This window comes from Leptospira bourretii (assembly GCF_004770145.1).
Classification (GTDB): domain Bacteria; phylum Spirochaetota; class Leptospiria; order Leptospirales; family Leptospiraceae; genus Leptospira_A; species Leptospira_A bourretii.
This window is the reverse complement of sequence record NZ_RQFW01000005.1, coordinates 288,358-716,396: the sequence shown is the minus strand read 5'-3', so window position 1 is coordinate 716,396 and position 428,039 is coordinate 288,358. Positions and strand designations below refer to the sequence as shown.

The 428,039-nt window shown below is 38.0% G+C and carries 400 protein-coding genes, 5 tRNA genes and 3 pseudogenes (1 of these 408 running past the window's edge); 205 read left to right on the top strand and 203 right to left on the bottom strand.

Translation table 11 applies throughout. From position 1 onward, the window contains the following. Positions 1-2,461: polymorphic toxin-type HINT domain-containing protein (locus EHQ47_RS04965; protein ID WP_208727388.1), on the top strand; the 2,461-nt coding region annotated here is incomplete at its 5' end. Further along, complete coding sequence (locus tag EHQ47_RS04960; protein WP_135776666.1) at positions 2,461-3,186, top strand: hypothetical protein; 726 nt, start codon at positions 2,461-2,463, stop codon at positions 3,184-3,186. The genes EHQ47_RS04965 and EHQ47_RS04960, both read left to right, overlap by 1 nt. Before the next feature lie 660 nt (positions 3,187-3,846). Here EHQ47_RS04960 and EHQ47_RS04955 read toward each other — a convergent pair. Both EHQ47_RS04955 and EHQ47_RS04950 read right to left on the bottom strand, forming a co-directional pair. Beyond that, positions 3,847-4,206: a DUF5615 family PIN-like protein gene (locus tag EHQ47_RS04955; RefSeq protein WP_135776665.1), complete on the bottom strand. Its 360-nt coding sequence runs from the start codon at positions 4,204-4,206 to the stop codon at positions 3,847-3,849. Further along, positions 4,203-4,439, bottom strand: coding sequence for a DUF433 domain-containing protein (locus EHQ47_RS04950; RefSeq protein WP_135747826.1), 237 nt, complete (start codon positions 4,437-4,439; stop codon positions 4,203-4,205). The genes EHQ47_RS04955 and EHQ47_RS04950 overlap by 4 nt, the downstream gene beginning before the upstream one ends. A gap of 348 nt (positions 4,440-4,787) precedes the next feature. On the opposite strand from EHQ47_RS04950, the gene EHQ47_RS04945 reads away from it, so the two are divergent. The 3 genes from EHQ47_RS04945 to EHQ47_RS04935 are packed head-to-tail and all read left to right on the top strand — an operon-like array spanning position 4,788 to position 7,843. Further along, on the top strand, positions 4,788-5,414 hold the full coding sequence (locus EHQ47_RS04945) for a hypothetical protein (protein ID WP_135776664.1): 627 nt from the start codon (positions 4,788-4,790) through the stop codon (positions 5,412-5,414). After that, entirely contained in the window at positions 5,411-7,492 is a 2,082-nt protein-coding gene (locus EHQ47_RS04940) for a polymorphic toxin-type HINT domain-containing protein (RefSeq protein ID WP_135776663.1), read from the top strand. The genes EHQ47_RS04945 and EHQ47_RS04940 overlap by 4 nt, the downstream gene beginning before the upstream one ends. Positions 7,493-7,501: 9 nt before the next feature. Then, entirely contained in the window at positions 7,502-7,843 is a 342-nt protein-coding gene (locus EHQ47_RS04935) for a hypothetical protein (protein ID WP_135776662.1), read from the top strand. Between the two features lie 763 nt (positions 7,844-8,606). Here the strand turns inward: EHQ47_RS04935 and EHQ47_RS04930 are convergent. The 5 genes and pseudogenes from EHQ47_RS04930 to EHQ47_RS04910 form a co-directional block, all read right to left on the bottom strand. After that, positions 8,607-9,667: pseudogene (locus EHQ47_RS04930) on the bottom strand (transposase). A 33-nt stretch (positions 9,668-9,700) separates the two neighbouring features. Then, the gene (locus EHQ47_RS04925; protein WP_135776661.1) at positions 9,701-10,027 is read right to left on the bottom strand and encodes a type II toxin-antitoxin system RelE/ParE family toxin; all 327 of its coding nucleotides are present in this window, start codon (positions 10,025-10,027) and stop codon (positions 9,701-9,703) included. Continuing rightward, positions 10,017-10,223, bottom strand: coding sequence for a hypothetical protein (locus EHQ47_RS04920; protein ID WP_135776660.1), 207 nt, complete (start codon positions 10,221-10,223; stop codon positions 10,017-10,019). The genes EHQ47_RS04925 and EHQ47_RS04920 overlap by 11 nt, the downstream gene beginning before the upstream one ends. A 279-nt stretch (positions 10,224-10,502) precedes the next feature. Further along, positions 10,503-12,509: an NAD-dependent DNA ligase LigA gene (ligA, locus tag EHQ47_RS04915; protein ID WP_135776659.1), complete on the bottom strand. Its 2,007-nt coding sequence runs from the start codon at positions 12,507-12,509 to the stop codon at positions 10,503-10,505. After that, positions 12,510-13,523, bottom strand: coding sequence for a M23 family metallopeptidase (locus tag EHQ47_RS04910; protein WP_135747804.1), 1,014 nt, complete (start codon positions 13,521-13,523; stop codon positions 12,510-12,512). Positions 13,524-13,599: 76 nt separating this feature from the next. On the opposite strand from EHQ47_RS04910, the gene EHQ47_RS04905 reads away from it, so the two are divergent. The 3 genes from EHQ47_RS04905 to EHQ47_RS04895 all read left to right on the top strand — a co-directional run bounded on the left by EHQ47_RS04905 (position 13,600) and on the right by EHQ47_RS04895 (position 15,947). Beyond that, entirely contained in the window at positions 13,600-14,259 is a 660-nt protein-coding gene (locus EHQ47_RS04905) for a SanA/YdcF family protein (protein WP_208727387.1), read from the top strand. Beyond that, positions 14,256-15,302 carry a hypothetical protein gene (locus EHQ47_RS04900; protein WP_135776657.1) on the top strand — a complete coding sequence of 349 codons (1,047 nt, stop codon included), beginning with the start codon at positions 14,256-14,258 and terminating at the stop codon, positions 15,300-15,302. The genes EHQ47_RS04905 and EHQ47_RS04900 overlap by 4 nt, the downstream gene beginning before the upstream one ends. A gap of 99 nt (positions 15,303-15,401) precedes the next feature. Beyond that, entirely contained in the window at positions 15,402-15,947 is a 546-nt protein-coding gene (locus EHQ47_RS04895) for a YceI family protein (RefSeq protein ID WP_135747807.1), read from the top strand. Positions 15,948-15,993: 46 nt separating this feature from the next. Here the strand turns inward: EHQ47_RS04895 and EHQ47_RS04890 are convergent, their stop codons facing one another. After that, positions 15,994-16,866 (bottom strand): molecular chaperone DnaJ, encoded by an 873-nt coding sequence (locus EHQ47_RS04890; RefSeq protein ID WP_135747808.1) that lies wholly within the window; start codon positions 16,864-16,866, stop codon positions 15,994-15,996. Positions 16,867-16,947: 81 nt separating this feature from the next. On the opposite strand from EHQ47_RS04890, the gene EHQ47_RS04885 reads away from it, so the two are divergent. The 4 genes from EHQ47_RS04885 to EHQ47_RS04870 are packed head-to-tail and all read left to right on the top strand — an operon-like array spanning position 16,948 to position 20,946. Next, positions 16,948-18,663 (top strand): acyl-CoA dehydrogenase family protein, encoded by a 1,716-nt coding sequence (locus EHQ47_RS04885; protein ID WP_135776656.1) that lies wholly within the window; start codon positions 16,948-16,950, stop codon positions 18,661-18,663. A 47-nt stretch (positions 18,664-18,710) separates the two neighbouring features. Then, the gene (locus tag EHQ47_RS04880; protein WP_244290222.1) at positions 18,711-19,577 is read left to right on the top strand and encodes an AEC family transporter; all 867 of its coding nucleotides are present in this window, start codon (positions 18,711-18,713) and stop codon (positions 19,575-19,577) included. Then, the gene (locus EHQ47_RS04875) at positions 19,574-20,467 is read left to right on the top strand and encodes a DMT family transporter (protein ID WP_135747811.1); all 894 of its coding nucleotides are present in this window, start codon (positions 19,574-19,576) and stop codon (positions 20,465-20,467) included. Before EHQ47_RS04880 ends, EHQ47_RS04875 begins: the two co-directional genes overlap by 4 nt. Next, positions 20,464-20,946, top strand: coding sequence for a DUF4442 domain-containing protein (locus EHQ47_RS04870; protein ID WP_135747812.1), 483 nt, complete (start codon positions 20,464-20,466; stop codon positions 20,944-20,946). The genes EHQ47_RS04875 and EHQ47_RS04870 overlap by 4 nt, the downstream gene beginning before the upstream one ends. A 49-nt stretch (positions 20,947-20,995) precedes the next feature. Here EHQ47_RS04870 and EHQ47_RS04865 read toward each other — a convergent pair whose 3' ends face one another. Further along, a complete protein-coding gene (locus EHQ47_RS04865; protein ID WP_135747813.1) occupies positions 20,996-23,416 on the bottom strand; it encodes a 1-acyl-sn-glycerol-3-phosphate acyltransferase in 2,421 nt (806 codons plus the stop codon). A gap of 107 nt (positions 23,417-23,523) precedes the next feature. Here EHQ47_RS04865 and EHQ47_RS04860 point away from each other — a divergent pair, with 107 nt between their 5' ends. The 5 genes from EHQ47_RS04860 (at position 23,524) to EHQ47_RS04840 (ending at position 28,918) form a co-directional block, all read left to right on the top strand. Continuing rightward, positions 23,524-24,909, top strand: coding sequence for an SLC13 family permease (locus tag EHQ47_RS04860; RefSeq protein ID WP_135776655.1), 1,386 nt, complete (start codon positions 23,524-23,526; stop codon positions 24,907-24,909). Between the two features lie 120 nt (positions 24,910-25,029). Beyond that, the gene (locus tag EHQ47_RS04855) at positions 25,030-25,530 is read left to right on the top strand and encodes a hypothetical protein (protein ID WP_135747815.1); all 501 of its coding nucleotides are present in this window, start codon (positions 25,030-25,032) and stop codon (positions 25,528-25,530) included. Between the two features lie 8 nt (positions 25,531-25,538). Next, on the top strand, positions 25,539-26,381 hold the full coding sequence (locus tag EHQ47_RS04850; RefSeq protein WP_135747816.1) for a CAP domain-containing protein: 843 nt from the start codon (positions 25,539-25,541) through the stop codon (positions 26,379-26,381). A 112-nt stretch (positions 26,382-26,493) separates the two neighbouring features. After that, entirely contained in the window at positions 26,494-28,530 is a 2,037-nt protein-coding gene (locus EHQ47_RS04845) for a PAS domain-containing sensor histidine kinase (protein WP_135776654.1), read from the top strand. After that, positions 28,523-28,918 (top strand): response regulator, encoded by a 396-nt coding sequence (locus EHQ47_RS04840; protein WP_135747818.1) that lies wholly within the window; start codon positions 28,523-28,525, stop codon positions 28,916-28,918. Before EHQ47_RS04845 ends, EHQ47_RS04840 begins: the two co-directional genes overlap by 8 nt. Before the next feature lie 82 nt (positions 28,919-29,000). On the opposite strand, the gene EHQ47_RS04835 is transcribed toward EHQ47_RS04840, so the two are convergent. The 11 genes from EHQ47_RS04835 to EHQ47_RS19665 all read right to left on the bottom strand — a co-directional run bounded on the left by EHQ47_RS04835 (position 29,001) and on the right by EHQ47_RS19665 (position 38,011). Continuing rightward, positions 29,001-29,459: an EVE domain-containing protein gene (locus EHQ47_RS04835; RefSeq protein WP_135747819.1), complete on the bottom strand. Its 459-nt coding sequence runs from the start codon at positions 29,457-29,459 to the stop codon at positions 29,001-29,003. Between the two features lie 8 nt (positions 29,460-29,467). Next, complete coding sequence (gene ftsH / locus EHQ47_RS04830; RefSeq protein ID WP_135747820.1) at positions 29,468-31,420, bottom strand: ATP-dependent zinc metalloprotease FtsH; 1,953 nt, start codon at positions 31,418-31,420, stop codon at positions 29,468-29,470. A gap of 29 nt (positions 31,421-31,449) precedes the next feature. Next, complete coding sequence (pth, locus tag EHQ47_RS04825) at positions 31,450-32,013, bottom strand: aminoacyl-tRNA hydrolase (RefSeq protein WP_004786830.1); 564 nt, start codon at positions 32,011-32,013, stop codon at positions 31,450-31,452. 19 nt (positions 32,014-32,032) lie between these two features. Beyond that, positions 32,033-32,665 carry a 50S ribosomal protein L25/general stress protein Ctc gene (locus EHQ47_RS04820; RefSeq protein WP_135601949.1) on the bottom strand — a complete coding sequence of 211 codons (633 nt, stop codon included), beginning with the start codon at positions 32,663-32,665 and terminating at the stop codon, positions 32,033-32,035. 17 nt (positions 32,666-32,682) lie between these two features. After that, a complete protein-coding gene (locus EHQ47_RS04815; protein WP_135634999.1) occupies positions 32,683-33,624 on the bottom strand; it encodes a ribose-phosphate pyrophosphokinase in 942 nt (313 codons plus the stop codon). Then, positions 33,621-34,382: a sugar phosphate nucleotidyltransferase gene (locus tag EHQ47_RS04810; protein WP_135747821.1), complete on the bottom strand. Its 762-nt coding sequence runs from the start codon at positions 34,380-34,382 to the stop codon at positions 33,621-33,623. The genes EHQ47_RS04815 and EHQ47_RS04810 overlap by 4 nt, the downstream gene beginning before the upstream one ends. Before the next feature lie 27 nt (positions 34,383-34,409). Beyond that, positions 34,410-34,485: transfer RNA gene (locus tag EHQ47_RS04805), tRNA-Gln, on the bottom strand. Positions 34,486-34,489: 4 nt separating this feature from the next. Further along, entirely contained in the window at positions 34,490-35,401 is a 912-nt protein-coding gene (locus EHQ47_RS04800; protein ID WP_135776653.1) for a 4-(cytidine 5'-diphospho)-2-C-methyl-D-erythritol kinase, read from the bottom strand. Positions 35,402-35,411: 10 nt separating this feature from the next. Continuing rightward, positions 35,412-36,368 (bottom strand): WYL domain-containing protein, encoded by a 957-nt coding sequence (locus EHQ47_RS04795; RefSeq protein ID WP_135747823.1) that lies wholly within the window; start codon positions 36,366-36,368, stop codon positions 35,412-35,414. After that, positions 36,368-37,540 (bottom strand): ACP S-malonyltransferase, encoded by a 1,173-nt coding sequence (locus EHQ47_RS04790; protein WP_135747824.1) that lies wholly within the window; start codon positions 37,538-37,540, stop codon positions 36,368-36,370. The genes EHQ47_RS04795 and EHQ47_RS04790 overlap by 1 nt, the downstream gene beginning before the upstream one ends. A 327-nt stretch (positions 37,541-37,867) precedes the next feature. After that, on the bottom strand, positions 37,868-38,011 hold the full coding sequence (locus EHQ47_RS19665) for a hypothetical protein (RefSeq protein ID WP_167483256.1): 144 nt from the start codon (positions 38,009-38,011) through the stop codon (positions 37,868-37,870). 178 nt (positions 38,012-38,189) lie between these two features. Here EHQ47_RS19665 and EHQ47_RS04785 point away from each other — a divergent pair, with 178 nt between their 5' ends. Then, positions 38,190-39,782 carry a sodium:solute symporter family protein gene (locus EHQ47_RS04785; protein ID WP_135776652.1) on the top strand — a complete coding sequence of 531 codons (1,593 nt, stop codon included), beginning with the start codon at positions 38,190-38,192 and terminating at the stop codon, positions 39,780-39,782. Between the two features lie 80 nt (positions 39,783-39,862). Next, the gene (locus tag EHQ47_RS04780) at positions 39,863-40,174 is read left to right on the top strand and encodes a hypothetical protein (RefSeq protein WP_020776078.1); all 312 of its coding nucleotides are present in this window, start codon (positions 39,863-39,865) and stop codon (positions 40,172-40,174) included. 22 nt (positions 40,175-40,196) lie between these two features. On the opposite strand, the gene EHQ47_RS04775 is transcribed toward EHQ47_RS04780, so the two are convergent. The 5 genes from EHQ47_RS04775 to EHQ47_RS19660 form a co-directional block, all read right to left on the bottom strand. Continuing rightward, positions 40,197-40,976: a M23 family metallopeptidase gene (locus tag EHQ47_RS04775; protein WP_238836558.1), complete on the bottom strand. Its 780-nt coding sequence runs from the start codon at positions 40,974-40,976 to the stop codon at positions 40,197-40,199. After that, positions 40,921-42,351 (bottom strand): flavin-containing monooxygenase, encoded by a 1,431-nt coding sequence (locus tag EHQ47_RS04770; RefSeq protein WP_135776651.1) that lies wholly within the window; start codon positions 42,349-42,351, stop codon positions 40,921-40,923. The genes EHQ47_RS04775 and EHQ47_RS04770 overlap by 56 nt, the downstream gene beginning before the upstream one ends. 121 nt (positions 42,352-42,472) lie before the next feature. Continuing rightward, positions 42,473-43,048 (bottom strand): hypothetical protein, encoded by a 576-nt coding sequence (locus tag EHQ47_RS04765; RefSeq protein ID WP_135776650.1) that lies wholly within the window; start codon positions 43,046-43,048, stop codon positions 42,473-42,475. A gap of 33 nt (positions 43,049-43,081) precedes the next feature. After that, entirely contained in the window at positions 43,082-43,528 is a 447-nt protein-coding gene (locus tag EHQ47_RS04760; protein WP_135747240.1) for a thioredoxin family protein, read from the bottom strand. A gap of 31 nt (positions 43,529-43,559) precedes the next feature. Beyond that, positions 43,560-43,709, bottom strand: a complete 150-nt coding sequence (locus EHQ47_RS19660) for a hypothetical protein (RefSeq protein WP_002972862.1) — start codon at positions 43,707-43,709, stop codon at positions 43,560-43,562. A 116-nt stretch (positions 43,710-43,825) separates the two neighbouring features. On the opposite strand from EHQ47_RS19660, the gene EHQ47_RS04755 reads away from it, so the two are divergent. The 6 genes from EHQ47_RS04755 (at position 43,826) to EHQ47_RS04730 (ending at position 52,394) form a co-directional block, all read left to right on the top strand. Continuing rightward, entirely contained in the window at positions 43,826-46,510 is a 2,685-nt protein-coding gene (locus tag EHQ47_RS04755) for a valine--tRNA ligase (RefSeq protein WP_135776649.1), read from the top strand. Continuing rightward, a complete protein-coding gene (gene purD, locus EHQ47_RS04750) occupies positions 46,500-47,777 on the top strand; it encodes a phosphoribosylamine--glycine ligase (RefSeq protein WP_135747238.1) in 1,278 nt (425 codons plus the stop codon). Before EHQ47_RS04755 ends, purD begins: the two co-directional genes overlap by 11 nt. Beyond that, the gene (locus tag EHQ47_RS04745; protein WP_135747237.1) at positions 47,777-48,616 is read left to right on the top strand and encodes a hypothetical protein; all 840 of its coding nucleotides are present in this window, start codon (positions 47,777-47,779) and stop codon (positions 48,614-48,616) included. Before purD ends, EHQ47_RS04745 begins: the two co-directional genes overlap by 1 nt. A gap of 25 nt (positions 48,617-48,641) precedes the next feature. Next, a complete protein-coding gene (gene prfB / locus EHQ47_RS04740) occupies positions 48,642-49,769 on the top strand; it encodes a peptide chain release factor 2 (RefSeq protein WP_135747236.1) in 1,128 nt (375 codons plus the stop codon). A 4-nt stretch (positions 49,770-49,773) separates the two neighbouring features. Further along, complete coding sequence (locus EHQ47_RS04735) at positions 49,774-51,270, top strand: sigma 54-interacting transcriptional regulator (RefSeq protein ID WP_135747235.1); 1,497 nt, start codon at positions 49,774-49,776, stop codon at positions 51,268-51,270. 62 nt (positions 51,271-51,332) lie between these two features. Further along, the gene (locus tag EHQ47_RS04730) at positions 51,333-52,394 is read left to right on the top strand and encodes an OmpA family protein (protein WP_135747234.1); all 1,062 of its coding nucleotides are present in this window, start codon (positions 51,333-51,335) and stop codon (positions 52,392-52,394) included. Here the strand turns inward: EHQ47_RS04730 and EHQ47_RS04725 are convergent, their stop codons facing one another. The 3 genes from EHQ47_RS04725 to lepB are packed head-to-tail and all read right to left on the bottom strand — an operon-like array spanning position 52,395 to position 56,713. Continuing rightward, positions 52,395-54,299 carry a motility associated factor glycosyltransferase family protein gene (locus EHQ47_RS04725; RefSeq protein ID WP_135776648.1) on the bottom strand — a complete coding sequence of 635 codons (1,905 nt, stop codon included), beginning with the start codon at positions 54,297-54,299 and terminating at the stop codon, positions 52,395-52,397. Continuing rightward, a complete protein-coding gene (locus tag EHQ47_RS04720) occupies positions 54,300-56,111 on the bottom strand; it encodes a penicillin-binding protein (RefSeq protein ID WP_135747232.1) in 1,812 nt (603 codons plus the stop codon). It lies immediately after the preceding gene. 2 nt (positions 56,112-56,113) lie between these two features. Beyond that, a complete protein-coding gene (lepB, locus tag EHQ47_RS04715) occupies positions 56,114-56,713 on the bottom strand; it encodes a signal peptidase I (protein ID WP_244290219.1) in 600 nt (199 codons plus the stop codon). 95 nt (positions 56,714-56,808) lie between these two features. On the opposite strand from lepB, the gene thrC reads away from it, so the two are divergent. Genes thrC through EHQ47_RS04700 form a run of 3 tightly spaced genes read left to right on the top strand, consistent with a single transcriptional unit; the run spans position 56,809 to position 60,079 of the window. Next, entirely contained in the window at positions 56,809-58,155 is a 1,347-nt protein-coding gene (gene thrC / locus EHQ47_RS04710) for a threonine synthase (protein WP_135776646.1), read from the top strand. Positions 58,156-58,208: 53 nt separating this feature from the next. Next, the gene (locus tag EHQ47_RS04705) at positions 58,209-58,919 is read left to right on the top strand and encodes a hypothetical protein (protein WP_135747229.1); all 711 of its coding nucleotides are present in this window, start codon (positions 58,209-58,211) and stop codon (positions 58,917-58,919) included. After that, positions 58,919-60,079, top strand: a complete 1,161-nt coding sequence (locus EHQ47_RS04700) for an LIC10486 family protein (RefSeq protein WP_135747228.1) — start codon at positions 58,919-58,921, stop codon at positions 60,077-60,079. Before EHQ47_RS04705 ends, EHQ47_RS04700 begins: the two co-directional genes overlap by 1 nt. Before the next feature lie 76 nt (positions 60,080-60,155). Here the strand turns inward: EHQ47_RS04700 and EHQ47_RS04695 are convergent, their stop codons facing one another. Next, positions 60,156-61,010: a DUF6242 domain-containing protein gene (locus EHQ47_RS04695; protein WP_135776645.1), complete on the bottom strand. Its 855-nt coding sequence runs from the start codon at positions 61,008-61,010 to the stop codon at positions 60,156-60,158. Between the two features lie 262 nt (positions 61,011-61,272). Then, entirely contained in the window at positions 61,273-63,876 is a 2,604-nt protein-coding gene (gene leuS / locus EHQ47_RS04690) for a leucine--tRNA ligase (RefSeq protein ID WP_135776644.1), read from the bottom strand. Between the two features lie 419 nt (positions 63,877-64,295). On the opposite strand from leuS, the gene EHQ47_RS19910 reads away from it, so the two are divergent. From EHQ47_RS19910 to EHQ47_RS04675, 3 genes are read left to right on the top strand one after another with little or no spacing between them, the layout of a single operon-like run. Then, complete coding sequence (locus EHQ47_RS19910; protein WP_279638199.1) at positions 64,296-64,430, top strand: hypothetical protein; 135 nt, start codon at positions 64,296-64,298, stop codon at positions 64,428-64,430. Continuing rightward, on the top strand, positions 64,430-65,206 hold the full coding sequence (locus EHQ47_RS04680) for an ABC transporter ATP-binding protein (RefSeq protein WP_135747226.1): 777 nt from the start codon (positions 64,430-64,432) through the stop codon (positions 65,204-65,206). Before EHQ47_RS19910 ends, EHQ47_RS04680 begins: the two co-directional genes overlap by 1 nt. Then, entirely contained in the window at positions 65,203-67,746 is a 2,544-nt protein-coding gene (locus EHQ47_RS04675; protein WP_135776643.1) for an ABC transporter permease, read from the top strand. The genes EHQ47_RS04680 and EHQ47_RS04675 overlap by 4 nt, the downstream gene beginning before the upstream one ends. Before the next feature lie 59 nt (positions 67,747-67,805). Here EHQ47_RS04675 and fcpA read toward each other — a convergent pair whose 3' ends face one another. Then, the gene (gene fcpA / locus EHQ47_RS04670; protein ID WP_135576268.1) at positions 67,806-68,708 is read right to left on the bottom strand and encodes a flagellar coiling protein FcpA; all 903 of its coding nucleotides are present in this window, start codon (positions 68,706-68,708) and stop codon (positions 67,806-67,808) included. A gap of 233 nt (positions 68,709-68,941) precedes the next feature. On the opposite strand from fcpA, the gene EHQ47_RS04665 reads away from it, so the two are divergent. From EHQ47_RS04665 to panB, 3 genes are read left to right on the top strand one after another with little or no spacing between them, the layout of a single operon-like run. After that, positions 68,942-69,805: an ATP-binding protein gene (locus tag EHQ47_RS04665; protein WP_167482956.1), complete on the top strand. Its 864-nt coding sequence runs from the start codon at positions 68,942-68,944 to the stop codon at positions 69,803-69,805. Positions 69,806-69,809: 4 nt separating this feature from the next. Beyond that, positions 69,810-70,283: a 2-amino-4-hydroxy-6-hydroxymethyldihydropteridine diphosphokinase gene (folK, locus tag EHQ47_RS04660; RefSeq protein ID WP_020776805.1), complete on the top strand. Its 474-nt coding sequence runs from the start codon at positions 69,810-69,812 to the stop codon at positions 70,281-70,283. Beyond that, positions 70,258-71,064 (top strand): 3-methyl-2-oxobutanoate hydroxymethyltransferase, encoded by an 807-nt coding sequence (gene panB, locus EHQ47_RS04655; protein ID WP_135747224.1) that lies wholly within the window; start codon positions 70,258-70,260, stop codon positions 71,062-71,064. The genes folK and panB overlap by 26 nt, the downstream gene beginning before the upstream one ends. A 97-nt stretch (positions 71,065-71,161) precedes the next feature. Here the strand turns inward: panB and EHQ47_RS04650 are convergent, their stop codons facing one another. Genes EHQ47_RS04650 through EHQ47_RS19655 form a run of 4 tightly spaced genes read right to left on the bottom strand, consistent with a single transcriptional unit; the run spans position 71,162 to position 74,709 of the window. Next, on the bottom strand, positions 71,162-72,211 hold the full coding sequence (locus tag EHQ47_RS04650; RefSeq protein ID WP_135747223.1) for a 3-deoxy-7-phosphoheptulonate synthase: 1,050 nt from the start codon (positions 72,209-72,211) through the stop codon (positions 71,162-71,164). A 2-nt stretch (positions 72,212-72,213) separates the two neighbouring features. Beyond that, positions 72,214-72,555: a rhodanese-like domain-containing protein gene (locus EHQ47_RS04645; protein ID WP_020776119.1), complete on the bottom strand. Its 342-nt coding sequence runs from the start codon at positions 72,553-72,555 to the stop codon at positions 72,214-72,216. Then, on the bottom strand, positions 72,555-74,495 hold the full coding sequence (locus EHQ47_RS04640; protein ID WP_135776642.1) for an ABC-F family ATP-binding cassette domain-containing protein: 1,941 nt from the start codon (positions 74,493-74,495) through the stop codon (positions 72,555-72,557). Before EHQ47_RS04640 ends, EHQ47_RS04645 begins: the two co-directional genes overlap by 1 nt. Before the next feature lie 52 nt (positions 74,496-74,547). Further along, positions 74,548-74,709, bottom strand: a complete 162-nt coding sequence (locus tag EHQ47_RS19655; protein WP_004786402.1) for a hypothetical protein — start codon at positions 74,707-74,709, stop codon at positions 74,548-74,550. Positions 74,710-74,819: 110 nt separating this feature from the next. On the opposite strand from EHQ47_RS19655, the gene EHQ47_RS04635 reads away from it, so the two are divergent. Beyond that, the gene (locus tag EHQ47_RS04635; RefSeq protein WP_135747221.1) at positions 74,820-75,656 is read left to right on the top strand and encodes a YihY/virulence factor BrkB family protein; all 837 of its coding nucleotides are present in this window, start codon (positions 74,820-74,822) and stop codon (positions 75,654-75,656) included. Here the strand turns inward: EHQ47_RS04635 and EHQ47_RS04630 are convergent. Continuing rightward, a complete protein-coding gene (locus EHQ47_RS04630) occupies positions 75,641-76,054 on the bottom strand; it encodes a hypothetical protein (protein ID WP_135747220.1) in 414 nt (137 codons plus the stop codon). The two genes, EHQ47_RS04635 and EHQ47_RS04630, sit on opposite strands and share 16 nt — an antisense overlap. Before the next feature lie 151 nt (positions 76,055-76,205). On the opposite strand from EHQ47_RS04630, the gene EHQ47_RS04625 reads away from it, so the two are divergent. Genes EHQ47_RS04625 through EHQ47_RS04610 form a run of 4 tightly spaced genes read left to right on the top strand, consistent with a single transcriptional unit; the run spans position 76,206 to position 79,045 of the window. Continuing rightward, complete coding sequence (locus EHQ47_RS04625; protein WP_135776641.1) at positions 76,206-76,646, top strand: hypothetical protein; 441 nt, start codon at positions 76,206-76,208, stop codon at positions 76,644-76,646. Continuing rightward, entirely contained in the window at positions 76,627-77,199 is a 573-nt protein-coding gene (locus EHQ47_RS04620) for an LIC12231 family lipoprotein (protein ID WP_135749918.1), read from the top strand. The genes EHQ47_RS04625 and EHQ47_RS04620 overlap by 20 nt, the downstream gene beginning before the upstream one ends. A 5-nt stretch (positions 77,200-77,204) precedes the next feature. Further along, positions 77,205-78,191, top strand: a complete 987-nt coding sequence (locus EHQ47_RS04615) for a sulfite exporter TauE/SafE family protein (protein WP_135749731.1) — start codon at positions 77,205-77,207, stop codon at positions 78,189-78,191. A gap of 53 nt (positions 78,192-78,244) precedes the next feature. After that, entirely contained in the window at positions 78,245-79,045 is an 801-nt protein-coding gene (locus EHQ47_RS04610) for an EAL domain-containing protein (RefSeq protein WP_208727385.1), read from the top strand. Here EHQ47_RS04610 and EHQ47_RS04605 read toward each other — a convergent pair. Beyond that, positions 79,042-80,226, bottom strand: a complete 1,185-nt coding sequence (locus tag EHQ47_RS04605) for an Acg family FMN-binding oxidoreductase (RefSeq protein WP_135749730.1) — start codon at positions 80,224-80,226, stop codon at positions 79,042-79,044. The two genes, EHQ47_RS04610 and EHQ47_RS04605, sit on opposite strands and share 4 nt — an antisense overlap. Before the next feature lie 52 nt (positions 80,227-80,278). Here EHQ47_RS04605 and EHQ47_RS04600 point away from each other — a divergent pair, with 52 nt between their 5' ends. Then, positions 80,279-80,953, top strand: coding sequence for a DsbA family oxidoreductase (locus tag EHQ47_RS04600; RefSeq protein WP_135749729.1), 675 nt, complete (start codon positions 80,279-80,281; stop codon positions 80,951-80,953). A 62-nt stretch (positions 80,954-81,015) separates the two neighbouring features. Beyond that, a complete protein-coding gene (locus EHQ47_RS04595) occupies positions 81,016-84,102 on the top strand; it encodes an efflux RND transporter permease subunit (RefSeq protein ID WP_135749728.1) in 3,087 nt (1,028 codons plus the stop codon). Positions 84,103-84,111: 9 nt separating this feature from the next. Here EHQ47_RS04595 and EHQ47_RS04590 read toward each other — a convergent pair whose 3' ends face one another. Next, on the bottom strand, positions 84,112-85,143 hold the full coding sequence (locus tag EHQ47_RS04590; RefSeq protein ID WP_135776640.1) for a DUF2804 domain-containing protein: 1,032 nt from the start codon (positions 85,141-85,143) through the stop codon (positions 84,112-84,114). 132 nt (positions 85,144-85,275) lie between these two features. Between EHQ47_RS04590 and EHQ47_RS04585 the strand changes: the two genes are divergently transcribed. Continuing rightward, on the top strand, positions 85,276-87,024 hold the full coding sequence (locus EHQ47_RS04585) for a GMC oxidoreductase (RefSeq protein ID WP_135749726.1): 1,749 nt from the start codon (positions 85,276-85,278) through the stop codon (positions 87,022-87,024). A 5-nt stretch (positions 87,025-87,029) separates the two neighbouring features. After that, entirely contained in the window at positions 87,030-87,941 is a 912-nt protein-coding gene (locus EHQ47_RS04580; RefSeq protein WP_135749725.1) for an ankyrin repeat domain-containing protein, read from the top strand. 43 nt (positions 87,942-87,984) lie between these two features. Here the strand turns inward: EHQ47_RS04580 and EHQ47_RS04575 are convergent, their stop codons facing one another. From EHQ47_RS04575 to rpmH, 8 genes and pseudogenes are all read right to left on the bottom strand, one after another. After that, entirely contained in the window at positions 87,985-89,628 is a 1,644-nt protein-coding gene (locus EHQ47_RS04575) for a hypothetical protein (RefSeq protein ID WP_135776639.1), read from the bottom strand. 64 nt (positions 89,629-89,692) lie between these two features. Continuing rightward, positions 89,693-89,944 carry a hypothetical protein gene (locus EHQ47_RS04570; protein WP_100741666.1) on the bottom strand — a complete coding sequence of 84 codons (252 nt, stop codon included), beginning with the start codon at positions 89,942-89,944 and terminating at the stop codon, positions 89,693-89,695. 80 nt (positions 89,945-90,024) lie between these two features. Next, positions 90,025-91,410, bottom strand: coding sequence for a tRNA uridine-5-carboxymethylaminomethyl(34) synthesis GTPase MnmE (gene mnmE / locus EHQ47_RS04565; protein ID WP_135749723.1), 1,386 nt, complete (start codon positions 91,408-91,410; stop codon positions 90,025-90,027). Beyond that, the gene (jag, locus tag EHQ47_RS04560; RefSeq protein ID WP_135572193.1) at positions 91,403-92,134 is read right to left on the bottom strand and encodes an RNA-binding cell elongation regulator Jag/EloR; all 732 of its coding nucleotides are present in this window, start codon (positions 92,132-92,134) and stop codon (positions 91,403-91,405) included. The genes mnmE and jag overlap by 8 nt, the downstream gene beginning before the upstream one ends. 28 nt (positions 92,135-92,162) lie before the next feature. Then, complete coding sequence (gene yidC / locus EHQ47_RS04555) at positions 92,163-94,118, bottom strand: membrane protein insertase YidC (RefSeq protein WP_208727384.1); 1,956 nt, start codon at positions 94,116-94,118, stop codon at positions 92,163-92,165. A 3-nt stretch (positions 94,119-94,121) separates the two neighbouring features. Next, the gene (gene yidD / locus EHQ47_RS04550) at positions 94,122-94,349 is read right to left on the bottom strand and encodes a membrane protein insertion efficiency factor YidD (protein ID WP_135749722.1); all 228 of its coding nucleotides are present in this window, start codon (positions 94,347-94,349) and stop codon (positions 94,122-94,124) included. Then, positions 94,346-94,651, bottom strand: a pseudogene (rnpA, locus tag EHQ47_RS04545) (ribonuclease P protein component); the annotation flags it as partial. The pseudogene rnpA and the gene yidD, both read right to left, overlap by 4 nt. Before the next feature lie 26 nt (positions 94,652-94,677). Continuing rightward, complete coding sequence (gene rpmH, locus EHQ47_RS04540; protein ID WP_081431642.1) at positions 94,678-94,839, bottom strand: 50S ribosomal protein L34; 162 nt, start codon at positions 94,837-94,839, stop codon at positions 94,678-94,680. Between the two features lie 507 nt (positions 94,840-95,346). On the opposite strand from rpmH, the gene EHQ47_RS04535 reads away from it, so the two are divergent. Further along, complete coding sequence (locus tag EHQ47_RS04535; RefSeq protein WP_244290218.1) at positions 95,347-96,483, top strand: MltA domain-containing protein; 1,137 nt, start codon at positions 95,347-95,349, stop codon at positions 96,481-96,483. A 71-nt stretch (positions 96,484-96,554) separates the two neighbouring features. Here the strand turns inward: EHQ47_RS04535 and EHQ47_RS04530 are convergent, their stop codons facing one another. Further along, positions 96,555-97,211: a TetR/AcrR family transcriptional regulator gene (locus EHQ47_RS04530; RefSeq protein ID WP_135749721.1), complete on the bottom strand. Its 657-nt coding sequence runs from the start codon at positions 97,209-97,211 to the stop codon at positions 96,555-96,557. Between the two features lie 129 nt (positions 97,212-97,340). Here EHQ47_RS04530 and EHQ47_RS04525 point away from each other — a divergent pair, with 129 nt between their 5' ends. Further along, positions 97,341-97,997: a DAPG hydrolase family protein gene (locus EHQ47_RS04525; RefSeq protein ID WP_135776637.1), complete on the top strand. Its 657-nt coding sequence runs from the start codon at positions 97,341-97,343 to the stop codon at positions 97,995-97,997. Then, a complete protein-coding gene (locus tag EHQ47_RS04520; RefSeq protein WP_135776636.1) occupies positions 97,981-98,583 on the top strand; it encodes a glutathione S-transferase family protein in 603 nt (200 codons plus the stop codon). Before EHQ47_RS04525 ends, EHQ47_RS04520 begins: the two co-directional genes overlap by 17 nt. Here the strand turns inward: EHQ47_RS04520 and EHQ47_RS04515 are convergent. Then, positions 98,575-99,501 carry a cation diffusion facilitator family transporter gene (locus tag EHQ47_RS04515; protein WP_135749718.1) on the bottom strand — a complete coding sequence of 309 codons (927 nt, stop codon included), beginning with the start codon at positions 99,499-99,501 and terminating at the stop codon, positions 98,575-98,577. The two genes, EHQ47_RS04520 and EHQ47_RS04515, sit on opposite strands and share 9 nt — an antisense overlap. A gap of 86 nt (positions 99,502-99,587) precedes the next feature. Next, positions 99,588-101,480 (bottom strand): putative bifunctional diguanylate cyclase/phosphodiesterase, encoded by a 1,893-nt coding sequence (locus tag EHQ47_RS04510; protein ID WP_135749917.1) that lies wholly within the window; start codon positions 101,478-101,480, stop codon positions 99,588-99,590. An 89-nt stretch (positions 101,481-101,569) separates the two neighbouring features. Here EHQ47_RS04510 and EHQ47_RS04505 point away from each other — a divergent pair, with 89 nt between their 5' ends. Continuing rightward, positions 101,570-102,079 (top strand): acyl-CoA thioesterase, encoded by a 510-nt coding sequence (locus tag EHQ47_RS04505; protein ID WP_135696199.1) that lies wholly within the window; start codon positions 101,570-101,572, stop codon positions 102,077-102,079. A 17-nt stretch (positions 102,080-102,096) separates the two neighbouring features. Here EHQ47_RS04505 and EHQ47_RS04500 read toward each other — a convergent pair whose 3' ends face one another. From EHQ47_RS04500 to EHQ47_RS04460, 9 genes are all read right to left on the bottom strand, one after another. Further along, positions 102,097-102,477 (bottom strand): hypothetical protein, encoded by a 381-nt coding sequence (locus EHQ47_RS04500; RefSeq protein WP_135749916.1) that lies wholly within the window; start codon positions 102,475-102,477, stop codon positions 102,097-102,099. Between the two features lie 50 nt (positions 102,478-102,527). Beyond that, positions 102,528-102,851, bottom strand: a complete 324-nt coding sequence (locus EHQ47_RS04495) for a DUF1330 domain-containing protein (RefSeq protein WP_135749915.1) — start codon at positions 102,849-102,851, stop codon at positions 102,528-102,530. Between the two features lie 4 nt (positions 102,852-102,855). Continuing rightward, positions 102,856-104,067, bottom strand: a complete 1,212-nt coding sequence (locus EHQ47_RS04490; protein ID WP_135747088.1) for an MFS transporter — start codon at positions 104,065-104,067, stop codon at positions 102,856-102,858. A 43-nt stretch (positions 104,068-104,110) separates the two neighbouring features. Next, on the bottom strand, positions 104,111-104,668 hold the full coding sequence (locus tag EHQ47_RS04485; RefSeq protein ID WP_414467770.1) for a gamma carbonic anhydrase family protein: 558 nt from the start codon (positions 104,666-104,668) through the stop codon (positions 104,111-104,113). Positions 104,669-104,694: 26 nt separating this feature from the next. Then, entirely contained in the window at positions 104,695-106,656 is a 1,962-nt protein-coding gene (locus EHQ47_RS04480) for a 7TM diverse intracellular signaling domain-containing protein (RefSeq protein WP_135749914.1), read from the bottom strand. 47 nt (positions 106,657-106,703) lie between these two features. After that, a complete protein-coding gene (gene pheT, locus EHQ47_RS04475) occupies positions 106,704-109,103 on the bottom strand; it encodes a phenylalanine--tRNA ligase subunit beta (RefSeq protein WP_135776635.1) in 2,400 nt (799 codons plus the stop codon). Between the two features lie 42 nt (positions 109,104-109,145). Beyond that, on the bottom strand, positions 109,146-111,230 hold the full coding sequence (locus EHQ47_RS04470; protein ID WP_135748485.1) for a sensor domain-containing protein: 2,085 nt from the start codon (positions 111,228-111,230) through the stop codon (positions 109,146-109,148). After that, positions 111,220-112,464 (bottom strand): amidohydrolase family protein, encoded by a 1,245-nt coding sequence (locus tag EHQ47_RS04465; RefSeq protein WP_135748486.1) that lies wholly within the window; start codon positions 112,462-112,464, stop codon positions 111,220-111,222. The genes EHQ47_RS04470 and EHQ47_RS04465 overlap by 11 nt, the downstream gene beginning before the upstream one ends. Before the next feature lie 151 nt (positions 112,465-112,615). Continuing rightward, complete coding sequence (locus EHQ47_RS04460; protein ID WP_135776634.1) at positions 112,616-114,523, bottom strand: RecQ family ATP-dependent DNA helicase; 1,908 nt, start codon at positions 114,521-114,523, stop codon at positions 112,616-112,618. 60 nt (positions 114,524-114,583) lie between these two features. Here EHQ47_RS04460 and EHQ47_RS04455 point away from each other — a divergent pair, with 60 nt between their 5' ends. The 7 genes from EHQ47_RS04455 (at position 114,584) to ftsZ (ending at position 123,128) form a co-directional block, all read left to right on the top strand. Next, positions 114,584-116,140, top strand: coding sequence for an MBOAT family O-acyltransferase (locus EHQ47_RS04455; RefSeq protein WP_135776633.1), 1,557 nt, complete (start codon positions 114,584-114,586; stop codon positions 116,138-116,140). Next, positions 116,130-117,407: a DUF1574 family protein gene (locus EHQ47_RS04450; protein WP_135776632.1), complete on the top strand. Its 1,278-nt coding sequence runs from the start codon at positions 116,130-116,132 to the stop codon at positions 117,405-117,407. The genes EHQ47_RS04455 and EHQ47_RS04450 overlap by 11 nt, the downstream gene beginning before the upstream one ends. 59 nt (positions 117,408-117,466) lie before the next feature. Beyond that, positions 117,467-119,176, top strand: a complete 1,710-nt coding sequence (locus EHQ47_RS04445; RefSeq protein ID WP_135748490.1) for a caspase family protein — start codon at positions 117,467-117,469, stop codon at positions 119,174-119,176. A gap of 298 nt (positions 119,177-119,474) precedes the next feature. After that, positions 119,475-119,840, top strand: coding sequence for an LIC_10421 family protein (locus EHQ47_RS04440; RefSeq protein WP_135696225.1), 366 nt, complete (start codon positions 119,475-119,477; stop codon positions 119,838-119,840). Positions 119,841-119,955: 115 nt separating this feature from the next. Further along, positions 119,956-120,687 carry a cell division protein FtsQ/DivIB gene (locus EHQ47_RS04435; protein ID WP_135748491.1) on the top strand — a complete coding sequence of 244 codons (732 nt, stop codon included), beginning with the start codon at positions 119,956-119,958 and terminating at the stop codon, positions 120,685-120,687. A 1-nt stretch (position 120,688) separates the two neighbouring features. Beyond that, positions 120,689-121,927 carry a cell division protein FtsA gene (ftsA, locus tag EHQ47_RS04430; protein WP_100719849.1) on the top strand — a complete coding sequence of 413 codons (1,239 nt, stop codon included), beginning with the start codon at positions 120,689-120,691 and terminating at the stop codon, positions 121,925-121,927. Positions 121,928-121,937: 10 nt separating this feature from the next. Continuing rightward, positions 121,938-123,128 carry a cell division protein FtsZ gene (gene ftsZ, locus EHQ47_RS04425; protein WP_135776631.1) on the top strand — a complete coding sequence of 397 codons (1,191 nt, stop codon included), beginning with the start codon at positions 121,938-121,940 and terminating at the stop codon, positions 123,126-123,128. Between the two features lie 59 nt (positions 123,129-123,187). Here ftsZ and EHQ47_RS04420 read toward each other — a convergent pair whose 3' ends face one another. The 3 genes from EHQ47_RS04420 to EHQ47_RS04410 are packed head-to-tail and all read right to left on the bottom strand — an operon-like array spanning position 123,188 to position 125,983. Next, positions 123,188-124,594: a COG3014 family protein gene (locus EHQ47_RS04420; RefSeq protein WP_135748493.1), complete on the bottom strand. Its 1,407-nt coding sequence runs from the start codon at positions 124,592-124,594 to the stop codon at positions 123,188-123,190. Between the two features lie 17 nt (positions 124,595-124,611). Further along, entirely contained in the window at positions 124,612-125,190 is a 579-nt protein-coding gene (locus tag EHQ47_RS04415) for a penicillin-binding protein activator LpoB (protein WP_100741693.1), read from the bottom strand. 34 nt (positions 125,191-125,224) lie between these two features. Continuing rightward, on the bottom strand, positions 125,225-125,983 hold the full coding sequence (locus EHQ47_RS04410) for a hypothetical protein (RefSeq protein ID WP_135776630.1): 759 nt from the start codon (positions 125,981-125,983) through the stop codon (positions 125,225-125,227). Between EHQ47_RS04410 and EHQ47_RS04405 the strand changes: the two genes are divergently transcribed. From EHQ47_RS04405 to ispF, 3 genes are read left to right on the top strand one after another with little or no spacing between them, the layout of a single operon-like run. Continuing rightward, a complete protein-coding gene (locus EHQ47_RS04405) occupies positions 125,943-126,455 on the top strand; it encodes a hypothetical protein (RefSeq protein WP_135748495.1) in 513 nt (170 codons plus the stop codon). The genes EHQ47_RS04410 and EHQ47_RS04405 overlap by 41 nt on opposite strands. Positions 126,456-126,476: 21 nt before the next feature. Further along, positions 126,477-127,463: a quinolinate synthase NadA gene (gene nadA / locus EHQ47_RS04400; protein ID WP_100741696.1), complete on the top strand. Its 987-nt coding sequence runs from the start codon at positions 126,477-126,479 to the stop codon at positions 127,461-127,463. 5 nt (positions 127,464-127,468) lie between these two features. After that, positions 127,469-127,963, top strand: a complete 495-nt coding sequence (gene ispF, locus EHQ47_RS04395) for a 2-C-methyl-D-erythritol 2,4-cyclodiphosphate synthase (protein WP_135776629.1) — start codon at positions 127,469-127,471, stop codon at positions 127,961-127,963. Here ispF and EHQ47_RS04390 read toward each other — a convergent pair. After that, entirely contained in the window at positions 127,960-128,415 is a 456-nt protein-coding gene (locus EHQ47_RS04390; protein ID WP_135776628.1) for a hypothetical protein, read from the bottom strand. The two genes, ispF and EHQ47_RS04390, sit on opposite strands and share 4 nt — an antisense overlap. Before the next feature lie 138 nt (positions 128,416-128,553). Here EHQ47_RS04390 and EHQ47_RS04385 point away from each other — a divergent pair, with 138 nt between their 5' ends. The 7 genes from EHQ47_RS04385 to EHQ47_RS04355 are packed head-to-tail and all read left to right on the top strand — an operon-like array spanning position 128,554 to position 137,655. After that, entirely contained in the window at positions 128,554-130,533 is a 1,980-nt protein-coding gene (locus EHQ47_RS04385; protein ID WP_135776682.1) for a SpoIIE family protein phosphatase, read from the top strand. Beyond that, positions 130,526-131,572: a carotenoid 1,2-hydratase gene (locus tag EHQ47_RS04380; RefSeq protein ID WP_135776627.1), complete on the top strand. Its 1,047-nt coding sequence runs from the start codon at positions 130,526-130,528 to the stop codon at positions 131,570-131,572. The genes EHQ47_RS04385 and EHQ47_RS04380 overlap by 8 nt, the downstream gene beginning before the upstream one ends. Positions 131,573-131,575: 3 nt before the next feature. Next, positions 131,576-132,586, top strand: coding sequence for an ABC transporter permease subunit (locus EHQ47_RS04375; protein ID WP_135748081.1), 1,011 nt, complete (start codon positions 131,576-131,578; stop codon positions 132,584-132,586). Continuing rightward, on the top strand, positions 132,583-133,632 hold the full coding sequence (locus EHQ47_RS04370) for an ABC transporter permease (protein ID WP_135776626.1): 1,050 nt from the start codon (positions 132,583-132,585) through the stop codon (positions 133,630-133,632). The genes EHQ47_RS04375 and EHQ47_RS04370 overlap by 4 nt, the downstream gene beginning before the upstream one ends. Beyond that, positions 133,629-134,618: an ABC transporter ATP-binding protein gene (locus tag EHQ47_RS04365; protein WP_135748083.1), complete on the top strand. Its 990-nt coding sequence runs from the start codon at positions 133,629-133,631 to the stop codon at positions 134,616-134,618. Before EHQ47_RS04370 ends, EHQ47_RS04365 begins: the two co-directional genes overlap by 4 nt. Beyond that, positions 134,611-135,567: an ABC transporter ATP-binding protein gene (locus EHQ47_RS04360; RefSeq protein ID WP_135776625.1), complete on the top strand. Its 957-nt coding sequence runs from the start codon at positions 134,611-134,613 to the stop codon at positions 135,565-135,567. The genes EHQ47_RS04365 and EHQ47_RS04360 overlap by 8 nt, the downstream gene beginning before the upstream one ends. 6 nt (positions 135,568-135,573) lie before the next feature. After that, the gene (locus EHQ47_RS04355; protein WP_135776624.1) at positions 135,574-137,655 is read left to right on the top strand and encodes an AsmA family protein; all 2,082 of its coding nucleotides are present in this window, start codon (positions 135,574-135,576) and stop codon (positions 137,653-137,655) included. A gap of 38 nt (positions 137,656-137,693) precedes the next feature. Here EHQ47_RS04355 and EHQ47_RS04350 read toward each other — a convergent pair whose 3' ends face one another. The 4 genes from EHQ47_RS04350 to EHQ47_RS04335 all read right to left on the bottom strand — a co-directional run bounded on the left by EHQ47_RS04350 (position 137,694) and on the right by EHQ47_RS04335 (position 142,540). Then, positions 137,694-139,385 (bottom strand): hypothetical protein, encoded by a 1,692-nt coding sequence (locus EHQ47_RS04350; RefSeq protein ID WP_135748086.1) that lies wholly within the window; start codon positions 139,383-139,385, stop codon positions 137,694-137,696. A 14-nt stretch (positions 139,386-139,399) separates the two neighbouring features. Beyond that, the gene (locus tag EHQ47_RS04345; protein ID WP_135748087.1) at positions 139,400-140,440 is read right to left on the bottom strand and encodes a HEAT repeat domain-containing protein; all 1,041 of its coding nucleotides are present in this window, start codon (positions 140,438-140,440) and stop codon (positions 139,400-139,402) included. Positions 140,441-140,556: 116 nt separating this feature from the next. Further along, positions 140,557-142,080 (bottom strand): MutS-related protein, encoded by a 1,524-nt coding sequence (locus EHQ47_RS04340; protein ID WP_135776681.1) that lies wholly within the window; start codon positions 142,078-142,080, stop codon positions 140,557-140,559. 229 nt (positions 142,081-142,309) lie between these two features. After that, positions 142,310-142,540 (bottom strand): hypothetical protein, encoded by a 231-nt coding sequence (locus tag EHQ47_RS04335; RefSeq protein ID WP_004785568.1) that lies wholly within the window; start codon positions 142,538-142,540, stop codon positions 142,310-142,312. 166 nt (positions 142,541-142,706) lie between these two features. Between EHQ47_RS04335 and EHQ47_RS04330 the strand changes: the two genes are divergently transcribed. The 8 genes from EHQ47_RS04330 (at position 142,707) to EHQ47_RS04295 (ending at position 149,334) form a co-directional block, all read left to right on the top strand. Next, positions 142,707-142,919: a hypothetical protein gene (locus tag EHQ47_RS04330; RefSeq protein ID WP_244290217.1), complete on the top strand. Its 213-nt coding sequence runs from the start codon at positions 142,707-142,709 to the stop codon at positions 142,917-142,919. Positions 142,920-142,986: 67 nt separating this feature from the next. After that, positions 142,987-145,035 carry an AMP-dependent synthetase/ligase gene (locus EHQ47_RS04325; RefSeq protein WP_135748088.1) on the top strand — a complete coding sequence of 683 codons (2,049 nt, stop codon included), beginning with the start codon at positions 142,987-142,989 and terminating at the stop codon, positions 145,033-145,035. A 1-nt stretch (position 145,036) separates the two neighbouring features. Further along, positions 145,037-145,813 (top strand): enoyl-CoA hydratase/isomerase family protein, encoded by a 777-nt coding sequence (locus EHQ47_RS04320; RefSeq protein ID WP_135776623.1) that lies wholly within the window; start codon positions 145,037-145,039, stop codon positions 145,811-145,813. A 129-nt stretch (positions 145,814-145,942) separates the two neighbouring features. Further along, complete coding sequence (locus tag EHQ47_RS04315) at positions 145,943-146,281, top strand: arsenosugar biosynthesis-associated peroxidase-like protein (protein ID WP_004786634.1); 339 nt, start codon at positions 145,943-145,945, stop codon at positions 146,279-146,281. A gap of 3 nt (positions 146,282-146,284) precedes the next feature. Further along, a complete protein-coding gene (arsS, locus tag EHQ47_RS04310; protein ID WP_135748090.1) occupies positions 146,285-147,259 on the top strand; it encodes an arsenosugar biosynthesis radical SAM (seleno)protein ArsS in 975 nt (324 codons plus the stop codon). After that, the gene (gene map, locus EHQ47_RS04305; protein ID WP_135748091.1) at positions 147,260-148,015 is read left to right on the top strand and encodes a type I methionyl aminopeptidase; all 756 of its coding nucleotides are present in this window, start codon (positions 147,260-147,262) and stop codon (positions 148,013-148,015) included. Continuing rightward, on the top strand, positions 148,012-148,803 hold the full coding sequence (locus EHQ47_RS04300; RefSeq protein ID WP_135748092.1) for an alpha/beta hydrolase: 792 nt from the start codon (positions 148,012-148,014) through the stop codon (positions 148,801-148,803). Before map ends, EHQ47_RS04300 begins: the two co-directional genes overlap by 4 nt. Positions 148,804-148,929: 126 nt before the next feature. Further along, positions 148,930-149,334, top strand: coding sequence for an MAPEG family protein (locus tag EHQ47_RS04295; protein ID WP_135776622.1), 405 nt, complete (start codon positions 148,930-148,932; stop codon positions 149,332-149,334). Here the strand turns inward: EHQ47_RS04295 and EHQ47_RS04290 are convergent. Then, positions 149,331-150,332 carry an NAD(P)H-dependent glycerol-3-phosphate dehydrogenase gene (locus EHQ47_RS04290; RefSeq protein ID WP_135748094.1) on the bottom strand — a complete coding sequence of 334 codons (1,002 nt, stop codon included), beginning with the start codon at positions 150,330-150,332 and terminating at the stop codon, positions 149,331-149,333. The genes EHQ47_RS04295 and EHQ47_RS04290 overlap by 4 nt on opposite strands. A gap of 57 nt (positions 150,333-150,389) precedes the next feature. Between EHQ47_RS04290 and EHQ47_RS04285 the strand changes: the two genes are divergently transcribed. Genes EHQ47_RS04285 through EHQ47_RS04265 form a run of 5 tightly spaced genes read left to right on the top strand, consistent with a single transcriptional unit; the run spans position 150,390 to position 155,358 of the window. Continuing rightward, on the top strand, positions 150,390-151,070 hold the full coding sequence (locus EHQ47_RS04285) for a hypothetical protein (RefSeq protein ID WP_135776621.1): 681 nt from the start codon (positions 150,390-150,392) through the stop codon (positions 151,068-151,070). Further along, entirely contained in the window at positions 151,071-152,075 is a 1,005-nt protein-coding gene (locus EHQ47_RS04280) for a metallophosphoesterase family protein (protein WP_135776620.1), read from the top strand. Then, on the top strand, positions 152,076-152,477 hold the full coding sequence (locus tag EHQ47_RS04275; protein ID WP_135776619.1) for a hypothetical protein: 402 nt from the start codon (positions 152,076-152,078) through the stop codon (positions 152,475-152,477). Next, a complete protein-coding gene (recG, locus tag EHQ47_RS04270) occupies positions 152,474-154,543 on the top strand; it encodes an ATP-dependent DNA helicase RecG (protein WP_135776618.1) in 2,070 nt (689 codons plus the stop codon). Before EHQ47_RS04275 ends, recG begins: the two co-directional genes overlap by 4 nt. A gap of 26 nt (positions 154,544-154,569) precedes the next feature. Next, positions 154,570-155,358, top strand: a complete 789-nt coding sequence (locus EHQ47_RS04265) for a M15 family metallopeptidase (RefSeq protein ID WP_135776617.1) — start codon at positions 154,570-154,572, stop codon at positions 155,356-155,358. Here EHQ47_RS04265 and galE read toward each other — a convergent pair. After that, positions 155,353-156,321 (bottom strand): UDP-glucose 4-epimerase GalE, encoded by a 969-nt coding sequence (gene galE / locus EHQ47_RS04260; protein WP_135696291.1) that lies wholly within the window; start codon positions 156,319-156,321, stop codon positions 155,353-155,355. The two genes, EHQ47_RS04265 and galE, sit on opposite strands and share 6 nt — an antisense overlap. Further along, positions 156,318-157,124, bottom strand: a complete 807-nt coding sequence (gene lpxA / locus EHQ47_RS04255) for an acyl-ACP--UDP-N-acetylglucosamine O-acyltransferase (RefSeq protein ID WP_135748101.1) — start codon at positions 157,122-157,124, stop codon at positions 156,318-156,320. The genes galE and lpxA overlap by 4 nt, the downstream gene beginning before the upstream one ends. Before the next feature lie 143 nt (positions 157,125-157,267). Between lpxA and EHQ47_RS04250 the strand changes: the two genes are divergently transcribed. After that, positions 157,268-157,576: an Hpt domain-containing protein gene (locus tag EHQ47_RS04250; protein WP_135748102.1), complete on the top strand. Its 309-nt coding sequence runs from the start codon at positions 157,268-157,270 to the stop codon at positions 157,574-157,576. Between the two features lie 24 nt (positions 157,577-157,600). Here EHQ47_RS04250 and EHQ47_RS04245 read toward each other — a convergent pair whose 3' ends face one another. Then, positions 157,601-158,998, bottom strand: a complete 1,398-nt coding sequence (locus EHQ47_RS04245; protein ID WP_135776616.1) for a DUF6938 domain-containing protein — start codon at positions 158,996-158,998, stop codon at positions 157,601-157,603. Between the two features lie 89 nt (positions 158,999-159,087). Here EHQ47_RS04245 and EHQ47_RS04240 point away from each other — a divergent pair, with 89 nt between their 5' ends. From EHQ47_RS04240 to EHQ47_RS04220, 5 genes are all read left to right on the top strand, one after another. Further along, positions 159,088-160,269 (top strand): acetyl-CoA C-acetyltransferase, encoded by a 1,182-nt coding sequence (locus EHQ47_RS04240; RefSeq protein ID WP_135748104.1) that lies wholly within the window; start codon positions 159,088-159,090, stop codon positions 160,267-160,269. A 214-nt stretch (positions 160,270-160,483) separates the two neighbouring features. Continuing rightward, complete coding sequence (locus EHQ47_RS04235) at positions 160,484-163,549, top strand: peptidase domain-containing ABC transporter (protein WP_135749912.1); 3,066 nt, start codon at positions 160,484-160,486, stop codon at positions 163,547-163,549. Next, positions 163,539-164,645 carry a beta-barrel domain-containing protein gene (locus EHQ47_RS04230; RefSeq protein WP_244290216.1) on the top strand — a complete coding sequence of 369 codons (1,107 nt, stop codon included), beginning with the start codon at positions 163,539-163,541 and terminating at the stop codon, positions 164,643-164,645. The genes EHQ47_RS04235 and EHQ47_RS04230 overlap by 11 nt, the downstream gene beginning before the upstream one ends. Before the next feature lie 2 nt (positions 164,646-164,647). Then, positions 164,648-167,713 (top strand): ATP-binding cassette domain-containing protein, encoded by a 3,066-nt coding sequence (locus tag EHQ47_RS04225; RefSeq protein WP_135776614.1) that lies wholly within the window; start codon positions 164,648-164,650, stop codon positions 167,711-167,713. A gap of 8 nt (positions 167,714-167,721) precedes the next feature. Next, positions 167,722-169,080, top strand: a complete 1,359-nt coding sequence (locus tag EHQ47_RS04220) for a TolC family protein (RefSeq protein ID WP_135776613.1) — start codon at positions 167,722-167,724, stop codon at positions 169,078-169,080. On the opposite strand, the gene EHQ47_RS04215 is transcribed toward EHQ47_RS04220, so the two are convergent. The 23 genes from EHQ47_RS04215 to EHQ47_RS04105 all read right to left on the bottom strand — a co-directional run bounded on the left by EHQ47_RS04215 (position 169,077) and on the right by EHQ47_RS04105 (position 188,314). Then, the gene (locus tag EHQ47_RS04215) at positions 169,077-169,439 is read right to left on the bottom strand and encodes a hypothetical protein (protein WP_135748108.1); all 363 of its coding nucleotides are present in this window, start codon (positions 169,437-169,439) and stop codon (positions 169,077-169,079) included. The two genes, EHQ47_RS04220 and EHQ47_RS04215, sit on opposite strands and share 4 nt — an antisense overlap. After that, positions 169,409-169,984 carry an LBF_2127 family putative lipoprotein gene (locus EHQ47_RS04210; protein WP_135748109.1) on the bottom strand — a complete coding sequence of 192 codons (576 nt, stop codon included), beginning with the start codon at positions 169,982-169,984 and terminating at the stop codon, positions 169,409-169,411. The genes EHQ47_RS04215 and EHQ47_RS04210 overlap by 31 nt, the downstream gene beginning before the upstream one ends. A 40-nt stretch (positions 169,985-170,024) precedes the next feature. Beyond that, on the bottom strand, positions 170,025-171,323 hold the full coding sequence (locus EHQ47_RS04205) for a DUF2079 domain-containing protein (RefSeq protein ID WP_135776612.1): 1,299 nt from the start codon (positions 171,321-171,323) through the stop codon (positions 170,025-170,027). 2 nt (positions 171,324-171,325) lie between these two features. Continuing rightward, positions 171,326-172,888: an NAD(P)/FAD-dependent oxidoreductase gene (locus tag EHQ47_RS04200; protein WP_135748111.1), complete on the bottom strand. Its 1,563-nt coding sequence runs from the start codon at positions 172,886-172,888 to the stop codon at positions 171,326-171,328. 81 nt (positions 172,889-172,969) lie between these two features. Then, the gene (locus tag EHQ47_RS04195; RefSeq protein ID WP_135776611.1) at positions 172,970-173,575 is read right to left on the bottom strand and encodes an FMN-binding negative transcriptional regulator; all 606 of its coding nucleotides are present in this window, start codon (positions 173,573-173,575) and stop codon (positions 172,970-172,972) included. 20 nt (positions 173,576-173,595) lie between these two features. Then, entirely contained in the window at positions 173,596-174,045 is a 450-nt protein-coding gene (locus EHQ47_RS04190; RefSeq protein ID WP_135776610.1) for a GNAT family N-acetyltransferase, read from the bottom strand. After that, the gene (locus EHQ47_RS04185; RefSeq protein WP_135776609.1) at positions 174,020-174,442 is read right to left on the bottom strand and encodes a hypothetical protein; all 423 of its coding nucleotides are present in this window, start codon (positions 174,440-174,442) and stop codon (positions 174,020-174,022) included. Before EHQ47_RS04185 ends, EHQ47_RS04190 begins: the two co-directional genes overlap by 26 nt. A 1-nt stretch (position 174,443) precedes the next feature. Beyond that, positions 174,444-174,941, bottom strand: a complete 498-nt coding sequence (locus EHQ47_RS04180; RefSeq protein ID WP_135776608.1) for a DinB family protein — start codon at positions 174,939-174,941, stop codon at positions 174,444-174,446. A gap of 81 nt (positions 174,942-175,022) precedes the next feature. Next, positions 175,023-176,195 (bottom strand): chromate efflux transporter, encoded by a 1,173-nt coding sequence (gene chrA / locus EHQ47_RS04175; protein ID WP_135776607.1) that lies wholly within the window; start codon positions 176,193-176,195, stop codon positions 175,023-175,025. Positions 176,196-176,241: 46 nt separating this feature from the next. After that, the gene (locus tag EHQ47_RS04170) at positions 176,242-176,544 is read right to left on the bottom strand and encodes a PadR family transcriptional regulator (protein WP_135776606.1); all 303 of its coding nucleotides are present in this window, start codon (positions 176,542-176,544) and stop codon (positions 176,242-176,244) included. A 302-nt stretch (positions 176,545-176,846) separates the two neighbouring features. Then, positions 176,847-177,608, bottom strand: coding sequence for a phytanoyl-CoA dioxygenase family protein (locus EHQ47_RS04165; protein WP_135776605.1), 762 nt, complete (start codon positions 177,606-177,608; stop codon positions 176,847-176,849). Between the two features lie 9 nt (positions 177,609-177,617). Beyond that, complete coding sequence (locus EHQ47_RS04160; RefSeq protein WP_135776604.1) at positions 177,618-178,229, bottom strand: GNAT family N-acetyltransferase; 612 nt, start codon at positions 178,227-178,229, stop codon at positions 177,618-177,620. 190 nt (positions 178,230-178,419) lie between these two features. Next, positions 178,420-180,036, bottom strand: coding sequence for a copper chaperone PCu(A)C domain-containing protein (locus EHQ47_RS04155; RefSeq protein WP_135776603.1), 1,617 nt, complete (start codon positions 180,034-180,036; stop codon positions 178,420-178,422). 77 nt (positions 180,037-180,113) lie between these two features. Continuing rightward, complete coding sequence (locus EHQ47_RS04150) at positions 180,114-180,899, bottom strand: hypothetical protein (RefSeq protein WP_135776602.1); 786 nt, start codon at positions 180,897-180,899, stop codon at positions 180,114-180,116. A gap of 103 nt (positions 180,900-181,002) precedes the next feature. Further along, positions 181,003-181,416: an LIC_11090 family protein gene (locus tag EHQ47_RS04145; protein ID WP_135776601.1), complete on the bottom strand. Its 414-nt coding sequence runs from the start codon at positions 181,414-181,416 to the stop codon at positions 181,003-181,005. Between the two features lie 91 nt (positions 181,417-181,507). After that, entirely contained in the window at positions 181,508-182,293 is a 786-nt protein-coding gene (locus tag EHQ47_RS04140) for an ABC transporter permease (RefSeq protein WP_135748123.1), read from the bottom strand. Then, the gene (locus tag EHQ47_RS04135; protein WP_135776600.1) at positions 182,290-182,997 is read right to left on the bottom strand and encodes an ABC transporter ATP-binding protein; all 708 of its coding nucleotides are present in this window, start codon (positions 182,995-182,997) and stop codon (positions 182,290-182,292) included. Before EHQ47_RS04135 ends, EHQ47_RS04140 begins: the two co-directional genes overlap by 4 nt. Further along, complete coding sequence (locus EHQ47_RS04130; RefSeq protein ID WP_135748125.1) at positions 182,994-184,352, bottom strand: nitrous oxide reductase family maturation protein NosD; 1,359 nt, start codon at positions 184,350-184,352, stop codon at positions 182,994-182,996. Before EHQ47_RS04130 ends, EHQ47_RS04135 begins: the two co-directional genes overlap by 4 nt. Then, positions 184,306-184,692, bottom strand: coding sequence for a nitrous oxide reductase accessory protein NosL (locus EHQ47_RS04125; RefSeq protein ID WP_135748126.1), 387 nt, complete (start codon positions 184,690-184,692; stop codon positions 184,306-184,308). The genes EHQ47_RS04130 and EHQ47_RS04125 overlap by 47 nt, the downstream gene beginning before the upstream one ends. Further along, the gene (locus tag EHQ47_RS04120; RefSeq protein ID WP_135748127.1) at positions 184,682-185,293 is read right to left on the bottom strand and encodes a hypothetical protein; all 612 of its coding nucleotides are present in this window, start codon (positions 185,291-185,293) and stop codon (positions 184,682-184,684) included. The genes EHQ47_RS04125 and EHQ47_RS04120 overlap by 11 nt, the downstream gene beginning before the upstream one ends. 5 nt (positions 185,294-185,298) lie before the next feature. Next, positions 185,299-187,218, bottom strand: coding sequence for a Sec-dependent nitrous-oxide reductase (nosZ, locus tag EHQ47_RS04115; RefSeq protein ID WP_135696372.1), 1,920 nt, complete (start codon positions 187,216-187,218; stop codon positions 185,299-185,301). Between the two features lie 8 nt (positions 187,219-187,226). Further along, complete coding sequence (locus EHQ47_RS04110; protein ID WP_135748128.1) at positions 187,227-187,688, bottom strand: c-type cytochrome; 462 nt, start codon at positions 187,686-187,688, stop codon at positions 187,227-187,229. Between the two features lie 29 nt (positions 187,689-187,717). Further along, on the bottom strand, positions 187,718-188,314 hold the full coding sequence (locus EHQ47_RS04105) for a fasciclin domain-containing protein (protein ID WP_135776599.1): 597 nt from the start codon (positions 188,312-188,314) through the stop codon (positions 187,718-187,720). A gap of 289 nt (positions 188,315-188,603) precedes the next feature. Between EHQ47_RS04105 and EHQ47_RS04100 the strand changes: the two genes are divergently transcribed. Next, positions 188,604-189,041, top strand: a complete 438-nt coding sequence (locus tag EHQ47_RS04100) for a bacteriohemerythrin (RefSeq protein ID WP_135696381.1) — start codon at positions 188,604-188,606, stop codon at positions 189,039-189,041. 20 nt (positions 189,042-189,061) lie between these two features. On the opposite strand, the gene EHQ47_RS04095 is transcribed toward EHQ47_RS04100, so the two are convergent. The 6 genes from EHQ47_RS04095 to EHQ47_RS04070 all read right to left on the bottom strand — a co-directional run bounded on the left by EHQ47_RS04095 (position 189,062) and on the right by EHQ47_RS04070 (position 192,852). Continuing rightward, positions 189,062-189,475: a hypothetical protein gene (locus EHQ47_RS04095; RefSeq protein WP_135748130.1), complete on the bottom strand. Its 414-nt coding sequence runs from the start codon at positions 189,473-189,475 to the stop codon at positions 189,062-189,064. 87 nt (positions 189,476-189,562) lie between these two features. Continuing rightward, on the bottom strand, positions 189,563-189,973 hold the full coding sequence (locus EHQ47_RS04090) for a heme-copper oxidase family protein (RefSeq protein ID WP_135748131.1): 411 nt from the start codon (positions 189,971-189,973) through the stop codon (positions 189,563-189,565). 3 nt (positions 189,974-189,976) lie between these two features. Continuing rightward, the gene (locus EHQ47_RS04085; protein WP_135776598.1) at positions 189,977-190,390 is read right to left on the bottom strand and encodes a hypothetical protein; all 414 of its coding nucleotides are present in this window, start codon (positions 190,388-190,390) and stop codon (positions 189,977-189,979) included. 21 nt (positions 190,391-190,411) lie between these two features. Next, complete coding sequence (locus tag EHQ47_RS04080) at positions 190,412-190,894, bottom strand: hypothetical protein (RefSeq protein ID WP_135748133.1); 483 nt, start codon at positions 190,892-190,894, stop codon at positions 190,412-190,414. An 11-nt stretch (positions 190,895-190,905) separates the two neighbouring features. After that, on the bottom strand, positions 190,906-192,303 hold the full coding sequence (locus EHQ47_RS04075; RefSeq protein WP_135748134.1) for an OmpP1/FadL family transporter: 1,398 nt from the start codon (positions 192,301-192,303) through the stop codon (positions 190,906-190,908). 48 nt (positions 192,304-192,351) lie between these two features. Continuing rightward, positions 192,352-192,852 carry a hypothetical protein gene (locus tag EHQ47_RS04070; protein ID WP_135748135.1) on the bottom strand — a complete coding sequence of 167 codons (501 nt, stop codon included), beginning with the start codon at positions 192,850-192,852 and terminating at the stop codon, positions 192,352-192,354. Between the two features lie 136 nt (positions 192,853-192,988). On the opposite strand from EHQ47_RS04070, the gene EHQ47_RS04065 reads away from it, so the two are divergent. Further along, positions 192,989-194,233 carry a U32 family peptidase C-terminal domain-containing protein gene (locus EHQ47_RS04065; RefSeq protein WP_208727383.1) on the top strand — a complete coding sequence of 415 codons (1,245 nt, stop codon included), beginning with the start codon at positions 192,989-192,991 and terminating at the stop codon, positions 194,231-194,233. A 244-nt stretch (positions 194,234-194,477) separates the two neighbouring features. After that, entirely contained in the window at positions 194,478-195,323 is an 846-nt protein-coding gene (locus EHQ47_RS04060) for a DUF4349 domain-containing protein (protein WP_135776680.1), read from the top strand. A gap of 71 nt (positions 195,324-195,394) precedes the next feature. Here EHQ47_RS04060 and EHQ47_RS04055 read toward each other — a convergent pair whose 3' ends face one another. Further along, the gene (locus tag EHQ47_RS04055) at positions 195,395-195,820 is read right to left on the bottom strand and encodes a hypothetical protein (protein ID WP_135776596.1); all 426 of its coding nucleotides are present in this window, start codon (positions 195,818-195,820) and stop codon (positions 195,395-195,397) included. A 123-nt stretch (positions 195,821-195,943) separates the two neighbouring features. Next, a complete protein-coding gene (locus EHQ47_RS04050; protein ID WP_135748138.1) occupies positions 195,944-196,402 on the bottom strand; it encodes a hypothetical protein in 459 nt (152 codons plus the stop codon). A 181-nt stretch (positions 196,403-196,583) separates the two neighbouring features. Between EHQ47_RS04050 and EHQ47_RS04045 the strand changes: the two genes are divergently transcribed. The 5 genes from EHQ47_RS04045 (at position 196,584) to creD (ending at position 204,033) form a co-directional block, all read left to right on the top strand. Then, a complete protein-coding gene (locus tag EHQ47_RS04045) occupies positions 196,584-198,578 on the top strand; it encodes a methyl-accepting chemotaxis protein (RefSeq protein ID WP_135748139.1) in 1,995 nt (664 codons plus the stop codon). Between the two features lie 66 nt (positions 198,579-198,644). Continuing rightward, the gene (locus tag EHQ47_RS04040) at positions 198,645-200,507 is read left to right on the top strand and encodes a gamma-glutamyltransferase family protein (RefSeq protein WP_135776595.1); all 1,863 of its coding nucleotides are present in this window, start codon (positions 198,645-198,647) and stop codon (positions 200,505-200,507) included. Positions 200,508-200,517: 10 nt separating this feature from the next. Continuing rightward, positions 200,518-201,186: a response regulator gene (locus EHQ47_RS04035; RefSeq protein WP_135776594.1), complete on the top strand. Its 669-nt coding sequence runs from the start codon at positions 200,518-200,520 to the stop codon at positions 201,184-201,186. 34 nt (positions 201,187-201,220) lie between these two features. Then, on the top strand, positions 201,221-202,630 hold the full coding sequence (gene creC, locus EHQ47_RS04030; RefSeq protein WP_341867456.1) for a two-component system sensor histidine kinase CreC: 1,410 nt from the start codon (positions 201,221-201,223) through the stop codon (positions 202,628-202,630). Positions 202,631-202,704: 74 nt separating this feature from the next. Then, positions 202,705-204,033, top strand: a complete 1,329-nt coding sequence (creD, locus tag EHQ47_RS04025; protein ID WP_135776592.1) for a cell envelope integrity protein CreD — start codon at positions 202,705-202,707, stop codon at positions 204,031-204,033. 108 nt (positions 204,034-204,141) lie between these two features. On the opposite strand, the gene EHQ47_RS04020 is transcribed toward creD, so the two are convergent. From EHQ47_RS04020 to lsa14, 5 genes are read right to left on the bottom strand one after another with little or no spacing between them, the layout of a single operon-like run. Next, positions 204,142-204,840: a hypothetical protein gene (locus EHQ47_RS04020; RefSeq protein ID WP_244290212.1), complete on the bottom strand. Its 699-nt coding sequence runs from the start codon at positions 204,838-204,840 to the stop codon at positions 204,142-204,144. Between the two features lie 36 nt (positions 204,841-204,876). After that, positions 204,877-205,146 (bottom strand): hypothetical protein, encoded by a 270-nt coding sequence (locus tag EHQ47_RS19800; protein ID WP_244290211.1) that lies wholly within the window; start codon positions 205,144-205,146, stop codon positions 204,877-204,879. Between the two features lie 3 nt (positions 205,147-205,149). Next, positions 205,150-205,485 (bottom strand): TRL domain-containing protein, encoded by a 336-nt coding sequence (locus EHQ47_RS04015; RefSeq protein ID WP_135748145.1) that lies wholly within the window; start codon positions 205,483-205,485, stop codon positions 205,150-205,152. 2 nt (positions 205,486-205,487) lie between these two features. After that, positions 205,488-205,805: a TRL-like family protein gene (locus tag EHQ47_RS04010; RefSeq protein ID WP_135748146.1), complete on the bottom strand. Its 318-nt coding sequence runs from the start codon at positions 205,803-205,805 to the stop codon at positions 205,488-205,490. A 13-nt stretch (positions 205,806-205,818) separates the two neighbouring features. After that, on the bottom strand, positions 205,819-206,205 hold the full coding sequence (lsa14, locus tag EHQ47_RS04005) for an adhesin Lsa14 (RefSeq protein ID WP_135748147.1): 387 nt from the start codon (positions 206,203-206,205) through the stop codon (positions 205,819-205,821). A gap of 635 nt (positions 206,206-206,840) precedes the next feature. On the opposite strand from lsa14, the gene EHQ47_RS04000 reads away from it, so the two are divergent. Then, complete coding sequence (locus tag EHQ47_RS04000; protein WP_135748148.1) at positions 206,841-208,394, top strand: methyl-accepting chemotaxis protein; 1,554 nt, start codon at positions 206,841-206,843, stop codon at positions 208,392-208,394. A 144-nt stretch (positions 208,395-208,538) separates the two neighbouring features. Continuing rightward, positions 208,539-210,062 carry an Omp85 family outer membrane protein gene (gene omp85 / locus EHQ47_RS03995; RefSeq protein ID WP_135748149.1) on the top strand — a complete coding sequence of 508 codons (1,524 nt, stop codon included), beginning with the start codon at positions 208,539-208,541 and terminating at the stop codon, positions 210,060-210,062. Between the two features lies 1 nt (position 210,063). Here omp85 (EHQ47_RS03995) and EHQ47_RS03990 read toward each other — a convergent pair whose 3' ends face one another. Next, positions 210,064-210,867 (bottom strand): helix-turn-helix domain-containing protein, encoded by an 804-nt coding sequence (locus EHQ47_RS03990; RefSeq protein WP_135748150.1) that lies wholly within the window; start codon positions 210,865-210,867, stop codon positions 210,064-210,066. Between the two features lie 78 nt (positions 210,868-210,945). Here EHQ47_RS03990 and EHQ47_RS03985 point away from each other — a divergent pair, with 78 nt between their 5' ends. From EHQ47_RS03985 to EHQ47_RS03975, 3 genes are read left to right on the top strand one after another with little or no spacing between them, the layout of a single operon-like run. Further along, a complete protein-coding gene (locus EHQ47_RS03985; RefSeq protein ID WP_135748151.1) occupies positions 210,946-211,395 on the top strand; it encodes an SRPBCC family protein in 450 nt (149 codons plus the stop codon). A gap of 45 nt (positions 211,396-211,440) precedes the next feature. Further along, positions 211,441-211,857, top strand: a complete 417-nt coding sequence (locus EHQ47_RS03980; RefSeq protein WP_135748152.1) for an SRPBCC family protein — start codon at positions 211,441-211,443, stop codon at positions 211,855-211,857. Between the two features lie 48 nt (positions 211,858-211,905). After that, positions 211,906-214,644 carry an ATP-binding protein gene (locus tag EHQ47_RS03975; protein ID WP_135749911.1) on the top strand — a complete coding sequence of 913 codons (2,739 nt, stop codon included), beginning with the start codon at positions 211,906-211,908 and terminating at the stop codon, positions 214,642-214,644. Between the two features lie 189 nt (positions 214,645-214,833). Here EHQ47_RS03975 and EHQ47_RS03970 read toward each other — a convergent pair whose 3' ends face one another. After that, positions 214,834-215,415, bottom strand: coding sequence for a hypothetical protein (locus EHQ47_RS03970; protein WP_135749910.1), 582 nt, complete (start codon positions 215,413-215,415; stop codon positions 214,834-214,836). Positions 215,416-215,923: 508 nt separating this feature from the next. On the opposite strand from EHQ47_RS03970, the gene EHQ47_RS03965 reads away from it, so the two are divergent. Further along, on the top strand, positions 215,924-216,895 hold the full coding sequence (locus EHQ47_RS03965) for a ribonucleotide-diphosphate reductase subunit beta (protein WP_134151876.1): 972 nt from the start codon (positions 215,924-215,926) through the stop codon (positions 216,893-216,895). A 20-nt stretch (positions 216,896-216,915) separates the two neighbouring features. After that, complete coding sequence (locus EHQ47_RS03960; protein WP_135776591.1) at positions 216,916-219,297, top strand: ribonucleoside-diphosphate reductase subunit alpha; 2,382 nt, start codon at positions 216,916-216,918, stop codon at positions 219,295-219,297. A 71-nt stretch (positions 219,298-219,368) separates the two neighbouring features. Here EHQ47_RS03960 and EHQ47_RS03955 read toward each other — a convergent pair whose 3' ends face one another. Beyond that, positions 219,369-220,457: a calcium:cation antiporter gene (locus EHQ47_RS03955; protein WP_135776590.1), complete on the bottom strand. Its 1,089-nt coding sequence runs from the start codon at positions 220,455-220,457 to the stop codon at positions 219,369-219,371. A 299-nt stretch (positions 220,458-220,756) separates the two neighbouring features. Between EHQ47_RS03955 and EHQ47_RS03950 the strand changes: the two genes are divergently transcribed. The 3 genes from EHQ47_RS03950 to EHQ47_RS03935 all read left to right on the top strand — a co-directional run bounded on the left by EHQ47_RS03950 (position 220,757) and on the right by EHQ47_RS03935 (position 224,674). After that, positions 220,757-222,169, top strand: a complete 1,413-nt coding sequence (locus tag EHQ47_RS03950; protein WP_135776589.1) for a beta-propeller fold lactonase family protein — start codon at positions 220,757-220,759, stop codon at positions 222,167-222,169. Between the two features lie 459 nt (positions 222,170-222,628). Then, complete coding sequence (locus tag EHQ47_RS03940; protein ID WP_244290209.1) at positions 222,629-223,879, top strand: beta-propeller fold lactonase family protein; 1,251 nt, start codon at positions 222,629-222,631, stop codon at positions 223,877-223,879. Positions 223,880-223,933: 54 nt separating this feature from the next. Continuing rightward, the gene (locus EHQ47_RS03935) at positions 223,934-224,674 is read left to right on the top strand and encodes a type 1 glutamine amidotransferase domain-containing protein (RefSeq protein ID WP_135776587.1); all 741 of its coding nucleotides are present in this window, start codon (positions 223,934-223,936) and stop codon (positions 224,672-224,674) included. 160 nt (positions 224,675-224,834) lie between these two features. Here EHQ47_RS03935 and EHQ47_RS03930 read toward each other — a convergent pair whose 3' ends face one another. Then, entirely contained in the window at positions 224,835-225,590 is a 756-nt protein-coding gene (locus EHQ47_RS03930; RefSeq protein ID WP_135776586.1) for an oxygen-binding di-iron domain-containing protein, read from the bottom strand. 3 nt (positions 225,591-225,593) lie between these two features. Continuing rightward, entirely contained in the window at positions 225,594-226,199 is a 606-nt protein-coding gene (locus EHQ47_RS03925) for a hypothetical protein (protein WP_135776585.1), read from the bottom strand. Positions 226,200-226,561: 362 nt separating this feature from the next. Between EHQ47_RS03925 and EHQ47_RS03920 the strand changes: the two genes are divergently transcribed. Beyond that, positions 226,562-227,608 (top strand): alpha/beta hydrolase family protein, encoded by a 1,047-nt coding sequence (locus tag EHQ47_RS03920; RefSeq protein ID WP_135776584.1) that lies wholly within the window; start codon positions 226,562-226,564, stop codon positions 227,606-227,608. A 30-nt stretch (positions 227,609-227,638) separates the two neighbouring features. On the opposite strand, the gene rocD is transcribed toward EHQ47_RS03920, so the two are convergent. Continuing rightward, positions 227,639-228,862 carry an ornithine--oxo-acid transaminase gene (gene rocD, locus EHQ47_RS03915; protein ID WP_135747334.1) on the bottom strand — a complete coding sequence of 408 codons (1,224 nt, stop codon included), beginning with the start codon at positions 228,860-228,862 and terminating at the stop codon, positions 227,639-227,641. Positions 228,863-228,968: 106 nt separating this feature from the next. Here rocD and EHQ47_RS03910 point away from each other — a divergent pair, with 106 nt between their 5' ends. Together EHQ47_RS03910 and EHQ47_RS03905 are read left to right on the top strand one after the other, a co-directional pair. After that, positions 228,969-230,288, top strand: a complete 1,320-nt coding sequence (locus tag EHQ47_RS03910) for a proline dehydrogenase family protein (protein WP_135776583.1) — start codon at positions 228,969-228,971, stop codon at positions 230,286-230,288. After that, positions 230,278-231,840 carry an aldehyde dehydrogenase family protein gene (locus tag EHQ47_RS03905; protein ID WP_135776582.1) on the top strand — a complete coding sequence of 521 codons (1,563 nt, stop codon included), beginning with the start codon at positions 230,278-230,280 and terminating at the stop codon, positions 231,838-231,840. The genes EHQ47_RS03910 and EHQ47_RS03905 overlap by 11 nt, the downstream gene beginning before the upstream one ends. 44 nt (positions 231,841-231,884) lie before the next feature. Here the strand turns inward: EHQ47_RS03905 and EHQ47_RS03900 are convergent, their stop codons facing one another. The 6 genes from EHQ47_RS03900 to EHQ47_RS03875 all read right to left on the bottom strand — a co-directional run bounded on the left by EHQ47_RS03900 (position 231,885) and on the right by EHQ47_RS03875 (position 236,222). Further along, complete coding sequence (locus EHQ47_RS03900; protein WP_135776581.1) at positions 231,885-232,859, bottom strand: hypothetical protein; 975 nt, start codon at positions 232,857-232,859, stop codon at positions 231,885-231,887. 155 nt (positions 232,860-233,014) lie between these two features. Next, the gene (locus EHQ47_RS03895; RefSeq protein WP_135749907.1) at positions 233,015-233,380 is read right to left on the bottom strand and encodes a DUF2200 domain-containing protein; all 366 of its coding nucleotides are present in this window, start codon (positions 233,378-233,380) and stop codon (positions 233,015-233,017) included. Positions 233,381-233,387: 7 nt separating this feature from the next. Beyond that, positions 233,388-233,945: a dihydrofolate reductase family protein gene (locus EHQ47_RS03890; RefSeq protein WP_135776580.1), complete on the bottom strand. Its 558-nt coding sequence runs from the start codon at positions 233,943-233,945 to the stop codon at positions 233,388-233,390. A gap of 165 nt (positions 233,946-234,110) precedes the next feature. Continuing rightward, positions 234,111-234,536 carry a DUF3995 domain-containing protein gene (locus EHQ47_RS03885; RefSeq protein ID WP_135747005.1) on the bottom strand — a complete coding sequence of 142 codons (426 nt, stop codon included), beginning with the start codon at positions 234,534-234,536 and terminating at the stop codon, positions 234,111-234,113. Between the two features lie 350 nt (positions 234,537-234,886). Beyond that, the gene (locus EHQ47_RS03880) at positions 234,887-235,678 is read right to left on the bottom strand and encodes a helix-turn-helix domain-containing protein (protein WP_244290208.1); all 792 of its coding nucleotides are present in this window, start codon (positions 235,676-235,678) and stop codon (positions 234,887-234,889) included. A 73-nt stretch (positions 235,679-235,751) separates the two neighbouring features. After that, positions 235,752-236,222, bottom strand: coding sequence for a PaaI family thioesterase (locus EHQ47_RS03875; RefSeq protein ID WP_135747006.1), 471 nt, complete (start codon positions 236,220-236,222; stop codon positions 235,752-235,754). A gap of 353 nt (positions 236,223-236,575) precedes the next feature. Between EHQ47_RS03875 and EHQ47_RS03870 the strand changes: the two genes are divergently transcribed. The 5 genes from EHQ47_RS03870 (at position 236,576) to EHQ47_RS03850 (ending at position 241,275) form a co-directional block, all read left to right on the top strand. Continuing rightward, positions 236,576-237,145, top strand: a complete 570-nt coding sequence (locus EHQ47_RS03870) for a DUF1554 domain-containing protein (RefSeq protein ID WP_244290207.1) — start codon at positions 236,576-236,578, stop codon at positions 237,143-237,145. A 163-nt stretch (positions 237,146-237,308) separates the two neighbouring features. Next, positions 237,309-238,874 carry a methyl-accepting chemotaxis protein gene (locus tag EHQ47_RS03865; protein WP_135776579.1) on the top strand — a complete coding sequence of 522 codons (1,566 nt, stop codon included), beginning with the start codon at positions 237,309-237,311 and terminating at the stop codon, positions 238,872-238,874. Between the two features lie 214 nt (positions 238,875-239,088). Continuing rightward, positions 239,089-239,799 (top strand): hypothetical protein, encoded by a 711-nt coding sequence (locus EHQ47_RS03860; protein ID WP_135776578.1) that lies wholly within the window; start codon positions 239,089-239,091, stop codon positions 239,797-239,799. A 177-nt stretch (positions 239,800-239,976) separates the two neighbouring features. After that, positions 239,977-240,213 carry a hypothetical protein gene (locus tag EHQ47_RS03855; RefSeq protein WP_244290206.1) on the top strand — a complete coding sequence of 79 codons (237 nt, stop codon included), beginning with the start codon at positions 239,977-239,979 and terminating at the stop codon, positions 240,211-240,213. Positions 240,214-240,243: 30 nt separating this feature from the next. Next, complete coding sequence (locus tag EHQ47_RS03850) at positions 240,244-241,275, top strand: hypothetical protein (RefSeq protein ID WP_135776678.1); 1,032 nt, start codon at positions 240,244-240,246, stop codon at positions 241,273-241,275. An 82-nt stretch (positions 241,276-241,357) separates the two neighbouring features. Here EHQ47_RS03850 and EHQ47_RS03845 read toward each other — a convergent pair whose 3' ends face one another. From EHQ47_RS03845 to EHQ47_RS03830, 4 genes are all read right to left on the bottom strand, one after another. Next, positions 241,358-241,852 (bottom strand): group II truncated hemoglobin, encoded by a 495-nt coding sequence (locus tag EHQ47_RS03845; RefSeq protein ID WP_244290205.1) that lies wholly within the window; start codon positions 241,850-241,852, stop codon positions 241,358-241,360. Positions 241,853-242,158: 306 nt separating this feature from the next. Next, on the bottom strand, positions 242,159-242,734 hold the full coding sequence (locus EHQ47_RS03840) for a hypothetical protein (protein WP_135776577.1): 576 nt from the start codon (positions 242,732-242,734) through the stop codon (positions 242,159-242,161). A gap of 15 nt (positions 242,735-242,749) precedes the next feature. Continuing rightward, a complete protein-coding gene (locus EHQ47_RS03835) occupies positions 242,750-242,950 on the bottom strand; it encodes a hypothetical protein (protein WP_135749906.1) in 201 nt (66 codons plus the stop codon). Between the two features lie 171 nt (positions 242,951-243,121). Then, entirely contained in the window at positions 243,122-244,174 is a 1,053-nt protein-coding gene (locus EHQ47_RS03830; RefSeq protein ID WP_135747014.1) for an SIR2 family protein, read from the bottom strand. A 426-nt stretch (positions 244,175-244,600) separates the two neighbouring features. On the opposite strand from EHQ47_RS03830, the gene EHQ47_RS03825 reads away from it, so the two are divergent. The 3 genes from EHQ47_RS03825 to EHQ47_RS03815 all read left to right on the top strand — a co-directional run bounded on the left by EHQ47_RS03825 (position 244,601) and on the right by EHQ47_RS03815 (position 246,322). Further along, positions 244,601-245,197, top strand: coding sequence for a Crp/Fnr family transcriptional regulator (locus EHQ47_RS03825; protein WP_167483255.1), 597 nt, complete (start codon positions 244,601-244,603; stop codon positions 245,195-245,197). A gap of 68 nt (positions 245,198-245,265) precedes the next feature. Next, positions 245,266-245,691, top strand: coding sequence for a hypothetical protein (locus EHQ47_RS03820; RefSeq protein ID WP_135747016.1), 426 nt, complete (start codon positions 245,266-245,268; stop codon positions 245,689-245,691). A 10-nt stretch (positions 245,692-245,701) separates the two neighbouring features. Continuing rightward, positions 245,702-246,322: an SRPBCC family protein gene (locus EHQ47_RS03815; protein ID WP_135747017.1), complete on the top strand. Its 621-nt coding sequence runs from the start codon at positions 245,702-245,704 to the stop codon at positions 246,320-246,322. A gap of 181 nt (positions 246,323-246,503) precedes the next feature. Here EHQ47_RS03815 and EHQ47_RS03810 read toward each other — a convergent pair whose 3' ends face one another. Then, positions 246,504-247,526: a rod shape-determining protein gene (locus EHQ47_RS03810; protein WP_002972591.1), complete on the bottom strand. Its 1,023-nt coding sequence runs from the start codon at positions 247,524-247,526 to the stop codon at positions 246,504-246,506. A gap of 144 nt (positions 247,527-247,670) precedes the next feature. Between EHQ47_RS03810 and EHQ47_RS03805 the strand changes: the two genes are divergently transcribed. The 3 genes from EHQ47_RS03805 (at position 247,671) to EHQ47_RS03795 (ending at position 253,178) form a co-directional block, all read left to right on the top strand. Next, the gene (locus tag EHQ47_RS03805) at positions 247,671-249,272 is read left to right on the top strand and encodes a Ppx/GppA phosphatase family protein (RefSeq protein ID WP_135776575.1); all 1,602 of its coding nucleotides are present in this window, start codon (positions 247,671-247,673) and stop codon (positions 249,270-249,272) included. Continuing rightward, on the top strand, positions 249,269-251,830 hold the full coding sequence (locus tag EHQ47_RS03800; protein ID WP_135776574.1) for a SpoIIE family protein phosphatase: 2,562 nt from the start codon (positions 249,269-249,271) through the stop codon (positions 251,828-251,830). The genes EHQ47_RS03805 and EHQ47_RS03800 overlap by 4 nt, the downstream gene beginning before the upstream one ends. 130 nt (positions 251,831-251,960) lie before the next feature. Further along, positions 251,961-253,178, top strand: coding sequence for an MFS transporter (locus EHQ47_RS03795; RefSeq protein ID WP_135747020.1), 1,218 nt, complete (start codon positions 251,961-251,963; stop codon positions 253,176-253,178). 97 nt (positions 253,179-253,275) lie between these two features. On the opposite strand, the gene EHQ47_RS03790 is transcribed toward EHQ47_RS03795, so the two are convergent. Next, positions 253,276-254,754 (bottom strand): leucyl aminopeptidase, encoded by a 1,479-nt coding sequence (locus EHQ47_RS03790; protein WP_135747021.1) that lies wholly within the window; start codon positions 254,752-254,754, stop codon positions 253,276-253,278. After that, a complete protein-coding gene (gene bcp, locus EHQ47_RS03785; protein ID WP_135776573.1) occupies positions 254,751-255,224 on the bottom strand; it encodes a thioredoxin-dependent thiol peroxidase in 474 nt (157 codons plus the stop codon). Before bcp ends, EHQ47_RS03790 begins: the two co-directional genes overlap by 4 nt. A 78-nt stretch (positions 255,225-255,302) precedes the next feature. On the opposite strand from bcp, the gene EHQ47_RS03780 reads away from it, so the two are divergent. Beyond that, complete coding sequence (locus EHQ47_RS03780) at positions 255,303-255,698, top strand: hypothetical protein (protein ID WP_135696541.1); 396 nt, start codon at positions 255,303-255,305, stop codon at positions 255,696-255,698. A gap of 27 nt (positions 255,699-255,725) precedes the next feature. Beyond that, positions 255,726-257,198 (top strand): potassium/proton antiporter, encoded by a 1,473-nt coding sequence (locus tag EHQ47_RS03775; protein ID WP_135776572.1) that lies wholly within the window; start codon positions 255,726-255,728, stop codon positions 257,196-257,198. A gap of 24 nt (positions 257,199-257,222) precedes the next feature. On the opposite strand, the gene EHQ47_RS03770 is transcribed toward EHQ47_RS03775, so the two are convergent. Both EHQ47_RS03770 and EHQ47_RS03765 read right to left on the bottom strand, forming a co-directional pair. Next, the gene (locus EHQ47_RS03770; protein WP_135776571.1) at positions 257,223-258,593 is read right to left on the bottom strand and encodes an APC family permease; all 1,371 of its coding nucleotides are present in this window, start codon (positions 258,591-258,593) and stop codon (positions 257,223-257,225) included. Beyond that, positions 258,594-259,109 (bottom strand): LIC10415 family protein, encoded by a 516-nt coding sequence (locus tag EHQ47_RS03765; RefSeq protein WP_135635419.1) that lies wholly within the window; start codon positions 259,107-259,109, stop codon positions 258,594-258,596. Positions 259,110-259,331: 222 nt separating this feature from the next. Here EHQ47_RS03765 and sppA point away from each other — a divergent pair. From sppA to EHQ47_RS03730, 7 genes and pseudogenes are all read left to right on the top strand, one after another. Next, a pseudogene (gene sppA, locus EHQ47_RS03760) lies at positions 259,332-260,130 on the top strand (signal peptide peptidase SppA); the annotation flags it as partial. Between the two features lie 115 nt (positions 260,131-260,245). Continuing rightward, entirely contained in the window at positions 260,246-260,854 is a 609-nt protein-coding gene (locus EHQ47_RS03755; protein ID WP_135747026.1) for a hypothetical protein, read from the top strand. A 1-nt stretch (position 260,855) separates the two neighbouring features. Continuing rightward, complete coding sequence (gene surE / locus EHQ47_RS03750) at positions 260,856-261,596, top strand: 5'/3'-nucleotidase SurE (protein WP_135776569.1); 741 nt, start codon at positions 260,856-260,858, stop codon at positions 261,594-261,596. 4 nt (positions 261,597-261,600) lie between these two features. After that, positions 261,601-262,272, top strand: a complete 672-nt coding sequence (locus tag EHQ47_RS03745) for a tetratricopeptide repeat protein (protein WP_135776568.1) — start codon at positions 261,601-261,603, stop codon at positions 262,270-262,272. 59 nt (positions 262,273-262,331) lie between these two features. Continuing rightward, positions 262,332-262,403 (top strand) — tRNA-Pro (locus EHQ47_RS03740). Positions 262,404-262,420: 17 nt separating this feature from the next. Beyond that, positions 262,421-262,494, top strand: a tRNA-Arg gene (locus EHQ47_RS03735). A gap of 18 nt (positions 262,495-262,512) precedes the next feature. Next, positions 262,513-262,584: transfer RNA gene (locus EHQ47_RS03730), tRNA-His, on the top strand. Between the two features lie 418 nt (positions 262,585-263,002). Here EHQ47_RS03730 and EHQ47_RS03725 read toward each other — a convergent pair. Further along, a complete protein-coding gene (locus EHQ47_RS03725) occupies positions 263,003-263,470 on the bottom strand; it encodes a DUF2798 domain-containing protein (RefSeq protein ID WP_135747029.1) in 468 nt (155 codons plus the stop codon). Positions 263,471-263,743: 273 nt separating this feature from the next. Then, complete coding sequence (locus tag EHQ47_RS03720) at positions 263,744-264,052, bottom strand: DJ-1/PfpI family protein (RefSeq protein ID WP_244290228.1); 309 nt, start codon at positions 264,050-264,052, stop codon at positions 263,744-263,746. 178 nt (positions 264,053-264,230) lie between these two features. Here EHQ47_RS03720 and EHQ47_RS03715 point away from each other — a divergent pair, with 178 nt between their 5' ends. Beyond that, a complete protein-coding gene (locus EHQ47_RS03715; RefSeq protein ID WP_004785899.1) occupies positions 264,231-264,530 on the top strand; it encodes a DUF805 domain-containing protein in 300 nt (99 codons plus the stop codon). A gap of 162 nt (positions 264,531-264,692) precedes the next feature. On the opposite strand, the gene EHQ47_RS03710 is transcribed toward EHQ47_RS03715, so the two are convergent. Next, positions 264,693-265,586, bottom strand: coding sequence for a hypothetical protein (locus tag EHQ47_RS03710; protein ID WP_135747030.1), 894 nt, complete (start codon positions 265,584-265,586; stop codon positions 264,693-264,695). A 136-nt stretch (positions 265,587-265,722) separates the two neighbouring features. Then, positions 265,723-266,853, bottom strand: coding sequence for a tyrosine-type recombinase/integrase (locus EHQ47_RS03705; RefSeq protein ID WP_208727392.1), 1,131 nt, complete (start codon positions 266,851-266,853; stop codon positions 265,723-265,725). Between the two features lie 288 nt (positions 266,854-267,141). On the opposite strand from EHQ47_RS03705, the gene EHQ47_RS03700 reads away from it, so the two are divergent. Continuing rightward, the gene (locus tag EHQ47_RS03700; RefSeq protein ID WP_135747031.1) at positions 267,142-267,357 is read left to right on the top strand and encodes a hypothetical protein; all 216 of its coding nucleotides are present in this window, start codon (positions 267,142-267,144) and stop codon (positions 267,355-267,357) included. 189 nt (positions 267,358-267,546) lie between these two features. Here EHQ47_RS03700 and nadB read toward each other — a convergent pair whose 3' ends face one another. Then, positions 267,547-269,148, bottom strand: a complete 1,602-nt coding sequence (gene nadB, locus EHQ47_RS03695; RefSeq protein WP_135747032.1) for an L-aspartate oxidase — start codon at positions 269,146-269,148, stop codon at positions 267,547-267,549. Positions 269,149-269,199: 51 nt separating this feature from the next. Then, complete coding sequence (locus tag EHQ47_RS03690) at positions 269,200-271,038, bottom strand: S41 family peptidase (RefSeq protein ID WP_135747033.1); 1,839 nt, start codon at positions 271,036-271,038, stop codon at positions 269,200-269,202. 112 nt (positions 271,039-271,150) lie between these two features. Between EHQ47_RS03690 and EHQ47_RS03685 the strand changes: the two genes are divergently transcribed. Then, on the top strand, positions 271,151-272,158 hold the full coding sequence (locus tag EHQ47_RS03685; protein WP_135776567.1) for a tetratricopeptide repeat protein: 1,008 nt from the start codon (positions 271,151-271,153) through the stop codon (positions 272,156-272,158). Here the strand turns inward: EHQ47_RS03685 and EHQ47_RS03680 are convergent. Next, positions 272,127-272,906 (bottom strand): pyridoxine 5'-phosphate synthase, encoded by a 780-nt coding sequence (locus tag EHQ47_RS03680; protein ID WP_208727382.1) that lies wholly within the window; start codon positions 272,904-272,906, stop codon positions 272,127-272,129. The genes EHQ47_RS03685 and EHQ47_RS03680 overlap by 32 nt on opposite strands. 104 nt (positions 272,907-273,010) lie before the next feature. Here EHQ47_RS03680 and EHQ47_RS03675 point away from each other — a divergent pair, with 104 nt between their 5' ends. The 9 genes from EHQ47_RS03675 (at position 273,011) to EHQ47_RS03635 (ending at position 280,126) form a co-directional block, all read left to right on the top strand. Continuing rightward, positions 273,011-273,514, top strand: coding sequence for an FYDLN acid domain-containing protein (locus EHQ47_RS03675; RefSeq protein WP_135747036.1), 504 nt, complete (start codon positions 273,011-273,013; stop codon positions 273,512-273,514). After that, positions 273,511-274,401: a tRNA (adenosine(37)-N6)-dimethylallyltransferase MiaA gene (miaA, locus tag EHQ47_RS03670; protein WP_135747037.1), complete on the top strand. Its 891-nt coding sequence runs from the start codon at positions 273,511-273,513 to the stop codon at positions 274,399-274,401. Before EHQ47_RS03675 ends, miaA begins: the two co-directional genes overlap by 4 nt. 21 nt (positions 274,402-274,422) lie before the next feature. After that, a complete protein-coding gene (gene hfq, locus EHQ47_RS03665; protein WP_004784721.1) occupies positions 274,423-274,674 on the top strand; it encodes an RNA chaperone Hfq in 252 nt (83 codons plus the stop codon). A gap of 52 nt (positions 274,675-274,726) precedes the next feature. After that, positions 274,727-275,797, top strand: coding sequence for a mannose-1-phosphate guanylyltransferase (locus EHQ47_RS03660; protein WP_135747038.1), 1,071 nt, complete (start codon positions 274,727-274,729; stop codon positions 275,795-275,797). A gap of 231 nt (positions 275,798-276,028) precedes the next feature. Continuing rightward, entirely contained in the window at positions 276,029-276,706 is a 678-nt protein-coding gene (locus tag EHQ47_RS03655; RefSeq protein ID WP_244290203.1) for a hypothetical protein, read from the top strand. A gap of 29 nt (positions 276,707-276,735) precedes the next feature. Next, positions 276,736-277,215: a chemotaxis protein CheW gene (locus tag EHQ47_RS03650; protein WP_135696602.1), complete on the top strand. Its 480-nt coding sequence runs from the start codon at positions 276,736-276,738 to the stop codon at positions 277,213-277,215. A gap of 54 nt (positions 277,216-277,269) precedes the next feature. Further along, entirely contained in the window at positions 277,270-277,983 is a 714-nt protein-coding gene (locus tag EHQ47_RS03645; protein WP_208727391.1) for a phosphate signaling complex PhoU family protein, read from the top strand. Positions 277,984-278,027: 44 nt separating this feature from the next. Then, on the top strand, positions 278,028-279,803 hold the full coding sequence (locus tag EHQ47_RS03640; protein ID WP_135776565.1) for a methyl-accepting chemotaxis protein: 1,776 nt from the start codon (positions 278,028-278,030) through the stop codon (positions 279,801-279,803). A 2-nt stretch (positions 279,804-279,805) separates the two neighbouring features. Then, a complete protein-coding gene (locus EHQ47_RS03635; protein WP_135776564.1) occupies positions 279,806-280,126 on the top strand; it encodes a hypothetical protein in 321 nt (106 codons plus the stop codon). A gap of 27 nt (positions 280,127-280,153) precedes the next feature. Here the strand turns inward: EHQ47_RS03635 and EHQ47_RS03630 are convergent, their stop codons facing one another. Together EHQ47_RS03630 and EHQ47_RS03625 are read right to left on the bottom strand one after the other, a co-directional pair. Beyond that, on the bottom strand, positions 280,154-282,619 hold the full coding sequence (locus EHQ47_RS03630; RefSeq protein WP_135776563.1) for a PAS domain-containing hybrid sensor histidine kinase/response regulator: 2,466 nt from the start codon (positions 282,617-282,619) through the stop codon (positions 280,154-280,156). Positions 282,620-282,699: 80 nt separating this feature from the next. Continuing rightward, a complete protein-coding gene (locus EHQ47_RS03625) occupies positions 282,700-283,368 on the bottom strand; it encodes a hypothetical protein (protein ID WP_004785030.1) in 669 nt (222 codons plus the stop codon). 125 nt (positions 283,369-283,493) lie between these two features. Here EHQ47_RS03625 and EHQ47_RS03620 point away from each other — a divergent pair, with 125 nt between their 5' ends. After that, positions 283,494-285,644 carry a tetratricopeptide repeat protein gene (locus tag EHQ47_RS03620; protein WP_135776562.1) on the top strand — a complete coding sequence of 717 codons (2,151 nt, stop codon included), beginning with the start codon at positions 283,494-283,496 and terminating at the stop codon, positions 285,642-285,644. On the opposite strand, the gene EHQ47_RS03615 is transcribed toward EHQ47_RS03620, so the two are convergent. Genes EHQ47_RS03615 through pgsB form a run of 5 tightly spaced genes read right to left on the bottom strand, consistent with a single transcriptional unit; the run spans position 285,628 to position 289,211 of the window. Continuing rightward, a complete protein-coding gene (locus EHQ47_RS03615; RefSeq protein WP_135747044.1) occupies positions 285,628-286,170 on the bottom strand; it encodes an LIC_12238 family plasminogen-binding lipoprotein in 543 nt (180 codons plus the stop codon). The genes EHQ47_RS03620 and EHQ47_RS03615 overlap by 17 nt on opposite strands. Before the next feature lie 52 nt (positions 286,171-286,222). Further along, the gene (locus EHQ47_RS03610) at positions 286,223-286,420 is read right to left on the bottom strand and encodes a hypothetical protein (RefSeq protein ID WP_135776561.1); all 198 of its coding nucleotides are present in this window, start codon (positions 286,418-286,420) and stop codon (positions 286,223-286,225) included. Positions 286,421-286,427: 7 nt separating this feature from the next. Next, on the bottom strand, positions 286,428-287,558 hold the full coding sequence (gene pgsW / locus EHQ47_RS03605) for a poly-gamma-glutamate system protein (protein WP_135747051.1): 1,131 nt from the start codon (positions 287,556-287,558) through the stop codon (positions 286,428-286,430). Further along, a complete protein-coding gene (pgsC, locus tag EHQ47_RS03600; RefSeq protein WP_135749905.1) occupies positions 287,558-288,022 on the bottom strand; it encodes a poly-gamma-glutamate biosynthesis protein PgsC in 465 nt (154 codons plus the stop codon). The genes pgsW and pgsC overlap by 1 nt, the downstream gene beginning before the upstream one ends. Then, positions 288,015-289,211 carry a poly-gamma-glutamate synthase PgsB gene (gene pgsB, locus EHQ47_RS03595; protein WP_135747336.1) on the bottom strand — a complete coding sequence of 399 codons (1,197 nt, stop codon included), beginning with the start codon at positions 289,209-289,211 and terminating at the stop codon, positions 288,015-288,017. Before pgsB ends, pgsC begins: the two co-directional genes overlap by 8 nt. A gap of 84 nt (positions 289,212-289,295) precedes the next feature. On the opposite strand from pgsB, the gene EHQ47_RS03590 reads away from it, so the two are divergent. After that, positions 289,296-291,692 (top strand): SpoIIE family protein phosphatase, encoded by a 2,397-nt coding sequence (locus tag EHQ47_RS03590; protein ID WP_135776560.1) that lies wholly within the window; start codon positions 289,296-289,298, stop codon positions 291,690-291,692. A 1-nt stretch (position 291,693) separates the two neighbouring features. Here EHQ47_RS03590 and EHQ47_RS03585 read toward each other — a convergent pair whose 3' ends face one another. From EHQ47_RS03585 to EHQ47_RS03565, 5 genes are all read right to left on the bottom strand, one after another. Then, a complete protein-coding gene (locus EHQ47_RS03585) occupies positions 291,694-292,029 on the bottom strand; it encodes an STAS domain-containing protein (protein ID WP_100741844.1) in 336 nt (111 codons plus the stop codon). Between the two features lie 44 nt (positions 292,030-292,073). Beyond that, on the bottom strand, positions 292,074-294,122 hold the full coding sequence (locus EHQ47_RS03580) for a serine hydrolase domain-containing protein (protein WP_135776559.1): 2,049 nt from the start codon (positions 294,120-294,122) through the stop codon (positions 292,074-292,076). A 15-nt stretch (positions 294,123-294,137) separates the two neighbouring features. Continuing rightward, a complete protein-coding gene (gpmI, locus tag EHQ47_RS03575) occupies positions 294,138-295,790 on the bottom strand; it encodes a 2,3-bisphosphoglycerate-independent phosphoglycerate mutase (RefSeq protein WP_135747339.1) in 1,653 nt (550 codons plus the stop codon). Positions 295,791-295,825: 35 nt separating this feature from the next. Continuing rightward, positions 295,826-296,986, bottom strand: coding sequence for a hypothetical protein (locus tag EHQ47_RS03570; protein ID WP_135747340.1), 1,161 nt, complete (start codon positions 296,984-296,986; stop codon positions 295,826-295,828). A gap of 128 nt (positions 296,987-297,114) precedes the next feature. Further along, positions 297,115-299,184, bottom strand: a complete 2,070-nt coding sequence (locus EHQ47_RS03565) for a TonB-dependent receptor (protein WP_135747341.1) — start codon at positions 299,182-299,184, stop codon at positions 297,115-297,117. 82 nt (positions 299,185-299,266) lie between these two features. Here EHQ47_RS03565 and EHQ47_RS03560 point away from each other — a divergent pair, with 82 nt between their 5' ends. Further along, positions 299,267-300,268, top strand: coding sequence for an adenosine kinase (locus EHQ47_RS03560; protein WP_167483254.1), 1,002 nt, complete (start codon positions 299,267-299,269; stop codon positions 300,266-300,268). A 2-nt stretch (positions 300,269-300,270) separates the two neighbouring features. Here EHQ47_RS03560 and EHQ47_RS03555 read toward each other — a convergent pair whose 3' ends face one another. Both EHQ47_RS03555 and EHQ47_RS03550 read right to left on the bottom strand, forming a co-directional pair. Further along, a complete protein-coding gene (locus EHQ47_RS03555; protein WP_135610791.1) occupies positions 300,271-300,669 on the bottom strand; it encodes a response regulator in 399 nt (132 codons plus the stop codon). Beyond that, positions 300,666-302,177: a PAS domain-containing sensor histidine kinase gene (locus EHQ47_RS03550; protein ID WP_135747342.1), complete on the bottom strand. Its 1,512-nt coding sequence runs from the start codon at positions 302,175-302,177 to the stop codon at positions 300,666-300,668. The genes EHQ47_RS03555 and EHQ47_RS03550 overlap by 4 nt, the downstream gene beginning before the upstream one ends. Before the next feature lie 32 nt (positions 302,178-302,209). On the opposite strand from EHQ47_RS03550, the gene EHQ47_RS03545 reads away from it, so the two are divergent. Genes EHQ47_RS03545 through pheS form a run of 7 tightly spaced genes read left to right on the top strand, consistent with a single transcriptional unit; the run spans position 302,210 to position 309,841 of the window. After that, positions 302,210-303,139 (top strand): ABC transporter ATP-binding protein, encoded by a 930-nt coding sequence (locus EHQ47_RS03545; RefSeq protein WP_135776558.1) that lies wholly within the window; start codon positions 302,210-302,212, stop codon positions 303,137-303,139. Then, positions 303,136-303,867, top strand: coding sequence for an ABC transporter permease (locus EHQ47_RS03540; RefSeq protein WP_004786382.1), 732 nt, complete (start codon positions 303,136-303,138; stop codon positions 303,865-303,867). Before EHQ47_RS03545 ends, EHQ47_RS03540 begins: the two co-directional genes overlap by 4 nt. Positions 303,868-303,870: 3 nt before the next feature. Beyond that, complete coding sequence (locus EHQ47_RS03535; RefSeq protein WP_135747344.1) at positions 303,871-305,742, top strand: motility-associated ABC transporter substrate-binding family protein; 1,872 nt, start codon at positions 303,871-303,873, stop codon at positions 305,740-305,742. After that, positions 305,739-306,812 (top strand): hypothetical protein, encoded by a 1,074-nt coding sequence (locus tag EHQ47_RS03530; RefSeq protein WP_135747345.1) that lies wholly within the window; start codon positions 305,739-305,741, stop codon positions 306,810-306,812. The genes EHQ47_RS03535 and EHQ47_RS03530 overlap by 4 nt, the downstream gene beginning before the upstream one ends. Position 306,813: 1 nt before the next feature. Further along, entirely contained in the window at positions 306,814-307,428 is a 615-nt protein-coding gene (locus tag EHQ47_RS03525) for a hypothetical protein (protein WP_135747346.1), read from the top strand. After that, positions 307,425-308,819 (top strand): UDP-N-acetylmuramate--L-alanine ligase, encoded by a 1,395-nt coding sequence (locus EHQ47_RS03520; protein WP_135747347.1) that lies wholly within the window; start codon positions 307,425-307,427, stop codon positions 308,817-308,819. Before EHQ47_RS03525 ends, EHQ47_RS03520 begins: the two co-directional genes overlap by 4 nt. Beyond that, positions 308,816-309,841 (top strand): phenylalanine--tRNA ligase subunit alpha, encoded by a 1,026-nt coding sequence (gene pheS, locus EHQ47_RS03515; RefSeq protein ID WP_135744802.1) that lies wholly within the window; start codon positions 308,816-308,818, stop codon positions 309,839-309,841. Before EHQ47_RS03520 ends, pheS begins: the two co-directional genes overlap by 4 nt. A gap of 60 nt (positions 309,842-309,901) precedes the next feature. On the opposite strand, the gene EHQ47_RS03510 is transcribed toward pheS, so the two are convergent. From EHQ47_RS03510 to EHQ47_RS03495, 4 genes are read right to left on the bottom strand one after another with little or no spacing between them, the layout of a single operon-like run. Further along, the gene (locus EHQ47_RS03510) at positions 309,902-311,428 is read right to left on the bottom strand and encodes a thiolase C-terminal domain-containing protein (protein WP_135776557.1); all 1,527 of its coding nucleotides are present in this window, start codon (positions 311,426-311,428) and stop codon (positions 309,902-309,904) included. Positions 311,429-311,443: 15 nt separating this feature from the next. Then, positions 311,444-312,238: a hypothetical protein gene (locus EHQ47_RS03505; protein WP_135696666.1), complete on the bottom strand. Its 795-nt coding sequence runs from the start codon at positions 312,236-312,238 to the stop codon at positions 311,444-311,446. Then, positions 312,235-313,362, bottom strand: a complete 1,128-nt coding sequence (locus EHQ47_RS03500; protein ID WP_135747349.1) for an LIC_10450 family protein — start codon at positions 313,360-313,362, stop codon at positions 312,235-312,237. Before EHQ47_RS03500 ends, EHQ47_RS03505 begins: the two co-directional genes overlap by 4 nt. Further along, on the bottom strand, positions 313,359-313,643 hold the full coding sequence (locus EHQ47_RS03495) for a hypothetical protein (RefSeq protein WP_004787190.1): 285 nt from the start codon (positions 313,641-313,643) through the stop codon (positions 313,359-313,361). The genes EHQ47_RS03500 and EHQ47_RS03495 overlap by 4 nt, the downstream gene beginning before the upstream one ends. A gap of 120 nt (positions 313,644-313,763) precedes the next feature. On the opposite strand from EHQ47_RS03495, the gene rpsT reads away from it, so the two are divergent. From rpsT to EHQ47_RS03455, 8 genes are all read left to right on the top strand, one after another. Further along, positions 313,764-314,039 (top strand): 30S ribosomal protein S20, encoded by a 276-nt coding sequence (gene rpsT / locus EHQ47_RS03490; RefSeq protein ID WP_100741859.1) that lies wholly within the window; start codon positions 313,764-313,766, stop codon positions 314,037-314,039. Positions 314,040-314,142: 103 nt separating this feature from the next. After that, positions 314,143-314,215, top strand: a tRNA-Val gene (locus EHQ47_RS03485). Positions 314,216-314,320: 105 nt separating this feature from the next. Then, on the top strand, positions 314,321-315,697 hold the full coding sequence (gene glmM, locus EHQ47_RS03480) for a phosphoglucosamine mutase (protein WP_167483253.1): 1,377 nt from the start codon (positions 314,321-314,323) through the stop codon (positions 315,695-315,697). Next, positions 315,682-317,517, top strand: coding sequence for a glutamine--fructose-6-phosphate transaminase (isomerizing) (glmS, locus tag EHQ47_RS03475; protein WP_135747350.1), 1,836 nt, complete (start codon positions 315,682-315,684; stop codon positions 317,515-317,517). Before glmM ends, glmS begins: the two co-directional genes overlap by 16 nt. 3 nt (positions 317,518-317,520) lie before the next feature. Continuing rightward, positions 317,521-318,552, top strand: a complete 1,032-nt coding sequence (locus EHQ47_RS03470) for a GlmU family protein (protein WP_135747351.1) — start codon at positions 317,521-317,523, stop codon at positions 318,550-318,552. Between the two features lie 2 nt (positions 318,553-318,554). After that, positions 318,555-319,460, top strand: a complete 906-nt coding sequence (locus tag EHQ47_RS03465; RefSeq protein WP_135747352.1) for an alpha/beta fold hydrolase — start codon at positions 318,555-318,557, stop codon at positions 319,458-319,460. Position 319,461: 1 nt separating this feature from the next. Continuing rightward, positions 319,462-321,063 (top strand): carboxyl transferase domain-containing protein, encoded by a 1,602-nt coding sequence (locus EHQ47_RS03460; protein WP_135776556.1) that lies wholly within the window; start codon positions 319,462-319,464, stop codon positions 321,061-321,063. A 43-nt stretch (positions 321,064-321,106) separates the two neighbouring features. Continuing rightward, the gene (locus EHQ47_RS03455) at positions 321,107-321,463 is read left to right on the top strand and encodes an STAS domain-containing protein (RefSeq protein ID WP_135696678.1); all 357 of its coding nucleotides are present in this window, start codon (positions 321,107-321,109) and stop codon (positions 321,461-321,463) included. Between the two features lie 34 nt (positions 321,464-321,497). On the opposite strand, the gene EHQ47_RS03450 is transcribed toward EHQ47_RS03455, so the two are convergent. After that, the gene (locus EHQ47_RS03450; RefSeq protein WP_135776555.1) at positions 321,498-322,067 is read right to left on the bottom strand and encodes a DJ-1 family glyoxalase III; all 570 of its coding nucleotides are present in this window, start codon (positions 322,065-322,067) and stop codon (positions 321,498-321,500) included. A gap of 123 nt (positions 322,068-322,190) precedes the next feature. On the opposite strand from EHQ47_RS03450, the gene EHQ47_RS03445 reads away from it, so the two are divergent. Genes EHQ47_RS03445 through EHQ47_RS03435 form a run of 3 tightly spaced genes read left to right on the top strand, consistent with a single transcriptional unit; the run spans position 322,191 to position 325,279 of the window. Further along, complete coding sequence (locus EHQ47_RS03445) at positions 322,191-323,354, top strand: trypsin-like peptidase domain-containing protein (protein WP_135696682.1); 1,164 nt, start codon at positions 322,191-322,193, stop codon at positions 323,352-323,354. 1 nt (position 323,355) lies between these two features. Further along, on the top strand, positions 323,356-324,381 hold the full coding sequence (gene ruvB, locus EHQ47_RS03440) for a Holliday junction branch migration DNA helicase RuvB (protein ID WP_135747356.1): 1,026 nt from the start codon (positions 323,356-323,358) through the stop codon (positions 324,379-324,381). Next, positions 324,362-325,279 (top strand): energy transducer TonB, encoded by a 918-nt coding sequence (locus EHQ47_RS03435; protein ID WP_135747357.1) that lies wholly within the window; start codon positions 324,362-324,364, stop codon positions 325,277-325,279. Before ruvB ends, EHQ47_RS03435 begins: the two co-directional genes overlap by 20 nt. A gap of 8 nt (positions 325,280-325,287) precedes the next feature. On the opposite strand, the gene EHQ47_RS03430 is transcribed toward EHQ47_RS03435, so the two are convergent. The 5 genes from EHQ47_RS03430 to EHQ47_RS03410 all read right to left on the bottom strand — a co-directional run bounded on the left by EHQ47_RS03430 (position 325,288) and on the right by EHQ47_RS03410 (position 328,602). Next, positions 325,288-325,599, bottom strand: a complete 312-nt coding sequence (locus EHQ47_RS03430; protein ID WP_135696688.1) for a hypothetical protein — start codon at positions 325,597-325,599, stop codon at positions 325,288-325,290. Positions 325,600-325,603: 4 nt separating this feature from the next. Then, complete coding sequence (locus tag EHQ47_RS03425; protein ID WP_135747358.1) at positions 325,604-326,785, bottom strand: serine hydrolase domain-containing protein; 1,182 nt, start codon at positions 326,783-326,785, stop codon at positions 325,604-325,606. Between the two features lie 74 nt (positions 326,786-326,859). Further along, positions 326,860-327,273 (bottom strand): SufE family protein, encoded by a 414-nt coding sequence (locus EHQ47_RS03420; RefSeq protein ID WP_135776554.1) that lies wholly within the window; start codon positions 327,271-327,273, stop codon positions 326,860-326,862. Further along, on the bottom strand, positions 327,266-327,676 hold the full coding sequence (locus EHQ47_RS03415) for a hypothetical protein (protein WP_135747359.1): 411 nt from the start codon (positions 327,674-327,676) through the stop codon (positions 327,266-327,268). The genes EHQ47_RS03420 and EHQ47_RS03415 overlap by 8 nt, the downstream gene beginning before the upstream one ends. After that, complete coding sequence (locus EHQ47_RS03410) at positions 327,673-328,602, bottom strand: hypothetical protein (protein ID WP_135747360.1); 930 nt, start codon at positions 328,600-328,602, stop codon at positions 327,673-327,675. The genes EHQ47_RS03415 and EHQ47_RS03410 overlap by 4 nt, the downstream gene beginning before the upstream one ends. 157 nt (positions 328,603-328,759) lie before the next feature. Between EHQ47_RS03410 and EHQ47_RS03405 the strand changes: the two genes are divergently transcribed. Genes EHQ47_RS03405 through EHQ47_RS03375 form a run of 7 tightly spaced genes read left to right on the top strand, consistent with a single transcriptional unit; the run spans position 328,760 to position 335,047 of the window. Beyond that, positions 328,760-328,939, top strand: coding sequence for a hypothetical protein (locus tag EHQ47_RS03405; protein ID WP_004787310.1), 180 nt, complete (start codon positions 328,760-328,762; stop codon positions 328,937-328,939). A 1-nt stretch (position 328,940) separates the two neighbouring features. Then, positions 328,941-329,468, top strand: a complete 528-nt coding sequence (locus tag EHQ47_RS03400) for a hypothetical protein (protein WP_135747361.1) — start codon at positions 328,941-328,943, stop codon at positions 329,466-329,468. Continuing rightward, positions 329,469-330,083, top strand: a complete 615-nt coding sequence (locus EHQ47_RS03395) for an RsmD family RNA methyltransferase (protein ID WP_135747362.1) — start codon at positions 329,469-329,471, stop codon at positions 330,081-330,083. It begins immediately after the preceding gene. Then, positions 330,061-332,202 carry a penicillin-binding protein 1C gene (gene pbpC, locus EHQ47_RS03390; protein ID WP_135776677.1) on the top strand — a complete coding sequence of 714 codons (2,142 nt, stop codon included), beginning with the start codon at positions 330,061-330,063 and terminating at the stop codon, positions 332,200-332,202. The genes EHQ47_RS03395 and pbpC overlap by 23 nt, the downstream gene beginning before the upstream one ends. A gap of 6 nt (positions 332,203-332,208) precedes the next feature. Beyond that, on the top strand, positions 332,209-332,634 hold the full coding sequence (locus EHQ47_RS03385) for an acyl-CoA thioesterase (protein WP_135747363.1): 426 nt from the start codon (positions 332,209-332,211) through the stop codon (positions 332,632-332,634). Beyond that, positions 332,631-333,914, top strand: a complete 1,284-nt coding sequence (locus tag EHQ47_RS03380) for a PP2C family protein-serine/threonine phosphatase (RefSeq protein ID WP_135776553.1) — start codon at positions 332,631-332,633, stop codon at positions 333,912-333,914. The genes EHQ47_RS03385 and EHQ47_RS03380 overlap by 4 nt, the downstream gene beginning before the upstream one ends. Further along, complete coding sequence (locus EHQ47_RS03375) at positions 333,911-335,047, top strand: LptF/LptG family permease (protein WP_135747365.1); 1,137 nt, start codon at positions 333,911-333,913, stop codon at positions 335,045-335,047. Before EHQ47_RS03380 ends, EHQ47_RS03375 begins: the two co-directional genes overlap by 4 nt. On the opposite strand, the gene EHQ47_RS03370 is transcribed toward EHQ47_RS03375, so the two are convergent. Further along, positions 335,044-336,489, bottom strand: a complete 1,446-nt coding sequence (locus EHQ47_RS03370) for an FAD-binding oxidoreductase (RefSeq protein ID WP_135747366.1) — start codon at positions 336,487-336,489, stop codon at positions 335,044-335,046. The genes EHQ47_RS03375 and EHQ47_RS03370 overlap by 4 nt on opposite strands. Position 336,490: 1 nt before the next feature. After that, positions 336,491-337,243: an SDR family NAD(P)-dependent oxidoreductase gene (locus EHQ47_RS03365; RefSeq protein WP_135747367.1), complete on the bottom strand. Its 753-nt coding sequence runs from the start codon at positions 337,241-337,243 to the stop codon at positions 336,491-336,493. A gap of 51 nt (positions 337,244-337,294) precedes the next feature. On the opposite strand from EHQ47_RS03365, the gene EHQ47_RS03360 reads away from it, so the two are divergent. Genes EHQ47_RS03360 through EHQ47_RS03350 form a run of 3 tightly spaced genes read left to right on the top strand, consistent with a single transcriptional unit; the run spans position 337,295 to position 340,381 of the window. Then, the gene (locus EHQ47_RS03360; RefSeq protein ID WP_277355107.1) at positions 337,295-337,795 is read left to right on the top strand and encodes an NYN domain-containing protein; all 501 of its coding nucleotides are present in this window, start codon (positions 337,295-337,297) and stop codon (positions 337,793-337,795) included. Between the two features lies 1 nt (position 337,796). Then, complete coding sequence (locus tag EHQ47_RS03355) at positions 337,797-339,275, top strand: MBOAT family O-acyltransferase (RefSeq protein WP_135747368.1); 1,479 nt, start codon at positions 337,797-337,799, stop codon at positions 339,273-339,275. An 8-nt stretch (positions 339,276-339,283) separates the two neighbouring features. Continuing rightward, a complete protein-coding gene (locus EHQ47_RS03350; protein WP_135696708.1) occupies positions 339,284-340,381 on the top strand; it encodes a DUF1574 domain-containing protein in 1,098 nt (365 codons plus the stop codon). Here EHQ47_RS03350 and EHQ47_RS03345 read toward each other — a convergent pair. The 8 genes from EHQ47_RS03345 to EHQ47_RS03310 form a co-directional block, all read right to left on the bottom strand. Next, a complete protein-coding gene (locus tag EHQ47_RS03345) occupies positions 340,354-340,950 on the bottom strand; it encodes a hypothetical protein (RefSeq protein ID WP_244290197.1) in 597 nt (198 codons plus the stop codon). The two genes, EHQ47_RS03350 and EHQ47_RS03345, sit on opposite strands and share 28 nt — an antisense overlap. 52 nt (positions 340,951-341,002) lie before the next feature. After that, positions 341,003-342,067 carry a hypothetical protein gene (locus tag EHQ47_RS03340; protein WP_135776552.1) on the bottom strand — a complete coding sequence of 355 codons (1,065 nt, stop codon included), beginning with the start codon at positions 342,065-342,067 and terminating at the stop codon, positions 341,003-341,005. Next, positions 342,064-343,968, bottom strand: coding sequence for a FecR domain-containing protein (locus EHQ47_RS03335; RefSeq protein ID WP_135747370.1), 1,905 nt, complete (start codon positions 343,966-343,968; stop codon positions 342,064-342,066). The genes EHQ47_RS03340 and EHQ47_RS03335 overlap by 4 nt, the downstream gene beginning before the upstream one ends. Continuing rightward, positions 343,965-345,815: an adenylate/guanylate cyclase domain-containing protein gene (locus EHQ47_RS03330; protein WP_135747371.1), complete on the bottom strand. Its 1,851-nt coding sequence runs from the start codon at positions 345,813-345,815 to the stop codon at positions 343,965-343,967. Before EHQ47_RS03330 ends, EHQ47_RS03335 begins: the two co-directional genes overlap by 4 nt. Before the next feature lie 78 nt (positions 345,816-345,893). After that, the gene (locus EHQ47_RS03325; protein ID WP_135747372.1) at positions 345,894-347,192 is read right to left on the bottom strand and encodes an LIC11270 family surface protein; all 1,299 of its coding nucleotides are present in this window, start codon (positions 347,190-347,192) and stop codon (positions 345,894-345,896) included. Next, on the bottom strand, positions 347,192-347,830 hold the full coding sequence (locus EHQ47_RS03320) for a hypothetical protein (RefSeq protein ID WP_135747373.1): 639 nt from the start codon (positions 347,828-347,830) through the stop codon (positions 347,192-347,194). Before EHQ47_RS03320 ends, EHQ47_RS03325 begins: the two co-directional genes overlap by 1 nt. Next, positions 347,802-348,596 (bottom strand): tRNA pseudouridine(38-40) synthase TruA, encoded by a 795-nt coding sequence (truA, locus tag EHQ47_RS03315; RefSeq protein WP_135629610.1) that lies wholly within the window; start codon positions 348,594-348,596, stop codon positions 347,802-347,804. Before truA ends, EHQ47_RS03320 begins: the two co-directional genes overlap by 29 nt. Before the next feature lie 4 nt (positions 348,597-348,600). Continuing rightward, positions 348,601-349,479 (bottom strand): DUF2225 domain-containing protein, encoded by an 879-nt coding sequence (locus EHQ47_RS03310; RefSeq protein WP_135747375.1) that lies wholly within the window; start codon positions 349,477-349,479, stop codon positions 348,601-348,603. 136 nt (positions 349,480-349,615) lie between these two features. Between EHQ47_RS03310 and EHQ47_RS03305 the strand changes: the two genes are divergently transcribed. From EHQ47_RS03305 to EHQ47_RS03295, 3 genes are all read left to right on the top strand, one after another. Further along, positions 349,616-350,734, top strand: coding sequence for an LIC11274 family protein (locus EHQ47_RS03305; RefSeq protein WP_135776551.1), 1,119 nt, complete (start codon positions 349,616-349,618; stop codon positions 350,732-350,734). Between the two features lie 175 nt (positions 350,735-350,909). Continuing rightward, positions 350,910-351,629, top strand: coding sequence for a lysophospholipid acyltransferase family protein (locus tag EHQ47_RS03300; protein WP_244290227.1), 720 nt, complete (start codon positions 350,910-350,912; stop codon positions 351,627-351,629). A gap of 114 nt (positions 351,630-351,743) precedes the next feature. Continuing rightward, positions 351,744-352,058, top strand: a complete 315-nt coding sequence (locus EHQ47_RS03295) for a 7(1) septoil knot domain-containing protein (protein ID WP_135747378.1) — start codon at positions 351,744-351,746, stop codon at positions 352,056-352,058. Here the strand turns inward: EHQ47_RS03295 and EHQ47_RS03290 are convergent. Further along, the gene (locus EHQ47_RS03290; RefSeq protein WP_167483261.1) at positions 352,038-354,038 is read right to left on the bottom strand and encodes a sulfatase-like hydrolase/transferase; all 2,001 of its coding nucleotides are present in this window, start codon (positions 354,036-354,038) and stop codon (positions 352,038-352,040) included. The two genes, EHQ47_RS03295 and EHQ47_RS03290, sit on opposite strands and share 21 nt — an antisense overlap. A 94-nt stretch (positions 354,039-354,132) precedes the next feature. Here EHQ47_RS03290 and EHQ47_RS03285 point away from each other — a divergent pair, with 94 nt between their 5' ends. The 5 genes from EHQ47_RS03285 (at position 354,133) to EHQ47_RS03265 (ending at position 359,189) form a co-directional block, all read left to right on the top strand. Further along, positions 354,133-355,578, top strand: coding sequence for an acetyl-CoA carboxylase biotin carboxylase subunit (locus tag EHQ47_RS03285; protein WP_135776550.1), 1,446 nt, complete (start codon positions 354,133-354,135; stop codon positions 355,576-355,578). A gap of 1 nt (position 355,579) precedes the next feature. After that, a complete protein-coding gene (locus EHQ47_RS03280; RefSeq protein WP_135776549.1) occupies positions 355,580-356,095 on the top strand; it encodes an acyl-CoA carboxylase biotin carboxyl carrier protein subunit in 516 nt (171 codons plus the stop codon). A gap of 72 nt (positions 356,096-356,167) precedes the next feature. Further along, a complete protein-coding gene (gene omp85, locus EHQ47_RS03275) occupies positions 356,168-357,655 on the top strand; it encodes an Omp85 family outer membrane protein (protein WP_135747381.1) in 1,488 nt (495 codons plus the stop codon). 13 nt (positions 357,656-357,668) lie between these two features. Beyond that, the gene (lsa25, locus tag EHQ47_RS03270) at positions 357,669-358,352 is read left to right on the top strand and encodes a surface adhesin Lsa25 (protein ID WP_135747382.1); all 684 of its coding nucleotides are present in this window, start codon (positions 357,669-357,671) and stop codon (positions 358,350-358,352) included. 126 nt (positions 358,353-358,478) lie between these two features. Continuing rightward, positions 358,479-359,189 (top strand): hypothetical protein, encoded by a 711-nt coding sequence (locus EHQ47_RS03265; RefSeq protein WP_135747383.1) that lies wholly within the window; start codon positions 358,479-358,481, stop codon positions 359,187-359,189. Here the strand turns inward: EHQ47_RS03265 and yihA are convergent. Genes yihA through EHQ47_RS03245 form a run of 4 tightly spaced genes read right to left on the bottom strand, consistent with a single transcriptional unit; the run spans position 359,168 to position 363,031 of the window. Next, a complete protein-coding gene (gene yihA, locus EHQ47_RS03260; protein ID WP_135747384.1) occupies positions 359,168-359,800 on the bottom strand; it encodes a ribosome biogenesis GTP-binding protein YihA/YsxC in 633 nt (210 codons plus the stop codon). The genes EHQ47_RS03265 and yihA overlap by 22 nt on opposite strands. Before the next feature lie 5 nt (positions 359,801-359,805). Beyond that, positions 359,806-360,756, bottom strand: a complete 951-nt coding sequence (locus tag EHQ47_RS03255) for a tRNA lysidine(34) synthetase (RefSeq protein ID WP_269155334.1) — start codon at positions 360,754-360,756, stop codon at positions 359,806-359,808. 26 nt (positions 360,757-360,782) lie between these two features. Beyond that, a complete protein-coding gene (locus EHQ47_RS19905) occupies positions 360,783-361,106 on the bottom strand; it encodes a tRNA lysidine(34) synthetase (RefSeq protein WP_135776548.1) in 324 nt (107 codons plus the stop codon). Beyond that, a complete protein-coding gene (locus EHQ47_RS03245) occupies positions 361,103-363,031 on the bottom strand; it encodes a GAF domain-containing SpoIIE family protein phosphatase (RefSeq protein ID WP_135747387.1) in 1,929 nt (642 codons plus the stop codon). Before EHQ47_RS03245 ends, EHQ47_RS19905 begins: the two co-directional genes overlap by 4 nt. A 247-nt stretch (positions 363,032-363,278) precedes the next feature. Between EHQ47_RS03245 and EHQ47_RS03240 the strand changes: the two genes are divergently transcribed. Further along, positions 363,279-365,396: a sigma-54-dependent Fis family transcriptional regulator gene (locus EHQ47_RS03240; protein WP_425269555.1), complete on the top strand. Its 2,118-nt coding sequence runs from the start codon at positions 363,279-363,281 to the stop codon at positions 365,394-365,396. A 6-nt stretch (positions 365,397-365,402) separates the two neighbouring features. On the opposite strand, the gene thiD is transcribed toward EHQ47_RS03240, so the two are convergent. Together thiD and EHQ47_RS03230 are read right to left on the bottom strand one after the other, a co-directional pair. Further along, the gene (gene thiD, locus EHQ47_RS03235) at positions 365,403-366,203 is read right to left on the bottom strand and encodes a bifunctional hydroxymethylpyrimidine kinase/phosphomethylpyrimidine kinase (protein ID WP_135747388.1); all 801 of its coding nucleotides are present in this window, start codon (positions 366,201-366,203) and stop codon (positions 365,403-365,405) included. Between the two features lies 1 nt (position 366,204). After that, positions 366,205-366,543, bottom strand: a complete 339-nt coding sequence (locus tag EHQ47_RS03230; protein WP_135696747.1) for an MGMT family protein — start codon at positions 366,541-366,543, stop codon at positions 366,205-366,207. Between the two features lie 76 nt (positions 366,544-366,619). Here EHQ47_RS03230 and EHQ47_RS03225 point away from each other — a divergent pair, with 76 nt between their 5' ends. Genes EHQ47_RS03225 through EHQ47_RS03215 form a run of 3 tightly spaced genes read left to right on the top strand, consistent with a single transcriptional unit; the run spans position 366,620 to position 369,168 of the window. Beyond that, the gene (locus EHQ47_RS03225) at positions 366,620-367,498 is read left to right on the top strand and encodes a DUF455 family protein (RefSeq protein ID WP_135776547.1); all 879 of its coding nucleotides are present in this window, start codon (positions 366,620-366,622) and stop codon (positions 367,496-367,498) included. A gap of 21 nt (positions 367,499-367,519) precedes the next feature. Beyond that, positions 367,520-367,921, top strand: a complete 402-nt coding sequence (locus EHQ47_RS03220; RefSeq protein WP_135776546.1) for a hypothetical protein — start codon at positions 367,520-367,522, stop codon at positions 367,919-367,921. A 35-nt stretch (positions 367,922-367,956) separates the two neighbouring features. Further along, a complete protein-coding gene (locus EHQ47_RS03215; RefSeq protein WP_135776545.1) occupies positions 367,957-369,168 on the top strand; it encodes a porin in 1,212 nt (403 codons plus the stop codon). 88 nt (positions 369,169-369,256) lie between these two features. On the opposite strand, the gene EHQ47_RS03210 is transcribed toward EHQ47_RS03215, so the two are convergent. The 8 genes from EHQ47_RS03210 to ppk1 all read right to left on the bottom strand — a co-directional run bounded on the left by EHQ47_RS03210 (position 369,257) and on the right by ppk1 (position 380,499). After that, complete coding sequence (locus EHQ47_RS03210; RefSeq protein ID WP_135776544.1) at positions 369,257-372,565, bottom strand: efflux RND transporter permease subunit; 3,309 nt, start codon at positions 372,563-372,565, stop codon at positions 369,257-369,259. Then, on the bottom strand, positions 372,558-373,310 hold the full coding sequence (locus tag EHQ47_RS03205) for a hypothetical protein (protein ID WP_135747394.1): 753 nt from the start codon (positions 373,308-373,310) through the stop codon (positions 372,558-372,560). Before EHQ47_RS03205 ends, EHQ47_RS03210 begins: the two co-directional genes overlap by 8 nt. A gap of 1 nt (position 373,311) precedes the next feature. Further along, on the bottom strand, positions 373,312-374,319 hold the full coding sequence (locus EHQ47_RS03200; protein ID WP_135776543.1) for an efflux RND transporter periplasmic adaptor subunit: 1,008 nt from the start codon (positions 374,317-374,319) through the stop codon (positions 373,312-373,314). A gap of 1 nt (position 374,320) precedes the next feature. Then, positions 374,321-375,739 carry a TolC family protein gene (locus EHQ47_RS03195; protein ID WP_135747396.1) on the bottom strand — a complete coding sequence of 473 codons (1,419 nt, stop codon included), beginning with the start codon at positions 375,737-375,739 and terminating at the stop codon, positions 374,321-374,323. A gap of 100 nt (positions 375,740-375,839) precedes the next feature. Beyond that, the gene (locus EHQ47_RS03190; protein ID WP_135747397.1) at positions 375,840-376,217 is read right to left on the bottom strand and encodes a hypothetical protein; all 378 of its coding nucleotides are present in this window, start codon (positions 376,215-376,217) and stop codon (positions 375,840-375,842) included. A gap of 264 nt (positions 376,218-376,481) precedes the next feature. Beyond that, positions 376,482-376,811, bottom strand: a complete 330-nt coding sequence (locus EHQ47_RS03185) for a hypothetical protein (RefSeq protein ID WP_135747398.1) — start codon at positions 376,809-376,811, stop codon at positions 376,482-376,484. Between the two features lie 120 nt (positions 376,812-376,931). Continuing rightward, positions 376,932-378,344, bottom strand: coding sequence for an FAD-binding oxidoreductase (locus tag EHQ47_RS03180; protein ID WP_135747399.1), 1,413 nt, complete (start codon positions 378,342-378,344; stop codon positions 376,932-376,934). Positions 378,345-378,354: 10 nt separating this feature from the next. Then, positions 378,355-380,499, bottom strand: a complete 2,145-nt coding sequence (ppk1, locus tag EHQ47_RS03175) for a polyphosphate kinase 1 (RefSeq protein WP_135747400.1) — start codon at positions 380,497-380,499, stop codon at positions 378,355-378,357. Between the two features lie 25 nt (positions 380,500-380,524). On the opposite strand from ppk1, the gene fliD reads away from it, so the two are divergent. Both fliD and EHQ47_RS03165 read left to right on the top strand, forming a co-directional pair. Then, the gene (gene fliD, locus EHQ47_RS03170) at positions 380,525-382,447 is read left to right on the top strand and encodes a flagellar filament capping protein FliD (protein WP_135776542.1); all 1,923 of its coding nucleotides are present in this window, start codon (positions 380,525-380,527) and stop codon (positions 382,445-382,447) included. Continuing rightward, positions 382,444-383,406, top strand: a complete 963-nt coding sequence (locus tag EHQ47_RS03165) for a hypothetical protein (protein WP_135776541.1) — start codon at positions 382,444-382,446, stop codon at positions 383,404-383,406. Before fliD ends, EHQ47_RS03165 begins: the two co-directional genes overlap by 4 nt. On the opposite strand, the gene EHQ47_RS03160 is transcribed toward EHQ47_RS03165, so the two are convergent. Further along, the gene (locus EHQ47_RS03160) at positions 383,403-383,618 is read right to left on the bottom strand and encodes a hypothetical protein (RefSeq protein ID WP_135747403.1); all 216 of its coding nucleotides are present in this window, start codon (positions 383,616-383,618) and stop codon (positions 383,403-383,405) included. The genes EHQ47_RS03165 and EHQ47_RS03160 overlap by 4 nt on opposite strands. 93 nt (positions 383,619-383,711) lie before the next feature. Between EHQ47_RS03160 and EHQ47_RS03155 the strand changes: the two genes are divergently transcribed. Then, complete coding sequence (locus EHQ47_RS03155) at positions 383,712-384,515, top strand: HAD family hydrolase (protein WP_135776675.1); 804 nt, start codon at positions 383,712-383,714, stop codon at positions 384,513-384,515. Here the strand turns inward: EHQ47_RS03155 and EHQ47_RS03150 are convergent. Then, on the bottom strand, positions 384,489-385,340 hold the full coding sequence (locus EHQ47_RS03150; protein WP_135747404.1) for a methyltransferase domain-containing protein: 852 nt from the start codon (positions 385,338-385,340) through the stop codon (positions 384,489-384,491). The genes EHQ47_RS03155 and EHQ47_RS03150 overlap by 27 nt on opposite strands. Before the next feature lie 111 nt (positions 385,341-385,451). On the opposite strand from EHQ47_RS03150, the gene dapF reads away from it, so the two are divergent. Continuing rightward, positions 385,452-386,294 carry a diaminopimelate epimerase gene (gene dapF / locus EHQ47_RS03145; protein WP_135747405.1) on the top strand — a complete coding sequence of 281 codons (843 nt, stop codon included), beginning with the start codon at positions 385,452-385,454 and terminating at the stop codon, positions 386,292-386,294. A 25-nt stretch (positions 386,295-386,319) separates the two neighbouring features. Here dapF and EHQ47_RS03140 read toward each other — a convergent pair whose 3' ends face one another. From EHQ47_RS03140 to EHQ47_RS19650, 3 genes are all read right to left on the bottom strand, one after another. Next, a complete protein-coding gene (locus EHQ47_RS03140; protein ID WP_135744735.1) occupies positions 386,320-387,042 on the bottom strand; it encodes a lysophospholipid acyltransferase family protein in 723 nt (240 codons plus the stop codon). 1 nt (position 387,043) lies between these two features. Then, positions 387,044-387,334: a hypothetical protein gene (locus tag EHQ47_RS03135; protein WP_135747426.1), complete on the bottom strand. Its 291-nt coding sequence runs from the start codon at positions 387,332-387,334 to the stop codon at positions 387,044-387,046. Between the two features lie 125 nt (positions 387,335-387,459). Then, the gene (locus EHQ47_RS19650; RefSeq protein ID WP_167483249.1) at positions 387,460-387,615 is read right to left on the bottom strand and encodes a hypothetical protein; all 156 of its coding nucleotides are present in this window, start codon (positions 387,613-387,615) and stop codon (positions 387,460-387,462) included. On the opposite strand from EHQ47_RS19650, the gene EHQ47_RS03130 reads away from it, so the two are divergent. After that, positions 387,596-388,081, top strand: coding sequence for a DUF4468 domain-containing protein (locus EHQ47_RS03130; RefSeq protein ID WP_135696783.1), 486 nt, complete (start codon positions 387,596-387,598; stop codon positions 388,079-388,081). The two genes, EHQ47_RS19650 and EHQ47_RS03130, sit on opposite strands and share 20 nt — an antisense overlap. 12 nt (positions 388,082-388,093) lie before the next feature. Here the strand turns inward: EHQ47_RS03130 and EHQ47_RS03125 are convergent, their stop codons facing one another. The 4 genes from EHQ47_RS03125 to EHQ47_RS03110 form a co-directional block, all read right to left on the bottom strand. Beyond that, positions 388,094-388,369, bottom strand: a complete 276-nt coding sequence (locus tag EHQ47_RS03125) for a hypothetical protein (RefSeq protein WP_244290194.1) — start codon at positions 388,367-388,369, stop codon at positions 388,094-388,096. 43 nt (positions 388,370-388,412) lie between these two features. Beyond that, a complete protein-coding gene (locus EHQ47_RS03120) occupies positions 388,413-389,981 on the bottom strand; it encodes an adenylate/guanylate cyclase domain-containing protein (RefSeq protein WP_208727381.1) in 1,569 nt (522 codons plus the stop codon). Further along, complete coding sequence (locus EHQ47_RS03115) at positions 389,978-391,381, bottom strand: MFS transporter (protein WP_135776539.1); 1,404 nt, start codon at positions 391,379-391,381, stop codon at positions 389,978-389,980. Before EHQ47_RS03115 ends, EHQ47_RS03120 begins: the two co-directional genes overlap by 4 nt. An 80-nt stretch (positions 391,382-391,461) precedes the next feature. Beyond that, positions 391,462-393,264, bottom strand: a complete 1,803-nt coding sequence (locus EHQ47_RS03110; protein WP_135747409.1) for a SpoIIE family protein phosphatase — start codon at positions 393,262-393,264, stop codon at positions 391,462-391,464. 365 nt (positions 393,265-393,629) lie between these two features. On the opposite strand from EHQ47_RS03110, the gene EHQ47_RS03105 reads away from it, so the two are divergent. Both EHQ47_RS03105 and EHQ47_RS03100 read left to right on the top strand, forming a co-directional pair. Continuing rightward, on the top strand, positions 393,630-395,321 hold the full coding sequence (locus EHQ47_RS03105) for a methyl-accepting chemotaxis protein (protein WP_135747410.1): 1,692 nt from the start codon (positions 393,630-393,632) through the stop codon (positions 395,319-395,321). A 33-nt stretch (positions 395,322-395,354) separates the two neighbouring features. Next, positions 395,355-395,786: an OsmC family protein gene (locus EHQ47_RS03100; protein WP_135776538.1), complete on the top strand. Its 432-nt coding sequence runs from the start codon at positions 395,355-395,357 to the stop codon at positions 395,784-395,786. 102 nt (positions 395,787-395,888) lie between these two features. Here the strand turns inward: EHQ47_RS03100 and EHQ47_RS03095 are convergent, their stop codons facing one another. The 4 genes from EHQ47_RS03095 to EHQ47_RS03080 form a co-directional block, all read right to left on the bottom strand. Continuing rightward, on the bottom strand, positions 395,889-396,326 hold the full coding sequence (locus EHQ47_RS03095) for a hypothetical protein (RefSeq protein WP_135776537.1): 438 nt from the start codon (positions 396,324-396,326) through the stop codon (positions 395,889-395,891). 5 nt (positions 396,327-396,331) lie between these two features. After that, a complete protein-coding gene (locus tag EHQ47_RS03090) occupies positions 396,332-397,597 on the bottom strand; it encodes an acetyl-CoA acetyltransferase (protein ID WP_135776536.1) in 1,266 nt (421 codons plus the stop codon). A 13-nt stretch (positions 397,598-397,610) separates the two neighbouring features. Continuing rightward, positions 397,611-398,921, bottom strand: a complete 1,311-nt coding sequence (locus EHQ47_RS03085; RefSeq protein WP_135747413.1) for a 3-hydroxyacyl-CoA dehydrogenase NAD-binding domain-containing protein — start codon at positions 398,919-398,921, stop codon at positions 397,611-397,613. A 592-nt stretch (positions 398,922-399,513) separates the two neighbouring features. Then, complete coding sequence (locus EHQ47_RS03080; protein ID WP_135747414.1) at positions 399,514-400,002, bottom strand: DUF2721 domain-containing protein; 489 nt, start codon at positions 400,000-400,002, stop codon at positions 399,514-399,516. A 562-nt stretch (positions 400,003-400,564) separates the two neighbouring features. Between EHQ47_RS03080 and EHQ47_RS03075 the strand changes: the two genes are divergently transcribed. Beyond that, a complete protein-coding gene (locus EHQ47_RS03075; protein ID WP_135776535.1) occupies positions 400,565-401,038 on the top strand; it encodes a hypothetical protein in 474 nt (157 codons plus the stop codon). Between the two features lie 57 nt (positions 401,039-401,095). On the opposite strand, the gene EHQ47_RS03070 is transcribed toward EHQ47_RS03075, so the two are convergent. The 3 genes from EHQ47_RS03070 to EHQ47_RS03060 are packed head-to-tail and all read right to left on the bottom strand — an operon-like array spanning position 401,096 to position 405,474. Then, entirely contained in the window at positions 401,096-402,040 is a 945-nt protein-coding gene (locus tag EHQ47_RS03070; RefSeq protein WP_135747416.1) for a tRNA dihydrouridine synthase, read from the bottom strand. 18 nt (positions 402,041-402,058) lie between these two features. After that, positions 402,059-403,828: a thiamine pyrophosphate-binding protein gene (locus tag EHQ47_RS03065; protein ID WP_135776534.1), complete on the bottom strand. Its 1,770-nt coding sequence runs from the start codon at positions 403,826-403,828 to the stop codon at positions 402,059-402,061. Further along, complete coding sequence (locus EHQ47_RS03060) at positions 403,825-405,474, bottom strand: FAD-binding dehydrogenase (protein ID WP_135776533.1); 1,650 nt, start codon at positions 405,472-405,474, stop codon at positions 403,825-403,827. Before EHQ47_RS03060 ends, EHQ47_RS03065 begins: the two co-directional genes overlap by 4 nt. Before the next feature lie 699 nt (positions 405,475-406,173). On the opposite strand from EHQ47_RS03060, the gene EHQ47_RS03055 reads away from it, so the two are divergent. The 12 genes from EHQ47_RS03055 to EHQ47_RS03000 all read left to right on the top strand — a co-directional run bounded on the left by EHQ47_RS03055 (position 406,174) and on the right by EHQ47_RS03000 (position 420,623). After that, positions 406,174-408,678 carry a methyl-accepting chemotaxis protein gene (locus EHQ47_RS03055; protein WP_135776532.1) on the top strand — a complete coding sequence of 835 codons (2,505 nt, stop codon included), beginning with the start codon at positions 406,174-406,176 and terminating at the stop codon, positions 408,676-408,678. 59 nt (positions 408,679-408,737) lie between these two features. Next, complete coding sequence (locus EHQ47_RS03050; RefSeq protein WP_135749819.1) at positions 408,738-409,616, top strand: hypothetical protein; 879 nt, start codon at positions 408,738-408,740, stop codon at positions 409,614-409,616. Positions 409,617-409,677: 61 nt separating this feature from the next. Continuing rightward, complete coding sequence (locus EHQ47_RS03045; RefSeq protein ID WP_135776674.1) at positions 409,678-412,098, top strand: LA_1737 family protein; 2,421 nt, start codon at positions 409,678-409,680, stop codon at positions 412,096-412,098. A gap of 6 nt (positions 412,099-412,104) precedes the next feature. Beyond that, positions 412,105-412,656 carry an NADPH-dependent FMN reductase gene (locus tag EHQ47_RS03040; RefSeq protein ID WP_135748199.1) on the top strand — a complete coding sequence of 184 codons (552 nt, stop codon included), beginning with the start codon at positions 412,105-412,107 and terminating at the stop codon, positions 412,654-412,656. Positions 412,657-412,662: 6 nt separating this feature from the next. After that, positions 412,663-413,442 carry a helix-turn-helix domain-containing protein gene (locus EHQ47_RS03035; protein WP_135748200.1) on the top strand — a complete coding sequence of 260 codons (780 nt, stop codon included), beginning with the start codon at positions 412,663-412,665 and terminating at the stop codon, positions 413,440-413,442. 108 nt (positions 413,443-413,550) lie between these two features. Further along, on the top strand, positions 413,551-413,946 hold the full coding sequence (locus EHQ47_RS03030) for a DUF3703 domain-containing protein (protein WP_135748201.1): 396 nt from the start codon (positions 413,551-413,553) through the stop codon (positions 413,944-413,946). Positions 413,947-414,123: 177 nt separating this feature from the next. Further along, complete coding sequence (locus EHQ47_RS03025) at positions 414,124-415,116, top strand: DUF1554 domain-containing protein (protein WP_135748202.1); 993 nt, start codon at positions 414,124-414,126, stop codon at positions 415,114-415,116. Positions 415,117-415,317: 201 nt separating this feature from the next. Beyond that, positions 415,318-416,316: a DUF1554 domain-containing protein gene (locus EHQ47_RS03020; RefSeq protein WP_135776531.1), complete on the top strand. Its 999-nt coding sequence runs from the start codon at positions 415,318-415,320 to the stop codon at positions 416,314-416,316. A gap of 79 nt (positions 416,317-416,395) precedes the next feature. After that, complete coding sequence (locus EHQ47_RS03015) at positions 416,396-416,992, top strand: NAD(P)H-dependent oxidoreductase (protein WP_135776530.1); 597 nt, start codon at positions 416,396-416,398, stop codon at positions 416,990-416,992. Between the two features lies 1 nt (position 416,993). Next, positions 416,994-417,878 carry an alpha/beta fold hydrolase gene (locus tag EHQ47_RS03010; protein WP_135776529.1) on the top strand — a complete coding sequence of 295 codons (885 nt, stop codon included), beginning with the start codon at positions 416,994-416,996 and terminating at the stop codon, positions 417,876-417,878. Positions 417,879-417,882: 4 nt separating this feature from the next. Continuing rightward, positions 417,883-418,425, top strand: coding sequence for a PadR family transcriptional regulator (locus EHQ47_RS03005; protein ID WP_135748206.1), 543 nt, complete (start codon positions 417,883-417,885; stop codon positions 418,423-418,425). Positions 418,426-418,478: 53 nt separating this feature from the next. Further along, on the top strand, positions 418,479-420,623 hold the full coding sequence (locus EHQ47_RS03000; RefSeq protein WP_135776528.1) for an ABC transporter substrate-binding protein: 2,145 nt from the start codon (positions 418,479-418,481) through the stop codon (positions 420,621-420,623). A gap of 74 nt (positions 420,624-420,697) precedes the next feature. Here EHQ47_RS03000 and EHQ47_RS02995 read toward each other — a convergent pair whose 3' ends face one another. Then, a complete protein-coding gene (locus EHQ47_RS02995) occupies positions 420,698-421,183 on the bottom strand; it encodes a MarR family winged helix-turn-helix transcriptional regulator (RefSeq protein WP_244290193.1) in 486 nt (161 codons plus the stop codon). A gap of 93 nt (positions 421,184-421,276) precedes the next feature. Between EHQ47_RS02995 and EHQ47_RS02990 the strand changes: the two genes are divergently transcribed. The 6 genes from EHQ47_RS02990 (at position 421,277) to EHQ47_RS02965 (ending at position 426,364) form a co-directional block, all read left to right on the top strand. Further along, positions 421,277-422,206, top strand: a complete 930-nt coding sequence (locus EHQ47_RS02990) for an N-acyl homoserine lactonase family protein (protein ID WP_135776527.1) — start codon at positions 421,277-421,279, stop codon at positions 422,204-422,206. 253 nt (positions 422,207-422,459) lie between these two features. After that, complete coding sequence (locus EHQ47_RS02985) at positions 422,460-423,566, top strand: DNA alkylation repair protein (RefSeq protein WP_135776526.1); 1,107 nt, start codon at positions 422,460-422,462, stop codon at positions 423,564-423,566. 9 nt (positions 423,567-423,575) lie between these two features. Continuing rightward, a complete protein-coding gene (locus tag EHQ47_RS02980) occupies positions 423,576-424,190 on the top strand; it encodes a hypothetical protein (RefSeq protein ID WP_135747652.1) in 615 nt (204 codons plus the stop codon). Further along, entirely contained in the window at positions 424,180-424,713 is a 534-nt protein-coding gene (locus EHQ47_RS02975; RefSeq protein WP_135776525.1) for a hypothetical protein, read from the top strand. Before EHQ47_RS02980 ends, EHQ47_RS02975 begins: the two co-directional genes overlap by 11 nt. Next, positions 424,710-425,627 carry a CE1 family esterase gene (locus EHQ47_RS02970; protein ID WP_135776524.1) on the top strand — a complete coding sequence of 306 codons (918 nt, stop codon included), beginning with the start codon at positions 424,710-424,712 and terminating at the stop codon, positions 425,625-425,627. Before EHQ47_RS02975 ends, EHQ47_RS02970 begins: the two co-directional genes overlap by 4 nt. Continuing rightward, positions 425,624-426,364: an SDR family oxidoreductase gene (locus EHQ47_RS02965; protein WP_135776523.1), complete on the top strand. Its 741-nt coding sequence runs from the start codon at positions 425,624-425,626 to the stop codon at positions 426,362-426,364. Before EHQ47_RS02970 ends, EHQ47_RS02965 begins: the two co-directional genes overlap by 4 nt. On the opposite strand, the gene EHQ47_RS02960 is transcribed toward EHQ47_RS02965, so the two are convergent. The 3 genes in view from EHQ47_RS02960 to EHQ47_RS02950 are tightly spaced (each overlapping or abutting the next) and all read right to left on the bottom strand, a layout consistent with a single transcriptional unit that may run on beyond the window. Then, the gene (locus EHQ47_RS02960) at positions 426,335-426,847 is read right to left on the bottom strand and encodes a Crp/Fnr family transcriptional regulator (protein WP_135776522.1); all 513 of its coding nucleotides are present in this window, start codon (positions 426,845-426,847) and stop codon (positions 426,335-426,337) included. The genes EHQ47_RS02965 and EHQ47_RS02960 overlap by 30 nt on opposite strands. Beyond that, complete coding sequence (locus EHQ47_RS02955; protein WP_004787483.1) at positions 426,837-427,271, bottom strand: Crp/Fnr family transcriptional regulator; 435 nt, start codon at positions 427,269-427,271, stop codon at positions 426,837-426,839. Before EHQ47_RS02955 ends, EHQ47_RS02960 begins: the two co-directional genes overlap by 11 nt. Further along, a protein-coding gene (locus EHQ47_RS02950) for an ankyrin repeat domain-containing protein (protein WP_135747657.1) crosses the window boundary here: on the bottom strand, positions 427,271-428,039 show its 3' portion. The gene runs 1,169 nt beyond the window's last position; the window shows 769 of its 1,938 coding nt (coding positions 1,170-1,938); its start codon lies off the right edge, out of view — the gene reads right to left on this strand; the stop codon is at positions 427,271-427,273. The genes EHQ47_RS02955 and EHQ47_RS02950 overlap by 1 nt, the downstream gene beginning before the upstream one ends.

Sequence of the window (428,039 nt, the reverse complement as noted above, 5' to 3'; positions counted from 1 at the left end):
TTCGGTGGCTGCTGTAATTGCAGCACCGTTTACTGCTGGAGCATCCCTGATTGCCCTTGCTGCGTATAAAACAGTAAAGGGAGCCTATGAAGGTGGAGTACTTGGGGCACTCGCAGGAGCCGCAACTGTTGGAAATGCCTATATTCAAACGTTCACCGCAGGAGCGTTATCGTATGATTTGAGTTACAGCTATGATGAAGGTTTTGGAGCAAGTGTGGGAGGAGGATATAAACTAGCGGGAGGATTGGCTCTTGGTGGAAGTATATCTTATAACGAGAAAAGCGGTTTCTCGGGAAGTGTCGGCTTACAAATGGGATTAACCGGCGACAATCGCCTCACCTTAAATGCAGGATTGAATTTCGATCAGAAAGGATTTACAGGAGCTGATGTAGGCTTAGGGATTGGAACAGGTGCTCAGAATAAGAATGGAGACTTTGCTGGATCCTTGGATGTGGGCTTGAGTTATGATAAGCGAGATGGATTTGGTCAATCGATAGGCTTCTCAGAGAGTGTAAATAAATACGTCCCTAAAGGCGGCATTAATGTAACTAACACTGCGTTTGGTGGAGTGACAGCTAGTGTGTCAACACCTTCGATTGGTGGTGTGACCGGTGGAGCAAGTTATAACACAAAGACACATGGATTTACAGCATCTATCAATGCATTGGGAGCGAACGCGCTAAATTACGACTTAGAAACGAATATGTTAACCGGGAATGAGAACTTCCTAGCAGACATGGCAAAGGCTAAAGCGTTAGCGATGGGTGGAGAATTAAGTGAGGAAGCGAAGAAAAAACTAGCGGCGACTATGGCTGATGCACATGGGCGTTATGTGCAAGGTATCTTGGAAGCGAATCCTAACAACAAAGAGTTAGCGGATGCAGCAGGCGATCCGGATGCGTTCCAGGCTAAAGTGAAGGAACTGGATAAGGGCGGTAAATTAAATCACCCAAGCGACAAGTTTGGAACTGTGGATACCGGGAAGTCACGAAGTGCCTTTGGAGAGATTGGTGGCTTCTTTGAAGATGTGGGCAGGTCGATCGCTGGTAAAGAAATTAGTTTTGGAAGTGGTTATATTGATGAGAAAGGAAATTTCCACCAAAGAACTTGTTTTGTTGCAGGAACTAAAGTTCATACAAAAGACGGCTTAAAGAACATCGAAGACATCCAAGTGGGAGATGTGGTTCTTTCTAAATCCGACGAAACAGGAGAAGTATCTTACCGCAAGGTAGTGAACACCTTTATCCGCCAAACAGACGCTATCTACTCTGTGTCCTTTGCCGATGGAACAACACTTGAAACCACTTGGAACCACCCGTTCCGTGTGAAAAAACAAGGTCATGTTTTAGAGAAGTTCTCTATAGAAACAACTGATTGGGTGCAGGCAAAAGATTTACATCCTGGGGATGTGGCTCTTGGTGCTGATGGAAGAGAGCTTACCATTACCGATATCACCATTGAGGAACGGGAAGAGACAGTTTATAACTTTGAGGTGGAAGAGTATCATACCTACTTCGTGGGAGAAGCTGGGGTTTGGGTGCATAATGATACGGGATACGGAGTCGGAAATACAATTCCTTCATTATCTTCTGGATGCAAAGAAATACCATCATGTAAAATGAGTTATTCCGATGAAATGCGTAGCGGGCAGGCAGGTTGGAAACTCTCAAATGATTCCAAAAACTCAAAAATTCATACGCAGGAATTAGCGAATGGTACTGTAAATGAGATTGAAATGATACAGCGAAACGGCGAGGAATTCACCTTAGTAAATGGAAAACTGATGGAACATGGTGATGGGATGGTGATGGATAAAAAAGGTAAATTACAAGTAATTAAGAAATCTGAATTGGGGAAGTACATATCTGATAATAAGATAACTGAAGCCGTAGCATCTACAAATGGGATCGGGAACTCTGGGTTGGATGCTGCGCAGATGTATCAATCCATTACAGGACACGTAAACAGACAGGATGTATTAGCAGGGGGTAAAATAGGTGCTACCATCCATTTATTTAGAGATAGGAAAGTGAGTAATGTGAAGACATGGAATTTGGATGACAGTGTGATTTCTTCCTCCTTGACCACATTAATTGATGCGGGTGCATTTGAAAAAGGAGGAACGATTTTAGGTCATAGTGCCGGAGGGCGCACAATCGAGAATGGAGTTAGCAACGCAGCAATAACAAGCAAAATTAATGCCGATGTATTTACCTTTGGCGGAGCAAATAAAAATGCCATCAATGTGCGTGTCAAATCCTGGACGGATATTATGCATAAGAATGATAAAGTAACTGGACCAGCTTGGGGAACCAAGACTTCCGATAATAGTAAAGACAATTATAAGGCAATTAGTGTAGAACAAAAAAGACCTTATGATAGTAGCTACCTAACTCATAGCTTCCTTGGCACCTATCAGGAAGAATTTCTTCAATATTATCAAAGGAACAAAGGGAAATAATGAATCGAAACGTATTATTATTGGTTCTTTTGTTCAATTTATTCAACGTTTGTTTTGAAAAAAAAATGGATGTGCATGGAGAGTATAAATACAATGTGTTTGAATACATACCAATTCTTAGTATAACTAAGCTAAGAATTGGTAGTGATACTGAAAGAGATATATTGACTTCCCTCGGTACTAAAAAATTTGCTGAAGTATACTTTGGCAGTTATGTACTTCCTCATAAAATTGAAGGAGATTATTACCCTGTCGATAGAATTGTAAGTTACTATGGAACTATATCAGAACATTCTGAAACTGATGATGGAAAGAATATTATCAGACGAACTCAAACAAAAGAAGTTCAAACCGTTTCATTATTCTTTTATCGAGGCATTCTAGTGGATTACTCAGTTTTTCAGGAATATTACTTAGATCCGAATACCTCCGAAACCACCTTAGGCCCGAATGCAACAAAAGATGTAGTAGAGAAGTACAAGGCTAAAAATGGGAGTATAGGCTTGCTTTGGCCAGAGGGTTACTGTGACCTGAAGTTCTATTATAAGGAAAGCGGTAGGGCAATCGAATTTAAAGATACATATTTAGCTGAACCATGCGCATGGGAGTTTCCCAATTTTGACAAAGATCTTTATCAGAATGGCTACTATCAGCGAGTAAAAGAGATGGATAAAAATGACTTCTCTCATCTAAAAAAAAAACAATCTAGCATAAGTAAATGGTGAAGCAGAGTTGAGTCTCGCCAAAACTATAATAGCGAACAAAATGTTCGTCAAATTAGACGCTGATTGCAAACAGGAACGATTTTGAAGACAAAAAACAAACGGAAGTCATCGATTTCTAGTGATTCACAAAGACTTTGTTCCCAAAATGAGTTGAGCCTCGCCAAAACTAAAATAACGGACAAAATCTTCGTTAAGTTAGACGCTAGTTGCAAACGGTGCCGATCCTTGAGACAAAAATAAACAGAATTCATCGATTTCTAGTGATTCACAAAGACTTTGTTCCAAAAATGAGTGTTCCGTTGATCGCAAGGATATAAAGAATTCTTCTCTTTTACAGAAGAGATTATTGAATCAAAGCTTGTAAACAATCATTACAAACCGAAATATAAAAGAGAGTAACTCTCTTAAGCGGTTTTCTTCCAAGAGTAGGTGTGGTAGAGACCACCTAACACCGGAGTGGATTCCAAGTCGCAGTTTCCATCTCTCGGTTTGTGGAGGATTGGTGAGGGGATGGTGAACTCGTTAAGAAATTTCTTTAAGTATATCGTTTATTTCTTTGTCTGAGATGGAATTGATTTCGGATTTATCGTAAATCAAGATTACAAAATTAGATTTCGAACACGTCTTGTGAAAGCTCAAATCATTTAAGTCTATGTAAGATTACTTATCTGAGTGTATGATCAAACCTTCATTTGAAATTTCTATCCAATTTTCGTGATTAAACTCTTCAACGATGATTGAAAGGAATTGATCAAATAACATTAGTAGTTCTCTATTTTTGATGTTACCGGTAGTGATAATTAGTAATTTCGTCGGATTTTTTCTTAATAGAAACGAATCTAAAAAATCAAAATCTTTCGTAATGAGAATATATTGATTCGAGTCACAATATTTAACAATTTCGGAATCGCTAGTCTTGTTTCCATTAGGAAGATCCTCAACATGGAGAGCCTCAATTTTTTTCTTTTTAAAAAGTTCAACTAGAGATCTTGGTAGTTGAGCATCTATGAAAAACTTCATGCAGATGCTTTATAGATTGACTTCACTTTTATAAGTTGAGATGCAAATTCTAAACAGGCAAGAATGTCCTCTCTTTCGATATTTGGGTAGTCATTGATAATTTCAGCCTGAGTCATTCCGGAAGATAATAGATCTAAAACCAACTCAACTGTATACCTCTGGTTTCTAATACTAGGTTTTCCGTGACAGATATCGGGATTTATAGTAATGCGATTTATCAAACCAGAGTGCATAAACAAATTTTGAGTAAAAAAAACAATTCTGTCAAGATAAATCTTGATTCTTACCAGTCCCTCGCGCCAGCGATAGCAGCGGAAATCCTTTCCATAAAGTAAACTATTTTGATTCACTAACAGATCGGAAAGATTGGAGCGGATAGCGCGGTCGTTTCCAGATAGAAACATTTATCGACTAACGGATTCGAGGCGCCCAAATAAACATTTATCAATTCTTTTCTTAACCAAGTGAAGAGGTCGTCACGGAGGCGTGGCCAAGGATGGCCTAAGCTCGCCAGTCGGACCCGGAAGGGACGCTGGCAGGAGTGAGGACTTCTGAACTTTATGGAGGATCGCAGTAAACAAATGGCAGTCCTCCAAACATTGGATTCCCTTTGGTCTTTACCACTAACCTTTGAAGCAACGATAAAGGAACAAAACAAAGCCCTTGATGAACAGCTAACCATGCAATTATTGCAGGATAACTTTATCAAGTTGGGGTCAGCGTATGTGAGGTCTGCTGTAGACAAATTAGGAAACCCTACCTATGCTGATTTCTTCTATATCAAACCGGATAAATTGCCGACTGTCAAAGATTCCAATGGAAAGGAATGGGATCTAACCGATTACCAATCTTTGCAAGGGAAAGACGCACCTGCCAGTGCAGAACTCACAATGATGGTGAGACTGGCTCGTAACCAAATGCAAACGGACTTCAAACAAACCTTTGATCCTGAGAAGTCAGAAAACCGTGAAGTCGGTTTAACAATGCTTGATCCAAAGGCTATGGCACGAGTCGCCCAAGCTGCACAATCTGCTTTAGGTCAGCTTGCAACCGATCCTCAAAAGATGTTTGAGTTTAACTCAGCTGATGAAAAAGGCAAAGAAGCCATGATCGAATCAGCGAAGAACTCTGGTTACTTGGTTGGACCGACAGTGGGGGAACCTTCGGAACTCACCACTTCAACCAGTACTATCCTATCCTTAAGATGAAGGAAAAATACAACGAGATCAAGGCAGAGGGAGAGGCGTTTAAGAATGACGCGATGGCACAAGGTGCTGGTGCAGTGTTTGGTCCATCTGTTGCCGCTACGGTTTATAAAAATAAAGACATCATTAAAACAGGTGTAGCTCTTGCGGCAACTTTTGCTTCAGGTGGATTGGCTGCGGGCCTCGTGATGGGTGCGATGCAAGCGATGGAAGCCTATAGTTCTTCGGGAAGTATTACATCTGCCCTTGTCGCAGGTGCTGGTGGGTTTGTTACGGGTTTAATGGCTGGAAGCGGTTCTGCCTTAAACGTAAATCTTAGTTATTCAGAGTCTGAAGGATTTGGTGGAAGTGTCGGTGCCTATGGTCAGTCAGTCAGTTATTCACAAAAGGATGGGTTTGGAGCAAGTCTGAATCTCAATGCAAAATCTACCGGGGAATTACTGAAACTTGCAGGTTCTGTCGTTGGAAGCGATTACGGCGGAGATCTGCTGGTAGGCGCTGGAAATGCTTTAACCGGTGTTGCTGAAGCCTGCGGTCAGATATGTTATGATATTTCCGTTGGTGTAAATTATAGTAAATCTGGTGGTTTTGGTGTGGCTGCGGGCTACAAAAATCAATATGGTCTGGCCCTAGGCGTTGGTTGGTCAGAGAATGATGGATTTGCAGGAAGTGCGGGCATTGCAACCAAAAGTGGGTATGCTGCCGGAGTAAGTTATAATAAATCGGAAGGGTATGGTGCGTATGTCACCAAAAATCAATTTGATGCCAACAATGCAAGGACTGGAGGATATTCTTTAACGTTCAATGAACGAGATGGCATTGGAGCACAAGTAAGTAGAGAATTCACGAACAACCCATTTAATGGGAATGCACTTGGTAGTGCGGGATCGGGAACACTATCCATCTCGCAACGCGGAGGTGTTTCCCTAGATTACGGTAACCAAGCGGGTCAAAACTATAGCTTAGGATACGGTATTGACGGAGGGTTTAACATCAGTGCTGGAAATTCCTACTTCCAAAGCACGTATGATAGCGGAAATGGTTTCTCCATGAGCCAAAACACATCAAGTTATACTGATGGCATAGCTCTTAGCCAGGCATCTAACATGAGTGCTATGGAAAACATTTCTGAAAATGTTTACGGTAAAGCGCAAGAAGTCGACCGTACGAAGAAACAGTGGTTAGAATCTAAAAATGTAAAATATACGGACGAACAGTGGGCCAGGTTAGATGAAGAAACAAAAGAAAAACTCATACAACAGGTTCAAAATGATAGAAATACACACCTTACCCGAACTGATATGTCAGATCGATTTTTTGGTAACATTACCGATTTTGCAGACCAACTTGGAGGCAAATTCGGCGACCATTCTGGTTGGATGGAAAAAGACGCTAAAGGTAATGCAGTCTTTACGGCAAGAACTTGCTTCGTCGCTGGAACGAAAGTTCATACCAAAGAGGGCTTAAAGAACATTGAAGACATCCGAGTTGGAGATTTAGTTCTTTCCAAATCCGATGAAACAGGAGAAGTCTCTTACCGCAAGGTAGTTGAGACCTTTATCCGCCAAACAGATGCTATCTACACTGTTTCCTTTGCTGATGGAACAACTCTAGAAACCACTTGGAACCACCCGTTCCGTGTGAAAAAACAAGGTTATGCCTTAGAGAAGTTCTCTATAGAAAACACAACTTGGGTGCAGGCAAAAGATTTACATCCTGGGGATGTGGCTCTTGGGGCGAATGGAAAGGAACTTGCCATTACCGACATCACCATTGATGAGCGGGAAGAGACAGTTTATAACTTTGAGGTGGAAGGGTATCATACCTACTTTGTGGGGGAAGTTGGGGTTTGGGTGCATAATGAGTGTAACTTTGTTTCGCCAGTGGCTTCTCGAAGTTGTGGACCTGAAATGTGTGCAGATTCAGTCAAGCCTTCACTTTCACTTATTTCTGCTTCAGTCGATGCAACTGTTGGCTCAGGTTATATGGGTGAGGTAGGGATCTATAGAGAAATTACATATAATGGCAAAAATAGTTTCGGATATTTTATTAACAGGGGGCCCACTGCCGGTCTTAGCTGAGGTCCAAGTTTGAATATCACCAATATGAGAGCTTCCGCAAAGGAATATTTAGGCGGAGAAACGCCTATGTTTGATGTGTCCGCAGGGTTTTTAGTAGGAAGCATTGGACTTATTTCAAGCGAAGAGGGAGGGGCTGGAACCACTCTGTCAATAGGAATTCCAAAAATAGGAAAGAAAAGCATGCCATCATCGCCATATGGTTTTAAAACTGGACAAAATGATCCTAAGGCATCGCTTGCCCCTTTCAAAGATGCCCCTCCGGCAAAAACTCAATATGATTCATTTCTTGAGTGGAATGCCAATCGCGAAACATATAGATCGTTATTCACTCCAACGATTCCAATTAAGTGAATAGATTAAACGTTGATAAAATTGAATACGCATTCCAATTAAGTTGATAATATGAATTACGGAGCCTGACACGCTGAACAATTATGGTGCGAGAGTAGTTATGAAAAACAAAGTCATCTTGATTTATATTTTTATCCTTTTCGTTTCCATTTTTCTTCAAAACCAAAGCGACCTTAGAAAATTGGAAAGTGGTATTATCCTTATTCCTGACCTTTATTGTATTTATAAACCTATCAGTGAAGTGCATTCAAGTGAGTTAAAGCCAAGTTATTGTCCAATAATAAAAAATTCAAATTTTCGAACTTCTAATGATGACATTACTTTTTTCCCAATCAAATCCATATGGATATTTATTCCAGGAGAGAACATTAAATTAAAAGAATTTCCTTCTTCCGAGATTTTAATAGCAGGAACTTTTATAAACTCATTATCTTTCCTAAGTATACTGATCTGTATATTGCTTATATGTGTTTATTTTTATAACAGAGTTCATTAATGATTTATAATTGAGTCTCGCCAAAACTATAATAGCGAACAAAATGTTCGTTAAGTTAGACGCTAGATGCAAACGGGGACTATATTTAAGACAAAAAACAAACGGAAGTCATCGTTTTCTAATTCAAGCCAAAGATTGTGTTCCAAAAAAGAGTGATCAGTTGATTGCTAAGGATATAAGGAATCCTTCTCTTCTATAGAAGAGATTATTGAATCAAAGCTTGCAAACAATGGGAGCACACCGAAGTATAAAAGAGAGTGATTTCTCTTAAGCGCTTTTTTTCCAAGAGTAGGTGTTGCAGAGACCACCTAACACGGGAGCGGATTCCAAGTGGCAGTTTCCGTCTCGCGGTTTGTGGAGGATGGGAGAGGGGATGGGTGTTTCTTTGTTTAGTGCGAGATGGGTACGGTTGTGGTTGTAGAAATGGATGAACTCTTCTAGCTTCACCTGCAAGTGATATTCGTTCATTGGGATGAAGTGATCTAGAAATTCATTTCTGCAGGTTTTGACAAATCGTTCTGCATACCCCCATTTTGCCAAGGAGAACGAACCGTAGTCTTTTTGTGTTTGATCCCAAGCCTCTCCAAATACCGAGTGAATCGTTTTCCAAATAAAGTATCGTTATCTGTAATCAGATAAGATGTTTTCTCCAATCCTTTTTTTCTAAAAGCAAATTTGATGACTCGTCTCACCCAACTTGTTGTTGGTTTAGTATGAATGTCAAAGTGAAGGATTTGTCTTGTTTGTATGTCTAGAAAGAAGATCACTTTGTAGATCTCTCTTAAATGATACGAGATGACACTAAACAAATCAGATACTATGAGAGAACAGGAATGCAGGCTGTAGAACTGGTTCCAAGAAAGTCTTTTTCTAGGATCCGTTGGTCTTTTGGGAATATAACGAGAAACAGTTCTTTCTGATACAACTAGTCCTAATTTGATTAAAATCCCGTGAAGTTTGGTGGCTCCCCAAATTCTGTTTTCTTTGGCAATTCTTCGAATGAGTTTGATAAGATCCCAAGGGATGTTTGGTCTACCTGGTATTTTCCTTCGAGAGAGAAGTGTCCAGAAAAGTTGGAATTTCTTTTCTCTCCATTTGAGTAAAGTGTTTGGAGAAACAATCATTAACGAAGATTCCCAGTTGGGGAGAAGATAGGAGATCAGAACCAAAATCATTCTTTCGTTTGGTTTTGTGTGGAAGATTTTCCTTTTTCTTTTGTATGCGATGAGCTGGGATTTGAGGAAGGCAATTTCTAAGAGTAGGAATCTAGAATTTAGCAGGGAGTAGGTGTTGAGGAGGAGGGAAATACAAAGGAGAAGAGAAACCATCCTTTTGGGAATCGGATGGGTGGGAAGGGTGTGTTAAGAAATTCCTTTAAGTATATCGTTTATTTCTTTGTCTGAGATGGAATTGATTTCGGATTTATCGTAAATCAAGATTAAATAGATCGAACGATCCTTAATCACTGTGTGTGTAATGACCCTTCCTCCGCCAGATTTTCCTTTTCCTTTTGAAGCAATTGGAATCCGTATCTTATGACAGTTGTTGTTAAGTGAAGTTCCTTGAAACGGATTAAGTCTTAATGAATCAACAAGAGTGAGTAATTCCTGCCTTAAAGAAGGATATTTTTTTATAAGACGTTTAGTTTGTCGTTCAAAGCTAGGTAGTGTAAAAACATTATATTCCACTTAGAAAATCTCTAGCAACCTTCGGTTTTATTTTTTTAGCCTTCACTTGATTCATTTCATCTACAGCTGTTCTCGCATTTTCTAGAAATTCCGCATTCGAATCTGTGATAGTCTTTGTTTTAACATAAGAAAGTCCTTTCAATACTTCCATTAGCGACTGAGCTTTATTATCTTTGATGTCTAGCAAAACTTTCATAGTCATATTCCAACAATTGAGTATGTCTTAATGAAAGAGTTTTAATTAAGTTGTTTCAAGTCTTTTTTTGAGAATCCTCCAGCCAATCCCCCGCGCCAGCGATAGCAGCGGAAATCCTTTCCATAAACTGACTTATTTTAATCAACTAACCGATTGGAAAGATTGGAGCGTATAGCGCGGTCGTTACAGAATTGAATGCTAATCGACTAACGGATTCGAGGTGCCCAGGACAACCATCAAAAACAAAATTAAGGAAGTTGTGGTAGCGTATAAATTGTTTTACGGTAACGGTATCCCTTCTTTTTTTAATAACATTAAAAACTCTGGTTCTGATACCAAAGTCACACCGAGTTCAGTTGCTTTTTCGAGTTTCGAACCAGCACCGGGGCCATAAAGTAGATGAGTGGTTTTGGAAGAGACACCTGAAACTTTTTTGCCACCATGTTTGGTGATGAGATCCATCGCGACGTCGCGAGGTTGGAAGTTTTCGAAACTTCCTGTTACACACCAACTTTGGCCAACAAACGGTTGTATGTCGCTTTTTTCTGTTTCGTCTGCTTGGAATTTAAGGCCGAGTTTGATAAGAGTACTAACGAGTTTTAGTGTTTCTTTATCTTTTAAGTGAGTTAGTAAGGCATCAATCGTTCTTGGGCCGATGCCGTGGATGGAGGTTAATTCTTCTTCGGCATTTTTGGATTTGGCTAGTGTGACTAGTTTTTCCCAAGAGTCAAATCCATGTTCAATGAGAATTTCTGTGACTTTGGGTCCCACTTCGTTCAGTCCAATCGAAGGTAAAGTGAAACGAAAATCTTTTTCTTTGGATTTTTGAATCGCATCAAAAATGATTTTGACTGATTTTTCTCCGAAACCATCTAACTCTAGTATGGTGTTTTTGTGTTTGTTTAATGTGTATAAATCTGGAATGTCTTTGACCCAACCTTTTTCAAAGAAAATTTGAATTTGTCTTTCACCAAGTCCTTCGATGTTCATTTGTTTTTTGGAACAAAAGAATATGAGTTGGTTTAGTTTACGTTCAGGACAATTACGGTTGGTGCAAAAAAAATCTACAGAGTCGTCTACTTTTGTTAGTTTAGTTTTACAAGCAGGGCATTCTTTGGGTAATACGAAAACAGATTTGGGTGGTACTGTTACTTTCTCAACAGCGGGTATGATTTCTCCGCGTTTGGAGATTAATACTTTTGCTCCAATCCCTGCACCCAGTTGGTCAATATAGTCTTGGTTGTGTAAGGTGGCGTAAGTGACTGTGGTTCCGGCAAGAGAAATTGGAGTCACCTTTGCCCTAGGTGTGATTTTACCTGTTCGTCCAATCGCAAAGTCAATCTCTTCAATAGTGGTTTCTTTGAGTAATGCATCAAACTTAAAGGCACGAGCCCAACGAGGTGACTGGCTTGTTTCTCCTAAACTTTCACGAAGGTTTAGGTCATCCAGTTTGATCACAAGTCCATCCACAGGGAATGGCATTTTGTCTTTTTTTTTGCGAAAGGATTCAATCTCTTTGAGAAGGGTTTTTCCTTGGATGATGGTGGAATCGGGAGCAAGAGGAAACTTTTCTTTTTTTAATAATGCAACAATATCTTTATGTTTGTTAGTTCCTTTTCTAGAAGAAGAAAAATACACATCATATACGTAGATTCGTAACGGACGTTTGGCGACGTCTTGCGGGTCTTTTTGTTTGATAGAACCCGCAGCCAAGTTCCTTGGATTGGCAAACTTTCCACCATATTCTTCGTTGAATTCTTCAAAGTCAGCGAAAGTCATAAAGATTTCTCCCCGAACCGATAGGTTCAAGGGTTCAGAAAGTGTTTGTGGAATGGATTCGATGGTTTTGACATTTTCAGTGACAATGTCTCCGATCCCGCCAGATCCCCTTGTCACACAATGTGCGAGACTCCCGTTTTCATAGTATAACAAGATGGAAGCGCCATCAATTTTCCATTCTAGAGAATAAAACTCATCGATTCCAGTTTTTTCCAACCATTCAGAGAGTTCTGTTTCATTGTATGTGTTTTCTAATGATAAAACGGGAACTTTGTGTTTGAATTTGCTAAATTGCGGAGAAAGGTCTGATCCAACTTGTAAGGTGGGGGAGGATTCTACCACCAAATTCGGGTTAGCTTTCTCTAAAGATTGTAGTTCTTTGACTAAAAGATCAAATTCTTTGTCTGAAATTTTAGGTGTGTTTTTTTTATAGTAGAGATCGTTATGTTTTTGGATCTCTTTGCGAAGTTCTGCAATTCGTTTGGCAGGATTTTCTTTCTTAGGCAATCAGTAAACTCCGGCTTGCATGTATTGCTCTGGATCAGTTTTTCCTTCTTCGGAAATAAATATTTCGTAATGTAAATGGGGCCCGGTTACATTCCCTGTTGCACCCACTTCGGCAATTTGTTCGCCAGCTTTGACTTCTTGTCCTGTTCTGACATAGATTCTTGAGCAGTGTCCATATAACGTGCTAAAGCCGAAGTCATGTTGGATGATGACATGGTGTCCATATCCTACGTTGGAATAAGTAACTCTAACCACTCGTCCTGGTGCGGAAGCATAAATAGGAGTGCCTGTTGCATTTGCCATGTCCAAACCATCATGATATTCCCAATAACCAGTGGTAGGTGATTTTCTCATTCCAAAAGGAGAAGTTAAGTTGTAAGAATACATGGGATTAAAAAGAGGTGACCTAGATAAAATGTCAGAACGCTGGTATAAAAATTGGTAGTTTGCTTCCACCAAACGTTGGTAATTGTCCATTCGGTGTTTTAATTGGCGTAGTTCATAAATTTCACTTAAGTACTTACGACCCACATCCAGTTGTTTGTCTTCTTTTTCTTCTTTTTGGAGAGATTCGACAGCAACAGTTTCGATGAAGTCTTCTGCGGGAATTTTTAAAAGTTCATCATCTTGTCCATCAATGAGAGTGAAGAGTTCTAACATACTTTCATTTAGTCTCGAATACTCTTCTTTCATTTCTTCCAATTGATTGGCATGAGTGATGTATGTATCAAAATAAGTTCCGTAAATTTTGGAGAGTTGTTTGATTTGGCTTTGGGTCGTACTCGAACCAACAATTCCAAAGATAGCAAGACTAAGTAGACCTACCGTTAAGGCCAAAAAAAATAGAATGGTAAAATGTGAAATTTGGAAGTGGAAAGAACTATCATATCCATGAGGAATGACAAGAATGGTCATCCGTTGGTGACCTTTTTCTTTCACCTTATCAATCTGTTTCTTGATTTTCGGATTGTCCTGTGAAAAAACAGACGTAATCTCTTTAATTTTTTTCTTCATGACGAACCGTTTGGCCTACATAAATAAGACGCTCCGATTCCTCTCAAGGGTCAAGTGGAAATCCCTATTTCTTGGAATGATTCTTGTTTTTGGATTCTTGAGTTTTGTCGCATTGGCAACCAATCTCAGGTTTTGGTACGTATACCAAACTTCTGTTCATTCTGATTTGCCAATGGAAATCCCTGAAGCGGAAGTGGCGATTGTTCCCGGCGCCGCTGTTTATGGAAAAACTCCCTCGCCGATTCTCATGGATCGTTTGGCTTGCGGTTTGGATTTGTATAACACTGGCCGCGTGAAAAAAATCTTACTTTCTGGAGACAATGGTAAATCAGATTACAACGAACTTCGGCCTATGTTAGAATTTATGTTGAACCATAAAGTAAAACCAGAGGATATTTTTGTGGATCATGCTGGTTTTCGAACACTTGATACTCTCATTCGTGCGAAAGAAGTTTTTCTTGTGAAAAAAGCCATCTTTGTCAGCCAATCTTTCTTTTTGCCAAGAGCCATTTATTTAGGAAAAGAGTTAGAACTTGAGTTATACGGTTATGAATGCAATCTAAGAACTTATAAAAAAGAAACCTATTATTCGTTTAGAGAGTTTTCTGCAAGAGTTCTTGCATGGTGGGACATCCAATGGGATACTCCACCCAAATATTTAGGTAAACCCTATCCTATAGAAGGAAGTGGTGTTTCTACCTGGAAAGGTTCGATTCCTATTTCTTCACCTAAATGAAGTTAACTAATTCAAAATTTAAATCGAAAGTTTTTGCCTTTTTTACCGTTTTACTTTCTTTTTTTATTTTTAAGTGGTTACCTGGGAAATTGTTTTTTTCTTCTTTTGAAGCTAAGGTTTTTAACTCAGGATTTTATCCTTTGAGTTTAAACCCGATTAGTTCGGCCACCCCCTGGGATCAATTTTTTACTCCTTGGTTTCTTTGGGCCACTGGCCTTGTGGTGATGCCCGAGGATATTGTTTCCATTTTGGATTTTATTAATGTTCTTTCTGGTATGTTCATTGTTTGTTTTGTTTCTTTTCGATACCATTGGACTTTTGGATTTGGTTTGGCCATACTCATTGCCTCTAGTCCACTGTACTTAATTTTTAAAACTTGGATTGGATTTTCAGATCCGATTACTTTTTTACTAATTTGTATTTATATCATTACACTCATCAGTGAAATTTCTTCAAAATGGAAATGGGTCATTTTAACTTTCATTTTGTTTTTAGGATTTTCAAATCATTGTTTTCAGTTTATCGTTTTGACTTGGTTCGTTAGTTTCGTTTTGTTTTTGGATGATCGTTCCCGATGGAAAATAATTTCTGCCTCCCTTGTTTTGTCAGGGTTTTTATATATTTTTTTACTAGTGTATCTTTTTTTCAATACGGAGTTGAGTTGGAATCAAACTCGGGTTTCTGTTTTTTCCAATATGATCGGAAAAGAATTCATTCGTATGAATGTTTCAGAGCCAATTTTGGGTACACTTGGCCTTTTTCATGGATTGTGGCCGCTTATTTTATACTTAATGTATAAAAGACCAATTTCAATTTCCACCTTTATCAGTTGTTATATCATTTCTATGTTAACATATGATACAAATCGAGTGTTTGCAATTCTTTCCACTCCTGTTTTGATTTTGTATTCCATAGAGTTTTGGAAGGTTTCTAAGTTTTGGGAGCGGTATTTATGGATCAGTTTGGCGATACTTTCGCCAGTGGTCACAACTTTATATCCGCTGTTTTACAAATGGGATGGTCGGATTATTTATTTACAATAGGATTCGGTATAATCCTTTTTCGAAATGAAGATATAGTGTTGTCATATCAATTGTCTGCGTCATCATTTCATTTTTAAATTTAAGGATAGGTTCGATTTTATGAAAAAAATAATTGTTTCATTGTTGGTTTTGTTTTTAAAGACAAATCTTTTTGCGGCGGAAGTCACAAATAAGAATATTGAGTTCTTTGTAGAACATACGACAAAGAACGTAACGGGTGTTTGCAATGAAATCCAGATGGATACACCAAACATCCAAGTTTCGGGAAATCATTACATTTTAAAATCTCCTTTTGAAATCAAAATTCCACTTTTGAAAATTTCTTCTGGAGATACAAATAGAGACTCTCATATTCAGGAAATTTTGGGATATCCAGATTCAACAAACATTTTGGTAAAAATCGAATCGGTCCAACCTGGAAAAGATCAAATCTACACTATCAAAGGCAAATTAACCATTCATGGAAATACTAAAGATTTTTCCACTGATGCAATGGTAAAACAGGAAAACAACACATCCATTCAGATTGATGGATCTGTTATGGTTAAGTTTTCGGAATTCGAATTAGAAAATCCATCCCTTCTTTTTATGAAAGCTAAAGATGAGATACGTGTGAAATATCATTTTCAGATTCAGTTGAAATAAAGGTGGAGTGAATCAATTAAGGAAAGAAGACGATAAACGGGTTCAATTAAGATCCTAAAAGCTCTACCAAACGATTGTATTTTAAGATAATTCGTTTGGTCATCTCTTCCCCTTTTTTATTGATATCGGGATGGTATTTTTTTAAAAGTTCTTTGAATTTCTTTTTAACGTCGCTGATACCCGCACCCGGTTCTAAATCAAAAAAAGCAAGTAAGTCTTTGACTTCATCAGAAACTGTTTTTACGATTTTCTTTTTTTTCTTTTTGGTTTCTCGAAATCTACCATATAACTCGTAATAGGTTCTATCTCTAAACTCACGAGTGATGTCGCGGAAGTTGAGTATCTTTGTGGGGATCAGGCTTTTTAAATATTCATATAAAAATTCTTCCGCTCCGAACTCTGGATGGATTTCGAATTTTTCTAAAAATTGATGGATGGAACGTCTCACAAAAAAATCAATTTCGAATTTATCCATGAGATAAGAATCAACGGCATCATCATAATCAACGGTGGCCGCTGTCAGAAGTAATAGAAGTTCCCTATCTAATTTATGATTGGCGATTGTTTTTTGGACAAGGGTTTTATAGGATTCGCGAAGTTCATATAACGGGCGTTCGCTAAAAAAAATTCCACCTCTCAGGAACTCTTCTGCGACTTCGTCTAATTCCAAACTCCAGGCGAGAAAATCAATGAGGAGGTCTCCATCCACTTCATGGAATCCCCCAGATAGTGTCATTTGCGGTTTTGCCGCTTTGAATTGATAAACTTTGCGAAGGCATTCTTCCTTTCTGATTTCTAAAAGTTCAGAAAGCCGGTCGTACGACAAAAACCACAACATGGACTCAGAAATGTTCTGGAGTTCGAAGATCACATCCTGCAGAATTTGTTTGGATTTTTTCGCTTCTACTCTTTGGACCATACAGAATCGACTCTAGAACCAATTTCAAACCGGGGCGACTTTTTTGCTAGTGAATCCTATTCCTTTTTTTGAACTGGAAGAATGAGCCACCATATTTCAGAACATCCTTCTTTACAACCGTTCGATATTTCCGAATACAAGGGAGTTCGAGGTAAAAACTTTTACGACATTGATCCCGCCTTACAACGAGTGGTTCACCGTTATGCTGAATCTTTTGCACCGGATCACAAAAAAGCAATGGAAGAACATATCCGGAAATATGGAGAACTCGTCGGTGGGATTTTGGATGAACTCACGGAAGAATGCCACAAAGAAGGAAAGTATGGTGAGGTCGTTAAGTTTGACAGGACCGGAAAACGAATCGATTTTATCAAATATTCTGAAGAACAAAAATTAGCACGAAAGATTTCTTATGATCACGGTGTGGTGAATTTAGATTTTCATCCTGAGTGGAAATTTGATTTCACACATATTCATCGTTATGCGCTCACTTATTTAATGAATATGAATGGAGAAGGTGGTGTTGCCTGTCCTTTGGCAATGACCGATGGAATCATCCTTGCACTCAAAAAAATTGGAACAGAAGAACAAAAGAAAAAATACCTCCCTCTTGTTGCAGGAAAAGGAAGTTCTTCTCATTTTATGGCCGGACAATATGTAACAGAAAGAGTGGGCGGGAGTAATGTCTCTGCCAATCGAACCATTGCAAAAAAACTTCCAAACGGCAAATGGGAGTTAACTGGTGAAAAATGGTTTTGTTCTAACCCGGGAGATCTTTGGGTCACAACGGCAAAGATAGAAGGAACGAATACCGTTGGTATGTTCCTTGTTCCCAGGATCAAAGAAAATGGGGAACTCAATGGACACCATATTTTGCGTAAAAAAGATATCATTGGATCACGCGGAAAACTCACTGTAGAAATTATTTATGACAAAGTAGAAGCAGAAGAGTTTGGTCGTCCTGGTCATGGACTTGTGAATCTCATCCGTTATATCATCAAAACCTCTCGATTGCATGTGGGACTTGGTTCCAGTGGGAATGCAAGAAGGTCTGTGATGGAAGCATCTGAGTATGCAAAGTTTAGGACAGCATACGGGAAAAAGATTTTAGAATTTCCTTCTTTTACAAAGACCTTAGCGGAAATGCAAATTTTACAAACAGGAAATTGTTTTGTGAACTTTCGTTCGGCTAATTTATCTGAAAAAGATCATGATGCGGCAGAGATTACCGTTCCACTCATGAAATATAAATCTTCTTCCCAAGCAAGTTATATCACTCAAAAAGCAATCCTTACTTTAGGTGGTAACGGAATCATTGGTGACTTTTCTCCTCTCCCTCGTCTACATAACGATTCCATCATCAATGAAACTTGGGAAGGAACCCATCTCATCATTACCGATCATTGTTTGCATGCTTTACAAAAACCAAAGGTATATACTGCATTCCAATCTTTGTTGGATGAACTAACAAAGTCTGTTGAGAACCATCAGGAATTAAAGAACGCATTCGAAGTTTTTCAAACCAAACGAAAGGAACTGGAACACTGCATTAAAAATGAATCCAAAGATTGGAAGGATATGAATCGTGTTTATATTGCCGATGTAACCTATCAAGTTTTCTTACTGGCTGAGTTTTTAGAACAAGCAGCCTACGACATGACAAATAAGTTACCTACTAAGTATTTATATTTTGCCAATGGGTATGCAGAGATGGTGCGGGATGGACTCGAAGCCCCTAGACAAAAAGAAGGTGTTTTCTTTGATTCGAAAGCAATTGAGACCTTTCTTTCTTTTTAATTAGTATGGAAAATTTTTTACTTTTGGGGATTTGTTTTGGGTTGGGCTTGTTTTTCCGAAGATTACCTCAATTTCCTGAAACCACTCCCAAGGTGTTAAATGGGTTTATTCTCTTTGTTTCTTTGCCCTCCCTTGTTTTGTATCATGTCCATGAGTTAAAAGTAGATGCGACTTCTCTTTTGCCTTCGTCTATGCCTTGGGTGGTTTTTGGGACTGCAATTGTATTCTTTCTTGGATTGTACAAACTAAAATTTTTAAAATTTCATACAGCCGTCTGTTTGGTGTTAACTGCAGGTCTTGGGAACACATCCTTTGTTGGATTCCCCTTACTCGAAACTTATTTAGGCAAAACTTCCCTTGGTTATGGAATTTTGGCAGACCAACTTGGAACTTTTATGGTTTTAAGTTTTCCAGGAATCATTTTGGCATCTATTGCTATGGATGGGAAATGGGACTTTTCCACTCTTGTAAAACGAGTGTTGGGATTTGCTCCCATCTACGCTCTGTTTGTTGCCATTGTCACTAGGCAATTTCCGTATCCAGAAGCATTCAAACTAGTCCTACTCCGTTTGGGTGATACTCTTACCCCGCTTGCTTTGGTTTCTGTCGGGTATATGTTGGACATGAGAACCATCGCAGGTCATGGAAAGGTTTTGGCTTTGGGTCTAGGGTTTAAACTCGTCCTCGCACCCATCTTTGTCTATTGGATGTATTCTCCGTTGAAAGAAGATTCCTTACTTTTTCAAACCATTGTTTTGGAATCGGCAATGGCTCCTATGGTCACTTCCACAGTCATCACAATTGAAAAAAACATTTCTCCCCATTTAGCAAGCCTTATGTTGGGAATTGGAATTCCTATTTCCTTTGGCACCACATACGTTCTCAACTTTTTGTTGAAAGGAAACTATATTTGAACCTAAAATTTTTACTCTTACTGATACTTGCAATGGTCTCTTGGGGGATTTCTTGGCCCATTGGAAAAATGATCGCTGGGACTGTTCCCGTTTCTGTCTTAGTTTTCTGGCGATTTTTAGCTACTTTTCTTTCCGTGATTCCACTGCTTCTTGTGATGAGGATTCCTTTTTTACTCAAAACGGGAAAGGATTATTGGAATGTTCTCATAGGTGGAATCATTTATACTTTCTATAATCAATTCTTCTTTATGGGTTTAAAGAATGGGCTTCCGGGAGCAGGAGGAGTCCTTGTCACTACGCTCAATCCCATCGTTACTTTTTTTATAGTAGTGCTTGTACAAAAAAAACGAATTTCCAAACGCCAAGTGATAGGATTGTTTTTTGGATTTATCGGTGGGCTTGTGATTTTACAAGTATGGAAGATTAGTATCGATTATTTATTGTTATCTGGTAACTTATTCTTTTTGTTATGTTCTTTTGTTTGGGCAATTCTTTCTCTCAATAGCCAAAAGACTGGTAAGTCGATGTCGCCCGTAACATATAGTTTTTATGTTTATGCAGTGGGTTCTATCATTGAATTTCTATTTTGTTTTAACGATCCCAGTTTTTGGAAAGTTTGGGATATGGGTTTTTCCTTCTGGGCTTCTATCTTTTACTTAACAGTGATCTCAACTACCTTTGGAACTACTGTTTATTTTTATGCAGCGACAAGGCTTGGATCAGAAATTGCGAGTAGTTTTATCTTCATTGTCCCTCTCTCTGCCTATTTGAGTAGTTTTTTGATTTTGAATGAAGTAGTCCAAATTCCAGTGATCATTGGTGGATGTTTGGCAATCCTTGCCGTGTATTTGATCAATTCGAAACAAAAGAGAAAGGAACCAAATCTTTGAAGAACTTTAGATCTTGGAAAAAAAGATTCAAAATTTGGTTATATAACTTTTATCCACCGTATGTGGGAGCAGGAATCCGAATCAAAGAAATAGCTCCCGATTTTTCGTATTTTCGTTCGGAAATGAAATTAAGATTCTATAACAAGAATTATGTGGGAGTTCATTTTGGTGGATCCTTATATTCCATGTGCGATCCATTTTTTATGTTAATTCTTTTGGAAAGATTGGGTTCCGATTATATTGTTTGGGACAAAGCTGGTAATATGATCTTTGTCAAACCGGGAATGGGGAAGGTGATTGCCGAATTTCGAATCCCAGAAACAGAGATCCAAAAGATCAAAGACGAAATCGAAGTGAAGAAAAAAGGGGATTATCTTTTTACGACGGATGTCAAAAACGAAGAAGGTGAAGTGATCGCAAAACTGGAAAAAACAGTTTATATCCGCAAACGGGGAAAACTCCCCATTCAGAACGGATAAAGATAAGAAAAAAACTTTCTTACCTTTATTCTTTGTTTTTTAGAACTGATTAGTATTTTTTATCTTCGTCTTCAGGAATCATATTCGCGTAATACAAAAGTAATGCATCATTTTTGGAATGAACCACTCGGTTGGATTCTTCGATCATCTTCCTTTTTTCTAAAATCTTTTTTCCTTTTTCCCAAACTTCTTCAGGATCTTTGATGAGAAAGTTTCCATTATGACGGGAAATAAAATCTTCAACTAACATCGTACTCTGCGAAACTTCGACAGAGAAATCATTTTCAACTAAAATTTTTGCAACAATCTGATTTGGCAAAATTTTATGATATTGTTTCCAACCTTTGGTGATCCGGTAACTGAGTTCCAAAGTTGGATCTTCCGTGTGCGCATATTCCGAGATAGGAATTGGATCACAAAACTCTACATACACATTGGAACGTTTTGCAAGAAAACCTGCCATTCCTAACTCTTCTGGCATATTGCAGAACTGGTTATCTTCCGGAACGGTTTCGTAAGAAACAGAAATGGGTACAATCACAATCTCTGTTCCTGAACTTCGGAATGCATTCACCGCAGTTGTGAGTAGTCCCGTTTTGACTGGAACAATTCCTCCGGTCCTCGAACGAGTGCCTTCTGGATAAACAAGGGAAGGAATTCCTTGTTCTAACATTACTTGTGAATATAAAGTTAAACATTCCAAATACAAACTGTTGCGTGTTCGTTCACGATCGACCGCATAGGCACCAAGTGATTTTAACATCCATTCCCAAAATGGATTCGACATTAAATTGATACCGGCCGCATAACGAGGAACAGGTAGTCCCAAATGAAATAATGAATAAGCAACTTCTACAGAATCTAAGTGAGATCTATGAGTGGGAGCATACAATAAATTGTATTTAGAAGATAATGCCTTCACTACTTCTGTTTTTCCGCCCACATGAGGGATCATCGAACCTTTGAGAAACCCACCAGAAAAAAGCCGAATGGGTGCTACAAAGCGAAGGACAGATTCTCGGACGGTAGGGCTATAGTTGTCGGCAATTTCTGTGACATAGAAGCGAACAAGCTCTTTTACAAGTGCATTCTCTTCGTCTTTTTGGCAATTTTGGAACCGTTGCCAGATTTCAAGTTCAGATGCAAACTTAACTTCATCCAACTTTTGTTTTTTACGAGTGGCTTTGGTGAGTCTTTTCTGTGTGGATTCAATCACAGCTGAGGATTGTTTTTTCACTCGAGTGACTGTTCCTGGAACATTGCTGATATGTTTGAGGATCCGATCCACAAGCAAATTCTGAAAATCAATTCCTGATGTTAAATTGAGTCCTACTTTCTTTTGAACTACTAGTGGGATGTTTTTTGATTCTGTTTTTTTACCACAAATCAAATCAATTAAAGCATCCGGTGGTTGTTTTCTTGTCAAAACATCAAATAGAGTTCTGTGTAAAGTAAAGGGCAGGCGAATTTCATTGGCAAGCTCAATCAGAATGCTGAGAGCGTAAGTTCCTTCCACGTTATCATGCCATTTGGTGGACTCTCTTTCGATAAAGGATCTTGGTGCAAAAAATATTTCAATTCGATCTTTGATACTTAATTTTTCGCCACCTGACAAAAGTTCGCCGACAATTTTCTGTCCAAATCCTCTGTTTCTACTTTTGTTGCTTGTGGCAGTTGTGATAAAGTCGGCAAGTCCTGATCTTCCCATCACCGTATCAGGTCTTGCACCATAACGCATGGCAAGGTCTCTCACTTCTTGAAAACCGACTGATAAAATTTCTCCCAGTAAGTTTGCACCATAACGGGGAAGAAGAGAAACAATTCCACTGGCAATGGCCATTGGATTTTTTGCCACACCTACAATTTCCATTCCCACAACATCGTCGGTAACAGATGTATTGATAAAATTAGAAGAAAGTACTTCAGAAAGAAACTCAGAGGTTTCTTTTTCATAAGATCCAATGTTAAAAAAACTAAATTTCTCATCTAAAATTTCCCCGAGTAGGGAAGGACCATTGACCACCGCAACAGATGAGTTAGAAAAATTTCTTTCTTTTAAATAATTTTGTAAGTATTGCGAGTAAGTGATGAATCCAGTTTTTTTTCGGTTTTTAGAATCCAAAATTCCTTTTGTTAAAAAAGAAAAAACATAACTATTGGTGGGTTCTAAAACTTCCAAAAGAGCATGGACACTGTCCAAAAATGACCGGGAAGGAACAGCTACATGAAAAACCCAATCATCTCGTCCAAAAGAATCCAAACTGGAAACAATGTCGATATGATCAGGGAGATCTATTGTTTTTCCCATAATTTCTGTTTGGCGGCGTTTCTTAAGAACCTCTACCAATTCTTTGTCGGGAATCCAGAGAGTGATGGGATCGAATTTCTGTGCTAGTACGGAAGCGATGATAATACCCATTGGGCCACTTCCCAGAACTGCTTGTTTTAAGTCGTTATAGGCTATTTGCATAAAAAATTAACAATACGAATCGTGGGGAAATCTCACTTTATTTGTTTGCTTGAAACGATTCGAGTCTATCGAAAAAGTATCAGGAGAGTGTAAATCGTCAAGTCACAATGATTCGAGCTGGTATTGTATTTTCAAGTCTTGCCGTCATCCCGGCCCTATTTGGATGGTATCGAATTTGGCTCGGTCTCTCTGGCCCCCAAGAGATCAATTTGGCCATTGCACTCGTTGTTTCCTTTCTTTGGGTGACAGAACTTTTTCCACTCTATGTTACGGGTTTTTTAGTTCTATTTTTAGAATTAGTTTGGTTACTTCCCACATGGGGACCTGGGGCACCAAAAACGATTACTTTTCTATCTTGTTATTTTTCAGAGACCATTTTACTCTTCTTAGGTGGATTTGTGATTTCTTCTGCCATCACATCTTACGGGTTGGATTCTGCCATTGCTCGGTTTGTGATCCAAAAAACAAAAGGTTCTGCATTTTTACTCGTTCTCTCCTTAGGTTTTGCCACTGCTTCTTTATCATGCTTTATGAACAATACTGCGACAGCGGCCATGATGCTTGGACTTGTTTCTTCTATGATGAAATCATTGGAGGAAAACAATCCTTTGCGAAAATCTCTCCTTTTCATTGTTCCTTTTTCCGCAAACTTGGGAGGGATAGGAACACCTGTGGGAACACTTCCGAATGTAATTGGAATTGGGTATTTACAGGAAAGAGGATTGGAAATTGGATTTTTGAACTGGATGGGATTTGCTTTTCCTGTATTCATTCTTTCTGTATTGGCCTTAACAATTCTTTTGTACATTGTGTACCTAAAAAAAGACAATTTGGGAAATGCTGTTTTTTCCATTCAAGTTTCTGATCCAGATCACTCCCTTTCCAAACGAGATCGATCCATAGCTTTGGGAATCATTTCGATTACCATTTTGGGTTGGGTTACTTCTGACTTGCACGGAATTTCTAACGGAACAGTGGCTTTATTTCCTGTGATTATCTTTTTTGGATTTCGACTTTTGGATTTAAAAGAATTCCGTAACCTTTCTTGGGACGTTTTAATTTTGATGGGTGGTGGAATTGCACTTGGGAAGGCATTCGAAGAAACTGGCCTCGCAAAACACTTTGTCGAATTGTTTATGTTAGGTGACTCAAATCAGTTGGGATTATTCTTATTTTTTTCTCTCCTTTCCCTTGGTCTTTCTTGTTTTTTAAGTAACACCAGTGTTGCCAATCTCATCTTACCCATTACAATGGGATTACCCACAGACCTCATTTTGCCTGCGGCCATTGGCGCTACCATCGGAGCTTCTCTTGCCATGCCACTTCCAGTTTCGACTCCTCCCAATGCCCTGGCTTTTAGTTATGGTGGAATCAGAAGTTTAGAGATGTTGAAGGTGGGGGGAATCATATCTGTCATAGCCTGGACCTTATTTGTAACAGTTGGTGGGTTTATTTTGCATACGCTTGGGATTGTCGATTTTTCTAAGTTTTAAAAAAAAGACTTTTCCTCTCCCCATCTTCCATTACTCTACTTTCGAATTATGCGAAAGTTTAGGTTCCAGGTTCTAATTTCTCTTTTTGTCACATTTTTTCTTACCTCATGTTACAATTACATGAGCGAAGACGTTCCCATCATCGTTAGGCCAGATTTCAAACAACAAATTGCGATCCTTACCATCAAAGTTTCTACCCCCGAAAACGATAAAACCAAACGAGAAATTACGTCTATATATTCTAAGTATTTGATGGAAACCGGATACTTTGGACGTGTTTTATCTGACGGTGTTCGGGCAAACCATCATATTGATTTGTACACTAGTGAAGTGAATGAATATGAACATTTTTGGGTTTCTTCTATCTCCACCTTGTTTATGTTAGGTACTGCTGGACTTTTACCTTCCATTTATTCCAAGGAAAGAGTTCTTCAGGCAGATTTTTATCTAAATGATAAACTCATTGGTCGTGAGAAATACCGACAAAAACATTCTACTTTGTTTGGAATTCCTTTTATGTTTATTTGGGAAACTGGAATCAAAGAAGCGAAAACAATTCATTTTAGCAAAGAAAAGAATCTGATCCACAATGTGGTGCAAGATTACAATCGTTACTTATAGGAGATTTTATGAATTATATTACAAACTCAAACCTTCCAACAACACGCATTAAAACCTTAACCATTTTGATGATACTTAGCACATTTGTTTTTGTTTGCAAAACTCCAGAAGTCAAAAAGGCTCCAGTAGTTGAAGTAAAAAAGCCTGAACCAGTGGAAAAAGTGGTAGAAGCGCAAGATCCCAATTTAGCTTTTTTAGAGAGTATCGAAGATGGTAGAGAATTGCCAGATTCGGACAAATGGAAAGTAGAACAGTATGATGTTTTTACAGAAGACACTTTTCCTTCCTACGCACCTGCAAATACTAATATCGATTTTACGAAAGTCGATTATCCTCTGTTAAATGCTGCTATCTTTTATGTTTCTTCTAAAGAAAGAAAAACTCTTGGTCTTCGTCCTTTTAAATATTCGGAAAAATGTGAACAGGCTGCTTTTGGACATGCGCAAGATATGGTTACTTATGATTTTTATTCTCATACAAGCACCGTAAACGGAAAGGAAACTCTTCGCGATCGTTTGGATTTGGTGGGAATTACTGATACTTATTCTGCTGAAAACATTATCAACGCATTTGGAATCCAATACCAAGGGGGACGAGCGGTGTTTACGCCAGCTCAAAATGGAGGTCCATTCTTTAGTTATACAAAAGCAGGATCACCAATTCCCAACCATACGTATTTGAGTTTGGCAAAAGCTGTGGTTGAAATTTGGTTTAACTCACCTGGACATAGAAAAAACATCCTTAATCCAGAATTTACTTATATGGGTGCGGGAACTTCCTTTTACAAAGACAAAAAGTTCTATGATATAGATAAGGTAAAGGCTGTCCAAGTGTTCACGGCAAAACCTTAGAATACACTTTCTTCATTTATATTAAAAACTTAACTTACAAAAAAAAGACATCCAATAGAGTACAGAAAATGAACCTACAATCCCGTGGGTTCAAAATAAGGAAGAAGTCTTTTTGGATCTAAGCGAAATTGATTTTTTGGCCAAACTCCTGGCCCAACAATTTGAATCTAAAATTTCGCTGATTGTCTCTTTTGACAAAAAAGAGATTCATATTAATGCAAGTTATGGAGTTTCACCAGACCAATCTCGTGACTTGATTGCCTTTTCTTCCGAAATTTTGAAATCTTCAAATGACATTCTTGTGATAGAAGATTACCATAAAAAACAAAATCCAGAAAACATTCTGCTGCTCAAATTCGATTTCAACTTAGCTTTTTTTGTTGGGATTCCCTTTTTTCATGAAGATGGGTCTCTATTGGGTTCTATTTCCCTTTTTGATGATCGTGTAAAACAAATCGATGCCAAACAAATTGAGTTTGTTCGAGAAGTATCCAAAAGAGTGGAAAAAATACTCAAAGAAAAAAGTGAATCAGAATCTTTACAATCAAATGAATTAATACTATTCGGACATAGCTCAGATGAAAGTCCAATATCATTGTTTGGAACAGAACAAGCGATTAATGAAGTTAAAAAAATAGAAAAAGCGCTTCGTGTGAGTGAGGATGCCTTTCGAGAAAATTTTGACAACGCAGCCATTGGGATGGCGTTACTCGACGAAACAGGAAGATGGCTGAAAGTGAATAAGAGGGTTTGTGATATCTTGGGATATTCTGAGTTAGAATTTATGAACCTCACATTTCAAGACATCACTCACCCCGAAGATTTAAACGCAGATTTAAAATATCTAGAAGAACTAGTCACCGACAAAAGAAAGTTTTATCAAATGGAGAAACGATACTTTCAGAAAAGTGGTAACTTAGTATATGCTATTTTGGCAGTTTCCATGGTGAAAAATGAAGACGGAAAAGTTCTTTATTTTATTTCTCAAATCATCGATATCACTGAGCAAAAGTTAGTTGAAAGAGAATTAAAGTTGGCTTTAGCAAAAAATCAAGCCATTTTAGATTCAAGTACTTTGGTTTCAATTATTAGTACAGATACCGAAGGTACAATCACAGAGTTTAATCATGGTGCTGAAAAAATGTTGGGTTATACTTCGGAGGAATTAATTGGAAAGTTTACTCCAAAAATTTTTCATATTGAAAGCGAAATCGAAGAAAGAGCCAAACAACTTTCCAAGGAATACAATCGAACCTTTGAGGGATTTGAGATACTTACTTATCATGCAAAAATTGGAAAACCAAATACATTAGAATGGACGCATAAAAGAAAAGATGGATCCACGTTTACTGTACTTTTATCAATTACTGCTGTAAAACAAAATGAGAGAATATCTGGTTATCTTGGTGTCGCTGTGGATATTTCCGAACTCAAAAAAGCCGAAGCAGAAATCCAGTCCTTACTCGATATCACAAATGAACAAAACCATCGATTGAAAAACTTTACGAGTATCGTTTCTCATAACTTACGATCTCATAGTTTTGGAATTAGTGGTATGATGGAAATTCTACAAAATTCCTTTCCTGATTACTTTCAAAATGAAATGATGCAGTTATTATTTGGAGCCACAGAAAATTTAAAACGTACCATAGAAGATCTTACGGCAGTGATCAAGGTAAACTTAGCCCAAGAAAATTATGAGTTTGTCGATATCGGTATCATGGTTCAAAAAAATATCGAAAGTTTGGCCTTACAAATTTTAGAATCAAAGTTAAATATTGAAGTTAGTTTTCCGAATCAATTGTTGGTTCGAGGAATTCCTGCTTATTTAGATAGCATTGTGCTAAATTTGATTACCAATGCCATCAAGTACAAATCGAACGATCGAAATAGTTATTTGAAAATATCAAGTTTCATAAAAGAAAAAATGCTAGCGATTCAGTTTAAGGACAATGGTCAAGGGATTGATCTAAAGAGACATGGTGATAAATTATTTGGAATGTACAAAACATTCCATGAAAACAAAGAGGCCAGGGGAGTTGGATTATTTATTTCAAAAAACCAAATAGAGACCATGGGAGGAAAAATAGAGGTTGAAAGTACAGTAGGAGTTGGTACAAAATTCACTGTATTTTTACCCTATGAATGAAATCAATTTAGCCTGCGTTGTGGAGGATGATCCTGTTCATCTTTTTTTGACAAAACAAGTCATCACCCTTTCCGGTATGGTCAAACAGACTGTAGTTTGCCAAAATGGGAAAGATGCATATGACATGCTTGTCTCTCGAATTTCTAGTTCAGAAACTTTGCCTGATTTGATTTTATTAGATTTGAATATGCCGATTTGGGATGGCTGGCAGTTTTTAGATGAAATCTCTGCTCTTTCGCTTGGTCAAAAAATAACCATATATATCGTCACAAGTTCTTCTGATGAGGAAGATTTAAGAAGAGCAGAAAAATACAATCTCAGCAATAATTATATCGTTAAACCCATTACCTTAGAAAAACTAAAAGAAATCATTTACGCAATGAACTAAAGTTCCGTCCTGAATTGGGATTGGATTAAATGCAGTCGCCATTCAAGGAATGACTTTTTTTGAATTGGTAGAAACGAAATACTTACTTCGAAGCCATTTTGACTACGATATCAAATTCTTTTTTTGTCACTGGTTGGATTGATAGTCTTGATCCTTTTTGAGTCACCACCATTTTTTCGAGTCCCTTCGTGATACGAAGTGTATCCAAAGGAATTAATTCTTTAAACTTTGTATGAGGTTTTAAGTGGACTCCAAACCATCTAGGTTCTGTTCCTTTTAATTTAGGATCAAAGTATTTATGGTTTGGATCAAATTGGTAGGGGTCAGGGCTTGCTTCTTTCGCAACTTCTGCGATTCCTACAATCCCTGGTGGATCAAGTCTACTATGATAGAATAAAACCAAGTCACCTAACTTCACTTCATCGCGAAGATAATTACGGGCTTGGTAGTTTCTAACACCTTCCCAATACGAGAGTTTTTCTCGTATTAGGTCATCGATAGAAAATACATCTGGTTCTGTTTTAAAGAGCCAATATTTCATCTATGTGTTTAAGCAGAATATGCTGGTTTTGTTGCCGAACTGCCTTTTCCTTTTTTTGATCCTAATCCCGATTTGGAATCAGCGAACTTATCAAAGGAAGGTTGGACAATGTTTGTCAGTTCTTCGGCATCAATCGTTTCTTTGGCAAGAAGGGCTTTCGCAATCGCATCCAATTTCTTTTGGTTCTTTTTCACCAAGTCGCGACCTTTGTCGAGACAAGTTTGGATGATGCGTTTGACTTCTTGGTCAATCATGGCTGCAAATTCTTCAGAGTAAGGTTTGCTTGTATGGCCATAATCTCTTCCCATAAAAGGAGAGGTTTCACCAGATCCGTAGTGGATGGTTCCAAGTTTTTCAGACATACCCCATTCACAAACCATACGACGAGCAATGTTGGTTGCTTGTTGGATGTCGTTAGAAGATCCATTGGAAGGATCACCAAAGATCAGTTCTTCGGCAATGTAACCACCCATAGACATCACAATCCGATCCAAACAATAGTTTTTGCGATAAGAATGTCTGTCTTCTACAGGAAGAGATTGAGTCAGACCAAGGGCACGTCCACGAGGAATGATAGTGACTTTATGAACTGGTTCGGTATACGGCAGTAAGGTGCCAAGAAGGGCATGTCCCGCTTCATGGTAAGCTGTCATTTCTTTCTCTTTGTCAGAGATAAACATAGACTTACGTTCTGGTCCCATCATGACCTTATCACGAGCTTCTTCCAATTCTTCTTGGGTCACACGTTTTTTGTTACGACGTGCGGCAAGAAGGGCTGCTTCGTTGATGAGGTTGGCAAGGTCCGCTCCTGTAAATCCAGGAGTTCCACGAGCGATCGAGTTTAGAGAAATATCAGACACTAAAGGAACTTTTTTGGAGTGAACGGCTAATATTTCTTCACGGCCTTTTAGGTCGGGAAGGTCCACAATCACTTGTCTGTCAAAACGACCTGGACGAAGGAGGGCTGGGTCAAGGACATCGGCGCGGTTTGTGGCCGCCATCACGATGACACCTTCGTTCATTTCAAATCCGTCCATCTCGACTAACATCTGATTGAGGGTTTGTTCTCTTTCGTCATGACCACCACCGAGACCGGCACCACGAAGGCGACCGACAGCATCAATCTCATCAATAAAGATGATACAAGGGGCATTCTTTTTTCCTTGGTCAAAAAGATCGCGGACACGAGAAGCTCCCACACCCACAAACATTTCGACAAAGTCAGATCCAGAAATGGAAAAGAAAGGAACTCCTGCTTCTCCAGCAACTGCTTTTGCCAGTAAGGTTTTACCAGTTCCCGGAGGACCAACGAGTAGAACTCCTTTAGGAATTCTTGCACCAATGGCTTGGAATTTTTTTGGGTCTTTTAAAAATTCAATGATTTCGAGAAGTTCTACTTTTGCTTCTTCACATCCAGCCACATCGTTAAAAGTCACTTTGACTTTTGGATCTACATTCATCTTGGCACGAGACTTACCAAAGGTAAAAGCTTTGTTGCCTGATGCTTGGAGTTGGCGCATCATAATGAACCAAATGATCCCAAGAGCAAATAACCAAGGAATGATGCCGGAAACAACACTCCAAAATTTATTTTCTTCTGTGGATTTCGCAGTAAAACTAAGGCGTGACTTACGAAGTTTTGTCACCAAATCATCGTTAACTTGTGCTACGTTTGTTTTGAAGAGTTTTGGTTTGTTATCCTTACTATTTTCAGGAATGTACCAACCTTCAATGAGCTCTTTATCAATGATGATTTGTTGTTTGGCGGAAGTTTCCTTTCCGTCTTTGGAGGTAATTTTCCCAATTGGCTTTTTCCCTTCGATGGGTTCCACCATATTCAAAAAATCGGAATAACTGATTTCGTCGGGTTTACCGGCGAAGTCCTGACCTTTATAAACCGTTGCCAAAATGACAAGGAATACGAGTAAAAATAGAAATACGGTTTTGATGTTTTTATTCATGTAAAGACTTCTCGATGATTAGACTGAAATCAAAGGTGATATTTCTGAATCACTTCGTCAATATCCCCCATGGATATGGAACGAATCGCCGCTTCGGCGTCATTGATGATCTGTATCAAGCTCAGGTTCTCTAATGGCTCAAAATCTTCACGTAAAAATTCTTCTCTTTTTTTAGGATTGAAGCTCGAATTAAGAACGCCGATCCGAATTCGTATAAAATTGGGGGATCGTAATGAGACAGAAACCGAGTTGACCCCAGGGTTGACGTCGTTTTCTCCACCTTTGGTGACTACGATTTGGCCCAATTCAAGGCCTACGTCTTCGTGGATGACAACAATGTCTTTTACCTGGATTTTTAAAAAGGAGGCAATGTAGAGAACCGACTCACCGGAAAGGTCACTGAAGGTTTGTGGTTTGAGTAAAACCACTTCGTCCCCTTCAAAGTCACCACGACCGATGAGAGATTTCTTTTTCTTTGTTTTGATTTCGATGCCAATGTTGTTGGCGATGACATCGAGAATCTTAAAACCAATGTTAGATCGATTGTTGTTATATTTATCGCCAGGATTTCCTAGCCCTACAATTAACTTCATTGGTTCTTAAAAGAGGATCTTATTTCTTTCCAGCTTTTTTCGCTGCTGGTTTGCCTTTGCTATCTGCTTCCGCTTTTTCAGCACGTTCAGCAGCAAGGATCGCTTTTGTTTTGCTACAAGAAGCAACAATCGGATCACCATTTACGAGGATTTCCCAAGATGCTGGGTGAGGAAGTTCGGAAACTTTAATCATACCTCCGATATCCAAACCACTTACATCAATTGTGATCACGTCAGTTAAATCTTCTGGAGTAGACTTCACTTTGATTTCGTGAACTAAGTGTTCGAACTGACCACCAGCCTTAGAACCTTTTGCCACGCCAGATGTTTTGATCGCTACTGTAGTAAGGATCTTTTTACCAGGAGTTACTTTAAAGAAGTCGATATGACGGATTTGACCTGTGTGTGGAAATCTTTGGATTTCTTTTACGAAAACTCTTTCTGTTTTACCATCGAGTTCGAGGTCGATGAGAGTTGCCTTACGGATTCCAGAGTCGATGAGTCTTTGAATTTCTTTTTCGACAACACTTGCCGATCTTGCTTCACCGTTTCCGATGATGTTCGCCGGTACTAAACCTTCCACACGCATTCTTCTTGCAGGACCTTTTCCCTTAGAAGTTCTTGTTTGTGCTTTGATACTGATTTTTTCCATGATTATGTTCCTTAAAGTTATGAAAACAGACTAGAGATTGATTCTTCGTTATGAATCCGCTCGATGGCTTTAGCAAAGAGTGGGGCGATGGAGAGCGTTTTCAAGTGATTTATTTTTTTGGTCTCCGGAATGCTGATAGAATTTGAGAGCACAATTTGTTTGAAGTTTCCTTCATTTAATTTTGCTGGTGCTTCTCCAGAAAGAACTCCATGAGATGCACAACATAATACCGATTTTGCTCCATTTTGATACAATGCGGTTGCTGCTTTGGCAATGGTTCCACCGGTATCAATCATATCATCAAGTAATAAACAGTTTTTATCTTTGATTTCACCAATGACATGCATCACCACAGACTCGTTAGCTTTTGGTCTACGTTTGTCAATGATGGCAAGTGATCCGTTTACTTTTTTCCCAAAGTTACGAGCTCGTTCTGCACCACCAGAGTCTGGCGAAACAATCACGAGGTCTTCCATATTGAGGGAGTTGATATACTCAGCAAGAACAGGTGAAAAATACAAATGATCCACAGGAATACGAAAGAATCCTTGGATTTGGTCAGCATGTAAGTCCATTGTGAGAACACGATCTGGACCAACAGTTTCAATCAAGTCGGCTACCATACGAGCAGAAATCGGAACCCTTGGTTCTACCTTTCTGTCTTGGCGGCCATATCCATAATAAGGAATGACTGCAGTGATACGACGAGCAGAAGCTCTTCTTGCAGCATCAATGATGAGTAAAAGCTCCATTAAACTGTCGTTAGCTGGATAGCTTATGGATTGAACCACAAACACATCTCGTCCACGAACGTTTTCTTCAATTTTTACAGAACTTTCTCCGTCAGAAAATCTTTTGACCGAGATTTGGCCGTTCGGAATGCCCAAGTGTTTACAGATTTCCTCTGCAAGAGGTCTATTTGCATTTCCAGAAAATACAACTACTTCGCTGGGATTCATACTCCAACCAACCCTTTGTCTATATATTGTTTTGCGAGAGCCAAATCATCAGGAGAATTAATACCGTGGCTTTCTAAAGCATTCGCCAAGGTTTTTGCTCCGACTTTTTTTCCCAACGATCTAAAAATTTTGATCACGTCTGTGAGGTAATACTCTTTCTGAGCATTGTCATTGCCAATTTGTTTAAGTGCACCAAACAATTCCTCAGTATTGAAACAATATGTTCCTGTGTTCACTTCGTTTACCGCTTTTTCTTCGGGACTTGCATCTTTTTCTTCTACAATGCGTAGAAGGCTACCGTCATCGGAAGAACGAATGATACGACCGTAACCAGTTGGGTTTTCCATCTTAGCGGAAAGAACAGTTGCGGAATATCCATTAGCTTTATGAAGTTCTATGAGTTCGGAAAATGATTTTGCAGAAATAAGTGGGGCGTCTCCGCATGCGACTATCGTATAACCAGTGTATGGTGCTAGCTGTTTCTCTGCAGAAATCACTGCATGACCAGTTCCCAATTGTTCTGTTTGTTCTGCAAATTCCACACCGGGAAATGATTTTGCGATATCGGTAACGATATCTTTGCGGTAACCAACAACGACGACTTTTCGTTCGATGCCGGCGGATTCGATATTACGAAGAACGTGAAGTAAAAGTGGTGATTCGTTCAGTACAACCGCAACCTTGGGAAGTTCACTCTTCATTCGAGTTCCTTTCCCCGCCGCCAAAATAACAGCAGTTACAGTATTATGTAGGTTCATCGTTCGTTCTATCGGATCTTTTAAAACTGGCTGGCCTGCTAGGATTCGAACCTAGGGAATGGCGATACCAAAAACCGCTGCCTTACCGCTTGGCTACAGGCCAGTTTCTAAAAAGAGAACGTTCGAAATTCCATATCGGGAAATCGATTGGAGACAATGCGAAGGGCTTCGTCTCTTTCTCTATCTGAAGGATAAATGCCGTAAAAGCAAGAACCCGAACCCGATAAAGAAGCATAGACTGCTCCCGACTCAAAAAACCCTAATCTCAATTCCTTTAGTAAGGGTTGGGTCTGAAAAGCGATTTTTTCAAACTCGTTCTCAAGCCTGTTTTGCAGGTATGCCCAATCCCCGACTTGAAGACTTCGAATTAAATCCTCTGCCAGAGATTTCCATACTTGGGAACCATAGGGTTTTTGTAAACTTTTTTGAAGGCCTGCGTACATAGATGCGGTAGAAAGTCCGAAGGGAGGGATGGCCAAAATCCCTGTTCCCTTGGCTACAGAAATAGGTTCTAGCACCTCGCCAATCCCACTCACAAAACAAGCAGAGGATTGAAGGAAAAAGGGGACGTCGGCACCGATGGACTTTGCCAAAGAAATCTGCTCGTCCTTGGAAAGTTTTGTCAAAGGGAAGAGTTCTTTTAAGAAAAACCCGGCATTGCTACTCCCACCACCAATTCCCCCTTCTGGCGGGAGATATTTTTGTAAATGGATAGAGACGGAAACTGGGTGAGAAAGGTAAGTGACTAACTTTTGAAAGCTCTTGTAGAGGATGTTTTTTGTAAAATCGCCTCTTTCGGAAACTTCTTCGAACTTTGAGTGGCGGTATCCTTGGAGATGGTTTTCGGAAACGAGATGAAGCACAGAGTTCGAACCTTCAGGTAGAGGGTTTATCTCCACCTCCATCGGATCTCCCAAACTAATGTGAACAAAAACACTCCGAATTTCGTGTAGCCCATCTTCTCTTTTGTAAGGAACAAACAATCCAATGTTAATCTTTCCTGGTGAGATAGATTTCAAGAAAAGTTTCCTATGTTTGCGGATGGAGATTTTGTCTGGAGGGAGCTAGCGACTGCAAATGCAGTAGAATGGAGGTTTTGATTTCATTCGGCTCCGAGACAAGAATTGAATTACCGTAACCAATAATTGTTTGGATAAACCAGTTTTGGTCTCGGATTGGTGTTTGGAACTCTCGATAATTAGAATCACCAATTTGTTTTTGGTTACCCGTCGGCGTAAGGTTCAGTTTCATTCCCAAATGATAAGAAGCTCCATCCGTGATCCAAAGTTTTGCAATTTCTTTGTTTTCCGTATCGGCACCAAATAATTGTTTGAACCCTTCGAGAAACTCACCTGCTGTATCAGGTAAGTTTGGATATTTGGATTCAGAAATGTTAAGATCTAAAATATAATCCAATCGAAAGGATCTGAACCCTTCTTTAGAAAGATCATAAGCCAAAAGATAAGAATCACTTTCTTCCCAAAGGATCCAGGGAGCCAAAGTCCTTGTTTCTTTTTCCTTTGTATCCCTTTTCCAATAAACAATTGTTAGTGTTTTTTTTGCGTCAATGGCTTCAATGATGGTTTCTTTAGTTTTTTGGTAAGGAGACCAGTCACCAGCAGGAATAACTGCATCAATTTTAGATAAAATTGATTTTTTAACTTTAGAATCTTCGGATTTTGAATCGTTGGTTAAAAGGGAACGAAGGAGAGACCATTCTTTAGGCGAAAGTGGAAGTGCAGAATCAACGGCAATGGGGAGTCGGATTTTTACTTTCTCCCCATCAAAATCTAAATCGACTGCATCGGTTGGTGAATAAGGATACATCTCAATCATATACAACTCACCTAAATCTTTTTTGAGAGTTGCGATTGATTTGTGACCAGTGACACTTTGAATTTCTTCTAGTCCAAGACCTTCTGGATGTGAAGCCAGAAGGCGGATTAAATTTAATTTGGAAGCGGCTCGAGCAGTGGATGGATTCATTATGCTTCTAGAATTACTTTTAATTCCTTCGCATTAGATGCACATAATGATTGTTTTTCGATGTTTTTTGCTTTTAAGTGTCCACCAGTTAATCTTTGGCTTACTACACTTGGTCCAAAGTCAATGATTGTGTTAATGGCACTGTCATTGAAAATAGGAGCAATCGCCAAATCCCAGTAAAGTGGCTCGATGAGGACCATCTTAAAAAGGATGTCACGTAAGTTTCCATCTTTTTGTAAGTTGTGACCATCGTAGATACTGTATACAGGAACTTTTAAATCAGCACCAGTATAAGGAAATGGAACCACAGATGCATCTTCTGCATTGAATTTATCAAGCGACGTTTCCATAAATGGGCAGTGGAAAGGTGCAGTTGTTTTCAAATAAACAAACTTAAATTTTTTCTCGTCCATCTCTGCTTTCCATTGTTTACGGAATGCAAGTAAAGAAGAAGGAAGCGCAGAAAGAATCATGGAATCAGGAGTGTTGTAAAGAGAAATAAAAACAGTGTCTTGTCCTTTGAGTCCAAGAGAGTCATTTGTTTTTTTCACTCTTTCTTCTAATTCATCTTTTGTATAACCAATCACTGCAACCATAGGCGCAGGATTTTTATCTCCATTGGCTTCGTTTTCTTTGACTACTTCTTCTGAAACAATAAAGTTAGGATAAACTTTTTGTCCGTTAAATCCTAGATAGAAAACGAATTTTAAGAAGTCTGAATATGCCTTTAAAAAATCGGCTCCGTCTTTTCCTAGACCAACAAGAGCAGAAGCAATCACCCCTTGGCTATGTCCACTGACAGCACCTGTTGCTTTGATGAGATCCGCTGTTGGGTAACCACGTTTTGAAACCAAAACGTAATTGGCAATTTGGGTCATAAAGATTCCCGGAACAGAAATCGGTGCGCGAGCTAAATAATCTTCAGAAGGAGCGCCATCTGGATTTTCGATCCAAGATTTGAAATCAAATCCTTCGTTAAGGAGTGGGCTTTTGCCATCACGGGCAGCGATTTCAGCGATGGTTTTGAAACTGGTTTCGAAAAATTCTTTTAGTTCTGGTTCTGCGTATAATTTTACGAGTTCTTTTAGATAAGGTGAACCCTGTCCTCCAAATTGAAGGAAAAATTTTTGTGAATTTTGGAGGGTGGCAGTAAGGAGTTTGGCCGATGTCATTTAATCTTCCTGAGATATGATTTTTCTGTTACCGTACAGATCGGACTTCCTAGAACAAGGAGAAAATTCAAGGGAGGAACCTAAGAAAGGGAGTGGAATTTTACACTCACTGGCTTTGGTGAGCGGATTGAGAGGGGAAGTGAGTTACTTTGGAGCGTCCGTATTAAAAAATACTGAGTGAAAAGAGTGAGTGAGTTTCATTTTCGATCTAGTGGACTTGGAAACTGAGTGGAAAACGAAAGTCAGTTACGATTTTCAGTGACTTTCAAAGGAAACCCGGTGAAAAAGGTAAGTGAGTTTACTTTTCCTTTTCCACCATTTACCGAATTAGGCAGCTTTACTTTGTTCGAGATTGGATTTAATGCGTTCGTGGTCCAAGGCGAGAAGAACGATATTTTCAAAATAGGTAGAAAAGTCGATCCTTCCAGACGAATAGTCTTCATGGAGAAGGGCTAAAAGAAGATAGAACATAGATCCTCCTGGTGGTTCCGAATCTAGCAATGTGACATAATTCGAAAAGTCTTTTTCAATCAAAGAGTTACCTTGAGTGTCGGCTAGTCTGGAAATTTTTGTAGGAAAATAATTTCTAAGCCTTGTCATTCGGGATTTCCTCTTTACAAAGTTTAATTTTCGCATCACTTACGAGCGTATGTTCGTTACCCTTGGCCCCATTGACTATTTAATCCTTTTGGTTTTTGTTGGGTTCATGATTGTGATTGGGGTTCTCCTGAAGAAATCCATGAACCAATCGAGTGATTTTCTCCTGGCGGGGCGAAAGATCCCCAGTTGGATCACGGGGATTGCTTTTATTTCTGCCAATATTTCCGCATTGGAACTACTCGGGATGAGCGCCAGTGGTGCGGAATACGGCTTTTTGACCTTCCATTTTTACTACTTAGGTGCCATTCCAGGGATGATTTTTCTTGGGATCTTTATGATGCCATTTTATTATTCTTCCAAAATACGAAGTGTACCTGAATACCTACGTTACAGGTTCAACCGACCTGCGCATCTTTTAAACGCATCCATCACATTGTTATCGTTAGCTCTTGGATCAGGGATTTATCTTTATTCTTTGTCTTTGGTCTTTGAAACAATGTTTGGTTGGAATCCTCATCTTTCCATTTTATTTAGTGCCTTTATTGTTTTGGTTTATACATACTTTGGTGGACTCAGTTCCTCTATTTATACAGAGGTGATGCAATTTTTTTTAACGGTTCTCGGTTTGTTTCCCCTTGTGATTATCGGATTGATTCGGTTAGGCGGTTGGAATGGACTTATGCAAAAAATTCCAAATTCACATAAACATATGTGGTTGGGGCTCGCAAATGGAAAAAATGAACTGGGTTGGGACTTGTTAAGTGTCACTGTTGGTTTAGGTTTTGTATTATCTTTTTCTTATTGGACTTGTGGGTTTACGGAAGTGCAAAGGGCAATGGCTGCAAAAGATTACAGAGCAGCAAGAAGAACTCCACTCATCGGTGCTGTATTTAAATTGTTTTTACCATTTTTAACAGTCAACCCTGGGTTAATTGCATTAACTGAATTTTCAAAAGAGATGAATGGAGAGTATAATAAAAGTTTTTTAATATTACTAAAAAACTTTTATCCAGCAGGAATGTTAGGTCTTGGTACCACTGCTCTACTTGCAGCATTTATGGCAGGTATGTCTAGCTCGATTACGGCAATGAATACTATTTTTACGTATGATATTTACCAAACATATATCGATCAAAACAAAGAAGATAAGGATTATTTAAAAATTGGAAAACTTTGTACAATGTTTGCAGTCTTTTTTGCCATTTTTGCATCGTATATCGCAATGCAATTTGAAAACATCATGAACTACATACAGCTGTTATTTTCCTTTTTTAATGCACCACTCATTTCTATATTTTTGTTAGGGATGTTTTGGAAACGAGCGTCTGGATGGAGCGCCTTTTATGGAATGTTATTCGGAACAGGAAGTGGATTGGTTCATTTTATACTATATTCACTAAAGATTATATATTACAAATCGGATATGGTTTCTAATTTTTATGGTGCTATCTATTCCGGATTGGTTTGTTTTCTAACTATGGTGATCGTAAGTTTGATTGAAACGGAAGTTCCAGGAAAGGATCTTCATGGATTAATTTATTCGGATAGGGACAAAACAAATCCATTTTGGGATCCAAGAATTTTAGCCTGGGGTGTTGGACTGATTGTCCTTCTTGCCGGGTTTAATATCATTTTTGCATAAAGATTTATACGTACGTCATAAAATAGTAATTGAATGAGAGTATTAATCATTCTATGTTTGTTGCAGTATATACCAAGACCATGAAACCAAATCATTATACAGAAATTCCAGCCACATTCGAAGTTCAATTGGAACAGCTTAAGGATTATGATTCTAAAAAACACATTAGTGCTAGAGGGATTATGTTTCTCCATCCTTATGACATAGAAGTACCATCTATTTTAAAAGTGTCTTTAAAAATGATTTCTATGACAGGTTCTGTTGACTTTCTTGTAAAAACTTTGAAATGTGAAAAACTTGGAAACGAACCTTTGTATGAAATCCATTGTAATTTTTATGACACAAATGCTGAAAAAGAAGACGAAGTGTTAGGTTTTATTAGTAGTTACTGATTTCGTAAATTACAAAATTGTATTAAAGGGTTCCACCCTTTTCCATCAGAAACTGAAAACTTTCTTCTGAAAAAGATTTTTCCTTTGGTCCATATTGCATGAGCCACCTTGTTGGTGGCAAAAAACCTTCTGTTTTTAGTGCATAACCCCCACCTAACGGTCCACCGATGATTGAACGAAGTTCGAAATGTAAATGCGCGGGATAGTTTCCATTAGCATCTCCAATCGTTCCAATCCATTCTGTTTTTTTCACCAATTGTCCAGGTTCTACATCAATGGTATGAAGGTGGGCATAAACAGTTTCTAAAAACCAAAAATCTCCATTCCCGACATTATGGTAATGCACAATTCTAACCACTTTACCCCAACCACCACCATAATCGGCAATTTCAGATACCACTCCATTCCCGAAAGCATAGACTGGGGCTGCATAATCACTATCACCACCAGTGATTGCATTCCAATCTTCGCCTAAATGTTTTCTCCCGCCAAACTTTCCATTTTCGGCTCCAAACTTTTGAGCCAAGTAATATCCTTCCGCATATTTTCCACCAACAGGAAATTCGAAGTCAGTGGCTTGGAAAGAGGGGTATCGTTTTAGAATGGGATACGGGTCTGTAGTGCGAACTTCGCCGGAGGATTCCATCCATCCAAAGAGAGGGTTTCCTTGGTATGAATATCCTTTGGAGGCACAACCTGTCCCGAGGAGCGCAAGACAGATTGTGAAAAAGAAAGGAAAAAAATGGTTATCTGCTACGAACCAATTTCTTTTTAGAAGTTCTCGAAGATTTAGAAGAATCATGACGTCCTTCCGAAAGGAATTCCGCTCGTGCTTCGATTGGCAAATGGTTTCCGAGTTTTGCCGATCTTTTTTTACCGGTTGCCATCTCTTCTTTCATCTCATATAGAAAAGAATCGTAATCTACTTGGATGGTGTGGCGCGTGCTACTCACATACCTTTTTTGCATTTTGACTTGGTCACTTTCTATGGCTTTTTCCATGTCCTCTTTAGAGGGTAATACATAATTTCCAGTAAGATATTGTGAGATCCATTTTCCTTGGCATTCAGCGAGTGGCATAATAGCACCTAACGGTTGCATAAGACCTACAAAAAACAAATCATTGATTCCCGGTTTGATCATTTTATAAAAAAGTGGGATGTAATTATTGGGAGCAGAAATAAAATCCTCATCAAAGAATGGAAACTTGATATTGTATCCTGTACAGTAAATGAGAACATCCGCTTCCTCTTCTGTTCCATCTGCAAAGGCAATTTTTTTCCCTTTGAGTTCTGTGATGACTGGTTTTGGTTTGATATCCCCTCGTCCAAGCCTTACAAGCAAATCTTGAGAGATGGTAGGGTGTGCTGAACCAAACTTATGATCTGGTTTTGGTAAACCAAAGTCTTCCATCTTTCCGACACCAAAACGAATGAGAAGGTGAGCGAGTGTTTGTTGGATGAAAAAAGGAACCCAATGGGGTGTATACTCTGTTAATTTATCTAATGGTTTTCCAAATAGATAGTTGGGAATGACGTAGGCACCACGTCTTGCTGATAAAAATACTTTTTTGGCAACACCAGGCCTAGAAAGTTCCACGGAGATATCCATTGCACTATTTCCCATTCCAAGAACGACTACGTTTTTTCCTTCACAATTAACGGGTGTTTTTGGATCTACATAAGAATGTGAGTGCATGACTTGGCCCGAAAATTTTCCAGGGAAGGCGGGGTCGGGCCAACGTTCACTCCAATGGTGTCCATTGGCAACAACTAACACGTCATAGTATTTAACTGGTCCTTTCTCTGGAGTGATTTTCCAAATTCCCTCTTCGGTTCGTTCTGCTTTTTTGACTCCGTTTTTAAATTGGATGTGTTTACGAAGTCCAAAGTGATCCACATAGGATAAAAAGTATTTTTGAATGGGTTCGTGGTTTGGATAATCCGCATAATTTGTGGGCATCGGGTAGTCACGGTATTCCATTCGATCCCTGTGCGTGTTGATATGAAGGGATTTGTAAATATTGCTGAGGCCATTGTCGTTTTTGTAACGCCAGTTACCTCCCACATCACTTCCTTTTTCGTAACAATCAAAAGGAATTCCATTTTCCTTTAGAGATTTAATGACTGTTATACCGGAGGAACCGGCCCCGATCACACAAACTTTAGGAAGTGGCATAGTAATTCTCTCGCAACTAAAGATAGACTTAGGGAGAGATTTTCAGAATTCAGAACGTCGTTATCAAGAAGATTTTACTTTTCTAAGTAAAAAAAGAGTTATTTTGACATATATTCAATGTTTAACGATCGGATTTAGAAGGTTTTTCTTGGGTTTCCAAAAAAGAACGAATCTCTGTTTCCATATTGGAGATTTGAATCTTTGTTATTTTACCAGCTTTCAATTGGATCAGGGTTAATGAACCTTTTGTTCTTGGAAAAGGATCTGCAATTTTTTCCTCTCTCACCAAACGAAGAGTATATGGATAAGATTTCATTTTTGGAAGTGCCACAAACTTTGAAATAAGGGAAGGCATTTTATGAATATCGGAGATAAGCACTGCATGCCTTCCTTCCAAATATCCTTTGCCTTCTTTTTCTAAAATGGGATGGATAATTTTACTAGCATCCATATCAGAAATAAAAATCACCTTTGTAGTATCTATAGGGATTGGACTTGGTTCTTCCCACTGGTTTGTATAATTGATTTCAGGCAGGGAGTTTCCAAGAGCAAGTGTCGGGGCGGCCGGTTCTTCTGCGGAAAGAGAAAAAGTTAGAAGTATAATAAGAGATAGACTTGTGTTTTTTAAGAATTGAATCGTTGTTTTGAATTTGTATGAAAACAAATTTTTTGTGAATTGGTTTTTGGTTCGGTTCATAAAATTGAATAGTTTGTGAAAAACAAACTTCTCCTAAAGATGATATAAAAATTCTAGAACTTGTTCTTTTGTCATCTTACTGGCGTTAGAGAACTCTCCGCCTTTTGTTGAAGTGAGAATTTTTCCTTCTGGGCTCAAAATGACAAGAGCAGGGATTCCATTTTGAATGGGGTTTCCTAGTTTTTCATTTAGACTTAAATTTTTGTCGAAACGACCCACATCGACTTTGAAGAGGATAAAATTTTCTTTGAGGATAGCCTTTGGTTCTGGTTCCCCAAAAATCCCATCTAATGCTCTACAGTCGGGACACCAATCGGCACCAAAAAGAACGATGAGCTTTCGGTTGGATTTTTTTGCCAAAACCAAATTTTCTTCATATTGGGAAAATATTATGTCACTTTGTTTGAAACAATGAGAAAGAGCGGAGAGAGAGGACCCAAAAATTAAAAGAGAGAGAAGAGTTCGAAACTTACGTTCCATAAAAAAAAGCGGAAGGAAACTTCCGCATATCTTATTTCTTTGCGATTTCTTTAAGGATTTCTTGTCTTTTTTTATCTTTATCGATATGGGAAAGAGACAACCAATCGCGTTTCAATTGTTTTTCTGAAACACCTTTGAAGGTTGCATATTTGCCGAGGATTTTTGCTGTTTTTGCGTTCATGCCAACCAGATTCTTTTGCCTCGCCTTTCTGTCAATGCGAACCTTGGTTGCTGTTTCATCCTTGACCCCTAAACTCTTTACGAAACATAGTAAAGTGCAAGAAATCCAAAGACCCTATGAAATCACAGCTACCTGACCGTTACGATCCCGAATCTGTAGAGCCCAAATGGATAAAAACCTGGGAAGAAAAAAAAACCTTCGCGCCTGACTCTTCTCGCAAAGAAACATTTTCGATCGTCATCCCTCCACCAAACGTTACAGGGAATTTACACATTGGTCATGCACTCAATCATACCATCCAAGACATCATCATTCGTATCGAACGTAAAAAAGGTAAAAATGTAGTTTGGGTTCCTGGAATGGACCATGCTGGGATTGCCACACAAGTAGTCGTGGAACGTGAGTTAGGAAAAGAAGGAAAGTCTAGAACTGATTTTACTCGCGAAGGATTTATCGAAAAAGTATGGGAATGGAAAGCTCATTCTGGTGGAATGATCGCCAAACAACAGCGGTTACTCGGTGAATCGGTAGACTGGTCGCGCGAACGATTTACGTTTGATGAAGGTCTTTCCAAAGCAGTTATTAAAGTGTTTCGTAGTTTGTATGATGAGGGTCTCATTTACCGTGGTGAACGAATCATCAACTGGTGCCCGGTGACTAAAACCGCGATCTCTGACATTGAAGTCGAGTACAAAGAAAAACAAGGCAAACTTTATCATATCAAATATCCTAAAGCAGAGTTTAAATCCAAAGATCCAAAAACTCTTACCAAAGGTGAATACATCGTTGTCGCAACCACAAGGCCCGAAACCATGTTTGGTGACGTGGCTGTTTGTGCTCACCCAGATGACGTTCGTTATACGGATTTAAAAGATAAGTTTGTCTTTTTACCAATAGCCGGTAAAGAAATTCCAGTTTTGTTTGATTCCTTCGTAGATAAAGAATTTGGATCGGGGCTTGTGAAAATCACTCCGGCCCATGACATCAATGACTATGAAGCGGGACTTCGTTTGAAACTCACTCCACTCAATATTATGAACTTGGATGGGACTCTAAACGAACATGCTGGTAAGTACAATGGACTCGACCGGTTTGAAGCTCGTAAACGAGTTGTGGAAGAACTCGAAACCAATGGTTATATTGAAAAAATAGAAACGCATATCCACAGCGTAGGACACAACCAAAGAGGGGGAGCGGTCATCGAACCGTTGTTATCGACTCAGTGGTTTGTAAAAATTGAATCTCTTGCAAAACCTGCCATTGAAGTTGTGAAATCTGGAAAGGTTCAATTCCAACCAAAGATGTGGGAAAAAACATACTTTGAGTGGATGGAAAATATCCGTGATTGGTGTATTTCTCGCCAACTTTGGTGGGGCCATCGTATTCCAGCTTATTATGCACCAAACGGTGAGATGGTGGTAGCTGAATCCATCGAAGAAGCAGTATCTCTATTTTCTAAAAAAGGTGTGAGTGTTACAAAAGAGACCATCAAACAAGACGAAGACGTTTTGGACACTTGGTTCTCATCCGGACTTTGGCCTTTTACTGTATTTGGTTGGCCTGAAAATTCAAACGAACTCAAACAATACTATCCTACCTCCGTTCTCGTGACTGGATTTGATATCATCTTCTTCTGGGTAGCTCGGATGATTATGAATGGTCTTAAATTTATGGGGGATGTTCCTTTTCATAAGGTTCTCATCCATGGCCTTGTTCGTGATAAAGATGGTAAGAAGTTTAGTAAGTCCCTTGGAAACGTAGTGGATCCTTTGGACATGATGAGTAAATACGGAACCGATTCGTTTCGATTTTTTCTCGCAGCCGTTTTACCGGAAGGAAAGGATATTCTTTTCGACGAATCGCGGTTAGACGGATATAGGTCTTTCTGTAATAAAATTTGGAACTCAAGCCGATTTATTTTTATGAACCTACCGGAAGAGTTCGAGGCCAAAGAACCAGAACTTAATTCTTTAGAAGATACTGACCTTTGGATTTTGAATGAATTTGATCGGATGCTTAGTAAGTATGAAAAAGCTTATTCCGGTTATCTTTTTTTCGAAATGGCAAATGCTGTTTATGATTTTGTTTGGGGATCGTTCTGTGATTGGTATTTGGAATTAACCAAAGCTCGTGTTTATGGGAATGTAACTCCAGAATCACAAGAAAAAGCGCGGTTTGTGCTTGTGAGTGTTTTGAAAAAATCACTTGGACTTTTACATCCGTTTATGCCTTTCATTACCGAAGAAATCCATTCTTTACTTGAGACTACCGAACTTGCAAAAACTGAATTTCCAAAACCGTATGGAGTTTCTGATTCCGCACCGGCTGTGGTTCGTATGGAACTGGTGCGTGAGATCATTACAAAGATTCGAAACATGCGTGCAGAACTCGGAGTGAAACCTGAGAAAAAATGTAAGGTCATCATCAAGTGTAATCATAAAGAATTAAAAGAAATGATGGAAAGAGAAATCAAATCCATCCTTCAACTTTCTAAAGCAGAGAGTTTGGAATTTTTAGATTCTTATGAAGCAAAAAATACAGATTCCGTAGGTGCTTTTTCGATTGGAGAAATTTTTCTTCCTTTGGAAGGTATTTTTGATTTTGAAAAAGAAAAACAACGATTGGAAAAAGAGAAAAAACAAATCCAATTGGAAATGGAAAAGTTGGAAAACAAAATCAACAATCCATCGTTCTTAGAAAAAGCAAAACCGGACGTCGTAGAAAAAGAAAGAGAAAAGTATAATACCTGGAAAGAGAAACTAGAAAGTACGGTAAGGGCTTTAGAAAAAATTGGAACATAAATTTAAAGTTTTACTCATTGGAAGTGGCGGAAGAGAACATGCGTTAGCGGATGTCATCTCTAAATCAAAATCTTTGGAATCTCTTCGGGTATTCCCAGGTAATGGTGGTTTTTCGAAAGATTTATTATTGGATCCAAAGGACATATCCATCACTGATAAATCCAAATTTTTTGATTATATAAAATCTTCAGGAACAAATCTTGTTGTGGTTGGTCCAGAAGATCCTCTTGTGAACGGACTCTCTGATTGGTGTGCTGAAATAGGTATCCCTTGTTTTGGGCCTTCTGCTTATTGTGCGCAAGTGGAAGGAAGTAAACACTTTGCCAAAGAAATGATGAAACGGGCCAAAGTTCCTACAGCTTCCTTTGCTGTATTTACAGATCACGAATCGGCTTGGAGTTATGCCCAAAAAGAAATTTTACCTCTTGTGGTAAAAGCAGATGGTCTTGCTGCCGGAAAGGGTGTCACTGTTGCTTTCGAAATGAAAGAAGTGAAACAGGCGTTAGATGAAATCTTTTTAGAATCAAAGTTTGGGGAAAGTGGGAACAAGGTAGTTTTGGAATCCTTTTTAGAAGGCGAAGAAGCATCACTTTTTGTCATCACTGACGGAGAAAGGTATATGTGCCTTCCTGCAGCCCAAGACCACAAACGGGCGTATGATGGAGACATTGGACCGAATACAGGGGGGATGGGTGCTTATGCACCAGCACCGATTGTGACAGATGTTGTTCTATCTAAAGTTAAGGAACTCGTCATTGAACCAATGTTAGTTGAATTTCGCAATTCGGGCCATCCTTATAAAGGACTTCTTTATGTTGGTCTTATGATTACCAAAGAAGGAAATCCCAATGTAGTGGAATTTAACTGTCGTTTTGGAGATCCAGAAACACAGTGTGTATTACGTTTGTTGGATGAAGATATTTTACCTATTTTTTATGCCTCTGCGATGGGCAATCTCCCGGAGAGAAATCTAAAACTAAAAGAGGGATCCTCTGCCATTGTGGTTCTTGCAGCGAAAGGATATCCGGACGCCCCACAAAAAGGAATGCCTTTGGAGATTCCACCAAATGAGGGAAATGTGGTGGTTTACCATGCAGGAACCAAAAGCCAAGAAAACCAAATTTTGGCAAATGGTGGACGAATTCTCGGAATCACATCATTCGGTACTTCTTTAAAAGACGCCATTAATGATTGTTATGCGTTTTTAGGGAAAATCAAAGCACCAGATACGTTTTATCGAAAAGATATAGGAAGGCGTGCTCTCTAATGCCATTTAGTATCTCTGGAAATTTTAAAAATTGTGAACGTGTTAGCCTTCGCAATTTTGAAAAACATCTAGGGATCATTTTGTCTGAAAACCAAACCCAACTCCAACAACATTTGATGATTCGCCGTGCCCTTCAAAACTTAAGTGGATCGGTAAGTGTGCTTTCGGGTCTTAGTCGTCAAGAGTTGTTATCGTTTATTTTTATCCTCACGCAATTTGGTGATATCATTCGTTCGGAAACTCCACCTGAGTACCTTCAATTAGAATCCATCCCTTATGTGATTGAATGGGCCAAAGGCCATTATATGATCCCAATGGAAATTTTAGAACATCTGGCTCATGAAAGGATATTCAAAGACCAAGGTTATTTGTTTGCACTGATTCCTGCTTTATCCATCAAAGAAAAAAAATCTTGGATTCGTTGGATCGGTGTGGATTTTGAAAAGGGTGGAGACCGGGATTTAAACTTTGAAATTTATTCCCAGTGTCGTGTTTTGCAAAAACCTTTCCTTGGTAAGTCGCTTGTCCAAGAATCGGAAATTCGTTTGGAACAAATTTGGCCACGCGGCAAAAACGAATACATCGATTGGTTTTATAAAGGTCTTTCTACTTTTTATTATTCTATGGAAGAGATGAGTAGGAAAGAAAAAGATCCTTTTTTACTCCATGTCATTGAACTCATTAAGTCAGGTAAATTCATACTCAAACGTTTGCCTGATACATACGGAAAAGAATCAAGTTATTCTCTTGTGGGAACTGTGGAAGGAAACACTCCGCAACTCAGAGAAACAATTTTCCAATGGGAAGTAGAACGACTTCGTAAAGATTCTTTGTTTTAAAACTTCCACTTCGGATTTACGCATTATGGATAGATCACTAAAAGACTTAAAAAAACAAACATCAGAAATGATTGAGACTTTCCAATCCTATTGGACGGCCCAAAATTTCCAAGAAGACTATGACCGTTTATCTTCACTCATTGAAAAAGCAAATGATCCCAAGTTATGGGATTCCCCTGACCAAGCAAAAACAGTCACTCAAAAACGAAACGAGTTACAATTAAAGTTGGATCCCTGGTTGGATTTAAAAAAGGAACTCATTGATTTTCCTGATTTGATTGAACTCACATCCGAAGAAATGGGTGAAGAGGGATTAAAATCATTAAACGATGATTTTGATCGAATGTTTGAAACATTCGAAAACTTGCAAATGTTAGATGCTCTTGCCGGCAAAGATGATGGCAAAGCTGCTTTTATCAATATCCATCCAGGGGCTGGTGGAACAGAATCCCAGGATTGGGCAGATATGTTACTGCGAATGTACACAAGGTTTTGTGAACAAAAAGGGTATCGTGCCGAACTTGTGGATTACCAACCGGGGGAAACTGCGGGAATCAAAAATGCAACGCTTTACATCCAAGGGGATCATCCCTTTGGTTATTTAAAATGTGAATCAGGAGTCCATAGACTTGTTCGGATCTCTCCATTTGATTCGAATAAAAGAAGGCATACTTCCTTTGCTTCCGTCTATGTAACACCCGAAGTGGATGACGACATCCAAGTAAACATTGAAGAAAAAGACCTTCGTGTGGATGTGTATCGTTCTTCCGGTGCAGGTGGACAGCATGTCAACACAACAGATTCTGCGGTACGTATCACACATATCCCTACAGGTGTTGTGGTCTCTTGCCAAATGGAAAGGTCCCAAATCAAAAACCGAGATACGGCGATGAAGATGCTTCGTGCTCGTTTGTATGAAATGGAAAAACAAAAAGCGGAAGAAGAAAACGCTAAAAAAGCGGGTGAAAAACGTGATATTTCTTGGGGATCACAAATTCGAAGTTATGTGTTCCATCCATACAATTTGGTAAAAGACCACAGAACCGATTTCGAAACAGGAAACGTTCATGCAGTGATGGACGGAGACTTGGAAGATTTTATCATTGCTTACTTAAAATACCTGACAAACCAAAAGGCAAACGCAAAAGTATAACCAAATGTCTGTAAAACAGGATATTTCCGGTGCTCTAAGGAAAATCCAAAAAGAAATTCAACAACTTCCGAATATTACGGATCGATTGAATTTCATTTTGGATATGACTCTAACTTTGTTTGGAGCCTCTACCGGTAGTATTTCCATTATGGACCAGGAAGAAAAAGTCCTCACCATTGTGGCCGCCAAAGGTATGGATTGGGAGAAAAAAATTGCCGCCAAACTTCCTTTTAATTTGGGTGTTACGGGTCGTGCGGCATCCACTAGAGAAATTATCTATGTTCCCGATGTAACTTTAGATAAAGACTATGTAAAACTCATTGAAACGGTTCGTTCAGAACTTGCCATCCCTCTGTTAACAAGAGATTCGACAGTTGGAGTTTTAAACTTAGAATCGGATAAGGTAAATTTTTTCTCATCCGATATCATCAACCAAGCCACACTATTTGCTTCTCAATTAACAATTGTTATTTTGGAAGAACGAATAGCCAAAGAAGCCTTTGAAAAATCCAAAAGAGAAGAAGACCCGGTCGAAGAAATTCTTGGCTATGATCCAAGTATTTTATTTTTAAAACATAGAATTCGTCAAGTGGGTCCCTCTGATACTTCTGTGATGATCATTGGAGAGGAAGGGGCTGGTAAAAAACTTGTCGCAAAAGCCTTACATTATATTTCTCAAAGAAAAAATGGTCCTTTCCTTACTGTAGATTGTTCGGGACTTAGTTATGAATTATTGGAAGCAGAGTTATTTGGTTCCCAAAGTGGAAAAATTTTTAATCCAGGAAAATTAGAACAAACCAATGGGGGTTCGTTGTACATTGAATCCATTGGTGATTTACCAACCAATCTACAAACAAAACTCTTTCATACAATTAGAGACAAAACGATTCCAAATCCTTCGACCAAAAAGAAGGATGAGGTTTTAAACATTCGAATTTTTACAGGTAGTAAAAGGGATTTATTAGAAGATATCCAGAAAGAAACTTTTTCGATGGATTTGTATTACCGCCTAGCGGAGGTTCCATTGCGGGTGCCCCCATTACGAGAAAGAAGAGGGGATGTTCCGCTTCTGGCACATCATTTTTTATACCAATACAACAAACAGTATGGGCGGAACAAAACCTTCTCCACTGATGCACTCAAAGCACTCACGGGAATGCCTTGGAGTGGGAATGTAAGACAATTACAAAGTGTGATTCAATATGCGGTTCTTGTCCCACCGGAATCGGTTTTGGAACCTCATTCATTTCTGCAGGATGGGAAACGAGAAACGGAGGCTCCAGCGAAGGTCCAGAGTTTTAGTCTGGGAACAGAAATTTTATCTCCTTCGGAAAATTTATCTCTCAACATTGCCATTGAAAGGTTGGAGGCAATTTGGATCAAAGAGGCCTTCCAACGAGTCTCCACTCAGGAAGAAGCTGCCAAACTTTTGGGAATTAGCCGAGGTTCTTTGCAGTATAAGATCAAAAATAACCAATTTCTGGACGGATTCAACACCTAAAGTCCAGAAAAGAATGGATAGATTGGCCAACCCTGTCGATATGATTACTAAGGAGCTTTCACGTGGCAGATAGTTATTACCGTACCATCAGTGGTAAACAATATGATAATGAATTGTTAGAAATTGCTGAAAAAGCCACCAAACGTAGCAAAGCTCCTATTGGTAAAAACGTCGCCAAGACCTTATTTGATGCTATCAAAGATGGTGGTGATTATACAGATGTTGAAAAACGAACTGTAAAGTACATTCGAGATAATTTTAAATTTTCACCGGAAGCAGATGAATACCTTCGTTCCGAAATTCGTAAATGGGCCGCGAAAATTTCCGTTCCTGCGGCAAAGAAAAAAACTTCGCCTAAAGCATCTGCGAAAAAAGAAAACACAACAAAACGAAGTTCCGCTCGTGCTGTTAAGGCTTCCGATGAAGGATTCACTCCTTATAATGAAAGTTATGAATTTGGGGAAACTTCTCATGATGAAGTAGCACCAACGCCGGAATACAATGAACTAGTTGCTTTGAATAAATTTCAAATCACACCAAGACAAAATCGTATTGGAAGATTGATTTTACTTGGACTGGTTCTTGTGTTTTTGATTGTTCTGATTATTTTTGGAATCCGTAGTTGCAATCGTAGTTCGAAATCGCAAACCACAACCACAGATCAAAGTTTGAATGGTTCCTCCGATTTGGGAACTCGCTCTTTGGAACGAGTGGAGTTATCCCAAGGAAAAGTTTCGGACAAGTTTGAATCCAGAGCTTCTGCCATTCGATATATAAATGACTTACAAATTCGTTTCATCAAACAAAGTATGCAAACAGAAGACAGTGCGAGTGATAAAATCGCAACTCTTGCGGAAGCATTAAAGGCATATCCTGGGATTCGTGTTCGAGTGAAAGGACATACTTGTTTTATTGGTGAGATGGATGAAAACAAAATTCTATCTGATGAACGTGCTAAGTTTATTTTTGATGAACTAGTCAAAAATGGAGTCAGTGCGACCCAACTCGACTATCGCGGGTTTGGTGAAACAGCAGAAATTGATACCAATTCTAATGAAGCGGGTCGAATCAAAAATAGACGGGTTGATTTTACTGTTCTATCGGTAACCGAATCACCGAACTAGTTACAACATTCGATAGAGTGATTTTGTGAGCATCCGTTTGGTGGACTGAACGGATGTATATAATCCTTCATACAATAACAAAGATTTTTTTGCCACAGCTAACCTGGGATTTTCTTTTTCTTCCAAAGTCAATTGGTCGTCATAACCTTCGGTGATGGTTAAAATCACTCTTTGGATTCCCAAACTTAAAATTTCATTCAAACCTTTTTTTCCAGATACTTGTTCATCGATTTGGTCCATTTGTTTGATGTCTTCTGTAAAAGTTTTTGGATTAATTTGGTTTAATTTGATTTGGTTGTAAATTCTTTGTGAAACCGTAAGTCCTTTTTTGACAATCGTGACAAATTCTAATAAGGCTTCCGTTGTGGACTTTATTTCTGAAACCAATTGGTTTTTTTGAAAAAAAGAAGACTCTTCTTTTCGTTTGGATTGGATTTTCTGACGAACCGCATCGACCAAAATTTTTTGTTTTTCTATCTCATCCTTACCATCAGGAAATTCTTTAGAAAATTCGGAATGAGGGATTCCTTCTAGTTTGGCACCAAGCTTGGTGAGATTGGTCCAAGGATTCTCCTTGGCATGGTCTTCGAACCATTTTTTAAAGATTAACATCTTTTCATTGGTGATATACGTCTCACCCAAGTTCCCTGTTACTTTTTTTTGAGGCAAAGCAAACAGCTGTTTGTAGTTATGTTTTTCCCGACGAAACTTTCTGGATTCTAAATAGTTCAATCGTTCTTCGAGGACTGCACCTTTGGAATGAGCAAGACCTTTGGTAAAACTCAAATCTTGTCCCACCAAAAAAACAGAACGTGCTCCCATAAGTGTGGCTAGACTTGCTGCATTGGTGGAAACAGAACCACCAAAGGGAACAGATCCAATTTCACCATCGCCCGATCTTTCCAGTAGTCCAATCAAAGGAAAAGGAGAAGAAGTCACAAAACCCTTGTTTGGTCCTTTGTCTAATCGCAAACTCAAATAAGTAGATGTGGGATCAAAAATAAGAATTCCATCTCCTGCATAATCTTCCAGGTATTGGCTATTTAAGGCCTGCGGGTCGACAGAAAAAATCAAATCAGGATCAACACCAAAAGAAGTGAGGATGGGAAGAGCTGTATCAACTGCGAGAAGAAGAAACTGGTTTCTATACTTTGTTAAATCAGGTATGGATTCGGAAAGGCTTGGACCTGCACCACAGACAACAATAGAGATTCCTTCTGCCATTCCAAACAGATCGGATACCGGACGAAACTTAGACAATTCGGGAAGGTTATAACAAATATTTTTGGCCCAAATTTTTTCAAATCGGGTGAGGGTGGCAAGGTTCACATCTTTTTTGTGAAACATCTGTTCGGCGGTATGTCGAAGTTTTAAATAATCGGATTCTCTCCATTGCCAAGAACCACGATGAGGAACAAAACTAATGGGATGTGTTCCCTTACCTTTGACAGCCTCGGAGAGTTGGTCTTCTAATCCTTCTCCTGTGATGAGGATAAGTTTTCCTTCTAACAATGGTTTGGAAAAATCAAAAATTTGAAATGCTTCTTTGATAAAAAACTTATGTGGTTCCATCCAAATGATGGTTACTTTTTCTCTTTCTAAGAGGTAAGGAAGGATGTATCCAAGGCCTGCACCAAACAAAAGATAAATGCGTTCACTTCCATCATGAGGAAGTTCTGTGGCAAATCGTTCCGCTTCTTTTTTGGGATCAAACCGGCTATGGATCCAAACTCCGTCTAATTCTAAAGTGGGATCTCCCGTTTTGGAATTCGTTAGTTGGTAAGAGAAATTGGATTCGGAATCTAAAGATTTGTTCACCTCAGATTTTGTATCTGAATTTTGAATGAGTTCCGCTAACTGGGATGGTAAAGCAGCAAGATTTTTATCCAGATAAATTTTGTTCACTTAAGGTTCCAAAATTATTTTGATGGAAGAATCAGGTTTTAAAGAAGTACCAGCTTTCGGTTCTTGTGTTTTCACAAATCCAGAACCTTCGATTTTATATTCTACTTGCAGTTGTTTTACAATTTGAATGGTTTCAGATGCAGTGAATCCGCTAAGATCAGGCATTACTTTGGGATCAAGTTTATAGATTTTATTTTTTTCTCCTTTCAGCCGATACACAAGTGCCTTCTCACTTTTTTCAACAATAGGAATGATACTTTCCACCACCTCACGAAAGACAGGTGCTGCGATCCCACCACCCGTATGAGTTTCTCCACCAGGTTCATCAAAAACAATGAGACCCACATACTTAGGTTTCTCTGCGGGAAAAAAACCAAGGAAACTCGCAGTAAAAAGACCAGCTTGGTATCCCGCACCCGCTTTTGCTTTTTGTGAAGTTCCTGTTTTTCCTGCGATGAAGTAGTTTTCTAAATAAGCTTTTTTCCCTGTTCCTTGCGAGACTGCTTTCCCCATTGCATTTAAAGTTTTTTTAGCGGCACCTTCTTTGATGCCGAGTAGTTCATTTTTAATTGAAAATTCATGTACCAGTTCCCCATAAGAATTGGTAATTTGAGATACAACAGATGGTTCAAATAAAATCCCACCATTCACAACGGCTGCGGCTGCCGTGATGAGTTGGATGGGTGTTACCGAAAGTCCTTGGCCTATGGATAAAAAGTAAGGTGTACTTTTGTTCCATTTGTTTAAGGGAGGTAAATATCCTTTGGCTTCGTGGATGGAAAAGTTAGTTCGTTTTCCAAACTTAAATTTTTCCATATAATTGTAGTAAGTTGCTTCATCAATTTTTTGCGCAGCTTTGATGATCCCTACGTTACAAGAGTATTGTAGAATTTCATCCAAATTAACATGACCATGATTGTCAGTGCAACGGATGGTGGTTTTTCCAATTTCTATATAACCGGGACAATGAAATCTTTCATTGGTGAGGATTTTTCCTTCATTGAGTAACATAAGGGCAATGAAAATTTTCATCGTCGATCCAGGTTCATACACATGGCGGATGGACCAATTGGTATGCGATTCCAAAGGAAAATCTTGGAAGTGATTTGGATCAAAATTAGGAAAAGAAGCCATCGCAAGAATTTTTCCCGTTTCCGTATCCATAATCATACCAATTCCACGTTTGGATGCAGTTTGGAGAAAAGCTTTTTGTAATGATTTTTCTAATCGATATTGGATGATACTATCGATTGTTAGATGGACATTGTTTCCCTTACTCGATTCTGCATCGGGGGTGGATAATAATTCCAAATTGAATAACATCTCAAGTCCTGAGAGTGCTTTGTCATCATCATAACCAGTGAAGCCAAGTAAACTTGCGGCCAAACTTCCTTGTGGGTAAATTCGTTTGTATTCTTTTTCGACTCGAACACCGGGAAGAGACAAGGCTTTGATTTTTTCTGCTTTTGAGAGTTCAATTTCTCTTTTTAATAAAAAATAATTTTGTTTATCCCTTATGGTTTCAATCAGTTTGTTTGGAGGAATTCCAAGAATTGGACCTAACTCTTGTGCGGTGAGATCGGGATCATAAATGTTGGTTGGATCAATGCCAACCGTTGCCGACTCACGAGAGATTGCAAGTTCAATCCCTCGTCTGTCATAAATGGTTCCTCGTTGGACATATTTACTCGACTTTAAATTGATGATGTTATCGTTAAAATAAGTAAGATAAATTACCCGAAAGAGTAAAATCACAAAAAGGGAGAGGATAAAAAGAATAATATACTTAAAACGTTGTTTGTATTCTGTCATCGTTAGAAATAAAAAATTACTTTGCCTTTGATTTTTTCAACAGGGACAAGCCCAAACGAACGGGAGTCTGTTGAATATTGTCTGTTGTCACCCAAAAGTAGATAATAACCAGGAGGAATCCTTCCTTGTTTTTCCATAGCAAGAAAAGGTGAATTGTGGCGGTTGAGAAATATGGATGTACTCGGTTCGCTTGTATAGGTTCCTTGCGGAAGATAATTTTCCAATAACTCCGTTGAGTCGATGAGAACTCGTCCAGATTCAATGGAATAAAATTCTCCAGGTAAACCTATCACTCGTTTGACGACAAGTTCATCCTCTTGGCTTACAAATAATACCAAATCCAACTTTTCAATTTTTGGATCTGTATAAAGGAGTGGTGTTCCAAAAAATTTGGCAGAAATGGCAAATCCACCTTTCCAAACAAAAACCACGGACCCATGTTCTAAGGTTGGATACATGGAATTTCCTTGGATGGAATAAATTTGGAATAAAAAGATGCGCACAAATAAGAGGAAACAGAGAAAGAAAAAGATGAAAATGCTGCGACGAGCGTAACGTTTGAATTTGACCCACCAGCGGGGAGAATGTGTTTCTGTTTCCATATCCATCAAAAAACGATAAAAATCATTCGTGCATTTTTCCCCTTTCTCCAGAATGGAAAAGGAACTTTCCGTAAATCTGAAGCCTAGAGAAGTCTATGTCACTTACAAAATATCAATTCCGAGCACAGTTTCGATGCACCAACGAATCTTGTCGCAAAACCTATCCTCTCCACCAAGTGATTTATTCCTGCGAGTCTTGCGGGGAACTTTTGAATGTCGAACATGATATAGACAGCCTCAAACAAGTTTCGGCAAAAGAATGGAAGTCGGAATTTGAATCTCGGTTCCGTTCTAGCCAATTCCCGAATGCGTCAGGAGTTTGGGGGAAAAAGGAATGGGTCCTTCCAGGAATTCAGGATGAAAACATCATCACATCGGGAGAAGGAACCACTCATTTGTATGACGCATCCCGGTTTGCCAAAGATTTGGGACTAAAAAGCCTTCATGTCAAACAGTGCGGAGTTTCGCATACTGGCTCTTTTAAAGATTTAGGAATGACGGTTCTTGTAAGCCAGGTCAATCAAATGATTGCGGACGGAGTTCCCATCCAAGCGGTCGCCTGCGCATCCACAGGAGATACCTCGGCAGCCCTAGCATCTTATGCGGCCAAAGCAGGAATTCCTTCTATTATTTTACTTCCAGCTAACAAAGTATCAACGGCGCAGCTCATCCAACCTGTTTCGAATGGGGCTCTTGTGTTGGCACTTGAAACTGACTTTGATGGTTGTATGGCAGTGGTGAAAGAACTCACCAAAGAAAAATCAATTTATCTTGCAAACTCAATGAATTCACTGCGAATCGAAGGTCAAAAAACCATTTCGATTGAGATTACGCAACAGTTAGGTTGGACGGTTCCGGATTGGATTGTGATCCCCGGTGGAAATTTAGGAAACGTCTCTGCTCTTGGAATGGGGTTTGAGATGATGTTGGAACTTGGACTCATCGACAAACTACCGAGAATTATTTTGGCGCAAGCCAAAAATGCAAGTCCTCTGTATGAATCGTTTAAGAAAGGTTTTGCGGACTTTTCTCCGGTAACAGCTGAAAAGACTTTAGCCTCTGCCATCCAAATCGGAGACCCAGTCTCTGTGAAAAAAGCCATTCGTGTTTTAAAGAAATTCAATGGAGTTGTGGAAGTTGCCACAGAAGAAGAGTTGGCCAATGCCGCCGCACGTGGTGATTTGTACGGATTGTATAATGATCCTCACACTGGTGTGGCACTTGCTGCCCTATTGAAATCGGTAGAATCAGGTGTGGTGGGGAAAGGTGAGTCGGTGGTTGTGATCTCTACAGCGAATGGACTCAAGTTCACTGAATTCAAACTTGCTTTTCATGAAGGGAAAATCCCTAACATAGATGAGAGACTCAAAAACAGAATCCAATCTTGCAAACCGAACTTAAGTGGAGTGATGGAAATCTTAGGTAAACAACTGAAGAAATGATAATTCGCTAGACAAATCCCCTACATGTTGGCAAATTTTTTCAGTTTACCGGTATGTCCCAAGAGATCCAACTAACTTCCCAGTTTTGCTCCTCTGTGGATCGTGCCGTTGAACTTGGAAAAAAAATCTCCATGATTACTTATGTGATGGGGGATATTGGTGAGACCAAACTGAAGTACATTCTGTTTCGTATTTTGGGTTCTCTTGGTCGTGAAGACTTGATGGAACTCTTTTACACTGCTGCAAAGGAACTCATTGTCAATTCAACCAAAGCGGCAATCAAACGAATCATCTTTGAAGAACTCAAACTCAACATTCAAAACTTACAAGACTATGAAGAAGGAATGAAACTTTTTAAATCTAGTCTGAATGAAAGAAAGTTTCCCACATATAAAAAGAAAATGAGGGAATCTGGACTCTTTGTAAAGATTACTTGTATCTACCGAAAGGATAAAATTGATCTAGAAATTAGAAATAATTTCCCATTATTGCCCATTGAGGCCGAACGCGTAAAAGAAAAGTTTATTAATGCGAAAAAGTATGATAATCTATTCGAGTTCTTTATGGAACACGGTGATAGTACGGAAGGAGCGGGAATGGGAATCACGATGGTAGAAATACTGTTGTCTCAGTCTGGTTTTGATCGTCGATTGCTCTCTATATATTCATCAGAAAGGAAAAAGGAAACAGTAGCGCGTGTGGAAGTACATTTAAGTGGATTGCCAAAATCTGCTGAAACACATGAACAATTGTTTGTAGAATAATGTCCGAATTAAACTCAAAAGCAGACCAACTCAAAAGACAAGCAGACCTGATTGGTCTGACCAGAGAAGCCGTGTTTACGGATGAACAAGCCAAAGAAGTTTTACAAGGTAAAATTACAGATGGATATCTTGTAAAAGTAAAAATCGACTTGGACAGTTTGAACGGAATGGTTCTCATTCTAGTGTCCTCCATTCGAAAACATATCATGGAACTATACGCTGTTGTAGGAACCTCTCCCACGTTTCGAAGGATTCGAACCTTTGCCGATCATGTACAAATCTCAACCGACTTGGGTGATATTGGAAAAACGGGAGGTTACGATCCTGCGATTTCCGAAAACATTGGTCGTGCCGTTCACCGAGCCTTCACCAAAGAGAAGTTAGAAGAACTTCTTCCACTTTGGCAAAAAAAAGATCCTTCTCATATTTCTGAACTTTTGGAAAATCCAATCCTTATGGCAACAAAAGGGAGAAATATAAAACTCCAGGCAGAAGTGGACAAACTTTCTACCGCAAAGTTTCGGTATGAAAACCCAATGAAAGGTGTGATTTTACCGATTCCAAAACCTGATGATGAAGCCGCAGCTGCTAAAGATGCTTCTATTCCTGGTATCTCCACCGAACCAGCGAAAGGTGAACTTTCTTCCCTTGAACGCCAAATTGCTCAATACAGATCATCTTTTCCTAAAGAATTGAATATGAAAACGGTGATATCTCCTATCAATGGTGTGGAATTTGATAACTTGGTTGAGGGTATGGAAATTTTATTCCGAGTTCCCACGGAAACTCCAGAAGGATTAACCAATGCCCAAATCCTTGGACTCATTGATGAAGAAGGAAAAATTTCGAAGGAACCAGTGGTTGGAAAGTTTTTAGGAATTGCAGGAAGCAAAACAGAGTATCATATCTTTGCGGAAGGTCCAAACCAATATTTGCTTCATTCTGTGGAGGAACATCCTGTAAAAGTAGCCATTCCGAAACCAGCCGGTATGACCAGTGGAACTAACAAAGGATCGGCGGCACAAGGTGCTAAGAAAAAAGTTGGAAATGCTCAGGCCCAAGATTCAAAGTCTTCTGGCGCCAACTTGTTTATGTTAATGGGGGCTTTTGTAACGATTGTACTTTTTGGGGTTTTGATTTTTGTGATGGTGATCTTGTAAAAGAATATGGAAATTAATAAAAAGTCTGATCAAATTCTTATCTTCCGATTCGAAAGATAAGAATTACAAAGATGTATTAATTCTTTTTCCAGCTCGCCCATTGGACGCGATTGGTTCCAGTCCCATCAATCGATACGATGACCCAAGTATCTTTTCCAAAAGCGATACCTTTCCAGGAATTGTTAGCAGCTGTTTTCTGGGCTGTCCATGAAATTCCATCGGTGGAAGTCATAATTCGATTGTTACCCGTAAATGATGCTGCCAAATACATTCCGTTCCCATACATGACTTCATACCAATCGTTTTGTTCTGATGATGTATGTGAAGTCCAATTGATTCCATCAGTTGATGTCATCACTCGATTTGTACCTGATCTAGCAACCGCAACAAATTTTCCTTTTCCATAAGTGACAGAGCGCCAGTCGTTAAGTTCTGCCGATGTTTGGAGCGTCCAATTGATTCCGTCAGTGGAAGTTGCAACTTGATTTGTACCTGAGCCAGCGACAGCTACAAATAAATTGTTACCATAAGTGACACTTCGCCAAGCGTTCGCAGCAGGTGCGGACCTCGTTGTCCAAGTGATACCATCCGTTGAAGTTGCCCAGCTTCCTCCACTTGCGACCGCAACAAAGATTCCATTTCCAAACGTAACCCAATCAAAAGTACTACTTGGACTAGTGCGTGCAGTCCAAGTGATGCCATCAGAGGAGCTCATGATTCGATTTGTTCCACTATTTGCAACTGCTACGTAAATATTGTTACCATAAGCAACGCTGAGCCATTGGTTTGCTTCAGAAGCTGACCTTGCTGTCCAAGTAATTCCATCGTTAGAGGTCATCACTCGATTGGTTCCATCTTGTGAAACAGCAACAAATTGATTGGCAGCATACAAAATCCCTGCCCAAACATTCGCCTCTGTGGCTTGGGCCAAAGTAAAACTACTGAGCGAACATGACTCGGGGGAAGTTTCACATGTTTTTGAAGTTGAAGCATTTAATAACAGATAGGCACTCTAAGAAAGTGCGTGAATCGTTATTTGATTTCGAATGACAAGAAAACAATAGGAAAAAAAACACAAAAGACAAACGAAATTGAATACCACAATGAACCATGAGATACCTCAAAGGATTTAATTCGGAATTCGTATATTAGAAGGGATCAGTGTTTGAATGCAAGAAATTATTGATAGGTTTTTAACCGACCACTACGATATTGACGAGTTTTCCCTTCACATAGATTTCTTTTTTGATTTCTTTGCCTTCCCAGAATGGTTTTGCTTTTTCCACTGCTTTGGCAAGAATCAAAACTTCTTTTTCTTCTATCTCTCTCGGTGCGAGGAACTCCCCTCGCATCTTTCCATTCACTTGAATCACAATTGTGATGTTGGCATCAATCAAATACTTCTCATCCCATTTTGGGTAAGGATGGTAGGCGAGGGATTCTTTGTATCCGAGTTTAGCCCAAAGTTCTTCGGCTAAATGGGGAGCAAAAGGAGAGAGTGCGAGAACAAAAGGTTCCAATACTTTTTTTGGTTTTCTTGGATTACTTGTGAACTCATTGATGAAGATCATCATTTGAGAGACAGCTGTGTTGAATGAGAAATTATCGATATCGTCTTTTACTTTTTTAATGGTACGATGGAGAGTTTTCAGTTCGGCTTCGTTTGGTTCAATCTCTTCTACAAAGAAAGATTCGTTTTCGCCAGAATGAAATAGTCTCCAAACTCGATTTAAAAATCGGAAGACCCCATCCACACCGTTTTTACTCCAAGGTTTGGACATCTCAAACGGACCCATAAACATTTCAAATAGGCGAAGTGTGTCAGCACCAAATTCAGAAACCACATCATCTGGATTGACAACATTGCCTCTTGACTTGGACATTTTTCCTTTGTCTTCCCCGAGAATGAGGCCTTGGTGGACTAACTTTTGGAAAGGTTCTGGGGAAGAAACATGGCCTAAGTCAAAAAGGATTTTATGCCAAAATCTAGAGTATAATAAGTGTAACACGGCGTGTTCTGCCCCACCCACATAAACTTCGACAGGCATCCAAGCTTTTTCAAGTTCTGGATCAATGAGTTTGTCGTTGTTTCTAGGATCGATATACCTTAAGTAATAATAACAAGATCCAGCCCACTGCGGCATGGTATTGGTTTCTCTTTTGCCTACTTCACCTGTGACTGGATCCGTATACACAAGCCAATCTTTTGCTAAAGCAAGGGGAGATTCCCCCGTTCCCGAAGGTTTGAATTCTTCTAGGTCAGGCAAAACTAAAGGAAGTTCTGATTCAGAGAGAGCTTTTGGAGTTCCATCAGCAAAGTGAACGAGAGGAATGGGTTCACCCCAATACCTTTGTCTTGCAAATAACCAATCTCTGAGTTTGAATTGGATTTTTTTACGACCAATTCCTTTTCCTTCGGCCCAAGTCGTCATCATTTGGAAGGCATCTTTGTAAGATTTACCATCTAACTTAACTTCTGCGGAAGAAGAGTTGATACAAACTGAGTCTTTCGAATCAAAAGCAAGGTTTGGTTCCATTTTTCCATCGATCACTTGTTTGATCGGAAGTTGGAACTTCACAGCAAAGTCATAGTCTCTTTGGTCGTGGGCAGGAACGGCCATAATGGCTCCGGTTCCATAGGAGATTAAAACATAATCGGAAATATAAATGGGAACTTTTATAGATGGATCCGTAGGCAAACTTGCATAAGATCCCGTAAAAACTCCGGTTTTATCTTTATTCAGTTCGGTTCTTTCTAAATCACTTTTTAAAGAACAATCTTTTTGGTATTTTTCAACTGCCGATTTTTGTTCTGCAGTGGTGAGTTCTTTTACTAAAGGATGTTCTGGGGCAAGGACAAGGTAAGTGGCACCAAAAATCGTATCAGGTCTAGTTGTATAAACAGTGATGTCTTTGGATAAGTGGGGAACGTGGAAACTAAGTTCCAATCCTTCGGATTTTCCGATCCAGTTTCTTTGCATTTCCAAAGTGGAAGTGGGCCATTCACAAAGAGAAAGATCATTTAGCAAACGTTCGGCGTAAGAAGTGATCCGCATCATGTATTGGCGCATGGGTTTTCTTTCCACAGAATACCCTTTTGAGGTCCATTCTTCCACTTCTTCATTGGCAAGAACGGTTCCCAGTGCCTCACACCAGTTGACGGGGATATTGGCTTCATACACCAATCGGAAATGAGATAAAATATCTTCTTTTTCTTTGCGGGATTTGGACTTCCAATCAGCAGCAGAGAACTGCACTCCTTTTGGGAGTTCCTTTCCTTCAAAAAACACTGATCCTTCGGTTTCCAATGTTTTGATGAGTTCAACAATCGGGAGTGCTTTGTTTAACTTTCTGTCAAAGTAGGAATTGTAAATTTGCAAAAAAATCCACTGGGTCCAACGGTAATAGTCGGGATGAGTGGTGGAGATTTCTCTTTCCCAGTCATAAGAAAGCCCAAGGCTTTTGATTTGGCGACGGAAAGTATCAATATTGTTCTTTGTTGTGGTGCGAGGGTGGACCCCAGTCGTCATCGCATATCGTTCTGCAGGTAGACCAAAGGCGTCCCAACCCATAGGATGGAGGACTTCAAATCCTTCCATTCGTTTGAGTCTAGAAATGATGTCGGTAGCTGTGTATCCCTCAGGGTGGCCTACGTGAAGGCCAGCGCCACTTGGGTAGGGAAACATGTCTAAACAATAGTATTTAGGTTTGGTTGAGTGTGCGTTTGTGCGAAAGGTCTGGTGGTCGTCCCAGTGTTTTTGCCATTTTTGTTCAATATCTTGGAATGGATAATTCATCGACTAACGTAGAGAAAGTGTAGTAATTCTACTTTCTCACGGAGTCGATGATTTTTACAAGCTTTTTGAAACTCTTGGAGAGACAAACTTTACAGAGATTGTATTGATAAAGGTTCGTGACGGATCCGCATTCCGCACAAGGTTTAAGATTGTTGATTTTCACATTCATAAAGTCTGCAGTATTTATCTTTGTATTGCATTCGAGCATTCTATATTTACCTGTATGAGTCCGCTTATCGACAGTGCTGTTCATAACTTCCCAAAATTCCTAAAAATAGGGGTCGGGGAAACACTACGATGAAGTTACTTTATATGAAACCCGCCCTTTGGGGTCAAAAAAAATTAGGATGTACGCTCAAAAAGATAAGTAAAAATTTGTCAGAATTTTTTCGAATCGGTGCAATATAGTTGGAACGAAAATGAAAATTAAAAAAATTATAACTGTTATGGAAAAAATTGAAAAATCGTTGTTAGGCGGTATTTTTTCTGATAAATGCCCGTTATTAGTCATGTCTTATGTGTTAGGTGATAAAATCTTTGGGGGAAAAACCTAGTGTTGGAATTTAAAAATGTGTTCAAATCATTTCACAATGAATCGGAAACGATTGATGTGTTGAAAAATATTTCATTTCGCATTGAAACGGGTGAATTTGTAGCGATTATAGGCCCATCAGGATCTGGTAAATCAACACTTCTTGGTGTAGCGGCCGGTCTAGATAAACCAGATACAGGGGTTGTGGCACTAGATGGAATCGATCTCACCAAGGAAAATGAATCCAATTTAGCTGATTTACGTGCAGACAAGATTGGTTTTATCTTTCAAAACTTCCAATTACTCCCTGGTCTCAATGCCATTGAGAATGTAGGGATTCCATTGTACTTAAAATCTTCACTGACTGAGGCAGAGATTTTAAAAAAATCAGAAAAAATTTTAGAATCTGTTGCTATGTCTCACAGAGCCACTCATTTCCCAAAACAGTTGTCAGGTGGAGAAGAACAAAGAATCGCCATTGCAAGAAGTTTTGTCAACGATCCTAAAGTAATTTTTGCAGATGAACCAACTGCCAATTTAGATTTTAAAAATAGTAAAACGGTTTTAGATCTTTTGTTGTACAGAAACAAAGAACAAGGCACCACATTAGTTGTGGTCACTCATGATCCTGATGTAGCAAAACTCGCAGATCGTGTTCTGGAGATGAAAGATGGGGAAATTATTTCGGATTCTCGCAATAAAAATAACGGAAAGAAGAATTCATCCAAAAAACTGACCTCAAAAAAGACCACCAAACAAAAGAAAACGACTGGCCTTGTTAAGAAGGTTAGTAGATGAAAGTTTCCCTTTTTCGTTTTTACTTAAAACGTGAGCTTTTTTCTCGGTTTCGGTATTCTGTACTCATTGTAGTTTCCATTACCCTCGGTGTGGGTTCTGTGATTGGAATCCATTCCTATAAAGACAATACGGCAAATGCCATCAAAAAAGAAGCAAAATCGATTATGGGGGCCGATATCGCCCTCCAATCCCCCCAAGAAATCACAAAAACAGCAGAAAAATTGGTCGAAACAAGTCTTCCCAAGGGTTCAGAGACCAGTGCTTCCATCCAGTTTTTATCCATGATTTCCAATGAATCGGGGGAAGAAAACTCCCTTAGTTTCATCAAGGCGGTGGAAACCAATTACCCTTTTTACGGGGAAATGAAAACCGAACCGGAGTCCGCGTATCGTAATTTAAAACCAAGCCAAGTTCTTCTCGATAAATCTCTCGTGGAAAATCTCAAACTAAAACTTGGAGACCGTGTTCGTTTGGGTGATAGTTTACTTGTGTTAGCTGGTGTTGTGGTAAAAGAACCAGGTGCTGTCGGTTCCTTTGTGGGATCGGCTCCAGGATCCATCATTTTGAGAGATACAGCAAACAGGACAGGGCTTGTCCAACGAGGAAGTCGCATTCGTTATACCATTTATGCCAAATTTCCGGAAACTGTAGACAGTTTGGGTTGGAAGGACAAAGAGTTTGAAGCACTCATCAAAGAAGATTTAACCATCTATCACAATACAGAAGTCAATTCGGGATCCCAACAGTTTATCAAAAACACTTTTGATTATATGGCACTCCTCGCCCTTGCTGGCTTTTTTTTAGGAGCCATTTCTGTTTATACAGCCGTGAGGACTCGGTTACTCGAAAAACGAAATGAAATTGCGATCTTAATGTGTCTTGGTGCCAAACCGAATGTGATTTTACTTTTGGTTTTTGCTGAAATATTCATTTTATCAATACTTGGAACCACTCTTGGGCTTGTCCTTGGCTATGGGATCCAGTCCATCTTACCTGATATCAGTGGTCTGATGTCAGTCGAAACTGGAATTGCCTTTGGCCTTTCTTTCTCTTCTCTTTTATGGAGTGTGGTGCTTGGAGTGGTGTTGCCACTTCTTATCTCTATTCCCCTTGTATTAGAAACAAGATCGGTAAAACCTTTGGCAGCATTAAAAGAAGTGGAATCACAAACCAGTGGAAAACTTTCCACATCCAAATGGCAATTTGGATCTTTCCTTTTGATTTATCTTTTGTTTACCAGTCTAGCCGTGCTCGAAACAGAAAGTATCTTTAAAGGAATTTTGTTTACATTGGTTCTATTAACCTTACCTGTTCTTGTGTACGGATTGTACATTTTGTTTGGGCTTCTCATCACAAAAATTTCTAAATGGGGATGGTTATCCAAAGAATGGAGCCTCGTGACAAAAAAAGTCACACGTAAATCAGGAGCTTTACGACTTTCGATCATTGGACTTGGATCTGCACTGTTTATCCTCACCTTATCACTCATTTTACAAGAGAGTTTACTGGAACTGAGTGGCGCTCGTGAGATTGAACGTAGGCCCAATATGTTCCTTTTGGACATCCGAGAGACACAAAAGGATGATCTCCTAACTGCAGTTAAAGCTTTTCCTGTGGAAAAACAATACTTAGCTCCTGTCATTGGAGCAAGGCTTTCCAAGGTCAATGGAGAACCCATTAAAAAAGAAGATACCATCAAAAACGCTATGGATCGCAATTGGCGCGCCACCGCAAGAACTCGGGAATACTTTTTATCCTACCGAGATGAGTTGTATGATACAGAAGAGGTGACCAAAGGTTCCTGGTGGGACGAATCGAGGCGCAATGAAATCTCCGTAGAACGTGATTTTGCTGGGTATTTGCAGGCGGGAGTGGGTGATGAGCTGACTTTCAATGTCCAAGGCCGTGAAGTTTCTGGAAAAATTTCGAACCTTCGTTCGGTGAACTGGGCTGATATGAAACCAAACTTTGTAGTTTTATTTTCCAAAGGAATTTTGGAGAAGGCTCCTCGGTTTTATATCGTTTCCTTACTCATTGATTCTAGTGAAGACAGATACCAATTACAAAAGGTCATTGTGAACCGATTTCCCAATATCACCGTGATTGATACGGAAAAAACCATCCAAGCATTTATGGGAATTTTGGAAAAGGTGACACAGATGATGGCTCTGATGACTGCTTTTATCTTAGCTGCATCCTTTGTTCTGGTATTTACAACCTTGTATGCGAGCCAATCGGAAAGAAAACGGGAATTTGCTTTGTTACGAGTGATTGGTGCGAACAGCCGTTTTATGGTAAAACATTTTTTACGAGAAGCACTACTGGTTTCTGTGATTTCGTTTTTACTGGGACTTGTTTATTCCATTGTTTCCAACGAGGTTCTCAACCGTTCGGTTTTAGAACTAAGAAGTGTTTATCCTTACGGACAATTGATGTTTGTGTTTTTGGGAATTTGTTTGGTGACGGTAAGTTTGTATACGTTAGGACTATTTAGTTTCTTTCGAATGCCCACGAAGACGGTCTTAAAGGAAATCAAATAAAACAAAAAAGCCCGGGGTTTTAAAACCGGGCTTTCTCATTGAAAGAGATGTTTTCGGGATTATTGTGCTACCGAAATAACCTCATCTCGGTTGATTACGTTAACAATATGTTTGTATTCAGGAGAATCTTTTCCATATTTTAACTCAGTGGCACGTAATAAGTGAACGTTCTTTTTGTAACGATACTTGAAGAGCATATCATCTGGTCCTTTTGACTTTTTGATCATGTTTTCTTCGAAGCTATATGCACTTGCAAGATACTTATGAGCAGGGTATTCTTTCTCGTTATCATCAATTTCGATGTAAAGTTCAAGAATTGGGATGGTTTGAGGAAGATTTTGTAGGTCATACTCAGCCATAATCCAAGAACGATAAACGTCAGAAAGAAGTCTTTTGAACTCAGGTCTTTCTCTTAAGTCAGGGTTTTTAATTTCATCAAGGTGATTGATCGCTTTAGAGAAGTAGTTGAGAGCGTCTTGTTTCGCTTTCATTTTTTCACGGTAAACTACACGTTCTTCTCTTGCTTTGCGATCTACTTTTTGCCAGTACCATTTTTCATCTAAGCGTTTTTTCTCAGCTTCTTCTTTGCGGTACTGCTCTACCCAATCTCTATTTTTCATAACGGTGTTAACACCGGATTGGTAGTTGGAAAGAGCCAATCGGAATTGGTTGTTTGCGAAAGTTTTAGAAAGTTGGTGTAACTCTTGGAAAGTTTTGTTATACCCTTTAAAATCAGGATTCTTCCAAAGAGATTCCTGTTCCATAATTTCTTTCTTTCTCTTTTTTTGGTCTTCGGTAAGTTCCGCATCGTCATTCTCAGGAACGAGTTCGCCTTTGAGAAGTTCGTCGACTTGGTCTTTAGCCGCTTGGCTATCTTGAGCGTTCGCAGGCTGAGTTTGTGCGAAAAGCACACTGAAGCCGGACACCAGTTGGAGAATAAGGAGATACTTAATAATCTTCATAGTCGTGTGACCCTTTTGTCTCTTTCAATATTTTGAACAAATAGGTTTATCTATTTCTTCAATGAAAGTATCGGAATGGCAAGAGTCAATAATAACGAATTAATGAGGAAAAAAACCTAATCATGAACTTTTTCTTCCGATTCTCTTTGATTTAAAGGGACATAAGTCCTGAAACACCTAAAAAATCTCATTCCTTGACATCTTAGAGAATTCGAGAAGATTGCTCCTTGGAGATGAATTTATCCGAAATTACTGCCATCCGGGACGGAAATCCACAGTGCAAAACCTGTGGTGGGGTCGGAATTACCTTAGCTGAACATGTTCGCGGCTCTCGTTCTGGGGCCCTAGTCCTTTGCCATTGCATCGGGAGCGACTGTAACACTTGTGAGTCGAAGGGGCAGGCGCCTTTTATGACTTTTGACAGGAAGTTGGACAAAATGCTCCCTTGTGTTTGCCATAATGCAAGGTTTTCCCTTCGTAACCTTGAGAATTTAGTCGAAAAGGCAAACGTTCCAGCGAGGTATCGATTCCAATTTTTGTCCAACATCGACATTGGAGATACCGCAAACGATCCTGATATGTCCTTTATCATTGCTCACGACTGGGCCAATGAACTCGTTCATAAGTTTAAGAACCCTGATTTTTCACCGCAAGGATTTTATCTTTGGGGTGGGACTGGATCTGGGAAAACCTTACTTGCCTGCGTCATACTAAATGAACTGATCTTTCGTTATGGGATTACTTGTAAGTACGCTAAGGTGAATAAAGACTTTTTATCTGCCATTCGTGATACTTACCAATCCGATAGCGAAACTCATGGGCAAGAACGTTCCATCGAAAAGGAATTTGCCAACGTGGATGTCCTTGTGATTGATGATTTTGGAGTCCAAAAGGAATCAGAATTCAACAATCGGAAGTTATACGATCTCATTGATAGTCGTTATGAACAAGAAAAACTGACTTTACTTACTTCGAACCATTCACTCATCGAATGGAGAGACCGAGGACAAGGCCGCATTTATTCCCGTCTTATGGAAATGACAAAGGAGATTGAACTTAAGTGTCCGGATTACCGCACTAAGTTTGTAAAGAGGTAAGATTATGAAATATTCCAATATTGCCTTTTTGTCTCTGGGTTCCAACATCGGTGACAGACACCATTTTATGGACCAGGCAATTTGGGAAATTTCAACCTTACCAGAAGTTCAAATTTTAAAACAATCAGAAAGATTGGAAACAGCCCCGTTGGAAAATACCAACCAACCTTACTTTTTAAATCAAATTCTAAAGGTAATGGTTTCTTCTGCTTTCACGCTTCCTTGTTTGTTGGATTCTCTCCAAGCCATTGAAGACAAATTGGGGAGGAAACGTAGGTCTTGGAAGGGCCCTAGAGAAATTGATATCGATATCCTAACTTACGAAGCAGTTGTAATGAAAACAGATTTTTTACACCTGCCTCACCATTCGCTTTATTCAAGACCATTTATAAAACAGTTGTTAACTGATATGGGAGAAATTGGAGTGTATGCACTCTTTTTGGAACTAAACCATGAAAAACATTATTCTACAGTATAAAAAAAAATACGATGCGGGAGAACCTATCTCTGTCATCACCTGTTACGATTATACCTTTGCGACTCTCTTTAACAGAACGGAAGTAGATTGTATCCTTGTCGGTGATTCTCTGGGAATGGTGATCCAAGGAAATCATTCCACACTTCCTGTGACTTTAGATGAAATCATCTACCATACAAAGGCAGTTTGTAAGGGAGCTCCCGACAAAACCATTGTTGCCGACTTACCATTTTTATCTTACCAAACATCGATCGAAGAAGGGATTCGTTCTGCAGGCCGTGTCTTAAAAGAGACAAATGCTTCTTGTGTGAAACTGGAAGGGGATTCTGAATTTATCATCGAACTCACAAAACGAATGACGGAATCAGGAATTCCAGTGTTTGCCCACTTGGGTCTCACACCACAATCGGTTCATACCCTCGGTGGTCACCGTGTCCAAGGAAAAACGGAAGCCGCTCGTTCCAAAATGGTTCGTAAAGCCAGAGAACTCGCAGAAGCAGGCGCCTTTGCCTTGTTACTCGAAATGGTTCCTGAATCTCTCGGAAAAGAAATTACAGAGTCCATTCGGATTCCTACGATTGGGATTGGCGCTGGAAAGTATACATCGGGCCAAGTGCTTGTCATGCAGGATTTACTGGGTCTGAATGAAGACTTTCATCCTAAGTTTTTAAAGAAATTTGGGAATCTTGCAGGGCCTGTGAAGGATGCGGTGAATTTATACCACCGCGAAGTTTCTAAACGTGAATATCCGTCGGAAGCCCACGCGTTTTTAGATAATTAAGTGGTTTGAAGGAATTGGCTAAGACAAAATGAATCTATTTTGTCTTAGCGCAAGAGTTTGATTCTTTTTCACTCGAATGAATTTAAAAAACGAATCTTTATTTCCTCTTTCTAGCTGCTTCTGCCAATCTTTCAAACATAGGAACCGTTGTTTCCCAAGAAACACAAGCATCTGTGATGGACTGGCCATAGGTCAGAGGTTTTGCGTCAATGGACTGGTTTCCTTCTTTCAAATGGCTTTCAATCATCACACCTAAGATATGTTTGCTACCTTTGGCAAATTGTTCTGCTACCGCATCAATCACAGCTGGTTGTTTGCGAAAATCCTTTTGGCTATTGCCATGAGAACAGTCTACCATCACTTTAGCAGGTAGGCCGGCTTTTTCAATTTGTGCACCCAATTCATTGACAGACACCTCATCAAAGTTAGGTCCTTTGTTCCCTCCACGTAAAATCACATGAGTGTCTTTGTTTCCTGCTGTGCGAAAGATAGCACTGCTACCTTGGTTCGTAACCGATAAAAAATGATGGCTAGAACTTGCGGAACGAATGGCATCCACTGCAATTTGTACATTTCCATCCGTTCCATTTTTGAAACCGATTGGCGCAGAAAGACCCGATGCTAGTTCCCTATGGACTTGACTTTCTGTGGTTCTGGCACCAATGGCACCCCATGCCACTAAGTCAGCAATGTACTGGGGAGAGATTACATCTAAAAATTCGGTTCCACAAGGGATTCCCATGTTGTTAAGATCTAACAGAAGTTTACGGGCAAGTTGCAACCCTTTGTTGATATGAAAAGATCCATCTAAATCAGGATCATTGATGAGTCCTTTCCAACCAACTGTAGTTCTTGGTTTTTCAAAATAAACTCTCATCACTATGAGAAGTTCATTTTTAAACTCTTCGATTTTTGGTTTGAGTTTGGATGCATATTCCATTACGGCACCAATATCGTGAACAGAACATGGTCCTACTACAACTAACATACGCTTGTTGTCTTTTCCGTGGATGATATCGGAAATTTCACTTCTAGTACGGAGAACTACATCGGAGGCCGCATCCGTTAATGGAAGTTCTTCCATGATGACCGAAGGTGGGATAAGACTATGTTGTTCTAAAATTCTTAAATTGGCTGTAGGTTTCATAATTAATACTTTTGCATGGAAGGATCGACTAAATCGGAATAGGCTAAGGTTCCTCCGGCTACGTTTTTATAGGACTTAAATCCTGCTTGGGCTAAAATTCCACAGGCCATTCCCGACCTTCCACCGGAACGGCAATACACTAAAATTTCTTTATCGATTTGGTTTTTGATTTCCTCAATTCTCGCAGCAAGTTCGCTCACGGGAATGAGTTTGTCTGTGCCAGGAACCAGAGCAATCTGTTGTTCATTTGGGTTTCTTACATCCAATACAAAAAAATCATCTTTTCCTTCTGCACGTGCATCCAGACGTTTTTTAAAACTAACTACATCGATTTCCGGTACCATTATGTGACTCCGCCCATTTCCTCTAGTTCTATCGTTACATCCTCCCAACGTTTCGTAAGGAGGCCTATCTCTCTTTTAATATCGTTATAAGTGTCCATTTCCAACTGAAAACTTCTGTTTTTAAAGAACTCTGGATCCTGTAAAAGTTCCTCTTTGTCCTTTTTATTTTTTTCCAGTCTCTCTATTTGGACTTCCAAATCGGCAATTTCTTTCTCTAATTTTTTTCGTTTGTTTTTGCTGGCTTGTGGATTGGCCTTTTTTTCTTCCAATTTAGATTTGCCAGAAGTATTTTGGGCCGGAGATTCCGTTTCCTCTTCCTTATGGAACTTGAGGTAATCATCAAAACTACAATTTAGGTTTTGTAACACCCCACCGGAAAGTTGGAAGGTGCGGTTACAAAGTCCCTTCATAAAATCGGGATCGTGACTAATGATAAGAAGGCTTCCCGGAAAATCAATGAGAGCCCGTTTGACCGCTTCCCGAATCACAATGTCCAAATGGTTTGTGGGTTCATCCAAAAATAAACAATTGGAGGGATGGTTGACAAGTAGGGCCAACCGAAGCCGACTTTGTTCTCCACCTGATAGGTGTTTTACGGACTTGAATACACCATCCCCAGGAAAGGCAAAATGTCCAAGTAAGGTTCTTGCTCTTTCTTCACTGAGTTCTGGATATTTTTTGATTACGGTTTCAACAAGGTTGAGACTTTCATCCAGGTCTTCCCCGTGGGTTTGGGAAAAGTATCCGAGTTTGGTTTTTGGACCATAATAGAGAGAACCTGAATCCAACTTATGTCTTTCCAAAAGACAACGCATGAGTGTTGATTTTCCGGCTCCATTCGGGCCAACAAGCGCCACTTTGTCGCCTGCGGAAATTTCGATTTCGGCATTTTCAAAAATTGTTTTTTTCACACCTGTGTTTTTATCAGGATAAGAAAAAGAAGCATTTTCCAAACGAAGGATGATATTACTCGAAGGAAGAAATTGGAATTGGTAATCTGGTTTTTGGTTCCAAAAAGATTCTTCTGGATTTTCTAGTTTGTCTCTTTTTTCCAATCGTTTGATGACCGATTGGACCTGTCTTGCTTTGGTCGCTTGGGCCCGAAACCGTTCCACCCATTCCATTCGGCTTTTAAGATAAGTTTCTTCTTTTTCGAATTGGGCTTTGAGTTGTTCTTGGATTTCATTTTTGGCTTCAAAAAATTCTTCCAAACTTCCTTGGAATTCAAAAGTTCCATGGGGATTGATTTCGATAATCGTATCCACTGTTTGGTTGAGGAATTCAGGATCGTGAGTCACAAGAACAAAGGCTTGGTTCTGTGAGACAAGAAAGTCAGCTAACCAAGATTTGGTTTTATCATCCAAATGGTTTGTAGGTTCATCTAGTAATAATAAATTATGAGGGTTGAGGAGTGCAATGGCAAGACCAATGCGGTGGTGGTATCCTGGTGAAAATTCTTTGGTTTTCCTTTGGAAATCGGCCGTGGAAAATCCAAGACCAGAAAGAATTTTTTTTGCACGAGCTTCGAGACCGTGTAAGTCGTGTAAGTGGGCAAATTCTTCTAAATCACTTTGTTCATGAAGGAGGTCTTCAAAAGCAGGATCTTCATGATCTATCGTTTCGAATTTGGATTCGATGAGTTTTCGTTTCCCATCATACTCAGCATAGAGTTTGTTTTCATCAAGGACAGTGTCGATGACAGAAGTCTCGGGACTAAATTCCGGAATCTGTTGGAAAAGGGAAAGGACAGTATTTTTCGAGCGAATGACTTCCCCAGATTCGGGTTTCATTTTACCCGCGGCCATTTGGAAAAGTGTGGTTTTGCCAGAACCGTTGGGCCCGACAATCGCAACCCGGCAACCGGGTTTGATATGCCAGCTAAAACCCTCAAAGAGAACCTTGGGGCCGAAGTGTTGGTGGATTTGGATGAATTGGATCAAGGCGCTTTGCGAAAACCCGCCGATGAGGCGGGGGATTTAGGAGGGACTAACCTTATTTTTTGGCTAGAAGTTCCTCTTTTCTTTCGCGAAGGTGTTTCACATAAAGGCTAGATTCGCCGTTCATGGTTTCGACAGACTTTTTGATGGCCGCATCAATTTCAGCTACAGTCATTTTCGCGATTTTTTTGTTCTTCTTTTCTTTTTCTTCTGACATGGAAGTTTTCCCCTTTTAGGTACGTCACTGAGATTCTTCCAGGGTTTCCTCACGAATCGAGACTGCAAGAAAAATAAGACAAAAATACTGACAAGTTGCAAACTGGCCGGATGAAACGACTCCGACGATTTTTCAGTGAAGTGTACTTGTACGATGTCCATGGCCTGGCTTCGGAACTTTCGTTTACTTTCCTCCTCACTCTCTTTCCCCTTTTGGTAGTTTTTGTGACTCTTCTTGGGCTTTTACAAGATCCAAGGACAATCAATTTGATGACGGACCAAATGGGAAAATTTTTACCTGCTCCCATTTTTCAACCCATAGACAAAAGTGTGGAAAACCTAACGAGAGTTAAAAGCTATAATGTGATCGCACTTAGTATTGCAATTTCTTTTTTTTCGAGTTTAACCATTTTTGGAACCATATCCAAAGCTCTTCGGTTTATCTCTCGGGATGAAACAAAGGTTGGTTTTATCGCATCGCAGTGGATCAACTTTCGTTTGCTCGTGATCTCTCTTGTTCTACTTGTTTTGTATTTTTATTTAACTTATGGAATGGTGCAAACAGAACGGTTTATGTTTCAAAAGTTTCGATTTGGATTTTTTCGAACAAATCCTTATCTTTCAGTATCTCTGATCATTTTGCCATATTGTATTGGGCTTTTTACATTCTATTATGCTTATATTACCAAAGCTAAAACTACATTAAAAGAAAATTTACCTGGCGCCATTTTTGCCTCCCTACTTGTTTTAACGATGAGTTTTGGATTTCAGTTTTATTTAAAAATGAAAAACGTAGGTGTAAATTATTCCTTAGCCTATGATTTGATATCTAAGATGGTGGTTCTTATGTTGTATACTTATATCAACTCAACATTTTTTATTTGGGGATTTTTATGGAACCAAGTCCTTGCGGACGATCGTAATAAAAAATCTCAGTCTAAAAAGTAATCAGGTTCCAAGATTCTCGGGCAAAAAGAGATGATGATTCCGAAGTAGTGGCGTGCGAGAGAAAAAAAGAGCCACTCCCCACCAGAGGAAAGGATATCATCCGCATCAAGATCGGTGTATCCTTTTTTGTGAAACAATTGGTCCAAACTCCAATTCTCTTCTCCAGGAATCACTTGGACTTTGAGATGCGCATAAAATTTTTTTTCTAGACTATGGTAACGAAATGCCAATGCTCTTCCACCTAACGGATTTCTGATGGTGAAGGTAAGCCATGTGGGGAAATCATTTTCTGGTTCTGAACTCAAGTGGTAGAGTTCCCAACCTACATCTTTCGCATTTCCAAAAAACTCTTGAAAGCTGGATGTAAAAGCAGATTGGTATTCGGCAGTGATCCCCATTTCTTTTTTGATAGAAATAGAACCCTGGTTTTAAGGCAAATTTTATCTCGTTTTTTCTACGAAAGATTTAAAATGTTTTTTGAAAAAGAAAAACAAATTCCGGTTTCCCTAAGAATGAGTTCCATTAGGATGGGGACCTGAGGTTTGCAACATGATCGAAACCATCAATATCAATTGGCCGAGTGGAGCCATCGATCCCGTCATCCATTGTCCTGCTTGCGGAAGCCTTGTTCTAAGTCCATTGGAAGAAGAGGGGCCCGGATGCCATCACATTCAATTTATCATCGATAGTGAATCTGGCGAATTCAACTACATCACAGAACCTTTTGATGAAATTTTAAAAGAATTTCGTCAACCTAATGTAGAAGAATTTGATGAGTGGGATGCCACAGAATTGTTTTTAGAAGAAGCAGAATCCAATACATTTTATGTAATGAATTTAATTTTACCAAGTAATGTTTCTATAGAAGATGATCCTGTTTGTCTGCGCATTGGATTTGAATTATTTTTTAGTGAAGACCAAGAAGAATTGTACGAAGAATTAGAAAGAAGACATGATGAGGAAGGGTTACATGACCACAGCCAGAACTAATATGATTAAATTTGGATTTTTTATTTCAATATTTTTTATATTCACCAATTGTTTGATCAGCTATAAAGATCATCCCAAAATTCTTCCTTTGCCTGCAGAAGAAAAATCGAACGATGCCAACTTTGTTTATGCTCTGCCAACTTTTCCTCAGATGAATTTAGGAGGAAGAGAAGCATTAAAAAACTATTTTCAAAACAAAACTCGTTTTAAAAACACGGTGGAAGGAGTGGATGTTCCTAAATCTGGATATTTGGTAAATGTAAAGGTTAACTACCGTTCACCGTCTCCAGAAGCCACAGTATTTCTTGGAATTTCCACTTTGACCGCCACTCTCCTTCCTGCTTGGTCCACACAAGATGGTTATGATGTACAATACCTTCTTTACAAAGATGGAAAAAAAGTGGGAACCTATGAGTATCATATCTTTCGAAATTATGCGCAGTGGTTACTTTTCATTCCTATTTCTTGGTACAATTTTGAAACAGCTACGGAACGAGAAGTGTTCGAAAGAACCACTCTCAAATTTTTTGAGGATGCTAAGGAACATTTTTAAACTCATTGGACTTCAACTTTCAAATATACAATGATTTTGTCTGGGGTTTTTGGCCCGGAATCATTGTTGTTTTTGGAGTTGGGTTCTTTGTTGGATACTTAGCTTCCTTTTTGGGACTTGGGGGTGGATTTATTTACACTCCCTTCTTCCATAGTTTTTTTCACCTCACTGCCGTTCAGGCAGTTGCCGTTTCTCTCGCACAGATGCCGGTATCCTCTCTTTCAGGGCTTTTCGTATATTACCAAAACAATAAAATTCGTTGGAAACAAGGCCTACTTTTGCTTTGTACATCAATTCCTTCGGCTCAGTACACGGCCTATAAATTTGGAAGGTTTGAAGATACAGAACTCGGCAAACAGTTGTACTATGGGGTTCCCTTGTCGGAGTTTATTTATCTCATTGTATTTACATTTTTTTTAGGAATTTTAGCAATTTACAATTTGATCACGGCTCTTAAGAGGAGAAAAAAATACTATCAGTCTCTAGAGGTTCAGTCACAAACATTCAATCCAACCCCATCTTCTAGTTCTATTTCCTCAGGTGCAAAATCAAATCTAGATACAGATCTTACACAAGATTCTTCAGTTAACAAAAGTGATGTTGACTCTTTTTTCTATTCACCAAAATCGATTTTGGTTGTTCTATTTACTGGAATCTTTTTTGGATTGTTTTCCTCTTTATTTGGGATAGGAGGTGGTTTTCTGGCAGTTCCTTTATTTGTGTATTACTTTCGTATGAGTCCTGTAGAAGCCGTGGCCACATCTTTTCTCGGAATTTTTCTCACATCTTTTGGAACAAGTCTTATGTTTTTTTTCCAAGGGAAATTACATTTGGAACTTGCTCTGATTGGAAGTTTCGGTGGGATTTTTGGGGCAAGGATTGGTTCTTTAAAAGCGGTGAATGCAAAACCATATAGCATTCTTCTTGTTACCGCTATCTTTCAATTTTTGGTAGTGGTATGGTATGTACTGGGAAAACTTCCCAAATTCTAATTGCCATTTTTTGTTTCCAAATATAGAATTCGTCTAAGTCATATAACTGCGTTATGAAATTAAAATTTCCTGAAGACCAACTCGTTACGACTAAGGAAGGAAAAATTCCCAAATTATACAGTTGTGCAGAGTGTCGCAACGGCGCAGGTTTGGATTTTTCGTTTACAATGGCGTTCCAACCCATCGTTGATTGGAACAAAAAAAACATCTATTCCCATGAAGCGCTTGTTCGTGGAACCAAAGGGGAATCTGCCTATTCCATTCTTTCCAAAGTAAACTCCAACAACAGATACCAGTTTGATCAATCGTGCCGGATCAAAGCGATCCAACTTGCTAGTCAGATTCGTATTCCTTCTTATTTGAATATTAACTTTTTGCCAAATGCGGTTTACCAACCGGAGACTTGTATTCGTACCACTCTAGAGGCCAGTAAAGAATACGGGTTTCCTTTAGATCGATTGGTGTTTGAGTTAACGGAAGGAGAAGAAGTTCAGGATCATGATCATATCATCAATATTTTTAAAACTTACCAACAATATGGCTTTTTGACAGCGATTGATGATTTTGGTTCGGGATACTCTGGACTCAATTTACTCGCAAAATTCCAACCTGATCTGATTAAGTTAGATATGGAACTCATCCGAAACATCCATCTGAATCCTGTGGCTCAAAAATTAACAAAAGCCATTGCAAATGTTTGTCAGGAAATAGGAATTGCAGTGATTGCTGAAGGTGTAGAGACGAGTGAGGAATTGAAAGTTTTGGTAGATATGGGAATTTCTCTCTACCAAGGATATTTGTTTTCCAAACCAGCATTTGAATCTGCTGGTGAAGTGATCTTTCCCACTCTTTAAATTAGAAAACTACTCAATTCTCTTCTGGGAGAATCATATTCATAAGAACTCCTTCCCATCCTTGCGATCAATTGGATTTGTTCTTTTGGTTTTAAGCCAAGGATCGTTTTCAGTTGTTTGGTGAACTGGCGACTTTCTGGATAATCTTCCACAGCTTGGTTCATGGTGTGAAAGGCAATTCCTCTGACGGCACAAGCCAAAGTGAAACGCATAAAATCCCTACCTGTTTCCAACCAACTTCCTTCCTCATCAGAACCTTCTGTGATGAATAAAACAAGAGCCTTAGAAGAATACACTTGTTTTTGGAACATTTGGATTCCTGCTTCTTTGGAAGATGGGGAATGCCATGTTTCTTTTGACAAATCCACAAAAAATGTTTTGGCAAACCAGAGTTTGATTCCGGAAAGTCCATTCCCTTCTAAAGTGAGTCCATCTCGTTTTGTATAAATGTCTTCTTTCGAAACACGAAACCATTTCCGATTCAGTTCGTTGGATTCCGTACGATTGGTTTCCATAGAAAAAGCTGCATCTAAAATGGGTAAGATAGATTCTAATTGTTTTGGGTCATTCACAAAGAGGAGTTTATGTTTAGTCGGTCCCATTAACATTTGTAAGTCATTCATTTCTTCTTTTGTTATGATATCTCCAGAATAAACGGAACGGTTCATTCTACGATTGGGGACACCGGCAAATAAAAAATCATGAACACATTTTGTTTTTGGGAAAATTTCAAATTTTGCAACGGGCAAATTAGAAAAGGTTTTGGGTCCAGGTTTTCCTTTGGGGAAGTATGAGATTTTTGTATCAAACATTAGTTTATCGGCTGTTAAATGAGCAAGTTCCAAAAAACAGCCATGTGTATGGAAAAATTGCCGATTGAGGGAATCGATTTCTGGAAGTTGTTTTTCTTTGTCACCAAAAAGTAAAAATTCAGAATCGGACACCCTCCTAATTTTCCAAGGTTGGGAATTATGGGAATTGGGGGCAAGGAGAGCCGTCACAAGGATTTGGTCCAGTGGTTTGGTAAACCCTAAAGATTCTGCAAATCCTAAGGGATCCTTTCTGTGAAAATTCGAATCGTTTCCACTGTATGCATATAAGTTTTTTTGCAGTGTAGAGAGCGAAACCAAGGCACCGGTGGCAAAACTATTCATTAGAAAACTTTTTCTTGTGAGCTTCATTATTTTTCCGTTTATGGTTCTAGACCTTAATTGGATAGGAGTCTAAGATAAAATGTCAACCAACTCTGAACCTTTTTCTATTGATATCGTGTCCGATGTAGCTTGTCCCTGGTGTTATGTAGGAAAAAAGAAACTGGAGTTGGCCCTCCAAACCGTCGGTGACCAAATTCTCCCCCAGGTACGATGGAGACCATTCCAACTTTCTCCAGAAATTCCAGAAGAAGGAATCGATTACAAAAAGCACCTAACACAAAAATTTGGTAGTTTGGATCGTTTGGATGGGGCTTGGCAACGATTGACAGATATCGGAAAATCTGTGGGAATTCCTTTTCGATTTGAAGACATTCCCAAAGCTACGAACACATTGGTTCTACATGCTCTTGTAGCTGGACTTTCTACTTTAGAAGAACAAGCAAAACTTGTGGATCTGTTTTTTTCTGCTAACTTTACTGAGGGAAAAGATCTCACCGACAAAGAAACCATTTGGAAAGTAGCAGAACCTTTGTACAAAGATCGTGATAAGTTCGAAGCCATCTTTGCAGATCCAGAACTCAAAGAAAACATACGACAAGAAATTTTATATTACCATCAAAATGGAATTAGCGGTGTCCCTTATTTTATTATTGGTGGGAAGTATGCTGTGAGTGGCGCGCAAGACCCTTCTGTCTTTGTGGAAGTGATTGAGACTGTTTTAAAAGAACGCGAATCAGAAAAACAAAGTCAATAAATTTCGTTTCATCTTGACCCAACATTCAATATTTTTAGATTGATTCTAACTGTACTATATTTATGAAAAAAATTATTCATTTCTTCGTCTATAAACCATTAGTTGCCAATTTGGTATTTATTTTCCTCTTCCTTGCGGGAATGATCTCTGTCCTTTCTATGAAACGAGAAGCATTCCCTCGCGTAAATTTTCGCCAGGTGCGAGTTCTTACTGTCTATCCTGGCGCAAGCCCAGTGGATGTGGAAAAAAAAGTAACCATTCCCATTGAAGAAAAGCTGCGTGAAGTAGAAGGTTTGGATTCTGTTCGTTCGATCTCTCGTAACTCCGAATCAGATATCAGTATCAAAATCGATTTAGAACATGCAAATCCAGATGGAGTTGTGAATGACATCAGGCGCGCAGTAGATCGTGTCACCAACTTACCAACACAGGTCAAAGATCGTCCCATCGTCACAGAACAAAAAAGTTCCAACTTCCCCGTGTTAGAGTTAGCCATTCATGGTGCTATGGATGAAATGGAACTTCAAGAAATGGGTCGATTCATCGAAGATGAAATGAGAAAAGTTTCTGGTGTTTCTCGTGTGGATGCATTTGGAAAACGAAAAGAAGAATGGCGCATTCGTGTTGATCCCGAATTAAAGAAAAGATATACACTTGGTTTTTCCGATATCATCAATGCAATTTCGAAACGTAATATCAGTGTTCCAGCTGGATCCTTTTTACGACCCATCACCCAAGACATCCGAGTGACCGGTGAAATTAACGAAATCAACGATATAAAAAATATTCCGGTTCGTTCCAATGAAACAGGAAATACAATTCTTTTATCACAAGTTGCAAATGTAAAAGATACTTATGAAAGACCGCGTGTGATCGCTGTTGTCAATGGAGAGCCAGCTTACGTTCTTCAGATCATTAAAAAAGATAGTGCTGATATCATTCGTACGGTGCAAGCTGTTCAAGAGCGAATTGATGAATTAAAAAAACAACTTCCTGCTAACATTCAGTTTACGGAATTGAATAATGAAGGAGCACGTGCCATCAAACGTTTGGATGTGGTGATTACCAATTCATTACAAGGTTTGTTTTTAGTTGTGGTGGTTCTCATTCTCTTTTTTAGTTTTAAAGATTCACTTCTCACAAGTCTTTCTTTGCCACTGACCTTATTTGCAACAACCATCGCATTCCCTATTTTTGATGTATCCTTCAACTTAGTGTCCATGCTTGGGATCATCATATCTTTGGGGATGCTTGTAGACAATAGTATCATTATTTCCGAAAATATTTACAAACATAGATCTAGAAAAATCGATTCGAGAGAAGCTGCGGTTCTTGGTGCGAGTGAATTATTTGTTCCTATCATTGGTTCTTATCTCACTACTGTTGCTGCATTTTTGCCAATGGCTTTTATGTCTGGAATTATGGGTAAATTCATTTGGCAAATTCCATTTATGGTAATTGTTGCTTTGACTTTATCCTTGTTTGAATCCTTTTTGTTACTTCCTGTTCGGTATGCTCAGTTCACTTCTCACGAAGTAAAAAAACGTTCGAAACATAGAGAAAAATTTCGTTCTGTTTTAGAAAACGGATTTGAGTCTTTAAAATCTGGATTTACAAATTTTATTACCAAGGTGGTAAATCGCCCTTTCCTAGCACTTGGATCCATACTCATAGTTTTTTTATCTTCCTGTGGACTTGTCGGACTCATGAACTTTAATTTATTTCCTAAGGAAGGAATTGATTATGTTATGGTTCGTGCAGAATTTCCTCCTGACTTTTCTGCTCAAGAAACCACCAAACAGTTGCAATATTTCCAACCAATTTTGAACAAAATTCCAAAAGAAGAAGTTCAAAGTATCATTTTAAAAATTGGAATCCAACAAACTGATCCAACCGATCCACTCACTCGGATTGGTGAACAATTGGGAATGGCACAGATCATTCTTGTCCCGGAAACAGAACGAAAACGAACGGCACAAGAAATCTTTGGTGAACTAGAACCTGATCTAAAAAAACTTCCAGGTGCCGTTTCAGTGATGGTGGATTTAGTAGTCAATGGTCCTCCTATTGGAGCTGCAGTCACGGTTGCGATTGAAGGTCGTGACTATAAAACTCTAAAACAAATTTCTACTGAGATGCAGGATTTTTTACGAAAACAAGAAGGTGTCATCAATATCAACGATGATTACAAACCTGGTAGAGAAGAAATCCAAATTCGAATGAAAGATACTGCTTCTGCCATTACCGGAATTGATACAGAAATTACTGCTTATTATGTTCGAACAGCGATGGAAGGTTTAGAAGCATCTAACTTACGGAAAGGAAAAGATGAAGTAAAAATTGTCATTCAGAACGATGATAAATTTCGGGATGGAATGGAAGATTTGGATTCCATTCAAATTTCGAATAAATTTGGTCTCCTAACACCCATTACTGCAGTAACTACGAAAACTACCGTTCAAGGGATCGAGGCTTTGTATCATAACGATTATGAAAAAGCGATTACTGTTCTTGCGGACGTAGATGAGACCAAAACAAGTTCAAACATTGTGAACAGTAAAATCGTGGATGAGTTTGGAAATATTGGTAAAAAGTATCCCGGTTATAAAATTAAGTTTAGAGGAGAACAAGAAGAAACTGCCAAATCGATGGTGTCCCTTCTTACTGCTGGTGTTCTTGCCTTTTTTGGAATTTTCGCCATCCTTGCGATCATCTTCAATAGCATTAAAAAACCAATTCTCATCTTACTTTCCATTCCATTAGGTTTTGTGGGAGTGGTGTTTGGATTCTTAATTTCAGGAAAGGCTTTAAGTTTTCTTGCGATGATTGGAATCATTGGTCTTGCAGGTGTGATTGTGAATGCATCCATTGTACTCGTTGATACGATTGAAGAATTCCAAGCGAGAGGAGAGGGGTTGTATAAATCTCTTATCACTGCTTCTTCTGAAAGATTTCGTCCGATTTTGGTGACAACACTCACCACGATGGCTGGAATGATTCCCACAGCGTATGCCATTGGTGGATCGGATCCTCTTCTTATACCAATGACACTCTCATTGGCCTGGGGACTTGGATTTGGAACTTTTGGATCCCTTATCTTTATCCCCGCCAGTTTTTCCGCTTATTACAAACTAAAAAAACGAAAATAAGAATTTGTTTTAATAATGATTTAGAACGTCTTCGGCAAAACCGAGGATGTTCTGAAGTTTTAGAGTTTTTCCGTCATCCAAAACTACCGTCCCATTAAACATTCCAAACACTTGGTGTTGGACAGTTTTGATGACTAAAAAATTCATATAAGAATTTCTATCTACAATCGGAGTAAAATCTAAATTCAAACGGTTGTTATTTGAAGTAAACTTCCAAGGTGCCATATAATTTTTGGTATCGATAATGAAATTCACTTCATCTAGTTTATGAATTTTTCCATCATAAAAAATAACATTTTCAGAAGCGGGAGTTCTATCGGTAAATCCATATCCTAAATTGAGACCAAATGGTTTTCCACCTATCCATGATGAGACGGAACTCCAATACCATCTATTTTTATAAGTCCAAACTCCGCGTCCCCAATCCAAAGCACCAAAATCTTTTTTAGAATCGAATTGATAACTAGTATTCCCTAGCTGCACTTGACCTGCTGCTGGCATACAATTGATTTTGGTATTATAGTAGAATGCTTTTCTATTTTCTTTCCAAGAGGTTGCAATATTCATCGAATCCATTTTTGGTTCTGTAAGTTCGATTTTTCCTTGGATCCCTTTGCCTCCATCAGGGGCTTCAAATGATTTTGATTCAAATTCTAAAATTCGTTTTCCGCTTTTGACTTCAAATCGAATTTTTAGTTTTTTATCCTCAAACTGAACGACTCCACTGTTATTCACTCTTGGAAATCCAGTTTTTCCTAAAGGCAAAACGGAAAGTGTATCAATTTGTTTGAATGTCCCTCGTTTGAAGTCTAAAAAACAAATTGCAAATAGTCCCGCATAACCTAAATCAGATGCCGTGATCGTAATTCCAAAATCCTTTGTGGGGGAAAGGATGGAATAATAATCCCATTCTTTAATTTTGAGTGCAGAGGCAGCGATACTTTCTCTGTTGTAAGTCCAAAAAGGTGACCTGGCCCAACCTTCTTCAGTCAGGGTTCCGTCGTTTTTGAGTAGAGGAATTTGTTTTTTAATCTCAGGCATGAACCGATTTAAAAGGATTTATAACTTTAGGCGAGAAGTTTTTGTTAGATTCGATAAGAGCGAATTGACAGGAATCGAATTCCTTTGCAGACTCGGTTTCGCTCACGCACCACAAACAAGGAAAAACGAACCATGAGTCAATCCATTCCAAAAGAACAAAATTATGATTATGACTTTATTATTGTAGGGTCTGGTTTTGGAGGTTCCGTTTCTGCTTACCGATTATCGCAAAAAGGTTATAAAGTTTTAGTGATTGAATCCGGTAAAAGATGGAAATCAACCGACTTTCCAAAAACAAATTGGAGCCTTCGTAAATACTTATGGATGCCAAAGTTAGGTTTTTATGGAATCCAAAGAATCAACTTACTCAATGATTTTTTACTAGTGAGTGGTGCCGGTGTCGGAGGGGGATCTTTAGTCTATGCATGTACATTATATGTTCCTTCTGCTAAAGTATTAAATTCTCCATTGTATTCCAAAATGGGTGGAGAAAAAAGTTTATTACCATATTATGATGTTGCCAAACATATGCTTGGTGTGACTGAGAACCCACAACTTTGGGAACCAGATCAACTTTTATTAGAAACTGCCAAAACCTTTGGTAAAGAAGATACATTTCGAAGGACACCTGTTGGAATTTATTTTGGTAACAAAAAAGATCCGAAAGATCCTTTTTTTGGGGGAGATGGTCCAGACCGAGATCCTTGTAATTTTTGTGGTGGTTGTATGGTGGGTTGTCGTCATAACGCAAAAAACACTCTCGATAAAAACTATTTATATTTAGCAGAGAAACTTGGAGCAGAAATCCTTCCTGAAACCAAAGTCACATCTCTTGTTCCTCTCAATGAAAAAGGAATTCCTGACCCAGAAGCCAGTGGTGAGTTTGGGTATGAATTAGAATCCAATAGTACAACAGGTTGGTTTGGTTATCCGAAAAGAAAATTTCGTTCGAAACAAGTTGTTCTTTCTGCTGGAGTGATGGGAACTGTCGGCCTTTTACTCAAAATGCAATTTGAAAACAAAATGATTCGTTTATCAGAAAAGTTAGGTGATACCGTTCGAACCAATAGTGAAACTGTTTTACCAGTAACTGTTCCTGCCAGTAAGAATGTGGATTATTCTCGTGGGATTGCCATTACATCCTCCGTTCATCCTGATGAAAATACTCATATTGAACCAGTTCGTTATTCTAAAGGATCGGATTTTTTTGCTCTCCTTGCCAGTGTGATGACGGATGGAGGTGGAAAGTTTCCAAGACCACTCAAATTCTTTTGGACAATGTTACGCCATCCCATCTATTTTTTGAAAGCTCACAATCCAGTTGGGTTTGCAAAAAATTCTATCATCTTACTTGTGATGCAAACTGTTGATAATAGCGTACGACTTGTACGGAAAAGACGAATCATTTGGCCTTTCCAAAGAACCATCACTTCGGCTCTGTCAACAGGTGAACCAACCCCAACTTATATTCCGATTGCCAATGCCTTCACAAGAAAACTGGCTGAGATTGTAGGTGGAATTCCACGCAGTTCCTTCAATGACACTCTCCTCAGCGCTCCTTTGACCGGTCATATTATGGGTGGTTGTATTGTTGCTGACTCAGCTGAACGTGGTGTGATTGATATGGAAAACAAAGTATTTGGGTATGAAAACCTTCGTGTCTGTGATGCCTCCATGCTTACGGTAAACTTAGGTGTGAATCCGAGTTTGACCATCACTGCTCTTTCTGAAAGAGCCATGAGTTTTGTTCCCACCAAAAATAAAACTGCTACCCAATTTTTATCTTTTGAAATCAAAAAAGGTTTTGATAAAATCCTTAGTTCCCATCCGAAAAAATCTGCAGTTAAAAAATCGACTTCTGTGAGGACACGTGTATCATAACCTAAATGAGTTTGATAGACGTAGCCAAATCAGGAAGTATTGAAGACTGGGATAAAGAGGTCAGTGCCGGAGCTGATCCGAATGAATTAGATTCTTATGGAACCAATGCTCTCTCCTGGATGTTAAAGATGGAGAGTGCAGAACTCTTTCGCCATGCCATACTTAAAGGAGCCGATCCTTTATCTCCTTATTCCATTCCAGGCAATGTTATCTTTGATGTGTTGAGCCAAAATAAAGAATCCTTTTTACAAATTTTAGTGGATACCGTTTCTGTTTGGAAAAACTCAAACCATCTTCTCACAAGGGATAAAAATGGAAATACCATCTTTCATTTGGCAGTCCTTGAGTCCGCTGAATCACTTTGGGAAGTTCTTGTAGATTCATTAACCGAAGAGATAGTTTCTCTACGAAATGAAGAAGGGAGATCGATTTTTTTAGAAGCAATTATAGAAGACCGTATGGAGATTGTCACAAGGCTTCTTTCAAAGTTTCCGGAAGTGATTCACCATAAGGACCGAGAAGGGAAAACTGCACTCCATTTGGTTGCAGAAAGAAACTTACATGAGTTATGTTCTTATCTCTTAGAAGAAGGAAATGTTTCATTAGAAGCAAGAGACGAATTGGGAAACACTGCTTTGTTTTTATCAGCTTCTGCTGACGCCGTTGAATGTTTGGCCGACATTCTTCATGTTGGTGCCAATCCTTTTGTTTGGGGAGAAAATGAGGAATCGATCACAAGATTACTCGACCGCGAAAAATTTGGTCATTCATTCAAAACATGGAAAGATTTTGTGATCCAAAAAGCAATCCTCGGAGCCGGGTATGTACGCCGAGAGGAAATGATCGAATTTCTTCGGAAAGAAAAACCTCTCAAACCAGAAGAATTAACCAAAGCAAAGTTAGTTGATTTAATCTAGTTATAGTTTTTTTGTCTTATTATATTTTATAGAGTGGATCGAATTACTTTTGTGGTGTGGAATCATCTCCTAAAAATTTTGGCCCATAGTTTCCTTCCCTGTCCGTATAAGACCTTTCCGATTTGGGACTTTCAAAAGTATAATGTTGTTCTATATTGGTTTTGAATGGAGCGTTCTCAGGAGATTCGCCGTATTGGTGTAACTCTCGAATCCTTAAATCAGATCTAGGATGTTTACCGAGTCTTCCTCGAAACTTGAAAAAGGATGATAACTTCGGATCTACTTTATGATGGCCGTCAGGATCTTTATCAGCTGTTTGATCCACCCAACCCGGTTCTTCCCAAGCAACTAATCTTTCGATTTTTTGTTTGATCATCTTCCGAGCATCGATGTAACGAGTGGGTTCAGGTAAGTTGTCAGATTCCGAATCTTCTTTCGTTTGGATCGATTTATCTTTGATCCCTGAACCAATTTTAACACTCGTTAAATCTTTTTCAGATAAATCTTTGGGAATGATGAGAATGGAGTTTTCTGGATCGAAACTTGGGAACACATCCCAAGGATCAGAAATATAATTAAAAAGTGCATTTCCTGCATGTAGTTTGACCGTATAACCACCATACGCTGATGTTGGGTTTCCACCATCTGAACCCATATTTCCTTTCGCCACATAAAGAATGGGGTGGTTTTTTAAAGAATTGATATTTCGAAAATCCGTATCAAGTAGGATATGATCATGTCCTGTGAGTAAAATCCGTTTTGGTTTTCCATCTCTTGAAACGAGTAGGGCATAAGATTCTAAATCGCCTTGGTGGATATTCCCGAACTTAGTCGGGCCTTCGTTCCAATCATACCAAATCCAATAAGAGATGACCATATCTCCATTCCCCACTTCATACCAATAGTTGCCATCGTCTCGAAATCCAGGGAGAGTCTCTTTTGTTGTTCCCGATACAGTCGTTTTGGCATAACGAACATGATAGTACAAATGAGTTTGTGTTTCTCTATCTCGTAGGTCAGGAAATTCTACATAGTTCCAAGTGGTTTGGCCGAGAGATTTGCGACGAATGTCTTTATTCGGAAGTGTGTATTCTTTCGGATGAAAGAAGTTTGCATACTTTTCTATGTTAGTTGGTAAATATTTTTTATCTTTGTGAAAAACAAGGATGGGTGCAAATTTTGAAGCCAACTCTTCTTGTTTGCGATTGGGGATCAGGTTTTCTTGGCTTACAAAAGTAAACTCATGAGTGATGTTCTGTTTTTTTAAAATTGAATCTGTATTTTGAATCCAAAAAGGATTGTGCCCAGGTGAATATTTTCCTTGGATTTTTTCGATTCCTTCTAAACGAATGGAAAGATGAGTCCATTGGTTTGGAATCACTTCTTGGAAAGTAATTTGGTCTATAGATGATTGAAGTGGTTTTGCAATTTTTTGTGTTTTAGTGGAAACCGGAGTATAACAATCTTTTGCTTTGCTATCAGGACAAAAATAAAATTGGAGAGTGTAAGAAATTCTTTCTCCTTTTAGTTCCTTTGGAATCGATTTGAGTTTGAATTGGAAACGAATGGGACTTGGATTTATATTTGTAATTTCCAGTTCTTTTCCATTGGAACTAGAACAGAAAGTAACACAAAGTAAAAATACAGCTAACGATATATAGGTGGCAGTTTTTTTAATAGGTTTCATTTGGTTTGTCGGGGCATAAAAAAACCCCTGAATCCAGGGGTTTTTCAAATCAAAAGGGCTAAGATTACTCAGCGTCTTTCTTTGCTTTTTTCTCTTTTTTGGCTTTCTTAGCTTTTTTAGCCTTTTTCTCGCCATTTTTATTATTCTTTTTCTCTTTTTTCTCACCGTCTTTGTTGTTCATTTTTTCTTTTTTAGGTTTAACGGTTTCGGAAGCTTCGTCAGCTTGCATAGTAGGTTCTTCGTCTGCTTCTGTTTGAGCAAAAACGCCGAAAGTACTGAAAGAGAAAATAGAGAGAATCACAAGAAATTTTTTCATTTTTTACCTCGTATGGAATGTGCACCAATTAGATACTATTTCGACGAATAGACAATCGTAAATTTTAGATTTTTTGTGAATTATTTGCCCACACAAAATTTACTAAAAATCCTACCAAGGATTTCTTCGTTTTCCACATGACCATTGACTTCACCAATTTCTTTGAGTGAGGAATTGATTTCCTGGATATAAATTTCAGCAGGTGTTTCTTCTTCCATCAATCGAATCGCTTCCGATAAATTAGATTCAATTTTTTGAATATGATATCTTTGCCTGTCTTCTAATAAAACTACATCTTCTGAATTATCTTTAGAGGTGATTTTTGTTTTTAAAAGTTCTAATAAATGAGGAATTCCAATTTTTGTTTTACAAGAGATTTCAGTAATTTCCAATTCAAACTCATTCTGTAATTCATCCAATTGGTTTCGGTTCCAATCTTTATGTTTTTCATCAATTTTATTGGCAACAAGGATAGAGCCATGAAGTCTTTCTTTATGTTTTGTTAAAAACGAACTTTTGTCGAATGGTACTGAGGTATCTATCAAAAGTAATTTTACGTTGGCACTATCGGCTTCTCGTTTGCTTCTTTCAATTCCCATTTGTTCAATGTTATCGGATGTCTCCCGGATTCCTGCAGTATCTACCAGTCGAATGGGAATTCCATCTAAACTCAATTCTTCCGCAATATAATCTCTGGTGGTACCGGGAATGTCCGAAATAATCGAACGATCTTTTCCAATCAGTAAGTTCATTAGACTCGACTTACCCGTGTTTGGCTCTCCAAATAAAACAACAGTGGATTGTAAAATTAATGTTTCTGCTCGTTCAGAATCTTTGATCAATTTAGAACAAAGATTTTTTAGAGAAACCATTCTATTTTTTCTTTCCTCTAAACTTTCGAAGGTTAAGTCTTCGGTTGAAAAATCAATTTCTGCTTCACATTCTGCTTTGAGTGAAATCAGATCACTTCTGATTTTCGAACTTAATTTTGTGATTTCACCAAATACGTTTTTTTGTGCTAATTCTAGTTCATACCGAGAACGTGCTTCGATGAGTCGCCCAATGGCTTCCGCTCCCGATAAATTGATTTTTCCATTTAAGTAAGCTCGTTTTGTAAACTCACCTTTCTGTGCGGGCCTTGCTCCTTTATCAAAAAGAATTTGTAGGGCACGTTTGAGTAAAATTGGATTTCCATGTAAATGAAACTCTGCCAAATCTTCACCAGTGTATGAGTTAGGTGATGGAAAATAAAAAAATACAATTTGGTCTAGTGGTTTTTGTGCGTCGACAAAATCACAAAAAATAGCACTGCGTTTTTGGTTTAAAATGAATTCTTCAGTGAGGGGAGATCCGTTTTTATGTAAAACGGCAAGGGCAATGGGCAATACGGCAGAGCCCGATACCCGAAGGATGCCAATCGCTCCGGGTCCTTGGGCAGTGGACAATGCCGCAATGGTATCAATCAAGATCTTCTTGATCTACTCCATCTGCAAAGTCTTCTACAGGAAGGCCTTTTTTAGATGGATCTTCCAAATCTTTGTATTTATGTTTTTCTTTTGCAGAGATGACACGAACTCGTTTAAAAGTTCCGTTTCCTTCCGATCTTGTGAATACTCTTTCGTCATCTTGGATTGCCATGTGCACAATTCTTCTTTCGAATGGATTCATTGGATCAAGTAGTTTGGATCTTCCAGATTTAATTACAGATGCAGCAACGGATTTTGCCAATCGAATGAGAGATAACTCGCGTTTGTCGCGATAAGATTCAATATCCAAAACGATTTTTCGGTTATGACGAATTTTTGGATCAACCATTAGGTTAAGAAGGAATTGAAGAGAATCTAAAGTGCCTCCTCTTTTACCGATGATGAGTCCAGATTCTTTACTAGTGAGTTCGACATAGATTTTTCCGTCTACATCACCCATTCCTACCACTTCAGCTGGAATTCCCATTTTTTTCAAAATGGTGATGATCACTCCATGAATGATTTTTTCGGATGGGATGTCGTTGTTAGCAACAAACGCGCGTACAACGGCTGGTTTTTTTTGTGTGATTCCTAAAAATCCGGATTTTCCGGAATCAACTACTTCGAATCGTAAATCGCCTGGTTGGAGACGAAGTGTTTCGAGAGAATATTCTTCTGCCTCACTTTTCGTTTTTCCTTCGGCTTCGAAAATGTAATTATTCATCTGTGATCTTCCTTGTTAAACAATGATTTCATTTTTTCTTTTTGTTTTGGTTTCTAAACCCAGGTCTTGCAACCGCAGAAGCTTTGTTTGCTGGTTCTGGCCCATTATTTGTTGGTTTTTTATCTTCTGATTTTCCGAACTTATTCGTATACACTTGTTGTGCGATGGATAGAATGTTTTGCATGGTCCAATACATTGTCACACCAGCAGGCATTGACCAGAAGAAATATAACATGATGACTGGCATCATGTACATCATCATCTTTTGGTTTGGATCTGTAGAGACAGTTGTCATTCTAGATTGAACTACTTGCGTTGCTACCATGATGAGTGGAAGGATATTGATCGCAAGGGCTCCAATAAACGCTAACTTTGGAGTTGTATAAACAGTATCAGGTTCACTTAAATCTTTGATCCATAAAAATGGAGAATTCCAAAGATCAACTGTATCGGAAAACGCAGTATACAATGCAATAAAGATAGGAATTTGGATGAGCATCGGAAGGCAACCCGCCATTGGATTGGTTCCGTTCTTTTTGTATAACTCTACAGTTTTTTCTTGTTTGAGTTTTGGATCATCCGCATACTTTTCATTGATGAGTTTGATTTGTGGAGATAACTCCTGCATCTTCTTCATCGATTCCGCTTGTTTTTTGTTCAGTGGATAGAATGCTAATTTAAAGAGGATAGCAAAAATGACGATTGCCCAACCGTAGTTAGGAATGACGAGATAGATCTTTTTTAAGATCCAAACAATTCCATTACGAAGAGGGGTTGTAATCCCTTGGTTAAAGGATTTGTCGAGAGATTCACTGAGGCCTGCAAATACGGAGTCTTTGTTGATTTTTGGATCAAGTTTGCTATCGCGGAAAGCAGTTCCGTCAAGTTCTCTGACACCGACATAAGCTGCATAATCTAAGTTTACTTCTTCACCTGGTCCAAGTTTCCAATTGTCATAAACTAAAAGAACACCTGTTTCGTTCCCTTTGCGGTTATCAAGGAGGACTCCAGCTGGTTTATCATCCAATGGGTCGATGACACCGATAAAATATCGGCTTCCCGTTCCTACAAAGTCTACTTTTTCGTTCGAACCTTTTTTGATTTCGTAACGAGTGTCTTTTCCATCATTGGAACCAAATAGGTTATCAAAAAAACCTTGTGTGCTGGTTCCATCTACGTGGTCTTTAAAACTTCCATCTAAGTAGTAATAACGAAAGTAGTGAGCGTTATCACGATCATTAAAGTCTTCTTTTTTCTTAAGTACTGGTCCAAGGGAACTAAAAGATCTAAAGTAAACATCAGATTTTGAAGGGGAAATATTGATGGTTTCTGAGGATCTGTTTTTAAGGGTTAAATGAAATTTGAAATAGTTTTCAGATGGGAAAAACTGAAATTTCTTTTGGATCGTATATTTTCCATCTAACGAAGGTGCTTCGAAGATGACAGTTTTTGTTTCAGCATTGTAATTTGAACTAAAGTTTACTAAGTTGTATGCAGAAAAAGGAATGGTGTCTTTGTCTTCAATGATGTTGAAGTCAAAACCTTGTCCTCTAGTGAGTTCTACTGCTTTTTCTTTTTTCCCATCAAATTCAATTTCGAATTTAGGATCTTTTGCAATCGCAAATTCAGAACCATCTGGCTCTTTATGATCTTTAATGTAGTATTCTGTGATTCTTCCACCTAAGCTAGAAAAATGAACTAAAAAAGAATCTGTCTTTAAAGAAAAGGTTTTTACGTCTTCTGGTTTTACTGGATTTAACTTTGTAGATTCAGTTGTTGGGTTTTTTATTTCAGATTTTGTGTCCGTTGCATTTCCGTTAGGTTTCTCTTTTTCAGAATCAATTTTTTTGGAAACTTCGTCCGCGGTTTTTGGTTTCGGAGGTTGTGGTGGAAAGAAGAAATAGTTAATCCCCATCCAAACTGCTAAGCTTAGGAATAAAGCGAGGAATAAACGACCTTGTCTGTTAGTGGAATCATTTTGCATAAGTTAACTCTTGTTAAAGGATTTCGGTAAAGGATCATGCCCACCTTCGTGATAAGGGTGACATTTTGAAATTCTAACTACACTAAGAACAAGCGCCTTATACCAAGGATAAGTTTCAAACGCTTGTTTGGCGTATTCAGAACAACTGGGGGTAAACCGGCAAGCCGGAGGCAATAGAGGGGACAGCAGTTTTTTGTAGAGAAAAATAAGAACCAAAAACAGCCGATTCATGGGAATTGTTTTAGAACCGAAAGGAACAAAACCTCTCGGTCTTCCTTGGATAACTTCGCAAATTCTTTCTGAACGAGTAGGGCACAATCGTATCCAACAGGTAACAAAGAAATATGTTTCCTAACCAGTTCTCGGAGAATTCGTTTGGAACGGTTGCGTTCAACGGCTGTTTTGTGAGTTTTATCGGGGCAAAATAAAAAACTGGCAAACGGAAGGCCGTTTTTTCGAACAAGCCATCGCATCGGTGGCCTGCCCATTTTACGATTCTGACGAAAGAGTTCCTGGATCCTGGTTTGGTCGCGAAGGGTCTCCGAAGGAAGCTCCTAAATTAGAACTTTCTCCCGATTTTTTCGTCGGAAACAGTCAATTTAGCACGGCCTTTTCTTCTTCTGTTGGCTATCACATTTCGTCCGCCTGGGGTAGCCATTCTGGCTCGGAATCCGTGAGTTCTCACGCGTTTAATTTTACTCGGTTGGAATGTACGTTTCATGAAACACCTAATTAATCTATATATGATCGCAAAAATATGAGGTCTTTTGAAAGGTTTTTGGTACCCCCATGGAAGTCAAGGTGAATTGGGAAAAATGATTGGACAGTGCCTTTCTTATGAGACATAAGGCAAAATTTGATTCGAGATCAGGACTATGTGAGATGCGGGTGAGTGACTTTCCTTTTCTACTTTCTATTGTTGGTCATCGGTTGAGTGTGTTTCAGGGAAGGACCAAAAAAGCGGGTGGTTTTTGTGTATGGGTCACTTTGGAAATTGAGTTACTTTTTCGCATTGTTAACTTTGGAAATTGAGTTACTTTTTTGCATCTTTTTCCTTGGAAACTTGGTTACCTTTTTGCCTATGAATTCCTTCCCAGTTTTCAACTAGCTCCCAACCAACTGTTTTAATGGTTTTCAGAATTCCAATGCCAGATGAAACAAGATCAAGATGGGAAATGGGAATCCGCTGGAAAAAGAAAGTCACTTTCCTTTTTGTCTCACGAACCAAATGATCTCAGTTTCTTTATTGATTGGTTCATTTTCGATTGTTGATTTATTTGCAGAGTCAAATAAGTTTCACAACCATCAGCACAATCAAAATAGCAAAAACCAGTCCTCCGGATTTCATTTCCCTCAAACTCTAAAACCATTCAATCAGATGGATTTTGTACGAGATTCAAATTTGGAATCCGCGTTAAGAGAATCGATACAACACTTAAAACGATTGCCTAAAGATAATAAATTTCGATTTGGGGAGAAAGAATTCACAAATGAAGAAATCCTTCGGTCATTTTCAAATCTTCAGTCCATCATTCACAATACACCCGATGATCAGATAAAAAGTGAAATCGAAAAAAATTTTCAATATATTGAGTTGAGACCTTCCACTGATTTACCAACGATTACTGGATATTATGAAGTACGAATTCGTGGAAAAAACAAACAAGAAGGAGAATTTCAATATCCTGCATTAACTCCTCCTATTTCAGACCCAAGTTTTCCAGAGAATCCTAAACACTTTCATCGGGATAAATGGAATCAAAAATCAATTTGGGAAAAATATTCGAAACCAATTGTTTTCTTAAGATTGACAGACTTACATTTAGCACAGTTGGAAGGGTCTGCCCTTGTTGAAATGGAAACCAATGAGAGATTTCGCATCAATTATGCTGAAGACAATGGGAAAGATTATATTAGTCCTTCTGTTCATCTACATGGTATTTGTCCAAGTCTTAAACCATATCATTTATCAAATTGTATCCAATCTAAACCTAAGGAAGTAACTGAAGCAATTTTAAAGAATCCTAGATATATATTCTTTCACAAAGAATCATTGTTAAATGGTGATATGAACCAATATCATCTGGGTCCAAAAGGTAGTGGTGGCATTCGATTGGTAGCTTACCGATCTGTGGCAATGGATATAAAGATTCCTTTAGGACTTCCTGTCCTTCTTTCTTTTCAATCAAACAAAGAATTGGTGAATAACCGTTTGGTTTTTGTTCATGATAGGGGAAATGCTATCACCGGTGTTGGTAGGTTGGATTATTATTTAGGGAGTGAAAATGGAGTAGAAGAGGAAGCAAACAATTTGTTAACAAAAGGAAAAGTAGTTTTGTTACTCCCAAGGAAAGAAAAAAAATAGATAAATGATGCTAATTTAAATAAGTTTAAATCAATTCGAGATTTCAATGTTTGCTGAAAGGTTCCTCAGATTTATATTTCGTTTTTGATTCCTTGGTAAAAAATGATAAAAAGAGTTTCAATTTCTTTGTTTGGGTCTATAGGATATTTGGGTGCTAATACAAATTTTGTAATTAAAAAACTAGCGGCCAAACTAAAAGAAGCCCTTACAATTTGATTCGGATCTAAATCCTTTCTGATTTCACCCATTTGTTGGAAATACTCGATGGCTTCTACGGAAGTATCATACAAATTTATTTTCCAAAGATTTCCAAAAATCTCGGAGAATTCTTTTGAGAAAAGTAGGGCACCGAGAAGTAGTTTTAGTTTTTGAGGTTCTTTTGCTACGGCAGTATATCTTGCCTTTAAAATAGTAACATACCATTCTTTGAAATTTGGTTTCAACGATTGTAATCTTTCTTTGAGGTCAGACATATGGCCGGGTAGAATCGTTGAAAGAAGTAAACCTGAAAGAACCCGTCTATATAAATCCATCTTCGAGGGAAAATATTTAAAGAGTGTACGTTCTGTTACACCGGCCCTTTTAGCTAATTCTGCAGTTGTAGCACCGGAAAATCCTAACTCAGCAAAAACATCCTCCGCAGCTTTTACTATGTCTTTTTCCTTTTCTGACTCGGGATTTTGGTAAGCATTAAATTCGTTTTGTAGTGACTTTAGGGTTAGTTTCATGAGTTTACCAGTCTCCGTTTTGTAACATTTTTTAATTGTAATAGAATTTTTCGATTGATTTTTTGTATAGTATTTACTTTACAATGAATTTATGCAAGTATAGTATTTGCTATACTTGAGGGGAATGTAATGAAAAAAGTTCAATTAGGGTTTTTGGCAAAGTTGGATATACCTTGGAACAGGAAGTCTGTGGAATCGGCAGAATCCGGAAGAGAAGTGCTTGCGGATGGACGGGTTAAATATTGGATTCGGCATGATACAATCAAAGGAGTTTTTCCAAAAATGTTGGTTTGGTGGTTCCAACATTTAGAAGGTGATATCGAATATGAAGGAAAGATCTATAATCGTTATCATGTTTGGCATCCCGAAGACCATGTTCATGTTAGTTATGAAAAAAGGAAACCAGATGGTAGTGTAGGGCCTGGTGCAGTTTTAAGAATTGTAGAATACCTTGGTAGGAAAAAGGATTATTTAGTGAATGTGGTCAGTCCCATTGAAAAATTAGATGAGGAAGGTTTTATTCATAATCCAAAACTATATGGATTTTTACCGATTGCAAGAATGGAATATAATTTTAAGGAAAGTGCCGAGGGAACTCGGTATGAAAATTGTTTGATTGTCGGATGGAAAGGATTTAGTTTTAAGTTGTTACGACCAATCTTTGAGTTTTTGTTTTTTGACAATCAACATGGTTTTTATTGGATAAAACATAACATTGAAGAGGTGGGTCAGTTCGAAAGTTTTTTACCAAATCTTTACAGGAAGGAAAATGAAAATTTACGGTGACAGACAATCAGGGAATAGTTATAAACTTTTACTCGTAACTTCCTTTCTAGAGATTCCATACGAATGGCAAGATATTGATATAAAAAAAGGAGAAACCAAAACAGATTCATTTCTAAAAATGAATCCGAATGGAAAAATTCCTATTTTAATTTTGGATGATGGCAGAATTTTATCAGAGTCCAATGCTATTTTAAATTTTTTGGCAGAAGGGAGTGATCTGATTCCTAAAGATCATTTTGAAAAAGCAAAGGTCTTACAATGGCAGTTTTTTGAACAATACAGTCATGAGCCTTATATTGCAGTAGCAAGATTTATTAGGCATTATTTGGGGATTCCCGAGGAGAGACGAGCAGAATACGAATCTAAACAAGAAGGTGGACATAAAGCTTTACGTGTTATGGAAACCCAGCTAACAAAGAATAAATTTTTAGTTGGTGATTATATAACTACAGCAGATATATCTTTGTTTGCTTACACACATGTGGCACATGAAGGAGGATTTGATTTATCATCATATCCAAAAGTTTTAGAATGGATCAAACGAATTGAATCATTGGATAGATTTAAACCAATGAATTCAATCTGAATGAAGTTTGCATTGTTCGGCGTCAGTTTCTAATTCAATGGTAGTATGGATGATTTCAAATTCTAATGCAACCTTTCTAATTTTTTCTTTAATCTTTTGAAATTCATTTAGTTTAACAGTTTTGTCTATCAGCACATGCAGGGAAGCAACATGGTGGTTTCCGTCTAAACTCCAAATTTTGATATCATGGATCGAATGAATTCCTTTGATTTTTTCCCAATGTTCAACTAGTTCATGACGATCAACTGATTCAGGCACTGCCTGTAACATAACGATCATAACCTGTTTGATATTACCATAGGCATTCCATAAAATCCATAATGCAATCGCCAGTGATAGTAATGGATCAAACCAAGGAACTGAGAAATACATCATGACAACACTACCGATAAGGACTGCAATCCATCCGAGTATATCTTCTAAAAAATGAAGAAAAACTGCTTTTTCGGTTAATGATTTGCCATGGTTGAGTCGTATCATCGCTGCTCCATTGACTATGACTCCAATGATAGCAAGTGCAAACATAATATCAGCTTTCGTTTCTTCGGGAGTGATGAATCTTTTGATAGATTCAATGATCATAAAGATAGAACCAACTGATAAAATAACTGAAATGATAAGTGCTCCAAGTATGGAAAATCGTTTATAACCATAGTCAAAATAATTGTCTTTTGGTTTTGTGGAAATTTTTTGTAAATACCAGACAAGGGCAAGAGACAATGCATCACCAAAGTCATGGAAAGCGTCAGAAATAATGGCAATGCTATTGGAAAAAATACCACCGATTAGTTCTAACAAAGAAAAACTTAAGTTAAGAACAAAGGCCCATGCCAAATTTTTTGTAGAAGTTGAGGTATGGTGGTGGCTATGATTGTGTGAGTGGTGGTCTTGTTTAGAATGATTATGACCTTGTCCCATAGAGGATAGAATTTCAGATTCGTTTTTTCTCTGCAACTAAAGAAAGAGAGGAAAAATAATTAGAAATTCCTTTTGTTTGTTCTCACCTAATCAAAAAGTATTTGAGGCCTTGAATAAAGGTAACCTTGGACTACATGGCAGGAAGTTTGTTTTAAACGATGAAGTTGTTCTTCGTTTTCAATCCCTTCTGCAATGGTTTTAAGCCCTAAAGAATCGGCTAAATGACAAATAGATTCCAAAAGTAAAAAGTTTCGATCGGAGTTTGCAATATCATCTAAAAATGATTTATCGATTTTTAATTCATCAAATTGAATTTTTTGCATATAATGAAGAGATGAATATCCTTTTCCAAAATCATCCAATGAAACTGAAATTCCATTGGATCTAAGTTCTGAAACAATTTTTTGGATGGTTTCAATTTCATCTAAAAAAACATCTTCTGTAATTTCAAATATGATGTTTTTTGGATTAATTTTATGGTTCGATAAATATTGAATAATGTAGTCGTTAAAATTAGGATATAAAAAGAAAATTGGAGAGATGTTGATTGATATTTGTATCTCATTTCCATACAGCTCCAGTAGTTTGGGAATATGGGAAATGGCTTTTTCAAAAATACATTTTCCGAACGGTACAATTAACTCTGATTTGGTGATAATTGGTATAAACTCTTCAGGAGAAATATTTCCGAATTCTGGCAAACTCCAACGTGCAAGTGCTTCCAAACCTACGGTTTGTTTAGAACCAATATCTACTTTTTCCTGGTATGCTATTTTGAAATTTTTTTGATTGATTGCTTTCTCTAAATAGTTTTTTAGTTTTTGTTCCCTTTCTATTTTAGATTCCATACCAGTTTGGAACCATACTAACTTTGTTAGGACACCTTCTCTCGCCACATTCATAGCGATGGAAAGTTTCCGGATCGCTTCATCCAAATGATTTGTATCCTGAGGATATTGAACCCCTGAAACTCGGTATTGAAGTCTATGTCCTAATTGATCTGGAGAAAGTAACTCATTATTATTGAAGTCAAATTTTACGATAGCTTCTTCGATTTTAGATTTTGTAGAATTTTCTATCCAAAATATAAATTCATCGCCACCTAAACTTGCAACAAGGACGTCGGGTCTTTCGTCTGTATATAATTTTAATACACATCCTGTTAAGGTTAAAATTTGGTCTCCAAAGCCAATGCCGTGTAGCGCGTTAATGACTTTTAAACCTTTTAGATTGATTAAAAGTAGAAAAGACTCTGATACTCCTGAACTGATTCTATTTTGGATTAATTTTTCAAACAAATATCGATTCGGGAGATGTGTTAGTGAATCATAAAATGCTAGTTTGTCGATGTGTTTTTGAGATTTTAATATTTTACTTCTTGATTCCTTAAGATAAACAATATTTTTTATGAGTTTTCCTCTCAATCTTTGGATTAAAAATCCAGTTAAAACAGAAAATAAAATTAAACTTACAGAATTAAAAATCCATTCTCTTGGATTATTATTTCTGAGTCCTAAGGATTCAGGAAACCGAACCCAGGAAAAATAAATTAATCCACCAAATAATGCTGGTAATAAAGATATGATGATTGAAGAAATTAAACTTATGATAGGTGGAAGGAAAACATAAAAAGAAACAATCATAAACGTTAATGATATTTCTGCGCTACCCAAAAGACCACTTCGAACATACGATAAGATAGAGATAAAAATGGTTGTAGAAATTAAACTTAAAACACGAATGATTAAAGGTACTTTGTTCTTTAATAAAAATTCTAAAAATAGAATGATCGCAAAACTAAAATCAACCGTAAAAAATAAATAATCTACTGCACCTTGTTGCGTAAAAAAAGGAACAATGTGTAAACCTGCAGCGATGAGAAACAAACCAGATGCGGCCAAAAGGAAACGACGAAGCAGCGGACTTGTATCCTTTTGAAATTTGGTCCAATAGACATATTTATTTTTATCTTTTAGCATATGATTCTCATTGGACGAATAAAACTGATTAGATGAATTCTTAAAAAAGCCTTTCCTTGGGGATTGGTCAAGAGGAAGTTATCCTCATTGTGACGAATCCTAACGATTTACCAGCCAAGTCACCCCAAGAATCCGCAGTAGAAACAAGGCATATTGTTCTACCCAATGATGCCAACCATTATGGAACTGCATTTGGTGGAGCCATTATGAGTTGGATCGATTTGATTGCTGCTATGTCTGCCCAAAGGCACTCTGGACATGAGGCAGTAACTGTTAGTATCGATCGGATTAATTTTATAACTCCAATTCAAATTGGAGATCATGTAAATTTAAAGGCAATGGTGAATTATGTTGGAACTACTTCAATGGAAGTGGGGGTTCAAGTAAACCGTGAAAATCCCTATACGGGAGAGATGGTTCGAGCAACAACCGCCTATTTATCGTTTGTTGCTTTGGATGAGAACAAAAAACCTTGTGCTGTTCCTCCCTTGCGTTTAGAAACAGATTTGGAAAAACGGCGTTTTGCTGAAGGAAAACTTCGAATTGAAATGGCAAAAGAGTTTTCTGCCAAAATTAAAGCTGGAAGAAAAACCATTTAACAAATAGTTTAATGGTTTTATTTTTTTAATTTATATACAACCCAAGTAGCTAAAAATGTTTCTAAGATGCTAAGTGGGATAGCGTATAAAAGAATTCCAATCGGTAGAACTGATAAGTTCCAAATTACTATCCACATCAATACAAATCCTATAAACCAACTAAAAATAAACGTTTGTTTGAATTTTAAATGGTTGGATAAATAGAAAATAGCAAACGCTAAACCAAGAGACCAAATTCCCCACACTGCGCCATTGATTGGCTCAGATGGAAATGTGATTCCTAATTGGTTGTAATGATTTAACCAAATTGATTTAAAAAGTATTTCGTTTCTAAAGAATTCCGACAAACTGATCACAATTGTAGCGGAAAATATGGGGAGAATTTTGTTTTTAAACATACAAAGAATTATTTATAGTTAGGTGATGATTTGGCAATTATTATTCATAATTATGATTCGAAAAATCTTTCGTATTCTGCGATTTGGGTTGTGCTTTCGACAGAAGGGACAAAATATTTTTCTCTGACTTTTTTGTAATCTGGATCTGCGAAAAAGCTGAGTTTCCTTTCTTTGTTTTTAAAATAGATTAAAAATACTCGATTGATTGGATTATTTGTTTCCGATTTTAATGTTTCTCCAATTTTGAAATCATATCGAAATCCCCCTTCGTATTTTTCTAAGAGTTCTTTCATTTCTGCTCTATACTGTGTATACAGTTCATCATCTTTTACTTGTAGACCAACGATAGTTTCCCAATGAGATTGATTTTCCATTTGACTATACCTTCCTTCGTTGTGAATGAATATAATACATTGTGAATATACTCACAAATAACAAAAATGGAATGCTGACTAAATTTAGATTAAGCCAGCCAATTTTATTTTCCAGGTAACCCGCGCTATATGTAGATAGAATTGCAAAAGAATATACAATTGTATCATTTGTAGCTTGGATCGAATTTTTTTCTGAAGGATGGTATTGTTCGACAAGTAAGTTGGTGCCACCAACATACATAAAATTCCAACCAATGCCAAGTAGTATGAGTGCCATTGCAAATGGTAAAAATTCTGTTCCTTGTAGAGCAGCAAAACTTTCAAGTCCCATCACAAAAATTCCTAAAAGTATCAGATACGGTGCTGTCATTTTTCGTACCAATTGTCCTGAGAAAAAAGAAGGAATGTACATTCCTAATACATGCCATTGAAGTACCAGAGTGGATGCATGCATTTCATGCCCATGGGATTTCATTGCCACTGGCACTGCGGACATCAGCATTGCCATCAGTCCAAAACTAAAAGCTGTTGCCAAAATCGAAACCCATAATCCTAAATTTTTTATATGATAAGAAAGTGGGCGAATCGTAAATCTTGGGGAAGGGTCATTAGATTGTGAAGGTATACTAGATAATTCTTTATTGGGTTTTGGTAAAAATAAAATAAAGAAAAATTGTAAACACAAACTGGAAATTAAAATTAAATAACATCCTAAATACAAAGAGTTTGGAAAAATTTCTTTCCCTTGGAGTCCAGCCAATGGACCAAGAAATGCTGCTGGAATACCTGCGATTAAAATCCAAGAAAGGGCACTGGATCTATCATGTGTTGGTACTGATTCCATTGCCACAAATCGTAAATACTGAACAAATGATTGATGAAAACCATATAACAAGTGTGATATGGAAAATAAGATAAAATTCTTCTCATACATGGAATAAGATGCAAGGATTGCACCAATGATACCGATCACTGTTCCAGTGAGTAAACCCACTTTGCTACCTTTCCATTTCATATACTTTGAGGCAGGAACCAACCCAAGAAGAGTTCCTAAAATCACAAATGAAATTGGAAGTGAAGCTGATTCTGGCGAGGGGGCAATGCTTTGTCCAGCAAGTGCAGAAACAGCCATAATCATGACGGTTCCAATTTGAAAAACAGTCTGTGTGATAGAAAAAATTCCCAGGATTTGCAGTTTATCTATAATTTTTTTCATAAAAGAGATATGGTTTAGACAGAAAGAATTTTTATTTTGTTGGTTAGATGCCTAACTTTCCAATGATTTCTTTCGCTTGGTTTACAAAATGTACTTCTTCTTCTTTTTGAAAGGGCACAAAGATGTTTTGTTGAAATCGAACAGAAAGATGGGCGTATTCAATACATCCTGCTACTGTCAATTCTGGCTTTGCTTTTCCTGCAAATACTTTGATATCTGAACCGTCAGGTACGACAAGAGATCTGGGTGGAATTTTTTTCCCTCCTCGAATCATACAACCGGCAGCAATTTGAGAGCCATCGCCAATTTCAGCATTATCCAGAACAATAGAACCAATACCAACAAGAACTCCTCTCCCAATTTTACAGCCGTGGATCATTACATTGTGACCAACTAATGTCCATTCGCCGATACTAATGGGGCTTGTGCTGTCAGTATGTAAAGTGGAATTATCTTGGATATTCACATAATTTCCTAATTTGATGGAGTTCATATCAGCACGCACCACAGCACCGGGCCATAAAGAAACGGAAGTTCCATATTCGATCATCCCAAAGGCAGTTGCAGATGGGTGGATGAATGGATTGGTAAAAACTGGAATTTCTGAATAGGACATGGATATCAAAATCAACTTAGACTTTGAATTTCGCAACCGATAAATGTAATATCGTCTTGTTTTACATCACCTTCTGTAAAAGAAGATAGTTCACTGAGTACCTTTGCCATTGTATGATCCAAACTCATCTTCAGGTTCTCTTTTAAAATATCATACAAACGGTCTTCACCGAATAGTTCTTTTTCAGGATTGAACTGTTCAAAAATTCCATCGGTAAAGAGAAAAATACGATCGCCTTCTTCGATTTGGTGTTCGATGATCCGGTACTGGGTATGGTCCATAAGTCCTATGATTTTCCCAGTTCTTGGTAAAAGTTTTATATCATCAATTCTTTGGTGTATTTGATCTGGGTGACCTGCTGAAGAATAAAAGAGTAATTTGTTTTTTAAGTCAATATCACAAACAGAGCAGGTAAATATTGTTTGAATATTGCTATATTTGTTAATAAAGATTTGGTTCATATGAAATACTAAATCATCAGGATGATCATAAATCATTTTGAGTGATTCGTATTCCGCTTTGATGGCCATTGTGATGAGGGCAGCTTGGATTCCATGACCTGTAGCATCCGCTACAAAAATTCGATAGTAATCAGGTTTAACTTGTGTTAGGTCGTAAAAATCACCTCCTACTTCGGACATCGACTGGTAGTAGGAGTGAAAATGGATTCTTGGATCACTAGTTTTAATATCAGAGAACAAAGTTTTTTGAATTTTTTTAGCAACATTCAAATCCTTTTTGATTAAGTTTAAAGATTCATCCAAAGTTTTTGTACGTTCTCTTACTTTTTCTTCAAGAGTGACAAGTGCTAAGGCTTGGGTGTTTGCTTTTTCTTCTTTTAATTCGTTGATTTTATTGGCAAGTGCTAGTGATAAAATTCCCGCTTCTAAAGTGGAACCAATTTGGTTTCCATAAATTGTGAATAGATTTACAGGCAAAACTCCGTTTTGCATCAATGTGTACATCAAAATCCCAAAAAGTAGGGTACTCCATCCAAATAGAAACAACCTTGCTTGTTTATTTCCGGTGCTATAATTAACCAAAGCAACGAGAAGTACTGAAACCACAAAAACTTGAGCAATTAGATTTCCCAATCGAACTGCAATGGCAATTGGTAGGTAAGAATATGGAATTAAAATATAGAATAAAACTACAAATTTTAAAGATTGGATGAGTCTGTGTGACCAAGGATTTAGTTCTCGCAAATTCAAAGTTTGTTGGGCAAATGTCCAACCCGAAACTGCGGAGCAGGTGACTATGATACTTCCGATTCGGTTATGAATTTCTGGATGGTCCAGTGTAATGACTTGGTTTAATATGCCATTCAAATACATTTGAAGGGCTAGGTTAAAAAAAATGGATATGGAATATGTAATATATGCTTTTTCTTTTAAGATAAAATATATAAATAAATTGTAAATCACCATGATTAATATGGTTCCATAAAAAAAACCGAGAATGGTATTTTCTAAATTTTCTTTTAAATAAAATGTATCTTTTGAGTAAAATCGAATCAGGTAACTGACGTTTGATGAAGATTTGGTTTCTAAAATTAAAGTTTTAGCTTCGTTTTCTTTCCAATCCAATTCAAAAGCGATGGATTTTGAAAAGGCATCCCAATGAGAGTGTGCAATAAAATCTCCACCTTCTTTGATAGGTTCCGGATTTCCTTCTTCATAAACTCGGACAAAATCTAAATGTGGATTTCCTAAATCTAAAATTAGTTTGTTTGCAGAAGTTTGGTTGGTTGCTTTCAATCTAAGGAAAACATGGTCCGATTGAAAACCTAAACTTAAGTTGTTTTTAAAGATTGGTGTCCATCGAAGTTTTGGAAAATTGGCATCGGAACCAGAAGAAATCGCATAATCGATTTTTTGCGGAACAAAGCTGTCATCTGTAATGGATTTTTGGATTTCCAATCGGGAACATGAAAATACCAAACCCGACAAAATGACTGTTAGGAGTGTCCGCATAAACTCGGATGATTTCCCGATAAAAATCGGGATTTGTCAAAGCAAATTTATCTTAAGCTGTATCCGTTCTTCTTTGCGATATCTACAAGAGAATCAGAAAGTTCTTTGAACCTTTCTTGCGTAAATGTTTTGTCATAGGACATAAGTCTAAATCGATACGTGACAGATTTTTTTCCTTCACCGACTGTTTCCCCTTTGAAGATGGTTTGAACAAACACAGATTCTAGTTCAGGAATTTTCATTCCTTGTACTAGACCTACAAAAGATTCTGTTGTATCTTTTTCGTTCATCAGCAAAGAAAGATCTAATTGGCCTTGAGGGAAATTGGATGGTGGAACAAAATGTGAGTTCCTTCCTTGTTTCTCCCAAACATCCACTAACTTTTCCATATTGATTTTAGAAAGAATGGCTCTTCGTTTTAAGTCATAATCATCTGCAAAACGTGTGTGGAGGATTCCCAATTCCGCAATCTCTATTCCATCGTAAGAAAGAACAAGTCCAGCATTGGGATGGAAGTAGTTTCGATTTGTTTTTTCCCATTTGTATTTTGGTAGATTCAAATATTGGAAAAGATCGGAGATTGTTTCTCTAACCTGTAAAAATTCTAATTCAACAGCTGTTAGGTCATTCGGTTTGTTTTTCGAAAGAGAAAGGATGGCCATCCAACGTCTTTCTTCTGCTAGTTCCGAACCATTCCCTTCTTTATGATAGGTTCTTCCAAGTTCAAATAAATTTACAGACTCAAATCGGTCTTGGTTGAGTTTTGCTTGTTTGATGATACCTGGAAAAAGACTATTTCGTAATAACGAATGTTCGTCGGGCATTTCGTTTGCAATTTTTAACGAAGAATGTTCTTCTTTTGCTTCTAATTTGGAATCTGTTTGTGATGCAAAGGAATAATTATAAACTTCATTAAATCCAACTTCTAAAGCGAGGAAGTTTTTAACTCTTCTTTCCAGTTCGCGTAATGGGTTACGAATTGGAGTTTCCACTGCCATCGAAAGGGCTTGAGTTTGGATGGATGCGTATCCAATAGTCCTTCCGATTTCTTCCACAAGGTCTTCGGGTATGGTAACATCGTAATTTTGTCTGAATTTAGGAACTAAAACAGATAATTCTTCCCCTTGGTTTGTGACTTTGAAACCAAGCCGGTTTAAGATATCCGTGACTTCATTTTGCGAAATATTTTTACCTAATTTATGGCGTAGGAAAGAAAGATTTGTTTGAATGGTCACAGACTTAGATTCTGTATGATTGAATCCTTGCGGTTCATATACTTTGATCTTTGGGTTTCCATTTTCTTTTAGTAATTGGACTGCTCTGCGAATTACCGGCAAACAAGTGTAACTATCTAAACCTTTTTCGTATCGAACAGCCGACTCAGTACGGATATTGGTTTTGCGAATTGTATAACGAACATCTTCTCTTTTGAAAACTGCTGATTCCATTACAATGTTTTTTGTGGTATCGATCACTGCAGAATCTTTTCCTCCCATCACACCGGCGAGGGCAACTGGATCTTTTCCATTTTGAATGAGAAGCAGATCTTTTTGTAATTTAGGACTTGTGTCATCTAACAAAGGGAAGGAGTCGCCTTCCTTTGACTTTGAAACAGAGAAGGTTGTGGACTTTAATCTTTCTCGATCAAAAAAATGTGTTGGTTGACCAAGTTCTAACAAAAGATAGTTGGAAACATCTACAACATTGTTGATGGACCGAATTCCACATTTTTCAAGCCGAGATTTGATTTTGGTATTTGAAGGAGCGATGTTTACATCTTTGATGGAACAGACATAGTAAGCATGTGCATGTTCTGTTTTTTCCACAACCAGTCCCTCATTTCCTGATTCCCATTTTGTATCTGTTTGGAAAGGGAATTCATTCAAAGGCAACTGGAGTTGGCTTGCAAGTTCACGTGCAAATCCAAAATGATTCCAAAGGTCAGGTCTATGTGTGATGGATTTGTTATCGATTGTGAGAATCGTATCTTCCCATAAATAAAATTTACGAACTGAAATTCCAAGTGGAGTGTCGTTTGGAAAAATCAATACTCCAGAAGATTCTAAAGCAAGGCCTAGTTCTTTTTCGGAACAATACATCCCTTGGGAACGAACACCCCGAAGTTCCGAATCTAAAATTTCTTTTCCATCTAGTTTGGTTCCAGGAAGGGCCAATGGAACGATGTCACCTACCTTTACATTGGTAGCGGCAGTCACAATCTGGTAATCTTTGGAACCGTCTGTGGCGACAGTAGTGGATAGTTTTTCCGCATTGGGATGTTTTTCAAGTGATTTGATTTTGACAGTGATAACCGATGATAGGTGAAGTTTAAATTCTTCCACATCATCAATTTCGCAAATGGATGTATTAATTTTTTCCAATACCTTTTCGAAAGGAATTTGGGAGAGGGGGGTAAATTCGTTTAACCAATCAACTGAAAGTTTCAAGTGAAATCCTTAATTGATAAAAACGGTGGGAAAGCGACCGGGTCAATCCGAAATTCCAAGTTCTGTCTTCAGAAAATGAAGGCATTCCTCAGAACTCATCGGTTTGGCGAAATAAAATCCTTGGATGAGATCAACTCCACTTTCGGCAAGTAACTTGACTTGTTCCTCAGTTTCTGCTCCTTCCGCCACAACACTCAAACCAAGGTTATGTGCTAGATTGGAAACAGCATGGATGATGGTTTTGGAATCTTTGTCTGATGTGATTTCAGATACAAAAGAACGATCAATTTTTAAAGAGGAAATCGGAAGTTTTTTCAAATACCCCAAACTACTATAGCCGGTTCCAAAATCATCAATTGCAATTTTGGCACCGAGTTTTCGAATCTCTTGCATGGTCCGGACGGCAGCGTCGGCATTTTCCATAACAGAACTTTCCGTGAGTTCCACTTCCAAATCATGCGGATCCACTTTGAATAGTTTTAGGTTTTCAGCAATCGTAGAAATTAATCTTTCGTGTTTGAACTGTTTGGTGGAGATATTGACCGCCATCGAAACATCATTAATCCCTTGGTCTTTCCAATATCTCATTGTTTGGATTGCTGATTTTATGACCCATTCACCAATCGCAAATATCATCCCTGTTTCTTCAGAGATGGGAATGAATACATTGGGAGAAATAAGTCCGCGTTCAGGATGACGCCAACGGATGAGGGCTTCAACACCCACAGGTTTTTTTGTATAAAGATCGATTTTGGGTTGGTACATCAAAGTGAATTGGTTTTCGATGATGGCAATCCGCATCCTGTTTTCGATTTCCAATCTTTCTGCCACAACAGTTTGTAGTTCTTCTGTAAAAAATACATAACAGTTTTTCCCTTGGGATTTTGCTAAGTTGAGAGCACTGTCTGCATTTTTTAGAAGTGTGTTGGAATCTTTTCCATCTGTAGGATAAAGTGCGATCCCAATCGATATGTTTACAAAAATTCTTTCCCCATCGATGACAAATGGATGAGTCATGGCATCCAAAATGGATTCGGAAATAACAGCTGCATCTCTTTCGTTAGATAAATCGGGCAATACAACTGTGAATTCATCGCCACCTTGTCTACTAATCAGATCATAGACTCTGATACTTTCTCGGATTCGATACGCAACGAGTTTGATAATTTTATCACCAAATTCATGGCCACGAGAATCATTGATGATTTTAAAGTTATCTAAATCAATGGCAAGGATACCTACAAGATTTCCATGCCTTCTTGCTTCTTCAAAGATTGGAAAAAGTTTATCAATCAAAGAGTTTCTGTTGGGAAGATTGGTGAGTTGATCAAAAAAAGCTAGGTATGCTATTTTTTCTTCTGCATGCCTTCTTTGTGTGATGTCAAGAAACGCAACGGCAAGGCCAAAGTTTTCGAGAGGAATCGGTGTTGCTAAAATATCAAACCAAGTAATTTTTTCTTCTTTGATTAGACCAATCTCCATATTACGAATCACTTCTTTGTGTCGCAACGCACGCATGAGACTGGAATTTCTTGGATAAATTTTATTTCCATTCGGCTGAATGAGAGTGTATTTACGAATGTTTAAAGTACGATTTAAAAGTTCCCCATCTTGGATATTGAAATAGGTTCTTGCTGTTTTATTGGTCTCAACAATTTTCCCCTTTTCATCGGTGATAGCAATTCCCATGGGAAGGTTGTCAAAAATAGATTTATACTTCTGTTGTTGGAGGAGGAATTCGAACGAAATGTCCTTTTGGATGGTAACGTCTCTATCGAATCCAAGAATAATTTTTGATTCACGTAAAGGAATGAGTAACCAAATGATCCACACTTCTTCGTTTGAGTGGGTGACTAAGCGGTTTTCGAAATTTACAATATTTGGATTTTCGCCTAAACTATCAAAGGTATACTTTGTGTTTTCTTTGTCGTCTTCGTGGGCAAAATCAACAATGGATTTACCAACAATATCTTTTGGTTGAAATTCTAAAAACCGAGCAAATCGTTCGGTAACAGAAATAAAATTTCCTTCCCAATCTAAAACTTGAAAACTATTCGGATATTCCGCAAGGAGTGACTTAACGGTGAGACCAGAGAGAATTTTACTGCCTAATGGCTCATTTTGCATGTATTTCTTTGCCTAAAAAGTAAACTGCTTCGATGGATCCAGGAAATTGGAATCCCTCAAAGGGTGACCAGCCGGACTTACTTTTAACCATTGATTTTTTAAATTCAACTGGTTTTTTTAAATTTAAGACAGAAAAATTTGCCGCATAACCTTGATTAAGGATACCAACCCCTTTTCCAAATGTTTCCGGTAAATAGGGTGCCACAAACTCTCCTGGGTTTTTGGAACAGATTTTTGCAATTGTAGTCATCGGAATGTTTAGTTTGAGTATCATATAGGTGACAAATAACCCATACGTATCCAGTTGTGAGATCCCACTTGTCCCTTTTTGTTTTTCTTCTATGGAGTGGGGAGCGTGGTCTGTCGCCAAATAATCGATATGTCCATCCAAAATCCCTTTCACCATCGCTTCGCGGTCTTCTTTTCCACGAAGGGGTGGGTTCATCTGAAACCATTTGTGATTGGTTTCTGTTAACATATCCGTATCAAACATCAAATGTGTAGGGGTGACTTCACAAGTCACATTCACTCCTCTTTTTTTCGCTGCGATGATTTTTGAAAGACCATCTTTTGTAGAATAGTGACAGAGTTTTCCTTTGAGATTGTATTTTTCGATTAAATACAAAGCAAAATCCGTCGCGACTGTTTCAGCTTCTTTGGGACGTCTTTTTTCGTGTGTCGGTTGTGATTGATTTGCTACTAGAATCTCTGGGTCTTCACAGTGAAAACTAATGTCTTGGCCAACGTAATGTTTGATCACTTCTTCCAATGAAGCATTGTCATGAAAAAACAATTCGCCAATGGAAGGTCCCATAAACACTTTATAGGGAACTTTTTTTTCTAGTGGTTTGGTATGAGGTCCAATCCCTGCATACAATGTGATATGAATGGGTGCTTTTTTGGTGAGCGCTTGTTTGGCGGCATAAGATTCATCGTCAATGGGAGGTACGGGATTGTTTGGCATATCTGCCACATGGATCACTCCACCATTGATGGCTGCATTCCCGGCAGAAATAAAATCTTCTTTGTAAGTATGTTTTCCACTCACATCTTCTCTTGCGTGAATGTGGATATCTCCAAAACCAGGAAAAATCACTGTACCTTCGGGAAATTGGCAAGCTTCTGGATCAATTCCATCTTTCACTTCTGTGATGAGTCCGGTATTTGAATCGAATTCAATTGTACCTTCCCATTCTCTTTCGTGAGTTACGATCTTCCCTGCAATTTTTTCCATTTTGCCCCTATGAATCTGCAGATTCTAAGAGACATGGAAAGTTTCAAGGGAATTTACTTTGGATGTGACTGAATCTAAGTTTGTTTCAAGTCCACTATGGACATGAACTAGGTTCTAAGATTTGATCGGATTTTCCTTCGTAAGAGGACATTTAGTCCCATTTGGATAAGATTTCAATGATATCATTTCCAAATCGTTCCACCTTGGCCGGGCCCACACCCTTTGTGGCTTCGAGCTCCGAAAGGTTTTTTGGTTTTCTTTCCGCAATTCGTTTGAGAACAGGATTTTGAAATACCATAAACTTTTTCCACTTGAGTTGTCTTGCTTTCCGATCGCGGTAATTCATCAGTTCTTTTAAAATTTGGGAATGGAGAGTAGGTGGTTTTTTTATTTTTGATGGAGATGAGTTCGTATCATCAGAGTTAGATGAGGAAATTTTTGATTTTGTTTTAACAAAATTGGGTAAATATAATTTTGGGTATTTGGCCCCTGCTACTAAAACTTTTTTTTCCTCCACCCAGGTTTCAAGTTTTGCAACGACTGCTTCTTCCGGAATTCCATCCAATTTTCCATGGAAGGGATTTCGTTCCATTCGATACCGAAGCACATCTTTTGTGCGTTTGCCAACAAGAGTTTTGGCAATGATGGTTTTTCCAAATACAGCAGGATGTTCTTTTAAAAAATTTTGAATGGTTTCTTCTTCCCATTCCGAAAGTGGGTATTCCCTTTTTTCATTTTTCTTTTGGACTTTGGCGGCTTCTGTTTTTAAAAAATGGGATCGATGGAGGTTGGAGCCAACCTCAGTACAAATATCGCAATTCCCACAAGGAGAAATGGTTTCACCAAAATAAGAACAAAGTTGGACTTGCCTACATTCCTCTTTGCCTGCATACTCTTTAATGTATTTGAGAAGAGTGTCACCACCTTTGAAGTTGGTTTCTTTCGATAACATAAAAGCTTGTGTGGCCACATCACCCGCTTTAAAAAACAAAACACATTCTGACCCAAGCCCATCCCTTCCGGCACGACCCGCTTCTTGGTAATAAGCTTCGAGAGAGGCTGGAACTTGGTAATGCACAACCAAACGAACATCAGGTTGGTCCATGCCCATTCCAAAAGCATTGGTAGCGACAAGGATAGGAACTTTTCCAGAAGTGTAAGCATTTTGAGTTCGTTCCCTGATTCCATCGGTTCTTCCGGCATGGTATTTTCCCACAGAGAATCCAAAGTCTTTTAAAAGATCATACACTTCATCGGTTTTTTTTCTTGTGGCACAGTAAACAATGGCACGACCTGGAAATTTCCTTCCATCTTTCCAAGGTTCCAAAAGTTCAATGAGCCTGTCTGCTTTGTCCCTTTCGGCAGCCGGATATTCCACACTGAATTTTAAATTAGGTCTATAAAAAGTGGAAAGAACCACTTTTGGTGATTTCATTCCAAGTGCGTTTTGAACATCTGTTTGGACTTTTGTCGTAGCAGTTGCCGTAAGGGCAAGGATCGGAAAATTGGGACGAGGGTGGCGTTCCCGCAAAATATGGATTTGGCGGTATTCGGGACGAAAGTCATGTCCCCATTGTGAAACACAATGGGCTTCATCTATAACAAGTGCAAATAAGTCGAGTTCCCGAAAGATATGAAGGAATCCATTGGAAAGTGCTCTTTCCGGTGAAACGAGAAGAACTCGAATTTCTCCTTTTACCGATTTGGCAAGGATGGTCATTTGTTCGACTTCATCTTGTGTGGAATTACAAAAAGCTGCAGGAATTCCTTTGGCAAGTAAACTCTCGGTTTGGTCTTTCATCAGCGCAATGAGAGGAGAGATAACAAGGGTTAGTTTATTTTTCTGGATGGCTGCCGGGAGTTGGTAGATGAGAGACTTTCCCGCACCAGTTGGTAAAATGGCCAGGGTATCTTGTCCTGTTAACACAGAACGAATGGCCTCTTCTTGGCCCGGGCGAAATTCCGAAAAACCGAATTTGGTTTTGAGTTCCGAACGTAGATCCAAGGTAACTCTCAAGATTTCTGCAAATCCGAAAGGGTCAACGATAAGATTCTCCATTTTGTCCTCATTTTTTCAATTTTACAGAATCGAGTGACCCGGAAATTGTAACGAAGACCGATGCTTTTTAATACCTTTGTCTTTTTGTTATTCTTTCTTATCGTGTATGCGGTCTTTTTGGGATTCGGTTGGTTTGCCGGAAAACAAAAATGGGCCTACCGCGCACAAAACCTTTGGTTACTCCTTGCATCTTACTTTTTTTACGGGTGGTGGGAGTGGTTTTTTCTCACTCTCATCCTTGTCAGTACCATTATCGACTATTGTGCTGCCATATTAATTGAAGGTACAGAAAACCAAATTCGTCGTCGCCTTTACCTATCAGTTTCTATTTTAGCCAACTTGGGCCTTCTTTTTACAATGAAGTACTATGATTTTTTCGCAGTGAATCTTATCGATTCCTGGAACCAATTGGCATTGTGGATGGGTTCTACTGCCGTGGCGGATTCCCATACTTATTTGTTAAGAAACATCATCCTTCCTGTGGGGATTAGTTTTTATACTTTCCAAACCATGTCTTATACAATCGATGTGTTCCGAAAACAAATCAAAGCGGAACGTGATTTTTTTGATTTTGCTCTGTTTGTGAATTATTTTCCACAACTTGTGGCAGGTCCCATCGAACGTGCCCAAGACCTTCTTCCTCAATTGAAAAAACCAAAATTCCCCACTTGGGATGGAGTGCAGAAAGGATTGTATGATATCCTTCTTGGTTATTTTATGAAGGTCTATGTGGCCGATAACTTAGCCACTTACGTCGACCAAGTTTTCCTTGCAGGAAAATCTCTTTATACTCAAAATCCAGACATCATCCAGGCCATGGATGGATCCCAAGTGTTTGCTGGTGGGTTTTTATTTTTAACACAAATTTATTGTGACTTTGCTGGTTATTCTTTTATTGCTCTTGGTGTTTCAAGACTTCTTGGAGTTACTCTTACTGTTAATTTTGAAACTCCAGAATTTTCCAAAACACCAACAGAATTTTGGAATCGTTGGCATGTAACGCTGAATAGGTGGTTTCGCGATTATATTTATATTTCACTCGGTGGAAGTAAATATGGAAAGTTTGCTCAATACAGAAACTTATTCATCATTTTCTTCTTATCAGGGCTTTGGCATGGGGCCAATTGGACTTTTATCACTTGGGGTTGTTTGCAAGGTGTATACACGATCATTTACCTTGTGGCTTTTGCAAAAAAGAAAGATGATAAAACCGATGTTGTAGAGATCACAAAACCTTCATTTCTTCAAATAATCCAAAGTATTCTTTCTGGAACTTTTTCTCGAGTGTTGGTTTATACTCTTGTTGTCTTTAGTGCTGTAGGGTTTCGCTCTTATGATGCCGATATGATGTTTCTTTATATGAAAAAATTCCTAATGTTCTGGGACTGGGACTTAAATCCGAATAATAACATTAAGAATGTATTAGGTCTTTTTGAAGAGTATTTCAAAATCTTTTTGCCACTTCTCATCATCGACGGAATCTCCTATTTTAAAAAAGAAAGGTATTGGGTATTTTTGACTCATCCAATCGTACAAGCATTTGTTTTATCTTTTATGGGATTTCTCATTCTCACTCGGGGAGTTTTTGGAAAGGAGGTAATTTACTTTGCGTTCTAAATTTTTAGGAATTGGGATTACCCTCTTATTTTTTTTGGTATTGGAAATTGTGGTCCGATTTACTGGAATCCACTATTTGGAACAACCGGAAATTTTCTTTGTCAATTTAAAGAAAAACTTTGTAGAATCCGGCAAAGGTGACGCCGACATAATTGTGTTAGGTGATTCTAGGTCAATGGCTTTGGCTGGATATCCAAAACAAGCAGATGTCGAATTTTCTATTTATAATCATAGTTTGCCGGCAATGGGACCCAAATACTATCGTTTCTTTTTGGATAAGTATTTAAAAAAGGGAAATGCCAAACCAAAAATGATTTTGTTTGCAGCATCACCTAAACTTTATTCTACGGGATATGGCCCGCCACTTTACGATCCAGATGCTAAGGCCGTCAAAGAAAATGAATCAGTTTCTGAATACCTCAATCGAAGATGGAATGAAGGCATAAAAAAGAATTTTTTTCGAACTGCCACTCCTACAAATATCATCAGTTACAGCGGAAAACAAGAAGATGCAAACCAAATCCTTTGGGAGTTTTTTGGACATCGTTATCTCCACCAATTTACATTTTCCGAATTATCCAATCAGTATTCTGGTGTAGAACGTTTGTACATTCTATCCAAAGCCATGCCGCTTTTATACGAATCGTATCGGTTTCATGGTGCCATTCGCAATGCGCTTAGTGGAACCAATTGGAAAGTGGACAAAAATTACAAAGAACGATCTCTTTTTTGTGAGGCGTGTGAAAATGTGGAAGCGGGACTTTGTAAACCTGCCTCTTCCCAATTAGAAGACAATCGCACCATCGAAGACCAAATCACTCGCCATTTCGGAAAGTATAATATTTCTAATCGATTGAAACCAGAACTTGTTTTGTTTTCGAAAGAGTTGATTCGCAAGGAATTGGATGCAGAACTTAAAAATCCAATTCCTTATGTTTACCGCAAACCTGACTTTATCGTATTAAAAGAACTGATCGAATACACACGTTCACAAGGGATCCAATTTGGAATGATCTACATGCCATGGATTCAGGAAAAACAAGAATCTAGGGAGTCCAAAGACCTTCTAGCCGATCTAAAAGTTTTTTTTAGAGAGAATCCAGATGTCGGGCTCTTTTTCTTTCCCGATTCCTCTTACCCAAGTGAGAGATTTGTAGATAATATCCATTACGATTGCCGAGGAGAAAAACGGGTAAACGAAGAATTCCGTAATTTTGTTCTTCCTCAAGTGTTTCGTTTTTTAAATTCCAAACAAAAATCCAATTGATTTCCGATTTCCGGTGTTGGAGAATGAAGCACTCCATCCGGATAAGAGGAAACCCAATCATGTTTTCGTTTCGAAACATATTTGTTTGCATTCTATCAGCCTATCTCATCGGATTACCGGTGTTTGGCCAGAACCGTTATGCGTTGTTCATTGGAACTAACTACAAAGGGAACACAGCAAAAATCCCCGAGTTGAATCTCTGTGAAGCAGACGCGAACTTCTTAAAAGAAAAAATCCAAAAGAAAGGGAACTTTAAGGATATCAAAGTCCTGTTAGGTTCCATGGTCACTCGAGATAATGTTAAAAATGCCATCACCCAATTAGGGAAAGTTGTCGGCAAAGAGGATTCTGTTTTTTTATACTTCTCCGGCCATGGAATGTATATGAAAGATGCGAAAGCAAAAAATGGAATGCGTAACTATCTCATTTGTTACGATCGCCCGCATATTTCGGATGAAGAACTAAACGAATTTTTAACGGAAATCAAATCCCAAAAAACGGTTCTTGTGATGGACTGTTGTTATTCAGGAGGGATTGCCAAAAAAGGGAAAAATACCCGTGGTGCTGCAGAAATCCCGATTGCACAAGGGAATGATGGGGTGGTCCGACAAAACGCAGAGGATTACTTTTTCCAAGACAAAGCAGTCATTTCTTCTTCAGACGATGACCAAACTTCTATTGAAGTGGGAGGAACTATCAACCATGGGATCTTTACTTACAACTTTGGAAATGCTTTGGAAAAAGGGGATTTAAACAAAGACAGTGTGGTCACTGCCCTCGAAGCCTTCTTTGTTGCCAAAGAAGAAACAGTAAAAATGGCGCGCCAGTTCAACCATGAACAAACTCCGCAAGTTTCTGGAAATGCCGCTGGGATCTTTTTATCGGGTTCCCCAAAACCACAAACCCCTCCACCAAAACCACCGAATGTTGTGATCAACGTTCCCATCACTCCAGTTGAAACAACAACACCACCAAACAACAACACAACGACTCCTCCTGTAGCACCAGAGCCGGAACCAACTCCAGCCAATGATACAACAGTGGTCATCCCACCGATTGTTGAAGTGGAACCACCAGCACCACCTTCTGTCACCACAGGAAGTATCCTCATTCGTACTTCCATCATCAAAGACAAATCCTATGGGGGAGCGGCTACAAAATCGCCTTATGACCTTCTCAACAAACAGGGAAAACTAAAATCGTCACCTGCGGAAGACAAAGTAAGATCTATCAAAGTCCTTGTGGATGACCAGGAATACACTTCCCAAATCACAACAGAGAAATCGAAAATTTGGGGATCTGTCACCAAAAATGGAACTCTTATCCAGGGAGATATTTACAATGTAAAAATCGATAACCTTCCTGCAGGGGTCCACCAAATCGAAATCCGTGCGGACAAATATCCGATTTACAAAACGGCAACGGCTGTCCTTCCGAAACAAACTGTGACTGTGGATGCAATCAACTCCATGGATGGATTTGGTGCCATTCGAGGACGAGTGTTCTATAAAACCTTGGACAATCCGATTGAAAAGCACCCAATCTATATGCCAACAGTGGTTTCGACAAACCAGATCTTCAAGGTCACCACTGACAAAGATGGATACTTTTGGTTCACCAACCTAAAACCAGGAAAATATGAAATCCGAGCTAGTTTTATGGAAGAAATGAAACTAGAAAACTCCGAGATCCATGTACAACCGGGGGAAGTGACCAATGTGGACATCATCCTCAATAAAAAATTGAGTTATACAAAGACAAAATACTGATCTGGCCTCAGATCAGTTTTGTTTGGTTTTGACGAAAGCCCTCCTCGGAGGGTTTTTTTTATTGGGTCGAGAACTCTCATCCTTTAGGGTTTGGGACCTATTATCATTCGAAATGATTAAATTTAATCTGATTTTGATTAATATTAATCCAGATCTATCTTTTTTTCCAATTTTCAGCCTCTTGCGGGGAAATTCTTCGTAATTTCCGATTGAATTTAATCCTTACGAGAAGATTCTTAGAGTCATAGAATACAAATAGGGAATCGGAAAAAGAGGTTCCCACTCTAGAGAGGATCACATGAAAACAACAAAGATTATCGCAACAGGGATCTTGGCAATGGGGCTTGCAACAGCAAATCTCCAAGCTTTAGATACAAACGAAAGATTGGAGCTTTTGGAGTCTGCTATGATTGAACAAGCAACAACTCCAGCGCAAAAATCTGCCGTTTCTGAGTATCTTGCGAATGTTGCAAAAGAAAAAGTAGAAATGGCTCAAGCACTTCGTGACAGAGCAGGATCTACTCGCGGTGGTAAGGCTCTTAGCCAAATGAACGAGAAGAAAGAACTTCTTCGCCGTGCAGAAGCTCTTGAAAAAGAAGCCAAAAAATACCAAACTGTCTCTATGGACCTTCATGCAGCGTCCATGCAGGTAGCACAAAACTAAGCACCTCAAACCTTACGTTTGAGAATTGCGAGAAAGGTCAGGTTCGCCTGGCCTTTTTTTGTGCCCTCTTGATAAATGCTTTCCAAACAGCCTGACTATGTGACATAATCAATATATGGTTGACACCCCCCAAGAAATCAAAGAAAAACGATTTGGGCGCGTGGTTCCCATCCTATTGGTTGTTTTGGGTCTCTTGGCCTTAGGGCTTGTCTTCCGTTGGGGTAGACCCGTGAAGCCGGTGGTCCGTGTGGAATGGGAAGGACTTGTGGCTCTCAGCCCTCCCGAGGTATTTCGCTATTTGGGAGTGGATCCGGAAAACCCAAAGATTGGGGATTGGAAGGATTGGGAGAAACTACTTTCTGGTCATCCAAGGATTCGGAAGGTTCGGATCACGAGAGACCCGGATGGATTTTTGAAGATCAATGTACAGGAGAAAGTCGCCGAATTTGTCATACATGTAGGAAGTTCCTTGTATGAAGTGGATGAGGATCTGGAGATACTTTCCAGAGATCGAGTGTTGGCCAATCACCTAATTGTGATTAGTGGACAGTTCACTGTTGGGGAAAAAAAACTAGAAGGCAGACAAATTTTTGATATCACAAAAGAAATGCGACACGCTCTTTCCTCTTATCCTGCACTAAAATCAAGAATCTCCGAACTCGTCTCTGAACGTGACGGAAATTATACTATGTATTTAAAGTCACCAAATTCTATGAAAGTATATTTAGGTGATAAATTAGAACTCAATGTATTTCGTAAATTATATGCATCTTTGGCTTATATGGAAGCCGAATCTGTCAAAGCCGTTTCTATCGATTTGAGGGGAGAAGACGCCGTTTATCACTGATATGACTTATGATGATGCACCAATCATAACGGCCTTGGATTTGGGATCCTCTCTTGTAAAAGTGGTCATTGGGCGACTTATAGGGGAACATGAAATCGAAATTATTGGGACGGGAGTTTATCCTTCTGCTGGAATCAAAAATGGTTCCATTGTCAATATAGAAACAACAACCAAGTCCATCATAGAAGCGTTTGGTGATGCAGAACTAATGGCTGGGCAAGAAGTGAATACGGTTGTAGTCAATGTATCAGGAAAGTCCGTACATGGGTTCAATGAAAAAGGAATCATAGCTGTTACCAATAGAGAACGAATTGTTTCTGAAACCGATATTATGCGTGTCGTGGAAGCGGCACAAGCTGTTCATGTTCCAGGTGACCAACAAGTCATCCATGTGCTCACAAAAGAATTCAAAGTAGATGACCAAGTCAATATCAAAGATCCAATCGGGATGACTGGGGTTCGTTTAGAAGCGGAAGTACATATTGTATCTTGTGGGAATACCGCACTTAATAACATTGATCGTTGTGTGGAACAAGCTGGTCTTTTGCAAATGGACCGAGTGTTATCAAGCCTTGCTTCTTCAGAAGCTATCCTTACTTCAGGCGAAAAAGATTTGGGAACCGCTGTCATTGACATTGGTGCAGGAATCTGTGACATCATTATCTATGTGGATGGGGGAATTGCGTTTTCTTCAGTCGTCCCTTTCGGTGGATTCCATATCACAAGCGATATATCTATTGGTTTAAAAACCACTGTGGAAACTGCAGAAGTCATTAAAAAAAGATACGGCCATACAAGAATCGATATGGTGGACCCTACAGAAAAATTTGAAATCCCATCCATTTCGGGAAGGCCAGCTCGTTCCGTTTTTCGCCAGGAACTCGTTGAAATTTTAGAACCAAGGGTTCGTGAAATTTTAGAAATGATTGATCATGAACTTGTTCGTTCAGGATTTAAGTCGAGTTTGGCGGGAGGGGTGATCCTTACTGGTGGGACATCCTTATTACAAGGGATTGAAGCCACTGCTGAGGAAGTATTACGCCTGTCAGTGGGTCGTGCAAAACCGGCCGGACTCAGCGGTCTTGTGGATAAAATTTCTAGCCCGGAATATGCCACTGCCGTTGGTCTGATTAAATACAGTTCCAAAATACAAAATTTAGAACAAAGAAATATGCATTCCGGATCTGATTCCGATGGATGGATGAAGAAGGTTCGTCGTTGGATGGAGAATAATCTCTAAGGATAAGTGAATGTTGTACCTAGAAGAAGAAAAAACAAGCCCTGCTATTATCAAAGTCATTGGAGTTGGTGGAGGCGGAATGAACGCCGTCACACGAATGGTTCATTCTAAAATGACAGGTGTTGACTTCATTGTTATGAACACCGACGAACAAGTATTATTAAAATCTCCAGTAGAAGTAAAAATCCAATTGGGTAACAAAGTCACTCGTGGAATGGGAGCCGGTGGAGATCCGGAACTCGGTGAAAAGGCAGCACTCGAAGACAAAGAACGAATTATATCTGCATTAAAAGGTGCTGATATGGTTTTTGTTACGGCGGGAATGGGTGGAGGAACAGGAACTGGGGCAGCACCTATCATTGCAGCCATTGCCAAAGAATTAAAATGTTTGGTAGTAGGTGTGGTAACGGTTCCTTTTTCTTTTGAAGGGAAACGCAGAGCCGAACTTGCGAAACTTGGAATTGACCAACTCCGTGCCAATGTAGACACACTCATTACCATTCGTAACGACTCTATCTTTCAGGTAGTGGATAAAAATACTCCTGTGGATATGGCATTTCGAGTGATCGACGATATTCTGTTAAATGGTGTTCGTGGGATCAGTGATATTATCAACCATCCGGGAATCATCAACGTAGACTTTGCTGATGTAAAAACCATCATGAAAGACACAGGGGATGCCATTTTAGGTGTTGGGGAAGGTCGAGGAGAAACACGTGTGAGTGAAGCGGTAGAACAAGCTATCAACAACACATTGTTAGAAGACTCGAGCATTCAAGGAGCAAAGTCTCTTCTCATCAATGTGACAGGGGGAAATGATTTGACCATCCATGAATGGAATGAAGTTTCACAAATCATAACAGCACAAGCAGACCCCGATGCCAATATCATCATTGGACTCAATGAAGACACTTCACTGAATGATCAGATTCGAGTCACAGTGATTGCAACTGGATTTAACAAAAAAGGAAAACAATACCAAAGAGAACAAAAGGTTGTGGGTTCGGAAGAATCTGTTTCTCCTATGGTATATATTCGAAAGTCGGAAGAAAAGGATTCTGGATTTGGAAAGGAACAAGATTCGGTCCGAAGTATCCGCCAATCCAATCGAGGATTTTCTTCTCAGAAACAATCTTCCCCGTTTCAAAATTATGGAGAGGATTACGACATTCCTGCATTTTTAAGACGAAAGAACGATTAGAAGTAAACGCTTTCACTGACTCACTCGACATTAGTTGAGTGAATCAGTCCAATTGGTTGTTAGTTCGAATAAGAACGAACGGAAACAAACAAAGGTTTGTCTGCTTCAACGAGAAGTTTTTTTGGTGCAGCCGTCACTACCGATCCTGGTGATTCAACTTTGAAATCGTATTCTCCAGGTGCGAGTAAGATCCGTTTTACTTGGAAGTTGGCAGGGATGGTCCTCCAACAACGTAAGTCAGGGGCAATGGTTTGTGAAACAGCAAGCCCAGCAGCGGCTCCAGCGGCTACCCGAATCAGAGTAGAAACTAAGTCATTGTTTTTGTTTTTACCACCGGATTCAATGGCACGTGCCATAGCCTCCGATGCAATCACTGCTGCTACAACCTTCAACGACAAAGAAGTTAAATTCTTAGTGATCATTGTTTTGTAATTTTCATTGAAGTTGTTCATTGCGGTTTCGGAATAGTTGTTCATGATATCGGAATATCCAACATCCACTCCGTTGATGTAGTACTTTTTGGGAAGAGAACCCTTCGGATCTCTTTCTTTATAAATAGGGATTGGATTTTCGGCTACCGATAGTGCCGCAACGGCTCCTGCGAGAGAAGCACCAGCACCTTTGGCACGTAACCCAATTTCCACAGCGCCTCGAAGTGCCACCGCAAAGTACTCATCGTCCATGAGTTTTCCCCTGGACATTTTGATCGCCGACTTTCCGGCCTCGTGAATGATGATGACCTCAGAAAGTTTTTCATTTTCTGGAGAGGTTCTTTGCATCGAACTATTGTAAGCTTGCAAACTAGAACGCCCTGCTGCATATTTTGCCTGGTCACCGGAATCTCCTTCCCTAACAGCTAACAGATATCTGTCGGCAACTAGGTTTTGGCTTTTCCCGATGAGTTGTTCCATGTTTTTGTATTGGACCCTTGCATCATTGTAGCGGCCCAATTTTTCCGATACATAGGCATCAATGAGGCGAGCCGCATTGTTTTGCCTGTAATCGGGTGCCAAAAAACGCATTTCCTTTAATTCAAAGTCGAGTCTTCGGAAATAAATTTTTGCGTTATTGGTATCACCTTGGAGTAGGTAATTGTTCGCAATATAGAACTTAATCATTACCCTTTCAAAATCTTCTCCGGTATAGTTGGATTCGTTGTCGGAAAGAACAAACGAAAGTCCAGACCTTGTCATACTGACTTTGATATTGTCTGCTAAATCTTCTGCTTCTTTGAAAACTTTATTAGAGGTAACGTAATCCCCTTTGGTATGAAAAATCATACCTGCTTCCATTAAAAAAAGAAGTTTATCTTTATTGGAGGAACCTTCGTAAAGTTCTCTAATTTTTGGAATGGCAGAGTCATAGTTCTGTCCGTAGTAAGCCGATTCAGTTGCTTGGATGATTTTGTTGTAATCACTTGCGCAACCGAGAATGAAAAGAGAAAGAAAGAGAATCGTTTTTTTCATGGATTGATGGGTAGAGATTACCAGCTAACCCCTTTATTTCCTCGAACTGCTAATTTACGATAAGAAACTTTTTCAGACCAAACAGCAATAGTAGTTTCTACTTCCACAAGTTCAATGTTGATGGACTGCTCTACGATTTTTTCACCGTTAGATGTGAACATATTTTCATTGATATCACAACGAACAAAGAAATTGGGAGATTTTAATTTTCCAATGGAAAGACGATTGGAAGTAAGACCGGACAAACTGAACTGAATTTCGTTGAGTGATTGTTCTCTGGTTTTTGTACGAACTGTATAAATTTTGCTTTTGATGAGTTTAGAAACAAAGGCATTGTCAAAAAGTTCTGTTTGGATTTGTTCTGAAGTATCGTTGCGAGTAGGGAAATGGGCAACAAATACGCCTTCTTCATGTGGGTTTTCTTTAAAGTATTCCCCGATTTGGCCTGCGAGTTTATCGGCAGCTTTCACCAATTCCTGGCTGGTAAGCCCACCTGAGTCGGAGATATAATCATCAGCGTTGTCGAGTCGTTTGGGACTGCTACTACATTGGAATAAGAATCCTACTAAGAGAAAGGAGAAAAGAATTTGTTTCATAACCCCATTTATATGGGGGTGATCAAGGGACTTGTCAATTCCAAAAATCGACTTTCAGTTCTTCTTGTTTTGCACTGCGGTAAGAAGTTCTTTCCTCTTCGGACATTTCTAATAATTCTCTTGCGTAGATTAGGTCGACTACCTTCTGGAAAAACATAGGACTTTCCCAGGATTGGATTTCCCATTTTTCTGTTTTGTAGAGTTCCTGCTTTTTTTTAAGGAAGATACGTTTGCGTTCCCTGGCATAACTGTAGGGGTTTTTCTGAACATAATCATCCAGATAGGACAAAAGCCAAACAGGAGGAGTGGTGGGGTGATTGGGAAAAATGAGATTGCGAATCATAAGAGGAAAAATTTCTTCTGACAAACGATTCACGGCTGTTAGTTTTTCATAAGTAGAAATTCCTTCCCTTTCTTCGACTTCCCTTACTTTTTCTTTCCAATTCATAAACGCAACGTACACGGCATAAAGAACATGGCCTCTTTCGTCTGGAAAGTTCTCCAACAAATAAACATACGTTTTATCCCGGTCCCCTTTCCAGAGATAGGATTCTTTTCCTCGAAGGGTTTCTAAAAAATCGCGTAAATCGGAAGGATAACCAGGTCCTTGTAGAACCTCTGGTCGATTTTGTAACCTCTGCCAATAGACCTCAGAACGAGAATCGAAGGAGGACTGTTTAGGATCCGAGTTCGCTTTTTTCTGAAAAAGGAAATAGACAAGACCACCCAAAAGGAGGGAAAGTAGAATCAGTATGAAAAGGAAGATGATAGTTTTCTTTTTGTTAACAGGCATTGTCTTTTTGGCGAATGGTTGTAAAAAACAATCGGACGAAGAATCTGATACAGAACTTCTAAGTTCGATCCTTTCGCAGGGGAACGCCATTAATTCCGCTTGTCAAAGATTTATTTTGTCAGAAGCAAATTGTGTGGCAACAGCAGATTCTAGTTTGTCAGTTTGTTCCAATCTTTCCTCACGGTTAAAAGGAGAAATTCTCCCGCAAGAATTAAGTACAGATGCGGTTGCCATTTTGTATTTCGATTGTTTTACTAGAGTCAATTTGGCTTATAATCTAGCCAAAGCATGTAATCAAAATTCTTTTAATTCCAATTCCGATTATCGAAGAGTCCAAAGAACAGGGACCTCTCAAGCGGAACTTTCTTTCCGAGAGGCTTTTAACCAATGTGCTTCACTAGAGAACGCAGTTCCTCCTGCTGACTCTGGACTTCGAGAAACCGACACGGTTCTCCGTTCCGATCCGTTTTAATATCCACATAAGGAGTGTTATATGTCACTTGTCACAAAAGACCAACTGGTCCAAAAACTAAATCCGATTTATCTTCCGCATGAAATAGAAGAAAGAATTCTTCCCTTAGCGGAAGAAATCAACCGTCTCAAAAAAGAAAAAAATGCTGTGATCCTCGGTCATAATTATATGACTCCTGATGTTTTTTGGGGAGTGTCCGATATCATTGGGGATTCTTTGTACCTTTCTAAAATGGCAAAGGAAACCACTGCCTCTATGATCCTTTTTAATGGGGTTCATTTTATGGCAGAAACTGCCAAAATTTTATCTCCAGAAAAAAGAGTGCTTATTGCGGATTTGAAAGCAGGATGTTCTTTAGCGGAAGCCATTACTAGAGATGATGTTAAGGCACTCAAAGCAAAATATCCAGGTGTTCCTGTTGTTACGTATGTCAACTGTTCGGCGGAGGTAAAAGCAGAAACTGATGTTTGTTGTACTTCGGCAAATGCTTTACAAATCGTAAATGCGGTCGAAGGGGATACAGTTATTTTTCTTCCTGATGAATATTTAGCAGGAAATGTTCGAAACCAAACTTCCAAAACAATTATTTCTCATCCAGGTCGTTGTATGGTGCACGAAATGTACACTCCAGAAGATATTCGTTCCGCAAAACGATTGTTTTCTGGTAACTTAACTGTCATCACTCATCCAGAGTGCCATGAAGATGTTGTGAAAGAAGCGGATTTTTCAGGATCTACATCACAGATGGTGGATTTCATTCGCCAAAGCAAAACAAACAAAATTATGTTAGTAACAGAATGTTCTATGGGTGATAATCTGCGGGCTGAATTTCCTGAAAAGGAATTTGTATCCACTTGCCAGACTTGTCCTCATATGAAAAAGATTACTCTGGAAAAAGTGAGAGATGCACTTCTCAAAGAACAGTTTGAAATCTTTTTAGATGAAGAAGTCATTCGCCTTGCCCAAAAGTCAGTCAATCGTATGTTAGAATTGAGTTATAAAAAGTAGGATCTATGTTTAGAGTTGGAAACGGAATCGATTTTCATAAATTAATCCAGGAACCCTTTCGTCCACTGGTGCTTGCCGGTGTTGAGGTAAAATCAGAATTTGCATTTCTTGGTCATAGTGATGCCGATGTGATTTTACATGCAGTGGCAGATGCCATTTTGGGCGCTTTGGCTTTAGGAGATATTGGAGTTCATTTTCCTGATACAGACCCTCAGTATAAAAATATGAAATCTTCTCGGATCATTGAAAAGTGTTTGGAACTGATGGCTGAGAAAAAGTTTAAACTAGTAAATATTGATTGTACATATGTTGGTGACCATCCAAAGATCAATCCGATTCGCGCAGAACTCAATGCTTCTCTGGCAAACATCACCAAATTGCCGTTAGACTGTGTTTCGATTAAGGCCACTACGTCCGAAGGGATGGGATCACTCGGTCGTAGTGAAGGTGTGATGGTAATGGCTACTGTTTTACTCGAAAGTACAAAGGCAAAATCTTAGAAAAGTTTTTGTTTTCCATCTGCGATGTAGTTTAGGTCTGCATCGCTAAAAAATAAAAAAAGAAGTTTTGATATCGTGTTTGGTTTGGTTTCCAAATCCCAGATTCCATGAATGCGAACGCCGTTCTGGGTGGATTCCAAACGGTAGGTTTCTTTTAGGACTTGGTAGTGTTTAAAACCTTCGGATGTGATTTGGAATTCGGAATTTCCCTGTGAATTTGCAACGGTCGTTGTACATTTGACAACCTCTCCCATGACCTTGGTTTCCCAAGTTTCTCCGACCACAGGTGTGCGAAAAGATTTGGGCTGAAACGAGTCATAAAGTACCTTTTGCACTTGTTCTGGTTTGTTTGTGACTTCCCAGGTTCTTTCTACTTTTGTTGTACTTTGTCGAAATACAGCTACCGCAAAAACCAAAACAAAAATACCAAAGACACGAAGATACCAAATCATATCTCCATTGAAAAATCTATTGCCTAGGGATCGATTGAAATTTATTTTTCTCCTACCGAAGGGAAACTTGAGGTGAGGGTTTTGCCACTGCACGCTGGAAGAGAAATATCATCAAAACGTGTCTCGGGACTGGTCCAGGTGTACCAACGTGAAAATCACCTATCCCGCCATACCAATCCGTTTCCTGAAATTTTAGATGATATTGTCTATAATCGAATTTTAAAAGATCCTAACTATTGGATTTCACAAGACCTGGAAGATAAAATCATCCAAATTGTTTCTCAATCTCTAGATATTTCAGGAATTTTATACCATCTAGGAACTGAAAGTCTCATTACAAATGCGTATGATTTATTGCCCCTAGACGATTCTCGGATTGACTTAGAAGAGATGATTTGTCGCCTCCCCATTTTGATCGGTCGACTAACACGAGTCGTATATTTGAATGTAAAAACAATTTCCGATCATAAGGTTTTGTTTGTATTTAAATATTTGCCTGAGTTCCAAGAGAAGTGGTACGATGCTGTCTTTTTTCAAGGAATGCTCAACGGACTTGCCGTACTTTTTGAACTAAAAAGCTTTGCGATTCGAATGACAAAAACCAAACTTTTTGGAATCCATGTTTCTCATAAGGAGTTGGGTGAGGACATTCAGTTTGGTGCAGATTCCAATGAGTATGAATTGGAGTGGTCGGAAGATAATTTATTTTTGTCGCGATCTCGTTTAACAAAAGATGATGTCAGTAACAGGCATCGAGTGATGGTCACTTCGCGAATCGATTCACAATTAGAAGAAATATCAATTGTGGATGTCAAAGATGTGGTTCGAAGGTCTAGAGAACTTGCTATTGAAAATAGGGATTTGGAAGCGGCCGTTGAAGTATTAAAATCTTTCAAACAAGAGTTGGAAAAAAAACAACTCTCCATGGCAAAAGACTTACGACTTGCAAAAAACATCCAGAAAGGTTTAATTCCCGAAATCATCCCCGATTGGAACGGTATCCAATTTTGGACAGGGTTTACTCCGATGCAGGAAGTCAGCGGGGATTATTACGATTATTTTCCATATCATACGAATAAGTTAGGAGTAGCTGTTTGTGATGTATCCGGCCATGGTGTTCCGGCTGCTTTTATTACCGCCTTATCTAAGTTATTATTTTCTAATTTTAAAAAAACAAAACCATCTGAAACTTTCAAACTGATTAACAGAGAATTATTGGATTTAGTCAAGCAACAAGGATACACAACCTGTGTTTATGTTTTGATTCATGACGATTATAAAGTCATTTATTCTGTGGCTGGTCATCCTAGGCCCATACTCTATCGTGCCAATACCAAACGAGCTGAAATCTGTGAAGGGGATGGAACTTTCCTTGGAATGTTTCCTGACGCCGGCGATACTTTCCTGGATTTCCAAATTCAATTGGAGCCGGGTGATAAATTGTTTTTGTACACGGATGGACTCACGGAAGCAGAAAATGACAAAGGGGTTCAATATGGGGAAACAAAATTAATCCAAATTATTGAATCATGTGCTGAAAAATCAATCCAGGAAACGGTGGAATTCATTTTATCAAACCACAAAGAGTTTACGATGGGGACCGACCCAATGGATGACATCACTCTTTTGGGTCTTCAATTATCTCCAAGGCTTGCAGAGTTTAATATCATTAAAGCAAAAGCAGATGAAGTTTATCGAAAAAAAGAATACAAAGATGCTTTGTTTTTTTACGAACAAGCCCATCAAATATTACCACGTGAACTTGATACTCAACTTTTTTATGGGAAGGCACTTGCTTATAATGGAAATTATGAACAAGCAATTTCATTATTAGAGTCTTATAATAAATTTAAAACAAATCATTACAAATCGCATTCCGTTTTAGGTTATTGTTATTACCAAATGGAAATGTTTGATAAAGCAGAAATTGAATGGAAAAAAGCTCATTCCATTAACGATTCGAACCTATCCAATTTATATAACTTAGCACAATTGTATCGTAAAATAAACCAAAAGAAAAAAATGAAAGATGTGATTGAGAAGATGAAACGAATTGAGGAATCCTACCTACATATCCTTCCACTTGAAAAAAAGTGGGAGTCTTTGCCTGATGAATAAAATAAAAATCTTAATTCTATCGTTTTGTTTTTTTCATTTTAGTTTTCCAAAGGATCATTCTTTTCATTCTGATTTTGGATTGGAATGGTGTTATTTTGTTGGGCATTTGGAATCCGCATCCGGAAATCGATATGGATATGAATTGTCTTTTTTTCGTTTAAAAATTTCAAACGATCCAGATTGGAATCCAGAAGTTTTTCCAGTCCATTTTGCAATTTCTGATTTTACGAATAAAAAACACAAAACATCTCAAACCATGAAACGAACAATAGGTGATCTTTCTGGATATACAGATAAAACCATTTATAGTGGCGATTATCATCTGAAAATTATTTCTAAAGATAAATTTCATATCAAAGCAAGTTCCAAATCCAAAAATTTGAGTTTGGATTTGAACTTAGAAGGGAATGGAAAGATCCTTGTACATGGAAAAGATGGCCTATCGATTAAATCCAATCGAAACCCTAGTATATTTTCATATTACTATAGTTATCCGAGACTTTACACAAAGGGAACTCTAACATTTGAGGAAAAAATAGAAACCATCATTTCGGGAGATTCTTGGATGGATCATGAATGGAGTGAACGAAACGCAAAATCAATTCCAAGTTTGGCCACGGGTGAAACAAGTTGGGATTGGATTTGTTTGTCAGACATTTCAGGTGGTGATTATGTGTTTTTTCGGTTTCGCGAATCTCCCACAATGCCTCCAGAAGTTTTTGGAACCTATCGTGATCCTAAAGGAAAAGTGACCTCCTGGACGATACCAGGCCAAATCCAAATGGAGACCACCGGGTCTATTTGGAAGAGTCCAAATACAAAAATTGAATACCCTCTCCACTGGAAAATCCGATACCCGGAAGGGGAATGGTTGGTTTCTCCCATTTTCAATGAACAAGAGTTTGATGGAACAAAGACAACGGCAACAATTTATTGGGAAGGTGGCGTAGAAGCCAAAGATCCAATTCAAAAAAAGTCTGCTAAAGGATATTTAGAATTGAAAGGTTATAAAAAACCGAAAGAGTGGTGGGAGTTCTAGGATATGTGGAAATATTTTTTAAAACGTTTTTTACTCATTTTTCCAACCCTACTTGGAATCACTTTTCTTGTTTTTTTGATTTCTCATTTTGCTCCCGGTGGACCACTCAATAGCGAAATTGCAAAAATAAAAGGTGCTGGAAACTTAGCAGGGGCTTCCACCAAACAAATTTCGCAGGAAGAAATTGAACTTATCAAACAAAGACTCCACTTAGACAAACCGGCTCCAGTTGCTTATTTACTTTGGTTGAAACAAATTGTACAGTTTGATTTGGGCGAATCTCGTTTGCATTCCAGAAAAGTTTCAGACCTCATTGTTGAAAAACTTCCTGTATCACTTTTCTTTGGACTCTCTGGTTTTTTCTTAACCTATTTAATCTGTATTCCTTTGGGAATCCAGAAGGCACTAAAAGAAGGAAGTAGATTTGATTTTATTTCTAGTTTCATTATCTTTTTTACTTATTCACTTCCAGTTTTTGCCTTTGCAATGTTACTTTTGTATTTGTTTGCTTCTGGCGAAGTATTTTCCTTTTTTCCTTTGGGACACGAAGTCTCAGACTTTTATGAAGATTTGAGTTTTTGGGGAAAGGTGAACGATCGCCTTGCCCATATGTTCCTACCTGTCATCTGTTATGTGGTAGGTAGTTTTGCAGTTCTTACTTTGTTAATGAAAAACAGTCTACTCGATCAAATTGCAAAGGAATATGTTCGAACAGCTGTTTCAAAAGGACTTAGTTTTTCTGATTCGATTTTTCGTCATGCTTTTCGTAATTCTCTCATTCCCATAGCAACTGGTTTTGGAAGTAACCTGACTCTGATTTTCTCCGGTTCATTGTTTATTGAACTAGTATTTAATATTGATGGGATGGGGCTTCTTAGTTTTGAAGCAGTAAGAGAAAGGGATACTGACCTAATGATGGGACTACTCCTTGCGCAGAGTTTTTTAGGACTAATCGGAAAAATTGTCTCTGATTTTTGTTATATTCTCATTGATCCGAGGATTGATTTCGAATGAATTTTGTTTCAAACCCGGCAAACATACGTAAGTGGGAAAAGTTTAAAAAAAATAAAAGAGCTTACTACTCTTTGTTGATTTTGTTATATACTTATGTATTGTCTTTGTTTTCTCCTCTTTTGATTAATAACAAACCTCTTATTATTTTTTACGAAGGGAGTATTTCCTTTCCTATTTTTAGTTTTTATCCAGAAACAAAATTTGGTGGAAATAATTTAACAGAACCTAATTACAAAAAGTTGAGTAGAGAAGATAGATTCACCAACTCATCAAATTATATGTTGTTTCCTCCAATTCCTTTTGGAGTCAACGAAGACAACTTAGACAGTTTGGAAGAAGGAACCAACCCTCCTTCTAACCCAAACGTTCGCCACTGGATGGGAACTGATGACAGGGGACGCGATGTATTTACTCGTATTATTTACGGTTATCGTTTGGCGATGACCTTCAGTTTAATCCTCATCATTGTTGAGATTTTTTTAGCATCTTTTATTGGAGGGATCCAAGGTTATTTTGTAGGGCGACTCGATTTGTTTTTGCAACGAATCATAGAAATTCTTTCAGCCATTCCATTTTTATATTTAATTTTGATTATGGGTTCTTTTTTTGGAAGGGGATTTCTTGTTTTGATTGTTACGTATGGCTCGCTTAGTTGGATTGGGTTAAGTTATTATATGCGTGGTGAATTTTTGAAACTCCGCAAACAACAGTTTGTTGATGCTGCAAAAACTTTAGGTGCATCTTCTTTTTCCATCATCATGCGTCATTTGTTGCCGAACTCATTAACTCCTTTGGTAACTTTTTTACCTTTTATTTTAATCTCCGCAATTTCCGTGTTATCTGCTCTTGACTTTTTGGGATATGGAATTCCAGCTCCCAATCCTTCTTGGGGAGAGTTGATTGGGCAGGGAAGAGAAAGGCTCACAGCATGGTGGCTTATTACTTTCCCATCTGTAGCACTGTTCCTTACTATTTTGTTTTCTGCTTTTGTGGGTGAAGGATTGCGGGATGCATTCGATCCGAAAGACAAGGTGGTTTACGAATGACAAATATCAAAAAAGCCATCCAAGTCAAAGATCTTTCCATTCAAATCAAAACTGACGATGGTATTTTGTCCATTGTGGATCATGTTAATTTTGATTTGGTTACAGGGGAAACATTAGCTCTTGTCGGAGAGTCAGGTTGTGGAAAGTCAATCACAAGTTTAGCATTGACCAAACTTCTTCCCTCCAACACAACCGTGTATCCTACTGGATCAATTTTGTTTGGAGAAAATGATTTATTGAAATCTGATCCAAACCACCTAAGATCAGTTCGTGGAAGAGAAATTTCTTATGTTTTCCAAGAACCTTTCTCTGCATTGAACCCACTTCATAAAATTGGTAACCAATTGACGGAAGGATTTTTGTTACATGGGCTCGGTTCAAAAGAAGAAGCAGAAGAGAAGGCTATCTATTTACTGGAACGTGTTGGGATAACTGACGCCAAACTACGATTAAATCAATATCCGAATCAGTTTTCAGGTGGTATGTTACAAAGAGTTTGTATTGCTATGGCTTTGATGTGCGATCCTAAGATTCTAATCGCAGATGAACCAACCAGTGCCATTGATGTCACGATTCAATTGCAATTGATCGAACTTTTGAAAGAACTACGAAAAGAAAACGGAATGTCGGTGTTGTTTATTTCACACGATATCGGACTTGTGAGTCATATTGCTGATCGGATTGCGGTCATGTATGCAGGAAAGATCATTGAACAAGGAACAGTTGGCGAGATCATTGATACACCCAAACATCCTTATACTCAAGCTTTAATCGCAGCCTATCCGACACATGAAAACATTGGTAAAAAATTGGTAACGATCGAAGGAATTGTACCATCACCAAAATCTTATCCAAAAGGATGTCGGTTTCACACACGTTGTAGCGAAAAAATCGATCTTTGTGACAGGTCAGTTCCTAAATTGATTCCAATGACTGAATCCCAATCTGTAGAATGTTTTTTATACGGAGGAAAAGAAAGTGCTTAATGTAAAAGATTTAGTTGTTTCTTATAAACAATCACAGACACTTTCTTTTTCTTCCAAACGACTTGTGGCCGTTGAAGGAGTTAGTTTTTCAATACCCCAAGGAAAAATTTTAGGTCTTGTCGGTGAGTCCGGTTGTGGTAAATCAACCATTGGCCGAGCCATATTATCCTTATTACCGTTTGATTCTGGATCAATTCAATTCGAAAATAAAGAAATTAAAGATATCCCCAAAGAAGAACAAAAAGCCCTTCGACGCAAAATCCAAGTTGTATTCCAAGATCCATATTCTTCATTAAACCCACGTTTTACGATTGAAGAAATTATAACCGAAGGACTTCAAATCCATTTTCCCAATTTGAGTTCCTTTGAAAAAAAAGAAAAAGCAATAAAGGCACTTGCAGAAGTAAATTTACCTTCAGATATTTTACATCGATATCCTCATGAATTTAGTGGGGGACAAAGACAAAGAATTGCGATTGCCCGAGCTTTAATTTTGGAACCAAACCTAGTTGTTTGTGACGAAGCCGTTTCTGCTTTGGATATTTCCACACAAGCACAAGTAATTAATAATATTTTGTTATTACGAGAGAAATATAGCCTATCTTATTTGTTTATATCTCATGACTTGAACATTGTAAAACACGTATCCGATCGAATTGCTGTCATGTATTTGGGACAAATTGTCGAAGAAGGTAGCAGGGATGAGATCAGTAACTCTCCATTCCATCCCTACACAAAAGCATTATTCTCTGCTAGTTTCGATTTAAAGGACCGCACGAAGGTATCTCAACCGTTAACAGGGGAAATTCCCAGTTTGATGAACAAACCGCTCGGATGTAGATTTCATACAAGATGTCCTATCGCAAAAGAAATCTGTAAAACAGAAGAACCCTTGGAAAGTTTTCCTTCGGCGATGCGCCGAGTGAAATGTCATTTTCCTTTAAAGTAAAAACATATGAAGCAGAGTATCCGAGATAAAATCAAAGGAGTTGTAGGAAAGATCCTACTCACAGGGATTTTTGTCGTTTCCATGACGATGTTTTTTATTCTGTATCCCCTTCTTGCAGATCCGGACTATTATAAAAAACTAATCCTCGATACTACATACCAGCTAACAGGGCTAGAGGTGAACTATCAAGTTTCCGAACCTGTATTTTTTCCCTTTCCTGGAATTGAGTTGGCCGAGGTATCAGTTTCGAAAAATGATGATGAGTTGATTCAGTTACATAAACTTAGAATCGAAGTATATTATGGAGTTTTTGTTGGGCAACCATTAGAAATTAGAAAAATATATCTGAATACAGGAACGGTTGAAATCACTCGAGAAAAAAATGAATCCTTCCCTATGTTTGAAAGAATCCTATCTAAATCAGGATCCAATACAAATGAATTAACAAAAGAAACTGAACCTACTATTGTAGCAGACAAAAAATATTATTTTTCAAAAGTTTTTGCTAACTTTGTCAATCAAATCGAAATTAAAAACATCACGATTCTCTTTGAAGATAAACTATATGCACGAAATATAAAATTATACCTTTGGGAGACCACTTTCCAATTAGACCGTGATCTGCGAGACCTGGATGTTTATATATATGGTAAGTTAAATGATGAACCAATTTCATTAAGTTCTAATTTTGTATTTGTAAAAGATGAAATGAATTACGAATCAGCTAGGTTCGAAGGTGATTTTTCTTTTCAAAATCTAAAAGGGATCGACCTTCATGACATTTTAATCATTTTTACTTATGGAGATTTGAGATTTTTAAAAACTACTGGGAACATTCCATTTTATAAACGAGACGAAACAAAAATTTATGCCGTTGTCGATCGTTTGCATATTCGTGACTTGGCACTAAGGGATGGTAAAACTTTTGCTGATGGGCATGTCTCTACCATCATCAATTATGATATCCAAGAGGACAAATTGTCTTTTGCAAACATTCTCGTCGATTGGAAAGGTAAATCCAAATTAAATGGATCAGGGTATGTAAACTTTTTAAAGCCACCTCTATCGCCAACCATCTCTTTTGAAGGTGCTTCAGATTATTTGGATGTACCAAGTATCATCAAGGTAATTAAGATTTGGATTGATCCCGATTTTGAAAAATCAATTTTAACAAGGGGCATTCCTAGTACCGGTTATGTAAATCGGATGAATGTATATTTAAATTTTAATTTAAGAAATCTTAATGCAGGTGATTTTCACGCTGATGCCTTAAAATTAAATCTTCATTATGCAAAACGTAAATTGAATATCACAAAATATCAGATGAGAGCCTACGAAGGAACTGTTGATGGAACAGGCCATTATGTTTGGGGAAACAATCCTGGGCTTGTGATCAAAGGAAATATAAAAAATTTGAACATAACACCAATCCTTTCTGATCTTTTTAAAATTTCTCCAATTACTGGAAAATTAGATTCCGAATTTGCTTTGGGTTCTCCATCTGATACCGAAGAAGGTCTACTTTCTAATTTGCAGATCATTGGAAATATCAATGCCAATAATGGTGAATTGTTAAGTTATACAAATATTTTAAAACCGATAAGTTCGATTGGTAGTGTTATCAATTTGAAGAAGGTGGACTTTAGTAGAGCCACTCCCTACCGCGAGTTAAAATTTGATTTTCATTATGCAAAAGAATCCATTGAAGTAAGAAACTTTGCTTTAAAAGCAGATGGCATTGTTGGTTCCGGTGGCGGCAAAATTGGATTTAATAAAAATATCGATATGCGATTTACAATTGCCTTTCCGGGTGTTGCAGGGAGAGCCTTAAAACTCCCAATTATCTATCGCGGAACCTATGGAATCTCTTCCCCATTCATTGATCCTATTTGGCTTGGTTCTGTATACGCAGGGACAATTTTCTTAGCAAGCCCAGCGGGTGCTGCCGTTGGTGGAATTGCCGGATCAGCCATGTCTGAGTATGTAAACAAGGCTGTGGACAATGTAACCGGTGGAGTACAAAAAGGATGGAAAGGAATTAAGTCGTTATTTGGTGGAAAAGAAGAGGAAGAAATAAAAAATGATTAAGGGCATTGTTTATTTCTTCCAATTAAATCATATTGCCATTACATAATATGCTGAATGACTTGGCAAATCCCAGAATTTTCAAATTTGAAATCTATACTTGGTTTATCGGCTCGTAATTCCGAAGGTGAAAATTCAAATTGAAAGAACATAGAGCCATTTTCGTAGAAACACATTGTCTCTTCTGGAGTTACTTCTTCTTCGTAATCTGAATAACAACTACGTTCTATTCCAGTAATGTATAACTCACCTTTCGGTTGCCTCCACTTGCTTGTGGATATACAATTGCTCTCATCCACAGAAAAGGATGTCTCTAAAGTTCCTGAGTAATCGGTAGAACGTTTTACATTTGGATTGAATCGAAATAAATCTAACATGATCCAATATCGTTTCGAAGCAGACAGTATGTACACCATTTTACCTAATTTTTCATCAAATCCACCTTCGCCGAATTTAAGTGCAATTAGCATTTTAGCTTTTTCGTAGTCATTGTTTTTGATGATATCTTTGTAATCGCCTGGGATAGATTTTAAGTATTCCTTAAATCCTTCACCAGCGATGAGTAGGTTAGGTGTCGTTTCTAGGGGAGATAAAATAAAATCTTGTTTATCCGTTTTGACTTTGAATCCCAATGAACTTCCTGACTCCTCTGCTGAAATCGAAACAAGGGAGTATGAATCTTCTTTAGTAACATTGCCATTCATATCTAAAATTTGGACTTTTAAACGGAAATTAGTTCCTGCATCATTTAGAATTGCAAATAAAGCCACAACCTTCGTTGGATCAAGATTTTGATCTATTTTTTTAAGTCTGTTTAATGCAATTGATCCAGAGTCTGCATTAACAAAGTATTGAGCTTCAAATCCAGAGACAGAATATACTCCTTCTTTGGATAGATACTCGAATATTTTTTCCGTAAGATAAGGAAAACTTTTTACTCTATTAAACTGACCCACTAATCCTTTGAAGGTAGATGATCGTAATGGGAATCCTGCAATGTATGAATTTAACAATTCATTTCGGGTCTCCGTTAGTTTTTGCTCAAAATCATTGTTTGTTGCGACGGAAGTAATAGCACCCGCTTCATCCACTTCGTTTAAAAAGGGGTATTTTTTCTTAAGTGAAGTGACATACTGATCTTCTAGTGAAGGATTTGCAACCAGCTTGATGATTTGATACATCTCTTCAGTCTTTAACATTCGATCATCTGGCTGTGCTACCAAAGCATTTATCAAAAATTGAAAGATATTATAATGATATAAGATGATCATACTTTTGATAGATTTTGGATCTAATATCAGTTTTTTTATATCATTACTTTCATTGTATTCACCTTCTGAAACAACTAATCTCTTTTTTAAAAGAGAAGAATTGTTTGAAGTGGAATTGAAATAGTCACTACTAGCTACATCAAATTCTCTAATGTAACCAAATTCCGTTTTACATTTGTGTTTAATCGAAGTGGGGCATTTGATTTGATATGTTTTATATACCATATCTTTTTTCTCGAATGCAATTGAAGCGACGACTTCTACTGAATCAATATCACTGATTGTACCTATTTTTTCAGCCAATGGCTCTTCTGTTTGTAAAACTTCTATTGCGTCTTTTGGGTCTATGAAGAAGATTTTTTTAGGATCTGTAAAGTTCTCTACTTTCTTTTTGCTGCAGTTCATTTGGATCACAGTAAACAATAATAATAGAATCCCGCTTAATTTTAAAGATTGTTTCATATTTTTGATATCCTTTAGTAACTATCTACGACATGGATAAATTCACCGAATAAATAACCTTTTTTACCATCACTTGTTTTAACTTGGTACCAAAAGTCTTCCATCTCTTCACCTTTACTATTGGTAATAATGTATTTTCTAGGTTCTCTAGATAAAATTTCAACTACAGCATTTCCTGGTAGTCCAGTGATTACTTCCGATCGTTCATTTGCTTTGGAACGTAAATTTAGGCGATCGGAAACATTGATGATTGCATACTGTTTTGCCGCTTTTAATTTTTTTAAATTTGCACTTAAGTCGTCTAAATTTGGGTGGTTGGGGTTGGATTTTTTAAATCGAATTAGTGTGGGAATTACTTGTGCAGGTTTAAAGTTAGAAATAGCATTAAATGCTTCTTTACTTACTTCTGCGTCTTGACTTGCCAATAATCCTTCAATTGCTGATAGAGATTCATCTGTTTTGAATTTACCTGCACTGTATAAACAGGCCATTACAAATTCTTTGTCTGAGTTGGAGCAAAATGGTTTCACATAAGTCCATTCATCCCAGGCATTGATATTTCCAAGCCCTCGAATTGCAGCTAATTGAGTTGGTTTGTCTTTCCATTCAATCGCGTTACGGAAAATAGGTGCGTTGCCACTTCTTCCTACTTTTGACAAACCTTGAACGCTATAAAAACGTATTTTTTCGTTTTTGTCTTTCGTTCCTTTTTCGAAATAAGATTGTGATTTTGTATTTCCAATGCGAGCTAAAGCCTCGATGGCTGCTTCTCGTACGTAAACATCATCGTTTTCAAACGCTTTTTGGAGTTCATTAAAACCTGCTTTTAAATCTCCTAGAGAACTGGCTGCCTGCGAACGAATTTTACTAGATTCACCTTTTTCCAGTTGTTCGGTGATTGCCTTTACATATTTCGATTCTCCAGATTTTCCCATTTCAGAAAGGATGGATATTTTTTCGCCGTCGCTTGTAGCATTCTTTAGATCATCTTTTAGATCAGTTGCATATAAATGAAAACTCAAAGCAAAAATTAGAAATGTGAATACTTTCTTCACGTAACACTCCATCGTTGGCATTTGCCAGAATTTCACAACTGTTAATGAATTTTCAAACTTTGTCAAGGATTCATTCGAAGAAAAAACGTGACAGAAGTCTGTTGAACGTGAAATCTTCATTCCTCTTCGTTACGAATCGGAATCCCTTCTTTCTTTAAAATCTTTAAAGCATTCGTAGAACCGGAAACCCCGTCTCGGATTTGGTAATCAAAATCCATTTGGCCATCTTTTTCTAACTCAGTGAAATGGAATCGTTTGGCCCAAGGAATTTCTGCTAGTTTTAAATCGTGTGTTGTCAGAAATACGATTGCCCGTTTTTCTCTAAGGACAGAAAGAATCTCTCGTGTTGCGATAAAACGTTCTTTCGAATTGGTTCCTTTTAGAATTTCATCTAAAAATAGGATAGGAATTTTTTTAGAGCTCTCTGCATTTTGTATGATTGCAGAGAGCCTCCTCACTTCACTATAAAAAAAGGAAACTCCATCTTCCATCGAATCTTGAGATCGGATGAGAGTGTGGATTTGAAACTCTGGATATTCGAATTTTTTACCTAAGATGGGAGCACCAGATCCAGCAATTAACAAAGACATGGCGATAGATCTGAGGTATGTCGTTTTCCCACTCATATTGGACCCAGTCACAATCATCAAATCCCCTGGCTCCATTTTGGTGAGAGGATTAAACACACGACTGGATTTAGGAAGGAGTGGGTGAACTAAACTTTCGGCACTGAGAGATCCTGATGGAGAGAGATGAGCAAAATTTGATTCAGGAAATAAAAAACCAAAATTTGCAAAAGGAAGGAAAGAATCTGTTTTTATAATTTGAATTTGCAGTTCATTCCATAGGTTTCCAAACTTTAGTTTCCAATTTTCTAGGGATTTAATTTTCCAAAGATCCCATAAACATAAAAGATTCAATATAAGATGGGGTAAGGGAGAAATCAGTAACTCAGAAGAATCACCGAGAGAAGAAATTCGACCAATCATCTGTTCGGTGGTCTTTCTTTCTTTTGCCAAATACACAAAGGTCTTTTGAAATCGTGATGCCCCAGAAGATAAAGCCTTAATCTCTTTCCATTGTTTTAAAGACTCACGACGATAACTCACAAATAATATGCCGTTCAAAAGAAGAAGGAGAGGAATGAGCGGTAGGTCAAATGACAATCCCAAAACTATATAAACGGGAGAAAGGAATCCCCAAATAGGATAAAAACCCTTTAAAAACCTTCTTTTTTTCCAAAAGGAATCTTCCGCATTTACTTGTGGCAAAGAAAACTTTTCATTTGTTTCCGCATCCGGTACTAAAAATTTGCGTAAGAGGTGATAGGCATAAGAGGGATTTTTTTTTAGAATATTTTGAATCTCTAAGGAATCTGAATGGAGGTTTCTTTCTTCAATTGGTTCTTGTAAAAAACGTTTGAGATAGGCCCCAAATCCAATCTCTGTGATCGTGGTATCATAAATACTCAAAAACCCTTGTTTGGTGCAAAGATCTAAATCAATCGAAAGAGGGTGGTTTCGTACATTTTCCGGATATTCCCAAACTTCTCTTGTTTTGATTTTTTTAAATTCACCTGTTAGTCTAGAAAGCTCTTCTAAAATAAAAGTTTGTGTTCTTTTGGCATACTGGATTTGTATCTTTCGTTTGGAATACAGTCGTACTAAATACACAAAAGGAAGGAGAAAAAGTAGAGAATATAAATATTCTTTCCAAGATGTTTTGCCTAGATAAGAAAAAAGAAGGGCAACAAAAAAAAGAGAAAACGTAATAAACCGAAATACAGAAACCCTTTTTAATTTTTTGGACAGGAATTGGATTTTGTTTTGGTAACGTTTGTTCCTTTTGGTTAGGAACAAATAAGTTGGATTAGTGGAAAAGAGGTCGTTCGTAATTTTCTTCTTCCCTACGAGAAATCTCTGTGTCGAGAACACGGATGAGACTTCCTAAATCATTTAATCTCCATTTGTCGATGAGACGACCTTTTTCCCGACCGGAAAATTTATTCAAATACAGAGTGCCAAATAGGTCTTCCCCGTACTCGTAAGCAACGAAACGCCCGTTCCGTCTGCCAGTAGAATTTTCCAATCGAATCGTCATGAACGAATACCAATAATCAGATAAAAAAAAATAGTACAAGCAAAATTTTTTGCTTCAGGATATTCATTTTCCGGCGATACATATATTGGGGAAAGGCTACTTACCACGGATGGTTGGGACCCTTAAAAGACAAATACCCCGGAAACCGGAAAGCACGGAGGCTTGTATGGATTTCTATCCCGATATGAATTTGGAGTTTAAAAGCTCCTTTGTGAAGACCAACCAGTTTTTAGCCAACACACAAGACGAAACCCTACTTCCCCAAATGGGGCTTGCGGCTCGTAACCTACTCAATCTCGAACAAATGAGCAAACTCCGCGAAATTCGCAAACGACATTTGAAAAAAGGACACCAACGCGAAGGATTCCACTGGGATTAATGCTTAAATTTCTCTTGACCATCTGAAAGTAGGGCCTATCATAAAGACCGCTTTTAGATGGAGAGATATGGCAAATAACCTAGCAGAAGTTTATAAGGAATCCGCAGAAAAATTCGGTCCAAGACCCGCATTCTGGTATAAGAATGCCCAAAAGGATTACCAAGCCCTCACTTACAAGGAACTTTACGAAGACGGGCTCGCACTGGCAGAAGCCCTCATTGAATTAGGGGTTAAGGCGAGAGAACACGTCGGAGTTCTTGCTGACAACCGTATGGAATGGATCATTGCCGATTGTGCAGTGTTAACTGCTGGTGCTGCCAACGTTCCACGGGGATCTGATATTACAGATTCGGAAATCGTTTATATTTTGAATCATTCTGAAGCGAAAGTTATTTTCGTGGAAAATGATAAAGTTTACGAAAAATATAAAAACAACAAATCCCAAGTAAAGTCGGTGAAAACCGTTATCATTATGGACAAAGACACCAAATTAAAGTCAGGTGCTGGAATCCTACATTTTTACGATCTCCTGGAACAAGGGAGAGATATGCGTGCCAAAGGGAAACGGGAAGCCGAAAAACGAATGGCCGGAATCAAACCGGACGATTTGTACACTCTCATTTACACATCAGGAACCACGGGAATGCCAAAAGGTGTTATGCTTATGCATTCCAATATGATCCACCAAATGCATTATGTAGTTCCTCGAGTTGCCAAGGTTTCACCTGACGATCGTATGTTGTCCATCCTTCCAGTATGGCATATTTTTGAGCGAGTTGTGGAATACTTTGCCATCATCAACGGTGGTTCTACTTACTATACAAAAGTAACCGAACTTCGTAACGACATCCAAAAAGCAAGACCTACCTTTATGGCTTCTGCCCCACGTGTTTGGGAAAGTATATACAACGGGATTTACACTCGAATCAATGATCCAAAACAAACTCCTCCTGTGAGACGATTATTGTTTAAGGTTGCATACTTTTTTTCCAAACATTACCATGCGGCAATTCGTTTCTTGAAAGGTTGGGAAGTGGATTATGAGGGAAGAAATATCATTCAGTCCCTAGCTTTGTCTGTGGTTTCTATCATAAAGCTTTTGTTAACTGGTCCATTTACGGTAACGATCCTTACCATCCTTGCGGCACAGTTTGGTTTGCCTGAGGAAAGCCCTCTGAAAACTCCATTGTATGTGATTGCTGGGTTAGGGGTTTTATTTAATTCCTTTACATTGGATCGCATTGTCCTCGCAAAAATTCGCCAAGCAACAGGTGGACATTTACGTGCTACTCTTTCCGGTGGTGGGGCACTCCAAAAACATGTGGATGCTTTCTTTATGGACATTGGGATTACAGTTCTTGAAGGGTACGGTATGACAGAAACGGGACCGGTCATTTCTGCACGAACCTTTGATCGTCCCATCATGGGATCTGTGGGTGATATTGTTCCACTCAGCCAGGTACAAATTCGAGATGATGCGGGAAATGTCCTTTGCCACATTGATGATAAAAAAAATATCATCTTCGGTAAGTTAGGTGTGAAAGGTGTGGTTCATATCAAGGGACCACAGGTAATGAAAGGGTATTACAAAAATCCAGAAACTACCAAAAAAACCATCGTAGACAATTGGATGAATACCGGTGATATCGGTATGATTAACTTCAAAAAAACACTGACTCTTACAGGTCGTGCGAAGGATACAATCGTTCTACTTGGTGGAGAAAACGTAGAGCCGGTTCCTATCGAAAATAAAATTGATGAATCAACTTACATCAAACAGTCGATGATTGTGGGCCAAGACCAAAAGGTTCTCGGTGCTATCATTGTTCCTGACTTTGATGCACTCATCCCTTGGGCGGAGGAAAATGGAATTTCAGAAAAAAATCCTGAAAAACTGATCACCAATCCAAAGGTTGTCGATTTCTATAAAAAAGAAGTTCGTAATTTTAACAGTGTTAAAACTGGATTCAAAAACTTTGAACAAGTACAGTATGTAACGCTAATCACAAAACCATTTGAAGTGGGTGATGAGCTTACTAACTTAATGAAGATGAAACGGCACGTGATTACGGAAAAATACAAAGACAGAATTTTGGAACTCTACAAAAACAGTTAATATGACTCCTTTTGCAGAGATCTTTCATGGAGAGCGCATCTTGGAAATCAAGATGCAATCCAATGAAAAGAATACTTTCGATTTCGAAGCTTTCGTATTATTCGAACAAATCTTAAACAAACACGCAAACAATCCAAATTTGCGTGTTTTGCTTTTTACATCCGCACAAACACAGTTTTTCTCCAATGGGATTGAACCCACTCTTATGTATGGAAAAACAGAATTCGATGTTCGGAAATCCGTTGAACAGTTGTTACGAACCGCACAAACCTATTTCCAATTTCCAGTTCCTACCATTGCAGTTGTGAATGGACATTGTATGGCAGCGGGAGCAGTGTTTGCATTGTTCTCTGATTACCGGTACATGGTGGACAAAGGGGCAAGGATTGGATTTTCCGAAGCCATCGTTGGTCTTAATTTTCCCTCCATTCCTACGATTGTTTTACAAGACTTGGTAGGTGTCAAAGTCACACGTGATCTTTTATTCACCGGAAAACAAATCAAAGGTCCTGAAGCCAAAGAAATCGGACTTGTGGATGAATTATTCAGTGCTGAATCGTTGTTTGGTGAATCCTTAAAATTTGCCGAATCCCTTTCCAAACTCACAAACAATTCCAGCCGTGGGATGAAAACTGCCTTACGTGAACCGTACAGAAAAAAGATGGAATCCTTATTCCAAATTGATGCTGACCTATTCACAAAAGTCATTTTGTCTCCCGATGGACAGGAAGGATTTTTGTCATTAATTGAGAAACGTAGACCTAAGTTCAGTACTTGAATTTAGGTTCTCACATTGTCCGATAAATTCGACATTTTGGGTAAAATTCTGAGTTGGTCGTAAGTTTCTTAAAACTAGCCCATTGACTCCGTCAACACTTTCAAAAGTCTAACGATAGGGAGTTTATTTATGGCAGAAAATCATTATTACAATGCAAAAGATTTAGGAAAGTTTGGAGAAATTGGAAGAACGAATCCAGCTCTTGCTGATAAATTTTTCGGATATTACAATGCGGTGATGGCGGAAGGTGCTTTATCCGAAAGAGAAAAAGCTCTGATTGCACTTGCTGTGGCACATGCGTTAAAATGCCCTTACTGCATTGATGCTTATACTTCCACTTCCTTGCAAAAAGGTGCAGATGAAGCACAAATGAATGAAGCAGTTCATGTGGCAGCAGCAATGGCCGCAGGAATCAATTTGGTTCATAGTGTTCAAATGCAAAACAAAATTGATGAACTTTCTTTTTAATTTATGAATGTATCCGAGCAACATTCCACCTTACGTTCGTATAGTGGGAAACCATTTCATGAAACTGTAGGGAAATCCATTCCTGCAAGGTCCTTAAAGGTTTTCCAAATCAATGTAGGACGTTGGTGTAACCAAGCTTGTCGACATTGCCATGTGGATGCTTCTCCCATTCGAACCGAAGTGATGGATCGGGCCACAGTGGATCTTTGTTTGGATTTAATATCCAAAATTCCAGAAATAGAGACGGTGGATATTACCGGTGGTGCTCCCGAAGGAAATCCAAATTTTAAGTACCTAGTCGAAGAGGTAAGAAAGTTAGGAAAACGGGTGATGGATCGTTGTAATTTAACGATTTTAGAAGAGCCTGGTTATGAATGGTTATATGATTTTTTAGTGACTCATAAGGTCGAAATTGTCTCCTCTCTTCCTTCTGTTATGGAAAGTACCACCGACAACCAAAGAGGAAAAGGTGTATTTCAAAAGTCTATTACCGCCTTGAAGAAGTTAAATTCACTCGGTTATGGAACCACACTTCCAATCAACTTAGTTTATAATCCTAATGGCCTTTTTTTAAGCTCGGGACAAGTGCAGTTGGAAAAAGAATATAAGGATACTCTCTTCAAAAAATACGGAATTGTTTTTAACCAACTGTTTTGTATCAATAATCTTCCCATCAATCGATTTCTTGCTTCTTTGGTAAGAGCCGAAAAATTTGAAATGTATATGGAAACTTTAGTCAATGCATACAATCCCGCCACTGTGGCAGGGCTTATGTGTTTGGACCAAATTTCCGTAGGTTATGATGGTTCTGTTTATGATTGTGACTTCAATCAAATGTTAGATTTGAAATCGAGAGAAGTAAAACATATCAAGGATTTCGATTTGCCAGCTTACCTGAGTCGAGAAATCGTAGTAGCAAATCATTGTTACGGATGTACTGCTGGTGCAGGATCTAGTTGTGGTGGGGAGATTGTTTAGATGTCGATTCAAAATGAAAAAGACCTTCAGGGAATTTTAAAAGCAGGGAAGTTTGTCGCAAAGGTTCGAGAACTTTTAAAACTACTCGCTAAACCAGGAGTCTCCACTTTGGAACTAGACAACGTTGCCAAACTGGAATTTGAAAAAGCTGGTGCCTTTTCCGCTCCTAAGTTTGATTACAAATTCCCTGGATTTACCTGTATTAGTACCAATTTTGAAATTGCACATGGAATTCCTAAAAAAGAAACCATCTTAAAAAATGGAGATTTAGTCAATATTGACGTTTCTGCAAAACTTGATGGTTATTATGCAGACACAGGAATTTCTTTTGTTGTGGGAAATGCAAACGAAACACTTCATAAGTTGTGTGAAGCAGCTATTGAAGGAACGATGCGTGCCACAAAACAAGCGTTCACTGGGAATTATTTGCGAAACATTGGAAGAGAAATTCATTCAACTGCTGTGGAAAACGGATTTACTGTCATTAAAAATTTAGCAGGTCACGGTACTGGAAAAAAACTCCATGAAGAACCACAGGTGTTGGTTTATGAAGAAAAACGTGACCAAAGAAAATTGGGAAACGGACTTGTCCTTGCCATTGAATCTTTTATTTCTACAGGAAGCCAAACCGCTTACGAAGAAGAAGATGGTTGGACACTGGTTGCAAGTAACCGTCGTGGGGAACTCAGTTATGTGGCACAATGTGAACATACAGTCATTGTCCAAAATGGAAAACCCATCATCGCCACACTTTGACTTTAGAAATCATCGAATCAGGTGCCTCCGAGGAAAATATTAGAGGTGTCATTGTCCTTTGGCCGAGTACTGGTGGCAATGCTAGATCCTTTCGGATTCGTGATGGCGAATTGGAGACATTGGGCCTTCGGCTGATCAAGTTCAATCCTCCTTCACATGGAAATTCCAAAGGGAATTATGATCCCAAAACAGCCATACAATTGTTAGATGTCTATTTAACAAAATCTGGATACAAAAACAAAGAATTATATGGGATTGGGCATAGTGGGGGAGGGGCAGCCCTGATGATGTATGCCAAAGAAGTTTCCTTTCGAAAATTATTTTTACTATCTCCCATTTTGGATAGTGTTCTTAGCCTTCGGTATTTGTATGAATCAGGCTCTATCGAAGAGTTTAGTCGTCTCCTTCTTTTACCTGAACTATCGGATGATTTGTCTCCCAACAAACAAATCTTAGAGACTCTATCGAACCAAAATTGGTTAGAAACGGAACAGGTAGGCCATCTGAATGTTCCCATTCAAAACTCCCGAATTCGGTTAGATGATTTATCTCTATTTTTAAAGAATCTTTTTTTACCTGGATTTGTGGTAGATCCAACTCTACTCCAAAAACGAACTAACTACAATATCTTCTTACCGAGAGAGGACAAGTGGTTCCCCAAAGAATACACAACTCGTTTTGCAAAAGAGAACGGATTAAACTGTTTCGAAATCCCAGAAGCTCCCGATCATTTTTTTTCAACTTCCTGGCTTACAGTTTGGAAACAAATCCAAAAGATTGGATTTTAAAAGAAAGCATTCAGATCCATCCAAGAATTTCATTTAATTCGTTTACAAATGAACTAGAGTCATTTAGAATCTCCACCTGTATCTTCAGAGCTAAGATGATTTGGTTCTGATACAAAAGGAGGATTTGTGGAAACTATTTATCTGACACTCATCGGATTTACGCTTTGGACTTTGGGACTTGGTGTCTTTTTGACTACGTATCGAAGTATTTTAGTGTTACTTGGAAAAAAGAAATCGAATGAATTCCCTGCTGGGATCCAACATGGTTCTGATTTTAATTGGAGATTGAACCGTGCCCATCTCAACAGTTTGGAAAACCTTCCCTTATTTATGACTGTGGTTTTTTTAACAGCCAACTTAGGTATGATCGACCATTTTGTGAACCAAGCAGGCCTTGTGATTTTAGGAGCAAGGGTTTTACAATCCCTCATTCATCTAACATCTACTAATGTCCTAGCGGTGAACATTCGGTTTACATTTTATATGATTCAAATTGTAACCTATATTGTTCTGTTGGTCCGTCTTGTTTAGACACCTTCTCGTTTTAAATCTCGGCTCATTAAAGCTTTGACTACTTCTTTCGGATCTTTATCCTCATATAACATTCGATAGACTTCTTGGGTGATGGCCATTTCCACACCCAGTTTGTCAGAAAGATTTTTTGCAGAAAGTGTGGTTTTGACACCTTCTGCAACTTCGTTCATAGAAGCTAAAATATCTTTTAGTTTTTCACCTTTACCCAAACGAAAGCCAACCGTCCGATTTCTGGATCCTTCCCCACAACAGGTAAGAACCAAATCTCCCATTCCAGATGGCCCAAGGAAGGTCATGGGATCAGCTCCCATTTTGATTCCCATCCTTGTGATCTCGTTTAACCCGCGTGTGATGAGAGCAGCCCTTGTGTTTTGGCCAAAACCAAGACCGTCGGCAACACCTGCTGCAATTGCGATGACGTTTTTTAAAGCACCACCTACTTCTACCCCAACCACATCGGGAGTCCAATAAGTTCGGAAGTAAGTAAAACTAAATATCTCTTGCACACGTTTGGCGGTGGCTTCATTTTTGGAAGCGATGGAAACAATGGTGGGAACTCGCCTCACCATTTCTTTGGCAAAACTAGGTCCAGAGAGATAAGAAAGTTGCGAGTGGAATTGTCCAGGAAGTTCGGATTCAAAAATTTCGGAAACAAGTCGAAGGCTTTCGTTTTCGATCCCTTTAGAGGCAGAAACAATCGGCACTTTGGGTGGAATATGGTCTTTAATTTCTTTCAGAATCCCCGAAAGGGCGTGGCTTGGGGGAGCCGAAACAATCATATCTTTGTCCTTGACAACATGGATGAGATTTGTATCCGCTTTTAATTTTTCAGGGAGCACCAAATCAGGCATATGTTTGGTATTCATATGTTTTTCGTTGATGGACCTTGCCTGATCCTCACTTCGAGTCCAAAGGGTCACGTCGTAACCCTTGTCCGCTAAAATACTACCTAGTGCAGTGCCAAAACTTCCGGCGCCAATGATACCAATCTTCATGAGTTCAGTATTCTAAATCTGCTTTCCAAAAAGGCAATAGAAAATAAAAATTAAAATATGCTTTTAACGGATCTTCTCCGTTTCAATCCTCTAAATCTCTTTTTACCACCCAAAGTGGTCCCAAAGAGTAATTATAAAGTTACCTTACTTTTAGGTAGCTTACGAAAGGTCATAGCCACCGAGATCATTGCCGCAGATCCTGATTTAGAGAGTTTGGATGTCTCCTCTGCCAAGGGTGAAGTCATAATGACCGGAGTTTACCGAATGGGATGGCTCTGGATTGCCCGTTTTTTGAACGTAGAATCCATTCACTACCGTGTACGTTTGAAACCGGTATCGGTCAAAGACAACAAAGCTCGGTTAAAGATTGTTGGGTATCGGGTTTGGGATACGAAACCAAGACGTTTTGACTTTGTTAGGTGGTTTGGTAAGGTAGATCCTTTTCACAAAAAAAAGGTATTTGAATCCATCTTAAATTCTGCCCCTCATATTTTATCAATCACAGGCCTACAATGGGAAATTCTTTTTGATTTGAATTATTTTCTGAACTTAGTTCCTTCCATTGCGGGAAAAATTGATATCCAATACATCATTGGTGACAACAGCGAATTGTATATATTTGTAAGATCATCCACCATTCTAAAACCTCTTGTTGATTTTTTTGGTCCTGAATATTTAAAGATCGATTATATCGAAGAAGATCGAGACATTCAGATGTTACTCTGGGAAAATGAATAAATGAAAATCATTTATCTAACGGATATCCATGATGGACTTCATGGTCTAAAACGAATTCTGCAAACCACTGCGGCAGATTTATATTTGTTTTCCGGAGATATTATATATAAGGCTTTTTTTTCTTTTGATCGTATCATCGATTTTTGTGGAGTCCAAGAAGAGTTATATTATTTGTTAACGGAAAGAAAAGACGATTCCACACCTTTTGATTTTACAACACATGCCATTCGGTTTCCAGAAAAGTATTCCACAGCCATTGTAGAAAAATCGCAAAAGTATCGTGATTTGTATAAACTTGCTGCCAAAACGATGAAAGAAAAATATGAGATCATCGAAAAACTAATTATCAAATACGCAAAGTCGCCTGTTTATTGTTTGCCGGGAAATTATGATTTAGATTTACAATACACTGAATTATACCAACGCGAAGTTCATAGAAAAAGTTTTGAATTTTCAAATTTAAAAGTATCAGGTTATGGGGGAGCTCCCATTTGGACTTCAGGAATCCCTGAGAAACTAACTGTTGTTTTTCATGAGTATACAAAGAACGGAAAAAACTATAGTGAACCAGAAGATTTTTTCCGAGAAGAACTCCCCGACATTTGTTGGATTCATAATCCAGCCTATGGTTATTTCGATAACATTCCTGGAGTTGGAAAATGCGGAAGCCAAGGGATTCGTCGTTATTTAGACGATGAATCTCCTTCTCTTGTGGTTTCCGGTCATGTACACGAAGACCAGGGAATCAAAAAAACTAGAAATACAGTTTTTATCAATCCATCTAACTTCGGTGCTGTGGACTCTTTACATGGATTTCAAGAAGGCGGATATTATGCCGAAATTCTTATGGAAGGGAAAAAAGTAGTCCAGTCGAATCTTTGCCAATTGCGAGGAGAAGATTGGCATACTTTGATTGAAGTGGATTGTTCAGAAAAAGAATTGAAGTTAATTTCACAAAACTCGATTTCCACAGTGAGTTCCGAAGATTATATCCGAGGCAATTAGATGGTCACCTTTCTAACGATTTGTGGTGTCCTATTTACAGTGGCTTTCTTTCTGTATGCGCTTTCAGCCGTTGACAACCAAAGTTTAGACAAAAAAGAAAAGGAACGTCTCGCAAAGGAAGGAAACTTACGAGTTGGGGATCCAAGAAAAGTATACGGAAAAGAAAAAGATCCCAATCTTCCCAGACTTCGCCTATGTCCTGTTTGTGGGACGGTGTTAAACAAAAACGAATTTTTATATGCTGCCATTTCTGCTTATACAAACAGTGAAGGGAAAAAACAGGCGCAAATTTACGGATGTAAATATTGTTATTTGATTTTGGATTCAGAAAAAAATACAACGGATTCTTCTGGAGCAAGTGACAATGGATTTGGACCTCCTAAACCTACGGATGAACTATGAAACAGGGACTTGATTTATCGCAAAGTTTGTCTTCACTAAAAGGGATAGGACCAAAACGAAAGTCAGTTCTTTTGGAACATGGAATCTCAACTTTTTTTGAACTGCTTACTTATTTTCCCCGTCGTTATTTGGATCGTAACTTTACAAAAGATATTATTTTAAAACAAGGGGATGTTGTCACTCTCCTTGGAACCATTGCTGATAGTTATATTGTTCATGGAAAAAAAAGTAGGTTACTCGTTGGATTTAGAACTCTAAACAATGAACGTATCAATTTGGTATTTTTTCGTGGTGTGAATTTTTTTCATAAGATCTTCACCATAGATAGAAAGGTTGTGGTTTCTGGAAAACTAGAATATTTCAAAGGATATCAAATTCTACATCCTGAGTATGAATTTTTATCAGACAAAGATGATCCAGAAGATTCCATCCATGCAGGTCGCATCATTCCTCTTTATCCGTCCACGGAAGCACTCAAAGAAGAAGGTCTTGATTCTAAGGGACTGCGAAAATTGATGTTTCAAGTTTTGGAAGGAGGAAGTATTGCTGAAAATCTTCCACAGAAACTAGTCAAAAAACGAGAGTTACTCGGTCGTGATAAAGCTTTTCATGAAATCCATTTTCCAGAAACGATGGAAGCCGTACAAATTGCACGAAAACGATTTGCTTACGAAGAATTTTTTTACTTCCAAAGGCTCCTTCTTTACAAACAACGAGAAAGGCAAAAAGTAAAACGTATGCTTTGGCCACTTCCCAAATCTCCTTCCAGGGAAAATTTGGAAAAAAATCTTCCCTTCGAGTTGACCGAAGACCAAAAAATAGCTGTAAATACGATTTTGTCACAGACAGGTTCCGATTCTCCGGCTGCCTTTTTACTCCAAGGGGATGTAGGCTCTGGAAAAACCATAACAGCCTTACTCATTGGTCTTCATTATATCGATAATCATATCCAAGTGGTTTTTTTAGCACCTACTGAAATTTTAGCACGCCAACATTACCAAACCATTTATAAATTTATGGGTAATATGCCATTTCTTGGCATTGAACTTCTGCTTGGTGGTGAAAATAAAAAAACACGTTTGGAAAAATTGGCGAGGATCAAAACCGGTGAATCCAATATCATCATTGGAACACATTCCCTACTACAAGAAGATGTCATTTTTTCTGACCTTGGGCTTGTTGTGATTGATGAACAACATAAGTTTGGTGTGGACCAAAGAGAAACCATTCGTTCCAAAGGAAAAAATCCCGATATTTTGGCAATGACGGCCACACCGATCCCTCGAACTCTTTGCCTTACTCTGTATGGTGATTTAACTTTAGTTAATATCAAAACAAAACCCAAAGGCCGTAAACCCATTGACACTCGTTGGTACAAAGAAGATCGAAGGACAGGAGTTTATAATTCGATTCGTAAGTATGTGGGATCGGGTAGGCAATGTTATATTGTTTATCCGTTAGTGGAAGAATCGGAAAAGGTAGATTTAGAATCCTGTACAGTTGCTTATGAAAACTTAAGAACAAATGTTTTTCCTGATCTAAAAATTGGTTTGTTACATGGGAAAATGAAAAGTGCAGAAAAAGAATTGGTGATGGAAAAATTCAAATCGGGAGAAATCCAAATCCTTGTCACTACCACTGTGGTGGAAGTTGGGGTTGATGTACCCAATGCAACCATTTTGGTTGTAGAACATGCGGATCGTTTTGGAATCTCCCAATTACACCAGTTACGTGGTCGTGTGGGTCGAAGTGATATTGAAAGTTTTTGTATATTGATGACGGGTGATTTTATCAGTGATGAAGGAAGAGATCGTTTAGAAGCACTTGTCACTTCCAATGATGGATATTTTTTGGCTGAAAAGGATTTGGCGATTCGGGGGCCAGGGGAACTTCTTGGAGTCAAACAAAGTGGATTACCTGAGTTTAAAATTGCCGATTTGGTTGCCGATCGGAATTTATTAGATGAAGCCAAAGAAGATGCTTCTTCTTTTCCATTGGATGATCCTACTGAACTGGCAGAATTGATTACAAGATTCAGTGAAGGCAAATTTTTATTTGCGAATTAATCCTAAAATTTTTAATGAACTTAACTATGTTGCGAACTAAGTATATTTCCCTTTTGTTTGTTTCTTTCTTTTTGGTCTGCGGAGAAAAACCTGTCAAACCTTCCAAAACAGATTTGTATTTAGGAATCGAAAAAACAGCGTATTTGACAGGTAAATTTAATTCACCAGGCCCACTTGCGCCTGTTATCTTAGAGGAAAATGAAAAAGAACATTTCCTTCGTCCAGATGTCAAAAAAGCTCTCCACCAAATGGTAAATGATTTTGAAGATTCTAAACCAACTTCTTACAAACAACATATCTTTTTGGTATCTTCGTTTCGTAATTTTAGCCACCAAAAAGGAATTTGGGAATCAAAGTTCACAGGTAAAAAAGCAATGCGTCTCCCCATCAAAGGAAAATCGCAGGAAGAGGTTATCGGTTTGATTTTAGAATTTTCTAGTGCTCCAGGAACTTCTCGCCATCACTGGGGAACCGATTTTGATATCAATGCATTAGATAATGCTTATTTTGAAGATAAGGGAAAAGGAAAAATCCTTTATGATTGGCTAAAACAAAATGCATCCAAGTATGGATTTTGTCAACCTTACAGTAGTTTGTCGACAAGGAACAATAAAGGATACCAAGAAGAAAAATGGCATTGGTCTTATGCTCCTATCTCCAATCAGTTAACAAAAGAATGGATCAAGGGATTTACTTCTGGTGAGATTCAATTGACTGGAAGTTTTTTAGGGGCTGAAGTTCTTGGAGACCGGGCTTTGGATTATGTTCGTTCCATAAACCCGGATTGTGAAAAAATTCAGAGTCCTTCTTTATAAGTTTTTATAAAGATTCCACATACTAGAAAGCAGAGTTTTAGCATCGCTGTGCTCTGGTTTCCAATTGAGCAGTTCTCTTGCTTTTGCAGAAGATGCTAAAAGTTTTGCAGGGTCTCCTGCTCGCCTAGGACCTGTTTTGTGAGAAATAGTTTTTCCTACTACTTTTTCTGAAAGGTCAGCCATTTCTTTGACTGAATATCCAGATTCCGAACCTAAATTTACCGTTAAACTTTCGTTTTTCGACATGATGTAGTTTAGCGCCAAAACATGGGCTTTGGCTAAATCAGAAACGTGGATGTAGTCGCGAACACAAGTTCCATCTTCAGTATCATAATCGGTTCCAAAAATTTCATAACCGTTACGAATTCCAGAGGCAGCTTCCATGATGATGGGTAATAAATTAGCAGGAGTTTTTTCGATTCCTTTGATCCTACCTTTTGGATCGTAACCAGCTGCATTGAAATAACGCAATCGAGCTGATTTTAAACCTTTTAGTTTATCAAACCACTCTAAGTTTTCTTCGATACATAACTTTGTATAGCCATAATAATTTTCTGGATTCAAAGGATGTTTTTCATCGATCGGAAGATATTTTGGTGCTCCATATACCGCTGCCGAAGAGGAAAAAACAAAATACTTACATCCATATTTTACCATTGCATCTAACAAGGTGAAGGTTCCATTTAAGTTGTTCATTGTATACTTAAGCGGATCTGTCATGGATTCACCGGCAGCTTTCCAGGCCGCAAAGTGAAACACAGCATCAATCTTTTTTGCGAAAGTTTGTTTTAAAATTTCAGGGTTTTGGATTTCTCCTTTGATGAACTCATTTCCTGGAAACAAATTGGCTTCGTTTCCTTTTTCCATATCATCCACAACGAGGATTTCATGGCCAAGTTCCATCAGTTCTAAAACAATATGGCTTCCAATGTAACCGGCTCCCCCGGTAACGAGCACTCTCATTCTTCGTCAGATCCACCAGATACAAAACGGTGATCGACTACTCCACGTTTGCTTGTTTCAAAGAATTCAATGATCTTTTGAACTTCAGGTGCTGGGTTTGTATCTTTTTTGAGTTCTGTAAGAGCTTGTTTGGTATTAAGGCCACTGTGATAAATTACTTTGTACACACGTTTGATTGCCAAACGAACATCAGCAGAAATTCCTGCACGTTTCATTCCGACAACATTTAAACTTACAACTGCACCTGGGTGTCCATCCACAGTTGCATAAGGAGGAACATCTTTTACTACCTTTGTTAGACCAGCTAACATTGCATAATCAGATACTCGGACAAATTGGTGAACGCCAACGGAACCAGAGATAAAAACTTTATTACCAATGACAACATGACCTGCAAGCATCGTGTTTTGAACCATAATGTTATGGTCACCTACGATCACATCATGAGCAAGGTGGACATTTCCCATAAGATAGTTATGATTTCCAATGGTTGTAGCTTTTCCTTCTACGGTTCCTCGGTGCAAAATGACATTTTCTCGGAAATGGTTTTGGTCTCCAATTTCCAAATAGGTCTTTGTTTCCGGTTTGAAGGCTAAATCTTGAGGCAATCCGCCGTAACTTCCCCCCGAAGATAGTTTGTTGAACTTACCGATCCTTGTTCCTGATAGGATTTTGACATGGGATTCGATTACGGTTCCTTCTCCGATTTTGACATCTTTCTCAATGATACAAAACGGTCCAACTTCTACGGACTCATGGAGCTCCGCCTTTGGATCGATGATGGCAGTGGGGTGAATTTTCATAGTGTTTTACAAAAAAAACCGATTCGGAAGCCATGCAAATGATTTTTTAAAATGTAATTTACACGCTTTTGTGCGTCTGTTTTCTTTTGGTAGGGTGGTGTAACTTGCTGATCGATTGGTTGCGTATAGAATCTTTAGTGGATATGAATGATCCTGAGGACCGGGCTTGGTTAAAAGAGATGATCACCTCTCTTTTGGAAAACATGGCAACTCGGATAGAAAATCTAAACCGTCTTTTGGTCTCCAAAGAACCGAAGGACTTACAAGCAGAGTTACACCAAATCAAAGGTGTTGCGGCCAATTTTGGTTTGGCAGCTCTTTCAGAGGTTGTGGTCAAAGCAGAGGGTTTTGCGAAAACCGGTGAAATTGATTCCTCTGTAGAAGAAGGAAAAAAGATCGCTGCCATTTGGGAATCCACCAGACAAGAATTAGAAAAAAAGTTTTCTACTTAAAAACTCTACTTCTGTTCCGCTTGTTTAGTTTGCGGCTGACATTTCAACTGCCGCCTTACTTCCATTATAGACTCCTTCGATTGTATTTCGAATCACAGACTCGTTCATCCGCAGTAACAAATCATCCGATTCAGTAAATATGTGAATGAGTTCTTTTGCATGACTAGCCTCTCTACATTCCACAGTTCCTTCCCCAAGTTCTAAGGAACGAACCACTGAGGCCGCTTCATGATCTCCCACTCTACGAATAAAAAGTTTGGGAACAGGATAAAAAGCAAGTTCCGATGGTTTTGTCACAAGAACATCAGAAATACGAATCAGTCTATCGGTTGCAGAAAAAGCTTCTGTATGAGAAGGAAAATGAAATAGTACAACCGGTGGATTGTTTTCGTGATCTTCAGAACGTAATGGATGTCGTCCAATAAACTGAATCAAATCTTCCCAATCATTGATCGATAGATAAGGAATCTTTTGGACAATCAGAAATTCTTCAATCGCTTTTAAAACTTTTGTATGATCTCCTGTATTGATCCAAAAAACAGCCTTTTTGTTCAGTAGGTGTTTTTTTGAGAGCCGTATTAAATCTAATACATAACCTTTTTGGGCACCGGCTCCTCCAATGGGGATAAGAAACCTTCGACATTTGTTTGCATCAATCCTACGAACTCGGTTTTCACTATCAGTCACTGCGTTTGATACAATATCTTCAGAAACCCAATGTCCTGCCACAGCAATGTTTTCTTTGGGAACACCCATCTGGATAAACTTGGAATAGGCGGAAGGAGATTGGACTAGGTTGAGCGCTTTCGGTACCAATAAATAGTACTGCGGAAAGTTATCACAAACGAGATGGATTATTTTTTGAAATCCAGAGGCCGCTGCAATTTGACCATTTAACGGATATGTGGTGATGACTGGTGAATCGGTCGGAATTCCATTCATAAGCCCCTTATATAATTCTGCCAGTTGGCAAGAAAGTTCCAGGGAAGTGAGATTTCCTTGGGACATAAGCCCACCCCAAAGCCATTCCACCGGTCCCCCAATCTCTGCACTCAATCTTGAAAAATAACTATAACCGGAATCGATGTCGGCGATCGCAGTGGCTTCCGGGGATTGGATGGCAAGAAGGTCATGTAAGTATGTGGGAATTTGTTTTTTTAAAGAATGAGAATAAACAGAGAGGGCCATGCGGTGGTGGCCGTAGCCCATACGAATGCTTCCCACAACCAATCGCTTTTGGAGAGGTTGGTTTCCCTTGTCTGAGATAAGATCCAAACCCGGATAGAGCGGAGAAGGGGAAGAGAACAAAGGAACAGTCGTATTGCCGATTGAATAACGTTTTTGGAGGATTCCGCGAATGAGGCCCGCGGTTTGTTTGGATAAAAAGCCGGTCTCCAGGCCGAACATGGGTTCTCGATTCATGCAGGAAGTCTATCCATCTCCGGTTCCCTTTCAAGTGAAATTTCAATTCTTAGCTGACAGGTGACTAAATTTGACCATTCCTGGTATCTATGGAACAAGTTTATATTTTGGGCGGACTCAGATCCGCATTCGGTAGTTTTGGCGGAACTCTCAAAGATATGAGTGCCGTAGACCTTGGAGTGGAAGTCTCCAAAGCCGCACTTCAAAAAACCGGTGTGGATCCTTCTCTCATTGAAGAAAGTATTTTTGGGAATGTCATTCCCACAGGAAAAGACGGAATCTATTTAGCACGACACATTGGTTTGAAATCGGGTGTTCCGATTGTTAGCCCAGCACTCACCCTCAACAGACTTTGTGGTTCGGGAATGGAAGCAGTCATTCAAGCCGCAAAAAAAATTATGTTAGGTGAGGCACATACAGTTCTTGCTGGCGGTGTTGAATCTATGAGTAACGCACCTTATGTGGTTCGTAATGCAAGATTTGGAGTTCGTTATGGAAATTCTGAATTTGAAGATTCATTGGCAACAGGTTTAACAGATATTTATGTTGAACTTCCAATGGGAATGACTGCAGAAAATTTAGCTGACCAATATAAAATCTCTAGAGAAGAACAAGATCTTTGGGCTGCGACTTCACAAGAAAGAGCAGAAGAAGCAACAAACAAAGGTATCTTAAAAGATGAAATTCATCCCATTACGATTAATGGAAAAAATCCAATTGTGTTTGATAAAGATGAGTTCATCAAAGGAAAAGCTGGTGCTACAAAATTAGCAACATTGAAACCTGCTTTCAAAAAAGATGGAACTGTCACTGCTGGAAATGCATCCGGTATCAATGATGGAGCATCCGCACTGATTGTGGCTTCTGCTTCCCAAGCAAAAAAATTAGGTAAAGAACCTTTGGCCATTGTGAAGTCATGGGGACATGCTGGTTGTGATCCCGCTAAGATGGGAATTGGTCCTGCCATTGCCATCCCTGCTGCTTTACAAAAAGCAGGAATTAGTTTGAAGGATGTTGGTCTTGTAGAAGTAAATGAAGCGTTTGCAGCCCAGTACTTAGCAGTTCAAAAAGAACTCGGACTCGATCCTAAAATTACCAATGTGAATGGTGGTGCCGTTGCGATTGGACATCCACTCGGAGCTTCTGGAAACCGTGTAACTTTGACATTGGCATTAGAGATGCAAAGACGAGGAGTCAAATACGGAGTAGCTTCCCTTTGTATTGGTGGTGGCCAAGGGATTGCCATTGTTTTAGAAAATCCCAAAGCATAACCTTCTAGTTTAGAAAACTTCCGAGTTGTCAACTTGGACCTTTCCCCGGCAGTGAATTCTGCCAGGTGAAAGCCAGACTTCTCGGATGTAAAATACCAATATCTGCTTAGGACTCAGTCGATTTTCGTCGATGTTAGTAGTAATGCATGGATTTGGAATCCTCTTTGGAATGGTGTTTCCTAGAGTCTCAGATCCTCATTTAGCGGATCAATAAATGCAATCGGAAGTTAGGCGAAATCTTGAAAAAATCCGCACTGTGTTTCGCAGTAACTATTTACTTGCGGAGCTCGACGAAGCAGAACGTGAAAACCTGCTCCCTTATATCGAAGTACGTTTTGTTCGCTTAGGGCAACATTTAATCAAAGCCAACCAAATGCCTGATCACATCCATTTTGTCTTAACGGGCAGATTTGGAATGAAACAAAACAAACAGGATCTAAGTTTAGGAAGGTATGCTTTTGTTGAAGTTGGTGAGTCGATAGGGGAAAGAATCACACTTACGAAAACCCCATCAAAACATGATTATTATGCTTTAGAACCTTCGATTGTTTTACTCCTACCTACTTCTCGTTTTTTAAAGTTAGTTGATTCACATCCTGAAATTGCTGAGAAAGCAAAACACAGAGAAGAAGAACAAGAAAAATTTCATTACGTACGTAAACTTAGTTTTTTTGATGAATTATCTCCAGAAGAGATCAAACTCATTCTTAAGTCCATCCAGTTGGTAAAAGTTGGGCAAGGTGATTTTATTTTTGCCGAAGGCGAAGAAGGAGATGCAGCATACATTGTTCGATCGGGAAAAATTCAGATTCGGACAGAAAATCCCAGGAAAATTATCTCGATTATGCGTTCAGGAGATATCTTGGGTGAAATTGCTATCTTCAAACAACAGAAACGATTGGCGAGTGCCGTTGCTTCAGAAGATTCCGATTTATATAAAATTCCTGGATCTATTTTTCGTAAGGTCATTGGAGTTGAAAAAGGAAACAAGTTAGAAGAAATTGTTCAATCGCGTTTACTGCGTTATTCGACATACAAGGCAAAAGAAAAAGAAGAAAACACAATACGACCTTTTGTTTCAAAACGTTTTGAATTTAGAAAGGCCACCAAAAAAATTTTTATAGAACAGGTTACAACAGACCAAATGACTTTAGCTGGTTTGGTTTGTTCCGAATTGGCATTAAGAACCTTTGATAAACCTTTGCCGGCCAATTGGAAAATCAGAATTAAAAACGAATTAAGCAGAAATATTGTTCCTGGTATTTTTGAATTAGCAATCGAATTAGAAAAATTAGGTTTTTTAACAAAACAACAACATCTATTCACAGAACAACTTTCTGAATTAGAAAATCCAGTTTTTATTACTGATGATGAAAGTGTTCCTTGTCTTTTGTATTTATTTGATAAAGATTTAGATGCAGTTCTGATCTCTCATCCTATCAAAGGCGTGTATGAACTTTCTATTTCTCAATTTTTGAATATCTGGGATGGGGTGGTTCTTCAGTTTTCACCAGCACCTGCGGCTATGTCAGCCGATGTGAGTTTGATTAGTTTTTTCAAAGAACTTAGATTGTTGTTCAGCCCTCAAAAAAGAGAAATCCGTTGGATTTTGGTCGCAACTGTTTTTTCAGCTTTATTGACCTTATCATTACCGTATTTGATCCGTCAGGTGGTAGATCAGGTATTGGTTTTTTCAGACAGAAACTTTTTGTTTACCATAGTATTTGGTGTTGCACTAGCAATATTTTTCCAAACATTATTTTCTCTATTCCGCAATTTGATCGCCATCGGCCTTATGCAAAGTTTAGAATACAATTATTTTGTTCGATTTTTTCAACATATATTGAATTTAACCTTACCGGAATTTAGAAAATTTGAAACTGGAGACTTTACACAGAGGTTAAAAGAAAATCAAAGAATACTCGAAATTACTCAAAGATCTGGATTATTTTTGATTTTGGATTTGGTGACATTACCAATTTATCTTTTTATTTTATTTCGTTTAGATACTAGTCTTACTTTTGTTGGTCTTTTCTTTTTAATCATTTATTCCTTATTTGTCGTTCGTTCGAGTGCAAAAATTAAAAAATTACAAAAACATAGTTTTGAATCCAAAAAGAAAACAACTTCCTTTTTTCTTTCCTTATTTGCTGGGATGCCATTGATTAAAGCTGCCGCAATGGAAAGTCGGTATCTTTCTAAGGGGCTCAATGAAATTGCAAGAACCATTCTCACCAATTTACGAGTTGGAAAACGAGTACATATATTGGAGTTGATGAGCAAGTTTTTTGAACAGATTGGCTTAATTTCTGTGATTGCATTTGGTGTCAGTGATGTGTTAGCTGAAACACTTACACTGGGAAGTTTTTTGGCTTTCCTTGTTTTGTATTCCCTTCTTATGGAACCTATTGTTCGGCTTTGTCATTTATATGAAGATTTAAGTGAACTGAGAGAGTCGAGAATGCGCCTTACGGAGATTTATTCGTTACCAGGAGAAATCGTCAGCCAACGTCCGTTTGGTGAATTGCCAAGATTGACCGGAAAAATTACCTTAGACCATATTAGTTTTCGTTATTCGGAAACAAGTCCTAATATACTTTCCGATATTAATTTGGAAATTGAAGCAGGTGAAAAGATTGCGATCGTAGGGAGGAGTGGTTGTGGAAAATCAACTCTAATGCGAGTTATGATGGGTACATTATCTCCCACGAAAGGAAAGGTTTTTGTTGATTCCTTTGATCTTTCTACCCTAGATCCGGAAGAAGTGAGAATACAATTTGGTGCCGTCGAACAGAATCCCATATTATTTTCAGGTACAATTGCAGAGAATTTATCTAAAAAAAATCCATCATTGAATCAAGAATCTTTACTCGCCGGTGCAAAGTTAGCTTCGGTAGATCACTTTGTAGATCGATTTCCAATGAAGTATGAAACAAAAATTGGAGAATCGGGAATTGGACTCTCGGGTGGACAGCGGCAACGATTGGCAATCGCAAGGGCACTTGTTACAAATCCCAGTATTTTGTTTTTGGATGAGCCCACTTCTGCTTTAGATTCCGAAACAGAATCGCATATCCAATCACAATGGGAAACTGTATTCCAAGATAGAACTGTCATTCAAATTTCACATAGACTCCATAGTACAGTAAGTGCTGATAAAATCATTGTGTTAGATGAAGGACGTATTGTTGAGATGGGAACCCATGCGGAGTTGATTACAACAAAAGGATTTTATTATCATTTGTTCCCAACATTAAGCGAAGGGGATAATGATGTTTAAAAAATTTAAAAACATAAAAGAAACTGATTCTAATTGGGAATCAAGACATTCCGCATCCTATTATGATGAGTTATTAAAACACCCTGCGCCAAATTGGGAACGAAAAGGAATTTATCTACTCACAATATTTTTCCTATGTTTTGTTTTGTTCTTAGTATTTGGGAAAGTAGATGTTGTTGTACAAGCAACAGGGTCGATTCGGCCAAAAGGTAACTACCATGTAGTGGAAGCATTAGAAACAGGAACACTTACGAATTTATATGTAAAATCAGGGGACTTTCTTAAAAAAGGAGATCCCATTATGGAGTTAGAATTTTCCGAACAACAAATTGAATTATCGAAAGATACGAATAACTTAGATTATGAAGAAAAAAAATTACAACGTTTGATTCGAAACAAAAGAGAAGCAGAGAAAATTTTAAAAAACTTAGCCTATAATTTGGAAAACAATTCCGGTTCTGCTTTATCTGGTGGAGTCTTAAATAAATTTGTAAGCTTAAAAAAAGCTCATATGGATTTTCAAAATGGTGTTGGAGCAAAATTTATTTATGATCAAAGTTTATTAGAGTTTAATGAGGAATTTGGAAATTTAAAAGATGAGATCCAAAGAGAAGAGAATATTATTTCAAGTCTTAGAGGGGATACAAAGTTAAAAAGAGAAAGAGTTGAGAATGCCATCATTCGAATGCCTTTTTCTGGAATCATCGGTGAACTCTCTGTAAATAATGTTGGGCAAAATATAATAAGAGGACAAACTGTCGCTTCGTTAATGGAAGAAGGTCAACCATTAGAAGCCATTGTTGAGGTCAGTAGCAAAGATATTGGAGCAGTTCGGATTGGTTTATCATCTGTAATTAAAGTCAAAGCTTTTCATCAGAATGATTTTGGCGTAGTGGAAGGGACTGTTTCTCAAATTATCCCGAACACGAAAGAAAAGGATTCATTTTCAGTAGTATTGATTTTGGGAACACAAGATTTGAACCAAGATGGTAAAGAATTTCAATTGTTTCCTGGTTTGAAAGTTATGGCCGACATTATCATTGATCGGAAGAGTATTTATCAAATTTTATTTCGTTATGCGGATCCTAGGAATTAATTTTGAAGAAAAAAACAAAAGAAATCTCTACGTTAGTTGCTGAGGATGAGTTTTTATCCAAACTATCTGCGGAGGATTTTAAAAAGTTTCTTGGATTATTTGAATTTAGGTCTTTCGTTGCAAATGACCGAGTGGGGGGAAGTGAATATGAACCAACTCCAATGCTCATCGTAGAAACAGGAAGAATTCAGGTTAAATTAAAAATCAATGAAAAAGAACTATTGATAAAAACCTTAACGGAAGGTTCTTTTTATGGCATTGCAGAATTCACTTCTGATTCACTGAAAAAACAACTTTTTCAAATCGAAGAAAATTCAAAGGTTAGAGCATTATCCTCAATTCAGTTTTTAAAATTTATTGAATCCGATAAAAAGAGAAAACAGTTGTGGGTTGAATATAAAGAATATATTCAACTTCGAGATGAACTTAGAATTCATCCGTATTTTAGAAAATTGTCTAATCTTGAAATTCAAGATTTGGCCAAAGTTCTGATGAAACGAAAAGTTAGTTCTGGGCAAATTTTAATCAAAGAGGGAAGTAAAAGTTCTTCCTTGTTTTTTATTCGATCGGGACGGTTCAAAGTTACTAAATCCACTTGGCAGAAAGATTATTTTTCATTTGTAGAAGCAGGTTCTGTGTTAGGTGAAATGGGTGTTTTGGAAAAAAAAGCACGAAATGCAACCGTTACTGCGGTAGAGGATAGTTTTGTTTATGAACTTTCATCGAAAGATGCGAGTCAGTTTTTTAAAAAATCAGAAAGTTTATTAATTACAATTCGCTCCATTATGAGCGAAAGAAAATTGAACTTAGGTGACGGTTCAGAAGAGGATATCTATGAAGCTTCGAACATTTATGAGGAAGACAAATTTCATTTTTTACCAAAGTTAAAATTTTCGCCACCACTTAGAAACCAAATCAGTTTTCCTTTTTTATTACAAGATGGAAAGTCACAATCAGGCGATGCATGTCGAAAAATGATTTTTCGTTATTGGGGATTTTCATTTGCAGATTATGATGCTGATCCTACATTTCCTGACTTCGATCCTGATATCAGACCTAACCATTGGAAAAATAGTTTTGGGGAAGAGAAGGGAGATTGTTATTTTGTAAATTGGAAAGAACATGAATTGGAATTAACCAATATTCCAACGATTGGATTTATAGAAAATTCTAGATATGTGATCGTAAAGGCGATTGAGAAAAAAAGAGTCCAAATTTTGGATCCTGAGTTTGGGGAAATAAATCTTTCAAGGGAAGATTGGGAGCAGAAGTCTTCTAATGTAGTTATCTATTTTATCCCTAAACAAAAACCAGATCAAAAGTGGGAATGGAAGAATAAATTTTTTTCTGGGTTGGCAGAATACTTTTTGCCTGCTTTTCAATATTTAAAAGCAGGAATTGTTGCTAGTTTTGTGATTAAGGGTTTAGAAGTTTTTATTCCATTGGTCAACTTGTATTTGATAGATGCAGTTTTGTTACAAGAGAATAAAGAGTTTTTTTTTCCTGTCATCATCGCAGTTGTTTTACTTAGTTTTTCTCAATCCTTTCTTTCGTATTTTAGATCAAATGTAATTTTTTTTACTAGCAATCGCGTTAACCAAACAATTGCAATACGGTTTTTGGTTAAGTTGATTTCATTACCTATTTCATTTTTTGAAAGAAATCGTAAGGGAGAAATTTTAAATCGTTGGGAAGAAATTGAATCGGTAATTTTGTTTTTTTCTGACCAGGGAGCAATGAAGTTCTTTGATTTGATTTTTAGCTCACTTGTATTTTTTATTTTTCTTTTTCTTTCTCCGGTGTTGCTCATTATCATTGGATTTTTGATTTTACCAGAGATGTTAATTCTTCGTGCGCTGACACCGAAAGTCATTGAAGAAACTAAAAAAGAATCATTGAAAAAATCAGAAACGTTAAGTTACTTCATCGAAACAATCAACGGCTTTGAGACAATTAAAAATTTAGGTGCAACTTATTCTCATCGTTGGGACTTTGAAAAGCGTCTCACGGCTCAATTAAATTCGGAAGGTAAGAAATTGTTTTACTCTAACTTACTTTTTACGAATACAGAATTTTTTAAACAAATTACAGTAGTTTTGGTTATGTTAGTTGGTAGTATTCTCATACTAAATGACAAATTGACATTGGGAACTCTTTATGCCATCATTGGGCTGGTTGCCTATATTCGAAATCCTCTTGTATCCTTATATAGCGATTTTTTGAAATTTCAAAAGGCCAACGTATCTTGGAACAGGCTGCGCAGTTTTGAATCTTTGGATAGTGAAATTACTGATCGTGATAATTTGTTTAAAGTTGATTTACCCGAAGTGAAAGGTAATATCGAGTTTAATAATCTAAGTTTTTCATACGATACCCTAAAACCCGAATCTGGAATTCGAAATTTAAAAATCAAAATCCAAGCTGGTAAAAAAGTTGCCTTTGTGGGACGAAGTGGTAGTGGAAAATCAACTATTTTAAAATTGATTCTTGGGTTATACAAACCGCAGGAAGGTGAGATTATCATTGATGATGTTTCTTTAGATGAAATTTGGTTGCCTAGTTTGCGAACAAAGATAGGTGTTTTATTTCAGGAAAATCCTCTAATTGCAGGTACTGTTCGAGAAAATATTTCAATCACAAAACCAGAGGCAACTCTCAGTGAAGTAGTAGATGCAGCGAAACTTGCTTGTATACATGATGATATCGTTAAACTACCGCTTGGTTATGATACGGAAATTTCGGAACGAGGTTTTATTTTTTCCGGTGGTCAAAAACAAAGAGTTTCGCTTGCTCGATTGTTTTTACAAAAACCCAGTTTATTATTATTGGATGAACCAACCTCTTCGTTGGACAAAGAAACGGAAGCTAGAATTCTGTCTCATATCAATTCTGTCTTCTCCGATTCTACCATTATTACTGTTGCCCATCGATTGGATACAATCCGCAATTATGACCAAATTTTTGTCTTAGAACGTGGGAAATTAGAAGGAAAAGGAACACACAAAGAGTTACTTTCTAAGAGTGGAATTTACCAATTACTTCATTCCAAACAGGAAGCCATCCGATAATTGAGATAGTGCTTCGTATCAATCGACATATCTTTTTATTTTTTCTTTTCTTTGTTCCTGGGATTTATTTATGGTCCGAGACCGTAGATTTTTATGACTTACCAAAGTTAGTTGGCGAAAAATCCTATGAATTAAAATTAAAGGAAATGGAAATTGAACGTAAAAAAGTCGATATCGATTCAAAAAATTTACGTTATTTACCTTCAGTTAATTTAGAACATTCTCCTTTTTACGAAGCTTTGAGAGGAGATGGATACAATCGAAAAGGTTGGAGCACGTCCTTAAATTTAAATTGGAATTTTCAGGACCAAGGAAATACGGTTTTAACCAATATGATCTTGGAATTGGAATATGAACGACTCTTATTGGAATATCGTGCCTTATACCAAAAAGAATTATTCGATCAGGCTTTCCAATATGCAGAAACGTTAAAACTATTGGCTTTTTATAATTATGATTTTTCCAATGAGTCGGATGCAGACAAACAATTTCAAACGGTTCAAAAACTCTATAAACAAGGAATTGAATCTTATTTGGTCACACAAAACTCGAAGGTGGATTATTTTTTTTACAAATACAATGCCATTAAATCTAGATTAGACCAACAAAAAAGTCAGTCCATTTTTCGAAGAAAGTTTTTATTAAAAGACGTTGCTTTAAAACAAATTCCTGAACGTGAATATAAAATTCTACCTTTGGAAGAAACTCTTTCGGAATACGAAAAGAATCTTTCTGAATTAAACTTTGATATTATTTTAACTATCAATCAGGTAAAAATTTTAGAGATACAAAAATTGGTTCGGTTCAATGAACTATGGGTTCCTGATTTTTTTGTAAACGTTTATAACCAATCCAGTCGGGAATCCTTTTCAGGATTGAGTGGGACCTGGGCAAATTCTATGGAAGTTTACGATTATAGTAGGAATGATTTTAGTCGTTATGCTAGGTCTTCAGACTCAGATTTTAATGTGGGCGGAAATTTTGGTTTTAGATTTCCATTGTTCAATCGCTGGTTATCAAAAAATGAATTTGATAAATCAAAAGTTGAAATCAAGTTAGCAAAGTCTCAATCCCAATTTTTAAAAGAGAATACTGGTTTGTATCTCTTTGAGCTAATACAACAACATAACAATCTAGTTGAGTTATATGATATTTCCCGTGAAAGTAAACGGATTGCAGAGGAAAACTACCAGATTATGGAAAAGGCATATAAAACTGGATCTGCATCCATCATTGAACTACAAACGGTTGATAGACGTCTTCGAGATGTTATGCGAAACGAAATTCAAAATCGGTATGACTTGATTCAACTTAGATTACAAATTGGTCTTCTTTTGGGTGATACAATGAAATTTTTGAATTTTTAAAGATCCGTTGGCCGAGGTTTATTATCTTCTGAGTTCATTGTTCGAATTCCGCATCTTTCTGTTTTCCATTGGGTCAGTATTTCATCAGATTTCACTTTGTTTTTATAATGAATGTATGGCGTACTTAGTATTGGTAGAAGAAAGATAGGAGAAAATGCAGAGTTGAGTAAGGATAAAGTGATTACAAGCCCTAGCGATAAAGTGTTTTCATCAAATACTTCTGTGACTTGCCGTTTGGTTTGGTAATAATATGCCAAACATTCTTCCGTATGATTTGCAGGATTGAATGGAATACTTACACATCCTACAAAGCTAAAAAGATTTAAAACTATAATGATTCGGATAAATTTTGAATACATGTTCTAACAGCTTCTAAGTTTGTTTCTTCAATCATACGGTGGAAGTTTCTGACTTTATAAAGTCCGAATAAAAATTGAGAAGTATTTCCATTTTTGGTGATTGTCTCTTCTTTGATGATGGATTTGTTTTTGAATAATTTGTATTTGAATTCTACAGTATATTCTCCTTCTCGATATTGGATAGGCCATATTCCTGTAAAGGGCCACAAAACAGGCCAACTATACCACCAATTGTATTTATCTTGAAAATTGGATTTCATTTCCACATCAATCGTATAATATTCGGTTATTGTTTCGGTGCCAAGGTCAGCGACTACATTCGGGAACAAACCTGAAGATGTTAGGTGGCCTTTCCAAGCCATTCTCCAAGCGTCGGTATACACCCCGCGATCTGCAGATAGGATTTCAAATTTGCCAATAACTAAGGGTAAGTTGGTTTGTAATCGATTTGTATTTCCATTCGGTGATGGGGGTGGGACCTGTCGTAAGTCAACGGAACAATGGATGAAGATAAAGAATAAAATAGAGCAAGCGATGGATTTCATTTTCAGGTATTTAGAATAATTGTTTTGTTCGATGAATCAATCAATTTTCCTTACGTTTGAAGATTTGTATGCGCTCACTTATTGTTTCTTTCCATTCGTATCCAGAGGGGATTGGGAGGATCTGAGGGTCTGCGGGGAAATAGTAAAATACAACATAATCCGCCGTAGGTTTTTGATTTGGTAAAAATAAGGTAACGGTCGTTCGGTTAGAAAGGTATTGGGGTATATTGGAAACAATGGTTTTATCGACAAGTAGGCCACGTAGAGTTTTGTAGTCTGTGCCTGAATGATCCGGGTTCATAAATTCCTTTCTGTACGAATAGGACTTAGTCAATGGCCCAAAGAAAAGAAACAGAAAAATGGAAACGGTTAAGGACAAATAAGCAAACAATGATTTGTTTTTGGAATGAATTTTCTCTACACTTTCCATAAAGCCAATCATAATGATAGGAATCGCAATAAAGCTATGATGGGTGAATGGGGTTTTGTTTACTTCAAAGGAAGAGGTAATAGAATACAAAATATAAGGTAACAAACAAAGGATGAGTTTGTTTTTGAACTGTAAAAATAAAAAGGGTATGTTTAAGAATAAAAATAAATAAGGAAACAAATGTAAATTTTCTAACGCTAAAATTGGATTTTGGTAACGTTCCCAATGAGCAGGCATTGGATTGTTTGTTGTGGAGTTTTGTATTCCAATTAGTAGAATGATAGCAATCATAAAATAAACTAAGGATAAAATTCCAATTTTTAAACTTTGTTTTTGATTGGAGCGCCAATGTATTAATGCAAATACAATCCAAACCAAGGCACATTCTTCTTTTACCAGAAGACTCAATACAAAAAATAGAACCCAATATTTTGATTTTTGTTTCCAGAAATAGTAAAATAAAAAGAAAAGAGGAATCCATATCACTTCGGGATGGAAGTCAAAAATTTGAATCCAATAAATTGGAAGGAATAAGGCATATAACAAAGGATAAATCCATTGATATCTACTTTCTCCCTTAAAAAAGGGAAGGATTAAAATCGGAACACTCAAAACGAAGGCTTGGAATATGAGTAAACTTTCCACAAGGGGAAAAATATAGTATAACAATGATAAGGGGTAAACATACCAATTGATATGGTCAGCAAAGTAATGGTGAATTTTACCATCCACACCGAGCGAAGTTACAGCAATTGCGTGATGAATGATATTGTAGAATAAATTTTCAAAAAGTCCGATATCCACACCTGCACCCATATGTTGGTAACGAAAGATGGATCTTTCCGATAAAAAATAAAATACCACCAACCACAAAAGAAAGGAAGGCAGGTGGTGTCGTAGGAATTTCATTTTTATTTTGTAAAACTTCCGGTAATTGCAGCTTCCGCACATTTCATTCCATCAATGGCTGCTGAGACAATTCCTCCTGCATATCCTGCACCTTCTCCGCAAGGAAACAAACCTTTGATTTGAATGTGTTCTAATGTATCTGGATTTCTTGGAACTTGAATGGGTGATGATGTGCGAGTTTCTGGTGCATGAATAATGGCTTCATTTGTGAAGTATCCTTTCATCGATGATTCAAATTCTTGAAAACCTTTTTTTAAGGAATCAGCGATAAGAGGAGGCAACAATTCTGATAACGAAACAGAAACAAGTCCCGGAGTATAAGATGTTTTGGGAAGGTCGCTTGATATTTTGTTTTGTGTAAAATCTACCATTCTTTGTGCAGGTGCTTTTTGTGTTCCCCCATTCATAACAAAAGCTCTTTGTTCGATTGAGGCTTGGTACTGCAGTGCTGAAAATACTCCATAGGACTCGAATGGTTTAAAATCATCAAATCGAAGTTCTACGACAATTCCAGAGTTTGCTGTGGGCCGAGAACGTTCGGCACTTGACCAACCATTGGTGACTACTTCTCCTGGTTTTGTGGCACAAGGGGCAATCACACCACCCGGACACATACAAAAGCTATAAACACCTCTACCATTGATTTGTTTGACAAGGGAATACTCTGAAGCGGGTAGAAGTGGATTTTTGACATCACAATGATATTGGATGGAATCAATTAAACTTTGTGGATGTTCTACTCTGACTCCAATGGCTAGTGGTTTTGTTTGGATTTGTATTCCTTTTTCATAAAGAAGTTGGAACATCTCTCTACCAGAATGGCCAGTGGCGATGATTACGTTTTTGGCCATCCACTTTTCTCCAGAGTTAGATTTTACTCCAGTAATAGAACTGCCTGAGAGAATTAAATCTGTAATCCGAGTTTTAAAATGAATTTCACCACCAGCAGCTAGAATGCACTCTCTGATGTTTTGGATGATACGAGGGAGTTTGTTTGTTCCGATATGAGGATGTGCGTCAACTAATATTTGTTTTGTGGCACCAAAAGTGACAAGGTATTCTAAAACTTTTCGGATGTTCCCACGTTTTTTGGATCGAGTATAGAGTTTTCCATCCGAATAGGTTCCGGCTCCTCCTTCTCCAAAACAATAATTGGAATCTTCGTTGACAATGTGATGTACGTTGATCCCACGCAGGTCTTCCACTCGTTCTTTTACATTTTTCCCACGTTCTAAGATAATTGGTTTTTTCCCTAACTCTAAGACACGTAAGGCGGCAAAGAGTCCTGCAGGTCCTGCGCCAATGATAATGACTGGTTCTTCTAAACTTACGTTGGGAAAGTGCGGAGTTGGATATTCGAGAGGAATGAAGTCTTCATTTATGTATACATCCAACCTTAATTGGAAAACTACATTTTTTTGTCTGGCATCAATGGAACGAGAAGTACATTCAATGTGTTTGATATCGGATTTTGGAATTTTGTTTTGTTTGGAAACAAACTGTAACAAATGGTCTGGATTGGATGCAATCTCAGGAGTGACTCTTACATTTAGTTCTAGTTTCAAGGTTAAATTCGTAATTTAAATTTCTAAATTAAAACAACAATAGAAAATGAGGCGACAGCTTACAATAAATGGACTGTAAGATTATTGAATTAGGTTTTTTCTCATTAAAGATGCAATCGCTTTTTCATTTTCCCCGGGCAACAAATCTAAATTTGATATTACCAAATTCCGACGTTCTACCGAATGATTTTGGCTAAGTTTTTGTTTGCCCTCAATATGAGTGATTTGGATTTCAAAAGGAACAATTCCTTTTTTTAATCCTTCGATGTAATTGGTATCTACTGATTCGATCTGGTATTTAGAATCTTTTGATTCGAAACGTTCGACAAGAGCAACCAAACTTTTTTGGATTTTTTCGGGATCATCCACGATATTTAAAATTCCTTTCACATGGACAGCAGTGAAATTCCATGTGGGTACTGCCCTTTCGGTTTCATACCAAGAAGGGGAGATGTAACAATGTGGGCCAGAAAAAATACAAAGGACTTCTTTGCTGACACTTTCCTTTTGGGGGTTTGGTTTTGCAAAATGTCCAACTAATTTTTGTTTGTCGTCTGAAAGTAAAAGAGGCAAATGTGTCGCTACCAACCCATTCTCTGAACCAGATACTAATACCGAAAAAGGGTATTCCTCGATTGATTGGTAAATGAATTCTGTTTCCATTTGAAAATCTTTGGGAATGTACATAGTCAAGATCTCCTAAAAAATTAAACAGACTTCCAGAAATAAGTCAAAAATTCTGTTTCTAGTTCAAAACCTTCTTTTGTATACAATGCGCGTGCTTCTTTGTTGTGGGTAGAAGTGGAAAGTTCCAATCCTTTTCCAGAATTTGATTTGGTAAAAGATTTGGCTTCCGCAATCAGTTGTTTGGCGATTCCTTGTTTGCGGAATTTATTTTTTACAAAGAGGTCATTTAAGATATAAGATCTTTGCATGGAAATGGAAGAGAATACTGGATATAGTTGTGTAAATCCTGCGATCTCTCCACTATCTGGATCTTCTGCTAGAAAGATAATGGATTGTGCATGTTCCATTCTGTCTTGCAAAAATCGATTTGCACCTGTTATGTTGGTGGGTTGTCCATAAAATTGTCTGTATTCGTCGAAAACAGGGGAAATTTTGGATACGTCATTATAGTTCGCTTGTCTGATTTTCATATTTTGGTACCAATGAGAAACAAATTACCGATAAAATGGCTGTGACCGGTGTTGCCAGTAAAGTTTCTAAATCGGTGACGGCAACTAGATTCCCTATTGTATTGAGTAAAAAAATTATTCCAATGAATCCAAAAATAATTCTGATCCAGATAGGCACCAAACCTTGGTTTAAGTAACGAACATACTGAAAACTTGACCATAAAAAGAAAGTATTTACCAGAAGAGAAACCGATTCCATCACATACATTTCTTCTACACTGCTGAGTCTTCCTCCCCAAAGGTATTGGAAAGGAATCACTTGCAAAAGAGCCAAGATATGAAAGACCATTGTCATTGAAAATAAAACGATTAAGATTCTGCTTGTTAAGGTTCTTGTTTTTTTTGATGGATTCCACATACTATTTTCCTTTTGTTTGGAGATAATAAACATAATCTATTTCCGGCGATTTGCCACCTAGCTGGGTGATGGCGGCAGTGATTTGTCCTCGGTGGTGTGTCCTGTGGTTGAAATTATGTTGTACCACATCACAAAAAATAAGTTCTGCTTCAAACCCTCTCATTGTTTTATAACGAAAGAGTGTTTCCCAAATTGAATTGTCAAGGCCTGTGAGCCAAGAATTCCATAATTCTAAACTTTCAATCATTCGACTTTTTAGTGTTTGTCGATTGGACTCAAGTTCTTCTGCTAAAGAAGATGGGACGTAGATTTCACCTATAAGTCTTGAATACCATACTTTTTCCACAAGTAACAAATGGTTGAGTGTTCCGTGAATGGATTTAAAAAATAAACCTACATCTTTTTTGTAATCTTCATCTGATAAATTACCTATCGAATCATACAAAAGATTTGTGGCCCAAATATGATAAGCATTGTTTCTAAGGAAAAAATCTTTCATAGAGAAAGATTTTTCCGAATGATCTGAGAAATCAATGACTAATTTAGAATCTATCCTTTTACCTTTTGTTCCATAGATTTTCTAATAAATAAAAAAACTGATCAAAACAGTGGCAATGACAACGATCCAAGAAGGAAGTTTCCAGAATTCTAAAAATAAAAATCCTGTGATTGCCAAGGCAAAATCTTTGCCGGAAAAAATTGCATTCGTCCAAACGGGTTGGTAAAGCGCAGCAAGTAGTATTCCCACAACAGAGGCATTGATTCCTAACATGGACTTACGAATGTTTGGATTCTTTCTTAGTTTTTCCCAGAATGGCAAAACTCCAACCACCAAAAGGAAAGAAGGTGAAAAGGCAGCCACCAAACAAATAATAGCTCCCTCCCAACCATTTGGTTTTACACTAGAAACGGCACCTAAATAACTACTAAATGCAAACAAAGGACCTGGGATTGCATTTGAGATTCCATAACCTGCTAGGAATAGATCATTGCTGACCCAACCGGAGGGAACCACTTCAGCTTGCAACAATGGAAGAACAACATGCCCACCACCAAACACGAGTGCACCGGCGCGATAAAAACTATCAAATAGATTGATTGTTTGGTTTTGATATAATTCTCTTAGGAATGGAAAAAAGATTAACAAGCCAAAAAATAAAAATATAAAAACAGATCCGATTGTTTTATTTCCTTTGTGAAAAGGTTCGTGAGGTAGGTCAGATGCAGATTTTAGGAAAAAAATCCCAAAAATTCCAGAAAAAAATAAAATCGCTACTTGTAGGAAAGCCGAGTTTAGAAAAAGCAATATAACGCTCGTTATTATGGCAATTGAAATTCGTTCTTTATCTGGGCAAAGTTTTTTTCCCATACCGAGGATGGCTTGGGCTACCACAGCCACAGCCACCACTTTTAATCCATGCAGCCAATGGTTGTGAGCTGTAACATCCATCGTTGTGATACCAAGTCCAAAGAATATAAGAACGATGGCAGATGGTAAAGTAAATCCTATCCAGGAAAGAATGGCACCAAAAATCCCAGCTCGGGAAAGTCCAATGGCCATCCCCACTTGGCTACTGGCAGGACCAGGTAAAAATTGGCAAAGGGCGACTAAGTCAGCATAGGCATGGGCACTGATCCATTTTTTTTTGGTTACATACTCATCATGAAAATAACTTAAGTGAGCAATCGGACCACCAAACGAAGTACATCCGAGTTTGAGTGCAGTAAAAAAAACTTCTAAATGATTTTTCAATTTTGTTTCTCCTGGTTAAAACGTTTTTTTCGTTTATTGAATTGAATTATTGATACAGTATCTCACCGATTAATTCCTTTAATTTTACTTTTGCTGCGGAGAGTTCTTTTTTCCCTTTGGAAGTGATGCGGTAAAATTTACGTTTTACTTTTCCAATTTGTTCGACTCGGGAACGGATAAGTTTTTTTTCTTCTAAATTTTTTAGCATTGGATACAAAGAACCTGGGCTAATTTTGTATCCATGTTCCTTAAGTTCTTCTATCATCCATACACCATAAATTTCTTCCTTTTCACAGTGATACAAAATATGAATTTTAATAAAACTGGAAAAAAACTCATTAATTCGCATTCAAAATCAAATTACGATATCGAAATTAGATAGTCAATATTATAAAACAAATTCTAGTTCAAAAATTTTTACGCAATTTATGATTCATTTTGATGGAAGGGAAGAAAGGTGCGGCTAAACGTTTTTTCTATTTTTTTTGGGGCGCCTCGAATCTATTTCAGGCAAAAATATAATTCAGCAACCGACCGCGCTTTTCGCTCCAATCTTTCCCATCTATTTTTTAATTGGAAAATGGATTTGATAAGGAAAGGATTTCCGCTGCAATCGCTGGCGCAGGGAAAAGTTTGTTATCGGAAAAATGTTTAAACCAAATGAAAGAGAGAATGATTTTCTTGGGTTTTAAATTCGTTGTTGTTTGGAAAATGATTCCAGTGGTCGGCAGTTTCTTTTTTTTCTGGAAAATTTGTATATAAGATATCAAAGGAAAATCGGTTTGTATCGTAGTTTCCTTTGTGGATGAGATGAGCAGAAAACACAAGTAGGTCTCCCGGGTTATGTGGGATTAGGATTTGGTTAGAGAGGTCTTCGTGATTTTTTTTCCCTTCGAGTTCCAAACGAATGTTTCGTTCTTCTTCTGTGTCCCAACGTTTCTGTGTTCCTGGAACCATCCAAATCCCAGGATCTTTTTCTAAGGGAATCCGAAAGTGCCATACAAAATCTTTTTGTATTCTTTCGAATTGTTTTTCTTCCGGAATGCCCATGTATTGGATGTCCCTATGCCAATAGGGAAGTTTGTTCGGATCCTCTGGATTAAAAAAGATTTGAGTGTTGAGAAAATACATTGGGCCATCAAAAACTATCTTACCAATTTCTAGTAAGGCATCGGATGCAATGAATTGAAAAAGTGTCTCTCTATCCTTTTTGTCTTTTGTAAATTTTGTGGAGGTAAGATAAGCACTGTTTACATTTTTTGGATGATTCAGTTCTTTGCACCATTCAGCATTGGAACGAAGAAGGATATCTTTTAGAATCCTAAGTGTATCCATGGGAATGTAGTTGGGAAACAGATAGTAACCCAAAGTTTCTAATTGCGATTTAACTTTGGAAGGAATTACTTCATTCATTCAGATCGACTAAATTTGTTTTTCCATATAGTGGTGAGAGGGAATGGTTCCTTCCCAACCTAAGGGATGTCTTGTTTCTCTGGTTTCAAAACCTAAGTTTTGATACAGGGAAATTGCTGGTTTGTTTTCTGCTGAGACGTCCAAAGAAATTGTTTTATATTTTTGATTATTCGTGATCATAAACTCGATTAGTTTTTTTGCGATCCCTTTGTTTCTTTCTGTTTCCGAAACGGCAATATGACCCAAATACAAACATCCAGATTTTGGTGGTTGGATGATGGTTTCCGTTTTGAGTCCTCTTGCCATAACTTTCGGTGCATTCCATTTGTATACGGAAAGGATGCGAAGGGCTGTCCCTGCCGTCAGTGCCAAAAAACTAGGTTGAGTATAAGATAAAATAGAACCCACTACTTTTCCATTTAGTTCTGCCACATAATGATTGGTATACGAAACAGTATTTCCTCGTTTTATGTAAGATGAGTTTAAAAAATCAAAAGCTGTTTTTTTCCCTTCCCCAAAAACAAAAGTCCATGCTTTGGGTCCTGAAGAGTAAATGAGAGGAACGATTGTTTCCACATCAGTAGGTTTTGCCATACGGATGGTTAGGTTTGGATTTTCCATAAGATAAAAAAGTGAATCCTTAAATTAAAATAGAAATCTATCTAATTTTTTTAAAGATCCACTTGGTTCGTCAATAGAGATTTTTTGGTAACCTTGCGCCCCGGATCAAAGCGGAAATCCTTTCCTGAAAGGAAAGATTGCAGCGACGAGCCGGAGATGTGCGCCCAAAGAAAACAATAATTCCTAATTTTTAAAATGTAAACGAAGCAAATACGTTGATGAGCTCTCTTGTGGCAAGTTGTGGCCCATTTAAATTTTGATGGAAAGGTTTTCCATACTCAAAACCAAATCGGGCACCTTGGAATATTCCACTTGTGACAAGAAAGTTAATACCAATGAGTAGGTCACTTCGCATTCCACCTTGACGATAAGGATCATTTTGTGGATCCATCTTTGGGTCAAGAGTTGCATCCATTCCCTGGAGGTTCAACCACCTTTGTTTTGCTACACGAACGGAAATTGATGTACTTTCATGAACAAGAAAGGATAACCATCCCGATATTTCGTATCGATTTCCGAATCTGTAGTTATTATCATTTTTCCCAATTCGTAAACTGGCTTGGGATTGTGCACCCCAAGAAATTCTCTTGTAATTACCGTTATACGATAATTGTGGTAGTAAACTATATGTTCCAACACCAGGTTGCATGTTATAAGGAACTTTTTGTTTTCCCATCATAGGCATATTGTCTCTTTCATCAATGGAACCAGTAGGAAGAGAAATTCCCATACCTGTAAAAAAATTCTGATGTTCTGTTTTGATCAATCGATAGGCAGTGCTAAAACTAACATCACCAATCCCAGCAGAACTCATGGGAGCTCTGTCAAAATTACTTGATAACATCGTCATTTTGTTTTTTACTGCGGGAACCATAAACATAATCATCCATTTGTCTGAAATGGAAGTCATAGCACTCACCATATTCATTTCCATAACCATATCAGTGGGAACCGACATATAGTTGTATTTGTTAGGTGAAAGTGTCGGAAGGGTAGTTCCAATTGGAGAACCTGTAATTAAACTTCCTGTAGGCATGGCAACAGTAGGGTCGGTAAATGGAAAATACAAAGTTCCAAGGTCACTCATTCCAGAAGTACCAGATTGTAATCCCCACATTTTCATTCCCATATAACGATAATCAATCATCCACTTTCCTTTTTCGTGGATATGAGGGTTCATGATCCCAGCTGGTGCCAACATATCGGCACGGTTGTGGTGTTCGTGTCCTTCATGGCCTGAATGATCATGTTCCGAATGGTCTTCGTTCGTTTGTGCAATGGGATCAAAATTTGACATATCAACTTCATCTGTAGTTTGAGAAACATTATTGTTAGATCCTGTTTCTTCTGTTTTGAATGAAGGGGAAGTGGATTTATTGTTTATATCTTTGTTTGGTGATGAAGTTTCTACAGAGATATTGGATTGTAGTTCTGAGCCATCAGAAAAAACAAATCGAAAGGGAATGGATTCTTTTAGTTTTAATGGAGATTTGATTCCAAAAAGCATGATATGATACCCTCTTGGAGTGAGATGGGTCATACCATTTTTGGGAATGGAAATTTCGGTAACAGGAACCATTTTCATTCCCGCATCAGATGGTAACATTGTATATAACTTGACTCGGTCGGCTATATTTGATTTTGCTTGCACAAGTTTTTTTTCGATGTTTGTTCCGTTGTTTAAGGTGAGGTAAACAACAGAAGTTGTTGAGGATGTATATTTGATATAAGCATTCTCAATTTTAACCTCTTTCGAAATAAGAGGAGTGGTTATCAGAAATAAAATGAGTATGTGTTTGAGTTTCATTTGTTTGATTGATCCTTATCCAAAAAATCATACTGGCTACTAAATTCACCAGTATGACAAGTGTTTGGAGAGAGAAATTACATTTCTGTGTTTGATACTATGGAACCAACTGTGAATGAAGTAATGGTAACTCCATTCAATACAAAACCCAATCGGTTGCCGCCTGTATACACAGGAACATTCATCATTTGCATGATCGGATAGTAAGACATAGATCCTCTTTCTGTATCTGTGAGTTCCGAACAAGGTTTATTGAAACCGTTTAAGAATCTTGAACCTCCCATTGTGGATTGAAAGTCTAAACAAAAAGTATGAGTTGTTCCAACAGTAGGGATGGGTGCAGAAACTGATCCACCTTTGCCTGTGTTCCCAAACACACCTGCTGCGTTTTTATATTGGGTTTGTGCTCCCGCAATCAAACGATAAGTGGGACCACTTAAAGGACTACCTGTACCATAACCAATGACATCAAGTGTACTTGAAGCGGAGTTCATAATAAAAGAAACTTCGATTGCAGTTCCTCCTTTGTTTGTTGCAAGCATCACATCATTAGTTGTAAACAATACAGATGTTCCGCTGGTTCCAGTGGCACCTTTTGAAACTTCGCTTTGGCCTAAGCCCAAATTGCTAAAACCTGCTTCATCACAAGCAGAGATTGAATATTTGGTTCGTGGTTTGCTGTTCACTTGACTGAGATTACTTGGGATCGCTGCCGTAGTGGAAATAGAACAACCTGGGTTGCTATTGGCCGCAACAAGGAGAGAAAGTAAATTGGAAGTGTTGTTTGCTTCCGTATTTTTTGCTAAACTACATTGTGATAGAACCAAACATACGAGAGAGATGGATAATAAATTCTTAAACATAAAATTACCTTTTGATACATTCCAAGGACTAAACTTTTTTGATTCGTTTGCCTAATTGATTTTAAATTGTTCCTGTAAAAGGAACAGACTCATTCTTTAATCTTTAGGAATGGAGTTGTCTTGGTGGTTTGTAAGGTAAGTGTGCGAATCCGTTCCGTAGGTGGGCGCCTGGTTGGAATGCAAGGATGATAACGTCATAAGTGATGAGTGGGTTAAATTTTGTGTCTGCGGCGAAGCTCGGGTTCATGGACTGTGATTGGAGAACCTTTGTGGCTGATTTTTTTTTCGCACAGGAACATACATGAGGACCAGAATCTTTTGTTAGATGGCAAACGATACGTTTGGAATGAGGTGAATCCTCTTCTTTATGAATTTCGTTTTTGGAGCCGTGGTTACAATGGCAAACCATAGAGAGTTGGTACATAGACTGGGCAAGTAATCCAGTTTCCAAAAATAGGATTTTACCTATAAAGGGAAGTAGGATCAAAACCGCGGCGATTTGTAACCAACGTTTCATAATGATTAGGTATCATTCTACTGGTCCTTCGCTGTAATTCAATGATCTAAATCAAGAGCAGTCAAATAACTCTATTGATAAAAATCATACTTCAAAAATTTCGTTTTTGGAATCGTTTAAAAGAAACGAGAAGTGGAATACTAATCCACAAAGATAAAAACAAAATTGTTATTCCTAAAACTCCGTACAAGCCGAGTTGTTTTAATAATATCGCTCCTGAAAAACCAAGAAGAGCCGAGGAGCTAGTCTGTAGAATTAGAAGAATTCTGATTAAATCGATGGGGTTGAGTAAGATGACAATGAGAGAAGGAATTTCGATTGGATAATCACCTAAATACAAACTAAAGATGAATACCAAAGCATCAAAGAAAATAAAAAAGTACAACCAAACCAGAAGAGAAACTGTTAATACAATTTCACCCCTTCTGATAAATGAAGAAATTAAAAAGGCAATGGCAACAAAGATACAGGTTAAGAAGATTCCAAATAATAGTAATTCAAAAAATAAAAATAGAAATTTTGGATCATTAGAGAAAAGAAACAAACCGGGAATTCCAAGTCCGAATAACAGACCTAAGGAGAGAGAAATTGTAATTCCTAAATACTTTCCCAAAAAAAGGGAACTTCTGCTAACGGATTTTGAAAGTAATACTTCGGCAAATGGCATTGATTCTAAAAAAGACATTCCTGAGAATGTAATGGAAAATAGGGGAATCACAATGAGAGTTAAGTTCATTGTACTTACGAGCAAACGGATTCCATTTTGATCTCCAAAAAAACTTAAAATCATCATGACGAGGACAAGTAATCCTGAGTAGATAAATACCCAACGACTTCGTATATTTTCTTTGATTTCGAAAAATAAAATTTCTTTCATGGTTTTGTTTTGTATTCCTCATTCCAGAAATTCATCAATGCCTGATCTAAATCAGTTTTGTTGTTTTTTCTAAGGAAATTTTCGGGAGAATCGTCGATCAGAATAGAGCCTTCTGATAAAAGAAGAAATCTGTCAGCTAACTCCTGCAATTCTTTTAATATATGGGTTGAAAATATAACAAGAGAACCTTCTTTTTTCTTTTCGACCAAAAGTGATTTGAGTAAATGCGAAATATAAGGATCTAAACTTGCGGTGGGTTCGTCGATCACATATAGATCTTTTTTGGAAGAAAAACACTGAAGGATGCTGATTTTTTGTTTGGTTCCCCCGGATAAAGATCCAATTTTTTTATCCATATGGTTATTTAACTCTAAAATAGACAAAAGGTTGTGAAATCTTTCTTCTTCTACCGGTTCTAGTTTTTTAAAAAAAGAAATTAGTTCTGATACTTTGATGTTTGTAGGGAAACGAGGAGTTTGTGGCATATAACCGATGGTATGTGGTTGTCCGTCTTTACTTTGGAATGAAATTTCTCCAGCGATTGGTTGGACAAGTCCAAGAATTCCTTTGATCAGTGAACTTTTACCTGATCCATTGGGACCAATGATGGAAACTATATTGCCTGATTCTGTTTGGAAATTTACATCCTTAACGGCAATAGAATTTCCACCATAACTGATGGTAAGATTTTTAACTTCTATCATATTCTTTCCTTCATCCTTGGATGTTGGTCTTCAAATTCAATCGGTGTCACTATGGGAAATGCTTTTTCGATTCCTTGCAAAAAGAGAACCACTGGAGATTCATACAGTACCATAAGGAATGGATACACAGCAATCCAGTATCCAAAAAAATGAATGGTTTTATGTGGAATATCTCCAATATGATCCTTGTCTAAATCGTATCCCTCGTAGTGATCCCAATAATTTTTCGAAAAAACATTGGTTGTTGATTTTGTATTGGTGCTGATATCAAAAACATTTTTTATAAAATTGTTATCTATGATTTTGTTGTAATCGGTATTTCCAAGAATTTTGATTCCCCATCCATTGTTGATAAAATCATTGTTTTGAAAATTGACATTGGTAATTCCATCGGCAAAAACAGCAATTGTATTCCCTTCAAAACGATTTTTGGATAACGTACTGTCTGCAATATCTTTGAGTAAAATTCCATTGGAACTTTCTCCCCAATTGTCTAAAAATTCATTTTCTTCCATAATGATGTCTTTGCTATACATAACGGCGACACCAGCCGAATTATTTTTAAAAATGTTTTTGTTAAATTGGTTGTGATTGGAAAACATAAAATGCATTCCGTAACGAATGTTTTCTTCTGATTCGTTCCCTTCGATTTCTAAATGTTCTGAGAATTCTAAATAAATTCCATCACGGTGTTTTTTTAATTTGTTTCCAATGATTTTGTTGTGACTTGCGGACCAGAGGTGAATCCCATTTCCACCAAGGACTTCGTTTTCAGCATTCCCAATGGAGGTATTGTTTTTGATTGTGCAGTTTGTGGTTTCTGCTAAATAAAATCCATAAACATTGTCTTCTAAACTTAAATTTTCAAAATAACAATCTTTTACTTTTTCTGCATGAACCCCTGCATATTCACTTAAGTCGGAAATTCCACTGCCAATTACTTTTAAATTTTGAATGCGGACTCCATTGGCATAAACTCCCAATACATGTTTTTCTTTGAGTCCATCAATCACCACACCATTTTCGCCAATGATGGAAATGGATTTGGTGATGGGTAAAAAACCTTCTTTGTAAATTCCTGGTTGGATTTTGATTGTATCACCATTTTGTGAAAACAAAATGGCATCCTTTACCGTTTTTACAGTACAATTTGTACATACGGAAATGGTTTTGGAGAATAACGGATTTATAGCGGTAATAGATATTAGAATTAAGGAAAAAAAATATAAAGTGTTTTTCCAACCAAGAGGAATCTGATGATTTTTTTGGTTTTGTTTATGATACAAATTGGTTTTTTGGCAAACCCTTTTAATTTTGAAATTGAGAAGAGTCTTCATGAGTTTTAAAAGCGGCAAGTCCCGCTCCCATTGGCGAACGAATTTTGTCTGAATGGATGATAATGGCTTCGTCTTTAGGGATAAATTCTTTTGTATCTAAATAGTTAGTCACCCATACTTTTGCAATTTTTAAATCTTTTTGTTTCTGAAATTGTTCCATACATTCAATGGCATCGAAATGGTATCTTTTTCCTTTGTATGTGATGAGTTGGGTATGAAATCTCATATCTACAATGGACATAGAACAGTGACTACATTTGGTTTCCCCCACAGTCAATGCTTCAGGACGAACATCCCCACAGCCTACGAGTGCGACTGTGAGGAAAATGCAAATTAGTTTGAAACTATTAAATCGCATTTGTTTTTTTCCTTCGATTTTCATCCCAGAGAATATACACTAATACGACGAGACTTAATCCAAGAATCATACCACCATAAGAAGGATAACTACAAGCCGTAATATTTAACATTACCTTACAGCCAAGAAGTGGCGGTTGGTAAGCCATTCCTTCCACAATGATTGGTGCTTCTGGATTTAAGTTGTGTCCATAGTTGTATTCCCATCTCCAAAAATCAGAAAGCCCAACAAGACCTACGATGATCAAATTGATAATCCCAAGAATTGCCATCCCCACTTTGGGATAGAGTTCTGTGATAAACGCACCAAAGATCAGATAACCAAGAACATACGGCATAAAGAGTAGTTCCGGAATGGATTCCGAAACAATTTCCTGCATACCAATGTAGTGGTTCAGAAGATTGATGTTTTTGAGATCATAAGGTGTGGCACCAGTGATTTTGTTAATCCAAATTTGCATACCGAGTCCTTCAGGATATTGAGGAGCCGCAATGGAAATGGACCAGATAGGAATTAGATAAACTAAGATGAGAACCAAACCGACCCCTAAGATTAGGAGCCGGTTTCTTTTACTTAACGTTTGGAAAAGTAAAGTTTTCATATAGGTTATGGATTTACTCGGATGTACTGTTGCATCTCTTGGTGTAGAGCAGAACAGAAATCAGTGCAATAGAAAGGATACACACCAGGTTTTGGTGCTACCCATTTGAAGGTTCTAGTTTCACCTGGCATGATAAGAAGGTTAGTCATGTTAGGTGCTCCACCGATTGCAAATCCGTGAGGAATGTCATAATCTTGTTCCAAGTTAGTTACGTGGAAGTATAAAGTTTCCCCAGTTCTTGCTTCAATGATATCCGGTTTGAAATGGGAACGAATCGCAGTCATGTAGATATGGATTGTACTTCCAAGTCTAACGATTTTTGCATCGTTTTCATTTTTAGTCGCGTATGGATGTTTGTTTTCCTCTAACGGGAAGAGTTTCGCAGTTTTATCCATAATTAACTTTGCTGGAATCATTTGTGAATAGTGTGGTTCTCCCACAGTAGGGAAGTCAGACAACAATTCAGCTTTACCAGAAGAGATATCATAGAGCTGTGCACTTTGTGGTAACTCCATACCAACTGGTAGATATCTATCTTTAGTAATTTTGTTCATCGCAATGAGATACTTACCATAAGGTTCAGTGGAACTACCACCAACGATGGATAAATGACCTACACTATAATAAGCAGGTAGATGTTGCACCACTTCCCATGTTCCTAGTTTCCATTTTACAACCTCTGAACTTACGAAACAAGAAGTATAAGCATACCCTTGACCGTCGAACTCAGTGTGTAATGGACCAAGACATGGTTTTTGTACTTCACCAGCAAGTGTGGATTCGTATTTAAGAACTGGAATTCCTTCGATTTCAGTCGAGTGGTGTTCCTTTTTGTCTTTTACTTCCATCATTTTGCTAAAGGAGTGAACTGGAATGACGGATGCTAACTTTCCACCACCAACAATGTACTCACCAGTAGAGTCAACATCAGTTCCGTGTGGACTTTTAGGTGTTGGCATGTAATACATCATACCTGGACAATCCTTCGGATTCAACATCTTCACACCGCTTAACTTTGTTGAAACGGCAGGTTTGTTTTCATCTTTGAAATTGTTTAGGTATTCACCACCAAAGTTGTAAGCTTTGCCTTGGTCTTTACATTCCTTCGCACGAACCCAGTTGAATGCTAAGATAAAGTCTTTATCTTTTTTAGAAGCACCAACTTCTAACATTTTATGAGCTTGTTCCGAGTTATAACTACTGAAGAAACACCAGTCGTGGGATTTCTTTTTACCACAATGTGATAAGTCATAGTTGAATCCTGGAACTAGAACTTGTAACTCAATCGAAAGTCTTCCTGTGTTTTTATCAACTTTTACCATAGTGACAGTTCCTTTGAACCCACCTTTGGAAAAACTGTCGATTGCCACACTTGCTTGTGGAACAGGAACCGAGAAACGTGTTGCTGCCATCAAATACTCTGTGTTTTCAGTAGCAAATGGGGAAGCATGGTTTCCGGCAGTGTTTGGGATTTCCAAAATCTCTTTTGTTTCAAAAGATTTTAGGTCAATCCTTGCAAGCCTTGGTGTGTTGTTTGCGTTAAGGAACATCCAACGACCATCTTGTTTACCATCTGTCATAGACGCTTCTACGTGATGGCTATCATCCCAAGGCACATAACCATGAGTAGTTTTCAACATGTCTTTGGTTTCTTCATCAAATCCGTATCCGTTTTCAGGAAAAACGGAGAATACTGGAATGATTTTGAATAGTCTTGCAGATGGGATTCCGTAAACGGACATCTGACCACTAAATCCACCAGACAAAAAGGCGTACACTTCGTCCTTATCGCCCGGAGCCACATACACTCTAGAAGCAGCATCGGAAGCAAGTGTTGCCGTTGCCGCACCCTTTTTGCAATTCGGAACGAATGCAAAAAGAGCGATTCCAAGTGTAACTAGTATTAAATTTGATTTTTTTAACATATCGTTACCTATTTTAAATCCATCTTACGGAAGTATTCGAGGATCTCTCTCGCTTCTTCTTCCTTTATGTTTTGAAAAGTCATTTGAGTTAAGTGTTCACCGAGTAACTCTTGTCCAATGGGATCTTTTTGAGTCATCTCAATTGGATTTAGAATCATATTCATAATCCATTCTGGAGTTCTGCGGAGTGTTACATCTTGAAGAGCTGGTCCGACAACCTTTTCTTCGAATTTGTGACAAGCGGAACACTTGGCTTCAAATTGTTTTTTACCACGGTCTGCCATAGCCTGGTCTAATGCACCGATGGTAACAGATTTTACTGGTCCAATTCCCTTAGAACCAGCATTAGATGTTGGTGTTTCCTCAGTTTTCTCTCCTCCACAGGATATGATTGTCATTGTCACGAAGAGTCCGAGTAAGATTCCGAACTTCATTCGAAAAGACACTCCGTTTATTTTTGAAAGGTTCATTTTAAATACTCCTTGGTATTTTTTTCTTATCATTTCTTTGCTGATGGAAGTAACACCGAGTCAACGACATGAATGATTCCGTTTGCAGCTGGAATGGATGCGACAATGGTTGCACCATTGATCATTACCTTTCCATTTTTTACGGAAACTTTTGTGTGACCTCCATTTGCCATACCAAGTTCATCATCTTTACCGGTGAACTCAGATTTCAAAATGGATTCAGTTAGGTTACCTACTACCACATGGTACTCTAATATGTTCTTCAATGCGTCTTTTTGGCTCGGTTTTAAAAGATCATCTACGGTTCCTGCCGGTAACTTCGCAAATGCATCGTTTGTTGGTGCGAACACAGTGAACGGTCCTTGGTTGGCAAGGGAATCCACGAGGCCCGCAGCTTGGACAGCCGCGACAAGGGTTGTATGGTCTTTGGAACCTACAGCAATTTTTAGAACATCCTGTTGTGATTTGTCATCTGCTACAGCAGAAATACCTTTGCCTGCATCGGAATCATCAGATTTTCCGCAAGAGACACCGGCTAGCGAGAGACAGGTGACAATTGTAATCATTGTGAATTGAAAAATTTTTTTGTTCATTGGATACCGCCCACTTATTGGTTCACCTTCCATTGAATGCTATAAAGAGAGATTCTGTATTGATCTAAATCAAGTTTGTTCGAATCAATAGCGTTGATAATTGTCAATTAGGGGAATGAGAAAGAGAAGTACAGTTCGTATTTAAAATCGAAAAAGCAGTCCTTTGGCCGGTTCTCTGTCAGTTTAGCAATTCTCTAAAAATAAATTAGAACGATTCTTATTCTAATTCTTGGTTTAGTGAAATCGATAGTCTCGTCGTGGTTTGGATTATTCACTTGTCCTCTTGGGGTGCTGGAAAAACCTGAAAGAACGAGGTTTTCTCATGGTAACACAGTGGGATTCGAAATACGAAACGAATATTTCAGAGATTGATTCTCAACATAAAAAACTCTTTCGTTTGATCAACAATATCGAGACAGTTTACGATGAAAACAAAGAGCATCTTTCTGGAAAATCCAAGATCCTTGTGGATGCAGTTTCTGAACTAGAGGATTATACACTCAGTCATTTTTTAATTGAAGAACGAGTGATGGAGTTAAACCAATACCCAGAACTAGAAGCTCATAAAAAACAACATGACCGGTTCACTGATAAAATTTTAGAACTAAAAAATCGTCTGAGTTCAGGAAATCTACTTTCCAATGACGAAGAACTCAATCAATTCTTTGGAGACCTTCTTAAGTTTTTACGTGCTTGGCTTACCAATCATATCCTACAAGAGGATATGGATTATAAACCGTATATAAAATTCAATATTTAGATTTTTCCGTTATACTTTGTTCATTCAAAGTATAACGGATATTTGGATATTTTTTCGATTAGGTTTGATTTTGCTTTTTTTGCTAAATCAATATCATTACCTTTCATTGTTTTCACTTCTTCTAATAATAAATTAATATATTTATGTAGTTCTTCGTGTCCTTGCCCTGTCATTGTACAGGAAGATAAAATATCATTGATAATGGATGTGATTTGGTCCGCTTGTTTATGGTAGTCTTCAACTGACTCATCAGAATTTGCATGGTGAAATATTTCGTTCATCTTCTGAAACCCCATCCTTGTCGATTCATCGGCCACCCAAGGTTTACCATTGTTTAGTTCCGGAAGTTTTGAGCCCGAATGGTCATGGCATGAATAAGTCATGCAAAATAAGAATAAAATAAAACCATAGAGTATCGATTGGGAAAACTTCATGATACAAACTACCATTCTTGTTTCAGGAAAAAATTGATCTAAATCAATGGTGGTATTTTTTTTAATAAAAAGTGGAGAAGGAAATTTCTATTTGTTGTAGGAAATCACTCGTTCCCAAGCTAACTTCATAAAAGTGATCAAACCTAAAAAAATTAGAAATTTTCCGAGTAGAGCCAAAGATTCAAAAGGTAAAATGAATTTTGTTATTAAATATAAAATCAATCCTAGGTTGTAACTATAAAATAGAAACCAAACTTGCCAGATGGATCCTCTTGGATGTTCCGAAAGAAACTTGGGAAACATCCAATAAGCGGTTCCCATAATGAGCTGCAGGAAAAATCCCCAAATTAGAATAGAATAATGTAATGGTAAAAGCCGCCAAATTTCAGGAGAAAAAACAAAGGCTTTGTTCAACATCAAAACGACACCTATGGATGATCCAATCATTAGATAAATCAGAGCAATACGAATGAACCAAACAGATTGAATCGGAAACATATTTTATTTTTGTCTTTGTGGTTCCAGGCGAGGCCAAATTTCTAAAACATAACAAAGGATTCCCGTAAATTGCAAAACGATTGAAATTAAAAATGGGAAAATGAAGAACTCTTTTTGAATGTAAATCCAAGGTTCGGAAATAATCCTAAGGATTAAACCCAAGTTTAAACTGATATACGAAGCCCAAACCAGTTTACTTCCATTTTTGGGACTTGGATTTTTTCCTTTGGGATACATCCAAAGAGATACTCCAATAATGATTTGAGTGATCCATCCAAGAGCGATCATATGCCAATAAACAGGCATTAATTGTATTTCCCAATTTGAATTTGGAAATTCGGAAAGGGCATAAACCAGAACTCCCAACAATAAATACAATAACCCTGATTTGATAAAGTATCTTGAAATTTTTGGCATTGGAATTCTGGTTAAAACAAATTATTTTTGATCGGAATCAACTTCTATTTTGTAACTGGCATGGCACGCGACACAATTACGAGTCAGTTCATCCATCTCTTTCAATAGGGAATGAATTTCTTGTTTGTTTCTAATCTTTGCAGCGATGGAATCAAATTTTTCATGAGTTCCAAATCCCAATTTTTTAAATTCCACAGGAAGTTTTAATAGAATCGTTTTTTCTTGGTGTTCTAAACTGGCAACAAGTCCCATACCGACGGCATCAGCCGCTTTGGCAGCACCTTCGTAATCTTTGTCTGCAAGTCCACTTAACATACCATTAACAGCAGTGAGTAAGGCTCTCATTTCTGTTAAAACCAATTGGCGTTCTGCTGGTGTCAAATGGATTGCGGTTCGATTGTCAAGAGAACGACTTGTACTTCCGAAATAGAAAAAATATCCTAAGGTAATGACAGTAACAATCCACAGTCCAATTGCAAATTTTCCAATTAATTTTGAATTCATAGGTGATCCTTTTATATGTTTTGTTCCATTCCGATATAAATACTAAAAATACTCATTTGTTTATTATAAGAAAATTGGAATGGATGAATTTCTTTATTAGAAAAAACAGCATGGGATAAAGTCCAGTCGGAAGTTTTACCGCCATAGGTTTTTTTAGGAAATCCATACTCACAGGCAATATGAAACGAAGTATCATTCCAAGAAATACTTCCTCCCATTGCAAGATGGTGTTCAATACTGGCTCCTAACATCGGACTCACTCCACTTGCAGGAATGATATTGTTGCCATAACTATAACCCATTCGGCTCATAAATCGTTCATTCCATTTGTATTCAAAACCAACTGCCAATATGGTTTGGTCTTTCCAATTTAAATTAAATTGAAAAGCATTGGTTTCGACTCCAATCGGTGTTCTCATCCAAACATCTTCCAATCGAAACTTACTTGTATTAAAACTTTGTGACCAAGGGATGTATTTGATATCAAAATCGATGATGAACTTATCTGTGCGGTAGGAGATTCCCGCTACATGTTTGTCGGGCCAAATCATATAACGAGAAACTCTTGTTCCAAAAGATCTTTCTGGTGCATAACCATCTACTTTCATGGTTCCATCCATTGGCAAAAGATTTCTAGTTGTATAGGAATAAGCTACTCGTATGTTTTCTGTTAGATCATAAGAAACACCTATTTTTCCTCCCATTGTATATGCGGAATCACTTTGGTAACGAATTCCACCAGGAATGGTAAGACTCCTTGTTTCGTCTTGGTAGGTTCTTTTTAATTCCATAAACCCATAAACAAAATCAATTCCGGCACCGATAGCAAAGTTTCCTTTTTTGTAACCGGCACCAAACGTGGATTTCATGGTCATAAATCTAAAATTTAAATCTTCAACTGCCTTTGTACTATCTCCGATGATGGGGATATTGATTTCAAAGGTTTCATTCAGTGTTCTTCCATCAGGAGTATGTCGTTTGATATTTTTAAATTGTCCACCACCACCACCTTGTGCATAGAGAGCAAAACCAATGCTGATATTTTCTGTTACTGGTTTGATGATGCCAATGTAAGGAAGGACGGCTCTAGGATGTTCTACGGTAGAATTTTTGTAAGAACGATTGGGATTTGGATCGATGTATTCATCATTGTATTCGATGGTTGGGAGATGTATTGCAGAACCTAACTCCCATTTGGTTCTTTTCACTCTTGCTAAGTGAGAGGGATTGGATTCTAAATCCATCACCGATCCTCCCACCGCTTGGAAGGCTCCTCCCATCCCCGCTTGTCTTGCTCCAAAGGCGGGTTGCATGATCCCGTGGAAGGCTTGGAGTTCTGTCTCGCGAAAGCCCGGCTCCAGGATTAGAATTAGAATGAAAGTAGATATGAAAATGCGACTCGGAATCATTTGTTTCAGGGAAAAGAGGGACTCTAGGGTGTCAAGGGGAATAAACGATTAGAAAATTGAGAAACCCCGGGAAACAAAAATACCAAAGATCGCAATGGTCATAGAAACGAGTAAGTTAAACCTTCCGAAAAATGAAGATGTTTTTCTATATCGTTCAAAACGTACGGGATCAGTTGTCAGGTAAGTAAAAGTTTTCGGACCAGTGACAAAATCATGGTACAAAGAAGATAAAAATAAAACGGTAAATAAACCAATTTTTGCCATAAACATAAAGCCAATGTTAGATGACCATAGTTCCCAATTGATTCCATTTTGAAAAAAACCTTTTAGATATAAGATTCCCGTTCCTGAAAAAATAAAAATGGCAAATATAATGTAAGATATATTTCGAAATTGAATCGCTGTTAGTTGTAGTAACCTAAGTTTTTGATCTTTTAGTTCTGGATTCCGAATGACAGGAATCAAAACGATCACATAAAAAATCATTCCTCCCACCCATACCATTGCCGAGAGAACATGAAAGATTAAAAAGAGAAAGTAAAGGAACATGATGTCTTACAATAAAAAATATGGATCTCTTTGTCTTTTCCTTTTTTGATTTTAGAAACGATCTAAAAATCTTTCTATAGATTTTTCCTTTTGGGAAATGGGGATTCTTTTGGGATGGATTAAGAGTGTATCCCAGATGAGAAAAATTCCAGAATTATTACTTCCCGCAGGAAATTTAGAAAAATTAGAAATCGCTTATCTTTATGGTGCGGATGCAGCTTATTGTGGAGTGCCTCGGTTTTCATTACGTGCTCGTGAAAATGATTTTACGATGGAGGCTTTGGAAAAGGGAGTCACCCTTGCCAGACAACTCGGTAAAAAAATTTATTTTACAGTCAATAACATCCCAAGGAATTCAAAACTTCCTTCTTATCCAAAGTATTTGGATCAAATGGCTGCATTAAAACCAGATGCTTTGATTATGGCAGATCCTGGATTGATCCTTTTGACAAAAGAAGCTCATCCTGAAATTGACATTCATATTTCTGTCCAAACAAACACGATGAATTATGCGGCTGTAAAATTTTGGAAAAAATTTGGTGCCACCCGTGTGATTCTTTCTCGCGAAGTTTCTATATCTGAGATTGCTGAAATTAAAAATGAAGTTCCCGACATGGAAATTGAAGTTTTTGTTCATGGATCCATTTGTATTGCTCATAGTGGTCGTTGTTTTATGAGTAATTATTTTAAAAAACGAGATGCCAATCAAGGTTCTTGTAACAATGCATGCAGAGATTTGTATAAAGTATATGTCACAAATCCTAAACAGAATGATGAACCGATGGAACTCATTACGGATGAAGAAGGAACTTTTTTGATGAATTCAAAAGACTTACGGGCCATCGAGTTTTTACAAGAGTTATGTGATGCTGGAGTTGATTCTTTGAAAGTAGAGGGCCGAACCAAAAATGATTATTATGTTGGGATGGTCGCTCGTAGTTATCGACATACTTTAGATAATATTGCACGAGGAGAAGGGTTTGATCGGAAGTGGTTAGAAGAATTGGATAAAGTTTCTTCACGTAAGTATTTTTCTGGTTTTTTAAGTCGTGGGATGGAAGACAAAATTCCTGAAGAGGAAAGAAACTTTCAAAATAATGAATTTGGAACCAGTCTACAAATGAGCCAAAAATATGCAGGTTTTGTAAAAGAGTATAAACCAGATACAAAACGAATTGTGATTGAAGTTAAAAATAAAATCCAAAAAGGCGATTTGATGGAAGTCATCACAGCCATTGATTCAAATCCTGCAACCTTCACTGTAGACCAAATTTTTTATAAACAAAATCCTGTAGAAGTGATAAGCGGTGGGATGGGAACTGTGGAGTTAGAAGTTCCCTTTGCCATTCCTTCCCGGTCGTTTTTAAGTAAAAAATTGTAGATGATTGTGACCAGATCCAACGCGAAAGGGATTGTAGCGTAAATCCTGCAATGCAATAGAAGTTAGGTGGATAGGTTCGCAATTTAAAAAGATTCTTCTGTTGCTTTGCAGATTGCAGCGGAAAGCCCGGTCCAACACCTTTTGGTGTTGGATTCGTCCTAAAACTTGAGAAACTTTTTCATGAGAACTGTTAAGTCTAAGTAGAAACAAGTAGGGATCTTTTGTGAAAAAAATTTTTAAATTGATGGTCTTCATTCTTTTTGCCTTCCTTCTGCAATGTGGCAAAGAATCAAACAGCGAATCTACCGCATCAGTCGAAGCGGAAAAACGTTCTATGGACATGCCGATGGAAAAAAAAGTGGCTGCCAGTCCTTCTGTGTCGCAAGAAGCCAAAGAACCACCGTCAGTTGAAAACCAACTCGGACAAGTATTTGTTCCTATCCAACCAACCGCAGAACGATTGTTAGAATACCAAGTCCAATTAAGTTACCAAACCCAAGATTTGATAAAAACCAGAAAGGATATTCTTGGTTTTATTACAAAGTATGGTTATATCGAAAGTAGTTCCGCAGTCAATACCGACTCACCTTATATGAGTTTACGAATTCATATTCGATCTGAAAAATTATACGAAGCTTTGATTGAGTTAGATACATATGGGGTTTTACTCAGTGAAGATATATCAACTGTGGACCATACAGAAGGAATGGTTTGGCAAAAGGTAAAATCAAACCGTGAAAAAATTCGATTCACAAGACGATCGAATGCTAACAACCAAACTTCGGCCAATTCCAAAAATTGGGAGGAGATTGAAGAAGCAGTCACCGATAGTGAAAATAATTTGGACAATGCCGAACACGAAATTTGGAAAATAAAAGATAAGGTGAAATGGGCCACGTTGAGTATTCAATTTTCAAGCCCCATTCCTGCCGATAAAATTCAAGTTCCTACATATAGAAATGCTTTTGTGGGAATTTTGAATGTATTTTTGGAGTTAACATACTATTTGATTTGGATGATTCCTTTTTTACTACTTGCTGCAATATTGTATTTTCCTTTACAAAAGGTTTATTTGTACTTTAAAAAATAAACTAGAGAGAGAATGGAAAGGAAGGGACTGATTCGTTGAAAGAGGAAAGTCCTTTCCTTGTTTTGATTTTACTATCCACAACTTCCAGAGGAGAGATTAAATTCTTTTTTTTCTTCAGGGTCTGAGATGGTTTTTCCATAATCACTTTGGAGTTTAAAACATCCCATCCGATTTTGTTTGACTGCTTTTTGAAAACAATCACATACAGCAGAGATTTTTTCTTTTGTATTTAGATTGGGATTCACTTCGGGAGTTCCGGCTAATGTTTGTTCGCATTTTTGAACAGACAAAAGATAGGATTCATATGACTTAGATCCTTTTTTTAAATCTGAAACATGTTTTTCTCTTAATGATAAACATGATTTTTTATCTTCTGCATTCTCGTTTGTTTTGCCTTTTTTTAAACAATCACAAAGTTCGTTCGCTTTGGTTTCGGGATTTGCCATTACAGCAGAGCTAATTAAAAAAAATAGAGAGACCAAGATTATCTTTTTCATTCCGGCGATTGTACGTCTGAAAATGAAATGTCAATTCAGATTCCCTTTGGTCATTTAAAGAACAGGATTCATATTGAAAAGGAAAGAAGGGCTTACAACGGAATTCATTGTAAGCGAAAAGTTTTAATGGGAAGCCACTGGATAACTACGTATCCAGGTTTCCGATTTTTCTGGATCATCATAAAAATGTTCTGACGTTTTCCCGAACCTGCGTTCATATTCATTGATTTTATAACTATCGTGATGGCAATGAACAGCGGCCAGACATTCGATTCCGTTCTCGGATGTTAGTTTTAAATCCTTTGCTTCGTCGAACAAATCCAGATATCCAATCCGCCAATTGTATTTGCTTAAGAGAAGGGGAACGATGTCTCGGTAAGCTTTGTGCGCAGAGACGGACGAAGGATTCAGTCCATGAAGGTTGACAAAGATTTTAAATTTTGTTCCTTTCGGGATAGAGGAGAAAGTTGTTTCTAAACTTTGTTTCCATTTGGAAACTTCGTCTTCGGTGACAGCGCCAGAGATTCTTGTGATCACAAGTGCTGAGTCCTCTTCCCACTTTGTATAAATTTCATTTTTCATATTCTTTGGACTTTGAGGAGTAATCCCTAAGTCTTAAAAAAAGGTTTTTTCCTTAGAATCATTCTAGGTAGATTGCCAAAAAACAACGATTTCAAACTCTATACCAAAAGCCTGAGATTGAGTTCATTAAGAATAATTTGATATTCTTAACCATGTTCAATACAAATATCGAGGAAATTTTATGCAACGCAATTCGATCAAATTCATATTACTTTTAAGTGGTGCCTCCATTCTTTTTATCATCAGTTGTTCTGTTGGCGCTGTTGCATATTACTTCGGACAAAAAAAAATTCAAGAGGCCTACATTGGACAAATGCATGGAATTGTCGGTGTTGTGGGACAAGAGATCGATGATTTTTTTGTAAACCATGTCAATGTCATCAAAACTGTCGCCAATGATAAAAGAACCATTGATTCCCTAAAAACAGGAAAACCAATCGCACAGGCTTACTTTAAAGAAATGAACGATCGTTACGGAGTGTATGAAAATATTTACACTCATACTTATGATAACGATCCTCGTGTTGTTGCTGACGCTACGGGTAAGGCCATCGGTTGGAAAATGAAACCGGCTGATATGGATCCGGCAGAACTAAAGGCTGGTAAGGAAAAGAGATACTTTGTTGGTAAACCAATTATGAATCCTCTTACAAATAACCCTGTTGCGACTATCACCTATCCTGTGTATGACGGCGATAAGTTAATTGGAAATGCTGGAATTGCACTTTCTTTGATGGATTTAACGGACAAAGTAATCAACAAAATCAAAATTGGTCGTGATGGATATGTAGTCGTTTCGACAACAGCTGGTTTGCTCATTGCTTTAAAAGAGAAAAAACAAATTTTAAAATATGATTTATCTAAAGATGAATCAGGTGCTCGTATGTTATCCCTTAAAACGGGAGAGGTGTTAGAGTTTAATTACTTAGAAAAAGAACATCTTGCCGTGAGTTACAATCTAAATGACTGGGGTGTGGTGATCCTTGCCATCCAACCAAAGGAAGAAATCAAAGAAGCACTTTTTGAATTATTACTCATCGTTGCTGTGTCTTCTATCTTAATTGCACTTGTTTCTATTTGGTTATTATATGTTTTACTTAGCAAACGTTTGAACCCACTGGAAAATGTAAGTCATATATTCAAATCAATGTCTGAGGGTGATTTAACTTCCTCCATTCAAGTAGTCTATGATGATGAAATTGGGCGCATGGGCCAAGGTCTTAATACTTTCATTGCGAGTTTGAGAAAATCATTTGAAGAAATCCAAAGAATCACAATGGAATTGGCTTCCGCATCAGAACAACTTACTTCTTCTTCTAATAATTTTGCAACAGGGGCGCAGTCAACGGCAGCCTCTTCGGAAGAAATGTCAGCAACGATTGAAGAGATGTCTGCTGGTATGGATTATATAGCAGCTTCTACCGAAAGACAGTTTGGAAATTTTGCAAACTTCCATTCTAAAATTCGCGAATTATCGGAAAGTATCCGTAAAATTGGTTCTGAAATTGAAAGCACTCTAAAATTGGCTGAATCCATTTCGGATCAGGCCAAAAAAGGGGAAGAGTCCATCCAAGGGATGAGCCAAATGATTGAAAATATCCTACATTCCTCAGGAGAGATGACGGCCATCATTCAGATCATAAATGAAATTTCAGACCAAACACAACTTTTGGCATTGAACGCTGCTATCGAAGCAGCAAGAGCTGGTGAGGCAGGTAGAGGATTTGCTGTGGTTGCCGATGAAATTTCAAAACTTTCCGAAAAAACAGCATCATCCATTAAATCCATTGGAACCATGATTACAAAAAACAATCGGGAATTGGACTCGGGTGCCAATGCCATTCGTTCCTCGGCGGCCATGTTACACAATATCATCCAAAATGTGGAAACAGTGAGTCAAGCAATGAACAAACTGTATTCAGTCACAGCAGCACAAGAGTCCATCAAACGAGAAGTAGACGAAGGTGCTGAACAAATGGGTCAAGATGCAGAAACAATCAAACTCTCTACTAACGAACAAAAAAGAGCAGTGAGAGAAATCTCTGAAGTGATCATCCAGATCAACGAACATACGTTAAGTACTGCTTCTGGGTCAGAGGAAATGTCTTCTTCTGCACAAAATTTAGCATCCACTGCAGAGATTTTAAAAGGGATTACCGATCGATTTAAGTTATAAAAAAATAGTTCGACATAGAATCAAATTTTGACACCATTTTGCAGAAATGGCTGTTTTTGAGGGTCTATGTTACATTTTCTTAAAATCTTAATCACTTCCCTTGTGTTTCTTTTTTTCTTCCAATGTTTAGGAAGTCGCCGACCTATCGTTCCATCCTATGTTGATCCACAGGGAAGTTTGCGGGATGTCGCTGTTGGTAAAAAATATATGGTTTCTACGGGAAACCCACTCGCAACCAAAGCGGCCATCAAAGTTTTAGAAGATGGAGGGAATGCGATTGATGCAGCAGTAGCCGCATTGCTTGTGTTAAATGTAACAAATGGGGAAGCAGCTAGTTTTCCATCCGTTGCTCCTACCTTGGTGTACGACCAAAAATCAGGACAAGTCAAAAGTTATATTGGGGCAGGAACAGCTCCTAAAAAAGCAAACATCGAATGGTTTAAAGAAAAGGGTTATGATGTAATGCCAAAAAATTCTATTTTGGCTCAGTTGTTGCCTGCATCCCCAGATGTCATCGTACGACTGTTACAAGATCATGGGACAAAATCTTTTTCTGAATTAGTAAAACCGGCAATTGCTGTTGCGGAAGAAGGATTTCCTGCCAACCGAATTCTTGTCAAAAACTTAGATTTACCATTATACAAACGATTGGGTTTTACAATCATTATGCCTTATAATTCCGAAGTGTATCTTGAAAAAAAATGGTGGTATGGAATCCGAGAAGGGGAGTTAACAAAACGTTTGGACCTTGCAAAAACTTGGAAGTCAATGGCAGACGAAGAAAATAGAACTCTCAAAAAAGGAAAAACCAGAAAACAAGCATTAGAATCAGTTAGGGATTATTTTTATAAGGGACCAGTTGCCGATGCGATTGTCAAATTACATACGGAAAAAGGAGGACTCTTTACAAAAGAAGATTTGGCAAATTATACAGGTGGTTGGGAAAAACCTATTTCCGGTGAATATGGTGAGTATCAAATTTTATCCAACCAAACTTGGACCCAAGGACCCGTGGTTCCAATGGTTTTGCAACTGTTAGATGGTGTGAACTTAAAATCGATGGGCCATAATTCTCCTGAATACATTCATACAGTATCGCAAGCCATCGAACTTGTAGTTGCTGATCGAGAAAGGTATTTTGGTGATCCCAAATTTGTGGATGTTCCTTTAGATGGATTACTTTCAAAAAAATATGCAGCAATACGAAGAAAACTGATACAAAAAGAAGCCTTTGGTGCCACTCCTCCCAGTGGAAACCCTTGGTTGTTTTCTTCTAAAAAACAATCCTCTTTGCAATTGCCGCCTAACGAAGTAAAGGATGTCTCAGTAGGAGAAATTAAATATGGAAAAGATACAACCTATTTGAGTATCATCGATGCTTCTGGAAATGCTGTTTCTCTCACTCCAAGTGATTTTCCGCAATCACCTATGGTTCCAGGAACTGGACTCACATTGGGTATACGGATGACTCAATTTCGTTTAGACCCCAATCATCCTTCTGCGCTGGCACCTGGCAAACGACCAAGGATCACTCCTAATCCAGGAATGGTTTTAAAAAATGGAAAGTTATGGATGAGTTTTGGAACTCCAGGGGGAGATGTCCAAAGCCAAGCGATGATCCAATTCTTTTTGAATGTAATAGTATTTGGAATGGATCCACAAAAAGCAGTGGAAGCACCTAGATTTCGTTCGGTGAACTGGCCAGATAGTTTTTCTCCTCACGTTTACCGTCCCGGTGGAATTGAGTTAGAAGAATCTTTGTATGAAAAAGTTTCTGATTCATTGAAAGAAAAAGGATACAAAGTATATAAAAAAGGACATTTGGATAATGATTTAGGTTCCGTATGTGCCGTGTTAAATGATGATAAAAATCGAAAACTCATTGGTGTCGCCGATCCAAGAGAAGAGTCCTGGGCAGAAGGAAAATAATTTAGTTTCGATGACAAAGATACTTTTAATAGAGGATGAACCAGGAATTCAGGAAACCATTCAGATTACATTAGAGTCTGAAGGGTTTATTGTTTCTTTGGCCTCTACAGGAAAACAAGGAATTGAAAAAGTTTCACAAGATGTATCTTTGATCATACTTGATGTCGGACTTCCTGATCAAAATGGATTTGAAGTATTAAAAGAAATTCGAAAAAAATATTTAACGCCTGTTATTTTTTTAACTGCTAGGAATACAGAAATTGATAAAGTTTTGGGGCTTGAGATTGGCGCTGATGATTACATTGTCAAACCATTTAGCCCCAGGGAACTTCTGGCAAGGATTCGTGCGATTTTACGACGATCCACTCCGACACAAAATTTAGAAGATCACAAACTTAGAATTTCTCTGGATAAAAAGTTGGTTTATTTCAATGGTTATCACTTAAATTTATCTCCTTATGAATACAAAACGATGGAACTGTTTTTTAAATGGCCAGGTAGAATTTTCACAAGAGAAGAAATTATGGACAGTGTTTGGACAGAACCAGAAGATAGTTTCGACCGCGCTGTGGATACTGTGATTAAAAACATCCGTGCCAGGTTCAAAGAAATAGAACCAGACTTCGACCCCATTGAAACAAGAAGGGGACAAGGATATGGATTGAAGGAAAAAATATGAACCTTTGGATTCGCATCATCATTAGTTTTTTTTTATCTTAAGTATTGGTTTTTATTATTTAATCGATAAAACAGAAGAATCCATTCGGCCTCGTTATATGGAGACGGTCGAAGAATCTTTGAATGATACGGCACATATTTTGTCTGCCATTGTCGAAGAAGAATTGGAACAAAATCCAAAAGATATTTATCATTTTAAGGTATTCCTTCATACTCTGTTTTCTCCCGTATTTGAAAATACAAACAAACGTTCGTTTGAAGCAAAAATTTATTCGTTATTAAAAACCTATACAGACATCCAACTTTATATCACCGATAAAAATGGGATTGTGATTTTTGACTCTGAGTCCTACCGGGAAGGTCTCGATTATTCAAAGTTCAATGATGTTTATTTGACTCTTCAAGGTAAATATGGAGCAAGGTCCAGTAAGTTACTCGATATAGAAGGCGAAGGAGCTTTGTTTGTGGCTTCCCCGATCCGATTCAAAAATCAAATGATCGGGGTTCTTACTGTTATCAAACCAAAAACTGGTGTGATTCCATTCATTGATGAAGCCAAAAAAAAGTTTTGGCGTATCTCTTTACTGGTTGCTTCTGCCATTGCCATCCTTTTTAGTTTACTCGCTTATTTGAGTTTTCGTCCTATTTTGCGTTTGTCTCAGTATGTAAGTTCTTTACGAAAAAAGGAAAAGGTTGTGTTTCCAAAAATAGGAATTCGTGAGCTGAATGAACTGGGCAAAGAAGTTGATTTGTTGGTCGAAGAGATTGAAGGCAAAAAATACATAGAATCTTATGTACAAACCCTTACTCATGAGATCAAAAGTCCCCTTTCTTCCATTTTGGCATCTGTTGAACTTTTACAATCTCATCCAAATGAATCAGATCGTTTGACAAAAAACATCCACGAAGAAGCAAAACGAATTCAAAAACTCATTGAACAAATGTTAGAGCTTTCTTCCTTAGAAGGGAAAAAAACGATCACAATGGACGACTATGTATTGTTATATGATCTCGTGTTGGAAGTGATTGCCAATTTCAAATCCGAACTAGAATGGAAATCCATTCAGATTATGATCGAATGTAAAAATAAACTTTTGGAAATTTTAGGGAATCGTAACTATTTGTCTTTAAGCATTGAAAACTTAATCAGAAACTCAATCGACTTTGCCAATCAAAACGATACCATTCGCATTCGAATCGAGGAAAATCCAGACCATTCGATCGATTTTTCTATATTGGATGAAGGTCATTCCATTCCTGATTTTGCTTTGGATCGAATCACAGAAAAGTTTTATTCCTTACCTCGTCCTACAAACAATCGAAAGAGTTCTGGTTTAGGGCTTAGCATTGTTAGCCAAATTGTAGATTTACATGGCGGAAAATTGAAGGTCCAGAACCGAAGTCCTCGTGGTGTGGAAGTTTCGATTCAGTTTCCAAAGAAGTAGATCCTCACAGAATCCTCACATTTCGATCATAAAAGACTCACGAAAATACCTTATCTTAAAGATAGGAGTTTTTTATGAGTAAACTACAAACATCTGTTAATCTTCGTTTGGCCATTCTAGGTGGGATGGTTTTATTATTTATCATCCCACTGGTGATGATAGGTTCTTTGATAGAAGAAAGAAGTGCATCGAGAAACCAAGCCGTCGTTGAGGTTGGTGAAAAATGGGGATCTAGTCAAACTATCGTAGGTCCAATTCTTATGGTTCCATATAATGTAAGGATTCCAAAATCAGGTTCTACAAAGGAAAAAGATAAGTGGGATTACATTACAGATTATGCATATTTTTTGCCAGATGAGTTAGATTCAGTTGTAGAGATGAAAACAGAACTTCGGAAAAGAAGTATCTACGAAATTCCATTATACACAAGTAAGATGAAACTTTCTGGTAAATTTTCACCAATGTATTCTTCTGATTTTCCTTTAGATACAACATACATTTATTGGGAGGATGCTCGGATCATTCTATCTGTGTCTGATTTAAAGGGACTGGGCGGTGAAATGAAATTGTTCTGGGCGGGAAAAGAAAAAAAGTTTTTACCTGGAACCAGATCTTCTTATCTACCTTCAGGGCTCAATGCCTCGGCTAACCTTAGCGAAGCGGGAAATTTTATTCCCTTTGAAATCCAATTAGAAATCAAAGGATCGGAAACATTTTCCGTTGTTCCAATAGGAAAAAAATCTAAATTAGTAATGAGTTCTGATTGGAGAGATCCTTCTTTTAATGGAAATTTTTTACCAAAAGATCGGTCTATCCAAGATGATGGATTTTCTGCGGTATGGGAGTCATCATATTTTGCAAGATCTTATCCACAAGTGATCCACTCGATGGATGAATCTGTGTTAAATGCAATAGTAAATTCTGCTTATGGTGTGAATTTGGTTATCCCAGTGGACCATTATTTAAAAATGGAAAGATCAGTTAAGTATGGATTACTTTTTATTGTCACAAGCTTTTCCTTATTTTTTCTAATGGAAGTGTTTGGCGGCGTATTATTACATCCCATCCAATACATTTTGATTGGATCAGCTATGGTGTTGTTTTATATTTTAAACCTATCCTTTTCAGAGCACTTTGGATTTTTGCCAGCATATATTTTATCCAGTTTGGCTGTGACGGGACTCATTGGATACTATGCCATTAGTGTTTTAAAAAACAAAAAGAAAGGGGTAATCACTGCTTCTTATTATTTTGTTTTGTATTCCTTTCTGTATGTGATTTTAGCTTCTGAAGATCAGGCTTTACTTCTAGGATCGTTGGCGCTGTTTTTGGTTCTTTCCGCCGTGATGCATTTCACTCGCAAGGTGGATTGGTATCAGTTTGGGATTAAAAAGGAAAGTTAAGGAAAACGAACTTACAGAAGAAGGTAAAAACGAAATGTTCTTAAAATTTAATGAGTGAAGAAATGAACCTAACAGGAGAAAAATTTCCTGTTAGGATTTTTTGAAAGTTTATTCTCCAAAACTTTTGGAAAATTCAAGTGTGAAATTCATTGAACCATACTCAAAGTTTTGTTTTTGTGAACCTTCTATTGCAGAATAAATCATTGAGGATTCAATTTTACCCGTGTATATAAAGTAATTTTTATACTTCATTGTGTATCTTTCTGCAGTATAACCCCACTTAGTGGCAAACCAAGAAGAAAATCTGAATACAAAATCCAAAGTTGTTTTTTCTCCAGTATAACCAACGCTACCATTAGAAGCGTCTAAGTAGGGAATTTCATAACTGGTATTTGCTACCCGATATGAATCAATTATCAATGTGGATCTGACATCGTTTCCTGAAAGATTATAGAACTGTTTTCCGAAATGGATTTCAAACCAGCGTAGTGGTTTAATTTCTATATGGAGTCCAGGTACGATTCCTTTCACATTCATGTTGAATTCCCTGTTTACAACTGATAACAAAGAAACAGAAGTCGTATAGTTAATAAATCCAAAATCAAAGGCACCATAGTTCTTTCTTGTTATTTGGTCGATATCTACTTGTCGTAAACTTACACCAATATTTAGGTGCGGTGTTAACGGATGAAAGTAGGCAACTCCTAAGCTGGAACTTTTTTCTTTAAATTGTAATTTTCTAAAATCATCTTTTGGTAACTCATTAACCAGTGTACGACTTTCCCTAAATATCCGGAATTTGTCCATGTAACGGTATTCAATATCAAGCTGATTTGAAGTTCCTTAATTGGCATCTTTTAATTTACCAAATTGAGATAGGTTATTTACAGTGTATGAACCGAGTGCAAGCCCTGTATATATCTCGTTCTTTACATAATCCATGCCTGGAAAATATACTGCTCCGTAGCCAACGTTACCACGGATATACACTCGGTGTTTGTCTGGTTGCCTGACTTCTGGTAATTCGTGAGTGGAGTCATAGTCTTTGGCAAGTAAACTTCCAAAAGACAAAAACACCACCCCCAATGTTAGAATGATTTTGTTATGGGACACGGTCTATTCCCCCCAAACAACTACACATTCGCGATAAAAGAGTCCGAATGGCAAAATCGTTAAAGATTCTCTATCAACGACAGCTATCTTTTTGATTCCTGCATGTTGTGCTGCTTCCTCAATAGAGTTTCCTGATCCGTAGTAGAAAATGTTTATGACCAAACCAGAAAGACTGCAAGATTTTCCTGATTTTTCTACTTTAGCAGACGTTACCATATTCCCAACGGCATCCCCGTTTAGATGTTGGGCGGTGTTGGAGAATAAGTAACCTGGAAGTGGAGTGGTCACACAGTTTGTAAAAAGTGCCAAACTAAAAATTGAAAGTAAAAGGTATTTCATGATTATTCTCCAGATACAATTGTACAGTAGTTACGGAATAAACCGGTAAAGACAGATAAAGAAGAGTGGTCGATGGTTGCAATTTTACTGATTCCGTTTTTGTTTGCAACAGATCCTGCGCCTGCATCACCAACGCTAAAAAGATAAAGGATAGTAAACTGGCATCCTTTTCCTTCTTTTGATGACTTTACATTGTTTTCTGGGTTAAACGTACCCGCAAATTTAGTAGAGCTAAAAAGAAGTCCATGTGTTGGACCAATAGCGCAATTTGCGAATAAAAATACACTTAATAGAGAGATAAATACTAATTTCATTTTCATTGTTGAACTCCGTTTATGATCCTTTCACAATTACACAAACTCTATGGTAAACATAACCTAAGATTCCGAGTTGTTCATAATCCAAGTAGGCAACTTTTGTGATGTTTCCATTTTTCTTTGCTGTTTCGATAGATGAATCACCGAATGAAAACAAGTAAAGAACGGAATGGCTACAACCTCTTCCTTCAGAAGTTCCTTCTGCATTGAGTCCGAGTGGTCCAGGAACATAAGTTTTGTGGAAGAAAAGTCCACCTTTGTAAAGAGTGGAAGCTGTTGCGTATTCCCTAGTTGGGTTGGTGTTAGCACTTGGCACATAACTAGCGTGGTATGATATACCAGAGCAGTTTTGTGTTAGTAATATGAATGTGAGTGAGATGCCAAAGAAAATGTTCTTTTTCACATGATTCTCCTGATCATTTTTTTGACAGGTATCGTTTGACTTCTGTTTTGTGTCAATCCTGTTGGAAAATTTAGAGGAAATACTAACTGGCGATTCGTGGTCTTGAAGAAAAAAACAGTATGTTTTAATGATATGTTATTTGAATGCGTTCTTTTCAACCTAATAAGTGTATTGTGAAGAAAGGTTAATTGCACATTGATGATTTTTTTCTAAAAATTTATCCAAAAACCTAAAATGCGAAATCTGAATTGATAGCGAAAAGGAAGAGATCCGTAACCCAAATCGGAAGATTTGCCGATACAAACCAGGTTCTGAGATTTTTTTAGAAAACGAACTAGGAAAAATTTTCTAAATTCTTTTGAAGCGTTCTAAACGATTCTTTCGTCTCCCTGGGAAAAAATTTGTAATTCTATTAGGTTCAGTTCGTCTCATCCCATGAGGTGAACTAGGTTCAGGATATTCACGCAATGGAATCAATGGCAGTTTTGTTCACCCTCGGGCTTTGGCTTTTTGTGGGATTCTGTGGCCAAACCTTAGGTCTGCGAACGTCTGTTGGGTTTTAGGACGTTTCTTGCCAATAGATTCCATTTCTAAAGTATGACCTAAATCTATTTCCTTTCTAAAGAAGGTACAGTTTGTTTGCTAAATTTTTTGCCCCAAAGAAAGCCATGACGATTTCCGATGACCTCTTCACGGAAGTGATGTTACGAAACAACAAACGGATGTTTCTTTCGTTTCTATCGATCCTTGCCCTCGCCAATGTTGCAACACTTTCCATTAAACTTGCAGGGAAAGGTTCAGATTATCTGACATACCAGAGTATCCTCATTGAGTTTGTTCTTGCTACTTCTATATTGGTTTTTGGTTTTTTACTCTCTTCTAAATTAAAAACACACTGGTCTTCTAGTTATATATCCATCACAGGGGTTACATTGTGTTTGTTGGTATTTCAATATGAAATTTATGGAGCAACTGAACTTGCTGCTACGTTTTATATTTCTTTTGTTTTAAGTGTATTATACTTCAATCGTAATGCATCTATATATAACTTTATTTTGATTATTATATCCGAAGTTGTTTTGTTCGCTTTGCGACCTGAGTTGATTCCTGGTGGGCCAAAGAGTAATATCATTGTGAGGTTTTTGATTTTTGTTTGGGTTGGGATTGGTGCCACTGTTGGGGCAACAGCAACAAGGACTCTGCTAAATTTGGCAGTTGAGAAACAAAAAGAGGCCAAAAAAGCTTTAGACAATTTGTTACATATGGCAAAAACCATTTTGAACACAATTGATATGATGAAACAACAAATTAAAAACCAAGATACAATTTCAGAAGAGCTAAAACTAATTTCGGAACATCAGGCTACTTCTCTTTCTGAAATTTCAACTTCTTTGCAAGAATTATCTTCCAAAGCAGATTCCAATAATAAAATCGCAAAATCATTGTATCATGAATCAGAAACGTCTATTCAATCAGTGAATGATCTAAAAGTCATCAATGAAACGGTACAAACTGGAACCGGTAGGATTTATAAAAACTTAGATGTTGTATTAGGTTATTCGACTGATACTTCCGAACACATTCATCTTTCGATCAATAAGTTTAATATCCTTCAGGAAAAAAGTACAGAGATTTCTGATTTTGTCTCTGTGATCAATGACATCGCAGACAAAGTAAATTTATTATCGTTAAATGCTGCCATTGAAGCAGCAAGAGCTGGTGAACATGGACGAGGTTTTGCTGTTGTTGCCGAAGAAATATCAAAGTTAGCTGATGCAACGACTAGAAACTCCAAAGAAATTTCTAAGATCATTCAGGAGAACCTTTCATTGATTGGTGAAAGTAGTGAACTGATCAATAGGTCATCGGAAATGATGGGAAAGTTGGATACAGCCATTGGCATCATTAAAAATGAAATCACGGGAGTTGGTACAAAGATTGTGGAAATTGACAAAGCAATTGAAACCATCGACAACCTCAATACCAGGATTTACGAAACAAGCAAAACCATCGAAAATTCTACGAACTTCCAAAAGATTGCGACCGAAGAATCTACAAAAATCACCACAAGCATTTCTGAATATGCGACCAATATAGTCGAAATTTCCAAACAAATATCAGAAAGTAGTAAATCTACCGGAGGGATCATTGTTCAGCTGGATGCGATGGCCAAAGAAATGACGAATTGACGATCATTTTGTCCGGAACTCCTCCTTTTCGTGCAGAATGGGGGTGGAGACGACCCACCTCCAAAAAGTGAGTGGAAATTCATTTTTTGTTGACTGATTCTTTTGCACAGGTAGCGTCCATGGTTTGTGTACAAACACAGACCTATGAACCGATCCATTAGCCTTGTTCTTTTTTCCTTTTTTGTTTTGGCATGTTTTGTCATTCCAAGTGTTCTTTCGGCCCAGGAATATATGCCCAGCGCCGGTTGTGAGAAAGACCCTCCACCGAAAAACCTTCCCTTTCCCATGGATCCTTCAAAACAACTTTGTAAAAAGGATATAGAGGACAAACGAGAAGGTTGGTATCCGACGGGACTCCCTCTCATCAACTCAGATCCGAACGAAGGGATTGGATATGGTGTTCGTGCTTATCTTTACGATAATGGAAAAAAAGCAGATCCACTTTATTATTATACGCCATATCGGATGCGTGTCTTCGGGCAATATTTTAATACAAATAAAAATGCCCAATACCATCAGGTTAGTTTGGACATGCCTTTCATTGCAGACACTCAATGGCGGTTACGTGCTGATTTGTTTCTAACCATTACACCTACCACTCTTTATTTTGGAATTGGTGAAGAGAGTATGAAACCCCTATCTTATTTGGATAGAAACCAACAAGATGGAAGACATATCATAAACGCAAGTTATATGGACCAAGAAAATAACTTGGCTTTTTACCGCCCAGGTACGAGTTCCGATCCAGTAAGTCTTGGAGGAAAAACTTATTCTGGATTTCCGCAAGCACCCGGATTTGTTGTAACAGATAAAATGTACAACCGTTATACGATTGAAACTCCGATGGCAACTACAAGTACAGAACGTTCTTTTGTAGGTGGAACTGTACGTCTTGTTGCAGGTCTAAAATTTTCTAATAACATAGTCAGAACTTATGATGGAAAATTAGCACGTGGTGTGGATCCGCTTCTTGGTGGTGAACATACTGCCGATGTTCCAAACGGAAAAACTCGACTTACAGAAGATTATGAAGGTAAAAAAATAATCGGATATAATGGTGGTTATGTGAATGCTCTTCGTGTTGGGCTTGTTTATGATACAAGAGACTTTGAACCAGATCCCAATTCTGGAATTTTTGCCGAAGCAACGTATGAAAAACATACCAAGTCCATTGGATCTGATTACGATTACCAGAAATACTTTGCGCAAACAAAATTGTTTTGGAGTCCTTTTCCAAAGGTGTTTGATAAGTTAGTCATTGCCAATCGATTTGGATTGGGTGTGACAGATGGGGAAGCTCCTTTTTATGAATATCGAAATATGTGGGGAACGGAAGGACTTGTGGGAGGTCTTGGAGGACTCAGGACCATTCGAGGTTTCAAACAGGATCGATTTGTCGGAAGGGCTATGGGTTGGGGAAACACAGAAGTTCGTTGGAAATTTGCTGAGGCAAAATTTGGAGATGAATTTTTTGCCTTTAATTTAGTTCCTTTTTTTGATTATGGCCGTGTATGGGACGATGAACATAAGTTAGGTTGGAAAGGATATGCTTATTCTCGAGGTCTGGGTTTGCGGATTGCTTGGAACCAAGCAACTATCATTATGATCGATTATGCAAAGTCAAGGGAAGATGAGCAGTTGTTTGTCAACTTTAGCCATGTTTTTTAAGTCAAACAAGCGTTTTCAAATACTCTTCTGGACTTAAGCCTATTGTGTTTTTGAAATCTCTTATAAAATGTGCCTGATCGTAATAACCTAAATCCAAAGCCATTTCTGCATAATGGATTGTTTTTTCTTTTTCAATTCGTTCTGCTACTTCTTGGATGCGAAATCTTTGGATCACCCATTTTGGACTAACTCCCACATACTCCCGAAATAACCTTTGTAAACTTCGAAGGTTCATCGAAGTCAATTTTACAATTTGGTCTACCGATTGTATCCCTCGATCTTCTTTGATTTTATCTATGATTCCATTGAGAAAAGGGATTTTTGGATCTGGGTTGATTAGAATTTTTTCTAACCAAGTTTCAACCAATTCGACTCGACTTGTTTCTTCTTCTAAGTTAAAAATTTGGTTTTCTAGGTTTAAAATTTCTTCATTGGAGAGAATCGATAGAGGTAATTTTTTGTCCGTGAGAGTAGAAACTGATTTTTTAAAAAAAGGATAAAAACCACCGGGACGAAATTTGATTCCAAAGACAGAACCTTTTCCTTGTAATAAGGTAGAAAATCTACCTTTGGTGACTCCAAAAATTTTTGAATTTTCTTTTTCAAATACAATGTGAACGCTTGGGTAAGGTAGTGTTTCTGCAAGATAAGGTTTTTGGTTTGTTAAGTCCCAACTAACAGTCCAATAGTGCTCAATAAAAAAATCTAGTTTTTCATTGGCAAAAAACCGATTGTGTTTTGCGACCAGGTCGGCCTTGGTTTGGCGTAAAACTCCTCGTGCCGGTTTTCCTTTTTCTCTGACCATACCACTTATTTAGCGGTTTGTCGTGTTTTTACAATCCAAATCTTTTTCTTTTTGGTATGGTATTTTCCGAGGAACACAATGAATACAACAAACCAATTGAATCACAATTTACATTTGCATCTGACAAAAACCATTCATTCTAGTTTGGAAAAAGTTTGGGAGATACTTACATCCCCTAAATACATCAAAGAATATTTGTATGGAACTGAGGCTATTTCAGAATGGAAAGAAGGAAGTTCGCTTTTATTTAAAGGAGTGTGGGAAGGAACACCTTATGAAGAAAAAGGAACCATCCTTAAATTCCAATCTCCTCATACATTCAAATATTCTTATTTTACGGCTTTTTTTGGATTACCGGATCAACCTGAAAACTATTCGATCATTGAAAATCACTTGGAAGAGAAAAACGGAATTGTGACTATTCGTTTAACGCAAACTGGATTTACGGCCGAGGACAAATTGAAACATTCGGAAGAAAGTTGGAACCAATGTTTGGAGATCATAAAAGAAATCGCTGAGAGAAGATAAGAAAATGCTTTTCAAGAAAAATCCGTACAAATAGAATCTCCCGGTATGAAGACCGAGCAAATTACCATTCAATCAACAATACAAACAAATTCCAAAAAAGTTTGGGACGATTACACCAAACCGGAACATATCATCCATTGGAACTTTGCTTCTGACGATTGGCAATGCCCTTGGGCCAAAAATGATTTACGAGTTGGTGGTAAATACAGCGCAAGAATGGAAGCAAAAGATGGAAGTTTTGGTTTCGAGTTTGAAGCCACATATGACAAAGTGATCGATCAAAAATTAATTAGTTATACAATGGAAGATGGTAGAAGAGCCAGTGTAACATTTGAATCTTTGGAAAACCAAACACAAGTCACCATAGTATTTGATGCGGAAGATCAAAATCCCATTGAAATGCAAAGGGGAGGTTGGCAGGCAATCCTCGATAACTTTAAGAAATATGTAGAGTCCAATTGACGTTTATTTTTTGCTTTTTCTTTCATTTTTTCTCGTCTTTAACCTTATATGCCTCCCTTGAATGCATTCACCAGAAATTTCATTCGGGAAATCAGTGTACAAATTCTGGTATTTGGATTCTATTTATTTGCAGGAAAATTAAGCCTCAATCTTTCCTCTATTGATGGATACAGCACACCGGTTTGGCCACCTGCAGGTTTGGCTCTTGGGTTTGTGTTGTTGTTTGGTAAAAAAGTCTGGTTCGCTTTATTTTTGGGGGCTTATTTTACCAACACCAACTATCTCCCTACAACGGAGAGTTGGATTCAGTTTTTAATTTCTAATCCACAAAACATAACCATTTCATTTGGGAATTCCTCTGCCGCTCTGATAGGTGCTCACTTTTTAAAAAAGTATTCCAACCCAAATTTAAATATCTTCCAAGCTCATGAGATTTTAATCTTTTTTATCTTAGCAGGACCAGTCAACGCTCTCATTTCTTCTATTATCGGAAGTTTGTCTTTATTATATTTTAAAATCATTTACTTCGAATTTTTATTCCAAACTTGGCTTACTTGGTGGATGGGTGACTCAATTGGGATTATCATTTTTACTCCACTATTGATATTGATTTGGAAATGGTATAGAGGTGAAGAAAAATTATTAAGACTGATTATTTTTGCTTCAGCAACAATGAGTACATTTGTTTTTACTCTATCTATTTTTTTTGTTACGAAAAATTGGGAAAAAGAATTTATTAAGTATAGAATCAAATCTGATGGACAAATTATTTCAACAGGAATTGAAAATCAATTTTTAGAAACATTAAGAGTTGTAAAATCATTGGGTGCTTTTTTAGCACTTACCGAACATTTAAATCGTCAAAATTTTGATCAATTTTCTAAAGAGATTATAGAAGATGCAAATGGTGTAGCTGCATTGTCTTGGGATCCTTTGATCAAACATTCTTCACGTTTGACAAGTGAAACAAAAATGAAGATAGATTATCCAGAATCAAATGGTATCTATGAAAAAAAAGAGGAAAGAATCATTCCCGCCAAAGAAAAATCCGATTATGTTTTTATTCGATATATATTTCCTTACTCAGAAAACAAACATGCCATTGGGTTTAATTTATTGTCTGATCCAACAAGAGAAAAGGCATTGTTCAGTGCCACAGAAAGAAAAGGGATCGAAATTACAGGAAAAATCAATCTTGTCCAAAACTTAGAAAACAATTTAGGATTTTTGGTTTTTTATCCAGTGACAAGGTTGAATCGGGAATATGGATTTGCAGTGGCAGCGGTTCGTATCGCCACCATTATGAATAATGCAGTCATTGGAAATGACCAAAACCATTTATGTATTAGAATAGAAGAGGCAAGTGAACCAAACCATGTTGAAATATTTTCAAAAGATTGTTCCAATACAGATGAAAAAATTTTTTCAGAGTTTTTATATGAACATCCAATCACAATCGGTTCTCATGTATTAAATATCAAAACCATTGCCACTAAAAAGTACTTTCAAATGAATCTTACCAATGCATCGCGATTTCTTTTGATCGTATCTTCTTTGTTAACAGGGTTACTCGGAATTTTAATCCTAATTATTATGGGAAAAGAAAAAAGCATTCAGGACATAGTTGAAAAAAGAACTTTTGAATTAGAAAAAGCAAATCGTGTAAAATCTGAGTTTTTAGCAAACATGAGTCATGAAATCCGAACTCCAATGAATGGAGTTTTGGGAATGTTGACATTACTGGAACAAACAAAAATAGATTTTGAACAACAAGACTATTTAGATAATGCAAAAAAGTCTGTTTTATCTCTTTTGACAATCATCAATGATATTTTAGATGTTTCTAAGTTAGAAAATAAAAAGTTAGAGATTCTTCCAAAACCAACGGATATAAACAAATTATGTAAAGATGTGGTTCAGTTGTTTTTAGCGGATGCAATCAAAAAGAATTTAGAGTTTCATATTAATTTATCTGGATTGGATTCTGATTTACATATATTGATTGATGAAAATAGACTTCGCCAAATATTGATTAACCTAATTGCAAATGCATTGAAGTTTACTTCGGAAGGTTCCGTAAGTCTAAATGTTTCATTGAGCAACGATCAAAAATTTCTTATATTTGTAGTAAGAGATACTGGAATCGGAATTTCTGATGAAAACATTCATAAACTGTTTAATCGTTTTGTCCAATTAGAAGATTCACGCACTAAAAAATTTGAAGGTTCTGGACTTGGATTGTACATTTCCAAACAACTTGTAAACTTGATGGGCGGAGAAATCGAAGTTCATAGTCATTTGAATGAAGGTTCCAGTTTTCAATTTACAATTCCATTCGAAAAAACCGACCAAAAAGAAACAACTATTGAAAATGCCAGTACCAAGGTAATTAACCCTGATCAAAAATATCATATTTTGGTCGCAGAAGATAACTTATTAAACCAAAAGTTTATACTAAAAATATTTCAAAAGGAAAATATTGAAGTAAGCCTTGCATCAAATGGAGAAGAAGTAATACAACTGTTAGATGCATCTCTTGGCCACTTGGAAAATCGGTATGATATGATTCTCATGGACATTCAGATGCCTGTCCTTGATGGAATGGAAGCCACTAAACTCATTCGCAAACGAGATGATTCTTATCGTGACATCCCTATCATTGCTATCACTGCAAATAGTATGGATTCCCAATTGAATGAATATCTGGAAAATGGAATGAATGGTTATGTAAAAAAACCAATCATTCTCTCTGAACTTTTGACAACGATATATAAAAATTTGACTTAATCAAATTGGATTATTGTCGGATCTGTGCGAGCTAAGACAATCGAAAGATCTGAATGCATTGTTGGGAAAAAAGTTGGTATTCCAATGAGAAGACTTATTATTTTAGATTCAATTGTGAAGCCGTTAATTTTAAGTCTATCTATGACATGAATTGTCAAACAAATAAAAGTAAATTTAAATTCTGTATATTTAAAATGATAATTCATAAGAAATTAAAAACTTTTGTGCGTTAAAATTTTGTCCTATGTTTATTGAATCTTTTTGAATATCGAATTGTAATCCAGATCCGTTGGTTCCTTTTTCCCAAGAAATTCCATACCAGTAGGTATAGCATAGTTGCATAATATATTTTAATGCGAGTAGGTTAAGTTTCAATTCATTGTTTTCTCGAATTTTATCTAAGTCTTTTTTTGATTCCAAACTATAAAGTAATAAAATTAAATTCTGGTCTGATGAAGTCGGCTGGTTTAAATAAGAAAATTGTAAAAATTTTTGTGATTCGGAAAATGTTTCCCTACCTCGTTCTTCGTCGTTGTGACCTTTATATTCTGATCTTGCAAGTAAGGTTGTAATTCCTGCGACAAGATATCCCTTACGGTACTCTTTTCCATGAATCAAACCCCATCCTGGTAAAACTGCACTTCTCCAAACTAAATCCCATCTTGATCGATTCTCATTTTTGGAATCACTTAAATTATCTTTCGGAGTAACTTCTGCTGCTTGTGAAGCTGTAAATGCAGTTAACAGTAGTATGAATATGATTTTTTTCATAGTGTTGTTAGATAGATTTTGAATGTTCCTAAAGGACTGATACAAGAAATTTGATAATCTATGGGAATTATCTTTTTCCCAATAGAACAGGTTTCTTCATTAGAGTCTTTTTTTGAAATTTCCCTCGTTTTATTCCATTGACAAAATATGTCTCATACGGTTTCTTTAGATTCTATTCCGGGAGGAATGAGGTGAAACTCCTCAACTGACGGCGCAACCGTAAATTCTTATCAAATCAGATAAGAAAAGTCGGATCTTCCCACATATGAATCGCCCGTAAACGATCATCTGTACCGAAAATTTTTTCAGGGCCCCGGACTATTGCTACCGGGATACCCACACCTTCTTCCAAACAAGTTGTTGTGTTCCGGGTCGACGAGATTTGGCCATGGAAAAAATCCATTCCATACCAATTTCAACCAATAAACATATGTTTGTTGGTATTGTGTGATTCTCTTCTGGCAAAAGAGGTGCATAAAATATAGAAATTCGAACCTGGAGTTGTTGAATGGATTACCAATCAGAAGTTTTATTAAAAGAAAATAAGGATCGATTTGTGATCCTTCCCATTAAGTTTCCTAAAATTTGGGAGATGTATAAAAAACAACAGGCATCCTTTTGGACGGCAGAAGAAATCGATTTGAGTGGAGATTTGGATGATTGGAATTCCTTATCAAATAACGAAAGATTTTTTTTAAGTAATGTTTTGGCATTTTTTGCTGCAAGTGATGGAATCGTAAACGAAAACTTAGCCGTAAACTTTATGCGTGAAGTCCAACTTCCTGAAGTTAGGTGTTTCTACGGTTTTCAAATTATGATGGAAAATATCCACTCTGAAACCTATTCGCTTTTAATTGATACGTATATTAAAGATCCAAAAGAAAAAAATAGACTTTTCCATTCCATAGAAACCATTCCTGCCGTTCAAAAAAAATCAGAATGGGCCTTACGTTGGATAGGTGAAGGGAATTTTGCGGAACGACTCCTTGCCTTTGCTGCTGTGGAAGGAATATTTTTTAGTGGGAGTTTTTGCGCTATTTTTTGGATGAAAAAACGAGGACTTCTGCCTGGCCTTAGTTTTTCCAATGAACTGATCAGTCGCGATGAAGCTTTACATTGTGAGTTTGCTTGTATCCTATTTAAAATGATAAATGAAAAACCAAGTGCCGAACGAGTGTATGAAATTTTTACCGATGCAGTCAATATAGAAAAAGAATTCATCACCGAATCGTTGTCAGTGGATCTGATTGGGATGAATGCGAAACTTATGCAACAATACATTGAATTTGTGGCAGATCGTTGGCTCATTGAACTTGGATTTGAAAAACTATATTATTCCTCCAATCCTTTCGATTTTATGGAAATGATTTCCTTGGAAGGCAAAACAAATTTTTTTGAAAAACGAGTGGGTGAATACCAAAAGGCTGGTGTTTTAAATTCGGAACAAGGTTTTACATTCTCTTTGAATGAAGATTTTTAAAATTTAATAAAGGTGTCATTATGTTTGTAATCAAAAGAAATGGAAAAAGTGAATCGGTAAAGTTTGATAAAGTGACGGCCAGGATTGAAAAGTTATCCTATGGTCTCAGCCGTTTGGTCAGTCCCATTGATGTTGCCAAAAAAGTAATCGAAGGAATTTATGATGGTGTTACCACTTCGGAACTTGACAATCTGGCGGCAGAAATTGCTGCTTCTCTCACCACCAAACACCCAGATTACGCTCTTCTAGCGAGTCGTATTGCTGTGAGTAACCTACACAAAAACACAACCAAATCCTTTTCGGAAACGATGGAACAGTTGTATTCCTATATCGATCCAAAAACCAATAAACAGATGCCTCTTATTGCAGATGATGTTTGGGAAATTATCAAAATACATTCAGAACTTTTGGATAGCTCCATTATTTATGATAGAGATTTTGGATTTGATTATTTTGGATTCCGCACTTTAGAAAAATCCTATTTATTAAAATTAAACGGCCAAATCGTAGAACGTCCACAACATATGTACATGAGAGTTGCTCTGGGAATCCATAAACATCGAATAGACGATGTTATCAAAACTTATCATTTAATGAGCGAACGTTGGTTCACTCACGCCACACCTACACTGTTTAATGCAGGAACTCCGAAACCACAAATGAGTAGCTGTTTTCTTTTGACTATGAAAGACGATAGCATCGATGGAATTTACGATACTCTCAAACAAACTGCAAAAATATCCCAAAGTGCAGGTGGGATTGGTTTATCCATTCATAATATCAGAGCCACTGGTTCTTATATTGGTGGTACGAATGGAACAAGTAATGGAATCATTCCCATGTTACGGGTGTTTAATGATACAGCCCGTTATGTAGACCAAGGTGGTGGGAAACGCAAAGGAGCATTTGCCATTTATTTGGAACCTTGGCATGCAGATATCTTTCCATTTTTGGAATTAAAGAAAAATCATGGCAAAGAAGAGATGCGGGCTCGTGATTTGTTTTTTGCACTTTGGATTTCGGATCTATTTATGAAACGAGTGGAAGAGGGTGGCGACTGGAGTTTGTTTTGTCCTAATGAAGCCCCAGGTTTATCGGAAGTTTATGGAGATGAGTTTGCTTCTTTATATGAACAGTATGAAAAAGAAGGGCGAGCCAGAACCAAAGTCAAAGCACAAGACCTTTGGTTTGCTATCGTTGAATCTCAAATTGAAACAGGAACACCTTATTTATTGTACAAAGATGCAGCCAATGCAAAAAGTAATCAGAAAAATTTAGGAACTATCAAAAGTAGTAACCTTTGCACAGAAATTTTAGAATTCACAAGTCCAGAGGAAGTTGCAGTTTGTAATTTAGCTTCTGTCGCCTTGCCAAAGTTTGTTTCTGAAGGTAAGTTTTTATTCGACAAGTTATATGAAATTGTCTATCAGATGACGGTGAATTTGAATCGTATCATTGATGAAAATTATTACCCTGTCCCCGAAGCAAAAAATTCTAATTTGAAACATCGTCCCATTGGGATTGGTGTCCAAGGTCTTGCCGATGTTTTTATCCTACTTCGTATGCCTTATGAAAGTGAAGTCGCAAAAAACCTCAATATTGAAATTTTTGAAACCATCTACTTTGCCGCCATGACTGCAAGTAAAGACATTGCCAAAGAAGAAGGAACATATCCAAGTTTTCTTGGTTCTCCGCTTTCTGAAGGGATTTTCCAATTTGATCTATGGAATGTCAAACCAACGGGTCGATGGGATTTCGAATCACTCCGGAAAGAAGTGATCCAATATGGAACACGGAATTCTCTCCTCGTCGCTCCGATGCCCACCGCATCTACTTCCCAAATTTTAGGAAACAATGAATGTTTTGAACCTTATACTTCCAATATCTATTCGAGACGAGTCCTCAGTGGAGAATTCATTATTGTAAACAAACATTTGTTACATGATTTGATCGAACTAGGGCTTTGGAATTCGGAGATGAAAAACCAAATCATAGCAGCAGGTGGTAGCATCCAATCCATTCCTTCTATTCCCGATTCCATCAAAGAAATTTACAAAACAGTTTGGGAAATGAAACAAAGATCTCTCATTGATATGGCAAGAGATAGAGGTGCTTTTATCTGCCAGTCCCAATCCTTAAATTTATTTGTGGAAAATCCAACTGTATCCAAACTCACCTCCATGCATTTTTACGCTTGGAAACAAGGTTTAAAAACAGGGATGTATTATCTACGAACCAAAGCTGCTTCGCAGGCCATCCAATTCACAATCGAAAAAGAACAAATCCAAAAAACAAAAGAAAATGTCTCCAATCCATTGCCAGCTAACAAAAAAGAGGTGGAATCTGAATTTGTGGGTGAAGCATGTTCTATGGAAGAAGGTTGTCTAGTCTGCGGTAGTTAACGAATCATCATTAGAAGTCGAAGAGTTTAGGAGTTAGATTTTGAATCTAACTTCTAAACTGTATCCAAATTCTATGGCATAAGTGAAATTGCCAAAAAGGATGCCATAATCACTAAATGGATGAGTCCATGAAGAGATGTGGTCCTTCCCGACCCAAAGGTAAAACTTCCTGCAAGAAAGGTTACCATTAAAAATACAATTCCTTTGGTATCTAACCCAAGGGTTAATGGTTTATCAAATAACAACGAATAAAGGCTAACCGCCGGTATAGTTAGGGCAATACTGGCAGCTCCTGATCCCAATGCTAAGTTCAAACTCGTTTGTAGTTCATTGATTTTGGCGGCATTCATGGCTGCCAATGTTTCTGGAGCCAAAACAAGAATGGCAATCACAATCCCTACCACTGCTTTGGGAGCACCTAATGCAGAAATGGTGTTTTCAATCGTTGGGCTAAGGATTTTTGATAATCCAACGACTGCGAAAAGAGAAAATAAAAGAGAAATAAAACTAGTGATGGCCCTTTTTTGACTTGGTCTTGTGTGAGTGGTCACTACGGGAGCCAGCTCTCCTTCTGAGGCTGAAAAAAAGTTTTTATGTGATTTTGTTTGTGACCATACAAGGGATCCATACAAAACAAGAGAGGCGAGCGATACAAACATGAGTTGTCCTGCACTATAAGTCCCTTTGTTTGTAGATGTTGTGTATAAAGGCAAAATCAATGTAAGCGTGGAAAGTACTGCCAAAACTCCAAGCAAAGCAGTAGTTCCCACTAATTGGAATCCTAGTTCCTTGTGCTTTAATCCACCTAACAAAATACAGATGCCTATGATTCCGTTGGTGACAATCATAAGCGCAGCAAAAACGGTATCCCTTGCAATTTGTGGTGAGTCTGCTGTGTCATTACTCATAAGGCTGACAATGAGTGCCACTTCGATCACTGTTACAGAAATTGCCAAAATCAAAGTTCCAAGTGCTGGGCCCACTCGTTCCGCAATGACCTCAGCGCTGTGAACGGCACTGGAGATACCCACTGCTAAAAAAACTACAGCGAATGCGATGAGGAGTCCTTCGCCAATGGGTGCGACCATAGCAAAGACCAATACCAAAAAGGAAGTATAGGAGAGCCAGTCATTGGATGTGATTGTTTTTGAATTTGTCATATACGTTCTATTCTATAATTTTCACTTCGTTATTTCTCAGACTCTTATTGGACCCGTAATGTTCATTCAATTCCACAAATTTGCCACTTATGTATACACTTTGTGCGCCTCGAATCTCCTTCTAAATCCAAATCGATTACTATCAACGACCGGGCTTTCCGTTCCAATCTCCGCTTCGCTTCGATTTCCACTGCAATCCCTGGCGCTCACTTTGTTAGAAATCTGTTCAGTTTGCCATCACTTCTTAATTTTAGGAATGACAATTTTCATATCCGCTTTACTTATGTTTGTTGATTTCTATGAAAACAAATTGTTCGATTCGAAAAAAATTTCCAAAGTGCACAAACTTTCTGAGAGTTTTTTCCCTGCTGGTTTGTCTTTTTTCGTTCAATGCTTGTCTTCTCAACCCAATTGTTCATAACCTTCTTTTTCCAGAAAAAGATCCTTCTTCCAAATCCTGGTTTGGTCTTTTGGCCTTACTTGCCAGTTCCAACCAGGTAGTCGAACTCAACCATTCTTGGGCTGGGATTCGCAAAGGGGACAGTTTACAACTGGAAGCGCAGTACTATTCAGACGGTGCAAGAAGAGATTCCACTTTCTACTGGACCAGTAGCAATGATTCCGTTGCCACTGTATCGTCTACAGGACTTGTGCAAAGTGTTCGCAATGGAAAGGTTTGGATCACTGCCACAGCAGCCGATGGCAGGACCAGTGCTAGCTCCGATATCACTGTGTATACGGGGTATGTTTATACCACGATGGATTTAAATTCAACAGTTGGCTTTCTGACGATGGATCAGTCAACGGGTCTCCTATCTTCGGTCGGAACGAATCCAACTGGTAATGGACCCACGGGAATCGGAGTCGATCCAACAGGAAAGTTTTTATTTACGGCAAACTTATACAGTGGGACTTTCTCTCAATTTTTAATCAACCAGAGTACGGGTGTTCTCACTGCAAATTCTATCCCCACATATCCTGCGGGAACGGCACCGAGAAATTTGGTGATCACTCCCGATGGAAGGTTTTTATACCTTGCATCGGAAGGCAATATGGAGATTCGTGTTTTTGCGATCAATGCCGATGGCACTCTTAGTTTTCTTTTTGCCTATCCAACTTTTGTTCCCCATAACGTGATTCAAATTTCACGGAATGGGAATTTTATCTTTTATATCAGTCCTAACTTAACGGAAATTGTTTCTTATCGAATCAACTATAATGATGGAAGTTTAACACAAGTAGGAATTAGTCCAAGTTTTCCCAATGGAGGATCAGGTTTTATTTCGACCCATCCTAACGGCAGATATTTATATGTTGCTTCGAGTCTCACTGTTACTGTCCTAAGTTTTGATGGCAATACGGGACAAATGGGTTTTGTGGATTCCGTTTATCATGGATTGAGTACCAATGGGACAGCAATCCATCCTAGTGGGAATTTTTTCTATTTAGTCCATATCAACGAAGGTGAAATTTCTTGTTATACGGTGGAGCCAATTTCGGGGAAAATTTCACTTTCCTCTAAACAGTCCGGACTTATGCCAAACTTGCGTTATATGGTCATCGATCCAACCGGACGTTTCGCTTATGTGGCAAATAATGATAATGTAACTCCAAATATATCCCAGTTTAGTATCAACCAAACCACCGGTGAACTTACTTTAATTGGCACAGTGAATCCAGGAAGTGCTCAATGGAACCTAACCTTTCTATAAACATTGCGATTCATTGTAAAGCCAATGATCCAAAGGTTTAATCACCGATTTTAAGTTTTCGGCAATTCCAACGCATCCTTTCCAATTTTTAATTCCAAAAACCAGTTGATAAACCGTTCCACATCAGTACCAAACGGGATTTAAAAAACGGCCGGACTTTCCGTTCCAATCACCACTTCGCTTCGATTTCCGCTGCAATCCCTGACGCACACTTTGTTTGAATTCTGTTCAGTTTGCGACCACTTCTTATTTTAGGAATGACAATTTTCAAATCCGCTTTACTTATGTTTGTTGGTTCCTATGAAAAGAAATTGTTCGATTCGAAAAAAATTTCCAAAGTGCACAAACTTTCTGAGAGCGTTTTCCCTGCTGGTTTGTCTTTTTTCGTTCAATGCCTGTCTTCTCAATCCAATTGTTCAATGTATCCTTTTTCCCGAAAAAGGTCCTTCTTCCAAATCGTTGTTTGGTCTTATGGCCTTACTTGCCAGTTCCAACCAGGCAGTCGAACTCAACTTTACTTGGGCTGGCATTCGCAAAGGGGACAGTTTACAACTGGAAGCGCAGTACTATTCAGACGGTGCAAGAACAGATTCCACTTTCTACTGGACCAGTAGCAATGATTCTGTTGCCACTGTATCACCAACAGGCCTTGTGCAAAGTGTTAGCAATGGAAAGGTTTGGATCACTGCCACAGCAGCCGATGGAAGAGCTAGTGCCACAAGTGCAATTACCGTTTATTCGGGATATGTATATACGAGTTTAGATTTCAATAATTCTGTAGCGCTTTTAACAATGGATAATTCTACTGGACTCTTGACTTTCAATTCTTCTGCTCTAGTTGGAACCTCTCAGCCAACGGGAATTGGAGTCGATCCAGCCGGTAAATTTTTATATACTGGTGATTTTGGTGGGGCTACCATCTCCCAATTTTTAATCAATCAAACGACAGGAGGGCTTACATCCAATACGCCTGTTTTTGTGGCAGCGGGGACAAATCCAAGAAATTTAGTTACTACTCCTGATAGTAGGTTTTTGTATTTAGCCTCCGAAGGCACTTCAGCCATTCGGGCTTATGCAATCAATCCAAATGGTACTCTTACTTTTCTAAATTCCTATCTAACTATGCCCCGTGGAGAAATTCAAATTTCGCGGAATGGAAATTTTATTTTTTATATGAACCCCTCTGTAACAGAGATTACTTCTTATCAAATCAACTATAGCGACGGAAGTTTATCGCAAGCAGGTGTCAGTCCGACATTTCCTAATAATGGTCCAGGTCATGTTTCGACTCATCCCAATGGCAAATACTTATACGTTGGTACCTTTCCGGCTGTAACAGTATTAAGTTTTGATAGTAATTTCGGGCAAATGGGATTTGTGGATTCTGTGTTTCATGGTATGAGCACCAATAGCACAGCAATCCATCCCAGTGGACAATTTCTTTATTTAGTTCACATCAACGAAGGTGTGGTTTCTTGTTATACGGTAGATCCGAACTCGGGAAAAATTTCGTACTCGTCTAACGTGTCTGGCTATTCTGGAAATAGTTTGAGGTTTATGGTGATCGATCCTACGGGACGTTTTGCCTATGTAGCTGCTAATACGGGTAATAATTTATTTCAATTTAGTATCAACCAAATTACAGGTGAGCTCACTCCGATGGGGACTGCCAATGCAGGGGGCCCCCAGTGGAATTTGACTTTTTTATAATGGCCAAAATCAAGTTTTCGCTTAAGACTGGAATTTCTCCCTTAAGGAAATGATATGATTCTAATTCCTATCCCTAGTTCTGATTTTGATCCGAGTGAAGCCTCCCTTCCATGGAAACTATTATCTGAATCAAATTTCAAATTTCAGTTTGCCACACCCGATGGAAAAAAAGCAAAGGCAGACGAACGGATGTTAACTGGAAAGGGACTCGGAATTTTGAAATCCGGGTTTATGGCACGCAGAGATGCAAAAGATGCTTATTCGGAAATGGAGAATTCTAAAGAATTTCAGAATCCCATTCCTTATTCTAAAATCAAAGAAAAAGAATTCCAAGCCATTCTTTTGCCAGGGGGACATGCCCAAGGTATGAAAGAATACTTAGAATCTAAAATTTTACAAAACGTAGTAGTGGATTTTTTTCATTCGAATAAACCAGTGGCGGCAATTTGTCATGGCGTATTGCTAGCCGCAAGAAGTATTGATCCTAAGACAAATAAGTCTGTCTTATATGAAAAAAATACAACTGCCCTTTTACAAAAACAGGAACTACTCGCATACTACGCTACGAAACTTTGGTTAGGAAATTATTACAAAACTTATCCGCTGACTGTACAAGCAGAAGTCACAAGTTTTTTAAAATCAAAAGAGCAGTTCAAAACTGGCGGAAGTTTCTCCGTGAGAGATAGTTTAGAAAACCCAGGGGTTGGATTTACAGTGGTAGATGGAAATTATGTATCTGCGAGATGGCCTGGTGATGTTTATCAATTTACAAACGATTTCAAATCAATACTCTAATAGATTTAAGTAATTTCCTTGAATTTTTTTTAAAATTAAACTTTGGAAACAAATTACTTTAAAAATTTAAATTTCATCTATATCACAGAAATTTTTTTCGATGCCTTTTGTATTTGCAATACCTTAACAAAAATCAAAATCCAATGATCGATTCCCGATTTTATGGTTTTGGCAATTCCAATGCATCCATTCCAATTTTTAATTCCGAAAACCAGTTGATAAATCGTTCCACATCGTCACCTTGAAACACAGAGCCATGTTGTGGGCAAAGCATATCTGGTTTGAGATTAGAAATTCGTTCACACCATGCTACTTTGGCTTGTTCGGAAGCCATCCATCGTTTGTGGAATTTTTCCATAAAACGAATGTGTTTATCAAAATCTTTTACAATCAAATCTGTTTCGTCTAAAGGAAGTAAGGCGGCGCCCACATCACCACTAAAAAGAATTTTTGCCGCAGGATCCCAAAGATTTAAATTTCCAGCACTATGTAAAAAATGCGCAGGTATGGATCTCAGTTTGATGTTCTGGTGGAGAATTTCCATTCCTTCGTCAGGCATCGGAATGAAAGTATCAGCATTCCCCCCAAAATGTGGCAAAAAACCTGTCCATAACCAACTCACATAACAACGAATTGATGGATTGACCTCAAGCCAAAGAGAAATCGAAGAAACAATATCTGGATCTTGGTGAGATGCAAAAATATTTTTAATTTGGGATGCGGGAAACACATCCACCAATGCTGAAAATACTTCAGGAAAAATTTCACTACCACCAGGATCGGTGAGTAAACCTATTCCATCTGACTCAATTAAATATTCATTGGTGTCAATCAACCAGTTTGGTTTGGCCGGGTCTCTTGCAATGACAGACCATTTGTGATCGTTATCAGAATATATAGTTTGGATCTTTTTCATGGTTTACCATAGTTTTGAAAGATATCGATAAGATGTTTCGATGATATTTAAAGCTCCATCAAAACTTTCTGCAACTGCTAAAAATAATTTTTGATTCTCTACAATGGTAGCAGATTCGATTCGCGTTTGTAAAGAAACAGTTCGACCTTCTAAACAAAGTTTAGTGGAACTCCGAACAATATGACGAATATCATCAAATTCTTTCCGCAACTGCAAATCCAACATTTCCTTTTCCTCGTTGCGATTGTTTAGGCTATATTCTATATTTTTATAATGGTCAAGCTTCATCCCCCTGGACTTACAAGTTTCAACAGAAACATGTAAGAGTCGGTTCACCTTGGAAATCTTTTGCATTTCGCTTGCCATTCGAATCACAACCGTAATTGCTTTGGTTAACTTTTCATTTACATCTTGAATTTTGTTATTAAAATGAATGATCTCTGCTGCCACAACACCATAACTAGCGGCGAATGCTCCAGAGTTTGCCGAAAGAATTTGTGCATTGAGTGCACGAATTTTTAAACTATATAGTAAAATCCTAAGTTTTAAAATTTCTTCATTAGTAAAAATAATTTTCTGGAAAAACTCTTTTGTTTCTTCATCTGCCATCAGGAGAACCTAACACGAATTCCAATTACGGGGAACAGACTAAAGAGATCATATTTTTATCCATTTGTCAAGAAGAGATATTGTGAGTGGGGCGCCTCGCATTGGATTCAATTTTTAGATGGGAGAGTGGCCACGACCAGGCTTTCCGTTCCAATCTACGCTTTCGCTCCGATTTCCACTGCAATCCTTGGCGCAAGAAAACTGAAAGGTTATCTTTATCTAAACCACTTACTTATATTTTTAGTTCGACAATTTAGTGAAAGATTTAGATATGAATCATCATCATATCAATCAAAACCATTATAAAGTTTTTTATGATCATGATATTCTTCAGATTAAAAAGGATTCGGTAGTTGTACTCAATGAATCAATTCAAAGCTTGGTTTCAATCCATCAACTTTCTACTTGGATTACAAAGTGATGACGAAACTCTTCCTTATGTTACAGAAATTCAAATTCCCGTTGGCAAAAGAGTTTTAAAAGCAGATTGTTATACACCAAAATCCAAATCACTCGGAACCATTGTGACCATCAATGGATTGGCACCTCTTGGAAACCGAGATCCAAGATTCATTACCGTCAACAAAAGTCTCAGTAAAATTGGATACACAGTGGTCAGTCCATTCTATGACGAAATTTGTGATTATAAAATTTCTCTTCGCAATATCGAAGATATTAAAGATTCTATTTTATTTATCTCAAACCAAAAGGAGCTCTGTCCCTCTGGTAAAGTTTCTATCTTTGCTCCTTCGTTTTCAGGTTCCTTGAGTCTTGTTGCTGCAAGTGACAAAAAGATTGCCGAAAAAATCAATTGTATCTGCGCCATTGGAGCTTTTGCAAAAGTAGATGATGTCATTGAAAACTTATTTGCAAATCAGAATTTAGATGAATATGGTCGAATGATCCTTCTCCTCAATTTTCTTCCCATCGCCATTGGAAAAAATCAAAGTTTATTCAAAGCAATCAAACTCGCAATTTTGGATAACTATTACAAAACAAAAGACTTACGATTGGAACCTCATTACCAAAAAATGAAAAAAGCAGATCGTAATATTTTTGATCAATTGAAATACGATACAGAATTTAGAATCAAACATTGGAAAACAGTTGTTAAAAATGGAGGCAAAAGCCGAGAACTAATCACAGCTTTGTCTGTAACCAACCATATCCATTCTCTCAATTTACCAATTTTATTAATTCATGGTTTAAAAGATGATGTTGTACCAGCGTATGAGTCTTCCATGTTACATAAGAAATTAGTGCAAAGAGGTGTTGAAAGTAAACTTTGTATCACTACATTGATTTCACATGGAGATACAGGATTTGGATTCAATACATTGCTAGAATTACCAAAACTGATTTCATCATTTTCTTTCTTTTTCTTAAAAGCAAAAGACCAAAAGAAATAAAAATCGTTTCAATGGTTTAAGGTTTTGGAATCATTCAACTGAAATTGGAATTGTATCAATTACCTTTTTGATTGTTTCCAAAGCTTCGTTCATCTCCTCTTTTTGGATCACAAGAGGTGGTGCAAACCGAACCGTATTTTTATGGGTTTCTTTTGCTAAAATACCATTTTTCATTAATTCCAAACAAAGTTCTTTCGCATCCACATAACTTTGGAATTGAACCGCATTTAAAAGTCCTTTTCCTCTTACCGATTGGATGGACGGATGTTTCCAGGATGTGATGGTTTCTCGAAATAAAGATCCCATCTTTTTTGCATTCTCTGACATTTTTTCATCGAGGATTGTTTTTACAGAAGCCATCGCTACTTCACATGCCAGAGGATTTCCGCCAAATGTAGAACCATGTTCTCCTGGTTTCAAAAGTAATAAAATTTCATTGGAACCTAACACACAGGAGATGGGCATCATTCCTCCCGACAGTGCTTTTCCTAAAAGTAGTAGGTCAGGTTTTATATTGGAGTAGTCAGAACAAACAAGTTCTCCTGTTCTACCCAAACCAGTTTGAATTTCATCAACAATTAACAATACATTATGAAGTTTGCATATTTTACTCACTTCACTTAAATAATGTTCGTCGGGAACTATCACTCCAGCTTCCCCTTGGATGGCTTCCACCATAAATGCGGCCACATTTTTATCAGAAACTGCTTGTTTGAGTGCCTCTAAGTCATTGTAGGGAATGATTTCATATCCAGGCAAAAAAGGCCCAAATTCATTTTTACTTTTTGGATCTGTTGAGGAGGAGATTGCTGCAATGGTTCTTCCCCAAAAGTTTCCTTCACAAAAAATGATTTTGGCTTTGTCTTGTGGAATTTTTTTCTTTTGGTATCCCCATTTTCTGGCAAGTTTGATTGCAGTTTCTCCTGCTTCGACACCGGTATTCATTGGCAATACTCGATCGTATCCAAAAGTTGAAGTCATAAACTCAGTAAAGAGTGGAAGTTTGTCGTTATGAAAAGCACGAGAAGTAAGTGTAAGAATAGCAGATTGTTTTTGAAAAACTTCCACAATCTTTGGATGGCAATGACCTTGGTTCACAGCACTATAAGCAGAGAGGAAATCAAAATATTTATTTCCTTCAATATCCCAAAGATAAATTCCTTCACCTTTGGTTAATACAACTGGTAAAGGAGAATAGTTGAATGCTCCAAACTTAGATTCTTTTTCGATAAATAAATCTGTTAATTTACCCATTGGGAAATAAAAACATCTAAGATATTGTTTACAACTCCTTTCGTATTTAGTAATCTAATTTCTTGAAAGAATTTAGAGTTTTAATCCAAAGATTAGTTGTTACATTATGTTTACAAAACAATTGCAAGACGAAGATGAAGAAATTCTAAAAATAGCAAAAGAAATAAATGCAACTTCTGGATCTTTGTCCCAACGATTTTTATTCTTTATCACTTCTCTTTTGATTCACTTTGGATTTCGTTACCCAAAACTAAAATTACAAACTTTTAAATTCATAGATGTTTTGCCTTCCCTTGAAACAAAAAATATCTATTCCTATATCAAAATTTATATTTTTTATGAAGACACAGAGATTCCTAGTTTTCTAAAAACCTCGATACATTTTTTAATTCATCATTTTTATTTAAGTTCAATTGTTTCTTATGTTTTATTAAGAGTGGTTCAATTCTTTGCAAAACTTTTTATTCTATCTGAATCAAAAGAAAATTTGCATAAAAAAACAAATCAAACTAGACCTCGTACTTATGATATTTTAGGTGAAATTGCTTTATCTCCCAGGGAGGCAAAAGAATACCGAAAACAATATATCGATTTGATTGAAGGATTACCCGAAGTCATTTCTAATATCAATCCAATACGCAGAACCAATATATCTATCAAATGTTCTGGGATTGAAACCAGACTTTTCCCTGAAGCAGAAGAGGTAAGCATTCAGTTTTTGAAAGAAGCCCTTCGCCCCATCCTTCGTTTGGCTATGACAAAAGGTATTGGAATCAATTTAGATATGGAACAATATGATTTAAAATCAATCATCACACGTACAGCCCAAGAGTTATTTTTAGAAGAAGACTTCAAATTGTACCCACATTTTGGAATTGTTGTTCAATCTTATTTAAAGTCATCAAACGAAGAATTAGTTGTATGGAGAAAATATGCGAAACTCAGAGGAGTTCCTATCACCATTCGGCTTGTGAAAGGTGCTTATTTAGAATATGAACGTATCAAATCCGAAGAACGCTGCTGGCAATCGCCTGTATTTGATTCAAAAAAAGAAACAGATATCCAATTTGAAAAAAATGTTTTGTATCTTTTAGAATCATTTCCGTATATTAGATCTGCATTTGGTACACATAACCTCCGTTCAATTTCTTTTGTTTTATATCATACAAATCAAAAATTCATCACTGATTTTGAAATCCAAATGTTATATGGAATGGCTGGTAAGTACAAATTTAGTTTAGAATCTCTAGGTTATCCAATCAGAGAATATTCTCCGATTGGATCTTTGTTACCGGGAATGGCATATTTAATCCGAAGACTTTTAGAAAATACTTCTAACCAAGGATTTTTGTATCAATTGAGTCAGGGAAAAAAATTAGATTCTTTGGTTAAAAATCCAAATAAGGAAACACAATATGGAATTTAAAAATGAACCAATCAGAGATTTTTCATTAGAAAAAGAAAGATCTTCCATACGAAAAACATTGGATTCCATACCGAAATTGTTTCCATTTCAAATCCCAATTTCGATAGGAACAAAAGAAAAGTTTTCTGAAAAACTGTTGGCTCATAAGAATCCTTGGTCACCAGAACTTATGGTGACAAACGTATCGTTGTCCAAGGCCAATGATTTAGAAGAAACAATCCAAATTTCAAAAAAACATTGGTATTCTTGGAAAGAACAATCACAAGAAGAACGTTCTCGTTTACTTTTGAAAGTGGCAGAAAGATTAATCAGCAAAAAAGATTTTATTCTTTCTGTTTGTATTTGGGAAACAGGCAAACATATCACCGAAGCCGAAATTGAATTTGCGGAGGCCATTGATTTTTGTCGTTATTATGCAATGTTAGCTCTAAATAAACTATCTCCACAAAAAACAATTTTGTTAGGTGAAGATAATATTTATTATTACCAACCCAAAGGAATAGTGGGATGTATAACACCTTGGAATTTTCCAATGGCTATTTTTACTGGAATGTGCGCGGGCCCACTGGTAGTTGGAAACATTGTCATAACAAAACCAGCTGAAGAAACTTCGGCCACTGCCTATGAGATCGCAAAATGTTTTTGGGAAGTTGGAATTCCCAAAGAAGTATTTCATTTTTTACCTGGTATCGGTTCTGAAATTGGAGAAGCCATTATCAATCATCCAGAGGTTTCTGTTATTAGCTTCACTGGTTCCAGAGATGTTGGTTTATCAATTCTTCGCTCGGCTTCGATTGTTTCCCCAAAACAATCGATCATTAAAAAAGTCATTTGTGAGTTAGGTGGGAAAAATGCTATGATTGTGGATGCGGACGCAGATTTAGATGTTGCCATTCAATCTATTTTACCTTCTGCTTTTGGGTTCCAAGGACAAAAGTGTAGTGCCTTATCGAGATTGTATGTGCACAAGGATTGTTATCAGAGACTAAAGGAACGTTTGATCGATGCGATGGATGGACTACTTGTTGGTTCCCCTTTGGATTTTGGGAATCGAGTTGGGCCTGTAATCCATGAAGAAAGTTTTTTGAGACTTACCAAAATCCAAAAGGAAAACGAATCTTTTATCGTTGGGAAAACACGGTCCATCCCCACTGAAGGGTTTTATATTTCTCCAAGTCTTTATGAACCTCCCAAGGATTCTAGTATGTGGAGATCAGAAATATTCGGTCCTCTGTTATCGATGCAGAAGATATCTAGTTTTTCAGAAGGAATTCAATTGGTAAACGATTCAGATTATGCGCTCACTTGTGGAGTCATCTCTCGAAATCCAAAGAATGTGATGGAAGCAAAATTAAAAATCGATGCGGGAAATTTGTATATCAATCGTGGAATCACAGGAGCAATTGTCAACAGACAACCATTTGGTGGTGGAAAGTTATCAGGTACTGGTGCAAAAGCAGGAGGCCCCGATTATTTATCACTTTTTGTCGAAGGACGAACGTTCACAGAAAATACTATGCGACATGGATTCTCAAGAGATACAATCCAATAACAATAACCACCACACTCTCGTTTTACTACTAAATTGAAATGCTCTTAGATTTCTATTCGGATCCTAGCATTTTCTTTGATAATATATTCCTGAAATTCGGGTTCATACATTTTTATTTTTTCAGAAATGGACTGTTTTGTTTGGTAGAGTTTTTTGTAATTTTGTAAGGAAAATTTTTCCGTATCCAAAATGGTATTTGATTCTTTTTGTTCGATATCGTAGACCAACTGATCCATCATTGAAATATATGTGATATAAAAGGAAAGGACCTCCATTTTGAGTTCATTGTCTTTTATTTCTGGAATAGAATTAAATTTTTCTAACAAGTTTTCCCCGATGGCATTTAATGCATTTGTTTTGTTTTCGATACTTTCTTTGGAGTCGCGAATTTGTAGAAAATTATGGAGTAGATGTATACTCGCAATTTGATTGATTAAAATTATTTTTGATAAATTGGTATTTTTGAAGTCTTCAACTAAAAATGTTTCAAATTTAGTAATTTTGAATTGTTGTGGTAACAAATAGTTTTCAATGAATAAGGATTCGATAGCATAGGCATCGGCTTCAAATAATGCTTTAACCATTCTATTGTTTTTATAAAAAACAAAATATTGTTGGCTGTTGAAATAATCATAAGCATGGGTAAACTCATGTACCAATGCAGAATAAAAGACACTTGGATTTTTTTCATACTGATCCAAAAAATATGTTCCTATTATGATGGCAGGTTTTCTGTTTTCATTATAGTAATCGTTAAATCCCATCGCAGAAAGATCGTTATTTGCATTGATGTCTATGGTAAATACAATTTCTCCCTTAACAGCTTGTTCCATAATGAATTTTACTTTTTGTTCGACTAAATCGTTTTTTTTAGGAGAAGATTTGAAAACAATTTCGAAATTACTAATGGCACTTCTAAGAATGAATTCATATTGTTTTTGCGGCTTTTGGGTTTTGTTTTGTTGGGAAACACAAAACTGAAAAACCAATAAAGAGAGAATGATTGTAATTCTTTTCATGAAGTATTCCGTTTTTATAAAAGTAGGTGGGGTGCTTTGTTGAACAGAAATTAGATGAACACTTGTCAGTTGGCAAGCATTATATTGTTAAACTTTGGTTTCTGGTAGCTTTTCTTATCGTGCGATAAAAAAAAATTTTGTTTTTACTCTATCAATTAAGGATTTCTTAAAATTTTATCCATTGATTTGCCTTTCGCTAATTCATCCACCAGTTTGTCTAAATATCTGACTTTTTGAGTTAAGGGGTTTTGGATTTCTTCCACACGATAACCACAAATCATCCCCGTGATTAAGTGTGCATTTTTGTTTAATTTTGCCTTTCCAAAGAAAGTTTGGAAGTTTACTTTCTCATCGGTTAGTTCTTTTATTTTTTTTGTATCAAAAGAAGTTAACCATTCAATGACCTGATCTAATTCTTTTTTCGTTCTTCCTTTTTTTTCTATCTTTGTAAGATACATTGGATAAACGGATGCAAAAGTCATTTGCGCCATTTTTTCATTGTGTTTGTCTGATGGTTCCATGTTATTTTTACCTTCGTTTTTGATAGTGGAGTGCTGTGGCACCAGAGGGAAACGTTTGTGAGCCTAAAAAATCCAATTGAATACCCTTTGGTAAACTGATTGTATCGAATAAACGTGGTCCACTTCCTACAATTACCGGATGGATCACAAACCGATATTCATCAATGAGTTTTGCTTCTGAAAGTTGAGAGGCAAGACTCAGACTACCAATACAAATATCCTTTCCTGGTTTTTCTTTTAATACAATGATTTCATCTACTAACGGTCCTTTTGCGATTCTAGTATTGGAATCTTCAACTTGTTTTAAAGTTTTTGTGAATAAAATTTTTTCGAGCGATGTGAAAATCTCTGCAAATTCATTGCTGGTTTTTGACATGGACTTATTTTTTGCAACTTCTGGCCAATAAGGTACCATCAGTTGATAGGTAGTCCTTCCATATAGAATTTGATCCGCACCTTTTAGTATGTTTGTGAAGTATTGGTGTAGATCATTATCGGCCACCATATCCGTATGTCCATAAAATCCATCCGCAGACGCATTGATTGCAAATACTACTTTTCTCATTTGCCTTTTTATAATGAGTTTGGTTGAAGATGAAAGAATATTTTGACAGATTATCCGTTTACTTTGAGAAATTTTAAGTTTCGCTTTGGATTTCTGACCAACAAAGCCCAAAGGAAAATTGAGAGAACACTGTTTTTTTACTTCTTCTGTCGACTTATTGGAAACTTATAAGATTTGAACTAGAAGAAGAAATCCAATGATGAGACATAGGGGATTGTAGATTCGTTTTGTATAATACACGAATATCGGTTTCCACTGTTTGGTGATAAATGGAAAATAAGCGAGTATCCCTCTTAAGAAAAATATCAGAGAGGCTGTTGCAATAAAAAATTTTAATCCATTCTCAACGTCCCCGTTTAATGCAAGATTAGTTCTCCATATCCAAACGATCGGTAACATTGCAAACAGAACTAAACAACAAGCAACAAACAAACACATAAGACGAGAGGGAAACTGATCGCCTTTTCCAAAAACTAAATCAATTAATTCTTGTTTGGTTTTTCCTGGCCAGAGTCCTCCAAATCCCCAATAAACATGGATGGCGGAGATGGATAAGAGGAGAAGGGTTGATGTAATGGTGATTAAGATCATTGTAGAAAATGGAAAGTATAGAAGGGGCGAAAGAAAGTCTTTTTTTTATTACTTGCGGTTTCCACCCATCCCGCCTTTTTCAAAATTTCATTGAAGGTTAGTCGTATTACGTATACCCGCACCCGTAAGTCTTTATGTGGTGGGTAATTGCATTGCAATTAAAACCCACAAATCAGTTGATATTTGTATTTCGCATAGCTCGCCTCGCATAATCAAGCAGCTATTGGCTTTTCGCATAGCCCCTCTCCCCTGTATATCTTCTTCCGTTCAATTAAAACAGCTATTTGTATTGCGTATATCCATCAATAGTTTTGGATCGCAGGAATCATTAAAATGCCACTCCCGAAATTCTAAGGAGCTTTTAGTATTTTTTCGATTTGTTCGTTTTGAATGTACCAACGAATGGATTTTCCTTTTTGAAAAACGGAAGAAGGAGAAATACCGAAGATCTCCCGAAATGCATTGGTGAAATGAGCTTGGTCGTAGAAGCCTGCACTAAGGGCTGCATCGGCCAGTGTGGCACCATCTTTGATTGCGATCACAGCGGTTTTGATTCGAAACCACTTACGAAAAGCGCGAATGGGCAGCCCAACTGCATTTTTAAATTCATGTTGTAACCATGACTCTGACATTCCGATTTCATTGGCAAGTTCTAGAACATTGATGGTTTCTTCTGGATTTTCTATGATTATACGTAAAACATTAATTATACGATCGTCGTCTTGTATTTTTTTGGCTGGTGCCAATCGGTTAAAAGGAAAGGAACGGTTCAGAATTTCCGGATATAAATCTGGGTTTGATGTCAGAATTTCAAAACAAGTTGCAATTAATTCTGGAGCCCAAGTGGGATTGGCAGAAAGTTTTTCGGGGCCAGCCTCTTTTGTGAGAATCTCTCCAATTTCACTTCCTGGATCCGCAAACAAAATACCTACAGATCCATCAAGAATAGTTTCGTGACTCAATGTTCCATCAAAAACAAAACATCGAGAACTCATCCACTGTTTGTTCCCTTTGACACGTTTTTTGATTTCCGTATCCAGGCCAACAACCGTCGCAGAGGTAACGGTAGAATGAAATGAAAGATAAGGCAATCTTCCGACGAACAAAACAGCACCTCTAAGGGCACAGATTACATTCTGCATCTGCTCATGTTAAACGAAAGATTAACAAAAACAATCGAAAACTTTGACTGAATCAGTTAATCGATAGAAAAAATTATCGAGGTTCTGCAATTGCGTATTTGTATTTTGCTTGTGCTGTTCTTTTATTTTCTTCGTTAAAAAAGTCACAGACGTATTCCAGAAGTTTTCCATTTTTTTGAACAAGTTTTGCTTTTGCACGTACGGTTTCAGTTCGTACGGGGCGTAGGTATCGTATCGAAGCATCCATTGTAAATGTTCTTTCTCTTTCGTTTTCCACATGGAAGAAGGCCATGATTGAGGTTAGTGTATCTCCGACACTGAAGAAACAACCTCCATGCATAAATCCGTGGAGGGCTCTATTGCTTTGAGAGTAGGGAATATCGGCTTCCGAAATTTCCGATGTGAGATTCAAAACTTTCATATTCGTTGCACCAGGATGGCACTGGTCGATTAGATTTTGGGCCTGTTCGATGAGAGAACAGTTTTCTTTTAAGGTAAAAAGATCCGTTGGTACATTATGATATAGCAATTCTAGGACAGTCATCTTTTGCTCGTTTATTTTTGATAGATAAGAGTAACATTTTGATACGCTTGGGTCTTGGAAAAATCTGCAGATCTTTGGTTCTTATGTCCGTACTCTGCGGATTTTTCGGTTTTGGAATTTGGGATAGCCTTGAAGGACTGGCATCAACTGTACAAAGGAAAGGTATTTTTTGACTCCTGATTCCCGTCCCCGGAGGACAAAAGAAAATAGTATGATATAATTAGGCGGTGCGGATTGTATTTTTGATAATAAAAGTCGGATTTTCTTTTCTCTGCCTATTCAGCTGTTTTAACTGTAAACCAGCTGATTTGTGTAATGCAGCTGATGTTTCCAGTAAATGCGGAATCTTACAATTGGCTAGACCAAGTCCAATTTCTTCGAGTGCACCAACCACTCCTCACTGTTCCCCCTGTAAATTGTTTGTTACCGCAACTGGTTATAATGCCAATTTGTTAGGAATAACAGGTGCTGATAGTAAATGTTCCTCCGATACTAACAAACCTACCACCGGAACTTATAAGGCACTCCTTGTGGATGATGTCAATCGCAGAGCTTGTACAAGTACAAACTGCACTTCTGGCGGAGTCTTGGAGCAAATTGATTGGGTTTTGGCACCTAATACTAGTTACGAATCTTTAAATACATCTAATTTTATTTTTACATCTGATCAAAATGGTGTATTTACGAATACCTTAACGAACCCATTTTCGGCACCAACAGGGATTTGGACAGGCATCAAAAACAATCCGAATTGGGATTGGCAGACTGATACCTCACATACTTGTTCGTCTTGGACGGATAACATATCAGCAAACTGCGGAACCTATGGGGTTACAAGTTGGACCGATAGTCGTTCGATTGCAATCACGTCCGCATACGCAAGTGGAGGGACTTTAAATAATTTATTATGCGTGGAGCAATAGTTAAATACTGTTAGCTTTGAATTTAGAAATGACCCTGAATTCAAAAATTTACTTCCATTGACCGAATTCGCTTTGACGATTCTTGACTAATTTTATAAATTACGGAACAATTCTTGGCTGAATTCAATATAAAATTTCGTCGACTATATCGGAGATTTTACTTATGTCATCTGTTACTGGTAACTACTTAGAAAAAGGAAGTATGATTGCGAACACGATTCGTATTTCTTTTGCGATTGTGATGTTATCAATCAATATTTTCTTTATGGTGGCGATACCCACAACGGAAAAGACCATGAGTCTTATACTTTCTGCTTTAGAATTTGTGGTTTTATCATATGGCGTTTATACTTTCTGGCTCTACAAAAAGAAAAGATTTTATTTAAAATTTGCTTACATATCTATTTTGCTCGATATCGTTATCTACTCGAGTGTTTTTGCCATCGTTGTAATTATGTCAAAAACTCCAGCGGAAAAGGTCTCCATTGCAACACTTCCATTCGTAATGTTGGTTCTGCTTTTTGTCGTTATTTATTCCGGTTTTTTATTATCTTATCGATTAACAATGGCGGTCGGATACATTGCAATTTCTAGTTTGCTTCTATACGTTTACTTAGGAGTAATAGGAGGCGCGGAAATCAAATTCATTGCAACATCCGCGGGCGAATTTGGAATTCCTTTTATCGGAATCAATACAGTCGCTTTGATCTGCGGTGTTCATATGATGAGTGCTGTTGTCAAATTTATGTCGAATTCTAGTAATGAGGCAACAAAATCCGCTGAAGAGGCGAGACAAAAATCAGAAGCCGCAAATCTTACAAAACAAAACATACAGTCCGAGGCAGAGACCTTGAACAAAAGTGTCCAAGAAATGATAACATTTATGGATTCTTTAAATTCTGAAATCCAAACACAAGTTTCGAGTGTAGAAGAAATCAGTGCTTCGATGGAAGAACTTGCAGCATCTATGGACAGTGCCAGCGATTTTGTAAAATCACAGTTTACAAGAATAGATGGCTTAAACCAAGAAAGTGCGGTCATGGATAAAATTTTATACGAAGTTTATTCAGCGACAACTAATTTGGCGCAGACCACGGATGAATCCAAACAGTATAGTTTGCAAGTCACTACCGCTATGGATTCAGTGAGTTCCAACTTTGAAGAAATCAAAGAAAGTTTTCAAAAAGTGGAAGAAGTGAATCAAATTTTAAGAGACATTGCTGATCGCACCAACTTGCTTGCATTAAATGCTTCTATTGAAGCTGCTAGAGCAGGTGAACATGGCAGAGGGTTTGCCGTTGTTGCGCAAGAAGTTGCAAAACTTGCTGATAGTGCGCAAGAAAATGCGTCCTTAATTTCGAAAATCATCACACAAGCTGCCAAATTGATTGTGAACGGAAATACGGCGGCAACGGAAACAAAAGAAAAAATGGGAATTCAGGATAGAAGTTTTGGAATTCTTGTTTCAAACCTTTCGGATTTAAAAACCAAAGTCGAAAAACAAACATCCATTCATAAATCATTTTTGGATTCATTTCAGGAATTGTTCTCACTTTCCAAACAATTGGAGGTAGTGGCATCAGAGCAGAAAATGGGAACACAAGAAATGTCAAGAGCGCTGGTATCCATTGAACAATCTGCCTCTTCGCTTGCTTCCAATACTTCCCACTTACGTGAAAATGTGGATGGACTTTCAAAACAATCAGAACGATTGGCAAAACACATTTAAGAAAAGATTCTATCAATGTTGCTCTGCACATGGTCTCTCAAAACCATTTGGTAGAAACATGGGTTTAGTTATTTTTGAGTGAAAGACTTGAGAACTTCATTAAAAACCTAATTGATTGACTCCTAATTCCGGTCCCAGGACGACGATTTGGAAGATTCATTATAATATAGTAACTTGTTTTAACTGAAAATAAATCAAAGGTTGCTTAAGATATATGATTCAAAAAGTATTTCGCTATACCGGAATTTTTTTATTTCTTTCGAGTGTGTTTCAATGTAATCCGGAACAATCAAACAATTCAAATATTTTTGATTCCTTACTGACGAGTGTTAGTTTGATGCAATCACAAAATAGTCTCAATCGTACAGGATTGGTTTCAACCAGAGAAATCAACATAGGGTTATCTCCGATCAATCTGTCCAATGATACGATTCCATCTGACGGTCACAATTCCATTCGTCTGATTGGAGATGGGTTCATAGAAGGAGGTGGATTGTTGGTCTATGTGAGAGAAAAAATGATTGAAGAAGAGATTGATTTGTCAGTTGGCCAGCCTCAAATCCCAAAGGCACCTCTTTCTCTAGAAAACGGTATTCCTAAATTCCATACGATTCCGGGCAAAAAATACGAAGCCATTCTGGACTTCTACGTAGATGGTGTTAATAACACCGAAATCGATGGTATATTCGTCTATTTGCCTTTTACAGCTACTGGAAACGATCAAATCGAGTTTTTCGTTTCAGGAACCGAAGGAGTCGGAATGTTTGTCAACGGAAGATCCATTGTTAAAAACGTTTCCTTCTTCACACCTGTCGGTAATAATCTTGGTTTGGACAATCCACAAGAAAGAGAGTTCGCAAGGAAATCGAATTATGCAAGATATGGTGGTAATAATTATGTAGTTGAATATTTATATAATCCATAAATATTTTATTATATAAATTGGAATCGATGAATTTTATGAATAGGATACTTCGTTCATTAACTATTTATGAAATAGAAATAGTGATTGTTTCGAAATAAAAAATATTGTTCATTTTGTATAAGAACACAAAACACGAATGTCTTTCAGTGAGGAGAGCCAATCATGAAAAAAATCTTAATGACTTTAATATTCACTACTGCTTTTGCGCTAGTTACTTTTAGAGTCTATACTGCTGTACCGGCAGATATGGCAAAAGAAGTTTACATTCCTTTTGATCCAAACAAAAAGAAAGTGGGAGAGGAGTGTAAATCTTCCGACGAATGCCAAAAGCACCATGAGTGCACAAATAATGGTGAAAAAAATGTCTGCACGGCTCCACCTCCACCAAAGTTACCACCGGGAGCTGTGACTTAACATTAGGAAAAAGTGGGAACCAAGGGATCTATGCATTTAGTTTTGCCTAAAGTTTCCCGCTTCGATTTTGGCTTTATCTTCGGGATCACCATGCTTGCTTGTACGATGGCGGGTGTCACGGTGGTCTGGCCTTTACTTTTTATACCCATGTTAACCATTCATAGTTGGCTTTTTGGGTATGAACATCTATGGTCTACTTACACCAGGCTTTTGTTTCACACTGAGGATCGCAAACATTACAAAGCACTCATTTGGATAGTGCCACCACTTGTATTTTTCTTACTGTTGACCATTGGTAAAACTTGGGGACTCAAAGGAATTTACCTTACTTACTTTATTGGACAGTTTTTCCATACCGTTCGACAGAGTTGGGGAATCACACAAGCTTACCGTCGTCAGGCGGGTGGTATGAGTTGGGATTCAGAACGATTGTCTGAATGGACTTTGTGGTCGATTCCAATCTGGGGGCTTCTTCATCGCTCTGCAGAGAGGCCGAATGAATTTTTGTTTCAAGAATTTTGGCTTCCTCCTGTCCCATGGTTTGTTGTACATGTGGTTGGTATCGTCACGATCACACTCTGGTTGTATTGGGCCTACACTCGATTCACTGCGTTTCGCCGCAATGAATTGGCCTTCGGTCATACTTTGTTTATGATTTCCCATTTGATTGTTTTTTATCTGGGATATCTTTGGATTGAAGAATTGTGTTCCGGTTGGTTACTTGTCAACGTTTGGCATAATGTTCAATACATTTTCTATGTTTGGATTTATAACCAGAAACGATTTGTTATTGGAATTGATCAGAAGGCAAAAGTTTTGTCCTGGCTTTCCCAAAGGGGACTTGGACATACCATCCTGTATTTTATCTTCACGATCGCGCTAGCTTTACCCATGTATTACCTACTTCCCGAGATCGGGTTTACATTGGATGGAATCTTCCAAAACCAACTGGTTCCCATGGCCGTTGTTTTGGCCATGTCATTTACCTTTCATCATTACATTGTCGATGGTGTGATCTGGAAACGTCGTCATCTACAAACCATTTCTCACTATGCATTGTGAGAAATGTTAGTGCTCTAAATAATTTACTTTGCGTAGAACAATCGTTTGTTTGTGAAATCTCGCCAAGTCAAACTTTTTAGTTTTAATTTGGGTTATAAGGTCCACCTGTTTCGCCCCAACCCCACTTAGGCATTGGTTCGCTCGTAGCCATTGGATTTTCGGTAAGTTGGGAATTAATCACTGCTAGGCGTGTTCCCCATTCAATATAACCAACAAATGCAGAGCGAAATTCCGGGTCGTTTTTTAAACCAACTTCATCGGCTGTTTGTAATAATAAATGAACCCAACGTTGTCTTTTCTCTTCTGTGAGCATTTTTCCAATGTGGTGTCCAATCATATTGGAATGGCTGCCCTTGTCCAGGTCCGTATACAATTTTTCGCCACCAAAAACTTCAGCCACAAAATGTGCTACGTGTTGTACATGCTCCGGCGACATATTTTTAAACACATCACCTAGTAAGTCGTCTTTGAGAACTTTTTCATAAAATTTACTAAATAACATTTCAAAGGTCGCCATGTCGCCTGCCCATTCGAAAAGTGTCGGGATGTTTTTCTGATTAGATATGTTTTCGCTCAAAGTTGGCTCCTTTGGGTCATTTTCGATTCTGTCCGCCTATTTAATATTTGGTTGTCCACCAATCCGTCTACGATTAAATCATTTAAGTTCTGAATTTAAAATTCCAACTTCTTCAAAACCGAATACGTAATTGGCTTTTCCGTTTGTCTACTAAGGTGTTTTTGAAGGTGGGCACCTCGCAATCGTTAGATTATCTATGAATTTTCCTTCTTAAGCGACCGGGCTTTCCGTTCCAATTTTTTCGCTTTCGCGAAAAGGATTTCCACTGCAATCCCTGGTGCGGGGGAATTAAATATTAAAAATCAATCAGTCTCCTGTAATAGGGTGATCGTTTTCACTTAGGAATTCTTTATTTGGATTCGTACTTAGAGCGACAATTACCAATTCTAAGATTTGTGAATTCAGTTGTCTGTATTGAAAATTATACATGATTAAATCTCTGAAAATTCCATATCTAGGATTTGAGTCATTGATTCTTTTTCGTTCATCAAACACGAGATTGATGAGTAAAGTGTAGGCGAAAGATTCATTGAGGAATTTTATATTTGGAAAACTAATTAGTAAATCGTCTTCGATTGGTTTTTTCAGTTGGATAGGTTTTCTTCTAAAGACCCAATAAGATGTGTAAGCTGCCACTTTTTGAGGTTGGGCCTTCTCAATATCATGGAAGTCTTTTAAGCGAACTAAATCAGCAAAATAATCTATCACTGCTTCTTCAATGAGTTCGTCACTTACAAAGAAATAATCATCAAAGTTAATTTCATGGTCTTTACAAATACGATTCAGAAAATCAATTGCTCTATCGCGTATAAAAACAAATCTATTTAGTATTTTTTCTTCGCCGAAATTCTCAATTAAATATTCATAGTCTGCTTCAGGCATGCGAAGGAGTAGGTTCTATTTTTTTTTATTGATTAAATGAGCAAAATCATCTGAATCGAGGTAAGCTTTGTAATTTTCCGACGCCTTTTCTAATGGAAAATCTTCCGATTGATTAGGTAGGGTATTCTTTTTGATAACTCCAGATTTAATCCGTTGGATAAAGCGTTCCCCTGCCTTTAGAGACTCAGGACTTGCATCTTTAAGAATATCGGTCATATTGTAATTATTTGACAAAGTTGCCTTCTCTCAAGCACTAAAAATCTTTTGTCTTTCCCCTAGATTTCAAATAATAGAATGCCCCAATTTGAAAGTACAGCAAAAATGAGACATAGTTCGAATTTTTTTTGATAAGATAACTCCAGAAGTTCAATGGCTTTTACAGAAGTTTTAAAACCCCAATTCCTTAATAAACTCCATCGCATCCATATCCATAAACTCAATTTTATTGTTATTGGTCTCGGAAAAGAATATTCCTTTAAATCGATTTTCTACATCAGCCTTGGATTCGTTTTGGCCTAGCTTTCTTACAATTTTAATTTCTTTATTTGATATGTTTGCATCTCGTAACATGTATTCTGTGATCACATCTGATTCCGGTAGACTATAGCCGATGATAAAAATTCGTTTCGAATTCTCCAACAGTGACTGAGAAATATGCCAGAGTCTTTGGATGGATTTATTTTCGTATTTTTTTCCGATGAGTGGTGGAATGATGTATGGGTAATAGGAAAACTTTTCTCTGTAATAACCTTGAAAATGATTGTTCCAATAATTGCTTACATCTTTTGGGGAAAAATAAATCCGTTTGTCAGATACATCATAAAATGCATCCTTTTCCATTTGCCAATTTAGTGATCCATGTAACTTTAAATACTTGAGTTGATTGGCTTTTGGTTCTACCCAAGGAATTTGTCGATCAAGCCCTAGCATATAAAAGTCCATACAATAACCTGTAAGCGGATTCCATTTCAAATCGGCTAAAACTTGTTCCAATATTAAATCATAATTAAACGTAATGATGGAATCTCCGCGCTCATTTAGTTTTGATATCCATTGTTGTAGCAATGGGAAGTGAGTTGAACATTTTATGGTAGAAGACTCAACTTTTAAAACATTGGCTACTAGTCCAATAAGATCGAGATAGATTTCGCTATTTTTTAAAGTGTTGCCAGTGATATTTTTGAGAGGGTCATTTAATAGAAATGTCGCTAAGTTTTCAAAGTTGATATTTTCTGAATCGGAAAACATTCTGGAGATCAATTCTTTGAGTGCCCCGTAACTTTCTGGATGATGAAATTTCTCAATTCCTTTTTTTACTAAAGTTTCTGTCAAAGGGAATAACTCTGCTGCAAACGAATAACTAAACCCTGCCCCGAGAATATAAGTGTCCATTAGATACGGATTTTCGGCGAATGGATCTAAAGGAATCGCAAAGCTCAATTTCTCTTCCTCATTGGTTTTCCTTTTTCTTTATCTTTTTTATGCCAATTCGTGCTTGAGCCCAACCAATCGGTCTCATCCCATCAAACTGTATATTATATGTTTGGTTTTGATAATTTAAGAATTCGCTATTTTTTTCACTCATTCCGATTCAGGCAATCCTTTCACAATATATATCGAAACAAACATGCATAGAAATGTTTAAAATATTGAAATGAGGTTCCATCCACGCGCCCCGGATAGAAGCGGAAATCCTTTGCGTAAGCAAAGATTGGAGCGGATAGCCGGAAATGTGCGCCCCAGAAAAATAGACCTTACAATAATTCATTTACTTCAGGAACCAATTTATATAAAGTTGCATCGAATGTATCTGATTTATATTGGTGAGATATTTCAAATCAATAGTGTTATTCATGGTGAATTTGTTTGAATATACCGAATCATTTATTTCAATTCATCAATAATTTATGTCCTCTTCCTGAAGCAGTATTGATTGAATTGGTATCCAGAAGTAGAAAAGTTGAATTAGATAAATTTGATTACTTTGTGAAAGAGGGCGAAATTTCTCGCGAAATTGGATTTTTAGAAAAGGGTCTCGTTCGAGCTTTTTATACCAATGATGATGGAAGGGAATACAACAAAACTTTTATTGCATCACCGAATTTCATTGGTTCGTTTGCATCTATTATCACAGGTTTGCCTAACAAACTTCCACAACAAGCTCTAACGAAATGCATCGTATGGAAGATTTCAACGATCGATCTAGATCGACTTACGGATAAGTATCCAGAAGTAGAAAGACTACGCCGTCGAATGGCGGAATATTTGTTCTTACGAAACGAAAAAAGAGAATTAGAAATGGCTTTATTAGAAGCACAAGACAGATATTTAATTCTGTTAGATGAATTTCCTGGTATAGAAACTCTAGTTCCACAATATCATATTGCCACTTACTTGGGCATCAGTCCTACACAATTGAGTCGGATCAGAAAGAAATTAGCAAAAAAAGTGCCGAATCGTTAAAATTTTGCAATTCCTTTACCTATGTAAATGACTAACTTTCAATTTTGTTCTAACCTAATCGGATGAACATGAATGTAAAAGAGTTTAGTTATAAAAAATACCCAGTGCTCACTGGAATCTTTATTGTTGCGGCAATTTGGAATTTGATCGGCGCTTGCTTTGGGTATTTTAACACGGCCTTTACCTTTCAAAATTTTTTTCACAGAGAACTCGTCGATCCACTTTATCACGATATATACCAAGGTGCCTGGGGTACTACGTTAACTTATTTTGTTGGATACTTAATTGTAGCTTACAATCCAGTAAAACATACAGGAATCGTGATCGTGGGAGGAATTGGGAAAATTGGCTTTGCTCTGAAACTACTGCAGTTCTATCTTTCAGGCTTTGCAGATCCAGTTGTATTTATCGTGATCATTGGTGATATCATTTTTGTCGCATTGTTCATCTATTACTTTATGGTTCTGAAGTTCAATAAGGAAGAGATTCTTTAATTGTAACCATATGAAAATCTTTTCTGTTCTTTTATTCTTTATTATACTAATGATAGGAAAGAACATTTATGCTGAACCAAGCAGTTCCTGGAAACTGATTAAAAATAGCGATGGAATCCAAATTGAATCGAGAAAAGAAGCAGGAAGTGAGTATCACTCTTTCCAAGCATCGATAATCCTCAAAACGAATTTGGATACCATTTTGAGTGTTTTGAAAAAAGTAGACCAGTATCCAGATTGGTTTGCTTTTACAAAAGCAGCATTTTTGATCCGTCAATCGAGAAATGAGCAAACAGTCTTTTTAGAAACTAATTTTCCTTGGCCCTATCAAAATGAATTCATGGAATATCGTATGGTTTTTTTACATGAACGTGATGGAAGAATCAAAGTTACGATCGATGGAATCAGTAAGCCGACTGACCGAAAAGAGGGATTATTCCCTCTCAAAAAAGCATCAGGATCTATCACACTGTATCCTCATCCATCTGAAACCAAAACTGAAACTAAGTTCGTCTATTTTTTTCATTCTGAACCAAGGCAGGAAATACCTACTTGGCTTATCAATCCCATGATTCATGAGATGCCTTTTCAGACTTTGTTGGCTTTGCAAAAACGGGTCACTAAAGATTAAAGAATCGGTTCATTTCAAATAGAAACTTGAGTCAGGAAATTTTCCGAAATGTGGAGTGTTTTATGGAATCATTTCTGGAATCTATAGCTTTTTGAAATCCGTACGCATTACGCGAAACAGGTAGGTCCAAAAAAAAGGGAACCGAAGTACCCTTTTTTTCACCTAATCATGTAACCGATGTTTATCGGATTCCTGGTTTGATGTATTTGAGTTCGTCGAGATAACGTCCTGTTCCAAGTACCACACAAGTCAGTGGGTTTTCGGCACGGAAGACCGGAACTCCTGTTTCTTTGGTGAGGTAGTGTTCGAGACCACGAAGGAGGCAACCACCACCAGTGAGAACGATTCCTCGTTCTACGATGTCGGCGGCAAGTTCTGGTGGAGTTCTTTCCAATACGGATTTGATTCCGTCTAGGATTTCGTCTGTTGGTTCTTTGAGAGCTTTACGAATTTCGTTAGAATCTAGTTCGAGAGTGCGTGGAAGACCAGAGATGGCGTCACGGCCTTTTACTTCCATCGTATCCACACGTTTGTCTGCGAAGGCATTTCCAATTGTGAGTTTGATGTCCTCGGCAGTTCTTTCTCCGACGACTAGGTTGTATTGGTTACGAAGGTATTTGACAATGGCTTCATCAAATTCGTCACCACCAGTGCGGATGGATTCGGCAATTACCATACCACCAAGAGAGATCACAGCGATTTCTGTGGTTCCCCCGCCGATATCAACGATCATGTTTCCTGCTGGTTCATGGATTGGGATGTTGGCACCAATGGCAGCAGCAAGTGCTTCTTCGATAAGGAAGATTTCGCGAGCCCCTGCTTGTTCAGCAGACTCACGAACGGCACGTCGTTCTACTTCGGTGATTCCAGAAGGAACTCCGATGACGATGCGCGGTTTTACAAATGTAGTGCGGTTGTGAACTTTAGCGATGAAGTAACGAATCATCTTTTCTACAGTTTCGAAGTCGGCGATCACCCCGTCTTTCATTGGGCGAATGGCAACGATATCACCAGGAGTTCTTCCTAGCATTCGTTTTGCTTCTTGTCCTACTGCAAGGACTCGACCAGTAGAGGCTTGGACTGCCACGACCGACGGTTCTGATAAGACAATTCCTTGCCCTTTCACATGCACGAGGGTGTTCGCGGTTCCCAAATCGATTCCCATATCGTTCGAGAAAAGTCCATAGAGGTTATCAAATATCATATCAGATCCTGGTGAAAGAAGTACGAAAGGGGGAATTTACGGTGGGTTCACACCAAAACAATAGAATTCTACCCGTTCCCCATAATTTTCGGCTGGTTTTTGCTTTCAACCGTAAAAATTTTCGATAGGCTAGTTAGATACAAAATGCTTCCTTTCTCACAAATCTTACGAAAACCAAACCAGGCATTTCGCACGGAAAAGATCCTCGCTGCCATTGATTTGGGCACAAATTCTTTCCACATCGTTGTCGTAAAACTAAGACCGGATGGTACACTCGAATACCTAACCAAAGAAAAGGAATCGGTGAGACTCGGGAGTGGTAGCAGTGATTATGCGGTCATCCAGGACGATGCAATGGAACGGGGACTTGCTTGCCTCAAACGATTTCGTAGCCTAGCCGATTCTTACCACGCTGAAATCCGAGCCGTAGCCACCAGTGCCCTTAGGGAAGCAGAGAACCGCCAAGTATTTCTCGATCGAGTCGAAAAAGAAACTGGAATCCAAATCCAAGTGGTATCGGGAAATGAGGAAGCAAGGCTGATTTATCTCGGTATCTTGCAAGGCCTTCCCGTCTTTGAAAGACGAATCCTACTCATTGACATTGGGGGAGGGAGTACAGAACTCCTTGTGGGGGAAAGAGGAGAGATTCTTTTTTCCACCAGTTTGAAACTAGGGGCCATCCGGTTAACAGAAAAGTATTTAAAGAAAGATCCCATCAGTCCCACAGACATCCAAAAATGTCGGATTCATATTGAATCGGTTTTATCTGCCTTTTTACCTCAGATAGAAACTTGGAAACCCTTTATGGTAGTGGGCAGTTCAGGAACCATCTCCTCTGTGGCGTCTATGGTTTTAGAAAAAAAGATGGAAAAAAGGGACAGATTGAACGGAACAGAAATCCCAATTGATCTTTTTAAGGAAGCCCGCAAACAAGTATTAGATGCTGATAGTTTGAAAAAACGACTCAAAATTCCGGGCCTTGATGCCAAAAGGGGGGACATCATTGTTGGAGGGGTTTTGGTTTTGGATGAAGTATTACAAAGGATCAAAGCTCCTTCTTTTACGGTGAGTGAGTTTGCCCTCAGGGAAGGGATTGTTTATGACACAATTGAATCTTGGTTTCGTCATAAAGATTCTTCCCTTCCTCCTTTGGATAATATTCGCGAAAAGGCAATCAAAACTGTTGCGAATCTTTATCCTGCAGGAAAAAAACATGCGGCAGCCGTGGTAAATATCACCTTGCAAATGTTCGACGACCTAAAGGATTTACATGGACTTGGCAATTTAGAACGAGACTATTTAGAGACTGCTTGTTATTTGCACCAAGTGGGACTTTGTATTTCTCACCACAACTATCACAAACATAGTTATTATATCATTCGAAACTCAGAGGCAATGGTAGGTTTTTCTAACTCGGAAATTGAAATCATCGCTCTCATTGCTCGTTACCATAGAAAGGGTGGGCCCAAAGGAAAACATGAGGAGTTCAAGGCCTTGAGACCCGATGACCAACTCCTAGTGAAAAAATTAGCAGCCTTCCTTCGCATTGGGGACGGGCTTGACCGGTCTGAAAAATCCATCATAGAAAGGCTGGATGCAGTGGTAGAACGAGGAAAAGTTCTTTGTAGGTTATACCACCAAAAAGGAACAGATCCTAATTTGGAAATTTGGTCCGTAACAGAAAAAAAAGATCTATTTGAAGAAACCTATGGTGTATCTTTAGAGTTTCAAACCTTTATTATATGAAATTTTATTTAAGATTATACGTTTTTCTTTTTCTCCTATTTCCTTTTTCCCTCTTTGCTTTGCCAATTGATCTGACAAAAAATTGGAATGTCAAAAAGGGTTGGTGGGAGTTTGAAACTCCCATCGGAGTTTCTTGGATTCCATTGGAAACCTTACCTCTTGTTTCCATCAAATCCCAATTGGAATTTCCTGATGGTGAGTTACAACAAATCACAATGGTAAAACCATTTCTGTTGTCCGAAATTGATTTTAAAGAAACGGATGCGGATCTTTTTGCCTTACACATCCCTTATTTAAACAATGTGTACAAAGTGTACATAAATGGGAGGATTGTGGATGAAAGTGGGATTATCGAAAACGGACATATCATACGAAGTGGATACAAACGAAATATTCTTATCAAACTTTCTCGGAATTTGCTAAAAGTCGGTAAAAATGAAATCCGAGTCCTTCTCGCATCCGAACCGGGCGAAGAACTTAATTTTTACAAAGTATTTAATGATTATATTACATCTATCGATCGTTATACGATTCTTGAAAAAGTAGAAGATGAATATATTACATTTATGCTTTTGTTTTTATATTTTTTTGTAGGGATTTATCATGCATTGTTTTATTGGAAACGAAAGAATGAAGAGTATAATCTTTACTTTGCATTGTTTGCCGTTTTTTTATCGGTTTATATGTATTTCAGGTCCCAGGCCATTTATGTTTGGGATGTAGATCCATTTACAGTCACAAAAGTAGAATACTTTGTGGTATTTCTCACTCCACCGTGGCTTTTGTTATTCGTTGATACTTTTTTTCGAAAACGAATCAGCCTCATCACTAAAGGATATTTTGTTTTTAGTCTAGTTCTTGCAATGGTTCAGATCTTTGTCAACCGGGCAAACTCTGTGATGCTGTTACGTGTTTGGCAAGGATCTGCTTTAGCATTCAGTGTTGTTTTGTTTTACATCACCATTCGTGCAGTTTTTAAGAATAATAAGGACGCCAAAAGATTGTTAGTTGGAATTCTTTTTTTGGTATTTACTGCCATTTGGGATATTTTAGGTGCTTCCGGTATGATTCCGATTCAAAACTTAAATTTGTCTCGGTTTGGATTTTTATTTTTCGTTTTAGGGATTGCTGTTGTTTTGGCCAACCGGTTTTTACGAGTCCACAAACAAGTAGAGGAATTAAACTCTAACTTAGAAAGAAAGGTAGTCGAAAGGACAAACGAATTACAAGAAACTCTCACTCGTGTTCAAGAATTAAAAGTCCAACAAGATGGAGATTATTTTTTAACATCACTCCTTCTGGATCCACTAAACGATTCCAAAAAATCCCATTCGGCAATGATTGGAATCCAATCGTACACCAAACAAAAAAAGGAATTTGAATTCAAAGGAAAAACCAAAGAGATCGGTGGAGACCTTATCATTTGTGATGATATAGTTCTTAACGGTAAAAAATACTTTGTGTTTATCAACGGAGATGCGATGGGTAAATCCATCCAAGGTGCTGGCGGCGCACTTGTGTTAGGTGTTGTTTTTTTATCGTTTATCAAACGAACACAAGTGGTTTTAGAAAGTCAGTCCAAATCTCCAGAACGATGGATCAAAGAATGTTTTTTTGAACTCCAAACTATTTTTGAATCCTTTGATGGATCTATGCTTGTTTCCGTTGTCCTTGGACTTGTGGAAGAGGAAACAGGTGTACTTTATTATCTCAACGCAGAACATCCTTGGACTGTTTTGTATCGGGATGGGGTTGCCTCTTTTATCGAAGACGAGTTGGAACTTCGTAAAATAGGAACCAAAGGGATGGCAGGTGAAGTTCGGGTTAGGGTTTTTGTATTAGAACAAGGAGATGTCATTTTTATTGGTTCGGATGGTCGAGATGATTTGATTTTAGAAAGTGGAGCTGATGGGACACGTGTGATGAACGAGGATGAAACTAAGTTTTTACAAGTGGTAGGTGAATCCCAAGGTGAGTTAGAACAAATTGTCCAAAATCTCCAAACGATTGGTAGTTTTTCTGATGACTTAACTTTACTGAGACTTGAGTGGAGGGGTTTTGCCAAAAGAGTCGGCGCATCTTCACTATCCTCCATTAGCCCAGACCATTTTTTATATTCCGAACTCCAATCCGTATTAGAATCCGGAAATGCAGAAGAAACCTATCATACCATTGAACGAATGTTAGTAAGTGAGAGTTTGGAAGATGACGTGCGTATCAATTTGTTACGGGAAAAATCCAGAATTTCTTTATTGTTAAAAAGATTTGATTCAGCTGTGGAATCTTTGGAGTCCATTTTTCCCTATTTTGTGACTGATAATGAAATTTTATTACAATTGAGTTATGCATATCGTAAGTCAAAAAATATCCGTAAGGCGGTCGAAATTGGGGAAAGACTTCGGGCAAGAGATCCAAAACATATCCGAAATCTGATTAACTTGATCGAATGTTATAGGCTTCAGAAAAATGAAGATCGGGCAAAAAAGATTCTTTCAAAACTTGGTTCCATAGCGCCAGAGAATCCCCAATATTTGAAACTAAAGGAAACTTTCGGCTAAAGAAAGTTTGATGATCGGTTTACGAATTTTTTTTCGTAAATCAAAATTTTCCTCCTTGGCGGCCTTAAAATGTCCGCATTGATTAGTAGAATCATTCGTATATTTAGAAATATCTGGAAAGGGAAATAGAATGGATTTTAAGTTCAGCGCGTATCACGTCTTTGTAGTCGGTTTACTTGCTTTTTTGCAATTTACTGTGGTTCTTGATTTTATGATTCTATCTCCCCTGGGAGTTCTCGTCATGGAAAAATTACAAATTTCAACCCAACAGTTTGGATTTGTAGTATCTGCGTATGCATTTAGTGCAGGGATTTCCGGTATTTTTGCAGCAGGTTTTGCCGATCGATTTGACCGCAAAAAATTATTATTATTCTTTTATGTTGGATTTGTGGTCGCCACCTTTCTATGCGGAATTGCAACGAATTACATACTTTTATTTGGTGCACGAATTTTAACGGGAATTTTTGCAGGAGTTCTTTCCTCTATTTCCTTTGCGATTGTTGCCGACTTATTTCCACTCCAAGTGAGAGGACGGGTGATGGGATTCATTATGACAGCATTTGCGGCAAGCCAAGTGTTTGGACTTCCCATTGGGATTTATATTTCCAATTTATGGGGATGGCAATCTCCATTTTTGATGATCGCTGGTATTAGTGGAATTGTAGGATTCGTTATTTTCTCTTTTTTGAAGCCACTCACAACTCATCTTGATCACAAAACAGATCTACATGCATTCCATCACTTAGTGAAAACATTAACCCAAACAAAATATATGCCAGCATTTCTTGCGACCACCTTACTTGCAACAGGTGGGTTTATGTTAATGCCTTTTGGATCAGCATTTTCTGTCCACAATCTTGGGGTTAAACTAGAAGATTTACCTTTGGTTTATATGGTAACAGGAGTTGTGTCAATGTTAGGTGGCCCATTGATGGGTAGACTGAGTGATGCCATTGGAAAATACAATATGTTTGTGATTGCGTCCATCCTTGCTGCAGGTATCATCATCTATTACACAAAAATGGAAATCACTCCATTGCCAATTGTGATTTTTGTGAATTCCATTCTTTTTGTTTTTGTTGCGGCACGAATGATTTCTGCCAATGCATTGACATCTGCAGTTCCCGAATTACATGACCGTGGTGCCTTTATGGCAATCAGTTCTTCTATTCAACAAATTTCTGGCGGAATTGCTGCTTCTGTTGCGGGCCTCATTGTGATCCAAACTTCTAGCGGTTATATGGAAAGATATGATATTCTAGGTTATGTGGTTGCCACAGCCATTGTGCTCACAGTAATCCTCATGTACAATGTGAACCAAATTGTTTTGAAAAAACATACAAAATAATCATTCAGAATGGTTCTGTAAAAAGGTAAAAGTTTGATTTGATTTGAAAGGCGGGAAAGATTCTCCCGCCTTTTTTATATACTCAATCTGAGGTTGGTTATTTTTTAGATAGTTCGTTTGCTAAATCCACTAACAAACGTACGCCGTAACCAGTTGGTCCGTGGAATTGGGTTCCTGATTTTTTCTTTCTCCAAGCGGCACCGGCAATGTCGATGTGAGCCCAATTGATGGACTCATCCACAAACTTAGAAAGAAAAATTCCAGCAGAAATGGTTCCTGCCCCTTTCCCTCCACCAGTGATGTTTTTTAAATCAGCAATGTCCGATTTTAAATCTTCTCCATATTCCTCCCAAAGAGGAAGTTCCCAAACACGGTCATCTGAAGTTTCAGAAGCAGTGAAGAGGGCTTCTCGGAGTGGATCCGAATTGGTGAGGATGGCGGCGGCTTCATGGCCAAGTGCAATGATCACAGCTCCCGTAAGTGTTGCTAAATCCACCATATAGTCTGGTTTGTAATTTTTAGAAACATAGGACAATACATCACCGAGCACAAGTCTTCCTTCTGCATCCGTGTTTTGCACTTCCACAGTGGTTCCATTGTATGCGGTGTACACATCTCCCGGTTTGATGGCTTTTCCATCTGGCATATTTTCTGCCACACCAATGGCTGCGACTATATGAATCGGAAGTTCGAGAGCGGCAATGGCACCAATCGCGTGTATGGTGGCAGCGGCCCCACACATATCATATTTCATTTCATGCATTTCACCTGGAGGTTTGAGTGAAATTCCACCGGTATCAAAGGTTAATCCCTTTCCTACAATGGCGAATTTCTTTTTGGCTTTGGTCGGTTTGTATTCTAAAATTACCATCTTGCCATTGAGCTCTGATCCACGAGCTACTGCCAAAATCCCACCAAGACCTTCTTTTTTCAATTGTGGTTCATCCCAAACTTTAACAGAGAGTTTGTATTCCTTTGCAATTTCTTTGGAACGAGAAACAAAATCATCAGGTGTAAAATAGTTTGCAGGAAGATGAGCTATATGACGAGCACCATTCACGTGTTTGGCGACTATTTTACTTTTAGATAATCCCGATTCTGCAAGACTTGTGACTGATTTATCTTCGAACTTTAAGTAAACTGCACCCACTTTCTTTTTTTCTTTTTTCTTAGTTTGTAAAACGGAAACAGGATAACTTCCGATAAAAAGTGTATTGGCAATTTGATAAGCGATACGATCCGCAGAGAACTTTTTGGAAAGGGATTTAGAGATGATAATCTCAAGACCCATTCCATCATAATTTAGAATTTTTTCTCCATACTTAAAAAAATGGGATATAAACTTTCTAAAGTTAAGTTTTTCTTTCTCACCTAATCCAAGATAGATGGTTTGTTCTGTTTCATCACGAAATTCTTTTCCAAGTTCACCAGAAAAAACTTTGGTTTCGATTTGGACCGGGAATTTTTTCCCGAGTTCTTCTTTGACATCCTCTTGGAAGATGGGGATGAGTTTGTAATAAGTACCAGATTTAGGCGAACCGATTTGGATTTGGAGCGGAGAAGTTTCTATTTTCATTTCCCTTGGATTTCCTGAATGTCTTTGATGATTTCTTCAACGTGTCCTTTTACCTTCACGCTGTCATAGATTTTTTTGATTTTAAGAGAACTATCGAGTAGGAAGCTGGATCTTACGATTCCCATCCCCTTACGGCCCATAAAAACCTTTTCTCTCCAAACACCATAAGCTTCACAAATTTCGCCCGATTCATCGGAGATGAGATCAAAATTGAGGTTTTGTTTTTCGATGAACTTGGTATGCGACTTGGGATTGTCTTTGGAGATTCCCACTACATTGAATCCGAATTTTTTCAGTCGGGCAAAATTGTCACGGAAGTCACAAGCTTCTGTTGTACATCCCGGTGTCATATCTCTGGGATAAAAATAAACAACGATTCCATTTTTTCCTGTTAGGTCTGCGAGTTTTACTTTTTCGCCATTTTGGTTGATACTCGTAAAATTGGGGGCTTTTTTCCCTACTTCCAACATAAATTTCTCTCCTGGTAAATGCATTCTTTTAGACAATTTTCAGTTGTCAATTTAGGAATTTAGTTCGATACTCTTTGTATGGACTCCAAGGAAAGAGCAGCACTGATTCGAGAAGCTAATACCGCTTTCAATGCAGGTGATATCCGTAAAGCACGTGAGCTCTTTCTCAAAACCGATTATAAAGATGGCCTCATTCGTTTGGGTGATCATTTTATGTACGATCGGAAACTTCCTATGTTGGCCTTTGGATACTATAAAAAGGCGGGCAGGCAGGACAAAGTGGACGAAATTTTCCAACGTATGGTCTACGCACTTTCTGTCTGGCTTGGTCGTGACAAATGGAAATTTCCTGGGCAAACAAACCAAACGGATCCGTCGGGCGACAAACCTTCTCGTCCCCTAAATCCTGATGACTTTGTAGTGCATCCCATTCTAAAAGCAAAGGCTCTAGAAATACTTTCTTCGAATCGATAGTCCTTTCGATTCGTCTAAGGAATAAACATGATAGACAGTTTTACCTTACAAGCTCTTGTTATCTCTACTCTTATTTTATTCTCTATTTTATCGAGTAAACTATTCTTCCGTTTTGGGTTTCCCATCTTACTTATTTTTTTAACCTTTGGTATGTTAGCTGGTGCTGACGGTCCAGGGAGAATCGATTTTAGTGATTATGGTTTAGCACAATCGATTGGGATTTTTGCCCTTATTTATATTTTGTTTTTGGGTGGTCTTGAAAGTGAATGGGATAGTTTAAAAAACTTCTTATCGGTCGGTATTCGGTTGTCAATTGTGGGAACCATTCTGACTGCACTGATTTTAGGTGTACTCATCCACTATTTATTCCCAGTTCTTGGTTTTATGGAATCGTTTTTACTTGGTTCCATTGTGAGTGCCACAGATGCTGCCTCGGTATTTAATATCTTCAAAACGGGATCTTCTGATTTACCAGTTCATTTAAAAAAAATCATAGAATTTGAGTCTGGTTCAAACGATGCGGTGGGTGTACTTTTAACAACCATCTTTATGAACCTCATCACAGCTGATGCTAGTTTTAGTGGGTTCCAATTCTTTCGGTTTTTTGTCATGCAGGTTCTTGTTGGATCAATGATGGGATACAGTTTGGGGATCCTCATTCTGTATTTAATGAACTCCGTCAAACTGGGATATGATGGTCTTTATTTAGTTTTTATCACTGCTTCTGTTCCTTTTATTTATGCAGTCACTACTGTGTTCCAAGGGAATGGATTTTTGGCAGTCTACATTGCCGGGATCATTGTTGGCCGCAACAAATTCATACATAAAAAATCCATCTTTCGTTTCTTAAACGGATATGTTTGGATCTTACAAATTGGTATGTTCCTTTGTTTTGGACTTCTTGTGTATCCTTCACGGATGGTTAATATTTGGGTACCGGGACTTCTCATTGGGGTATTACTCATTCTTTTTGCAAGACCAGTGGCAGTGTTTATTTCGCTATTCCGTGTGAAGTTGCCTGTCAAAGAAAAGTTATTTATTTCTTGGGTGGGCTTACGTGGTGCCTCACCGATCATCCTAGCGACGTTTCCAATTGCCCAAGGATTGGTTTGGGGAGATTTACTTTTTCATATTGTGTTTTTTGTGGTTCTTGTTTCCCTTCTCGTACAAGGTTCTCTAATCCCTCGTGTGGCGCAGTGGTTAGGAATTTTAAAAAAGGATCCTGATCGTAAAATATATCATCCTACAGACTTTGATAACATTGAGTTTCCAGGGATGACATTACAAGAGTTGATCGTTCCATATAACTCAAGTGTGGTGGACAAAGCTTTGTTTGAAATCAAACTCCCAGAACAGTCACATATCCTTCTCATTGCCCGGGGAGAACAATTTTTGATTCCATCGGGAAATACACAAGTGAGAGGTGGAGATGTGATTTGGGTGTTGGCAAAAGACGATGTGATGCCAATTATCGGCAAAACGTTTATGGCTATTGCTTAAATGCCAGCTTAGTTATTTGAGTGATTACTTTTTAGCTTCGGCCATTTTTTTATCCAATCGAAATCCATAATAAACGGGAAGGGCAATGAGAGTGATCATGAGTCCCCACCCGGCAGTGATTGGTTTTTCAATAAAGAGAATGGCCATCACCGCAATATTGGCAAAAATATAAAGAAAAATGGGCAAAGGATAAAAAGGAATTTTATAATCCGATTTCATTCCCATCTTTTCAAACCGAAAGGGCGTGGCTGCCGTAAGGCATGACAAAATTAAAATAGAACAAGTGATCATGTAAAGTAGGGCTTCAATTTCTTTTACAAACAAAAATAGAATCGCCACGAAACCTTGAAAAAAAATAGAAACATAAGGGCTGTGCCATTTGGGATGGACTTTGGAAAAAGAGGGAAGAAACACTCCATCTCTTGCCATCGCAAAATAAACTCGACTTCCTCCAATCAGAATTGCCGACATGGAACCCAAAATCACCCAAGCAATAAAACTTGTTGTTAAAATTGAATAGTTTGAACCAAATAACTTCTGAAAGGCGATTGCCCCAATCCCATCTTGGCCAGCTAACTCTTCAATGGGAGCCGAGATCACAAACAGCAAATTGATCACAAAATAAAGCCCAGCCACAAGAAAACATGCAGTGATAGCGGAACGAACAATCGTTTTTTCTGGGTTTTTTACCTCTTCCGCAATATAGGTAATCATATTCCATCCCAAATAAGAGAAAGACACGGGAACAATCCCAATCAAAACTTTGGAGTAAAAAGAAAGTTCCATTAGGTTTGGAAAAGGAGAGTTGAATAAATAAAACCAATTTGTGTTTCCAATCGAAAACCCAAGTGCCAAAAAGAGAAGTAGGCCAGTAATCTTTAGAACAGCGAAAACATTTTGTACACGCACTGCTGACTTAATTCCAAAGTAGTTGAGCGTACTAAAAAATAAAATTGGTAAAACACCAATGAAGGTGATGGAACTAACTTGTAAATCCAAACCTAACAAAGTATATGTGGGAGATTCCCAAACAGGAAGTTCTGGAAATAAAATCTGAACATACTTACCGAAGGCGAGAGCAAGTACCGATACACAAGCAGAGAAATTAGTGAGTAGGGAAGACCAACCACTCATAAAAGCAATGGCTGGAGAGTAAGCAACTTTTAGATAAACATAATCTCCTCCAGCGAATGGGAGGAGGCGAGCTGCATAAGCGTAGGTAATGGAACCAGAAAGGGCCAAAATTCCGCCTACAATCCAACAGAATAGGACAATCCAGAGGTTTCCGGTTTCTTTGATCAAATACCCAGAGGTGAAAAAGATTCCCGACCCCACCATAGAGGAGAAGAGAACGGAGATGGAATCAAAAGTATTGAGGCTACGTTTTAATTCCAATTAATTGCCGAGAAGTCGTTTCACCATTGTTTCAGAAATTGGTTTCATAGAAGAAGCAGACAAAGTTCCGATTTTACCTTTGAACTCTTCTGGGTTTAACATCATTCCAAGAGAAAAGATATTTTCGCTCTCAACTTCCTTTTTCTTTAGTTCCGCAAGGAGACTGGAAATATTACCTTTGCTGTTTTCTAAAATTTCCGGTTTGGTTACTTTTCCTTCACCTAACTCTGGGAATAGTGGTTCTCCTTCAAAAAGAAGTTCTTTGAGTTTGTCTTCTTCTTGTGAGTTATCTTCCAAAAGGCCAATCCGAGATTGTTCTTTGGAAAGTTGTTTTTGCAATTCCGTGAGCCTTGATTGGATATTGTGGTACTGAACAGGAAGGCTGACAACAAAGTCGGATTTTTCCTCTGACTTTTGTACAGGAACTCCTGATTTTCCAGAGACATCTTTACTGTCCTTTTTGTCCTGGATTAGTTTTTCGGCTGAGTTGAGGAGACGATTGAGACGAACATCCATGTCCTACCTTCCTTGGTAAAGGCCTTATGTCTCGGCGGTGCCTGGACATAAATCCTGTGACTACCTGTCTAATTTTCGGTTAGCCCGTACAAGGAAAATAAACTTTTTCTAAAAAAAAGTAAAGAATTATTAAAGTTGACTCGAGTTTTTGCAAGGTTTTGCTTGTGGGAGTTTATGGAAAGAAACCAATTTCTTCTCTTTCTCTCCTTTTTGTTCTCCACCATTGCCACAATTCTCGGAATTGCCATCTTGGTATCTGGATCAAGCCTTGCCCGTTTCTCTAGTGGGACCGGTGGTGGTCTTTTCCAAGCCAGTGAAATTGGTGCTGTCGTCATACCGATCGTAGGTGAGATCCACTCTGGGGAATCCACATTTGACTCTACGGGTGCTGATACCGTTTTACGCCAATTACGTGAATTGGAAGAAGATGGAAATATCAAAGGAATCCTAGTCGAAATCAATTCCCCAGGTGGAACGGTCGCTGCTTCCCAAGAAATTTTCAACGAACTCCTTCATTTGCGTAAAACCAAAAAGATTGTGGTGAGTATGAAAGATGTGGCTGCCTCCGGTGGTTATTATATCGCCGCAGCTTCCGATTATATTTTTGCTCAGAACGGAACCATTACAGGCTCCATTGGCGTCATCTCGTTTGCACCTAACGTAAAAGGGCTTTTGGATCGTTATGGAGTAGGTGTCCGCACTTACAAAGCAGGGAAATACAAAGATATGTATTCTCCATTTCGTGATTCTACAAACGAAGAAGATGATATGATTGGAAAACAGTTACAAGACACCTATCGTAAGTTTGTGGAAGATGTTGCCAAAGGAAGAAACAAAACGGTTAAATCCATCGAAGAGTTAGCTGAAGGAAAAATCTATTCCGGAGAAGATGCATTCCGTAACAAACTTGTGGATGACATTGGTGGAAGACGCGAAGCTCATAAAAAACTTTCTGAACTTTGCCAATACGATGGTCTCATTCCACTTTTTGAACAAGAGATCTCTCCCTTTGATCGTTTTTTACAATCGATTGGTGTAAGCTTTTTTGGAGACAATTCTCATGTATCCAAAATTAGATCTCTCATCCAATCTCAAGTTTTGGTCATCTTACCAACAGCACTTGGAAAATTAATGTTATGAGAGATTTTTTCTTCGATTTAGTGGATGTATTAGAATTGGTATTTTTGGATCCCCTTCGGTATTCGGAGGAGGTCCAAGAGATCCCTTTTGCAGCAAGTCCTGTGTCCAGTTGGATGTTTTCCATCCTTTCCGCCTTATCTTTGTCAGTGGGAATGAGTATACTTTCTGCTCCATACACCATTTCTACTTTGTCGTTTTTGTTTTTTGGTTTTATCGCCAATTTGTTTTTGTTTCGATTTTTTCCTTTTTTTTATTCACTAGTGGCTGACTATTATGTACAAAAAAAGGGAAGGACACCGAAACTTTTATTTTTGATCCTCTTTGCAAGACACTCCGTCGTACTTTTTTTGTTATTTGCTCCTGTTTGTATTGTATTTCATGCATTGGGACTTTCGGGGCTTGGGTCAGGGCTTTTTTTACTCCTCAGTTTTATTTTGCTCTATAGCCTGGTAGTTTCTCGTGGTTTAAAGTCCATCTACGAACTAAGGAATCGTGATTCGCTTCGGTTTTCGTTTTATGCACTTGGACTTACCATCATCTTTCCTTTCCTTATGAATTTATATACGGCAACGAGTATCCTCCAATCGATTTCGGGCGGTTTTTAATTTGAATTTACTCATTACCAATGACGACGGAATTTCTTCCGCCGGAATCAAAGCCTTAGAACGTGTTCTTGGCAAATCGTATCAAACCTATCTGATTGCACCTTTGAAAGAACGTTCTGTGACATCAATGGCGCTCACCATCTTCCAAGGGATGCGAGTGGAACGAATCAATAACAACCATTATATTGCTGACGGCTTTCCTGCTGATTGTGTGAACATTGGATTGTATGCAGAGATTTTTCCGAAAATTCACTTTGTGATCTCTGGGATCAACCGTGGTGTGAATATGGGGTATGATGTCCATTATTCAGGAACTGTTGGTGCAGCCAAACATGGAGCCCTTCATGGGATTCCATCTCTTGCCGTGAGTTCTGGTCGGATTGATCCAGACGATGGTTATGAGAAAGAAGCAGAACTAGTTTTGTTGTTTTTGGAAAAATACAAATCGCAGATTCAGTCCGGCGAAGTATGGAATTTAAATTTTCCTCCCGAAATTTCTGGTTCAGGCACATTAAACGAAGTTGTGTTTGCTCGTCTTGGTCGTCGTCGTTACTCTGAAAAATATGAAAAAAAACAAATCATTGAAGGTGTCAGCGAATTTCAGTTAAATGGAAGTTTGCTTGGACATGATGAAGAAACAGGAACTGATTTTGAAGCCTATTACCAAGGAAAACTTCCTGTCACACCGATTCAATTGGATCTAACGGAAATGATTCGATTAAAGGAACTACAATCTAAGTAAACTAATGGCTGAAGAAACAGACTACCTCGGTTACATGAACAAGGGCAATTATGCCATGGCACTGAACCTTTTGGATCAGGCCTTACTCCAAAATCCAGAAGATCCCATCCTTTTGTATAATTTTGCTTTATGTTGTTTTCAGACTAAAAACTTTAAAAAATCGATTCAGGTTTTGGATCGGATCCTTAGCGAATATCCAGGGTTCATTGAACTGGATAATGCGTACCGCCTGAAGGTATTTGCCCTTGTGGAATTAAAAGACTGGGAAACAGCCGAATCCATCATCAAAGAAAGATTACAAGTGGCAGTGGATGACCCAAAACTTTTGTCTTTTTTGGCCCACGTTTATGAATACACACATCGGTTGGAAGAAGCCATCGATATCCATAGAAGGATTTTAAGGCATACTCCCGATTACAAAAACAGTTTGAACTCTCTTGGTTACCTACTGGCTTTGAAAAAAAAGCCAAACTCCGAGGAACGTGCGGAAGCCATTCGCTCCTTAAAAAAAGCTCTGGAACTCGATCCTAACAACCCAGCCTATTTGGATTCCTTTGGTTATTTTTTGCAAACCATTGGAAAACCAGAGGAAGCTTGGAAAGCCTATCGCAAAGCCTTACAAAAGAACCCAAACCATCCCATCCTCTTAGAAAGATTGAAGAACCTAAAGAAATAAATCTCCGTTTTGTTGACACAGTCCCTAAGCCAAAAACACTGGTGTTTCAAGGACTTTCTCGGGATGTAGCGCAGTGGTAGCGCATCTGTTTTGGGTACAGAGGGTCGCAGGTTCAAATCCTGTCATCCCGAATCAGTTGGTTCTATCTGACCCGGTAGCTCAGCTGGATAGAGCAACTGCCTTCTAAGCAGTTGGTCGGGGGTTCGAATCCCTCTCGGGTCGATGATTGTTCTAGAAACGGTGGATGTAGTTCAGCGGTAGAGCCCCGGTTTGTGGTACCGGTCGTCGCGGGTTCGAATCCCGTCATCCACCCATTAAATCGCCTTCGGCGATTCAAACTCCAAACAAATTAATATAGAAACCAAAAGATTGGGATTCGAACGATTTTGCGATAGAGTTCGAGTAGCCAATTTGGCAAGACACCTTGCCTAATTGGCGTTAAGCGAGAACGACCGAGCGCAAGGACGCGCGAGGGCTCGAAAAAGACGGCCTGGAACGAGTTCGACCTGGATGGGAGAACCGTGGAAGGCGAATCCCGTCATCCACCCACGTAAATTTCCCCTTCAGCGAATATACTATCTTAAAAATGGCATGGGCGCCTTGCGTTCGCCTGGCCCTCCATGGCCAGAGCTCCCGCTCGCACCCATTCATGGGTGCTGTGCAGCACCCATGCCATTTTTAAGATAGAGATCGAATTCAGTTGGGGAAATTGGTACAAATAAAGAGTAACTTAAGAAACAAGTTTTGATTTGCTAAATAGTTTTAAATGGATAGAGCGGACAATGGGGCCGACAACGATTAGCTGCGCAAGAAGTGCTACTGGATAATTTTTTACGACTGAACTGACGTAATGTTTGAGAAAATGATTTTCTGTTCCTATATTGATCAGGGTTGTGATGAGTGTCATGAGTAAACACATTGATGTAACCATAAGTAAAACCATGATTAATATATGTTTAAACTTGGGATCACTTGGAGAGACTAAAATCTTATGTAATTTCTTTACATTGTGACTTACCACTAATTGCTCTACGGCAAAGGCTATTAAAAAAATCGGAATAAACTGTTTAACAATCATTAGTAACGTATTGGTATGAAACCCAAAAATTAAAATGATGTTATATGATAACATAACCGTTACCATTCCAATTGTCATCATAGTAGAAAAAAATAATTCTTCTTTAAGTATTCGATTCAAGATCTCTCCTTCTCATTTTTTGGGGAAATGAAATCAGGAGCACTATTATTTTTATGGTCTATTTTGGCAATAGATTTCATCGGACAAGATACTAAGTATCTTTGTGCAAACATTTGCCACGAAAGGAACATAAATGAAATTTTATAAAAGATGAATTGGTGAAAAGACATCGGGTTATACCGTAACTCGTCGAACGAATTTTCTTACAACCTATCTCATTCTGGAATCCAATCGTATTCCATCCGTTTTGCTGTTCGAGTGACTACTTCCCATTCAATGAGTTGTCACATCTAATCCATCTAAAAATCCTATTTCTGCTAATAGAAAAGCACCCGTACAAATGGAAGCTAAATGCTTAACTTCTAAGTATTTTGCTTTGATCCAACTAAGAGTTGTTTGATTTTTGATTTCATACGCTTCGGCGCCGTATCCTCCAGGGACGATGAAAATATCCATCAGTGGACAATTTGCGTAGTCAAAGTTAGGTAAAACCATCAATCCGTTTCTTGCTTTAACGGACGAAAGGTTTTCTGCAACTAGAAATACATTACATGATTTTTTGTGATCGTTAGTTTCTGCGATAGAAAATACTTCGAAGGGTCCGGAAAGTCCATTACTTCCACTTCAGAGAAAATAAGAATTCCTATATGTAACATGGATATAAAGCCTATTTTTTTACTTTACATTATAAATAATTAATTTCTAATATGCGTCGTTTGTAACGAAACAAAATAAGTGATTCACTGGAAGGTAAAACGATATGTCATTCCAAGATGCGATTAAGGTATGTTTTCAAAAATATGCTGATTTTAGCGGCAATGCCAAAAGGCCAGAATTTTGGTGGTGGGTTGTTTTCTGTATCATCATAAGTGCAGTTCTCAACATGATTCTTCCCATCATTGGTGGAATCTTTTCTTTAGCTGTGTTGTTGCCAAGTTTGAGTGTGGGTTCACGCCGCCTTCATGATGTGGGAATGAGCGGTTGGTGGCAATTGATTGGTCTAACAGGAATTGGAGTTTTAGTGCTAATTTACTTTTGGGCACAAAAAGGAAAAAATTAGAGTTTTCGTTTGGTCTTGTCAATTCTCCGCGTTAGGGAGACGCAGGGCTTGGTCACCTGCCATCGTTAGATGGTAGGTGACGGAAGCGTCAGCGAACCCCGGAGTGGCCCGACCCTGTTTCAATAAGATTTGAATAGTAAATCAAATTGGGGACGCACAAATTTATTTTTCTTTTTCCAAGATGGTGAGGTAAATTTCACGTAAACTGATTGGAAGACTTCCTTTTTTATAAGCGAATGTAAACATCGTGGAGTTTGATGGGCCCGTGATCATACGAGTGATTTCTGTGGATGCAGGCCAACCGTTGCATCCGTTATGTGACCATTCATAGATAATTTCATTGTTAGTTTCTAAAATCGTGTTAAAAATCAAACTGGGACAGTTTTCAGATAAACTTTCTTTGACTGCATTCATAAAAGCAGTTCGGTTGGAGCTGCCAATGGTTTTCAGAAGATTTAAACGATAAATTTCTGTCCATGTTTCGATTTGAGTTCCTTCTGGAATCATTTCAATTAACACCTGTTCTTCGTTTTCTCCCGAATTTCCAACATACCATCGTCTACCATCTAAGTTTCGTAAAAAAGCTGTTTTGATGGGTTCCTTTTTTACGTTTAGATTTTTTTCCATAAATAGACGGAGTGATTCTTTGGTTTTTTCTGAAAAGTTGATGGGAACATTTAGATGTTTTTTTTCACCTTTTGTGTTTATGATTTCAAAAGTAAAGAAGAGGCTTGTGTTTCCTAATTCGTAAATCCAACGATATTCTTTTTCGGTCAGAGGTTCGCTGAACAAAGATATGGTGCCTAAATTGATTTTTTCGGATTCGGAGATGTATTTAGTTTTTTCCGGCCACTTTACTTCATAACCTTGGATACTTTCTAGATTGTCTACTTTGACTTCGGCGAGAAAGTTCCAGCGAATGGAAGACTTGTCGATGATTGGTCCTAAACTTTTGGATTGGATCCATTCGTTTTCAAGTTCGGGTTTGAGTTGGGCAAATATTTGCGTAGAACATAAAAAGAGACTAAACAAAGGGATGAAAAGTTTTTGTTTCATTGTGATGCACTGCTGGTCTATTTAGGAAGATAACGTTGTATTTTTCGTAGATGTTTGATTTCGTCAAGCGATTGTTAGAGAGTGTCGTTGGTTTAACGGTGGTGTTGCTTATTGTTTGGATTTTTGCTCCAATTATTTAATACTCATTCTGTTTGTCTGAGTTGTATTTGTTTTTTTCAGTGATAGCGGGAATTCTGTCCAAAGGACTTGCGATATTTTCTAACCGGCTTCTTGCGACTTTGGTGTAAATTTGTGTGGTTCGGACACTTGTGTGTCCGAGTAATGTTTGGATCATTCGTAAATCGGTTCCCAATTCTAAAAGATGAGTCGCAAAAGCATGCCGCAAACTATGGAAGCTGACTTTCTTTTTGATTTTTGCCTTTTGAGCAGCATTTGTGAAAATGCTTTCCGCCGTACGAATATTAAGTGGTCTATTTTTCATTCCAGGAAATAACCAAGGATTTGCTTTGACTTCGTTATAACTTTGTTTTAAGAGTAAATTGTATTCTCTTGTTTTCAGATATTCTTTTAATTCTTCAATGAGTGTTGTAGCAAGAACAGTATATCTATCTTTTTTGCCTTTGCCTTGGTTCACTCGGACCATATTTCTTTTTAGATCTATATCCGTTATTTTCAAATGAATCACTTCGCTCACCCGTAATCCAGAGGAATAACTAATGAGTAGTAACATTTTATGTTTTATGTTGGGAAGTGCATCGAAGATGGCCCTTGTTTCTTCTGCCGACAAAACTTCAGGAAGTTTAGATTCCACTTTCATTTTTGGAAATTTTAAATGAGTAAACTGCTTTCTCACCTCTCGAAAATAAAAGATAAAAGCTTGTCTTGCAGAACGAACACTAGAGGCTTTGGCTCCACGTTCAATGATTAAATAATCCAAATAATTTTCTAAATCCATCATTTTTATGTTAGATGGAAGTTTTTCTGTAAACACCAGTAATCGAAATAAGTGAGAGAAGTATGTTTTGGTAGTACAGAAGGTGAAATTTCTGTCTCTGGTTGCTTTTAGAAAATCTTCTAAAATTCCGCATCTTTTGGGAATTTCTTTTGGTGAGATCCGAATGTCGTATGGTTCAAAGGCATTTAATAATTGTTTTATGACTCTCGGATCATTGGGATAAGACCAAGACTTGGTAGGGTATTGGTAAAGAGCATTGGGAATCGATTTTGCAATGGAGAAAAGAGTTGTCGAAAATCCAAATCGTAAATGGAATCGATTGTCTTGGGAGGAATAACGAAGTTTGATCATTTGGCACCTAACCTTGTATTGGTAAGTTGAATAGGTGAATTCTTTTCTTTTTGGTTCTTGAAAATTGTAATTTTGGTAAGTTTTTATTGGAGTTTCGTATATTTTTTGCGGTGGAGTGGGCGCGAATTTAGTATCCCCGCCCTGATTAGGGTGGGGAACTGAACCCGCCACCCAATGGTTTCCCTCTATCACGACCTTTCCCATTCCGATAGCCAATTCGACTTTTACCGTTTTTTTTTCTTGGAAAGTTCGTATTCTCGCATAAGTTTGAGATTATCAAGGAGACTTATGAACCTAATCACAGTAGGACTCGGCGTATTTTTTATCCTCTACGGAACCACCACTTATATCCTCCGCATTTACAAACCGGGTTTTTTTTGGAAGTTGGAGCCAATGAAACAAAAATGGGGCGAAAAACGCGGATACTTCATCCATGTGTTTAGTTATTCGATCCTACCCATCATTTTGGGTATCGTTTATACCATTCTTGGATTTAGAGGATAATTTTTGTTTGGTGGCGCTTCTTTGTTTCGTGAGTTTTTGATTTCATACATTTAAAGTTAGGTGGGCGCCTCCAACATTTTCTTTAATCAAATATTCGAAATGCAAAAGGACCGGGCCCTCCGCTTCAATCTTTCTCTGACGAGAAAGGATTTCCGCTAGGGTCCCTGGCGCGTAACCTTTATTTGTTGTTTAAAGTTTGTGTGAAAGAATGGTATCTTGTCTCGAAGGAGTTCTATCTTCAGGATAGTCCGTACTAAAATGAAGTCCACGACTTTCTTTCCTTAATAGTGCTGAACGAACAATGAGTTCAGCGACTTTCACTAAGTTTCTTAGTTCAAGTAACCCAAGAGAGACAGTGGTCCTGTTGTAATAGTCCTTTACTTCTTCGGAAATGAGTTTCAAACGACGGAGTGCTCTTTCGAGTCGCATATCTGAACGCACAATCCCCACGTAATTACTCATAATGGTTTTGATTTCAATCAAATCATGTGAGATGAGAACCCATTCTTCTGTATTGGTAGTTCCTTCTTTGTTCCAATCAGGTATAAGATCTGTTTCGGCTGAATAACTCAGTTTTCCTTGCGATTGGATATCTCCCGCAATTCGATGCGAAAAAACAAGGCATTCTAACAAACTATTTGATGCCAATCGGTTTCCCCCATGAACTCCTGTGCAAGTAGTTTCTCCGCAAGCATATAGGTCTGCAATATTGGTTCGTCCGAGAAGATCGGTTGCCACACCACCACACATATAATGAGCGGCGGGTACCACAGGGATAGGATCCGTTGTGATATCGATCCCTAGTTTTTTACAACGTTCATAAATTGACGGGAAGTGGTTGATGATGTCGTTTGCTGGTCTATGTGTGATATCGAGAAGGACGTGAGGTTCTCCTCGTTTTTTCATCGTATCATCGATGGCACGAGCTACGATATCTCTTGGCGCGAGTTCCCCCATATCATGATAGTCTTTCATGAAGGGCCTACCACCTATCTCTCGTAAGATGCCACCATGGCCACGAACTGCTTCTGAAATTAAAAAACTATTTCCTTGTTCATGGAAAAGGGAAGTGGGATGGAACTGATAAAATTCCATGTTTTTGACAATGGCCCCTGCTCGGTAGGCACTCGCCACTCCGTCACCAGTTGCAATATTTGGATTGGTTGTGTGTAAGTATACCTGACCGGCACCACCCGTAGCTAAAATCGTTTTTTTAGCGAGGACTGGAAATACCTCACCTGTTTCTGTATCGACTATATAAGCACCATAACATCTAAGAGGAAGATTTTCTTTATCCTTTAAATGGTGTTTGGTGATAAGATCCACGCAGGCATGGTTTTCTAAAATTTGGATGTTTTTGTTAGCATGAACATGGTCAAGTAATGACTGTTCTACGGCACTACCTGTCCTATCCAAAGAGTGAATGATTCTGTTTTTACTATGACCACCCTCGCGGGCAAGATCGAGTTCCCCCGTTTGGTTTCTGGTAAAAGGAACTCCCAGGTCTAGAAGTTCCCGAACCCGCGTGGGTCCTTCTTCAACAAGGACTCGCACCGCTTCTAAGTCACAGAGGCCAGCGCCCGATTCTAAGGTATCTTTGATATGTTCTTCAAACTTATCCTTGTCATCAAAAACGGAGGCAATTCCCCCTTGCGCATAATTGGTGTTAGATTCGTAGTCTGCCTTTTTGGTAACAACCACTACAGATCCAAGCGGAGCAAGTTTTAGCGCAGTAAATAAACCACTCACCCCGCTTCCAATGATCAAAAAATCTGATTTAATTCGTGTCACATGGTTTCCAATTGTATTGTAAATTCCTATCCTAACCTTTTGGGATTCGGATTATTTTGTATTTAACATTCCTTCAATGTAATCCAAACTTCTGATCAACATATAGTCTGGTTTGATGGCATCAATTGCATGTTCTTTTAGATATGTATCAGCTTTTCCATTTTTTTTCACATAATCTTTGATGCCGTTTAAATTGAATCTAGATTTAACAACACCTTCATGTGGGATTAAAGGCAAGTGGTTCCACATATCTTCTTCTCTGTATCGGAATGGAAATGTTCCGTCTTGTTCTTCCGAAACTTCGATATCAGGAGAGACACCTACCACTTGGATCGTTTTACCAGAAGGGGAATAGTATCTGGCATTGGTGATTTTTAGTAAATAGGCTGGGTTACTATCAAGGTGCTCAAGTGTTTGAACTGTGGCTTTACCAAATGTTCTCTCTCCAAGTAAAATTCCTCTTCCATGATGTTGGATTGCGCTAGCCACAATTTCAGAAGCAGATGCCGACTTTGAATTGATAAGGATTGCTAATGGAAGTTTGGTGATATCCTTATTTCTTGCCATTTCTTCTTTATCTCTTCCTGAAGGAGTTCTTGTTGAAACGATCAAACCTTTTTCAATGAACATATCAGCGATATCAATGGCTAAATTCAAAAACCCGCCTGAGTTTCCTCTTAGATCCAAAATCAAAGCTTTTAGAGGTTTTCCATTTTCTTTTGCCGTTTTTTCCATTTCTGACAAAGCTTCGGCAATTTGTGTATCTACCGGTGCTTCACCTGGACCGGGTTTTACAAATCCGGTGAGTTTGATATATGCAATTTGCGGATTTTCTTTTACTAGATGGTAAGTTACGTTTTTAATCGTAATTTTATCTCGCACCACTTCTATATCAATTTTTCCTGTATTTCCTTTTCTGGAAATGGTAAGAACAACTTTTGTTGCCTTTGGTCCTTTGATTTTTTTGACCACTTTATCAAGTGATAAATTTTTGATTAGTTTACCATCAACAGCTACGATGCTATCTCCACTTCGAATCCCTGCTTTTAAAGCGGGGCTTCCTTCCAATGGGTTTTCTACGATTACTTCTCTGCTTCCTCCACCAGAAAGAATGGCTCCAATACCTTCAAAAGAACCATCGCTGATTTTTTTCATGGACTCTTCCCAAACTTCTTCCAAAAAAACATTGGAATGGGGATCAAGAGAATTTAAATATCCATTGGCAGCAGCAACAAACACTTGTTCCATGCTGAATTCTTTTTTGTCTTCTTCCTCTTCTTCTAGTTCACCATCTAATTCCACTAATCCTTTTAATACAGGAGTTTTGTATTTTTCTAGGTTATCTTGAATGTAAGAGATCACTCGATCAAAATCTTTCTTAGAAAAATTGATTTCTTCCCAACTTGCAGAAATAACAGATTTTTTCAGTTTTTCCTTTTCTATGAGTTTTTTCAATTCCGCGTCAGAAAGTTTTCTGTTTTCGTTTTTTTTCCGTTTTTCTTTTTGAATTTTTTCAACCTGATCATAGTCAGGATCAAAAATGACAAATGCATCTGAAGGAGAAAGTTTGAACGTTGTTCCTGGCCAAAGATCTTCTTTATCATCATATTTTTCGCGTTGTTTGAAATAACTTTCCGGATAAATATAAAGTGGGTGTGGCAAACTTAGTGCTGAAAAACTGGCTGCGTCAGTAAAGGCTCGGTTGACATTGATATGTTTATCAATATACAGTTTGTCTACCGAACGAATCACAGTTTCAAAGTCTCCGTAAGTAAAATCTGTCTTTCGGTTGGGAGCTTTTTTGGCTTCTGGTTCGCAGGAAATAAATCCTACCGGGAGGGCAAAACTAAGTAGGGCGAAAAAGGAAAGTAGGTAAACAATTCGTTTCAAGGGATCTCTCGTAAAGTGGATAGATTATCCTAAGAATTTCCGATTTTCCAGTCCATGCAACTCAAAAAAAATCGGGACAAATCTAGGACACACCTATATCATAGACGGTGCCATGCGTGCTTTCGTTGTCCTGATTTTTGCTCTTTCCCTTGGGTTTTGTTCCTCAGATCCTCAGAAGAACCCAACCCGGGATCCGTACAGTTTGGAAACTCTGATTTTCTTAGAAGAGGTAATTCTTGATGTTTGGGATTCCTCGGAGTCGAAAGAAGAGGCTATGTCCCGACTAAGATACGTTTGCCGGACTCGCGATACCGACGACGGGTATTTATGTTACACTTGGGGATTACTTGAATACCACAGAGGCAATTATGCCGAGAGTTACACTGCTTTTAGAAAGGCTCTAGAAAAAAATCCAAACGATAGCCTTTATAAAAATATGTTACGGATTTCTGCAGAAAAATCAGGGAATTTATCAGATTTAAAGGCTCATTCTTATGATGGAGAAGTTTTTGCGGTATTTACAGAAACCCAAAAACTTTGTCAGGAAAACAAACCTCCAAAATCGGCATCTTTCCTCTTTCTTGCCGAACGAGGTGTTCTCACAAAGGACAGCATCCGACGGGGAGTCCTTGCGGATTGTTTCCAAAGCCTAAGTGCAACAGACAAATCCCTTATCCAAAAAGAAATCCTCCATTCCTCTTCCTCATATAAAGAACGTCTTTATGCTGACCAAATGAAGTCCGATCCTTTTTCTCGGATTTGGGACACAGCCAGTTACCATCGGGGGGAGACGGGAAAAGAGGCAGTCGGTGCCAGTGCGGGAGTGGTGTCTGTTAGTTCCTCTCTCGGAACCGATGCGGGTGTTCCTCAAATTGGAACAACAGTAAGACCTGGTGCTCCGATCACGGAAGCATGGAAAAAAGTAAAACTTGCCTCTGTTTCTGGAAATGAATCTCAAGCAAGAGAAGGCCTTCGTAGTTTTTTATCTGAAATCCAATCTGCAAAACGAAAAGGAAAAATAGAAGGGCAATTGGCCCTTGCTTTGGAAAGAGCCGCTAAATTGCTTTTGGAACAAGACCCTCAGTATTCTAAACTTCGTTTCCTTGCGAAAGAATTCTGAGATAGTCTCCAATGGTTTTTTTCATTCCGTCCACAAGGCTTTGGCTGACCAGTCGATGTCCAATGGATACCTCCGCTAAGTAGGGAAGTTTGGAAAAAAGTTTTAAATTGTTTGTATCCAGGTCGTGGCCTGCATTTACACCTAACCCCAGTTTGTTTGCCTCGATTGCAGCCTTTTCATACATTGGGAAACTTTTGGCTCCCTCTTCTGGGGATTTGTCATAAGCATAGGCGAATGGCCCTGTATAGAGTTCAATTCGTTCGGCTCCGAGTTCTTTTACAAGTGGATACTCTGTAAATTCTGTTTCCATAAACAAAGAAACCCGGATCCCTTCCTTTTTGAATCTTTGCACCATTGGTTTTAAAGTTTGGAACACTGTTTTGTTTTTTAAATCAAACCCGTGGTCGGAGGTAATTTCCCCCGGTTTGACCGGAACTAGGGTCACCTGGTCGGGTTTTGCTTTTAGAACTAAATTGAGAAAACGTTCACTTGGTTCGCCTTCGATATTGAATTCTTTTTTAGGAAATCCATTTTTGGTTATTTTGGCATTGTAAGAATTTAGAAAATTCTGAATTTCGAATACATCTTGTTTGGTGATATGCCTTTCGTCCTCTCTCGGGTGGATGGTGATGCCGTAGGCACCCGCATCCAAGATAATCTCTGAAATTTGAATGACACTAGGAATGGATCCACCACGGGAATTGCGGAGAGTGGCGATCTTGTTGACATTGACACTTAATTGGGTCATAGGAAAAAAAAAACTTTTCATTAATTTTCATCCAGGAGAAAACCGTCCAATTTCAAAAAGGTTGTCCCCGAGAGGGGATTCCCAAAACTGTCAAAAGTACGTTTATGGTCGCAAAAAAAGCAGTCAAGAAGCAGGCTCCGCCCAAGAAAAAAGCGGTAGCCAAAGAGAAACCCAAGGACGCAAAGTCCGCTTCCCCGAAGGAAGACAAAAAAAAGGCAGTCGCAGGAGCAAAAACTCCGGCAACTAAGGCGAAAGCCGTACCTGCCCCCAAAACAGCCCCTGCCGCAGTGAAGGACAAACCGACACCTGTGGCGAAGTCCCCAGCCGTCAAAATTGATCCCAACAACCCTCTCGGCAAAAAGTTCAGTTGTTATTCATGTGGAACCAAGTTTTACGATTTGTACAAACCGGAAAAAAAATGCCCTAAATGTGGGGCAGACCAATTGGCAAAGCCAGCCATCAAATCACGAATGGCAGCCATCCGCAGTTCAGAATACGAAGTGGAAGAAGAGGAAGAGCCAGTTCTAGAAGATGATGAACTCATGGAAGAGACGGAGGAATTGGAAGAGACCGAAGAAGAGGAGGTCGTAGCCGAGGAAGAGGAGTGATCCTCCCCGTCCTTGGTGGCCCCACAGGTTCTGGAAAAACCGCCCTCACCCAAGTAATCGACCCCAAACGTTTCGAAATTGTTTCTTTTGACTCACGCCAAGTCTACCGGGATCTACCGGTAGGCACAACGGCCCCCACTCCCCAAGAGTCCTCTTATATCCGCCATTGGTTGATTGGTTTTTTAAACGCAGATGAATCTGTCAACGCGAGCCAATTTTCCCTTTGGGCCCGCGAAGCCATAAACGATATCAGAGCCCGAGGTAAAATTCCCTTTCTCATTGGTGGCACAGGTTTTTACCTCCGTGCTTTTCTTTTGGGAATGTATCCCGTACCAAATGTACCGAAAGAAACGAAAGATTATGTTTTGGAGCTTCCATTAGAAGAAGCGAGGACACAACTTTTTGCCAAAGATCCCAAAGCTCTCAAATCCTTATCACCGCAGGATGGATACCGAATCAAAAGGGCCTTGGAAGTTGTCCTCACGGGAGTTTTGTGGTCTGACGTTTCTAAGGAAACCGTCGGAGGATACTTAAACGATTATCCGGATGTCCAAGTGATTGGTCATTGGTTGGACTGGCCCCGAGACATTCTCTATGATAGAATCAATCGGCGAGTCGAAGAGATCGCCACTGGTATGTTAGCGGAGACAAAAGAAGTGGTTTCTCGATATGGATCTGACTGTCCGGGTCTACGAACCTTAGGTTACAATTTTGCGCTTGCTTTCTTAAATGGAACCATAGACAGTAATACATTCATTGAGCAGCTGGCCCAAAGTCATAGGAATTATGCAAAACGACAGATCACTTGGTTCAAAAAAGATCCATTACTTTCGCCCATTTCCTTCGAAGCCGCTGTCCAACTGTATACAAATATAGATAAAATATAGAGAAAACACTCGGGATTTCCAATGTCGGCAAAAAATAATATCCAAGACCAACTTCTAAATACAGCAAGAAAGGAGAAAATTGATCTCACCATCTACTTGTTAAACGGAGTTCCGCTGAAAGGAAAGGTTGTCAGCTTTGACAACTTCACAATCATCTTAGAAAACGATAACAAACAGAATTTGGTGTACAAACACGCCATTTCTACCATCATCCCTGCAAAACCCATCAAACTCCACAGTGATGATGCACCGAAGGAAGCAGGAGGGGTCTAAGACTTTTCTGGTTTTCCTCTGTTTCGCTTGCTAAATTCTGGTTCCAAACCCTATGGCAAAATTACCTAAAGAATCCCCGGTTGTCCTCATTATGGCTGGTGGAAAGGGGGAGAGGTTTTGGCCTCGCTCCCGTACCAATTCCCCTAAACAACTTCAGAAAGTTTATTCCAATAAAACCCTTTTACGTGAGACCATTGACCGCGCGCTCACCATCACCTCTCTTGATCGAATTTATATTGGAACCAATGCCACTTTAAAAGCGGAGATCCTAAAAAAAGATCCTAAGTTTCCTTCCACAAATTTCATTTTGGAACCAGAAGGAAAAAATACAGCCCCTATCATTGCTCTTTCGGCACTTTACTTTCAGAAAAAATTTGGCAATCCAAACTTAATTGTTTTATCAGCCGATGCCTTTATCGATCCCATCAAAGAATTTACAAAAACCATTGAGCAAGCTTTGTACGAGACGGAAAATGGAATGGTTCTACTTGGAGTGAAACCCAATCGTCCAGAAGTAGGTTACGGATATATTAGCACGGGAAAACCAACTGATGTGGGTTATACGGTAAAAGCTTTTTTTGAAAAACCTGATTTTAAAACCGCTCTAAAATATATTAAAAAGAAAAATTTTTATTGGAACCCAGGGATTTTTCTTTTCCGCACAGAAACTATCCTTTCTGAGTTGGAACGCCATGCTCCTCATATTTTAAATCCTTTAAAAAATGGATTTCCCTTTAAGAGTTTCGGGGATTTAAAAACGGCCTTCCAAATGCTTCCTTCTGAGGCGATTGATACTGCCATTATGGAAAAATCGAATCGGATTCGAATGGTAGAAGCAACCTTCAATTGGGATGATGTAGGATCTTGGATGTCACTCGAACGTATTTTACCTGGTGATAAAGAAAAGAACCACCACCAAGGAAAAGAAGTGCTCTACCATAAGGCTTCTGGAAATATTTCTTCCGTCCAAAAAGAACTCATAGCCTTTCTCGGTGTGAAAGATCTCATTGTTGTGGAAGAACCAGATGTCCTACTCGTCACTTCACGTGAGGGTGTGGGTGATATCAAAGCGATGTTATCCACAATGAGGAAAAATAAAGTTTTACAAAAGTACCTCGACTAGAAATTTGACAGAACAGGCTTGATATAAGGAGGAAGGAATGCCTTCCGGAAAAAAGAGAAAGCGTAGAAAAATCGCAACCCACAAACGTAAGAAAAAACGCAGAGCCAACAGACACAAAAAGAAGAAATAATCTTTCTTCAGTGACTTAATGTTTCCTCCGATAGATTTGTTATGAAACAAGTCTGGAGGAAACAGAAACCCCGCACCCCCGGTTTCATCCGAGCATTTACCATGGAAACACCTCTCGGGGATGTCCTGGAGGCTGAGTTCAACTTTCACGAACGACTCGTTCGGTTAGCTGTAGAAATCAAAGAAGAAAAGGGACGTATGTATGGTGCCACTGTGAAAAACGGCACTGTCCAAGTTGAGAAGGACATTACTTCTGGCCGTGCGTATCCCGTCTTTCGGAAGATTTGGCCCTTTCGCGAATACTTTAGTACCCTCCCTGACAAAGACATGCTTGCATGCATCGGAGGGGCGTACGAAATTTACCCTCCCTTTGTTCCCGATTCCCAAGAGAAAGTTCGTTCCCAAAGGCATCCTTTGGAATCGGCATTATTCCCTTCCACCCGTTATGATTCTATTTTTGGGATCATCCGCGAAACTCGGTTCCAACGTTGGAGAAGAGAAAGACGTGAGGCAAGAGAGGCGCGAGGATCGCTCTGGTTGCGTTTTAAGAGGCGAGTCTGGGGAGATTTGCAAGATGTCTGTATGGGCGTCGGATTTGGATGTTTGGTTTATTATTTGTATTATGATTATGTCGTATTAGGATTGACTCTAGGAATTTTGGGGATGGCTGCGGGCCTCTTGGATTTTCTTGTCAGAAAACGTTCTGTCTTAATGACAAAAGTGTTGTCATTTCTTAGTTTCGGTTCATATTTTTTCTATAACGGCTACGTCTACTTCTAGACGTAGTTCTAAAATTGTAGAAAAGTGATATGGCAAAAGAAACATCATCGGCAAACCAATTCATCCATGAGCAGTACATTATATTCAATTTGGGCGATGAAGAATATGCCATTCCCATCACCATTGTCGAAGAAATTGTCAAAATCACGAACCTAATCCGTGTTCCACAATCCAAAAGTTTCTTTGCAGGAATTATGGACATTCGTGGAAAAGTGGTTCGGATGATCGACCTTGCCAAACGTCTCAACATTAAAAATACAACGGAAAGTGCCGCCGACCGAGCCATCGTCATCAACGTATCTGGTAAGTCCATCGGTGTGATTGTGGACAAAGTGTCACACGTGGTTCATTTTCCTGCAAACCAAGTGGATCCACCTCCACCTTCGGTCAAAGGAATATCTTCAAGATACATCACAGGTGTGGGTAAAAAAGATAACCGGTTCATCATCCTGATCGATATCGAAAAAATCCTGACCGTAGAAGAGATTACCGAGTTGGCCACTGTTTGATCAAACACAGTGATCAATTTTTTTTGATACTGAAGATACAATAAAAGAAATATGATTATCTCGAAGTTTTATTATTTAAGAAAGAATTTGTACTCCATGGCAGAACTAGTTTTGGAGCAGGTGATTCTTTTAAGTGAAGCTTTGGAAGCAGATGATTATGCACAAGCAGAACGCATTGTGGAACGTGACGATCTCATTGATGATTTAGAAAAGGAAAATGATAACCTTTCCCAAAATGCAATTTTGGAAGCAGTGAGTAACCGTAACATTCTTGGTATGGGTGATGTGGACAATGATATTGTTTTAAAAAAAGATCCCCTTCGTTTTGCACTCTCCGCCATTCGGATCACAAGAAATATGGAACGGATGGGAGACCAAGTGGTGAACTGTGCCGATGTATTTCGCCATAAAACCATTCGCAAAGGTTTATTCAAAAATGAAGAACCTATGACATTGATTTTATCCCGAGTGACAACTCTTGCAGGTATGGCAATCGAATCTCTCGTGGAAGAAAAAGAAAGATTTATGGGCAGTGTCAATACATTAGAAGATGAACTAAATGACCTTTGTGACCAAGCCTTTCAAAAATATAGATCTGTGTCTGATATGGAAAAACAGGAATTTGCGGATGTATATCGAATCATTCTCGCCTTAGAAAGGTTAGGTGATTATGCTGTAAACGTAGCAGAAGAACTTGTACGTCTCAATACTGGAAAAGACATTCGCCATTTAGAAAACGTAAAAACCAAAGCGTCCCATTTTCCTTAAAATAAATTGACAAATGAAATAGAAGGGAATTAATTTCCTTCTCTATGACCCGAGCTGGACATTCACCCAATCAGAAAAGATCAGGATTTATGGTATCCTATCTACTTATTACCAACTTAGATCCATTCATTTTTTTTACTGGAATGTTTCTATTATTTGGGTTGGAAAATTTTGAATCGATTCTAAAAATTCTTATTTATTTGGCACCACCAATCATTGGGCTTCATGCATTTTTATTTTTCTTCAAAAATTTGGAATTTCGAAAACAAATGCGAAGGCCCGAAGGGATCATCTATACGGAAAAAGAACTAAAGTTTATTCGTGGATTTTCAAAATCAGGAGCAATGAATATATTATCAACAAACGTTGGTGGACCTATTTTGACTATGTTTCTTGCCTACTATTACGGATTGGTAAAATCCTATGGGGAGGTTGCATTTTTTATCATCCTTGGAATCATTCTTGCGATGGCAATTTCATCCATATTTTATGTTTTGGTTGAGAAGAAGTTGTATGATGTTTACAACCAATTACATTTACCCCCTCTGAGTTTGTTTGCCAATTTATTATTCCCAATATTTTCAACATTTGTCATTGGATACTTTCTTTTTGCATTTTATGTTTATTCACAGTTTCGTTCGCAAGTAGACCAAAATCATTTAGAGACAATCTGTATTGGGTTAAGTTTTTTTATTCTGAGCATGATCGTTATATTGTTTGTTGTACTTTGGAATTTGACAGGGAATACTTCCGCAACCATTCGAGATGTTTCATCTATTTTAAAAGATTTTGCTGATGGAGATTTAAGGTCTGCAATCAAATCAAACAGAACAAGAAATGAAATTGGATTGATCTCTGTGTATTTGGAAGAAGCAAAAACAAAGTTAAACCGACTCATTACATCAATTACAAATCATTCCGTAAAAATTGAAGAGGAAGCTAAAAATTTGGAAGTTTTGTCTGGTGATTCGGCGGAACATTCACAAATCCAAGCGGCATCGTTGGAAGAGGTGGCTGCTGCCTTGGAAGAAAATGGGTCCTCTATCAATGGAATTTATTCTGATGCATTGGAACAAAAAAAATTAACTGCATCAACAAATGAATCGATCATTCATTTGTTGACTTTGTCCTCCGGTTTGAAACAAGTTTCTTTGTATGCAAAAGAGAAGGCCGATTCTGTTGAAAATGAAGTAACAAAAAGTGCAAAATCAATCATTACCACAATTGAATCAATTGAAGAAGTAGATAAAAATGCCATTGAAATTGGAAAAATCTTAGCCATCATAAAAGAAATTTCAGAACAGGTCAACTTACTTGCGTTAAATGCATCTATTGAAGCTGCAAGAGCTGGTGATATGGGTAGGGGATTTGCTGTTGTGGCCTCCGAGGTTGGAAAACTTGCGGAAAGAACAGCATTTTCAACAAAAACCATTTCCGATTTAATCAAACGAGTGTCTGTATCTACAAGTTTGTCTGTGGAATCTGTTAAGTCTGCGAATGAAACATTCAAATATTTATCTGAAAGTGTAAATGATATTATCAGCAGTATAAATAAGGTCAATGAAGCAAATTTAGAACAAATTGCAGAAGTAGAAGAAATTCGAAAACAATCTGAAAATATAGTGAATAGATCCAGTTCTGTTTCTTTTGCAACGGAAGAACAAAAAAAGGTAAACGAAGAAATGAGTTCTTCCGTTCATCATTTGGCAAATGATACAGCAAAGTTGTCTATGATGTCCGAAAAAACGGCAAAATCTTCTGGAGAATTAAATTCCTTGATACTAGAACTAAATCGAGAATTATCATTATTTAAGTTATAAAAATGATTAGTGCTACTTTTATTTTCAAACAAAAAGAATCCGATTCGGAATTTGAAGCTTTAGATCGATCCATTGAATCTTTCGTAGAGAACCATCCAGAATATCTTGGAAAAGATAGTTGGGTGAACCTAGAAAAAGGAATTATGGCTGTAGTGTATTATTTTAAAACCAATCTTGGTTTAGATTCTCTAAAAAATTTTTCTAATCATCAATTGGCGAAATCTAAATATTCAAAATGGTATGAAGGATATCAGGTGATCATTGCTGAGGTGAAAAAAACTTATGGAGATGGCGGAATTTTGCATGTAACGAATAATAGGTGAATTAATTTGAGCAGTGTTTGTGGTATTTTAATGGTATTTTTTTCTGGATTCAGAAACTTCTTGGTAAGTTTTTAATAAATTCTCAATATAAAACGGTTTGCCAATAAATCCATCCATTCCTACGGCAAAACATCTTTCTTTGTGTTCGTCTAGGACATGTGCAGTGACAGCCAAGATGATGGTTTTTTCCTGTTTTGTTTTTTCTAATTCTCGAATATGCAAAGTTGCCTCAAATCCGTCCATCACAGGCATTTCGCAGTCCATTAGGATAAGGTCATACTGATTTTGTTGAAAAAGTTGGAGTGCTACTTCTCCGTTCTCAGCCACATCAAAGTTTATATTGTATTTTCTTAAGAGTCCACCAATGACTTTTTGATTCAAAATATTGTCTTCAACAATTAAAAACTTTTGGTTTGTGAACAAAGATTCTATAGAAGAGTTAGGATTGAGTGGTGAATTAACGGAATCATTGTTATTGGAGGAAATTGGTTTTTCGTAAGGCAAAAGGCACCAAAACAAACTTCCTTTGTTTACTTGGCTTTCGACTCCAATCGTTCCACCGAGTAACGAAGCCAACCGATCAGAGATGGCAAGTCCAAGCCCAGTTCCGCCATATCTTCGTGAGGTGGAGGCATCTGCTTGTGAAAATTTATTGAATATAAATTTAAGTTTTTCGGTTGGGATTCCAATCCCTGAATCTTCCACCTCTATACGAATCCACTCGTTTTGTTTTTTAAGGCGAAATACAACAAACCCGGTTTCGGTAAATTTGATCGCATTACCGAGCAAGTTAAAAATAATTTGTCGGATTCTGCTTGGGTCAGAATAAATAAAATCCGGAACTTCTGTATCAATCTCAAGTTTTAACTCGATGGATTTTGATTTAGATTCAATTGATAGTAAATCAAAAATTTCGGTGACTGTGTTACGAAGATCGAATTTGATTTTTTCGATTTTCATTTTTCCGGCTTCTATTTTTGAAAAATCGAGAATATCATTTAGGATGACAAGTAACGATTGCCCTGCAGATGCTATGGTTTTAACGAGGGAACTTTGTTCTTCATCTAGGTTTGTTTTGAAAAGAATTTGAGTAAGTCCAATGACTCCATTTAATGGAGTTCTGATTTCATGACTCATAGAAGCTAAAAATTCCGACTTGGCTTTGTTTGCTATTTCTGCCGAATCTTTCGCCAGTTCTAATTCTTTTTGAATTTCTTTGGTAATACCAATGTCAGTGGATATACCGCAGAGTGCATAAATTTCTCCCGTCTGGTCTCTTAAAGGAATTTTAACAGTGAGAAAAGGATATGTTTTTCCATCAGCACGATTATGAATTTCTTCTTCGGCATGTAATGTTTTTCCTTCCAATAATACCGATCTATCGTTTTTAAGAATGATTTTGGCAGTTTCTTCTTCTAAGAATTTTTCATCCGTTTGATTAAGAATCTCTTCTAGCGGGTATCCAAAAAGTTTACATACTTGTTGGTTTGCAAATAAATACCTTCCGTTTGTATCTTTTAAATAAATACATGCAGATACGTTATCCAAAATATAACGAAGTTTTGATTCACTTTCAATTAATCGTTGTTTTGTAAATTCACCTTCTTGGTGTAATTCTTGTAATCTTTTTTGTGTGATATTTAGGCTATTTAGTATGGAGTTTTTAATTAATGTTGGTTGGATTTCGCCAGAAAAATTTCCTTCACCTAATAAAGATATTCTACGAAAGGCTTCGTCAACACTTCCTCCAATAATATCAACAAGAGATTGGTGTGTCAGAAATAAACTTAAACCAAAAAAGACACCAACAACAATGAATATCGTTTTTAGAATGAAAACATTTCTTTTTGCACCAAGGATGGCTTTTGTCGTACGATCATTTAATTGATAGTATAAGTCATTGATTGGTTTCATGATCTCCGCTTTGGCACGAAGATAGTTGTCATCAAACAATAAATTGATCGCTTTCGGATTGAAATTTGATCCAACCTTCATGTCCTTTTCGACAAGGGACATTGCTTCGAATTCAATTTTTGTTAATTGGTCTGATTTGTTTTTTGATTCAGATAATAATAAAAAATCAGATTCAAGAAAGTTCTCATTTCTCATCAATTCATAAATGCTGAGTTTTTCTCCCTCATCGGAAGGAGGTGGGATTTTATTTGCGATTACAAGATCCCAATAAGCATAACCGTATTCATTTGGTCTTGGGCGATCACCGTTACGTATATCCAAAATCATTTGGAAATATTTTTTATACTTTAGATCTCTATGAATGACATACAACCGAACTAAATTTGTGAGTTGGTCAGAGGATTGGCGAAGTTCATTGGCTATCCGTAAGGACCTGTAACGATTCTCCTCTGCTTCATCAATCTTTCGTTCGCTTGCTGTATAGAATAGAAAGGAAATGGTGACAAAGATAAAAAGAAGGATGTTCAAAAGCAGGTAAGGATACAACCTACCTTTGTTCGTCCAAATTCTCATCAACATGGCAAAAGACTAAAGATTTAGTAAGAATGGTAAAGAATTTTATTGGTGAGGGATCCAAATCTGGATCAATAGATGCAGATTTAGGTTTTTCCTTCCATATAAGCTTGTAGTTCTTGTTGTAATCCTTCCGGAAGGCTAAGCCCGCGAGCTCTTATCCTTTCATTGTATTTGTTAAAAGACATCCTATGTTGGTTGGTATTGAGGTAACCTTCTAAGGCAACGGCGGCCCAAGGCATAATCTCTTTCACAAAATCATGGTTTTCTTCCAACTGATCGCAAAATGGAATAAACAACGGTCGGTTGACTGGCCTACCAATGTTTCGATAGAATAATAGACAATATAAAGTTTCATCGCCAAGAACAGATTCTGTTCGAATTTTTTCTTCTACATATTTAAGGTTGATCGTATCCAGATAATCAATGTTAAATGTTTCTGGTGCTAACCTTTTTAAAACGAATTTTGAAATTTCTGTTTTAACAAAAGACAAATTGGTGCAATGATTTGGGCAACAACTTTGGTCCTTGTGTAAGTCACATTCCAAAAGCAAAATACAATCAACATCGGAAGTTGGATCGACAATTCCAAAGTTAATTGACCCTAAAAGTTCCAATCCAACCTCATAACCTTTGCGGGACAATTCCTGGGTGGCAAGTCGAAATGCCTGCATACGTTTTAGGGCATATTTTGTATCATAATTTCGGTATTTGTTTTTTAAGACGAGGTACCTTTCGACAATGTTTTTTGACATATGAGATCCAGTTCTGCTGGTCGATTGCCTACAGTGAACGCCAGTCATTCCAATTATACAACACCTTTTGGTTGTTAAAAATTGATTTTTCGCCGATAGTAAGACCAGGGAAATTGACGCAATTGATGCAATGGGACAGGGCCCCAGGTGATCTGGGTCGGAATGAAAACAAAACGGGGGAAATTGGGTTTCTTTGGGAACTGGGTGGATTTTTCCACTCGGTGAAAAAGGTAAGTCAGTTACTTTTTTCACTCAGTTACTTTTTCTCTTCATTCTCCTTTGTAACAGGGTTTCTCTTTTTTGTTCTTTTGGTTTGTTTTGTGCCAAGGGATGTTTCTGCCGGAGAAGAGGATAGGAGAAACCCTTTATCTGGACTTTATCTTTCCCCTTTGCAAGTCATCTCTACTGAGGAAATCCAAACCCTAGATTCGGAAAAACGAATCCCTATCGATGAAGATTCGGGGATTGCCCTTCGGGAAGAGCCGAAGGCTTTAGACCCAAATGCGCAGGATATTCCCGTTGTTCCAGGAGGCGATACTCCTGTGGAAGCTAGTGTCGAATCTGGACCGAAGAATTTAGAAACTAAGATCCGTGAGGCGGAAGGATTATTAAAACGTTATTATAGTCAGTTTATTGAAGAAAAGAGGATTTGGGAAGATAGAGAAAAGGGTAATGTTTATAATTCGCGAACAGAGATGAATGATATTCGTCTTTTATTATGGCAAAGTACCCATAAAAATTCCGAAACTTATATTGTTCGTGACTCACCAGTATTATATAACTTGCATATAAAGCTTGCTAGGTTATATGTTGAGTCTGAAAAATTTGCTCCTGCCTTACGTCATTATCTCGCCGCTTTTAGATACCACCCTTTAGAAATGACAGAAGAGGGATTCCGAAATGGGGAATGGCAAAAAGAAGATATACTTGGTTATGATGCTTCTTCTGCAAAGGAACATGACCGTTTATTTAATGAATGGAAACAAGCAGAACAAAAATTAAAAAAAACAAAAGATGAGATTCATATCAAAGAAAGTAACTGGATACGAGAAGGGAAAAATTTAGCCGATTTAATTCCGCAGTCAAAAGTCTGGAAAGAGGACGTAAGAATTGCAGAAGAAAATAGAAAATCGACTAAACAAAAATACGATGAATCAGTGAATCTTCGTTATTTGAAGTATCTGAACCAAAGGAAACAAGTTGAATCCAATGATTTATATGCATTCGCAAATGTAGTTAAAAAATTAGAGGATGATAACAAAGAAAGACTTAAAATTGTAAATAAACTTGGAACTGCAGGGAAAGGGATTTATGTTTTGTTCGATTATAAAAGAAATACCGATTTTTTTGCATATGAATTACTTTTAGAAAGAGCTTATCGATTATGGAATGAAAATCCTTTGGTATTGACTGATATTGCAGAACAATATCGGCAAGACGGTAAAAAGGAAAGGGCCGCAGATTTTTATGAAAAGGGTTTGGGTGAACTTTTAAAAAAACAAAACCCATCTGAAGAAGAAAAAGAAAGAATTATCAAATCGAATCTTCGTTTGGCTACGATTAATGCTGATTTAAAACGAAATATCATTGCTGGTTTGTATTATGATAAATATTTTAATTTATCTCCTGATTCTCCTGATAAAACCAGGGTTTCCTATGAAATTGGAGTTTTTTTCAATTCTCAAATTGGAGATCCGGATCGTGCAGCACCATTTTTAGAATATTGGTTGGAGCGAAACAGTAAAGATTGGAATCCTGCATTGGATGTAGAAAATGGCCTTACCGATTTAGAATCAATTGCATACTATTATCTTAGTAAAAAAGACAAAAAACATAAACGGAATGAGCAGGAACGAAACAAACTTAATATTTCATTTACTCAATGGAAAAAGTTAGATCAAAAATTGATTATAGCTGAAAAAGAACTAAAAGACCTGGTCGAGAAAAAACAAAATCTTAAAAAAGATTTAATGGTGACAACTTTGGATGATATTCTCTCACAATATCGTTTAATGGATTTAAAAATAGAAGACCAAGAAGCCGTCATACGTGTGTTGGAAACAAAAAGAAAAAAGATCCCTTTGATTAAAATATTGTTTCGTTTAGGTGTTTTGGCTGAAGAGTCAAGAGACTTTGTGAAAGCAAAAGAGCACTATGAACTGATTATCAAAGAAGGTGGAGAAACAGAAATTCGAGTTGCTCTAAAAGAACTGGAACGTGTAAAACGCATTTTAGAAACAGGAAATATTCTGCCACCTATCAGCGAGAGTATTTGATGATTTCATCTGTTTGGTCACCAGCTAACTCTTGTTCCAGATTTTCTTGGGTGTAACCTTCATCTGGTAATACACGGAATTTTACTTCATCAACAGTATCACCTTCATAAACTATTTTAATTAAATACTCACCTGTTCTTAAAAGAGAAAATTCATCTCTTATTGCCAAAGAATCCGGTTCTACTCTTTTCTTTTTGATATCAATTTCCACATAATCCAGCTCATAGCGATTGAGCGAGATGTAAAAGTCGGTTTCTAAACCTGGATTTCTTGAGAACTGGTAAACATAATGAATTGTATCGGTCGGAGAGAATATTAAATCATCTCTCATCATTTTGTAATCGGTAATGGTTTGGATGTGTTTTTCTAAAATATCCATTTCTTCCATTTTCGTTGTTGTCCACCCAAACTCACCTTTGGGAACACCGCATTGGATGAGGGTGACTGTAAAGAGGATGGGTAGAAGTGCGAAAATGCGTTTGGAAAAAATCCGAATGAGGGTATTGGGAAGCGAATTCTGTCTCATCTTAGTTTCATTTTCGACAGAATTTCAAAATCTCGTGGAAGGAAATCGAAACTCAGTCTACAATTTTTCCACGGTCAGAGATGTCCTTTTCCTTGGGTTTGGCCCAAGGGGTCTGGTAAGACTCCCGTGTTTCTCTTTCTTTCTGTTTGTTTCCAAATTCTTCGGCAATTTTTGCCGGCAAAATGAGAATCCGGCTGACCCAACGTAAAACCAAAAAAAGAAGAATCGAAAGGACAATGATTTTTGCCATAAAAACCTCAGCGGGCACGTAGGGATTTGGGAAGGTGGCGATCTTCTTCATTTTCACCCCAGCCGAGCCTTGTTACACCATACAATCCTACTAGGAGAAAAAGGAAAACGGAAAGATAAAGTAAGGGACTGTATTCTTCTGAATAAAAAACCCTTCCCTCTCCTGGTTTAGGGATTTTTTTGGGGGTTTGGGGAAGGCCAAATTTCCGCGCGAGTGATTCAATTTGGATAAAATTGATCACAGGAATTTCCCGCTCTAAAAAGGATTTAATTACGGAGTTGGGGATATGAATTTCCTCCGGTAAATTGGTAATGAGTCCATTTTTGAAAACTTGTTTTCCAAGATTTGTTCCGAGTATAGTTGTACCTCCGCCAACATTAATGAATAATTTGATTGGTTTGTTTTGAGATAATTCATCATACAATTTCATTCTTTTTTCAATAGAATCATCGAAATGAATAGGATCTAAAAGTTTTACTTGGTTTCTTTGTAATGCACGATGTAGATACTCTTTCCCTTCTTTTGAAATTCCCATTGCTTTGTCTTGTATACCACCTAACGATGAATAGCTGGATCGAAAGGAAAAAATTCCTGAGGTAACAAGTTCTTTTTCCATATCTAACCAAAGCATTTGTGGATGGTTTGCACCGAATTGAGATGCAGAAGCACTCGATATAATGATTGGTTTGAGTTTTAATGTATCAAGTGCCGCAAACAAACAGATATTTAGTGCTGGAAAGGAACCTGAAACCGCAACCGCAACTGTATCACCTTCTTCTAGTTTTGCTTTTTTAAGAAATTGAACCATTACAGCGGCAAAGTTTGGATTGATCGATGTTTGTTTTGCAGATAATGATCCACTGTTACTGGTAACTGGTGTAAGAAATTCTCCAATCAATCCTGAATTGGTTGGATCTAATTCTTTATAATCTGGTTTTTTATGTTTAAGAAGTTCTGGTTTTAAAATTTGAAATCCACGTTCAGCAAGTTTTGCAGCATGGAGTTTCTTTTTAAAATAAGATTGTTCTTTTTTTACTTTGCAAGTTTCGATTAAAAGAAGTCCCAAAATTCCAAGTATTGCCAATAAAAAAAGCGCAATGCGGGAGTGTTTCCATGGGGACCAATAAATTTTAGTCATCATAATGTTTCTAACTCTGTGCCTAAAAGAAAAATAAGGAGGATTTTTACGAAAATGGAAGCAAGTATCAGAACGGAAGTTGTTTCTAATACACCTTGCCTTTCATACCAGACCGCAATCAATCCAGGAATGATAAATCCAATTCCTCTAACTTCGGATAAATATCCAATTTCTATATCAGGTAGGATTTGATAATTCAAAAGGTATCCAAAAAAATAACCAAATAACAATATAAAGACGACTTTTCTTTTTCCAAAAATTAATAAAAAGTTAGATAGTAATTCAACACAAATATAGGAGAGAAGTGCAATCAAAAATGTAAGAGCAATGTTTTTGGGATGATTTAATGAAATTGCTAAATATCCGGGGACAACAAGTCCCGTTCCAAGAATCCCAAACAATTCAGAAAATACTAAACTTACAACAAGGCTAAGCCCGATGGAAAGAGGAAGAATTTCATTCATTCGTATGTTCCGACCTGTTTTTTAAATATAAAGATAAGTCCATTCCGAGACCAACTATATTTCCGATTCCAAAAACCAATGACTGTTTTGGAAGAATAGAAAGTAAAGATTCAAATATTCCGTCCAAACTTAAATGTTCCCAAACAAAGATAGGGATATCTTTTTTGGAATAAGTTTTTAGATATTTAAAAGCTAGGGAAGTGGATGTTCCGATTAATATGACTGCTTCATACCCATCCCAATATGAGAACTCCTTAGCGAGTTGGTGACTTCTTTCTGGTCGATCTTCTCTTGTATGAAATAAAATGTAGCGTTTGTTATATTGTGGGTATCGTTCTATTACAGATGACCAAATTAGTTTTGTGCTATTGGGGTCATTGGCTGCCATCGCATTCGCATAGATAAATTCTTTTCCAAAAAAGTGAATTGGGGAAACAGAAAATGCCCCGGGGTCTGGATTCACTTTCCACATGGCTTCCAAGGCATTTTGTCGACTTACCCCTAATAATTCACAGACCTTCAGTGCGATTGAAACATTTTCTTTGTGTTCCCAGTATGAAAATTTTGCAATCTCTTCATCCGTAATTGTTTGTATGTTTTGATCTGTTAATAAAATTGCTTTTGATTTTCGATCTTCGCATACTTCATATATAAATGATTCAAAATCTGTAGGGCCAGTGACTAGGGTTCCGTTGATAGGACAGGCAGATAGCAATGATTTGGCGACATCAGATAATTCTGGACCCATCACTTCTAAATGGTCTTCTCGGATATTTGTAATCACTCCAATGTCTGATTTTAGAATCTGCCCTTCACTTGCCCATTGATAACGAGGTTCTAAAGCCATACATTCTAAAACAACTATTTCGGCACCTCTACGTTCCGCCTTTTTTAGAATTTTAATTTGTTCTAAAATGGATGGTTTCCCAAATCGAGATATGGATTCTTCTGATCCGTCTGGAAAAATCATACGAGCCAATGTTCCCGTTGTTTTTGCAAATACGGACATTCCTGTAGCACTAAGGCCTGCTCGTATGAGCCTTGTTACACTAGACTTTCCTCTGGTTCCGTTGACATGGATGCGATGTTTGAATTTTTTTAGAGTTCTTTTGTGTAGGATGTATTCAAAAGTATAATAAACTATTAAAACAAGGATAATAAGGAAAAATAGAAAAGCGTTTGGTTTCATCTGAATTTTTCCGGATGATACATTTCCTTCAAGGGAATGTCATTTGATTGTAACCCAAAACTGAGAAGATTCACGTAGTTTTCTATGAGCATCCGTTACAAATTCTTATTAATATTGAGTGTGAGTCAAATTCTTCTTGTAATTGCTCTCACTACCAGTTTTGCCTACCTCTTGCAATCGGTAAAAAATATACCACAAACGCAACGAGCGGAGGACCTATCTCGAAATTTTCAACGGGAGCTGGAATTCAAAGAAGAAAAACTGCGTTTGTTACTAGAAGAAATTACATTTAACTCTCAAACTAGAGGGATTTTGGAAAGAGGGATTGCAGATCGAAATGTTCTTTCCAGAGAACTTCCTTACCTCCAACAAATTTTGAAAAGATATGGCCTCTCCATTTTTGAAATTGGAGACAACCAGGGAAAGGTTTTGTTTCGTGTTCATCGTCCAAAGGATTTTGGGGATGATAAAAAAAATCAACCAATCATTCGTAATGCTCTCAATGGACAGTCAACAGCGGCATTAGAAGACGGACATAGTGGTCTTGGATTTCGATTGGCAGCCCCTCTGTTTGGGCGTGGCACCATTCTCATTGGACAAGTTGTCGACGATAATTTTACAAAAACTATATCGAAAGACAACCGCATTCACTTGGCAATTTTTCAGGCAGGAAAGGTAAAAACCATCGGATCCGATATGATTCGTTTGGTAATGAATGAAAAACCAGATTTGTTAATGGAGGAACAACGATTCCATTTTCAAAGTAAACCTTATTATTTAGTAAAAATTCCATATATTGGAAATTCAGAATCTGTGAAAAAGTTAGTTTTTCATGTGATGATTGATGAAAATGAAGTTGAGTCGAAAACATGGAAGATCTGGTCTTTTTTCGTAGTCGCCTCACTTATATTATGTGGAGTTATTTTTCTAATTTCCTTTTTGTTTTCTCGGGATATGGTTGAAGCAATTAAATTACTTACAACTGCCATGGTTGATTTGGACCAGTGGAAACCGGAAACTCTACCGACCCATCGAAGTGATGAAATTGGGCAAATGGGAAGAGTGTTTGTTGAAATGAAAGAAGAGTTATCGGAACACCAAAACCATTTAGAAGAAATGGTAGATCAAAGAACAAGAGAGTTAAATGAAACTTTGTCTGAGATGCAAAAACTCCAAGATAAACAAGACGGTGATTATTTTTTAACTTCTCTTTTGATTAGACCTCTGCGCGGTTCTTTTTCTAAATCTGAAACAGTTTCCATCAAAATTTTTGAAAGACAAATGAAACAGTTCAAATTCAGAAACAAACAATCTGAAATTGGAGGAGATCTTTCTGTATCCGATTCAATTTACTTAATGGGTAAAAAGTATACAGTTTTTTTAAACGCAGATGCAATGGGTAAGTCGATCCAAGGTGCTGGTGGCGCGCTTGTGATGGGAACAGTTTTCAAATCTATCATCACACGAACACAAAAACTACGATATATGCAGGATCGACATCCTGAACGTTGGTTAAAAGAATGTTTTCAGGAAGTACATAACGTTTTCATAAGTTTCGATGGCCATATGTTGCTTTCCGCAATATTAGGGTTAGTTGATGAGGAAACTGGCACGTTATATTATATCAACGCCGAACATCCTTGGATTGTTTTGTATCGAGATGGAAATGCGAGTTTTCTTGAAAATGAACATTCTCTGAGAAAGATTGGTTTTACTGAAATGAGTGGCGATGAGGTTGTCATTCAGATTTATCCATTGCGACCGGGTGATGTATTGATATTAGGCTCAGATGGGCGAGATGATTTATTTGTTGGACAATCTGGAGGAAATCGGCTCATCAATGATGATGAAACTGTATTTTTGAGACACGTTACCGAAGGTGGTGGGGATTTAAATCTGATTTGTAAGGCCATGTTACAATTCGGAGATCTCACAGATGATTTGAGTTTGATGAGGATTGCCTTTTTGGAAGAGGTGGCATACGCAGCAAAAGAATCAACAAAACCAAATATTTATTATCAAATGTTAGGTGAAGGGATTCAATCGTATCGAGATCGCGAATGGAATAATGCAATCTTTGCTTTAGAACTCGCATTGGATTCAGAGCCAGATGATCTTTATTGTTTAAGAGAATTATCTAAATTGTATATGAAATCTAAGGATTATGAAAAAGCCATTGAGTTAGCGAATCGTTATTTGCAATTAAATCCAGGAGATACCGACTTTTTGTTTTATATTGCTTATGCACATAAACAAAGAAGAGATTTTGTTTTGGCGACGGACTTTGCAGAAAGACTTCGATTTAGAGATCCGAAAAATTTTAATAACCTTTTGTTACTTGCAGAGATACTTATGCATCGTAGGGACATTGAACGATCCAAAGAAGTGTTGTTGGCTTTGCAGGAAATGGCTCCTGAAAACCCTAAATTGATGAAATTAAAGAATTTTTGGAAGAAAATGGTATCGACTTCAGTCAGTTAGGTTATTTGAAAGAGTTAATTGCATCTTCTGTGCTTTCAAAAATTTGAATGACGGAAGAAATTTTGGATATTCGGAAAATTTGTCTAATCGTTTTGGAAACGTTAACAATTCTTAGGCCACCACCTAACTCTGTCAATTTATCATTGAGCGACATGATCAGGCCAAATCCAGAAGAATCAATAAAGCTAACGCCTTCCAAATCGAAGATAAATCGGTGTTCTTCCTGAGAAGAAGATTCTTTGATCCGTTCTTTCAGTATGCCGGCATTTAACATATCTAAGTTGCCGAATAATTTCAGAACAACAATACCGTCGAATTTTGATTCTGTATATTCCATTGAACCGCTCTGAGAATAGCCAATTTTAGAAATTGGTCAATAGATTAATTAACGAACTTGTCCCATTTTTCTTCCACAGAGATGGATCTAAGAATCCGCCAAATGAGTTTGGATCCATTTTCTGAGTTGGTCATAATGACCACTCCATATCCTTTTTCTGTATTAAAAAGGGCAAGCGACTTATGTCCCTTTGTGTGACCACCATGGAAAAAATATTCCGTTCTACCCGTTCGGTTTAAAAAAAATCCGTGGGCAACCAGCGCGTGGACTGTTAGGTTTGCGGCACTCATTTTGGGTGAGAGCAGGTATTCTGCAGATTCTTTTGTGAGAAAATTTGATTTTCCTTGTTTTGCTTTTGCAACTTCGGAAAACAAAATTCCTACTTCTTCCGGAGTTGTCCAAAGACCACCTGATGATAATTCAGGTGTGACAAAAGATTTTTGTGGAAGTATAACTCCTTGTTCATCGTATCCATCACATCGATCATCTTGTGTATTCAGATTTTGACGAAATGTGCTGCGAGTCATATGTAGCGGTTGGAAAACTACTTCAGACATAAGGCTTTGAAATGATTTTCCTGTTCGTTCGGTAAGTATTTCTTGCACAATGCTATATCCACCTCCAGAATATCTAGATTTAGATCCAGGTTTGTAATATAGTTTTAAACCATTTCCTTTTGTTGTATATGTATCCTTTAATTCGCGTAAGTGTTTTTTTCCTGAGTTGATTGGATCATCCCAATTTCCCTTTTCAGTAAGTCCGCTAGTATGGGAAAGTAATAGATCAAGATTTACTAAAGACCTTCGTTTTCCCTTTGGTACGGAAACTTTGTATTGTTTTAATTTCCCTATCCAATTGGAATATAAATCTAATTGACCTTCTTCAACTAATCGAAGTGTGGCGGTAGCTGTCATTGTTTTGGAAAGAGAACCTGCACGAAAAAGTGTATGTTGTGTTTTTGTGCCATACATTTTTTTCCAACTTAATGAGTAGTTTCTAAACACTGCAATTCCGAGAGATGGGACTTTTTCTTCTTTCATCAAATCTTCAATGGAAACTTCATTTGGAAGGTTTGTTCTTTTTTTTAGGTTTAATTTTTTTGCATCAAAAATAATTTCTGTAAGTGCTGATTTAATTGAAGATAAATCTCCTTTGCTACTTCCATACGGACTTACGATGGTAATGAAAATTCTACTTTTTAAATCATGATAGACAAAGTTTGAAATTCCTTTTTCTTTCCCATAAGTCCAATAAAAGTAATCTCCTACAAAAACTCCTTCGCCGAATGCAATTGGATCTTCCGATATGGAGTCAGAAAGAATCGTTTTTTTGATGATTGTATCTCTTGAGATTATAGAAATCAGTTTTGGTTTTTTTAGTTCTTCACTAAATTGAACAAGGTCTTCAGGTGTGGAATATATTCCGCTATTTCCAATTAATACTTCATTTGAATCCACATTGGTATTTTGCATTTCCAATGGAACAAAGATTGTTTCCTTTAAATAATTAGAATAAGTGACTCCTGAAACTTTTTCTATAATATAGGACAGAAAAAGATAATCAAGACGGCTATACTTCCAGTATTCTCCCGGTGCAAATGCTGGTTTTAGTTTTGATTCTAAAAAAGATCTTTTGATGTCGTCGCGTTTTAAGTGATTTTTTTCAGTATCAAAATTTGGTAGAAACTCTATGATTTTTGGTAATCCAGATGTATGCCGTAACAAATGTCCAATGGTTACTTTGGAATATGGAAACCACTTGAGATGTTTGGAAACAGGATCTGATAAAGAGACTTTTTTTTCTTCTTCTAGTTTGTGTATTGCAAAGGAAGTAAATGTTTTTGTAGATTCACCTAAAGGAAAATTGTGTTTTTTATATAGTTGTATCCTTTTTCTTTTTTTACCTGCATAGATTGATTCTCGAAAAAGAATATTGTCGTCCTGAGAAATTAGAACAACTCCCTGAAAACCTTCTTGTTTAATTTTATTTCGAATTTTTTCTTTTGTTTCTTCTGAAAAAGATCCAATTCCGGGTTCTGAACAGTTACAAACTACAAAACTGAATAGAAACCCGATGATGATCCGAAAATGCATAAAAATAATGGGGACTTAGTCCCTAGTGATTAGACTTGGATGGTAACCTTCTGGAGCTTCAAAGCCTAATAGATCCATCATCGTTGCAGCAACATTTGCGAGTCCTTTTTCCTTTAGGTTCTGATTGAGTTGAATTTTACCTTTCGGATCATAAAGAACAAATTGAACCGGATTGAGAGTATGGCTAGTTTTTGGCACAGGTTTCCCATCCTTTGCAGTTTCTGCTGTTCCTTTTTTGTTAAGTTGGTACATTTCGTCCGCATTTCCGTGATCGGCGGTTATACATAAAACAGTATTTGTTTCATCACAGATTTTTTTGATTCTGTCTAAACATACATCAAGATACTCTAGCCCTTTAACGGTAGCATCCATATTTCCTGTATGCCCCACCATATCTCCGTTAGCATAATTGACTCTCAGAAATGGAAACTTGTGAGAGGTCAAAGCAAGCACTAAATTATCAGTGATTTCTTTTGCTTTCATTTCCGGCTTTTGATCAAAGGGAATGATGTCGGATTTTACTTCTTCGTAAGTTTCTAAGGTTTGATTAAAGTATCCGGACCTGTTTCCATTCCAGAAAAAAGTTACATGTCCATACTTTTGTGTTTCAGAAAGTGCATATTGTGCAATTCCTTCGTTTGCAAAGTATTCACCCATAGTGCGATCAATTGCAGGAGGAGCGACTAAGTATTGTTTGGGGATGAATAGATCTCCATCATACTGCATCATACCAGCAAATTCAATTTTGGGAAATCTTTTCCGGTTGAAATTTGTTAACTTCTCTTCTGTAAACGCTCTCGAAATTTCGATGGCCCGGTCACCGCGGAAATTAAAGAATATTACTGAATCATTGTCTTCCACTTTACCTAGTGGTTTTCCATTGGCGTCTGCTACTACGAAGCCCGGTAGGTATTGGTCAATGACAGAAGGGTTTTCTGAACGGAATGTTTCTATGGCTTCCTTTGCCGATTTAAACTGGCGACCTTCCCCCTCCACATGATGGTTCCAACCTCTTTCAACCATCGACCAATCAGCATCGTAACGATCCATAGTGAGTTCCATCCTTCCCCCACCAGAAGCAATTTGAATATCGATTCCATTTTTTCGATGGGTATCCAAATATTCTTCAAATGGATTTAGATAGTCTAACGCAGATTTTTCGGGAACATCTCTTCCATCTAATAAAATATGAAGTCTTATTTTTGTGACATTTTCTTTGATTGCATGATTTATAAGAGCTCGAAGATGATCAATATGGCTATGAACATTTCCATCTGAAAATAAACCAAGAAAATGTAGTGTAGATTGGTTAGACTTACAATTGGATATGCACTTTTTCCAGATAGGACCAACAAACAAACTTCCGTTTTCGATAGATTGAGAGACTAATTTTGCACCTTGATCAAAAATTCTTCCAGATCCTAAAACATTATGACCAACTTCTGAATTTCCCATGTCTTCATCGCTAGGCATTCCGACAGCGGTTCCATGTGCTTTTAATAAAACGGTTGGGTGTGTTTTCCAAAGACCTTTTAAAATTGGCATATTTGCTTTGGCTACTGCATTACCATTTTCATATCCTTTCTCTGTAAAGCCAACTCCATCTAAGATAATTAATAAAACTTGTTTGGTCAATGGACCATTTTTTTGTTTTTTTAGAGTTAACATAAATTAGATTCCCCTGTCTTTTTCCATATTGAGATTTATTGAAGATTTTGCAACTGGAAGATATCAAAAGGAGTTAGTTCTACTGAACTCGGTATGGGGTTTAATAGTACATTCCCAAGATTCGTATCGTAAACATAGATTCCTGGCCGATTGAAATCGGTAGAACCAACCAATAGTTTTCCTTCATTCGTTAGCAAAAGGCCTGAAAGACTTATGCCTACATTTCCCGGGATTTGCAGGAGGGTTCCAATTCGCTCTCCTGTTCTTGGACGGAATGCTTGGATTGTTTTCGTAAATCCTGCGTCGAGGACAGCGACAAATCCCAATTCTTCATTTTTAATTTGAAAAGCCAAAATATCTCCACCTGCTGTCTCTTCGGCAAAAAGACGATTTGGAAGGAATTGGCGAGTGCTTAAACGAAAAGCGATGATTCCTGCATCAATTTGAGAAATAAATCCGACGCGACCAACGCAAGATAATACTAAGTGTGGTTCACCAAATAGATTTACTTTTTGAATTTTAGAACTTGGATTTCTGTAAGGAAGAGTATAAACAGCTATTATTTGATTCAGATTCATATCAATCTCAACCATATAGGAATCAGAGTTAGGTGGTAGGTATCCTGATACATCATTTCTGTCCAAACGTTGTAATAATACAAACAAACTAGTTCCGTCTTGAATCATATATGATGATTCAACCGAACTATCAGGAATTCCAGAAGTGGAATAGGTTTCCCTGAGTGAGGAAAACGAAATAGCTCCAATTTTAGTTCCGTTATATCTCGAATATATGACTAATTCTTCAGAATTATAAAGGCTAATAAAATATTTATCATTCCATACGGAGATGTCTTGTGGATTTTTACCTTGTCCGACACCGAACTCTTGTTCGGTGAAGAATCCAAGTTGAGGATTTAAGACTTGGATGCTATCTCGATTCAAACGATTGACAATAAAAACTCTATCACTGGTAAATCTTCCGACCGCATCAGAGTGAATTGGAATCGAAGTGGGAAAAGCGGTTAACGAGTTTGGTTCAAAAGTTTTAAATCTTCCACCACTCGCAAAGTCTGAGGTCACAACTCCAACGGAAGTGGGCGAAGCAGATAAAAATAAAAATTGGAAAAGATTTGGTTTTTCAATTTCCAATTGAGAACAATAAAACTGAAAAAATACAACGGGAAATATCCGCAATGCGTATATCACGCGCGAAGGGTTGTATTTGTAATTCAGATATCTTACAACGGGAAATATCCGCAATGCGTATATCACCCGCGAGGGGTTGTATTTGTAATTCAGAAAGCAATTGATTGTATTAAACATTAGAATCGATAACTCCCTGTAAAATAATAACTACGGCCCGGTAACGGATATCCAACCAAATCCTCTACCCGTTTGTCTGATAGATTACGAACTTCCAGTCCCAAAATCAATTCGTTTCCAGTTTCTAAATTTTTATAAGGTATGTATTGGATGTAGAGATTCCAAAATTGTCGTGCTGGAAGATATCCTAGATATTCATTGGTTCTATCTCGAAAGTTGGCACCGATGTATTGGTATTCCAATCCAATTTCTCCAAAATCTTTAAAAAACGCAAGTAAGGCACTTCCTTGGCTTTTGGAACGTAATGGAAGGTATTTCCCGTTTAACGAAGGTGATTCGGAATAGTTTCTTGCGTCTTGATAGGTATAATTAAAGTTAAATTTGATTCCTTTGTTCCAAATCGCATTGTGGCTAGTTTCTAGGCCTCGGATCAGGGCTTGGTCAACATTTTCTGGTCTAAGAGTAAACTGTGAATTTGGTAAAAACAAAATCATATCATAAATTCTTTTTTGGAAGATGGATATATCCGATTGGATTTTCCAATTTATGAATGGTTTTGCATTAAGATAAAATCCAAAGTCCCCATTCCTACTTTGTTCTGGCCTTAATTTGGTATTACCGATAATACTCCCTCGTTCTCCAAATAACTCTAAGAAGGTGGGAATTCTAAAATCTTTACTAAGATTTCCCAATGTCCCAAATTCTAAATTATCTTTTTTAATCCAAATAATTTTAATACCAAAACTTGGATTGGTAAATGCTTGTCTGACATAAAAAACATCTGTTAGTGGATCGAGAAGTTGGTTTCGGACGCTGGTTTCATCTTTCCCGAATCGGTCCGTAAAACGTTCGAACCGAACTTGTGGGACCAAAAAAAGACGGTTGGAAAAAAATCTGATCTCATCTTGAAAAGTAGCACTTAATGTGTCTCTTCGTTTCTTTGGCTCTTTTCTTTCTGTTTCATGATTGTATCGTTTTTCATATCGAGTAAAAAACTCTTGTTCTGTTTGAAAAGAAGTTCGAATCACCTGATTGTATTCTAGTAAATATAAAGTGGGAGAGAGTTGAAAGCCGTATTGATTTGTTTTGGTAAATGCATTTGGAGTTCCATAACTGAACTCTGATTTGGGATCAAAAAAATCATCCTTGGAAAAGTTCCCGTAAGTTTTTGTTTCTAATGTTAAATTTTGTAAAAGGAATTCATTTGTTTCTGTTGTGATCGCAGAAGAAAGTTTACTAAATACTCGTTCTACTGCAACAGTCTGCCTGTTCCCTGGCCCAGGTAACCCTTGTTTTCTGTGGATATAGTCGTTTAGTAAGTTGATTTTTGTTTTTCCAAATTCAAGAGAAAGGTTTCCTGTAAATCCAGTTTTGCGAAATTGTGCATTTCTGCGTGTATCAATCGTATCATCATAAGTATTAAATAAAACAGTGCCTTTGTTATTTAAATAACTAAAGTTTTGGTCGGATGTTTCTTGGAGGGCCTGCACAAAATAAGAACCACTGGCAAATTGGTCCATATGGGTGACGGTAGCTTTTGCCGTTTTAAAACTTCCCCCCATCAAGTTGATTCTTGTGATCGGTTTATCTATTTTTGATTTAGAGATTAGGTTGATCGATCCTCCAATGGCTGATCCTGAAAATCCAGCGGGGGTTCCTGATTTATAGATCTCAATTTTTTCTAAGTTATCAAAGGGAAGGTCTGCTAAATTGATTTCACCGCCCATTGAGTTGTTAATAGGAACTCCATTCCAATAAATTTTTGATTGGTTGGGATTTGTTCCACGAAGTGATAATGTTGAGTAAGATCCAAGCCCTCCGTATTGCCTGATCCGAACTCCCGCTTCTCGATTGAGAACATCCGGTAGGCTCATGTAGCGAGTGTTTGTTTGTGTTAAATCAATTTCTTTTTGAAAACCTGTTGGGTTTTTTGCAAAGTTTGAGTTTTTTGACTGAGTGTCAACACCCGCACGAATCTCCACTTCTTTCATATCTTTGTTTTGAGCTAGAAGGGAAAATGAGGTCAAACTGAAACAAAGCAGAATCGATAATCTGAAATTGGAAACCATTGAAGAGTATTTTCTCAGTACCTGCCAAACTGAAACATGAAAATTGAGTGTCAATTCCCTAAAGGAAAAAAGCATTGTCCCCATGAAGCATTACGACGTATTCGGCGTAGGGAACGCCCTGGTAGATATTATTGCCTTTATTAGTCCCAATTTTTTAGAAAAACAGAATATCACTAAGGGTGTAATGACTCTGGTAGATGAAACCAGACAAGGTCAAATTCTTGCTGATCTTCATGATGAAAAGAAGGAACTTCGTTCTGGTGGAAGTGCTGCCAACACAATGATTGCCATTGCGAATTCTGGTGGAACATGTTGTTATACGGGAAAAGTAACTCATGATACTTATGGTGAGTTTTATAAAAAAGATATGGAAGATGCTGGTGTTTTGTTTGAAACGACGCCGGATTCTCAAAGCCATACAGGCACTTGTGTTGTTTTAACAACACCTGATGCAGAACGAACTATGTTGACAAATCTTGCGATTTCAACATCACTTGGACCAAATGATATCGATGTAGATAACCTAAAAAAAAGTAAATTTGTTTATGTGGAAGGTTATTTGTGGGATGGTGATTCCACAAAAAAAGCAAGTGAACTGACTATGAAAGTCGCCAAGGAAAACAATGTAAAGGTATCCTTTACATATAGTGATCCTTTTTGTGTAAATCGCTCCAAAGATGAATTCATTCACCTAACAAAAGAATATGTGGATGTGGTTTTTTGTAATACCGAAGAAGGTTTGGCATTGAGTGGAGCAAAAACTGCAGAAGAAGCAGTAACCTTTATTTCCAAACTTTGCCCTTTGGTTTTTATGACTGCTGGTAAAGATGGTGCCTATGTTGCTGAAAATGGAAAGATCACTCTTGTTCCAGGATTTCCTGTAAAACCAATTGATACAACAGGAGCAGGGGACGCCTTTGCCGCAGGTGTTTTGTATGGATTAACACAAGGGTATTCGGCGCAAAAGTCTGCTCGTTGGGGAAACTATGTTGCTTCTCGTATTGTCTGTGAAGTCGGACCTCGTTTGTCTGTCCGATTGATGGGAAGACAAGACGAAATTTTGGATGGGTTCAAAGACAAATAAGTTTAATGACTTCTTTTTGAATCTTCCCAAAGGGTTTGAATTTTATCAGCGATTTCCAGAGGGGCAAAGGGTTTTTCAATCACACCGATGCCACCTCGTCGCTGGTATTCTAAAATTTCATTTTTTAAAACTCGCGAAGTAATGAAAGCAACTGGAATCTCTTTGGTTTCTGGAAAAATTTTTAATTCTTCTATTAGTTCCATTCCATTCATCCCAGGCATTAAAACATCTAACAAGATCAAGTCGGGTTGTAAGATGATTGCTTTTTGTAATCCCTCTGGACCAGTTTTTGCAAAACTAACTTGATAACTTGAGTTAAACTCTAAGGCGATTCGAAGAATTTCTACAATATCCTCTTCATCTTCTACAATTAATACATGATTTAGAGTTGCATCTGTCATTGGTTGTATCCGGCTGGATTAGATCCTGGTTTGATAATTGGAAATTCAATTGTAAAGATGGTTCCATTGTCATCAGAAGTAAAAAATATTTTTCCTTTCATAGCCTCCACAAATCCCTTTGTGATGGATAAACCAAGGCCAGAACCTCCTACTAATTTATCTTTGGGCGGTGCTCCTTGTGCAAATCTATGAAATAGCCTAGGTGCAAAATTGGGATCAATACCAGGTCCATTGTCTTTGATTAATATTTGTGCATTTGTATCAGTAGGAACAACGGTGATATAAACTTCAGAAAATTTAGGAGTGTATTTTACTGCATTTGAAATTAGATTGGTGATACAATGATTTAATCTGTCTTCGTCTACAAAAACAGTAGTAGAAGGAAAGTTTTGATCATAATTGAGTAAAACATGGTATTGTTCTGCAAAGGTTCTCATCCCATCCACAGAACTTTGTAGGATTTCTTCTAAACGATAAGTTCTAAATTTAAAATTAATATTTCCTGAATCCAGAGCTTCAATGTCTAGTAGGTCAGTAACAAATCGAACAAGTCTTTGTGTATTTTTTCTACAAATATTTAGGAGTGATTTCGTCTGATTGGAGAGTTCCCCTGCCACACCTGCTAGTAATAAATCAATTGATCCTTTAATTGAAGTTAGTGGGGTGCGTAATTCATGGCTTACTAAGCTAATGAATTCATTTTTTAAAGCTTCTGCTTTTTTTCTTTCTGTGATATTTCGAACGATTGCGAGGACATCATCTTCACCAGTTTTCGTGAATCGTGCCTCAAAGTATTTTTCTCCATCATAATCTTCTATCGAATATTCATAAGTTTTGGTTCCACCAATTTCTAGGACCTGTTCTAAGATGGATTCAATTTCGGATAGTTTTCTTGTGGGAAATAGGTTTTGAATTCGCGTGAACCTGACTCTACCCTCATGAAAGGAATCCCAACCTTTAAAATCGGGAAATTCTTTATGATCAATGACAGTTCCGTCTTTTCTAATTCCGTACAATTTGTCCGGTAGGGCACTAAGGATTGCTTTGTTTTTGTTTAGAACTTGGCTATAGTTATCTTTGGCGTTTTTTTCTGATGTGATTTCGGTTGCGATGAGGATTGTAAAATTTTCCTGAGGAAAAACCTGTGTTGCAAACCATCCTTTGGATTCCAAAAAGAACTCATCGGAGCGGAAAGTTTCCTTATTTTTGATGGCATCCATCAATTTTTTACCGAAATCTGTTTCATCCAGGTTCGGAAACAAATTCCAGATGTTTTGCCCTAACATCTGACTGGCGGATTTCTCCACCATACTTTCCGCCGAAGAGTTCACATAGGTATAATTTAGGTCCTTGTCCAAAACAAAAACGGCATTTGCACGTGTTTCCAGGATTTTGTCGAAGTATTGGGGGACAAATTTGTGCCAATTCTGTTGCAGAAGTAACTTTGCATCAAAAAAGCTGTCTTCATCCTTGAAAAAGCTTTTGATTTTTTCCAGAAATTCATTCATAGGTGCAGGTATACGAAAACTAAACCAGAGTTATGATTCAAGTCAGCAATTTATCAAAATTTTACGGCGAAAAACGAGCCATCTCAGGGCTTAATTTCAAATTAGAAAAAGGCGAAATTGTGGGTCTTTTGGGACTCAACGGCGCCGGGAAAACCACCACAATTCGAATCTTGACCGGGTATTTGATCCCCAGTGCAGGAGATGCTTCGATTGATGGGAAGTCCATCTTTGACTTTCCTTTGGAGGCGAAACAGAAAATAGGTTACCTACCTGAAACCCCTCCACTCTACGAAGACATGACGATTTTGGAATATCTTCAATTTGTGGGTCGGATCAAAAAAATCGAAGAATCCAAACTCCCTTCAGAAGTAGAAAAGGTTCTTTTAAAAACTAACATTACGGCTGTTAAAGATAAGTTGATTGGTACTTTATCTTTGGGATACAGGAAACGAGTGGGAATTGCCCAAGCAATCCTCGGAGATCCTGAAATTGTGATTATGGACGAACCGATCTCAGGACTTGACCCTAAACAAATTGTGGAGATTCGAAATTTAATTCGAAGTTTGGCCGGTGATCATACCGTTCTGATCTCCAGTCATATCTTAACCGAAATTTATAAAACTTGTGATAAGTTTCTATTTTTACATAAAGGAAGTTTGAAACAGGAACTTTCTTTATCAAGATTAGAGGAAGAAATGAATCGTCTTGCTGGATGGGAAGTTGGTTTATCTGGAAAAGAATCAAACGAACTTCATTCGTTCGTGAAATCAGTGATTGGTGGATCAGATACTGTGACTGAACTTGGAACCAACAAAGAAGAAATTCAATTTTTGGTTCGAACCACAAATCCAAAACAATTTAAAGAATCTTTGTTTTCCAAAGCACTTTCGAGTGGAATTCAAATTGAGTCTTTAAAAAAACAAGAAGTGTCTTTAGAACAGATTTTTATGGAGAAGATATGAACTGGCAAACTGCTGTTTGGATCTATAAAAAAGAATTACGATTATTTTTTGGAACGTATATGGGGCCTTTGGTTCTGGGAGGAACTGCATTTCTCAATGCACTCTTCGTGATGATTCTAAATTTTAATGGAACTGCCAATTATGAAATTGCAACTTACATCACTTTCATTTCCTTTATGACAACTATTCTGATTGCAATGGTCATCATATCGATGGGTTCCATTGTGGAAGAAAGAAACAAAGGAACATTGGAATTACTTTTTACATCTCCAGTCACAGATTTGGAAATTGTTTTTGGTAAATTCCTTTTTGGTGTTACTGTTTGCGGGATTATTACCATTTTTATCAATGGACTCTTTCCTTTGTTGTTATACTCTTTTTGGAAAGCTCCGTTTTACATGGTAGCTTCTGGTAGTGTCGGTGTGTTTTTATTAGGTGTATTTACCTTCACGATTGGAATGTTTGGATCAAGTCTTGGCAAAAACCAAATGATTTCCTTACTCATTTCTGTGTTAATCATTTTGACACTATGGGTTGTGGGATATTTTTCACACCTATTCCAAGCAACAACGAGAAAGGTTCTCTTTCATTTACATATTTTTTCTCACTTTGCCGCTTTTGCCAAAGGTGTTGTCCCTTTGACTGGGATTGTTTTTTTCTTAAGTGGAACATTTTTGTTCTTATATCTTACCGTAAAGGTCTTGGAATCCAGGAGATGGAGGGGATAGGCCATGTTTTTAACAGCAGATAGAATTTTACCATTTGTAAGTTTACTTTCACTTTTCGCCTATTTCTTGTTTGATGGGATGGTCGTAGATCCAAAAAGAAGAATCATATTTTTTGGAGTGATTTTTTTATTTTTGGCTTCTGATACCATCGTTCGGGCATTTTCAAAAGGATTACGAAAAGAAGATCAAAATCGTTATATTGCTGCCGGATTTGGTATCGGAGCTTTTTTATTATCAGTTTTGCGCGATTTTTTGGATTTAAAACCAGTTGCTGGATTTAATGAAGAAGTCAGTGCCATTCCGAAAGTAAGAGAGTTTCTTTTACTCTGTGTAGTTTTATTATCAATTGTATTTCTTCTTCAAATCATACTTCTTGAGATAGGAAAGTCATCATTAGAAGCACAAAGTAATTTAGCAAAATCCAAGAGTTCACTTTTGCAAAATGCTGTATTAGGTTTTTTATTTGTTCTTCCCATTGTAGTTGCTGTTAACTATTTTGCAATCAAACGAAACTATAATTTTGATTTGAGTAGCCAGGGAAAATTTTCCCTTTCTCAAATTTCCAGAAACCTAATCAAACCAATCACAAAAGATGTTACAATCACTGCCTTTTATCCTCGTCCTCTGGAAGCGGATGGACCAGCAAACGGAGATAAGTTGGCGGCTTTTGCGCTCACTCGAGTACGCCCTGATATAGAAATTCTTTTAGACCAAATCAAAGCAGAAAACTCACATATCACCGTCCAATTTATCAATGCAGATGTGGAAGTGGATTTACTAAAAGAGTTTGGTCAGGTTTCGAATGGTACCATTTTTGTCCGTTCTCAGAAACAATCTTTACTCACATCGGGAACTCCATTTGCAGAAGAAAGGGTGATCGCTAAAGAAACAAAAGATTTAGAGGATCTAGAACGTAAGTTAGTTGGTGCACTACTCAATGTTACAACCGAACAGAAAAAAGTTTATTTTACCGTATCCAATGGGGAAAGATATGGAATGTCTTTTAAAGCCCTACCGAATGAACAAGTAAACCGTTTTGTTTCTTCTTTACAGTTTCTCAACTTTAAAGTGGCAGAACTTGGATTTGCACAAGGTTGGCCTTCAAAGTTACCAGAAGATGCAGAAATGTTGGTTGTTCTTGGGCCAACGGTTCCTTTTTCCAAAGAAGCCAAAGAAGAACTGACAAAGTTTGTTCTGGAAAAAAATGGAAAACTTCTCATCACCATGGAACCGAAAGGGAATGAAGACTTCAGTTGGTTACTATCAAACGCTGGTCTCAAATTTAAATCGTCAGAGCTAATCGAAAGAGAAGAAAAACCTGGATTTGTTGTCGCAAAACGTTTTCCGGATAATAGACTCACCGATTTACTCCAGAAAAAGGACATGGGAATTTTATTCCCTTACAGTGGTTATTTGGAAACCGATGCAACCATTCCATCTCCTCATTCGTTTAAGTCGGAAACTTTATTGGAATCAGGTTTTGAAGCATTTTCTGATGAAAATAAAAATGGAAAATTAGATCCAAACGAAAAAAAAGAAAGTAAAATTCTCTCCATCGTACTCACTCCTATGTCTTTAACCAATGACAAAGCAGGAAAGATTATTTTGCACACAGGTACTTCTTGGATCACCGATCAGTTCATTCCGTATGCCATGAACTCTCAGTTTTCAACTGTGTCCATCACGGGTTTGTTCCAAGATACAGCTGTTGCAGAAATTCCTCTCAAAAAAGAAGAATTAGATACCATTTCTCTTTCCGACAATCAAAAGTTAGTTGCTTGGGTGATTGGAGTGTTTTTATTTCCAGGATTCATTTTGGCGGTGGGATCTTACTTTGTATATTCCAGACGAAAAAATTCTATGATTGAAGTATGAAACAGAAAATTAGTTTAGTAATCATTGCTTTTGTTGGATTGTTTTTACTTTTCTACTGGATGGAAGACCATCCAGAAAATATTTCCGAAACTAATTTTTGGAAAGAAGATTGGAAATCCATTCGTTACGCCCCACCCAAAGAAGATTGGTGTGGTGTTACCGAGCCAAAGTTTGCCGAGGAAAGTATGGTGTTTCGCAAAATCCCTCGCGGATGGAACGTAACACCTCTTTACACTGTTAGTTTGACAAAAGATGGAAAAGAAGTTTCTTACGAAGCAAACTACAATGTAAAAAATAGTTTTTCGGAACTAAGTGTCCTTAAAACGAAATTGATTGAAAAGGCCACACCAGAGATCCAAAAGTCATATTGTTTAGGGATGAGTTCTCCATCCTTATCTTTATCAGAAGAGAGCGGAACAGATATTGAATTTTCAAAAGACAAACAATTGTTCTTTGGCAAAAAGATTGGAGCAGATGAGGGTCGTGTTTCTGTTTTGGTAAATGATGAAGTCATTGCTCCTTACAATTATTTGATTGAAAAGTTTCGTGCACCTTCTATTAGTTTTCGTGAAAAAATGTATGTCACATTTAACGAAGGTTATCTGAGGGAACTTTCTTTTTCTGGTCAGGTTGTGAATGTAAAAGCGGAAAATCGTGCCAAAAAAAACCAATACAATGTGTATGTAAATGATTGGAGCCGAACGACAGGGGAACGGATTGTTTTGCCACCGGATGTGGGAAACCAATGGGAATCGGTGGTCAAAGGACTAAAGCTCGAATTCTATAGAGACGAGGCAGGTGCACCTCAGTTTCCGGAACTTGCTACGACTCAAGTTGCAGAAGCGGTTTTGGATGTAACCCAATCAGAAGGAATCAAATATCGCCTTTCCTTTTTCCCTTTATGGGAGTCTGAATCAGGAAAATGGAGGCCGGTACGTCGGGAACTCCTTCCTTATTTTTCGGAATCCATCACTTGGATGAAAGAAGAATCCTTCCAAAATTTGGTGAATGCCGTCATGAAAGTGAAAAGTGCTTCCCGATACGAGCGTCCCAACCAGAAAATCCAATAAGGTGCAAAAAGTTTCTACAGTCGCATCTCGGATGGAAATGATCCGAGATTTATTCTATTCCCCAATGTCCGCTTTCGAATCCTATTATCATAAAACGGATTTAGGTGGTCGTGATTTGTGGTTGGCCCATCTCCAACTCATCCTGCTTGCACCGATTGCAAAGTTTTTTGGAAATTTAATCCAAATCCTTTTATTCAAAGTTTCCACAGTCGATGAAGAAACAAAGTTAACCTACACACAAGGGATGTTGACCTTATTCTTTTTTTATTTAGGGTTCTATATTGTGATTCGGTTGGTCGATAGTTTTCGAATGTACCACCAAATGCGAGATCGAACCAAAGATTGGGAAGGACCAGAACCACATGTGTTTATGATTTCCTATCTTCCTTTTAGTGCCACTGCCATCTTTTGGATTTTCCCTGCTCCAATCCCCTTACTTACATTAGGTGTCGGTTTTTTATATTCCTTACATTTAGCGTATTATTATTTATCACACCGAAGAGAATGGACTTCTTTTGATTTTCTTTTTTTTCTGATGAAAGTGGTTTTGTTTTTTTTGGTTCTTATTTCAGTTCCTCTATTTCTTTACAACCTAGTTAGGACGGTAATCTTTTGAAAATCTTTATGGTAGGCATTGGTGGAATTGCTATGGGTAATTTGGCCTATATGCTAAAAAATCAAGGTCATGATGTATCAGGTTCCGATCAAAATCTTTACCCACCTATGTCCGATAAGTTGGTAGAATGGGGATTGTCACCTAAATCTGGTTATCGTAAAGAAAATGTAAAGGGTGCTGATTTAGTAATCATTGGGAACGCTATCTCACGTGGGAATCCAGAAGTAGAAGAAGTTCTCAATACAGGAATGGAATACATGAGTATGGCCCAGGCCATCGGGACTTTTTTTCTGAAAGGGAAAAAACCCATAGTGATCTCTGGAACACATGGAAAAACAACGACTACATTTTTAACCCATTGGATTTTAGAGTCTATTGGACTAAAACCCGGTCTTTTTGTGGGTGGGATTCGTAAAGATGGATTTCCTGGGTTTGCACTGGGAGAAGGGGATTATTTTGTCATTGAAGGAGATGAATATGATTCTGCTTTCTTTGATAAAAGTTCAAAATTTTTACATTACAGACCTTACTATTTAGCAATGAATGCTCTCGACTTTGATCATGCGGATATTTTTACCGATCTAAATGCAATCAAAACCATGTTCAAACGCCTGTTAAATTTGGTTCCTGGACGTGGTAAGGTATTCTATTGGAAAGGTTCAAAAAATCTTGTGGAGATCACGAGAGATTACAAACATGCACCTGTAGAATCATTTGAATTAGGAGACAAAAACTCCATTTTTAAATACGAAAAAGGTGTTTTATCTGAGATCAGAACCAAAACAAAATTAAAACCCAATCTGATTGGTTCACATAACTACCGCAATGTGGAAGTGGCAGTTCGTATCTGTTTAGAAATTGCTCCTCAAAAAAGAAAAGAAATTTTAGAGGCAGTGGAATCATTCCCTGGTGTCAAACGAAGACAAGAAAATCTTTTTGTTTCTGACAAAAGCCTCCTTGTGGAAGATTTTGCCCACCATCCCGTGGCCATCCAAGAAACCATAAAGGCTCACAAAGAAGCTTACCCTGGATACAAAATCATTTCACTTTTCGAACCAAGAAGTGCCACATCGCATCGAAATGTTTTCCAAGATGATTTTGCCAAATGTTTTAAAGGAAGTGATGTCAGTATCGTGACGGAAGTTTATCAGGTAGATAAGGTAAACAAATCTCTTCGTTTAAATGTCAAAAAATTAGTAAAAGACATTGTTAAGCATACAAAGAAAGAAGCTTTGTATGCAAAAGATCCAAAAGAAATTCCAACCCTCTTAAAAAAGATTCTGCTAAAGTTCCAAAAGGAAAAAGTAATCATCCTCGCCATGTCGAATGGTGCCTTTGGTGGAATTTATCCTGAATTAAAATCATTAATCGAATTACGAGAATCTGTATGAGCCTATCCCAAGAAATCGAAGCCTTAGTCAAAGAAGCGGAATCTGTTTTATCTTCTGCCACATCCGAACAAGATTTGGATTCTTTAAAAAACCAATTCATTGGTAAAAAAGGAAAACTCACTTCTGTTTTAAAAGGCCTTGCTTCTTTATCTGTAGAAGAGAAAAAAACAGTGGGGAAACAAGCGAACGAAGCGCAAAGTCGACTCGAAAGTTTTGTTGAAACCAAAAGAACTTCTTTAAAAGAAAGTTTTTATGAAAACAAGTTAGGCCAAGAATTCTTTGATAGTTTACGCCCGCTTGCTTCGAAAGAAAGAGGAAGCCTTCATCCCATTTCTCAAATCCAATACGAAATCGAAGATATTTTTACTTCCATGGGTTTTTCTGTAATGGATGGGCCAGAAGTAGAAACTGATGAAAACAATTTTGGTGCCCTGAATTTTACCGAAGACCATCCGGCACGTGATATGCAAGATACGTTTTATACAGCCGATGGAAACTTACTCAGAACTCATACTTCAGCCATCCAAGTCCGTGCCCTACGCAAACTAAAACCGCCCTTTAGGATCATTGCGCCTGGTCGTGTGTTTCGATACGAAGAGGTAGATGCCTCTCACGAAAATACATTTTACCAAGTAGAAGGAATGGTCGTGGGTGAAAACATTTCTGTGGCTCATTTGATTTATACAATGGAAACACTTCTTTCTCGTGTGTTTCGAAAAGAAATTAAAACAAGACTTCGTCCTGGTTACTTTCCGTTTGTGGAACCAGGTTTTGAACTTGATATCAATTGTTTGGTTTGTGGTGGAGATGGTTGTAGTGTTTGCAAACATTCCGGTTGGTTGGAATTACTTCCTTGTGGTCTTGTGCATCCGAATGTTTTGGAAGCGGCAGGACTTGATTCTAAAAAATGGACTGGCTTTGCCTTTGGCCTAGGCCTTGACCGACTTGTCATGATGCGTTATGGAATCCATGACATCCGGTATTTCCAATCAGGAAATTTAAGGTTTCTCAAACAGTTTTAGTATTGTTAGGCGATTTAGGAACCAAAGGCCAAAGACTTACCATCTCTGGCCTTTTTTGTTTTAACTCAAAAGGACCGCTTGGATTTTTCCTCCGATCTCTTGGAATTCTACTTTTGATTTTCCAAGTTCCAATCCTTCTTTGGATAGAATTTCTGTTCCATCCTTCCCAAATAGATTGGTAAGAACCATCTCTCCATTCTCTTTTGTAGAACAGACAATGAGATAGGGTGGTTTTTTTTCTCCACCTGGATTGAAATAGATAGTGCTAACGGTAAGAATAGTAGCCTTTTCTCCCAGTTTGGGACTGGGGACATTGACTTCCAAAGGTTTTAAAGTGAATGGTTCTTTCGAAGGTTTCGGTTTTTCTTTAGAAAATAAAATCACAGAATTGATACTATCAATCCCTCCATTTCCACCCAGTAAACTAACATTAGGTGGTATTTCCAACTTTTCTGGGATGGGATCTACCGCAAGACCATATTGGCTAGCAATATCAATGAGACCTGTGGCTCCGGAAAGTGCCATCGCTGCTTGGTAGTTTAAAATTCCCCCACCTAGGTTGATCGGGATTTCTTTGGTTCCATTGGAAATTTTTCCTCTTCTCAGAGAGGTGGCAGTTTCTTTAGGCGAAACTCCAAAATACAAACCTGCTTCATGGATGATCATTCCTGTAAAACAATCGTAAATCCAAGCATATTCAATCTCAGATCGATTGAATCCAGAAGAAGCCACGGCTCTTTCACAAGCAAGGGCAGCGGGACTTTTTAAATCTTTTTTTTGGATGAAGTATTCTGCATGGGCACTATGGCCCGAACCCACCAAATAGATATGTTCAGAATCTTTTTTGATTATTTTATTTTCAATTAACTTCTGTTTCATGAATTCAGAAGTGATGAGTGTGGCAACTCCATGATCGGTGACAATGGCAATCATCGGTGTGCTATAAACTCCCGAAAGTGGTTTCTTTAATTGTTTTTCCGTGAGTGGTTTTTGGAATTGGAAAGCGCGGGGATTGGTTTCCGCCAAAGATCGGAAGTGTTTAGTGATTTCTTCTAAATCCTCACTGGTGACACCTGTATCAAACATCATTCGTTCACATAACAAAGAATAAAGACCAATGAGAGTTGCCCCGTATGGCATTTCCCAATCTTTATGGCAAACTGTGGCCGTAAGTCTTTTTAAATCCGATACTTGTTTGAATACCGATTTAGGAACATCGGCAGCAGCGACAAGGACAACAGCATAAGGATTGGCTTTGACGATGGTGTGGGCTTGCTGGATTGCACCACCAACACTGGCTCCACCCAAATCCACGGTATGGCAAGCAAGCCCACCAAAACCCATATCATTGGAATCTTTTACCGTAAATCCATATCCTTCGCGGCCAAGAGACTGGGCTTCGATGGAAACAAAATCAGTTAAATAAGGAGCAATTTTAGAGCGATCTGTCCCTAAAAAACCAAATAGTTTATCCACAGAACGAAACAGTAACGAATGGTATTTTTCTAAAGGAGAGAGATTTTTATAAACTTCCGAATCAAATTCAGATTCGATGGTGTCAGCGACACCTAGTAGAATTGGGTCCATGATGGCACATTAGAATTATCCTTCCATATTCATCAACGCATTCATTCGAAAATCTTGTATGATTTGTTTGCAGCGTTCAGTAATTCGAGTAAGGCTTTCTCCAAATTTTTTGCCACCAAAAGAACTGTGGGCATTTGGGAAATCCTTTTCATTTACTTGTACAATCATATCAGGATTGATTCGGTTTTTACTTACCAAATCTTGCACTGCCACTGTGATATTTTTAAGGGCAATACATCCATCTTTCAAAAGGTTTTGGGAAGCTTTTTCGATGACGATATTGTTTCCGTTGGCATCGAGTAAAGTCTTGATGAACTCTTGCATTTTCATGGAAGGTAAACCACGTCTTGTCATTCCAATTCGTTCTACTTGTAAAACTGCATCTTGTAAAAAAGAATATTCGGGAGTTCCTTTGAAGATATAAATCAGAACAGGAAGTTCTGTTTCTGTAAAATCCAACATAGCACCGTAAAAGTATCTTGTTTCCACTTTGGCCAGAGGATGGAAGTCCACCTTCTTATAGTTGGCCAACTTCTCAATGGATTCATCCATAATCCGATTTAAGGTTTGTGCTTTGGCTGCTTCTTTTTTAGCAGCAAGTTCTTGGAATTTTGATTTTAGCTGTTCTAGAAAGGTAACTTCTTCCGTTAAAAATTTTGTGATGTTACCACGGAGTTTGAGTATTTGTAAATATCTTTGTTCGAACCCCGATTGGTCGAAGGCTTTGGGATTTAGTTTACCGTGTTCTTTGTATTCTGATCTGATTTTTTCTAATATTGCTTTTGTTTCTGCTTCCGACAGTTCTTTCATTTCGATTGTTTCCAGTGCTCTATATCAAGTATGGTTTTATCCAAATCTTGCGCAAAATAAAGGGACGCGTTTTTGGCATCAACATACATCAACTGGTTTGCGTATTGTAATTGTTTTACCTGAATTTCATTTTTCAGATTTAAAATATTCAATAATTGCAAACTAAGTTTTTTGAAATCTTTGACTATTATATCGGAAAGTCTTTGCATTTCAAACAGATGGAGTCTGTTTAATTTTTCCTTATCCGATTCAATAAATTTCATTTCTTCCCTTTTTTCTGCCGGGGCCTTTGAGATATAATACGTAATAGGACGAGGATATGATGTCATTTCTTTGTGAAGATCGATCATTTTATCAATGGCTTCAAAAACTTGTGCTTCCATTTCACGAGCAAAGTTTCCAACAATATTTTTATTTTCGGAAGGGTCTCCCGTTAACTCAAAAATCCTAGATGATTGTAAATTACGAATGATGGCTGTAACTCTTTCTCGGTAAGTAGATAATAATTTAATAAAGTCTTCAATACTTTGGTAGGCAGTTTTTTCTTCAGAATCGGCCCCCACTTGTAAGTTTGGTTCGGCGTTTTCGACAGTTTCGTGTTCCTTAGGACTTGGCGGCTCAGGTGTATTCAGAAGTCCCTCATGGGTGAGTGGTTCTTTGATGAGAGGAGGGGGTTCTTCCCCTTCAAAAATATCCAAATCCACGTCCTCACTCATGAGATTTTCTTCTCCAATAGGACTCTGTTTTTCCTTTGGAATTTCCGCAGGTTTGTCAGTGGGTTTTTGCCCAAGCGCACCAACTAACTTTCCTAATATGGGATTGGATTTTAAATCTTCTGAGACTTGGGTTATCTGTTGAGAGATTTGCGGAGATGTGGGATTTTGTGTTGTTTTGGGTTCTTCCATAGCAGAGTGAACCTGCGACTTAGGAACTACTTCAAAATGATTGCCTATGAGTTTTAAAATTTCAATTCTACGTGTTTCTTTATTGAAACGTAGCGCATAGCGATTGTTATCTTTGTCAATATATCTTTGTTGGATTTGAGAAATAGACAATTTAAGTGGATCAATTTCTGAAATGGAATCAATTTTTATATAATGGTATTTTGATTTTTCAGGAGTCACAGTCGTAAAATTTCCAACAAAGCTTCTGTGAAAGCATATGAGAGTAATACGTTCGGGTCAACTTCCTTCTCCCGAGAAATTAAACTTAATGTAAAAAAATCGTATCTGCTGAGTTCCATTCGTTCATAGTGGCCTGTTTCTCGTTTTTCAAAAATTCCCGGTTCCATTCCCTCTACTTTTAGGGATAAAATAGCCATTTTTATGACAAGTGCCAGGTCCAAATGCCTTTGTTTTAAAATCTCATAGAGTTCGGAATCGATCCAAATTAGGATAGGGAACATGGTTTTCTCCTACGAGAGGAGGTCGAAAGCTACCTCTTTGGTTCCATTTTTTTCTCTTTCGCCTTGACCGGCAGGGTGGTACTCAAAAGATAAGTAAAAATTCCTCGTAGGGGACATTCCTTGGCTAATTTAAAATCATCTAAAAAAGACATTCGTAGAACCGCTCGTAGAAAAGAGCGAAATGGTGAAGATCGCACTGAATTGCGAACTTATGCTCGCCTCCTTCTCAAAGCAATCAAAGCGGGAGACAAAACAGAAGCACTCACTGTATTCTCTAAACTTGCTTCCAAGTTAGACAGAGCAGCAAAAACAAAACTCATTCATAAGAAAAATGCAGATCGTAAAAAATCTCGTATGGCTCTTCGTATCAACTCCATCGAAACAAAAGCCGCCTAACATTTGCTTTTAGCTAGAAGGAATGAGGCCACCAATGGTGGCCTTTTTTATTTCTAAATCTTATTTACAAAAATCACAACTCCGGTTTACTGGTCATTACAACGGGCGATTAGCTCAGCTGGGAGAGCAGCTGCCTTACAAGCAGCGGGTCGGCAGTTCAATCCTGTCATCGCCCAAACCGTTTTTCTTTTTATCTTCACCTTTATTCCACTCCTCTGACACATTCCAAAAAGCAAAAAGATAGACTTGCAGTGGGAATCCCCCAGCTTTGATAGTATTGTATGCGATTTACGAAAGAGTATGATCTGTCCTCCCTAATGATTTCTATCTCCGGTGTCCGGGGGAAAATTGGACAAGGATTTGGTTTAGAGGAAGCATTGGCATTTTCTAAATCCTTTGCTTCACTCATGAACGGTGGGACGGCAGTGATCGGGAGGGACTCAAGACCAAGTGGCCCTTATTTAGAATCACTTCTCACCTCTGCATTGTTAGCTTCCGGAAATTCTGTTTTAACTCTTGGGCTTGTTCCCACACCCACTACCAAAGCGGTTGTGAATCTTTCCAAAGCTAATGGTGGAATCATGATTTCTGCTTCACACAATCCTATGGATTGGAATGCATTTAAATTCATTTCTAAAAAAGGTTTTTTCTTTTCGGCAGAGGAAAACACGAAACTTCTTTCTATCATTGAAAATGGATCTTATACAAAAGAACAAATTTCCCCAAAAGGTTATATTGATTCTGGTGAAGATTATATTGATCTTCATTTGTCTTCTGTTTTGAAACGTGTGAATGTCGCCAAAATCAAAAAGAAAAAATTTACCGTATTTGTGGATGCCGTTGGTGGTGCCGGTTCCTATGTTGTGCCTAAGTTCTTGCAGATGTTAGGTTGCAAAGTTGTGGCTCATAACTGTAATCCTGATGGGACTTTTCCAAGACCACCGGAACCTACGGCGGCCGCTTTAAAATCAGTAGAACCATATTTTAAAAAATCCAAAGCGGACATTGGTTTTGCGTTGGATCCTGATGCTGATAGACTCGTTTTGTTTTCTCCTAAACGAGGAGCTGTTTCGGAAGAATACACTTTGCCTTTGGCACTCATGAATGTTTTATCCACAGCTAAGAAAAAAGCCAAGGTTGTTGTCAACTTATCAACTTCTTTTTTAAACGAGGAAGTGGGATCAAGGTTTGGTGCCGAAGTCATTCGTAGCAAAGTCGGTGAAGCAAACGTAGTGGAAGAAATGATTAAAACCAAAGCAGTGTTTGGTGGGGAAGGGAATGGTGGAGTGATTGATCCAACCATTCCTTCTTTTGGTCGTGACACTTTGTCCGGGATTGCACATATTCTAAATTTAATGGCAGAAACGGGGAAATCTGCGGATGCCCTTTTAGATGAACTACCTTCCCTTTATATGGACAAACAATCCTTTCCTTTGGCAAAGGGGATGTCTCTCGAAACTCTTTATCAAAAATTTCAGTCCGAGTTTTCTCCAAAAGTCATTTCAGAGAAAGACGGACTATGGATGTATGTATCTGATTCTTGGATCCACATTCGTCCTTCCAATACAGAGCCAATCTTTCGTGTCATTACAGAAACTAAATCCAAATCCGATTTGGATGCTACCTTAAAGAGGGTAAATCAATGTGTGGAATCGTAGGTTATTTAGGAAAAAGAGAGGCACTTCCTCTCATCATCAAAGGTCTGAAACGTCTTGAATATCGTGGATACGATAGTGCCGGCGTTGCGTTGTTAAATGGTGGACTTGAGATTGTTAAAAAGAAAGGGAAAGTCCTCGATTTAGAAAATGAAATCGGCAATCGTAAATTAGTTGCAACCCTCGGGATTGGACACACTCGTTGGGCCACTCATGGGGAACCCAATGATCGTAATGCTCACCCACATACAAGTTCTGATGGAAAATTGGCAATCATTCACAATGGAATCATTGAAAACTACGCATCCATCAAAAAAGAATTAGAAGGGAATGGGCATAGTTTTAAATCAGACACTGATTCTGAAGTTCTTATTCATTTAATCGAAGAAATCAAAAAACAAAACAACTGTTCTATTGAAGAGGCAGTTCGTTTGGCTTTGAATGAAGTTGTGGGTGCTTATGCCATTGTTATTTTGTCGAAAGAAAATGAAAGGATGATGATTGCAGCAAGAAAAGGTTCTCCACTTGTGATTGGGATTGGTGAAGAGGAATACTTCGTTGCTTCTGACGCAACACCTATCATTGAATATACGAACAATGTGACCTATCTCAATGACCAGGAGATGGCCATTATCAAAGATGGAAGTCTTGTGGTAAAAAACTTAGAAAACGTAACCAAAACTCCATTCATTCAAAAATTAGAATTGGATTTGGAAGACATAGAGAAGGGTGGATATCCACACTTTATGTTAAAAGAAATTTTTGAACAACCTAAGTCTGTTCGTGATGCCATGCGAGGGCGCCTTGTGTCTCGGGAACACCACTTGTTCCTTAGTGGGATTGACCAGTATTTGAATCGTTTTTTAAATGCGGATCGTTTGATCCTTGTCGGTTGTGGTACTTCTTGGCATGCGGGACTGATTGGTGAGTATTTATTTGAAGACCTGGCTCGGATTCCTACAGAAGTAGAATATGCATCTGAATTTCGTTATCGTAATCCGATTGTGACAGAAAGAGATGTGATCATTGCAGTGTCCCAATCGGGAGAAACTGCGGACACTCTCGCTGCCATTGAACTTGCTAAGTCAAAGGGCGCACTGATTTTTGGAGTTTGTAACGTGGTAGGTTCTTCCATTGCACGAGCTTCACATGCAGGTGCTTATCTACATGCTGGCCCTGAGATTGGAGTGGCATCCACAAAAGCTTTCACTTCGCAAGTTAGCATCTTAACGATGATGGCCTTGTATTTAGGATTAAAAAAAGGTTCTATTTCTTTATCGGATTACCAAACTCTTCTTCTCGAATTGGATTCCATTCCGGATAAAGTGGCAAAGATTTTGACTAAAGATGATGACATCCGCAACATTTCAGAACATTATTACCGTGCGTCTAACTTCCTTTATTTGGGGCGTGGGTTTAATTTCCCTGTAGCACTGGAAGGTGCACTGAAACTTAAAGAAATTTCTTATATCCATGCAGAAGGATATCCTGCTGCAGAAATGAAACATGGGCCAATTGCACTCATTGATGAAGATATGCCTGTTGTGTTTATTGCTACAAAAGATGCTTCTTACGAAAAAGTAATTTCCAATATCCAGGAAGTCAAGGCAAGGAAGGGAAAGGTGATTGCCATCGTAACAGAAGGGGATACTGACATAAAATCCATGGCAGACTATACTTTTGAAATTCCGAGAACTGCGGATGCTCTTGTTCCTTTACTTGCTGTCATCCCGTTACAACTGTTATCCTACCACATAGCAATCCTTAGGGGATGTAATGTGGACCAACCAAGAAACTTAGCGAAATCTGTAACTGTGGAGTAAACAGTGAACCTTCTACTTGACGATTCCAAAAGAAATCCGTCTCTTGAACCTTTGTCCAGGTTTCATTCATTTTTTGAATGGAATTTGGGTGGTATCACCTTACTTGAAAAATTAGAACGAAAATACCCTGGAGCAAAGATTTATTATAAAGGGCCCAGTCCTGAATTTGAAAAACTAATCTTCAATCGGTATCCACATGTTTTACCTGCAAACCTAGAATCATTTGATTCAATATACAGTTCTGATTCCTATTTGCCTTGGGAACTTTTAGGTACTGTTACTTCTATCATTGAAGATACACTGACATTGGAAAAAGATTGGAAACGGTTTCGCCAAAAATACAAAGCAAAACAATCAGGTTTTCATATTGTCGGAAAGGAGAAACACCTTTACATTCATCCTGGGGCTACCATCTACCCTGGCGTCGTTTTTGATACAACTGATGGGCCCATCCTCATTGAAGATGGAGTCAAAATTTCTTCTTTTAGTTTTTTAGAAGGTCCACTCTTTGTTGGAAGAGATTCACAAATCGATAATGCTCGTATCACTGGTGGATGTCTCATTGGAAACCAATGTCGGATTGGTGGAGAAGTAGAAAATTCTATCATTTTAGATTATACCAACAAACACCATGAAGGTTTCCTTGGGCATAGTTTTGTTTCTACATGGGTAAACCTAGGTGCTTTATCCACAACCAGTGATTTAAAAAACAATTATGGAATTGTGAAGTTAAAAATCGGTGATTCGCTAATCAACACTGGAACCATAAAGTTTGGATCTCTCATTGGTCCCTTTACGAAACTTGCGATTGGTGTGATGTCAAATACGGGAACTGTTTTTGATATAGCTAGTAATATCGTTGAATCCAGAATCCAAGGGTATGTGCCAGCATTCACTTGGATAAGGCCAGGCGGGCGTTACCGTCTAGAAGAGTTTCTTTTTGATACCAAAAAAATTATGGCACGACGTGGGATGAATCTTTTTGAATTCGAAGAAGAGTATTTGAGAAAATTATACGGAAGTTTTGCGGAGTGAACATGACACCCAGTTTGTTAGAACATATCAATTCTGGAAAAACAATAGAAATTGATGACTTACGTTTTTTCTATTTAGATGAAGGGAAAGGTGAGGAAATCATTCTCCTCCTTCCTGGTTTTTTAACTACATCGTATAACTATCGCAAGTTGGTGGGTCTGTTGTCAAATCATTATCGAGTGATTGCACTTGATTTTTTGGGAACGGGCTTTAGCACAAGGCCGGATGGACCACTTTCACATCGGCTCCAAGCTCATTATTTGGCACCTTTTTTGGAGAAGGTGGTTGGTGACAAAAAGGTTCATGTTGTAGCTTTCGATTATGCACTTCCAATCCTTTGTTTTACTTTTAAGGAACATGCAAACCAGTATAAATCTTTATCTATTTTAGGTGGGTTTATGAACTTACCTAAATTTCGTTTTTATTTTCCACTTCATTTTCTCCGTTTGCCGTTAGTTGGAGAAGTTTTTTCATTTTTATTTCGCCCACCTTTCCTTCGTTTGTTTTATAAACTATTCCTCGTGAAAAAAACACACCAGCTTACCTTTGAATGGGAAAAGACTATGTATCATTTGTTATTCGAAGGGAAAGCTCGCAAAAACACTTTGGAGTTTGTTCGTAATGTAGATCGATCTACTCATGCATTACGTGAGATAGAAGAAGGTGCTAAAAATTTTGTGGGTCTTCGCCAAATTTATATTGGCGAGGAAGACTTCCGCATTTCTCCCAACCAAACCGAATACATGAAAGAAACACTTAGGACAAGTAGCCTGGTTTTTTTACCGGCAAAACACCTGCCTATGGAAGAATGTCCAGAAGTCATTTTTGAAAAACTTCACTACTTTGTAGATTCCTTCTCGCATAAAAAAACCAAAACCTTCCATTTCAACAAACAAAACAAGGATTAATATGGAAAGAATCATCTCTAAGACGAACCCGAATACATCCGAATTTGTGGCCAATCGAACGGCATACTTAGAAACCTTAGTCCCCATTCGAAAAGTTATCGAAAATGTAAAGTTAGGTGGCGGTAGTAAGGCTTTAGAAAAACACAAATCAAGGGGCAAACTGACTGCAAGAGAAAGAATTGCCGAACTCATTGATTTTGGAACCGAGTTTATGGAAGTTTGTGGTCTTGCTGGAGAAGGGGTATATTCAGATCCCGTTCCTTCCGCAGGTATCATCACAGGGATTGGGAAAGTGGAAGGTGTGGACTGTATGATCGTAGCCAATGATGCAACGGTTAAAGGTGGAACTTATTATCCTCTGACAGTCAAAAAACATGTCCGTGCGCAGGAGATAGCCGAAAACAATTCTCTTCCTTGTATTTACTTGGTGGATTCTGGTGGGGCTTTTTTACCCATGCAAGATGAAGTATTCCCGGACAAAGACCATTTCGGCCGTATTTTTTTCAACCAAGCAAGGATGAGTGCCAAAGGAATTTCTCAGATAGCAGTTGTTATGGGGTCTTGTACAGCAGGGGGTGCCTATATTCCTGCGATGTCTGATGAATCTGTGATTGTCAAAGGAAATGGAACTATCTTTCTTGGTGGTCCTCCGCTCGTAAAAGCAGCAACTGGTGAAGTGGTCACTGGCGAAGAGTTAGGTGGTGCAGATGTTCATTGCCGTGTGTCAGGTGTGACAGACCACTATGCAGAGGATGATTTACATGCTTTAGAAATCACTCGTTCTATTGTAAAAAACCTAAATATAAAATCAGAGACTCTTCCTAAAGAAACAGAAGAACCTTTGTATCCAACAGAGGAAATTTATGGAATCATCGAAAGGGATTCTAAAAAATCATACGATCCAAGAGAAATCATTGCAAGGATTGTAGATGGTTCTAGATTTCATGAATTCAAAAAACTATATGCCACAACCCTCGTCACAGGGTTTGCTGAGGTGTACGGATACCCAGTAGGTATCATTGCCAACCATGGAGTTTTGTTTTCTGAGTCAGCGCTCAAAGCCTCTCATTTTATTGAACTTTGTGACCAAAGACGGATTCCACTTTTATTCCTACAAAACATCACAGGATTTATGGTGGGGAAAAAATACGAAAACAATGGAATTGCTCGTGATGGTGCGAAGATGGTCAATGCGGTTTCTACAACTACAGTCCCCAAGCTAACGATTGTTACTGGTGGATCTTATGGTGCAGGAAACTATGGAATGTGCGGACGTGCCTTTGCTCCGGAATTTTTATGGATGTGGCCCAATGCGCGGATTTCAGTCATGGGAGGAGAACAAGCGGCCAATGTTCTTTGGACAGTCAAAAAAGACCAAAAAGAAGCAGCGGGAGAATCCATTCAGGTCGACGAGGAATCTACTTTTAAAAAGCCAATTTTAGAAGATTATGAAAAGAAGTCATCTGCAGTGTATAGTTCGGCTCGGCTTTGGGATGATGGAATCATTGATCCTGCCGATACAAGGAAAGTTTTGGGAAGGGCATTGTCTATTCTCAGCCGAAGGAAAGAAGAAAGAAAACCATTTGGTGTCTTTCGAATGTAATTTTTGACTTTTCATTCTCATTCGAAGTACAAACTAATTACAAATGATCATCCACGAAAAATCATCCCATCAAGTCGCTATCATTACCATTGAGGGAGAGGTTGATTTGTACAATGCAAAAGAATTGAAAGACATTCTGGATGATAAGATGCGCAAACACCAATATGAAATTGTGGTAAACTTAGAAAAGGTTCCCTTTATGGATAGTTCGGGAATTGGGACGCTTGTCACTGCTATGTACAAACTCAAAAAATACCATGGAAATTTGAAGGTATGTAGTGTACATGGATCTGTAGCAAAAGTTTTTAAACTTACGGGAATGGAGAGCCATTTGGAAGTATTTGATTCTGAGGAAAAAGCAGTTCTTTCTTTGGTAGAGGAACGAGAACCCACCGACTAACTAAGGTTTTATTTCATACTTCCTGTTTAGAAAACTAAATTTCATTTTTGGGAAGTTGCAATCCAAGCTTCACTTTTTCCATCACTTCTTTTCCTTCTAATTTTTCCAAAATATACAAAGCAAATTCAAAAGCAGAACCAGGTCCAATGCTCGTATGGATATTGTTATGTGAAACAATCCTTTCTCCCGTATAATTTCCGCCTTTTCCTTTTGCCAAATCATCGGGAGAAGGAAAAGCTGTATAAGGATCCTCCCCTGAGATGATGTCCAAATTTCTGAGGACATTCGGAGCCGCACAAATGGCACCAATCATTTTCGATTTTGTTTGGAAGGATTTTAGAATGTTACTAATTTCTGGGTCCTTCATCAGTTGTTTGGTTCCTTCGAGTCCTCCTGGGAGCAGGATGGCATCAAATTCGTTCGGAACGATTTCAGAAAAAGTTTTATCTGCTAAGTGCAGAGTTTTTCTAGAGGCAAGGATAGGATCTTTTGATTTTCCGATAGAGACAACTTCTACATTTCCTCTTCTTAAAACATCAATGAGGATGATGGCTTCCATTTCTTCAAAGCCAGGACAGAGGGGAATCAAAATTCGTTTTGCCATACTAAGACTAGTTTGGTTTGGAACAAAATGTTCAAGTTTTTTTGTAAAAAAACGATCCCAAGAAATGAGAACTTTCCTGAATCTTCTGGGGTCTTATATACAAGGAGAGAGTGCCTGTTATCTATGACTTTTAAAAAATCGAATCCATTACGTTACGTTGCAATTGCATTTAGTTTTTTACTGTTGGGAACATTTTTGTCACCCATCCTCACTTGCGGAAATTCATCCGAGAACCCTTTGCAGCTCAAAGCAGATGGTGGGGAAAAATTATCACCGGCCCAAACCCAAGCAGTTGCTTTAGAAGATGCCTTTCAAGAAGTTTTTGACCGTGTATCGCCAAGTGTAGTTTCCATTGCAACCGAAAGGACAGTGAATGTAAGGATTCATCCTTTTTCCGATCCATACTTTGATCAATTTTTTGGACGTTCAGGTGGTTCGGGTCAAGTGATGAAACAAAAACAATATGGTCTTGGTTCAGGGATTGTTCTGAACGAAGACGGTTATATTATGACCAACCACCATGTGATTCAAAACATGGATAAGTTTACAGTGAAGTTGAAAAACAAAAAAGAATTCGAAGCAAAACTCATTGGGGCAGATGAAACTGCTGATATAGCTTTATTAAAAATCGATGCACCAAAAGGAACACTGACCCCCAGTTTGATCGGTGATTCGCAAAAAGTGCGAGTTGGGAACTGGGCGATTGCCATTGGTGCTCCTCTAGGATTTGAACAATCGTTTACTGTGGGTGTGGTTTCTGCAATCCAACGTGGGGGAATTGATGCTTCTGGTTTATCATATATCCAAACAGATGCTGCCATCAACCAAGGAAATAGTGGGGGTCCTCTTCTCAACATCCGAGGCGAAGTGATCGGAATCAACCGTTTGATTGTGAGCCAATCCGGTGGATCAGAAGGAATTGGGTTTGCTATCCCCATCAATGAAGCAAGACGAGTGGCTGAGGAAATCAAAACCAATGGAAAAGTCACCCGCCCTTGGATTGGTGTCGGACTTGATCCGGTCAATGAAAAATACATCGAACAACTCAAACTGAAAGACAATAAAGGTGCTGTTGTCCGCCAAATCATGAAAGGATCTCCTGCAGACAAAGCGGGTTTAAAATTATTTGATGTGATTGTGGAAATCGGCGGAAAACAAATCCAAACGCCAGAAGAACTCGTTAGTTTTGTGAGATCTTCCAAAACTGGAAAACCAATCGAGATAAAAATCATCCGAAATAAAAATGAAATCTTGACTTCCATCACTCCAGAGCAGAAACCCAATTGAGGTGAGTTTAAGAGAAGATTGGATCCAACCGGGCGAAGATGAACCTAGCCTTCGCCCTACTAAATTGTCCGAATTTATCGGCCAGAAAGAAGTTCTGGCTAATCTCTCGGTTTACGTAGAGGCGGCTCGCAAACGAAAGAGCCCCCTCGACCATGTTCTCATTTCCGGCCCTCCTGGCCTTGGCAAAACCACACTTGCCAATATCATTGCCAATGAACTGGCAGTGGCCTTCACTCCCACATCCGCTCCTGCCATCTCAAAAGGTGCGGATCTTGTTAGGTTCTTAACTTTACTCAAAACCAACGAAGTCCTCTTTATCGACGAAATCCACGGCTTTATCAAAAAACAAGAAGAGTTACTCTATCCTGCGATGGAGAACTTCTTTGTGGACCTTGTGGTGGGAGAAGGTGTCACTGCCAATGCCCTCCAGATCCAACTCCAACCCTTTACGCTCGTTGGTGCCACCACTCGTTCTGGTCTTGTGAGTGAACCTTTGAAAACAAGGTTTGGAATCCATCTGAAACTTGATTTTTATACCGACGGGGAAATGCAAATCATCGTAGATCGTTCGGCAAAACTACTTGGTGTTTCCCTTGGGGAAGGGGTGGCTCTTGAGATTGGAAAACGAAGCCGCAAAACTCCAAGGATTGCGAATCATCTTTTGAAACGAGTTCGGGACTTTGCGGAAGTTCGTAACGAAAGTTCAGTGAGTTTAGAAACGTGTAAGTTTGCCTTTGAAAGGATGGGAGTGGACCATTTGGGCCTCGATGCCGTGGACCGTCAAATTTTGGACATCCTCATCAATCGCTATGGTGGTGGGCCTGTGGGAATCAAACCCATCGCTGTGGTGCTCGGTGAAGAAGAACGCACTTTAGAAGACACATACGAACCATTTCTTGTCAGAGTGGGTCTGATTGACCGGACACCGCAAGGGCGTGTGGCTACGAAAAAAGCTTACGAACATTTGGGAATTGTGTATACTGGAAATATCGGGGAAAATCGCGAAAATGGCCCAACTCTCTTTTGATTTCCGGTTACCTGAAAAGGAAGAAGGGGAACGAAGACTTTTCTTCGCCTTCACCTTTGTCATCCTCATCGTTTCCTTTGTACTCGCACACCTTATCACCAGGAATATGCTTTGGAAGATGTTGGCAGAAGAACAAGCCGCAGAAATGTTAGGGCCAAAAGAACAGGAAAAAATTTACGAAGTTCTAGTAGAACAACAGTTCATCAACCCTGATAAAAAAGATGAGTACAAAGCTCTCTCTAACAAGGATTCGTCGGGCGGTGGTGGACTTACCGAAAAACAGGGATTTCATACTCTCACACAATTTCGTGAATTCATTATGGGAAGTTCTGCTTCCACTCCAAGCAAAGCCCAACCCAAATCAGAACAATCCAAAGAAGAAGAACTTTTTGAAGTAGGAATTTTTAAAGCCGATCCAAAAACCAATTCCAATGCAGAAGAAAGTCCGAACCAGTCCGCAAGTTCCGGACAAATGACAAAAATTCCTTTTAACTATAGGTTCCAACAAGACTTTTTATTTCGATGGGATGGAGCCAAAGCCCTCACTATTCCCACCAAACAATTAGCAGGTTATTATTATTTCAAAAACATGTTAAAACGAATTGAAGAATCTTTTGCACCACCCGGTGGTGGGAACTATGCTTACCGAGATATGGCAGGTGTAGTGGCAAGAGAGGGAATCAAAGAAGGGGAAACCAAAGTTTTATTTATGTTAAGCGAACAAGGCCAAGTTTTGGATGTTCGTTTGGTGACATCACAAGGCCAGGTCGTAGTCGACCAAGCTTGTATGGATTCCATCCGAGGCCAAAATTTTGGCCCCGTTCCAGAAGAAGTCAAAGCCAAAGGACTGATCTTTGGAATTAACTTCATCTTTCCTGGAATTCGTTATTATCGTTAGTATTTACTTTATTCTGTCACAAGAGTACAACCGTATTCTTTAGAGAGATATTTGGCTGTATTGGTTCGCCCAAGTCCTTTGACAGTCACTGACATATTGTCTTTATCCAGTTTGAATTCACTAATGGGAACCCACTGGCGAGCAAAGTCATGGCACTGGTCTTCGGAAAGTTGCATCACAAAGTAACAACTACAATATTCTTTCGAATAAAAACTAGAGATGATGGATGGAAAACTAGAGAGATGTTTCCAGTTCCATTGTGCCCAAAACAAAATAAATAAAAATAACAAAGAAAGGATCACAGAAATTTTTCTTTTCATAAGGTTACCGAATTACAGACTCTTTCACTAATTTTAAAAAATCATTTTTGATAAACGCCTTTTCACGATCATCACCAAAGCGAACAATGATTAAATCAAGGCTGGGAATTACATACAACATTTGTCCCCAGTGACCAAGTCCGGCAAATGTATCTTTTGGGGCATCTGGCCAAGGTTCGTGGATTCCTCTTTCGGGAACACCAGTGTTGGCATACCAGTGGGCAGTGTAATTGTCTTCTGCTAAGTCCTCGGAATATGGTGTGGTTTTATATCCTGGAGCAGGAGTTCTTGTGAACTGCACCCAACCTTCGGGTAACAAACGTTCGCCGTTCCAAATCCCATCATTCAAATACAAATATCCAATTTTTGCCAAGTCCTTGGCTGTCATATAAAGATAGGAAGAACCAACATAAGTTCCCGATCCATCTCTTTCGAAGGTTACATTTGTGATCCCAAGAGGTTTGAAGATTTTTTCAAAAGGAAATTTGTCGTATTCTTCTGCCCCGTAAACTTTCTTGAGAATGGCAGAAAGGATATTGGTATCACAACTGGAATAATAGACTTGGGTTCCTGGTTCTGCACGGAGAGGAAGTCCACTACAGAATGCGCCCATATCTTTGCGGCCTCTGGTATACAACATAGCGATCACAGAAGACTTGAGTGGGCCACTTTCGTATCCTTCTTCGGCGGCAAGTCCTGAGGACATATTGAGAAGGTGTCTGATGGTAATTTTTTTGTGAGCTTCATCACGGCTAAGTGGTTCATAATGATAATAACCAGGATCGTCTAACTTAACAAGACCTTGTTTGACTGCGATTCCATACATGGTTTGTAAAATACTTTTAGAAACGGACCAAGTTAAATGTACTTTGTCTTCGGAAAAGTTCCTTGCGTATTTTTCATAAATGAGTTTTCCATTTCTCAAAATAACGAGAGCATCTGTCCTTCTACCTTTTCTATCTGCTTCATCACCAGTTCTTGTAAAAGCATATTCTTCTACTAACCCTAGTTTGCTTGCAGAAACTCCAACGGACTCAGGAGAAACAACTTTCCAGTTGGGATTTGGCCATTCTGGTTTTAATCGGGATTTTAGAGTGGTCACTTCTGGTTCACCACCAAAAGGAGAAAGGTCTTTGCCACAATGTACAAAGGTTAATAAAAGTAGAAAAATAAGGCTTCGTTTCATAGAATTCCTAGTTCAGATTCGTTTCAGAATTCTATGCGAGGTTGTTAAAGATTGCAAAGGAAAAAAGAAAGGGATTAAACTTTTTCTGCGTATCCTTTTAGTTTTTGTACCATAGAGAAAAGTCCGTTTCTTCTTGAAATAGAAAGAAACTTAGCAAGACCTACTTCTTCAATAAAACCCAGTGAGGCATCCGCTATATCTTTTGGAGATTGTCCCGAAAACACCCGTATCAAAATGGCGATAAGACCTTTTGTCAAAGCAGTATCAGTATCAGCATCAAATTCTAATTTTCCTGATTCTAATTTTGGTGCAACCCAAACTCGAGATTGGCAACCAGGGACTATATATTCTTCTGTTCGTTTTTCATCGGGATAGGGAGGTAGTTCTTCGCCTAACTCAATGAGGTATTGGAACTTTTCTTCCCAGTCGGTAAGATCAGCAAACTCTGCTATAATTTCTTTTTGAATTTCCTCAATCGATTTACTCATGTTTGGCGCTCGGTGTTGGAGTTTCTACAAACTTATCTTTTTTTCTCATATAGAATTGATTAAAGTTCTTTGTAGTTAAATTTTTTATTTCCACTCGATTGACAGTGGAAACTGTGAGTTCATACAATTCTCCGTTGGAGTTAAAAAAATAATCCATACGAAGTTTTTCTTCCAAAGTATATTCCACATCATTCCAAATTAGTTTTTTGGATTCGAAGTCCACATACAAACATTCAGGAGGTTTTGTCAGCACATAACAGAATTCACCTGCTTTGGGCACTCCCTTGTAAAACAATCCACATTGTGAAAAAAAAACGACAAACGTTACTGAAAACAAAATGGCAACTGTTAGGCGTTTTACCAAAGATTTAGGAAAAAATATAGAAAATGAAAATACTTTCATTCTTTTTTTTCCGGTGTTAAATCCAATTTTGTTTTGGTTCCAGGTTTTTCAGAAACCATTTTGGCGACAAGAAGCGGGATCTCAGGATTTTTTTTGCCAGAAGAAAGATAAAATTCTTCTAAGAGATCGATTCCTTTTTGGGAAAGGTTTTGTAAGTGAAAGATTGTGGCTTCTGTGATGATGGAAGTTTCTGTTATTCGGTCTGGGTTATTGGACTTGGCTTGCCTGAGTAGAGACAATGCTCCCACGTAATCTTTTTTATAAAATTTCCCAAGCCCTTTTAAAAAATTTTCTTCTCTTGGAGTGAATTGGATTCCGGCTTTGTATGTAGGGTCTTTGGTAATGGTAATGAGTTTATCAAGCCCTTGCGCATCGCCAGCTAACATAGTGTTAAAGGTGAGTAACCAAATATAAACAGTTTGGAATTCTGGGGATAGTTTAGAACGATCCAAATTTCCATATTCATTAATCAAAACTTGTGGTCGTTTGACTTGGCGGTGTGTTTCACCAAGGAACAATAAGACTTTATTGTTTTCCCAATCCGAAAATGGAGAAGAAGAAAAAGATTCTGCAGTCCTCGCATTCCAGAATATAGAATCCAAAGTGGAATCAGCTAAAACGGAACTTCCAATGAAGTTTTGGAATTCAGATCCTAAATGTAAGATTAAACTATCATGATCAAAATAAATTCCGATTCGATATAAATTCCAAAACAAACTCCGTGCAATCAAATGGAAAGCAACAGGATCCGTTGGATCTTTTTCCGAATAGGTTGTGGCAATGGATTGGAAATCTTCTATATCTTTTTCTTTCAGATTTCCTGATTTCCAGAGTTCGATTGTTTTTTCTTTGGTTTTTTCCGCTCTGACACTTTGGTCTTTTGCAAAAAGAAAATAAATTTCTTTTCTATAGGTAAACCCTAACACGGATAGACCAAGCGCTAAAACCAATAGAAATAGCGGTGCCTTTGATTTCTTCTTTCTGTGCGGTTCGTACCGGGAGTAAATCGCCATCGTTTGTTCCCATTTTTTTTTGCCCTGCCCACTTGACACGGCTTTTTCTTTGTGATTTAGTGGGAAGGGTATGGAAGATGACTTTTTAGATGATGACGAATTCGATGCGGATAGCCTCAACGAAGACGTCGTAACGTATGCTTGTGAGGATTGTGACCACCGTTGGGAAGCCGAGGGGGAGGACGAATACCTCGATTCTTGGGAATTGATCTGCCCTATGTGCGGATCTTCGAATATCACCGAACTGTAATTTGTCTTATTTTCAGTATATTTTTGGTTTTTTGATTCTACCTTCGCTCCTTTGGAGCGAAGCCTCTGGTTTTGCAACCCTCTATACAGAATTTAAAAAAGGAAATTACGCCACTGTCTCCAAACAGTCCTTACAATACTTAAATGGACCTGAGGGAGAGAAGGATCCCCGGATTTTTTTCCTCTATGTTTCCACAGAAGAGAATTGGGCCCAATTGAAAACGAAGGTGGTGAAAGATGCTCCACCTAATTTCCGATCGTCGACACACTACTGGAACGCAATTTATTTGTTTATGGAAAGGGCACTTGTTTTTGGTGAATCGGATTTACTCGTTGAGTGGGGAAAAGAATTCCAAAAGTCGGGAAAACAAAGTCCCAAATACAATGATGCCCTTCTTTTGTACGGACTCGGTCTTATGGATCTAAAAAATGAATCAGAAGCCAAAAAAGTTTTTTCTGAAATTGAGTCGAATTCGCCCTCCAAACACGTGTTATCGCAACTAGAAGAAATCAAATCCTTGGGTAAATGAATGAAAGGCCTGCGTGTATCACAAGGAAAGTGGAAGGGAAAAGAAATTCCAGCACCAGCCGATGTATCGGGTCATTTGAATTTTACCAATAGCCTCGTCAAAAAAGCAATTTTTTCTCTTATGGACTCGCGCCTACTTTCCTGGGGCCTTAGTTTTGATTCTGTTTTGTTCTGTGATTACTTTGCTGGTAGTGGACAAATTTCTGCGGAAGCCTATAGCCTTTCCGTTCATAGACTCCTAACTTATGAATTAGACCAAACTCGGTTTAGGCAACTCCATTCTCTTTTTCGAGGACTAACCCAAGTGCAATTGTTTCGAAAAGATGCAACCAAACATGCATTAAAGTGGGAGTTGGGAGACGAGTCTGCTTATATTTTCTATTTGGATCCACCTTACACGTATTGGTCGGAAACTCCCGCAAGAATGAAAGAGATGTTGGAAGGTTTATATACCTTTTGTGTCACTTTAAAAAAACCTTTTTTAATTTTATGCCAAATCCCAGAACACCAACCTACAACAAAAATTTGGGCGGATCTCCCACATAAAGTGAGAGAGTATGGAAGTCATTTGATCATTGAAACAGGTTATGAAAATGCCGAGACTTCCGATCCGTAATAAAAAGAATTTTTTTTTCGGATTCACACGGAACACACTCGTTTCTTTTTTTTTCATCATAGGATTTCTTTTTTGTAGTTCTACTCTTTGGTCTTTACCAACATATAAAGAAGTCAAATCAGAATTCATCCCTTCCGATATACAAGTGTTTGATAGGAGTGGGGAACTCATCCAAAGATACCGAACCCGAAATGATTTCCGATCGGAAGAATGGATCGAATATGAGAGACTTCCCAAGTTTCTCATCGACTCTGTGGTTCATGCAGAAGACAAACGTTTCTTTGAACATAAAGGCATTGATTCGAATGCACTGATTTCTTCTTTTTGGGGAAACCTCACAGGACCATCGTTACGCGGTGGATCCACAATCACTATGCAACTAGTTTCTCTTTTAGATCCTGAGTTAAAATCTTCTTCATCCAAACGAAAAACAATCTTTCAAAAATTAAAACAAATCCAAAGAGCTGTGGAATTAGAGGAAACTTGGTCTAAAGAAGAAATTTTTACTGCTTATATCAATTTGATTTATTTCAGAGGGGAATTAAAAGGAATCAGTTCCGCAAGTAAGGGGTTATTTCGAAAATCCCCTGAGTCTTTAACACCTAACGAAACCTATGTTCTTTCTGCCCTCATTCGGTCCCCTCAAAGTCCCATTGAAAAAGTCATCAAACGAGTTTGTTTGTTAAAAAAAGAAAGAGATGGCATTGATGATTGTGAATCAATTTCTCGACTAGTGAGGGAAAGTTTGTTTCGAAATTTGGATTATCCCCAATACCCATCCTTTGTTCCTCTTTATACAAAAACAATTTTGGATTTTTCATCTGCGAAACAAAACAAAATTGAGGAAAAAAATAATTCGGAGTTTGTGTCTTCCTTATCTTTAAACTTTCAAAGAAAAGTAGAAGAGATTTTAAAACGTAATGTCAAAACCCTGGCAAATAAAAATGTAAAAGATGGGGCAGTGATTGTTATCGAGAATCGCACAGGCCAAGTTTTGGTTTATGTTCCTAATATTGGTGAAGAAAGTTCTGTATCCAAATTGGATCTCATTCGGAGCAAAAGACAAGTGGGATCTACCTTAAAACCTTTTGTTTACGCAGAAAACTTTGAAGAAAATAAACTGACACCCGATTCCATCCTTTCTGATTCTCCAGTGGGTATTCCCGTTTACCAAGGAATTTATCGCCCGTTAAATTATGATAAATCTTATAAGGGCAATGTGACTGTTCGAGAAAGCCTTGGTTCTTCCTTAAATATTCCTGCCATCCGTGCATTGTCATTTCTCGATATTAACGAGTTCATTTTGGTTTTGGAACGATTGGGAATCACCGGGCTTCGGTATCCTGAATTTTATGGGCCCTCTTTGGCACTTGGGACAGCTGACATTACACTTTTGGAATTAACCAACGCCTACAGAACTTTGGCCAACGATGGAATGTATTCTGAATTAAAATTTGAACATTCCGATGTTCCATCAAATTCTAGACGAGTATTTTCACCTAAAACAAGTTATCTGGTATCGGAAATCCTTGCGGATAGGGAAGCAAGGTCACTCGGATTCGGTTGGGATAATTTTTTATCCACTGCTTATTATACTTCTGTCAAAACCGGAACCAGTCAAGATATGAGAGACAATTGGTGCATCGGTTATTCAGAAGTTTATACAGTAGGAGTTTGGGTAGGTAATCCAACAGGAAGTCCTATGTTAGATGTTTCGGGGATCACTGGTGCGGCTCCTGTGTGGCGAGAGACAATGGATTTATTCCATGAGTCGCTTGGTTCCCAATTAAAAAAACCGAAAGAGGAAATTTCATCAGATTCAATTTCTGATTCGTCCTTGTCTAAAGAGAGTAGGATAGAGAGGACCAAAGCGACAAGAATCCTGACTCCTGTGAATGGAAGTATCTTTGCATTGGATCCAGACATTCCTTTGGGGCGCCAAAAAATCCTCTTTACTTTCAGTTCTTACGATGTTTCCTATTCTTATTATTTAAACGATGAAAAGATTGGGTCTGTTGGAGGTCCATACCTCTGGGAACCAAAGAAGGGAGAATATCGTTTGCAAGTAAAGGATAGGGATGGTAAAGTTTTATCTCTTTCTTTATTTGAAGTTCGGTAACAACACATGTCTAAACCAATCAAATATAAACATAAATTCACCCAACAAGTTGTTTGGGGTGAAATGGATGCCTTCGGTCACGTAAACAATGTAACGTACGTTAGATATTTTGAATCTGCAAGGGCGGATTATTTTACAAAAGAAGGATTGTGGGACTCTCCACTAAAACCTGTAAAAGCCGGACCTGTGTTAACACATCTTGACATGGACTACCGCAAACAAGTTGTATTTCCTGCTACTTTAGAAATCACTTTGGAAGTGGATTCCATTTCTTCCAGAGCATTTACTGTGATTTGTTCTATGTGGAATGAAAACGAAGAATGTGTATTAACAGGAAATGCTGCCTTTGTTTGGTTTGATTTCGAATTACAAAAACCTTCGGCCCTTCCTGAACATTTTAAAACAAAATTTGGATCCAATCATTTGGTATGATAAAACAATCCTTCCAAGAGCGATTTAAACTTGATGATGAGGTGATGAAAATTTCACGAATTTGCCTCGTGGTTTTTTTTACTTTTATCGGTTTTGGAATTTTTGCACCCATTGACGAATTAGGATTGTATGATCCTAAATGGATTCGTGTTTTACATGCTTCGGTAACTTTAAGTTTTTACATTGCCACTTACTTTTCTGATAGGGTGCGGAACCAAATCCAACCCATTATGCTTTTTTTCTTTTATACAATGAGTACTCACTCCCTCGTTCTTTTGTATTGGAATTCGCTTTACATTGGTTATCTGGTCGGAATGATTTTGGTTTTATCTTGTATTGGAGTGAGTTTTGTTGATCGCCGCTCCCTTGTTTCTTATTTGGGGACAGTCACTTCTGCAGGGATTGTCATTGGAATTTATACAAAAGAACCACAAGTGGATTTACCTCTTTACCTTTCGTCTATCATCACACCGGCTCTTGTATCCTATCTCACGCTGAACATTCGACTTAGTTCTGTTGAAAAACTAAGAATTTCGGAATCCAAACTCAAAGGATTTCAGGATCGTATGTTAAACGAACTGGAATTGGCAAATGAAACTCAATCCAATTTAGTCACTACCGAGTGGCCTAAAACAAAAGGAATTCGCCTCCATTCTTTTTTTAGGTCTTTTGACCAAGTGGGTGGGGATGCCATTAGTTATTTGCAAAGAGAAGATGGCAAATTGGCACTTTTTTTTGCTGATGTGTCTGGGCATGGAATTGCTTCGGCAATGGTATCTGCGATGGCAGTCCTTGCTTTTAAAATTCACGGGAATCAAAATGAACCATCAGTTTGTTTGAGATCAATTCATAGCGACTTGCAAGAGTTAGTCCCTAATAATCATATCAGTGCTTGTGTGCTCTTTGTTGATACAAATACAAAAGAAATTCAGTATTCCATTGCGGGCCATCCACCTCTCATCCGAATCGAAAAGGAAACAGGTCCAAAATTTATGGAAGGAATGGGAACTTTGATTGTTTCCTTTTTAAAACCTAATTTAAAAGATTTTACGATCACACCAAATTCGGGAGACCGTATTTTACTCTATTCCGACGGAATTTTAGAAGTTTTTGATGAGGCCGGAGAGATTTATGGAGACGAACATTTGTTTACATCCATAAAAAATCATTCTGACAAAAAAGGTGAAGAATTTTTGAATGCTCTATATGAGGACTCTATGTCATTTTCGGCAAAACGAATTTCCGACGATATGAGTATGTTACTTTTGGAAATTTTATGAATTTGTTGTTAACTCCATTTTTCTGGTTCAAAAGAGAATTTATCCCTTTTCGAACATTAGACCGTTATTTATTTTTAGATTTTTTCAAAACCTTTATTGGTACTCTCATCATGTTAACATCTATGATTGTGATTTATAAATTCACAGATGTGATGAAGTATTTAGTTTCTTCCAAGGTAAACCAAGTGCATGTATATTTGCATGTTTTGTATTCCTTGCCATCCATGGTGGATCAAGTAGTTGCACCTGCTTTGATGTTTTCGGTTTGTTTTGTGATCGGTCAGTTTAGTGTAAACAAAGAGCTTGTTGCCATGATGGTGGCAGGAGTTTCATTTATTCGTATCATCACACCCATTTTATTTTTTGGGATTTCCATGTGGCTCATTATGACATTGTTCGGACAAACCGTGGTGATCCCCGCGAACAAAAGAGCCCAAATTGAATATAGCATTATGGCAAAGGGTTCCAATCGGTTGATTGATTTTGTCTACCAATTGCATATCAAAGGTAAAAAAGGATTCTATTACGTCTATTGGATCGATGAAAAAGATAATACTGTCAAAGGTGGATTCAATTATATTGAAATCACTCCCGATGGACATCCCACATACACAGTATCTTCACAAAAAGCAAAATTCATTCCATCTCCTCATAGTTGGGTTTTGTATGATGCAGAAGAAGTTCGTTTCAATGAAAACTTAGAACTTGTTTCTAGAACAAAATACGCTGAAAAAACTTACGACTTTCCAGAGGACTTAGCTTATTTTTCCAAACCCATTCGAAACCCAGAAGAGATGAATTTTTTTGAATTAGCAGATGAAATTGAATCAAGGATCACTAAAGGGATTCCTTTTCGTAATGTGATCGTCCAACAACATATGGCCTTTGCTATGCCACTCATGTCATTTGTGGTTGTCACACTCGGAGCACTTGCTGGTGCCATTACCAAACGTTCTGCGGGTGTTGCCAGTCTTGGTCTTACGATTGCAGTTGTATTGTTGTATTATATTTTGAATTCGACTGCCAAAACTTTAGCAGAAAATGGTGCCCTTCCCATTTGGATTGGAATGTGGATGACACCAGTGATTTTTACTTCAGCAGCCTATTTTTTATATCGACGAATGAATATTTAATTTTCTGTTAAAAACACTCGTTTGTAAAGATCTGTTTGTAAAATTCCCTTTGGATCATATTTTTTCTTTAGGGAATAGAAACGTTTTAGATTGTCTTTAGGGAAATAGGATTCCATCACTCTTTTGCGAAGTGTAGAGTCTTTTGCAAAATAAAATCTTCCTTTGTGTTTTAAAACAATTTCATCCATCTCTTTACAAAGTGCCCAAAGTTTTTCTTTGTTTCCTTTGGTAACTGGAAAATCCATAGCCATAGAAAATCCATCCACAGCATGAGTCAGTAAAAACGGATCTGGTTTGTGTTTTTTGAAAACAGAAAGGTAGTTTACAATTCCACGTTCTTGGCAAATGGTAAAAATCTCACGAAACGCTTGTTTGGCGTTTTCTTTTGGGATGAACACTTGGTATTGGATCATTGCACCTGGTTTGTAAACAAACTTCCAATTGGGAACATAGTCCAAAAGGAATGCATATTCTGCATGGCCTTGGTAATAGGCTTTATTGTTTACAAGAATGCTCGCAATACATTTTGCCAAATTGATCAGCCTCATGCCCAAATGAAAACTAAAAGGACGCATCAGGATCCACATCCACTTTTTCGGGATGACATAGAAGAGGCGAGAAGGGAGGTGTTGTCTTTCAAGTAAACAGTTACCAGGAAAATCAGGGTCTTCACCTTCTTTTAGGTTAGTGGCTTTATGAATTTGCCCTCGACCCAAAGATTTTCCCGAAGCAAATGCATCAATCCAACCAACTAAATAATCAGAAGTTTTGTAATGTTCTTCAAAATAAGCAAATAATTCATCAAAGTTTCTGACATAGACTGGATCAATTTTCATTTTTCCAGCATAGATCGGTTTCATTTTGATTTGGACTGTCAAAAAACAACCTAACATCCCGAAGCCGGAAATTGCAGAATAAAACAGATCTGTATTTTTTTTAGGAGAACAAACTAAAATATCTCCCTTGGCAGTAAGAAAGGTAAACTCTTTGATATGTTCACCAATCGTTCCTACTTTGAAGTTGTTTTTTCCATGTATGTTCATGGAAAGAGCACCACCAAGTGTTGGCATCATAGTTCCCGAAACAACGGGTGGCCAAAATCCATTTTCGATTCCCGTTTCCCAAAGGTCTTTGATCCTTGCTCCTGATTGAACTGTCATCACACCTGTTTTCAGGTTAAAATCCAAAACTTTATTAAAATGAGTTAGATCTAAAACAACTCCGTCCGTGTTAGTTGATGCATCACCATAACTACATCCACCACCACGTAACGCAACTTTGGTGCCTGTTTGGTTGGCCCAAACGAAAAGTTCTTTGATTTCTTCTTCCGTTTCCGGACGAAATACAGGAGATAAAGAAAAAGAACTCATACCCCATGCTTCCACTTTTTCCTTTTTAGGAACATTTATCTCAGGAATGGATTTTGTTTTTTTTGCGACCATGTTATATACTCAGTTTTTTAAAAATGAAATTGGGAATGTTACGAATGATAAGCCCTACTAGTGCCCAGATCCCTGGAACAAATGCTTCATCTTTTCCTTCCGCAACAATTTTACGAATTCTAACTGCGGCTTCTTCTGCGGTGATAGCCTTTAGTAATCCTTTTTCTGGGAGTTTGAGTCCCTTTGTCATTTCTGTAATGACGAAGCCTGGTTTAATCGTTGTTACTTGGACATTGGATTCAGACAAACGATTGCGAAGTGCTTCCAAATAAGTGTTAAGGGCAGCTTTGGATGTATTGTAAACAGGATTTCCTTTTCGGCCACGTTCCCCTGCTATGGAAGAGATTCCGATAATTTTCCCTGACTTTTGTTTGGTAAAATAAGTAGCAGCCGGATTTAAAAACGCAACAGCACCTAAGATGTTTACATTTAGCATTTTAAGGTCTTTGGTTGTATTGTATTCGTTAGGAGAAATTTCGGGCATCACTCCAGAAGCAAAATACACTTCGTCCAATCCCCCAAGGAGAGAGACTGCTTTCTCAAATGTTTTTTCCGCTGTGGAAAATTTTGTCACATCAAATGGCAAAGGGAAGGCCCTTTTTTCTTTGGATGAATTTGCTTTTTTAGCAATGGACTCTAAGGGTTTTTCCCTTCTTGCCAAAAGAACCACGGAATTTCCTGCGTTCAATTCTGCTTCAGCAATGGCTTTTCCGATCCCACTCGAGGCACCGACGATTATTATTTTTTTCCCCATGTTTACGTTTTTTTGGTTTAATCGAATCTGGCAAGTGGTTTCAATAGGGTTGTGCCCGTAAATGAGAGAATCCTGATCGACGGGATGAATCTGATGTATAAATTTCCTGATTTGGCTTTTTGTTTGGGGGAATACCGCTTACAAGATGCCCGGGATGGGTTACTTGCCCATTTAAAACGATTCTATTCAGAGAAAAAACAAACGAAAGTTCTCGTCTTTTTTGACGGAAAGAAGGATTTTACATCCGATTGTTATTCGGAAGAAATGGGGGATTTTTCCCTTCATTACAGTCATGAAAAAAAAGCTGATGAACTCATCATCGGATATCTGAACTTATGTCCAGTACCTTCACAATGTTTGGTGGTATCTTCCGATAAAGAGATCATTAGTTTTGCAAGAAGGCTTCGGGCCAAACGAATGACTTCGGAAGAATTTTATGCAGAATGGCTGAAAAGGGAAACCGAAGAGGACGAAACAGAATTTAACCACCTGAAAGAAGGATTGACACCAAGTTCAGAAACCGATTACTGGGAGAGACAATTCCTTCCTTGATATGTTGTTCAACTCAATCCCATTTTTAATCTTTTTTTCCATTGTTTATTTGCTCTATTGGGCCATCCCCAAAGAGATAAGAAAGTATTTCCTGCTTATCACTGGGATTGGTTTTTATGCCTACTTTTCACTCGCGCTGACGGTTCATTTTCTTATCGTCATCGGCATCAATTATCTTCTGTATCGCAAAATCAAGGAAAGCCCTACAAAGTTCTGGATTGGTTTTACAGTTACAATCAATCTCATCAACTTAGGTTTTTTTAAATATATTTATTTTTTCAGTAAGGTTCTTGCTGATCTAACAAACTATCCGTTCTTTAAACAAGTTCCTGATCTCATTCACATTGCATTGCCACTAGCGATCAGTTTTTATACCTTTCAAGTCATTGCGGCTGCTGTAGACACTTACCGCGATTCATCCAAACCATTGGTTCGGGTTGAAGATTATTTCCTGTTTGTTGCATTTTTTCCTGTACTCATCGCCGGGCCTATCATGCGGATGTCTGATTTTTTTCCAAACCTGGACAAACTGACTCCTAGTAAAGAAAAGATGTATCGTGCTTCCTACTTACTCATGTCTGGACTTGTGAAAAAAGTTCTCGTGGCAGATCCAATGTCACTCACCATCTCTCCTGTGTTTGGTTCTCCAGCTGAGTATGACTCTTTTTCTTTGTTCATCGCTGGTATCTGTTATGCGATCCAAGTATACAGTGATTTTTCTGGACTCACCGACATGGCAAGGTCTGTTGCTTTGTATTTGGGCTTTGAAACACCAGAAAACTTCAAAGCACCTTTTTTCTCCACATCAGGAAGAGAACTTTGGAAACGTTGGCACATTACTCTTTCTTTTTGGTTAAGAGATTATATTTATTTTCCACTCGGTGGTTCACGCAAAGGGGAACTTCGCACTTATTTAAACTTAATTATCATTATGACACTCGGTGGTTTTTGGCACGGTGCTGATTATACATTTATTTGTTGGGGTTTTTATTGGGGTGTGATTCTTGCGGGAGAAAGGTATTTAGAAGATAATCTTGGTTGGAAGCTAACTCCAGAGAAAAACAAACTTCTCATCGTCCTCAAAGCATTGATTGTTTTTGTTTTGTTTTCAATTTCAGGACTTATGTTTCGTTCGAACAATGCAACCAATATGGTAGAACACTTCCACGGAATTTTTACTCACTTTTCACATAGTTTAGAAGTTATGTTTGTTGGTGATTCGAATCAGTGGTTAGTTTCGGCAACCTCCCTTTTAGGGAATGGTTCTTCTTTTCGGTTCCAACATATTGAAAACCTAGAAAGAATTTTTTATACTTCCATTGCCTTATTGTTTTTTCATCACATCCAATATGTTCCAGAGTTTTGGGATCGTATCCGCAAACATGATGTATGGCTTGTTCCCGTGCTTGGCATTGTGACTATTTTTCTCCTAGCTACTCTCTCCCAAGATGGCGGAGAATTCATCTATTATCGTTTTTAGGAGACATTGTGGATTTAATTCGTAACAGATATTTGTTTGTCCCTTTTTTAGTTGTATTTCTTACATTTTGTCTAGATAAATTATTACTTCTCGAAAACGTACATACTTATTTTTCAAAGTCACTTTCTGATATAAATTACATACAAAAACATCAGTTGTATGAGGATTTGAAAGTTTATTTAGCAAACAAAGACCGAGATAAAGTTTTAGTTTACTTTGGAAATTCCCGTGCTTTGTTATTTGATAACGAATACATTCATAAAAAATATCCAGGTTGGGTCATGTTTAACTTTTCAGTCCCTGGCGGAAAACCTGATTATGTATTGCAATGGATGGAAGTGTTTCACAAAGACAATGTAAAACCAGATTTCTTTTTATTCGATCATTCCGTTGAAATGTACAATTCTTCTGCCACATTAAAAGTGGATGAAACTCTGACAAATGGATTGAATGTATCATTTGTATTAAAACATTTTTCTCTTTTTTCGACAGATGATATTTCGACTCTTATCGCCAAGCGAATGTTCCGTGCCTATCAATACCGACCTAAATTAGAAGTAATCTTAGCTCGGGCTAAAAACAAAGAAGCATTTTTATATCCCTATCGTGAATTGCGTAATAGTTTGATGGCAAATTTGAACAAAGGAAAAGGATCGGCGATGACTCCGGGAACTCACCAGTCTGTGTTACCGCCGGAGTTATTAAAAAAATCTGCTATCGGAGATTTTCATTCTTATTTAGTACCATTCCATTTTTCAGATCAGGTATTAAATTTTACAAACCAATCATTGGAGTTAGCAAAAGAACTAGGAGTTCCTTCTGCAGTCATTTGGGTTCGATTATCTTTGCCTTATATGGACCACATTCGCAATCTAAAAGTTTCTGTAGGTAATGGCAAAGAGGACACAGTGTATCATGATTGGTATCCAAGAATGATCGAATACCATAAACAAAATGGAGTTCCGTTTTGGAATATGAATGATGACACAAATTATACCTGCAACAATTTTAGTGATGCAGGCCATATGTCACCGACTTGTTACGATGAGTATACGGATTTTATTTTTAAGAATTTAATTCAGTCCTTTGTGAAAGGTGCACGGTAAAATTCAGTTCGATTCTGAACATCATTGGGTGAAAGTTTTTCCGGGTCTGTCGGATTGGGTTTTGTAGGATTTTGTGGTTGAGGTTTGGTACTATTTTCCTTATCCACTGAGTATCCATAATAATAACCATGAACAATTTCTACTACTGAGACGGGAGTATCGGAGTTTAGATTTTGGATTTCTACTGTAATTTCTTCTGGTGGAGCCAATAGTTCAAAAACCCATTGAGTTTCGCCTTCGATCTTTTCTTTTCTCAAAATAGTTGGGTTTTCGTTTTGTCCATTTCCTGAATATACAGTGAGAACCCATTCTTTTAATTTTCCATCAGTGGCCACACCAATGCCAATGGATTGAGGAGACGATTCTCCAGCCTTTAGATCAAATCGAATGGCGCCACCTTTGGAAACAGCACCATAAAGTCTTTTTTTAGAAAGAGTAGGATAAAGGGCCAAATCTTGAATTCTTGTTGTGACTTCTTTCACATTTTGGCTCAGAACGGATGGTTCGGAATGTAGGGCCTGCATTGCGACCAAAGTGATTCCAACCGATGTTATCAAAGAATATCTCATTCTCCTAATAGGACTAAAAAAAGCGATTCCTTACAAGCAAAAGAATAGGAATTTACCTAGAACAACTTCGAAATTTAGTCAATTCTTGGAGTAATGATTGGCGTTCATCCGGATCTAGATTGATTCGATTTTTCCATTGTAGTTCCATTCGTTCGAAAGCGGGTCGGAATTTAGGAGAACAGTTTTTGCTAAAGTACAAATATGCGCTTGTTCGATCCGATTCATTTTCGCTGATCAATTTATAAAATTCAAATACGGATAAATTGTCTTCGCTAGAAAAGTTTAATATAACATAGGTTTTGTGGCATTCACTTAATGTCAATGCTGGGACTTTTGTATTTTTACAATTGATTGCAACATCAGATTCTAAAAATGCTAACATCTCTTCATAAGTAAAATCTCGAAATGGTTTGCCTTTCGGAACCGATACTTTTGTTTTTTTGATTCCAGAATTGTCTTTTGTTGTTAAAGAAAGAGATGACTTTGATTCATCGTTAGGATCGGTTCCTGAATTATGTTTTGGATCTTCTACCTTAACAAAATTAGTAACTACTTTTGGTTTTTGGTAAGGGTTGGTGACTGTCAAATCATACGGACCAGTTTTTGCATCCGTAGTATCAACTTTCAGATCAATTCTTTCTGGTGATTTTACTTCTTTACTAAGGATAGGAAGAGACTCTTCTTTTTTTGTCAGATCCACTTTCGTTGCATCTAAAAAATGTTCCCCTTCAATCGTAATGTTTGAAATGGTTTTTTCTTCTTTAGATTCTGATTTTGGAAGGATGATGGGTTTTTGATCTTCAATGACAACTTTTGGTGGTTCTGAGATTATGACTTCTAAATCTTTCCATGCCGACCAAACTGCTGGTTTTTTGAAGAGGTTTAAGGGTGCGGTACGTACAAGATAAACACCTGATGGAAGTTCTTCAATGGAGTGGAATGGTGTGTCGATTTTTTTATCGATCACAACTTTTCCGGTTTTTTCTTTGATTTGGATTTGGTAACCATTCGCTTCAGGAATTGGTTTCCATGCGATGAGTTTAGTACCTTCCTGTGCTCCAACTGAAAAAGATACAAACCAAAAGATAATGATAAAATGTTTTATGTTTAGTTTCATCTTTTTTCTTTATACAACCGTTTGGGAGAAATAAATTCAATATCAGAAGGTTTCAAAGACTTAAATTGATCCAAAGCTAAGATAAAACTTCCTTTTTTAGAAAATAACAATGTCGCATCTTTATACACACTTAAATCCCATGAAAAAGATCCTTCATCAAGAATACTTAAATCTTTTAAACTATGTTTGGAATCTTTTGTTGTTATTTTATAGATTGCAGTTTTTTTATCGGCATTATGTTGGTATAAAACCAAATCATATCGTTCTCCAGTAACACCTGTTACTTTCCATTGGAAATCTAAACTAGATTTCCCTTTCATCTGAACAATCGTTCCATTCGGAGACATCATTTCCAGTTTTGGATCTAATTTTTGATCTGGTTTGTTTGAAGAAACTTCTTCTTCAGGTTCTATTTTTTTCTTTTGGTCTACCACTGTAAAACTGAGAGGAGCAGAAGTTTCAGTTTCTTTTCCTTCTTTTGATTTTCCTGTGACTGTTGCAAAGAAGGTTCCCTTCCCTAAACTGTTCCAGTTTGGTACAAGAAAATTGGAAGCTGTTTCTTCAGAAAAAACGACCGATGTCATTTTAGAATCTTTTGCAATTTTTAACTGATAGGATTTTAATTCTGCATTTCCATCCCAAATCAAAATGGCTTGGTTTTGTTTGATCTCATCCAATGAAATTTCCGATCCATTTGCAGGCCTCATCCATTTCGGTGTTGGAACTGTATTTTGTTTTCTGATAACAAAAGATTGTACTTGGCTACTTCTGTCTTTTGTATCTGAAAAGGAAGACTTGGCAATTACCTTCCAATAATAGGTGCCTTCTTTTAAGTCATCATAAGAAATTTGATTGGCTGTGGTTTCCTGTTGTTTGATTGGGTTTGTGAGTTTAGGTGAATTGGATACAATCAGTTGGTATGAGTTGGCGGTTGTGAGTTTTGTCCAACTAAGAGTGACGAGTGGAAAGGTTTGCACAAAAGGTATGATGGATCCCGACTCAGGTGATTCTCCCTGGAAGGATTCCAGTTTTGTTACAAAGAATTTACTTGTTTCGCTAAATTCTGTTCCTGAATCGACTTTGTTTTTAACTTTTAATCTCCAATAAAAAGTGCCTTCTTTTAATCGAAAAGAACTTTGATTACCTTCTACTTTTTCATTGATAAACGTCATTTGAAAGTTAGGTGATCTTGAGATTTCCAAAACAGGATCTCCGTATCCGGATTCTGTTTTCCATTGGAATAGAACTGAAACTTCGTCTGGCTCTGCATAAAATAATTTTTGAGAAGTTGGAGAAATCAAAACCACTGGAATTTTTTTAATTTCGATTCCAGTTTTTTTAAATTCTGCTTTTTTGCCTTCTTCTACAGAAACAGACTTTCCGTCTTGGTGTTTGACAGTGGTTTTCCCTTTTTCAACAAATAAACTCAGTTCTCTTTCTTTTGTTTTTTCTATTTTTACATTCCCCGAATCCACATTGATTTCGCTACCAGCGCTTGTGATCTTAATTTGGTTGGGTTTGGAATCATTTTTTTTAACTTCTAACGAACCTTCGCTAAACTCAAGATTTGGTTCTTCTCCCGTCAAATCTAAGTTAAACATTGAGTTTTCATCAATGTTGATTTCTGTTCCATCTTTTAATCGAATGAGTGCATCAGAAAAAGCTTCGGAACGGATTGTATCTTTGTTTGTGAGCGGGCTATTGTTTTCTAATTTTTCCCAAATCACTTCATCTTCAAATTTTCTTTGAACAATATTGTTTTTGAAAAATATGGTTCCTACTACTTCGCGATCTCCAATTCCAATCTTTCGATTCAAATCCAAATAAAACAAAATAGAAAAAAGGATAGCAACACCTAAAAGGGTGAATAAGACGAGACGGTCTCTTTTGTCTAAATTCATTTTTTCCCCTTTTTTGCAACAGTGATTCCAACTAACTTTTGTAGTTCGCTTAAATTTTTTGGGTAATCGGGATCTGATTTTCTTCCTAATACGGCATATACTTTTTGGGCTTTGGATTTACCTTTTAACTCAATTTCGCCCATACTAAGTACATGGTAATCGGATTTAATTTCTTGGTAGGTAGTCTCTGTAATTAGGATGTCTGTATGAGTTTCTTTATTGAGTGATTCCACTCGAGAAGCAAGGTTTACCGAGTCTCCAATGACAGTGTATTCCATTTTATCAGCACTTCCGATTTGTCCTGCAATCACATAACCTGTATTAATTCCACATCCAATTTGAATGATGGGTTTTTTGACTGTTCCTCTTCCTTTATTGAACTCGATGAGTTTGTCTCGCATTCTTAAGGCTGCTTCAATGGAGGACTTTGCATGTTGTTTTGAATCACGAAGGGCTCCCCAAGTTGCCATGATGGCGTCTCCGATAAACTTATCTACCGTCCCTCCTGTTTCTTGTACGCATTTCACCATCTCTGTCATGTATTGATTTAAAAATTCCACAACTTCTTCCGGTTGCAGTTTTTCTGAAATGGCAGTAAAACTTCGAATGTCTGAGAAAAAAATTGTACAATATTTTCTTTGGCCCCCGATGGAAAGTCGTCCTTTGGCTGCTAATTCTGCAATGTCTTGGTTCACAAATCGGCCAAAGGAATCTTTAAGTTTTTCCCGTTCTTCTAAACCTCTTCCCATGCTCACAAATGATTTGGTTAAGGTTCCTATCTCATCATGTGTGGTAGCATGAAGTTCAATATGATAATTTCCTCTTCTGATTTCTTCAGAAGCATCTACCAATTTTAAAATGGGCGTTGATAAAGATTTCGCAAAAACATATACTACAATAAAAGAAAGAGCAAGTGAAACAATTAAGATATAAACATTTCGTTTTTGGATATTGTTGACTTCTTCGAAAATTTTTGCTTCACGAACTTGTGATATGACTCCAACACCACCGAGTCCCAGTTTTTTGAAAGATCCAAGGTAAGAAACACCGTCTTTGGCTTCATATCGAAATTGGCCATTGTCCACTGTCGATTTTTTCATCCTTTCAACGATGGGAAGGTCATTGAGGTTAATTCCCGATAAAACAACTTTGGCATCTGGATGGGCAAGTACACTTCCATCTTCGCTGACTAAAAAAGTTTCTACAGGGCCTGAGGTTTGGAAAGCATCTAGTAGACTATCAAGTTTGACCAAGGTAACAAGTATTGTATGTGTGTCTTTGGATTCCGAAAGAGGGAAACTCAAACAAAGGATAGGATGGCGAAAATGTGGACTTGCATTCCAGATCACTGTTGTTCCACCAAAAGATTTTTTTAACTTGGGTTGGATGTTTTTCAGTAATCCTTTTACTTCTGATTTTTGATAATCATACTTTTGTAAAAACTCATCGTTGAGTGCTTCGAATTTTGGATTTAAACTTACATCATAGGCGCCAATCAATAGAAAATTTTGGTCTTCCTCAAACAATTCTTTGGCGATCACATTGGCTGAGCCTGGGCTTCTTAGAATGGCAGATGCTGTGATATGAATATCTTGTTTCATCGAATGTAAATCCGACTTCACTTTTAGAGATAAGATCTCATTGATTTTGATATTGTTTTCTTTTACCCGAACCTCACTATCCTTTCTAAAAAAATAAGATGCCAAAAAGATGATCCCAGACATTGAGACAAGCAAAACAACCGAGGTAATGAGAAGGAGTTTGTATCGAATTGGAAACTGCAATTCCCCATGGAGATGGGAATCCTTGGAAAAGAGTGAACGTAGTTTGAGCAGAATCGTTTTCATATCATTGGTACTTTTACCAACTTCATCGAAAACGGTGTTAGAGAAAAAGTAAAATTGAAAATAGAAACTATTTTTTTACTAGGGACATGTCAAATCAATGTTATATGTTTGTCTGAACGGATACTCTGGAATGTTAAATGTAGTCTCTCGTACTACAGTGTCCGGGTAACCGTCCTGTTTTGTTAAATCTCCTAAACAAACTGCTTTGTAAGTACCTGGATTTAGGTATTTTATTTTTGCACCTTGTTTGGCAGGGGTTGCCGCTAGAGGTAAAACATTAATGAATTCGGTTTCTTGTAGGCGAAAGATTCCATAATAATGTAACAGAGAGTTCCCACCACCGGAAATCGTAAGACTCGATGCAGTCTCTGGATAAATGACTCGAGCTCTTGTCAATATATTTCCGCCAGCATCACCTTCCCCTTTATGGTCGAAGAAGATATCACTCACACCCACATAAGTTACAACCGTAGATCGGCTGGTGAGATAAGAGTGTAACATCAAATTTTCTTTTAGATTGATTCTTACTTCTAAGATATAAGGATCAAATCCATCGCGAATTTGCATATCTGCTTGGGTGGGGAGTTGGGTGTACAAAGCAGGAAACATTTTAGGAACAATGCTACTTTTTGCCGCCGAAGTGGTTCCCGCCACATAGTTGTTTCGTGGGACAATGTTCAGTCCATTGACAATGGGTCTGTTATCAAATCGACCTGTCACCGGGATTCCTGCATCAAGTGCATAACCCGTCACGAGGGATCGGAAATAAATAGCAGCATAATAATACTGACGTCCAAGCCATGGTTGACCAGTTATTAATGCTGATTCCCAACTTTCCGTTTGCGAGGATGGATCGTTGGAAGGGAACTGCGCACCAATCCCATTAAAAAAATCAGATGCCTTGAGAATTCCGTTACTTTCTGTACAAGTATTGTTATCAAAAGAATAGGTGACCGTACAAAATACTTGTCTGTTAGGTGCAATGTAGTCCCAGAATTTATTGGAATCAACAGTATCTCGAATTTGTGTGAGTTCGTTTAGACCTTTCAAGTATTTGCTTGAAATTCTTACTTCCCCGATATCCAAAAAGATGGGAACATTTCCGGCTTTTGGTTGGTTTACCAAAGTCATAACGGGATCAAATCCCTCTCCTTGGGTATCTAAATACAAATCCCCAGTTCCGTTATTTAGTTCACTCCAATCAAGGGGATTGTCAGTGGCGTAAGTTCCTTTGAGAAGTAATAACATTCTGTTATTGAACAATGTTGAAATAACGGGAAGTTTCGATTTTTCACCTAAGTCTAGTTTGGTTTTACAATGAATAAAAATAAGAACACTGAAGAATAGGGCCAAAAGTTTTAGGGATGACGATTTCACTAAAATAACACTCCTACCGTTAGACCGAAATAGAAAAAGTCCACGTTCTGCAAAGTGTAATTGGCGGGATTTTGCAAACGAGGGTCGTCATAAGGACTAGAAAGTGGATATCGGTATTGGTTTGGCACATCCAATTGTGTCTCAAAAATCTTATGATAATCCAATCGAACCCCAATTCGAATCCTACGACCAGCAATAAAACTGGCTTCTAACCCAGCAAAGGCGGAAGGATTCCAACGGGCCGTATCAGCCGGCCTTGCGACCACATAAGCAGATCCACCACCACCTTTGATAAAAAATTGAATGGGAAGTTCAATGGGAATTTTGTATGCCAAAGCAGCATACAAAGGCATGGCAGTCAGAGCTCTTTCGGATCGAGAGAGGAAAACAGCGTAAGATCCACCCACTTCTGTATAAAAAATCCAAGGCCATGGCATCCGGGCATAAAATCCACCGCCAAGAGTAGTCTCTAACACACGAACTGTGGGAGTTCCGGGCATTGGATTGGCGGCACCTACCCATCCACCGATTTCATACCGGCGTTTGTTGTATTCTTCTAGGGTTTGTGCAGAAAGAAGACCGGAAAAAAGAGTAAGAGCGAGAATTAGGCTAAGGAAGAGCGATTTGATACAATTCATGAATTTCCGGATAATCTTCGTAATATGCACGGACGAAATAGAGTCCATCCGGCGGGAGTGTCATTCCTGCCGTCGAACGGTTCTTCTCTTCCAAAATAGAGCCGATGGATCTAGATTTCCAACGTCCCTTCCCAATGTCTAGTAAAGTTCCTACAGTAATACGAACCATATTGTGCATAAATCCGTTGGCACGGATTCTGATTTGGATCCAATCCGGTGTCAATCGTTCCAAACGAATGTCAAAGATTTCTCTGACAGCCCGTTTGCCTGCCATCGACTTTGCTTTGGTTAGGGATCGAAAGTCTTTTTCTCCCACAAGGTTTGTGAGTTGGTTTTCTACCAAATCCCAATCAACATGGTGTTTGACCCAGAAGGCTCTACCTTCTACAAAACTACTTTCATATTTACTATAATAAATTTTGTAGATGTATTCTCTTCCAGTGCAACTGAACCTAGAATGAAATTCTGCTGGCACCTCGATTACATTTTTGACTGAAACTGCTTTAGGGGTGAGGGCATTGATGGATACGAGTAGTTTATGAAAGTTGGGAATGGGGAATTCTGTTTTAAAATTACACACCATACCAAGCCCGTGAACACCGGTATCTGTTCTACCGGCAACTGACAAACGTGATGCGGGATTTTTATTTAAAATAATGGATAGGGCTGATTCAATGGCAGCTTGGACTGTCGGTAAATTTTTTTGTTTCTGCCAACCGTAGAAGTGAGTGCCGTCGAATTCGACGAGAAGAGCATAGTTGGGCAAACCCTTACTTCTCGCCTCCCATTGCTTCTAAAATGGTATTATACTCATCATAAAGCTCACGAGTCATTTCTACAATGGGACCTGGTTTTCCTTTGGAAGCCTTTCCTGATCCATAGAGCCTTGCCAGTGTTCTTTTGGCTCGAGACAATAACAAAACTTGGTCTTCTGGCTTTGGAGCCATTTGGTCTTTGAATTTTTTTGTTAAGAATGCATTGAGATAGATCACTCCATCAAATCCCCAGTTATTATCTGTATCCGGGCCAAGTATCCCCGCAGCTTGGTCCACAGGTTCGTTTCCATTTTGCATGAGTTCCAAGGTATAACCATAAATCACTGCAGCTTTTTGATAAAGTAAGTCTCTTATTTTATCATATCCAATATGAGGAAACTCATCATGAAGGTCTGAAAAAAACCAAGCTGCACGAATGGCACAAACAGCTTTTTTGGGAGTAGGGGCCACACTGGCACCTCGAAGTTGGTAACAATCCATCCCAAGTAAATAGGAAGCAGCACCTAACACAATTTGGCGATCCTGGGTAAAGTCTAAGGGACCTAGAATTTTTTCTATATAACTTCTACGAGAATCGGTAGCCATTCGAATGGCTTCGTTGTCAGCAGGGTTTAGAGAATTCCAATCTTTGGGAAAGGACGAATACAGACAACGAGGACAGACGGTCATGACATAATCCAGAGGACTCACACGACCAAATTTTTTATTTTTTTCGTATAAACGACGTAAATCTTGAGCCAACTTCCCGGCGATGAGTCGGCCACCACCCTGAAACATTTGTTCTTTTTGGTGATTTTCATCACAAATCGGGCAGACTGTAGACTCTTTGGCGCGAAAAGATACTTTTTTGGACTGGGCGGCAGCTTGGGACATAGGAAAAATCTAGGAAAAGGCTCAATTTTAAAATACAATCTGTCAATCCAATATCAGAAATCTCCGATAATACTCACAGGGGCCACCCCAAAATTACTTGTAAGATTCTTTCAAGGAAGGAAAGTACGGAAACGGAATGAACGGCAGCGCAATGAAACAATCCCTTCTTATTCTCATGACGAGTCTTTTGATGCAGGCACCTATGGTTGCAGAATCAGTCTCTAGTAAATCATACCACAAACGCATTGAACTTCTAACTTACCTACGTGAGTTAGAGCCAATTGTAAAAAATTTCCGTGGAGAAGATCCAGAAGGAAAACCGACGGAACTCAATGCTCCAGAAGGGAAAGAAGGTTTTCGTATGAAAAAATACAACGAAGCCAAACGGATTTACCAAGAAGGTTTACAATACCACTTCGAAGGAAATTTTCCCTCTGCTTACCAACGTTTTCTCGAATGCCAATTGGGTATCGAAAAAATGACGGAAGAACTTTCTCAACTCTACATCTTACGTGCAGAAGAAATGATGAAAACGGCCATGGAAAGAAAAAATCCAAACAATCCAATGGATAAAGCCCTTCTTGATATTTCTATTGAATACGGAAAAGGTTCTTACTTTCGTCAAGACGTGATGGACATTCCAAGAGAAGCACCATATTCGCGCCGTATGTATGATCCAAAAGAAGCTCACTACAGTTATAATAAATATGACATCGAGAAAAACCTAGAATTAGGTTACAAACATTTAGGTCTTGCCAAAGAAGCAAGAGCCACTGCCCTGAAAGTGGAAAAGAATTTGGAAAAACACCAAAAACTCCAACCTTCTCATAGAAAGTATCGTATCGATTTATATTTTGGTGCGATCAACCTTGCTCGTGATTCCAAAGCGAATGCAATTAACATTTATAAGTTGAAATATCCATATGACAACTATTACCTGAACAATGCACAAGCTAAATCAGAGTCATCGAAAGATGAAAATGGTGTTACAGTGGAAGGCCAGCCAGTTAAGGTTGATGGTGTGACATATGATTTTTCAAAAAACCCTTATGTCAAATTTGATCATAGAATCCAAGCAATGTTTGACGTTCGTGTTCCAGAAGATTACCGTGTGGACCATGCTGACGTAAGAGGTCGCGTTTACGATTTGGACTCCAACAATATGGTGTTCATGAAGTATGACCAAGAACGTAAAAAAGCATTAAATGTCCCAACAAAACCTGCCGCTGGAGCTACTTCCACTCCGCAACAATAAGAAACGTTATCTAACACCGTTTCCAGAAACTAAAGCCCAAGAATTTTCTTGGGCTTTTTTATTTCCATAGAATGACCTCTTTTGTCTAATTGTTGCTATGGCGAAAATTCCGGTCGTTGACGATCTTATTAAGAAAAATTTACATGGACTGAGTGTCCACTACGGGCGTTTGGTGATGAAGGTTTACTTAAGAATCACCCTTCTTGTTTTTGGTAAAGCAAGCCCTTATTTGATCAGAGGGATCTATCGTTCAGTCACAGGAAATAAAGAAGCACGGATCAAAGAGTTTTTGGAAGGAACCAAAATTTGGGCAGAGGATGTCCTAAAGATTACAAAAACCAAACTCATCGTATTTAATCAAATCGATGTTCCACAAAAAGGACATATGATTTTTTTAAACCATGTCAATGAGATGGATTTCCCTTACGACTGTTATGTGATCCGTAAACCATTTTTAGCAAATCAGGTCATCAAAAAAGCATGGTTTGCCTATTGGTGGATGGTGGCGATGGGATCCCAAGTGTTTGATAATTCAAAAGCAATGTCTGTTGCCGTTTCTGTAAAAAACCTAATCGAAGGTTTAAAAACTACTTCTTACATCGTTTACCCAGAAGGAAAAAATACATATTCAGAAGAAATCCTCCCTCTAAAGAAAGGAATGGTGAAGATTGCCTTTGACCAAAAAATTCCTGTTTTTGTGGCTTTAAAATCAGGAGTCACAACCTACCAAAACTACCAAAAGGGAAATGTAGTTGGATATTTGGGCCTCGGTTCCCATGACCCAACGGATTTTTCTTCTTGGGAAGAATTTCAAACGTATTTATACAATTTAATGCATACCAAAAAACTAGAGTTAGATGCTCTGACAGAGCAAGAAAGAACCAAACTCAATTAAATCTCTGTTTGGATTCTGATTTCTCCCGGTGATTTGATTCCAAATCATCGGACAAAAGAATTGACAAACCCATTTTTAAGTCGAAAATTTATTTCTTAAAAATGGGGAGAGTGTATGAATAAAATTGTTGGTTCTATGATCGTAGTTTTGTTTTCCACGGGTCTTTGGGCCGGGGAAGTTGGTTCCGATTGCACTTTTAAAGGAAAAAAATTGGCAGGGAAGGTTCAGTTTGTGACTAGCTTCCCCGATTTCAAAGTGCAGATCGTGGATAGTTTCCCTGATTTAAAAGTACAAAAGGTGAGTAGTTTTCCTTCCGACTGCGGTAAGTGGCAAGAGGTAACTTCCTTCCCTGATTTTAAAGTTCAGATTGTGACTAGTTTTCCCGACTTCAAAGTGAAGTATGTGGATTCATTTCCTGGTGTACCGTAAAGAACCTTCCAAAGGATAAACCGAGTTACGGTTCATCAACTCCAAGGACAAATTAAAGAAAGCCCGTGCCTTAATCGTTTGGCGAAAGCAGTTTTTGCGATTAGGGTTACAGGCCGGATCTTCCCCATAAGGCGGAATCATTTGAAAAATAAACTGAGTGTCTCCATCTACACTTTGGTAGAGTATTTTTTCTTCATCAATCCAACCACAAGCACTACCATAAGCAAAATAAGTGCTACCTGATTTTACATTTGGTGCAAGCATATCTTTTCCAAAACCAGAAAAGTATGTTTCTTTTCCGACCACTCCCAAAACTGTAGGTAGGACATCCAATTGAGAAGCAATTCTTTCATCTAACTTTTGTTTAATGTATTTGGGAGAAAATAATAGAAAGGGAACCATTCTATCTTCATAATAAGATAAATACCTATGATGGGTGTGATCTCCTACAAATACAAAAACTGTGTCTTCGTAGTATTTTCGTTTTTGGACTTCTTTCATAAACGTTTCCAATGCAGAATCGGAATAGTGATAGGTATTCAGATAATCAAAATCTGTAACAGAAGAATCATAAATTTCATATTTTGAGTTTGGCACCTTATACGGATAATGTGTCGTCATGGTGAGAATGGTCATTAAAAAGGGTTTGTTATCTTTTTGATAAAAATCCATTTCTTCAAGCGCTTTGGAATAAAGATGTTCATCGTCATAACCCCATGCACCGATATTATACTTTCCTGACTTTCGAAAGTCTTCTTTTCCAATGAGAGTTTTGAATCCAAAGTGCGGTAAGATAGTGGCCAAACTATCGAATTTTAAATCATCACCAGTGATGAAACTGGTTTGGTATCCAAAACTAGAAAAGATATTTCCAATGGCCGAAAAATGGCTAAGGATTTGTGGAGTGCGGATGGCTGTAAGGCCTGGTCTGTCGGGAACACTCGTCAGGACAGAAAGTAAAGCATTACTAGTCCTTCCCCCATTGGCATAAAATTTTCGAAAACTATGTCCCTTTTTCGCCAAACTATTGTAAAATGGTGTTACTTCTTTTCCTAACCAAATTCCATCGGAGATTGGCCAAACATATTTTCCCGTCCAAGATTCTTGGATGACCAACACAACATTGATAGGTTTTCTTCCAGGAATTCCTTCGATCTTTCGAACCAATGGAAACTCAGGGTCATTGATAAAGGTGGCACCGTCATAGGAAATTTCTTCCTTTACCACTTTCAACATATCTTCATCAGACATTTTAAGATGTTTGGGGATGGATTGGCTTTTGAAATCGTTAATGGTTGTATATATTCCGTTTAACGCAAGTTGATTGATAAACGAATCATCAGAGATAATGGCTTCACTGGCACGTAACGGAGATTCTTGAGGGCCTCCACGTAGTCCAATAAAGAAAAAAAGGATCCAGAGAATGGCCTTAAAGGATTTGGATCGAAAAGATTCTTTTTGATTTCGTTTTTCAGAGATTTTGAGTTTGGAAAACCAAAACCGAATTCCAAAAATATACAAACCAATACAAAGTAAAAACAAAAGGATTTTGATAGGAGCTTCTTCAATGGCAGAAGAGACTAAAACATCCAAATCACCCAAAAATACAATGGCTTCATATCCAATATGTTTGTTTGCATTTTCAAAATATAATAAATCGGCAAATAAATGGACCAAACAAAATGGATACAATACAAGAGGGGTGATGATCCAAAACTGCCGATAAGGTTTGAATCTAGAGGCATTGTCCCAAAGAGATAGAAGATAAAATCCAACTAACAAAATCGAAATGGTAACCCAATCAAATCGAAACCCAATTAAAAAAGCTTTGAGTAAAACCAAATAGGGAAACTCATCTAATCGATATGAATAAATTACGAAAAATAGAATCCGATGGAGAAAGAGAGTTAAAAAAGCAAAGGAAAGATAAGTCAGGAAAATACGATCCGAAAATCTGAGAGAAGGGAAGAGTTTCACAATAAAAAAAGAATGAGCCGACAAAGGAGATGGTCAATCGACTTCCTATCTTTCTGTTGATTTATTTTCACGGCCCTTTAATTTTGATCCTACTTACATGAAGCCAATCCAAAAAATACTCATCGCCAACCGTGGTGAAATTGCGGTTCGGGTCATTCGCACTGCAAAAAAAATGGGAATCAAGACAGTTGCTGTTTTTTCCGATCCAGATGCACAAAGTTTATTTGTCCAGTCTGCGGACGAAGCGTTCTCTTTAGGGGGAACAGATGCACGTTCCTCCTACTTAGATGTTGAAAAAGTTGTGAAGGCTTGCCTAACGACAGGTGCAGATGCTGTCCATCCAGGATACGGATTTTTATCAGAAAATACTGACTTTGCTTCTCAATTAGAAAAACATGGAATTCGATTCATCGGACCAAAACCTCACTCGATTGAGGCGATGGGAGACAAAATCGGCTCACGTTTGTTAGTTGCAAAAAGTGGAGTTCCAGTGGTTCCAGGATACGAAGGTGCTTCCCAAGAAATCTCTGTATTCAAAAAAGAAGCAGAAAAAATTGGATACCCCATAATGGCAAAGGCAAGTGCTGGAGGTGGGGGAAAAGGAATGCGTAGGATCAATTCCCCTGAAGAATTGGAAGCAGGTATTTTATCGGCAAAACGGGAAGCTCTTTCTGCTTTTGGTGATGATCGCATTTTATTAGAAAAATACATTACAAATCCACGACATGTTGAGTTTCAAATTTTTGGAGATACAAAAGGAAATATCATTCACCTACATGAAAGGGATTGTTCCTTACAAAGACGACACCAAAAAGTGGTAGAAGAAACTCCTGCTCCAAGATACCCATCAGACTTAAAAATAAAAATGTCAGAAGCTGCTGTAATGGCAGCAAAATCAGTACAATACGAAGGGGCAGGAACCGTAGAATTCATATTAGGTGAATCGGGAGAATTTTATTTTCTTGAGATGAACACTCGTTTGCAGGTGGAACATCCAGTCACGGAAATGACAACGGGACTTGATTTGGTAGAGTGGCAAATTCGAGTTTGCCAGGGAGAGGAGTTACCACAATTACAAACTCCTTCACAAAAAGGACATGCCATGGAAGTCCGTATTTATGCAGAAGATCCAAAAGAAGGTTTTTTACCATCCATTGGTCGTATCCATCATTTATCTTTTCCTACAAGAGATTACTTACGAATTGATTCTGGTGTGGTTTCAGGATCAGAGATCACAATGTTTTATGATCCAATGATTGCAAAAATGATTGTTTGGGGAGAAGATCGAATCACGGCCATTAAGCGATTGGTTGAATGTTTATCAGAGACGATTGTTTTTGGACCAAAGACCAATCTTCAATTTTTACAAAAACTAGTTTCAGCCAAAGAATTTGCGGAAGGAAAGGTATCAACTCACTTCATTGCAGATAACGAAGTGGAACTTTTGGCAGATCATACCAAAGAAGAATTAAAATTAGCTTTGAGTGGAACCTTTTTTACTTCTAAAGAACTAACTAGCCCTTGGTCTAAGGAAACAACCTAACATGGATTATTTATTTGAAACAAAGTCAGGTCCTGCTTCTGTTTGTGTCAGTGGTGGTGCAGTTCGGGTACGTTTTGGAACTAAATCTTTTTTATTCCAATTAGAAAACCTAATCAAAGAAGAAAGCCCATCCACTAATACAAACTCGTTACAATCTGTAACCATGTTAGATGGATCTATATTAAAATACCTGAAAGTACGAAATGAAATTTTCCTCCATTGGAAGGGTGAAACGTGGAATGGAAAACTCACCGAACGGCAGTATGAAGGTGGAGGACAAACATCCCCCGAAATCAAAAGTCCGATGCCTGGAAAAGTAGTGCAAATCTCTACGAGTGTGGGAAAGGAACACAAAGCAGGGGAGACACTTCTCATTCTGGAAGCAATGAAAATGGAGAACGCTGTTAAGGCTCCGTACGCTTGCCGAGTGGAAGAAATTCGAAAATCACAAGGTGAACTTGTCCAACAAGACGAGGTGCTTATCATATTACACAGAATCGAACCGGAAAAAACATAAATTTTCGAATCTATTTGACATATTTTTCAAACTTCCCACCATAAGGCAGTTTCTTTGGCTAACAGGTAGAGAATGTACAATTATATAGTTAGAAGTTTTACACTTCTTTTGTTTTTTTCCTTTTTTCACGGGGTTCTCGCTCAGGAACGACCACCTCGTACGGACCTTCCGTTTGAAATCTCTGAAAAACGGAGACTCAGTGAACGGGATTTTAAAAATAAAAAAGAGGGGAGTTACTTCACTGGTCTTCCCCTCATCAACTCCGATCCCAACGTTGGGGTTGGTTATGGGGCTCGAGTGCTCTTTTTTTACAACGGAACAAAGTCGTCTCCGATGTTTGAATACACTCCATACCGCGTTCGGATTTTTGCTCAGTATTTTAACACAACGAAACGTGCCCCTTACCACCAGTTGAGTTTGGATGCACCTTATATCTTTGATACCAAATGGAGGCTCCGTGCTGACTTAGTATATGAAAGAAATCCGAATTCGTTGTTTTTTGGAATCGGGGAAAATACACTCCAACCACTTTCCTATTTAGAACGAAATGATCCCAATGGTCAGATTAGAAGAAATGCTCCTTTTGCTGACTATGAAGATAACCTAAATTATCGACGTCCAGGAGATGCGGGTGTTGGTGAAGCTCCTATTGTCAGTGATCACAGATACAATCGTTATGATATTGAAAATCCTAACTTCAGTACTTCTGGTGAGTATTCCTTTTTGGGAGGAACTCTTCGCGCAGTAACAGGTGTTCGTCTTTCCAAACAAATCATTCGTACGTATGATGGAAAATACAATAATGCATTATTAGGTCCAGCCGACGGTGTTTTAGGTCTTCTTGGAGTAGAGCGTACTTTTGGCACTCCACAAGGAGAAACCAAACTTACTCGCGATGATAAAGATGGGAAAATCAATGGCATTAACGGCGGTTACACAAATACAATCCGTGCCGGTATTGTTTATGACACTCGTGACTTTGAACCAGATCCAAATCGTGGATTATTTTTAGAATACACTCACGAACGTTCTACAAAAGCCATTGGTTCCACTTCGGAGTTTAATAAGAACTTAGTTTCCGGCCGTATTTTTATCAGTCCGGTCCAATGGTTTACAAACAAACCACCTGAGATATTGGAGAAGTTTGTGCTTGCCGCACGCGGAACTATGATCCAAACCAATGGGGATGCACCGTTTTACGAATACCGCAACATGTGGGGAACGGAAGTCAACCAATCAGGACTTGGTGGACGAACTACCATTCGCGGTTACAAACAAGATCGATTCGTCGGCCAAACAATGGCTTTTGCCAACTTCGAAATTCGTTGGAAATTTGCAGAGACTGAATTTTGGGGACAACACTTTGACTTCCAATTGGTTCCATTCTACGATGTGGGACGAGTTTGGGATCGTACAGAAGATGCGAATTTAAAAAACTACAAACACTCAAGAGGTATTGGTCTAAGAATTCCTTGGAACCAAGCAACTGTTATCTACTTCGATCATGCCATTTCGAATGAAGATAGACAAACTTTCATTAACTTTAACCATATATTTTAGGAGGGCAGAGATTATGAAAAAAATTCAATATTGTTTCGCTCTTTTGGTCTTATCTTTTTTCATGAACTGTGAAATGAAACCCGTAGAAGATGTCTACGGTTTAAGCCCGGAAGAAACCAACCAACTTTTTGCAGGTCTTATCGCAAACCAAAGTCTTCGTGACAATGGAAACGGGACCATCACTGATACTGCTGCCAATTTAGTTTGGCAAAAATGTACTCATGGTCAGGTATACCGTGCAGGATTTAATGATTGTTTGGGGGCTCCACAAGGTTCTATTTTCAATCCATACGATACTGCCCGTGCTGGTGCTGTACCTGTTGCATTCTGTGACTCCAAAACGCATGCTTGTAACTCTGTCGCATTCCCGCAAGTGATCCAAGGTTTTTCTTCTGTTGGGATTGCTGGAGTGAGTGAGTTGTATGCAGCTTGCCAAAACAGCAATTATTTAGGTGCGACCTGGCGTGTTCCTACTGCGATTGAGTACCAACGATTGGTGATTCCTGGTCGGGCTGCAACTCTCCAATTTTTTCCTTCCACGCAGGAAGAAGACTATTGGACGGCTTGGTCCAATCATGAGGATGTTCCGGGAGAAACAGCATATGCGATCTCCTTTGACAGACAGTCCTACGGAGTCCAAAGGAATGTTGTCAAAACCCAAAGAAATTATGTCCGTTGCATTCGCACTGGTCCTTAAGAGTTAATTTCAGTTTTTCACCACTCTCCTGTTCCCACCAGGAGAGTTTTCGCTTTCCAAAAATCTAATTTCTTACTAATATTTTCTTAAGACAAACCGAAGTACCCATTAGGTGGTGAGGTTTCCATGAGAATCGATGAGTCCCCATTCAGTCGCATGAATGTCGATCTTTTAAAAGATCGTAGGGTGAACTATGTCGGGCATGGACAACTAGAAAGTGCTCCTGAATCTCTCTCTGCTTTGCATGTAATTTCTCATGAATTGGGTCATGCGGCTGAATTCAAAAACCAAGCCTTTCGGGAAGGACGAGAGGTTCAATCTGTCCAAGTAAAAATTAACTATGAATTAAGAGATGGCAGAATGGTGGCTGTGAGTGGTGAAACTCATGCCGTGACACGCCCGCATTCGCAACCAGAAGAAGATCCTGCTCTTGTTCCCTATTCCGATGGAAAGTCCATCAAAGATCTTTTTCAATTAAAAGAAGATGACGATAAAAAATCCAAATCGGCTGAAAAATCTAAATCAGATCCAAAAGAGATAATGCGAAAGTCTCATGAAAAAGATTTAGAATCTAAAATTAAAGAATTAGAGACCAGGCTCGAAACGGAAAAAACAAAAAAGTCCTCAGATGTTCATTCCGAAGAACGTTTAAAGGAAATTGAATCTGAAAAAAAAAGATTGGAAGAAGAGATACGACTCATTCGTGTGAAAGAACAATTGAAGGAAACCTTTGCTTTGTTAACTGACTTCCGTAAAATGATGACATCTAATTTATTCGGTATGATGAACCTTCAAACAGAATCGAATGTTGGAAATTATTTAGATACCTTTGTTTGATCAATCATATTCTCTAAAATAAATTCGCGTAGTTCTCCAATTCCCCTTCCTGTAGTTGCTGATAAATAAAAGACTCGAAATGGAATTCCAATTTCGTTCATAGCCGATTCCATTTCTGTCCTAACACGGTGTTGTTCGCTTTGGTTTAGTTTGTCAATTTTGGTACGGATCACCACTGGTTTTATTTTTTTCTCCATGGCAACTTCGATGGTTGATAGTTCTTCTTCTGGAAATTCTCTTTGTGAATCACAAAGGATAAATAAAATTTTTAGATGTTTCCAGGAATTTAAAAAACCTTCCAATAGTTTCATCATTTCTTTATGTTCTTTGTGTGATGCTTTTGAATAACCAAATCCAGGTAAGTCGATAAGGTTAAAACCTTCTTTGGTTTTAAAAATATTGATTAGTTTTGTTTTCCCTGGTGTTCTTGAAACTTTGGCAAGTCCTCTATGATTGGAAAGAGCATTCAGTAAACTTGACTTTCCCGAATTGGACCTTCCCATAAAGGCAATGGAAGGTACTGAGTCCAATTCCTCTTTTTCATTGATATTGGCAATTGAAGTGAAAAATTTTGTTTCGGGAAAGGGAATTTCTTTAGAATACTTGTGCATCTAGTTCACCTTTCTAGATAGATTCGTTTGGGATAATTCTTTTCGCTTTTGGAAAACAGAGAAAACAAAATTTGGATGGGTTCTCCGTCAAAATAGAGAATGGGGATATAAGTTCTCAAAAAGAAGGGAATTCCGTTTTCTCGCATACATTCAGAAATTTCCTTATTTCCTGAACGAATTTGGATTTTTTGGCCGTGGTGCCAAGAACCAAGACTGTATTTTTCTTGGGGGTCAGATAGTTTAAACCTATTTTGGTTCCACTCAATACACAAGTTTTCTCCCTCTCGAAAGGAAACTGCTTTTTTGAAGGCTGGAGATTTTTTATCAATGATAAATAGATCACCAAACTTTGATTTGTATAGAAAACAATTTTTGTTTTCTAAAAATGCCCTTTCTCCTTCCGATTGCAGATGGAAATTATCAAACCCTGATTTATAAAGCGGATAGTAACCGAGTAATTTTAAATGAAAATCAATTAGATCTTTTTTTGCGGATACACCAAGACTAACCCAAGTTTCATGAGGAATTCGAAAAATATGTGGGACTGGTCTAAAAACAGTTTTTTGTTTTAAATCGAATTTTAGATCCAACAGAGACCGTTCATGAAAATTCCAATAGGTCTTATGAAAATTCCAATTTTCTTTTTCTAAAATGGGAAGTAAGTCCATGCGAATGCGATTGCGTTTATAAACTGGATTTTGATTTGATTCATCTTCAAAAATTCGCATATGTTTGGAAACAAATTGATAGAGTTGTTCTAGTTCTTTATCTTCAAAAAAAACCAAAGGTAAAAAACGTTCTCCATCAAAAGGAGGAAGTGTGTAAAAGGCTTTTTTCCCACCACCTCTTGTGAGGTGTAGGAAAATCGATTCTGTATAATCTTTACAATGATGTCCTGTGAGGACTATAGATGGATTTTTATCGGTAATTTTTTTTAGTTCGTGATAACGAACCAATCTTCCAGTTTCCTCTAATCCTTTTTTTAGTTTGAGAGAAAGATTTGGGATTTTTTTTTTACAAAAGAAAAAGGAAAGTTTGTTTTTTCTAAAAAATGAAATAACTCATTCTCTTCTGCTTCAATGGAACGAATGCCATGAGACAAATAAAATAAAATAGGAGAAGGGATTTGGTATTTTTCTTTGAGATACTGGCAAAAGAGAACCAAAATGGAAGAATCCTTTCCTCCGGAATAAGAAATGAGAAACTGAGTTTTGTTTTTTGCCCATAGAATAGGAAGTTGGTTCCCCATTCTGCCGAGGGCTAACTCAAAAAGATTTGAAATCGAAGTAGGAATTTCCGGGATCATATCTTCCTTACTGCCACCATAGTGATATCATCGTGTTGTTCCTGTTCCTTGACAAATTCTTTTAGTTCCGCATAGATCCTCTCCAGGATGTTTTTTGGCTCCAATTGGATACAGGAAAGAAAACTAGATTGGAGTTGTTTTTCTCCAAACTGGACTTCATTTGTATTCAGCGCTTCCGTGACTCCATCAGTATATAGTAAAATTGTGTCTCCAGAATCAAATTTTAGTTTGGATTCATTGCGGAAAGTGGAAATCTCAGGTTTGATTCCCAATATGACACCTTCTGTTTCGATCACTGATAGTGAGTTTGATCCCGCATGATAGTGATAAAAGTTTCCATGGCCAGCACCGGAAAATAGGACTTCTCCAGTAATGAGGTTCCAACGAAGTAAAATCATACTCATAAAACGTGGGGTGATTGCTTCTTTATAATTGGAATAAAGATAGTTATTGATATCGTTTAAAATTTCCCAAGGAGAATCTTTCACCCGAACTAGAGAATGAAGAATCGTCCTAACGGTTGCCATGACAAGACCCGCAGCCACACCTTTTCCACTTACATCTCCAATACAAATAAATAATTCATTTCTGTTAGGTGAAAGAATAAAGTCATAATAATCCCCTCCGATCCCACGGGCAGGAACCATAAAACCACCAAAGGAAAACCCTTCCGCTTCTGGGGCTTTTCTTGGTAAAAGGGTACTTTGAATTTCTTTTGCGATCTCAATTTCTTTTTCCAATCTTTCTTTGTTAGAAAGATTTTGGTATAGGTTTGAGTTTTCCATTGTGATTCTTGCTAAAGAAATAAAAGCATTTAAAGCTTCTATTTCATCATTGGGGAATCGACTATCTTGTTTTGTGAGAACAAACACGCAACGAGTTCCATTTTCCAATATGATTGGAAATATCATAGATTCTTTTCCTTTGATTCCCATACTTTGAAAAATAGATTGGTCTGAAGGATTCATAACCGTTGTCTCTTTCATTTGTAAGATAGGCCCAATAGAATTTGTTTCCATTATTTGTGTTTCTGTGTGGATTTGGTAATTTTCTAAATCTCGATATAGTTTGAATATTTTTGTTTTGGATGTTTCTTTCGGACTTTCTATCAAATAAGTAAATGAAGACTCAACTATCCCTGATAAAGTAAGAAGAATCATTCGAATCATTTCATCATGATTGTTTAAATACAGTTGGCTTAACGTCAGTGCCGCTGTGTGTAAACTTTGAAAGTTCTTGGATTGATTTTCTGATTTAGAAAATAAGAGAGAATTCCTGAGGGATACGGCAAATTGGCCAACCACCAATTGTAAAATTTCTTGGTCTTCTAAAAAATCTGAGTAATCTTCTTCTTCGTAATCAATGGTCAATAATCCGACGGCCGTGTTGGCATAAAGAATTGGAATCACTAACTGAGATTTTGTTCCGGTGAGTTTTGAATAGAATTCGTAAAATGGATGTGTTTGGTCAGTAAACTTATAAAAACAAGGTTCTCCTTTTGCCATGGATTCAATGAGAACTCCATAACTTAAATCATAATCAAGGGCAATTCTGTTGATGGCTCTTTGTAAGGTTCGCTTCTGACTAGAATAATAAACTAATCTAATTTCACCTAATTCAAGATTGGTGATAAAAACTGCGACTTTATCACGTTTTAGCCGGACAGAGATAAGCTCGGTAAACCTTTGCATCAAGTCTTCTAAACCCATGGAGGAGTTGAATAGAGAGAGGTTGTCCAGGAGGAATTCTGTTTTCTCCTGAGAAGAAAGGATGTTTTTCCCAATCCTCGGGATTTTTCGTTTTTCTAAAATCCATTCACGGTCACAAGTTTGGCAGAAAAAACGACCATTCTTGGTGATCCCATTGGGAACTTGGGATTCCGCGCAGAGCAAACAGATCCGGTCGTCAGAGGGCTCTCGGTTCATCCTAAACCAAGTAACTCGATTTCTTTTTTCATAAGCTACAAGAATTTCCTCAAAAACGAAGAAAGCTGGTACGATTCATGCTTAATCTATAAGCAAATGTTGTTTTTTCTGCAGAAATCGAAAGGATGTCGGTAAATATGATTAAAAAATGGTTTATTTGTTTAATAAATAAGCATACTGTATTGGTCACCAACAATGTTTTTCTGTATTCTTTCGAGGCAGAGCGTAATACTAAAGAGCAAGAACTATGAGCGTGAAAAAATTCAATCCCATCCAATCCATCCATGAAGTTGCGACTGCAATGAATTCCACCCAAGACCCGGATGGACTTCTCGAATTGATTTTGGATCGCTGCATCCAAATTTGCGGTGTGGAATCTGGGTCTCTTATGCTCATCGACGAAAAACACGGAGTCTTGGACGCCGTAACTTCTCGTGGAATGAACCAACAGTTGCTACGAGAAACCAAACTCAAAATTGGACAAGGGATCACCGGAGTGGCTGCCTCTACCGGGAAAGCAAAACTCGTAAATGATGTTTCGAAAGACCCTGATTACATTCAAGTCAAAGAAGAAATCAAATCAGAGTTAGTTGCTCCGATGATTGTAGAAGATGATATCATTGGAGTCATCTCACTCGACTCAAATCGATTGAATGCGTTTACTGCGGATATGTTGGAAATTGTAAGTGTCTTGGCTCACCAAGCTGGCCAGATTTTTAAAAACCTACAAACCATTCGTAGTTTAGAACAAAGGACAAAAATCCAAGCAACACTCATTGAAATTTCTAAAGTGGTTAGTTCTACCTTAGATCAAAATGAAGTTTTTGATTCCATTATGGTAACGATGGAAAAATCTCTTCGATTGGAAAAAGGAAGTATTGTTTTATTTAATAAGGAAGAAGGACTTCTTCGTATTGTCGCTGCATCAGGATTATCTCCTGAAGAAATTGATAAAGGGACATACCAACCGGGAGAAGGGATCACTGGAAAAGTATATGAATCGGGAGAACCCATCATCATTGAGTCGGTTGCAAGCCATCCTGATTTTTTAAACCGTGTAGGGTATTTGTCTCACTTTAAACATGATCCACATAACGTGAGTTTGTTATGTGCTCCTATATTAAGTGAACAGACAATGTTAGGTGTCGTAAACGCATTTATCGTTCAAAACAAACATACAGATTTAAAATCCTTTTTGGATTTTCTTCAAGTGGTTGCTTCTATTATCTCCCAATCCATTAAAATTCAAAACTTAGTCGAAGAGGCTAAAAAAGAAATTTCTCGTGAAAATATTCAACTCAAACGTGAATTAAAGAATAAATATAAATTTGGATCACTGATTGGTAAAGCTGCAAGTATGGAAAAAATGTTTGAAAAAATCCAACTGGTTGCAGACTCCAGAGCCTCTGTGTTGATTACAGGAGAATCGGGAACTGGGAAGGAGATGATTGCCAATGCAATTCACTATAATAGTTCTCGATCGGAGAATCCATTTATCAAAATCAACTGCGCCGCAATTCCTGAAAATTTGCTCGAGAGTGAACTTTTTGGACATAAAAAGGGTTCCTTCACTGGAGCAGTCACAGATAAAAAAGGAAAGTTTGAATTAGCTGATACAGGAACCATTTTTCTGGATGAAATTGGTGAAATGGATTTAAACTTACAATCAAAATTGCTTCGAGTTTTACAAGAAAGGGAAATAGAAGCAATTGGTTCTACGAAGGCAAAAAAAGTTGATGTTCGAATCATTGCAGCAACCAATGCCGAATTGGAACAACTGGTTGCAGAAAAAAAGTTTAGAGCAGATCTTTTTTATCGATTGAATGTAGTAAAGATCAACACTCCTCCGTTACGTGATCGTGTTGAGGACATCCCACTTCTGATGAATCACTTTTTGGAAAAATACACAAAAGACAATAATAAAGTGGTAAAAGGGATTTCTCGAGAAGCATCAAAACTTCTATTAAAATACAGATGGCCAGGTAACGTTCGTGAGTTGGAAAACGTAATCGAAAGGGCTGTGGTTCTTGCTCAAGATGAAATTTTAAATGAGGATGATTTCTCCGATATTTTGTCTAGTATAGATGATTTACCTGAGAATACTGCGGAAGTGGCCCAACTGAATCATGTGGAATCAGTCTCTGGGGCTGAGCCATTGGATTTAGGATCGGGTAGGTTGACACCAGGGCAATTGGATGGTCTTGACGGTCGAGCGATGGAAATTGTCGTGAGTGAAGTTGAATCAAGACTCATTCAATATGCCATGAAGAAGTTTCGTTATACCAAAACTCGTGTTGCCAAATTTTTGGGTATCAATCGAAATACCTTAGATAAAAAAATCAAAGAACTGAACATAGAATACTAATAGGCGTTAGTTTGTTGGTTCTGGAAAATGATTTAAGTGGTGGATCGGGCCAGTTTTGATTTCATCTTCAAGGGTTAGGTGGAGATATTCTTTGGCTGAGCCGACAGCTTCTGGAAGATTTTTTCCATGGGAAAGAAAGGATGTAATGGCTGCAGAATAAGTACAACCAGTTCCATGTGTGTTTTTGCCTTTTAAAAAAGGTTTTGAGAATACATAAGATGATTTGCCGTCGAATAAAACATCGGTGGCTTCCGTTGCATTTGGTAAATGCCCACCTTTTAGAAGAATGGGGATCTGATACTTTTCAAATAATTTCTCTGCCATCGGTACCAACTGATCGTATTGGTGGATTTTTTCGCCGAGCAAAAGAGACGCCTCATCTAAGTTAGGTGTGATTAGTTTTGCAAGTGGCAGTAAGTCTTTTGTTAATGTTAGGATTGCATCGTCTTTTAAAAGTTTGGCACCGCTTGTGGCAACCATCACAGGATCCACCACCAATTGTATGTCGGGGTTTTCATAAAAAAATTCGGCAACGGCCTCTATGATATTTGCAGAATACAACATTCCTGTTTTTGCCGCTTTGATGGGAAAATATTCGGAAACTGCCTTTAGTTGAGCAGAAACGAAGTCTGGTGAAATTTCGGAGATACCGCTGACTCCGTCCGGGTTTTGAGCTGTGAGACAAGTGAAGACTGTGGTGCCAAAGGTAGCGAGAGAAGAAAAAGTTTTGAGGTCCGCTTGGACTCCAGCACCACCACCTGAATCGGATCCGGCAATTGTTAAGGTAATGGGAAAATCTTTCTTCATGTTATGGAAACCATCCGTACTTGTCAAAATTTATGTTATCATTGTTTAAATCAAAGACAACACCTTCCGATTCTAGAATTTTTTTCTGCAAAGAAGATCGGAATGTATCACCACGAAAGGATATTCTCCCTTGTGCATTGATTACTCGTTGCCAAGGGATTTTTTGTTCCATTTCTTTTTTTAGAGCGTTTAAAGCATAACCCACAGCCCTTGCCGCCCTAGGACTTCCCAGAAGTAAGGCGATATGCCCGTAGGTGGTGACTTTTCCCTTCGGAATTTTTTTGACCACTGCATAAACGGAATCGTAAAAATTCGTACTTTTAGTTTTAGGCGCACTCATTGAATTTGGATTTATATCCTAATGATTTAATTCTTTTGTAAATTCCTTTTTAAAGGTTCTAATCGTTATCATTAAAATGAAGATTTCTGAATACGCAAAACATTTGTTACTCGCTCCAAATTTGGAGGATAAACTTTTACCGCCTAGTCGTCATTGGGAGGAAGAGACAGAATTTTCATCCATCCGGATTGAATCACCCGGTCGTTCTTCGAAATTCCAATTTTCCGACAAAAAAGTAAAAATCCCTCGATTGGAACATCTCAACTTAGAATCCAATCGGGGACTCAGCCTTCACCATTTTGCAAATCATGAGCTTATGGCCATTGAGTTATTTGCTTGGGCTTTGCTCGCATTTCCGAATGCACCTAGATCCGTTCGCAATGGATTTTTAAAGACCATTGAAGAAGAACAAACTCACCTAAAATTGTATTTGAACCGCATGCGAGACTTCGGGGTTGATTTTGGTGATATTCCTCTAAATTATATTTTTTGGAAACAACAAGGCCAATTTAAAAGTTTAGAATCATTTGCAGCCGTTATGTCTATTTCTTTTGAAGGTGCAAATTTAGATTATGCGCAGGTTTATGCACAAGTTTTTTCTTTTTTTGGAGATCAACTAACATCCGATATAATGATTACAATTTTTGAAGATGAAGTAAAACATGTAAAAAGAGGGCTTCGTGCTTTCGAACATTCTGTTCCAGAAAATGTGAGCCATTGGGATCATTATTTGTCTTTAATCCAATTTCCATTTACACCCCGCAGGGCAAAAGGTTATCTATATTTACCGGACACTCGAGTGCTTGCCGGAATGGATGGCAACTTCATAGAATCTCTTGGCGCCTATGAAGATGAATACACTGGTCGTGTCAATTTGGAATCAGTTAAAAAATTTGGACTAGGGGAGACAATCCTTCGTAAAAACAGACTTGATTCTCATTTCCTGAATCCTTAAGATTCTCTTTGGAAGGTAATTATGAAATTGAAAATGATGTTGAGTGTGTTGTTGTTTTTATCTGCACTCGGAATTGTACTGAATGCGGAAAAAAAAGCCCAATCCACTACGGAAATGAATCTTCATGATTTTATGGAAGATTTTACAAAGCCTGCATCAAAGTTGTATGATAAAAAAGAGAATGCAGATTATCTCAATAAGATTTTAGAAAAGGTTCCAGATATGGCACCAGAAGACCAAAAAGCAGAATGGAAAGAAATGATTGATGCTAAGTTGGCTCTTGGAAAACCAGATGAAACTTGTAAATCCTGCCATACAAAATTCAAAAAAGAATACAAAGCCAAATACAGAAAAAAATTGATTCCGATTCCAGAAGAACTTCTTGGATTTCCAAAAGAAATTAAAGAATTATTAAAAAAATAATCAATTTATTTCCGCTCTTTCGGGAGCGGAACACTATGAAACAACCCTGTTGTTCTAAGCTCCCACTTTATTTGTGTTTGTTTTTCTTTTGTTTCCCGTTGTTACAAGCAGAGGAAAACAAAGAACAGACAAATCAAACTCCTGCGCCAATACAAAATCCACTGCCTGCGAGTTTAAAGTTTGGTGCTTTTGTAGATACATATTATTCACACAATTCCAATCATCCGTTATCAAAAGAAAGATTGTATGCAACCCAAGCAGTTCGTAATGATGAGTTTAACATCAACTTAGGATTTGTTGATGCAAAATGGCAGGAGGAAAAAGTAAGGGGTCGTTTGGCTTTCCAGTTTGGAACATCGGTAAATACGAATTATGCGGCCGAGGCAAATCGAGACATTAGTTCCAATCAAAACTCAGTAAAACATATCCAGGAAGCTTATGTCGGTTTTAAGTTAGCAAAAGATACTTGGGTGGATGCCGGTATTTATTTTGGACATATTGGACACGAATCTTGGATTTCTTCAGATAACTGGAATTATACTAGGGCATTGGCTCTAGACTACGTTCCTTATTATTCTTCGGGAGTTCGGCTTACTACTAAGTTTACCGATAAGTTTCAATTTCAGTTCCATGTAATGAACGGTTGGCAAAATATCACTGACCAAAACAAAGATAAGTCACTTGGAACTCAGTTTAAGTTTTTTGTAACACCGAGTTTTACAGTTACGGCAAATCAATTTGTTGGGAATGAAGCACCTGATTTCGAAAGAAAACAAACTCGATTGTATAATAATACAATTTTAGAATGGAAAGCCTTGGATTGGTTATCGTTTGCAGTATCTGGAGATATGGGAGCACAAAAAGCAAAAGAATCTTTTCAGTATGAACCATGGTGGAAAGAAATCAATCCAACCCTTGGTATTTATACAAATAGGGAATCAAATGCTTATAACCAATGGTACCATGGAACTTTTTGGACCAGTTTTCGATATGATGATCTTTACCGTTTGAGTTTTCGGATTGAAAGATTTTATGATCCGAAACAAGTGATGGCAACTACATACACTCGAAATGGTTTTATGACAAATGGATACACTGCTACTTTTGATTTATTGCATTGGAATCCAGGTCTTATTCGTTTTGAAGTGACTCAAAAAGAATCTATGGATCCTGTTTTTGAAACTGATAAAAATAAACATACTCGTGTAGAGCGATTGTTTATTGTGGCAGCTTCAGTTCGGTATTAGTTGAAAGAAAAACTCCAAACCACTACTTACTGTGGTTTGGAGTGTAAAATAGGAGAAATGAGAATAAAGTCTATGTATATGAAAAGGATTAAGTCCTTTTCTTTTTCTTAACTGGTTTCTTCTTTTTCTTTGGAGAATCATCGTCTTCTTCATCTTCTTCCAATGGTTCTTCACTTAGTTCGTTAACGAAGTCGAGGAAAGGGATGTGTTTTTTATGACTCATCTCTTCAAGTTCTTTTGCATTCGGTTTTCTTTCACCCACAACAACTAAATAAAGTGAAGGAAGGATGGTTAACACAAGGCACATTGCTGAGAACAATCCACCAACAATCACTGTTGCCAGTGGTCTCTGAACGTCTGATCCAACTCCAGTTCCGAGAGTTGCGGGGATAAGGCCGAGCAATGCCAGTAACATGGTCATAAGCATTGGTCTTAGCTGAATCACTGCGGCTTTTTTTACGGCAGCTTTTGTTGTGATTTCTGGCTCTTCAATCAACAAGTGATTGGTTCTAGATACAAACAAAACTCCAGCCATTGTCGCAATTCCAAATAGTGAGATGAATCCGACACCACCAGATACGTTGAAGTAATAACCTCTCATCAACAGGGCATAAATTCCACCAAGGAGTGAGAGAGGAATACAAGCTAATGCAACGTATACATATTTTAGGTTTCTATATAACAAATAGAGAACACCAAAAATGATGAGAATTGTAATTGGGATGACAATTGCTAATTTTTTACCTACACGAGCTAAGTTTTCGTACTGTCCTCCAAATCGAATTTCATAACCATCAGGAAGTTTGATTTTTTTCTTCACACGTTTTTGGAGTTCAGAAACAAATCCCCCTTGGTCACGACCTCGAATGTTGGTTCTAACAGTTACAACCCGACGACCTTCTTGTCGGAAGATCATGGTTGGACCATCGATGACTTCAATTTCGGCCAATTGCGATAATGGAATCCTTTCTCCTTTTGGTGAAATGATTGGCATATTTTCAATTGCTTGTTTGGAGGCGCGGTAGTCCTTCGAAAATCGGACAACTATTCCAAATCTTGCAGGTGTTTTCGGTGGAACATCTGATGGGCCTTCGTATAAAGTGCTCACTCTTTGCATCCCAATGGCTGCTTCAATCATCTGCTGGATATCGATAACATTGATTCCAAATCGTGCGGCAGCTTCTCTGTTGATGTTAATTGTTAGCTGAGGACTCTCTGCTTCTTGTTCAATCCCAAATTCGCTGGCACCTTTCATTTCTTTGATTTCTTCTAGAACCTGGTTTCCGATTCCCCGCATGATTTTTAAATCGTTACCAGAGACAAAGACGGCAAGATCGGCAATGGTTCCCATGATGGCTTCGGAAAGGTTATCCATAATTGGCTGTGAAAAACTAACCCTTGCACCAGGAAGAGTGGCTTCCAAATCATTCCTCATTCGTAATAGTAATTCTTGTTTGGTGATTTTTTCTTTCCATTGGTTATAGTCTTTTAAACCAATTAGCACCTCTAGTCTGTTTGGTGGAAGTGGATCTGTTCCATCATCATTTCGACCTAACTGAGAAATTACAACGCTAACTTGTTCATTTTTGTAAACAGTTTGGCGAATCTTAGGCATAAACTTTCTTGCTTCCGGTAAGGAAATTCCAACGGGAAAGAAGATCCGAATGTTGAACCCACCTTCATCCATTTCTGGTAGGAATTCCGTTCCTAAAGTAAACATACCGATGGCAAGGAAAACAGTCACAACACTAAATGTATATTTAACTGCTTTGCGTGACCTATCTACGATGAACTCAATGATTCGTTTGTAACGTATTTCAATCCAATCATAAACTGGGTTATGCCATTCAATCGGACCTGGATTTTTTGATTCAAAATATGTTTTGTAAATGATGGACATGAGGACAGGAATCACAGCCATCGCAAAAATTAATGCTCCAAGAATCGCAAAGGAGATTGTAAAAGCCATTGGTTTGAACAAACGACCTTCAATCCTTTCAAAAGAGAAAATTGGGAGATAAGCTAAGATGATGATTAAAATCGAAAAGAGGATTTCCGTTCCAACTTCCGATGCGGCATCTCTTGTGAATGCTAAAATTCCATGAGATTTTTCTTCGGGAGTTGCATCTCGATATCGCCTCATGATATTTTCTACCATGATCACGGCCCCATCCACAATGATACCAAAGTCGATGGCACCTAATGAAAGTAAACTGGCAGGAATTCCAGTCATATTCATCAATAGGAAGGCAAATAACATGGCAAACGGTATGGTTGCAACCACGACTAGAGATGCTCTAACACTTCCAATAAAGAAGATTAAAACTAAACTGACGACAACAACTCCTTCTACTAAGGTTTTACCAATCGTTCGGAGAGTGTAGTTTACTAAATCTGTCCTGTCATAAGTATTACGAAGTTGTACTCCTTTAGGAAGATAGTTTTCGTTGATTTCCTTTACCTTGTCGCGAATTCTTTCGCCCATTTCATTGGGATCACCCCAACGACGCATCGCCACCAAACCTTGAACAGATGAATCTACGTCAATGAGTCCTTCCTCATCATTTTGAATGGTATAACCAAGAACTCCGCTGGGAATGGGATGAGAAATTTCAACAGAACCTAAGTCTCGGATAAAAACAGGTACTCCATTAACGGTTTTGACCACAATGTTTTCAATGTGTTTTGGATCTCGGATGGCACCAAGTGAACGAATGGGAAATCCTTGTTCCCCCTGGAGGAGTAAGTTTCCTCCCGTATTCAAGTTGTTTTCTTGAATTGCCTTAATAACATCACCAATGGTTAATTTATAACGAATTAACTTATCGGGTGAGGTGACCACATGGTATTGTTTTGGAAGTCCACCAAAAGTTACAACGTCGGCGATTCCCGGAATTTGTAACATCTTCGGCATCACAATCCAATCTTGGATGGTTCGAAGTTCCATCGGAGTATGGTTTTCAGATGATTCTACGACATATCGATAGATTTCACCGACAGGGGAACTCATTGGTCCAAGTGCGGGATGGACATCTTCAGGGATGTCAGCATCGGCTACTCTTTCCATAAGTCGCATACGAGCAAAATAATCGTCAGTTCCATCTTCAAAAACAAATTGAAATACAACTAAACCGTTGATGGTTCTGGATCGTCTTACGGCAACCTTAGGAATTGCATTTAATACCCGTTCAATGGGAAGGGTAACACGTTCTTCTACTTCAACTGCAGCTTTACCTGGAAACTTTGCAATGAGTCGTACTTGTGTGTCGGCAATATCTGAATATGCTTCCTTTCGAATGTCTATCCATGCCCAAGTCCCGAAGAGAACAGCCACTGCTGCTGCGATAAGTGTTGTAACACGGTTTTTAAGTGCTTGTTCTATAAAATCTTTAATCATGATATTCCCTCGTATTGAAGAGGTAACCCATTTGGAGTAATAATTGTGGGTTTTTGTAATCGCCTTGGCCGATTCCGCCACCTACTTGTAAAAAGAAATTTCCAAGTAGGAAGTCGTATGTCATTCCAATGTATCTTTGTGAAAGATGGACTTTTTGTCTTTCTCGGCTTTCATATTCTAAATAAGCACCGACATTGCTATCAATGGAGTTTACATAGGATCTGATGAGTAAGTCTTCTTGAGAAGGGTCTCTCCGATTGTAACCAGGAATATTGAGCCCAGTAGGGTAGGAAGATTGTCCACCACGACCGACTTCTGGCGCAAAAGGATTCACTTCAAAGTATCCGCCAACAATGGATATACTATGTGCGATCACCGGAGTTTTCCAGAAGGTATATCCTAAATCTACTTGTCCACCATACCAGTGAGGACCCCATGCGCCGCCTGATCCTCGTAAAACGACATCTTTAAAGTAATAACCTAAATTGAAGTTGATACTTGCTGGAGATCCGATGGAGGCACCATAAACCCAAAAATTGGTTGATTTTGGGAGTCTTTTGGCATCCAAACTATCAGCTTTTAATTTTTCATCTTCCCCAAATGCCGACTGATCTGACTTAGTTGGTGTCCATTCTGGTTTGATCTCATTTCCTTCCCTATCTTTCGGATAAGGAGAAGAAGGTTCTGCTAATAATGCAGAACCGAATAGTGTTATAACAATCAGTAAAAGGCTGAGTTTTTTCATATTAAAAACCAAAACTCAAACCTTTTAATAGAATGGAGCCTTGGATGGCTACCTTCTCACCAGGAGACAAACCTTCGATGATATTGACTCTTTCTTTTGTAGAGATACCTAATACAACTTCTCTTCTTTTAAAAGTTAATGGTTTCTCTTCTACGAAAACATAGTTTTTTCCTTCTACAGTGACAATGGCAGTATAAGGTAGAACTACACTATCTCCACCTGTTTGCTCTGGAAATTTGACAACCCCAAACATACCCGGTTTCAATCTATACTTTTCGTTCACAACGATGATTCTCATCTTTGCTGTTCTTGTGAGAGGGTCTACGTTATCACCAATTGCTTCCGCAGTTCCTACAAATTCTTCATCTGGAAAAGAAGCAAATACGACCTTTACTTTTTTACCTTTACGCAGAGTAGAGATTTGAGATTCAGGAACATCTGTAATGATCCAAGCTTTTAAACTTCCGGCAGTACTAAGTTCGCTTGGGTTTAAACCTTGTGCCCTAAGTTTCCCTTCAAATTCTGCAAGTTCCGCCGCATCGTTTCCAGCATCCGTTTCTGATTCGACCAAGTCTTTTTCCGTTGCCACTCGGTGCACAAACATATCTTTGATCCGGCTTAAGTTTTTATTTGATCTATGGAGTTTGTTCTTTGCATGAACATAACCAACATAAAGGTCGTTTAACTCTGCTGATTCGAAAAGGATGATCCGAGCACCATTACTAACTGAAGGAGAAGTCGAAGCAATAAGTCTTGCTGGTGCTTCCAAACTCACAAATTCTCCACCGCCACCAATTGTCGTTGATTTTACAATTTCAAGTCCAGGGCTATTCGGTTTGAATTCAATTCGTAAACCTCCATCAAAAACTTCTGCTTTTTCTGGATGTTTGTGAACAGGTTTTGCCGGTTTGGAAAAAATCATAAATAGAACGGCGATGACTACAAGAGCCACTCCTGAAATTAGGAGGATTTTTGCCTTTTGGTTTAAAGATTTTAAGGTAATTAACATTTTATTCCTCAGTTTTAGGATTGGTTTGGTTTTCAGATTTGGGGATAAAGACACCTTTACCCACAGCATAGTTTACGTTTTCGATGGCTTCCATTCGATCTGTTTGTAGTTTTAACATTTCGACAATACTGGAACGATAAGTTTCGAAGAAGTCTGCGAACTCTAAGATGGTTATGTATTTTTTTTCATAACTCATAATCATATCCAAAGATAAACTTCCGTAATCTTTGATATAAGCATTACTAAATCGTTTATAAAGTGCGTCTTTGATTCGAGCCGATTGGTAAGCAACTGCTACCTCATTTTCTACTTCAAGGATATTGTTCTTTAACTCTTGTTTGCGGACAAGAATGGCCTTTTCTGCTGCTTGGATATTTCCTTGGTTTCTATCAAAGAGAGGAACACTGAGCTGTGCAGTGACTCCCCAATAGTTTTGAAATGCGGTACCACCACGGTTATAAACTGGACCGAAAGATAAATCTGGGATGGCATTTGCGTATTGGAGTTCTAAATTTGCTTCTTCAAAACGTAATGTTTGTAATGCTTTTTTAAGGTCTGGTCGGTTCTCGCGAGCGATTTCCACTAAATCTTCCAAACGTGCCTGGTTAGGAACAATTGCATCCAAATTTGATTCGTTGACAGTTGGAATAAACTCAACTCTTGCATCACGATACAAATCATCATTCAAAAGAATTTTAAGATCCGCTTCTTTTTCGTAGACTTTGATTGCTAAATCTTCTCTTTCTTTTTTTAGAAAGAACAAAAGAGCTTTTAACCGTAAATGTTCTGCTTGTAGAAGGGCTCGCCTTTTATATGCAAGTTCAGATGAATCTACCGTTTTTTCAATGGAGGCAATACTTTGATCATAGAATACAACGGCTTTTTTATAAAAGTAAATTGTATAAAACGTTCTTCTTAGCTTCGTAATGACAGCTCGAGCCAGATCATAAAACTCTTGTTCGGAGATCTTTGCGTTCAATTCTGCCACTTTCACACGTTTATCAATTTTCCCACCAAGTAAGAATACTTGTTGGATTTGAATTACCGATTGCCCTGATCTTGTTGTATCAAAATACCTTTGTGTTGGTTCTGCAAAAATACTTTGGTCAATAGCGATATTCGGATTCGCATAGAGTCCTGCTTGTAAGATCCCTGCTTTTTTTACGTCGATTTGGAAACGGGATGCGATGAGCAGAAGGTTATTCTTCCATAGAAGTGTCTCTGCAGACTCTAAATCAATTTCACGATTCAACCTTTGGTCATCAGGATACAAACTTGATCCTAAAGATGATCTTGGATTTTCATCTGAAAGTTGTCTTTTCAGGGCTTCACTTGCCTGTGCGATTCTAGCCTCCCCCCATAAGTAGGAGGTAGAATACACAAGAAAGAGGTAGATACCGATTCTTTTAGAAAAACTCATAAATTACCAAACATTTAAAAATTAAGAAAATGAAAACATGGGTATGGCTCTATCCTTACGAACGAGGAACATACCTTTCCTCAGCAAATGCCGAAGTGGATTAAACGAAAGAAGTAGGGGGAGGAATATTTAAGAGAAGTGAGGAAAGTAAACTGGGAATATAAGTTCCCTCTGAAATCAAATCAACATAACTAACTAAAAGCGATTCAGAATATAAATCGGATTTGTTTTCGTTAAAAAAATCTAAAAAGTCCGCTCTGGAACGACTAAGAGTAGCAGAATCATCAATGGAAGAAATCTTTTGATTATCAATTGCGGTATCTTCTGGTGTTTCGAGAGAAGCGGAGTAAGACTTTTTAATCTGATGAAGATTGGCTTCTAGATATTCGGAAACTGTATCTGATGTACCGTCTAACGGGAAACCTACGGTCACCGTTAAAAGTAAAGCTATCAGTTTTGCCGACCAGTTTGCCGTCATATTATCCACTCATTCATTTTGGCTTGCTTACTCAATTCTAAAATATTTCTAAAGTTTCAAATAAATCCTAAACATTGAACAGATTGGTTAGAATATAGGAGATTGGACGAAGGACTTTCCAAAAAAAAGACTGCCCAGAGTCAGGAATTCCCCGGAACAGTCATAATAGTCTTTGGCAAATGAGAAACAAAACATAGGAAATGTTGAATATATAAAAACATCCTGTGTCCCTTACGGGACACAGGTTTAAGCGGTAGAGAGGAGTTAAACGGGTGGAGGTAAACTCAGGTAACGGGTTGCAAGGAGCCCAGAGATAAAAGAAGGATGCAAGTTGTTGTTATGTGTTAGCAGAAGGGTAGTGACCGAAGTCTGACCTTTTCCGCTCCCAGTGAGTACATCTTCTAGATCTTTTGTACCTGAAGTCTCTTCAGAAGAGGATTTTTGAATCGCAACGGAAATAGTGCCTGAAAGTTGGCTCTTTCCACTGACTCGGCTGGATTTGGCTCCGCGAGTGCGAACAAGAACATTCTCTTCTGAAAGAAAAGCGCTGCCCAGGGAAAGTGTGAGTAGGGAAATCCCAAATATTTTGATCACATGCCTGAACATAATTACAGTATAGACTGGATCTGATTAAAATCTAGCATTTTTTTGGAACTTGCCTACAAAATAGGCAGAACGACTCAAATTCTTGGTTCGCTCTGCCTTTGCCTGGATTTAAAGCACTTTGCCGGGGTTCAGGATCCCTTTGGGGTCAAAAGCCAATTTGATCGCTTTCATGGTGTCGATTTCTGATTCTGATCTAGAAAAGTTTAGATAGTCTTTTTTCAAAAGTCCAATCCCGTGCTCTGCTGAAATGGACCCTTTGAATTTTTGAATGAGGGTGAACATTTCAGGGTCCACTTGTTTGCACTGGGCAAAAAAATCCGCGTCCGTTAGATCCTTTGGTTTCACAATGTTGAGGTGAAGGTTTCCATCTCCAATATGTCCAAAAAGAGCAATGTGAAAACCTTGGTACTTTTTCGTTAAGAGTGCAGTCATCTCATCTAAGAAGGCTTCCATATTGCGAAGCGGTAGAGAGATATCATTTTTATGAACAGTGTAAGCAAGGGAGAGAGATTCAGAAATCCCTTCTCGGTATTTCCAGAATGTTTCATTTTGGCGAGAGTTTTGCGCAATCGAACCATCGGTGATGAGTTCTTTTTCGGTAATGGATTCTAAAATGGAATAAAGTTTTTCTTCGTCCGTATCACCATCCACTTCGAATTCCATTAGCACATAATATTTGCTAGGTGTTTGGAATGGATCGGGAACACCTAAATGTTCTTTGACTTTGTCTAAACAATAATCAGTTAAAAACTCAAAAGCAAGAAGTGGTAAATCAAAGTTATGTGTTTCACGAAAAATTTCTAAAATATTTTTGTATTCGGGAACAGCAAGGAAAATGACACGAATGTCTTTTGGTGGTTTTGTGAGTTTGACTACCGCCTCAGTTATGATTCCAAGTGTTCCTTCGGATCCAATAAACAAATGTTTGAGATCGTATCCGGTATTGTTCTTTAAAATTTCACCATTGAATCTGTAGGTTTCTCCTTTCCCGTTTACAACCGTTAGGCCAAGAATCCAATCCCGAATCAATCCATAGTGAACCACACGAACTCCGCCTGCATTGGTTGCAATGTTTCCACCGATGTGACTGGATCCAGTGGCAGCAAAATCGACTGGAAAATAAAATCCACGTTCTTCGGCTTCTTTGTGTAGGTTTTTTGTAATCATGCCAGCTTGCACATGTAAGGTGCCAAGGAATGGGTCGAAGTCAACCACTTTGTCCATTTTTGCTAAAGAGATAACAATTTCACCATTTTTGGCAACAGCGCCACCGGCGTATCCAGTTCGTCCCCCAGAAGGAACAACTGCAATTTCATTTTTGTAAGCATAGGATACAACTGCGGCTACATCTTCTGTACTTTCTGGAAAAACTAGAACTTGGTAATTTGGTGGATATACTTTTGTTCTGTCGGTTCCATAAGAATTGAACAAAGCTTCGTCCATTGTTCCGTCATTTTTTTGAATGACCTTTTTTTCGCCAATGAGTTGGCTTAAATCATTTGTTGTTTTTGTAAAATCCATTCTTTATCCTTTAGATATCAACCATGTCGATTTGAGAGTTAACCGCCGGATCATCATCCCCCGGTGTTAATCTTGTATAAGTGCCATCTGATTCTAGAACCCTTGCCTGTGTGTTATCTCGAAGTAATAGTTCGAGAATTTTTGCGATTCTTTTTTTATGTTTATCTTGTAGGATTGGAAACATAACTTCAATTCGGCGAAGGAAGTTTCTTGGCATACAATCAGCAGAAGCTAAATAAACATCTGGTTTCCCACCGTTCTCAAAACTATAAATCCGAGAGTGTTCTAGGTATCTTCCCACAATGGAACGAACATTGATTCGATCCGAAACCCCTGGAATTCCGGGCCTTAAACAACAAATTCCACGAATGATTAAGTCAATTTTGACTCCGGCTTGTGAGGCTTCATAAAGTTTTAAAATGATATCCGGGTCCACAAGTGAGTTCATTTTAAAAATCACACGCGCTTGTTTTCCGTTTTTTGCATTGTCTGTTTCTCTTTGGATGAGATGGAGAAACTCTTCTTTTAAAAAAGTTGGGGCTGCATAAATTTTAGAAAGCCTAGGCATCTTTCCTGAACTGGTAATGGTGTTAAAAAGAATTGCGACGTCTTCTGTAATTTCAGGATTTGCTGTGAACAAACTTAAATCTGTATAAAATCTTGCTGTGGTTGAGTTATAATTTCCTGTACCTAAATGCACATAACGATTGAGTTTGTCATCTTCTCTGCGTACGATGAGTAACATCTTACAATGGATTTTGAGACCTACCACTCCGTAAACAACGTGAACACCACTATCCTCAAGTTTTTTGGCCCAACGAATGTTTCTTTCTTCATCAAACCTAGCTTTGAGTTCTACAAGAACAGTTACCTGTTTTCCGTTTTCAGCTGCTTCTCCTAAAAATTGAATGATGGGAGAATCTCCGGAAGTTCTATACAAGGTCATTTTGATGGCTAGAACTTTGGGGTCTTGGCTTGCAATTTTCAACATATCTTCGATCGATTTAAAACTTTCGTAAGGGTGATGGAGCAGGTGATCGTTTTTACGAATTTCAGAAAAGATGGATTCACTTTTTTTTGCTGCAAATCCCGATTTGGGAACGGGGTAAGAATATTTTAAATGACTAGTTTTTTCTAAACTTTGAAAAAACATCATATCATTTAAACTAAGTAAGGTGGGGATCTCCATTACTTGGTATTCTTCCAATTCCAAAAGGCCACGCAACAATTCTTTGATATGTCCTGCACCAGAATGAACATCCAAACGAACGGCATCTCCCCACATTCGGTTCTTTAATTCGTTTTTCATTGTGGCAAGAAGGTCACCAATGTTTTGTTCTTCATTGATGGAGATATCTGCATCACGGACAATTTTAAATGTATGAATTTGTTTTACATTCATCCCGAAGAAGAGGTCACCTAAGTGAAGTTTAATGATCTCTTCTAGTGGGAAATACCTTCTCACATCAGTTTCTTTGTTTTGTGGTAATTGTAAAAATCGAGGTAACACACTTGGCACCTGAACGATGGCAAAAAGTTCCTTTGCTTTGTTTTTATCATCATCAGAATATAAAGTAATCCCTAAATTCAAAGTTCTATTGAGGATATGGGGGAAGGGGTGCGAGGGATCGATGGCAAGTGGAGTGAGAATGGAGGACACTTCTCGTTTGTAATAATTTTTTACAAATTGGATGTCATCTCCGGCAAGTTCGCTCGGATCTTGGACCACAACAATTTTGTTAGTTTTGAGTTCGACAAGGATCTCATCTAAGGCTTCGTATTGTTTTTTGACAAATTGCCCTACTTTGGAATAAAGTTCGGCCAGAGTTTCAGAAGTTCGTTTTCCGTTGAGGCTACGTTCTTCGATGCCTGCACTTTTTAAGTTGAGAAGGCCCGCCACCCGGACCATAAAAAACTCGTCCAAATTGGATTCAGTGATACAAAGAAATTTAAGGCGTTCGAGAAGTGGGTTTTCCTGATCAAAGGATTCTTCCAGGACTCGGTGGTTGAAGTCGACCCAGGAAAGTTCGCGGTCGAAGAAGATATTTTGGTTCCCCAGTTCTATTTTTTCTGTAGGGCTAGCAGTCATAATTCTAGGATTTGGGAAGGAAAAAATTCTGTAAATTCCTAATCCTTTTGTAGAAATCGACGACACTAGATTCAGAGGGATTTGGGACGATATGCCAGCATACACCATGCCGGGTCTAATGACTGGGCAAAATACAAACGATATCGTTAAAAAACTGGTCGAACTCGAAAGACGACCCATCAAACGATGGGAAACAGAGAACGAATACGCCAAAGCACAGATGCAAATCTGGGGCGAGGTGAAAAATCTTTCCACCAACCTCCAAACCAAAACCAGGGCTCTTGTTTCCTTTACAGCTCCCTTTGCAACCAAATCAGTTTCTTCTTCGGAAGATGGTGTGATCACCGGTGAGGCTTCTCGTGCCGCAAAGTCCGGAAACCGAGCCTTGGAAATCACTGAAATGGCAAGCAAACACCAGTTATCTGGTGTTGCCATTGATACCGACATTCGTTTGCCAGAGGGTAGTTTTACAATCTACTCCGGAAAATCCAAAGAAACAGTAACCTTTCCTGGCGGGGGACTGAGTGAACTCACAAATTCCATTAAAAATATGGCAGGTGGCCTTGCGGACACATCCATCATTAAAATTGATAAGGATTCTTCCATCCTCACTGTCACTTCTGTAAAAACCGGCAAAAAAAATGAACTCCAATTTTCCGATCCCAATGGAATTTTAAAACTAGCAGGTCTTGTTGGTGAAAACAAGGTTAGTTCAGAAGACACAAAACAACTGTTATCTTTGGATGTTCTCAAATCCAAAGTTTGGGACCAAACCAAGTTTAAAAAATCGGAAACAGAAACTGAAAAACTGATCCAATCCGAAGAAGGCATTACGATCAAACCTGATACTGCTTTTTCGATTCCTATCGCAGTGACAGAAATCAAAGAAAGGGCTTTTGTTGAAGTAGAAATCGTTGGCGAAGCTCCTGCTGTGATGGAGATGGGGATTGGATTTGAAAAGGAAGGAAGTGTTCGTAATAAATTCCTTCCCATCACAAAAACAGAATCCAAATATATTTTTTTAGCTGGTGATTTTGCCAGTGATAAAAATCTAACAGCTATCATTCTTTCTAATGCGGCAACCACTCCAGTTCTGATTAAATCAGTAACTCTTGTGACTCCTCCGGCTCCGGGAACGGCAGAACCATTAAAAGTATTACAAGAAGGAAAAGACCTTAAAATCAAAATTGATGGTGTAGAAATCACTCGTGAATCCAACGAAGGAATTGCGGATGTATTGGAAGGAATTTCGTTTAATGTTCATAAGGTGACAGAAGAACCGGTGACTTTAAAAATTCATGTGGACCATGCCAAAGGATCGGCCCTTATCAAAGAATGGGTGGATGCTTATAATGAACTTATGAAGTTTTCTAAGGAAGTCACTTCTGTTGAAAAAAATGGAAAGATCTCTGATAAAAAAGAAAGTGATGATTCCAAATCGGCAGATATCTCTCGTGATTTTTGGGACAACAAATCAAAATCCGGAATTCTTGCCGGTGAAAATGCAATCCTTCGATTGATTGCATCCTTAAAAACAACAGCAAACTCGTACTATCCGGCAACCAAAGACAATGGATTCCGAGTACTAACCGATATTGGAATTTCCACAGGAGCCGTTGGATCCAACTGGGAAAAAATCCAAGATGGACTTTTGCAAATTGATCAGGAAAGACTGATTTCTGTCCTTTCGGAAAATCCAGATGGGGTAAGGGACTTATTTGCTTCTGACCCGAATAACGATGCAAAGATGGAAGAAGGAGTGGGAATTCGACTGCTCGAAATTCTAAAACCTTATAACCAATATGCTTCTGGCATTGTCACAAGCAAAGTGAAACTTTTAGAAGAAAGTGTAGCAGGGAATAATAAAAAAATCAAAGAACATGAGTCTCATCTCATTAGTTTTGAAGCCAAACTGAAACAACGGTTTCTCTACATGGAACAAGGTGTGGGGAAAAACAAATCGGTTGGGAACTATTTACAGAATAATATGTTTAGAGGGAACGGTGGGGAATGATGAATATTTATATCAACGAACAACAATTAGATACTAAACTAGATGGCGAAACAAATCTTGGCCAAGTGTTGGATGAAATTCAAAAGTGGATTGAATCCAATGGAAAGTATCTTCGTCATTTCACTGTGAATGGGAAAGAATTGAATCGTTCCGATCTAAATGCAGTGGGTGTCGATGAAACAGAACGCCTGGATTTATTTGTAGGTGAAGAACTGGACGTGATTGAAGACAGCCTTTGGGAAGTCGACAACTACGTTGATAAGGTGGGATCAACTCTTGTTGGCCGTGATTCTCTGACGGAAAAAGAAACAGAGGATTTAAAAGAGGGAATTCCTTGGATCATTTCCATGATTCGCACCACTACGAAACTTTTGAACTTAAACTTAAACCTTATCCAACCAATGGGGAAAGGCAAAAACGTAGAAGAGATTTTGGAATCTTTGCAAAACGGATCTGAAGTTTTGGACTCTACAAAAGCCATAGAAACGTTTTTAGAAGACCTTCGTGATGTAAAACTTTTCCTTATGGATCTTAGCACTCGTCTTGCTGTGATGCGTATGGATGAAAGTGAACTTGTTGAAATCATTTCTCGTTTTGTCGAAGACAAAGATAAAGTCATCAAAGACTTTATGTTGGTAAATGAAAACTTCCAATCAGGGAAAGATCATTTGGCTTCTGAGATTTTGAATGATGCTGTCGGCCGTTTAACGGGTCTTATGTCGGCACTTGTGTCAGTCCAAACTCGTCATGCGGAACTAGATTGGCAATCCCTTGCCATTGAAGATAAAAAACTTTCAGATGTGATTGTTAGTTTGAATGAAACATTGTCAAACATTGCATCGGCTATGGAAAAAAATGATATTGTTTATGCTGGGGATATTTTGGAATACGAACTTCCTGAATTACTCAGTGACTTCATTCCTTTCCTTTCTCTTGTTTTAGAAAGAGTCGCAGCTTAAGGATTTGGTTCTTTGGGGAATCGGGCGGCAATCCGGTTCCCAATTCCAAATAATACTCCCACAGAAAACACAACCCCTCCCCAAATCAAATTTAGATTCCAACCCAGAGATTTTTCATACATAGGATCGGACCAAGTCCAAACTCCATAGAGAGATAAGATAAGTCCGAGGATTATAAATAACACGGCCAAAATGGAGGAGAGGGAAATCATGGCGAAATTCTATCGGAAGAACCAATGGGATACAAGTAAATATTAAAAACCAAACCGTTGACAGAATGTTTGTCTGTAGTTTTCTTTTCGGATATGGCTTTGTTTTTGGACTTGGACAATACACTTCTTCCTTCGAAACCAGCATATGAATTTGCCATTGGAGAATGTGTTAAGGATTGGAAGGAGCGCGGGTTAGGTGGAGATTTTCTCTCTTTATACGAAGCGGCTAGAAAAAAAGTAAAAAACCAACTAGAAGGCCATAGTTCCAACCGTTTGCGGTTACTTTGTTTTAAGTTGATGATGGATTTTGTTAAAACTCAATCCAACTTAGATTTAGAACCAAATGTCACAAATCTAACGGCCCAAACTGGATTCCAAACCAAAGACATAGTTGATGTTTTGTGGATGGAAGAAAGATACCATTTTCATTTTTTGTCTTATTTGAAAACGGAAGCAAAAAAAGAAATCTACCAAACCAAACTTTTTCCGAAGCTCGTGGCCTTATCCGACCGGTTCCCAATTTTTTTAACCACCAACGAAACTTTAAGAACTCAATTATTAAAGGTATCTTCTTTTTTACCGGATTCTTTTCGTTTTACTTTGATTACTTCGGAAGAAGTGGGATTTGAAAAACCATCTACAAAATTTTTCTCTTATGTATTGGAAGCGTCCAAAGAAAATCCAGCGGATTGTATTTTGCTTGGTGATAATTGGGAAGATGATGTTCTGGGAGCCAACCGACATGGCATTGCAAGCATTCACATTCCTACAATATGGGGAGAGGGGGCGGGTGTGGCGGAGTATCCTTTTGAATCTTCGGCACCGATTTGGACAGCACCGAACACAATTCTAGCTTTAGAGTTTGCTGAATTATGGCTTCTTAAGCGTCAGAAATAAAGTGTTATTCCAGTTGATGGTTCCAAAGCTAAGAGTAAAGATTAGTTTTGTGAAATAATAATAACCTAACTTGAAATAAACGGCAAGTTTACTTTTGCTTCCTGATACAGAAAGGATGGGCATAAGCACTTTGTATTTTGGTTCGATGAATCCACATTGTTTTCCTAGTTCTGCCAAGGTGTGCATCTTGTAATTGTTCACATGGTCTTTGGCTTCTAAGTAGTGAACACCTTCCTGCATCCCTTTTAGTTTTACCTTTAGATTTGCTTTTGCAAGTTGGATCGGAAAATTCGGCGTTTGTAAAAAAAGAATCCCACCTGGTTTTAGTAGGCCATGTAGGTAAGTGAGTAAAGAATGTGGTTTGGGAATGTGTTCGATCACGTCCCATAAAGTGATGATATCAAAACTTTCTTTTGGTAGTTTGGAATCCTGTACAAGACCAGCATAAACCGTTTTCATTCCATTTTGTTCGTTGGCAAATTTCACGGCTTGTTTGGAAATTTCATAACCTACGGCAGACCAACCTGGTTTTTTGGTAAGCACAGCTTTTACAAAAAAGCCGAGCCCACAACCCACATCGAGTAGGTTTCCTTTCTCTTGTTTTAAGTAAGTCGAAATAAAATCGGAATACACAGCTCGGTGTGCATCATCCCACCACTTTAAATCATAGGTTTGTTCCGCTCCGTCCCAATAACCTTCGTAATGTTCTTCTTGTTCATAAGAGGAATAGACATGACCACAGTTTTTACATTCTAAAATGGGGGTTCCATTTTCATTGAAAACGGTTTTGGAGTCGGAAGATTGGCAAAGGATACAAGATTTCATGGTCTGAGAGTCAGTCTAAATGATGAGAACAAGGGTCAAACTAAAAAACCTTGATCCGGCTTGCCAACATTCATGGTGAAAAAAACATGGGGTGAGATAAGAGAGGATCAAATGAAAATCAACTTCACCAAAATGGAAGGAATTGGAAATGACTATGTGTATATCGATGCTACGAAAAACGATATTCGTTTGAGTCCAGAACAAATCCAAAAACTATCCGACCGCAATTTCGGAATTGGTGGAGACGGGGTGATTTTTATTCGTAACTCAAAAACCGGTGAGTTCCAAATGGACATGTACAACTCGGATGGAAGTTCTTCCGAGATGTGTGGGAACGGAGTCCGTTGTGTCGGAAAATTTGTTTTTGACCACGGTCTGACTAAAAACCAAAAGCCAACCATTGAAACGGGAAAGGGTGTTCTCACCCTCGATCTAAAAACAGGAAACAATGGCAAAGTAGAAATGGTAACTGTGGATATGGGTGAACCCATCCTCAAACCATCCCTTGTTCCCATTGTATGGACAGGTGACGAACCAGTCATCAACCAAGTCTTGGAAGTCCAAGGAAAACAGTATCATTTTACGGCTGTTAGTATGGGGAACCCCCATTGTGTGATTTATGTAGATGATGCCGACGCCTTCCCGGTGCGGGAGATTGGACCTCTCATTGAAAACCACCCACTTTTCCCAAGAAGGGTGAATGTGGAATTTGTATCGGTTCGGGGAAAGGACCATCTTTACCAAAGGACTTGGGAAAGAGGAGCAGGGGAAACCTTGGCTTGTGGGACTGGGGCCTGTGCTGTGACAGTTGCTTCCATCTTAAATGGGAAAACAGGACGATCCGTAAAAATTGATCTTCGTGGTGGAACTCTCAATATCGAATGGAAAGAAAACGGATCGGTAATGATGACAGGGCCTGCGAAGGAAGTGTTTTCTGGAGAAGTAGAAGTTTAAATAAATACAATCAACAAAAAGTAGATTATTTTTTTAAATAATCTACTTTTTGTAATTCACCCATTCTGCGTTTGGTTTCGTTCGAAACTTCCACCATACCCTTGTCAAGCGGTAGGTGAGCATAGTTATCGTATTTGATCACTTCCCCAAACACAACATTGATTTTTTTATAAACCACACGGCGTTTGATATCACAAACTTCTTTGGGCATCCCCATAAAGGCACGTACCAATGGTGGGATGGGATAGTCTGTGACTGTTTCTTCATCGGGAATAATGACAGTGGGAAGGATGTCCACTTTGTTCCGAAGGCTAAAAGCAGCAAATCCCGAATGGAAATTGGCAAGGGGTGCAGAAAAATCATTTTGCACCATATAGTCATGGCCTTCAGGAAAGATTCCTAACACATCCCCATTTTTAAAGACCTGTTGTACCTTTTTGATACTGGCCATGGAGATATTCCCATCGATGGCCATAGGAATGGTTCCTGTTTTTTCCACCAGGTCTTTGAAGAGAGGAATGCGAGTGGTATACTCGGCAGCGATCCAAGAAATGAACCGAGGGAAAACCGAACCAATCACAAAAGGATCCATATCACTTCTATGATTGCAAGTGAGGATGAGTTTGCCATTGGGTACGATGTTATGGTAACCGTAGACTGTTGTGTTTACCGCCAAATTGAAGAACGGAGTGACAAACTTTTTGATGTTCTCAACATTCTTTTTGACTTGGTCTACGGTATTTTCCATTTCATTCTCCTAAGATTTTTTGCCACCAAGATTTGGTAGAAGGGTCTCCGGTGGGAGTTCTTGTTTCCTGGTTCATTCCGCTACTAGTACCAGACTCTCTCGGATCAGTGGCGAGAGGCTCTCTCCGTTTTTTTCCTAAATGAGGGCTCGGAACAGTTCTTTTAATCTCTTCTAGCTCTTTTTGAGCTGATACATTCGTTTTTAAAAATGCACGGATCTCATCCCATTGGGGATCAAAATCATTTCCGTACATGGCATAATTCATAAGATCAATACGATCAAAATCGGGCATGTTCAAGATTGAAAGTGATGCCCTGACAAATTCAATCCAATTTTTATTTGGGCACTCTAGAATGGGGGAGGGCAGTTCCGAAAATATAAAGGTGAGAGATAGAATCGAGTCCAAGAGACATAAGATCAAAAAAACAAACCAGAACACATCCCTATTGCCACCGAATGTGGTGCCCTTCCCTCTACTTCCAAATAAAGAGAAAATTTTCCATCTTTGTGAAGATTTGTTTTGCGAGCCGGGTGACGAAAGAGAAGCATAGAAATGATGGCAAAACGACTCATCCTTTTATCTGTATTTTTCCTGTTCTTTCAAAACTCAATGTGTTTGAAACTTTGGATTGTTTCTTCTAAATACCGCACTACAGAAGACGCAAGAGACCACAAAACCTACCAAAAAACTCGAAGTTTTCTAAAAGCAAAACAATGGTTGGAATACAAATTGGATCCCGAACTTTCCAAAATCGAATTGGAAAACCAGGATACGGGCGAACTCAAAGGAATTGGTCTGATTAAATGTTACGTTCCCTATGGAATTGGGGAAGTGGACGCCAATGAACATGAATTTGAATACGTAGTTAAAATTCGAGATGGGCATGCGGAGATGCAGATCAACAAAATCTTTTCTTTCATTCGAGATCCGAATGATATTGTCCTAAATTATGGACCAAAAAATGAGAAGGTTGCTAAAATTACCATCAGGTCTTGTTTTAGGCCCTTGATGGATGATTTTTTTGAATTTATTAAATAATAACGGAAAAGATTAATAACCGAGCGGGTTTCCCACAGTGGTGCCCGTAGATCCGTAAGTATTGGTTCCCGTTGCAGAATCTGTCAGCCCATAGTGGTTTAGATTGTTCGAATTTCCATTGTTAGTGGATGAACTGGAGGAAGAACCAGAAGAATCCGATGAAGAATACCCACCTTGCGTTCCATCTCCCTCTAAAAGGTCCAAGATGTCTTGGGTATTCACCAACTTGATTTCGTTACACGAAACCAAAGAAAGGCAAAACAAAGATATTCCAAAGGCAAACTTCATTCCAACCCCATTCTGTATAGTTTTCGAATTTGGTTCAACCATTTTATTCGGCGTCTGAATAAGAATAAATCCTTTCTTTTGTCTCTCTCCCTTTCAATTCGTATTCACCCTCGGACTGTAATTTGGACCGAATGTTTTCTGGAAGAAGGATCGATGTGTTTTCTGTGAGAAGAAGATTTTTCTTTAAACCTTTACATAGTCCTTCCACTCGAGAAGCGGTATTGACAGTATCTCCAATCACTGTAAATTCCATCCGATTGGCAGAGCCGATATTTCCCACAAGAAGGCTCCCTGTATGGATTCCAATTCCCATCTTGAGTTCGGTAAGACCTTCCTTTAAAAATTGGACATTGAGTGTATCTAAATTCTTTTGCATTTGGAGGGCCGTTGCAAACGCACGTTCGGCGTGGTCTGCCATGGGCATGGGAGTTCCAAAGACAGCAAGGATAGCGTCTCCAATGAATTTATTGATAAAACCACCATGGATCTCAATGGCATTACTCATTTCTTGAAAATATCGATTGAGGATGTACAAAACTTCCTCCGGTTTTCTTTTTTCCGAAAGTGTTGTAAAATCTCTGAGGTCTGAAAACAATATTGAGGCTTCTACCACTTTTCCACCTAAACTATGTTCATTGGAAAGTAAATAATCTCTGACTCTAGGATCTACAATTCGTCCAAATGTATCTTTGATCCTTTCTCTTTCTGCAAGTCCTTCTGCCATTTCGTTTACCGCATCACCCAGTAGACCAAGTTCATCGGAGCTAAAAATTTTTACCCTGGTATCAAACTTTTGTTCTTTGATGAGTTCTGTTGCTTTTTCGATTTGGTTGAGTGGATGTTGCAAACTAGATGCAAAAGACATTGCAAAGGCAAAAGAAAAAACAAGCATAATGGCGATGACTTCAAAAAGGACATCGTTATGAACTAGTTCATGTAAATTAAAAATGTTTTGGCCTGTTCTGAGTAAAATCCCAAAGATCAGAAGAACGATTGGAAAAAGTGTAGAGGCCGCCCAAAAAATAAATTGTTTTGTGACAATCGAGAATTGTTTTCCGTGTGCATATTTCCCAAGTCCACCTTCTGGAAATACACAAGGAATGATCAGGAGTTTATTTAGGTAAGTGGTTGTGGCATAGGAGAAGGCAAAGGCAAATAAACCCCAAAATCCAAATAAAATAGAAACTGTAACAATACTTTGGTGAGGTGCTTCCGGAAAAAGTGCATCGATACGACATACACTTAAAAAATTAGAAATCTCCCAACCAATAAATCCCAAGATACTAATAGTTAATGGTGAGTGAACAATTCGGTGGCGTGCCCTTTCTTCTGAGATAAAGTTACAACCTTTGGTAGAAAAAAGAAATTTTGCAATTGGTAAACTATAAAAGAATAAAATGAGGGTTATGATGGGAAAAGGTGCCCAAGTGAATATAGCGAGTGTTAGATCACTTTTGATTTGGGTGGCTTCGAATAACGCTAAAAACTGGTCTGGTAAAAATGCAGAGGCAGTGTAGTTGGCAAATAAAAGTGTAAACAAACAGGCACAAAAAGGAACAATAAAATAGATTAGTAAAAAGGCAATGAATTGTAGAGTGCGACCTGGTTTCATGATGATAATTCTTCCTCAAGGAGAGTGCCTTTTTGTTTTCGTTTCAATAAGATTCTTTGAACCTGGATGTGTTTTTTATCAGTGAGTGGGAAAAACAAAAAGAGAATGGAACCAAAAATAAAAAAGAATCCAACTCCAGGTCCAAAAATCATCGCAAGACGAAATCCTACTTCTTGTGATTGCGTAGGTGCTCCATTTTGAAATCCAATCATATCCAGTAAAAATCCAGTGATGGCAATTCCAAAGGCTTGTGAAAATTTTACACCCATCTTCCAAATTCCAAAATACAATCCTTCTCGTTTTTCTCCCGTTTTGAATTCATCGTAATCGACAACATCAGTTAAGATGGAGTCCATGATGAGGATGGATCCGGCACAGATTCCTCCGATAAAAGCTACAATGAGTGGAGGTCTTAATTCTCCATAAGGAAACAGGGGATAGGCGATGACTGTTAGAACTCCGAGACAAAAAACTCCAAGGAATGCTGGAATTTTTTTCCCAATTTTTTTAGCGATCCAAACCCAAAATCCAATCGAAAGGAGAAGGACTAAAAAGAATGGAAGTAGGATATTGATGACAACCAAAGATTCTTTGAGTCCCAAACGAAATTCGTAGTAGTAAAGTGCGATGGCGGAATTAAAGGTTCTTCCGATGGTTGCGATGATAAAGGCAAAAAGCAAAATGAGAAACATTTTGTTTTTTAAAACGGATATAAATGCTTTAAAGAAAGGAATTTTTTGTTCCTTTTTTTCTTTACTTCTGTCTTTTCCTTTTGTCACAAGAAATGTAATGATGGAAGAAATCAAAATAACTATAGAAACAATTTCTCCTGCAGTAGTGCGAGAGAGAATAATATTTTCTTTGGAAGATTCGTCACCTAAAGATTGTAAAATGGCAGCAGGAACAATCATACCAACGAGCATTCCTATGTTACTAAAGAACAATCTCCATCCAAAAACAGATGTCCTTTCATTCCTTTCAAAACTTAATTCTCCTCCTAAGGCAATATGAGGAACAGAGATAATGGTCATGGCAGTGTTTACAAATAGATAAACCGACAAAAGGTAAGAAAATTTTCCTATTTGTGTTGTTAGGTGAGGAGGAGAAAAGAGGAGCAGGACTGCAAGAGAAAGTAAAACTCCACCAAAAAGGATATAAGGCCTTCGCCGTCCCCATTTGGAATGGGTATGATCAGAAATTCGGCCCATCAGTGGGTCACTGATAGCATCCCAGATCACAGAAATGGAAAGAGCAATCCCAGCCAAACTAGAATTTAGGCCTACAATTTCTGTGTAAAATTTTAGTAGATAAATTTGTGTGAATAGTTGAACGGCTGTTATGCCAGTTTCTGCCAATCCATATCCCATTTTTATGGGGAGTTTTAGTTTTGTTTGGTTCATTCCTGGACTCAAGTATTTGACGGTGGGAACTGTAAATCTGGGGAAGAAAATTCAAAACTTTAGATGAATTCAGTTTTTATCTAGGAAAGTTTTTTAGGCAAATAACAGATTCTTATTAAAGAAATATCATCAATGACTTGGCCTATGGATTCAATTTGTTTGGTGATGGCAAGTAAGTTGGCTTCTGTTGATTCAACTAGTTTTAAAAAAGTCTGTTCGTCAGAATTCACTTCCCATTTTCCATCTTCATCTAAACGTAAAAGATCATCTTTTCCATCGGACCCAATGATTAGAATATCTTCTGCTTGGAGTTGGAATTCTTTGATATGTTGGATGGGCATCGCACCTAAGGTACCTAATTTTCGATATGAAACATCCGCAGAAATATACTCTGCTTTACCTTTTCGGTATAAAACAAGGGAAGGATGTTCTGCATTTAAAAAAAATAATCTTCCTGTGTCTTCTTCTAGAAGTCCCATGGTGAGGGAAACGAGCATAGTTCCATCAAAGGCTTCAAAGATCATATGCATTTCTTGGAGGTTGTATTTCAACCAATCCTCTGGGCCTAAGGCTTGGTATCCAGGATCTGTTTTTGTCCTTTGGACAATGGACTGAAAGACCGCACCAAATACCAAAGCCCCTCCGGCACCTTGCATCGATTTTCCCATGGCATCTGCATTGGCAAATAATAAGAATCTTCTATTTTGCAAAACGATAGAATGGGAGATATTGATATCTCCTCCAATATCGTATCTTTGGTTTTTATATTCGAAAACTTTTTTCTGTCGGACCAGATGATCCACCTCTAGTTGTGAACTATCTACATCTTTTATGGCAAGAGGGTTTAATAGTTGATAGGTGAGAAAATAATCGCCATCTTGTTGGATTTTTAAATTGCTAATATCTTTTAATGATTGGTTGAGTTCGTTGGTTCTCTGAGTGACCTTTTCTTCCAATCCTTCATTTAAGTTTCTAATTTCCTCATACATACCTTTGAGTTTGGTAATCACGGAGTTTAGATAAAATGCTTGTTTGGCGAAATCATCACTGGATTTTGGAGTCACAACAACATCAAAATTTCCTTTAGACAGTTCTCCTAAAGATCTGCTAGTTTCATTTAGTCCTTCGTTTACAGATTTAGCAACTACATAAGAACAAACGATAAGAGGGATGATAAAAATAAAAGAAACAGTAACAATTGGAATCATGGGATCCTGAACAGCAATTTCACCCATTGCAAGTGAATATAGGATATAGGAAAATATAACAAAGGGGAGCGCTGCCAAACTAAAAAATGCAACAAGGATCCTTGTGAAATAATTAAACTTTGGAATATCCTTTTCTTGAAGTTCTATGTTTTTGATCTGAGGAAGGTCGAAGAGAGGGCGAATACAACTTTCTGAGATGAAATAATAAGTAACAAAAGAAATGGGAGCAATCATTACAAAAGTAAAAATGGCAGAGCGAAGGACAGATGGCATGTAGGCCACCAAATAAAAAAATAAAAAACTAATAGGGATTACACCAGATAACCAACGTATTACGATGATAATGGCTTCGAGCAAAGGATAACGGAAAAGAAGTATTTTTACGGATCTAGCATATTCCATTTCTTCTTTTGAAAGAGAGGAAAGTCCAGATGTTGGAATAGAAACTCTTTCAATTTTTGCATATAGATATTTGAGAAGGAGGTGGCGAACAAACGTACCGAGTAGGCCAATCCCGGTTGCAAACACCAGGCAAAGGGCAATGAAAATTTTCCAATGTTCTGGTTCCATTTTTTGTGTGATGATTGCATAGTATACGGCAAAGGGAACAGGGACGGTGTGTGTGAATGCTTCTAGTTTTAGAGTAAGATCCCAGAAAAGTGTTTCTCGTTTCACGTTACCACCTGATCTTACCTTCCAGTTTCTGCATATAGTGAGCGATCAATCTGTAAAAGTCAAGTCGAAGGGATAGATTTTCCGCTAAACTTTTCAATTTTGAAAAATACCATATCCATCTAAAGATTTTGCGGAACACGGGTATCCTTTGATTCAAAACAATTTACATCTTTTAAATAAACGCATATCGATTGTTAGTCTGTATTGTTTTGACAGATCCTAAAATTTTGTAAGTTTTCGAAAAAAGAACAAAGTTCTCTCGTTGTATTTTTTAAAAGTATTTTAGATCCATAGAGATGCTTTCAATTTTTTTGCTTTCGTAAATTGTACTTGGTCGATCGCCGGCACCAAAATACAAAGAATTCATGCGTCAGAATTTTCCCGTCACAAACAAGGAAGTGGAATTCCATGAAGGAACCAAGATCACTTCCAAAACAGATTTAAAAGGAATCATCACTTATGTGAATGAGGATTTTTTACGCATTAGTGGATATACAGAAAAGGAGTTGATTGGGCAGCCGCACAACCTGATCCGTCATCCTGATATGCCTAAAGGAGCATTCCAAGATCTCTGGGATACAATCAAAGGGCAACACTCTTGGGTGGGTATCGTGAAGAATCGCTGTAAAAACGGGGATTTTTACTGGGTGGATGCAAATGTGTCACCAATCTACGAAGATGGAAAACATGTAGGTTATATGTCGGTTCGCACCAAAGCATCCACAAAACAAATTCAGAATGCAGAAATCCTATATTCCAAAATGAATTCTGGACAAGGCAAACTTGAGGTGAATTCGCCATCGATTTTTAGGTTCTCTTGTCCTTCTATTTTTCTAATGCAAACGATTGTTAGTGGTTTGTTGTTGGTATTATTTTATCTTAAAACAAACTCTAGTTTGGTTTTTCTTTCAAACCCCCTCATCTCAATTTTTGGATTTGTTTTGTTTGTGATGACAGCAACGTTTGGGTATCTATCGATTCGTAAAAATAAAAATTCCTTTCTAAAGGTGAAGGAATATCTGGAGAATTTATACAATGGTAAGTTGAAATTTGATGTGGCTTTTGAGACTCGTGGTGATTATTCCGAAATTTTCCCATTGATCAAAAAAACACAATTTGAATTTCGAGGAATGATTTCTCAGTTGATAGGGAACGCTGAAATTGTAAAAACTCAAATAGGCTCACTCACTTATGCTGTAGAACATATTCATATCGCATTTCAAGAATTATCGAAGGCAATGTATTCCTTGGCAGATTCTAGTATTGTGACTCGTGAAAGTTCTGATAGTATTTTCCAAGAAATGGATACACTAAATCATCTAATAGGAAATATACGAACTGAGTCGAATGTGGTACAATTCGAATCCAAAGAATCATATCATTTTTCCTTAGTGGGAAAAAATTGTTCTGATAAAGCAATGGCCCAATTTCAGAAAGCAAAGAAACAGATTTTAAAAACTTCTGAGGTGATTAAAGAGTTAGGTGAAAAAACAAAGGCCATTCGAAAGATCACAGAGACTATCACTGCAATTTCCGAAAAAACAAACTTGCTTTCGTTAAATGCTTCCATTGAATCGGCAAGGGCAGGGGATGCTGGAAAAGGATTTGCAGTGGTTGCAGGAGAAGTGGGAAAGTTGGCAGTACAATCCAATCAATCTGCCAAAGAAATATCTGCTTTCATCAATGAATTAACATCAAAAATTTTACAAACGGTCACTGATATCAAGGAAGGACTAACCGAGGTTGAAATAGGATCTTTGGAATTTGAAACCGTTCAAATGGAGATGGACAAAATTTTAAAGAATGCAGAAGATACTAAGTCCAGTGCCGAAAAGATCAACGGATCTACCGAAGGAACAGAATCCATGTCAGGAAATGTTTTAGGAAATATGGAAAAGATTCAAACACAACTCATCAATACTTCGGCCATTGTGGAAGAGTTATCGGCTGCTGCGAACGAACAGAAACAAACCATAGGAGCTATTGAAGAATCCATCACTCACTTAGGTTTGGTGGCAGATCGATTGGATTCAGTTGCTTTCCGATTTCATTTTTAAGGACTTTTATTATACACATGATCAGGTAAAGCAATGACAAATCCAGACCCAAATGCAAAACCAAAAATGAACTTCCATGTGGAAACTTCGCGTGTGGATTCCCATACGAGTTTATCTCGGTGTAAATCGGCAGAAATCGTATTAGATACGGATATGGCTGGGAATCCAAATGCCTTCAATCCTGCTGAGCTGTTACTTTCGGCTCTTTCGGCCTGTATCATCAAAGGAGTGGAAAGAGTGGCTCCCATCCTTCATTTTCAACTCAAAGGGATACAAGTCATCGTGGATGGAATCCGGCAAGATGTTCCACCCAAAATGGAATCCATTCGTTATCAAATCATTGTCGACACGGAAGAATCTGATGACCGTCTGCGCCTGTTACATGAAAATATCAAAAAGTATGGAACCGTCTTTAATACTGTTGCACCGGGAACCGATTTGGCTGGTGAAATTCGAAGAAAATAAAAAACCCAAAGGAAACTTTGGGTTCAACGATTGAAATTACAGTTTGAATCAAACCAGAATAGGAGTTAGTCGAAACCTTTCCTTTCTGATCGTTGTAAATGTTTAATCTTCTGAATTCCAACCTACCGAATAAATGACAGCAGTGGATATCGTAAATATTGCGTAGTAAGCAACCCATACCCAAACAAGAACGGTTGGGGCAAAGTTTGTTAGGGACAAGGTCCAAAGCATTGGGGAAACAAATCCAATGATGGATACTAAGATTCCCACTAAAAATCCACCCACAAGTCCTTGTGGTAAAGATTCTTTCATGAGTGCATAAAGGAATCCAAAGGAAAGTGTGAATGACAAATCGCTGAACACAGGTCCAATCCAAAAAACATCTGTTATAGGAACAAACATCGACTTCAGTGTTGGATCAAAGTAAAACTTCGAAAAAAATACCATCCGAACGGGAATGGATACCGCTTCCCAGAACGAAAAGGCGAGGAGGAACCGGACGAGGATCCGGTTCCATTTTTCTGTATTCAGCGAACTCAAGGCTCTTACTTCCCTAAGATGAACACGAAGTTCGTAGTCGCAGATCCACCGATGTTGAGCATAAGGCCATTTTTAGCACCTTTTACTTGGTAATCACCTGCCGTGTTTGTGACTTGTTTGTAAAGATCGAGCATCATACGAACGCCAGATGCACCCACAGGGTGACCCACACCAATAAGACCACCAGATGGATTGATTGGTTTTTTACCACCAAAGTCAATGGTTCCTTCTTCGATTGCGATGTGTTCTTTTCCTGGTTCTGAAATTCCGAAGGCGGAAATCGCAGCGTATTCAGAAGAAGTGAAACAGTCATGTGTTTCAAACACATCAATGTGTTTCACATCAAGGTCAGCACGTTTGTAAGCATCTTTTACAGTTTGGCGAGTCCATGGAAGGATGTATTTGTCCCCAACGGATTCTTGTTTTTTTGCTTCAAATGTAATTGGTGCTACGCGGTGACCCCATCCTTTTACGCGAGGGATGTCATCTACTTTGCGGCCAGTTTTTTTAGCGTATTCTTTCGTGTAATCTTTGGAAGCAAGGATTGTGACAGCAGCACCATCTGTTACTTGAGAACAGTCAGTGATACAAAGTCTTCCACCCACGGCCATGTTGTTGTCTCCACCGCGAGCCATCGCATGTTCTTTGTTCATGAACCATGTACGAGTTTGTGCTTTAGGGTTACGTTTTGCGTTTGCGTAATTGATACGAGAAATTTCAGCAAGAGCATCCATAAAACGTTCTTCTTTAAGTTCGTAACGTTCGAGGATTACGTCTGCTAGTTTTCCGAAAAGTTTAGGGAAAGGAAATTGAACTCCCTTCGCTTCTTTATCGTAGTAAGCAGCTGTTCCAAGGAAGTCACCACCCACAGAAGAAGAAACAGTTTTCATCACTTCCACACCAAGAACAATCGCTAGATCATAATCTTCTGCACGGATATGTGTGATCGCTGCATCAAGTGCAACGGATCCAGAAGCACAAGCTGCTTCGTAACGAGCACCAGGAACGCCGTAAAGAGCAGGGTTTACTTCTGTAAGGAAAGCACCCAAGTGACCTTGGTTGGCATATTGTTCTGCATCAAAGTTTCCAACAAAAACAGCCACACGGTTTTCTTTGTTCAATCGTTTGATTTCATCATAACTAATGCCAACTTTTTCAAGAGCATCATCTAATACTTCACGCATCATGGACATGAAGGTTTTTCCTTCTTTTGTCCAATTTCTTTGGAAGTCGGTTTGTTCCCCGCCTAGTACAAATACTTTTTCACTCATATGATACTCCTAATTAACCTTTGAAAAGAGACCTTGCGTCTAGTTTGTCGCCAAGCTCGTAGAACTTTTTGCCTTCTTTTGCATCTTTTAAAAGTTTTGGAACTGGTATTTTAGACTGCTCCATCATCTTAATTGTTTCTTTTGGTCCACCAAGGAAATCAACAAATGCAGACGCAGGAACCCAGTTAAAACCAAAACCCATTGCTCCATCAGTGTTTTCTTTTGTGTCCACTACTTCTCCTACGAGAGAAAGCGAATAACTGATGTAACGTGAAATGAAGTAACGTGCGATTTCTGCTTCGAAACCAGATGCATTTTTCACGATGTCCATAGCACCTTTGTAATCGGAGTCTTTGATTTTTTGGCGAGCTTCTTTGATAAAAGGAATATCAAATTTTGGGTACGGATCGTACTCACCAGTTTTGATATTGTAAACAAACTTCTCACGTTTTCCGTCAGCGTGTTTCACAACTTTAGTGAGACCACCACCAGATTTCATACCGAGTTTACCAGCATCGATTAACTTTTGGAAGTAACCAGGAAGTTTGAATGTTTCGTGAGCTTCGTCTTTTGTATTGTCGTAGATGTTGTCTACGATAGCTTTATGAACATCAAGTCCAACGAAGTCAGCAGTTGCCAGTGGGCCCATCGCACGTCCAGTGTAACCAGACATGATTTCGTCCATAAGGGCGATTCCACCTTTGTCAGCATACTTTTCTGCAAAGTGAGCTACTTCGTTCATCAACTGAAATCCGATGCGGTTTCCAGCGAAAGCAGGAGTGTCATTTGTATAAACAACGGCACGACCTAGAACTTTGTCTAGATATTCACCTAACGCTTGTGTGACTTTTTTATCGTTTCCTGAATGGGTTACGAGTTCACAAAGGATCATTTTATAAGGAGGGTTAAAAAAATGTGTTCCGTAGTAGTGTTTTTGACCATCTTCATCGTAAGCTTTTGCCAAACGACCGATGGAAAGTCCAGAGGACACAGTGGAAACGATGGTTCCCGGACGGCGAGCCTTAGCAATACGAGTATTGATCGGTTCTTTGACTTCGTAACTTTCCGCCACGAGTTCGAATACCCAATCTGACTCTGCGACAGCTTTTTCCAGATCCGCATCGTAGGAACCAGGGATCATTCTTGCGCGGATTGTATCCGTTTTGACGGATGCGACAGCGGCTTCGATACCCTGTTTTGCTTTTTCTACATCTCTAGCGAGCATATGGACTTTAGCACCACCGAAGGCAGCAATGACGCCCGCACTTCCAGAACCCATGGCTCCGTTGGCACCTAAAATCGTGACAGTTTTGATTTCTCTCATGAAGGAATTTCCGAATCTAATTTTTACTTACCGTTCTAGAAAGCCAAGGTGACAGGAAAATCGTTTTTTTTTGTCAGATTTGTTACAAAAGAGGGTCGAAGGGGGGTGGGCGCGTGGGTACACTTTCCCCGCCCGATCTGAGGGTGGGGAACTAGACCCGCCACCCAATGGTTCTCCTCTATCACGCCCTGCCGTTTTTCGCATTCCATTTCCTAAAATCCCCAATTTTCTTTTGGAAAAGTTCATAGTTGGTACTTTGGGCGCCCGGGCGGGCCTCATGCGGGGTGCGCGTTCGCTCCCGTCCTCGGAGGACTTGCCTCCTCGGACCAAGCCCTTCTGGTCCCTGGCGCTAGGCCAAGAGTGAACCAAAATTCACTCATCAACTTGATTCATTACCACTCATCGAAAATTCAAAATAAAATCCCTGCGCCAGCGGTAGTAGCGGAAATCCTTTCGCAGGTGCGAAAGATTGGAGCGGATGACGCGGTCGTTTTTCGATTTTTTATTTGTCAACTAACGGATTCGAGACGCTCAAAAGGAAAATCAAAAATTCCTGATTGGGCTTTGTCTTAGGGCAACGATTTTCTGACTTTTATTTCTTTTGTAATTCTCTTTCTAAAAATTCCGTAAATTCAATTTGTCGATTAATGAATGTTAAGTTGTATCTGCTTTCGTAAAAAAGAAGAGCACTGGCAAGAAACAGACAAATTCCTCCAGTGATGGCAGCCACAGTAGGGATCCAGGTATAGCCTTTGGCAAAGGCAAGAGTGATGGCCAATGTCAAACTCGAAATCACAAAGAGAGAAGTTGCCAAATACAAAAAAGCCATGGACCTTTGGATGAGGACCGCTCTTTTTTTTTGGACAGAAAGTTGGTGGCGCATATAGATCATTCGTTCTGTGTGAAAACTTCTTTTCCCGTCTAATAGAAGTTCCACTTCCGATTTTAGAAGATTCACTCGATCAAAAATACGCCCAAGCCGATTGGCTGTGGAAAATATCAAACTAGCACAAGCAGAAACAAGGACTGCTGGGGTGATCATACCGGAAAGGATTTCAGAGTTGGAAAACGATTCGAACATAAGGAATAATTTTGTGGAGGGGATCGTTTTTGAAAGGAAAAAAAGAGATCGGTCGGGTAAGAGCGCAACTAAATCCCAAGGTAACGTATCGATATTTTTTAGAATAAATTAACTCTTGGTATGCGATAAATTTCGTTGACTTTCTTTTTTTTGAATTAATGAAATAACTGTCGTCATACTCTATGATGATGGAATTCTATGCGAACAACTATATTCTTTTCCATTTCTTTATATTTCCAGGGTACACAAACATGTGTCATTCCTTCTTTTTCTAATCAGTAAATTATGATTTTGATCCAGCCGAATTCAAAATCATACCCAACAACTAAATGTTCCACGATCACCTTTCATGCATTACCGTGAATAAGTTTATCATATTCGTATTAATGCTTTCAGTAAATTCGATGTTATTGTTCTCACGATTTAATAAACGAACTATCCAGAAATTTTGGCTTATCTATGGGAAAACTAATGTGCTTTTTTTGTTAGGTGTTCGCTATTTTTTTGTTTTGCGGTTTACAGAAAGAAAAAATAGTAAAGTGTTGTTTTAGAATATAAAAATATGTTAAAAATTAGTTTTATTGTCAGCTTCCTTTTAAGTGCGTTTTTTCTCAATTGTCAAAAAGAAAAAAAAGATAATCATGTAAGCCTTGTTTTGTTACTTGCTGGAAGTCAAGGCGGTCTCACTTGCAATTATCAATCTTCTCCTGGTTCAGATGTTAATACTTTTCCGTTAACTACTGCTAGCAGAGTTTTGACAGTCATTAGTAAAAAAATGAATGATAATGGTTACGGAGGTGGAATTGTAAAGGGAAGTCAGTTAGTTGCTAATGACAAAATTGTCTTCAGTGATTATGGGGACGATGGAATTGCCATATACAAACAAAACGAGTGTCCGATTGCTGGAGGACAAAATATGGCAAATACAATAACCGATATTACCCAATCTGGTTCTACATATACCATTCTAACGCCAGGAAATTATTTTTTTTATATCTTTGGGCAAAATGTCAATCCTAAAGTGATTATCCAATAAATTAGAATATTTGAAGTTAATCTTCATACTTGTTGTTGATTGAGCTAATAGGAAATTTTAAGTAGGTTTTACAGGCGATTCCAAATACTTTTTAAAATCTTCCTTGTTTGTCAGTCGTTTCACAATTTCAAAGTCTCTTTCGGCTTCAGGATATTGGCGGGTCAAATAGTGTAACCACTGTTTGATTCTTCCCGCCCGACTTTTAACTTCCATATCTGCTTCTAAACTTTGCCAATACCGATATAAAATTCTTTTGACTTCATCCCAAGAAAGATTTTCATTTTTTACTCCTCTGATCATCAACGCAAGAGCTGGGTTAGCAACAGCACCACGACCAATCATAATGTCTTGGCAACCAGAGATTTCTTTACACCGGAGCGCATCTTCTTCAGTCCAAATTTCACCATTGGCAACGACTGGAATTTTGACAGTTGATCCAATTTTATGAATCCAATCCCAATAGGCAGGAGGTTTGTATCCGTCCGTTTTGGTTCTTGCGTGGACTACTATTTCTTCGGCTCCTCCTTCTTCCAAGGCTTTTGCACAGACAAGCGCCTGTTCGGTGGAATCGTAACCTAATCTCATTTTTGCAGTGACTGGAATGATCGAAGGAACCGCTTTTCTAATGGCCTTTACAATGGCAAACATCTGGTCTGGTTCTTTGAGAAGAGCTGCTCCTCCCCGGTTTCGGTTGACTGTGGGAGCCGGACATCCAAAATTAATATCGATCCCATACGCCCCAAGAGATGCCACCTTACTTGCGTTCTCCGCCATACAGTTGATATCGGAACCTAACAACTGTACTTTGACAGGAACTCCAGCTCTTGTACGACAACCTTCATACAATTCGGGAACATATCTGTAGAACCTATGTGATGGAAGGAGTGTATCGTTCACTCGAATGAATTCACTAACACATTCGTCAAAACCACCCACTTGCGTGAGAGTGTCACGAAGTCGGTAGTCAAGAAGTCCTTCCATAGGTGCAAGTAAGATACGCAAAAGAAACTTAGACCAATCCTATCCAGTGACCCTTCGAACTAAGGCCCGACCAATCATTCTGACTTTGGCTGCAAATGGCAAACGTTTCAAATTAGTGCCAACAATCCCTTGGGTAAAACGAGTTTTTTTACTGTAATCAATATTGACATCCAAAATGACTGGACGCCCTTCGTTAGCAAGAATCCATGCTTCATCTAACTTTTGTTTGATTTCTTCGTTTGATTGGATGGAAAGATATTCGGCACCCGTGGCCAAAGCGATGCCTTCAAACCTTGTGGTTCCAAGAACAGTGCAGGTTTTCCGATTGTAAGGAACTTGTTGTGCTTGTGAAATTTGGGAAAGTTCTCCATCATTGAAGACGGCAAACACAGCTCCAATTTTGTTTCTGCTCGCTGTGATTAATTCCATACAAGTCATTAAAAAGGCTCCATCACCAATGATCCCAACAACTGCTTTCTCAGGATTAGCAAGTTTGGTTGCAATGGTTGCAGGCACTGCATAACCCATACAATTAAAATCTGTGGGAGAAATCATATGCCTTGGTTTGTGGATTGGCATCAGTTCGGCAGTGAGAAATGTATGATTTCCGTCATCCACCACCACATAACCATCATCAGGAAGAGATGTCCGTAAGGCGTTAAAGAATCGAGCAGGATTCACCCTGTCCTTACTATCATGTTGGAACCATTCTTCCAAATAGTTTTGTTTATTTTTCTTTATCTCTTCCGCAAGCACTTTGGTTCGATTTTCCCGACTTTCTTTTGTTAGCTGTAGTTTGTTCTGCAGTCTTTTTACCAGTTCAGGTAATACCTTTTTGGCGTCGCCTTGAATGTTGACTTTGGCAGGATAATTTGTATGAAACACATCTGGATTGATGTCGATATGAATCAGATTTTTGGGAACGGTCACTCCAAAACTACCTGTCGCAATTTCGGCAAAACGAGTCCCCACTGCCAGTAAACAATCACAATCAGAAAACGCTTGGGTCGCCGCAGGAACCGCTGCTGGACCAAAACTCATTCCACAATGTAAAGGATGATTCCCAGGGAATGCACTTAATCCTTGTAAGGTTGTAGATACGGGAGCTCCGAGTAGTTCTGCAATGGCCACACTCAACTCCGCAGCATCAACTGCTCCCCATCCTAAAAATAAACCTGGGGACTTTGCAGAAGTTAGTAACTCAACTGCTTCGGCCAAACTTTTTTCTTGGATGGATGGAGTTGCTAGTTTGAGACTTTGTTTATTACAGTATTCTTCATAACTAGGAATGTTTGCCACTGTTCCTGTATACAATTGGATGTTCACAGGAACTTCGATAAACACGGGCCCGGGTTCTCCACTCACAGCAATTTGGTATGCTTCGTAAATCGTTTCTACCACTTCCTCTTGCGAATTTACTTTAAAAGTTTTTTTAGTGATTGGTTTCACGAGTGTATGTTGGTCCATATCATGTAATTGGTATTTGAATTTGGAATCGCTACGCACTCCACCTGCAATCACCAACATGGGAATCCCATCCAAAAATGCTTCTCCAATCCCACTAGCAGCATGAGTCACACCTGCTGCCGGTACAATGACAACGGTTCCAATCGAATCACTGGTGCGACTGATGGCATCGGCCATAAACGCACCACAACCTTCATGTGTTACGAGCATCGGATGGATCAAATCAGAATTATTTAGCTCATCATAAATTTCTGTATTATGGACTCCAGGAATTCCAAAGGTATAACGAACTCCAATTTGTTCTAAGGCATATCTGACTAACCAAGCTCCTGTTTTTTTCATGTGACTAAACTCCTTTGTTTTCCATGCTCACTAACTGAAACACCATTGTTAACTGACTTTGCCGCTGCTCTTGCGGTCAAAATACAGCCCGATAAAAAAGTTCCTTCTAAAGATTTAAATCCGCTGGCACCACCACCACCAAATCCTGCCGCTTCACCGATGGCATACAAACCCGGGATAGGTGAACCTAACGGATCTAATACGCGGCTTTCCAAATCAGTTTGAATCCCTCCTAAACTTTTTCTTGTAATCAGTCTAAGTTTGATGGCAATGAGGGGCCCGGCACTTGGATGAAGAATGGGTTTGGGAGCACAAGTTCTCACTCGGTCGGAACGCCATGACCTAGCATGTTGGATCCGTCTCAATTGGTCATCGTTCCAAAGGCCTTTCCCTCTCCGAATTACATCATCATATTGCGTGATCTCTTTTTTTATAACTTCGTATTCAATTGTTTGATCTCCATTCAATCGATTCATTTTATCAACTAATTCTCGTAAGTTGTTTGCCACAATGAAATGATCACTTTCTTTTTGTAACTGTCTCACGAGACGGTTGTTCCCCAGTAACACTTCTCTTAAGAAAGAAACTAATTTTCGATCTCGGATCATGGGATTGTGTTCCGAACCAGAAACGGCGAGTTCTTTTGCCGCAATCCTCCAATTCAGCAGTTGCCAAGTATATGGTTTTTCTAACCCAGAGATCCTACGACAAAGTTCGTTGGTATCAAATCCAGTCATCATCGGTTCTGGCCCAATCCGACGCCCTGAATGGTCGAGCCATAAGGCTGACTTACAAGGGATGAGGCTGAGTCCATGACCATCAAATTCTGGTTTTGGATTGGGAATCCCTGCAGCATAATTCCACATTTTATCCAAATGAGTGAGATTTCCGCCATGTTTCTTCACGGCATCATGAACCAATCCATCAGCAAAAGGATGGGAACCATTCAACATTTCCTTTGGCGCCTCTCCCCAAGGTTTATACCAATGTTCACGAACCTTATCTAAACATCCGGTGATGCCACCTGTTGCTACCATCACGTGGTCTGCATAAAATCTTAAATCCTTCTTTCCCGTTTTTTCTTGTTCTGCGACACAACCTACTATCCTACCGTTTTCTTTGATTAAATCAGTAACCTTGTGTTCAAATAGATAATTTAATTTTGTATTGTTTTTATGTTTTTTTAATAATTCTACGAAACGTTCCACCAAACGGAAACCGGTTCCCCAAAGAACATGATAACGCGGAACAGAATTCCCTCTTTTGTATAATCCTCTTTCTACCCAATTGACCACAGGAAAAAAATTTAAACCAAGACTTCCAAGCCAATGATAGACCTGCCCAAGACTTTCGTTCACATATTGTTCTGCCCATTGTTTGGGAAAAATATCATTGGGGCCAAAGTCTGCAAATGAATACCAATCATCCAAAGCAATCTCGGGAGTATCTTTGATTCCCAATCGTTTTTGCAAAGGAGTACCAACAAGGGCCATACCGCCAAATGATAGTTTAGCGAGACCACCTAAATGTTCCTCAGAGTTTCTATCTAAAATTAAAACAGATTTTCCTTGGTTTAAACATTCAAATGCTGCCACCAATCCTGCGATTCCTGCTCCGATGATAATGACATCGTTTTTTTCGACCACTAACAATCCTCCTTCTCTCTATTTTGTATCACTGGTAGATGATTTTATTTTCAAAACTCGAAACTGTTTCATCCTTGGTGACACATTGATAACATAATGTACATAGTATTATTTTAAAATAAACAAATGCGACTCAAATTTTTAAAAGGAATCAAATTCAAATATTAGAATGAATTTAACAACTAACAAGAAATAGTAAATTTTATAATTATTACTAGAATAGTTCTAGAATTTTAGCAGATGCATTGCCCAAATGAAATCTATTATTTTTGAATAAAATTTATCTATTGTTATACGAATCGTTTAGATTTCTTATATCAAACGTTTTGGTTTTTTATTTAAGGCTAACGCTCGTTATTGAATTTTGTGTGTAAAGGAAGTCGTCGTTCGCTCGGATTAGAGTTCAAGGCCAAAATCCAAAGATGGGTAGTTTTGTGCGGAAACCAAATTTGGTCGATTTCCAAATTATTGCATATTTTGATTAATTCTTCAAAAAAAATGAAAAAAAGGAGCTCGGAATTTCTTGTTAGTCGGAGGAAAGTTGGAAAGAAACTGCTCTTTTTTTTCCTTATCAATAAAAAAAGAATTTTCAACTTCTTTTGAATGAGAGTAAGTATTCGATAGTTTTAACATATTTTCATATTCGCAAATTCTCTTTTCCTTTCTTTCTAGATTCTACATTTAGTTTGGAGCATCGGTATGAGTGTTCAGGTGAAAATCCCACAAAATACAACGTTATCATTGAAAACGGATCTTGCCGGTACGATTATTTTCGTTAACGATGATTTGGTTAAACTGAGTGGATTTGAGCGGAGGGAGTTATTAGGTCAGTCGTTCAAAAAAATCCAAAGTCCCGAAACTCCTGAGTTGGTTTATAAAAACATACAAAAGACTTTAAATGAAAACGAACCTTGGAACGGGCTCCTAAAAAATAAAACGAATTCAGGAGACTTTTTTTGGGCCAACACAACGATTACACCTTATTATGATAGGGATGGAAAAACCGTTGGACATATGTTTGTTGGACGTACCGCATCGGAAAAACAAATTTTAAACGGAGAAAACTTTTACCTAAATCCCCAAAAAATCGAATCCGGTTTTAGTTTGAATCCAAAAAAGATTTTATATAAATTTAAAATAAAAACCAAACTTCTGTTTGTGTTTGGCCTTATGGCAGTCCTCATGTCCGCATTGGGAATCAATTTAATTTTAATCAAAAAACAAGAATATGAAGGTGCATTGAATCGACTCAAAGGTGCAGAATATAATTTAAGTCTTGCCAAACTTATGCGACTCACTGCAAAACACCGAGGGTTTATGGCTCGGGTTTTGAATGGAGACCAAAGTGCCAAAGAAGAAGCAAATTCAATTGAAAAGGAATTAGAGTCAGCTTATCAAATTTTTTTAAAATTAAACGAAGACGAAGGGAATCTTTTTCAAGTTTATGAAGAATCTAAGGATATTCATAAAAGTTGGAATCACTTAAAAGAAATCAACTCAACACTAACGGCAAAGGAAAGTTACGTAGAACATGTAAGTCTTATTAAAAGAATGTTAAATGTAAACAATGAAGTAGGGGAGTCGTCCGGTTTATTTTTGGACCCAGATAAAGACACTTACTTTATGATCGAAGTTTCATTGACTAAGTTACCGTATTTGGCTGAAAAACTTGGGCAACTCCGCGGGACAGGATTGGCGCATTTGGTCAAAGGGACAAAAGCAGATCCTTTTGAAAAAAATCTGCTTCAGGAAATCGTTGGGTCAGTGGCAGGCCATTTTGAATCCATTACCGTGAGTATGGCTGCGATTCGAAAATTTAATCCTGATGGAAAGAAGATTGTAGAGACATACCAAAAAGCAGAAGTTGATTTCCCTGTTTTACGAGAGTTGATTCAAAATAGAGTGATCAAAGAAAAAATTCCAACAATCAAAACGATAGAATACTACAATGCCACAACCAATTTAATTGATCAGATCTTCAATGTGAATGAACTCATTTCTAAACAACTTTCTGAGAAGTTTACAAAAAGAGCAAATATCGCAAAAATCTATGCCATCATGGTTCTTGTTTTCACTTCCTTTGCTTTAGTTTTTTTTATTCTCCTACAATACTTAATCATACATAGCATCATGTCCGTGATTCGAAATAGTACAAATATTATTTCGCAAATTGTTCGTGGGTCAGGTGAACTCAAAGAAAATTTGGACTACGGAATCCATGATGAAATTGGAGGTCTATTGAAATGGATGGGTGTTTTTATTTTAAATATTACTGAAATTGTTTTTATCCTCCGCCAAGTATCAGGTGAGTTATCTAATAAATCAAAAGATGCTGCCAATTTGGTTCGAAATTATTCTGCAACAACACAAGACCAAGCTGCTTCAACAGAAGAGACTTCTGCAGCAACGGAAGAGTTGGCAGCTTCTGTTGAGAATGTTTTTTCTAGTATCTCTACCCAAGCGGATCATTTGAAGGAAATAGAAAAAGTGACCTCTGATTTCAAAATGGCAATGGCAGAAGTAGCAAATGCAATGCTCGGGATGACAAATTTAACAGAGGAATTTTATAAACAAGCCAATGATGGAATGTTAACAACAAAAACAACTGCAGATTCCATTCACATCGTAAACCAAAAGGCAGAGTTAATTGATGAAGTCGTTAATATCATTAATGAAATATCCGATCGAACCAACTTACTTGCGCTCAATGCTGCTATTGAGGCCGCACGCGCTGGTGACCTTGGACGTGGGTTTGCAGTTGTGGCTCAGGAGATCGGAAAACTTGCTGAACAAACAGCACATAATACAAGAAACATTCAGTCATTGACTACTGACACAAAAAATGCAATCAAAACAAGTGTCGGACTGATGATGAACACAGAAGAGAGTTTTCGCGAATTACTCGCTAATATCTCAAAGATTCAAGAAACTGCAAAACTAGTTAGTTCTGCCCAGGAGAAACAAACTACAGATACCAATCGAATTGTAGATTCTGTTCATAAAATCAATGAAAACTCACTTCAGATTTTAAATGCAGCTTCGCAAGAAAAAATAGCTGTTGAAGAAATTTCCAAATCAATTGAAACTATTGCGACAGGTACACAAGTAATTGCTGATAATTCACTGGTCCTTCTCGAAACAGCCAAAGATATTGAAGTGACCGGAGAACATTTACAAACGGTTGTTGAGACTTACAAATATTAACGCTAAAAAATTGATTGTTACAGATTGTAGAATTATTTTTATATTCATTGAATCTAAAAATGAAATCAACCTTATTCAATAGTTTTACATTTGTTTTGCTTTTGTCGTATTTTTCTTGTTCAACGCAGACGGTTTATATTCCAAAAGAAAATCTAAATGCGACTTTGATGCCTGCGGAGTTTGTCGAAAAATTAGAATTTTCAGATTCCCTTTTGCCCATTGTTTCTGAATCAATTGAAAGACCAAATTCTCATGGTAAAATTTATTACGGGATTCTTCGAGATAAAGACAACAATCGACTCGTGAGGAGTATTGCCATCCTTGTGGAATCCAAAGATATGGATTTGCAACCAGAAGAATATTTTTACTATCCAGTATACTATGCGATCAATGTTTCGAAACATCTTTCGATTAGGCAAACTATGAGGAGTGAGTATGATATTCGAAGAGCTAATGAAAGGTCTCCTGTTTATATGCCTGTTTACGCTACTTCCAGTGTAGTTGCTTTAGCTGCTTTGGGAATTGTTTTCGTAGCTTTTACGGGAACTGCCTTTATTTTTGGAATGGGAAAAGGAACCTATGAATTTACAGAAGATGTGATGGAAGGTATCATCGTCTCCAAGGAAGAAATCGTATTAGGTTTTAATGATTATCAATATGATAACGAGGGGCGTTTGGTCAAAGTATCTACTTATCTTCCTTACCGTTCTATTTCTAAATCAGTAATTCCTTTGTATGACCGCGAAGGGAAAAAACAAATTGGTCAAATGTATCCATCTTCCAAACCCATTTTGTTATCAGAGATAAATTATAAATACTCTCAAATTAAACCAACTTCCAAAATTCCGAAAGTGGCGGAGATCATCGAACATATTCCCAAGAAAACTAAAAAGTTGATAAATTTGCCGATCAAAGATCCGTCGAAAGTAATAAAGTAATTTCTTGCATAAAAGCAAGAACGATTACAATGATCCAATTGTTAAAGGTGTTCTTGTAGGAATGGTTTTCAAATTCAATCAATATGTTCTAGTTTTTCTTTTTATAACCTTCCCACTTGGAATTTTCCCTAAAACTTGGCCTGACTTAGAATCAGAAAAGGAAATCAAAGTTTATGGGAGTGAAAGAAGCGCTAAGTTTACTGCGAGTAACATTTTCTATGACGTAGAAAATTGGACAAACCACTACTCAGTTCGGGCTTTGGGATTTTATCGTTATTATGATTATCCAAAAGCAAAAACAAAATCTATATTTCCATTTTATTATCATATTCAAAGTAAATCCGATAACCGTGAATACAAACGAATTTTAAATGTAAACGTAACGAAAGAAAGAGATGCAGTTGACCAATCCTTTTATCCATTTGTTTTTTGGGGTAAAGACACAAAGGAATCTTATTTAACAACAATTCCATTTTTCTTTTCTAGTTCGAATGAAACAAATAGTAAATTGGGATTTCCCGTTATTCCTTTGTTATACTATCATAACCGAGGAACTTCAGGAGAAAATAAAAACTATTATTCCCGTTTATTGACTTTTATGCACTTCGAAATCAACGAGGACCAAGGATTTCATAAGTTTTCTTTTTTTCCTTTGTTGTATTACTCCAAAAACAATTATTTGTTTGTGCCAATCCTTCTTTATTATCAAAACCAAAGGTCAAATGAAAATGAATATTGGATGGGCCCTGTCTATTATTCTAACAATAAGGCCAAGGAAGAAAGTCTATTGGTAACCTTCCCTATTTTTGGAAGGTATAGAAAACCAGGAAAGGAGTTTGATTTTATTTTTCCTGTCTATTTTAATTATGCCGATGAGGAAGAAGATTATCACATTAATTTATTATGGTATACGAAAACAAATTCTGTCGATGTAAATGTCGCAACAAACGAAGGGAATTTGTATGTTGATTTTGACTTTGGAATTTTATATAATTTGGTTGGATATTCACAGCGAACCAAAGTTCTGAATGGTGGTAACCAAATAAATAAAAAAAATTCTATTGAATCAAACGAGCCCAAGGTAGTTAAAAAAAGAGAATTTAATCGAGACAATAGTGATAGTTTTTTTGGATACCAGTTACTTTTCGGAATTTTTTCTTATGAAAAGGCAGATACCAAAAGACACATTCGTTTGTTGCCACTAGCTTGGTTTACTTGGGATGAAGCTTCAAAAGATAACGTGGTTTTATTACCACCTTTTTTTCCCATTTGGTTTAGTTACCAATCGGATGATCTAGAATACAAAATACTATTTCCACTATATGGTAAACAAAAAGACAAAGATTCAGAATTCCGTGCTTATCTTTTGAATTTCTATTTAACGGAAGACCTTAGAGAAAACAATCGTAAAGAAAGATCCTATTTTTGGCCTTTTGTGAATGTTTATGAATCAGACATTGATTCTGGACATAGAGTTTTGCCGTTTTATGTTCATCGGAATTATGGAACCGAAAAATACCAACATAGTGATACGTTTACATTGTTTTCATCTTATCGGAAAACAAAAACTTCTACTGATCCTGATATTCAATTTTTGTTTTGGCCCTTATGGATTTCTTATGAAGAAAAAAATTCTCATCTTAATGAAAAAGAAAAAACTTTTTGGGTGACTCCATTTTTTTATAGAAATAAAAACAATGGCGGAAGTAGAACCAATTTATTTTGGTTTATAGATTGGGAATGGTACAAAGAGCGAGACTATGGCACTAATGCAAAAACCAAACCGGAAATTCCTTTAGAGAAGGATGAAAAACTTTCTCATCTTTTAATTTTTCCGTTTTATAAAACAAAATCTAGTTTTTCAGTGATTCCTCTGTCATTTAATGATTGGAACGAAGATGGATTTTCGACTTTTACTTTTTTAAATTATCTAAAATGGGATCGAAAAGGCCATTATTATAATTTTTTATATTTAATTGAATCGGAAAATACAGAAGTGAGTTATCAGTTCCGAAGTGTTGGTGGTTTGTTGTGGGGTTTTGACAAAGGGAAGTCAGAAATTAATAGAATCACTTTGTTATGGTTAGGTTATGACGATAGGTCTTATCAAACTACTTATAATTTTTTTCCGATCGTAAGAACTGCCGATGCAAACAAAGAAAAGTCTCGATTGTATGGGCCATTTCTATATTACCTTTTTGACTCAGAAGAAGAAAATACCGAATTGGTGCTTGCGGGGCTTGGTTATTATCATAATAAAACTAAATCAGATAACCAATATTCCACCTATATTTTGCTTGGTGCTTTGTATCAAGAAAAAACAGAGATAGAAAGAGGTTATGTAAAAAGAGGCAGTTTGTGGGGTTGGCTTTGGGAATACCAAACGGAAGACAACGGATATGAAAAGTTTTCTATCTTAAAATTATTTTCTTATACCAAAGAGATGGATGGAACTAAAAAAATTATGGGAATTTCAATTTAATCAGTTATGTCAAAATCAAAACCCAAAGTTCTAGCGATTTCAGGAGGAATTAGTTCCTCTTCTTATAATAAAAAAATCCTGAATGCTTTAAAACATAATTACGCAGACGATTGTGAAATTATGATGTATGATGAGATCGCCAATTTTCCGTTTTTTGCTTCTGGAATCTCTGATGAAGAAACTCCAGAGATAGTGAAAACTTTTTTAAAGGAAGTGGAGAAAGCTGATGGGATTTTAATATGTTCTCCCGAGTACGTATTTAGCATTCCTGGAGTTTTGAAAAATGCAATTGAATGGGCAGTTTCTTCTGTTGTGTTTACAGATAAACCTGTGGCACTTATCACAGCAGCATCGGTTGGTGAAAAGGCACATGAATCTTTACTATTGGTCTTAAAAACAATCGGTGCTAAGTTATCGGAAAAAACCAATTTGTTGATTTCTGGAGTGAAAGGAAAGGTTTCTATCGATGGAGAAATTACTGAAGAAGTTACGAAACAATCAGTAAAAAATCTAATGGTCCAGTTTATCAATTCATTAAAAACGAATTCGTCAGATTGAATCGCAATGGAAACAAAGGAGAAGTCAGGCTTTTATGTTTGGAAAGAAATGGCCGCATATACGGGAGTATCCTTTGCCACCAAACGTCACAGCCACTTTTACCATCAGTTTTGTTTTTCTTTAGACAAACCTTTTTTGCTGAGAGGGAAAAATGGTAAAGATTTTTATTCACAAGCAGCTTTGGTCCCTTCGGGAGTGAGTCATGAAACAACTTTTGGGAACGATCGTTTTATTATTTTATTGATCGATCCGTTGTTATTTGCTGTGTCTTATCAAACAGGTTTTATTCATAAGGAAGGCGATCCTGCTTTTGATTTAACGGATATTATTTCTAATTCAGATATTTTGTTTTTTGAAACAGAACTAAAATCAAACCAAAGTGAAGCAAAAAACAAAATCCTTCAATTACTCAAAGATAAGTTTATTTTAGAAAACCAACGAAATATTGACAATCGTATTAAGGATAGTCTGTCGTTCATACAACAAGATGAATTAGACCAACTCACTTTGAAACAAATTTCTAAAATTACAAAACTATCTCCCAGTCGATTTCGACATTTGTTTCGCAGTGAAACAGGTATTACATTTTCAAGTTATAAGTTATGGAAAAAAATGCAGAAAGCAATTTTCACTCTTATCGAACAAAAAGATTTGATGAATGCTGCCTATGAAGGTGGATTTTTTGATCAGCCACATTTTAATCGAGTGTTACGTAGATCTTTTGGTTTGAGTCCTTCTGAGTTAAAAAAAAATACACATTTTGAATTAAAAATATTCTCATCATAGCCCTTTTATACAAGGATTTTATTCTTAATTGAAGTAGGATGGACATATCTTAGAATCTTTTGAATTGTCGATTTTCAAGATAAACTATTGGTGAGTGGGTTGACCAAAATGAATTTTAAAATGCCTGAAGATTTTAGAAAAGCCTATCGGAAAGAATTAGAGAACTACCACGTCTCTTTGAAGGAAAAAAACTTTGTGCAAGCTTGGCATTTTTTAGAAAGAGCACATGTCATTGGCCAATACCATCCAATCTCACATACAGGCATTCACTTTCGAATGTTGGTGTTTGGAATTAGAGCATTGGATGGAAAAGAAATTTTTGGTCAAATGATTCGAGTTTTATTCGGTTGGATCGGTAGTTTATTCAATCGAATTCCGGTTGGGAATACGGGCGGAGTTTCTGTGCCAATTTTTGCATCTATGCCCATTCCTGATGATTTAAAGAGTTTGTTGAAGGATGCAGATACTGATCGTATTGGCCTTGCCGGTTTAAAAACCAAATAGGCCTTTTTTCTGAGAAGGAAACTAAATGTAATGTTTTTCACTATGTGCGATGGGTTGATTTCTGTTGGTCTAGGGAATACGATAACCCATAGGCAATAAATTATAGATTTTGAATATTGGTTGCGAACATTATTCCTTTTGTGAATTTTGTATCGTTTGAATCACAATTAATTTTCTATGTTTCGATTTATCATTATTTTATTTTTCATTTTTTCCTGTCGCGAAAAATCATTAAACAATGCTTGCGATATCAATTCGGACTCTTATAAAAATTCTGTTATTATTTATAATCTATTAGGTATACAAATTAGCAATTGTTCTGCTGGAATAGTTGATTTCAATCCATCTGCTATTTTTGTGAATAGAAAAGAAGGAAAGGTTTCCGAAGGTGGTGGAGATTTAACACTAGGTAGTTCTCAAACTTTTACAGTTCAACTAAGAAGAAAACCTATGTCGAAGGTTGAAATCCAATTGGTGTTTTCGAACTTAACTTATATTACAGTATCGCAATTAAATTTTACATTCGATTCTCAGTCGTGGTCGATTCCACAGACTTTTTATATCACGGCTAAAAATGATAATCTGTTGAATGGCAGTCGAAACATTAGTCTGCAACTCATAGCAAATTCGGATGATAAAAATTTAGATCTAACACCTGTAGTTATACCTATTGAAGTTTTGGACAATGAAAAACGATTATTTGTTTCGACAAATCCATATATGGGAGGATCTTTTGGCGGAATTTCTGGGGCTGATACTATATGTTCTTCTGATATAAAATGCCCTGCAGGTTCGACATGTAAGGCGATGATTTTAGGTTCAACAAGAGTAGCCTCTCAATCTGCAAATTTAGGTGACGGCCAGGTTGATTGGGTTCTACATCCTAATGCTCACTATTATCTCACCGATAATGCAACTTTGATAGCCAATACAAATTCCTCTTCACTTTTACAAATTCCCTTTTTCAGTGTGATGGATGCCTCTGCTCCTGGAACATGGCTTGGTAGTAACTCTGGTTGGGTATTGGGAGCAAATAGTTGTAGTGATTGGACGGATAACACTAATACTGTTACGGGTTACATGTTTCGTACTCAATTTACAAATAGCACGCTTTTTGGTGGAAATTTTAATTGTAATAACCCTGTAAATTTATTTTGCGTAGAGTATTAAAATTTAACCTAGTTTCTAACAAAAAAATTGAAAATTTCTCGAAATACTCTCTGCACTCTCCAATCAAGTTGGGTTTAAAAATCATAGTCTTCATATGTTCTTAATTAGCATTTAATTATCGTTTGGTGAATATAACCCATATTTTTCATTGCTTGGAATTAATTATTTCGAGTTCTGGTAGAAATAAGAGATTGATATTCCATGTTTTTTAGAGCTCTTCTATTTAGTGTTCTTTTCCTTTCTTGTAGTAAAAATTCCTATAATAATCCTTGTGACCCAAAATCAAAATCCTTTGCCATGACTTTTTTGCTAATGGCAGTTTCTGGTGAACAGAAAGATGCATGTTTTCCAGGCATTACAATCAAAGATCAAGTTGGCATATTGCTTAGTGCAACAACAGGTCGTCTCTCTGAACATGGCGGGAATGCTACCATTGGTTCTTCGTTAACTTATAAATTAGGTTTTGGGTCCGAGCCAAAAGAAGATGTGAATGTCAATATAGTCGTTTCGAATCCTTCTTATGCGACAGTCAGCCCAACTACAATTGTTTGGACACCCAATGATTGGCCTTCGGAAAAAATGATTACTGTAACGGCTGTAAACGATACCTTATTAAATGGGACTAGGGATTTTTTAATTCGCCTGGTGCCGACTTCTGCAGATAGTACTTTGCGACTTCAAGAAAGATTGATCTCAATGCAGATTTTAGATAACGATAAAAGGTTATTTGTGAATTCAACTCTCACCAAAGGAAACTTAGGTGGGATTGCCGGAGCAGATGCAACATGTTCTTCCGATCCTAAATGCCCTGTTGGATCTCAATGTAAGGCAATGATTGCAACTGATTCTGGAATTCGAAGGGCAACTATCACGGGAGATGTAGGCGATGGCCAATTGGACTGGGTTCTAAAACCATTCGCATCTTATGTTCAAAGCGACAATACAACGCCGATCGGAACTACGAATGCAGTTTCATTGTTTACCCTACCAATTGTGAATGGAATTGAATCTCCGGGAGTGACCACTTGGACTGGATTTGGAACTTCATGGCAATCAGATCCGAACAATTGTTCCAATTGGACAAATTCAATCTCTGGGAACGGAATTGTAGGTAGTTCTAGTAGCAATAATGTAGCGTTACTCAATAATTTGAATGTAGCTTGTACTAGTGATTTGAAGTTTTACTGCGCAGAACAATAAAAAATATTTCAAATATTCGATTGACAATTCATATCTAATAGATATAGCTTAAAAATATATCTATTAGATATGAGGTCCCATGCAAACCAACCAACGGAATATTCTTGTTATCCTTGGCCATCCGAACCCAAATTCACTTTGTGCTCATTTAGCGGAGACTTATGTAAATTCAGCAAAACAATCGGGTCATACAGTGAACTATCTGAAATTGGCCGATTTAAGTTTTGATTATAATTTACACATGGGCCATAAAAAAGATTCCCCTCAGACGCTCGAACCAGACTTGATCCGAAGTCAAAAGTTGATAACGGATGCAAACCATTTGGTATTTGTATTTCCTAGTTGGTGGGCCAGTATGCCTGCGATATTAAAGGCATGGATTGACCGAGTGTTTTTACCGGGATTCTCTTTTAAATATCGGAAAAACTCTCCCCTTCCCGAAAAACTTTTGTTAGGTAAAACAGCCCGTATCTTTGTAACGATGGATGCTCCTAGTTGGTATTACAAATGGTTTAACAAATCTCCGGGTGTTCAGTTGTTGAAGTTTGGGACTTTGGAGTTTTGTGGAGTGTCTCCTGTTAAAGTAAGCGTTTTTGCTCAGGTAGGAACTCGGAAACAATCAGACTTTTTGAAATGGACCAAAGATGTTGAATCTTTAGCCAAACAAGGTAAATAGTATGAAATTTTTTCAGAAAGAACTAAATGAATTTGAATCTAATGGACAATACTTAAATTTCAAAGGTTTTTCTATTTACTATCGAACGATAGGAGAAGGAAGGAATTTATTTCTTTTACACGGTTATCCGTTCAATAGTTATGATTGGAGTTTAGTCATTCCAAAAATATCCAAAGATAGAAAAATCATTCTTCTGGATTTTTTAGGTATGGGTTTTTCCGATAAACCACAAAATCACCGTTATTCGTTTGAGGAGTATGCAGAAATCGTAAATGAAGTTGCAAATCATTTAGGAATCACTGAAGCAGATATTTTGGCCCATGATTTAGCTGTTAGTGTTGTGCAAGAAATATTGTCTTCACTGGAAAAAAATAAATTTAAAATACGTTCGATTGCGTTTATGAATGGAGGTCTTTTTTCTGATGTTTACAATCCGAGACTGATCCAAAGGTTTTTATCTCAAACCCCAAACGTCATTGGAAAATTAATCAGTAAGGTAATGAGTCGAAAATCTGTAGAGGCATCGCTTTTTCGTGTTTTCGGACCTGCCACCCAACCAAACAAACATTGGTTAGATATCTTTTGGGAAGTTTTAAACTATAAAGAAGGAAAATCGATTGCTTATCTGATTGGCCGACTGGTGTTTGAAAAAGTTCGTTATCAAAAACGATGGACAAACGCTATGTTGGATACCCAGATTCCATTTTGTTATATTTGTGGACCAGCAGATCCAAACTCAGGATTAAATATGTCAGATCGTTTTTCCAAAGTTTTTCCTTCTCGCCCTATTTATTTTTTATCTGAAAAGATAGGACATTGGCCACAAATTGAGTCGCCAGAAGAAGTTGTTTCAACATACTATCAATTTATTAATGAATTAAAATAATCTAATGAAACGAGAAAGCAAAACACAATATGCACTGTTAGGTATCCTTTCTCAATGTGAAATGAATGGATATGAAATCCGAAAATACATTGAGTCCACAATTAGTTTTTTCTGGAGCGAAAGTTTCGGACAAATTTATCCCACTTTGGCAAAGTTAGAAGAAGAAGGATTGATTCGAGAATGGGAAAAAACGGATAACAACGGAAAAAAGAAAAAAGTTTATAAAATCACTCGTCCTGGACTTGAGGCATTCCGACGTTGGATGGACGAATCACCGATCCAAACAAACAAAAGAAATGAATTGTTGTTTAAAGTTTTTTTTGGAAGGCATATGAATCCAAAATTACTAACCCAACAGTTAGAAGAAGAAGTCCGTAAACAAAAGGAAGATTTAAAACTATTAAAAAACTTTCAAAAGGAACTTGATACGGATTGGGAAAAACATCCAGACTTGGAGTATTGGTCTTTGACCCTTGAGTATGCTGAAAAACAAACAAAGCTAAATTTAGATTGGATAGACAAAGTTAAAAGTAAAATTAAAAGCTGATTTTTTATTTTAATTATTGATTTGGTAAAAAAAATCTATATAAAAAACAGATGATGGGCTGGGGCACTGTCTCTAAAAGATGTTACTATGTGTTCTCTGTTTGTGTTATGTTTATATTTTGTTCCCCAATTTTTGGAACAGAGAAAGTAACCCTTCACCTAAAATGGTTCCATCAATTTCAATTCGCTGGATACTATGCTGCACTTGAAAAAGGATATTACAAAGATCTTGGACTTGATGTTGAGATTTTTGAAAGTACAATTGGAATCAAAGGTATTCACGAAAAAGTAATTCAATCTCCCGGTCATTATGGTGTAGGGAGTAATGAACTAATCCAAGAAAGATATGCTGGAAAACCAGTGGTTGTTCTCGCAGTCATTTTTCAACATTCTCCTTCTGTTTTGTTTTTTAAAAAAACTTCCAATATTCAAAGTATTCATGACTTAGCTGGCAAACGAGTGATGTTAACTCCTCGGATGGATGAAATAGTTGCTTATCTCAAAAAAGAAGGTATAGAACTAAAGGATTTGCAGCTCATAGAGCATAAATTTGATCCAAATGATTTGATAACGGGTAAGGTGGATGCCTTTTCAGGATATGCCACAACGCAAGCCTATGATTTTAAAAAAGCAGGTTTTCCTTTCGTAGAATATTCACCTCGTGTAGCTGGAATTGATTTTTATGGTGATAATTTTTTTACAAGTGAAATCGAGGTTCGGGAACATCCTGATCGAGTAAAAGCATTTAGAGAAGCAAGTCTTCGTGGTTGGCAATATGCAATGAGCCATGAGGAAGAAATTGTAGATTTGATTTATGAAAAATACTCTAAAAGAAATTCGAAGGAAAGACTATTATTTGAAGCAAAACAAATGACTCCATTAATCCAACCAGTGCTTGTGGAGATGGGTTATATGAATCCAGGGCGTTGGAAACACATCAATGATGTGTATGCAGATCTCGGAATGCTTCCTAAAAATATGAATCTACGGGGTTTTATTTATGATCCCAATCCTCAAACAAATTACGATTGGATTTATTATTCTTTTGGAGTAGTTGTTTCTATTTTTATAGTTGTTTGGTTGGTGCAATGGCGTCGTTTGGAAAAACAATATTCGGAAAACTTAAAGAAACAGGTTGAAGTTCGAACAGAAGAATTAAAAAATTCTAATGAATATTTACAAGTATTGAACCAAAGTTTATTGAATACTTTAAAAGAACTTACGGAAGCTCAAGATCGACTTCTTTCTTCTGAAAAATTAGCAGTGCTCGGACAACTTGCCGCTGGTATGGCCCACGAATTAAATACACCGCTAGGAGCCATAGTTTCTTCCAATCAATCTCTTGCTGATTTTCTAAATAATAAAATTAATAAAATCGTCGAAACAATTCTTGGATTTAGTAAAGAGGATTCTGTTCGATTTAATAAAGTGTTAGAAGAAAGTATCAAAAACCAAACCTTCCTTGAAGGAAAGGCAGAAAGATTGATAAAAAAGGATCTCGCTTCAAAATATTCATCAACATTAAAGATGGATTTATATGGAAAACATATGCAACTTGTCGTTGAAACTGGTGCTTATCGATTAGGCGATGAACTCAGTCAAATCTTAGAAAGCGAAAATTCTCTTACCATCCTTGAAACTGTTGCAACAATATCTGCAGCTTATCGTTCGAATCAAATCATCTCAGTCGCATCAGAAAAAGCGACACATGTGATTCGTGCTCTAAAAAGTTATTTGGTTACAGATAAAGATATTTTGAGTGGAAACACAGTTGTAGATGTTATTTTTGAAATAGAAACCATACTGTCTCTTTACCATTACAACCTAAGTAAAGTTAATATAATTAAGTCTTATTCAACCGACAAAAAGTGCAAAGGGAATAGAGACAAACTCAATCAAGTTTGGATCAATCTTTTGAACAACGCATTACAAGCGATGAGTTATGCCGGTACATTAGAAATCAAAATTCAATGGATTGAACCGTGGATCAAAGTTTCAATCATTGATTCTGGTACGGGGATTCCTGACAAAATCAAAGATAAGATTTTTGATCCATTTTTTACTACAAAACCTGACGGAGAAGGAATGGGTTTAGGTCTTGATATTTGTAAGAAAATTGTTTTACAAACGGGTGGAAAAATTGAACTGGAGGATGTGCCAAACGGAGCTTGTTTTGCTGTCTGGTTGCCTGCGGAGTAAACTCAGTTTTTTAAACACCTATCCAACAAATTTTTATTTAGTATAAATATCTGAAATTTACAGGCAAACGTTTGTTATTTCTTTGTTTTTTCTATCGACCGTTTTAGTTTTGATAAGAGAGAATTTAAGGAAGTTATTTCTTCTACTGTAAAATCCTGAATGCACTCATCTTCGTTTTGGGTGTGCAAAACAACAGCTTCGTTAATCAGTTTTAAACCTTTTTCTGTTAGTGAAACTAAGGTGGCTCTCCTATCGTTAGGATCGGGAAATCTCTCGATATAACCTGCTATTTCAAGACGGTCCAAGCGGTTGGTCATGGCACCAGAGGAGAGTAACATTCCTTGCCAAAGCTGAGTAGGATTTAATTGGAAGGGAGGTCCCGATCTACGAAGTGAAGCCAAAACATCAAATTCTCCCATTTTTAATCCTAATTTGCTTAAACTAGATTCCACAGCATCACTTGCAAGAATGGCCGCTTGTCCCAAACGTCCGAATACTTCCATTCCGCGTAGGGAAAGTGTGGGGATTTCTTTTCGCCATTGTTCGATTATTTCTTCCATCGCATCCATAATCGGAGGCTTTCGAAATTTATCTTGACGTCAAAGTAAAAATCAAATTATCTTTACATTAAGAATCTTAGTGGAGAGATAATTATGAAATCCCTAACTCCGATATTTGTTTTGGTAGTTCTTTTTTCTTTTTTTGGCTGTTTTAGCAGAGCCGCGATTCCCTATACGAAAGAAGTTCCTCCGGTCCAACTGGAGAAACCGATTGAAGGTCTCAAACTGGAAGTTTTCCAAACGGGACGAATGGTCATTGATGGCTGGGCTGCTTACACTGGCGGCGAAGGGAAAATCAGCATGGACCAACCGGCATATTTAATTTCCCATCCAACCTACGGTTTGGTTGCGTTTGAAGCAGGACACCATTCCGAGATTGCAACGAATCCCTCTGAACATTTAGGTTGGATACATCGTGTGGGACTCATGCCGATGGAACAAGACCGGGGTCAGGACTTCCGCAACCAATTGAAAACAACTGGAAAAAATCCAGATTCTATACGAGATCTTTTAGTTTCTCACTTTCATCCAGAACATGTTGGGGCAGTAGAGGAATTTCCAAATGCGAGAATTGTCGCAGACCGGCGAGAAATAAAACATGGGACAGAATCACCAAACTATAATTATGTGAACACTGAGTATGATGGCATATCAAACTGGTTTCAAATCGATTTTTCTTCTAAAAACCAATTTGGATCCTTTGAGGGATCGTATGATTTGGTGGGAGACGGATCTATTTTGGTTCTTTCCACACCAGGGCATACACCAGGACATATTTCTCTTTTGGTAAATTTAGGATCTGGACCAGTCTTGTTAACTGGTGACATGGCATGGACAGAACATAACATCCGTTCTGCTTCGATTGGTCTTCCTTTTATTTCTTCAGATGGAGAAGCTGCAAGGATTTCACTTGGTCAATTATTGGCATTCCAATCTAAAAATCCTGGTGTCCTGATTGTCCCAGGGCATGACCTAAATCCATTACGAAAAAACCCAAGAAAAGATATCCATATCCATCCTTGAGCAGTAAATAAATAACCGATCCCAATCTTTATATACGAAATACATAAATCTAGCAGTTCAGCTACATCTAACCCATTTGTAGTGGGTTTATTTGTGGTTTGTAAATTCGTTTCACGATCAATTTTAATTGAAAAATCTATAACGACTTCGAGAAACCGACAAAATGGGGTATTATTTGTAATTCGTATATTAAAGCAGGTTTGCTTTTTCGATTCCATTTACGATAGGCAAATGTAGATTCGTTCTAGTTTGTATGGAACCTTTGAAAGAAATGTATTCCCATGATTGGGTTTTGAATTTGGGAAGTCACCTGAATGCAGTTGATTCCAATATTAAACCTTTGGAATTTCAGAAACAGGTATTTTCTTCCCCTTGGAAGGAGATGGAGTTAAAAGAAAGAATCAACAGACTTGCCGAAGTGGTGGTTCAAAATTGGCAGGGTCCAATCGCAAATATTTATCCTAATCTCCTTACTTTAATTGATTCACTTCGCAACCAAGGGATTTCCGATTTTAATTTTCCATATATTTTTTTGAATGATATTGTCACCAAATCTGGGTTAAGTGATTTTGAAACATCAATGAAAGCTTTCGAAAAAATCACTGTGTTTTCCAGTTCTGAATTTGCGATTCGTTTTTTTTATAAACAACACTTTGATAAAACTTTAAAACAGATGTTTCTTTGGTCGAAACACAAAGAGCCAATGGTTCGAAGGTTGGCTAGTGAAGGAAGTCGTCCTATGTTACCTTGGGGAATAGGAATTCCGGAAATTAAAAATAATCCAGAAATTCATTTGTCGATACTAGAATCTCTTTGGGATGATCGGAACGAAATTGTCCGTCGGAGTGTTGCAAACCATTTAAACGATATATCAAAGTTAAATCCGGAATTAGTATTAGAGTTCTGTAAACATAAGTTTGGCAAAACATCTGAGTTAGACAAAACCTTAAAACATTCCCTCCGTACACTTCTTAAAAAAGGAAATACCAAAGCCTTGGGTTTCTTTTCTTATAACACAAAATGGAAACCAGAAAAATTTAAATTTTCACTGTCACAGAAGGAAGTTAAAGTTGGAAATGCACTTGAATTTAAAATTTATTTAAGTCAAAATTCAAAAGATAAAACGAAATTGAGACTAGAATATAAAATTGGGTTCCGGTTATCTAATGGAAAACATGGATTTAAAGTATTTCAGTTAGGTGAACGAATATTGTTGCCATCTGAAACCATAGAGATAACCAAAAAACATTCATTTGCACCCATTACCACTCGAGTGTATTATCCTGGAACCCATACGATTTCTATTTTGTTAAATGGAAACGAATATGATTTGCGAAAATTTGAATTGAAAAGAGGATAGGAACTAAGTTTGAGAAAAAAATCATTTATATTGCTTGTAATTTTTTTTCCTTTTGTTTTTGAGTTTTGTTCTGTTTTTTATTCTTCCGAAAGACCGAAGTTGGATTTTTCAAAACATATCAAAGATAAATCTTTAAGTTATGAATTAATTGGTTGGGATGATGAAGCTGACCGTCGCAGAATTTCTTACATTCTTTCTGCTTTACAATCCTCTGGAAAATTTACAGCTGTTCAGTATCAAAACCAAACAAAGGCAGATGCACATCTGCAAATCATATTGGAGTCGAGTCCCAGGTTTAAATTTTTTCTAGGGGAATCAACGGAGCCCGTTTCCTATTTACCGGAGAGAGATCCAATAAGGTTTGGTGCTTATTTGCTCAATCGTTTCCTTGCGATTAGTACTGTGTTTATTATTCCAGATATCGATAGAGATGATGATTATTTGGTTTTTCGCCTGAGTAAAAAAGGAAAATTAGAAAAGGAATACCGATACCCGATGGAGTCTTATCGAGTGTTTGGTTGGGTTTCTCTTCTGCTGATGTGGGGTGATGATCGGAATGAATGGAAGACTATCCTTGCAGAAAAGGTATCAAATTTTTTAGGAGATGCTCAGGATGAACTGTAAATCTCAATTTTTAATGTTACTTTCGCTCTTTTGGCTTCTTTTGTTTTTAAATTGTGCCGCATTTCCTGATATGGTTACTTCCAAAGAACGTAAACTTTATTCGATACCAAAAGAAAAAGTAAGATTTGTTTTTACTGGATTTTATCGTTATGAACAGGAACAAAAACAGATTCAAGATACCTTACTCAAATCAGGCTTTCTTCAAGACCAAAACTCAAATTTAGAGTTAGAAGTGATTTTGCAAAAAAAAGATCCGGTATATCGATATTTATTAATCCATCGACTGAATTTTTTTTTAACTTTTTTATCTGGGGGACTTGTTCCTTCACATATTAGAACCGAACATACACTTACGTTTCGTTATACGAATTTAGGTGTTTTTGTAAACGAGTCTGCATATGATATTGGTATGGATCAGTGGCGAGGGATTCCTGTTATTTTACTAATGATCACTCATTGGCCGAATCGAATTTATAAAGAACAATTGATTGATGCAACTAAGTTGGAGATAAAAGAAATATGAAAAGTCTATATTTAGTTATTATATCTAGCTTTTTCTTGGTTTCTTGTTTTGGGTTGATTCGAAGACTAACTCCCAATGAAAAAATAGATTCCTTTGACATTCAAGATAAAAAAAGAACCTATATAGTTCATTATCCTAAAAACTGGAATGGGTCGCCAATACCATTGTTAGTTGCTTTACATGGACGATTTGGGTCTGGATCTAGTATGATCAAACAAACTAAGTTAGATATTCTTTCCGATTCCAAAGGGGTTGTCGTTGTGTTTCCTGATGGTTACAAAAGAAGCTGGGCTGATGGAAGGGGGAATACCCCTGCGGATGAAGATAAGATCAATGATATAGTTTTTATCGAATCAATCGTAAAACGAATGATTGCCGAAGGTTCGGTTGACCCAAAAAAAGTATTTTTGGTGGGGCATTCCAATGGTGGTTTTATGGCCCAACGACTTGCTGTTGAGAAGCCAAACTTATGGAAGGGAGTTGTAAGTGTGGCGGCCCAAATTTCAGTTTACACACTCAAACGGAAAATCGTACTAAAAACAAATCCTGTATCAGTAGGCATTATTGCTGGTACAGAGGATCCACTTGTCCCATATAGTGGTGGTTATGTGAGAGATGGTGGAGAAATTTTATCCGTTGATGATTCTATATTGCGATGGAAAGAGTGGAACCAATGTTCTGACTCAGTTAACAAAAAATCAGAAACTTTCAATGAAGATCTTAGCGAAATAAAAATAGATTTTTTTCGATATGAAAGTTGTACAGATGATAAAAAAGTTGGATTGATTCAATTAAATGGTCTTGGGCATAGTTGGCCAGGAGAAACACCTATGATTCCTTTTATCAATCAGGGAAAAACAACAAAAGTCATTGATGGTTCCAAACTTGTTTGGGATTTTATGGAGAGTCTGTGACTGTTTCCAAAATAGCCTTGGTTACAGGGGCATCTCGGGGGATTGGACTTGCCATCTCTCAGATGTTAGTTGGAATGGGTTATTTTGTTTATGGTGTTTGCCGAAAGCCAGAACACTGCAATTATAAAAATGAATCATTTCATTTGTTTTCCTGTGATCTTTCGAATGCAAAAGATATTGATCAACTTTTGGTTCGTATTCCCAAAAAAAATGAAATCAATTTGTTGGTTCACTCTGCAGGTCTTGCGTATTTTGCCCCCGTTGAAGAATTATCTTCTGAAAAAATTCGGGAGATGGTTAACGTTCACATAACAGCTCCCATGTTGCTTACGAGTCAACTAACACGATTTTTGAAACAAAACCATGGAAGAATTGTTTTTATTGGTTCTGTGGCAGGAAAAGAAATTTCACCTTGGGGGAACGTATATGCTTCTCTTAAAGCAGGGATTCATCATTATGCAAGGGAACTTTTTGCCGAATTACGTAAGTTTGGTGTAAAGGTTTATCTGGTCATACCAGATATCACAAAAACAGATTTTTATAATCACTTAAATTTTGAACCGGATGAAGATCCGAATTCCTATTTATTGCCTGGGCAAATCGCAGAAGTCATTCAAGAACTAGTTGCAGAGGATCGAAATTGGGTAGTTCCTGAAATTCAAATTTCGCCAGAACTATTTAAGATTAAACGTAAAAAACATAATGAATCATTCCCCAATAGGAGCGATATCATCTGAGAACGGTTCCGGTTGGTTTGTTGAATTTCCTTCGTTATCATCAGTGTTTGCCCCAGATGCAGGAATTATTTTAGCAATCATCGAATCTTCGTCTTGTTTCCGTTTGATGGCCCTGATTTTTCCGTCGGTTTCATACAATCGTTCGATTACTTTTTTGAGTAATAAAAATAAAAATTCAGGACTTTCTTGGCTCATCTGAACAAAGGTAGTTCGGTTGATGATTCCTAATTTTGCTGTTTCTGAAACAACAACAATCGATGCAGCTCTCGGACTATTATTGATAATGGCCATTTCACCAAAAAACTCACCCGGTAGGATACTTCTTAGTTTTATATGTTTGCCTTCAATTTGTTTATAAATATCCAACTGTCCTTCAAACAAAAAGAACATGGCACCGTTCGAAGGAACTCCCTCTTTAAAGAGAACCTCTCCACGTTTGATATTGATCATACTTAGTTTTGCGAGAGATTCTTTAAGTCCCATCACTTGACTCCGTTAGATCTTTTAATCTTTGTTCTGCTTCAATTAAACGTTCAACGTATGTTTGTAGCAAAGCATATACAAACATTGGGTTTGAATTTGCAATGCGCGTTAAGTTTTGTTTATCAAGGATTCCGAGTTGGGCTCTGTCTGAATCAATAAATACTGTCATTGCCCTTGGATGGCTTGAGATTAGTGCAATCTCTCCGAAAAATTCGCCAGTGGAAAGTTTTCTTACTTCATGAAAATTTCCCTGGTCTGGTGCACCCATTCCAACAGAAAGAGAACCACTTAAGATGAAATACATCTTTTCGTTAGACGGTTCTCCTTCTCTTACGATGATTTCTCCTCGTTTGAATGTCTTTGTAGGGACAGTATTCACGAAGTCAAAGATGTTGATTCGATTGTCTTTTTTAGGAATGGACATTAAAGGCCGCGGTAAATCTCAATCAGTTCAGGTATTTTTTTATCCTCCGCATATTCCAGAGGAGACTTTCCCAATTTATCTTCTAGTTTAGAATCTCCGCCATTTAAAACGAAGACCCTCGCCAATTCCAAAATGGAATCGCTTTTACCAGGATCAAACTGGATTGCTAGTTCGGAAAGTATAGTTTTCCCTAATTTATCTTGTTGGTTTAAGTTCGCTCTTCTTTCTACTAGGAATAGTACTAGTTTCTTATAGTTTTCTGTTTGGTTGTTATCTTTGGAAGATAAGAATTTTTGAATGGCCTTATGTAATACGGTCAGTCCGTTATTATCTGTTAGGTTGGGATCTGCACCTAATGTAATGAGTTGGGACATTGTATCGATTCGATTTCGGTTGAGCGCAATGTGAAGAGCACTTAACCCTCGTTTGTTTTTGGTATTGGGGTTCACACCTTTACTGATCAATAACTTGATTGTTTCGTCAGAAAATTTTTGATCCTTTTTTTCAATGTCCAACTTACAAACAGTAGTGATTAAATTTTCACCTTCTTCATTGAGTGATTGGAGATTGGCACCAGCTGAGACCAAAAGTTTGAATCCTTCCGCATCTTTTCTTTCAATGGTTGAAAAAATAAGACTCGAACCGTCTTTTTGTTTATGGTTTGGGTCTGCTTTTTTTGATAAAAGGAATTTAGTGATTGGTAGCTGTTTGTTTTCTAAAGCTAACGAAAGTGCAGTTTCTCCGGTTCTTTGATTTTGAACATCAACA

Bases quoted from the DNA above. Each gene is read 5' to 3' on its own strand.
- EHQ47_RS03430 (WP_135696688.1), bottom strand. From the start codon at position 325,599: ATGAAAAGAAAAATTTCTGTGATCCTTTCTTTGTTATTTTTATTTATT.
- EHQ47_RS03755 (WP_135747026.1), top strand. From the start codon at position 260,246: ATGAGAGATTTTTTCTTCGATTTAGTGGATGTATTAGAATTGGTATTT.
- EHQ47_RS03590 (WP_135776560.1), top strand. From the start codon at position 289,296: ATGAGCATCCGTTACAAATTCTTATTAATATTGAGTGTGAGTCAAATT.
- EHQ47_RS03495 (WP_004787190.1), bottom strand. From the start codon at position 313,643: ATGTTCCCTATCCTAATTTGGATCGATTCCGAACTCTATGAGATTTTA.
- EHQ47_RS04650 (WP_135747223.1), bottom strand. From the start codon at position 72,211: ATGAAACCTACAGCCAATTTAAGAATTTTAGAACAACATAGTCTTATC.
- EHQ47_RS03330 (WP_135747371.1), bottom strand. From the start codon at position 345,815: ATGAAAACGATTCTGCTCAAACTACGTTCACTCTTTTCCAAGGATTCC.
- EHQ47_RS02990 (WP_135776527.1), top strand. From the start codon at position 421,277: ATGAAATCCCTAACTCCGATATTTGTTTTGGTAGTTCTTTTTTCTTTT.
- EHQ47_RS04190 (WP_135776610.1), bottom strand. From the start codon at position 174,045: ATGAAAATCAGACAAGCGAACTATAATGACGTATCCAAAATTTCCCCT.
- EHQ47_RS03510 (WP_135776557.1), bottom strand. From the start codon at position 311,428: ATGGACCCAATTCTACTAGGTGTCGCTGACACCATCGAATCTGAATTT.
- EHQ47_RS03900 (WP_135776581.1), bottom strand. From the start codon at position 232,859: ATGAAAAGAATTACAATCATTCTCTCTTTATTGGTTTTTCAGTTTTGT.
- EHQ47_RS03615 (WP_135747044.1), bottom strand. From the start codon at position 286,170: ATGAGACAGAATTCGCTTCCCAATACCCTCATTCGGATTTTTTCCAAA.
- EHQ47_RS03015 (WP_135776530.1), top strand. From the start codon at position 416,396: ATGCAAACCAACCAACGGAATATTCTTGTTATCCTTGGCCATCCGAAC.
- EHQ47_RS03030 (WP_135748201.1), top strand. From the start codon at position 413,551: ATGAATTTTAAAATGCCTGAAGATTTTAGAAAAGCCTATCGGAAAGAA.
- EHQ47_RS03245 (WP_135747387.1), bottom strand. From the start codon at position 363,031: ATGAACCGAGAGCCCTCTGACGACCGGATCTGTTTGCTCTGCGCGGAA.
- EHQ47_RS03910 (WP_135776583.1), top strand. From the start codon at position 228,969: ATGTTTACAAAACAATTGCAAGACGAAGATGAAGAAATTCTAAAAATA.
- EHQ47_RS04790 (WP_135747824.1), bottom strand. From the start codon at position 37,540: ATGACATCGGCCAAACTCCTTACTGCCACCCTCCAAAATTCACAAAAA.
- thrC (WP_135776646.1), top strand. From the start codon at position 56,809: ATGTCACTTACAAAATATCAATTCCGAGCACAGTTTCGATGCACCAAC.
- EHQ47_RS04820 (WP_135601949.1), bottom strand. From the start codon at position 32,665: ATGGAAAAAATCAGTATCAAAGCACAAACAAGAACTTCTAAGGGAAAA.
- EHQ47_RS04055 (WP_135776596.1), bottom strand. From the start codon at position 195,820: ATGAAAAAGATAATCTTGGTCTCTCTATTTTTTTTAATTAGCTCTGCT.
- arsS (WP_135748090.1), top strand. From the start codon at position 146,285: ATGAATGTATCCGAGCAACATTCCACCTTACGTTCGTATAGTGGGAAA.
- bcp (WP_135776573.1), bottom strand. From the start codon at position 255,224: ATGTTGGAAGTAGGGAAAAAAGCCCCCAATTTTACGAGTATCAACCAA.
- galE (WP_135696291.1), bottom strand. From the start codon at position 156,321: ATGAGAGTGCTCGTTACCGGGGGAGCCGGTTACATTGGAAGCCATATT.
- EHQ47_RS03535 (WP_135747344.1), top strand. From the start codon at position 303,871: ATGTTTTTAACAGCAGATAGAATTTTACCATTTGTAAGTTTACTTTCA.
- EHQ47_RS04795 (WP_135747823.1), bottom strand. From the start codon at position 36,368: ATGAATCCATCCACTGCTCGAGCCGCTTCCAAATTAAATTTAATCCGC.
- lpxA (WP_135748101.1), bottom strand. From the start codon at position 157,124: ATGAAAATTCACCCCACTGCCATCATCGATCCAAAGGCGGAGCTCCAT.
- EHQ47_RS19650 (WP_167483249.1), bottom strand. From the start codon at position 387,615: ATGAGTCGTTTTGCCATCATTTCTATGCTTCTCTTTCGTCACCCGGCT.
- EHQ47_RS03655 (WP_244290203.1), top strand. From the start codon at position 276,029: ATGGAAACACCTCTCGGGGATGTCCTGGAGGCTGAGTTCAACTTTCAC.
- yidD (WP_135749722.1), bottom strand. From the start codon at position 94,349: ATGAATCGGCTGTTTTTGGTTCTTATTTTTCTCTACAAAAAACTGCTG.
- EHQ47_RS03090 (WP_135776536.1), bottom strand. From the start codon at position 397,597: ATGAGTGAAAAAGTATTTGTACTAGGCGGGGAACAAACCGACTTCCAA.
- EHQ47_RS04705 (WP_135747229.1), top strand. From the start codon at position 58,209: ATGTCCCAAGAGATCCAACTAACTTCCCAGTTTTGCTCCTCTGTGGAT.
- fliD (WP_135776542.1), top strand. From the start codon at position 380,525: ATGCCAGCATACACCATGCCGGGTCTAATGACTGGGCAAAATACAAAC.
- pheS (WP_135744802.1), top strand. From the start codon at position 308,816: ATGAGCCTATCCCAAGAAATCGAAGCCTTAGTCAAAGAAGCGGAATCT.
- EHQ47_RS03005 (WP_135748206.1), top strand. From the start codon at position 417,883: ATGAAACGAGAAAGCAAAACACAATATGCACTGTTAGGTATCCTTTCT.
- EHQ47_RS04065 (WP_208727383.1), top strand. From the start codon at position 192,989: ATGAGAAAAATTCCAGAATTATTACTTCCCGCAGGAAATTTAGAAAAA.
- EHQ47_RS04580 (WP_135749725.1), top strand. From the start codon at position 87,030: ATGAGTTTGATAGACGTAGCCAAATCAGGAAGTATTGAAGACTGGGAT.
- EHQ47_RS03620 (WP_135776562.1), top strand. From the start codon at position 283,494: ATGCAATGGGACAGGGCCCCAGGTGATCTGGGTCGGAATGAAAACAAA.
- recG (WP_135776618.1), top strand. From the start codon at position 152,474: ATGAAACAGGGACTTGATTTATCGCAAAGTTTGTCTTCACTAAAAGGG.
- EHQ47_RS03335 (WP_135747370.1), bottom strand. From the start codon at position 343,968: ATGAATTTAGACAAAAGAGACCGTCTCGTCTTATTCACCCTTTTAGGT.
- EHQ47_RS04010 (WP_135748146.1), bottom strand. From the start codon at position 205,805: ATGAAAATGAAATTAGTATTTATCTCTCTATTAAGTGTATTTTTATTC.
- EHQ47_RS04765 (WP_135776650.1), bottom strand. From the start codon at position 43,048: ATGAACCGAACCAAAAACCAATTCACAAAAAATTTGTTTTCATACAAA.
- lepB (WP_244290219.1), bottom strand. From the start codon at position 56,713: ATGGAAACAGAAACACATTCTCCCCGCTGGTGGGTCAAATTCAAACGT.
- EHQ47_RS03055 (WP_135776532.1), top strand. From the start codon at position 406,174: ATGAGTGTTCAGGTGAAAATCCCACAAAATACAACGTTATCATTGAAA.
- EHQ47_RS03920 (WP_135776584.1), top strand. From the start codon at position 226,562: ATGAATCAATTCAAAGCTTGGTTTCAATCCATCAACTTTCTACTTGGA.
- EHQ47_RS04900 (WP_135776657.1), top strand. From the start codon at position 14,256: ATGAAGTTAACTAATTCAAAATTTAAATCGAAAGTTTTTGCCTTTTTT.
- EHQ47_RS04780 (WP_020776078.1), top strand. From the start codon at position 39,863: ATGAAACCAAATCATTATACAGAAATTCCAGCCACATTCGAAGTTCAA.
- EHQ47_RS03970 (WP_135749910.1), bottom strand. From the start codon at position 215,415: ATGAAAAAAATCATATTCATACTACTGTTAACTGCATTTACAGCTTCA.
- EHQ47_RS03340 (WP_135776552.1), bottom strand. From the start codon at position 342,067: ATGAAACTAAACATAAAACATTTTATCATTATCTTTTGGTTTGTATCT.
- EHQ47_RS03405 (WP_004787310.1), top strand. From the start codon at position 328,760: ATGGAAGATGACTTTTTAGATGATGACGAATTCGATGCGGATAGCCTC.
- EHQ47_RS03425 (WP_135747358.1), bottom strand. From the start codon at position 326,785: ATGAAACGAAGCCTTATTTTTCTACTTTTATTAACCTTTGTACATTGT.
- EHQ47_RS03130 (WP_135696783.1), top strand. From the start codon at position 387,596: ATGATGGCAAAACGACTCATCCTTTTATCTGTATTTTTCCTGTTCTTT.
- EHQ47_RS03240 (WP_425269555.1), top strand. From the start codon at position 363,279: ATGAGCGTGAAAAAATTCAATCCCATCCAATCCATCCATGAAGTTGCG.
- EHQ47_RS04510 (WP_135749917.1), bottom strand. From the start codon at position 101,480: ATGCTAAAAGATAAAAATAAATATGTCTATTGGACCAAATTTCAAAAG.
- EHQ47_RS03080 (WP_135747414.1), bottom strand. From the start codon at position 400,002: ATGTTCGAATCGTTTTCCAACTCTGAAATCCTTTCCGGTATGATCACC.
- nosZ (WP_135696372.1), bottom strand. From the start codon at position 187,218: ATGTTAAAAAAATCAAATTTAATACTAGTTACACTTGGAATCGCTCTT.
- EHQ47_RS03135 (WP_135747426.1), bottom strand. From the start codon at position 387,334: ATGCCCGATTTTGATCGTATTGATCTTATGAATTATGCCATGTACGGA.
- EHQ47_RS03800 (WP_135776574.1), top strand. From the start codon at position 249,269: ATGAAATTTTATTTAAGATTATACGTTTTTCTTTTTCTCCTATTTCCT.
- rpmH (WP_081431642.1), bottom strand. From the start codon at position 94,839: ATGAAACGTACATTCCAACCGAGTAAAATTAAACGCGTGAGAACTCAC.
- pgsB (WP_135747336.1), bottom strand. From the start codon at position 289,211: ATGAAACCAAACGCTTTTCTATTTTTCCTTATTATCCTTGTTTTAATA.
- EHQ47_RS04160 (WP_135776604.1), bottom strand. From the start codon at position 178,229: ATGGAAAATCCAAACCTAACCATCCGTATGGCAAAACCTACTGATGTG.
- EHQ47_RS04075 (WP_135748134.1), bottom strand. From the start codon at position 192,303: ATGATTCCGAGTCGCATTTTCATATCTACTTTCATTCTAATTCTAATC.
- EHQ47_RS04020 (WP_244290212.1), bottom strand. From the start codon at position 204,840: ATGGACAAATTCCGGATATTTAGGGAAAGTCGTACACTGGTTAATGAG.
- EHQ47_RS03895 (WP_135749907.1), bottom strand. From the start codon at position 233,380: ATGGAACCATCAGACAAACACAATGAAAAAATGGCGCAAATGACTTTT.
- EHQ47_RS03365 (WP_135747367.1), bottom strand. From the start codon at position 337,243: ATGGGGAAAAAAATAATAATCGTCGGTGCCTCGAGTGGGATCGGAAAA.
- EHQ47_RS03975 (WP_135749911.1), top strand. From the start codon at position 211,906: ATGCCTCCCTTGAATGCATTCACCAGAAATTTCATTCGGGAAATCAGT.
- EHQ47_RS03220 (WP_135776546.1), top strand. From the start codon at position 367,520: ATGAAATTGAAAATGATGTTGAGTGTGTTGTTGTTTTTATCTGCACTC.
- EHQ47_RS04350 (WP_135748086.1), bottom strand. From the start codon at position 139,385: ATGAAACAATCTTTAAAATTAAGCGGGATTCTATTATTATTGTTTACT.
- EHQ47_RS03985 (WP_135748151.1), top strand. From the start codon at position 210,946: ATGAATACAACAAACCAATTGAATCACAATTTACATTTGCATCTGACA.
- EHQ47_RS03150 (WP_135747404.1), bottom strand. From the start codon at position 385,340: ATGAAATCTTGTATCCTTTGCCAATCTTCCGACTCCAAAACCGTTTTC.
- EHQ47_RS03320 (WP_135747373.1), bottom strand. From the start codon at position 347,830: ATGAATTGTATCAAATCGCTCTTCCTTAGCCTAATTCTCGCTCTTACT.
- EHQ47_RS04240 (WP_135748104.1), top strand. From the start codon at position 159,088: ATGGAACAAGTTTATATTTTGGGCGGACTCAGATCCGCATTCGGTAGT.
- pbpC (WP_135776677.1), top strand. From the start codon at position 330,061: ATGCCGAGACTTCCGATCCGTAATAAAAAGAATTTTTTTTTCGGATTC.
- EHQ47_RS03630 (WP_135776563.1), bottom strand. From the start codon at position 282,619: ATGTTGATGAGAATTTGGACGAACAAAGGTAGGTTGTATCCTTACCTG.
- EHQ47_RS04585 (WP_135749726.1), top strand. From the start codon at position 85,276: ATGAGTCAATCCATTCCAAAAGAACAAAATTATGATTATGACTTTATT.
- EHQ47_RS03860 (WP_135776578.1), top strand. From the start codon at position 239,089: ATGATTCAAAAAGTATTTCGCTATACCGGAATTTTTTTATTTCTTTCG.
- EHQ47_RS03040 (WP_135748199.1), top strand. From the start codon at position 412,105: ATGTCAAAATCAAAACCCAAAGTTCTAGCGATTTCAGGAGGAATTAGT.
- EHQ47_RS04245 (WP_135776616.1), bottom strand. From the start codon at position 158,998: ATGAATCGAGAACCCATGTTCGGCCTGGAGACCGGCTTTTTATCCAAA.
- EHQ47_RS04195 (WP_135776611.1), bottom strand. From the start codon at position 173,575: ATGTACATTCCCAAAGATTTTCAAATGGAAACAGAATTCATTTACCAA.
- EHQ47_RS04210 (WP_135748109.1), bottom strand. From the start codon at position 169,984: ATGAAATCCATCGCTTGCTCTATTTTATTCTTTATCTTCATCCATTGT.
- rocD (WP_135747334.1), bottom strand. From the start codon at position 228,862: ATGGGTAAATTAACAGATTTATTTATCGAAAAAGAATCTAAGTTTGGA.
- EHQ47_RS19660 (WP_002972862.1), bottom strand. From the start codon at position 43,709: ATGAACGCAAAAACAGCAAAAATCCTCGGCAAATATGCAACCTTCAAA.
- creD (WP_135776592.1), top strand. From the start codon at position 202,705: ATGAGTAAACTACAAACATCTGTTAATCTTCGTTTGGCCATTCTAGGT.
- EHQ47_RS04955 (WP_135776665.1), bottom strand. From the start codon at position 4,206: ATGAAGTTTTTCATAGATGCTCAACTACCAAGATCTCTAGTTGAACTT.
- EHQ47_RS03685 (WP_135776567.1), top strand. From the start codon at position 271,151: ATGCGTGCTTTCGTTGTCCTGATTTTTGCTCTTTCCCTTGGGTTTTGT.
- EHQ47_RS03930 (WP_135776586.1), bottom strand. From the start codon at position 225,590: ATGAAAAAGATCCAAACTATATATTCTGATAACGATCACAAATGGTCT.
- EHQ47_RS03790 (WP_135747021.1), bottom strand. From the start codon at position 254,754: ATGAAAATAGAAACTTCTCCGCTCCAAATCCAAATCGGTTCGCCTAAA.
- EHQ47_RS04620 (WP_135749918.1), top strand. From the start codon at position 76,627: ATGACCACAGCCAGAACTAATATGATTAAATTTGGATTTTTTATTTCA.
- EHQ47_RS04355 (WP_135776624.1), top strand. From the start codon at position 135,574: ATGAAGCAGAGTATCCGAGATAAAATCAAAGGAGTTGTAGGAAAGATC.
- EHQ47_RS04520 (WP_135776636.1), top strand. From the start codon at position 97,981: ATGAAAATTTACGGTGACAGACAATCAGGGAATAGTTATAAACTTTTA.
- gpmI (WP_135747339.1), bottom strand. From the start codon at position 295,790: ATGTTAACTCTAAAAAAACAAAAAAATGGTCCATTGACCAAACAAGTT.
- EHQ47_RS04905 (WP_208727387.1), top strand. From the start codon at position 13,600: ATGATTCTTGTTTTTGGATTCTTGAGTTTTGTCGCATTGGCAACCAAT.
- EHQ47_RS03100 (WP_135776538.1), top strand. From the start codon at position 395,355: ATGACAAATCCAGACCCAAATGCAAAACCAAAAATGAACTTCCATGTG.
- EHQ47_RS04755 (WP_135776649.1), top strand. From the start codon at position 43,826: ATGAAATCACAGCTACCTGACCGTTACGATCCCGAATCTGTAGAGCCC.
- EHQ47_RS04785 (WP_135776652.1), top strand. From the start codon at position 38,190: ATGTTCGTTACCCTTGGCCCCATTGACTATTTAATCCTTTTGGTTTTT.
- EHQ47_RS03105 (WP_135747410.1), top strand. From the start codon at position 393,630: ATGCGTCAGAATTTTCCCGTCACAAACAAGGAAGTGGAATTCCATGAA.
- EHQ47_RS04120 (WP_135748127.1), bottom strand. From the start codon at position 185,293: ATGAAAACTTTACTTTTCCAAACGTTAAGTAAAAGAAACCGGCTCCTA.
- EHQ47_RS04455 (WP_135776633.1), top strand. From the start codon at position 114,584: ATGCTTTTTAATACCTTTGTCTTTTTGTTATTCTTTCTTATCGTGTAT.
- EHQ47_RS04645 (WP_020776119.1), bottom strand. From the start codon at position 72,555: ATGGTACCGGAAATCGATGTAGTTAGTTTTAAAAAACGTCTGGATGCA.
- EHQ47_RS03855 (WP_244290206.1), top strand. From the start codon at position 239,977: ATGACTTTAATATTCACTACTGCTTTTGCGCTAGTTACTTTTAGAGTC.
- EHQ47_RS04180 (WP_135776608.1), bottom strand. From the start codon at position 174,941: ATGAAAGATTTTTTCCTTAGAAACAATGCTTATCATATTTGGGCCACA.
- EHQ47_RS04865 (WP_135747813.1), bottom strand. From the start codon at position 23,416: ATGCAAATAGCCTATAACGACTTAAAACAAGCAGTTCTGGGAAGTGGC.
- EHQ47_RS04490 (WP_135747088.1), bottom strand. From the start codon at position 104,067: ATGAAAAAAATTATAGATAAACTGCAAATCCTGGGAATTTTTTCTATC.
- EHQ47_RS04370 (WP_135776626.1), top strand. From the start codon at position 132,583: ATGAATTTTGTTTCAAACCCGGCAAACATACGTAAGTGGGAAAAGTTT.
- EHQ47_RS03820 (WP_135747016.1), top strand. From the start codon at position 245,266: ATGAATGTAAAAGAGTTTAGTTATAAAAAATACCCAGTGCTCACTGGA.
- EHQ47_RS04080 (WP_135748133.1), bottom strand. From the start codon at position 190,894: ATGAATTCAAAATTAATTGGAAAATTTGCAATTGGACTGTGGATTGTT.
- EHQ47_RS04155 (WP_135776603.1), bottom strand. From the start codon at position 180,036: ATGAAACTCAAACACATACTCATTTTATTTCTGATAACCACTCCTCTT.
- EHQ47_RS03045 (WP_135776674.1), top strand. From the start codon at position 409,678: ATGGTTTTCAAATTCAATCAATATGTTCTAGTTTTTCTTTTTATAACC.
- EHQ47_RS04290 (WP_135748094.1), bottom strand. From the start codon at position 150,332: ATGAAGATTGGTATCATTGGCGCCGGAAGTTTTGGCACTGCACTAGGT.
- EHQ47_RS04365 (WP_135748083.1), top strand. From the start codon at position 133,629: ATGACAAATATCAAAAAAGCCATCCAAGTCAAAGATCTTTCCATTCAA.
- EHQ47_RS03955 (WP_135776590.1), bottom strand. From the start codon at position 220,457: ATGACAAATTCAAAAACAATCACATCCAATGACTGGCTCTCCTATACT.
- EHQ47_RS03310 (WP_135747375.1), bottom strand. From the start codon at position 349,479: ATGTCCCAAGCTGCCGCCCAGTCCAAAAAAGTATCTTTTCGCGCCAAA.
- EHQ47_RS04940 (WP_135776663.1), top strand. From the start codon at position 5,411: ATGAAGGAAAAATACAACGAGATCAAGGCAGAGGGAGAGGCGTTTAAG.
- EHQ47_RS04170 (WP_135776606.1), bottom strand. From the start codon at position 176,544: ATGCGAATTAATGAGTTTTTTTCCAGTTTTATTAAAATTCATATTTTG.
- EHQ47_RS04775 (WP_238836558.1), bottom strand. From the start codon at position 40,976: ATGATTCTTCTAAATCTTCGAGAACTTCTAAAAAGAAATTGGTTCGTA.
- EHQ47_RS03200 (WP_135776543.1), bottom strand. From the start codon at position 374,319: ATGTTAATTACCTTAAAATCTTTAAACCAAAAGGCAAAAATCCTCCTA.
- EHQ47_RS04850 (WP_135747816.1), top strand. From the start codon at position 25,539: ATGAATTATATTACAAACTCAAACCTTCCAACAACACGCATTAAAACC.
- EHQ47_RS03625 (WP_004785030.1), bottom strand. From the start codon at position 283,368: ATGTCAAAAAACATTGTCGAAAGGTACCTCGTCTTAAAAAACAAATAC.
- EHQ47_RS03355 (WP_135747368.1), top strand. From the start codon at position 337,797: ATGTTGTTCAACTCAATCCCATTTTTAATCTTTTTTTCCATTGTTTAT.
- pgsC (WP_135749905.1), bottom strand. From the start codon at position 288,022: ATGAATGAAATTCTTCCTCTTTCCATCGGGCTTAGCCTTGTTGTAAGT.
- EHQ47_RS03180 (WP_135747399.1), bottom strand. From the start codon at position 378,344: ATGGATTTTACAAAAACAACAAATGATTTAAGCCAACTCATTGGCGAA.
- EHQ47_RS04735 (WP_135747235.1), top strand. From the start codon at position 49,774: ATGTCTGTAAAACAGGATATTTCCGGTGCTCTAAGGAAAATCCAAAAA.
- EHQ47_RS04920 (WP_135776660.1), bottom strand. From the start codon at position 10,223: ATGAAAGTTTTGCTAGACATCAAAGATAATAAAGCTCAGTCGCTAATG.
- EHQ47_RS03700 (WP_135747031.1), top strand. From the start codon at position 267,142: ATGAACCTAATCACAGTAGGACTCGGCGTATTTTTTATCCTCTACGGA.
- EHQ47_RS03635 (WP_135776564.1), top strand. From the start codon at position 279,806: ATGATTAGTGCTACTTTTATTTTCAAACAAAAAGAATCCGATTCGGAA.
- EHQ47_RS04215 (WP_135748108.1), bottom strand. From the start codon at position 169,439: ATGTATTCAAAATTTATCCGAATCATTATAGTTTTAAATCTTTTTAGC.
- EHQ47_RS03505 (WP_135696666.1), bottom strand. From the start codon at position 312,238: ATGAAAGAACTGTCGGAAGCAGAAACAAAAGCAATATTAGAAAAAATC.
- EHQ47_RS03715 (WP_004785899.1), top strand. From the start codon at position 264,231: ATGTCATTCCAAGATGCGATTAAGGTATGTTTTCAAAAATATGCTGAT.
- EHQ47_RS03075 (WP_135776535.1), top strand. From the start codon at position 400,565: ATGTTAAAAATTAGTTTTATTGTCAGCTTCCTTTTAAGTGCGTTTTTT.
- EHQ47_RS04570 (WP_100741666.1), bottom strand. From the start codon at position 89,944: ATGAAAAAATTTCTTGTGATTCTCTCTATTTTCTCTTTCAGTACTTTC.
- EHQ47_RS04525 (WP_135776637.1), top strand. From the start codon at position 97,341: ATGAAAAAAGTTCAATTAGGGTTTTTGGCAAAGTTGGATATACCTTGG.
- EHQ47_RS03705 (WP_208727392.1), bottom strand. From the start codon at position 266,853: ATGATCAAACTTCGTTATTCCTCCCAAGACAATCGATTCCATTTACGA.
- EHQ47_RS03530 (WP_135747345.1), top strand. From the start codon at position 305,739: ATGAAACAGAAAATTAGTTTAGTAATCATTGCTTTTGTTGGATTGTTT.
- EHQ47_RS03120 (WP_208727381.1), bottom strand. From the start codon at position 389,981: ATGAAACCAGGTCGCACTCTACAATTCATTGCCTTTTTACTAATCTAT.
- EHQ47_RS04185 (WP_135776609.1), bottom strand. From the start codon at position 174,442: ATGTGGAATCCATCAAAAAAAACAAGAACCTTAACAAGCAGAATCTTA.
- EHQ47_RS04250 (WP_135748102.1), top strand. From the start codon at position 157,268: ATGAATGATCCTGAGGACCGGGCTTGGTTAAAAGAGATGATCACCTCT.
- EHQ47_RS03875 (WP_135747006.1), bottom strand. From the start codon at position 236,222: ATGACTGTCCTAGAATTGCTATATCATAATGTACCAACGGATCTTTTT.
- map (WP_135748091.1), top strand. From the start codon at position 147,260: ATGTCGATTCAAAATGAAAAAGACCTTCAGGGAATTTTAAAAGCAGGG.
- EHQ47_RS03265 (WP_135747383.1), top strand. From the start codon at position 358,479: ATGAGAATCGATGAGTCCCCATTCAGTCGCATGAATGTCGATCTTTTA.
- EHQ47_RS04320 (WP_135776623.1), top strand. From the start codon at position 145,037: ATGACTCCTTTTGCAGAGATCTTTCATGGAGAGCGCATCTTGGAAATC.
- EHQ47_RS04325 (WP_135748088.1), top strand. From the start codon at position 142,987: ATGGCAAATAACCTAGCAGAAGTTTATAAGGAATCCGCAGAAAAATTC.
- EHQ47_RS04140 (WP_135748123.1), bottom strand. From the start codon at position 182,293: ATGAAAGAAATTTTATTTTTCGAAATCAAAGAAAATATACGAAGTCGT.
- EHQ47_RS03190 (WP_135747397.1), bottom strand. From the start codon at position 376,217: ATGACGGCAAACTGGTCGGCAAAACTGATAGCTTTACTTTTAACGGTG.
- EHQ47_RS03610 (WP_135776561.1), bottom strand. From the start codon at position 286,420: ATGGCAAAAATCATTGTCCTTTCGATTCTTCTTTTTTTGGTTTTACGT.
- EHQ47_RS04470 (WP_135748485.1), bottom strand. From the start codon at position 111,230: ATGCAAAATGAGCCATTAGGCAGTAAAATTCTCTCTGGTCTCACCGTT.
- nadA (WP_100741696.1), top strand. From the start codon at position 126,477: ATGTCACTTGTCACAAAAGACCAACTGGTCCAAAAACTAAATCCGATT.
- EHQ47_RS03380 (WP_135776553.1), top strand. From the start codon at position 332,631: ATGATAAAACAATCCTTCCAAGAGCGATTTAAACTTGATGATGAGGTG.
- EHQ47_RS03745 (WP_135776568.1), top strand. From the start codon at position 261,601: ATGGCTGAAGAAACAGACTACCTCGGTTACATGAACAAGGGCAATTAT.
- EHQ47_RS04600 (WP_135749729.1), top strand. From the start codon at position 80,279: ATGTCAACCAACTCTGAACCTTTTTCTATTGATATCGTGTCCGATGTA.
- EHQ47_RS04390 (WP_135776628.1), bottom strand. From the start codon at position 128,415: ATGATTTGGTATCTTCGTGTCTTTGGTATTTTTGTTTTGGTTTTTGCG.
- EHQ47_RS03445 (WP_135696682.1), top strand. From the start codon at position 322,191: ATGACTTTTAAAAAATCGAATCCATTACGTTACGTTGCAATTGCATTT.
- EHQ47_RS03710 (WP_135747030.1), bottom strand. From the start codon at position 265,586: ATGAAACAAAAACTTTTCATCCCTTTGTTTAGTCTCTTTTTATGTTCT.
- EHQ47_RS03205 (WP_135747394.1), bottom strand. From the start codon at position 373,310: ATGAAAAAACTCAGCCTTTTACTGATTGTTATAACACTATTCGGTTCT.
- EHQ47_RS04810 (WP_135747821.1), bottom strand. From the start codon at position 34,382: ATGAACCTACATAATACTGTAACTGCTGTTATTTTGGCGGCGGGGAAA.
- EHQ47_RS03865 (WP_135776579.1), top strand. From the start codon at position 237,309: ATGTCATCTGTTACTGGTAACTACTTAGAAAAAGGAAGTATGATTGCG.
- EHQ47_RS03225 (WP_135776547.1), top strand. From the start codon at position 366,620: ATGAAGATTTCTGAATACGCAAAACATTTGTTACTCGCTCCAAATTTG.
- EHQ47_RS03805 (WP_135776575.1), top strand. From the start codon at position 247,671: ATGCTTCCTTTCTCACAAATCTTACGAAAACCAAACCAGGCATTTCGC.
- EHQ47_RS04235 (WP_135749912.1), top strand. From the start codon at position 160,484: ATGCAATCGGAAGTTAGGCGAAATCTTGAAAAAATCCGCACTGTGTTT.
- EHQ47_RS04945 (WP_135776664.1), top strand. From the start codon at position 4,788: ATGGCAGTCCTCCAAACATTGGATTCCCTTTGGTCTTTACCACTAACC.
- yihA (WP_135747384.1), bottom strand. From the start codon at position 359,800: ATGCACAAGTATTCTAAAGAAATTCCCTTTCCCGAAACAAAATTTTTC.
- EHQ47_RS04230 (WP_244290216.1), top strand. From the start codon at position 163,539: ATGATGTTTAAAAAATTTAAAAACATAAAAGAAACTGATTCTAATTGG.
- folK (WP_020776805.1), top strand. From the start codon at position 69,810: ATGAAATATTCCAATATTGCCTTTTTGTCTCTGGGTTCCAACATCGGT.
- EHQ47_RS03950 (WP_135776589.1), top strand. From the start codon at position 220,757: ATGAAAACAAATTGTTCGATTCGAAAAAAATTTCCAAAGTGCACAAAC.
- EHQ47_RS04135 (WP_135776600.1), bottom strand. From the start codon at position 182,997: ATGATAGAAGTTAAAAATCTTACCATCAGTTATGGTGGAAATTCTATT.
- EHQ47_RS03125 (WP_244290194.1), bottom strand. From the start codon at position 388,369: ATGAAGTTTGCCTTTGGAATATCTTTGTTTTGCCTTTCTTTGGTTTCG.
- ftsZ (WP_135776631.1), top strand. From the start codon at position 121,938: ATGTTGTACCTAGAAGAAGAAAAAACAAGCCCTGCTATTATCAAAGTC.
- EHQ47_RS03285 (WP_135776550.1), top strand. From the start codon at position 354,133: ATGAAGCCAATCCAAAAAATACTCATCGCCAACCGTGGTGAAATTGCG.
- EHQ47_RS03965 (WP_134151876.1), top strand. From the start codon at position 215,924: ATGGATTACCAATCAGAAGTTTTATTAAAAGAAAATAAGGATCGATTT.
- EHQ47_RS04410 (WP_135776630.1), bottom strand. From the start codon at position 125,983: ATGCCTGTTAACAAAAAGAAAACTATCATCTTCCTTTTCATACTGATT.
- EHQ47_RS03085 (WP_135747413.1), bottom strand. From the start codon at position 398,921: ATGAGAGAAATCAAAACTGTCACGATTTTAGGTGCCAACGGAGCCATG.
- omp85 (WP_135748149.1), top strand. From the start codon at position 208,539: ATGAACCGATCCATTAGCCTTGTTCTTTTTTCCTTTTTTGTTTTGGCA.
- EHQ47_RS04605 (WP_135749730.1), bottom strand. From the start codon at position 80,226: ATGAAGCTCACAAGAAAAAGTTTTCTAATGAATAGTTTTGCCACCGGT.
- EHQ47_RS04095 (WP_135748130.1), bottom strand. From the start codon at position 189,475: ATGAAGTTTTCCCAATCGATACTCTATGGTTTTATTTTATTCTTATTT.
- EHQ47_RS04530 (WP_135749721.1), bottom strand. From the start codon at position 97,211: ATGAAACTAACCCTAAAGTCACTACAAAACGAATTTAATGCTTACCAA.
- EHQ47_RS03345 (WP_244290197.1), bottom strand. From the start codon at position 340,950: ATGAGATATTCTTTGATAACATCGGTTGGAATCACTTTGGTCGCAATG.
- EHQ47_RS04760 (WP_135747240.1), bottom strand. From the start codon at position 43,528: ATGGAACGTAAGTTTCGAACTCTTCTCTCTCTTTTAATTTTTGGGTCC.
- EHQ47_RS03810 (WP_002972591.1), bottom strand. From the start codon at position 247,526: ATGATATTTGATAACCTCTATGGACTTTTCTCGAACGATATGGGAATC.
- EHQ47_RS03035 (WP_135748200.1), top strand. From the start codon at position 412,663: ATGGAAACAAAGGAGAAGTCAGGCTTTTATGTTTGGAAAGAAATGGCC.
- EHQ47_RS04205 (WP_135776612.1), bottom strand. From the start codon at position 171,323: ATGAAATTCCTACGACACCACCTGCCTTCCTTTCTTTTGTGGTTGGTG.
- lsa25 (WP_135747382.1), top strand. From the start codon at position 357,669: ATGAAAAAAATTCAATATTGTTTCGCTCTTTTGGTCTTATCTTTTTTC.
- EHQ47_RS04855 (WP_135747815.1), top strand. From the start codon at position 25,030: ATGAGCGAAGACGTTCCCATCATCGTTAGGCCAGATTTCAAACAACAA.
- EHQ47_RS03675 (WP_135747036.1), top strand. From the start codon at position 273,011: ATGGTCGCAAAAAAAGCAGTCAAGAAGCAGGCTCCGCCCAAGAAAAAA.
- yidC (WP_208727384.1), bottom strand. From the start codon at position 94,118: ATGCAAAATGATTCCACTAACAGACAAGGTCGTTTATTCCTCGCTTTA.
- EHQ47_RS04495 (WP_135749915.1), bottom strand. From the start codon at position 102,851: ATGGAAAATCAATCTCATTGGGAAACTATCGTTGGTCTACAAGTAAAA.
- EHQ47_RS03540 (WP_004786382.1), top strand. From the start codon at position 303,136: ATGAACTGGCAAACTGCTGTTTGGATCTATAAAAAAGAATTACGATTA.
- EHQ47_RS19910 (WP_279638199.1), top strand. From the start codon at position 64,296: ATGAAAATTAAAAAAATTATAACTGTTATGGAAAAAATTGAAAAATCG.
- EHQ47_RS03465 (WP_135747352.1), top strand. From the start codon at position 318,555: ATGACACCCAGTTTGTTAGAACATATCAATTCTGGAAAAACAATAGAA.
- EHQ47_RS03280 (WP_135776549.1), top strand. From the start codon at position 355,580: ATGGATTATTTATTTGAAACAAAGTCAGGTCCTGCTTCTGTTTGTGTC.
- EHQ47_RS04090 (WP_135748131.1), bottom strand. From the start codon at position 189,973: ATGTTTCCGATTCAATCTGTTTGGTTCATTCGTATTGCTCTGATTTAT.
- EHQ47_RS02970 (WP_135776524.1), top strand. From the start codon at position 424,710: ATGAAAAGTCTATATTTAGTTATTATATCTAGCTTTTTCTTGGTTTCT.
- EHQ47_RS03025 (WP_135748202.1), top strand. From the start codon at position 414,124: ATGTTTCGATTTATCATTATTTTATTTTTCATTTTTTCCTGTCGCGAA.
- EHQ47_RS04630 (WP_135747220.1), bottom strand. From the start codon at position 76,054: ATGGGGATCACTGCCGAATACCAATCTGCTTTTACATCCAGCTTTCAA.
- EHQ47_RS03885 (WP_135747005.1), bottom strand. From the start codon at position 234,536: ATGATCTTAATCACCATTACATCAACCCTTCTCCTCTTATCCATCTCC.
- omp85 (WP_135747381.1), top strand. From the start codon at position 356,168: ATGTACAATTATATAGTTAGAAGTTTTACACTTCTTTTGTTTTTTTCC.
- EHQ47_RS03370 (WP_135747366.1), bottom strand. From the start codon at position 336,489: ATGGTCGCAAAAAAAACAAAATCCATTCCTGAGATAAATGTTCCTAAA.
- EHQ47_RS03210 (WP_135776544.1), bottom strand. From the start codon at position 372,565: ATGATTAAAGATTTTATAGAACAAGCACTTAAAAACCGTGTTACAACA.
- EHQ47_RS03115 (WP_135776539.1), bottom strand. From the start codon at position 391,381: ATGAACCAAACAAAACTAAAACTCCCCATAAAAATGGGATATGGATTG.
- hfq (WP_004784721.1), top strand. From the start codon at position 274,423: ATGTCGGCAAAAAATAATATCCAAGACCAACTTCTAAATACAGCAAGA.
- EHQ47_RS04720 (WP_135747232.1), bottom strand. From the start codon at position 56,111: ATGACAGAATACAAACAACGTTTTAAGTATATTATTCTTTTTATCCTC.
- EHQ47_RS04885 (WP_135776656.1), top strand. From the start codon at position 16,948: ATGAGCCACCATATTTCAGAACATCCTTCTTTACAACCGTTCGATATT.
- EHQ47_RS04595 (WP_135749728.1), top strand. From the start codon at position 81,016: ATGAAAAAAATTATTCATTTCTTCGTCTATAAACCATTAGTTGCCAAT.
- EHQ47_RS04770 (WP_135776651.1), bottom strand. From the start codon at position 42,351: ATGCCACTTCCTAAAGTTTGTGTGATCGGGGCCGGTTCCTCCGGTATA.
- EHQ47_RS03195 (WP_135747396.1), bottom strand. From the start codon at position 375,739: ATGAGTTTTTCTAAAAGAATCGGTATCTACCTCTTTCTTGTGTATTCT.
- EHQ47_RS19665 (WP_167483256.1), bottom strand. From the start codon at position 38,011: ATGTTCTATCTTCTTTTAGCCCTTCTCCATGAAGACTATTCGTCTGGA.
- EHQ47_RS04840 (WP_135747818.1), top strand. From the start codon at position 28,523: ATGAATGAAATCAATTTAGCCTGCGTTGTGGAGGATGATCCTGTTCAT.
- EHQ47_RS03415 (WP_135747359.1), bottom strand. From the start codon at position 327,676: ATGAAAGTATTTTCATTTTCTATATTTTTTCCTAAATCTTTGGTAAAA.
- EHQ47_RS04610 (WP_208727385.1), top strand. From the start codon at position 78,245: ATGAAATTAAAATTTCCTGAAGACCAACTCGTTACGACTAAGGAAGGA.
- EHQ47_RS03640 (WP_135776565.1), top strand. From the start codon at position 278,028: ATGACCCGAGCTGGACATTCACCCAATCAGAAAAGATCAGGATTTATG.
- dapF (WP_135747405.1), top strand. From the start codon at position 385,452: ATGAAAATCAACTTCACCAAAATGGAAGGAATTGGAAATGACTATGTG.
- EHQ47_RS02975 (WP_135776525.1), top strand. From the start codon at position 424,180: ATGAACTGTAAATCTCAATTTTTAATGTTACTTTCGCTCTTTTGGCTT.
- EHQ47_RS04045 (WP_135748139.1), top strand. From the start codon at position 196,584: ATGCAACGCAATTCGATCAAATTCATATTACTTTTAAGTGGTGCCTCC.
- EHQ47_RS03990 (WP_135748150.1), bottom strand. From the start codon at position 210,867: ATGGTCAGAGAAAAAGGAAAACCGGCACGAGGAGTTTTACGCCAAACC.
- EHQ47_RS04700 (WP_135747228.1), top strand. From the start codon at position 58,919: ATGTCCGAATTAAACTCAAAAGCAGACCAACTCAAAAGACAAGCAGAC.
- EHQ47_RS04665 (WP_167482956.1), top strand. From the start codon at position 68,942: ATGAATTTATCCGAAATTACTGCCATCCGGGACGGAAATCCACAGTGC.
- pth (WP_004786830.1), bottom strand. From the start codon at position 32,013: ATGAAGTTAATTGTAGGGCTAGGAAATCCTGGCGATAAATATAACAAC.
- EHQ47_RS04960 (WP_135776666.1), top strand. From the start codon at position 2,461: ATGAATCGAAACGTATTATTATTGGTTCTTTTGTTCAATTTATTCAAC.
- EHQ47_RS03565 (WP_135747341.1), bottom strand. From the start codon at position 299,184: ATGGTTTCCAATTTCAGATTATCGATTCTGCTTTGTTTCAGTTTGACC.
- EHQ47_RS03550 (WP_135747342.1), bottom strand. From the start codon at position 302,177: ATGAATGAATTTCTGGAAAAAATCAAAAGCTTTTTCAAGGATGAAGAC.
- EHQ47_RS03230 (WP_135696747.1), bottom strand. From the start codon at position 366,543: ATGAGTGCGCCTAAAACTAAAAGTACGAATTTTTACGATTCCGTTTAT.
- EHQ47_RS03585 (WP_100741844.1), bottom strand. From the start codon at position 292,029: ATGGAATATACAGAATCAAAATTCGACGGTATTGTTGTTCTGAAATTA.
- EHQ47_RS04110 (WP_135748128.1), bottom strand. From the start codon at position 187,688: ATGAACCTTTCAAAAATAAACGGAGTGTCTTTTCGAATGAAGTTCGGA.
- EHQ47_RS04535 (WP_244290218.1), top strand. From the start codon at position 95,347: ATGATCTCAGTTTCTTTATTGATTGGTTCATTTTCGATTGTTGATTTA.
- EHQ47_RS03065 (WP_135776534.1), bottom strand. From the start codon at position 403,828: ATGAAAAAAACAGGAGCTTGGTTAGTCAGATATGCCTTAGAACAAATT.
- EHQ47_RS03660 (WP_135747038.1), top strand. From the start codon at position 274,727: ATGGCAAAATTACCTAAAGAATCCCCGGTTGTCCTCATTATGGCTGGT.
- EHQ47_RS04815 (WP_135634999.1), bottom strand. From the start codon at position 33,624: ATGAATCCCAGCGAAGTAGTTGTATTTTCTGGAAATGCAAATAGACCT.
- EHQ47_RS04330 (WP_244290217.1), top strand. From the start codon at position 142,707: ATGGATTTCTATCCCGATATGAATTTGGAGTTTAAAAGCTCCTTTGTG.
- EHQ47_RS03780 (WP_135696541.1), top strand. From the start codon at position 255,303: ATGGACTCCAAGGAAAGAGCAGCACTGATTCGAGAAGCTAATACCGCT.
- EHQ47_RS03880 (WP_244290208.1), bottom strand. From the start codon at position 235,678: ATGCAGAATGTAATCTGTGCCCTTAGAGGTGCTGTTTTGTTCGTCGGA.
- EHQ47_RS04415 (WP_100741693.1), bottom strand. From the start codon at position 125,190: ATGAAACAAATTCTTTTCTCCTTTCTCTTAGTAGGATTCTTATTCCAA.
- EHQ47_RS03775 (WP_135776572.1), top strand. From the start codon at position 255,726: ATGATAGACAGTTTTACCTTACAAGCTCTTGTTATCTCTACTCTTATT.
- EHQ47_RS04125 (WP_135748126.1), bottom strand. From the start codon at position 184,692: ATGCGATTTAATAGTTTCAAACTAATTTGCATTTTCCTCACAGTCGCA.
- EHQ47_RS04265 (WP_135776617.1), top strand. From the start codon at position 154,570: ATGTTGCGAACTAAGTATATTTCCCTTTTGTTTGTTTCTTTCTTTTTG.
- EHQ47_RS03385 (WP_135747363.1), top strand. From the start codon at position 332,209: ATGTCTAAACCAATCAAATATAAACATAAATTCACCCAACAAGTTGTT.
- EHQ47_RS04515 (WP_135749718.1), bottom strand. From the start codon at position 99,501: ATGGGACAAGGTCATAATCATTCTAAACAAGACCACCACTCACACAAT.
- EHQ47_RS04420 (WP_135748493.1), bottom strand. From the start codon at position 124,594: ATGAAAAAAACGATTCTCTTTCTTTCTCTTTTCATTCTCGGTTGCGCA.
- EHQ47_RS03560 (WP_167483254.1), top strand. From the start codon at position 299,267: ATGAAGCATTACGACGTATTCGGCGTAGGGAACGCCCTGGTAGATATT.
- EHQ47_RS04860 (WP_135776655.1), top strand. From the start codon at position 23,524: ATGATTCGAGCTGGTATTGTATTTTCAAGTCTTGCCGTCATCCCGGCC.
- EHQ47_RS03795 (WP_135747020.1), top strand. From the start codon at position 251,961: ATGGATTTTAAGTTCAGCGCGTATCACGTCTTTGTAGTCGGTTTACTT.
- ispF (WP_135776629.1), top strand. From the start codon at position 127,469: ATGTTTAGAGTTGGAAACGGAATCGATTTTCATAAATTAATCCAGGAA.
- EHQ47_RS04285 (WP_135776621.1), top strand. From the start codon at position 150,390: ATGCTTTTAACGGATCTTCTCCGTTTCAATCCTCTAAATCTCTTTTTA.
- EHQ47_RS04150 (WP_135776602.1), bottom strand. From the start codon at position 180,899: ATGTTTAAGAATTTATTATCCATCTCTCTCGTATGTTTGGTTCTATCA.
- EHQ47_RS03395 (WP_135747362.1), top strand. From the start codon at position 329,469: ATGAAAGGCCTGCGTGTATCACAAGGAAAGTGGAAGGGAAAAGAAATT.
- EHQ47_RS03905 (WP_135776582.1), top strand. From the start codon at position 230,278: ATGGAATTTAAAAATGAACCAATCAGAGATTTTTCATTAGAAAAAGAA.
- EHQ47_RS04070 (WP_135748135.1), bottom strand. From the start codon at position 192,852: ATGTTCCTTTACTTTCTCTTTTTAATCTTTCATGTTCTCTCGGCAATG.
- panB (WP_135747224.1), top strand. From the start codon at position 70,258: ATGAAAAACATTATTCTACAGTATAAAAAAAAATACGATGCGGGAGAA.
- EHQ47_RS03165 (WP_135776541.1), top strand. From the start codon at position 382,444: ATGATGAATATTTATATCAACGAACAACAATTAGATACTAAACTAGAT.
- EHQ47_RS04085 (WP_135776598.1), bottom strand. From the start codon at position 190,390: ATGCCAAAAATTTCAAGATACTTTATCAAATCAGGGTTATTGTATTTA.
- EHQ47_RS04335 (WP_004785568.1), bottom strand. From the start codon at position 142,540: ATGACGATTCGATTGGAAAATTCTACTGGCAGACGGAACGGGCGTTTC.
- EHQ47_RS03840 (WP_135776577.1), bottom strand. From the start codon at position 242,734: ATGCCTGAAGCAGACTATGAATATTTAATTGAGAATTTCGGCGAAGAA.
- EHQ47_RS03420 (WP_135776554.1), bottom strand. From the start codon at position 327,273: ATGAGTAAATCGATTGAGGAAATTCAAAAAGAAATTATAGCAGAGTTT.
- EHQ47_RS03835 (WP_135749906.1), bottom strand. From the start codon at position 242,950: ATGACCGATATTCTTAAAGATGCAAGTCCTGAGTCTCTAAAGGCAGGG.
- EHQ47_RS04675 (WP_135776643.1), top strand. From the start codon at position 65,203: ATGAAAGTTTCCCTTTTTCGTTTTTACTTAAAACGTGAGCTTTTTTCT.
- EHQ47_RS03960 (WP_135776591.1), top strand. From the start codon at position 216,916: ATGTTTGTAATCAAAAGAAATGGAAAAAGTGAATCGGTAAAGTTTGAT.
- EHQ47_RS03155 (WP_135776675.1), top strand. From the start codon at position 383,712: ATGGCTTTGTTTTTGGACTTGGACAATACACTTCTTCCTTCGAAACCA.
- EHQ47_RS04040 (WP_135776595.1), top strand. From the start codon at position 198,645: ATGTTACATTTTCTTAAAATCTTAATCACTTCCCTTGTGTTTCTTTTT.
- EHQ47_RS03435 (WP_135747357.1), top strand. From the start codon at position 324,362: ATGGCCCAACTCTCTTTTGATTTCCGGTTACCTGAAAAGGAAGAAGGG.
- EHQ47_RS03680 (WP_208727382.1), bottom strand. From the start codon at position 272,906: ATGACCCAATTAAGTGTCAATGTCAACAAGATCGCCACTCTCCGCAAT.
- EHQ47_RS04280 (WP_135776620.1), top strand. From the start codon at position 151,071: ATGAAAATCATTTATCTAACGGATATCCATGATGGACTTCATGGTCTA.
- EHQ47_RS03455 (WP_135696678.1), top strand. From the start codon at position 321,107: ATGATCATCCACGAAAAATCATCCCATCAAGTCGCTATCATTACCATT.
- EHQ47_RS04315 (WP_004786634.1), top strand. From the start codon at position 145,943: ATGGCAGAAAATCATTATTACAATGCAAAAGATTTAGGAAAGTTTGGA.
- EHQ47_RS04405 (WP_135748495.1), top strand. From the start codon at position 125,943: ATGAAAAGGAAGATGATAGTTTTCTTTTTGTTAACAGGCATTGTCTTT.
- EHQ47_RS03850 (WP_135776678.1), top strand. From the start codon at position 240,244: ATGCATTTAGTTTTGCCTAAAGTTTCCCGCTTCGATTTTGGCTTTATC.
- EHQ47_RS04445 (WP_135748490.1), top strand. From the start codon at position 117,467: ATGTTTTCGTTTCGAAACATATTTGTTTGCATTCTATCAGCCTATCTC.
- EHQ47_RS04105 (WP_135776599.1), bottom strand. From the start codon at position 188,314: ATGGAAGGTGAACCAATAAGTGGGCGGTATCCAATGAACAAAAAAATT.
- thiD (WP_135747388.1), bottom strand. From the start codon at position 366,203: ATGAAGAAAGATTTTCCCATTACCTTAACAATTGCCGGATCCGATTCA.
- EHQ47_RS04465 (WP_135748486.1), bottom strand. From the start codon at position 112,464: ATGGAAAAAATTGCAGGGAAGATCGTAACTCACGAAAGAGAATGGGAA.
- EHQ47_RS04275 (WP_135776619.1), top strand. From the start codon at position 152,076: ATGGTCACCTTTCTAACGATTTGTGGTGTCCTATTTACAGTGGCTTTC.
- EHQ47_RS03925 (WP_135776585.1), bottom strand. From the start codon at position 226,199: ATGGCAGATGAAGAAACAAAAGAGTTTTTCCAGAAAATTATTTTTACT.
- EHQ47_RS04460 (WP_135776634.1), bottom strand. From the start codon at position 114,523: ATGGAGAATCTTATCGTTGACCCTTTCGGATTTGCAGAAATCTTGAGA.
- EHQ47_RS03375 (WP_135747365.1), top strand. From the start codon at position 333,911: ATGAATTTGTTGTTAACTCCATTTTTCTGGTTCAAAAGAGAATTTATC.
- EHQ47_RS04145 (WP_135776601.1), bottom strand. From the start codon at position 181,416: ATGAAACGTTGGTTACAAATCGCCGCGGTTTTGATCCTACTTCCCTTT.
- EHQ47_RS04060 (WP_135776680.1), top strand. From the start codon at position 194,478: ATGGTCTTCATTCTTTTTGCCTTCCTTCTGCAATGTGGCAAAGAATCA.
- pgsW (WP_135747051.1), bottom strand. From the start codon at position 287,558: ATGACTAAAATTTATTGGTCCCCATGGAAACACTCCCGCATTGCGCTT.
- EHQ47_RS04050 (WP_135748138.1), bottom strand. From the start codon at position 196,402: ATGAAAAATGAAATTTATACAAAGTGGGAAGAGGACTCAGCACTTGTG.
- EHQ47_RS02960 (WP_135776522.1), bottom strand. From the start codon at position 426,847: ATGGGACTTAAAGAATCTCTCGCAAAACTAAGTATGATCAATATCAAA.
- ftsA (WP_100719849.1), top strand. From the start codon at position 120,689: ATGACTTATGATGATGCACCAATCATAACGGCCTTGGATTTGGGATCC.
- EHQ47_RS03010 (WP_135776529.1), top strand. From the start codon at position 416,994: ATGAAATTTTTTCAGAAAGAACTAAATGAATTTGAATCTAATGGACAA.
- EHQ47_RS03545 (WP_135776558.1), top strand. From the start codon at position 302,210: ATGATTCAAGTCAGCAATTTATCAAAATTTTACGGCGAAAAACGAGCC.
- EHQ47_RS04375 (WP_135748081.1), top strand. From the start codon at position 131,576: ATGTGGAAATATTTTTTAAAACGTTTTTTACTCATTTTTCCAACCCTA.
- EHQ47_RS04575 (WP_135776639.1), bottom strand. From the start codon at position 89,628: ATGAAACCTATTAAAAAAACTGCCACCTATATATCGTTAGCTGTATTT.
- EHQ47_RS04380 (WP_135776627.1), top strand. From the start codon at position 130,526: ATGAATAAAATAAAAATCTTAATTCTATCGTTTTGTTTTTTTCATTTT.
- EHQ47_RS04590 (WP_135776640.1), bottom strand. From the start codon at position 85,143: ATGCCTGAGATTAAAAAACAAATTCCTCTACTCAAAAACGACGGAACC.
- fcpA (WP_135576268.1), bottom strand. From the start codon at position 68,708: ATGAAGATTATTAAGTATCTCCTTATTCTCCAACTGGTGTCCGGCTTC.
- EHQ47_RS04500 (WP_135749916.1), bottom strand. From the start codon at position 102,477: ATGTTTAAAAACAAAATTCTCCCCATATTTTCCGCTACAATTGTGATC.
- EHQ47_RS02955 (WP_004787483.1), bottom strand. From the start codon at position 427,271: ATGTCCATTCCTAAAAAAGACAATCGAATCAACATCTTTGACTTCGTG.
- EHQ47_RS03215 (WP_135776545.1), top strand. From the start codon at position 367,957: ATGAAACAACCCTGTTGTTCTAAGCTCCCACTTTATTTGTGTTTGTTT.
- EHQ47_RS04895 (WP_135747807.1), top strand. From the start codon at position 15,402: ATGAAAAAAATAATTGTTTCATTGTTGGTTTTGTTTTTAAAGACAAAT.
- ftsH (WP_135747820.1), bottom strand. From the start codon at position 31,420: ATGAATAAAAACATCAAAACCGTATTTCTATTTTTACTCGTATTCCTT.
- EHQ47_RS04035 (WP_135776594.1), top strand. From the start codon at position 200,518: ATGACAAAGATACTTTTAATAGAGGATGAACCAGGAATTCAGGAAACC.
- EHQ47_RS04165 (WP_135776605.1), bottom strand. From the start codon at position 177,608: ATGAATGAAGTAATTCCTTCCAAAGTTAAATCGCAATTAGAAACTTTG.
- EHQ47_RS03140 (WP_135744735.1), bottom strand. From the start codon at position 387,042: ATGGAAAATACCGTAGACCAAGTCAAAAAGAATGTTGAGAACATCAAA.
- EHQ47_RS03305 (WP_135776551.1), top strand. From the start codon at position 349,616: ATGAACGGCAGCGCAATGAAACAATCCCTTCTTATTCTCATGACGAGT.
- EHQ47_RS03300 (WP_244290227.1), top strand. From the start codon at position 350,910: ATGAAGGTTTACTTAAGAATCACCCTTCTTGTTTTTGGTAAAGCAAGC.
- EHQ47_RS03650 (WP_135696602.1), top strand. From the start codon at position 276,736: ATGGCAAAAGAAACATCATCGGCAAACCAATTCATCCATGAGCAGTAC.
- leuS (WP_135776644.1), bottom strand. From the start codon at position 63,876: ATGAATTATCCATTCCAAGATATTGAACAAAAATGGCAAAAACACTGG.
- EHQ47_RS03890 (WP_135776580.1), bottom strand. From the start codon at position 233,945: ATGAGAAAAGTAGTATTTGCAATCAATGCGTCTGCGGATGGATTTTAT.
- EHQ47_RS19905 (WP_135776548.1), bottom strand. From the start codon at position 361,106: ATGATCCCGGAAATTCCTACTTCGATTTCAAATCTTTTTGAGTTAGCC.
- EHQ47_RS03160 (WP_135747403.1), bottom strand. From the start codon at position 383,618: ATGATTTCCCTCTCCTCCATTTTGGCCGTGTTATTTATAATCCTCGGA.
- EHQ47_RS03295 (WP_135747378.1), top strand. From the start codon at position 351,744: ATGAATAAAATTGTTGGTTCTATGATCGTAGTTTTGTTTTCCACGGGT.
- EHQ47_RS04635 (WP_135747221.1), top strand. From the start codon at position 74,820: ATGAAACGACTCCGACGATTTTTCAGTGAAGTGTACTTGTACGATGTC.
- EHQ47_RS04100 (WP_135696381.1), top strand. From the start codon at position 188,604: ATGGTAACACAGTGGGATTCGAAATACGAAACGAATATTTCAGAGATT.
- EHQ47_RS03020 (WP_135776531.1), top strand. From the start codon at position 415,318: ATGTTTTTTAGAGCTCTTCTATTTAGTGTTCTTTTCCTTTCTTGTAGT.
- EHQ47_RS04745 (WP_135747237.1), top strand. From the start codon at position 47,777: ATGCCATTTAGTATCTCTGGAAATTTTAAAAATTGTGAACGTGTTAGC.
- prfB (WP_135747236.1), top strand. From the start codon at position 48,642: ATGGATAGATCACTAAAAGACTTAAAAAAACAAACATCAGAAATGATT.
- EHQ47_RS03935 (WP_135776587.1), top strand. From the start codon at position 223,934: ATGATTCTAATTCCTATCCCTAGTTCTGATTTTGATCCGAGTGAAGCC.
- EHQ47_RS03980 (WP_135748152.1), top strand. From the start codon at position 211,441: ATGAAGACCGAGCAAATTACCATTCAATCAACAATACAAACAAATTCC.
- EHQ47_RS04835 (WP_135747819.1), bottom strand. From the start codon at position 29,459: ATGAAATATTGGCTCTTTAAAACAGAACCAGATGTATTTTCTATCGAT.
- EHQ47_RS04480 (WP_135749914.1), bottom strand. From the start codon at position 106,656: ATGCGGACACTCCTAACAGTCATTTTGTCGGGTTTGGTATTTTCATGT.
- EHQ47_RS03765 (WP_135635419.1), bottom strand. From the start codon at position 259,109: ATGGATGTTCGTCTCAATCGTCTCCTCAACTCAGCCGAAAAACTAATC.
- EHQ47_RS04015 (WP_135748145.1), bottom strand. From the start codon at position 205,485: ATGAAATACCTTTTACTTTCAATTTTTAGTTTGGCACTTTTTACAAAC.
- EHQ47_RS03000 (WP_135776528.1), top strand. From the start codon at position 418,479: ATGGGCTGGGGCACTGTCTCTAAAAGATGTTACTATGTGTTCTCTGTT.
- EHQ47_RS03555 (WP_135610791.1), bottom strand. From the start codon at position 300,669: ATGACAGATGCAACTCTAAATCATGTATTAATTGTAGAAGATGAAGAG.
- jag (WP_135572193.1), bottom strand. From the start codon at position 92,134: ATGAATAATTACATTTTCGAAGCCGAAGGAAAAACGAAAAGTGAGGCA.
- EHQ47_RS04950 (WP_135747826.1), bottom strand. From the start codon at position 4,439: ATGCACTCTGGTTTGATAAATCGCATTACTATAAATCCCGATATCTGT.
- EHQ47_RS03815 (WP_135747017.1), top strand. From the start codon at position 245,702: ATGAAAATCTTTTCTGTTCTTTTATTCTTTATTATACTAATGATAGGA.
- EHQ47_RS19655 (WP_004786402.1), bottom strand. From the start codon at position 74,709: ATGTCAGAAGAAAAAGAAAAGAAGAACAAAAAAATCGCGAAAATGACT.
- glmS (WP_135747350.1), top strand. From the start codon at position 315,682: ATGTGTGGAATCGTAGGTTATTTAGGAAAAAGAGAGGCACTTCCTCTC.
- EHQ47_RS04435 (WP_135748491.1), top strand. From the start codon at position 119,956: ATGGTTGACACCCCCCAAGAAATCAAAGAAAAACGATTTGGGCGCGTG.
- EHQ47_RS04910 (WP_135747804.1), bottom strand. From the start codon at position 13,523: ATGAAGAAAAAAATTAAAGAGATTACGTCTGTTTTTTCACAGGACAAT.
- EHQ47_RS03450 (WP_135776555.1), bottom strand. From the start codon at position 322,067: ATGGCAAAACGAATTTTGATTCCCCTCTGTCCTGGCTTTGAAGAAATG.
- EHQ47_RS04890 (WP_135747808.1), bottom strand. From the start codon at position 16,866: ATGGTCCAAAGAGTAGAAGCGAAAAAATCCAAACAAATTCTGCAGGAT.
- glmM (WP_167483253.1), top strand. From the start codon at position 314,321: ATGCGATTTACGAAAGAGTATGATCTGTCCTCCCTAATGATTTCTATC.
- EHQ47_RS04625 (WP_135776641.1), top strand. From the start codon at position 76,206: ATGATCGAAACCATCAATATCAATTGGCCGAGTGGAGCCATCGATCCC.
- EHQ47_RS03460 (WP_135776556.1), top strand. From the start codon at position 319,462: ATGGAAAGAATCATCTCTAAGACGAACCCGAATACATCCGAATTTGTG.
- EHQ47_RS03050 (WP_135749819.1), top strand. From the start codon at position 408,738: ATGAAATCAACCTTATTCAATAGTTTTACATTTGTTTTGCTTTTGTCG.
- EHQ47_RS02985 (WP_135776526.1), top strand. From the start codon at position 422,460: ATGGAACCTTTGAAAGAAATGTATTCCCATGATTGGGTTTTGAATTTG.
- EHQ47_RS02995 (WP_244290193.1), bottom strand. From the start codon at position 421,183: ATGGAAGAAATAATCGAACAATGGCGAAAAGAAATCCCCACACTTTCC.
- EHQ47_RS03580 (WP_135776559.1), bottom strand. From the start codon at position 294,122: ATGCATTTTCGGATCATCATCGGGTTTCTATTCAGTTTTGTAGTTTGT.
- EHQ47_RS04440 (WP_135696225.1), top strand. From the start codon at position 119,475: ATGAAAACAACAAAGATTATCGCAACAGGGATCTTGGCAATGGGGCTT.